General features: G+C 31.3%; 301 protein-coding genes, 7 tRNA genes, 3 rRNA genes, 4 pseudogenes and 2 riboswitches (1 of these 317 running past the window's edge). Of the genes and pseudogenes, 122 read left to right on the top strand and 193 right to left on the bottom strand.

Annotated elements, in window-relative coordinates:
• Nucleotides 1-34: 34 nt before the first annotated feature.
• Together A8C32_RS11310 and A8C32_RS11305 are read right to left on the bottom strand one after the other, a co-directional pair.
• Nucleotides 35-970 carry a tyrosine-type recombinase/integrase gene (locus A8C32_RS11310; protein WP_069830522.1) on the bottom strand — a complete coding sequence of 312 codons (936 nt, stop codon included), beginning with the start codon at nt 968-970 and terminating at the stop codon, nt 35-37.
• A 95-nt stretch (nt 971-1,065) separates the two neighbouring features.
• On the bottom strand, nt 1,066-2,643 hold the full coding sequence (locus tag A8C32_RS11305) for a hypothetical protein (protein ID WP_069830521.1): 1,578 nt from the start codon (nt 2,641-2,643) through the stop codon (nt 1,066-1,068).
• Nucleotides 2,644-2,796: 153 nt separating this feature from the next.
• Here A8C32_RS11305 and A8C32_RS20210 point away from each other — a divergent pair, with 153 nt between their 5' ends.
• Both A8C32_RS20210 and A8C32_RS20205 read left to right on the top strand, forming a co-directional pair.
• The gene (locus A8C32_RS20210; protein WP_069830520.1) at nt 2,797-3,135 is read left to right on the top strand and encodes a helix-turn-helix domain-containing protein; all 339 of its coding nucleotides are present in this window, start codon (nt 2,797-2,799) and stop codon (nt 3,133-3,135) included.
• Complete coding sequence (locus A8C32_RS20205) at nt 3,136-3,726, top strand: DUF4291 domain-containing protein (protein ID WP_069830519.1); 591 nt, start codon at nt 3,136-3,138, stop codon at nt 3,724-3,726.
• On the opposite strand, the gene A8C32_RS11290 is transcribed toward A8C32_RS20205, so the two are convergent.
• The 5 genes from A8C32_RS11290 to A8C32_RS21110 all read right to left on the bottom strand — a co-directional run bounded on the left by A8C32_RS11290 (nt 3,723) and on the right by A8C32_RS21110 (nt 9,955).
• Entirely contained in the window at nt 3,723-4,232 is a 510-nt protein-coding gene (locus A8C32_RS11290; RefSeq protein ID WP_069830518.1) for a HEAT repeat domain-containing protein, read from the bottom strand. The two genes, A8C32_RS20205 and A8C32_RS11290, sit on opposite strands and share 4 nt — an antisense overlap.
• Complete coding sequence (locus A8C32_RS11285) at nt 4,229-5,296, bottom strand: RHS repeat domain-containing protein (protein ID WP_123803410.1); 1,068 nt, start codon at nt 5,294-5,296, stop codon at nt 4,229-4,231. The genes A8C32_RS11290 and A8C32_RS11285 overlap by 4 nt, the downstream gene beginning before the upstream one ends.
• A gap of 1,108 nt (nt 5,297-6,404) precedes the next feature.
• On the bottom strand, nt 6,405-7,391 hold the full coding sequence (locus tag A8C32_RS11280; protein WP_069830516.1) for a tyrosine-type recombinase/integrase: 987 nt from the start codon (nt 7,389-7,391) through the stop codon (nt 6,405-6,407).
• Complete coding sequence (locus A8C32_RS11275; RefSeq protein WP_069830515.1) at nt 7,384-8,319, bottom strand: tyrosine-type recombinase/integrase; 936 nt, start codon at nt 8,317-8,319, stop codon at nt 7,384-7,386. The genes A8C32_RS11280 and A8C32_RS11275 overlap by 8 nt, the downstream gene beginning before the upstream one ends.
• A 106-nt stretch (nt 8,320-8,425) precedes the next feature.
• Nucleotides 8,426-9,955, bottom strand: a complete 1,530-nt coding sequence (locus A8C32_RS21110; protein WP_069830514.1) for a hypothetical protein — start codon at nt 9,953-9,955, stop codon at nt 8,426-8,428.
• Between the two features lie 154 nt (nt 9,956-10,109).
• Here A8C32_RS21110 and A8C32_RS11265 point away from each other — a divergent pair, with 154 nt between their 5' ends.
• Nucleotides 10,110-10,448 carry a helix-turn-helix domain-containing protein gene (locus tag A8C32_RS11265; RefSeq protein ID WP_069830513.1) on the top strand — a complete coding sequence of 113 codons (339 nt, stop codon included), beginning with the start codon at nt 10,110-10,112 and terminating at the stop codon, nt 10,446-10,448.
• A gap of 58 nt (nt 10,449-10,506) precedes the next feature.
• Nucleotides 10,507-11,049, top strand: coding sequence for a hypothetical protein (locus A8C32_RS11260; RefSeq protein WP_123803407.1), 543 nt, complete (start codon nt 10,507-10,509; stop codon nt 11,047-11,049).
• Between the two features lie 18 nt (nt 11,050-11,067).
• Here A8C32_RS11260 and A8C32_RS11255 read toward each other — a convergent pair whose 3' ends face one another.
• The 12 genes from A8C32_RS11255 to A8C32_RS11200 form a co-directional block, all read right to left on the bottom strand.
• The gene (locus A8C32_RS11255) at nt 11,068-11,511 is read right to left on the bottom strand and encodes a hypothetical protein (protein ID WP_123803405.1); all 444 of its coding nucleotides are present in this window, start codon (nt 11,509-11,511) and stop codon (nt 11,068-11,070) included.
• Between the two features lie 88 nt (nt 11,512-11,599).
• Nucleotides 11,600-21,574, bottom strand: a complete 9,975-nt coding sequence (locus tag A8C32_RS11250) for a DUF6443 domain-containing protein (protein ID WP_123803404.1) — start codon at nt 21,572-21,574, stop codon at nt 11,600-11,602.
• A gap of 10 nt (nt 21,575-21,584) precedes the next feature.
• Nucleotides 21,585-22,307: a LolA3 family protein gene (locus tag A8C32_RS11245; RefSeq protein WP_069830509.1), complete on the bottom strand. Its 723-nt coding sequence runs from the start codon at nt 22,305-22,307 to the stop codon at nt 21,585-21,587.
• Between the two features lie 11 nt (nt 22,308-22,318).
• Entirely contained in the window at nt 22,319-23,626 is a 1,308-nt protein-coding gene (locus A8C32_RS11240; protein ID WP_069830508.1) for a hypothetical protein, read from the bottom strand.
• Nucleotides 23,627-23,647: 21 nt separating this feature from the next.
• A complete protein-coding gene (locus A8C32_RS11235; protein WP_069830507.1) occupies nt 23,648-29,818 on the bottom strand; it encodes a hypothetical protein in 6,171 nt (2,056 codons plus the stop codon).
• Between the two features lie 102 nt (nt 29,819-29,920).
• The gene (locus A8C32_RS11230) at nt 29,921-31,513 is read right to left on the bottom strand and encodes an autotransporter outer membrane beta-barrel domain-containing protein (RefSeq protein ID WP_069830506.1); all 1,593 of its coding nucleotides are present in this window, start codon (nt 31,511-31,513) and stop codon (nt 29,921-29,923) included.
• Between the two features lie 12 nt (nt 31,514-31,525).
• On the bottom strand, nt 31,526-32,107 hold the full coding sequence (locus A8C32_RS11225; RefSeq protein WP_069830505.1) for a hypothetical protein: 582 nt from the start codon (nt 32,105-32,107) through the stop codon (nt 31,526-31,528).
• A 573-nt stretch (nt 32,108-32,680) separates the two neighbouring features.
• Entirely contained in the window at nt 32,681-35,680 is a 3,000-nt protein-coding gene (secDF, locus tag A8C32_RS11220; protein ID WP_069830504.1) for a protein translocase subunit SecDF, read from the bottom strand.
• A gap of 147 nt (nt 35,681-35,827) precedes the next feature.
• A complete protein-coding gene (locus A8C32_RS11215; protein ID WP_165605829.1) occupies nt 35,828-36,448 on the bottom strand; it encodes a hypothetical protein in 621 nt (206 codons plus the stop codon).
• Nucleotides 36,449-36,506: 58 nt separating this feature from the next.
• Nucleotides 36,507-36,725: a SecDF P1 head subdomain-containing protein gene (locus A8C32_RS11210; RefSeq protein WP_069830502.1), complete on the bottom strand. Its 219-nt coding sequence runs from the start codon at nt 36,723-36,725 to the stop codon at nt 36,507-36,509.
• Between the two features lie 497 nt (nt 36,726-37,222).
• The gene (locus tag A8C32_RS11205) at nt 37,223-38,149 is read right to left on the bottom strand and encodes a malate dehydrogenase (protein WP_069830501.1); all 927 of its coding nucleotides are present in this window, start codon (nt 38,147-38,149) and stop codon (nt 37,223-37,225) included.
• 165 nt (nt 38,150-38,314) lie between these two features.
• Nucleotides 38,315-39,316, bottom strand: a complete 1,002-nt coding sequence (locus tag A8C32_RS11200; protein ID WP_069830500.1) for a DUF6588 family protein — start codon at nt 39,314-39,316, stop codon at nt 38,315-38,317.
• A 205-nt stretch (nt 39,317-39,521) separates the two neighbouring features.
• On the opposite strand from A8C32_RS11200, the pseudogene A8C32_RS11195 reads away from it, so the two are divergent.
• Nucleotides 39,522-39,950, top strand: a pseudogene (locus A8C32_RS11195) (transposase); the annotation flags it as partial.
• Between the two features lie 207 nt (nt 39,951-40,157).
• On the opposite strand, the gene gyrB reads toward A8C32_RS11195, so the two are convergent.
• Nucleotides 40,158-42,107, bottom strand: a complete 1,950-nt coding sequence (gene gyrB / locus A8C32_RS11190; protein ID WP_069830541.1) for a DNA topoisomerase (ATP-hydrolyzing) subunit B — start codon at nt 42,105-42,107, stop codon at nt 40,158-40,160.
• A 568-nt stretch (nt 42,108-42,675) separates the two neighbouring features.
• On the opposite strand from gyrB, the gene A8C32_RS11185 reads away from it, so the two are divergent.
• From A8C32_RS11185 to gatB/aspS, 3 genes are read left to right on the top strand one after another with little or no spacing between them, the layout of a single operon-like run.
• On the top strand, nt 42,676-42,945 hold the full coding sequence (locus tag A8C32_RS11185; protein WP_069830498.1) for a hypothetical protein: 270 nt from the start codon (nt 42,676-42,678) through the stop codon (nt 42,943-42,945).
• A gap of 1 nt (nt 42,946) precedes the next feature.
• Nucleotides 42,947-44,347 carry an amidase family protein gene (locus A8C32_RS11180; protein ID WP_069830497.1) on the top strand — a complete coding sequence of 467 codons (1,401 nt, stop codon included), beginning with the start codon at nt 42,947-42,949 and terminating at the stop codon, nt 44,345-44,347.
• Nucleotides 44,347-47,682 carry a bifunctional amidotransferase subunit GatB/aspartate--tRNA ligase AspS gene (gene gatB/aspS, locus A8C32_RS11175; RefSeq protein ID WP_069830496.1) on the top strand — a complete coding sequence of 1,112 codons (3,336 nt, stop codon included), beginning with the start codon at nt 44,347-44,349 and terminating at the stop codon, nt 47,680-47,682. The genes A8C32_RS11180 and gatB/aspS overlap by 1 nt, the downstream gene beginning before the upstream one ends.
• Nucleotides 47,683-48,009: 327 nt before the next feature.
• Here the strand turns inward: gatB/aspS and A8C32_RS20325 are convergent, their stop codons facing one another.
• Nucleotides 48,010-48,246 carry a hypothetical protein gene (locus A8C32_RS20325; protein WP_123803402.1) on the bottom strand — a complete coding sequence of 79 codons (237 nt, stop codon included), beginning with the start codon at nt 48,244-48,246 and terminating at the stop codon, nt 48,010-48,012.
• 393 nt (nt 48,247-48,639) lie between these two features.
• On the opposite strand from A8C32_RS20325, the gene A8C32_RS11165 reads away from it, so the two are divergent.
• The 3 genes and pseudogenes from A8C32_RS11165 to A8C32_RS11155 all read left to right on the top strand — a co-directional run bounded on the left by A8C32_RS11165 (nt 48,640) and on the right by A8C32_RS11155 (nt 51,369).
• Nucleotides 48,640-48,864 (top strand): hypothetical protein, encoded by a 225-nt coding sequence (locus A8C32_RS11165; protein ID WP_069830494.1) that lies wholly within the window; start codon nt 48,640-48,642, stop codon nt 48,862-48,864.
• Nucleotides 48,865-49,251: 387 nt separating this feature from the next.
• Nucleotides 49,252-49,797, top strand: coding sequence for a DUF2911 domain-containing protein (locus A8C32_RS11160; RefSeq protein WP_069830493.1), 546 nt, complete (start codon nt 49,252-49,254; stop codon nt 49,795-49,797).
• A 122-nt stretch (nt 49,798-49,919) separates the two neighbouring features.
• Nucleotides 49,920-51,369 (top strand): annotated as a pseudogene (locus tag A8C32_RS11155) (IS1182 family transposase).
• 231 nt (nt 51,370-51,600) lie between these two features.
• On the opposite strand, the gene A8C32_RS11150 reads toward A8C32_RS11155, so the two are convergent.
• From A8C32_RS11150 to A8C32_RS11140, 3 genes are all read right to left on the bottom strand, one after another.
• Entirely contained in the window at nt 51,601-52,287 is a 687-nt protein-coding gene (locus A8C32_RS11150; RefSeq protein ID WP_069830492.1) for a fibronectin type III domain-containing protein, read from the bottom strand.
• 1 nt (nt 52,288) lies between these two features.
• The gene (locus A8C32_RS11145; RefSeq protein ID WP_069830491.1) at nt 52,289-55,261 is read right to left on the bottom strand and encodes a beta-galactosidase; all 2,973 of its coding nucleotides are present in this window, start codon (nt 55,259-55,261) and stop codon (nt 52,289-52,291) included.
• Between the two features lie 327 nt (nt 55,262-55,588).
• Nucleotides 55,589-56,218 (bottom strand): 7-carboxy-7-deazaguanine synthase QueE, encoded by a 630-nt coding sequence (locus tag A8C32_RS11140; protein WP_069830490.1) that lies wholly within the window; start codon nt 56,216-56,218, stop codon nt 55,589-55,591.
• Between the two features lie 288 nt (nt 56,219-56,506).
• Here A8C32_RS11140 and A8C32_RS11135 point away from each other — a divergent pair, with 288 nt between their 5' ends.
• The 11 genes from A8C32_RS11135 to A8C32_RS11085 all read left to right on the top strand — a co-directional run bounded on the left by A8C32_RS11135 (nt 56,507) and on the right by A8C32_RS11085 (nt 68,752).
• Nucleotides 56,507-58,045: a helicase HerA-like domain-containing protein gene (locus A8C32_RS11135; protein WP_069830489.1), complete on the top strand. Its 1,539-nt coding sequence runs from the start codon at nt 56,507-56,509 to the stop codon at nt 58,043-58,045.
• Nucleotides 58,046-58,088: 43 nt separating this feature from the next.
• Nucleotides 58,089-58,655: a hypothetical protein gene (locus tag A8C32_RS11130; protein ID WP_069830488.1), complete on the top strand. Its 567-nt coding sequence runs from the start codon at nt 58,089-58,091 to the stop codon at nt 58,653-58,655.
• Between the two features lie 2 nt (nt 58,656-58,657).
• A complete protein-coding gene (locus A8C32_RS11125) occupies nt 58,658-59,629 on the top strand; it encodes a YitT family protein (protein ID WP_069830487.1) in 972 nt (323 codons plus the stop codon).
• Nucleotides 59,630-59,995: a cupin domain-containing protein gene (locus tag A8C32_RS11120; RefSeq protein WP_069830486.1), complete on the top strand. Its 366-nt coding sequence runs from the start codon at nt 59,630-59,632 to the stop codon at nt 59,993-59,995.
• Entirely contained in the window at nt 59,996-60,823 is an 828-nt protein-coding gene (locus A8C32_RS11115) for an alpha/beta fold hydrolase (RefSeq protein ID WP_069830485.1), read from the top strand. It begins immediately after the preceding gene.
• A gap of 19 nt (nt 60,824-60,842) precedes the next feature.
• Nucleotides 60,843-61,601 carry a 23S rRNA pseudouridine(2604) synthase RluF gene (gene rluF / locus A8C32_RS11110; protein ID WP_069830484.1) on the top strand — a complete coding sequence of 253 codons (759 nt, stop codon included), beginning with the start codon at nt 60,843-60,845 and terminating at the stop codon, nt 61,599-61,601.
• 359 nt (nt 61,602-61,960) lie between these two features.
• Nucleotides 61,961-64,831 carry a hypothetical protein gene (locus A8C32_RS11105; protein WP_069830483.1) on the top strand — a complete coding sequence of 957 codons (2,871 nt, stop codon included), beginning with the start codon at nt 61,961-61,963 and terminating at the stop codon, nt 64,829-64,831.
• Between the two features lie 25 nt (nt 64,832-64,856).
• Complete coding sequence (locus A8C32_RS11100; protein ID WP_069830482.1) at nt 64,857-65,762, top strand: hypothetical protein; 906 nt, start codon at nt 64,857-64,859, stop codon at nt 65,760-65,762.
• A gap of 14 nt (nt 65,763-65,776) precedes the next feature.
• The gene (locus tag A8C32_RS11095; protein WP_123803400.1) at nt 65,777-66,757 is read left to right on the top strand and encodes a hypothetical protein; all 981 of its coding nucleotides are present in this window, start codon (nt 65,777-65,779) and stop codon (nt 66,755-66,757) included.
• Between the two features lie 13 nt (nt 66,758-66,770).
• Nucleotides 66,771-67,754, top strand: coding sequence for a hypothetical protein (locus tag A8C32_RS11090; protein ID WP_123803398.1), 984 nt, complete (start codon nt 66,771-66,773; stop codon nt 67,752-67,754).
• A gap of 14 nt (nt 67,755-67,768) precedes the next feature.
• The gene (locus tag A8C32_RS11085; RefSeq protein ID WP_123803396.1) at nt 67,769-68,752 is read left to right on the top strand and encodes a hypothetical protein; all 984 of its coding nucleotides are present in this window, start codon (nt 67,769-67,771) and stop codon (nt 68,750-68,752) included.
• Nucleotides 68,753-68,822: 70 nt separating this feature from the next.
• On the opposite strand, the gene A8C32_RS11080 is transcribed toward A8C32_RS11085, so the two are convergent.
• The 4 genes from A8C32_RS11080 to A8C32_RS11065 form a co-directional block, all read right to left on the bottom strand.
• Nucleotides 68,823-69,701 carry a bifunctional 5,10-methylenetetrahydrofolate dehydrogenase/5,10-methenyltetrahydrofolate cyclohydrolase gene (locus tag A8C32_RS11080; RefSeq protein ID WP_069830478.1) on the bottom strand — a complete coding sequence of 293 codons (879 nt, stop codon included), beginning with the start codon at nt 69,699-69,701 and terminating at the stop codon, nt 68,823-68,825.
• 278 nt (nt 69,702-69,979) lie between these two features.
• Entirely contained in the window at nt 69,980-70,171 is a 192-nt protein-coding gene (locus A8C32_RS21360; protein WP_349267244.1) for a four helix bundle protein, read from the bottom strand.
• 38 nt (nt 70,172-70,209) lie between these two features.
• Nucleotides 70,210-71,538 carry a signal recognition particle protein gene (gene ffh, locus A8C32_RS11070; RefSeq protein ID WP_069830477.1) on the bottom strand — a complete coding sequence of 443 codons (1,329 nt, stop codon included), beginning with the start codon at nt 71,536-71,538 and terminating at the stop codon, nt 70,210-70,212.
• Nucleotides 71,539-71,882: 344 nt separating this feature from the next.
• A complete protein-coding gene (locus tag A8C32_RS11065) occupies nt 71,883-73,637 on the bottom strand; it encodes a hypothetical protein (RefSeq protein ID WP_123803394.1) in 1,755 nt (584 codons plus the stop codon).
• Nucleotides 73,638-73,753: 116 nt separating this feature from the next.
• On the opposite strand from A8C32_RS11065, the gene A8C32_RS11060 reads away from it, so the two are divergent.
• From A8C32_RS11060 to A8C32_RS11045, 4 genes are all read left to right on the top strand, one after another.
• A complete protein-coding gene (locus A8C32_RS11060; protein WP_069830475.1) occupies nt 73,754-74,269 on the top strand; it encodes an RNA polymerase sigma factor in 516 nt (171 codons plus the stop codon).
• Between the two features lie 122 nt (nt 74,270-74,391).
• A complete protein-coding gene (locus A8C32_RS11055) occupies nt 74,392-75,288 on the top strand; it encodes a FecR family protein (RefSeq protein ID WP_069830474.1) in 897 nt (298 codons plus the stop codon).
• A 37-nt stretch (nt 75,289-75,325) separates the two neighbouring features.
• Entirely contained in the window at nt 75,326-77,641 is a 2,316-nt protein-coding gene (locus A8C32_RS11050; RefSeq protein ID WP_069830473.1) for a TonB-dependent receptor plug domain-containing protein, read from the top strand.
• Between the two features lie 501 nt (nt 77,642-78,142).
• Complete coding sequence (locus A8C32_RS11045; RefSeq protein WP_069830472.1) at nt 78,143-78,583, top strand: DM13 domain-containing protein; 441 nt, start codon at nt 78,143-78,145, stop codon at nt 78,581-78,583.
• A 245-nt stretch (nt 78,584-78,828) separates the two neighbouring features.
• Here the strand turns inward: A8C32_RS11045 and gldC are convergent, their stop codons facing one another.
• Both gldC and gldB read right to left on the bottom strand, forming a co-directional pair.
• Nucleotides 78,829-79,164, bottom strand: coding sequence for a gliding motility protein GldC (gldC, locus tag A8C32_RS11040; RefSeq protein ID WP_069830471.1), 336 nt, complete (start codon nt 79,162-79,164; stop codon nt 78,829-78,831).
• The gene (gene gldB, locus A8C32_RS11035; protein WP_069830470.1) at nt 79,164-80,126 is read right to left on the bottom strand and encodes a gliding motility lipoprotein GldB; all 963 of its coding nucleotides are present in this window, start codon (nt 80,124-80,126) and stop codon (nt 79,164-79,166) included. Before gldB ends, gldC begins: the two co-directional genes overlap by 1 nt.
• A gap of 92 nt (nt 80,127-80,218) precedes the next feature.
• Between gldB and nadE the strand changes: the two genes are divergently transcribed.
• Entirely contained in the window at nt 80,219-81,007 is a 789-nt protein-coding gene (gene nadE, locus A8C32_RS11030) for an NAD(+) synthase (RefSeq protein ID WP_069830469.1), read from the top strand.
• 97 nt (nt 81,008-81,104) lie between these two features.
• Nucleotides 81,105-81,734 (top strand): response regulator, encoded by a 630-nt coding sequence (locus A8C32_RS11025; RefSeq protein ID WP_069830468.1) that lies wholly within the window; start codon nt 81,105-81,107, stop codon nt 81,732-81,734.
• On the opposite strand, the gene dnaG is transcribed toward A8C32_RS11025, so the two are convergent.
• The 5 genes from dnaG to A8C32_RS11000 form a co-directional block, all read right to left on the bottom strand.
• Complete coding sequence (gene dnaG / locus A8C32_RS11020; RefSeq protein ID WP_069830467.1) at nt 81,729-83,687, bottom strand: DNA primase; 1,959 nt, start codon at nt 83,685-83,687, stop codon at nt 81,729-81,731. The two genes, A8C32_RS11025 and dnaG, sit on opposite strands and share 6 nt — an antisense overlap.
• A 137-nt stretch (nt 83,688-83,824) precedes the next feature.
• Complete coding sequence (locus tag A8C32_RS11015; protein WP_069830466.1) at nt 83,825-84,892, bottom strand: hypothetical protein; 1,068 nt, start codon at nt 84,890-84,892, stop codon at nt 83,825-83,827.
• 120 nt (nt 84,893-85,012) lie between these two features.
• Nucleotides 85,013-85,762: a hypothetical protein gene (locus tag A8C32_RS11010; protein ID WP_069830465.1), complete on the bottom strand. Its 750-nt coding sequence runs from the start codon at nt 85,760-85,762 to the stop codon at nt 85,013-85,015.
• Nucleotides 85,749-86,324 carry an RNA polymerase sigma factor gene (locus tag A8C32_RS11005; protein WP_240491733.1) on the bottom strand — a complete coding sequence of 192 codons (576 nt, stop codon included), beginning with the start codon at nt 86,322-86,324 and terminating at the stop codon, nt 85,749-85,751. The genes A8C32_RS11010 and A8C32_RS11005 overlap by 14 nt, the downstream gene beginning before the upstream one ends.
• A gap of 120 nt (nt 86,325-86,444) precedes the next feature.
• Nucleotides 86,445-87,422, bottom strand: coding sequence for a polyprenyl synthetase family protein (locus tag A8C32_RS11000; protein WP_069830464.1), 978 nt, complete (start codon nt 87,420-87,422; stop codon nt 86,445-86,447).
• 213 nt (nt 87,423-87,635) lie between these two features.
• On the opposite strand from A8C32_RS11000, the gene A8C32_RS10995 reads away from it, so the two are divergent.
• The 4 genes and pseudogenes from A8C32_RS10995 (at nt 87,636) to A8C32_RS10980 (ending at nt 91,958) form a co-directional block, all read left to right on the top strand.
• Nucleotides 87,636-88,397, top strand: a complete 762-nt coding sequence (locus A8C32_RS10995; RefSeq protein ID WP_069830463.1) for a T9SS type A sorting domain-containing protein — start codon at nt 87,636-87,638, stop codon at nt 88,395-88,397.
• A gap of 109 nt (nt 88,398-88,506) precedes the next feature.
• A pseudogene (locus tag A8C32_RS10990) lies at nt 88,507-89,338 on the top strand (IS1595 family transposase).
• Nucleotides 89,339-89,407: 69 nt separating this feature from the next.
• Nucleotides 89,408-90,637 (top strand): T9SS type A sorting domain-containing protein, encoded by a 1,230-nt coding sequence (locus A8C32_RS10985; RefSeq protein ID WP_069830462.1) that lies wholly within the window; start codon nt 89,408-89,410, stop codon nt 90,635-90,637.
• A 286-nt stretch (nt 90,638-90,923) separates the two neighbouring features.
• On the top strand, nt 90,924-91,958 hold the full coding sequence (locus A8C32_RS10980) for a T9SS type A sorting domain-containing protein (RefSeq protein ID WP_069830461.1): 1,035 nt from the start codon (nt 90,924-90,926) through the stop codon (nt 91,956-91,958).
• Between the two features lie 46 nt (nt 91,959-92,004).
• Here A8C32_RS10980 and rlmN read toward each other — a convergent pair whose 3' ends face one another.
• The 7 genes from rlmN to rsgA form a co-directional block, all read right to left on the bottom strand.
• The gene (gene rlmN, locus A8C32_RS10975) at nt 92,005-93,045 is read right to left on the bottom strand and encodes a dual-specificity RNA methyltransferase RlmN (RefSeq protein ID WP_069830539.1); all 1,041 of its coding nucleotides are present in this window, start codon (nt 93,043-93,045) and stop codon (nt 92,005-92,007) included.
• Between the two features lie 186 nt (nt 93,046-93,231).
• Nucleotides 93,232-94,281 carry a tRNA preQ1(34) S-adenosylmethionine ribosyltransferase-isomerase QueA gene (gene queA, locus A8C32_RS10970; protein ID WP_069830460.1) on the bottom strand — a complete coding sequence of 350 codons (1,050 nt, stop codon included), beginning with the start codon at nt 94,279-94,281 and terminating at the stop codon, nt 93,232-93,234.
• 146 nt (nt 94,282-94,427) lie between these two features.
• Entirely contained in the window at nt 94,428-95,651 is a 1,224-nt protein-coding gene (locus tag A8C32_RS10965) for a 3-phosphoshikimate 1-carboxyvinyltransferase (protein WP_069830459.1), read from the bottom strand.
• Nucleotides 95,652-95,685: 34 nt separating this feature from the next.
• Nucleotides 95,686-96,012 carry a nucleotide pyrophosphohydrolase gene (locus A8C32_RS10960; protein WP_069830458.1) on the bottom strand — a complete coding sequence of 109 codons (327 nt, stop codon included), beginning with the start codon at nt 96,010-96,012 and terminating at the stop codon, nt 95,686-95,688.
• Between the two features lie 105 nt (nt 96,013-96,117).
• Entirely contained in the window at nt 96,118-96,642 is a 525-nt protein-coding gene (locus A8C32_RS10955) for a metal-dependent hydrolase (RefSeq protein WP_069830457.1), read from the bottom strand.
• Nucleotides 96,642-97,094, bottom strand: coding sequence for a D-aminoacyl-tRNA deacylase (gene dtd / locus A8C32_RS10950; RefSeq protein WP_069830456.1), 453 nt, complete (start codon nt 97,092-97,094; stop codon nt 96,642-96,644). Before dtd ends, A8C32_RS10955 begins: the two co-directional genes overlap by 1 nt.
• Nucleotides 97,091-98,041, bottom strand: coding sequence for a ribosome small subunit-dependent GTPase A (rsgA, locus tag A8C32_RS10945; protein ID WP_069830455.1), 951 nt, complete (start codon nt 98,039-98,041; stop codon nt 97,091-97,093). The genes dtd and rsgA overlap by 4 nt, the downstream gene beginning before the upstream one ends.
• 232 nt (nt 98,042-98,273) lie before the next feature.
• Here rsgA and A8C32_RS10940 point away from each other — a divergent pair, with 232 nt between their 5' ends.
• The gene (locus A8C32_RS10940) at nt 98,274-98,726 is read left to right on the top strand and encodes a hypothetical protein (protein ID WP_069830454.1); all 453 of its coding nucleotides are present in this window, start codon (nt 98,274-98,276) and stop codon (nt 98,724-98,726) included.
• Between the two features lie 67 nt (nt 98,727-98,793).
• Here the strand turns inward: A8C32_RS10940 and A8C32_RS10935 are convergent, their stop codons facing one another.
• From A8C32_RS10935 to A8C32_RS10920, 4 genes are all read right to left on the bottom strand, one after another.
• Nucleotides 98,794-99,876 (bottom strand): bifunctional 3-deoxy-7-phosphoheptulonate synthase/chorismate mutase type II, encoded by a 1,083-nt coding sequence (locus A8C32_RS10935; protein WP_069830453.1) that lies wholly within the window; start codon nt 99,874-99,876, stop codon nt 98,794-98,796.
• Between the two features lie 97 nt (nt 99,877-99,973).
• On the bottom strand, nt 99,974-100,825 hold the full coding sequence (locus A8C32_RS10930; RefSeq protein WP_069830452.1) for a prephenate dehydrogenase: 852 nt from the start codon (nt 100,823-100,825) through the stop codon (nt 99,974-99,976).
• Nucleotides 100,822-101,967 (bottom strand): pyridoxal phosphate-dependent aminotransferase, encoded by a 1,146-nt coding sequence (locus A8C32_RS10925; protein WP_069830451.1) that lies wholly within the window; start codon nt 101,965-101,967, stop codon nt 100,822-100,824. The genes A8C32_RS10930 and A8C32_RS10925 overlap by 4 nt, the downstream gene beginning before the upstream one ends.
• Nucleotides 101,964-102,791: a prephenate dehydratase gene (locus tag A8C32_RS10920; protein WP_069830450.1), complete on the bottom strand. Its 828-nt coding sequence runs from the start codon at nt 102,789-102,791 to the stop codon at nt 101,964-101,966. The genes A8C32_RS10925 and A8C32_RS10920 overlap by 4 nt, the downstream gene beginning before the upstream one ends.
• A 484-nt stretch (nt 102,792-103,275) precedes the next feature.
• On the opposite strand from A8C32_RS10920, the gene gldA reads away from it, so the two are divergent.
• The 3 genes from gldA (at nt 103,276) to A8C32_RS10905 (ending at nt 107,655) form a co-directional block, all read left to right on the top strand.
• The gene (gene gldA, locus A8C32_RS10915) at nt 103,276-104,172 is read left to right on the top strand and encodes a gliding motility-associated ABC transporter ATP-binding subunit GldA (protein WP_069830449.1); all 897 of its coding nucleotides are present in this window, start codon (nt 103,276-103,278) and stop codon (nt 104,170-104,172) included.
• Nucleotides 104,173-104,373: 201 nt separating this feature from the next.
• Entirely contained in the window at nt 104,374-106,464 is a 2,091-nt protein-coding gene (gene pta / locus A8C32_RS10910; RefSeq protein ID WP_069830448.1) for a phosphate acetyltransferase, read from the top strand.
• A gap of 3 nt (nt 106,465-106,467) precedes the next feature.
• Nucleotides 106,468-107,655 (top strand): acetate/propionate family kinase, encoded by a 1,188-nt coding sequence (locus A8C32_RS10905; RefSeq protein WP_069830447.1) that lies wholly within the window; start codon nt 106,468-106,470, stop codon nt 107,653-107,655.
• A 184-nt stretch (nt 107,656-107,839) separates the two neighbouring features.
• On the opposite strand, the gene A8C32_RS10900 is transcribed toward A8C32_RS10905, so the two are convergent.
• The 18 genes from A8C32_RS10900 to A8C32_RS10815 all read right to left on the bottom strand — a co-directional run bounded on the left by A8C32_RS10900 (nt 107,840) and on the right by A8C32_RS10815 (nt 125,741).
• Entirely contained in the window at nt 107,840-108,586 is a 747-nt protein-coding gene (locus A8C32_RS10900) for a head GIN domain-containing protein (RefSeq protein ID WP_069830446.1), read from the bottom strand.
• A gap of 86 nt (nt 108,587-108,672) precedes the next feature.
• On the bottom strand, nt 108,673-109,773 hold the full coding sequence (locus A8C32_RS10895) for an acyloxyacyl hydrolase (RefSeq protein WP_069830445.1): 1,101 nt from the start codon (nt 109,771-109,773) through the stop codon (nt 108,673-108,675).
• A gap of 24 nt (nt 109,774-109,797) precedes the next feature.
• Complete coding sequence (gene metF, locus A8C32_RS10890) at nt 109,798-110,754, bottom strand: methylenetetrahydrofolate reductase [NAD(P)H] (protein WP_069830444.1); 957 nt, start codon at nt 110,752-110,754, stop codon at nt 109,798-109,800.
• Nucleotides 110,755-110,945: 191 nt separating this feature from the next.
• A complete protein-coding gene (gene metH / locus A8C32_RS10885) occupies nt 110,946-113,618 on the bottom strand; it encodes a methionine synthase (RefSeq protein WP_083253322.1) in 2,673 nt (890 codons plus the stop codon).
• A gap of 110 nt (nt 113,619-113,728) precedes the next feature.
• Nucleotides 113,729-113,944, bottom strand: coding sequence for an antibiotic biosynthesis monooxygenase family protein (locus A8C32_RS10880; RefSeq protein ID WP_240491732.1), 216 nt, complete (start codon nt 113,942-113,944; stop codon nt 113,729-113,731).
• Nucleotides 113,937-114,305, bottom strand: a complete 369-nt coding sequence (locus tag A8C32_RS10875; RefSeq protein WP_069830443.1) for a four helix bundle protein — start codon at nt 114,303-114,305, stop codon at nt 113,937-113,939. Before A8C32_RS10875 ends, A8C32_RS10880 begins: the two co-directional genes overlap by 8 nt.
• Nucleotides 114,306-114,345: 40 nt before the next feature.
• Nucleotides 114,346-115,341, bottom strand: coding sequence for a homocysteine S-methyltransferase family protein (locus A8C32_RS10870; RefSeq protein ID WP_069830442.1), 996 nt, complete (start codon nt 115,339-115,341; stop codon nt 114,346-114,348).
• A gap of 50 nt (nt 115,342-115,391) precedes the next feature.
• Nucleotides 115,392-115,525, bottom strand: a riboswitch (SAM riboswitch).
• Between the two features lie 136 nt (nt 115,526-115,661).
• On the bottom strand, nt 115,662-116,552 hold the full coding sequence (gene cysM / locus A8C32_RS10865) for a cysteine synthase CysM (RefSeq protein ID WP_069830441.1): 891 nt from the start codon (nt 116,550-116,552) through the stop codon (nt 115,662-115,664).
• Complete coding sequence (gene epsC / locus A8C32_RS10860; protein WP_069830440.1) at nt 116,539-117,279, bottom strand: serine O-acetyltransferase EpsC; 741 nt, start codon at nt 117,277-117,279, stop codon at nt 116,539-116,541. The genes cysM and epsC overlap by 14 nt, the downstream gene beginning before the upstream one ends.
• A 155-nt stretch (nt 117,280-117,434) precedes the next feature.
• Nucleotides 117,435-118,487, bottom strand: a complete 1,053-nt coding sequence (locus A8C32_RS10855; protein WP_069830439.1) for an NAD(P)/FAD-dependent oxidoreductase — start codon at nt 118,485-118,487, stop codon at nt 117,435-117,437.
• Nucleotides 118,480-119,070: a precorrin-2 dehydrogenase/sirohydrochlorin ferrochelatase family protein gene (locus tag A8C32_RS10850; RefSeq protein ID WP_069830438.1), complete on the bottom strand. Its 591-nt coding sequence runs from the start codon at nt 119,068-119,070 to the stop codon at nt 118,480-118,482. Before A8C32_RS10850 ends, A8C32_RS10855 begins: the two co-directional genes overlap by 8 nt.
• A 3-nt stretch (nt 119,071-119,073) precedes the next feature.
• Nucleotides 119,074-119,838: a uroporphyrinogen-III C-methyltransferase gene (gene cobA / locus A8C32_RS10845; protein ID WP_069830437.1), complete on the bottom strand. Its 765-nt coding sequence runs from the start codon at nt 119,836-119,838 to the stop codon at nt 119,074-119,076.
• A gap of 9 nt (nt 119,839-119,847) precedes the next feature.
• Nucleotides 119,848-121,953, bottom strand: coding sequence for a HEPN domain-containing protein (locus tag A8C32_RS10840; protein ID WP_069830436.1), 2,106 nt, complete (start codon nt 121,951-121,953; stop codon nt 119,848-119,850).
• Nucleotides 121,954-121,964: 11 nt separating this feature from the next.
• Complete coding sequence (locus A8C32_RS10835; RefSeq protein ID WP_069830435.1) at nt 121,965-123,212, bottom strand: sulfate adenylyltransferase subunit 1; 1,248 nt, start codon at nt 123,210-123,212, stop codon at nt 121,965-121,967.
• Between the two features lie 97 nt (nt 123,213-123,309).
• Entirely contained in the window at nt 123,310-124,215 is a 906-nt protein-coding gene (gene cysD, locus A8C32_RS10830) for a sulfate adenylyltransferase subunit CysD (RefSeq protein ID WP_069830434.1), read from the bottom strand.
• Between the two features lie 65 nt (nt 124,216-124,280).
• Nucleotides 124,281-124,901, bottom strand: a complete 621-nt coding sequence (locus A8C32_RS10825; RefSeq protein ID WP_069830433.1) for a phosphoadenosine phosphosulfate reductase domain-containing protein — start codon at nt 124,899-124,901, stop codon at nt 124,281-124,283.
• Complete coding sequence (locus A8C32_RS10820) at nt 124,901-125,146, bottom strand: DUF2061 domain-containing protein (RefSeq protein ID WP_432416493.1); 246 nt, start codon at nt 125,144-125,146, stop codon at nt 124,901-124,903. Before A8C32_RS10820 ends, A8C32_RS10825 begins: the two co-directional genes overlap by 1 nt.
• A 181-nt stretch (nt 125,147-125,327) precedes the next feature.
• Nucleotides 125,328-125,741, bottom strand: coding sequence for an RrF2 family transcriptional regulator (locus tag A8C32_RS10815; RefSeq protein WP_069830431.1), 414 nt, complete (start codon nt 125,739-125,741; stop codon nt 125,328-125,330).
• Nucleotides 125,742-126,474: 733 nt separating this feature from the next.
• On the opposite strand from A8C32_RS10815, the gene A8C32_RS10810 reads away from it, so the two are divergent.
• The 4 genes from A8C32_RS10810 (at nt 126,475) to A8C32_RS10795 (ending at nt 132,133) form a co-directional block, all read left to right on the top strand.
• The gene (locus tag A8C32_RS10810; RefSeq protein WP_069830430.1) at nt 126,475-127,815 is read left to right on the top strand and encodes a family 43 glycosylhydrolase; all 1,341 of its coding nucleotides are present in this window, start codon (nt 126,475-126,477) and stop codon (nt 127,813-127,815) included.
• Between the two features lie 228 nt (nt 127,816-128,043).
• Entirely contained in the window at nt 128,044-129,903 is a 1,860-nt protein-coding gene (locus A8C32_RS10805) for a heparinase II/III domain-containing protein (protein ID WP_069830429.1), read from the top strand.
• A gap of 20 nt (nt 129,904-129,923) precedes the next feature.
• A complete protein-coding gene (locus A8C32_RS10800) occupies nt 129,924-131,087 on the top strand; it encodes a glycoside hydrolase family 88/105 protein (RefSeq protein WP_069830428.1) in 1,164 nt (387 codons plus the stop codon).
• Between the two features lie 242 nt (nt 131,088-131,329).
• Nucleotides 131,330-132,133, top strand: coding sequence for a T9SS type A sorting domain-containing protein (locus tag A8C32_RS10795; RefSeq protein ID WP_069830427.1), 804 nt, complete (start codon nt 131,330-131,332; stop codon nt 132,131-132,133).
• A gap of 111 nt (nt 132,134-132,244) precedes the next feature.
• Here the strand turns inward: A8C32_RS10795 and A8C32_RS10790 are convergent, their stop codons facing one another.
• The 5 genes from A8C32_RS10790 to A8C32_RS10770 all read right to left on the bottom strand — a co-directional run bounded on the left by A8C32_RS10790 (nt 132,245) and on the right by A8C32_RS10770 (nt 140,984).
• Nucleotides 132,245-133,039, bottom strand: a complete 795-nt coding sequence (locus A8C32_RS10790) for a PhzF family phenazine biosynthesis protein (protein WP_069830426.1) — start codon at nt 133,037-133,039, stop codon at nt 132,245-132,247.
• The gene (locus tag A8C32_RS10785; protein WP_069830425.1) at nt 133,036-134,211 is read right to left on the bottom strand and encodes a trans-sulfuration enzyme family protein; all 1,176 of its coding nucleotides are present in this window, start codon (nt 134,209-134,211) and stop codon (nt 133,036-133,038) included. The genes A8C32_RS10790 and A8C32_RS10785 overlap by 4 nt, the downstream gene beginning before the upstream one ends.
• 175 nt (nt 134,212-134,386) lie before the next feature.
• Nucleotides 134,387-137,785 (bottom strand): bifunctional aspartate kinase/homoserine dehydrogenase I, encoded by a 3,399-nt coding sequence (gene thrA, locus A8C32_RS10780; RefSeq protein WP_069830424.1) that lies wholly within the window; start codon nt 137,783-137,785, stop codon nt 134,387-134,389.
• Nucleotides 137,786-137,826: 41 nt separating this feature from the next.
• Nucleotides 137,827-139,101 (bottom strand): O-acetylhomoserine aminocarboxypropyltransferase/cysteine synthase family protein, encoded by a 1,275-nt coding sequence (locus tag A8C32_RS10775; RefSeq protein WP_069830423.1) that lies wholly within the window; start codon nt 139,099-139,101, stop codon nt 137,827-137,829.
• 119 nt (nt 139,102-139,220) lie between these two features.
• A riboswitch (SAM riboswitch) is annotated at nt 139,221-139,346 on the bottom strand.
• A gap of 87 nt (nt 139,347-139,433) precedes the next feature.
• A complete protein-coding gene (locus A8C32_RS10770; RefSeq protein ID WP_069830422.1) occupies nt 139,434-140,984 on the bottom strand; it encodes a hypothetical protein in 1,551 nt (516 codons plus the stop codon).
• A 149-nt stretch (nt 140,985-141,133) separates the two neighbouring features.
• Between A8C32_RS10770 and A8C32_RS10765 the strand changes: the two genes are divergently transcribed.
• Nucleotides 141,134-142,309: a 2-isopropylmalate synthase gene (locus A8C32_RS10765; protein WP_083253321.1), complete on the top strand. Its 1,176-nt coding sequence runs from the start codon at nt 141,134-141,136 to the stop codon at nt 142,307-142,309.
• Between the two features lie 46 nt (nt 142,310-142,355).
• The gene (leuB, locus tag A8C32_RS10760) at nt 142,356-143,474 is read left to right on the top strand and encodes a 3-isopropylmalate dehydrogenase (RefSeq protein WP_069830421.1); all 1,119 of its coding nucleotides are present in this window, start codon (nt 142,356-142,358) and stop codon (nt 143,472-143,474) included.
• A gap of 366 nt (nt 143,475-143,840) precedes the next feature.
• Here the strand turns inward: leuB and A8C32_RS10755 are convergent, their stop codons facing one another.
• From A8C32_RS10755 to A8C32_RS10700, 12 genes are all read right to left on the bottom strand, one after another.
• Nucleotides 143,841-145,658: a DUF885 domain-containing protein gene (locus A8C32_RS10755; protein WP_069830538.1), complete on the bottom strand. Its 1,818-nt coding sequence runs from the start codon at nt 145,656-145,658 to the stop codon at nt 143,841-143,843.
• Between the two features lie 333 nt (nt 145,659-145,991).
• Nucleotides 145,992-147,266 carry an argininosuccinate lyase gene (argH, locus tag A8C32_RS10750; RefSeq protein ID WP_069830420.1) on the bottom strand — a complete coding sequence of 425 codons (1,275 nt, stop codon included), beginning with the start codon at nt 147,264-147,266 and terminating at the stop codon, nt 145,992-145,994.
• Between the two features lie 111 nt (nt 147,267-147,377).
• Nucleotides 147,378-148,445, bottom strand: coding sequence for a M20 family metallo-hydrolase (locus tag A8C32_RS10745; protein ID WP_069830419.1), 1,068 nt, complete (start codon nt 148,443-148,445; stop codon nt 147,378-147,380).
• A gap of 1 nt (nt 148,446) precedes the next feature.
• On the bottom strand, nt 148,447-149,226 hold the full coding sequence (gene argB, locus A8C32_RS10740; RefSeq protein ID WP_069830418.1) for an acetylglutamate kinase: 780 nt from the start codon (nt 149,224-149,226) through the stop codon (nt 148,447-148,449).
• A gap of 182 nt (nt 149,227-149,408) precedes the next feature.
• Complete coding sequence (locus A8C32_RS10735; RefSeq protein WP_069830417.1) at nt 149,409-150,350, bottom strand: N-acetylornithine carbamoyltransferase; 942 nt, start codon at nt 150,348-150,350, stop codon at nt 149,409-149,411.
• 9 nt (nt 150,351-150,359) lie between these two features.
• Nucleotides 150,360-151,121 (bottom strand): glutamate 5-kinase, encoded by a 762-nt coding sequence (gene proB, locus A8C32_RS10730; RefSeq protein ID WP_069830416.1) that lies wholly within the window; start codon nt 151,119-151,121, stop codon nt 150,360-150,362.
• Nucleotides 151,122-151,175: 54 nt separating this feature from the next.
• Nucleotides 151,176-152,369 carry a glutamate-5-semialdehyde dehydrogenase gene (locus A8C32_RS10725; RefSeq protein WP_069830415.1) on the bottom strand — a complete coding sequence of 398 codons (1,194 nt, stop codon included), beginning with the start codon at nt 152,367-152,369 and terminating at the stop codon, nt 151,176-151,178.
• Between the two features lie 109 nt (nt 152,370-152,478).
• Nucleotides 152,479-153,606, bottom strand: a complete 1,128-nt coding sequence (locus tag A8C32_RS10720; RefSeq protein ID WP_069830414.1) for an aspartate aminotransferase family protein — start codon at nt 153,604-153,606, stop codon at nt 152,479-152,481.
• Nucleotide 153,607: 1 nt separating this feature from the next.
• Nucleotides 153,608-154,402 carry a pyrroline-5-carboxylate reductase gene (proC, locus tag A8C32_RS10715; protein WP_069830413.1) on the bottom strand — a complete coding sequence of 265 codons (795 nt, stop codon included), beginning with the start codon at nt 154,400-154,402 and terminating at the stop codon, nt 153,608-153,610.
• Between the two features lie 154 nt (nt 154,403-154,556).
• On the bottom strand, nt 154,557-155,534 hold the full coding sequence (gene argC, locus A8C32_RS10710) for an N-acetyl-gamma-glutamyl-phosphate reductase (protein WP_069830412.1): 978 nt from the start codon (nt 155,532-155,534) through the stop codon (nt 154,557-154,559).
• Nucleotides 155,534-156,712 carry an argininosuccinate synthase gene (locus A8C32_RS10705; RefSeq protein ID WP_069830411.1) on the bottom strand — a complete coding sequence of 393 codons (1,179 nt, stop codon included), beginning with the start codon at nt 156,710-156,712 and terminating at the stop codon, nt 155,534-155,536. Before A8C32_RS10705 ends, argC begins: the two co-directional genes overlap by 1 nt.
• A 40-nt stretch (nt 156,713-156,752) precedes the next feature.
• Complete coding sequence (locus A8C32_RS10700; protein ID WP_069830410.1) at nt 156,753-157,391, bottom strand: GNAT family N-acetyltransferase; 639 nt, start codon at nt 157,389-157,391, stop codon at nt 156,753-156,755.
• A 516-nt stretch (nt 157,392-157,907) separates the two neighbouring features.
• On the opposite strand from A8C32_RS10700, the gene A8C32_RS10695 reads away from it, so the two are divergent.
• Both A8C32_RS10695 and A8C32_RS10690 read left to right on the top strand, forming a co-directional pair.
• The gene (locus A8C32_RS10695; protein WP_069828596.1) at nt 157,908-158,816 is read left to right on the top strand and encodes an IS1595-like element ISAlg2 family transposase; all 909 of its coding nucleotides are present in this window, start codon (nt 157,908-157,910) and stop codon (nt 158,814-158,816) included.
• A 112-nt stretch (nt 158,817-158,928) separates the two neighbouring features.
• The gene (locus A8C32_RS10690) at nt 158,929-159,738 is read left to right on the top strand and encodes a 3-keto-disaccharide hydrolase (protein WP_083253320.1); all 810 of its coding nucleotides are present in this window, start codon (nt 158,929-158,931) and stop codon (nt 159,736-159,738) included.
• Between the two features lie 144 nt (nt 159,739-159,882).
• On the opposite strand, the gene A8C32_RS10685 is transcribed toward A8C32_RS10690, so the two are convergent.
• The 3 genes from A8C32_RS10685 to A8C32_RS10675 form a co-directional block, all read right to left on the bottom strand.
• Nucleotides 159,883-160,287: a c-type cytochrome gene (locus A8C32_RS10685; RefSeq protein ID WP_069830409.1), complete on the bottom strand. Its 405-nt coding sequence runs from the start codon at nt 160,285-160,287 to the stop codon at nt 159,883-159,885.
• Nucleotides 160,288-160,368: 81 nt separating this feature from the next.
• Nucleotides 160,369-161,961, bottom strand: coding sequence for an NADP-dependent glyceraldehyde-3-phosphate dehydrogenase (locus A8C32_RS10680; RefSeq protein WP_069830408.1), 1,593 nt, complete (start codon nt 161,959-161,961; stop codon nt 160,369-160,371).
• A gap of 256 nt (nt 161,962-162,217) precedes the next feature.
• Nucleotides 162,218-162,748 (bottom strand): DUF4136 domain-containing protein, encoded by a 531-nt coding sequence (locus A8C32_RS10675; protein ID WP_069830407.1) that lies wholly within the window; start codon nt 162,746-162,748, stop codon nt 162,218-162,220.
• A gap of 383 nt (nt 162,749-163,131) precedes the next feature.
• On the opposite strand from A8C32_RS10675, the gene A8C32_RS10670 reads away from it, so the two are divergent.
• Complete coding sequence (locus A8C32_RS10670; protein ID WP_123803392.1) at nt 163,132-164,883, top strand: carboxypeptidase-like regulatory domain-containing protein; 1,752 nt, start codon at nt 163,132-163,134, stop codon at nt 164,881-164,883.
• Between the two features lie 325 nt (nt 164,884-165,208).
• On the top strand, nt 165,209-165,904 hold the full coding sequence (locus A8C32_RS10665) for an IS110 family transposase (protein WP_349267245.1): 696 nt from the start codon (nt 165,209-165,211) through the stop codon (nt 165,902-165,904).
• A 38-nt stretch (nt 165,905-165,942) separates the two neighbouring features.
• Here the strand turns inward: A8C32_RS10665 and A8C32_RS20655 are convergent.
• A tRNA-Leu gene (locus A8C32_RS20655) sits at nt 165,943-166,041 on the bottom strand.
• A 115-nt stretch (nt 166,042-166,156) separates the two neighbouring features.
• On the opposite strand from A8C32_RS20655, the gene A8C32_RS10660 reads away from it, so the two are divergent.
• A complete protein-coding gene (locus A8C32_RS10660) occupies nt 166,157-166,435 on the top strand; it encodes an Arm DNA-binding domain-containing protein (RefSeq protein ID WP_069830404.1) in 279 nt (92 codons plus the stop codon).
• A gap of 671 nt (nt 166,436-167,106) precedes the next feature.
• Here the strand turns inward: A8C32_RS10660 and A8C32_RS10650 are convergent.
• From A8C32_RS10650 to mutS, 7 genes are all read right to left on the bottom strand, one after another.
• The gene (locus A8C32_RS10650; protein ID WP_083253319.1) at nt 167,107-167,832 is read right to left on the bottom strand and encodes a M23 family metallopeptidase; all 726 of its coding nucleotides are present in this window, start codon (nt 167,830-167,832) and stop codon (nt 167,107-167,109) included.
• 2 nt (nt 167,833-167,834) lie between these two features.
• Entirely contained in the window at nt 167,835-168,542 is a 708-nt protein-coding gene (locus A8C32_RS10645; protein ID WP_069830401.1) for a hypothetical protein, read from the bottom strand.
• A gap of 60 nt (nt 168,543-168,602) precedes the next feature.
• Complete coding sequence (locus A8C32_RS10640; RefSeq protein WP_069830400.1) at nt 168,603-169,478, bottom strand: alpha/beta hydrolase; 876 nt, start codon at nt 169,476-169,478, stop codon at nt 168,603-168,605.
• A 287-nt stretch (nt 169,479-169,765) separates the two neighbouring features.
• Nucleotides 169,766-170,365: a Crp/Fnr family transcriptional regulator gene (locus A8C32_RS10635; RefSeq protein WP_069830399.1), complete on the bottom strand. Its 600-nt coding sequence runs from the start codon at nt 170,363-170,365 to the stop codon at nt 169,766-169,768.
• Nucleotides 170,366-170,959: 594 nt separating this feature from the next.
• Nucleotides 170,960-171,043, bottom strand: a tRNA-Leu gene (locus A8C32_RS10630).
• A 27-nt stretch (nt 171,044-171,070) separates the two neighbouring features.
• Nucleotides 171,071-171,142 (bottom strand) — tRNA-Gly (locus A8C32_RS10625).
• A 97-nt stretch (nt 171,143-171,239) separates the two neighbouring features.
• On the bottom strand, nt 171,240-173,852 hold the full coding sequence (gene mutS, locus A8C32_RS10620; protein WP_069830398.1) for a DNA mismatch repair protein MutS: 2,613 nt from the start codon (nt 173,850-173,852) through the stop codon (nt 171,240-171,242).
• A gap of 126 nt (nt 173,853-173,978) precedes the next feature.
• On the opposite strand from mutS, the gene A8C32_RS10615 reads away from it, so the two are divergent.
• The gene (locus tag A8C32_RS10615) at nt 173,979-174,506 is read left to right on the top strand and encodes an RNA methyltransferase (RefSeq protein WP_069830397.1); all 528 of its coding nucleotides are present in this window, start codon (nt 173,979-173,981) and stop codon (nt 174,504-174,506) included.
• A 114-nt stretch (nt 174,507-174,620) separates the two neighbouring features.
• Here the strand turns inward: A8C32_RS10615 and A8C32_RS10610 are convergent, their stop codons facing one another.
• Entirely contained in the window at nt 174,621-175,172 is a 552-nt protein-coding gene (locus A8C32_RS10610) for a cupin domain-containing protein (protein WP_083253318.1), read from the bottom strand.
• Between the two features lie 423 nt (nt 175,173-175,595).
• Here A8C32_RS10610 and A8C32_RS20200 point away from each other — a divergent pair, with 423 nt between their 5' ends.
• The 6 genes and pseudogenes from A8C32_RS20200 to A8C32_RS21100 all read left to right on the top strand — a co-directional run.
• Entirely contained in the window at nt 175,596-175,790 is a 195-nt protein-coding gene (locus tag A8C32_RS20200) for a hypothetical protein (protein WP_093455636.1), read from the top strand.
• Nucleotides 175,791-175,814: 24 nt separating this feature from the next.
• On the top strand, nt 175,815-175,997 hold the full coding sequence (locus A8C32_RS20195) for a transposase (RefSeq protein ID WP_093455642.1): 183 nt from the start codon (nt 175,815-175,817) through the stop codon (nt 175,995-175,997).
• Nucleotides 175,998-176,282: 285 nt separating this feature from the next.
• Nucleotides 176,283-176,612 carry a YegP family protein gene (locus A8C32_RS10600; RefSeq protein WP_069830396.1) on the top strand — a complete coding sequence of 110 codons (330 nt, stop codon included), beginning with the start codon at nt 176,283-176,285 and terminating at the stop codon, nt 176,610-176,612.
• A gap of 219 nt (nt 176,613-176,831) precedes the next feature.
• A complete protein-coding gene (locus tag A8C32_RS21480; RefSeq protein WP_432416492.1) occupies nt 176,832-177,080 on the top strand; it encodes an IS1/IS1595 family N-terminal zinc-binding domain-containing protein in 249 nt (82 codons plus the stop codon).
• Nucleotides 177,081-177,108: 28 nt separating this feature from the next.
• On the top strand, nt 177,109-177,297 hold the full coding sequence (locus tag A8C32_RS10590; protein WP_069830394.1) for a hypothetical protein: 189 nt from the start codon (nt 177,109-177,111) through the stop codon (nt 177,295-177,297).
• Nucleotides 177,284-177,448, top strand: a pseudogene (locus tag A8C32_RS21100) (transposase); the annotation flags it as partial. The gene A8C32_RS10590 and the pseudogene A8C32_RS21100, both read left to right, overlap by 14 nt.
• 11 nt (nt 177,449-177,459) lie before the next feature.
• Here A8C32_RS21100 and A8C32_RS10585 read toward each other — a convergent pair.
• From A8C32_RS10585 to A8C32_RS19945, 9 genes are all read right to left on the bottom strand, one after another.
• Nucleotides 177,460-178,014, bottom strand: coding sequence for an IS630 family transposase (locus tag A8C32_RS10585; protein ID WP_123803390.1), 555 nt, complete (start codon nt 178,012-178,014; stop codon nt 177,460-177,462).
• Between the two features lie 7 nt (nt 178,015-178,021).
• The gene (locus tag A8C32_RS10580) at nt 178,022-178,528 is read right to left on the bottom strand and encodes a helix-turn-helix domain-containing protein (protein ID WP_069830393.1); all 507 of its coding nucleotides are present in this window, start codon (nt 178,526-178,528) and stop codon (nt 178,022-178,024) included.
• A 135-nt stretch (nt 178,529-178,663) separates the two neighbouring features.
• Nucleotides 178,664-178,771: ribosomal RNA gene (gene rrf / locus A8C32_RS10575) — 5S ribosomal RNA — on the bottom strand.
• 151 nt (nt 178,772-178,922) lie between these two features.
• Nucleotides 178,923-181,747, bottom strand: a 23S ribosomal RNA gene (locus tag A8C32_RS10570).
• A 190-nt stretch (nt 181,748-181,937) separates the two neighbouring features.
• Nucleotides 181,938-182,011, bottom strand: a tRNA-Ala gene (locus A8C32_RS10565).
• 74 nt (nt 182,012-182,085) lie between these two features.
• Nucleotides 182,086-182,159: transfer RNA gene (locus A8C32_RS10560), tRNA-Ile, on the bottom strand.
• A gap of 87 nt (nt 182,160-182,246) precedes the next feature.
• Nucleotides 182,247-183,764 (bottom strand): 16S ribosomal RNA (locus A8C32_RS10555).
• Together the 16S, 23S and 5S rRNA genes with 2 tRNA genes alongside form the textbook arrangement of a ribosomal RNA operon.
• A gap of 921 nt (nt 183,765-184,685) precedes the next feature.
• The gene (obgE, locus tag A8C32_RS10550; protein WP_069830392.1) at nt 184,686-185,684 is read right to left on the bottom strand and encodes a GTPase ObgE; all 999 of its coding nucleotides are present in this window, start codon (nt 185,682-185,684) and stop codon (nt 184,686-184,688) included.
• 136 nt (nt 185,685-185,820) lie between these two features.
• Nucleotides 185,821-186,930 (bottom strand): adenylate kinase, encoded by a 1,110-nt coding sequence (locus A8C32_RS19945; RefSeq protein ID WP_083253317.1) that lies wholly within the window; start codon nt 186,928-186,930, stop codon nt 185,821-185,823.
• Between the two features lie 386 nt (nt 186,931-187,316).
• Between A8C32_RS19945 and A8C32_RS10540 the strand changes: the two genes are divergently transcribed.
• The 11 genes from A8C32_RS10540 (at nt 187,317) to A8C32_RS10485 (ending at nt 198,956) form a co-directional block, all read left to right on the top strand.
• The gene (locus A8C32_RS10540; RefSeq protein WP_069830391.1) at nt 187,317-188,471 is read left to right on the top strand and encodes a 5-(carboxyamino)imidazole ribonucleotide synthase; all 1,155 of its coding nucleotides are present in this window, start codon (nt 187,317-187,319) and stop codon (nt 188,469-188,471) included.
• Between the two features lie 75 nt (nt 188,472-188,546).
• Entirely contained in the window at nt 188,547-189,029 is a 483-nt protein-coding gene (purE, locus tag A8C32_RS10535; protein ID WP_069830390.1) for a 5-(carboxyamino)imidazole ribonucleotide mutase, read from the top strand.
• A 217-nt stretch (nt 189,030-189,246) separates the two neighbouring features.
• Nucleotides 189,247-191,280, top strand: coding sequence for a M3 family metallopeptidase (locus A8C32_RS10530; protein WP_069830389.1), 2,034 nt, complete (start codon nt 189,247-189,249; stop codon nt 191,278-191,280).
• Nucleotides 191,281-191,748: 468 nt separating this feature from the next.
• Entirely contained in the window at nt 191,749-193,659 is a 1,911-nt protein-coding gene (locus A8C32_RS10525; protein WP_069830388.1) for a sulfatase, read from the top strand.
• 253 nt (nt 193,660-193,912) lie between these two features.
• A complete protein-coding gene (locus tag A8C32_RS10520; RefSeq protein ID WP_069830387.1) occupies nt 193,913-194,416 on the top strand; it encodes a GbsR/MarR family transcriptional regulator in 504 nt (167 codons plus the stop codon).
• A gap of 386 nt (nt 194,417-194,802) precedes the next feature.
• On the top strand, nt 194,803-195,183 hold the full coding sequence (locus tag A8C32_RS10515; protein ID WP_069830386.1) for a DoxX-like family protein: 381 nt from the start codon (nt 194,803-194,805) through the stop codon (nt 195,181-195,183).
• A gap of 5 nt (nt 195,184-195,188) precedes the next feature.
• Nucleotides 195,189-195,950 (top strand): DUF2071 domain-containing protein, encoded by a 762-nt coding sequence (locus tag A8C32_RS10510; protein WP_069830385.1) that lies wholly within the window; start codon nt 195,189-195,191, stop codon nt 195,948-195,950.
• Nucleotides 195,917-196,666: a methyltransferase domain-containing protein gene (locus A8C32_RS10505; protein WP_069830384.1), complete on the top strand. Its 750-nt coding sequence runs from the start codon at nt 195,917-195,919 to the stop codon at nt 196,664-196,666. Before A8C32_RS10510 ends, A8C32_RS10505 begins: the two co-directional genes overlap by 34 nt.
• Before the next feature lie 641 nt (nt 196,667-197,307).
• The gene (locus tag A8C32_RS10495; protein WP_240491731.1) at nt 197,308-198,015 is read left to right on the top strand and encodes a methyltransferase domain-containing protein; all 708 of its coding nucleotides are present in this window, start codon (nt 197,308-197,310) and stop codon (nt 198,013-198,015) included.
• A 111-nt stretch (nt 198,016-198,126) separates the two neighbouring features.
• On the top strand, nt 198,127-198,681 hold the full coding sequence (locus A8C32_RS10490; protein WP_069830382.1) for a sigma-70 family RNA polymerase sigma factor: 555 nt from the start codon (nt 198,127-198,129) through the stop codon (nt 198,679-198,681).
• Nucleotides 198,682-198,683: 2 nt separating this feature from the next.
• Entirely contained in the window at nt 198,684-198,956 is a 273-nt protein-coding gene (locus A8C32_RS10485; protein ID WP_069830381.1) for a hypothetical protein, read from the top strand.
• Here A8C32_RS10485 and A8C32_RS10480 read toward each other — a convergent pair.
• Nucleotides 198,953-199,777: a UbiA prenyltransferase family protein gene (locus tag A8C32_RS10480; RefSeq protein WP_240491730.1), complete on the bottom strand. Its 825-nt coding sequence runs from the start codon at nt 199,775-199,777 to the stop codon at nt 198,953-198,955. The two genes, A8C32_RS10485 and A8C32_RS10480, sit on opposite strands and share 4 nt — an antisense overlap.
• Nucleotides 199,778-200,539: 762 nt before the next feature.
• Here A8C32_RS10480 and gcvP point away from each other — a divergent pair.
• The 4 genes from gcvP (at nt 200,540) to A8C32_RS10460 (ending at nt 205,946) form a co-directional block, all read left to right on the top strand.
• A complete protein-coding gene (gene gcvP, locus A8C32_RS10475) occupies nt 200,540-203,389 on the top strand; it encodes an aminomethyl-transferring glycine dehydrogenase (protein WP_069830379.1) in 2,850 nt (949 codons plus the stop codon).
• Between the two features lie 101 nt (nt 203,390-203,490).
• A complete protein-coding gene (locus tag A8C32_RS10470) occupies nt 203,491-204,549 on the top strand; it encodes a 3-oxoacyl-ACP synthase III family protein (RefSeq protein ID WP_069830378.1) in 1,059 nt (352 codons plus the stop codon).
• Nucleotides 204,550-204,551: 2 nt separating this feature from the next.
• Entirely contained in the window at nt 204,552-205,073 is a 522-nt protein-coding gene (locus A8C32_RS10465) for a class I SAM-dependent methyltransferase (RefSeq protein WP_069830377.1), read from the top strand.
• Nucleotides 205,074-205,097: 24 nt separating this feature from the next.
• Nucleotides 205,098-205,946, top strand: a complete 849-nt coding sequence (locus A8C32_RS10460) for a glycosyltransferase (protein ID WP_069830376.1) — start codon at nt 205,098-205,100, stop codon at nt 205,944-205,946.
• Between the two features lie 80 nt (nt 205,947-206,026).
• Here the strand turns inward: A8C32_RS10460 and A8C32_RS10455 are convergent, their stop codons facing one another.
• Together A8C32_RS10455 and pafA are read right to left on the bottom strand one after the other, a co-directional pair.
• Entirely contained in the window at nt 206,027-206,836 is an 810-nt protein-coding gene (locus tag A8C32_RS10455) for a DNA/RNA non-specific endonuclease (protein WP_069830375.1), read from the bottom strand.
• Entirely contained in the window at nt 206,836-208,494 is a 1,659-nt protein-coding gene (gene pafA, locus A8C32_RS10450) for an alkaline phosphatase PafA (protein WP_069830374.1), read from the bottom strand. Before pafA ends, A8C32_RS10455 begins: the two co-directional genes overlap by 1 nt.
• Nucleotides 208,495-208,599: 105 nt before the next feature.
• Here pafA and A8C32_RS10445 point away from each other — a divergent pair, with 105 nt between their 5' ends.
• The 4 genes from A8C32_RS10445 to A8C32_RS10430 all read left to right on the top strand — a co-directional run bounded on the left by A8C32_RS10445 (nt 208,600) and on the right by A8C32_RS10430 (nt 212,978).
• The gene (locus tag A8C32_RS10445) at nt 208,600-209,340 is read left to right on the top strand and encodes an MlaE family ABC transporter permease (RefSeq protein WP_069830373.1); all 741 of its coding nucleotides are present in this window, start codon (nt 208,600-208,602) and stop codon (nt 209,338-209,340) included.
• Nucleotides 209,337-210,104: an ABC transporter ATP-binding protein gene (locus A8C32_RS10440; RefSeq protein ID WP_069830372.1), complete on the top strand. Its 768-nt coding sequence runs from the start codon at nt 209,337-209,339 to the stop codon at nt 210,102-210,104. Before A8C32_RS10445 ends, A8C32_RS10440 begins: the two co-directional genes overlap by 4 nt.
• A 103-nt stretch (nt 210,105-210,207) precedes the next feature.
• Nucleotides 210,208-211,989 carry a sulfatase-like hydrolase/transferase gene (locus A8C32_RS10435; protein ID WP_069830371.1) on the top strand — a complete coding sequence of 594 codons (1,782 nt, stop codon included), beginning with the start codon at nt 210,208-210,210 and terminating at the stop codon, nt 211,987-211,989.
• Nucleotides 211,990-212,069: 80 nt separating this feature from the next.
• Nucleotides 212,070-212,978 (top strand): IS1595-like element ISAlg2 family transposase, encoded by a 909-nt coding sequence (locus tag A8C32_RS10430; RefSeq protein ID WP_069828596.1) that lies wholly within the window; start codon nt 212,070-212,072, stop codon nt 212,976-212,978.
• Between the two features lie 154 nt (nt 212,979-213,132).
• Here A8C32_RS10430 and A8C32_RS10425 read toward each other — a convergent pair whose 3' ends face one another.
• From A8C32_RS10425 to porU, 14 genes are all read right to left on the bottom strand, one after another.
• Nucleotides 213,133-214,590, bottom strand: a complete 1,458-nt coding sequence (locus A8C32_RS10425; protein WP_069830370.1) for a DUF389 domain-containing protein — start codon at nt 214,588-214,590, stop codon at nt 213,133-213,135.
• A gap of 108 nt (nt 214,591-214,698) precedes the next feature.
• Nucleotides 214,699-215,778 (bottom strand): mannose-1-phosphate guanylyltransferase, encoded by a 1,080-nt coding sequence (locus A8C32_RS10420; RefSeq protein WP_069830369.1) that lies wholly within the window; start codon nt 215,776-215,778, stop codon nt 214,699-214,701.
• Between the two features lie 4 nt (nt 215,779-215,782).
• Nucleotides 215,783-216,379 carry a SprT-like domain-containing protein gene (locus A8C32_RS10415; RefSeq protein WP_069830368.1) on the bottom strand — a complete coding sequence of 199 codons (597 nt, stop codon included), beginning with the start codon at nt 216,377-216,379 and terminating at the stop codon, nt 215,783-215,785.
• Between the two features lie 29 nt (nt 216,380-216,408).
• Nucleotides 216,409-217,044 carry an HAD family hydrolase gene (locus tag A8C32_RS10410; protein WP_069830367.1) on the bottom strand — a complete coding sequence of 212 codons (636 nt, stop codon included), beginning with the start codon at nt 217,042-217,044 and terminating at the stop codon, nt 216,409-216,411.
• 17 nt (nt 217,045-217,061) lie between these two features.
• Complete coding sequence (locus tag A8C32_RS10405) at nt 217,062-219,095, bottom strand: OmpA family protein (RefSeq protein ID WP_069830366.1); 2,034 nt, start codon at nt 219,093-219,095, stop codon at nt 217,062-217,064.
• Nucleotide 219,096: 1 nt separating this feature from the next.
• Complete coding sequence (locus tag A8C32_RS10400) at nt 219,097-219,408, bottom strand: type IX secretion system membrane protein PorP/SprF (protein WP_069830365.1); 312 nt, start codon at nt 219,406-219,408, stop codon at nt 219,097-219,099.
• Between the two features lie 305 nt (nt 219,409-219,713).
• A complete protein-coding gene (locus A8C32_RS10395; protein WP_069830364.1) occupies nt 219,714-220,223 on the bottom strand; it encodes a hypothetical protein in 510 nt (169 codons plus the stop codon).
• Nucleotides 220,224-220,462: 239 nt separating this feature from the next.
• Nucleotides 220,463-221,146 carry an SDR family NAD(P)-dependent oxidoreductase gene (locus A8C32_RS10390; protein ID WP_069830363.1) on the bottom strand — a complete coding sequence of 228 codons (684 nt, stop codon included), beginning with the start codon at nt 221,144-221,146 and terminating at the stop codon, nt 220,463-220,465.
• Complete coding sequence (locus tag A8C32_RS10385; RefSeq protein ID WP_069830362.1) at nt 221,146-222,144, bottom strand: M28 family metallopeptidase; 999 nt, start codon at nt 222,142-222,144, stop codon at nt 221,146-221,148. Before A8C32_RS10385 ends, A8C32_RS10390 begins: the two co-directional genes overlap by 1 nt.
• Before the next feature lie 263 nt (nt 222,145-222,407).
• Nucleotides 222,408-224,009, bottom strand: coding sequence for a dihydrolipoamide acetyltransferase family protein (locus A8C32_RS10380; protein ID WP_069830361.1), 1,602 nt, complete (start codon nt 224,007-224,009; stop codon nt 222,408-222,410).
• A 3-nt stretch (nt 224,010-224,012) separates the two neighbouring features.
• A complete protein-coding gene (pdhA, locus tag A8C32_RS10375; RefSeq protein ID WP_069830360.1) occupies nt 224,013-225,011 on the bottom strand; it encodes a pyruvate dehydrogenase (acetyl-transferring) E1 component subunit alpha in 999 nt (332 codons plus the stop codon).
• 210 nt (nt 225,012-225,221) lie between these two features.
• Nucleotides 225,222-225,704, bottom strand: a complete 483-nt coding sequence (gene cdd, locus A8C32_RS10370) for a cytidine deaminase (protein ID WP_069830359.1) — start codon at nt 225,702-225,704, stop codon at nt 225,222-225,224.
• Nucleotides 225,705-225,785: 81 nt separating this feature from the next.
• Nucleotides 225,786-226,991 carry a type IX secretion system outer membrane channel protein PorV gene (gene porV, locus A8C32_RS10365; protein WP_069830358.1) on the bottom strand — a complete coding sequence of 402 codons (1,206 nt, stop codon included), beginning with the start codon at nt 226,989-226,991 and terminating at the stop codon, nt 225,786-225,788.
• 34 nt (nt 226,992-227,025) lie between these two features.
• Nucleotides 227,026-230,913 carry a type IX secretion system sortase PorU gene (gene porU, locus A8C32_RS10360; protein ID WP_069830357.1) on the bottom strand — a complete coding sequence of 1,296 codons (3,888 nt, stop codon included), beginning with the start codon at nt 230,911-230,913 and terminating at the stop codon, nt 227,026-227,028.
• Nucleotides 230,914-231,179: 266 nt separating this feature from the next.
• Here porU and gldJ point away from each other — a divergent pair, with 266 nt between their 5' ends.
• On the top strand, nt 231,180-232,889 hold the full coding sequence (gldJ, locus tag A8C32_RS10355; protein ID WP_205635384.1) for a gliding motility lipoprotein GldJ: 1,710 nt from the start codon (nt 231,180-231,182) through the stop codon (nt 232,887-232,889).
• A gap of 94 nt (nt 232,890-232,983) precedes the next feature.
• Nucleotides 232,984-234,270, top strand: coding sequence for a UDP-N-acetylmuramoyl-tripeptide--D-alanyl-D-alanine ligase (locus A8C32_RS10350; protein WP_069830355.1), 1,287 nt, complete (start codon nt 232,984-232,986; stop codon nt 234,268-234,270).
• Nucleotides 234,271-234,296: 26 nt separating this feature from the next.
• Here the strand turns inward: A8C32_RS10350 and A8C32_RS10345 are convergent, their stop codons facing one another.
• The gene (locus A8C32_RS10345; protein WP_069830354.1) at nt 234,297-234,611 is read right to left on the bottom strand and encodes a helix-turn-helix domain-containing protein; all 315 of its coding nucleotides are present in this window, start codon (nt 234,609-234,611) and stop codon (nt 234,297-234,299) included.
• A gap of 102 nt (nt 234,612-234,713) precedes the next feature.
• On the opposite strand from A8C32_RS10345, the gene A8C32_RS10340 reads away from it, so the two are divergent.
• Complete coding sequence (locus A8C32_RS10340; protein ID WP_069830353.1) at nt 234,714-235,016, top strand: hypothetical protein; 303 nt, start codon at nt 234,714-234,716, stop codon at nt 235,014-235,016.
• Between the two features lie 361 nt (nt 235,017-235,377).
• Here A8C32_RS10340 and A8C32_RS10335 read toward each other — a convergent pair.
• The 5 genes from A8C32_RS10335 to A8C32_RS10315 form a co-directional block, all read right to left on the bottom strand.
• Nucleotides 235,378-235,452: transfer RNA gene (locus A8C32_RS10335), tRNA-Val, on the bottom strand.
• A gap of 557 nt (nt 235,453-236,009) precedes the next feature.
• Entirely contained in the window at nt 236,010-236,954 is a 945-nt protein-coding gene (locus A8C32_RS10330) for a HipA domain-containing protein (RefSeq protein WP_349267243.1), read from the bottom strand.
• Nucleotides 236,947-237,282 (bottom strand): HipA N-terminal domain-containing protein, encoded by a 336-nt coding sequence (locus A8C32_RS10325; RefSeq protein ID WP_069830533.1) that lies wholly within the window; start codon nt 237,280-237,282, stop codon nt 236,947-236,949. The genes A8C32_RS10330 and A8C32_RS10325 overlap by 8 nt, the downstream gene beginning before the upstream one ends.
• On the bottom strand, nt 237,269-237,499 hold the full coding sequence (locus A8C32_RS10320; protein ID WP_093455631.1) for a helix-turn-helix domain-containing protein: 231 nt from the start codon (nt 237,497-237,499) through the stop codon (nt 237,269-237,271). The genes A8C32_RS10325 and A8C32_RS10320 overlap by 14 nt, the downstream gene beginning before the upstream one ends.
• Nucleotides 237,500-237,713: 214 nt before the next feature.
• Nucleotides 237,714-241,235, bottom strand: coding sequence for a DEAD/DEAH box helicase (locus tag A8C32_RS10315; protein WP_069830350.1), 3,522 nt, complete (start codon nt 241,233-241,235; stop codon nt 237,714-237,716).
• A 267-nt stretch (nt 241,236-241,502) separates the two neighbouring features.
• On the opposite strand from A8C32_RS10315, the gene A8C32_RS10310 reads away from it, so the two are divergent.
• Nucleotides 241,503-241,865, top strand: coding sequence for a hypothetical protein (locus tag A8C32_RS10310; RefSeq protein ID WP_123803389.1), 363 nt, complete (start codon nt 241,503-241,505; stop codon nt 241,863-241,865).
• Nucleotides 241,834-243,507, top strand: coding sequence for a hypothetical protein (locus A8C32_RS10305; RefSeq protein WP_069830348.1), 1,674 nt, complete (start codon nt 241,834-241,836; stop codon nt 243,505-243,507). Before A8C32_RS10310 ends, A8C32_RS10305 begins: the two co-directional genes overlap by 32 nt.
• 299 nt (nt 243,508-243,806) lie before the next feature.
• On the opposite strand, the gene A8C32_RS10295 is transcribed toward A8C32_RS10305, so the two are convergent.
• The 8 genes from A8C32_RS10295 to A8C32_RS10260 form a co-directional block, all read right to left on the bottom strand.
• Nucleotides 243,807-243,881 (bottom strand) — tRNA-Val (locus A8C32_RS10295).
• Nucleotides 243,882-243,945: 64 nt separating this feature from the next.
• Nucleotides 243,946-245,163, bottom strand: a complete 1,218-nt coding sequence (locus A8C32_RS10290; RefSeq protein ID WP_069830346.1) for a bifunctional folylpolyglutamate synthase/dihydrofolate synthase — start codon at nt 245,161-245,163, stop codon at nt 243,946-243,948.
• 3 nt (nt 245,164-245,166) lie between these two features.
• Entirely contained in the window at nt 245,167-246,027 is an 861-nt protein-coding gene (locus tag A8C32_RS10285; protein ID WP_069830345.1) for an energy transducer TonB, read from the bottom strand.
• Nucleotides 246,028-246,095: 68 nt separating this feature from the next.
• Nucleotides 246,096-246,485: an ExbD/TolR family protein gene (locus A8C32_RS10280; RefSeq protein ID WP_069830344.1), complete on the bottom strand. Its 390-nt coding sequence runs from the start codon at nt 246,483-246,485 to the stop codon at nt 246,096-246,098.
• A 1-nt stretch (nt 246,486) separates the two neighbouring features.
• Nucleotides 246,487-247,188 (bottom strand): MotA/TolQ/ExbB proton channel family protein, encoded by a 702-nt coding sequence (locus A8C32_RS10275; RefSeq protein WP_069830343.1) that lies wholly within the window; start codon nt 247,186-247,188, stop codon nt 246,487-246,489.
• A 138-nt stretch (nt 247,189-247,326) separates the two neighbouring features.
• Nucleotides 247,327-248,721 carry a sodium:proton antiporter NhaD gene (gene nhaD / locus A8C32_RS10270; RefSeq protein WP_069830342.1) on the bottom strand — a complete coding sequence of 465 codons (1,395 nt, stop codon included), beginning with the start codon at nt 248,719-248,721 and terminating at the stop codon, nt 247,327-247,329.
• A 15-nt stretch (nt 248,722-248,736) separates the two neighbouring features.
• Nucleotides 248,737-249,963 carry a Glu/Leu/Phe/Val dehydrogenase dimerization domain-containing protein gene (locus tag A8C32_RS10265; protein ID WP_069830341.1) on the bottom strand — a complete coding sequence of 409 codons (1,227 nt, stop codon included), beginning with the start codon at nt 249,961-249,963 and terminating at the stop codon, nt 248,737-248,739.
• A gap of 166 nt (nt 249,964-250,129) precedes the next feature.
• Nucleotides 250,130-251,194 (bottom strand): anhydro-N-acetylmuramic acid kinase, encoded by a 1,065-nt coding sequence (locus A8C32_RS10260; protein ID WP_069830340.1) that lies wholly within the window; start codon nt 251,192-251,194, stop codon nt 250,130-250,132.
• A gap of 96 nt (nt 251,195-251,290) precedes the next feature.
• Between A8C32_RS10260 and A8C32_RS10255 the strand changes: the two genes are divergently transcribed.
• The 13 genes from A8C32_RS10255 to arsM all read left to right on the top strand — a co-directional run bounded on the left by A8C32_RS10255 (nt 251,291) and on the right by arsM (nt 265,488).
• Complete coding sequence (locus A8C32_RS10255; RefSeq protein WP_069830339.1) at nt 251,291-252,433, top strand: acyl-CoA dehydrogenase; 1,143 nt, start codon at nt 251,291-251,293, stop codon at nt 252,431-252,433.
• Nucleotides 252,434-252,602: 169 nt separating this feature from the next.
• Nucleotides 252,603-252,938 (top strand): arsenosugar biosynthesis-associated peroxidase-like protein, encoded by a 336-nt coding sequence (locus tag A8C32_RS10250; RefSeq protein WP_069830338.1) that lies wholly within the window; start codon nt 252,603-252,605, stop codon nt 252,936-252,938.
• Between the two features lie 208 nt (nt 252,939-253,146).
• On the top strand, nt 253,147-254,202 hold the full coding sequence (arsS, locus tag A8C32_RS10245; RefSeq protein WP_069830337.1) for an arsenosugar biosynthesis radical SAM (seleno)protein ArsS: 1,056 nt from the start codon (nt 253,147-253,149) through the stop codon (nt 254,200-254,202).
• 2 nt (nt 254,203-254,204) lie between these two features.
• Nucleotides 254,205-254,891: a TIGR04282 family arsenosugar biosynthesis glycosyltransferase gene (locus tag A8C32_RS10240; protein WP_069830336.1), complete on the top strand. Its 687-nt coding sequence runs from the start codon at nt 254,205-254,207 to the stop codon at nt 254,889-254,891.
• A gap of 60 nt (nt 254,892-254,951) precedes the next feature.
• A complete protein-coding gene (locus tag A8C32_RS10235; protein WP_069830335.1) occupies nt 254,952-258,143 on the top strand; it encodes a SusC/RagA family TonB-linked outer membrane protein in 3,192 nt (1,063 codons plus the stop codon).
• A 10-nt stretch (nt 258,144-258,153) separates the two neighbouring features.
• Nucleotides 258,154-259,587 (top strand): SusD/RagB family nutrient-binding outer membrane lipoprotein, encoded by a 1,434-nt coding sequence (locus tag A8C32_RS10230; protein WP_069830334.1) that lies wholly within the window; start codon nt 258,154-258,156, stop codon nt 259,585-259,587.
• A gap of 6 nt (nt 259,588-259,593) precedes the next feature.
• Nucleotides 259,594-260,940 carry an SLC5/6 family protein gene (locus A8C32_RS10225; RefSeq protein WP_069830333.1) on the top strand — a complete coding sequence of 449 codons (1,347 nt, stop codon included), beginning with the start codon at nt 259,594-259,596 and terminating at the stop codon, nt 260,938-260,940.
• Nucleotides 260,925-261,752, top strand: a complete 828-nt coding sequence (locus tag A8C32_RS10220) for a metallophosphoesterase family protein (RefSeq protein ID WP_069830332.1) — start codon at nt 260,925-260,927, stop codon at nt 261,750-261,752. Before A8C32_RS10225 ends, A8C32_RS10220 begins: the two co-directional genes overlap by 16 nt.
• A 4-nt stretch (nt 261,753-261,756) precedes the next feature.
• A complete protein-coding gene (locus tag A8C32_RS10215) occupies nt 261,757-262,269 on the top strand; it encodes a rhodanese-like domain-containing protein (protein WP_069830331.1) in 513 nt (170 codons plus the stop codon).
• A complete protein-coding gene (locus tag A8C32_RS10210) occupies nt 262,262-262,867 on the top strand; it encodes a TIGR04282 family arsenosugar biosynthesis glycosyltransferase (protein ID WP_069830330.1) in 606 nt (201 codons plus the stop codon). The genes A8C32_RS10215 and A8C32_RS10210 overlap by 8 nt, the downstream gene beginning before the upstream one ends.
• Before the next feature lie 14 nt (nt 262,868-262,881).
• On the top strand, nt 262,882-263,619 hold the full coding sequence (locus A8C32_RS10205; protein WP_165605828.1) for a T9SS type A sorting domain-containing protein: 738 nt from the start codon (nt 262,882-262,884) through the stop codon (nt 263,617-263,619).
• Nucleotides 263,620-263,635: 16 nt separating this feature from the next.
• Nucleotides 263,636-264,448, top strand: a complete 813-nt coding sequence (locus A8C32_RS10200; RefSeq protein ID WP_069830328.1) for a purine-nucleoside phosphorylase — start codon at nt 263,636-263,638, stop codon at nt 264,446-264,448.
• Between the two features lie 71 nt (nt 264,449-264,519).
• Entirely contained in the window at nt 264,520-265,488 is a 969-nt protein-coding gene (gene arsM / locus A8C32_RS10195) for an arsenosugar biosynthesis arsenite methyltransferase ArsM (protein ID WP_069830327.1), read from the top strand.
• Nucleotides 265,489-265,548: 60 nt separating this feature from the next.
• On the opposite strand, the gene A8C32_RS10190 is transcribed toward arsM, so the two are convergent.
• Nucleotides 265,549-266,034 (bottom strand): Mpo1 family 2-hydroxy fatty acid dioxygenase, encoded by a 486-nt coding sequence (locus A8C32_RS10190; RefSeq protein WP_069830532.1) that lies wholly within the window; start codon nt 266,032-266,034, stop codon nt 265,549-265,551.
• A gap of 122 nt (nt 266,035-266,156) precedes the next feature.
• On the opposite strand from A8C32_RS10190, the gene A8C32_RS10185 reads away from it, so the two are divergent.
• The 4 genes from A8C32_RS10185 (at nt 266,157) to A8C32_RS10170 (ending at nt 270,349) form a co-directional block, all read left to right on the top strand.
• Nucleotides 266,157-267,050, top strand: coding sequence for a sterol desaturase family protein (locus A8C32_RS10185; RefSeq protein WP_069830326.1), 894 nt, complete (start codon nt 266,157-266,159; stop codon nt 267,048-267,050).
• Between the two features lie 16 nt (nt 267,051-267,066).
• Nucleotides 267,067-267,918, top strand: coding sequence for a DUF547 domain-containing protein (locus A8C32_RS10180; protein WP_083253316.1), 852 nt, complete (start codon nt 267,067-267,069; stop codon nt 267,916-267,918).
• 81 nt (nt 267,919-267,999) lie between these two features.
• Nucleotides 268,000-268,755 (top strand): TIGR04283 family arsenosugar biosynthesis glycosyltransferase, encoded by a 756-nt coding sequence (locus tag A8C32_RS10175; RefSeq protein ID WP_069830325.1) that lies wholly within the window; start codon nt 268,000-268,002, stop codon nt 268,753-268,755.
• A gap of 70 nt (nt 268,756-268,825) precedes the next feature.
• Nucleotides 268,826-270,349 carry a carboxypeptidase-like regulatory domain-containing protein gene (locus A8C32_RS10170; protein ID WP_069830324.1) on the top strand — a complete coding sequence of 508 codons (1,524 nt, stop codon included), beginning with the start codon at nt 268,826-268,828 and terminating at the stop codon, nt 270,347-270,349.
• A gap of 29 nt (nt 270,350-270,378) precedes the next feature.
• Here the strand turns inward: A8C32_RS10170 and A8C32_RS10165 are convergent, their stop codons facing one another.
• The 7 genes from A8C32_RS10165 to A8C32_RS10135 form a co-directional block, all read right to left on the bottom strand.
• Nucleotides 270,379-271,107 carry a metallophosphoesterase family protein gene (locus tag A8C32_RS10165; RefSeq protein WP_069830323.1) on the bottom strand — a complete coding sequence of 243 codons (729 nt, stop codon included), beginning with the start codon at nt 271,105-271,107 and terminating at the stop codon, nt 270,379-270,381.
• A gap of 207 nt (nt 271,108-271,314) precedes the next feature.
• Complete coding sequence (locus A8C32_RS10160; protein WP_069830322.1) at nt 271,315-271,758, bottom strand: hypothetical protein; 444 nt, start codon at nt 271,756-271,758, stop codon at nt 271,315-271,317.
• A gap of 240 nt (nt 271,759-271,998) precedes the next feature.
• Complete coding sequence (locus A8C32_RS10155; RefSeq protein ID WP_069830321.1) at nt 271,999-273,279, bottom strand: BamA/TamA family outer membrane protein; 1,281 nt, start codon at nt 273,277-273,279, stop codon at nt 271,999-272,001.
• Nucleotides 273,276-274,013, bottom strand: a complete 738-nt coding sequence (locus tag A8C32_RS10150; protein ID WP_069830320.1) for a hypothetical protein — start codon at nt 274,011-274,013, stop codon at nt 273,276-273,278. The genes A8C32_RS10155 and A8C32_RS10150 overlap by 4 nt, the downstream gene beginning before the upstream one ends.
• Complete coding sequence (locus A8C32_RS10145) at nt 274,010-275,014, bottom strand: glycoside hydrolase family 113 (protein ID WP_069830319.1); 1,005 nt, start codon at nt 275,012-275,014, stop codon at nt 274,010-274,012. The genes A8C32_RS10150 and A8C32_RS10145 overlap by 4 nt, the downstream gene beginning before the upstream one ends.
• Nucleotides 275,015-275,063: 49 nt before the next feature.
• On the bottom strand, nt 275,064-275,990 hold the full coding sequence (locus tag A8C32_RS10140) for a transporter (protein WP_069830318.1): 927 nt from the start codon (nt 275,988-275,990) through the stop codon (nt 275,064-275,066).
• Nucleotides 275,991-276,077: 87 nt separating this feature from the next.
• Nucleotides 276,078-276,791 (bottom strand): DUF547 domain-containing protein, encoded by a 714-nt coding sequence (locus A8C32_RS10135; protein WP_069830317.1) that lies wholly within the window; start codon nt 276,789-276,791, stop codon nt 276,078-276,080.
• Between the two features lie 379 nt (nt 276,792-277,170).
• Between A8C32_RS10135 and A8C32_RS10130 the strand changes: the two genes are divergently transcribed.
• The 5 genes from A8C32_RS10130 to A8C32_RS10110 are packed head-to-tail and all read left to right on the top strand — an operon-like array spanning nt 277,171 to nt 283,121.
• Complete coding sequence (locus A8C32_RS10130; RefSeq protein WP_069830316.1) at nt 277,171-278,469, top strand: NAD(P)/FAD-dependent oxidoreductase; 1,299 nt, start codon at nt 277,171-277,173, stop codon at nt 278,467-278,469.
• Between the two features lie 9 nt (nt 278,470-278,478).
• A complete protein-coding gene (locus A8C32_RS10125) occupies nt 278,479-280,068 on the top strand; it encodes a 4Fe-4S binding protein (RefSeq protein ID WP_069830315.1) in 1,590 nt (529 codons plus the stop codon).
• A gap of 19 nt (nt 280,069-280,087) precedes the next feature.
• The gene (locus A8C32_RS20310) at nt 280,088-280,945 is read left to right on the top strand and encodes a toxin-antitoxin system YwqK family antitoxin (RefSeq protein WP_123803387.1); all 858 of its coding nucleotides are present in this window, start codon (nt 280,088-280,090) and stop codon (nt 280,943-280,945) included.
• Nucleotides 280,942-281,634: a glycosyltransferase family 2 protein gene (locus A8C32_RS10115; RefSeq protein WP_069830314.1), complete on the top strand. Its 693-nt coding sequence runs from the start codon at nt 280,942-280,944 to the stop codon at nt 281,632-281,634. Before A8C32_RS20310 ends, A8C32_RS10115 begins: the two co-directional genes overlap by 4 nt.
• Nucleotides 281,631-283,121, top strand: a complete 1,491-nt coding sequence (locus A8C32_RS10110; RefSeq protein ID WP_069830313.1) for a cellulose synthase family protein — start codon at nt 281,631-281,633, stop codon at nt 283,119-283,121. The genes A8C32_RS10115 and A8C32_RS10110 overlap by 4 nt, the downstream gene beginning before the upstream one ends.
• A gap of 120 nt (nt 283,122-283,241) precedes the next feature.
• On the opposite strand, the gene A8C32_RS10105 is transcribed toward A8C32_RS10110, so the two are convergent.
• Complete coding sequence (locus tag A8C32_RS10105) at nt 283,242-284,375, bottom strand: FAD-dependent monooxygenase (RefSeq protein ID WP_069830312.1); 1,134 nt, start codon at nt 284,373-284,375, stop codon at nt 283,242-283,244.
• A gap of 206 nt (nt 284,376-284,581) precedes the next feature.
• Entirely contained in the window at nt 284,582-285,562 is a 981-nt protein-coding gene (locus tag A8C32_RS10100) for a hypothetical protein (protein WP_069830311.1), read from the bottom strand.
• A 116-nt stretch (nt 285,563-285,678) separates the two neighbouring features.
• On the opposite strand from A8C32_RS10100, the gene A8C32_RS10095 reads away from it, so the two are divergent.
• Both A8C32_RS10095 and A8C32_RS10090 read left to right on the top strand, forming a co-directional pair.
• Nucleotides 285,679-287,109 carry an MptA/MptB family glycosyltransferase gene (locus tag A8C32_RS10095; RefSeq protein WP_069830310.1) on the top strand — a complete coding sequence of 477 codons (1,431 nt, stop codon included), beginning with the start codon at nt 285,679-285,681 and terminating at the stop codon, nt 287,107-287,109.
• A 140-nt stretch (nt 287,110-287,249) separates the two neighbouring features.
• Nucleotides 287,250-288,014 (top strand): toxin-antitoxin system YwqK family antitoxin, encoded by a 765-nt coding sequence (locus tag A8C32_RS10090; protein ID WP_069830309.1) that lies wholly within the window; start codon nt 287,250-287,252, stop codon nt 288,012-288,014.
• An 85-nt stretch (nt 288,015-288,099) separates the two neighbouring features.
• Here A8C32_RS10090 and A8C32_RS10085 read toward each other — a convergent pair whose 3' ends face one another.
• The 7 genes from A8C32_RS10085 to A8C32_RS10055 form a co-directional block, all read right to left on the bottom strand.
• Complete coding sequence (locus A8C32_RS10085; RefSeq protein WP_069830308.1) at nt 288,100-288,474, bottom strand: hotdog family protein; 375 nt, start codon at nt 288,472-288,474, stop codon at nt 288,100-288,102.
• A 48-nt stretch (nt 288,475-288,522) separates the two neighbouring features.
• Nucleotides 288,523-289,410, bottom strand: a complete 888-nt coding sequence (locus tag A8C32_RS10080) for a DUF5777 family beta-barrel protein (protein ID WP_069830307.1) — start codon at nt 289,408-289,410, stop codon at nt 288,523-288,525.
• A gap of 1 nt (nt 289,411) precedes the next feature.
• On the bottom strand, nt 289,412-289,957 hold the full coding sequence (locus A8C32_RS10075; protein ID WP_069830306.1) for a YceI family protein: 546 nt from the start codon (nt 289,955-289,957) through the stop codon (nt 289,412-289,414).
• Between the two features lie 11 nt (nt 289,958-289,968).
• On the bottom strand, nt 289,969-290,385 hold the full coding sequence (locus A8C32_RS10070) for an OB-fold protein (RefSeq protein ID WP_069830305.1): 417 nt from the start codon (nt 290,383-290,385) through the stop codon (nt 289,969-289,971).
• Nucleotides 290,386-290,396: 11 nt separating this feature from the next.
• The gene (locus A8C32_RS10065) at nt 290,397-290,756 is read right to left on the bottom strand and encodes a hypothetical protein (protein WP_069830304.1); all 360 of its coding nucleotides are present in this window, start codon (nt 290,754-290,756) and stop codon (nt 290,397-290,399) included.
• Nucleotides 290,757-290,827: 71 nt separating this feature from the next.
• Nucleotides 290,828-291,655: a hypothetical protein gene (locus A8C32_RS10060; protein WP_069830303.1), complete on the bottom strand. Its 828-nt coding sequence runs from the start codon at nt 291,653-291,655 to the stop codon at nt 290,828-290,830.
• A gap of 355 nt (nt 291,656-292,010) precedes the next feature.
• Nucleotides 292,011-293,135: a LytR/AlgR family response regulator transcription factor gene (locus A8C32_RS10055; RefSeq protein WP_069830302.1), complete on the bottom strand. Its 1,125-nt coding sequence runs from the start codon at nt 293,133-293,135 to the stop codon at nt 292,011-292,013.
• A gap of 239 nt (nt 293,136-293,374) precedes the next feature.
• Between A8C32_RS10055 and A8C32_RS10050 the strand changes: the two genes are divergently transcribed.
• The 3 genes from A8C32_RS10050 to A8C32_RS10040 are packed head-to-tail and all read left to right on the top strand — an operon-like array spanning nt 293,375 to nt 295,228.
• A complete protein-coding gene (locus A8C32_RS10050; RefSeq protein ID WP_069830301.1) occupies nt 293,375-293,800 on the top strand; it encodes an OB-fold protein in 426 nt (141 codons plus the stop codon).
• Nucleotides 293,801-293,802: 2 nt separating this feature from the next.
• The gene (locus tag A8C32_RS10045) at nt 293,803-294,348 is read left to right on the top strand and encodes a YceI family protein (RefSeq protein WP_083253315.1); all 546 of its coding nucleotides are present in this window, start codon (nt 293,803-293,805) and stop codon (nt 294,346-294,348) included.
• Entirely contained in the window at nt 294,338-295,228 is an 891-nt protein-coding gene (locus tag A8C32_RS10040; protein WP_069830299.1) for a DUF5777 family beta-barrel protein, read from the top strand. The genes A8C32_RS10045 and A8C32_RS10040 overlap by 11 nt, the downstream gene beginning before the upstream one ends.
• 93 nt (nt 295,229-295,321) lie before the next feature.
• On the opposite strand, the gene A8C32_RS10035 is transcribed toward A8C32_RS10040, so the two are convergent.
• Both A8C32_RS10035 and A8C32_RS10030 read right to left on the bottom strand, forming a co-directional pair.
• Nucleotides 295,322-295,687, bottom strand: coding sequence for a hypothetical protein (locus A8C32_RS10035; protein WP_069830298.1), 366 nt, complete (start codon nt 295,685-295,687; stop codon nt 295,322-295,324).
• 98 nt (nt 295,688-295,785) lie between these two features.
• Nucleotides 295,786-296,961, bottom strand: coding sequence for a 3-deoxy-D-manno-octulosonic acid transferase (locus A8C32_RS10030; RefSeq protein WP_349267242.1), 1,176 nt, complete (start codon nt 296,959-296,961; stop codon nt 295,786-295,788).
• A gap of 304 nt (nt 296,962-297,265) precedes the next feature.
• Here A8C32_RS10030 and A8C32_RS10025 point away from each other — a divergent pair, with 304 nt between their 5' ends.
• From A8C32_RS10025 to A8C32_RS10005, 5 genes are all read left to right on the top strand, one after another.
• On the top strand, nt 297,266-298,420 hold the full coding sequence (locus tag A8C32_RS10025; protein ID WP_069830297.1) for a DegT/DnrJ/EryC1/StrS family aminotransferase: 1,155 nt from the start codon (nt 297,266-297,268) through the stop codon (nt 298,418-298,420).
• Nucleotides 298,413-299,438 carry a UDP-glucose 4-epimerase GalE gene (gene galE / locus A8C32_RS10020; protein ID WP_069830296.1) on the top strand — a complete coding sequence of 342 codons (1,026 nt, stop codon included), beginning with the start codon at nt 298,413-298,415 and terminating at the stop codon, nt 299,436-299,438. The genes A8C32_RS10025 and galE overlap by 8 nt, the downstream gene beginning before the upstream one ends.
• Nucleotides 299,439-299,748: 310 nt before the next feature.
• On the top strand, nt 299,749-301,257 hold the full coding sequence (locus A8C32_RS10015; protein WP_069830295.1) for a helix-turn-helix domain-containing protein: 1,509 nt from the start codon (nt 299,749-299,751) through the stop codon (nt 301,255-301,257).
• A gap of 246 nt (nt 301,258-301,503) precedes the next feature.
• Complete coding sequence (locus A8C32_RS10010) at nt 301,504-304,629, top strand: SusC/RagA family TonB-linked outer membrane protein (protein ID WP_083253313.1); 3,126 nt, start codon at nt 301,504-301,506, stop codon at nt 304,627-304,629.
• A 13-nt stretch (nt 304,630-304,642) separates the two neighbouring features.
• Complete coding sequence (locus A8C32_RS10005; protein WP_069830294.1) at nt 304,643-306,103, top strand: RagB/SusD family nutrient uptake outer membrane protein; 1,461 nt, start codon at nt 304,643-304,645, stop codon at nt 306,101-306,103.
• Between the two features lie 60 nt (nt 306,104-306,163).
• Here A8C32_RS10005 and lspA read toward each other — a convergent pair whose 3' ends face one another.
• The 6 genes from lspA to A8C32_RS19940 all read right to left on the bottom strand — a co-directional run bounded on the left by lspA (nt 306,164) and on the right by A8C32_RS19940 (nt 314,309).
• Entirely contained in the window at nt 306,164-306,670 is a 507-nt protein-coding gene (gene lspA, locus A8C32_RS10000; protein ID WP_069830293.1) for a signal peptidase II, read from the bottom strand.
• 8 nt (nt 306,671-306,678) lie between these two features.
• Nucleotides 306,679-307,560, bottom strand: coding sequence for an ACP S-malonyltransferase (gene fabD, locus A8C32_RS09995; RefSeq protein ID WP_069830292.1), 882 nt, complete (start codon nt 307,558-307,560; stop codon nt 306,679-306,681).
• Nucleotides 307,561-307,675: 115 nt separating this feature from the next.
• Entirely contained in the window at nt 307,676-309,232 is a 1,557-nt protein-coding gene (locus A8C32_RS09990) for an NAD(P)/FAD-dependent oxidoreductase (RefSeq protein WP_069830291.1), read from the bottom strand.
• A 69-nt stretch (nt 309,233-309,301) separates the two neighbouring features.
• Nucleotides 309,302-310,555 (bottom strand): discoidin/SUN/FTP domain-containing protein, encoded by a 1,254-nt coding sequence (locus tag A8C32_RS09985; protein ID WP_123803385.1) that lies wholly within the window; start codon nt 310,553-310,555, stop codon nt 309,302-309,304.
• Nucleotides 310,515-312,998: a DUF2339 domain-containing protein gene (locus A8C32_RS09980; RefSeq protein WP_069830289.1), complete on the bottom strand. Its 2,484-nt coding sequence runs from the start codon at nt 312,996-312,998 to the stop codon at nt 310,515-310,517. Before A8C32_RS09980 ends, A8C32_RS09985 begins: the two co-directional genes overlap by 41 nt.
• Before the next feature lie 384 nt (nt 312,999-313,382).
• Nucleotides 313,383-314,309, bottom strand: coding sequence for a dihydrofolate reductase (locus A8C32_RS19940; RefSeq protein WP_083253312.1), 927 nt, complete (start codon nt 314,307-314,309; stop codon nt 313,383-313,385).
• 286 nt (nt 314,310-314,595) lie between these two features.
• Here A8C32_RS19940 and A8C32_RS09970 point away from each other — a divergent pair, with 286 nt between their 5' ends.
• Nucleotides 314,596-314,892: an isoamylase early set domain-containing protein gene (locus A8C32_RS09970; protein ID WP_069830288.1), complete on the top strand. Its 297-nt coding sequence runs from the start codon at nt 314,596-314,598 to the stop codon at nt 314,890-314,892.
• A 262-nt stretch (nt 314,893-315,154) separates the two neighbouring features.
• Here the strand turns inward: A8C32_RS09970 and A8C32_RS09965 are convergent, their stop codons facing one another.
• From A8C32_RS09965 to A8C32_RS09905, 14 genes are all read right to left on the bottom strand, one after another.
• Complete coding sequence (locus A8C32_RS09965) at nt 315,155-315,412, bottom strand: hypothetical protein (RefSeq protein ID WP_069830287.1); 258 nt, start codon at nt 315,410-315,412, stop codon at nt 315,155-315,157.
• 11 nt (nt 315,413-315,423) lie between these two features.
• On the bottom strand, nt 315,424-316,398 hold the full coding sequence (locus A8C32_RS09960; protein ID WP_069830527.1) for a deoxyhypusine synthase family protein: 975 nt from the start codon (nt 316,396-316,398) through the stop codon (nt 315,424-315,426).
• A complete protein-coding gene (gene speB / locus A8C32_RS09955; RefSeq protein WP_069830286.1) occupies nt 316,388-317,332 on the bottom strand; it encodes an agmatinase in 945 nt (314 codons plus the stop codon). The genes A8C32_RS09960 and speB overlap by 11 nt, the downstream gene beginning before the upstream one ends.
• Nucleotides 317,322-318,719 (bottom strand): arginine decarboxylase, encoded by a 1,398-nt coding sequence (locus A8C32_RS09950; RefSeq protein ID WP_069830285.1) that lies wholly within the window; start codon nt 318,717-318,719, stop codon nt 317,322-317,324. The genes speB and A8C32_RS09950 overlap by 11 nt, the downstream gene beginning before the upstream one ends.
• A gap of 543 nt (nt 318,720-319,262) precedes the next feature.
• Nucleotides 319,263-320,120: a pseudouridine synthase gene (locus A8C32_RS09945; protein ID WP_069830284.1), complete on the bottom strand. Its 858-nt coding sequence runs from the start codon at nt 320,118-320,120 to the stop codon at nt 319,263-319,265.
• A gap of 79 nt (nt 320,121-320,199) precedes the next feature.
• Nucleotides 320,200-321,147 carry a carbon-nitrogen hydrolase family protein gene (locus A8C32_RS09940; protein ID WP_069830526.1) on the bottom strand — a complete coding sequence of 316 codons (948 nt, stop codon included), beginning with the start codon at nt 321,145-321,147 and terminating at the stop codon, nt 320,200-320,202.
• 4 nt (nt 321,148-321,151) lie between these two features.
• Nucleotides 321,152-322,054, bottom strand: coding sequence for a geranylgeranylglycerol-phosphate geranylgeranyltransferase (locus A8C32_RS09935; RefSeq protein WP_069830283.1), 903 nt, complete (start codon nt 322,052-322,054; stop codon nt 321,152-321,154).
• Nucleotides 322,055-322,110: 56 nt separating this feature from the next.
• On the bottom strand, nt 322,111-323,046 hold the full coding sequence (locus A8C32_RS09930; protein WP_069830282.1) for a mevalonate kinase family protein: 936 nt from the start codon (nt 323,044-323,046) through the stop codon (nt 322,111-322,113).
• A 36-nt stretch (nt 323,047-323,082) separates the two neighbouring features.
• Nucleotides 323,083-323,217 carry a four helix bundle protein gene (locus tag A8C32_RS21090; protein WP_240491729.1) on the bottom strand — a complete coding sequence of 45 codons (135 nt, stop codon included), beginning with the start codon at nt 323,215-323,217 and terminating at the stop codon, nt 323,083-323,085.
• Between the two features lie 8 nt (nt 323,218-323,225).
• Entirely contained in the window at nt 323,226-323,429 is a 204-nt protein-coding gene (locus A8C32_RS21085; protein WP_240491728.1) for a four helix bundle protein, read from the bottom strand.
• 58 nt (nt 323,430-323,487) lie between these two features.
• Complete coding sequence (locus A8C32_RS09920) at nt 323,488-324,606, bottom strand: diphosphomevalonate decarboxylase (protein ID WP_069830281.1); 1,119 nt, start codon at nt 324,604-324,606, stop codon at nt 323,488-323,490.
• A gap of 72 nt (nt 324,607-324,678) precedes the next feature.
• A complete protein-coding gene (locus tag A8C32_RS09915) occupies nt 324,679-325,209 on the bottom strand; it encodes a DUF1697 domain-containing protein (protein ID WP_240491727.1) in 531 nt (176 codons plus the stop codon).
• Entirely contained in the window at nt 325,206-326,417 is a 1,212-nt protein-coding gene (locus A8C32_RS09910) for a BaiN/RdsA family NAD(P)/FAD-dependent oxidoreductase (RefSeq protein WP_069830279.1), read from the bottom strand. The genes A8C32_RS09915 and A8C32_RS09910 overlap by 4 nt, the downstream gene beginning before the upstream one ends.
• Nucleotides 326,414-327,100 carry a glycerophosphodiester phosphodiesterase gene (locus A8C32_RS09905; RefSeq protein ID WP_069830278.1) on the bottom strand — a complete coding sequence of 229 codons (687 nt, stop codon included), beginning with the start codon at nt 327,098-327,100 and terminating at the stop codon, nt 326,414-326,416. The genes A8C32_RS09910 and A8C32_RS09905 overlap by 4 nt, the downstream gene beginning before the upstream one ends.
• A 50-nt stretch (nt 327,101-327,150) precedes the next feature.
• Here A8C32_RS09905 and A8C32_RS09900 point away from each other — a divergent pair, with 50 nt between their 5' ends.
• Complete coding sequence (locus A8C32_RS09900) at nt 327,151-327,990, top strand: hypothetical protein (protein ID WP_069830277.1); 840 nt, start codon at nt 327,151-327,153, stop codon at nt 327,988-327,990.
• Nucleotides 327,991-328,067: 77 nt separating this feature from the next.
• Here the strand turns inward: A8C32_RS09900 and A8C32_RS09895 are convergent, their stop codons facing one another.
• The 13 genes from A8C32_RS09895 to msrB all read right to left on the bottom strand — a co-directional run bounded on the left by A8C32_RS09895 (nt 328,068) and on the right by msrB (nt 341,238).
• The gene (locus A8C32_RS09895; protein WP_069830276.1) at nt 328,068-328,619 is read right to left on the bottom strand and encodes a hypothetical protein; all 552 of its coding nucleotides are present in this window, start codon (nt 328,617-328,619) and stop codon (nt 328,068-328,070) included.
• A 463-nt stretch (nt 328,620-329,082) separates the two neighbouring features.
• Nucleotides 329,083-329,640, bottom strand: coding sequence for a YbhB/YbcL family Raf kinase inhibitor-like protein (locus A8C32_RS09890; protein WP_069830275.1), 558 nt, complete (start codon nt 329,638-329,640; stop codon nt 329,083-329,085).
• Between the two features lie 88 nt (nt 329,641-329,728).
• Nucleotides 329,729-330,568 carry a helix-turn-helix domain-containing protein gene (locus A8C32_RS09885; protein WP_069830274.1) on the bottom strand — a complete coding sequence of 280 codons (840 nt, stop codon included), beginning with the start codon at nt 330,566-330,568 and terminating at the stop codon, nt 329,729-329,731.
• Nucleotides 330,569-330,597: 29 nt separating this feature from the next.
• Nucleotides 330,598-331,212 (bottom strand): ion channel, encoded by a 615-nt coding sequence (locus A8C32_RS09880; protein WP_165605826.1) that lies wholly within the window; start codon nt 331,210-331,212, stop codon nt 330,598-330,600.
• Between the two features lie 73 nt (nt 331,213-331,285).
• Nucleotides 331,286-334,984, bottom strand: a complete 3,699-nt coding sequence (locus A8C32_RS09875; protein WP_069830272.1) for a metallophosphoesterase — start codon at nt 334,982-334,984, stop codon at nt 331,286-331,288.
• Between the two features lie 160 nt (nt 334,985-335,144).
• Nucleotides 335,145-336,113, bottom strand: coding sequence for an aldo/keto reductase (locus A8C32_RS09870; protein ID WP_069830271.1), 969 nt, complete (start codon nt 336,111-336,113; stop codon nt 335,145-335,147).
• A gap of 25 nt (nt 336,114-336,138) precedes the next feature.
• The gene (locus tag A8C32_RS09865) at nt 336,139-337,359 is read right to left on the bottom strand and encodes a bifunctional alpha/beta hydrolase/OsmC family protein (RefSeq protein WP_069830270.1); all 1,221 of its coding nucleotides are present in this window, start codon (nt 337,357-337,359) and stop codon (nt 336,139-336,141) included.
• Nucleotides 337,356-337,865: a peptide-methionine (S)-S-oxide reductase gene (locus tag A8C32_RS09860; RefSeq protein ID WP_069830269.1), complete on the bottom strand. Its 510-nt coding sequence runs from the start codon at nt 337,863-337,865 to the stop codon at nt 337,356-337,358. The genes A8C32_RS09865 and A8C32_RS09860 overlap by 4 nt, the downstream gene beginning before the upstream one ends.
• A gap of 7 nt (nt 337,866-337,872) precedes the next feature.
• On the bottom strand, nt 337,873-339,435 hold the full coding sequence (locus A8C32_RS09855; protein WP_069830268.1) for a protein adenylyltransferase SelO: 1,563 nt from the start codon (nt 339,433-339,435) through the stop codon (nt 337,873-337,875).
• A 23-nt stretch (nt 339,436-339,458) separates the two neighbouring features.
• Entirely contained in the window at nt 339,459-339,719 is a 261-nt protein-coding gene (locus A8C32_RS09850; RefSeq protein ID WP_069830267.1) for a glutaredoxin family protein, read from the bottom strand.
• A 3-nt stretch (nt 339,720-339,722) separates the two neighbouring features.
• Nucleotides 339,723-340,244 carry a peroxiredoxin family protein gene (locus tag A8C32_RS09845; protein WP_240491726.1) on the bottom strand — a complete coding sequence of 174 codons (522 nt, stop codon included), beginning with the start codon at nt 340,242-340,244 and terminating at the stop codon, nt 339,723-339,725.
• A 6-nt stretch (nt 340,245-340,250) separates the two neighbouring features.
• Complete coding sequence (msrA, locus tag A8C32_RS09840) at nt 340,251-340,790, bottom strand: peptide-methionine (S)-S-oxide reductase MsrA (protein ID WP_069830265.1); 540 nt, start codon at nt 340,788-340,790, stop codon at nt 340,251-340,253.
• Complete coding sequence (gene msrB / locus A8C32_RS09835) at nt 340,783-341,238, bottom strand: peptide-methionine (R)-S-oxide reductase MsrB (protein ID WP_069830264.1); 456 nt, start codon at nt 341,236-341,238, stop codon at nt 340,783-340,785. The genes msrA and msrB overlap by 8 nt, the downstream gene beginning before the upstream one ends.
• Nucleotides 341,239-341,554: 316 nt before the next feature.
• On the opposite strand from msrB, the gene A8C32_RS09830 reads away from it, so the two are divergent.
• On the top strand, nt 341,555-342,760 hold the full coding sequence (locus A8C32_RS09830) for a Pycsar system effector family protein (protein ID WP_069830263.1): 1,206 nt from the start codon (nt 341,555-341,557) through the stop codon (nt 342,758-342,760).
• A gap of 50 nt (nt 342,761-342,810) precedes the next feature.
• Here the strand turns inward: A8C32_RS09830 and A8C32_RS09825 are convergent, their stop codons facing one another.
• The 6 genes from A8C32_RS09825 to A8C32_RS09800 form a co-directional block, all read right to left on the bottom strand.
• The gene (locus A8C32_RS09825; RefSeq protein WP_069830262.1) at nt 342,811-344,127 is read right to left on the bottom strand and encodes a hypothetical protein; all 1,317 of its coding nucleotides are present in this window, start codon (nt 344,125-344,127) and stop codon (nt 342,811-342,813) included.
• Between the two features lie 656 nt (nt 344,128-344,783).
• Entirely contained in the window at nt 344,784-344,972 is a 189-nt protein-coding gene (locus A8C32_RS09820) for a hypothetical protein (protein ID WP_069830261.1), read from the bottom strand.
• A 2-nt stretch (nt 344,973-344,974) separates the two neighbouring features.
• The gene (locus A8C32_RS09815) at nt 344,975-347,347 is read right to left on the bottom strand and encodes a GAF domain-containing protein (protein WP_069830260.1); all 2,373 of its coding nucleotides are present in this window, start codon (nt 347,345-347,347) and stop codon (nt 344,975-344,977) included.
• Nucleotides 347,348-347,550: 203 nt separating this feature from the next.
• Complete coding sequence (gene fsa, locus A8C32_RS09810) at nt 347,551-348,207, bottom strand: fructose-6-phosphate aldolase (RefSeq protein ID WP_069830259.1); 657 nt, start codon at nt 348,205-348,207, stop codon at nt 347,551-347,553.
• Between the two features lie 13 nt (nt 348,208-348,220).
• Nucleotides 348,221-350,263 carry a transketolase family protein gene (locus A8C32_RS09805; RefSeq protein ID WP_069830258.1) on the bottom strand — a complete coding sequence of 681 codons (2,043 nt, stop codon included), beginning with the start codon at nt 350,261-350,263 and terminating at the stop codon, nt 348,221-348,223.
• 375 nt (nt 350,264-350,638) lie between these two features.
• Nucleotides 350,639-351,637, bottom strand: coding sequence for a T9SS type A sorting domain-containing protein (locus tag A8C32_RS09800; protein WP_083253311.1), 999 nt, complete (start codon nt 351,635-351,637; stop codon nt 350,639-350,641).
• A 337-nt stretch (nt 351,638-351,974) separates the two neighbouring features.
• Between A8C32_RS09800 and A8C32_RS09795 the strand changes: the two genes are divergently transcribed.
• The gene (locus tag A8C32_RS09795) at nt 351,975-353,315 is read left to right on the top strand and encodes a T9SS type A sorting domain-containing protein (protein ID WP_069830256.1); all 1,341 of its coding nucleotides are present in this window, start codon (nt 351,975-351,977) and stop codon (nt 353,313-353,315) included.
• Nucleotides 353,316-353,600: 285 nt separating this feature from the next.
• Here A8C32_RS09795 and A8C32_RS09790 read toward each other — a convergent pair whose 3' ends face one another.
• Both A8C32_RS09790 and A8C32_RS09785 read right to left on the bottom strand, forming a co-directional pair.
• Nucleotides 353,601-356,378 (bottom strand): CHAT domain-containing protein, encoded by a 2,778-nt coding sequence (locus tag A8C32_RS09790; RefSeq protein ID WP_069830255.1) that lies wholly within the window; start codon nt 356,376-356,378, stop codon nt 353,601-353,603.
• A 108-nt stretch (nt 356,379-356,486) separates the two neighbouring features.
• Nucleotides 356,487-357,746, bottom strand: a complete 1,260-nt coding sequence (locus A8C32_RS09785; RefSeq protein WP_069830254.1) for a S8 family serine peptidase — start codon at nt 357,744-357,746, stop codon at nt 356,487-356,489.
• Nucleotides 357,747-357,930: 184 nt separating this feature from the next.
• On the opposite strand from A8C32_RS09785, the gene A8C32_RS09780 reads away from it, so the two are divergent.
• From A8C32_RS09780 to A8C32_RS09745, 8 genes are all read left to right on the top strand, one after another.
• Nucleotides 357,931-358,503, top strand: a complete 573-nt coding sequence (locus A8C32_RS09780; protein WP_069830253.1) for an RNA polymerase sigma factor — start codon at nt 357,931-357,933, stop codon at nt 358,501-358,503.
• On the top strand, nt 358,493-359,344 hold the full coding sequence (locus tag A8C32_RS09775) for a tetratricopeptide repeat protein (RefSeq protein WP_069830252.1): 852 nt from the start codon (nt 358,493-358,495) through the stop codon (nt 359,342-359,344). The genes A8C32_RS09780 and A8C32_RS09775 overlap by 11 nt, the downstream gene beginning before the upstream one ends.
• A 532-nt stretch (nt 359,345-359,876) precedes the next feature.
• Complete coding sequence (locus tag A8C32_RS09770) at nt 359,877-361,820, top strand: GMC family oxidoreductase (protein WP_240491725.1); 1,944 nt, start codon at nt 359,877-359,879, stop codon at nt 361,818-361,820.
• 14 nt (nt 361,821-361,834) lie between these two features.
• Entirely contained in the window at nt 361,835-362,947 is a 1,113-nt protein-coding gene (locus A8C32_RS09765; protein WP_069830251.1) for a ferritin-like domain-containing protein, read from the top strand.
• A gap of 21 nt (nt 362,948-362,968) precedes the next feature.
• Nucleotides 362,969-363,448 carry a hypothetical protein gene (locus A8C32_RS09760; RefSeq protein ID WP_069830250.1) on the top strand — a complete coding sequence of 160 codons (480 nt, stop codon included), beginning with the start codon at nt 362,969-362,971 and terminating at the stop codon, nt 363,446-363,448.
• Nucleotides 363,449-363,483: 35 nt separating this feature from the next.
• Nucleotides 363,484-364,758 (top strand): FG-GAP repeat domain-containing protein, encoded by a 1,275-nt coding sequence (locus A8C32_RS09755; RefSeq protein WP_069830249.1) that lies wholly within the window; start codon nt 363,484-363,486, stop codon nt 364,756-364,758.
• 7 nt (nt 364,759-364,765) lie between these two features.
• Entirely contained in the window at nt 364,766-366,796 is a 2,031-nt protein-coding gene (locus tag A8C32_RS09750) for an amylo-alpha-1,6-glucosidase (RefSeq protein WP_069830248.1), read from the top strand.
• Nucleotides 366,793-368,404: the 5' portion of an MGH1-like glycoside hydrolase domain-containing protein gene (locus A8C32_RS09745; protein ID WP_069830247.1), read on the top strand. The gene runs 1,100 nt beyond the window's last position; the window shows 1,612 of its 2,712 coding nt (coding positions 1-1,612); its start codon is at nt 366,793-366,795; its stop codon lies beyond the right edge, outside the window. The genes A8C32_RS09750 and A8C32_RS09745 overlap by 4 nt, the downstream gene beginning before the upstream one ends.

The following is a 368,404-nucleotide window of genomic DNA, read 5'->3' as shown; positions in this document are numbered from 1 at the left end:
GGTTCTGCTGTCTTTGGTTTTACCGAGTTTTATTTTAGCCATTTTGTTCCTGGATTAGATGCGTGTACACTTGCGTTGATTCTAAACTATTATGCCCTAAAAACTTACTTATTTTCTCTAATGGCATTCCGTTTTGTAGTAGATGTGTAGCAATACTATGGCGTAAAACGTGTAATCTTACATTCTTTTCTTGTAGTTGTAAATCATCTGTTCGTTGTTGTAATAATTTTAATCTTATGGCCATAGATTGCGCATTCATTCGATTACCTTTTTGGCTTATAAAAAATGCATTGTTCCGTTTATCCAATACTATTTTTGGTCTGCTATCGTAAACGTATTCTTGTAGATATTTAGAGTTTACTTTATTGAATGGCACAAAACGTTCTTTGTTGGCTTTTCCTTTTCTAACGTGTAATATCTGTCTATCAAAATCGATGTCGTTTAAATCTAAATGGTAGCCTTCGTTTCGTCTTAATCCACAACTATAGAACACGCTTAACATCGCTCTATCCCGTGCGTTAAAAGGCTCCCATTTGGTATTCTCATTATAACCATAGGTTGCTTTGTAAAGCTGCTGGATGTCGGTTGGGGTGAGTGTTTCTATTTCATTGGTATCGTCATTTTCCCAATCGATATTTAAAACTGGTAATACCAATCGTCCACTTTGACGCAGATAATCACTAAATTTATATAAGGATTGTAAATGTTTGTTTAAACTGCCATTGCTCAAGCCACCGCCTTTTCTATCGTTACTACGTTGTTTCAGCATGCTGTAATAATCCTTGATGATATAATTATCCAGTTCTGTAATGTGATTGATATTGTGTTGCTCCAGATAATAAAATAGTTCTCTAATATGGTTGGGAAGGTTGTAAACGGTACTTTCTGCATAACCTAAAATATCAAGCCATTCCCTAAATGATTTCTCAATATATTGATAGCTTTCGTTTTTAAGTTCCAGTTTTTTCATCCCTTATATACTTTTTTAAGATGTCTTGCGATTTAGATTTAAGTGATTGATTTTCTGTTTGGTATTTCGCAAAAACAATACTTGCGAGTTATTTGCTATTTGCGGTCGAGAGCCTCGACAGGCAAATTATTTTCGCTGTCTTTAATGGATTTCTTTATTCTCTGTAATGCTTTGTCCAATGCGGTTTGTATATTCTTTTGTAGGGTTTCATAATCTTTGGTTATTCGCAATTCAAAGGTGTAAGATTTTGTTTTTATATCTTTCTTTCGCTTGATATAGCCTAATATTTGCAGTTGATTATGATAGTTACGTAGCGTACTTTCCTTGATACGTAATTGGGTTCTTATTTCAAGATTGGTAAATGTAGCTTTCTTCTTTTCTTTTAAATGTGCTTTGAGGCTTTCCAAATAGTTTCTACATGCGCCTGTGAGTTCATCGCTTTTTCTTAGGAGTACAGTTTTTAATAGCCTGTTGGCGTTTTCAATATCTTCTAAAGTAACTTCTATATATTCTTCGCCTGTTTGTTCATCGTGTTGTTTTTCTCTTTGATACTGGTGGTAAAAGGTAATGGCTTCTATAAATTGCAAGTAATGTTCGTTGGTTCTACGAGGTTTAAATACTGCTTTGGGTAATACTAATGCTTCGGCAAAAGGGTTCACGATTTTAATGGGTTTTAAAATACGTTGTGTGTTTTGTAAAAACTCCTGTATTTCTTTTTGCTCGTAGCTGTTTATCTTTCCTGCTGCTTTTAGGCGTTGGTATGCCATGATTTTATCGTCTTGGGTGTCGCTCTCGTCCAAGTAAATTAAAAAGCATCTGTTGGCGTTATCTTCGTAAATCTGTTCTTTGGTGGTTGCACCCGCAACACTTACAGGGCCTTCTACTACTAAATAAATAGTTTTGGTTTCTCCCTGGCTGTTCTTTTGCACGATAGTTTTTACGATTCTGTTTTTGGTTTGTAACTCTCGTAATGGGTAGAGGGCATTTGATGCGCCGTCTAAATCTTCAATAACTATGAGTTTGTATTTTAAATCGTGTTTTCCAAAATAGTAAAAGGCGTTATCGCTTAATGTTGTTATATTTAAAACATCTTCGGTTGGGATGCATTGACTTACTTTTTCTTGTAAATAGGTTTTTCCTGTGCCAGAACTTCCCAAGCTGATAATGTGTAATGGCTTTTCTAGTTTTCTTGTTGTGAAGATTAAATACATTAATAATCTGTTTACTTCTTCGCCAACTATTCCGCTATCGTCAAGTAGTTTATTTGTCTCTTCTAAAAGGTTTTCTGATTGTAGGAAGGTCTCAGCTTCTTCGATTTCTCCTAGATTGAGTTTTTTAACTTTTGGTTTTAGATTTTCTTGCTGTTCTTTTATTTTTTCTAGCCTAAATTTTTCAAGTTCTTCGGTAAGTTCGCTTAAACTTGCTGCGATTACAGATGTTCCTATTTCTAGTCTTTCGGCTACTTTTCTAATAAATTTCTCTAATTGGGTATCGTTGTATAAATCTAAATTATGTCTTACTGGTGGTCTGCTACTTTCTCGTTCTTCTACTTTTAGAGTACTTCGCATTCTGTCCAGCCCTTCAATCTTGATACCGCCTAAAACGGTAAGTTGTAGTAAATCGTTTTGGTAAATTAATTGTTCGGAATTATCGGAGTTGAAGTTTTTTGACATTGTTTATAAATAATTAAATACACCTTATTAGGTACAAAGGTATATTTTCATATTCTTTTAAACAACTCTTTTCAATTTTTATTTACCTTTTAATATGCTTATTTTAGCCAAATAATTGATATAACAGCATTTTAAACCCTTTTTAGGTACTTTATGAGTTTAGATTTCGGTAAAAAACTGGCAGCATGCAGGAAAGCCAAGAACCTTTCGCAAAAGGAATTGGCTAAACTGCTTAATACCTCGCATTCTGTGATTGGTAAGTATGAGCGTGAGGAAATGACACCTAGTATTGAGGCTGCTGTTAAGCTTGCTAAATTATTGGATACTACGGTGGGGTATTTATTGGGCGAGAACAAAGATGCCGAACTCTTAAAAGACCCTGCGATGCTTAAACGCCTGCAAGATATTGACAGCTTACCCGATGATGACAAGAATGGTATTCTTTATGCTCTGGATAATCTTCTTAAAGCTGCCAAGTTAAAGGCTATTTAAATGAAAGAAAGAGTCATTAGAGCAGAGTATGACGACCAAACCATAACTGTTTATCAAGCTTACAGAAAAGAAATAGCTATTCCTACTATTGAAAACCAAACCTTTGTATCTCCTTTTAAAACAACTCGAATGACTTGGATTAAACCGTCATTCTTATGGATGATGTATCGTTCTGGTTGGGCTCAAAAAGAAGGACAGGAATATATCTTAAAGATTAAAATTAAACGTGAGGGTTTTGAATGGGCTTTACAAAATTCTTGTTTATCTCATTTCACTAAAGATATTTATAGTTCTGTAGAAGAATGGCGAACTATAAAGGACAATTCTCCTGTTCGCATACAATGGGATCCTGAACGTGATTTACTTTTAAACCCTCTTAACCATAGAGCCATACAAATTGGGTTATCTGGTATTGCTGTAGAAAAATATGTAAACGACTGGATTGTATCTATTGAAGATATTACTGCATATTCTAAAAAAATACATCAACTTGTAATTAATGATAATCTTGAAAAAGCAAAAAGTATGCTCCCTATTGAGGAAACATACTTTTCAAATTATACTGTAAATAATATTATTGGTGCAACCTAACTTTGTTTTCTGTTTAATTGTTCGGTTGCTGCTGCTCTAATTATTGGATTATCAGAACTTAACAAAGAATTTATCTTATCCCAAGAAATACTATTATCAATATCTCCGAGAGCATAAGCACACTTTCTTATTAAAGACTCTCCATCATTATAATCAAGGTATTCAAGATTTAAGTTCATTGCTTTTTCTAGAAAAGGAATACTTCGTGGGTCTCTCATATCTTGAAAAATCATAGCTAAGTCCTCATGATTATTATGCCATTCCTCTAAAAGAATTTCACCTAATAACTCTGTATTTGAATTGTCAAATTTAAAGTCATTTAAATTAAAATATAACAATAATGCGTGTTCAAGAACATCTTCCTTTTTATTGGCATAAGCATTGTTTAAGCTATCTAGAATATAATCTTTGATATTCTTTTCAACTTTGAACTGTTTAAAAAATTCCTCTTTTGTGATTTTTTTCAGTGAAAAGTTTGTAATTAATTCTTTTTTGTCCTCTGTCATTTCTTGTTCTTGATTATTGCTTTAGCTCCCACTATATTTTCATTAAACGTTTTCAACGCTTCTCCTTTACCCAAACCAACATTTACTTGACTCCCTTCTTTTTTGAAAAAAGCTTTTGCTTCCGTCCATCCCTTAGATACTTTAGGTAAATCCCCGACACTTTGTTTTACTAAATTTGTGCCATCTCCAACTCCAATTTTTCTTAATGCATCTAACGTCCCTTTTTTAACTTTTATTTCAACTAGAATTCCCTCGTAAGCTTCGGAAAATGCTCTAGTAGGCGATATAAAAGTTTCAGAAGTAGCTGGAACTTTTCCTGTTTTTGCAAACACACTAAAGTCTTTAGCGCTCATTGTACGGTAAAATGTCTCAGTCTCTACTGCAGCCATTTTAATGTTTCTTCCTACAAATCCATATCCCATTATTGCAGCAACACCTTCTAACCCTGCCATATCTTCACGAAGCATGGCTTGGTCTGGAGCTAAAAAGTCTCGCTTTACAATTTTAGCATACTTTAAAGGATTCCATCCTGCATAATTTACGTCTGCATCTTGTTTCTCCTTTTGAGCTGCACTATTTGTATCTAAAATTGTATAATCAATACCTGATGATGCTGGAATTCCGTCAGTTATTTCTTCCCATAAGTCCTCTCCTTTGCGTACTTCTCCATTTTTGAAGGCATAAAACACTTCTGTCTTAACCCACATTTGCCCTCGCATATTTACAAAATTCCAGTCCTTTTCTATCGAAACATGACTTTTTACAATATTTGGAGTTCCATCATTTCCTAATGTCCCATCAACTTCATGAATCACAATCTTTTTCTCTCCCCCTTCAAGCTCTATCGCCCTGATAAGGTCATTTTCACTAAATGAATAAGGGCTATTCCATGGATAAGCAACTGCTAACGGATCGACAGAGAAGAATCTATTTATTCTAGGGTCGTGCATCCTAAAAGTGAAGTTTACACTGTTACCTTCCCCCTTAATCTCGTCATCCTTCTCCTGTCCTTGGAAGCCATAACGATAACTATCACTGGTGCCGTGACGGTTTGGTAACAGCATTCCGAATGAAAACTAATCTTACGCTTTTTTTGAAGCAGTCGACCGATTTTCCCTAAAGCCTTATTTTCAAAATTTTATTAAAGAACGTATGTCTTTCGACCTTGCTAAGATAACAATATTTCTCACTCACAAGATGTCCGCGCAGGCAAAACCCAGTATTTTCGTTCCTCAAAAACCTCTGTGTTTCGCCTGCTTCCTTTTCCTCGGTATGTTACATAAAACGGGTTATAATACATTCCTTAAAAAGTCCAACGCTTCGCCATCTGTAGTTATAACCAGTTTTATGTAAAATACTTCCTTATTCCGAACTGCCAACGCTTTTGCTCACTCTTATAAATACTAACGCACTGCGTTTGTTTCATTTTAAAAGCTGATGCAACCCAGCCACATTTACAACCTCTGTTACATCAACTTTTAAAACGGTTTTCAGCGTTTAGTAATTCAGTTTAAAAAGCTAAAGATTTACAAGCCTTTTACTTTGGATTTGGTAAGTTGCCTTTATCAATCTTTAGCTTTTTAAACTGCTGCCTAGCGGCAAAGAGCGACACAAGAGTAAGTGGAACGAGTTGTGCAAAAAAACAAGCAAAGAAGTAAAGCAAGCTTTTTCCGCTTGATGTCTTTTTGCGCACGCTTTTTTTGTGCAAATTCGGTGCGTTGGCTTACGAAGTAAATATTTCCATTTTCCTAGTGCGCTGGCAGAAGCGGTTGCAAAAAGCGTTGGAAGAGCGGATATTTTACATAATAGCAATTATAACGACGATTTTTTATCTTCTAAAATAACAACTCTAAAAATTGTGCGAAGCGAACTTATAATTACTATTATGTAACATAGCTTGGGATGGTTTTTATGGCGGATTTTTTGTTTTTAGCGTTGGCAATAGCTGTTTGTAATTGTGAGGAACGAGCAAGTTATAAAGTGCTATTTGTGCGTTGGCTTACAAAAAATGTGACGTAAAAACCATAGAAGTGGTGGCAAGCGGAACAAGATAAAAGACAGAGGTTTGTTGCCTTTTTCGGCAATAATCTGGCTTTTATCTTGTGTGGGATTTCTGCTTAATGATTGGCTTTTTTATTTGCGAGCAAGTGACGAAGGAACTTGCGAAGCTTTTTATCCGATTGGATGATACTTTTCTATTTCTTCTTGTAAATCGTCTAAATCATTGATTAAATAGGCTTCTGTCGAACTTACATATCTGTGTCCTGCAAAATATTGTACTTCTCGAAGATTGTACATTTTAAGCCAATGTGTAATTACGCTTGTTCTTATTTGATGTACGCTTTTTACTTTTTTATTTAGCTTTTTTAATTGTGGTAAGAGTTTGCTAATGATATTATTGAACCTTGTGCTTCTTCCAAAACTGGTAAATAATAAATCGGTTTCTTTTCCTGTTTGCTCTAAAATATCTGCTCTTGTTTTTAACTGATACTCCATAAAATCCAAGATTTGGTGTGATTCCAGTTTTAAGGTTCTTTCGTTACTTCTTCGTGTTCCGTTTATAAATATTTTACCTTCTCTTAATTTTAAATCTGCTGTTGTTAACCTTCCTAATTCTGTACTATTTAATCCTTGATAAACGAGTAAACTTACAATAACTTCATTTCGCTTTTTAGCTAAACTATCGTTTTCTATATTTCTAAAATCATTATATAATTTCTCTAATTCTTGTTTATTAAGTGTGTTGTAAAGTATCTTTCTTTTTACGCCTTTTACTGCAATATTTAAAGTTGGATTTTCTTTTACTAAATCGAGTTCTTTTAAGTAATTATAATAATGTTTTATTGAGTTCGTTTCACTTTGTATCGTGCGTTGTTTTACTGTATTTCGTAGTTTTTGGATATAATGTACTATGTCGTTATAACTTGCTGACACATCTTCTATATTCTCTTTTTTAAGCCATTTTAGATATTTCGTTACAACCACTTCAAAACTCTTAATTGTTTGTAAACTGTAACCTTTTTGCAATAAGTATTTCTTAAAACTTGGTTGCTCTTTTTCGTTGAGCATCTTTTGTAAAACCTTGATTTCTGCATCTTCGGTTTTGGGTTTTCTTCGGGTTCTGCTGTCTTTGGTTTTACCGAGTTTTATTTTAGCCATTTTGTTCCTGGATTAGATGCGTGTACACTTGCGTTGATTCTAAACTATTATGCCCTAAAAACTTACTTATTTTCTCTAATGGCATTCCGTTTTGTAATAAGTGAGTAGCAATACTATGGCGTAAAACGTGTAATCGTACATTCTTTTCTTGAAGTTGTAAATCGTCTGTTCGATGTTGTAATAGTTTTAATCTTATGGCCATAGATTGTGCATTCATTCTATTTCCTTTTTGACTGATAAATAATGCGTTGTTTCTTTTGTCTAATACTATTTGTGGTCTGCTATCGTAAATGTATTCTTGTAGATATTGTGAGTTGGTTTTATTAAATGGTACTAATCTTTCTTTGTTTGCTTTTCCTTTTCTTACGTGCAGTATTCTTCTATCAAAATCTATATCGCTTAAATCTAAGTGATAGCCTTCATTTCTTCGTAACCCACAACCATAGAAAACGGTTAACATTGCTCTATCTCTTGCGTTAAATGGTTCTAGTTTATTGTTTTCATTATAACCATAAGTTGCTTTGTAGAGTAGTTGTATTTCTGCTTGTGTAAGTGTTTCTATTTCGTGTGTATCGTCTGTTTCCCAATCAATATTTAGCGTTGGTAATACTAATCGTCCGCTTTGTCTTAAATAGTCTGTAAACTTGTATAATGCCTGTAAATGCTTGTTTAAACTTCCGTTACTTAATCCGCCACCTTTTCTATCATTACTGCGTAATTTTAAGTTTTGGTAATGTTCTTTAATGATGTAATTATCTAATTCTGTAATGTGATTTATATTATTTTGTTCTAAAAAATAAAAGAGTTCTCGTATGTGATTTGGTAAGTTGTAAACCGTACTTTCTGCATAACCTAAAATGTCTAACCATTCTCTAAATGATTTCTCGATATATTGATAGCTATCATTTTTTAATATTAATTTTTTCATTGCACTTATCCATTTTTTAGATTTATTGCGATTTAGATTTAAACAACTGATTTTAAGATTGCTATTTCGCAAAAAGAGTACTTGCGATTTATTTGCGGTTTGCGACTTATTTTTTCTTAATACTTTGTAAAGCCTTATCTAATACGGTTTGTATATCCTTTTGTAGTTTATCGTAATCTTTAGATATAACAAGTTCAAACGTGTAACTTCTAGTCTTTTTATTGGTGTTGCGTTTGATGTAACCTAATAATTGTAAATGCTTGTGATAGTTGCGTAACGTACTTTCTTTGATGCGTAATTGTGTACGTATTTCTAATCCTGTAAATTCTTTCTTCTTTTTAGCTTTTAAATACGTTTTAAGGGTTTCTAAATAGTTTCTGCAACTTCCTGTTAACTCATCACTTTTACGTAGTAAAACCTCTTTTAAAAGCATATTTGCATTTTCAATATCTTCTAATGTGGTTTCAATATATATTTCTCCTGTTTGCTTATCTACTTTTGGTTCTCGCTGATATTGATAATAAAATGTAATCGCTTCTATAAATTGCAGATAATGGTTGTTTGTCCTTCTCGGTTTGAATACGGATTGTGGCAAATTGAGTTTATTAGCAAAAGGATTTCGTATAGTTATTGGTTTTAAAACTCGCTGTGTATTCTGTAAAAACTCTTGTATTTCTTTTTGCTCGTAAAAATTGATTTCGCCTGTTGATATTTGACGTTGATACTGCATTATTTTTTCATCCTGTTCTATACTTTCATCGAGATAAATTAAAAAACTACGATTTGCATTATCCTCATAAATATGTTCTTTTGTGGTACAACCTGCAACACATACAGGACCTTCAACCACTAAATATTTAGTTTGAGTTTCTCCTTTTGTATTCTTACTTGCTATGGTTTTTACTATTCTCTTTTTAGTTTGTAATTCTCGTAATGGATAAAGCGCATTTTCTGCTCCATCTAAATCTTCTATTAATATGACTTTGTTTTTTAGTTCTTGCTTACCGAAGTAGTAAAAAGCGTTTTCTGACAATGTTGTTATACTTACTCGTTCTTCTTCTGGAATAAGTTCGCCTACTTTTTCTTGTAAATGTGTTTTTCCTGTTCCGCTACTTCCCAAGCCTATAACGTGTAATGGTTGTTCTCGTTTTCTGCTTGTAAAGATGATGTACATCAATAACCTGTTGACTTCTTCGCCAATAACTCCAGACTTTCCGATTAACTCATTTGTCTTTTGTAATAAATCTTTAGATTTCAAAAAGGTTTCGGCTTTTTCGATTTCTCCTAAATTGAGCTTTTTAACTTTTGGTTTTAGATTTTCTTCTTTGGCTTTTATTTCTTGTAAACGATATTTTTCTAGTTCTTCTGTGAGTTCACTTAAACTTGCCGATATTACAGATGTGCCGATTTCTAGTTTCTCTGCTACTTTACGTATAAATTTTTCTAATTGAGTATCGTTGTACAAATCTAAATTGTGCCTTACTGGTGGTCTGCTACTTTCTTGCTCTTGGACTTTTACAGTAACTCGCATTCTGTCTAAACCCTCTAATTTTATACCGCCTAAAACCGTGAACTGTAAAATGTCGTTTTCGTAGATTAATTGGTCTGTGTCGCTTGTTTGAAGTTTTTTAGTCATTTGTTGAAAAATAATTAAATACACCTTATTAGGTACAAAGGTATATTTTCATATCCTTTCAAGCAACTCTTTTAAATTTTTATTTACCTTTTAATATGCTTATTTTAGCCAAATAATTGATTTAACAGTATTTTAACCCCTTTTTAGGTACTTTATGAGTTTAGATTTCGGTAAAAAATTGGCAGCATGTAGGAAAGTCAAGAACCTTTCTCAAAAGGAACTGGCTAAATTGCTCAATACCTCGCATTCTGTGATTGGTAAATATGAACGTGAGGAGATGACCCCCAGTATTGAGGCTGCCGTTAAGCTTGCTAAACTACTTGATACTACGGTGGGCTATCTGTTGGGCGAGAACAAGGATGCCGAACTTCTAAAAGACCCTGCAATGCTTAAACGTTTACAGGATATTGACAGCTTACCTGATGATGATAAAAATGGAATTCTTTATGCTTTGGACAACTTGCTCAAGGCTGCTAAATTGAAGGCTATTTAAAGTTATTTTTCTTTATGTTAATTTAAGTAGATATTAGTAATTTATGGGTATAAAAAGTTTGTTAAAAAAACTATTCGATAATATTTTTTTATTTGTCTTATTCATTGGTATCATTTTCATTATTACAGGTCTTGGTTATAGAGGAAAATACCAAAAAGTAAGTAGCTTTAATGAGATAATTACTGTAACAGGTATTATAATATTAACACCTTACTTAATTTACTTTTTATATTCTTATTTTAAACGAAAATCTAATCAGGAAAATGAAAAAATAAAAGAGAAAGAAAGTTTCAAAAACTTCTTAAATGATTCTAAAGCTATCCAACTAAAGTTAAATAATATCAAAATAATAAGCTTCGATAACAAAAATATTGATTATTACACTTCAGAAACAGGTAAATTAGATATTAAAAATAGTAATCAAGAAAAACAAGTCAAAATAATAATCCCTTATTTAGACAAAAAAATTCTTTATACTTTTTACACTAACAAAAATTTAGATGATTTAAGGATTCATTTAGCAATACAAAATGAAACTCGATTATTTATTAACAATCATGATAACAACAAAGTGTACGTGGATTTTAACTTTTTAAAATAAGGCAGGCTTACTCTCAAATTAATTAACTTTACAACTAATTTCAAACACACCTTCATCATCAGAACTCCTAACAACACTAAAAAATCTTTTACAATTATTGTCTTTAAATAAATCTGTATATGATGGTAAATTATCTTTCACGGAATAAATAAAGGAGTTTATATTTTTTTTATCATTAATCTTAAGATAGTCTATCAATTCCCAAAAGTATTTATAATTATCCCCTATATTAAAAGTTAAATTATATTTAACTAACACCCCTTTTTTAAAATGTAAATTAAACCTAACTTGGGTTTTATATCCATTAGGTAAAACTATTGATTTATTTCCCGTATAAGCCTTTACATTTTCAGGAATGTATTTCAAACGCTTTCCTGACACTATATTATACACATCTAGTTGGGTTAAAACAGAATCCTTTTTATCCCCTATAACTAAATCAAAATTAATTATAGGACTCAAGTATATACTACACCCAAATACCTCTTTTTTTTCTTGTGAATATGTGTAAAAAAAATGAGTTAAAAATATTAAACAATATATGTATTTATTACTTTTTTTCATCAGTTCCAATATGTATTGAAAGAACATTAACTTTTTTAGTACTTATACGTTCTATTAATATAGCTCCATTAGGAGTACTATCTTCATTTTCTAAATTATATTGCTCTAATTTAGCCAAATCTTTAATCTCTCCTGTAATAAACTTTTGTATTGTACTATTTTTTAATTCTAATATTTCGTAAATAGCACCATTTTCAAAGTCAATATTATTATTGTTAATAAAAGCAAAAGCTCCTGCCATGTCTTCTTTTCCACTTCTTATATCATCTATATAGGAAGCTTCAGTTGCTCCTTTATGTGACCTTATGTAATGCTCAGTTGTCATTAATAATAAATCAACCGCAATACCTTTCATCATACCTCCCCCTTTTGCAAGAGAAGCTAATTCTCCAACAGCTGCTCCTAATGCTGCATTTGGATCAAGTTCTCCTGAATTTGTATCTACTATTCTTGCAGTATTAACTAATGAAGCCATTTCAACTAAATTAGCCGCCTTAATCAATTTATTAGGTCTAAACAACTCTATTTGATTAAGTCCTTTAGTTGTGACTTTATTTCCTCCTTGATTATATCCAAAATTCTCTCCTATCATTACCTTCATTTTTGTTCCATCTATCATCAAAATTTCTTTTTCTACGATTTTACTTGTCACATGAGTATTCCCATTAGTAGCAACTAGATTACCTTCTTTTAAACTTTCAAACGCAATTTGGAAAGACTTTTCTGCAGCAGCAGCTCCCTGTTGTTTTATCGTTTCAACAATCATAAACATTTTTATTTTTTCTCCTGTTTGAGTTAAAATAGAGATTCCTCCTGTTTCAGGGTCAGCTACTACACCCATTTCCTCTCCTCCTTCAAGTTCTCTATGAGAAATAAGTTTATTTCCACTAAAACTATACGGAGAATAATGAGGATAATTATAAGTTAACGGATCAATTGCAAAGAATCTATTAATTCTTGGGTCATACATCCTAAAAGTAAAGTTTATACTATTCCCTTCACCTTTAACTTCATCATCTTTCTCCTGTCCTTGGAATCCATATCTGTAAGAATCAGAACTACCGTGTCTGTTAGGTAAGAGCATCCCGCCTGGATAGTAATCATTATATGTAAGAACGTCTGGTGTAAAGTTAGTAAAATTAAGTGGATCTTCCACTAATTTACGATCACTCACTACACTTAACACATTTCCTAAGTGATTACTTAATTCATAACGTTTGTCTCCTATAGTATTTATAAACTTATTTTCTAAAGGCGTTAAATCTCCAATATATTGTTGAATTCCTAACCTTGAACTTCCATATATATGATGTTCGGCTAATTGTAACCCAACCTGTTCCGTTTCATTTGGCAACACAATATTAGGGTCTATAAATAAATATGCCGTTGCTCCAGATTGTATAAGAGCATCTGATTTTATAACTATAGAGTTTCCTGCTTTTATGGTAACATCTGCACTCGGCCTAATGGTATAACTACCATTTTCTGCTAAAATAACATTTTGTTCTGCTTGTATAAGCTCTTCTTCAGTATGTATAGTACCTGCAGGCACAATATAATCCCCTCCTGTATTAGGTATTTCTACCAATCCTTTTCTATATACCCCCAAAACATTACCTTGTGCATCTCGCATATAGTATGTATATATAGCATCATTTATATTACCATTTGGTATTGTTTTTTTTGCGATTCTGTTACCTAAACCATCGTATTCAAAACTAATAATAGTATTATCTTCTTTTGTTATACTTGCTACCTTACCATCTACACGCCAATCTATATTACTAATGCCTTCTTGTTCATCACTTATTAATTGTCCAATAGCATCATATTGATAATTAGGTTTGTTATCAGGACTCGTAGCATCTTGCTCATATTCTCCTGTTAAAGAATTTAAAACCCCTAATTTTTGCCCACTATTTATATCAATATTTTCAAAATTACTATCCAATGCAGGTTCATCTAACACAGCATATAAACGGTTGTTTCTTAATTGCGAGCTAGCTGCTGTGTTATACTTATAATCAAAGTCGTCCATTTGTAGACCTCCTGCCCAGCGTTGTAACCTTTTTAAGTTCCCATTACGGTCGTATTGATAATCTGTTGCGTAAGCCTTCACTCCGCTTGCGGATGCTACATTGTAGCTTTCCATTTTTTTAATACGATTTAATTGGTCGTAGGTATAATTATTTTGTAAAACAGACAATGGGTTTTCATTTAAATCTATTAAACTGGTTACCATCGTTTTTATATTACCATTATATAGATTTTTTATACTCTGATTATTGGTAGACTCAGCAGTATTAAATGGGTTTGTTCCAGCTACAGGTATATAATCGCCACTATAATAGTTTAGTGAATACCCAAAAGCATCTTTAGCTACTATAGCTCCATTATCTCCTCCTATATCGTCTACTCCTGCTTGCTCTCCATTTACACCTTTTAACCAACCTTGAAGTGTATAGGCATAATCTAAACCTTGTACTTTTTGTTCTCCTAAAACGGTACGCGCCAAAGGACCATGTGCATAATAGTTATATGCAGCATCTGTTTCCCAAGTCATACCGTCTCGTGATGTTTTAACAGCCGTTATACGGTTGTCTGCATCATACGTATACCTATGTATAAATTGATCGACCTTATCTTTTTGATAGGTAACTTGATTTACATTACCGCTTATTAAATCGTACTCATATTCGGTAGTTTTTATGGTTCTTTGCTCTTCTTCTCCTAAATAAACATAATATCCCATTTTCTTTACATTACCATGTATATCATAATCATAAAAAATGGCATTATTATAATCTAATCCAGAACTGGTGTCTTCTGTATAAACAACCGAGGTAACTCTATTACGGGTATTGGTAGATTGCTTAAACCCAAAATCTTTTGCGAGATTAATAGTTTTTGTATAGGTCGTTGTTGTAACTTGTTCTTTTTTCGAAAATAAATCTGGTAATAAAGAAGAATCACGGATTAGAATATCACTCCCATATTCCTCTACATAATATTGAAGAATACCATCATTAGTTATAACAAATTCTTTATTTGAATGTCCTTGACCTGCTTCGATAATTCTACCTAATCCATCGTATAACGTATAACTAATCATAGAATTCTCGGGTGTACTTCGTTTAAGTTGCAAAGCATTTTGTGAGGCTATAATACGTCCTAAATCATCATAAGCAAACCGTGTTTCTCCTCCATCTGGTGTACTTTGCCATACCAATTGATTAAGTGAATTGTATCTGTATTGGGTTTTAAAGTTATGATCCTGATTTACCCTATCGACTCCTTCTGGGGCAACTGTTTGTACTAAATTTCCAGCTTGATCATAATAATACAATGTATATTGATACTCGGCATCTTCATACGATAACAAAAAGGTTTCTTGTAGCTCTTCTATCGCCTTTTTTAAATATTCTTTTTTAAATCTTACTTTTTCGGATTCTATAAGTTCATCATATAATTGTAAAGCATAAGCTTTATTAGCATTACTTAATAATTGCTCGCAAATAGATTGCGGTGTATCTGGTAGCAGATCTTCTGGAGCTGGTAGTGAAGTAATATCCATTACTGGCGGTGGGCATACTTTATTTTCTACCATATATACATTATTCACATACGTATTCCAATTATGCTCTGTAGTTGCATTGGCTTGTTTAAAACTCCAATATTCTCCTACTACTGCTAATATTTCGTTATATCCATAATTTAAATTGGTATCTCCAAATTCACCAATAGTTAAAAACTCTGGATGATCTAAATCTTCCAACGTATTAATATTAAAAGCATCCAAATAACGAACATAGCTATCTGCTATATATTGATATTTTACATGACAAAAATAGGTATCTGGACTGCCCTCATAAGCTGGTTCGTTATAATAGGATGGAACCTCAACGCCTATAGCGTTCATTTTTGTCTCGTATTTTACATACTCTGCTTCACAAGCTACAGGAATTACTGTTTGAGGTATGCATTCTTGACAAACTATGTCTTTTTTTTGACATGGATCTAATATGTTATTAACTAAATCTATTAAACTGTTGCTAACTTCGCTATAATCATTATAACTATAATAATTATTATCTAATAGATTTTTTCCTTCTGTAAGGGAAAGCGCTGGGGAATATGGATCGTCAGGTATATAGGATCCAACCCTATTCACCCAATCTTTTATATTATAGCACTCTACAAGTACTCCTGCATCAAATTCACAAAATGAATTAGTATCAGATATAGAATATTCATAAGTACCTCCCCCCATGTGATAATAATACCGTTCTATAGTGGTATATTCTGAATCAGAATAGGTTATATCATGTTTATAATCGTCTGCAAATATAATTAAAGCATTAGCACTTACAAGACAGCTAGATATCATCATACTACCTACTTTATAAGCCTCATATACATCATTATACAGCGTTGTTCTTGAAGTTATAAGCACATCTGTTAACCAATCATTAAATTCAGAAGCATTAGCATCTGTATAATTTTGTTCTATAATATTTGGTCTTAGTAATGTTCCTGAAAAATCTGACTTTCCGAAACCAACAAAAGAGAAATACATATTAGTTTTATTCTTATATGTTTCTATAAACTCTAGTAGATTTAATCTAAGTTCTACGCTATCTGAAATATTTTTTGGCTTTTTAACAAAAAAGGCAATATGTTTAGGAGCATCTCCTTCAGATCCATCGATATTTGAGCAACCTGATAAAGATGAGATAGTACCACTTCCATTTGTGTAAACAGGTAATTCTAAATCAGAATTACCATTAAAAGATGGATCGTCGTAATATTCATATGTAAAGTTTTCAATATTATTAGGGTCAAGTTTTAAATTTCTTATATGTGAAGATATTTTAAAACCATCTCCATCTGCAACACCCTTAACAACAAAAGTTGCTGTATTATCTTCCCTTATACTACGATCGTATGAAAAACTAACTTGTAGAAAACTAGATTCTGGAATTGGTACAACACTAAAATTAAATATTGTAGGATAACCATGATAATTTAAGTTCTCAATATATCCACCTATTTCATAGAGCTTATCAGACAAAAAATTCTCAAAATCATTAGAACTATTATAATATTCTAATAAAGTATTTAAAAAGGCTTCTAGTTTCACAGCAATCTGCTCATCTTCAGTAAGTAACATATTATCATTACATCCATTACAACTAAAGTCGAATACATGCCCTCTGCTATTTCGATATAACTCTCCATTAGTTTCTACTAAGTTTCCATTTTCTAGCTGAAATGAAAGTCCCACAATATTTGGAGTTTCATTATTTATTGCAATTTTTGATATATTATAAATTTGTGAAGGATAATAGTCTTTCAAAGATATACCAAGACTCATTATTATTTGTCCCCTTATTTTTATAATAAATCGTAATTGTTGAACCGCTGGATCATACTCTAAATGCATTATTGCCTCTCCTTTCTTATCGCCTATATAACTTTTCACATAACTATTAGCATAAGATGTAGATACGTTTATTAATAATGTATCTGCAAGCATAACGTTTATATTATCTTGAGGCAATTGTTGTTCTATCTCAAACTCATTAAGATATTCGTTTAAAATAGTAGTCAAACTACTTCCAAAATCTAAACTTCGAGCACATCCATTATCTGTAAAAGATTCGTAAGTTGGCGTGTAGGTTACGATTCTTTCTGCTAACTTTAATAAGTCTTCACAATTTCCTATTAATGCTCCTGAATTACCAGTTAAAACAATATCTCCTAGTTTTGTTTCTCCATTTTCTTGATAAGTAATATTAGCTAAAGCTTTAAAAGAATTAAAACCTACTATTGTTTCATCATAAATTAAATTTGACACTTTTGTAATACTCCAACTATTGGAGCTTCCTGTAGTAGCATAATCGTTAAAATTAAATTCTCGCCCTGTAATAGTACTATGAGGCGTATCGATTACCATTTCAGGAATTGTTGCCCCTCCTGTTAAACCAAAAGTTATAGCTATATTTCCTGTTACATTAAAATCAATACTACTAATGGTACTCGTATTACCTTCTTCTAATTGGCTTTTTATTAACTCGTAAGAGATATATCGTTTAGGGTTCAAGTCTCCTGTAGAATTATTTAGATCTCCAAAAACTGTGGCTTCTTTAAAATAACTGTCTAAAAAGAACTCTAAATCGAATACTAAAGGACATTTTCCTGTTTGCTTCCACGTGGAAACATCTACATCAGATTTTAGTATCTCGACATCTACTAATTCTCCTAATTCTGATGAGTTGTAAATATTATCGGCTTGTAAAAACCTACGCTCTTTTAATAAAATATCAGACGAAGGAACACTTGGAGAACTAAGCAATTGACTACAAACACTGTACCCTGAATCGTTAGGACTATTAATAATACAATTTGTTAACGCATTGTAATTTGGTAAAATATTTTTAATATTATTATCGTGAGTATCTACTGGTCCTATACAACCATTATAAACATTTCGTTCTGCAGCATACATTTGCGAATACACATCTACCATACGCTGTTTTAAACTCACATAAAAACCAACGTAAGTATCCCAAAAACGATCTTGTGTTGTTGCTGTTTTTGTTAAAACATCTGTGATGCATGCCGAAAAAGTGCTTGGTATATTTTCGCATGGAAAAAGCCTTTCATCTCCACAAAACATGGTACGATACGTTAATTTCCACATAGGCAAATTTGCTTCTGTACCTGTTTGCGGAACGCCATCGTAATCTGTTATTAATCCATACTCCACAATATCGTTTCTATTGCTACATGCGGTTGGTAACACCGAATAATTTGTAATCTTAAAAAACGGATCTGCTTTACTAATAGAGGTTACGTCTAATATGCTAATAAGTCCTAGTTCTATCGCTTTTTGAAGCTTCGATTGACCTGTGTTTGGAATTAACTCTTGCAGTAAATAATCGTATTGAAAAGTATTTATAGGAATTCCAGTAAGTGAGGTTGTTTCTTTTTTAGACGATAAATCATTAAAATAAACCACATAAGGATATTCTGGATGGTATTGTACTAATGAACGCGCCCAACTTGATTTAAACTCATTTTTAAAATCGGATACATGCGCTAAATCTTCTGGAAAAACTTCTAAAACATCGCCTTCTTTGGCATTTTCAATAATTTCATCAAATGCTGCTATTAAAGGTATAGATCCCCTATTTACAATAACATTATTACCCTCTTGATCTACAACATCATTTCCGTTAGCATCTTTCTCTACTACTGAATATATATAAACTTCTATCTTAGATTCTGTTCCATCTTCTTCTATATAATGGGATACGGTTGTTGTTCCATCTGCTGAATCAAACTTTGGAAAACGCCATTTTTCTGTATTCGAGTCGCTTGTTACAACACCATGATTGGTATAAAATAATTTACTATTATCACTTAAAACACTTAACTCATCGTCTTGTGCATATTGTCCTTCTGGCATAACGTCTGGCAATAACTTGTTCATTCCTATATTGGAAAGATCTGGCACTACCTGATCTATAGTATTAACTCTATTACATATTTCGTCACATTGCAGCTTTAAATCATCCCATTCATTTTGATAAATAGCGACATAACTATCATATAAATTATTTGCTGTATTAATATTTGCACGAACTAATTGATTTGCTACATAAGTATTTTTGCTACCAATAGCTAAATCACAAGCACCACAATCTTCTATACAATTAAAATCTTCATTGGTATCTTCGGGTAATAAATTATCTGGATTTATATAACAATCACTTCCTTCGGTTGTTAAAGCTGTTTCTAATTCTTTTAAATAACCATCTAGTACGCCTTGATTTATTTTTATATCTTTTGTTATATTGTAATTACCTATGCCTAATTTAATATCTGTATTATTGTATGCAAGTCCTGTGTTAACACTTGTATTAAATACTTTATTTTGTTCTGTAACATCTAATAATTCTTTACCAAACTCATTTTTTAAACTTATAAAAACATCATATACAAATGGTTTTGTTAAGCTACAGCTTCCAACCGTAAGTATGGGATTAAAATTAAATGACTCATTTTGATTTGCAGAATAATTAATATCGTAATCGGCTTCTTCTCTTCCTACTAAAAATGTAGAATTATGTAACAATCCTGCTGGGTAACCTGCACTATTAACAGTAGTGTATGCTTCGTTTTTATCGGTATTAGAATCATAAATTTGGCCTTCTTTTTTCCCTAAAAGATCTCGCTCTATTGCTGCTATTTCATCGGCATCTTCTAAGGATACTAATATATCGTTCCCTTCGGTATCTTTATCTGTTTTACCTGATAATGCTGTGGCTATGGTACGCCCTTGTGGATCTATATAACTTACACTTACTTGGCCATTTGGGTCTACAACCATATTTTTTTTATAATGCAATGCATTGCCTACATTTTCTCCAAATAACCTTACCAATTCAATACGGTCTGGAGCGCCACTATAATAATATTTCATTTCATGCTTGCTTCCCAATTGATGGGTTTTACCCACACCACTCTTTCGTTTTATACGCCCCGTATTATCTGGCGTATATTCTATTTGTGAGTATGGGTATTCTTCTGCATCTGGTACGTAGCTTTGCCATGGCTGGGTGACTCCTTGAATATCATTTTGGTTAGAATAGTATTTACTCGCTCCATTACTTGTCGACATTGCTGAGGCAGGAATAACACTATAGGGATCTGATACATCTTCTACGTCTACATCAAAATCTAAATAAGTATAAAGGTTATTAGATGCGTTTTTTGTTACTCCATCATAAAATTTTAATTTATTTTCTGCTATAGGAACTGGCAATACTTCTATTGCTGGTCTTCCATGTGCATCATAAATAACTTCACCTACTACTGCATGTTTATCTGAATTAATTTGAGTTACTGTTTGACGGTTTCGTAATGTTCCATCAAAATAACTAACGACTTCTTTTTTCTTACCATCTTCTGCATAACTAGCCTGAAACTGCCAATTAAATCCATTGGAATTATCTTCTAATGCTAAAGTACAATTTTCACTTATCCAATCCTGAATATCTACTTTTTTTGTTTCTGTATAAGAACTCCACTTTCCTTGATGATAGGCAGTACGCCCTGCATCTACTCTACCTACCGCTCTTATTGCAAAAAGTATATAACCATTTTGAAATAAATTAGGAATCTCATAATGCTGTGTATTTACACCTTCTGTAACATTTAATTGTACGGTTGTTCGATTTAATTCGAAATCTCTATCACTAAAAAATATATCTTCTGGTACTTTATTGTGTTCTATTCCTTCTGTACTATAATTATCTACCCAAGTCCAAGCCAATTCAAAAAATACGATACCATTATACCCTGAGGCTGAATTTGTAGTCCAATCGAAACGTATTGTTTCATTTGTTGTAACTTGAGCTTGGATATTTGCTCCCCAATTTAATGCGATATATTGATAGCTTTCATACCCTAAAGACATAAATAAATTAGTTGGTAAATTGCTATCTAGAGTTGTTACATTATTAATTTTTATCGAATTAATGGCTACGCTAGTTACTTCTTCTTCTCCTAGTTCAAACTCATACCCTGAAATATTGATATTGATGCTCTCTCCTATATTTCCATTTGGATTATAGGAAACTTGGGCTATTTTATTTAATTGTGTTCCATTTTTTATGTTAACGGTATAAGTTACTTCTGCAGTATAGGCTTCACTCCATGCTCCCTTTACAAAAACTTTTACATAGCCCTTAAAATCTGGATAAGACACTAAGTTTTGCGGAGTGAATACTTCGGTAAGCTCAAAAGATGTTGCGGTCTTTAGCTCCTTTTCTATTTCTTTTATTATAAATTCTTGTGCCGTAGAAAAGTTAAAACTAAATACCGTACATAATATTATTAATAAAACACGTTTTATATTTTCGTTTGGCTTGCTAACTTTATGTATAGAGTTCATTATCATAATCTTAATTTGCAATAAATTCATACTGATTGTACTTTAGAGAAGGTCTGTATTGGCTCCCTATTGCTTTAACATATCTTGAAGCTTTGAATAACTCTTCTACTTCCTTAACCGATTGCATATTGATATAATCGTCATATTCTATTTCTATGCGATAAATGTCTAAATCTGGCTTTAGTGGGTCTTCTGAAAAATCCACTAAACCTATTGTATAAAACACCTGTTTTTCTATATAAAAATTCTCTTTATTTATATGTAAATCTATTCGCGAATAAGGAAGATCTGTATAACCTTCCTTAGCTTTTAATATTACGATATACTGCATTGTAGACAGGCTTTTTCCAAATTCTGGAAGCTTAAAAAAAGGGGTTAATAAACTTAAATCAAACTGCTTTATACCCTCTGACTTTACGGGACTATCATTATATAACATTACCTTTTCTTCGTTATCTACTTTTACCATAAAATCTGCCCCCATAACTGTTTCACTTTTGTGTATTTTTTGATACACTTGACCATCTTTCTTTCTTATGGTATATCCTGTATAAGTATCTAGCTCTTCTTTGCCTTTTACTCCTCTATATAATCCATAACGTACTGGTAGTTTTAGTATATTAAACTTTGTCATTTCGCTATTGGCTTGCTCAAAAACATGGCTTGCCGTTTGTGCATAAATGCTATGTCCTAATAATATTAGAAACTGTAATGCTATTATATATCCTTTCACTTTAAAACAGTTTAATTATTAATGTTTTCTTTTAAAATATTCCCTGATCGTGTTTCTTGAATCGTATAAACACCTCGCTCGGTTTCTTTTTTTACGCGAACTAACCCCCCTTCATTATCGTATTCATACAATGTCGCATAGTTATTCTCATCCAATTCTGCCATTAATCGTTGGGTTAATGGGTCGTACACAAAACTCTTCATATTGCCTTCGGCATTATGGATACGTATGTCATCATAATACACTGATTCTAAGTCAACTGACTTATTAAAGGCTATATTTATTGTTGTACTTCCTTCAGGAATACTAAACATGCCTTCTATACGTTGCCAACCTTCTATTATTGCTCCTTGAGGTGAAAATGAATGTATTGAACTAGTCGTTGTTCCATTACTAAATGTTATATCTATACTGCTACTATATGACGATAAAGCTGTACCCTCTGTTTGAGTTTCCTTGACCCAAGCGCTTATTATATAATTAAACTCATCATTATCGTTAGAGACTTTAGGAATAAATGAACTGTTATCACGGGAAGAAATTGCAGGCAACTCTTTACAAGTACCTTCTTGTATTAATGTTATATTATCAATTAACATATAATTCATATCTTTTGAATGAGAATAATGAGACGGTGGTTGCGTTACCTTATAAAACTTATTAAATAGTGACTCCATAACTATTTTTAAAACACGATTTTCGCTTGCTGATTTTGTATGGCTTGGCTCTATAATTATTGTTGATTCATGCCAAGTAAATGGTAAATCATATTCCGCTATAGGTATATATTTGCTTTTTCCAATAGGCATATCATCTAATGTAACTACCCATCTTGCTGAATTTTTACGCTGTTTAGGCCTATGTCGTCTAGCATTTCCTTGAGAAAACCGTAATAAGTACTTTTTATTGGGATCCAATTTAACATTTACGCTTATTCCTTCTCCATGTCTTGCCCCTAACATATTATCATTCTTAGAGTGTATCGTCGCATCAAAATCTACAAAACCACTATTTATATTTGTACTCTCTATTTGTACATTCGATGATATATCTCTTCTCACAATTTTATTTGGTGTATTTTCATCACATTCAAAACCATTACTACATGAATTCTCCCATTCTGTTTTCAAAATATCTGGAGTATTTATAGCCGTCCAATTAGAACCAGATATATTACCTGTAAAACTATTATTACTACCAGAAGTACTAGAAAACGTAGACTGACTATAGGTTAATATCGGTTCACATTCTTGACTTGAAAGACTATTAACTACCAAAATGAAAATGAATACTAAATTTATTTTAATTATACTTTTCATATATATTATTCTTAATAATTATTATTTAGTAATGCGCCTAGTGATACTAGGTGCTCTTTCTCTACCTAAACTATCTAAAAAATCAACACCATAATCAATAGCTATATTTGACTGAATTTCAAATTCTTGAAGAGAATAAAACATCTTAACTTCTATATCTGCCTTACCTTGACTGTCTAAAATTACTGTAGTCTCTTTTGCATCTTCTATAAACTCTGAACCGCTTCCAAAACCAACTGCAAAAGAACTATATAAAATTGACGAAGACCCATCAGTTTTTTTATGTATTAAAAAAAAGTCTGCTGAAGACAAAACTACCCCTAATTTTGACCATACATGAACAGGAACTGTTTCTCCCTCTTCACCTGTAATGGTAATTGGATATATAATTGTTGAAGAATTCGATGAAGTAGGATTATTAATAACCGAATGCTCCTGAACATCAATTGCCTTAACGTCCACCTCTGTATCAGAAACTTTACATGAGTAATTTGGTATAGTATGATTAGTTGCTATAAGCCCTTTTGTTACTTCTACTTTATCTCCTGTTATTTTATAACTACTCTTTCCTGTATGAGCTTCATCTTTACTTATCTCTCCGTTAGATTTAGTCGATTCTGTTAATTTATTTAAACTAAAATGATCTCTATTAAAATAAGTTATTTCGTTGGTATCATAATTTATTTCATCTATTAGGGCAGAAGTTCGATTTAACTTATTATTATAATTAGAATCTTCAAACCCTTCAAAAGCAGTCTCTTTATATTCACTATTTGAAGCCACTGCTGTAGGAAGTGTATAAGCGTAACCATATAATGCCGAAGAGTATCTTCCTAAAGCATCTTTATTTTCTAACTCTGCTCCATAAGGACTATATTGAGTTACTGTACTTGCTTTTCTCCAGTTAAAAATTTTAAACAATTCCCATTCATTTCCGTTTAATTTATAAAACGGATAAAATTTAGGAAAATAACCATCCTTTTCTAAGTTTGGAGTATCACCTTTATTTACAACAGCAGAAGTACGCCCCGTTAAAAAGGCATAAGAATCCACAGCACGCCATTCACCTAATACATTATATAAATAAGGGTTAAATCCATATGTTGCAACATCTACATTAGGTTCTTTAAATTCACTTTCTTTAATAAACTCTTCTTCAACATTTAGTGAAAGCCTTGGTAAACCTAATTGATCTTGGGGCTTCCAATACTGTCGATACCTAATTGCACTTGCATTAACTACTCCAGAATTAGGGTTAGATAGTTTATCTAGTTTTCCATCATTATTGGTATCTATCATAGGATTGGTCTGACTTGTAACAGAAGCCATTGAAGCTGTTTGAGTATTTTTATAACCTGATCGTATTATTTTAAATTCTACTAACCCGCCTTTTATAAAAGGGGAACACTCATGATTAATAATATTACCTCCTTTATCCATAAGCTTGACTTTATCTCCTTCTATTTCTACTACCCATAAAGTTTCATATTTTGTTTCATCTTTCTCTTCATTTTTAACAGCTTCTCCATAGTAAGTATGTAACATATCTCCAGGATAAAATGGTAAATCACCTGTAAGGAAATTAGAATCTCCTTTAGCTTTTACACTAAAAAATTCATTATCATCTCTGGGTTCTAAATAGCCTTCTATACCTAAATTCTTAGTTGCTTGTCCCATACCTTTGTAATACCAATGAGCTGGATAGGTAAAATTATAATAGGAATTATCATACTCATTTGCTGTTTTAGTAAGCAATACTTGTCCTGTTTTTGCATCCCAAGCTAAATTTTCAGTAGATACTCGAGCTCCTAAATCATAGGCGACCTTTTCTTTTAAAACTCCCCGTTTATGAATCACTTTAGTTGTTGTTGCTATACGTAAAATATTTTCGGTTGATGATGCTTCAAAAAATAAAGAAGGAATAAAAACTGGTGCTACTAAAGCTAAAAATGATGCTATGTTTCCATTGTTCCCCACAGTTAGAACAGATGAATTATATTCTTTAAAATCATTAACAACATCATAATCTACCCCTATTAGTCTTTTTGAGATTTCACCTTGACTATTTACTGTTTCTAAAACATTATTTAATTTTTTTGCATCGATTTCATCCACATTATAATTATATTTCACCATAGATATCGGCTCATGCTTATCTATATCTTTAAAATCTCCACGATATTCAGGATAAACCTCTTGTGTTTTTAGTTTTCCATTCATATTATTAGTTACCACTACAAATCCTTGTGAAGCAGCCAAATGCTCTCTTACTTTTATTTTCAAGAAATTCCCCAAAGCATTGGCTCTCTTATACCTCTTATAAATTTTTGTGTTATCTGTAATTGTTGGAAAATCTCTTGAAGTATAAAACGTATTTACTACACTTCCTGAGGCATGATTACGTATAGTTTTAGAAGAATTAGGGTCTTCATACAACGCTTGGTCTGTAATACTTTTAACAGTAACTCTACTATAAGTTACTACTGATGATGGAAAGAAAGATTCTCCTATAGGGCTTTCTACATAATTTTCTTCTGATGGAGCTAACAGACGTTCTCCTTCATCATGAACTGGCTGAACTAAAGGGTTTTCTTTACTCGCATTAGGTTCAAAAGTTGCTACACCACTTGTTGTAACACCATCTTTTAAATTATAACTATAGTGTTGACCGTAATGTTGTTTATAATTGTTATCAGAATCATGTCCTGTCATTTGTTCCCAATTATCATGCATTCTAAGAGTTTTTACTCGTATGCCCCCTCCTAATTTTTCTAAACCTGGATTTAATAGACGAATCCATGATTTATGAGGCACAAATTTTGAAGCTATTTTTTTAGCTCTTAAAGTTTTATTTGGTCCCCTAAAAAGATCTATAACATTAGCCATAGATCCAACTAAATCTTTTGCTATGCTTATAATATCTCCGGTTTTTTCCTCGCCTCCAAAAACAATTCTATTCATATACCTTCTTCCAAAATACCACCCCGATCTAGAAATAGGATTTACATCTTTAATTCCTTCAATATCTCTAAACGCCATTGGAATAGCAGCATAATTGTTACTAGTATATATTGACCTGTTTTTATCTATTTCTAAATATCCTGACACATAATCTGATTCATTTACATCATCTGTCATATTAAGTAAAAACTTAAACTGAATTGATTTTTCTATATATTCTCCTATGTATTTCTTCTGGAAGTTTTCAGGCGTTATATCTTGATTTTTATCTTGTTCATCCAATTCTATAATTAAATATTTGGCATCTCCTGAACGGGAATACAATCTATCATTTCCTATAGCGTTTTCTAAATTTGAACTGACATTAACATCTGATTCATTTCCTACTCCTACAACATTAAATAAACGCATAGCTTTTTTATCTTGCACATAACCATAACTATCTGATTCGTAATCCATTTCTATTTTACCTCCGGACGGCAAATTAATAGATGTTAAAGTCCATGATGAAGCATTTAAATCTTGTGCTTCTCTGTCTCTTTGTGAAACATAGGGGAACTCTGGAGCCGTTAGTGACCCTGTAACAGAATAATTTGGATTTGCTTCTGTTGTAAATGGTTTGTAATTTCCCCAGATATCGTATGATTTTATATTATAGGACGGGTTAGCGCCTTCATAATTAAATTCGTAAGGAGTATACCTCCCCATTTCTGAATTAGCGTACGTGAAAAACACTTTTTTTAAAGTTAATTTCCCGCCTCCTTTAAGGTTATTCCTAACTCCTGGACATAAAGAATAATCATATATAAAATGTGCTTTTTTTATAGGTACCGCTGTACTTGGGTCTGCTTCATATTCTGGTTTTGAGTACAGAGTAATTGATTTTATATATTTTGTAACGCCCGCTGTACTTTGATTTTTTCCTAGGTTTTCTGACACAGCACCTCTTCCATCTTCTCTATCTTCTAATTCAAAAAAAGCGACATGTGTTTTTGTCTCTATTTTTTCTATATAAACCAATTCTTTTTCTCCATAAATATAATTTCCTTTTTGATCGCCTTCTAAAGCATTAAAACCTCTATTATAAGTGAGTTTATTATTCCCATAAGGAACACGCCATTTGTATGGAGCATTTTCTGGGGTTGCTTTTGTATAGCTAAATTTTGTATAAGCCCCTAAATCATCATCTGTTAAACCATCTTCCGTAAGATCCTCATAATCTGATGATACAACTCCTGTTAACAAATAACTATGTGCATAAGATGGGGTTGTTACTCGGTCTATATATTTATCACTACGACTATTAGATTTTCCATTTCTGTTATTACAAGTAATCAATCCATTTTCATAATCTTCATTAGATATATTTCCTATTCCTGATACATCTACAGTGGCTTCTACTTTTTTTAGGTTGTATACCGCTTGACCATAAATATAAGTTCCTCCTTGAGGTTGGGTTACTTTTATACCTGCTATATGGTGATCTATTGGGCGTTTTACATTAGCGTTGCCTTGAAGCTGAGGCTCTTCTCCTCTATACACTACAAAAGGATCATACTTCGCTTCTTTTACACTTATTTGTTGTATAGCTTGATTTCTTGATTCCCGATGATTCCGTTTTATTTTATTATTTATAAAACTTTGAGCTGGTGTACTTGTATCTGATAAACCTTTAGAAAAATACCTATTTGGTACGGTTGATCTATTATAGCTACTCCCTCCCAAACCAAGTGAAATAGGACGTTCTCCTGCTAATTGATTATTAAGAAAGCCTAAAGACTCTTCATCTACATTTAATTCTCCAATTGCTTTATAATATACAGGCTCATAATCAATGTTATTGTTAGTTAAAGCTTCCTCAAAATTTAATTGTTTCGCTATGTTATTACTATGCCATGCTCCAGTACTTGAATGAGATGTATTAATTTTTACATCTATTCCTCCATGGATTAAATTTCCTGGACCAAACTCTAAGCCTAAACTTCCTCCTGTTCCATTATCGACTATTTGTTTATCAAAAACGTAACCTACTTGACTTCTATAAGGGCGAAATTGCCCACCTATTCCCTGCCCTTGTATAGCATATAAATCATAAGTATAATTTGTGATTGGTAATATGTTGGTGTTCATAGAAACCGATCGCTCTTTTTCTCTATTAAAATCTATAATGTCTAATAAAGTTGCTAAATGGGTATTATTATATCCATAAGACTTATGGATTTGTAATGGCTCTGTAATGGCCTGTTTTGTACCATAACCTGTTAATTGTAATTGAGGTTCTAATGTATAAATCTCTACTCCAAATGCTGCACTAAACTTAAAGCTTTTATTGGTCATAGCCGCCCGTTTTGTTGGCGTATAAGTAGGTGATGCAAATGAAATATAAGTACCAACGCCACCATTGCTGCGGTTTTCTTCTTTTTTTGTATTAGCAGTTTTTGCAGTATTTTTTTTTGAATGCCGAAGAGAACTAGATAGACTTACTGCAGATAAACCTTGCCTTGTATTATAACTAACCCCTACTGAAGTACTCAACTGTCTAGAAAAGCCATCAATATCTTTTAATTTATTTCCATAAGATATACTTGGAGAAATACTAACCCCTTCAGTATTAGTAGAGGTTAAATTAACCCCTACCTTTACATGCTCTCCCATTTGAACATTTGCTCCCAACGAAAAGCTGCTTTTAATTCCTGTGTAATTATTATACTCTACACTTGACCCTATACCAATACTTGGCTTTATTTTTAATTTATCATCTCCTCCACCTCCTGATGCCTCTCCTTTTGGTGTATCCTTTCCTATTAAAGCTAAATTTAATTGCCCCATAACGCCTATTGTTAAATTATCTTTTAGGTCTTTTTCATAAATCATCTTATCTCCCTTAAAATCGTCTGGTATACCACGCACACTTCTTGCGATTTGTCCAATATTTAAGTTCCACCCTAGCCCCACCCATGAAGCTTCTTGATCCATAGTAATTCCTGAATCGTAAGCTAAGTTTAATGGGTACCCTCCAACATCCATAATGGGGATATTATAATTAAAATCCCCTGTAGATAGGTTTACCATATCGGAAGTTCCTATTGGTGTAAACGAGTTAAATTCGGGCTGAGAGGGTCCTCCTGTTAATGCAAACAAGTTAGAAGGTTGAACAGTTGTTAATACAAGCTGTATGGCAAGATAACAAGCTATAACTTTAGAAATTTTACTGGTTCTAATATTTTTCATCTGTTTGTATTTATTTTTTAGTTGCTAAATGCAACTTGCAAAGTAAACTTTAGATTAGTCATCACTATTTTTGCTTTCTTCATGAAAGCTCATATCGTTTAATTAATTATCAATTTTGCTAATTATTGATTCTAATCGTTTTAAACGTGATTCTAATATATTGTTCTTTTCTTTTTGAGCTTCTAATTCCTTGTGTTGTTGAATTGTATATAAGGTAAGCTCTTCTATTTTTTCTTGTTGAAGACGCATCATATCACCCAGCTCTAAACCATTTTCTTTAACAGTTTTGCTTGAAGGTATGTTAGGAAGGTGTTTATTTAATTTTATGAATTGCTCTAATTCATCAAGAGGTCTTATATAGTAATTAGCATCAAAAACATAATCGGCCCAGTCTGTTTTAACACGAACTTCTTCTGTTAATAAACCTCCTTTAACAAATAACTTATAGAAGCTTATATCTTCAGAACCTATTGTAGTTGGCATTTGCTCTGTTCCTATTGTAAACTTACCATTAACTGTTAGAAAGTTACTTTCAAAATCACCATAAATTAAAGGTGTATTGGTGTCTGAATTTGATATATATAACTTATCATCACCTGTTTCATTAGCTCCTAAATTTTTTCCTAAAAACACATTATTACTCCCTGTAACATTACTAATTCCACTTCCTTTTCCTAAAAATACATTACCACGTCCGTCAACGTTTCTTTGTCCAGAAAGAAATCCTAAAAACACATTACCATTGCCATCAATATTACTACTTCCGCTTCCATTTCCTAAAAATACATTTTGACTCCCATCAACATTATATCTTCCTGTAGATAGCCCTAAAAACACATTTCCACTACCTTCTGTATTTGATTGACCACTATTAAACCCTATGAATGAATTTTGTCTTCCTGTAGTATTAGCAAAACCTGTGTTATCTCCTAAAAATATATTTTCTATTCCTGCTGTATTATTTTTACCGCTGTAATTTCCTATAAATGTATTTCGTGTACCTCCTTCACTTTGCTCCCCTGCTTCATATCCTATAAAAATATTCTGTGTACCAGTCTTATTCTCCATACCAGCTCTTACTCCCATAAAAAGATTTCTTGATCCTGTAGCTTCTTTACCACTATTGGTTCCAATAAACGTATTATTATTACCAACTGTATTTCCTCCACTACCATGCCCTAAAAAAATATTATACTCCCCAGAACTATCAACTCCACTATTATGGCCTAAAAAAATATTATTACGACCATATATAGAACTACTCCCACTGTTATGACCAATAAACAAATTGTCTGAATATCCCACTCTCTTTGCCCCACTGTTTTTTCCTATATATATATTTCGGAATCCATTTACATTCTCTTCTCCACTCTTATATCCTAAAAATATATTATCACCACCTGCTTTATTAAGTTTACCACTTAAAGCTCCTAAAAAAATATTTCTTGATCCCCCTAATGTTGTAATACCACTATCACTCCCTATAAAAACATTATCTGAACTATTAAAATTTGTTCCTTTCCCTGAATCCTTACCTATATAAACATTATTTTTTCCCTGATTTCCAGAGCCTTCACCAGCATAAGTAGTTCCTTTTGTTGGTATATAATTCCCCGTAGAAACAGGAGTTTGCCCTATAAGATTTATGGCATTAAAAATTACCACACTTAAAAATAATATTTGTTTTACATTCATGTCTTTTACTATTTATAATTTCAAAGGTGTTTCGTTGAAATTGAATTTAATTATACCATTACCAAATAATTGGTCTTGGTATATAAGTTTTATGTTATCCTTAGGGTTAATATTATTGAAATATAATAGCACTCGCTTAAATGGTGCTACTTTAAAATTACGCTCGAAGTTTACTCCCGAGCATGAAATGGTATCATTTGAAGATGTGACTACAGTAAAATCTTTTTCTATAGTAAATGCCATATATTTTACAGCATCGTCATAGGATTTATTGGTATATTTATTTAATAAGAGGCCGTTCTCCTTTGTGTGTTGAAACTCAACTTCTATAATACGCTCTTTTGAATTTATTTTATATAATGAATCTACAGTTTTATAATTTCCTTTTGTACTTTTTAAAAGATAGTACTGTAAAGGAACCTCTGTGGCTGTATAATTTATATCATTAATAAATTGATTAACACGTTTAGACTTCCAACCTTGTTGTTTTAAACTAAAGTATTTGTATTCTTGTTGAATATCCTCTTTTTTGAATTTATTACAAGACACTAATACTACAACTGTAAAAAAGACAAATCGTTTAAGAAATTTCATCTAAAATATATAAATTAAAACTTTCACTAAAATTATCGAAAGATTTTAAATCCCTTTTAGGGATTCACCGTATTATTATTAAGGGAAAACCTTAACTGATTGATTTTTAAATAAGAAAAAACATAATAACACTTAAACAAAAAGCTACAATCATTATTTTTTTTCACCTAACTAGAATAAAATACTTTAATACATTTTCTATATACAACAGCACTTACGAAATAATTTTTTTAAATTTTTTCTTATAATCGTTTTTAAAAAAATTAATATAATCAAATCTATATTCAAAAACTGTTCTTTGAGAAAATCCACTGGCATTGTTTTAGATGATCTACTTCTGTAAAACTTCTACAACAATTATAAATCTTATTTATTTCTTACTCTTATTTGTCAATATATAATATTAGATACAGTCTAATAGTAATATATACTATGGATTAATGAGTTGTCTAACAAATAACCTAAGTACTTATCAACTCATAACCATTCTAATTTATTCCAGATCATATGCCACAAAAAAAGCCCTATCAACAAAAGTTAATAGGGCTTTTTCATCAAAGAAAAATATAGAGATTACTCTTTTTTATTCTTTTTATCTTCTAATTTCTGAACAGAATCATACATGATTGGTGTTGCAATAAATAAAGATGAGTAAGTACCTACTACTACACCTACTATTAATGCAAACATAAATCCTCTTATAGAATCACCTCCAAATATAAAAATGGCAAGTAATACAACAAGTGTTGTTAAAGAGGTGTTTAATGTTCTACTTAATGTACTACTTAATGATTCGTTTACTACACGCTCAAAGTTCCAGTTAGTATGCTCATTGAAGAATTCACGAATTCTATCAAATACAACCACGGTATCATTTAATGAGTAACCAATTACTGTTAATATAGCAGCAATAAATGCTTGATCTATTTCCATTGTAAATGGCATAAATTTATACGTTAAAGAGAAAATACCTAATACAATAAGTACATCATGGAAAACTGCAGCTACAGCACCAAGTGAATATTGCCATCTTTTAAAACGAATTAAGATATAAAGGAATACTACAATTAAAGAACCTAGAATTGCCCAGAAAGATGATTTTTTAATATCATCTGCAATAGTAGGACTCACTTTATCACTCTTTAACAAACCTACTGTTTTAGTAACAGCATCGCTTATAAATTCTTCATAAGTTAAACCTTTTAAATAAGGTTGTAAAGCTGTATAAAGTTTTTTTCTAATCTCTTCATCTACTTCTCCTCCTGTTTCGTTTACTTTATATTTTGTAGTAATTTTTAATTGATTAGCGTTTCCTAAAGTTTTAGCATTTGCACTACTAAAAACTTCTGGTTTTGATAATACACCACTAATTTCTGAAGCACTTACATCTTGAGCAAAACGTACTTGGTAAGTTCTACCTCCAACAAAATCTACACCTTGATCTAATCCGTTAGTAAATAAAGATCCTAAACTTAATACTATAAATACACCAGAGATAATGTAAGCCAGTTTACGTTTCTTTAAGAACTCTATATTAATATTTCTAAAAAGGTTTTTAGTAATTGGTGTAGAGAAATTTAACACGCCTCCTTTATTACTATACCAATCAATTAATAATCTAGTAATAAAGATCGCTGTAAATAATGATGTACCAATACCTATTAATAAGGTTGTAGCAAATCCTTTAATTGGGCCTGTACCAAAAATAAATAAAATTAAAGCTGTTAAACCTGTAGTAATATTAGCATCTAAAATAGATGATAAGGCATTACTAAATCCATCTTCAATGGCTTCTTTTTGACCTTTTCCTTTAGCTAATTCTTCTCGAATACGTTCAAAAATAAGTACGTTAGCATCTACAGACATACCTATTGTTAATACGATACCTGCAATACCAGGTAAAGTTAACACAGCTCCTAATCCAGATAAAATACCGAATATTAATAAGATATTTAATACCATAGCTATATCTGAAAAACCTCCAGCTTTACCGTAATAAAATATCATCCAGATTAATACAAGTGCTAAAGCTATCATGAAAGACATCTTACCACTATCAATCGCTTCTTGTCCTAATGATGGTCCAACAACTTCACTTTGAATAATATCTGCCGATGCTGGTAATTTACCTGCACGTAATACGTTCGCTAAATCGATAGCCTCGTTTAAACTAAAATCACCAGATATAGAAGAACGCCCTCCTGCAATAGGTCCAGTTGTTACACCAGGAGCAGAATATACAACGTCGTCTAATACAATTGCTATTTGACTTCCTTTGTTATAAGCATTACCAGTCATTTCTTCCCATATCTTAGCTCCTTTTGCATTCATTTGCATAGATACTTCAGACTTATTACCTACTGGACTAAACTCGTTGCTCGCATCTGTTACAACAGCACCACTTAATGGAGGAAGATTTTCTCTATTACCAACTAAAGCATATAAATCAACTAATTCACTATCTTTTTCTGGCTTACCAAAAACAAATTTAGCATAACGTTGTTCTGCAGAAAGTAATGATCTTACTTCTGGTCTGTTTAAATAATCTAGAACTGTTGCTTTATCTTTAATTTCAAACTTAGCAATAATAGGTCCTCCAGGATATCCTTGACCTCTTAATAAATCAAAAATTGGGTTTACAGTTGCTACTGTAGTCGAATCTGTTTCTGCATCACCTAATAAATCATCAATTTCAGAATCTGTTGCATCTTCTTCATCTTGAGATTCTTTATCTTTTTCTACTTCTTTTTTAGTATCAACAATCTTTTTTAAAGTCTCATTAGCTTGCGATAAAAATGGAAAAAATTGTTCTCCTTTATAAGCATCCCAAAATTGTAATTGAGCTGTACTTTGTAATAAAGTTGTAGCACGCTCAACATCTTTAACTCCTGGTAATTCTACCAAAATACGACCAGATGTTCCTAAACGTTGAATGTTAGGGGATGTTACACCAAACTCGTCAATACGTTTACGTAATACCTCAAAGGCAGAAACAATTGACTCATCAATTTTAGTTGAAATAATCTTTTCTACTTCTTCATCAGACATGTTACCATTAATCTCTCCATCTAACGCTTTTGTATAAAAAATATCTGGAGAAGCTAGTTTTGCATCGCCTTTAATAGCATCGAAAGATATAAAGAAATCTTCTAAATAAGTATTCTGACTATTTTTCTGTAACTCTGAAGCATCATCTAAAGCTTTATTAAAAATTGGGTCTTTAGTATTATTTGCTAAACCTTTTAAAATATCTTTTACAGATATTTGTAGAGTTACGTTAATACCTCCTTTTAAATCTAGCCCTAAATTCATAGCTTTTTGTTTCACTTCATTGTAAGTGAATTGAGCAATACCTATATTAAATACGGTATCTGTAGCTATCGATTCTAAATAGTTCGCTTCTTCTTGACTACGCTTAACTCTAAAGTCTTCTTCTGTATCTGCTATTTTACTAATAGCTATTTCTTCTGCTGTACTTTCAATTTGCTTAGCTTTAAATGTAAACGATAACTGGTATATACTTACCAAACCGAATAAAACAGCAAATAATTTTACTAATCCTTTGTTTTGCATTTTTTATGTTTATTTATAATCAAACTTTTTAATTTAGGTAAACAACAAGCTCACCTATAGTTTGACAATTGCCTTGATCTTGTTTTTAAATATTATTTTTTCCACCTTATTGAATGAATAATAAAAGGTGCTCTTAAGTATAGAGGATTATACTTTTAAAATAGATAGAGAGGGACCTGCTCTAACTTCAGGTATAGCATAAGCTATATTATTTATTGCTATTGCAATATTTCTACAAACTCTGTAAGCTTCTTTTACGCCTTCTTCTTTTTTCTTATCTTCTATTTCAATCTTAAAAAGATAAAGATTAGAGTTAAAAGTTGAACGGTTTTCCGATTTAGATTCTAGTGCATAACCTTCTGTATTTGAATAAGAGTCATGCCCTTTTAAGATTTCATGTACATCTAAATCATAATTAACAGAACTATCTTTTGAAGGAAATTTGTTTTGATCTTGATTCTTAGCTAAACCAGTAAACTCAAGATTTTGCTCTTTAGAAAGTACTTTTTTTATGCTAGCAACATCTTTAGTGCTATAATAAGTGATTTTAAGCTTACCTGATTCGCCTTCTTTTACGTAAATATTATCAACGCCAAGAATATGCAATTGCTCTTTTAAATTGGCAATGGCATATTGCACATCATCAGACGTTGTTTCTACATCTGTAAAATGCAATACAATTTCCTGATTAGGCATTGTAGTTTGCTTTTGAGAAACTACACCTAAAAAGATTAACGTAATAATTAAAGTACTAATGTACCATTTCACTTTCATGCGCCAAATATAAAAAATAAAGATTGTATCTCTACTGTCTTTATATAAATATCTAATTTAATATATTATGTTGTTGCAATTTGAGTTTAAGAATGCTTTTTTGAGAAGACAAAATAATAGATAAATCTTGAGCCTCTTCTACAGTAAAATTGCCAGAAATGGCAGATCTCCCCACTTTTATTGCACCTGATGTTACCCCAGATGCTGAATAAACTAAATTATTTATCGTTATCCCTATTGAGGTTCTATTTCTAAAGGTCTTACCCGTCATTCTCTCTCAAGTGAACGCTCCTTTTCTATCCATTATGATCTATCTGTATATCCAAAACTTTGATTTGCATCTATAATAGATTCACCATTTAAAGACGCTTTATTTTCTCTATTAGATTTTGCCGCGTATAATGATATTAAATTATTATCTGGAATTCCCGGTAAAAATTTAACATTAGAATATTCTGAAGGTAAATAAAGCTTAATTTCTTTTTTATTTAAATATGAAAATATCTGTGACGTTTTACTTAATAGTCATACCCCAACATATTCAATCTTTTCTTTATAACTGAAATTGTTTTCTCAAAATCATTATTTATAATATCATTTTTCTTTTCAAATTCATAAATAAACTCATGCTGCTCTTTCTTAAAAAAACTATTGCATGAAAAAATTAAAAAGCTAAAAATTAAATAAAAATATTTGTTCATAACTATGTGAAATAAGATAGGCTACCAGTATACTAGTAGCCTAAATATATTATAAAATTGAAAAGATCTATAACTCTAATAATCCGTTAGTTTTTTTAACACCTTCAGCAGATTCAGCTAATTTTGCTTTTTCAGCATCAGATAAACTAATTTCTACTATTTTTTCAATTCCATTAGCACCTAAAATACAAGGCACACCAATTGATAAATCACTTAATCCAAATTCACCTTCTAATAAAGCTGAACATGGGAAGATTTTTTTAGTATCACAAGCGATAGCTTGAACCATTCCAGATACAGCAGCCCCTGGTGCATACCAAGCAGAAGTTCCTAATAAACCTGTTAATGTAGCTCCACCAACTTTAGTATCTTGTACTACTTGACCCATTCTTTCTTCAGATAAAAATTCTGAAACAACAACACTGTTTCTTACAGCTTTTCCAATTAAAGGTACCATACCTTTATCGCTATGGCCACCAATTACCATACCATCTACATCACTAATAGGAGCTCCTAAAGCTTCTGCTAATCTATATTTAAAACGAGCAGAGTCTAAAGCACCACCCATACCAATAATTCTATTTTTTGGTAAATCTGTAGATTTATGTACTAGATACGTCATAGTATCCATTGGATTACTTACTACAATAATAATTGTATTAGGAGAATGCTCTATTAAACTTGAAGATACTGTTTTTACAATACCAGCATTAATACCTATTAATTCTTCGCGAGTCATTCCTGGCTTACGTGGAATACCTGAAGTAATTACACAAATATCACTATCTGCTGTTTTACTATAATCATTGGTAACTCCTGTAATTTTAGTATCAAATCCATTTAATGATGCTGTTTGCATTAAATCCATGGCTTTTCCTTCGGCATATCCTTCTTTAATGTCTAACAACACAACTTCTGAAGCGAAATCTTTTATAGCTATGTATTCAGCACAACTTGCACCTACAGCTCCTGCTCCTACTACTGTTACTTTCATCTATTTATTATTTAATTATTATGATATAAAATTCAATATTAAAAATCACAAATTCTATGACTTTTATCATGCTAAATTACAAATTAAAATACTCTAAATAAAAAAGTACAAGACAAAATCTTGTACTTTTAATTTAACGAAATATAGCCAGTAATAAAATAAATATTATCTAAAACTAAATGCCATTCCTGCGGATAATGTATTATATTCTTGTAATGTATAATCTCCAAAAATCTTAAAAAATCCTAAACTTAATCTAGCTCCTAATGTTGCTCTTAATCCACTAGCTTTAAAATCTAAATCTACAGGGTCTTGAATCGTTTCAGTAATCCCGTTATACTCAAGTGTATATTCTCCTAACATTTTTAAAGAAGAACTCCCTCCACTATAACCTAAACCTCCATAAACATTGATAATTGGAAAATTTAATGATCCTATAGCTTGAACTGTGAGAGAATTTAGTTTAAATTTTGCTCTTTGGTCTTGACCTGGTATTGTATTTCCATCCATTGTATAATCTGCATCCATTGTCGTATAAGCTGCTAATAAAGAAACATGTAGTGGTAGGTTATCTAATGGCCCCAAAAGGCTTGTCAATTCTTTTTTAAGCCCAACACCTAATAATTTACCTTTAGCATCATCACTACCAACTTCTGGCACTACACGTAACATTACATCAAATTTATGAGGTAACCCCAAAGACACTTGAATTGATGGTGTTGGAATTGCTTTTAAAGGTAAGTCTTTACTAACACCCGAAGGTAAAGTTAATATTTCAGGAGAAGTAAGGGTTTGTCCTTCATAAGTCTCAGTAATACGAATTGATGCACCATCTCCAGACCCTGCTAGAGTTGGACTTGTTTCTGAAGTAAATTCTATTCTATTTGACAACCCTAAATCTGCCAAATTAATAATTTCATCTTTAGAAGGCACAAAAGAAGCATTAAGACCAATAGTAACATCAAACCCAAGTTTTTTATGCACTTTAGCGGTATGATACCAACCACTACTCATCCCATATATTAAGCCATGCATTGCTGGTTTCATATATGCTTCTATTAATTTATTTGCATCATCTTTAGATGCAAGTAAAATACTTTCTAATTCTTGAGCTTTAGATATTTGTGTCGCTATAAACAACAACATAAGTAAAGGTAACTTTTTCATTTTTTATGATTTTTGTTAAACAAATATAAAAAAAAACCACACTAAACAACGTTTTAACGAAAAAAAACGCTTTTAATCGGTACTATGTAAGATTTTGAAACAAAAAAAATACCTCAGTAAAATTACGAGGCTACTGAAAAAGTCACGAACTTAAATAAAAGCGGTAAGTATTTTAGATACTTGCCGTTTTTTGTATTTTGTATTCATGATAGTTCAACAGGAATCTCTTCGGTTAAGCGAGTACAGTTCTTTATATGATTTAATTGTTCCTAACACTAATTTGTTAAGGCGTATCAATGATTTAATAGATTTTAATTTCATCTATGAAGAACTTCAATCAAAATATTCTCAAACTCAAGGCAGAAAAGCAGAAAGCCCCATAAGACTATTCAAATATCTTCTGCTAAAAGTAATTTATACCATTTCAGATGTATATGTAGTTGAGCGTTCACGCTATGATATGTCCTTTAAATATTTTCTAGAAATGTTACCCGAAGAAGATGTTATTTTAACAAAGTTTCGTAGGCAACGTTTAAAGGACACCAATTTGCTGGATATGCTTATCAATAGAACAGTTAGCATTGCTATTGAACAAGGCATCATAAAATCCAGATCAATTATTGTAGATGCTACCAAGGAAGCAATAAGCATTATTTGAGCCAAAATAGAGAGTATAAAAGTGCAAATTGAATCATAAAAAGCTTAAAATCAAAAAGAGATTTCACAAAATTAATTCGTGAAATCTCTTATAATGTCTTCGCGTTTTCAAAATACGATTACTTTTTCAGTGGCCTCTAAAATTACTAAGGCATTTTTTATTATAACTTTTAGCAACTACTATTTAAGCATCTATATTAGCATAAATCGCATTCTTTTCAATAAAGTCCCTACGTGGTGGTACTTCATCCCCCATTAACATAGAAAAAACTCTATCTGCTTCTGTTCCATTCTCTATTTGTACTAAACGCATCGTTCTAAATTCAGGATTCATAGTAGTATCCCATAATTGCTCAGCGTTCATTTCTCCAAGACCTTTATAACGTTGTATTTTAGATCCATCTCCAAATTCAGATACAATATCATCACGTTCTTTATCAGACCAAGCATATTGTTTTTTCGCACCACGTTTAACTAAATATAATGGTGGTGTTGCAATATATATATGACCATTTTCAATTAACTCCTTCATAAATCTAAAGAAGAATGTTAATATTAATGTTGCAATGTGACTACCATCAATATCGGCATCACACATAATCACTACTTTATGGTAACGTAATTTTGAAAGGTTTAAAGCTTTACTATCTTCTTCGGTTCCAATAGTAACTCCAAGCGCCGTAAATATATTTTTAATCTCTTCGTTTTCAAAAACTTTGTGAACCATCGCCTTTTCAACATTTAATATTTTTCCACGAAGTGGAAGAATAGCTTGAAATGCTCTATCTCGGCCTTGTTTTGCAGTTCCGCCCGCCGAATCTCCCTCTACTAGGAATACTTCGCATTTTTCAGGATCTTGCTCAGAGCAGTCACTTAATTTTCCTGGCAAACCACCAATACTCATAACGGTTTTACGTTGCACCATATCACGCGCTTTTTGAGCGGCATGACGTGCTTGAGCTGCTAAGATTACTTTTTGAACTATTGTTTTTGCATCATCGGGATGCTCTTCTAAATAATCCGTTAACATCTCGGAAACAGCTTGACTTACCGAAGCAGACACTTCTCTATTTCCTAATTTAGTTTTAGTTTGTCCTTCAAACTGTGGTTCTTGAACTTTTACTGAAATAATAGCAGTCAATCCTTCACGAAAATCATCACCAGCAATATCAAACTTTAAATTTTTTAATAAGCCAGACTCATCTGCATACTTTTTAAGGGTATGTGTTAAACCACGACGAAAACCAGAAAGGTGTGTACCACCTTCGTGCGTATTAATATTGTTCACATAAGAATGTAAATTTTCAGCATATGACGTATTATAAATCATAGCCACCTCAACTGGCACACCATTCTTTTCACCTTCAAAAGCGATAACATCTTTCATTAAAGGCTCACGAGTAGCATCTAAATACTGGATAAACTCTTTAAGACCTTCTTTCGAATGAAATGTTTCTCCTTCAAATTCACCATCTTCTTTAACTGTTCTTTTATCAACTAAATGAACCGTAATTCCTTTATTTAAATACGCTAACTCACGTAAACGACTTGCAAGCGTATCATAACTATACTCTAAAGTCTGTGTAAATATTGTTGAATCTGGTTTAAACGTAACTATTGTCCCTCTTTTTTCAGTCTCTCCTATCTTTTTTACAGGATAAATTGCTTTTCCTCGTTCGTACTCTTGTTCCCAAATTTCTCCTTTCCGGTATACGGTTGCTTTTAAACTTTCTGATAAAGCATTAACACAACTTACACCAACACCGTGTAAACCACCTGACACTTTATACGAATCTTTATCAAACTTACCACCTGCTCCAATTTTAGTCATCACAACCTCAAGAGCTGAAACACCTTCTTTTTTATGTAAATCAACTGGGATACCACGACCATCATCTTCTGTAGTAATCGAGTTATCTTCGTTAATAGTAACTGTTATGTTATTACAATGTCCAGCTAAAGCTTCATCAATCGAGTTATCTACTACTTCATATACTAAATGGTGTAAGCCACGAACTCCAACATCTCCAATATACATGGAAGGACGCATACGTACATGCTCCATACCTTCTAAGGCCTGAATGCTATCTGCCGAATAATTATGTTCGTTAAAAGCTTCTTTTTCTTCGCTCATATTATTATATCTATAATTTAAGGTTCCTTTTACTTCAAAAAAAAATGACACTATTGCATCATTTTTTCACTATTAACAAATATACAAATTTAAAAAACGCTTAGAAAGGCTTTTAATGAGTTTATACAATAATTATTAACAATTGCTGTTTTTTTTTAAAGTGCCTTAAATCAACTAAAATATACTTTAAATTAAATTTCACCCTTTAAAATAATATTTCATAAAATGATAAACCAACAAAAGTCCTTAGGATTGAGTTATCAAGTTTTTGATTATTCATTCTAATGAATACATATAAAAAAACGATTACGACAGATACGTTATAAAAACATTAGATTAATATTAAGTTTTTTATTAATTTGATAATATAGAATAGGTTATAAAAAAAAATGGTGTTTAGTATACATATTCTGCATATCTTTGGGCAGATAAAAAATTTTATGACAATTAATATTAACAATAATAATTTCAATAATCCTAATTATTAGGATAGGAAGGTTATTGTTTAACATATATAAATAAAGCCTTCCAAATTTGGAAGGCTTTTTTTAATCAAAAAATCTAAGACATGAGTAAAACTATGACGGTCGACGTCTTATCGAGTATTAAAGGAGCACAACCCTCTGAAGCGGTTAGCAAATTATTTGACGTAATTAAAAATGCGCACCCAACAAATAATAATGCTTTTAATAATGCTAATAATAATGCGGTGTCGTTAAATGATTTAAGAGATGACATGATTATTGAAAGCGCTGCTATTGAAAAACAAATCATCAAAGAAAACTTTCCGAACGAAAAGAACGGATTTCTAGTAGTATCTAAAGTTATAGAAGAGTAATATGGATTCTCAAATAAAACAAATACACCAGCAATTGGTGAACAAACAGATCACTTGTACAGCTTTAGTACAAGAAAAATTAGATTTATTAAAACAGAATACACATCATACTGTTAATTCTCTTTTAGACACTCAAGCATTAGAATTGGCAGCAAAAGTAGATGTTAAAATAGCTAATGGAGAAACTATTGGTTTACTGGAAGGCATTCCCTTCGGAATTAAAGACGTGTATATGGTTCAAGGAACCTACACAACGGCAAGTTCAGATTTATTAAAAAATTACAAATCGGCTTACACAGCAACGGCTATTCAAAAGCTTTTGGATGCTGGCGCTATTCCGTTAGTAAAAGAAAACTGTGATAGTTTTGGTCATGGTTCTTCTAGTGAAAACACCATATTTGGTGCTGTTAAAAACGCAATCAATCCAGATTTAGTTGGAGGTGGTTCTAGTGGAGGTTCTGCAGTGAATGTAGCTAAAGGTTACACAGTATTCTCTATTGGAGGAGATACAGGAGGTTCTGTACGTCAACCGGCAGGATACAATAATATATATGGCTTAAAACCTACTTACGGTCGTATTTCTCGTTTCGGATTAATGGCTTATGCATCTTCTACAGATTGTGTTGGTCCTTTAGCGAAATCTATTGAAGATATTAGAATCGTATTAAATGTAATGAGTGGGAAAGACATTAAAGATCAAACGACTTACGCTTCCGCGGAAATAAAAGATGAAAGTATTTCTAATTCCGAAGGCATTAAAACTATTGGATATTTTAAAAACTTTATTGAAAGTGACGCTATTGATGCTCAAGTAAAATCTGATTTCTTAGTGTCTATCGAAAAAATAAAAGCAAAAGGTATTGAAGTTAAAGCTCTAGATTTTTTTGAAGCTAATACTTTAGTTTCAACTTACTATACTTTGGCTATGGCCGAAACAGCCTCTAACTTATCACGTTTAGATGGTACTAATTATGGTGAACGTATTGAATCTGGAAACTTAAAAGAAACCTATTCGGTAACGCGTTCTGAAAATTTCTCTGAAGAATCAAAACGTAGAATTGTTGGTGGAAACCAAGTGTTATCTCAAGGCTTCTCTGATGAGATTTACCTAAAAGGATTAGCTTTAAGAGATCAAATTTCTGAGAATTTTGAAAATGATTTCAAAGAAGTAGATATTATCCTTTCTCCAGTTACACCAAGCACACCTCCAAAAATTGGAGACAGCTTAAAAGATCCGCACGCCATGTATTTGTCTGATGCTTACACGGTTGGTTTTAGCTTAGGACAATTACCAACACTTACTGTACCACAAGGCACAGCAACTGGCTTACAAATTAGTGCTGCAAAAAATAATGACGAACTCGTTTTAAAGTTTGCTAACTTCTTAAAAGATATGATATAATGGAATTAGAACAATTAAACGAAGCGCTTAAAGCTCACGAATTAGAATTGGTAATCGGACTTGAAACTCACGTGCGATTAAACACAAAAACCAAATTGTTTTGTTCTTGTCCTAATCAAGAAATTGATACGCCTAACGAAAATATTTGTTCGGTTTGTACAGGACAAATGGGTGTTTTACCAGCCATAAATAAAGAAGCAATTAATAAGGCTATTTATTTTGGTAAGGCGGTAAAATCTACTTTCGATAATGATGTGATTTCTTGGGATCGTAAACACTACGAATATCCAGACAACCCGAAGAACATACAAATTACGCAGTTTCATAACCCTGTAATTCCTGACGGACAAGTATCTTGTTATCGTAATGATGGTTCGCAGTTTACTGTAAACTTAACACAAGTACATATAGAGGAAGACGCAGCTAAATTGATGCACGAAAAGAAAACCTCTTTAGTCGATTTTAATAAAGCAGGTGTTCCTTTAATTGAAATAGTAACCGAACCTTGTATTCGTCATATTGAAGATGCTTCAACGTATGCTCAATACATACAACGTATTGTTCAGAATTTAAAAATATCTGAAGCTAACCTTGAAAAGGGTGAGTTTAAATCGGATGTCTCGGTATCGCTTCGTAAAAAACATACTTACGCATTAAATCCGCGTACCGAAATAAAAAACTTAAACTCCTTTAAGTTTATGGTAGATGCTTTAAAAGAAGAAATTGAAAAACAATTAAACTACTTTTTAGAGCATAAAGAATTTAGACCAGAACAAACCACGGTGTTATGGGATGCTGAATTGAAGCAAACCAAAACTATGCGTAAAAAGGAATTTGAAGCGGATTACCGTTTTATTTCTGAGCCAGACTTACCGTTTGTAAACATAAAAGACGTTGTTGAATCTATTGACGTAGATTTAAGCACACTGCCATACGCAGTAGAATCCATTTTAATTAAAGGTGGTGTTTTACCTCAAGATGCTAAATTCTTTACTGCCGATTCTTTACGCTCGGAGACTTTTGTTGCTATTAATAATGTTATAAAAGATCCGTCTTTTGTTGCCAAAACGTTGGTAAACAATATTGGTGCTGATGATTATGCTGAAATACATAGAATTGAACACCTTATTGAAATCTTCCAACTTTTTAAAGATGAAAAAATAACATCTGTTTTAGTTCAAAATGCCATTACAAGGTATTTAAAAGATAGAAGTTTTGATTATAATAAGTACTTTGAAGACAACACTATTTCTGAATCTCAAATTGAAGATGCTATTAAAAAAGTAATTTCTGAGAATGAAGCGGTTGCCAATGATATTAAAGCGGGTAACCAGGGAAAAGCAGGTATTCTTGTTGGAAAAGTAATTGCTATTATTGGAAAAGGCGCTTCAGGAAAAGTAATTCGCCAAGGTATTTTGGATGCGCTTTCTGGTGAAGCTGGAAGTCAGAAACCGGAAGATAAAAGTGCAAAAAAACCAACAACCAATAACCAACAACCAACAACCAACACAGAAGAAATACTTCCTGAGATTCCTTTAATTATTAAAGAAGAATATAGAACACATAAAATATCCGATTTATCGGAAAGCTCAATTTCAGAAACCGTAACACTTGCTGGTTGGGTATCTAGCGTGCGTGATCATGGTGAATTGATATTTATCGATTTACGTGATTCTAGTAACGAAATTTTCCAAGTTCGTTTGAGCAGAGAATCTTTTGCTAATCTAGATGATCTTGTTAAATTAAAACCAGAATCTGTAATCACAGTTACGGGAACAGTTGTTCAACGTAAAGAAGATGATTATAACACGTCTCTTAGAGCTGGAACTATAGAGTTAGAAACGTCTGATTTAGATATACTAAACCTATCTAAAACATTGCCTTTCGAAATTAAAAGAGCAACAAAAACAAATGAATCTGTACGTTTTCAATATAAATATTTAGATCATAGAAATGACGATGTGCGTCGTGCCATGATTAATCGCCACAAAGTGATTAAATTGATGCGTGACATTTTAGACGAACAAGAATTTCTTGAAGTAGAAACACCAATATTAACTGCTGGTACCGATGAAGGTGCTAGAGAATTTATTGTGCCTACGCGTAAAAAAGCAGGATCGTTCTATACATTACCACAAGCACCTCAACAATTCAAACAAATTTTGATGGTATCTGGATATGAGAAATATTTCCAAATAGCTCGTTGTTTTAGAGATGAAGATTCTCGTGGCGATCGCCAACCAGAATTTACACAATTAGATATTGAAATGGCGTACGCAAGTATGCAACAAATTATAGATTTGAACACCTCCATGTTCAATAGTATTGTTAAGAAAATATATGGTAAAAAATGGATTTTACATCCGTTTGAAGTGATTACCTATAAAGATGCAATGGATAAATATGGTTGTGATAGACCAGATTTACGTTTCGGATTGCAAATGCAAGACATTACAGAAATTGTAAAAGAAACCACCTTCCAAGTATTTAGTAAACCTATTGAAGATGGAGGAATTGTAAAATGCATCAAAGTATCCAAAGAAGAGCAAGGTAAAAAACGTTTATCTAAAGGGCAGATTGAAAAACTTACTGCAACAGCACAACAACACGGTTTAGGTGGTTTAGCATATATTATTGTTAATGAAAACGATTTACAATCGCCAATCATTAAATTCTTAGGTGAAGAGATTGCTGCTGGAATTATAGAAGCTACAAATGCCCAAGTTGGTGATATTGTATTCTTTTCTGCTGCCGATTATGAAACCGCTAATAAAGCTTTAGATGCAGTACGTCAAGAATTAGGTGCGATGCTACGTTTAATTAATCCAAAAGAGTTAAGACCTGCATGGGTTGTAGATTTTCCGATGTTTGAAAAAACAGATGAAGGCCGTTGGACGTTTACGCACAACCCATTTTCTATGCCTGCCACTTATGATATTGATAAACATATGAATGGTAAAGAAGATGAAATAGGTTCTATAATCGCGCAACAATACGATTTAATCTTAAACGGTTACGAAATTGGAGGCGGTTCTGTACGTGCACACAAACCTGAAATTCTAGAAGCAACTTATAAAAACATGGGTTACAACAAAGCAGAGATGTTAAAAAGTGTTGGAACCATGTATGAAGCATTCCATTATGGCGCACCTCCTCACGGCGGGATTGCTTGGGGTGTAGACCGTTTAATGATGATTTTAGAGAAAAAAGCTTCTATTAGAGAAGTTATGGCATTTCCTAAAACAGGAACTAGTGAAGATTTATTATTTGGCTCTCCTTCTCCGTTATCTGATAAAAAAGTTGAAGAAATGAATGTTAGAGTGATTAAAAAGTAGATTATTTTACATGACGCTTCTTTTTAGCTGATATAATTACAAAATAAAATCATCAAAAAAACCTCGATAGTTTACTATCGGGGTTTTCTGTTTTAGTGAAGGAATTAATTATATTTACGGGATAACGATATAAGATAATTACTACATGATAACTTTATTTACGGAATGTGAATAATAAAAGTTATGATATAAAGTACTAAATACAACTTAACAGTAACATTTTAAAAGCATGGAAAAATTTAGCTTAGACATATTTACTTTAAAGTTAGCCATAGGAACTATATGGTTTGCATCGATTTTTATATTTACATGTGAATTTTATAACATTTATCCTTTCGTTGAAGAGTTATCAAAATCCTCAACTTGGGGAATAGTTATAGCAATTCCAACTCTTGTTTTTTCATATTGTCTTGGTGCCATTGCAATATATCTTAGTAACACCTTAATATTCAAATCGAAAAAACTATTTAATGATATTGATGATTTTTTATTTGTAGCTGGTTTAGAAAATGAATTTATTTCTAAACGATATGAAGCAATGAGAAACCAATATGAGTTTTTCACGGCCTGTATTCCAACTATCCTTTTTTTTAGGAATCTCAGTAATATGGACCTCAATTATAGCCTTGAAAAGTAGTGTTTTTGAAGGAGAAAAATTAGTTTCAATCGGACTGGGTATTTTAACTATTATTTCTTCATTGATTTTATTTAAAATGAGTAAAAATCAAAAAAATGAGATAGATTATCTTATTAAAAAACTAAAATAATAAGCAAGCTCCTAATAACATTATAATCAATTACTAGCTTGTCTGTAATCGGAAAATTCTACGGATTCCCCTCTGATTCGTTTTCTTTTGATAACTTAGTTATTGCTAATGCAACCAGACATAATATCATTAAAACAAACCATGATCTAAATACAACCTAGACTTTTCAACTCTAACAAACTAAATTACTATGAAAATAAACTTATTGTCTTGCGATGCTCAGAGACCAGATAAAAGAGTAATAGCCAAATGTATTGCAGAGATTTCATCTAGCATTAACGAATCCTTATCGAAGGAACTTACAGATATCCTTTTAGAAGGAGATCCTATAAACATTGAGGTAGATAATAAAAACTCTGGTTCAGCTTTAAGAACTTTGAGAAAACTAAGTATTGACTACGAGTTTATAGATTAAATTACGAGTAGAGATTAGGTCTATAATATATTGAGATTAAATAGACTTGTTTCTCCTAGGTACGTTTTGTTTCAATAATATAAACAAATTCAAAAAATTAGAAAACTGAATTTATTGAACAAATAACGATACATCTATTTCAAGATCATCAAATCTCCCCTTGACAGATTAGAATTGTTTGGTTATTGTAACCTGAGTTTGATTAGTCATTAGATGATTTTTAATAGTAAAAAACAACAAAATATAAGTTTATAAACCCTTATACGTTAATAAATTATCATAAAGCGACTTAAAAATGTAAACTTTAACAGTCCCACTCGTCTTTTATAATAACATTAAGACAATTTACATTTAACTTTAAGACTGTTAAAAAAATCAAAACTCATTATGAAAAAATCAACATTAATTTCGTCTATTGCTTTTGCATTTGTTATGCTATTAACAACAAATTTAAATGCGCAAAAATTTAGTAAACTAGATAAGAGCCCTATGGATGCTGCTACCTTCCCTGCAGACTACAAAAATTCTAATAAACTAATAAAAATAATTTATAGTAGACCTCTACTAAAAGATAGAAAACTAAGCAATCTAGCACCTGAAGGTAAAGTATGGAGAACGGGAGCAAACGAAGCTGCAGAATTAACACTTTACAAAGATATGAAATTAGGAAGCACTACTGTAAAAGCAGGAACTTACACCTTTTATGTTATACCAGGTAAAAAAGAATGGACTGCTATTATTAGTAAAGACCTCAATGTCTGGGGTTCTTATTTTTATGAAAAAGCTAATGATGTAGCTCGCTTATCTGTTCCTGTAACTTCTGGAAATGATTCCTTAGAAGCTTTTTCTATTGCTTTTAAAAAAGCTAATAACGGTGTACATATGCATTTGGGCTGGGGAACAACAAGAATTGCTGTTCCTTTCACAAAGTAATGTCTTTAATTACCCCATCCTAAAAAAAATGCCTCGAAATTTCGAGGCTACTGAAAAAGTCACGAACTTAAATAAAAGCGGTAAGTATTTTAGATACTTGCCGTTTTTTGTATTTTGTATTCATGATAGTTCAACAGGAATCTCTTCGGTTAAGCGAGTACAGTTCTTTATATGATTTAATTGTTCCTAACACTAATTTGTTAAGGCGTATCAATGATTTAATAGATTTTAATTTCATCTATGAAGAACTTCAATCAAAATATTCTCAAACTCAAGGCAGAAAAGCAGAAAGTCCCATAAGACTATTCAAATATCTTCTGCTAAAAGTAATTTATACCATTTCAGATGTAGATGTAGTTGAGCGTTCACGCTATGACATGTCCTTCAAATACTTTTTAGAAATGTTACCAGAAGAAGATGTTATTGCCCCAAGTACCTTAACAAAATTTCGCAGACAACGTTTGAAGGATACTAATTTATTAGATATGCTTATCAACAAAACGGTAAGTATTGCTATTGAAAAAGGTATTATTACATCAAAATCAATTATTGTAGATGCTACTCATAGCTTATCAAAATCAAACCCTATTTCAGCTATAGATGTTTTAAGAGAGCGTTCCAAACAACTACGCAAATCAATTTACAACTATCAAGAATATTGGGTTGGTAAAATGCCTATCAAAAATCAGACTAATGATTTAGAAAAAGAATTGGCTTATTGTAAAGAATTAGAAACCTTACTAGAAGATACTCCCACGCTTAGTGAAGTACCTACTATCAAATAAAAATTGAATTTACTTAAAGAATCCGTTGATGATGTTGAACAGACTACTCAAGAAATAATATCAAAAGACAGGGATGCTAAAATTGGTCACAAATCAGAGGATAGTTCTTTTTTTGGTTACAAAACTCATTTGGCAATGACTGAAGAGAGAATTATCACAGGAGCAGTTGTTACTTCAGGAGAAAAAGGAGATGGTCCTATTTTACCAGAATTAATAACACAAAGTGAACAACATGGGATTGATGTGGATACTGTTATAGGAGATGCCGCTTATTCTGGCAAAAAGAATTTAGAATTAGCCCAAGAAAAAGATATAAAGATTGTAGCTAGATTAAATCCAGCTATCAGCCAAGGGTTTAGAAAAAAAGAAAACGAATTTGATTATAATAAAGATGCAGATATGTTTGTCTGTCCAGCAGGTCATTTAGCTATAAGAAAAGCGAAACAAGGCAAAAATAATGTTGTTAAAAATCAAGTAATCACTTATTATTTTGATGTTGAGAAATGCAAAAGCTGTCCTTTAAAAGAGGGGTGTTATAAAGAAGGAGCAAAAATAAAATCGTACTCCATTACTTTAAAGTCAGACATCCATAAAGAACAGATGGAGTTTGAAACTTCTGATTGTTTTAAAGAGAAATACAAACAGCGTTATAAAATCGAAGCCAAAAACGGAGAATTAAAAAACGTTCATGGTTATGGAAAAGCTATAGCTTATGGTATAGTAAATATGCAAAGTGCTTTAACCATATTTTACTGTGAATTTGAAAAGAATTTTAAAATTAAACTAGTCCAAAATGAGACAAAACAATACCGTTTTGATTATAATACCATTTAAACTAAAATAAGCCTTTTTAAGAGAGTCCAAACAACTTTGAGAACCTATAAACAAAAAAAAGATTTCACAAAATTAGCTCGTGAAATCTCTTATATGAAACTCTCTTTTTGAAAAAAGACTTACTTTTTCAGTAGACTCACTAAAAGAGGGCATTTTTTTTCATTAAACTAAATTGAAAGTAAAGTTAATTAACACTAAAACTCCAAACTTGACCAATAGTTTTACCTCCTTTATCGTCTTTAACAATAACTTTCCAATAATAAGTTGTTCCTGCAACTAAAGATACTGTATAATTTTTACTTGAATGATTAATTAACAACTGTGTAGTTGGAGAAGCATTAGAATCTAAATAAACATCGTACGTTAAGACATCATCCGTATCAACATCTCTTGCTCCCCATGCTAATACTACTGATGTATTCGAAACATTTTCATCATTTACAGGAGTCACTAAAGTTGGAGAGAATGGTAAATGATTAACCTCTCCTTCTCCTTCTGTATACAACTGATAAACATTCGAATAATCGCTCTCCCCTTCTTTATCTTTAGCTTTAACTCTCCAATAAAAAGCTTTACCTTTTTCTAAAAGAACAGCTTTCGTTGTAGCATTTAAATCACCAAAACTATGGGCTATTTCTGCAAATTGATTATCTGTCGCTATTTCTAACAAATACTTAATAGCATCTCCATCTTGGTCGGCTGATGCTCCCCAAGTAAATGTTAAATCATTATCTATACACAATAAATTATTGGTAGGATCCATTAAAGCTGGACTTGAAGGCACATTATTCTTTGTGCCTTCACTACTATCTCCTCCTCCACAGGAAAATAACAGTAAACCCAACCCTATAAATATTAATATTTTAGTCATCTTATTTCTTTATTATTTTTAAAACTTTTGGTTCATTCAATCTAACAACAACAACATATATACCTTCTGGCTTGTCTTTAATATTTAGCTTTACTCTACCATTTTTAACTAAATACTCGTCAGACATTATTAACTGAGAATACGAATTATATACCTCTATAACTACTGGCTTTTTTATTAATGGCAATACTACCTCTATATCTCCACTTGTAGGATTAGGGTATAAACTAACTACACCATCTATACTTTCATTTAATTCACCCTCACAGTCGGCTTTTGTTTTTACCTGAACTTCATCACCAGATTTAACAGCAACATCAAAAGATGACGACATGGTTTCAATAACAGTATTTCCATTAATCAAAACTTTATAAGGAGGTGTTCCTGTATAAATATTTATTAATACTTTACCTGGCTTTACACTTGTTTTCCCTGTTATTGCTTCTCCTTCATCAACACTAAACTCATAACATTGTTCAATATTGGTATCTGTATTGGTAACACATATGCTATAATTCCCTGGAATAATATCCTCTATTAATACTTCATCTGTAAAATTCATACTGTTACCATTAAATTTTACTATAAAATTTCCTGAAACCTTAGCTAAAACCTTAACTTGCCCATTATTTTTATCTGGACATGTTTCACCTATAACTTCAATAGAAATTGCATCATCTCCTACGGCTTCTTTTTTTACTTCAAGTAATAAAACATCTTCGGCTTTCATTGTAAAACTAGCAGGCATATTTTGCCCTGTTAATAAATTTAAACAAGCAATATTATCTGTTGTTCCTTTTAAACCTAATTCAACTTGAGCTTCTCCTTTTCCAATATTAACAATACTAATAATATGCTTCCCTGTACTATCTTTATAAGATTTCCACAGACAACCTTTTTGCCCCACTACATTAGTTTCGCTTAAAGTAATGAATGGCGATTTATTCTTTGAATCTATAATACTTAATGCCTGTGATGACATATCACTTACAGAACCTGAAGTTATTAAGGTTCCATTACTTTGTGTTAAGCTAATTGTGTGATCTTTATCATATTCATTCTTCAACAAACTAGCCCCATCAATAATAACAGTTCCTCCATTATCTAAATAAGATTGAAGCGCAGTTATTTCTGCCTCTGTAACATATTCTGTTTTATGAACTAATACAACTTCCCATAAATCTTTACTTTGTTCATTCAAAATATTTTGAGTAGCAAAACCAATTGAAGAACCTTCAAAATAAAGCGATTCATACAACTCAAAAACATCATTCATATAGGTTGATTTGTTAATAGCCGATGTTTCAGAATAAAATAATCTTATAGACTGTTTTAAATTTTTTAATGCTGAAATATGATTACTATGAGCATTTAAATCCATCATTGTAGAAGTCACCTCATTCAAAATTCTAGGTTGTTGCCCCAAAGCTCCAGCATAACCAGAACCTGCTTCAGGTTTAATTGTTAAATTTTCTTGTCTAGCCCATAACCAAGTTTGAACAGCATCCAAACCTTGTAAAAATGCCAACCAATATACTGCTCTTGCGTAACTAGGTTTTAAATATAAATCTCTAAATCTAGTTGTGGATAAAAAATGTCCTTCCGAATTAAAATTAGGCTTATTAGGACTTACTGATCTAAAAAAATCATAAGACAACGATAATTCTCGCCAATAAAATGAATAACGACTTTCCCATTCTTCTGTAGGCCCCCACATTAAAGAGTTATGTGCTGCAGCATCATTACCAATAACACTTGTTAATTTTGTAATCGCTTCAAAATCTAAACCATGGTCTCTCTTACTTCCCGTCCACATTCCTGGAATTACTTTAACATGTGTATTTGCATTTGGGTCATGCTTGTGTATTTCATCTCTTAAAAAAGTAAACCATTCTGTTACACGAACCATATTAAAACGCATCCAATCGTACCATATTGGTGTACCCCGCAAATTTTCTTGCATGGGAATAGTAATAGTTATATCTGCAAATGAAGCAAAACTTTTATTCCATAGGCTATTTAAGGTTGCGATATTACCATGTTTAGTAGCTAACCATGTTTTAAACTTCTCTTTAGTATAATTTGAAACTGCATGAGATTCCCAAGCACCTGCAACGGTATTCCAATGTGGTTCGTTGGTTAACATATAACCTAATCCTGCATAATTTTGACCTTTTAACAATGGAGCAACTCCAGCCATTAGCAAACTTTGCATCTCTCTTGCTCCCGGATGATCTATATCATAGTGGGTATATAAAGTTCCTCCATCTAAAAAATTATCATATTTATTTTTTGCCCACCCCGGTGGATTTCTTTGATTCAAAAATACAGTTCCAATACTAGTAGTATTAGCGTTTAATTCATTAATTTTATTAATAAGCGCCCCTCTCATTGTTCCACTTTCATTAATAACATTTCCGGGTGTTACAAATAAACCATCTAAATCACCAAAATACTCATTCAGGTTATCAACATTTGGTTTCCAAGTATAATCTGCAAGAAAAACAGGATCATTATTGTGCTTTAATTTTCCATCTACAATGGAAACCTTAGACCAGTCTACTTGTGGGATATCTTTTCTAACTAGTTCTCCAGATTTTAATAGTTTAATATTAGCAATGGCTTCATCTAATAATAAAATAACTTCGTCTCTTTCAAAATCTGGGAGAAGACCCGCCATTTCTGACGCCTTATTTTTATACACTGAAACTTTCGAAAAAAAATCAGTATTTATTGAAGTATTATTTTCGTCCCAATTAGCAAATTCAAGAAAAACCTCAGCTACTCTAACAGACATTTTTTCTTTAGTTACATCTATATTTTCCTGTTCTGCCTCTGCAATTAGCCCTTGCAATATCGTTATTTTTTCACGAGCTGTTGTATCTAATTGAGCAAAACTAAATTGTATAGATATAAATACAAATAAAGTAAAACAATAGGAATTCTTTAATCTAGTTTGTATTTTTTTATTCATAATCTTTATAATTATTGTTAAATAACAATTAATTACAAAACTCATTCATATCACCTATTTAATTGTTTCTAGGAGTAAATAAAATGTACTTAAAGGTAAATAGTAAATTATGAATTTTATATAGACAACTAATTACATCATGTATTAGCTAGTTTATACACTAACTTTTAAATTCGAAATAACTATAAATTCACAAAAACGCTATTATCTTTATAAAAAATACAGATCTACATTAAACATAACTCACTGGTACACTGTATCAATAATTCTATAGAAAGAAATACATTGTTAATGCATATATTAGCCTATGTTTATTAGCCTTACTAATTAAGGTATATTTAAATATTTATGTGTTTGTAGAGACACCTTCCATTTTGGATTTTTCATCACATAATCAACAATTTCAGGAACAACTGTATCACGTTTACTCCATTCAGGTTGCATATATAAAATACAATTGGCATTCACTTTTGCTGCCTGCTCTTCTGCAAAACGAAAATCATCTTTATTATAAATAATTACCTTAAGTTCATCTGCACTATCATAAACTTCTTGAGTAGGACGTTTCATTTTTTTAGGCGATAAACAAATCCAATCCCAAGTTCCTGTTAATTTGTATGCTCCAGAAGTCTCTATATGAACTTGTAAACCTTCATTTTTTAATTGACTAGTTAATGCCGTCATGTCCCAAGTTAAAGGTTCCCCTCCCGTAACAACTATAGTATCACTATACTTTTTAGCATTCTCGACTATTTTTGAAGTCTCTGTTGGCGGATGCAAATTTGCATTCCAACTTTCTTTAACATCACACCAATGACACCCCACATCGCAACCTCCTATTCGAATAAAATAAGCTGCAGTTCCTTTGTAATAGCCTTCACCTTGAATGGTATAGAACTCCTCCATTAAAGGTAACATTTCGCCTTTGTCAATCAATAATTGTGTTTCTTTATTCATCTGTAGATGCTTCTTTCTTTTACTTGGTTGCTTTCAATTTATTAATTTATATAGTACATATACTATTTTTTAATAGGATATAGAAAGCATAGGTTTTTACTATGACGCATTTCGCTAAGTTTGCAAAGATACATAATTCCTCAACTGAATTATACCTCCTTTTGTGTATTAAAAAAGTGTCTTACAACTTTATATACATACTCATAGATCTTCTAAAGGCTAATTTATATAAAAGAAGCTATTTTTTTCTTCCTCAATTTCTCTGTATTTTTATCCAAAATATACCGCATGAGCAAAAAGGACATTTTTTTTAAACATATTACTGAAGGCAATACAACAAAAGGCGATTATATCCCGATTGGAGCTGCCATGTTAGAAGGAGAAACAGTTACAGGAGCTCATATAAAAATCCCTTTAAAAACCATGAATAGACATGGTTTAATTGCTGGTGCTACAGGTACAGGAAAGACTAAGTCGTTACAAGTTTTAGCTGAAAACTTAAGTAACAAAGGCATTCCTGTATTGCTTATGGATATAAAAGGTGATTTAAGTGGTTTAGCGCAACCAAGTCCTGGCCATCCTAAAATAGATGAACGTCATGAAAAAATTGGTCTTCCTTTTGAAGCCAAACCTTTTCCTGTTGAAATCTTAACGCTTTCTGAGCAAGATGGTGTTAGATTACGTGCTACTGTTAGTGAGTTTGGACCTGTACTTTTATCTAGAATTTTAGATTTAACAGAAACCCAGTCTGGTATAGTTGCTGTTATATTTCAATATTGCGATGATAATAAATTACCTCTTTTAGATTTAAAAGATTTCAAAAAAATATTACAATACGCTACTCAAGAGGGAAAAGCCGAATTTACAGAAGCTTACGGTAGAATATCTACCGCTTCTACAGGTGCTATTTTAAGAAAAATTGTAGAGATAGAACAACAAGGTGGTGATCTGTTTTTTGGTGAAACCTCCTTTGACACTCAGGATTTATTAAGAATTGATGATGATGGTCGTGGTTATATCAATATCATGAGATTAACAGATATTCAAGATAAACCAAAGCTTTTCTCTACATTCATGTTAAGTTTATTGGCTGAAATATATTCTACATTTCCAGAACAAGGAGATAGTGACAGACCAGAACTTATTTTATTTATTGATGAGGCTCACTTAATTTTTAATGAAGCATCAAAAGCACTTTTAAATCAAATTGAAAGCATTGTAAAATTAATACGAAGTAAAGGTGTTGGTTTGTATTTTGTAACTCAAAACCCTACCGATGTCCCTGAAGCTGTATTAGGTCAATTAGGACTAAAAATACAACATGCATTACGAGCATTTACTGCTAAAGACAGAAAAGCTATAAAGTTAACAGCACAAAACTATCCAGATTCTGAATATTACGATACCACCGAAGTTTTAACATCTCTAGGTATTGGAGAAGCTTTAGTTTCTGCACTAGATGAAAAAGGCCGCCCCACACCACTCGCTGCTACTATGATGCGAGCGCCAATGAGTAGAATGGATGTATTAACCGATACTGAATTAAGTGCATTACTTTCAAATTCTAAATTGGTAAAAAAATACAATAAAGACGTTGATAGAGAAAGTGCCTATGAAATGCTCAACGAAAAAATTGAACAAGCCCAAGCTGAAGAAGCTAAAGAAAAGGCTAGAAAAGAAAAAGAAGCACTAAAAAAAGCTGAATCTAAAAAAAGAACAAGTACAAGACGAAAAAGTACAGCAATGAACCCTATCGTTAAAGTACTAACAAGTGCCACTTTTATAAGAAGCGTTTTTGGCATACTAACCAAAATATTGAAAAAGTAAGTTCTATTAAAAATATTTAATAATACAAACCCAACCTATATTAATGAAACATTCATTTTTAGGCTTAGTAGCCTTAACCCTTTTATTTTCTAGTTGTAAAAAAAAACAGAATCCTTTTGAAATAAGTAAACAACATATTGGATTATTAACAGATTCTAGTCAAGTTAAAGATCTTAAAACTATTTTTGCAAACGACTCCTTGTCAACATTTATAAACAGGGATGGATTTTCGGGAAGCAAAAACAGTATAGATATATTTGAGAAAGGTGGTAAAAAATTACTAGCCTTAACTCCTAAACAAACATTAGATTCTACTTCTGTAATTCAAAGTATTCAAATTATAGATCCTAGATATAAAACAGATAAAGACATAACAACCTTAAGTACTTTTAAAGATATTTCTAGTGCTTATAAAGTGTCAAGAATTGACAACTTAATAAACTCGGTAATTGTTAATGTAAAAGAATTACATGCCAGTTTTGTTATAGATAAGGAAGAACTTCCTGCCAATCTTCGTTTTGATATGAATTTAAAAATTGAAACAACTCATATTCCAGATCAAGCAAAGGTGAAGTACTTTTTTATACACTGGAATCATTTAAATAAATAATAATGCATCCTTTCTTATCTAAATTATTAGTTAACCTTGCCCGTAAAAAGCTTGAAAAAAATCAAGCTAACGACTCTGTAAGCAAAAAACAAATAGTTCCTTTGGTAAGAAAGTTTCAAGTAGAACTATCTCATGCTATTAAAGAATATGTTTTTATTATAATAGGCGTGTTTTCTGCTGGTTTTGGATTAAAAGGTTTCTTATTACCCAACAATTTTATTGATGGTGGTGCCACTGGTATATCTTTATTATTAGAAAATATCACGTCATTAAATTTAGGGCTTTTACTTATAATAGTTAATCTTCCTTTTTTAATTCTTGCTTCAAAAACTATTAGCTATAAATTTGCTATAAAAAGTATTGTAGCCATTAGCCTATTAGCTATTGTGGTACATTTTGTAAACTACCCTATCATCACCGAAGACAAATTATTAATTGCTGTTTTTGGTGGTTTCTTTTTAGGTTTAGGTATTGGTATGTCTATGCGTGGCGGAAGTGTTATTGATGGTACCGAAATTTTAGCTATATTTTTAAGCAGAAAACTATCGTTAACTATTGGCGATGTACTATTACTAATAAACATTATTATATTTTCAGTAGGAGCTTATATGCTTTCTATTGAAACTGCGCTTTATGCTATTCTTACTTATATGGCTGCTGCTAAAACTGTCGATTTTATAGTTGATGGTGTCGAAGAATATGTGGGCGTTACTATAATATCTAACAAGCATGAAGATTTAAGACATATGCTTACAAAAAAACTAAGACGAGCTTGCACTATTTACGCAGGAAAAGGTGGGTTAAAATCGTATGAAGACAACTACAATAAAGATATTATTTATACCGTTGTAACTAGGTTAGAACTAGCAAAATTACAAACCGAAATTGATAAAATTGATAGAAATGCTTTTATTATTATGGGTATTGTTAAAGATTTAAAAGGCGGCATGATTAAGAAAAAACCTATGAAATAAATGAAAAAATATACCATTCAAAATGCACCTTTTGTAGTACCAACAACAGATGGCAAAATTATTAAAGAACATTTTGGCTTAGCTACAGATAAAAATTCGCAACTAAGCATTGCCTATATGGAAGCGCCTTCTGGCTGGAGTGAACCTTTTCAAACCCCAGAATTTGATGAATTTACTTTTATAATTAAAGGCAAGAAACAATTTATTATTGAAGGGGAAACAGTTATTTTAGAAACTGGCCAATCTATCAAAATAGAAAAAAATACTAAAGTTCAATATTCAAATCCATTTGATGAAGTTTGCGAATACATTGCCATTTGTACACCTGCTTTTTCTATAGATTTAGTAAACCGTGAAGCAAAATAAATGAAAAAGTACCTCCCTAAAATTATTGGTTTTATAATTAATCTTATAAGTTGTTTTTCCTCTCAATACGCTGCAAAATTAGCTATTCAGTTATTTTCTACACCTAAAAAAGGAAGATTAAATAACTCTGAAACGCTATACCTTGAATCTTCTATTCAAGAAGAAATAATTCATGAAAGCATTTCAATAAAAACATACCGTTGGAACGGAAAAAAAGATACTATTTTACTTGCCCATGGTTGGGAAAGCAACTCTTACCGATGGAAAGATTTAATAGAACTTTTAATACAGTTAGACCATACCGTTATTGCCTTAGATGCTCCTGGTCATGGAGGTTCTGGAAGCAAATACTTTAATGCGCTTTTGTATTCTGATTGTATTCATGCTGTTGCTAAAAAATTCGATGTAAGTACCATTATTGGGCATTCCGTAGGTGGCATGTCAATCGTTTTCTCACAACACAAGTATAAATCGCCTTCTATTAAAAAATTAATACTTCTTGGTGCTCCAGCAGACTTTCTTGGTGTTTTAAAAAGCTATGAACAAATGATGGGGTATAGTAAAAAAGTCTCCAATGCCATAACTCAATATGTTTTAAAACATTATAACCATTTACCCGAATACTTTTCTGCTTCAGAGTTTTCAAAAAGCATAAAAGCTAAAGGCCTTATTATTCATGATAAAAAAGATCGAATTATCCCCTATAAAGATGGTCTCAAATTCAAACAAAACTACACCAATTCAGAGTTTGTAGCTACCAAAGGTTTTGGTCATGGATTAAAATCAGATATCGTTTACCAACATATTTTAGAGTTTATAAACGCATAGATTATTGTATTTTTGCTAAATGGAAGAACAATTAAAACGTATTAACAAGTTTTTAAGTGAAGTTGGGCATTGTTCTCGCAGAGAAGCAGACCGACTTATTGAAGCAGGTAGAGTAACCATAAACGGTGAAATTCCAGAAAAAGGGACTAAAATTAGCCCAAACGATACTGTGCAAGTAGATGGAAAAGATATTAAAAACGCCAAAGTATCTTTTACTTACCTTGCTTTTAATAAACCTGTAGGCATTGTTTGTACTACAGATACTAGCGTAGAGAAAGATAATATTATTGATTTTATAAATTACCCAAAACGTATTTTTCCTATTGGTAGACTTGATAAACCTAGCGAAGGCTTAATTCTTTTAACCGATGATGGCGATATTGTAAATAAAATTCTTAGAGCAAGTAATAACCATGAAAAGGAATACGTAGTTACGGTAGACAAACCTATTTCTCAAACATTTATTGAACGCATGTCTGGAGGTATCCCGCTCGCAGATTTAAATAAAACCACTAAAAAGTGTCAAGTTGAAAAACTAAGTACTTACACTTTTAAAATCATACTTACTCAAGGCTTAAATAGACAAATTAGACGTATGTGCGACTATTTAAATTATGAGGTACAAACGCTTAAACGGGTTAGAATTATGAATATTAATTTAGATATGCCTATTGGTGAATATCGAGAATTAACTAAAACAGAGTTTAAAGAATTAAATAATTTAATTAGCACTTCTACTAAGGAATATAAACAAACTGTTAATAGGAGAAATCGCTAATTATTTAAAAACAAGAAAGTTAAAATAAATCTTCACAAAACTAAGCTGTAAAATTAAAAGTTTACAACTACAACAACTACATATTCCACAAAATACTAAAAAAAAGAAGCACGTATTACGGGAATAAAATCTTACATTTATCCCGTAATAAAGTAATAATTACACACCAAAACAAGTATTTACAAAGCTTACTAACCTTTTACAGGATATCAAGATTTTAGAAATAAAAGCCCCTTTGGTATAACTATTACATTTTACACCAAATTTAACTATACAAATATATAACAACTCAAAATACCTCTCTTAGTTTATAATAATAGCATATTAAAAAACGTAAAACATGATTTAAATTCGGTAGAATGAGTACACTATTAAACCCAGATGACAATAAAGTAAAAAAAGAAAACAACTTTGCCGATAAAGAAATTACAACAGACGATCGCTCAGTTAGACGCGAAATTTATCAAGGTTATTATGTCTTTTTAATACCTAAAGATAAAACCGTTAATTTTAGAATTATAGCCATAAAGGCCATTAATAAAGAAGCCACACAAAGGGATGTATATTGGGTTGCCCAGTCTTATCACAACTTTAAAACACATAAATGGTTAAGCTTTAAGGTAAAAGGTAAAGAAAAAAGTAAAGAACAGTCAAGAACGTTAGCCGAACACCTTAACTTTTTAAACGAAGGCTATCAAGACCATAAAGGCGAAAAATACACAGAGGAAGGCACCAAATATGTAGGTAAAAATTACGCTAAAGCAAGCTACCAAAAGTTAATGGGTAAAGACACCTTTGGCTATATTACCTATAAATGTAATACCTTAGGAGCAGGCATATGGCTAGAAGGTGTTAATTATAGACCAGGATGGATGTCTCAAGGCGCATTTGTAATCGCTGTAGACACCCCCCAAATCACCACTTTTTACGCAAAAAAACGTTTAAATACACAAGAGAGAAAACTACAATTTATACACAAAGATATTCAAGCCTTAGAAACTAAGCTAGAATATAGCAATATCGTAGACCTATATATTGCATTACATAATGTCCCTTATTACGATATAGAACTCACGGTTACTGTAGATGGTAAAGTACTAGAACAAGAACACATATCATTAAATAGAAATATAGACAACCCTGCTTTAGATTATAACATCGAACAACGCTACGAGTTATATATAAAACCCGAATGGATAGACACCTTAAACCACGAAGCAGGCACTAATAACGAAGACTCTATAAAAACAGGAAAACTAAGCATTGTATTAGTACCTAACCGTGCCGTTATGCATGCGCCATATACCGAGGAGCAAGTAAAAAAATTAAAAAAAGAAATTACCTTTAAAATAAACTACAAAGACGCGTGGTCTATAGACACCGATGAGCAAGAATGGATACCACAAATAGTCGAAATATACGAAGCCCCACTAGTTACCCAAGATTATGAGGAGTGTGGTTATAGTTCTATTCAAGTAGACGATGGTGTAAACACACCTGTATACTTATTAAAAGAAGAAGGTAACGGCTGCCTAAGTGCAAACAAAACCACCGAAATACTAGAGTATGTTGCTGGCAACAAAAATAACACGCACGAAATTACCATTTTATTAAAAGATGTAGATACCCAAGAATGCTACGAAGCAGGCTTCGATAATGCAACGGGACGAAGCAAATCTCATAAAGATAACATCTTTATTGTACCAGATTACGACATAGAAAAAGACAGCAACACTGCTGTAATTATTGGAAGAGAAACTAAAAGTAAAAAATGGGAATTGTTTGCACAAAACCGTTTTGAAGACACCCCCGTATTTAAAGAGTTAGGCAAACGTACCCAAGAGCAACTTAAATTTAGGCTAGCCTATCCCTACGATGCTTACAACGAGCATACATTTTTATTAAAATACCTAACCTTTCAAATAAAACCAGAATATTTACCCATAGTTATACAAACTTGCCGTTACGTACGCACCCCCGTATTTAAAGTATACCCAGATGTTGTGTTTGTATACCATTACATGTACAACCCTAAAAAAGAACTCTGGTTTAACAACACCAAAGTAGACTTACCAGAACTAAAAGCAGACGCCGTTAGTTATGTAAAAGACATTGTAGATTGGCTGTTCGACCCGTTAAAACCCATTTTAGAAAAAATGGGCGTAGGTAAAGAAATGCTGTCCATGATTAAAAAATATGTAAATAGCCCTTCTCCAGAACAAAAAACAGGCTTCCACATGATAGCCGATGGCGAAGAAATAAACTATAGCCAACTGCAGCCTTATAAAGCCTATTTGCATTACCAAATGATACTAATAGCACTGCTACCTTTAATTATAGAGCTATTATTAATTTATTTAACACGAGGTAAAAATTTACAAACTAAACTAGGTAAAATAGCTAAAAAGGCACAAAACATAAGTAAAGATTTAAAAGATCTAGGTAGTAAATACAATATAGAAGTTACCTACCCACAGCTCGCTATTAATTATGGCATGTACCGCCAACAAGAAAAAACAGGCGATATAGCTACAGTACTAGAGTGTAATTTACAAGCAGCGCCCCTTATAGGTCTTAAAACTACCCAAAAGTTCGATTTTGAATTTCCTGGCGGTAAAGTAGGACTTAAAGCCATTTTTGAAGGGAAAATAGATATAGATCTAAACCTTAAATACAACACCTATACCGAAGTTTTTACTTTAACCAAAAATGCTCGAGACCAAGTAGGAAAAAGTAAAATACCCTTTAAAGCAGGCGATGTTATAAAAGCCGACAGGTATATTACTTGTGAAGTAAAAACTATACTTGATATAGATAAACAAGGAGATTTTAGAATAATAGGAATCCCCATACCTTATAATATTAAAGTCGATACCAAGTTTGATATTAATGGCACTATAGGTATGGAAACCCGTTTTGGCTACCATAAAGAACATGGTTTGTACTACCAAAACAGCTATTATTTTACCGGAGCCAATGGGAAATATAAGGTTGACGCAGAAATTTCAGCAGGTATTTTTGGTATGAAACATAAATCTGGTGGTGGCGATACTGCTAAATGGGAAAAAATACAAGTTTTAAAACCATTTACCTGGCAAGAACCTAGAATATACTTAGTAAAAACCTTTAAAAATTTAGCAACAACAAATAAAAACAACTCAAAACATGTTACAGCGCCTAAAGCACCACAGGTGGATTTTTCTACTTACAATAGCACTACTAAGCATTAACTGCAACACGCAAAAAAAACAACATATGGGCCCTAATGAGAAAAAATTTAAAGACATACCAAATACTATTATTACATATAAAAAAAATGATGGTTATGCCTATTACTTAAGTAGTAGTCGTTCTCATTTTGAAGCTATGGAAATTTATATTAACGACATCCCTTTTAAAAAATATTATAATGGCGATAATAGTGCTGTAATGCACCCTATAAACGATTATATATTACAAAGCGGTACCCAAACCGTGCGTATAAAATACATTTCGGAAAGCGGAAATCCTTTTCGAGTCGATTTTTCAAGTTCAATAGATCTTATGGCGTTAAAAATTGGTCAAGAATTTTCATTAGGAAAAAGTCGTACCATATACGAAGTTCCTAAAATTTTTAACGACGATGATCCTTTAATTGGAGATTTTGCTGGAGCAGGTCTTATGATTTTTGAGGATCAGTTTACTTTTGAAGCCGAAGTACCTTATCATTTTACTAGCTGGACAAAAAGCCAAGACTTGACTAAATTAAAACCTGAGCTATTAGAAAAAGAAGTGGTAACAGCTCACCAAAACATTATTGATATTTTAAAACAAAAAGATAAAGAAACACTCTATGGTATGTTTTATCAATCGGAATTTGAAAAAACACAATCTAAATATTACAGTGAAGAACTATTTAATAAACTTTCTGTAGAAGGTTTCAATTTTGTGCTAGAAGATCCTTCTGTGAAATTTCATCCTTTAGAAAACTATGAAGTAAAAATTTATGGTCATGGAAAAGTAGTCACTCTAGAAAGCACTACAGATAAAGGAGAATCTGCAATACGTTTTGATGCTACAGTAACAGATAGAAGAACTGGAGATGAGTTTGAAGTCATCTCTAATATGCGTATATTATTACACAAACCAGAAGGTTCAAATACACTAATACCTATACGTTAATATTAAAAAACAAAATGCATTATTTAAAATATATCCTATTGTTTTTTATTGGTGTTATAAATTTGACTTGCGAGTCTCAAGCCAAACAACATATGGGCCCTAATGAGAAAAAATTTAAAGACATACCAAATACTATTATTACATATAAAAAAAATGATGGTTATGCTTATTATTTAAGTAGTAGTCGCTCTCATTTTGAAGCTATGGAAATTTATATTAACGACATCCCTTTTAAAAAATATTATAATAGCGATAACGATGCTGCTTTATTTTCTATAAACGATTATATTCTAAAAAGTGGCACCCAAACCGTGCGTATAAAATATATTTCGGAAAGTGGAAATCCTTTTCGAGTCGATTTTACGAGTTCAATCGATTTAAAAACACTGAAAATTGGTCAAGAGTTTTCATCAGCTGAAAGTGAACTTGTCTATGAAACGCCTACAATAACTAATAGAGATAATCCCGATTATCAAGATTTTGCAGGAGCAGGCCTTATGGTTTTTGAAGATCAGTTTACTTTTGAGGCCGAAGTCCCTTATCATTTTACTAGCTGGACAGAAAGCCAAGACCTCACCAAATTAAAACCTGAACAATTAGAAAAAGAAGTAGTAGCTGCCCATCAAAACATTATTGATATTTGTAAACAAAAAGATAGAGAAACCCTTTTTGGTATGTTTTATCAATCGGAATTTGAAAAAACACAGTCTAAATATTTTGATAAAGAACTATTCGATAAATTTACAGGAGGTTATAGTTTTGTTTTAGAAGATCCTTCTGTAAAATTTTACCCTTTAGAAAATTATGAGGTTAAAATTTATGGGCACGGAAAAGTGGTTGCTTTAGAGAGTACCAAAAACAAAGGGGATTACGCAATTCGTTTTGACAATACAGGAACAGACAGACGAACAGGGAAAAAAGTGGATATAACATCGTATTTTAAAATTTTATTTCACAAACCTAAAGGTTCAAACACATTAGTTCCTATACGTTAATTAAAAAAACAAAATGCCCTACTTAAAATATATCGTATTGATTTTTATTAGTGTTCTAAACTTGGCTTGCGAATCTCAAGCCAAACAACATATGGGCCCTAATGAGAAAAAATTTAAAGACATCCCCAACACTATTATTACATATAAAAAAAATGATGGTTATGCTTATTATTTAAGTAGTAGTCGCTCTCATTTTGAAGCTATGGAAATTTATATTAACGACATCCCTTTTAAAAAATATTATAATGGAGATAATAGCGCTGTAATGCACCCTATAAACGATTATATATTACAAAGTGGTACCCAAACCGTGCGTATAAAATATATTTCGGAAAGCGGAATGCCTTTTCGAGTCGATTTTTCAAGCGCTATGGATATCATGACCTTAAAAATTGGTCAGGAATTTTCATTAGGAAAAAGACATACTATTTATGAAACGCCTACAATAACTAATAGAGATAATCCCGATTATCAAGATTTTGCAGGAACGGGGCTTATGGTTTTTGAAGATCAATTTACTTTTGAGGCCAAAGTGCCTTATCATTTTACTGGCTGGACAGAAAGCCAAGACTTGACTAAATTAAAACCCAAACAATTAGAAAAAGAAATCGTTGAAGCTTATCAAAATGTAATAAACATTTTTAAAAATAAAGATAGAGAAACACTTTTTGATTTACTTTATCAATTAGAATTTGAAAAAACACAGTCTAAATATTTTGATGACAAATTATTTTATAAATTTTCAGTAGAAGGCCATGATTTTGTATTAGAAAATCCTTCGGTTAAATTTTACCCTTTAGAAAATTATGAGGTTAAAATTTATGGTCAGGGGAAAATAGTTACTTTGGAAAGTACAACAGATAAAGGAGAATCTCCAATGCGCTTTGAAGCAGTATTTACAAATAAACGAACAGGGAAAAAATTTGAAGGAATTTCTGATATACGTATATTATTCCATAAACCTAAAGACTCAAGTACATTAGTCCCTATACGTTAACTCTTAATAACAAAATGCCCTACTTAAAATATATCGTATTGATTTTTATTAGTGTTCTAAACTTGGCATGCCAGTCTCAAGCCAAACAACATATGGGCCCTAATGAGAAAAAATTTAAAGACATACCAAATACTATTATTACATATAAAAAAAATGATGGTTATGCTTATTATTTAAGCAGTAACCGTTCTCATTTTGAAGCTATGGAAATTTATATCAACAACATCCCTTTTAAAAAATATTATAATGGCGATAATAGCGCTGTAATGCACCCTATAAACGATTATATATTACAAAGTGGTACCCAAACCGTGCGTATAAAATATATTTCGGAAAGCGGAATGCCCTTTCGAGTTGATTTTTCAAGTTCAATGGATATCATGACCTTAAAAATTGGTCAAGAATTTTCATTAGGAAAAAGACATACTATTTATGAAACGCCTACAATAACTAATAGAGATAATCCCGATTATCAAGATTTTGCAGGAACGGGGCTTATGGTTTTTGAAGATCAATTTACTTTTGATGCCGAAGTGCCTTATCATTTTACTGGCTGGACAGAAAGCCAAGACCTCACTAAATTAAAACCTGAGTTATTAGAAAAAAAAATAGTATCCACTTACCAAAATATTATTGATATTTTAAAACAAAAAGATAGAGAAACGCTTTATGGTATGTTTTATCAATCGGAATTTGAAAAAACACAGTCTAAATATTATAAGCAAGAACTATTTAATAAATTTTCTGTAAAAGGTTTCGATTTTGTCTTAGAAGACCCTTCTGTAAAATTTTATCCTTTAGAAAACTATGAAGTTAAAATTTATGGCGGTGGAAAAGTAGTGGCCTTAGAGAGTACTACAGATAAAGGAGAATCTGCAATACGTTTTGATGCTACAGTAACAGATAGAAGAACTGGAGATAAGTTTGAGGTCATTTCTAACATGAAAGTGTATTGCCATATGCCAGAAGGGTCAAACACATTAGTCCCTATACGTTAATATTACAAATCAAAATGCATTACAAGTTAAAACTTGTAATGCATTTTTTCTATTTTACACCTAAGTTTTTTTATTGATTATGTCTTTCTCTGGCAAGTAATGTGTTTTTAAGCAACATAGCAATCGTCATTGGTCCTACACCACCAGGAACAGGCGTTATATAGCTTGCTTTTTTACTAACATTTGCAAAATCAACATCACCAACTATTTTATAGCCTCTTGGTTTTGTTTCGTCTGTTACTCTTGTAATACCTACATCGACAATAACAGCATCATCCTTAATCATTTCTGCTTTTAAGAAATTAGGAACACCTAATGCTGAAATAATAATATCTGCTTGCGATGTTATTTGAGTAATATTTTTAGTATGACTGTGTGTTAATGTTACAGTTGAATTTCCTGGAAAACCTTTACGCCCCATTAAAATACTCATTGGTCTTCCAACAATATGAGAACGCCCAATAACTACAGTATGTTTTCCTTTTGTTTCTACACCATAACGATCTAAAAGTTCTAAAATACCAAACGGGGTAGCTGGTATAAATGTAGACATATCTAAAGCCATTTTACCAAAGTTAGCAGGATGAAACCCATCTACATCTTTATCTGGATTAACTGCTAATAATACTTTCTGCTCATTAATTTGAGGAGGTAATGGTAACTGAACTATAAAACCATCTATTTCTGGGTTTTCATTAAGTTCTTTAATCTTATCTAAAAGTTCAACCTCACTAGTTGTATTAGACATTTGAACTAAAGTAGATTCAAAACCAACGCGTTCACAAGCTTTTACTTTACTTCCAACATAGGTTAAACTTGCACCATCATTTCCAACAATAATTGCTGCTAAATGAGGTACTTTCTCACCTTTAGCTTTCATTTTTTTTACCTCAACAGCGATCTCATCTTTAATATCGTTGCTAACCTTTTTTCCGTCTAAAATTGTCATACTCATTAGTTTTCAGTTGCAATCACAGTTACAGTTCTTACTCTGCCGAATCTGTATCACAAACCATTACGTTTTTTTAAATAATGTTGCTATCTCTATTCAACTTTTACTCCAAATTTCTCTGGATTATTAATCATATAATTTATTAGTTTTCCAATCTCTTTACCTTGCTCTGAACATCTTAAATAATCTACCAATGATATAATACTCACAAGCTAAAGCAAAATCTGACCATGTATTTATTTCAAAATTCTCACCATCAGCACCTATAAGTTTACTTATAAAATGCTTTTATGATACCTTCTTTTTATATAAGCTTCTGAAATATTTGCGCATACCAACCGTAAACTTCTTCTTATTTGATCTGTTAAAGAATAGGTTTCCTGTTTTGGAAAAGACTTCGACAGATTAAAAATAATCATTGATAAATCAAATGCCTTTTTGTAAGCTACTAATTGTTTAAAATCCATATTTCTTTAACTGCAGACTGAGACTGTAAACTAAAAAATTAGCGCATATTCTTCATCATTTGCATCATCTTTTTACCGCCACCACCTTGCATCATCTTCATCATCTTACTCATTTGGTTAAATTGCTTTAAAAGCTGATTTACTTGTTGTACTGAAGTACCAGAACCACTTCCAATACGTTTTTTTCTACTCGCATTAATTATTGCAGGATTCGTTCTTTCACTTGGTGTCATAGAATGAATAATAGCTTCTATACCTTTAAAGGCATCATCATCAATATCAACATCTTTTAACATTTTTCCAGCACCAGGAATCATACCCATAAGGTCTTTCATGTTCCCCATTTTCTTTATCTGCTGAATTTGCTTTAAAAAATCATCAAACCCAAATTGATTTTTTGCTATTTTCTTTTGAAGTTTACGAGCTTCTTCTTCATCAAACTGTTCTTGTGCTCTTTCCACTAAAGAGACAACATCTCCCATTCCAAGAATACGATCTGCCATACGAGACGGGTAGAATACATCGATAGCTTCCATTTTCTCCCCTGTACCAATAAATTTAATTGGTTTATTAACTACAGTCTTAATAGAAATTGCTGCTCCACCACGAGTATCCCCATCTAATTTAGTAAGGATAACACCATCAAAATTCAATACATCATTAAAAGCTTTTGCGGTATTAACAGCATCCTGACCTGTCATAGAATCTACAACAAATAATGTTTCTTGAGGCTGTATAGCTTTATGAATATTTGAGATTTCGCTCATCATCGCTTCATCTACAGCTAAACGACCTGCGGTATCTATAATAACAACATTATGTCCATTAGCTTTTGCATGAGCAATACCTGCTTTAGAAATAGCAACAGGATCATTATTTCCTCTATCGCTAAAAACTTCTACTCCTATTTGATCTCCTACAACATGTAATTGATCTATCGCCGCAGGACGATATACATCACAGGCTACCAATAAAGGCTTTTTAGTTTTTTTAGTTTTAAGATAATTAGCCAACTTACCAGAAAAGGTTGTTTTACCCGAACCTTGTAAACCAGACATTAAAATAACACTTGGCTTAGCAGATAAATTAACTCCTTGGGCATCGCCTCCCATGAGTTCTGTTAACTCATCTTTTACTATTTTAACCATTAATTGCCCAGGTTGTAACGTTGTTAATACGTCTTGGCCTAAGGCTTTTTCTTTTACTCTAGTAGTAAAATCTTTAGCTATTTTAAAGTTAACATCGGCATCTAATAAAGCACGTCTTACTTCTTTTAAAGTTTCGGCAATATTTACTTCTGTAATACTACCATGACCTTTAAGAATATGAAAGGCTTTATCTAATTTATCACTTAAATTATTAAACATAGTTTTTAAGTCTTCTGTAAGTAAACTGCTATTAACTGCTTACTATTTTATTAAAAATTGAGATGCAAAAGTAAAGAAATATTTTGTTTTTTTCTTTAGTTACTATGCTGTTTTCTCTCTTACTTAACGACTAACCTTAAGTAAATCAAAATTTAACTTAAAAACTTAGCCTAATTCGTAATTATACTAAAAAACTTCTACTCAAAAAACTTAGATTGTTTTAAATATTATAAATAAAAAAGCTGTCAAATTTAAATTTGACAGCTTTTGTAAAGGAAACTAAAAGTTAACAACTAACCTAACAAACCGAAAACATAAGATATTCCTTTACAATCAAAAACATATTATATAGTTTTTTCAAGAATTAACACTCTTTCTACAAGACCGTTAGAATTAAAATCCTTTAACTCTATTCTGTCTTGAGTTATGTATTCAATTCTCCATCTATGTTTTAATACTCCAAGTGGTGCTTCTTCTGTTCCTGCATTAAAATCAAAATATAACTCGGCTTCATTGTAAGCAAACCATGCTCCTTGAATTCTATTATCATATAAAAAAGAAACTCTCCCTGTAGGCAAAAAATCCATAATATAATTTGAGTAATCATCCGTTTTATTTATAGTTCCATCTTCATATAAAGTAATTACCCATTCTCCATCATTTATTATATAATTAATATCATTATTATCTTTTTTACAGTGGTTAACTAAAACCATTTCATTAGTTCCAGATTTAAATATTATTTCATTAGAACTAGCAGAAACAACTGTCCACTTAATCTCTAACCCTGTTCTTGTATTTTGATTATCTAAAGTAATTTTTAATATAGTCTCTTTATTTTCCTCATTAAAAACTGTGTATGAGCCATACTCAAGTCTACTAGGATCTATAGAAAAACTATTATCACTAAAGAAGTGCAATGTATTCCCTATATAATCTTCTTCTTTAGCACTTCCTGAAATATTTAATGTTTTTACACGCCATAAACAATTACTTAGATACCCTTTAATTTCTTTATTTTGATTCTCGACATCAATAACTATATCACAGTTTTTCTTTAAAATAATTTTATTCCCTCCATTCTCATAAAATTTAATTCTACCTGGCTCTAAATCGTATACAACCCATTCTAAAGTAAAATCTACTAATGTATCGAACTCTAATTTTATTAAAGCACCTCTATCTGTAATACGTGTTATCCATGTTCCTGTTAATATATCTTCATTTCTAGCATGAACTTTAACAACATTATCCTCTTTAAAGACCATAACATAATCACGATAACTATCATTTAAATTATTTTGATTTCTTTCAAACTCATAAACAACCCAAGGACAGGTTTTTAATAAATTATCTAAACGTTCTTCAGTAAAATCATCATCACCATAATCATTATCATCATCTTCATCGCAAGTATCTTTTACTTCTTTTATGGTTCTTCCTAGTTCTATATTATTATTAACTTCAATAGTCGTTTCATCTGCTAAAACCATAGTTACTGGAAAATTAAGACTTGCTACAACTTCGGCATTTTTTACACGTTTTATAAAACGGTGCAACGCTCTATCACTCTCTATATTTGCAACATCAACAATCTGAAATTCTTTATCAAATACTGAAAAAGATATTGGATATTGAAAATCGATGCATTCAATATCATCATCTTCTTCATTTTCACCTTTACAGTCTTTTATTAACTCACCTAAAGCATCAGAGTTTTGAATTACAACCTCTGTATAATCTGCTAAAACAATGGTAACAGGAAAGATAATATCTAACGTATCTTCATCTCCTTCAAACTCATTAAAAATAAGTTCGATTGCTCTAAAATCTTCTCTAGAATTAATTTTAATTTCAAGACCATTTACTTTTACTGTTACTGGTAAATCAACAGAAAGACAACTTGCTTTATCTATAATATTATCTACAGATCCATCCATTTTAGATGTAGACAACATTAAACTTGTTAACTCGGAATTAGCAACAAGGGTTTCATTTTCATTAGGCTCGGTAATTTCTGTTACTTCATCTTGACAAGATGTAAATAATAAAAGTGTAAAAAGTGGCATTAGTAATAACAATTTCATTTTAACTTTCATAGCAAATAATTTTTCTTAGTTCAACTTAACTTTTTATTATAAAACAGGATAACTTAAAAAATCCCTACCTTATCTTTTCTTTTTTTATATTTTAGTACCCCCAATTAATAACAATAATGGAGAAACCACTACATGAAAATATTTGTGAGGAACATTTATTTTCTTCCATATTTAATAAACACTCAAAGGATTTACATAACTTTTTATATTATAAGTTTGGTGAATTACTGAACCCTAAAGATAAAGTACAAGAAGCTTTTATTAAACTCTGGCAAAACTGTACAAAAATCCCTCCCAACAAAGCTAAAAGTTTTCTTTTTACTACTGCCAATAATTTAATGCTTAATGAAGCTACTCATCAAAAAATAGTTTTAAAGCATCGAAAAATAATACCTAAAACATATACTAATGAAACTCCTGAATTTTTAATGCAGGAAAGTGAATACATGGATAAGTTACAAAATGCACTCGCTAATTTAACCGAAGCACAACGTACAGCTTTTATGATGAATAGAGTTGAAGGAAAACGCTTTAAAGAAATTGCTGAGCTTTTAGGTATTTCGACTAAAGCTGTTGAAAAACGCATATATGGAGCTCTAGAAAAATTAAGGAAAGATATAAAGGAGCTATAATATTAAAAAATTATGCGTTCAGAATTTTAGTTTAATTAATAATCAATTTTGAATTAAAAAAATTCAAAATTAAGCTAGGAAAAAATAAAAGTTAACTGTTATATATATAGTTGTATAGAATTATGGATAAAGAAGTTTTAATATTAAAATGGCTAAATAACAATCTCAATGATAAGGAACTTGAAGCGTTTAAAACTCTTGAAGATTATAATGAGTTAGTGAATTTAAATTCTAGCTTACAATCTTTTAAAGCTGATAATTATGATGTATCCTCAGAATTAGAAAACGTTTTATCGACTATTAAAGGCACAAAAAAACAACCAAAACATTGGTTAAACCCTCTAATGCGTATTGCAGCCATACTTGCTATTTGTTTTAGCATATTCTATTATACAACAACTTTAGACACCACTATCTCTACTAAATTTGCACAAAAAACAACTATAGAATTACCGGATGCTTCTAGTGTTGCTCTTAATTCAAAATCTTCATTGATATTCAATAAAAAAGACTGGAAACATGAACGAGAAGTAGAGCTTAGCGGAGAAGCTTTTTTTAAAGTTGCTAAAGGATCATCATTTAAAGTAAAAACAAAAACAGGAATTGTAACTGTTTATGGAACTCAATTCAATGTAAAACAAAGAAATAACTATTTTGAAGTTATTTGCTACGAAGGCTTAGTTGGCATCTCTTATAATTCTCGAGAAATAAAATTAAAAGCTGGAAACAGTTTTTTAATTATTAATGGGGAAATAATTGCTAAAGAAAAAGAAAAGCAGTCAATACCTTCGTGGCTAAATAACTCAAGTGTTTTTAAAAGCTTACCGTATAAAATGGTGATTGCAGAATTTGAAAGACAATACAATGTTGGTATCACTCTAATAGATATTGACCCAGAACAATTATTTACAGGTAGTTTTGCACATGATAATATAGATATAGCAATACAATCTATTACCTTACCTTTACACGTAACATATAGTAAATCTAACAATAGTATTACATTAAAGCGTGAGTAAAAAAAGAATACGTTCTATTGTTTTGTTATTTTTTTTTATGAATATTACAGCGTTACAAGCGCAAATAATTCGAAAAGAAAAGCAATCTCTTATCACTGTTTTAAAACGACTTGAATCGAAGTATAACATTCGTTTTTCTTATGTAGATGATACTATTAAGAATATAAAAGCGATGTTGCCTTCTAAAGATGCATCTTTAGAAAATATTTTAGAGTTTCTTAAAAAAGAAACAAAACTAGACTTTCAGTTATTAGATAGCACCTTTGTTATTATTAAAATTCCTAAAAAAGACAATAGTAACTCAGATTACAACATACAGAACCTTGAAGAGATTGTTGTTACTAAATTTTTAACCTCAGGTATTTCTAAATTAAATGATGGGTCTACAACTATTAAACCTGAAAATTTTGGTATACTTCCTGGATTAATAGAACCAGACGTTTTACAAGCTATTCAAGCTATTCCGGGAGTTTTAAGTGCTGATGAAACTATATCTAGTATAAATGTTCGTGGCGGTACTCATGATCAAAACCTATTACTTTGGGATGGTATAAAAATGTATCAATCTGGGCATTTCTTTGGGCTTATTTCTGCATTTAACCCATATACAACAAAACGTGTTAACGTTTATAAAAATGGAACCCGTGCCAAATATGGTGATGGTATTTCAAGTATTATTGATATGCAACTACCTGATAATATTGACAACAAATTTAAAGCTGGCTTAGGTTTTAACTTAATAAATGCTGACGCTAATGCGAAAATCCCTTTGTCGAAAAAAACCGAATTACAATTATCTACGCGCCGTTCTGTAACAGATTTTATTTTAACACCTACATACGATCAATATATAACTCGTGTTTTTCAAGATTCAGATTTTGAGAATGCTAAATCAAACAACAATTCTATTTCTCAAAATGAATCCTTCTATTTTTATGATATAACTGCTAAATTCTTATATGATATTTCTAAAAAAGATAAAATAAGATTTCATTTTTTAAATGTAAATAACAATTTAAATTATGATGAGCAATCTACTAATAACGATAGAAATGAAACTTTAAAGAGTAAACTGTCTCAACAAAACCTTGCTTTAGGGGTAACTTACTCTAAAGATTGGAACAAAAAACTATCTACAACATCGCAAATCTATGTATCAAATTATGATTTGGACGCCACTAATTTTGATTTACTTAATAATCAACGTCTAATTCAAGAAAACGAAGTTTATGATGGATCTGCAAAAATGGATATTAACTATAAACCAAACAATAGGTTAAAAATAAATGGCGGTTATCAATTTACAGAAGTTGGTATTAGTAATTTAGAAGATGTTAATAATCCTATTTTTAGAAGTTATATAAAAAAGGTTATTAGAAGTCATTCAATTTATGCTGAAACAGCTTTTCTATCTAATAATATTAAAACAAACTTAAAACTAGGCATGCGTTTAAATTATATATCAAAATTTGATATGCTTTTTGCTGAACCTAGACTTAGTTTTAGTCAACGGTTTTTTAATAATTTCAGATTTGAAATTTTAGGAGAACTTAAAAGCCAAACAACTTCACAAATAATCGATTTACAAAATGATTTTTTAGGTATTGAAAATCGCAGGTGGGTATTAGCTAATAACAATAAAGAGGTTACATTTAATAACAATAAGGCAATACACCCCGTTCCAATTTTAAAAAGCAAGCAAGTTTCTGCAGGAATTCATTATAACAAAAACAGACTCCTAATAAGTGCCGAAGCTTACATAAAAAAAGTGGATGGTATTACTACAAGAAGTCAAGGGTTTCAAAACCAATACCAATTTATTAACAGTATAGGGAGCTACGAAATTAAAGGGCTAGATATTTTATTAAACAAACAATTTAACAATACACTTAGTAGTTGGGTTTCTTACTCTTATAGCACAAATAACTACACCTTTGATGAATTAAATAACGGTGAAAAATTCCCTAATAATCTAGATATAAAACATGCTTTCACTTTCGCTGGCGCTTACACTGGTAAAAATATCAAATTTGCGCTAGGGTTAAATTGGCATTCAGGAAAACCCACTACCATACCTGATACAAATAATACTATTGATGACAGCACAATAACTTACTCTAGCCCAAACAGCGCTCAATTAGATGATTATTTACGTACAGACTGCTCTATCACGTATTCCTTTAATTTTACTTATAAAACAAAAGCCTCTATAGGTGCATCGGTTTGGAATATATTTAATAAAAAAAACATTCTAAATACTTACTACGTCTTAGATAGTGAAAACACAATAAATAAAATTGAAAATAAATCTCTTGGTTTTACGCCAAATATAAGCTTAAGAGTAAGTTTTTAATATTTTGGACTCGACTAAAAGTGTCAAGCTTTCTGTTACAATTCCTCTCACTTCTCTAAAAAACTTTGGAAATAAGATTTATTGTAATTCTGATAAATCTAATTTTTATAGCTTTATACTAAGCATCCATTTGTCATATTCATGTACTGTAATTTTTACTCACTAAAACTTTCTTAGAATATTCAAAACATAGAGAATACTAGCTTACTATGCTTTTTCTAGAAGCCACATAAACCAAATTCATTTAGCAGCAAACAGGTAATAATAACAAATTTCTGTCGAATTTTGAGGTGTCCTAAAAAGGGATAGTCTACAATCATACCTCCTTTTAAATGTGAGTTTACTTTTCTTACGTAATAAGCACGCTAATTTATAAACGATAATCAGTTAAAAATCAATACCTTTATCACCAAATTTTATTTTTTAACAAAAAAAACAATCACATTATAAGAAATAAATGTAGGTTTGTAAAAAATTACTTACTTTAAATTATATCCCCAAATGAAAAAAATTAAATTATTAACAGTACTTGCATTAACATTAGTAATTTCTTCTTGTTCATCTAATGATGAAAATTCTTTAGAAGAATCTTTAATTGAAAACACAGATAGAGGTTTATCTGCAAAATCCGGTAAAAATAATTTTAAAGGTAAATTTATTTCTGTTGCTCACCCAACCTCTGGAAAAGCTATAGTAAACAAGGCTATAACAAAATTAAGACTTGTAAATTTTAAAACTGATAATGGGCCTAGTTTAGAAATATATTTGGCGACTGATAGTAATGCTACAGAATATATTTCTTTAGGTGCTTTAGAAGAAAAGGATCTTGAAGGAAATTCTGTTTATTCTATTCCAGAAGGTGTAAACATAGCAAAATACAACCATGTAATCATCTGGTGTTCTGCATTTTCCGTAAATTTCGGTTATGCAGTTGTGAACTAGAGTATGTTATCACCTAGTTGAATTAAAAAACTTGTTCATTCTATTATTTATCAAAAAGAGTGTTTTGAATTATCAAACACTCTTTTTTTTTAATAGTATTATCTAATTTTAGTTAAATGTATTTTTTTTCTAAAAATCAATACGTTTATACAAGTCAATAATAGCAGAAAAATATTTAGATTATAAGCGTAAATCTTGAATTAAAAATAGTACGAATTGCAAATCTGTTTTTAGCTATTTGTAAACTATTTTTTAATTTCCAATTTTTCAGCAAAATAATCACAAAAATCTTTCATCGTGGCACTCATTTTTTCATCCTGTGTTGCTCTATAAAAAGTGTCACTCATAGCTACAAGTGTTTGATGAAAAAATACTTTCATTTCATCAACAGGCATATCTTTTGTCCATAAATCAATACGCAATGTTTCTTGTGTTTTTGCGTCCCAAACAGCTAACATCATAGCTTTAGCCTCTTCGTTGCTAATACCACCGTCTTCTGCTGTCCAATGGAGTTTTTCAGGTACTTTATTAGCATCCAATTCAACATTAAGTTCTATTTTGGAAGTAATCTTATTTGCCATTATTTTCGTGGTTTAAACTTTGAATTATTAAAAATATCTTCTGTACTTTTTATTAGCATCTCTTTTAAAGGAACATCATTTTGATTCATATATGCTCTTACAATTTGCCAACCTATATATTGCCCTAAACGCCCTGGTGAATTAGCATCAACTTCTTCTAAATAAAACTTAGAAAAAGGTGCTGGATTTATAAATCGACCTAGTAATTTAGAATCTGTGCTAAAAAGGAGTTCGCGTTCTACAAAATAACGCCAAATGTAACTCTCATTAGCTACAGCCCAATCTATTTGCTCTTGAGAATAGCCAATACGTTCTGCATCTGTTTTAAATGGAATAACGGCATCTTTAAAAAACAACTGCTTTCCAAAATATATCATTTCATCTAACAACGTTTTATTTTGACTCTGGTAAATATACTTTTTAGCATATTCTCCTGCTAAATCAACAATAATTTGTTCCTTCTTTAGGTTTTCTCTTAAATATTTTGGAATACCTAGATAAAATTCATGATCATTACCCAAATAAGTATCTAATGCTATAACTGCGATTGTGTCTGTTACAATAACTTTATTTCTATAATCTACATCATTTGTGGTGGTAATAATTCTAGGTGGATGAAACTCTGGGAAATAATATTTTAAATGATTAAATAAAGACTCGATATTACTTTCAGTATCATCAAAATTAACAAAAGCTTTATCAACCTCATTAAACAACTGTAATTGTAAGGTGTCTGTTTTTTTAGCCATCCAAAATGAATCAGGATATTTTTCAGAAAACATAAAAGGATATGCTTTTCTAAGTTTAGGTAAATCATCTCCCGACACATCTGCAAATAACTTATCAAAACGCTCTATACTTATATCTGTATTTATATTAGCTATTATATTTTCTAGTTCACTTTCTCTCTTACAAGAAAAAACGGATAATACAACTATTAAAAGCAATAATATTTTATTCATATAAAACTTAAACGACATATATTTTCATAAATTGAGTGTTTCGTTTACTTTTGTTTGCAAAGGTACTATTCTTAGAATTAAATTCATTTAAAATGCAAACAGAAAAAGTTGTTGATCATATTGTAAATTGGTTAAAAGATTATGCTACAAAAGCAGGTGTTAATGGTTTTGTTATTGGTATTTCAGGAGGAATTGATTCTGCTGTAACTTCTACCTTATGTGCTAAAACAGGATTAAATGTTTTGTGTATAGAAATGCCTATACATCAAGCTCAAAGTCATGTCACTAGAGCGCAAGAGCATATTAAACAATTAAGCGAACGTTTTGATAATGTTAGTGATACGCGTACAGATTTAACTCCTGTTTTTGAAGAATTCAAAACCGAGGTCTTTTTTGATAGCGACCAAGCTACTGTAGATATGGCCTTAGCAAATACTAGAGCACGTTTACGCATGACTACACTTTACTATTATGCTGGTCTCTACAAGCTTTTAGTAGCTGGAACAGGGAATAAAGTTGAAGATTTTGGAGTTGGTTTTTACACAAAATACGGTGATGGTGGTGTAGATTTAAGTCCTATTGCCGACTTAATGAAATCGCAAGTTTACAAATTAGGTGAATTTTTAGAAGTACCAGAATCTATTATGAAAGCAGACCCTAGCGATGGCCTTTTTGGAGATACTAGAAGTGATGAAGACCAAATTGGAGCCTCTTATCCTGAGCTTGAATGGGCTATGAACATGGATTATCAAGGCAAAAATATTGATGATTTTTCTGATAGAGAACGAGAAGTTTTCAAAATATATAAACGCTTTAACACCGCTAACAATCACAAAATGATTCCTATTCCTATTTGCGAAATCCCTAATATTTTCATATAACCTTTGCAGATTAATTAAAAAAGCATTACATTTGTGCCAGCTTATTCTCTCATTTATAACTATATCTCAAAAAGTTATATTAAAAAGCTATCTAATTATGATAAAATTATTAATTGCAGACAATCACCCGATTACAAGAAAAGGGCTAGAAGTTCTTTTTTCAGCTTCTCCTAACGTAGAAATTGTAGGAAGTTTAGACGATGGCGAAGCCATCTTAGAATTTGTAAAGAAAAATCCGGTAGACATTATTTTAACTGAAGCCGATTTTCCTAAACTTAATGGTTTAACCGTGTTACGTTATTTAAAAAATGACTATCCAGACATTAAAACTATTATTTTTAGCAACCAACCTGAAGAGGTTTATGCCATAAACACCATTAAAGCTGGTGCATCTGGGTACTTAAACAAATCTGTTAATGTTATAACCATTACGGAAGCTGTTTCTAAAGTACACGATGGAGGTATCTACCTAAGTAATGAGCTAACGCAACAATTAGCGTTCGGTACTCGTGTTAATAAAGGTGGAGCTTATTACAAAAAACTATCTACCAGAGAAGCAGAAGTTTTAAAACTACTAACTGTTGGTAGAAAAAACAAAGAAATCTCTAAAGAGTTAGATATTAACGAAAAAACCGTTAGTACTTACAAAGCGAGATTAATGCGTAAACTAAAAGTTACTAATTTAGTAGATTTAGTTAACCAAGCAAAAGTTACTGCCGAGTTATAATACTCGGTTAAGCTTTCTTGACAACAACATTTTTAAACCAGAATAGTCTTTTACTTCTTCAAGTATATTTCTATTAACATTGGTTTTATTTTGTAGTGTTTCTTGTTGAAACTCTTTAACCTTCTGGTCTATTAAAAAGCAACGAAGACTTAAAATAGTTTCACTAACTAGTTGAGCAACGCTATGCATTTTTTCTTTTGGAAATATATTCATACGCTTCCAATCATCTAATGCATAGCGCTCATCTTCCATCAAAATAGTTGTAATATCGGCAGTCATTGCTGGATCTACCGAATTTATGAAGGTTTTTAATTCGAAATCTGGATTCTGATTTAAAGCATCTATAACAGTATAATATAGGGTTTTAAATTGCGGGTTTGTAAACTCCATTTCATCATCCTGAAGGTCTAAAAACACCTTTTCAAATACTTTTGCCTGATGAATCACTGGTTCTAAATCTAATTCTCCTTTTTTATTTTCTTTTAAAACTAAATCTTCAAAATCTTCTATTTTGTTTCCATACAACAATAGAATTTCAATAATTTTTCGTTCTAAAAGATATTGAACATCAACTTTTTTTATTGGCTGTTCATGCTTTATAACTTCAAAAGCCTTTTGCTCTGTTTTATTTTTTTTAGCCTCTTCTTGAAATTCTTTTTCATCCATTTGAGCTAAAGTAGTAAAGAGAACCTCTTCACTAATATCCATGATTCTAGCACATTCCTGAATATAAATTTCTTTTTTAATTCTATCAGGAATTTTAGAAATACTATTTACTATATCTCTAACCGTATCAGCTTTTTTTATAGGATCGTTTTTCGATTCTTCAAATAAAATAGAGGCTTTAAACTGAATAAAATCTTTAGCATTATCTTTTAAATACAAAGATAACTCTTCAAGTGTATTTTGCTTTGCAAAACTATCAGGGTCTTCTCCTTCTGGAAAAGTGCATACCCTAACATTCATACCTTGTTCTAATATTAAATCTATACCTCTAAGTGATGCTCTCATACCTGCGGCATCACCATCAAAAAGAACTGTAATGTTTTTAGTGAGTCTGTTTATAAGCCTTATTTGATCTGATGTTAATGCTGTACCCGAAGAGGATACCACATTTTTTATTCCTGTTTGGTGAAATTGAATAACATCTGTATAACCTTCAACTAAATAACAATTATCTTCTTTTGCTATATCCTTCTTAGCATGATAGATACCATATAAAACTTTACTTTTATAGTAAATATCACTTTCTGGTGAATTTAAATATTTAGCTGCTTTTTTATCTAGAATAAGTATACGACCTCCAAATCCTAACACACGCCCACTCATACTCTTTATAGGAAACATAACACGCCCCTTAAACCTATCAAAACGTTTATCCTCCTTTACTATAGTAAGTCCCGTTTTACCTAAGTAATCAATGTTATAACCTTGCTTTAAGGCTTCATCTGTAAAAGCTTGCCACTCATTAAGAGAATACCCTAAGTCAAATTTCTTAATGGTTTCTTCAGTAAAACCGCGTTCTTTAAAATAACTTAAACCTATAGATTTTCCTTGATCTGTTTTATGAAGTATTTTTTGAAAATATGTGTTTGCAAATTCACTTACTAAATACAAACTTTCTTTTTCGTTAGCCTTTTCTTTCTGCTCGTTAGATTGTTCGGTTTCTTCTACCTCAATATTATATTTTTTTGCTAAATATTTTATGGCTTCAGGGTAAGTAAAATGCTCATGTTCCATTAAAAACGAAACAGCATTCCCTCCTTTACCTGTTGAAAAATCTTTCCATATTTGTTTAACAGGAGATACCATAAAACTAGGAGAGCGTTCATCACTAAATGGACTTAATCCTTTAAAGTTACTTCCTGCTTTTTTTAACTGAACAAAATCACCGATAACCTCTTCTACTCTAGCGGCTTCAAATACTTGTTCTATGGATTCTGGTGATATCAATATTATAGTTTTTATTAAATGTAAATGTAATACAAACTATTGATTCTAGAAATTAAAGAAGTTTTGAAATTTTACCTTGTCGAAAAAAGCTTTTAAACAAAATACCAAAAGAAATCCTAGTCATGAAGAATCATCAACTAATCCATATCAAATCTAACACCAATGGATATATTATTTTGTTTTATAATCTGATCCTTAAAAATTGGAGATAGATCATATTTAACATATAATGCTATTTCATCAATAGCCACATACCCACTAAGACCATAAACTAAATCGCCAGTATTAAACCCTCCTTTTTGTTTACCTTTTACGCTTACTCCATCTAATTTATATTTTAATTTTTGCCTTGTACCAATATTAAAACCAGCATATCCACCTAAACCAATTTTGAATTTATTTTTAGTAGAATATCTAAAATAGGTATCTTTTTCAATTTTTTTAGAAGGACCAAATTCAAAATGAACAGGAAATACTAAATTAGTAATTGATAATTTTGATTTTTTTAGATCTTGAGGGAATTCTTCTAAAACTGTTTGATTACCTTGTTTGACAAAATATTTATTATCATCAGGCTTTAATGCATTAATTTGAATAGAATACCCATATTTTAAGCGTAAAAAATTGGTGTTTTTAAATACTCTTGTTTTATGAGCCCAACCTATTTCAAAAAAACGTGAACCTCCAAACTTATACGGTGAGTTATCAATGCTTTCTCCTTTAATAATTGCATTATTTAAACCAAATGCTAAAACAAAGTCATTAGTTGTTCGTCTATCATATTGTTTAGGCTTATTCTTCTTTTTAATTATAACACCAGCAAAACCTTCTTTTTTATTCCCTACACCAAGACCTATGTCTAAATTATTTCCACCATAGCCTTCATCATTCCGTTGCAAAAGGGCTATTTTATTATCTATTATTGCTATACGATTTTCAATGTTTAAAGCACGCTTTTTAGCCATTTCCATTTTTAACGTTTCTGCTTCTTCTTTTGTTATATCTCCTTTCTCCAAACGCTCATTAATTACTTCTACTTCAATTTTTAAATACGTTCTCTCTTCTTTTTTAATTTGCTCTTTTAATTCTTTTAATTTAACTATTCTCTCGTTATTTTTTGTTTTAGGAATTGTATCCTGTGCATTGATTAATTGCACGCTTAAACTTAGTATGATGAGTACTAAACACTTCGTAATTATTTGCATAACTGTTCGTTTTATTATGCTGAATTTCTTTTCAGCATGTGTATTAATGTTGATTGATGATTGTATTTATTAATTGTGTTTTTATGTTTTTAAATATCTTTTATTTAACAGCAATAACAATTAATCGTTACGCTGAGCAACTGTTGTTTTTACAGAATTAAAACTAGATTTTAAAGTTTCAAAAACCTTACTTCTAAACGATTGATCTATTTCTGTTTCTACATCTTGAAGTAATAAATTTGCATCAACAGTCCTCGTTCTATCTTTTATTAACCTTTTTAGAGCAATCTCTTTTTGTGCTTGCTTTAGCAATAGCTCTATGTTAGCTTCTGTTATATCTCCTTTACTTTCTTTTAATGCTTTAATCTGAGCTACAACATCTTGCACTTTCTGTTCTTCAAATGTTAAATCCTTCTGAGAGATTTTAACCGATTCTAAAACACCTCTTTCTTGTTCGTGAATTACTTTTTTATTAGATAAAACAACCTCTTCTTTATTTATATCTCCCTTTTTTAGCTGTATTGAATACTTAATAGATTTAGTAGATTTTACTTTTGACTTAACGCCTTCCAATAACTCTTTTGTTAATTTTTCTTCTGAAACATCATTTTTATTTACAACTTTTGGAATTATTACAATCTCTTGAATTTCCTCTACAACTTCAGTTTTATTAAACTGATGCATAACAAATAAAACACCTATAATACTAGCAGCGATACCTAACCATAAAAACCTCTTATTATTAGTTTTAGTTTTAGCTTCTTGAACGTCTAATTGTTTTGATAGTTTATCCCAGGCATCATTTGATGGCTGCAAAGACCTTTTTTCAAACTCTTTTTTTATGTTTTCTTCAAAATTAATGGGTTCCATAATTTACTTTATCTAATTTCTTTATTTTTTCTTGAAGTATTTTTCGAGCCTTAAATAACTGTGATTTTGATGTCCCTTCACTAATATTTAAAATCTTAGATATTTCTCGATGCTTATATCCTTCTATGGCATACATAACAAACACCATTTTATAACCCTCAGGAAGTAGATCAATGAGCTGCTGTATTTTAGCCACATCTATATCTATCTTAATATTATTAACATAGTTAGCCTTATACTCTATGTTTTCATCTGGAAATTCAATATGTTTTTTTTGCCGCAAAAACGAGATAGATTCTCTTACCATGATACGTCTAATCCAACCTTCAAAACTACCATTTGCTTTATAACTTTTTAAGTTAGCAAATATTTTAAAAAAACCATTAAGCATAGCTTCTTCTGCTTGCTGTAAATCTTTAATGTAACACCTACAAACACTTAGCATTTTAGGTGCGTACAATTCAAATAATACATGTTGTGCTTCGCGATTATTTTTAATCGCCTTTTTTATAAGAACAGGTTCGTTTTTATGGAGTTGAATAACTTTCAAAAATGCTTTCATTTTGCTTTCTACTTAACTAGACGCAAATTTTACGCAAATGGTTGCCTAGGTTATAATATTTTTTAAATAATTATAAAAAGGACTCTTTTAGTTTCTCAAAAATTTAAATGAGTACTAGTATTATTTTTTTCTATCTATAACATAATTCACCATAAGTTCAAGTGAATTTTTATAATCTGATTCAGGGAAATCTTGTAGTATTTGTAAAGCTTCGTTTTGAAATTGCTTCATTTTAGTGATTGCAAATTCTAAACCTTCCTTTTCTTTTACAAAAGCTATAACTTCTTTAACACGCTTAACATCCTTATTATGATTTTTTATGGAGTTAATGAGCCATTTTTTTTCTTTCTTTGAAGCATGATTTAACACATAAATTAAAGGTAAAGTCATTTTCTGTTCTTTAATATCAATCCCTGTAGGCTTACCTATTTGAGCATCTCCATAATCAAACAAATCATCTTTAATTTGAAATGCCATTCCTATTAACTCACCAAACTTACGCATAGACTCTACATGTAAAGATTCTGGTTTTACCGAAGCCGCTCCTAAACTACAGCATGCAGCAATTAAGGTTGCTGTTTTTTGTCTTATAATTTCATAGTAGATATCTTCTGTTATATCAAGTTTTCGGGCTTTTTCTATTTGAAGTAACTCGCCTTCACTCATCTCCCTAACTGCAATAGATATTATTTTAAGTAAATCGAAATCATTATTATCAATAGACAATAACAAGCCTTTAGAAAGTAAAAAATCACCAATTAAAACAGCAATTTTATTTTTCCAAAGCGCATTAACAGAGAAAAAACCACGTCGTCTATTACTATCATCCACCACATCATCATGTACCAATGTTGCTGTATGAATAAGTTCTATAACCGAAGCACCTCTATAAGTACGTTCATTTACCTCTCCGTTTGACACCATTTTAGCCACCAAAAACACGAACATTGGCCTCATTTGTTTTCCTTTACGGTTAACTATATAATGTGTTATTCTATTAAGTAAAGCGACTTTACTAGACATAGATAATTGGAACTTTTGCTCAAAAAGATCCATTTCAAAAGCTATAGGGTGCTTTATTTGTTCTACTATTTTCAAACTAAAGGATTAATTTCATCGTAACAAACCTAATAAAAAATTATATGAATTATGAAATTAATTATAATAGAATAAGGGTTCATCAATATTTAGTTGTCTTATTATTAAGATATAATCCTTTTTGTTGGGAATTAACTTTATAATAATACCTAACTATAAAAATTAAGATTATATTATTTAATAATATTTTTTTTAATAAAAAACTCACTTGTCATGAAAAGATTTACTTTCACTTTATTATTTACTTTTTTAATTTCTTTAACTAGTTTTTCACAAAATGTGGTTTATAACTTTGATACTGACCTTGAAGGTTGGTTAGGTCAGGGTGGTATACTAGAAAATGATCCTGTAGGAGGAGTTATTACACTAAATACAGTCCTTGATGGAGGAGACGAAGCCCTAGGAGCTATTTACCCAGATCAAGATCCGTTTTCTGTTAACACCAATAATGTAAAAACTATACATGTAACACTAAAAAATGAATCTACTGGCAACAATCTAATGCAAATTAGATTATTCACTAAAACAGATGCTGTTAGTACTAACATAACAACTTCAGATTCTAATTTCAAAACCTACTCAATTGATTTAACACAATTACCTGGTTTTGTTGGCAGTGATTTTTTTGACTTTGAATTATATTTTCTTAATGAAACCTCTGGTGTTACCTCTGTATCTGGAGACATCTTAATTGACAAAATTGAATTTACAGAAACAGCTTTATCAATTAAAGATAATGACCTAGAAATCTCTAAATCCTACCCTAGTCCTGTAATAGATAAACTAACTATAGATACTCGTTTTGATATAGATTCTGCTACTGTTTTTAATCAATTAGGGCAGCAAATAGATATTATTAGAAGTCATGATATCTTAAAAAATACTTTAGATTTATCTAAGCTAAATACAGGCTTGTATTTTGTAACTCTTAAGGCTGGTAACAATAGTTCAACTCTTAAAATTATTAAAAAATAATTTTACTAGCACTTTTAAGAGACTGCATTTGGTAATCTCTTAAAAGTGTTATATTTTTCCGTGATACTTCACAAATAAAAATAATGTTTAAATTGTGATAAAAAAGATCATGAACATTTTCAGTTTTACAGCAAATTTTGATAATGAAAAAGTATGTGTTAATCATTTTAAGTCACAGCGAGACAATTTAGGTGTGGTCTGTAAGTCTGGTCATACAGAGACAGAGCATTATTGGATAAAGAGTCGCTTAAGCTATGAGTATAAAATGTAGAAAGCGTATGACTTTAAAGAGTGGCACTATTACGCAGAACTCTAATTTATCTTTTTTGATTTGGTATAAGACCATTTTGCTTAGTGCTACAAAAAAAGGATTTTCAAGTAAAGAGATTCAAAAACAATATAGAGATAACAGATATACCTTGGAAGGTATGATAGAACTAGAAGAGGGCTATTTTACTGTAGCACCCTTAGCGTTAGAGCAATCCAATGGAGCAAGAGGTCGTGGGGCAGCAGGAAAACAAAATGTAGTTATTATGGCAGAATCTATCCCTTTAGAAGATCTTCAAATAGGTAAGATAGAACGACAGCCTAGATATTTTAAAGCTAATGTCCTAAGTACTTACAGCGCAAAAGAAATCAATCAAACCCTAGAAAGCTCTATTGATAAAAAAAGTATTGTATTTACAGATAAAAGCACGTCTTATCTAGATATTGCCGATTTTATAGAATTACACATTACTGAAAAATCTACCAAAGAAATCATAAAGTGGCTACACATAACAATTGGTAGTGCCAAACGGAATTTATTAGTAAATTACCATAAAATTAAAGATAAGCACCTTCTACTACACCTATATGAATTTACACACAAACTCAATAGAAGATATTTTGGAGGTAAACTCTTTGATAGGCTTGTAATTGCTAACATTACAGGTTTATGACTAAAAACGGATATTCAATTATTTTATAATAAAAAACTTTTACCCTATTTATAAATTTAAATAAATACCATGAAAAAAATTACCCTATTACTATTATTTATTGCTTTCACCTTTTTAACATCAGCGCAACCAATAACTTGGAATTTTGATGCAAGTAATGACGGATGGACTTCGACTAACTTAACAGAAGTTACTGGAGCAAATGCATTACAGTTAACGACTAGTGGCTCAAACCCAAAATTCGATAGAGCAGCCGCAAATATACCTACTTCATCTGCTAATGGTTACTATTTTGCATCTATTACTTTAAGAATTGCAGGAGCTGGGCCTACTCTTGTTAGATTTGGTTATGCTAAAAATTCTAATCCTACTAATTTTTCTTACATCAATAGACCTGTTACAAATAACACTCCTGGTTTTGTTACTTATTATGTCGATTTTACTGAATCTACTGGACCAGGAAGTATTAGTAATTTATCTTTAGAGTTTAAAAACAATGACGGAACTGCTAGTGGTGCAGATTTTACAGATAATGGAGCTGTTATTGAAATTGACAATATTTCCTTTTTCGATGGTTCTGGTGGTGATGAAGTTTCAAAAACCAATTTTGATTTTAATTTAGATTATGACACTGATCAATGGGAACCAGAAAATGCGCAATTGCAAGGGCCAATGGGAGGAATTCTTACTTTTGAACCACAAGATGGTGCTGTTTCTACACTTCTAACAACTTCTACATATTACGTAGTACCTACAAATGGAAGTAATAGAAAGTTTCTTAATATCACTTTAAGAAATAACAATTCTAGTATTGATGAAATAAGAGTAACAGCTGAATTTAGTTCGACATTTACTGTTCAATCTATCACGACATCTGATACTGGTTATAAGACTTATTCTATAGATTTATCAGCAATACCTGAATGGAAGTCCTTAGTAAGTAGTATTGGCATTAGTTTTGTTAATAGTACAACACAACAATCTTCTGCCTCTGGAAATATTCTTATTGATGAAATTTCATTTGATCGAGATCGATTAAGCTCTAGCAAATTTGAGAAAAGTGATTTTGTTGCTTTGTCCCCTAACCCTTCTATTGATATTATAAATTTATCATCTAAGAATAATTTAAATTTCACAAAATTAGAAATTACAGATATTAATGGTAGACTTATTAAATCTATTGCCTTAGAGAATGTTTCTAAAAAAGAAATTAATATATCTGAGTTAATTAAAGGTTTATACTTTGTAACTATTCAATCTGAAAATAAAATACAGACTATTAAGTTTATTAAAAAATAATTAAAAACAATCTTAAAAAAGACTGCTTTTACAGCAGTTTTTTTTGCTTAAAACTGAAAGAAACTAGCTTCTTTATTCTTAAGAAAGAAATAGAAATATACTACAATCAAAAAAAAACAATCTTTGGATCTAACAGAAACACATTAATAGTTATTATTTTAAAAAATCATAGTAGCCTCATTATTAAATAAAAATAATTAGATTAACTATTAGCTTCTAAATTTGTATGAAAAAACAGCAATTATTTTTATATTGTAAATAAATTATTAACATAACCCTTATCCTTATGAAAAAAGTTACTTTATCGTTTTTTTTAATAATATTTATTGCTTCTTTTAATATAACAATAGCCCAAAACTTACAAGCTGAAAATTTTGACTCTCTTACCGTAGGAAATGTCGGAACCGATATAACTGGAAGTACTTCAGGCCAAGGAGGCTTGTTTACACAAACAACAGTTGGGGCAAATTCTGATTTCCAAATTACAAATGAAGGTGGTCAACTAGGGAAAGTTCTCCAAATTACAGGTTCTAATAATGCAACTGACTCAAAATTGCTATGGACAAGTGGACTAGATACAGCTTGGGCATCGCGTACAACTGGAAATGACATCATAGAAATTGAATACAATATTTTTACAGGGGCTGCAACTACAAGTAAAAGCTTAATTAGCACACAATTATATAACTCAGACTATAGCATAACAATTGCTGGGTTTCTATTTGTTCCTGAAACTAAATTACTATTAGGTCTTATTTACGCTGACGATGGTAATACAATCGACACTTTCCCTATAAATTTAGGAAGTCAAGGTACCGAAATAATATTACTACCTAACAGCTGGTACAGAATAGGCCTTGCCTTTGATAAAACAACTGGAGATATTACTTTTAAAGGCCCTGGGTTTTACCTAGGTTTTACTGATAGTGAAGCAACTGGAATAGATCCTTTTGAAAATGATTTTATAGTTATTGCCGGAACTGATAATACTGTTTCTACAGTTGCCAAATTTGATGATTTAAGAATTAGAGCTACAAATACTGAAAATTTGCTAGGAATTAATGATATAGATAATAACTTATCTAAATCTATAAAACTATATCCAAATCCTGCTAGGAACGTTATAAATCTTTCTGCAAAAAATAATTTAAACCTTACCAAATTAGAAATTGTAGATATTCATGGTCGGTTAATTAAATCTATTCCTATTAAAAATATTTCTGAAAAAGAAATAAATATATCTGAATTTAATAAAGGTATTTATTTGATGAATATTTATTCCAAAAACGGGATGACTAGTAAAAAAATAATAAAAGAATAGTTTATATGACTAGTCCTAAAAAAGAGCTGCAAATTGTAGCTCTTTTTTAGCTTTTATTAGCTAACTGCCCACATGCAGCATCAATATCTTTACCTCTACTACGACGCACATTAACGACTATTCTATTTTTTTCTAAACTTGCAATATAATTTTCTAGAGCTTCATTTGTAGCTTGTTGAAATTCGCCATCGTCAATAGGATTGTATTCTATAATATTAACTTTACAGGGTACATATTTACAAAACTTTACAAAAGCATCTATATCTTTTTGGCTATCATTAATTCCTCTCCAAACTACATATTCGTAACTTATTTTTCGTTTTGTTTTTTCATACCAATACTCTAATGCTTCACGTAAATCTTCTAATGGAAATGTTTCATTAAATGGCATAATAGATGTTCGTACTTCTTCTATGGCTGAATGTAATGATACTGCTAAATTAAATTTAACGTCATCGTCTGCCATTTTCTTAATCATCTTTGGAACGCCAGATGTAGATAACGTGATGCGTTTTGGAGACATACCTAATCCTTCTGATGATGTAATCTTATCAATTGCCTTTATAACATTGTTATAATTCATTAGAGGCTCTCCCATACCCATAAATACAATGTTGCTTAAAGGGCGGTTGTGATATAATCTACTTTCACTATCTATAGCGACCACTTGATCGTAAATTTCGTCTGGATTTAAATTACGCATACGTTTTAATCGTGCTGTTGCACAAAATTTACAATCTAAACTACATCCTACTTGACTTGATACACATGCTGTTGTTCTTGTTGCTGTTGGTATTAATACAGATTCCACTATTAATCCATCATGCAAACGTACTGCATTTTTAACTGTCCCATCACTACTTCGCTGCATGGTATCTACCTGAATATGGTTGATTACGAAGTTATCTTCTAACATTTGGCGTGTTTCCTTCGAAACATTTGTCATATCCTCGAACGTATACGCCGCTTTTTGCCACAACCACTCATAGACTTGGTTTCCTCGAAAGGCTTTATCGCCTTGCTTTACAAAAAAATCTCGTAATTGTTCTTTGGTTAATGCGCGAATGTCTTTTTTCTCTGTTGCCATAAATATTAAACGGTATCCTGCAAAAATAATAAAAGGGTTTGTTTTTATTGAATTATAAATTGAAACTATAACTTGCATTAGGGATTGAGGCATTGTTGGAGCTCCTCGCAGAGAGCGACTGCCGAAAGCCCGACCCTTTGGATAATGCCATAAAAAAAGCCTTGTAAAATACAAGGCTTTTAAAATTTATATGATTAACATCGCATCACCGTAACTGTAAAATTTATATTTCTCTTTTACGGCTTCATCGTACGCCTTTTTAATAAAATCGTGACCAGCAAATGCTGAAACCATCATTAATAGGGTTGATTTTGGTGTATGAAAATTAGTTATCATACAGTTTGCTATACTAAAATCGTATGGTGGAAAAATAAATTTATTAGTCCATCCATCTATTTCATTTAATCTTCCGTTTGATGATACTGCACTTTCTATAGCTCGCATTGCGGTGGTACCTACTGCACAAACACGTCTCTTATTTTCTATAGCTTCGTTAACAACTTTTACCGCTTTTTCATCTATCTTTAACTCTTCACTATCCATTTTATGCTTAGATAAATCTTCAACTTCTACTGGATTAAAAGTTCCTAAACCAACATGTAGAGTTACTTCCGCAAAATCAACACCTTTAATTTCTAAACGTTTTAATAAATGTTTCGAAAAATGAAGTCCTGCTGTTGGAGCTGCTACTGCTCCTTCATTTTTAGCAAAAATAGTTTGATAACGTGCTTCGTCTTCTGGTTCTACTTCTCTTTTTATATATTTTGGTAATGGCGTTTCCCCTAGTTCATTTAATTTTCTACGGAATTCTTTGTATGATCCATCATATAAGAAACGTAATGTACGTCCTCTTGATGTTGTATTATCTATAACCTCTGCAACTAGGGTATCATCGTCTCCAAAATATAATTTGTTACCAATTCTTATTTTACGAGCAGGATCTACCAACACATCCCAAAGACGTTGTTCTTCGTTTAACTCTCTTAATAAAAACACTTCTATTCTAGCTCCTGTTTTTTCTTTATTACCGTATAATCTAGCAGGAAATACTTTAGTATTGTTAAGTATTAGAACATCGTCTTCTTTAAAATAGTCGATAAGGTCTTTAAACATTTTATGCTCGATGGTTTGCTCTTTTCTGTTTAAAACCATTAAACGCGACTCATCTCTATTTTCTGCTGGATATTCTGCTAATAATTCGTCTGGTAAATCAAAGCCGAAGTGTGATAATTTCATACGTTTTTATTTATTTTTTAGTTGTAAGATGTAACATCTATAGCTGATATTCTCTATAAACATTATATTTTTTAGTTTTACTTATTTATAAGAAAGCTGCAAATATACAATCTGAGAATAGGGGTTGTCAAGTAAATGAGTGATTATTATTTAGTTATTTGAAATCCAATAGATTTTAAATCGTCCCAGAATGTTGGATACGATTTTGAAACTACAGCTGCATCTTCTATAATAATGGCTTCTTTAAGTGCTAATGGAGCAAATGCCATAGCCATTCTATGGTCATTATATGTTGCTATAGACACTAGTTCTTTAATATTATTAGATGCTAACAAATGCAAAGATTTATCTGTAATTTCTACTTGACCTCCTAATTTTTCTATTTCTGTTTTTAAAGCTACTAACCTATCTGTTTCTTTAATTTTTAAAGTATGTAACCCTGTTAAATCACATGGTATCCCTAAGGCAAAACATGTTACTGCTATGGTTTGCGCTATATCTGGTGCATTCTTTAAATCTAAGGTTAATGGTGTAATATTTGATGTTTCCTTTTTTAGAGTAATAGAGTTTCCTTGGTAAGTAGATGTTACTCCAAAGTGTTTATATATATCTACTAAAACTGAATCGCCTTGTAATGAATTTTCTTTATATGACGCTATTGTTATTTCTGTTCCTACTTCACTTATTGCTGCTATACTAAAATAATAAGATGCCGATGACCAATCTGATTCTACGACTAGTGTTTTTGGTTCTAAATTTTTAGTATTAGGTTTTACTGTAATTACTTGATCTATAAATGACGTTTCTACTCCTATTTCGTCTAACAGGCTTAATGTCATTTTGATATATGGAATAGACGTTATTTCTCCCTCAAGTGTTAATTCTAATCCGTTTTCAAGTTTTGAAGCAATCAATAATAATGCAGATATATATTGACTACTTACATTAGCCTTTAATGATACATTGCTTTTTATTAACTTCTTTCCTTTAATTTTTATAGGTGGATAGCCTTCATTTTCTACATAGCTTATTTCTGCTCCTAATTCTTGAAGGGCTTCTACCAATATTTTAATTGGTCGCTCTTTCATACGTTTAGATCCTGTAAGCACGGTTTCTCTTCCTTCTTGTATAGAGAAATAGGCTGTTAAGAAACGCATTGCGGTGCCTGCGTGATGAATATCTACAAGTTCTGATTGAGAACTTAATGCATTCGTCATTAAATTACTATCGTCTGAATTTGAGACATTTTCAAGTTTAAACTCTGGATATAATGCTTGAAGTAACAACAAACGGTTAGATTCACTTTTAGAACCTGTTATTTGTATTGATGATTGCTTTGCTATTTTAGATTTTTGAAGTGTAAAGTGCATATTCTTAAGTTACCATTTAAAAGAAGTGGCAAATTTACTTTAATTTTTCGTTATTATGATGCCTATCGTGGTCTCGTTTTCCTTTCTTATCCATTCTTTTATCAAAAGCTTTTTGCAAATCTACTCCTGTTTGGTTTGCTAAACATAATACCACAAATAAGACATCTGCTAATTCTTCGCCTAAATCTTTGTCTTTATCACTTTCTTTTTCGCTTTGCTCTCCATAGCGTCTGGCTATAATTCTAGCTACTTCACCTACTTCTTCCGTAAGTTGCGCCATATTAGTTAATTCATTAAAATAACGAACACCGTGTTCATTAATCCAATTATCTACTTCTTTTTGTGCGTTTTCTATATTCATTATGCTTTTGTTATTACAATTTGTCCTGTTTCTTTTTTACTTAATTGTGTAAAATATAATTTTAAAGTCTCGTAATATAATAGAAGGGTTATATTTATGTATACTTTAGATGAAACGATTATTTGATTTCATAAAAACCTTTACTCCAAATATAAAAAAACACGGTAGAAATATATACTTTAATTCACTTAATAAAACCATGACTCCCCATTTTGAAAAAAAATTTTTTATTCCAATGGGTGATACTTTTATTTCTCTAAACGGAAAGAAAAACCTACTATCATTAAAAGGAATTAAAAAGCCCACGCCTTTACCTCCAGATGTCATCGCATCTAAAATACCGTGTGATATTGTTGATAGAAAAATAACTAAAAACCAAATAAGCTTATTTTTTCTTCCTACCGTAAACATCAATATAAGTGCCCAAAGTATAGAGAAAAGTATAGAATGTGTGAGTCCACGATGCCCTAAAACATGATCATATGGTATTCCTAATTTGAACCCAATAACATCAAAATCTGGTAAAATAGTTGAAAATATGGCTAAAATCAATAATAGCTTACCATTGTTTTTATCAATGACTTTAGATAATGTAAATCCAACTATACTATGACCAAAAATAGATGCCATTATTCTTTATTTTTAGTATCTATCATAATAGTAACTGGCCCATCATTAAGTAATTCTACTTTCATATCTGCACCAAACTGTCCCGTTTGAACCTTTTTACCTAAATCTATTTCTAATTGTTTAACAAAATTCTCGTAAACTGGTATTGCGATGTCTGGTTTTGCTGCCTTTATATAACTTGGGCGGTTTCCTTTTTTAGTTGAAGCATGTAAAGTAAATTGGCTTACTACAATAGCATTACCATCAATATCTTTTAGTGATCTATTCATCACGCCATTTTCATCACTAAACACTCTAAGGTTACCTATTTTATTAGACAGCCACTTTATGTCTTCTTGAGTATCTTCATTTACTACTCCTAAAAGAATTAAAAGCCCTTTTTCTATAGAAGCTACCTTTTCTCCTTCGATTGTTACACTAGCTTTTGAAACTCTTTGAATTACTGTTTTCATTCTTTATCCCAAGTATCTGTTCTATAGTGCTCGTCTTCACCTTCTACTATTTGTAAATAACTACGGTAACGCGAAAATGCTAGTTCATTATCATCTAAAGCACTTTTTACTGCACATTTAGGCTCTTGAATATGTAAACAATTATTAAATTTACAGTCTTGTTTTAGTTTAAATATTTCTGGAAAATAGTCTCCTATTTCTTCTTTATCCATATCGACTACACCAAATCCTTTTATCCCTGGAGTATCAATAATTTTTGCATTAAAACCTAAATCAAACATTTCTGCAAATGTTGTAGTATGTTGCCCTTGCATGTGTTGTGTTGAAATTTCTTTTGTTTTAATATTTAAAGATGGTTCAATAGAGTTTACTAGTGTAGATTTACCAACTCCTGAATGCCCAGAAAACATACTCGTTTTATTCTCCATTAAAGCCTTGACCTTATCTACATTCTTGCCTGTTTTAGCTGAAACTCCAATACATTCATAACCGATCTTTCTATATATGTGCGCTAAATATTTAACCTCATTAAGTGCTTCCTCATCATAGGTATCTATTTTATTAAATAATAATACTGTTTTTATAGAATAAGCCTCTGCTGTAACTAAAAATCGATCAATAAAACTAGGTAATGTAGGTGGATTATTGATCGTAACCATTAAAAACACTTGATCTAAGTTAGCTGCAATAATATGTGTTTGCTTAGATAAGTTTACAGACTTCCTAACAATATAATTAGTTCTATCATGAATATTATAAATAATACCTGATTCTTGATTATTATCTGTTTCCAATTCAAAATCTACCACATCTCCAACTGCAATGGGATTAGTGCTTTTAATACCTTTTATACGGAATTTACCTTTTATACGGCATTCATAGGTATACCCTAAATCGGTTTTTACGGTGTACCAACTTCCTGTAGATTTATATACGTGTCCTGTCATTCATTTAATTATAGTACAAAATAACAATTTTTAAATTGAATGATTTAACCTTTTGTTGCTTTTTTAGTTACTATTAAGTTCTTCATTTGCTATATTACATATCAAACCTATATTAATAAGCTTGGTTATAAAATTAAGAATACCTATTTTGAGTGAGTAAGTTTATTTTCTTTTAAAATTTTACAGCTTTAATCATATATTAATTTCTTTAAATTTAAAAAAACTTAACAACATGAAAAACCTTTTTATTTCTCTAGCTATTGTTTTATTCTCTTTTTTAGAAACTAATGCTCAAGTCGAATACAAAATTGTAACAAGTGTAGAATCTATTGTTCCTAGTGGACTAGGCCGATCAAGAATGATTAGCGCTAATGAAGAAAAAAATTACAAGGATTTTACATCTACACAAACCAAAGAAGACAGGAGTCGCAATAAATCGAAACGTGATGAAATAAGAGTTAAAGATTTTGATGAAACTAAACTTTTAAATTTTTACAATTTGAGCGGTATTAGATTCCAAAATATTGCTGCAAATGATGCACTTATGACTTCAAAAATTAATACTATGGCTAAAGAAGGATGGGAATTAGCTTTTGTAACTAGTGCCGTTGAAAGTGAAGCTGGAAAAGATGATGGAAAAGGTATTTTTATTACTCGTTATATTTTTAAGAGAAACAAACAATAACATTCTTTTTAAGAAAAAAATGCCTCACAATTGCGAGGCATTTTTGTACTTATATTTAATTTAATGTTTAACCATTAATCACTTTTTCTTGATGATTAATTGATTCTTGATGAACAGCTTTAAACATTTTTAAAATGAATTCTTCACTTAAACCATGTTCTTGTCCTTCTAATACCATACGACCTAAAATTTCGTTCCAACGCTTAGATTGTAAAACAGCTACGTTTTTTTGTTTTTTAAGTGCTCCAATACCGTCTGAAGCTTTCATACGCTTACCTAAAAGTCCTATAATTTGATTATCTACAACATCTATTTGAGCTCTTAAGTTATCTAATGAGTTATTATATTCAGACTCTGCATCAGCTTCTTTTCTTACTTTTAAATCTTTCATGATTTGAACCAAACTTGCAGGTGTTACTTGTTGTGCAGCATCACTCCATGCATTTTCTGGATCATAATGAGTTTCAATCATTAATCCATCAAAATTTAAATCTAAAGCAGTTTGAGATACATCAAAAATCATATCTCTTTTACCTGTAATATGTGAAGGATCATTAATTAAAGCAATATCTGGATATTTATTCTGAAACTCAATAGCTAATTGCCATTCTGGGTTATTTCTATATTTAGATTTTTCATAAGTTGAAAACCCTCTATGAATTGCTCCAATATTTTTAACGCCTGCTTTGTATATTCTTTCTATACCACCTAACCATAAAGCTAAATCTGGATTTACTGGATTCTTTATTAATACAGGTTTATCTGTACCTTCTAAAGCATCTGCAATTTCTTGCATAATAAAAGGACTCACAGTAGAACGTGCTCCAATCCAAAGTAAATCTATATCATGTTCTAATGCTAGTTTTACATGTGCTGCATTTGCAACCTCTGTACACACTTTCATACCAGTTTCGGCTTTTACCTTCTGTAACCATTTTAAACCTAATGCTCCAACACCTTCAAACATTCCTGGACGCGTTCTTGGTTTCCAAATACCAGCTCTAAAGTAACTAACATCAGTATCTTTCAACTCATGAGCAATTTTTAAAACTTGCTCTTCTGTTTCTGCACTACATGGCCCTGCAATTACTAATGGATGATCTAATTTTAAATCATCTAACCATGTTCTCATTTCTTTTTTGTTTTCCATAATTTCTAATAAAATTTCAAAAAATCAAATTCCAAAATCCAAACTTTAGTTACTTGTTACAAATTGGTATTTGAGATTCTATTGTTGGGATTTATTTTTAATTTATTCCGTTTAAAATATCTTTTATATGATTCGTGTTTTTCATCTCATTAAAAACAGCTAAGAAATCATCTTCTTTTATCATCTCTTTAAAATGAGTTAGATTTGCAATATACTCTTCTAATGTTTCTATAACGTTATCTTTATTTTGTTTAAATATAGGTGTCCACATATCTGGTGAACTTTTTGCTAAACGCACTGTTGAAGCAAACCCACTACCAGCCATATCAAAGATATCACGCTCATTTTTTTCTTTTTCAATAACAGTTTTCCCTAGCATAAAAGAACTTATATGAGACAAATGCGATACATAAGCAATATGCTTATCGTGAGCTTTAGGATTCATGTAACGAATACGCATACCTATATTAGCAAATAATTTTAATGCTTTTTCCTGAAGCTTAAATGCTGTTTTTTCTACTTCGCAAATAATATTCGTTTTATTTTGAAACAAACCTAATATTGCTGCTTTTGGTCCAGAAAATTCGGTTCCAGCAATAGGATGCATTGCTAAAAAATTTCTTCTTTTAGGATGCTCTTTAATAACTTCACAAATAGCTTCTTTTGTAGACCCTACATCGACAACTAAAGTATGATCCGATATTAAATCTAAAACATTAGAAAGTATATTAACACAAGCATCAACAGGTATTGAAAGAATAACCAAATCTGCTTTTTCAATAGCTTTTAATTCAGCTTTTTCATCGATAATCCCTAAAGAAATAGCTTCATCTAAATGCACTTCATTCTTATCTATTCCATAAACGGTAACAGTCTTATCTAACTTTTTTATATCTAAAGCTAAACTACCTCCAATTAACCCTATTCCTACAACGTATATCTGCTTCATTTTACTCTATCTATAGCTTCTTGTAAAACTTCAGTCGATGCACATAAAGAAAACCTAATATAACCTTCACCTTTTGTACCAAAAATAGTTCCTGGTGTAATGAATAAATGGTTTTCTTTTAATATCAAATCTATAAACTCTTCAGATTTTATATGATCTGGTAATTTTGCCCAAACAAAAAGCCCTGTTGCTTCTTTATCGTATGTACAATTAAAAGCATCTGCTAGTTGCCAAACTAAATCTCTACGTTTTTTATAAACATTATTTAATGTAGCAAACCACATTTTTGAACATTTTAAAGCTTCTATAGCTCCTTTTTGAATGCCATAAAACATCCCAGAATCCATATTACTTTTTACCTTTAAAATGTTACTTATATGTGTACTATCTCCCACAACCATTCCAACACGCCAACCTGCCATATTAAATGTTTTACTTAAAGAATTAAGTTCTAAACAAACATCCTTTGCGCCTTCTACATTTAAAATACTTTTAGGCGAATCATTCAATATAAAACTATATGGATTGTCATTAACAATTAAAATGTTATGACGTTTAGCAAACGCTACTAACTCTTCAAATAAAGTTTCACTTGGTTGAGCACCAGTTGGCATGTGAGGATAATTAACCCACATTAATTTAACTTTACTTAAGTTTGTTTTTTCTAAAGCATCAAAATCAGGTAACCAATTATTAGCAGCATCTAACTCATAAAATACAGGTGTTGCTCCTACTAATTTTGTAACAGATTGATAGGTTGGATATCCTGGGTTTGGTATTAAAACAACATCTCCTTCATTTAGATATGCCATAGAAATGTGCATAATCCCTTCCTTACTCCCCATTAATGGTAAAACCTCTGTAGATGGACTTAAATTTACAGAAAAGTGCTCTTTATAAAATCCACAGATAGCTTCTCTAAGTTCAGGAAGCCCTTGATAGCTTTGATATTTATGAACATTAGCATCCTGAAAACTATTAGAAATAGCTTCTAAAACTTTTTGCGGCGGCTTCATATCGGGACTACCAATACCTAAGTTAATAATAGGTTTACCGCTTGCTATAAGCAGACCTACTTCTCTTAATTTTTTAGAAAAGTAGTATTCTTCAACGGTTTGTAACCTGTTAGCTACTTCAATCATATCTTTGCATTTTTATATTCTCCTAGCACTTTAAAATCTAGTGCCATTATTTCTATTATTGCTTTTGCTTTTTCAAATTCTTTATAAGTATCAAAAGTCACATCTACAAAAAAAGCATACTTCCATGGTGTTTCTATAATTGGTAAAGATTGAATTTTAGTTAAATTCATTTTACAATCGCTTAACACATTTAAAATAGCAGCTAAACTTCCTCTTTTATGATCTAATTGAAACTTTATAGATGCTTTATTAATTTCATCAATACCATTATTTGGCTTTTTAGTTTGAATAATTACAAATCGCGTCGAATTATCTTTTATCGTTTGAATTTCATCTTCAATCACCTCTAAATTAAAAATCTCTGCAGCTATTTTTGGAGCTATAGCAGCGACTCCTTTTAGTTGGTCGTTTGCTATTCTTTTAGCAACTTCGGCAGTATCTACATCTTCTACTAATTTAATATGCGGGTACTGTTTAAAAAACTCTTTACACTGCAACAATGCCATTGGGTGCGAACATACTTCTTTTATATCATAAATACTCTGATTTGGCAACGCCATTAAATGGTGATGAATATTTAAATAACGTTCTCCACAAATATGTAAATCATTCTTATCTATTAAAGCATAATTAGGAATAATAGAACCTGCTATAGTATTCTCTATCGCCATAACAGCTTGATTAGAAGCACCATACAACAAACTATCGACCAAAACATCAAAAGACATACATTCTTTTAACGCAATATTATTCCCATAAAAGTCGCGAGCAACTTTATGATGATTTGAGCCTTTGGCTCCTTGTATGGCTACCGTTTTAATCAAATTCTAATTATTTTGTATTTAAAATTCCAATCTTAAACCAGAACTTATCTTTATTATTACTTTAATTAATTGTTTAACAAAAAAAAGTCTCGATTTTCATCGAGACTCATATTTTAATTTATTGTTATAAACTATACATACAACGTCTCGTTCCTCTTGCTAAAAAAGAAATAGAAATTAAAATATGTATAAAATACTGTTGTTGTCATAATTACGAGGCTAAAGTAATTAATTATTTAAGAAATCAAAACAGTATAAAACCTTTTTTCCATAATTATTATAAGATTTAAAGATTTTATAGCAAATCTTACTTTACATTATACAATCTCAAATTATATATTAGAAAACCTATTACATCTTAAAATCACTCTATTGCCATTCATTAATTTTAATTTACTAATTAAATTACTAAAGCTTATAAAAAAATCGTATACTAATATAGTTTTAATACCTAATCATTATTTTTGAACAAAAAATTTTAATTATGTCTATTGAAGTAACTGGAATTTCAAAACTTTATGGTAGTCAGAAAGCCTTAAACAATATATCTTTTAAAGTAGAAAAACCTGAAATTGTTGGTTTTTTAGGGCCAAATGGAGCAGGAAAATCAACCATGATGAAAATCTTAACAACATACATTACTCCCAATGAAGGCACTGCTAAAGTAAATGGATATGACATTAATAAAGATTCTCAACTTGTACAGCAAAGTGTTGGCTATTTACCAGAACATAATCCATTATATTTGGATATGTACATAAAAGAATATTTAGCTTTTAACGCCAGTATATACAAAGTTAATAAACAACGAATTGAAGACGTTATTGAACTTACTGGGTTAACTCCAGAAGCTCATAAAAAAATAGGGCAACTATCTAAAGGATATCGCCAACGTATTGGTTTAGCAAACGCTTTATTACATGATCCTGATGTTTTAATACTAGATGAACCTACAACAGGATTAGACCCAAATCAATTAATAGACATTAGAAACCTCATAAAAACTATTGGAAAAACAAAAACTGTTTTTCTTTCTACTCACATTATGCAAGAAGTTGAGGCTATGTGTGACCGAGTTATTATTATTAATAAAGGAGAAATCGTTACCAATAAAAAACTAAGAGAGCTAAACGAAGGTAAAGAGCAAGTCGTTATCGTTGAATTTGATTATCGTATTGAGGATGCTTTTTTATTAAAACTCCCTAAAGTAAAAAACGTTATAAATACTCAAGGTTTCATTTATGAAATAACTTTTAAAACAGATCAAGACATGCGTTCTCATGTTTTTGATTTTGCTCACGACAATCAACTAAAAATACTACAACTTAATCAGAAGAATACAAGTTTAGAAAATTTATTTACAGAATTAACCTCTAAATAACCATTCCATTCTGCTATTTATATAAAAAATAATTCCATTTATTGATTTTATTATACTTAACTTAATAAGTATGATAAATATCACCCTTACTAACATATTAAGATATTAATTTCGTTATTCATTTTTTAACGATAAATCAACATGGATATTTCGCTTAAAAGTAAGCTATAATATATCTTTGTAAACTACAAAAACACTTAAATGAGTAAAGGAATATACATTGCTACCATAGAGCCTAACAGTGGTAAATCTATAGTAGTTCTTGGTTTAATGAGAACATTACTTGGTAAGACCGCTAAGGTTGGTTATTTTAGACCAATAATAGAAGATTTAGAAGTTGGTGAAATGGACAGTCATATAAATACTGTTGTTTCTCATTTCGAAATAGATATCAACTACAAAAAAACATATGCTTTCACTCGAAGTGAAGTTTTAAATTTATTTAATGAAGGTAAATCTGGATTTGTAATTGACGAAATTATAAAAAAGTATAAATACCTAGAAGAACGATACGATTTTGTTTTAGTTGAGGGTACAGATTTCTCAGACGAAACTTCTATAATAGAATTAGATATTAACATACTTATATCTAAAAACCTAGGTTTACCCGCCATTATTGTTTTGCATGGCGATGGTAAAAATGTAAAAGAAATTGTAGATAATGCTAAATTAGCATACGATACCTTTAAAATAGATGTAGATGTATTATCTGTAATAGCTAATAAAGTTAATATAGACGATATAGATCTATTAGATATAGAATTAAAAAAACAGTTTAAAAACAATACAGAAATTTCAATAATTCCTGAAATAAGAAGCTTAGGAAGTCCTACTTTAAAAGAAATATCTAAAACTATTGGAGGCAACCTACTTTTTGGAAAAGATTTATTAAACAACCAAGTAGAAAATTATGGTGTTGGAGCCATGCAATTACGTAACTACCTAACCCATTTAAAAGAAAACACCTTAGTAATTGTTCCTGGAGATAGAGCCGATATTATTTTAGGAGCGCTTCAAGCCAATCTTTCTAAAAACTATCCAAAAATTTCTGGGATTATTTTAACTGGAGGTATTATTCCAGAAGAACCTATTTTAAAATTAATAGAAGGTTTATCTAGTATCGTTCCTATTATTAGCGTTAAAGGTGGTACATTTTATACTACTAATAAAATTGGTAAAATAAAATCTAAAATTTATGCCGAAAACACAGATAAAATAACAACCTCTATTGCCACATTCGAAAAACATGTAGATGTGAATAAACTAACGAACGATTTAATTACGTTCAAATCGGATATTTTCACTCCTAGAATGTTTCAATATAATTTATTACAACGCGCTCTTAAAAACAAAAAACATATTGTTTTGCCAGAAGGAAACGATGAACGTGTTTTACGTGCAGCTGCAAAATTAATTAACAACCAAGTTGTCGAATTAACTTTAATAGGTGAAAAAGAAAAAATAAGCGAACAAATAGCAAAGTTAGATATTCCTTTAAACTTAGAACAAATTAACATTGTTTCTCCAATTAAATCGCCTCATTACGAAGATTATGTTAATACATTTTATAAACTTAGAAAACATAAAAATGTAAACTTAGACATAGCAAAAGATACTATGTCCGATGTATCTTATTTTGCTACCATGATGATTTACAAAGGACATGCAGATGGCATGGTTTCTGGAGCTGTGCATACAACACAGCACACACTACGTCCTGCTTTACAATTCATAAAAACCAAACCAGGAGTTAATATTGTATCATCAGTATTCTTTATGTGTTTAGAAGATCGTATTTCTATTTTTGGTGATTGCGCAATTAATCCAAACCCAAATGCAGAACAATTAGCAGAAATAGCTATTTCTTCAGCAAAAACAGCTCAAGATTTTGGTATAGAACCAAAAGTAGCAATGCTATCATACTCCTCGGGAGCTTCAGGCAAAGGTCTAGATGTTGAAAAAGTAAGAACAGCTACAGAAATAGCTAAAGAAGAAGTACCAGACCTTAAAATTGAAGGTCCTATTCAATACGATGCTGCTGTAGACATGCGTATTGGAAAAAGTAAGTTGCCAAATTCTGAAGTTGCAGGACAAGCCAGCGTATTAATTTTCCCAGATTTAAATACAGGAAACAATACCTATAAAGCGGTACAACGTGAAACCGGCGCATTAGCTATTGGTCCAATGCTACAAGGCCTTAATAAACCCGTAAATGATTTAAGTAGAGGCTGTACTGCAGACGATATTTACAGCACCGTAATTATAACAGCCATTCAAGCTCAAGAATTTTAATTTATGCAAGTATTAGTTTTAAACTCAGGAAGTTCTTCCCTAAAATTTCAATTATTTTCAATGCCGCAAGAAACCATTCTATGTTCTGGATTAATAGAACGTATTGGTTTAGATGATGCAAAATTTACATATAATACATCTCAAGATTCTATTGAAGTTGTCACAGCTATTCCAAATCATAAGATAGGTTTAGAGTTACTAACACAACAACTTTTAAATAACGATACTGGAGTAATTAAATCTCCCGATGATATTAATATTGTTGGGCATCGTGTTGTACATGGAGGTAAACACTTTAGTAATACCACAGAAATAAACAAAACTGTAAAAGACAAAATACGCTCACTAACAACATTAGCGCCTTTACACAACCCTGCTAACTTAGAAGGTATCGAAGTTGCCGAAGCTATTTTTACTAAAGCTAAACAAGTAGCTGTTTTCGATACGGCTTTTCACCAATCTGTTCCCGAACACGCATATAAATATGCAATTCCTAATGAATTTTCAGAACAGCATAACATACGCCTGTATGGATTTCATGGCACAAGTCATAAATACGTTTCAGAAAAAGCTGTTAGTCTTCTAAAAAAAAAAGACTCAAAAATTATAACTATTCACTTAGGTAATGGCTGTAGCATCAGTGCTATTAAAGACGGCAAAAGCATCGATCATTCCTTAGGCTTTTCACCTGTAAGTGGTTTAATTATGGGAACACGCTCAGGAGACATTGACCCATCAGTTATTTTTTATTTAGCAGAAAAACTCAACTACAGTTTAGAAGAAGTAAATACCCTTTTACAAAAGAAAAGTGGTATGCTAGGATTAACTGGTTATAGCGATTTAAGAGATATCGAAAGTGAAGCCGAAAAAGGTAATAAAATATGCCGTTTAGCATTACTAATGAATGCATATCGTATAAAAAAATACATTGGTAGTTATGCTGCTATTTTAAACGGATTGGACGCTATTGTATTTACTGCTGGTATAGGTGAAAACTCAAGCTTAATGCGAGAATTAATTTGTAAAGATTTAGACTTTTTAGGTATTCAATTAGACTTAGAAAAAAACAAAGAAAGATTAAAAACTCTTAGAGCTATAAACACTAACACCTCAAAGGTTAATATCTTAGTTATTCCTACTAACGAAGAATTAGAAATTGCTAAGCAATCTTTAGAGTTATTCAAAGATTAAACCTTCATTTTGAAGACTCACTAAACAAATAAGAGGTTATCAAGTAACCTTTTATTTGTTTATCTATAACTTACAGTATAAACGCTTTTCATTTTAAGTACCTCTCCATCAAATTCTATATCTTGGTTCCTCTATAACTTAGGTAGAAACTTCGAAAACCTCGATTATATATAAATAGAAAAAATTATCTAAAAAGTAATCGTCCTCTATAAACCTCTTCCACCTCAACAACTGGAGGTCTATTTATAGAAATTACATTACCTACTCCAAGTATCTTACCTTTTATCTCCTGCTGTGGGTTTACAATCATATCGTTAGAACTCCTATTCCTAACCTGAACGTTTTGAGCTACTAAACTCTCTCCTTCAAAACGTGAATTCCCAGAAAAAAAGGCAACATTTAAATTATTAGTTTTTCCAGAAACATAACAACTTGATAAGTTATTAAATGTCAATTTAAAACTTTCATTATCAATTTGTAATCTAAAATCGCCCACAGTAAATGAATCTTGAGCTCCAAAATCTTCAGATAAAATCGTTAAATTAGGATAAGTTAAAACCCCATCCGAACTTATATCATACTGCGTAGAACTTCTAATCTCAGTAATATTAGGCGATGTTATATACACCTTAGTAATGCCATAATTACGAATATAATTACAAGAATTATTATCCGATAAAGCTAATTCTCCATCAACAACAATAGCAGTAACATCGTTAATTAAATTTTCCCCAGTTTCAATAACCACACTTTGGTTTACTCCATCCTTAAGAATCAACTCAACATCACGGTTCACCAGAATCTTATTAAAATTAGAAACAATAACTTCTTGCTTAATAATATCACCCGTTTTTTGAAAACAATCGTTAGCACTTTCGCTATCACAAGCAATAATTAAAAAAAATGATAATATGTATAGTATTTTTTTCATACTCAGTAATTCCTATAAAATCAGAAATCCATTATTTAAAGTTTCAATTTAAACATTTTATCTTGGCCTTATCAAAACAATACCTTTTATAACCTAACACCAACACCTAACTCAACTGCCTCTGCTTTAGCTGCATGAGACTTAAGCGTTAAAGCTCCAAACCATTTTTTACCAAAATAACGTTTTAAACCAACTCTAGTATACACTCTTCCCTCAAAATCAAAAGGATAGTATGCATAATATCCCAATTGAGCTATCACAGATGTTTTATTTATAAATAACTCGTGACCAGCAAAAACACCTACGCGCTTATAATCTTCATTGCCAGAAACATTTTCTTCTGGAAATGATACACTTTTATAATAAATAAGTTCTTCTAAAAATTTAGAAAAGAAAATATCTGCTCCTAATTGAAATGCACTTTTTCTATTAATACGTTTATCTACATACGCAGAAATAACATAAAAAGGATATTGACCACTTCCAACAACGTCACTTTCATTAACTCCTGCTCTAAATACCGCATTATACCTAATAGGTTCAGCATAATTTTTATCTACTTTTTTATCAATTGTATATTGATAATCTAGTTCTTCTTTTTCTAAATTATAAGTAACTCCAACATTAAAAATTAGGGAATTAGTACTTGTATTAGGAGCCTTTACGCTAGCATTAGAATAATGTATTAAAGAAATTCCAGCTTGCAAACCAAACTTATCTATAATACGTTCCTTCTTGTAAGCTAGCATTAAAGAATTAGTACTTAATATTCTAGAACCAAAAGCAATATTCTTTAAATTCTTTTCTCTATTAAAAGGATTTGTGTTATAAGCAAATCCCTGACCTATACGCATCATTAAATTTCGTTTTAAAAAATAAAAATTATAATGTGCACTAAGCGCATAATTATTTCCTAAAACATCATTTTTAAAATTTTGATAAATAAAAGACACACCATAATCAGGATAGTTATAACGCTGTTCCCAATCTTTAAATCCATAAGTTTTTCTATTCCAACTTAGAACAATACCCTTTGGATGCCCTTTTATTAAATGGAGAATATCGGGGTTATGCAACGCAATATTTCCTTTAAAATAGTTTATATCAAAATAAGACGTATGTGTCTTTTCTTGAGAAAAAGAAAGACTACAAACTAAACAAAAAACACAAATAATTAACCGTTTCATTAGTTGGGGTGCTTCATAAAACAATTAAAATAATTCCGATGCTATTGCTTTAACATTATCACTCTTTCCCATAGAGTAATAATGTAATACAGGAACACCAGCTGCCTTCAATTCTTTAGACTGTTGTATAGCAAACTCAATTCCTACTTGTCTTACAGCTTTATTATCCTTACAAGCCTCCACATTATCTATAAGATCTTGCGGTAAATCTATTTTAAATACTTGAGGTAATAACTGCAAATGCCTTTTTACAGCAATAGGTTTTATTCCTGGAATAATAGGAATATTAATTCCCATAGCCCTTGCCTTGTCTACAAACTCAAAATATTTATTATTATCAAAAAACATTTGAGTTACTACATAATCTGCACCAGCATCAACTTTCTCTTTCAATCTTTTTAAATCAGTTTGTAAAGATGGAGCCTCCATATGTTTTTCAGGATATCCAGCAACACCAATACAAAAATCAGAATTGTGCTCTACATCTACATCATCATGTAAATACTGTCCTTTATTTAAATTGGCTATTTGCTCAACCAGATCACTGGCAAACGCATTCCCTCCTTTTACTGGTTTAAAATACGCTTCGTCTTTCATAGAATCGCCACGTAATGCCATTACATTATCAAGTCCTAAATAATGACAATCTACCAACACATATTCGGTCTCTTCTTTGGTAAATCCTCCACATAATAAATGTGGAATAGCATCAACACCATATTTATGCATTATTGAAGCACAAATACCAACTGTTCCTGGACGCATACGTGTAATTCTTTTATCTAAAAGACCATTACCCTTATCAATATAAACATATTCTTCTCGAGATGTGGTTACATCTATAAATGGCGGATTAAACTCCATTAACGGATCTATATTATTATATAAATCTTGAATATTTTTCCCTTTTTTTGGAGGTATAACTTCAAAAGAAAATAATGTTTTTCCTTTTGCTTTTTTTATGTGATCTGTTACTTTCATTTCTATTTCCTACATATATAGGAATCTTATTATTAATATCTATGCTTGAAGCTTCGAATTTACGAATCCTTTTTTTAGTATTACATTATTATTTTTTATGGCGTTACCACAAGGGTCGGGCTTTACGTTACAAGTCCTCGCTCATACCTCGCTGTGGGCTTTCCTCTACAATCCCTAACGTTTAACAAACACTATTGATCCGCAATGTTAGGATGCAACCACTTTCTAGCCTTTTCTTTTTTAATCCCTTTACGTTCGGAATAGTCGGTCACTTGGTCATCTGTAATTTTTCCTAAGCCAAAATACTTGGCTTCTGGATTTCCAAAATAATATCCAGATACCGCTGCAGCTGGCCACATGGCTAAACTTTCTGTAAGCGTAACACCTATTAATTTTTCAACATCTAACAAGTCCCAAATAGTTTCTTTTTCTAAATGATCTGGACATGCCGGATAACCTGGTGCTGGACGAATCCCCTTATAAGTTTCCTTTATAAGATCCTCATTAGTTAAATCTTCGTTTGCAGCATACCCCCAATGTTTAGTACGTACCTGTTTATGTAAATATTCGGCAAAAGCCTCAGCAAATCGATCTGCTATAGCCTGTGCCATAATAGCATTATAATCATCCTCTTTTGCTCTATAACTTTCTGCTAATTCTTGCGCTCCAAAAATACCTACACAAAAAGCCCCCATATAATCTGTTAAACCAGAATCCTTTGGAGCTACAAAATCTGCTAATGCATGATTAGGTACACCTTCTCGTTTCTTTAATTGTTGTCGTAACGTCCTAAAAACAGCTATTTCTTCTCCTTTTTTCTGAATAGAAATATCATCATCATTAATTGTATTAGCTTCAAATAATCCAAAAACCGCTTTTGGCTTTAATAGTTGTTTTGCTACAATTTTCTTAATCATAACCTGAGCTTCTTCATATAATACGGTAGCCTGTTCTCCAACAACCTCATCTGATAAAATCTCAGGAAACTTACCATGTAAATCCCAAGATATAAAGAATGGTTTCCAATCTATAAAAGGTAATAGCTCCTTTAAACTTAATTGTTTTAATACTTGAACTCCTAATTCTCTAGGTTTTGTTATTTCTGTCGTTTTCCAGTCAATACTATATTTTCTATTACGTGCTTCACTTATTGATATATATGATTTTTCTTTTCCTCGTTTTAAGAATTTTTCACGAAACTCATCATAATCCTTTTTCAGCTTAGCAACATATTCGTTAGATGTTTTTTTGTTTAACAAATCTCCAACAACTGTTACTGCTCTAGAAGCATCATTTACATGTACTACAGCATTTTTATATTGCGTATCTATTTTTACAGCAGTATGCGCTTTAGAAGTTGTTGCTCCACCAATAAGCAATGGAATATTCATGTTTTCACGCTCCATTTCTTTAGCTAAATACACCATTTCATCTAAAGACGGTGTAATTAACCCAGATAAACCAATCGCATCAACATTTTCTTTTTTAGCCGCTTCAATAATTTTTTCAGGTGGTACCATAACTCCCAAATCGACTATCTCATAATTATTACAGCCTAAAACAACACTCACTATATTTTTACCAATATCATGAACATCTCCTTTTACTGTAGCCATTAATACTTTACCTAGTGCTTGTTGTTCTTCTCCTTTTTCAGCTTCAATAAACGGATTAAGGTATCCTACGGCTTTTTTCATAACACGCGCAGATTTTACTACCTGTGGCAAGAACATTTTACCTGCTCCAAATAAGTCTCCAACAACATTCATCCCTATCATTAAATTACCTTCTATAACTTCGATAGGTTTTTCTGCTTCTTGCCTTGCTTGCTCTACATCTTCTATAATATAGACATCAATACCTTTTACTAATGCGTGCGTTATACGATCTTGAAGTTCACCTTCTCGCCAAGATAAATCCAGAGTTTTTTCTTTTTTAGATCCTTTTACAGTTTCAGCAAAGTCTAATAATCGTTCTGTTGCATCTTCTCTTCTATCTAAAATAACATCTTCAACATGCTCTAATAAATCTTTAGGAATATCGTCATACACTTCTAAAAGAGCTGGATTAACAATTCCCATATTCATACCAGCCTGAATAGCGTAGTATAAAAATACCGAGTGCATCGCTTCACGAACCCCATCATTTCCTCTAAATGAAAACGATACATTACTTACCCCTCCACTAACGCTTACATTGGGTAAATTTTCACGCACCCAACGTGTAGCTTCAATAAATTCAATGGCATTTCTTCTATGTTCATCCATTCCTGTTGCTACAGGAAATATATTTAAGTCGAAAATAATATCTTCAGACGGAAAACCTACTTTATCAACTAAAACACGATATGAGCGTTCTGCTATCTCTATACGTCTTTCATAATTATCGGCTTGCCCAACCTCATCAAAAGCCATTACTATAACCGCTGCACCGTAACGTTTTATTTGCTTAGCTTCCCAGATAAATTTCTCTTCACCTTCTTTTAAAGAAATAGAATTTACTACACATTTACCTTGTACAACTTGTAATCCGGCATTTATGATTTCCCATTTAGAGCTATCAATCATAATAGGTACACGACAAATATCTGGCTCTGCTGCAATTAAATTTAAGAAACGAACCATTGCTTCTTTTCCATCAATAAGACCATCGTCCATATTAATGTCTATAATCTGTGCACCACCATCTACTTGATGACGTGCAATTGCTAAAGCCTCATCAAACTTCTCTTCTTTTATTAAACGTAAAAATTTACGTGACCCTGCTACATTAGTTCGCTCACCAACATTTATAAAATTGCTGTTTTCATTCAAGATTAGAGGTTCTAATCCCGATAAACGCATGTATTTTCTTTGATTACTCATTATTTATAATGTTCTACTACTGGAAAAGGTTCATAATAATGATGTAATAACGCTTTCCATTGTTGATATTCTTCTGATGTTATAAACCCAACTTCATGATCTTCAATAGTTTACCAATTTACTAATAAAATATATTTACCTTCTTGCTCAATACATTTTTTTAGATCATGAGATACATAACCTTTCATTGACGAAATGATATTTTGTGCTTTTTCAAAACTTCTTTCAAAGTCTTTAGAAAGCCCTTTTTTTATGCTTAATATGGCTACTTCTAGAATAGTTTCTTGGTTTTTAGGTTTTGGTTGATTGTTATTTGCCTTACTCATACTCATCCCTTAATTTCTTATAATAATTAATAAAACCATTTAACAATTTTTTATTTGAAATCACTTTGACTAAAATATTTTTCAGTTCTTCTTCTACAATATAATCCAAGTCAAAAGATAAATACAATTGTGTCTCCACTTCTTGTAAAGATCCTTTTGCTATATACAAAAAATGTATTGTCTCTTTATTAGATTGACGTCCAACTCCTTCTGCAATATTAGACGGAACAGAAATAACACATCTCCTTAATTGATTTGTTAAACTATACAGTTCCTCTCTTGGAAAAGATCTTGTTAGTGTATAAACTAACTTCACTAATTCTCTTGAATGTTTCCAAACATCTAATTCTGTATAATTCATATTTCTCCCATTAATATAAAGCACTAACAACTATAAACCATTAACTAATAACCACTCTCGGCTTATATTTAGCAGCTAAATCTGCAATAACTCTAATATGTTCTGGAGATGTACCACAACAACCGCCAATAATATTTATTAAATCTCTTTTTAAATATTCTTCAATTTGTGCTCCCATTTCTTCTGGAGATTCATCATATTCACCAAAAGCATTTGGTAATCCTGCATTAGGATGTGCCGAAATTGCAAAATCTGTTTTACCAGCAATTGCTTCTAAATGCGGTTGCAATAAATTAGCGCCTAAAGCACAATTAAAACCTACCGATAATAATGGAATATGTGATACCGATATTAAAAAAGCTTCTGCTGTTTGCCCAGATAATGTTCTTCCTGAGGCATCAGTAATCGTTCCACTTAACATAACAGGAACTTCTATATTACGTTCTTCTTTCACTTCTTCAATAGCAAACAAAGCGGCTTTTGCGTTTAATGTATCAAATACCGTTTCTACCAACAATAAATCTGCCCCTCCATCTAATAAAGCTTCTACTTGTTGTTTATAAGCTACACGTAACTCATCGAAGGTTACGGCTCTATATCCTGGATCGTTTACATCTGGAGACATACTAGCAGTACGATTTGTTGGACCTATTGATCCTGCTACAAAACGTGGTTTATGTGGCTCTTTAGCTGTAAACGCTTCTGCTACCTCTTTTGCTATTTTAGCCGATTCATAATTTAACTCATATACCAAATCTTCCATTTGATAATCTGCCATGGCTATTGTAGTTCCAGAAAAGGTGTTGGTTTCTACAATATCTGCTCCAGCTTCAAAGTATTTTCCGTGAATGGTTTTTATAGCCTCTGGCTGGGTAATAGACAACAAATCATTATTCCCTTGCAATGGTGTTGGATAATCTTTAAAACGTTCTCCTCTAAAATCTTCTTCGGTGAATTTATAGGCTTGTAGCATGGTTCCCATGGCGCCATCTAAAACCAAAATTCGTTCTTTTAAAGCTTGTTGTATGTTCGACATTTTGATATTTTTTTATCTACAATGTCATCAAGAAAAGTAAAAAACACTTTTCGTTATCTTTCTAGTATCTTTTTGATTCTAGTAGAACGTAGCACCTTCTTTAATGCCCCAATAGGCATCGGGGACATGTAAAGGGTTGCCAAGGCTTCATTGGGTCTAATCCCTCTACCTTTCTTGATAACATTATTAATACGTTAATGAACAATTAATATTTATTTTTCTATCTCACCTACAGCAAAATATTTAAATAAATATTTTAGTGAACAAAAGTACTAACAATATTCTTTTATTCACACTAAAATATTAATTTTTACAAAGGTCTATTCAAATAAAGATGATGATAAATAACGATCTCCTCTATCACAAATAATTGCTACAATAATGCCTTCATCTATAGATTCGGCTAATTTAACAGCACAATGTACAGAACCGCCACTACTCATCCCTGCAAAAACACCTTCTTCTTTTGCTAAACGTTGCGTCATAGCTTTTGCTTCTACATCTGATACATCGATAACCTGATCTACTTTCGAACGATCAAAAAATTTAGGCACATAATCTGGAGACCATTTTCTAATCCCTGGTATTCTAGAGCCGTCTGCAGGTTGCGCACCAACTATAGTTATATTTTTATTTTTTTCTTTTAAAAATGTCGACGTTCCCATAATGGTTCCTGTGGTTCCCATAGCAGATACAAAATGAGTGACTTCACCTTCTGTATCTCTCCAAATCTCTGGACCTGTAGTTTTGTAATGCGCTTTCCAATTATCGTCATTTTCAAATTGATTCAAAAGCACATAGCCTTTTTCATCTCTCAATTTAAAAGCGACATCACGAGATCCTTCAATACCAATATCTGCAGGTGTTAAAATAACCTCCGCACCATAAGCTCGCATGGTTTTAACACGCTCTTCAGTAGAATTCTCAGGCATTATTAATACCATATTCAAACCTAATAACTGCGCTATAAAAGCTAAAGCAATTCCAGTATTTCCACTAGTAGCTTCAACCAAAGTGCCTCCTTTCTTAATATCTCCACGTTTAATCGCTTCATTAATCATATTAAAAGCAGCACGATCTTTTACACTTCCACCAGGGTTATTTCCTTCTAACTTAAAAAACAGCCTTACGCCTTTTTTAGATATAATATGACTTGCTTCTACTATAGGTGTATTTCCTATTTGGTCTAAAATACTTTTACCGTATGCCATTTTTTTTGGGTCTAATTTTTATTTCTGTTTGATAAGTTACTAATGAATTTTCTGGAACAGATTCTGTTATCCATACATTAGCTCCTATAATACTATTTGCTCCAATAACAATATCTCCACCTAAAATAGTTGCATTAGCATAAATGGTTACATTTTCCTCTATAGTTGGATGTCTTTTAGTTAAAGCCAAATCTTTAGAAACTTGTATACCTCCTAGTGTAACACCTTGATAAATTTTTACATTTTTACCAATAATTGACGTTTCGCCAATTACAATTCCTGTACCATGGTCTATATAAAACGATTCATCGATAGTTGCTCCTGGATGAATATCTATTCCTGTGATTCCATGAATATATTCACTCATCATTCTTGGTAAAATATGCACATTCAATTTATAAAGCGCATGACTTAATCTATAAATAGAAATAGCATGAAATCCAGGATATGCCATATAAATTTCTTCTAAACTATGCGATGCTGGATCGTTATTTTCGAAAGCTATAGCATCTAAATCTAATGTTTTTCTTATTTCTATAAGTTTAGATTTAAATTCTTGCCAAATATGCGCTCCATTTTCTATTTCTAGTTTTAAAAGTATTTTTGAAAAGGTTTTTTCTAAATAATCACCATGAGCTTTCTCTTGCTCACAATCAAATAAGGAATAAAATAATCTTTTGGTAAACGTTTTAACCGTATCTTTTAAACAAACATTATAACTTTTCATTTGTTGTATTCATTTGGTAAGGTTTCTTTATAGGTTTTAGTTTATAAAAATAAAACTAATATCCCTTTTTATTGATATTTGTACTAAAATTAAATCCCACAAAGTTTAATTTTTTTAAACCTTGCAGGATCTTAATCTATTTATATAAATTATACTTATTTAATAGCTTGAACAACTGCTTTAGGCGCTTCTTTACGTGTACCGTCAAAACCATCAATCCCACTTACTGTTGTATATTTTAAAACATACTTTTTACCTGGATTAATAATTCTATAAGCTGCCTGACACATTAATGTGGCTTCGTGGAAACCACAAAGAATTAATTTTAATTTCTCTGGGTATGTGTTTACATCTCCAATAGCAAAAATACCTGGTATATTAGTTTGATAATTTAAAGAGTTATCTACTTTAATAGCATTCTTCTCAATATCTAACCCCCAGTTTCCTATAGGTCCTAGTTTAGGAGATAAACCAAATAATGGAATAAAGTGATCAGTTTCAATTTTTGTAGCTTCACCGTCTTTAACTACAGTAACGGCTTCAATTTTTCCATCTCCATGTAATTCCTTAACCTCTGCTGGTGTAATTAATTTAATTTTCCCTTGTTCTCTTAATTCTCCAACTTTTTCTACAGAATCTAATGCGCCTCTAAACTCATTTCTTCTATGAATTAAAGTAACGTCTGAAGCTACATCTGCTAAAAAGATACTCCAGTCTAAAGCAGAATCTCCACCTCCAGAAATCACCACTTTTTTATCTCTGTAGAACTCTGGATCTTTAATAATATACTCAACCCCTTTGTCCTCATAATCAGCAATTCCTTCAATTGCAGGTTTTCTAGGTTCGAAAGATCCTAATCCTCCTGCAATTGCAACTACAGGAGCATGGTGTTTTGTTCCTTTATTTGTTGTTACAATAAAAGAACCATCTTCTTGTTTCTCTATAGTTTCAGCACGTTCACCTAATGTAAAACCTGGTTCAAATTGTTTTCCTTGTTCTACTAGGTTTCTAGTTAAATCGCCTGCTAATATTTCTGGAAAACCAGGAATATCATAAATAGGCTTTTTAGGATATATTTCTGAACATTGTCCACCTGGTTGTGGTAATGCGTCAATTAAATGACATTTAAGCTTTAATAATCCTGCTTCAAATACAGTAAATAATCCAGTTGGTCCCGCGCCAATTATAAGTATGTCTGTTTTAATCATTATGATCTTTTTTTTCAATTAATCCCTTAGTGAACTTGTTTAGCGTTTCCACTTTTTGTTCAAAATCACCTTTTATAGTTTTTCTATATTCATTTAAATTATTAACCAAATCGTCTACATTTTCTGGAATAACATCTTCAAAAAATTGGCGCAAACGTTTGGCTGTAGTTGGCGATTTTCCATTTGTTGAAATCGCAACTTTAACATTGCCTTTTGTTACAATACCTCCCATATAAAAATCACAGTATGGAGGATTATCGGCTACATTCACTAAAATACTACGCTTTTTACAATGTTTGTAAACCTTTACATTTACATCTGGAACATCTGTCGTAGCAACTACAATATGCTTTCCTTTTAAATAACGTTTATTGTATCTATCTGTTACTAAAGTTACATCGCCCTTCTTCGCTAATTCTATAGTACCCGCCCTAAACATTGGAGACACCATAGTAACGTGCGCATCTGGACTAGACTTTAATAAAAAAGTCAACTTTTCTTCGGCAACAAAACCGCCTCCTACTATAAGCACATTAATACTTTTTGTTTTTAAAAAAATAGGATACAAGTTATTTCTCTCCATAACCTATTCTTTAGTAATTACTTCTTTATTTATTGAGTTTAAAACGGCACGTTCTTTAACAACATCACCAATTACAATAATTGCAGGATTTGTTAATTTTTTCTCTTCAACTATCTTCTCAATTGTACTTATAGTTCCTATACCTACATTTTCATTATCTCTAGTTCCATTCTGAATAATTCCTATAGGCATATCTTGTTTATTTTCTTTTGAAAAAACACGAACTATTTCACCCAATTTACTCATTCCCATCAAAATAACAACAGTCGCTGTGGACTTAGCAGCTAAAGCTACATCTCCAGATAATTGATGTTTTTTAGTAGTTCCAGTAATGACCCAAAAACTTTCTGATGCACCACGCTTTGTTAACGGAATACCTTGATATGCTGGAACTGCTATTGATGAAGATATACCTGGAACCATATAGGTTTCTAAACCAAATGGTCGCACATAATCAATCTCTTCTGCGCCTCTTCCAAAAATAAAAGGGTCTCCACCTTTTAAACGTACTACATGTCCTTTTTCTTTGGCCTTTGCAACTATAAGTTCATTAATTTGCTCTTGCTGAAAAGCATAACAGCCTTTACGCTTACCCACAAAAACAATTTCGGCTTCTTTTGAAGCATACTTTAATAAGGCTTCATTTATAAGCGCATCATAAAGTATAACATCTGCAGACTCAATCGCTTTAATCGCTTTTAATGTGATTAAATCTTCATCTCCTGGTCCTGCTCCTACTACTGTTAATTTTGGGATTTTTAAACTCATTGCTTAGTATTAAACGGCTTTTTTATCTAGCACGTTGGTTTGTGTTTCTCTATACGTTCTTACTTTTTGTAAAAACTCATTTGCATTTTCAATATATTTTGATGCAAAATCCTGAGTTGGTGCAAATTTATTAATTTGATAAATCAAATCAGAGAAAGTAACCCCTAAATCTATTTTTCCACTAGAAACAAATAGCTCATCAAACTGACTTATAATTCCAGCATGTGTGTTTGTTTTTTTGTTTTCGGCTAACAATAGCGCTTTCGCTGAATTCACCAAAGATGTATAAGCGTAATAGATTGCACTTGAATATACTTTATCATCAAAAGATATTTTAGCATTTTCTATTTTTTCTTCACTTTCTAAAAATAATGTTGCAATTAAATCGATTACAACACCTGCACATTCACCAATACCTATCTCTTTTACATATTTTTCTTCTTCACCCCAATCGATAAAATCTTCTTGAGTTAAATTAGTAACATCTTGTAAATCGTTTAAGAAATCATAGAAATACTTTTCTCCTTTTTCCTTATAATATTCAACAAATTGTTTTCCGTTTGCATTGGCTTCAAAATCATTTAAAATACGTCTTAAAGCTTCTGGTCCTCTTTTACTTGGTACTTTTACTACTTTATCTGCAAAAGCGCCGTTTCCATCTCCTAAATTTCCTCCTCCTAATAACACTTGTAATGCTGGTGCTACTAATTTATCTGGTGTTCTTACGGTCATCCCTTGAAAACCTATATTTGCCATATTGTGTTGTCCACAAGCATTCATACAACCGCTAATCTTAATAACAAGATCTTCATTTTTTAAATACTGTGGGTATTCTGCCGTGATAACACGTTCTAATTCTTCTGCTATACCAGTACTACTTGCTATACCTAAATTACAGGTATCTGTTCCTGGACATGCTGTAATATCGACTGCTTTATTATAACCAGCTTCTACAAATCCTAATTTTTCTAATTCTGTATAAAATAATGGCACCAATTCACTCTTAACAAAAGGAATAACTATATTTTGACGTAATGTTAAACGTACTTCTCCTGCTGCATAATTATCTACTAAATCTGCTAACAAACGTGCTTTATCTGTATAAAAATCTCCTAAAAGTACTTTTACACCTATAGCAACATAGCCTTCTTGCTTTTGAGGAATAAGGTTTGTCGATTTCCACAACTCGAATGCTTTTTGATCTTTTATAGTTACTTCTGGCACCTCAACTTCAACTGGCTTTGAAGCGACATAAGCATCTGCATCAATAACAACACTTTTAAACTCAATTGCTTTTTGCTCTTGAGCTATTAATTCTTTAAAAGCCTCTAATCCTATATCTTTTAATAAGAATTTCATTCTTGCTTTGGCTCTACTCTTACGCTCACCATAACGATCGAAAACTCTTAAAACGCCTTCCATTATTGGAATAATTTTATCGGTTTCAACAAAATCATACAACACTTCTGCATGACGTGGTTGAGAACCTAATCCTCCAGCTACTAATACTTTAAAACCACGAACACCATTTTCTGTTTTTGCGATATACCCTATATCATGTAAGTATGACAATCCTGTATCTTCATCTGTAGACGAAAAAGAGACTTTAAATTTACGCCCCATTTCCTGACAAATTGGGTTACGTAAAAAGAATTTATACAAAGCATCTGCATAGGGAGATACATCGAAAGGTTCGTTTACATCTATTCCTGCTGTTTCAGAAGCTGTTACATTTCTTACTACATTACCACAAGCTTCACGCAATGTTACATCATCCTTCTCTAGTTCAGACCATAGTTCTGGTGTTCTATCTAAATCTACATAGTGAATTTGAATATCTTGACGGGTAGTAATATGTAAACGTCCTCTTGAATATTCATCAGACACTTCAGAAATTCTACGCAATTGATTACTCATTAATTTACCATAAGGTATTTTAATTCGAATCATTTGAACTCCTTCTTGACGTTGACCATAAACACCACGAGCTAAACGAAGACTTCTAAATTTTTCTTCATCAATTTTACCATTATGAAATAGCTCTATTTTATTTGCTAATTCTATGATATCCTTTTCTACAATCGGATTTTCTATTTCTGTTCTAAAACTTTGCATGTCCTTTTTATTTATTGAATGAAGCCAGCTCCAACGGTATTGTTTGATTGTGGGTCTATTAAAATAAATGATCCATTTGTTCTATGATCTTTAAATTGATCGTAAAAAATTGGCTTATTTAATTTAAATGTTACCGAAGCAATATCATTCACTCCTAATCCTGTAACATCTTTTTCAATTCCTGAATAATCTGGATTTATTTTATGATTAATAGTTGCAACTTTTGCTAAAACTTTATTAACTCCATGTTGTACTACATATTTTCCTCCTGTTGTTAATTGGCTAGCATCCATCCAACATACATTAGCTGTAAATTGCTTATCTATAGTTGGCAAATCATCTGCTTTAACAATCATATCTCCTCGACTTACATTGATATCATTTTCTAAGGTGATTGTTACCGATGAGCGTCTTGATGCGGTTTCGTATTTCTCGTCATAGAAATAAATTTCTTTAATCTTTGACTTAGTTTGTGATGGTAATACCACTATATCGTCTCCAACACTTAAATTACCTCCATATACTTTACCTGCATAGCCTCTAAAATCATGAAAATCTTCGGTTTTTGGGCGGATTACATACTGTACTGGAAAACGTGGTGTTCCTACATTGAATATATCAGATTTATCTAATTGCTCTAAATGTTCTAATAAAGCTTCTCCTTTATACCAAGACATTTTATCTGACTTATTCACTACATTATCACCTTTTAAGGCACTTACTGGAATGAATGTGATTTTTTGATCTTGATAATCTCTTTTACTCATTAGCGATTCAAAATCTGCTTTAATTTTATTATAAACATCTTCTGAATAATCAACTAAGTCCATTTTATTAACCGCTACAACAACATCTTTAATTCTTAGTAAATTATTGATAAAGAAATGACGATTAGTTTGCTCTATAACCCCTTTTCTTGCATCTATTAAAATAATTGATGCTTGAGATGTCGAGGCTCCTGTAACCATGTTACGTGTATATTCTACGTGACCTGGAGTATCTGCTATAATGTAACTTTTCTTTTTTGTTGAAAAATATATGTGAGCCACATCAATGGTGATACCTTGTTCTCTTTCTGCCACTAAACCATCTGTTGCTAAAGAGAAATCTAAATAATCGTATCCTCTTTGTTTACTGGTTTTTTCGATAGCTTCTAACTTATCTGTAGTTAATGATTTTGTATCGTATAGAATTCTTCCTATTAACGTACTTTTTCCATCATCTACACTTCCTGCGGTTGCTATTTTTAATACTTCCATTTTTATTGTAATGTTGGCTTTCTTCTATCTGCTTCAAGCCTAATTTGTATTCGTTTTAAAAGATTTCCGTACTCACGGAAATGATAACATTGTATTTCTAAAAATACCCTTGTTGTTTACGTTTCTCCATCGCTGCCTCAGAACGTTTATCATCTATACGTGCGCCACGTTCTGAAATAGTAGAATCTCTAATTTCTTCTACAACTTTAGAAATAGATACAGCATCTGATAATACTGCTGCTGTACAACTCATATCTCCTACCGTTCTAAAACGAACCATTTTTTCTAATACTTCTTCATTATCATCTCTATATACAATACCATCTTCTGCAGACCATATCATACCATCTCTTAAAAACACTTTACGTTTATGAGCAAAATATATTGATGGAATTTCAATATTCTCTCTTTCTATATAAGACCAAACATCTAATTCTGTCCAGTTAGAAATTGGGAATACACGAACATTTTGTCCATGCTCAATATCTCCATTTAACATATCGAATAATTCTGGACGTTGGTTTTTCTCATCCCATTGACCAAAATCGTCACGTACAGAAAAAATACGTTCTTTCGCTCTTGCTTTTTCTTCATCACGACGTGCACCACCTATACAAGCATCAAATTTAAATTCTTCGATAGCATCTAAAAGTGTGGTTGTTTGCAACATATTTCTACTTGCGTAACGCCCAGACTCTTCTTTTACTTTTCCTTCGTCTATAGAATCTTGTACATTTCTAACTATCAACTCTAAGCCTAATTCTTTTACCAAACGATCTCTAAATTCAATAGTTTCTGGAAAATTATGCCCTGTATCTATATGCATTAAAGGAAAAGGTACTTTTGCTGGGTAAAATGCCTTAACAGCTAATCTTACCAAAGTAATAGAATCTTTTCCTCCAGAGAATAACAATACAGGTTTTTCAAATTGTGCTGCTACTTCTCTCATGATATATATAGCCTCGTTTTCTAGCGAATTTATATGTGATGTATCTTTGCTCATAATCTTATTTTTATCATCCGCTATAAACACACAAATGATTTTCTTTTTATTTTTAACTATTTCATTTAAGCGTGTAATCCACACTCTCTATTTTCTAAAGCTTTTGTTGGGTCGAAATATTTAAACTCATTAGGTAAGTTATTTTCTTCTAAATATGTATCTAATTTTTCATCAGACCAATAATAGAATGGACTTACTTTTAAAACGCCATCTTTACTAACGCTAAAAATCCCAATACTATTTCTAAATGCTGTTTGCCCTTGACGTAGGTTAGTAAACCACACTTTTGGCTTATGCTCCTCCATCGCTCTTTTAAATGGTTCTAACTTTACCTGTTCTGTAAACAAAGCGTGCTCTGGAGCATCTATACTAGGAATACCCATAACTACATCTCTATGAGATGATGTTTGTTTTGGCACATACAAAGACACATTCAAATCTAAATCTTTAATAACTTGTTCTGCATGCTTGTATGTTTGCGGTGTATTATACCCTGTATCACACCATACTACTGGTATTTTAGATTCTATTACACTAACAGCATGTAAAATAGCTGCTTCATAGGGTCTAAAATTAGTAGTTACTACGGCTTCATTATTAAGATCAAAAGCCTTTTTTATAATTTCAGCAGGTGATGCTTCTTTATATTGTTGATTTAATTCGTCTATTTTATTTTGATCTATCATTATTTTCCCCATTTTATTGAATTCCAAACTCTTTCATGAAAAAAGTATAACACCATTTTTGTTACTAATTCTACAGATCCTATTGAAAATGCTAAGGTTAATTCCCCTGTTATTAACCATGAAATTAAAATAGTATCTAATGTCCCTATAGTTCTCCAACTTAACGATTTCACGATACTCCTTAAAGGTTTTTCGTTTACGCTATCCTCTTTATAAGTCGATTTTTCTTTGCTCTTTAATAACATTTGACTAATCATTTGTCGTTATATTATATTAATCCTATCAATTTAATAGGAATTACAAAAGTAAAACTTTTTTTCACATAACAATGTTAATAATCCATTTTTTAGAATAATAAATTATTTTAAAGGTAAACAGAAGAAAATAAATAGAGAAATATACTTCTTTTTAAGAAATCTTCACTTACTAAGAACCCGATAAATCAGCTAAGGTGGTGTTTTTGAATACACTTAGAGTTTTATCACGTACCTCTATCATGAGTTTATGTACACTACATTTATGCTCATCTGGACAGTCTTCACACTTTTCATAATAGTTTAAACTCACACATGGCACCATAGCAATTGGCCCCTCAAGAACACGCATAACATCTGTCATCTTAATTTCTGAAGGTGCTTCACGGAGATAATAACCACCATGTTTTCCTTTTTTAGATCCAAGAATACCAGATTTTCTTAATGTAAGAAGAATACTTTCTAAAAATTTTTGTGGAATTTGTTCACTTTTTGCTATCTCGCCTACTTGTACTGGTGAGTCTCCTTCACTTCTAGCAATATAAGTGAGGGCTTTTAATCCGTATTTTGTTTTTTTAGATAGCATGGCGCTAAGATACTTTTTTTAGCGAATTCTTTAAATTCTTTTAATGTGAATTTTGGTTATTGTCGTTTTATAGTCTTGGTAAAATGTATAATTTATGGTACTTTTCTAAAATAAATACTTTTTTTGTTAAATAAAGACCTTATTTAATCCAACTCTTTTAGTTCATACCAACACCTAAACCGCAAACAGTATGTTTCTATAAATAATTTTAAGCTTATTAAAAAGCCTTTAGCTTTAGTAAATCAACATATATTATACTAAACTATTCCATTGTTAGAAAACTTAAACCTAAAATGAATCTACAAAAACTAAATGATGAAATAGTATTAAGAGCTTTAGTAATTTTTATCGTTGGTACAATTTATAGAATACTTCTATCTTTTGGGCGTTGTTTTTTCTCGTTTGGTTTGGGATTTTGTAAACTGAGTAAAGCAATATACAATCAATCCGTACGACTGACTATTATACCAATCTTGCGATTTCTTAGCATTATAAGTAAGCTAAATGATATAAATATTCTTTTAATACCTCGCAAGCAATTAACTCTCAAAACTTACTCCTCAAAACAAACTAAAAGATAAATTAACTAAATAATTATTTCTAAACATTCGACAATCGTATTTTTAATTATAACACATATGTTATAGACTAAAATCAATATCTGCTCTATCATAAGTAGTAAAACATGTAATTTTAAACCTTTAAAATTATCACCCTTTAATAAACTATTAAAATGTTAAGACAAAAATTACTTTTACTTTTATTACTCCTTATTAGCACAAAAACTTTATTAGCTCAAAATCCATTAGTAACACATATGTTTACTGCAGATCCCACTGCACGTGTTTTTGATGGAAAATTATACATATATCCTTCTCATGATATTGTTCCTCCTAAAAATGTAAAAGCACCTCGATTTTGTATGCCCGATTATCATATTTTTTCTTTGGAAGAAGGCATCACTTTAAAAGATCACGGACCTATTTTAGACCAAAATGAAGTGCCCTGGGGAAAGAAAAACACCTATGGTATGTGGGCTCCAGATTGCATAAAAAAAGAAAACATGTATTATTACTACTATCCTGCTCCGCCCAAAGATGAATCTTCTTTTAGAAGAATAGGCGTAGGCGTTTCTAAAAGCCCAACAGGTCCTTTTAAATGGGAGAAAAATTATATTAAAGGTATTAGCGGCATAGATCCAGGATTATTTATAGATGATGATAATAAAACCTACCTATACTTTGGTGGTGGACAAGATTTATTTGTTAGTCAATTAAAAGACAATATGAAAGAAATAGCCTCAAAACCTATAAAAATCCAAGGTCTTCCTTCTGGCTACAAAGAAGGTTCTTTTACATTTAAAAAAGACGGTATTTACTATTTCACATTTGCTCATGTATTCCCTCAAGAAGGTTACACCATAGGCTATGCAACTAGCGACAATCCTAAGGGTCCATTTACATATAGAGGCAAAATAATGGACAATATTAGTAATGGCACCAATCATCATTCCATAGTTAATTATAAAGGTGATTGGATTTTATTTTATCACTGGTGGGATATTAGTGGCTACAACAAATTACGTTCTATACGCGCCGATTATGTAACGTTCATGAAAGATGGAACAATCAAAAAAGTAAAACCAACATTAAGAGGCATAGGTACAGCAATAATTGGAGACACCATACATATGGATAGGCATAGCGACATAGTTAACGCTAAAGTAGACTTTGTAGGAGGAAATGAACCTACTGGTTGGATGGTGAGTAATACCAAAATGAAATCATCTGTACGTTTTAATCGTGTTAATTTTGGAAAAGGTGAAGCAACAAAAATTAAAGCGCGTATAGCATGTGGACAGCGAATTGCTAGCTTTGAAATTTATATTGACAAATTGAAAGGGCAAAAAATAGCTGAGTTTCCGGTGGAATATACTGGAGGGTGGAATACATGGAAAACCATAGAGACTAATCTACTAGAAAAAACAACAGGAATTCATGATATTATTATTGTCTTTAAATCTGAATGGAATGTCGACAAAATTGCGAATTTAAATTGGATAAAATTAGAATAAAAAAATGCTTGCTAAAATATTCTTAATTTCATAACAAATAAAATAAACAAAAATAGCGAAATCACCTGTAAACACTGAATATTTACTAAAAAAGACAACAAATAAATTCATAAATACATAATTCACATCTTAACATACGTTATTTACTTTTTATAAAACACACTTAGTTTAAAAATTATTTAGAATTATTGAAATATTCAAACTAAGCTATTATTTATTAGTAATAAAATGAAGCAAAAACTCCTCTTAATAATTACAATATTTTTAAGCATATGTTTTACTAAAGCGCAAAATGATATATCTCCCTTAAAAAACCCTATTACTACAGAATATCTACAAAAAAACATTAAAAAATCATTACCTAGGCTAGTCTACACAAAAAAAATTGTAAAAAAGGTTAAATCTAAACTAAAAAAAGATCCCGTTTTACAAAATCTGTACACTGCAATCAAATTAAATGCTAATAATATATACACTCAACCTACTCTTAAAAGAGAAATTATAGGACGTAGAATGTTAGATGTTTCAAGAGAACTATTATACCGCATTAATATACTGGGCTTTATTTATCTAATGGAAGAAGACGAAAAAGCCTTACAAAGGATTAATAATGAATTAGTAGCTGTCTGTAATTTTACTAATTGGAATGCAAAACATTTTCTAGATGTAGGAGAAATGGCTTTAGGTGTTGCTTTAGCGCTAGATTGGACTCAAGGTAATCTTCCTAAATCCACCATAACATTAACAAAAAAAGCATTAATTGAAAAGGCATTAAAAATTACTTGGTTAAAAAATAAAAAAACATGGGGAATATCTAAAATCCACACCAATTGGAATCAAGTCTGTCAAGGCGGACTAATTGCAGCAGCTATTGCTATTGCAGACGATGATCCTGAATTAGCAGCAAAAACAATACATCGCGCCTTAGATGGTTTACCTAATGGTCTAAAAGCCTATGCTCCAGACGGCGCATATCCAGAAGGATCTACTTATTGGCAATATGCTACAAGTTATTCTGTAACAACTATTGAGATGTTCAAGAGTGCTTTTTGTACAGATTTTGGACATTATGATACGCCTGGTTTTAAAGAGAGTGCTTTATTTAGATCCCTATCTAATTCACATTCAGACTTAATATATAATTATTTTGATTGCCGACCTACAAGAAATAAAAATGGTGATATTATTTTAGCTTGGTTTGCTATGAAATCTGGAATTGATAATTTCTTTGAAAGAGAACGCTTTTTACTACCCTTAAAAGATATGGATAAGCTTTCCAGGTTTTCAGGCATTGCCATGTCATGGATAAGTGCCTACAAAGAAAAATCTAATATTGAAATCCCAACAGTTTGGAAAGGAGATGGTGTTAACCCTATTGCTATATTTAAATCAAGAAAAACAGATAAACACAAATACTTTTTAGGATGTAAAGGTGGAAAAGCAGGACTTAGCCATGGGAACATGGATGCTGGCTCGTTTGTTTTCGATTTAAATGGCGTACGCTGGTCATTAGACATCGCACAGCAAGATTACCACAAAATTGAAAAAACAGGCTTTAACCTATGGTCTAATGGTCAAAATGCTGACCGCTGGAAATTACTCTCAAAAAACAATTATGGTCATAGTACAATTACCATAAATAATGAAAAATTTAAAAGTAATGCGTTTGCTCCTTTAATAGACTTTAAAGAAAACGACCAACCTAAAGTTAGTTTTGATCTCACTTCTATGTATGGTGAAAACATAAAAAAAACTATCCGTAGTTTTATTAAAGATAGTCCAAGTTCATTATTAATTGAAGACACCCTAGAAACTTCTGAAAAAACTAAAACTATAACTTGGCAAATGATAACCACTGCTAATATTTCTATAAACAAGACTGGCGCTATACTTTCTAAAAATGGAAAAAAATTAAAATTAGAAAATTTATCGCATCCAGATTTTCCTGTCACTATTATTTCTCTATATCCAGCTCCATTAGAATTAGACAGTCAAATAAAGGGATTAAAGCGAATTGAAATACAAATTCCTGCTGAAAAAATAAAAACAGGAAATACAACTCTAAAAATTCGTCTTTCAGAATTATAGCTAAATACAAATAATCACAAATGATAAAAAGTAAATTCACACTTTTAAGCTTAATACTCATTTCTCTATTTTATAATTGTGCAGCAAATAAAATCCCTCATACTCCTCTAGCTAAAGATATAAAAGCTATAGCTGAAAAAGTAGCAAATTGGCAAATCGAAACTTTCGAAGACATGGGTAAATATCGAGCTTTACCTCCTCTTGAAAAAAGAAAAAAATGGCATCACAGAAACAGGTATCATGATCTTGATTGGACTACCGCAACACTATATACTGGAATGTACGAGTTTAGTAAAATTTCTGATGATAAAAAATACACGAAATGGCTTTTAGATATTGGTAATAGAAATGATTGGAAATTATTTAAAAGAGTTTACCATGCAGATGATCATGCTGTTGGACAGTTTTACCTGAACCTTTACAAAGATTCAAAAAACGAAACCATGATACATCCTACACAAAATCGTTTTGACTCCATAATAAATAGCGAAAAAGGTCAAAAATTCTTATGGCATTGGTCTGACGCTTTATTCATGTCTCCTCCTGTATGGGCTAGACTTGCTAACATAACTAAAAATAGTAAGTATTTAGAATTCATGGACAGACAATACCATAAAACTTACAACAAACTATGGGACAAAGAAGCCCAACTATTCTTTAGAGATAAATCATATTTTGATAAAACAGAAAAAAATGGAAAACACATATTTTGGTCTCGTGGTAATGGTTGGGTATTTGGAGGCCTTGCTTTAATCATTCCAGAATTACCTCAAAATTGGGAAGGCAAATCTTTTTATATTCATTTATTTAAAAACATTGCTAACACCTTAAAACATATCCAAAGAGAAGACGGCACTTGGTCTGGAGGCTTATTAGGTGATGAGAAAGACTATCCGAATATAGAAACTAGTGGTACTTCATTTTTTATCTACGGGATTGCATGGGGTATTTCAAATGGTATTTTGGATAAAACAAGCTACGAACCTGTTTTGTTTAAAGCATGGGAAAGACTTAGCAAATGTGTTAATAAAGAAGGCATGTTAGGTTATGTACAACCTGTTGGCGCTGCCCCTGGCGACAGCTATAAAGATTACACTGAGGTTTACGGCAGCGGTGCTTTTTTAGCAGCCAGTTCTGAAATGTACAAGTACCTAATTAAATATTATCCTAATAAAAATAAGTGATTTTTCGAAATGTATTTATTAAATCCAGCAGTAACATACATTTACTCAATACAACTTAAATCATCAATTTTTACTTGAAAGAATTTTCATTATTATTTATAATTTTGTAAATATTTTATATATATTGATAAAATAATAACTTATTTGTAATCAAATTATCCTTTAATTTGTTAAAAAAATGACTATTTATCAGTTTAAATACTTAAATTAGACACGATAAATAACTTTAAATAAATTAAATTATGAAAAAAACATTACACAAAATTCTATTATCATTATTAGCTATTATAGCTTTTTCTTCAAATCAATTAATAGCTCAACCATCATATACTTTTACAGCAGATGTAGAAAGCTGGACAGGTGGAGCTCAAGTTAACATAGCTCAAGCAGCTGAAACTGGGACTGATGGTGTTTTAAACGCTACTCCTTCTGGCAATATGCAATTCCCAAGATTAGATAGAATGGTAAGTATTGACGCTAGCATTATAAACAACTTAAAAATAGTTCTAAAAAATACGGGTGGTGCAGAAATGCTTAGATTAAGAGTAGCCAGCCCAGAAAACCCTGGAGGTGGTCAAAATAACTGGATCACAATTGCCGACATCTCATCTAATGACACTGATTTCAAAACTTACATCGTTAATGACATTTCTGCTGCCATAACAACAACACCTCCTAATGAATGGACGGGTACAGTTACAAATCTACAATTTCAATTCAAAAATGGAACTGACACATCTATAGGAGCAGACCCTATTCTAATTGATGAAATTAGTTTTTCAGGTACCCCATTCACATTATCTTTAAACGATGTTACTAAAGATGATGCTTCTGTAAGTGTTTTACCTAACCCGGTACGAGATGAATTAACAATAAAAGTACCTACTGCAGTTTCTAAAATTGAGATTTACAATATTTTAGGACAAAAAGCTTTAACTAAAATTGATAGTGATTTCTTAAATGTTAGTAGCCTAAGTAGAGGTATTTATATTGCTAAGATTTTTCAAGGAAACAAAATATCAACAAAGCGTTTTGTGAAAAATTAATCTATTATTTCACTGATTTGTATTTATTTAAAACAAATTAATAATAGTTTATAAATACAAAGAAGTCATGTTTTGTGAAAACATGACTTCTTTTTTTATTTTTTAGATAAACTATTTATCCCACTCCACTAATAATTCAGACATGATAACACAATTACCTCTTAGCAAAACTCTATCATTTTCAATAAGTTCGCACTCAACAACACCCCCTCTTTTAGATGCCTGATAACCTACCAATGTATTTTTAGCTAATTTTTCACTCCAATAATTAGCTAAATAACAATGTGCCGAACCTGTTACAGGATCTTCATCAATTCCTATTGCAGGACCAAAAAATCTTGAAATAAAATCATACTGATCGTTTAAAGATTTTGCTGTGATTACAAACGATTTTTTAGCGTGCGATAATAATAAATTTAAATCTGGCTTAAAATTTACAATTGACGCTTCATTACTCAATTCAATAACACACCAATCTTTATCTGTATTAATAGTTAAAGGTTTTTCTTTTAAAAATGCCTCTAAAAGCTCATCATCTCCTTCAAAAGCAGATAATTTACCCACAGGAAAATTCATTTCTAATCTATCTCCAACTCGACTTACCGTTAATATACCACTCTTAGTAGCAAACTCAATAGTATCAGTTTTTATAACATACTTTTCAAATAAAATTTTTGCAGTTGCAAGCGTCGCATGCCCACAAAGATCTACTTCTACTGTTGGCGTAAACCATCTTAATTGATAAACATCATTTTCTAAATAAACAAAAGCTGTTTCTGCCAAGTTTATTTCTTGAGCAATATCTATATACTCCTTATCTGTGAGTTTATGTTCTAAAACACAAACTCCTGCAGGATTTCCTTTAAATGGAATATCTGTAAATGCATCTACTGTAAAAATCCTCATGATAAACTATTCAATGCTTGTTCTAAATCTGCAATAATATCATCTACATGTTCTAAACCAACAGAACATCGCACCATACCATCTGTAATACCAGCCGCTAACTTCACTTCTGCTTCAACTTTAGCATGTGTTGTACTTGCTGGATGGGTTACTATAGTTCTTGTATCTCCCAAATTAGCAGATAGCGAACACATTTTAATGGCATCAAAAAACGCACGACCGCCTTGTATTCCTCCTTCAACTTCAAAAGCAACAATATTCCCTCCCAATCTCATCTGTTTTTTTGCAATATCATATTTTGGATGTGATTTAAGAAAAGGATATTTTACCCATTTCACTTTTGAATGCGCTTCTAAATAACTTGCCAATTTCAAAGCATTCTCGCAATGCTTTTCTACTCTAACAGCCAAAGTTTCTAAAGATTTTGATAACACCCAAGCATTAAAAGAACTCATTGCAGGACCAGTAAGTCTTGAAAATAAATAAATTTCTCTAATTAATTCCTTACTACCAACTGTAACCCCTCCTAAAACACGTCCTTGTCCATCCATTAATTTCGTAGCAGAATGAATAACTAAATCTGCTCCATGTTTAATTGGGTTTTGTAAATATGGTGTTGCGAAGCAATTATCTACAACCAACAATAAATCATGTTTTTTACAAATAGCACTTAAATATTCTAAATCTAATACATCAACTCCAGGATTAGTTGGTGTTTCTGCATAAATAAATTTAGTGTTTGGTTGAATTAAACCTTCAATACTTTCAACATCATTTATATTAAAATAAGAACATTCAATATTCCATTTTGGAAAATATTTGGTAAACAAACCATGAGTTGCGCCAAATACAGAGCTACAAGATACCACATGATCTCCTGCATCTAGCAAGGTTGCAAATGTTGAAAACACCGCAGCCATACCACTAGCAAAAGCAAAACCGGCTTCTGCACCTTCCATTAAGCACACTTTATTTACAAACTCATTAACATTAGGATTACTATAACGACTATATAAATCCCTTTGTTTTTCTTCAGCAAAAGAAGCTCTCATCTCTTCAGCATCATCAAACACAAAACCTGATGTTAAATATAAGGGTACAGAATGTTCTGAAAACTGTGTAGTCTCAGATTGCGTACGAATGGCTTCTGTTTCAAATTGTTTTTTGCTCATTATCTTTTATTTTTTTAAGACTATAAAAAACATTATTATAAAGATCTTTTTTTAAGATTTAACAATTTGTTTAAATTATTAATCTATTTAAAAGATTTCTTAGGTCGTATTCCTCTTCTAAAAACGAAATATTTATTGTCTATAATATAGTCTTATTTTTTTATTAAATATTTTATTAATTAATATGCTTAGAGAGCCTTAATATATCTCCAAATACACCTCTTGCTGTTACTTCTGCTCCTGCACCAGCGCCTTGAATAACTATAGGTTGTTCTCCGTAAGATTCTGTGAATATTTCAAAAATAGCATCAGATCCTTTTATTTGCCCTAAAGTACTATCATTAGGTACAGATACTAATTTAACTTCTAAATTTCCTTTGTCTTGAGATAAATCTCCAGATAAATCTCCAACATACCTCAACACATGTCCTTCTTCTTGTCCTTCTTTTATTTTCTGAAATTCATCATCTAAAACATTTAATTGTTTTAAAAACGAATCTACAGATATGTTTTGATAGGCTTCTGGAATTAAATTCTGAACTTCTACATCTTCAAACTCATTTTGCAAATCTAATTCTCTTGCTAAAATTAGTAATTTTCTAGCAACATCGTTTCCTGAAAAATCCTCCCTAGGATCTGGCTCTGTAAAACCTTTATCAACAGTTTCTTGAACAATTTCACTAAACGGTTTATCTTCAACAGAAAAATTATTAAACAAATAGCTTAGGGTTCCAGAAAACACGCCTCGAATTCTTGTTATATTTTCTCCAGATTCGTGTAATAATTTAATCGTATCAATTAGCGGTAAACCTGCACCAACTGTGGTTTCGTATAAATACTGTTTATTATGTTCTTTTAACTGTACTCTTAAATTCTTATAGAATTCATGAGAAATAGTATTTGCTATTTTATTAGACGATACTAAGTCGAAACCAGCTTCAACCAACGCTATATAATCTTGATAAAATGTAGCACTTGCTGTATTATCTACTGCTATTAAATTCTCTAAATGATTTTCTTTAGCAAAAGCAATAATATCTTGTATTGAACTTGTTTGAGATGTAGATTTTATAGCGTCTTCCCAATTAGTTTCTACACCATTTTTATTTAAAAGTAATTTTCTTGAATTAGCGATGGCAAAAACATTTAAATTGATGCCTTTACGCTTTTCTATATCGTCTTTAGATTTTAAAATCTGATTAATTAACGCGCCTCCAACACCTCCATGGCCAAAAATAGCTATGTTTATTTTCTTAGAAATCCCAAACACTTCACCGTGAATAACATTTACTGCTTTATGTAATTGATCTTTTTTAACTACTAAACTTACATTCTTTCCTGTTACTGTATTATTGAATAATAATGGTGTTATTTGGTTTTTAATTAAAGCATTAAATGGTTTATGAAATGAACTTAATTCGATACCTACAATAGAAATTACTGCTACATCGTCTACAACATCTATTTTATTTACGTCTTGCGAATAAAAATCACTTTCAAATTCACGCTCAAGCGCTATAACTGCTTGTGTTGCTTGATCTGCATCTATAATTAAACCTATGCCTCGCTCTGAAGAGCCTTGGGATACAATACTAACACTAATTCCGTAATTACTTAGGGCTTTAAATATTCTAGCATCTACACCAATTTTACCTAATAAACCTCGCCCTTCTAAATTCAATAGTGCCACATTATCTAATATGGATAACGAGGTTACTTCTTTGGTACTTGGTTTAGCGGTTATTAATGTACCTTCGTCTTCTGCATTAAACGTATTTAATATTCGTAAGTTTATATTTTTTTCTACTAACGGAATAATGGTTTTTGCATGCAAAACTGAAGTTCCAAAATTAGCTAACTCATTAGCTTCACTAAATGACAACTCTCTAATTTTTTGAGCATCTACAACCAAATCTGGATTTGCTGTATAAATACCATTTACATGTGTATAATTTTGTAGTTCTTCAGCATCTAAATAGTTAGCAATTAAAGCTGCGGTATAGTTACTTCCGTTTCTACCTAGTGTTGTGGTTTCGTTTTTTAAATTAGAAGCTATAAACCCCGTAACTACATTTACAACACCCTCATTTTCTTTAAAGTATGCTTTAGTATTTTCTTTAGATAATTTTGATAACGGTTGTGCATTACCAAAAGCTTCGTCTGTTTTTATTAATACTCTAGCATCTGTAGCTTTTGCTTCTATACCTCGCTCATTAAGTAAGCTTGAAATCAATTTAATAGATAATAATTCGCCTTGTGCTAAAATATTATCTTTTGTTTTCTTACTATAATCTCTTAATAAACTAACACCTTCAAACAGCTTATCTAAGGTTGTAAACTCTTCAGAAAAATCTATTGTTTTTAGTGGTTCTGCTTGATATGTTTTAAAGGCTTCTAAAGCTTCTTGATACGGTTCCCCTTTTATAGCCTTACCTAAAATAACTTCCAGATCGTCTGTTGCAGAACCTCTTGCAGACACCACTACACTTACACGCTCTCCTGCTTTTACTTTATTTTCTATAATTGAAAGGACTGTATTTAATCCTTTTCCATTTGCCAGAGATTTACCTCCAAACTTTAATACTTTCATGCGTTTTCTTTTTGAACTGGGTACAAAAATCCCTTCAATTATTTTTTCTAGTTGCTCGTATTCTATTAAAAAAGCATCATGCCCATGTACAGAATGTATCTCATTATAAGTGACATTATGATGCGTTAATGCGAGCTGTTTATGTGTTTCTCTATTTTCTTCTGCTGTAAAAAACATATCGGAATCGACACCCACAATATGAATGTTTGCCTGAATATTATCTAATACATTAAAATCTTCTTCCCTGCCTTTAGTTACATCAATGGTCTTGAGTAATTGATTCATTAATTTATAAGCAGACAATTGAAAACGTTCTTGCAATTTATTTCCATGATGCAACAACCAACTTTCAACATTAAAAATTTCTAAATCTTCATTTTTAGATCTATGGAAACGTTCTTTAAAAGACTCTGGTGTGCGATAACATAACATAGCATGCATTCTAGCATCGTGCACTGGGTTTTTAGAATTTAACAAGAATTGCTCTTGAATTTGGCAATTAGCAATTAACCAATCGGTAGATTTCCAATCGGTTGCAACAACTACCAAATGCTCTGTAAAATTAGGTTTTAAAACTGCCATTTCCCAAGCAATACCTCCTCCTAAAGAACCGCCAACTGTAGCAAAAACACTTTCTATATTTAATTGCTCTAAGCCTATTAAAAAAAGACTTGCAATATCTCTAGCCACGAAATCTTTGTAGTTATTAATAACAAAACCATCATAACCATTACCTGGAATATTAAATGCTAAAACGGTGTATAGATTTGTACCTATAACCTTGTCTTCTCCTATTAAATCTTTCCACCAGCCATTTTCTCCTGCAACTTCACTATTTCCCGTAAGCGCGTGATTAACCAAGACTAAAGGAGCACTACCTAAAGCTTTTCCAAAAAGCTGATAACTTAGTTTTATTTCAGAATTAATAACTTTACTCTCTGTGGTAAAGTCTTTGATAATGATATGTTGTAATGGATGTTCCAATTATTTATTTTTTTCTGAATACGTTACTAGATATAATAATATTAAATAGTAGCAAAAGCCGCTTTTAAATCGGCCTTTAAATCTTCTATATCTTCAATGCCAACAGACAATCTAATTAAATCTGCTGTCACACCTGCAGATTCTTGTTCTGCAGCATTCAATTGTTGGTGTGTTGTACTTGCAGGGTGAATAATAAGCGATTTTGTATCCCCTATATTAGCTAACAATGAAAACAACTTTGTATTATTTGCTATAGCTTTTCCTGCATCATACCCTCCTTTTGTACCAAAGGTAACAATTCCACTTTGTCCTTTTGATAAATACTTATCGGCCAAAGCCTTATATTTACTACTTTCTAACCCTGGATAATTTACCCAAGCAACCTCATCTTGAGTTTCTAACCATTTTGCCAATTCTAAAGCATTTTCACTGTGTTGCTTAATTCTAACTGGCAAGGTTTCTAACCCTTGAATAATTTGAAAGGCATTAAATGGACTCAAAGCGCCACCAAAATCTCTTAATCCTTCTAAAATTAATTTAAAAGTATAAGCAGCAGCACCTAACGTTTCATGATATACTAAACCATGATATCCTGCCGATGGTTCTGTAAACTCGGGAAATTTTCCATTAGCCCAATTAAAAGTACCCGCATCAATTATAGCGCCTCCTAGTGAGCTTCCATGGCCACCAATATATTTAGTTAATGAGTGGATAACAATATTTGCTCCATGTTTAATCGGGTTTAATAATGCTGGAGTAGCTACCGTATTATCTACAATAAATGGTACATCTGCAGCTTTTGAATGCTCAGCAATAGCTTCAAGATCTAAAACGTCTAATTTTGGATTCCCTAAAGATTCAACAAAAAATGCACGTGTATTGTCTTGTACTGCTGCTGCGAAGCTTTCTGGATTAGAAGCATCTACAAATGTCGTTGTAATACCTAATCTCGGTAAAGTTACTTTCAATAAATTATAAGTACCCCCATACAAACTACTAGAAGCTACAATATGATCCCCTGCTTTTAACAAAGTTAGTAAACCTGTTGAAATAGCCGAAGTCCCTGATGCAAAAACTACAGCACCTACACCTCCCTCTAAAGTTGCTAAACGCTGTTGCAGAATATCATTTGTAGGATTGTTCAACCTTGTATAAATAAAACCTAGTTCTTTTAACGAAAATAAGTTTGCTGCATGATCCGAATCATTAAAAACATAAGATGTTGTTTGATAAATAGGAACTGCTCTAGTACCTCCATTTACTTTAAAATCATGCCCTGCATGTAATGCGTCTGTTGCTAATTTTTTTGTACTCATTTTTCTAGTTTTTTGAGTTAATAAAAATACATTAATTCAAAAGTCAAAATGCACTTCTACAGTGTACTTATTAGAAAAATGTTATAAAGAAATCTTTAAATTACAGAAAGTAATTTTTTAGGTTATCTATCCAAACACCGATAAATGAATCGGTAATTCAAGTAGAATTTAGCACCTTCTTTAATAAGTTTAAAGGGTTGCTAAGGCTTCATCGGGTCTAATCCCTCCACCTTTCTTGATAACATTTCAGTAAGTTTTTGAACTTTGTGAATGCAAATATTCAGTTAGAAAAAGTTAATATCCAAATTTTTTAACTAAAATTTCACAAAAAATTATTTACCAACTAAATTAGCATGAAATTTATTTCTAATAACAAGCCCTATGGGTCTATCTTGAATTTTAGACTCTAACCACGAAATAATATCTAAATATAAAAAAGCTCTACTTTGATATGGATCGTTTTCAAACTCTTTTAATTTCTTATGGAGTTTAATGAATTCATTCTTAACTTCATGTGGATAAATATCTCCTAAGCCTCTTAAAAATTTAATAAATTCCTTCTGCACCTCATACAAATCTTCCATTTTAATTAAAAATTTATAGGTACTTCTAATTAAAACATCAAGATTATAATCTAAACCAGCTTCATAATGCGCTACTAAATTCAATATTCTTGAAAAACATAATAAATCTTCACGCATTTGTAATGATTTATTGCTAATTATTTTTTCTAAGAAATTAATACATTTTTTATTTTCTCCTGCACCAAAATACATACTTGCTATCTTATAATAAAATAACATAATATGATGTTCATCTATACGATCTTTATAATTTTTTAAACGCTCTAAAACCTCATCTATTAGAGGCAAACCTTCATCAAAACTACCTTCAATAAAATGAAGGTTAAATTTATTATTGTAAATATACAAGAATGCTAAGCCGTCAATATTGTCGTCTTTAGGAAACCAATCTTCTTTCTCAATGGTTTCTAGCTTCTCCAATGTTTCTTTAAATTTCTTATACTGCTTTAAATAAAACAACGCTTCTAATAAATAATGATTCCCTCTTAAAAAGAATACAGGGTTTAAAATAATCATGTCTTTATTTTTATAAAATAAATCCACCCACTTCGAAGCATATTTATAGCATGATAAAAAATCTTGAGTTAAAAAACTATACCATAAATGTGCTTTGTATAACCATAATTTTTCACGAAAGCCTAATGTGTTTATATTATACTTTGGTAATCTGGCATTAAAATATTCGGTGACACGCTTATTTTCAGCATCATTCTTCACATAACCTGTTTTCAAAAACAAACCATATAATTGTAATGATAAATTTGAAAGTTTACTTGCTAATACATTTTGTTGACTTAATTCTTTTGCTTGTACAGAAAGCTCATCTGCTCTATTATTAAGGCTACGCGTTATATATTGAGATTCTATTATTTTTTCAAACTCAACAATTTCATAAGCTACATTTTTTTCTTCATTAGCTATAGCTAAACTTTTGGCTTTATCAAGAATTTTTAAACTTTGTTTATAAAGTCCTTTATGATATAGTATAGAAGCAAAATCTAATTGTTCTCGAATTTGAATTCTAACATTTTGGTGCGATGGATTTAATCGTAAACTAATAAGAATTTGTTTATACAAGTGTGCTTTTAAATTTGAGAGCTGTTGTTTTTTCACAATACCCTTTTTTAAAATCACTGCTTCATCATACACTCCAAGCTTATCAAGAATATTAAAAAGCATCAAAAATTTAGAATCTTCATTTACCCCCAATCGTCCTACATAAAGCTTAAATTGCCTCTTTTCAGATTTGGATAGTGACTTTATTAGCACAAACAAATTATCTTTTTGCTCTCTTGTCATAGTTACAGAAACAGTGTTATTTTTTTGATTATCAATGCCTTAAATACTTAATCATGAAGTTAAACATCGTAAAAAGAGCATGATTAATTCTCCAATTACGAAACCAAAATATAAATTCGTATAACAATACAAAAATTTATTCTAAAGAAATGTCTGATAATCACGTCCAAATTTTTGACACTACTCTTCGAGATGGAGAGCAAGTTCCAGGTTGCAAGTTAAATACCGAGCAAAAATTAATCATTGCTGAACAGCTCGATTATTTAGGTGTTGATATTATTGAAGCTGGTTTTCCTGTTTCAAGTCCTGGTGATTTCCAATCTGTTCAAGCTATTTCTAAAATTGTAAAAAATGCGACAGTTTGTGGTTTAACGCGCTCTGTTGAAAATGATATAAAAGTAGCAGGTGAAGCATTAAAATATGCAAAAAAACCAAGAATACATACAGGTATTGGAACTTCAGAATCTCATATAAAGTTTAAATTTAAGTCTAATCAAGAAGACATTATCGAACGTGCAGTTAAAGCTGTAAGTTATTCTAAGTCATTTGTTGAAGACGTTGAGTTTTATGCCGAAGATGCAGGTAGAACAGACAACGAATATTTAGCGCGTGTTTGTGAAGCTGTTATTAAAGCAGGTGCAACTGTTTTAAATATTCCAGATACTACTGGATATTGCTTACCAAGTGAATACGGTGCCAAAATTAAGTACTTAAAAGAAAATGTAAAAGGTATTGACAAAGCTATTCTATCTTGTCATTGTCATAATGATTTAGGTTTAGCTACAGCTAACTCTATTGAAGGTGTAATAAATGGTGCAAGACAAATTGAATGTACTATAAATGGTATTGGTGAACGTGCAGGAAATACAGCTTTAGAAGAAGTTGTTATGATTTTAAAACAACACCCATATTTAAATTTAGATACTGGAATTAAAACAGAAATGCTTTATGGCTTAAGCCAACTAGTATCAGATAGCATGGGCATTTACACGCAACCAAACAAAGCTATTGTAGGTGCAAACGCATTTGCGCATAGTTCTGGAATTCATCAAGATGGTGTCATTAAAAATCGTGAAACTTACGAAATTATAGACCCAAAAGATGTAGGTGTTACCGAATCTGCTATTGTACTTACTGCAAGAAGTGGTAGAGCAGCATTAGCATATAGAGCAAAAAATATTGGATACGAATTAACAAAACTTCAGTTGGACGAAATTTATGTGAATTTCTTAGATTTTGCCGACAAAAAGAAAGAGATTATCGATTCAGATATTCATTATATAATAGAAAACAGCAAAGTATATAACGAAATTACTTCTGCTTAAATAAATTACCTATAACTTAGGTTATAGGTTTTAATTAAAACAATAAATGAAATTAAATATTGCCGTTTTACCAGGCGATGGTATAGGTCCAGAAGTTACAGCTCAAGCCGTTAAAGCCTTGAAAGCTATAGCTATGGAGTTTAACCATGTATTTACTTTCCAAAACGGATTAGTTGGAGCAATAGCTATAGACAAAACAGATAACCCGTTACCAGAAGAAACTATTAATATCTGTAAAAAAGCAGATGCTATTTTATTTGGAGCTATAGGAGACACCAAATACGACATAGATCCTAATGCTAAAATAAGACCAGAACAAGGTCTCTTAGGTATTCGTAAAAAACTTGATTTACACACAAATATTAGACCTATTATTGCTTATGATGATTTACTTACCAAATCCTCATTAAAAATAAAACAAATAAAAGACACCAATATTCTTATTTATAGAGAATTAACTGGAGGTATTTATTTTGGTGAAAAGAAACTAAGTGAAGATGGCAATACCGCTTCAGATATATGCCAGTATTCACGTCATGAAATAGAACGTGTAGCACATGCAGCTTTTCAAGCAGCAGAAGCTAGAAAAGGCAAACTAACATTAGTAGATAAAGCTAATGTTCTAGAAAGCTCAAGACTTTGGCGTAGAGTGGTTCAAGAACTAGAACCACAATACCCTAAAGTAACGCTAGATTATTTATTTATAGATAATGCTGCTATGGAGCTTATTATTAACCCTAGACAATTTGATGTTATTTTAACAGAAAACATGTTTGGAGATATTTTATCAGAAGAAGCAAGTGTTATAGTAGGCTCAATAGGTCTATTAGCATCGACCTCAATTGGAGAAAAACATGCCATGTTCGAACCCATTCATGGCGCTTATACAAAATCTGCAAATAAAGGTATAGCAAACCCTATTGCTTCCATTTTATCTGCCGCTATGTTATTAGACCATTTTGGCTTATACGACGAAGCTGCACGTATAAGAGAAGGTGTAGATAAATCCTTAAAGCTACACATAACAACACCAGATTTAAATACAAAATACGATAATATAAGTACTACAAAAGTAGGCGATTTCATTGAAGATTTTATTCATAATCCAGATGAAACCAACTTAAATTTTACCAATATACATCTAGGACAATCCACGATTATTTAATTATTTGAGTTAGTCACCAACAAATTAAACGAAACTTTTGGAAGAGTCCATAAAAGCGCATTGTAAACAATGCGCTTTTTAATGCTTAATAATTTGGGCGTAACCCAAAGGGTCAAACTATAGTATTATATTTTTTCTCGTACCTCAAAAAAAGGGTTTTCATTTCAACCCCTTACGCTAAAAACATGGTTTTATTTAATAGTCAATTTACAAAAATCACAAATTCATACTATAACTTTATTCTAATTATTGCTAAATCATCAGTTACAACATGATTCCATTTATCTTTTAGTCCTCGTATTTTTCTATCAAAAAAGTTATTAAACTCTGCTCCTTCATTAACCAATTAATAGATATTGGATGATTTCATTTTCTAATTTCTGTTTTGGATAAAATCCAGTTATTAATATTTTCTTCAAAAATATTAAGCGGTACAGCTCCAGAACGAAGAAATATATCATGAAACTCTCGTATATCAAACTGCTCTTTTAATGCTTTTCTTGCCTTTTCTCTCATTTTTAAAATATGTAACATACCCACTTTATAAGCTGTCGCTTGACCTGGCATAACAATATAACGCTCTATAGCTTTAGTACATCCATTTTTAGAACTTGGTGTATTATCCATTAAATATTGAATGGCTTGTTCTCTTGTCCATTTTTTCTCATGAATTCCAGTGTCTACTACTAAACGGCAAGCTCTCCATACTTCCATCGCTAGTCTTCCAAAATCGGAATATGGATCTGCATAAAACCCCATTTCTTTAGGTAATAATTCACAATATAAACCCCAACCTTCACTATAAGCTGTATAATGCGAATATTTTCTAAATTTTGGCAAATCGGTTAGTTCCTGAGAAATACTGCCTTGCATATGGTGTCCTGGAATACCTTCATGGTATGCTAAGGCTTCCATTTCGTAAATAGGCATATCTGCCATTTTATATAAGTTCGCATAAAATGTGCCTTTACGTTTACCATCTGGTGTTCCTCTTTGATAAAATGCCTTTCCAGCAGATTGTTCTCGCCATTCTTCAACAGCCTTTACCTGCATTCTAGCTTTAGGTTTTGTAAAAAACACCTCATCTAACCTAGATTCCATACTATCTACAATAGTTTGATATCCTTCAAGCATTTTATTTTTTCCTTCTTGACCATCTTCATAATAGAACTGCTTATCGTTTTTCATAAACTTAAAAAAATCTTGTAAAGACCCTTTAAAATTTACGGTCTTCATAATGGATTTCATTTCATCATGAATTCTTGCTACTTCTGTTATTCCTAAGTTAAAAATCTCGTCGCTTGTTAACTTTGTTGTTGTAATTTCTTCTAATCTATATTTGTAAAAATTTGCGCCATCTTTAAATTTCCATACTCCCGCATCGGTTGTTGCTTTTTGCTCTAATTCCTTTAAATAGCTAATCAAGTTTTTATAAGCTACTACAACATTATCTTTCACTGCTAATTCTGCATCTGCTATGATTTGCGCTTTTTCATCTTCTCTCAAATCAATATTCTCCAACTTACTTGTTAGATCTTTTACAAAAAGACTGTTACTAATATTAGAATCTCCTATAACATTCTGGCAATCGTTAAAAACATGAGCAAACACAAACTTAGGTGCTATAATACCTTTATCTGCTCTTATTTTTAAATTAATAATTAGTTCTTTAAATAAAGGTTTAACAGCTCGTAATCTGTTAACATAAGCTAAAGCGTCTTCTTTGTTTTCTACTTTATGCATATTTATCATAAAAGCAGGAATGCTGGATTGTAAACCTCGCATTTGATTTACAGGATATGTATAATGATTATATTTCGCGTAAGCTATTTGTCGCTCTAAATTTTGTTTGAATAATCTGTACGACAGGTGTGTTGACTGATCTAATTTAGTGGTATCAAATTTTAGCAAATCTGCCAAATCTGATTTTGCTGTTTCTATATTTTTTAATCGAAAAGCTTCTGAAATATCATTCAATTCACTCTGTCTATCCTTCCTTCCTAATCGAGATAACATTTGAGGTGAATCCATCAAATTACGTTCGAAAACAGTATCAAACCACTGATTTAATCGAGTAATTTCGTTAGAATCTATGTTGTTTATTTCTGGTTTCTTCGAATGATCTTGTTTGCAGCTAAAGAGTGTTATAATAAGAACGATTGATAAAAGATTTTTTAAGGCCATAGCTTGATTTGGTTTGCAGTTTTTAATTGATAACAAACAAATTAAGCGCTTTTTATTATAAAATCAAATTAATAAGACTAACGATAAAGGGAGCATATTGTCAAAACAAGGTTTAAGAAACAATTATACTTACTCCATAAAAAAGAAATTAATAAATTATTATGAAGACTCTACTCGTCTCATACAAAGCTCATCACTCAAGGATTAAATAGGATTTTACATATAAAATTAGAATGAATTTTATATGTAAAAACCCCTTATTTAAGATCAGATCTTAAATAAGGGGTTTTTTAAATAGCATATAGCCATTAATATCTATACCAACAAAAGAACTTATTCTGGAAACTTATCCCTAATCTTATCCAAACACAAATTATGAATACTCCCTACATGTGTATGTTTTTTAGAGGTATCTGGAACATAAGTACCATCCTGTACTTGACCACCAATTTTTTGATAAGCTTCTCTAAAACTCTGCCCTTCTACAACTAGTGTATTAATATTATCTACAGTAAATAAGTATTTATATAAATCACTGTTTATATCGACGTCTTTTACAATAATTTGCTGAATTGAATAATTAAAAATATCTAGAATATCTTTTATTTCTTCAAAAGCAGCTATGATATTTTCTTTTAACAACTGAAAATCTCTATGGTAACCACTTGGTAAATTATTAGTAATTAAAATCATTTCGCTTTGTAAAGCTTGTATTTTGTTACACTTCCCTCGAATTAATTCGAACACATCTGGATTCTTTTTATGAGGCATAATACTACTCCCTGTAGTTAACTCGTCTGGAAAAGATATAAAACCAAAATTCTGACTCATATACAAACATACATCCATAGCAAAACGCGCCATAGTATTACTTAAACCTCCAAGCGCTGCCGCAATAGTACGCTCGTTTTTACCTCTACCCATTTGTGCTGCTACCACATTATATTTTAAGGTTGCAAATTCCATTTCTTTAGTAGTCAATTCCCGATCTATTGGAAAAGAACTTCCATAACCCGCTGCCGATCCTAACGGATTTTGATCTACCGTTTTTATGGCTGCATTTAATAAATACACATCATCAATCATAAGTTCTGCATAGGCAGAAAACCATAAACCAAAAGATGATGGCATAGCTACTTGTAAATGTGTATATCCTGGCAACACTTTATCTTTATACTTATCGGCTAAGCTTAAAAGCGTATCAAAAAGTGTTTGCGTTTTTTCTTTTACAATACTTAAATGATCTTTATAATATAAATTAAGTGCTACTAAAACTTGATCGTTTCTAGAACGTGCTGTATGGATTTTTTTACCAACTTCTCCTAAAGACTTTGTAAGTTCGAATTCTATTTTAGAATGTACATCTTCAAATTGCTCATCTATAACAAATGTTCCGTTTTCAATTTGTGTTTCTAAAACTTTTAAACCTCCTAATAAATCAATTAATTCTTCAACAGAAATAATTCCGATTTTTTGAAGCATCTTAGCATGTGCTCTAGAAGCTATTACATCGTACTTTGCTATATGAATATCTATTTCCCTGTCGTTTCCAACTGTAAATTGTTCTATTTTTTTATCTATTGATATACCTTTGTCCCAGAGTTTCATTTCTTAAAAATGTTTATTTGTTTATTTGTTGAATTGTTTAGTCTATTACTAGATCTAACAATTCATTATATATTTTAATAGATTACTATCTTCTTAACAGTAATCAATGTATTATACAATCACCCGATTCAACAATTCAATATAAATCCCCACCCCTTCTTCTATTTCACTTACATAAATAAATTCATCGGCTGAATGTGAGCGTGTACTATCTCCTGGTCCTAATTTTAAACTTGGACATGATAATACTGCTTGATCTGATAATGTTGGCGACCCATAAGTGGTTCTCCCCATAGCAATACCTGCTTTTACCAAATCGTGATCTACTGGAATGGATGACGAATTTAAACGTAAACTACGTGGTGTAATACTTTTACATGGTGCATTTTCTTGTAAAAACTCTGCAATTTCTGCATTGCTGTATGCATCATTAACACGAACATCAATCACTAATTTAACATCTGCTGGTACCACATTATGTTGCTTACCTGCATTAATTTGAGTGACTGTTAACTTCACATCTCCTAAAGCTTCAGAGCTTTTTTCAAATTTTAAGTCTTTAAACCATTGCAAAGCTTCAATGGTATTATAAATGGCATTATTATCGTTTGGATGTGCTGCATGGCTTGGTGTACCTTCAATAACAGCATCAAAAACCACCAAACCTTTTTCGGCAACTGCTAAATTCATTAATGTAGGTTCTCCAACAATAGCAACATCTACTTTTGGAATAATAGGCAACATACTATTTAATCCGTTTGGCCCACTACTTTCTTCTTCCGCGGAAGCGACAATAACCAAGTTATATTTTAAATCTTTTTGATTGTAAAAATGCGTAAATGTTGCTATTAACGAAACTAAACAACCTCCAGCATCATTACTTCCTAAACCATATAACTTTCCATCTTCGACACCTGCTTTTAATGGATCTCTTGTATAAGCATTATTTGGCTTTACGGTATCGTGATGTGAATTAAGCAACAGCGTTGGCTTACTATCATCAAAATATTTATTAACAGCCCAAACGTTATTAAGTGTGCGTTTAAAATCTATATCATAACGTTTAAACCAATCTTCAATATGTGATGCGGTTACATCTTCTTCCGATGAAAAAGATTGTGTTTCTATCAGCTTTTTTAAAAGTGATATCGCATCTTGTGTTAATTCTTGTTGCGTCATGTTATAAGGTTATGGTTGTAAAATTATCGTTTTCTTGGGTTAACATTGAAGTGTTCCCCATATTTATAGTATTTACACCGTTTTGTAAGGCATCAAAACAGTTTTCTAATTTTGGAAGCATGCCATCTGCAATTATACCTTGCTTTAATAAGTCTTGGTATTTTTCTGAATCGATATGCTTTACTACCGAGTTTTTATCGTTTACATCTTCTAAAACACCATTCAATTCAAAACAATAATAAATCGATGTTTCGTATAACGCACTCATACCAACAGCGACTTGCGAGGTAATGGTATCTGCATTGGTGTTTAATAACTGCCCATTACCATCGTGTGTAATGGCACAAAAAACAGGTGTGAAATCGGCTTGAATTAATTTATCGATAGACTCGTGCGCTACTTTTTTAACATCGCCTACAAATCCGAAATCGATCTCTTTTACAGGTCTTTTATCAGATTGAATACTATTTATATCTGCACCTGTTAAACCTATAGCATTGGTATTTAAGGCTTGTAATTTTGCTACCACATTTTTATTGACTAAACCACCATAAACCATAGTAATGACTTCTAATGTTTCGGCATCTGTAATACGTCTTCCATTAATCATCTTAGATTCTATGCCCAGTTTAGAAGCTATATGCGTAGCACGCTTACCTCCACCGTGCACTAAAATTTTCTTACCTTCTAAATTAGAAAATAATTTTAGAAATGCATGTAAAGATGTTTCGTCTTCAATAATGTTTCCTCCTATTTTTACTATGGATAGTTTTTCTTTCATTTATCTTAGCTTAAGTTTATACTGTACTTCTAATTCACTTCGACTGTGCTCAGTGTGACAGCTCTACTTGATAATATAATATTGTCGTTTGTCATTACGAGAAGTCTTTTTTAGGACGAAGTAATCTATTTCTATTAAAGAGATTGCTTCAATCGTACCTCTTTCGCAATGACGTTAACTTTTTACTTATTATTTTCTAATATTTTCTTCAATACCAATTGAGCCGCAAACGTTCTATTATTGGCTTGCTCAATGACTAATGAACTATCGCTATCTAAAACAGCATCTTCTACCACAACATTTCGTCTTACTGGTAAGCAATGCATAAATTTAGCTTCACCTAACTTATCTTTGGTAATCGTCCAACTTGAGTCTGTATTTAATACTTTACCATAATCATTATAAGAACTCCAATTCTTGGTGTATACAAAATCTGCATTAGCAAAAGCTTCTTCTTGATTATGTATTATTGGTGTATCTCCTGTAATTTCTGGACTTAAATTATAACCTTCTGGGTTTGCTATTACAAACTCCACATCCATTTTTTGCATGGCTTGTACAAAACTATTCGCTACCGCATGTGGTAATGCTTTAATGTGTGGCGCCCAACTTAAAACAACCTTTGGTTTTGTTACTTTAGTATGTTCTGCTATAGTAATAGCATCTGTTAATCCTTGTAACGGATGTCCTGTAGCACTTTCCATACTTACAATAGGCACCGATGCATATTTTTTAAAAGAATTCATGACATGCTCACTTTCATCTTTCACTTTATCGGTTAAGGTTGGAAATGCTCTCACCGCAATAATATCGCAATATTGAGACACAACTGCTGATGCTTCTTTAATATGCTCTGCCGTATTACCGTTCATCACTGTACCATCCCCAAACTCGATTCCCCAAGCATCACCCGAAACATTCATCACAATAGGATTCATTCCTAAATTTAACGCTGCTTTTTGTGTACTTAAACGGGTACGTAAACTTGAATTAAAAAATAACAACCCAATGGTTTTATTTTTTCCTAATTCTATATGCTTTAAAGGATCCTGCTTTAATGCTTTTGCATCTTCAACCCAAGCCTTTATATTATCTATATCGTGTATGGATGTGTAATGTTTCATGTGTTGTTCTTATTTTATTTTAGTAAACGGTATTTTATCATCAAAAGCATTGGTTATAAAGTGATCTTCTAAGCCGTTTACAATCCAAGTTTCAATGTTTGATTGTTTTGTTACTAATGCCGCTTCAATTTTAGACTGCATACCGCCACTACCGTGAGACGATTTCGAGTCTACTACTTGCTTGGTTAATTTACTTAAATCTTCAACTAATTCTATTGTTTCTGGCGTACCATTTTCCATAGAAGTTTTGGTATAAATACCGTTGGTATTGGTTGCTATTATAAACAAATCTACCTCTAAAAGCGATGCGGTAAGCGCACCTAATTTATCATTGTCTCCAAATTTAATTTCATCGGTTGCAACGGTATCGTTTTCATTAATAATAGGAATGTAATTATTATTAACTAATACGTTTATAGTGTTTACTATATTGGTTTTACTTTCTTGTTTTTCAAAATCTGAATAAGACAATAAACACTGCGATGTTAGCAACCCATATTCTCTAAAAATCTCTTGATAAATTCTAATTAAGTGAGGCTGACCAATAGATGCCAAGGCTTGCTTTACAAAAACATCTTTTTGCTTGCTTTCCAATTTCACAAACTGTTTCGCCACTGCTATAGCACCAGAGCTTACAATAATAAACTCGCAGGTATCTTGAAGCTTTGCTATTTGATTAGCAAGATCTTCTATTTTACCTCTAGAAATATTATCGGTTTCTTTGGTAAGTGTATTAGATCCTATTTTTAGTAATATGCGTTTCTTTTTCATTTTTATATTGACTATTGACAAGTACGAGCTTATTCCTTAAATGCCCATTATGGGTTATCTTATTTGTCCGTTACCATGAACATACCACTTATTAGTAACTAGATGCTGTAATCCTATTGGACCACGTTGGTGTAATTTATCTGTACTTATGGCTAATTCGCCTCCTAACCCTAATTGACCGCCATCTGTAAAACGTGTAGATGCATTATGGTATACTGCTGCCGTATCTACATTTTCCATAAACAACTTTGCTTCAGCTTCATTGCCTGTTACAATTACAGATGAATGTCCGCCAGAATATTTATTTATTTTAGCTATAGTATCTGCGTTAGATGCTATTTCGCCAACAACAATCTTATAATCTAAAAACTCTTCGTACCAAATATCATCCGACTCAAAAAGGGTAACCTCATCAAATTTGCAAGTAGCCTCATCGCCTAAAATGGCGATCTTAGACGCTTTCAATTTAGAAATCAAGTTTTTTATAAATGCGTCTTTATTAGGTAAATTTTCATCTATTAACACTTTATCTACCGCATTACAGGCCGATATTTTTGATTTTCCGTTAAGAATAACATCTAAAGCAATATCTAAATCGGCTTCTTTATGTACATACACAAAGTTATTACCACGTCCGCTAATAATCACAGGACAGGTAGCATGTTGCTTTACAAAAGCAATTAAACGTTCGCCACCACGTGGTACAATTAAATCGACTTTTTGCGTTGGTTTTTCTAAAAAGGCTTGAGTTTCTGTTCTGTTAAATTGTAAATACTCCACCCAATCTGTTGAAGCATCATCTTCCTTTAAGGCTTGATGCCATAGCTCAACAATTTTCAAGTTAGAACGTAACGACTCTTTTCCGCCTTTTAATAATATTTTATTACCAGATTTAAAAGCAATACCAGCAGCTTCAACTGTTACATCTGGTCTAGATTCATAAATAATTAAAACCGTACCAAATGATGCGGTTTTATTATAAACTTGCATGCCATTATCATGCTTAAAACTAAAACGCTCCACACCTACAGGGTCTTCTTGAGATGCTAAATGTGTTACCGATTTAATCATTTCGTCTACTTTAGAATCGTCTACTTTTAAACGATCAAACATCGAAATATCATCGCCATTATAAGCCTCTAAATCTGTTTTATTAATAGCAATTATCGCTTGGCGTTCTTGCTCTAAAAGCACAGCCATTTTTAGTAAAACAGCGTTTCTTTTTTCTATGGATAATAATGTGTTCATTTTTATTTTAGTTTTCAGTCGCACTCACAGTTTTCAGTTTAGTTACTTTCGTTAGTTCTTGTGCGATTTCTCCTTTTGTCGAAATGACTCAACTGTTAATATTAGTTTATTATTTCAAAACCCTTTTCAAAGCCTCAAAAAACTGATCAATATGTACTTTCTTAATATTTAGAGGCGGCAGTATTCTTAATAGCTTTTTATTAGCTGCACCACCTGTAAACATGTGCTCATCATAAATAAGTTGCTTTCTAAGGTCGCCTACTTCAAAATCGAACTCCAAACCTAACATTAAGCCTCTACCTTTTATCTTTTTTATCTGCGGAATGGTTTTAGCCACCGAAATAAAATACTCCGACATCGCATTGGTGTTATCAATTAAATTCTCTTCTTCAATTGTATTTAAAACTGCTAAACCAGCAGCACATGCTAAATGGTTTCCTCCAAAAGTAGTCCCTAACATACCATATTTAGATTCTATACTTGGGTGAATTAATATCCCTCCAATTGGAAACCCATTCCCCATACCTTTGGCTAAAGAAATAATATCTGGAGTTACGTTATAATGTTGAAATGCAAAGAATTTACCCGAACGCGCATAACCACATTGTATTTCGTCTGCAACAAACATGGTATTATTGGCTTTACACAACTTATCTACTTCTTCAAAAAATTCGGCAGTTCCTTGATCTAATCCGCCAATACCTTGAATAAATTCAACAATAACAGCACAAACATCCCCTTTTTCCAATTCAGCTTTAACACCATCAATATCATCTAAAGGTAAAATAGTAACAGCTTGCTGCGCATTTATTGGCGCTATAATGTTTTTATTATCGGTTGCTGCTACGGCTGCCGATGTACGCCCGTGAAATCCTTTACTAAAAGCAACAACACGTTTTTTTCCTGTTTTAAAAGATGCCAATTTTAAAGCGTTTTCATTCGCCTCGGCTCCAGAATTACATAAAAACAACTCATAATCCTTACACCCAGAAAGCGCTTCAATTTTATCTGCTAATTGTTTTTGTAACGGATTCTGAATGGCGTTAGAATAAAACCCTAAAGCATTTACTTGTTCTGTAATGGCTTTAACATAATTAGGGTGCGCATGACCAATTGAAATCACTGCATGCCCGCCATAAAGATCTAAATATTCGGTACCCTTATCATCGTAAACATGAATACCTTTTCCCGAAACTGGGGTTACATTATATAATGGATAAACGTCAAATAATGGCATTTTAATTCTTTTTAATTTGGTTAATTTTTTCGAACGATGCGTTAATCCCTCTAATAAGAGACGAACTTAAACCTTGGTGCTCCATTTCATTCAAACCTTCTATAGTACAACCACTTGGCGTAGTAACACGGTCGATCTCTTCCTCTGGGTGTTTTCCAGATTCTTTTAATAATGTTGCTGCTCCAAAACAAGTTTGCATCGCTAATTCATGTGCCTCATGCGCCTCAAAACCTAATTGTACAGCACCTTGAGTTGTAGCGCGAATTAAACGCATCCAAAACGCAATACCACTAGCACAAATAACGGTTGCAGCCTGCAATTGTTCTTCTGGAATAACCATAGAACGCCCCATACTATTAAAAATAGTTTTAGCCAGTTCTACTTTTTCCTTACCTTTTTCGTTGGTAGAAATACAAGTCATCGATTGTCCTACCGAAGCTGCCGTATTTGGCATAGAACGAATAACATAACTAGCTTTCCCAACAATATCTTCAATTCTTGAAATAGCAAATCCAGTAATTACAGAAATTAATACCTGACTTGGTTTTAAATAGGGTTTAACAGCATTTAAAATCCCTTCAAAATGTCTGGGCTGAATTGCAAAAATTAATATATCTGAATTTTCAACAGCCAATGTATTATCCGATGTTAAAGTCACTCGCTCATCAGTATCAAATCCCTTTATAGAATCTAAGTTTCTTTTCGTTAAAAACAAGGTTGTTAAAGCTTCAGAACTCAACAAACCTTTGGCAATAGATTGCCCTAAACTTCCTGCTCCTATAATTGCTACTTTCATATTTTGTTATCTATTTTTTATTTCCGCGAAAGCGAAAGTCTTTTTATTCTTTTTGGCGTTACCACAAGGGTCGCGCTTTTTGCTATATCTTTTTTTGCCATTTATGGCAGCAAAAAAAGGATGCCGCTTCAATCGCTAACGCCTCACTGTACTCTTAAAAATAAGTCGCCTTTAATTGCAAGCCTGTTGTTTCTTCTAAACCAAACATTAAATTCATGTTCTGAATGGCTTGCCCCGAAGCCCCTTTTAATAAATTATCAATAATACTTGTAATTAATATCTTACCATTATGCTTATGTAAATGTATTAAACATTTATTAGTATTTACTACCTGTTTTAAATGTAAATTTTCGTCTGAAACAAATGTAAATTCAGCATCCTTATAAAAGGCTTTGTAAATGTCTTTTGCCTCTTCTACAGTACCCTCAAAATCGGTATAAAGCGTCGCGAATATCCCTCTTGAGAAATTCCCTCTATTTGGCATAAAAATAATTTCTGAATCGAAATCGTCCTGCAATTGACTAACCGACTGATTTATCTCTCCTAAATGCTGATGTGTAAACGGTTTGTAATACGAAAAATTATTATCTCTCCAAGTATAATGTGTGGTTGCAGATAATGATGTTCCTGCTCCAGTTGCTCCTGTAACGGCATTAATATGCACATCGTTATTTAATAAACCTTGTTCTGCCAATGGTAATAACCCTAATTGAATGGCTGTTGCAAAACAACCTGGATTTGCTATATAATTGGCAGATTTTATAACGTCTCTTTGTAATTCTGGCAACGCATATACAAAGGTTTTTCCATTAAAAACTTTATCTTTTTCAAGCCTAAAATCGTTACCTAAATCAATAATTTTTGTGTTATCAGAAAAGGTATTTGCTTCTAAAAATTTAACCGAATTCCCATGTCCTAAACACAAAAACAATACATCTACATTTGGGTTAACGGTATCTGTAAATTCTAAATCTAAAGAGCCCACCATATCTTGGTGTACCTTACTAATTTTGTTTCCAGCATTACTGGTGCTAAACACAAAGTTAAGCTCTGCTTTTGGGTGAGAAATTAATAGTCTAATTAATTCTCCTGCGGTGTAACCTGCACCTCCAATAATTCCAACTTGTATCATTATTTTGAATTTACTTGTTGATATATTTTATTCTGATTTCCTATAATTTTAATAAACCCTTTAGCATCGTCTGCAGTCCAAGCTTTATTTTCTTCTCCATAAGTACTAAACTTACTAGACATTAAATCGTGATTAGAAACAATTCCATCTAAAGAAAAATGATATGGTTTTAAAGTAACAACTACATTTCCAGAAACCATTTTTTGAGAACTCTGTAAAAAAGCTTCGGTATCTCTCATTACTGGATCTAAATACTGCCCTTCATGTAAATGCATACCGTAGAAACTAGACAAATATTCTTTATGTTGTAATTGCCATTTTGTTAATGTATGTTTTTCTAGTAAATGATGTGCTTTTACTATTATTAAAGCAGCAGCAGCCTCAAAACCAACTCTTCCTTTTGTACCAACAATAGTATCTCCTACATGAATATCTCTACCAATAGCATATTGAGAAGCTATATCATTTAACTTTTCAATATTTATTTGAGGATCGTTTTCTTCGCCATTTAAAGCTGTAAACTCACCATTTTTAAAAGTAAGTGTTACTTTTTCTTCACCTTCTTTTTCTAATTGAGATGGGTATGCTTCACTTGGTAATGGTTTTTCAGATTCTAAAGTTTCAACACCTCCAACACTTGTTCCCCAAAGTCCTTTATTTACAGAATATTTTGATTTTTCCCAAGGCATATCAATCCCTTCAGATTTTAAATATTCTATTTCTTCTTGTCTTGTTAATTTTTCGTCTCTAATTGGAGTAATAATTTTAATGCCCGGAGCCAATGTTTGAAAAATCATATCAAATCTAACTTGATCGTTTCCTGCACCTGTACTACCATGAGCAATATATTCTGCTCCTATACTTTTCGCGTATTCAACAATTTCTATAGCTTGTATAATACGCTCTGCACTTACAGAAAGTGGATATGTACTATTTTTTAATACATTACCATATATTAAATACTTCACTACTTTTTGATAAAACGTCGCTACCGCATCAATATTCTTATAAGTAGACACGCCCATTTTATAGGCATTACTTTCTATATGAGCAATTTCATCTTTAGTAAAACCTCCTGTGTTTACACTTACCGCGTGTACATCGTATGCTTTTGATAAACTTACTGCACAATACGATGTGTCTAATCCTCCACTATATGCTATGACTAATTTTTTCATTGAATATTACTTTTTTATTTCCGTGAAAACGAAAACCTGATTACTTTTTACTTTTCTTTAAGAACATGGTTTCTTTGATATGTTTCAATCGTCTAAACACCTTTTCTTTTATCTTTTTATCTTCTTTTTTTCCTTTATTTTCCTCTTCTAAATTTTTTGCTTTAGAATCGTACAACATTCCTGTACACAAACACATTTTTCTATTTGTTCGCGTAAGTACATCATAGTTTTTACACGTTTGACAACCGTCCCAAAACGTTTGATCGTCTGTTAACTCCGAAAATGTTACAGGTTTATACCCTAAGTCACTATTCATTTTCATAACTGCTAATCCCGTGGTAATACTAAATACTTTAGCATCTGGAAATTTGTTTCTTGAATGTTCGAAAACCTTATGCTTTATTTTTTTAGCAAGTCCTTTGCCTCTATAATTTGGGTGCACTATTAGCCCCGAATTAGCAACAAATTTTCCGTGTCCCCATTTTTCTATATAACAGAATCCTGCAAATCTATTACCATCTAAAGCAATAACTGCATTACCGTTTTCCATTTTAGCTGCAATATACTCTGGAGTACGTCTGGCTATACCTGTACCTCTTACTTGGGCAGATTCTGCAATGGTTTCGCAAATATCTTCTGCGTATTTAATATGTGACTTATCGGCTATAACAACCTTCATTTCCTAATCTGTATTGAATGTCAATTATCTTTTATTTTTTTCTTGGAAGCTGAACTGGACTCACCTAGTTCATAAAATAGAAACATACCCTTACGGGCGACGAGCAAACATACGGCGGCGCATAGAATAATTGTTAATTAAGTAATTAACTGTATTTTGAAATGCTATGAAAATTATATTGGACACTATGAAAAAAATTAAAATTACGTTACGAGTTTTGCTTGCTTAAATATTAGAAACAGCGGCGGCGGTTGCGCGCGGGCAACCCAGAAGTAGTACAACGTATTTTATTTTCTAAATTTTTCATGGTGTAAAACTAAAGCTTATTTTTAAAAAACCCTTACTGTTCTTTCTCTTTTTGTTAAAAATTGTTAAAATCTCTTTTTTTTCTTGTTTTTATTTTAAAAAATTCAATCTCATCCATTTAATACTCATATTTATTGATAAATTCTTTTTTGAATATCCGTAATTACTAATAATTGATTAAAAATGCTTATTTTGTTAAAAAAACAAGTCATGAATATTTTTAGTTTTACCGCCCATTTTGATAGTGAAGAAGCTTGTCGTACTCATTTTAAGCAAGAAAGAGATAAGATAGGAGTTAAATGCCAGCGTTGTGGTCATACTCATCACTATTGGATAAAGGCTGTTTGGAGCTATGAGTGCAAATCTTGTAGAGCCCGTACATCTTTGAGAAGTGGTACTATTATGCAAAATTCTAATCTATCTTTTATGATATGGTATAAGACAATGTTTTTGATGACTACTACCAAGAAAGGATTTTCTTCTAAAGAAATCCAGAAACAGCTTGGTTTAAAAAGGTATGAACCTGTCTGGGCGATGGTTCATAAACTTCGTAAAGCAATGGGTAACAGAGATGCCCGCTATACTTTAGAAGGTATGATTGAAATGGATGAAGGTTATTTTACGGTCGAATCTTCTGAAATAGAGCAACAAAAAGGAAAAAGAGGTCGTGGTGCAGTAGGAAAGCAAAACGTAATGATAATGGCAGAATCCACTCCCTTAGAAGACCCGAAAACCAACAAGAAGGATCGCCAATGTCGCTACTTTAAAGCCAAAGTGCTGACAGATCATAAGGCTGATGGTGTAAATGATACTGTTAAAGAGTCTTTAGACGAACAAAGCATTGTTTTTACTGATAAAAGTACTTCATATGTTGATATTGCTGATTTTGTAGAACTACATATTAGTGAAAAATCAGATAAACAAACTACTAAAGAGACCTTGAAATGGGTACATATTACCATAAGCAATGCCAAACGAAACTTACTTGGAAATTATCACAAAATTAAAGGCAAATACCTACAACTCTACCTAAACGAATTTGTTTACAAACTCAATCGAAGATATTTTGAGGAAAAACTATTCGATAGACTAGTAATAGCTGGAATTACTGGATTATGAGTAAAAACGGATATTCAAAATTCTTTTCTTGATTTAAATTAAAAATGACCATTTTTGCATCTCTAAACTTTAATATTGAGAATAAGTACTTATTCTTAAACCTCTCAAATTTATGAATAAAACATTAATAAAAGAATTTAAATTATTAGCGTTAATTATATTATTAATATCCTTTTTAAGCTGTAAAGACAACAATAAAAAAAAACCTGAAATTAAAGAGAAGTGGGTACAACTTTTTAACGGGAAAGATCTTAACAATTGGGTTATTAAAATTAAAGGACATCCTGCAGGAGAAAATTACAAGAACACTTTTATTGTTGAAGATGGTGTTTTAAAAGTTAACTACAATGAATATGAAGCTTTCGATAATGCTTTTGGACACATATTTTACAATAAAATATTTTCAAATTATAGAATTAGACTTCAATATCGTTTTACAGGAGAACAACTAAAACGTGCTCCAGATTGGGCTATTAATAATAGCGGCGTTATGATTCATTGTGAAGACCCGAAAAGTATGGAAATAAATCAAAAATTCCCTGTTTGTATAGAAGCTCAGCTTTTAGGTGGATTAGGTCAAGAAGAAAGAGCTACTGGTAATTTGTGCACTCCTGGTAGTGCTGTTTTAGTTAACGATAGCCTTATTACTCGCCCTTGTTTTCAATCGTCTTCAAAAACCTTTCACGGAGATCAATGGGTTACTTTTGAAGCTGAAGTTAGAAACGACTCTATTATAAAACATTTTGTTAATGGAAAACATGTTTTAACTTATAGCAAACCTATTGTTGATGGAGGCATGCCTAATAAAGACGAATTTTGGAAATCTAAAATGGGAACACCTCTTAAAGATGGCTATATATCTCTACAAAGTGAAAGTACGCCTATGGAATTTAAAAACATTGAGATTTTAGAATTAAACTAGCATTAAACAATATAAAACTCTAATAACTTATTTGTTTTTCTAAGACTCAACACTTAAAATCTTTATAAAAATAACGGTAGATTTCTAAATATACGTTTCTAAAAATCTACCGTTTTATAGTATTCTAAATTTAACTATGTTCCATTACTCTTTCAAAGAATTAATCCAGACTGCTATTTTAAGAGCTTCTCCTTTTGATACATGAGGTAAAGCTATCATAGGCACCTTATATTCTGGCCAATTTTCAGGTTCTGGCTTATAAATAAGTTCTACTATTCTTTGGTTTGAATAATTACGTTTTGCTATCTCTCCATAAGAAGGACCAACTGCTTTTTCATCTTTTTTATGACAAGCTATACAAGTATTTTTAGCTAATAGTGGCTGTACTTCTCCATCTGTTAAAACAGCTACTTTAGATTCATTTGTTTTCTTAGATTTAGTTTCTTGTTTCTCATAAGTAAAACCTTTTTTCTTTTCTTCTTTATTATCACAACTGGTTACTAATACTATTGAACAAAATGATAAAACTAAATACTTAGATATTTTCATGCTTTTCTTAATATTGTTAATCGTAAAAATAATAAAATTTTGATAAAACTATATTATACCATTTCTCATTTAAAAATGGTGTTATAAAATATAATCTGTACTTATAAAATTAGATGTTTTCTTTTCTAACAATTCTTTTATAATAGCATTATTATAGTCATTATCTTTTGAAGCTACAAAAGTTCTTATTGAAAATGAACGTAAAGCATCATGAACACTTAATGTACTAAAGGCAGAATCTTTTCTACCTGTAAAAGGATATACATCTGGACCACGTTGACAAGAACTGTTTAAATTTACGCGACACACCAAATTAACCAAAGTATCAATTAAAGGAGATAATGTATGTACATTTTTACCAAACAAACTTACCTGTTGTCCATAATTGGACTCAGCCATATCATCTAAAGGTTCCTCAATATCTTCAAAAGGAACTATTGGAACTACTGGACCAAACTGTTCCTCTTCAAATACGCGCATATCTTTATTTACGGGATATAATACAGCGGGAAATATAAAATTCTCTGAGGTCTGCCCTCCTTTTTTATTTAAAACTTTGGCTCCTTTATCTTTAGCATCCTGTATTAACTCTTGTATAAAAGATGGTTTATCAACTTCTGGTAAAGGTGTTAATTTAACATCGGATTCCCACGGATTTCCATATTTAAGTTGATCTACTTTGTTTGAAAAACGTTTATTAAACTCCTCTACAACAGACTCATGCACATATAATACTTTAAGTGCCGTACAACGTTGCCCATTAAATGATAATGCACCTGCAATACATTCATCTACAGTTAAATCTAAATCTGCATCTGGTAATACAATTGCTGGATTTTTAGCTTCTAGCCCTAACACTAAACGTAATCTATTCCCTTTAGGGTGCTGTGCTTGAAGTGCATTTGCAGATTTACTATTACCTATTAATGCTAACACATCAACTTTTCCTGACTTCATAATTGGTGCTGCTAGCACACGACCACGTCCAAAAATAATATTTACAGCTCCTTTTGGAAAACTATCTTGAAAGGCTTCTAACAGTGGTGAAATTAATAAAACCCCTAATTTAGCTGGCTTAAAAATCACAGTATTCCCCATTATTAAAGCTGGGATTAGTAATGTAAACGTTTCATTTAACGGATAATTATAGGGTCCTAAACATAATACAACTCCAAGTGGTCCTCTACGAATATGCGCATAGACGCCATCATTTTTTTCAAATTTTGCGGAGTCTCTATCTATTTGTTTATAATCTTCAATGGTATCGTAAATATAATCTATGGTTCTATCAAATTCCTTCTCTGAATCTGGAAGGTTTTTACCAATTTCCCACATCAGTAACTTTACAATCTCATCGCGTTTGGTTTTCATTTGCTTAACAAATTTTTCCATGCAAGCAATTCTATCTACCACTTTCATTGTTGGCCACAATCCTTGACCTTTATCATAAGCATTAATAGCAGCATTTAAAGCATCCATTGCTTCAACTTCACCTAGTTGAGGAATCGTTCCTAAAAGCGTAGGCTTATAATCTTTAGTAGAGGATATTGTAGAATGTACTTCTGCAGTATCTCCTTTCCATTTTTTTAATTCACCACCAACTAAATATGTGTCTTGATGTAAAAGATATTTGATTTTATATGGTTCTGGGATTTCTGAAAAATCTATGTTCATTTATTAAAAAATATAATATTAAAAACTATAGCTAATATACCTATAATTTTAGTCAAAGCCTCTTAAAACTTATGCCTAGCATAAAAAATATCACATTCTTAACAGTTTAATTACTTGCAAGTAAAATACTTAAATTGCAAACGTTTTCGACTATCGAAATAAGAGATATTAACTATAAAAAATATACAAACGAATATTTTGACAATTTATTCTTACACATCCTTATTAATTTATAGTATGGATGATTTAAGATTAGTTAATAACTATTATTCACAGGAGGATATTCTATTAATACCTTATCAACAATAGCTTTTAAACGTTCTTCACGTTTTTCTGGTGCTGATTTAGGGTTAAAACTAGATTCACTTACTGCTTGCCAAAAAAGCTGTTTTTTATTTTCGTCTACAAAATCAATAGTAATTTGACGATTTATATTAGCTTGACCAATTGGTAGACCTATAGAAATACCTCCACCAATATTTCGTCCGCCTCCACCTAAACCAATGCCAACAGTTTCCCTTTGAGTTTCTTGATATTCAACATTCTTAATATCAATAAAAAAGTCTGGAGTATCAGATAAAGTAAAGCCTTTTACCTTCATTTTTTTATCTAAGGCACCTAAAAACCGTTTAGTATCTAATTCACTTAAACCCGTTTTCATATTAGAATAATAATTATAGGTTTTATAGTTATTAAAATTGGTGGTTTTATCAAAATCGTAATTTACCCGTATTGGCGCACAAGACACTGTAAATAAAATAAGTGTGATATATAATAATGATTTCATGATTCTAATTTTTTATACAAGTTTAAGCAAAAATTATTCCAATCTTCTTTTTAATGATGTACGTGTTCCCATGAATAAAAAAACTTAATAAAATTAGGACACGATAATTTTAATGGAGTCTACAACGAATCCCCTTTTTATTCATTTTTTTGTGTAGACTTGTTTTCACGTAAAGGATAGCAGTGAAAATCCCACAGCTTTAGTTTTTTTTTAAGCGAAATGCAAGGAATTGTAACAGATAGCCTGCCCCTTGTGGTCACGTCCAAATCTTGTATAAGTTTTTTTATACACTCTTTTTATATAATTTTAAAATTATAATAAAAAAATAGGGTAACAAAACAAATGATGAATGTATATATAATAAACTTATAAAAACATTTATCATGAAAAACTTAAAATTCCTTTTAACTTTATTCATCTTTGCTTCATTTCTTATGACAAGTTGTGAAACTAACGATGATAATTCTATTCCAGATGAAAAACCAAATGATACAACTATCAATTATAATTTTGGCTCTACAGCATCAAAAGATTTTATAGGTCAGATTGTCGATGAAAACGAAAATCCTATTCAAAATGCTATGGTTAACATAGGTTCTTCTTCGGCTGAAACGGATGCTAATGGTCTTTTTATTATTAAAAATGCTTCTGTAAAATCCAAATTTGCTTATGTAACAGTAGCAAAAACAGGTTACTTAAATGGTTCTCGAACAGTAGTTCCAACATCTGGAGAAAATACTATTAAAATTATGTTATTAAGTGCGACTGTAGTGGGTATCGTTAACTCTGGCACTCCAGAAAACATTACACTTCCTAATGGCACAAAAGTGGATTTTGATGGTAATTTTAAAAACATCGATGGTTCTGAATATTCAGGGGCAGTGAGCGTAATTATGCATCATTTAGACCCTTCTGATACAAATATAGATGCCAAAATGCCTGGTTCTCTATTGGCTTCAGATATTAATGGTAATGCTAAAGTATTAGAGACTTTTGGTATGTTAAATGTCGAATTAGTAGGTAGTGGTGGAGAAAAATTACAATTATCTGGTACAGCATCGATTGAATTGCCTATAACTGCTTCTCAAGCTGCTACATCTCCTAATACTATTCCTTTATGGCATTTTGATGAAGAAAAAGGATACTGGGTGGAAGAAGGAACAGCAACAAAAATAGGTGATAAATATGTGGGTAATGTTTCTCATTTCTCATGGTGGAATTGTGATGCTCAATTTCCAACAGTTAGCTTATGTTTAACTGTTGTAAACCCAAGTAATCAACCTATTGCAAATGTTACAGTAGAATTGGCTCTGAATGATCAAACTTACCCTAGAACGGGTATTAGTAATAGTGACGGTGAAATTTGCGGTTTAATTCCAGCCAATCAAACCATTACTATGAATATTAAAGATAATTGTGGAAACATAGTGGATACGTCTCAAATTGGTCCTTTTTCGTCTGATACCGTTTTACCTAACGTTGTTTTAACTACGGGAATGGTGCAACAAACTACTGTCATTGGTACGTTGGTACAATGTGATAATTCTAATATAATCGATGGTTATGTATTATTAGAATACGGAAATCAAACCTTAGTTGCTACAGTTACTAATGGAAGCTTCGATTTTAATACTTTAGTTTGTAGTGGTAACAATTCGTTTACATTAGAAGGCTACGATTATACGAACTTACAAACATCTGGTATCATTAATTATACGTTTACAACGCCTGTAACTAATATTGGAAATTTAATTACATGTACTAGTGTTAATGAATATATTTCGTACCAAATAGATAATGATCCTGTAAATTATTTAATAGGAAATATAGATGCAAATTACTCAACTGAAAGACTCTTTATAAACCTTAAAGAGAATGGAACACAATCAAAAAGTTTCTCTTTGAGTGGAAACACTAATATTCCTGGAATTTATACGACTTCGGCATTCCTTATGGAAAGTGGTGATTTTAATAGTATTGATATACAAACAACGAATACCGTTTCATTTAACTTAAGTAATTTTGGTCCTGTAGGCGATTATATAGACATGACTTTTAGCGGAACTTATGTAGACTCTAGTACAAATACAACACATACTATTACTGGCGTAATACATGTTATTAGGGATAATTAAATCAATTCAATGTAGAAAACCAGAGATAAATGACTTCTCTGGTTTTTTTTATTATAATATATTTTTAACTTTTAGGATTCTTGGTTTACAGGTATTAAATCTTAATGGATTACTCAATAAATTTTGCGTTATGCTCTATTAGCAAAACTACTTAATGTATTTCAAAAATGTTTATGATAATTTCAACTTTTCACAAATCGTTAGTATATAGATTTGTTACATATTTAAAACAAATTGATTATAGTAAGACTAATTTTTAAATTAATTATTCCATCGTTGTTATTTGTATTATCTTCTATAGCACAGAACACCCAGAGACTTCAGGATTCCAAAAACACCTTTAAATTATATTTCAGAAGACATTTATTTTACAAATGTTAAAGCAGAAAATATTAAGCTTACTGGGACATTAACACTACCGAAAAATGCTTTATTTTCAAGTAAAGGAATAATATTTGTTTTTGAACACACAGGTATGTATTCTCATTTATTATCTGTATTCTTAACTGGTCAGAAATTATTCTTTTTTATAGCGTCTGGTTTAGAAATTAAAAAATCTATAGGGGTAGTTCGTGGTAAAGATGATCAAATTAATGCTAAACGTATTGCTTTGTATAATTATCGACTTAGAGAAGAATTAAAACCTTATAAACTCCCTAAAAACAGCACCTTAAAACTAAAAAGCCTTTTGTCTTTAAGAACAAAACTCAACAAACAAAGAGCTGGATTTAAGGCTACTTTAAAAGAACAGAAAACAATATATAAAGCTAAAGAATATAAAATCATATTTAAAGTTCAACAAAAGAGGATTATAACTTTATCTAAAGAAATAGATAAAATTAATAGAGCTATGCAAACCATTATAGATGATGACATTGAGCTTAGAAAAAACTATAATCTTGTTACTTCTGATAAAAAACTTAAAGCTATTATTAATATGTGTGCCATTTCTGCTATACAGCATAACCCTGAAATGAATTATCTTAACCCCATTTACCAAATATATTATAATAAAATTTAGATAAACAAAAAGCCTTTACAAAAAATGTAAAGGCTTAGTACTGAAGACGGGACTTGAACCCGTACGTCCTAATGAACATTGGATTTTAAGTCCAATCATATTTAACTCAAATAACACCAAACTAATTCATATTCAATTGATTATAAGTAATTTAATTTTTTATGATATCATTTAAAATCAAGCAAAATCAATATTTGTTGTACCTATGTTGTACCTAAAATGATTATCTTTAAAGTCTAATGTATTAAAAAAATGACTTCAAACGCAAAAATTGTTCTTCGAAAAAAGCCAAATAAAAATGGTCTATACCCTTTGGCAATTAGAATCTCAAAAAATAGGCATTCCAACTATCATTACATCGGTCATTATATAGAATTAGAATATTGGGATGAGAAAAATATTCGTGTTAGAAAATCACATCCAAATGCAGCGAATCTTAATAATCTGTTGGTGAAAAAATTATCTGAAGCGAATAAGATGCTTATGGACTTACAAGCTGAAAAAACAAGATTTATCATCAAATCGTATTAAGGACAAATTATACAAAGACTCAAATAGCTCAAGCTTTTCTGAAATTGCAAAAGCTTTTTTAGATGAACTTTGGAGTTATCCACTAAAAACTGTAGAGAATCTTTGAGAGAGCTCAGGAAGCCTCTCATTTCTTTACTGTTTTCAATCTTGAATACCCATTGAAAAGGGGAATGAGCCCTGGAATTGTTAGTATCTAGAGCACATGTCTTTTTCTCAACCATAAACGCATTATTTCGTCTACTTATATAAGCCTCTTCCAATTTCTTCATCATTTTTATAACTTTATATTTATCAAAAAATTAAAATGCTAACACGAGTCTAATCACTTTTAAAAGCGAAGACTTTTAGTTTTCATTTCAATCATTAGTTTGGTAAAGCTTCACATACAAAACCCTTACTTTGCATTATTGAATGACATCTTTCTCTATTAAGTTTAAAGAAACAACACGAAATACATTGTCCACATCTTCGGTAACTACCGACCACTCTGAAATGTATGGATGCAAGTTAAATAAGGTCTTTTTAATTATATGAGACAAAGTTGCAACAGGTTAAAGGTTCTATTCTTTGTAAAAACCAAGGTTTCCTAAATTTTAACGGCGTTAATTAATTTACTGAAGGTTTATAGGGTCTATTCGCAAATATGAAGCAATCCCTTTCTGCGATTTTTTTTAGTTTCTTCTAACTTCTTGGCTTCTTACTGGCTCTCCTCGTTCTACAAAAGTATCATCTTCATAGTAGTTCATAAACTGGGCAGGAAGTCCTAATCCCCCTAATTGACCTGATGTCCCTTGTAATTGATAATGTAAGTGTGGCATATCAGAAGCACCACTATTCCCAGTTTGTCCCAATTCTTGACCCTTAACTACAGTATCACCTTGGGTAACTATAATAGACCCTTTTTTTAAGTGCGCCAATATCGAGGTTTCGCCATTTAAATGGTCTATTACTATATAATTGCCACCTGGCTCATCGTTATTAGTAGTGCCAACTTGATTATCTTCAATAGTATTTACAACTTCTATTATTTTTCCGGCAGCCGGTGCATTTAAGCGTTTACCAAAACAATAATGGTTTTCTTTTTGTCTAAAATCTCCTGTATAATTTTTCTTTCTTACGGTTACATCGGGTAATATCGTATCCTCTACGATAAGAAAATCAATTGCATATCGTTCACCTCCACCGCGACTAGTAAAATGATGAGCTCCTCCAAAATGTGTTTTTCCACCATTAACCACAAACCATTCGCTTTCAAAAGGCAATTCTAAATCTGTTTTGGCTTGGTAATTTAGATAGATGTCTTCGTCTAGTTTTCCTTCATCACCCATTAAAGTATCTGTGCAAGATGTTATCACTAAAATGAATAAGATATATGTTACTATTTTTAGATGTTTCATAATTAAAATTTATAGTTAATTCCCAAGTTAATTTGATGTTGTAATTCTCTAAACGCATTAGAAATTTGAAGCCTGTCGTAATTAAAATTATAGCCTACTTTTACATCAAAATTATTAGAAAGTTTGTACCTATAGTCGGTACTCCATAACACACTTTGGTATTTCCCTAATGAATAAAAACTTTCTTCAAAAGTGGAAGTTCTCCACATAACGAAGGGTATTGTTAATTTAGATGATAATGATTGTTTGTCATCTATCTGATAAGTAGAGCGACCGGCGATTCCGAGTTTTTGTTGAAAATCATATTGTTTCCAATCGTAAAAAGAAGATACGTTTGATTGAGTCTGTAAGCCTAAGTGTATTTTAAGCTTTTCATTTTTATAAACTTGTTTCAATGAAGAAATGTTCAGTACTATTTTTGAATATTGGGGATTAGGCTCTGGAATTATATTAGTTTCTAATTCCGAATTTAGATAATCTAGTTGCACTTCAAATAGCTTATCTCTTTTGGTAATACGATTATATTTAAATTGATAATTTAACCCTCTATAATCATAGCGCGCAACAGGAGCAAATGATAAATTTTTTAAATAGCCATTTGTGTAACCCGTTGAAAATTCTAAACTGTTTTTTTTAGATATTGAATCTGATTGAGCGAAGACATTTGAAATTGATAATAGAAAAACTAAAGAAAGAATTGTTTTAGTCATGAGCTTTTATAGTAATAAATTTTAGGAATAGATTATTTTTTGGTTATCCTTTAAAGGGTATTATTCTATTCCAAAGACTTCTTTTAATAGACCTGCACCTTCGCCTATTGCATCATCATGCCCTGAGCCTTCAGATAAAATTACATTTGCACCTTTATCATTTAAAAATTGAATTTCTTGAGCAGAAAGTGGTCCAGCTACTTCATCCCTATCTCCATAGACATAGGTTACTTTTGAAAGGCTTGAAACATTGCTGAGTCTATCAGTATATCGGTTAAAAGCTAATCCTGCTAGTAATCTTCCCATGTTTCTTTCTTCTATAATGTCAAATTCAGGATCATTTTCTACTTCAATAGTATAATTGCCATCATTATCATAGGTATAATATGGAAAATTACCTTCGCTAAGAGCTTGCCAAGCTGCGTCATCCATATCTAGGCGATTACCGAGGATAAGATAGCCATCAGCAACATCAACTCCATATGTAGCTATTAATTCTTGGACAATTAAACAGCCATAGGAAATCCCAAGTAAATAGACTGTTTTTCCTTGTTGATTATTGAAGAAATCAACAACACGTTTTATATTAGAGACACTCTGTAAATTATACTCTTTTGCTTGTTCAAAAGTAATATCCGAATCTGTGAATAGCATCGGGGTTTTTGTCTGTACCTGATGCACCATGACGTACATTGCTGATTGAATTCCAAGTTCAGCTACTATTTGATTAGAAGTTTCAGCGTCATCAAGTTCAAGTCCAGAACCTCCCTGAGAATGAATAACGACAATGTCTCCTTCTAAATTGCCATAGAATTCAGCAATATCTGAAATTTGATCTATTGTGCTTGAAGGGGCGTCATCATCATTATTACAAGACAAAAAAGCCGTGAATAAAATAGTGCAAATAATTAAATTTAACGAGTTTGTATTTTTCATGTTATTTTTTTGCAAAAACGCATAATGCGTTTATTAGTTAAGTACCATGCAAAATTAGCTGCTATTAATTTATTATTATTAACTAAAGTGAATGTGCTTTAGTTTTATTTTGCAGTTTTAATGAATCAAATTCATTACATATTAATGAAAAAGACTTTGTTACTCTAATAACACGGAAGCATTAGGATATTAATGAAGTTAAAAGCAAAGGAAAGTAATATCAGTTATGATTTGTTCGTAAATACTTTTACAGTATTGACTTCGGTAAGAATGCTAAAGAAAAGAGTTTAGTTAAGTGAAGTTGAATGATTATTATATATTCTCTTACGAATTCTGCTAAGTGACTGAGGCTCCATACCAAGGTAGCTTGCAATTTGGTGATGAGGAACACGGCTAAAGAGAGTGGGTCTAGTTTCTAATAAATTTAGGTATCTTTCTTCTGGTGAAGAAGAAATAAAATGACTCCATTCTGCTTTTGCTTTATTCAATTTTTCTACTGCAATTTGTTGAAAAACAGCATCCAGTCTGGGAAGTGCTGCTCTTAATTCTTTTTCAAAAGATTGATCACTTATAGTCAGTACACAATCTTCACTACATTCCCAATAATGTGTAGAAGGCACACCCTTTCCGTCATGAGCAAAAGGGGAAAATGTATCTCCTTCAGTAAAAAAAGCGGTTGATTTTTCTACCCCATCTTTAATCAAATATTCTCTTATACAGCCTTCTACAACCATATAACACTTACTCGGAATTTGACCTTCTCTCAATAAAACATCAGCTTTTTTGAATTGTTTGACAATTGTTTTTTCAACGATAAGATTAATCTCTTTTTCATTCAATATATTTGCACAACTTACTATCGCTCTTATTTTCTCCTTTAATTCCATGGTGTCCTTTTTTTATTTAGCTGCTCACAAAAGCATGTTTTGGGAACTATGCTGACTAGCCATAATTTACAGCTACTATTTCATAATTGTCAAGATAGATTTTTTTTGGTTATCGTAAACTCATTTTATCTTTATATTAACTAAACGAATCTAATGGATAATTGTTACCACTAGCATGATAGCCCTCTATATTTTTTGCCTGATAGTTCAATGTCGTTTTTAAATCACTATGACGATTATCGAGCTTTTGAAGGATTGAAGTATGAGAATACACCAAAATTGTAAATAGTTTCTATTTAAATATATAAAACCACTTATTTTGAGTATTATTTAATAGCAACAGAATACAAAATGACTAAACCCTTAAAGTTTTGTTAAAAAGAGGCTAATTCGGTGTCTCTAAATTTAAAGGGGCTTTTTGAGCCTAAAAAATGCTGTAAAAATGAGATTTTGGATAGTTCCTCTTTCTTCAAAACAATCTATTTAATATCAAATAGACATAAATCCTATTAAACATATTAAAAACATCAAATGTTGTACCTATATTGTACCTGAATAAAAAAAGCCTTTACAAGAAATCTTGTAAAGGCTTAGTACTGAAGACGGGACTTGAACCCGTACGTCCTAATGGACATTGGATTTTAAGTCCAACGTGTCTACCAATTCCACCACTTCAGCATTGGTATATTTTCAAGAAAGTCTCAGAGCGAAAGACGGGATTTGAACCCGCGACCCCCACCTTGGCAAGGTGATGCTCTACCCCTGAGCTACTTTCGCAGTCTTTAAATGAACGAGCAATATCGCTATTGCGGTTGCAAATTTAAAACTTTTCTTCGAATCACAAAGCTTTTTTGAAAAAAATATTATTTTTTTTTCAAGCGTGCTTTTTCTTCACAAGCATTCGCTTAATCTCATTTAGTTTCATGAGTGCTTCTACAGGTGTAAGTGTATCTATATCAGTTTCTAATATTTCATCTTTAATATTTTCAAGTAATGGATCGTCTAAATTAAAAAAACTTAGCTGCATTTCATCTTTTATTGATTTCACCTTATCTGTGAGTTCTTCATTAGAGTGAGATTTTTCTAATTTCTTTAAAATAGTATTAGCACGATGTAAAACTTGTTGAGGCATTCCTGCCATTTTCGCCACATGAATACCAAAACTATGAGCACTACCTCCTTCAACTAGCTTTCTTAAAAAAAGTACATTATCCTTTAATTCTTTTACAGAGACATTAAAGTTCTTTATTCTACCAAAGGTTTCTGTCATTTCATTTAACTCATGGTAGTGTGTCGCAAATAAGGTTTTTGGTTTCCCTGAATGTTCATGAAGGTATTCACTAATCGCCCAAGCTATAGAAATACCATCGTAGGTACTCGTACCACGACCAATTTCATCTAACAAAACTAAACTTCTATCACTTATATTATTCAAAATAGATGCTGTTTCATTCATTTCTACCATAAAAGTAGATTCTCCCATAGAAATATTATCACTAGCACCTACACGAGTAAAAATTTTATCTACTAAACCTATTCTAGCAGACTCTGCTGGAACAAAGCTTCCTATTTGAGCTAGTAATACAATAAGTGCTGTTTGACGTAATATAGCAGATTTACCAGACATATTTGGCCCTGTAATCATGATGATTTGTTGGGTTGTTCTGTCTAAGAACACATTATTAGCAATATAAGCTTCTCCTATAGCTAATTGTTTTTCTATAACCGGGTGTCGCCCCTCTTTTATATCTAAATCAAAAGAATCATCAATGATTGGATATACATAATTATTATCTTTCGCTAATTGAGCAAATCCACATAAACAATCAAGCTGGCCTATTAAATAAGCGTTTTGTTGTACTGCTTTTATGTATTGATTCATCCAAGCTACTAGTTCTGCAAACAATTGTTGTTCTATCGCTTGAATTTTATCTTCGGCACCAAGAATTTTAGCTTCGTATTCTTTTAATTCTTCGGTAATATAGCGTTCTGCATTAACTAAGGTTTGCTTTCTTATCCAATCTTCTGGCACTTTATCTTTATGCGTATTACGTACTTCTATATAATATCCAAAGACATTATTTGATGCTATTTTAAGCGATGTAATACCCGTACGTTCACTTTCTCGCGCCAACATATTATCAAGGTAATCTTTGCCCGATTTAGACAAATCTCTTAATTCATCAAGTTCAGCAGAAAATCCATTAGCAATACTATTTCCTTTCAATACGTTTACAGGTGCATCTTCTCTTAGCGTTTCTTTAACTTTTTCTCGAAGCACTTCACAACTTTGTAATGTATCTCCAATAATTTTAAGCGATTCATTATCGCAGTTTGAAGCTAAAACTTTTATAGGCACAATAGCTTCTAATGAGTTTTTAAGTTGAATAACCTCTCGCGGATTTACTTTTGTTGTAGCTACTTTTGAAATTAAACGCTCTAAATCACCTATTTGTTTAATCTGATTTTGAATGTTTTGATGTACCTCCTTTTCTTGGGTTAAAAAACTAACCACTTCGTGACGTTGCTTAATTTTTTCAACGTTTTTTAGAGGTAATGCCAACCAGCGTTTTAAAAGTCTTCCGCCCATAGGCGAAATGGTTTTATCTATAACATGTAAAAGTGTTACCGCATTGTTATTTGTAGAATTGTAAAGCTCTAAATTCCTAATGGTAAATCGATCCATCCACACATAATCATCTTCTGCTATTCTAGAAATAGATGTAATATGCTCAAGTTTATTATGCTGCGTTTCTCCTAAATAATGCAATATAGATCCAGAAGCTATAATCCCTTCATTTAAATCTTCAATACCAAAGCCTTTTAATGTTTTTGTATCAAAATGTTTAATTAAAGTTTCATAAGTATAATCTGTTTGGTATACCCAATCTTCTAAATAAAAGGTATGGTGGTCGTCTCCAAAAGTGTCATTAAAAGCCTTTCTTTTTTGTTTAGAGACTAGTACCTCGCTGGGACTAAAGTTTTGCAATAATTTATCTATATATTCTGCATTTCCTTGAGAGGTTAAAAACTCACCTGTAGAAATATCTAAAAACGAAATGCCTATATATTTTTTATCAAAATACACAGAACATAAAAAGTTATTAGATTTAGATACTAAAACTTCATCGTTTAAAGCGACTCCTGGAGTTACTAATTCTGTAACCCCACGTTTTACAATGTTTTTAGTTTGCTTTGGATCTTCTAATTGATCACAAATAGCTACACGCTCGCCTGCTTTTACCAATTTGGGTAAATAGGTATTTAAAGAATGATGCGGAAAACCTGCCAATTCTATTTCACTTTCACTACCAGCTCCACGTTTAGTTAATATAATACCTAAAATCCCTGCTGTTTTAATAGCATCTTCACCAAAGGTTTCATAAAAATCACCCACACGAAATAATAGCAGAGCATCTGGATACTTTGCCTTAATCGTATTGTACTGCTTCATTAAAGGAGTCTCTTTTTTTGCTTTTTTTGCCAATGGTAAAGTAATTTATTAGTATTATTTTTGCGAATCTTATAAGATTGCTAATGTAGCATTATTTTGATTTTTTTAGAAATTGAAATATTAGAAGTTATTTACAAATAAAAAATTACTCTTTATATAATGCGTAAATTAAAAAACAGCGAATTAGGTAGATTAAGCATCGATGCTTTTAAAAATGTAAAAAAAACACCTATAATTATTGTTCTTGATAATATTAGAAGTTTAAATAATATTGGATCGGTATTTAGAACAAGTGATGCGTTTTTAATTGAAAAAATTTATCTGTGTGGTATTACAGCAACACCCCCACATAAAGATATTCATAAAACAGCGTTAGGAAGTACAGATACTGTTGCATGGGAATATGTAGAAAGCACTATGAATTTAGTTGAAAAATTAAAAACTGAAAATATAAAAATCTGTGCTATCGAACAGACTGAAAATGCAACCATGCTTAATGACTTCACGCCTAAAACTAATACAAAATATGCTTTAGTTTTTGGTAACGAAGTTAAAGGTGTTTCTCAAGATGTTGTTAGTGTTAGCGATACCGTTATTGAAATTCCTCAATTTGGAACGAAACACTCATTGAATATTTCGGTAAGTTGTGGCGTAGTTATTTGGGATGTTTATAGTAAATTAAAATAACAAGAGATTTAACACTCTATTTTGAATAGGGTTTTAATACTCCTTAATTTATGTGAAAATAAAAATAGTTTTCTAAGGTTACAATACTTTATATTTATACACCTAACTAAGGTTTTAGTTATTCATTTTCTTTTTAACAAACTTAACGCCATAAATACTTGCAATAGAATCTATTTTAAGCTTCGTTGGTTTACTTCTTTTTGAAAGATTAGCAATATCATCAAAAAAGCCTTCAAAACCTCCTGGAGTTATTGTATTCATGGTAATGCCTAGAATAGAGTCTGTGTTTTTAAAACTATGAGGAATGCCTTTAGGAAGATGGATTAAATCGCCTTGTTTTGCTTTTATGCTTTTATCTCCGAAATAAAATTCATAATTACCTTTTAAAATATAGAATAATTCATCTTCATTTGTGTGGATATGCATAGGTGGACCACCTTTTGGCTGTGTTTCGGTTACAATAACAGAATATTTTCCATTTGTTTCATTACTTAAAATTTTTCCTATAATTTTCATACCTAAAATATTCCATTTTTTTCCTTCATCTTTGATTACATGTATAGGATTGGATACAGGATTATTCTTAGAAACTTCATCATTAGTATTTTTTTTGCAGCTATAAACAATAAGACTAATAACTAATAATTCTATAATTAATTTTCTCATTTCTTAACGTGATAATATATAGTACTATTCGACTAAAATAATATTTTTATTCAAATTTTATAGACTAAGTTCTAATTAGCATATTGAATAGTTGTAGTTTATATTCAAACCAGGCACTATTTGAAGCAAATGCAATGGCTGTTACTGTCATCATTTTCTGGTTGAGTTCCTAATCTTTTCGAGTACTAAGAACCAGTTTAAATAATTTTGCAAATATTTTGTTGCTACTCCATTGAAAGAATCCATAAATTTTCTCAACCTCACATCTAGATTATTTATATTTTGTACGTGATACACTTTATCAACATTGTAAGTCAAAGCACTATTCTAAATTAAAAGTAGCAACAAAATCACATCATAAAAAAGATGAGCAAGCTATAAAGGTCTTTAAAAAAACTCCCCAACCTATTGACTAATATTAGAATGAGTCTTAATAAAGATAAGTGTGATTATATTGATATAATGTTTCAAGATGAGGCTAGGTTTGGACTGATGACTCATGTAGGTACTGCTCTTACCGCTAAAGGCGCAAAACCTATAGTGAGTTACCAGCAAGCTTTTAAAAATACATATTTGTACGGAAGCTATTCTCCAATTGATGGGAGTCATTTTACCTAGGAAGTAGAAGGCGTTGATTCCCTAATTTTTGAAGCTTATCTTAAAGCGCTATCTCTTTTTAGACCCGAAGAATTAAAGGTTCTGATCATTGACAATGCAAGTTTTCATTCTACTAAAAATATAAATATCTCAGACAATATTAAGCTTATTAGAATACCGCCATATACCCCGGAATTAAATCCTTGCGAAAAGTATGGCAATATTTAAAAGAACGATTTAAAAACAGAACATTTGAAAATATCAAAGATCTTAAACATTGGTTAAATCAAACTGTAAAAACACAAATTAACAACAATAATATAATCAACATTGTAAAATCTGAATTTTATATAAAAATTATTAAGCTTGTTTTAAATTATAATTGATATAAGCAAAGTAAATATTAATGATACAAAACGGGTATATATTTTATACTCGTTTTTTATGTAGTATTTTTTCTAAAAAATATTATATCTTTAAAACTAAATCTTAAATTAAAAAATATATAGTAAAATGGGAAAATTCGAAATCAAAAAAGATAAATCTGAACAATATAGATTCAATCTTAAAGCTGGTAATGGTCAAGTTATTTTAAGTAGCGAAGCATATAAAGCTAAATCATCGTGTGAAAATGGTATAGAATCTGTTAGAACGAATTCACAAGATAATTCTAAGTATGAAAGATTAACAGCTAAAGATAATAGTCCATATTTCAACTTAAAAGCAACCAATGGTCAAATAATTGGAACTAGTGAAATGTATTCTAGTACAGACGCTATGGAAAATGGTATTGCTTCAGTTAAGAATAATGCTCCAGATGCTAGTGTGAAAGATAATTCTTAAGAACTTCATTAAACAAATTATAAACGAGCCTGTTTAATCGTATGCTCGTTTTTTGCTTATTATAGTATCATATATACAGATTTGATTAAGTTTCGATAATTGTTTTGAGCTAAGTTCTAAGTTAGATATGCATTATCTTTGATAAAAATAAGATTATATGATTCCTTCGGATTTAGAGATTTTTTTATTAGTAGTGATTCCTTAACTAAGCAAGAGATTGTGTCTTCTCTCTTGCCTTTTTCCTTGCAAGAGAGTAACGTGAAAGAGAACAAAGACAGTAAAGCAGTGACTTGCCCTCATTGTCAAGATAATCGAACACGAGCAAATGGTAAGCTAAGAGGAGTTCAGCGCTATATTTGTAATGGGTATAAGAAAAATTTTAGTGAGACTACTGGTGAATTTTGGTGTAACATAAAAAAGAAAGAGAAGCTAAATAAATATTTATACTGTTTGTTATCTGGCTTATAGTATTAGAAAAAGTACAAAAGAAATAGGTATGTCCATACAAACCTATTTTGATTGGCGTCATAAATTATTGACTTCATTTTCTAGTGTTTCGGTAGAGGATTTTCAAGGGATTCTAGAGAGTGATGATTTATTTTTTGCTTATTCTGAGAAAGGAAATCGCCATTTAGATAGAAAACCCAAAAAACGAGGAGAGAAAGTAAGTAAGGAGCGTTCCTGAATTAGCATGTGAATTAGGAATAGATAAAAGCACTATTTATTATTGGCGCAAGAAATATGGAGGTATGGAAACCAGTCATTAAAAAAGACTAAAGGAACTTGAAGAAGAAAATCTTAAGCTCAAGCAAATGTATGCTGATGCTTCTCTGGATATACTACAATTTTATGTTTTAATTTTCTCAATAAAAGGTTTAGTGTATAACTCGTATCCTGTAATTGATTTAATTATTTTTGCGTCCATCAATTGTATAGTCTCTGTTATCCTATTTTGTAAATCCTCTATGGATTCAAAAAACTTCATAGCTATTCTATCCTTCATCCATTGCCATACTTTTTCTGCTGGATTTAGCTCTGGAGAATAAGGAGGTATATTTAAAAGATAAATGTTTTCTGGTATTTCTATATTTTTACAAGCATGAAAACCAGCATTGTCTATTACTAAAATTTTATACTCTCTTGGGTTTTGTTGGCTAAGTTCTTTTAAATAGCTCTCAAATATAGCATTGTTTACAATTGGTGTTTCCCAGTAAAAGGCATGTCCCGTTATTGGTGAAAAACTACCCCAAAGCCATACATATTTATAGCTATGTTGGTAGTGTACTTTTGCTTGAACTCCTCTAGCGGTGAGGGTTCTTTTCTGATGAGTCATCAACCCAAATCTAGCCTCATCTTGAAACATTATATCAATACTATCATACTTATCTTTATTAAGACGCATTCTAATATTAGTTAATAGGTTGGGGAGTTTTTTTAAAAGCCTCTACAGCCTGCTCATCTTTTTTATGATGTGATTTTCTTGCTACTTTTAATTTAGAATAGTGCTTTGACTTACAATGTTGATATAGTGCTGAATAGGTTATGTCCTTTTGGGTGGTTTCAGTCAGAATAGACAATAACTCTACATAACTGGTAATAGTACTATTAGGGTTATTTAATAATCTGTCTATCTCTTTAATTGTTGATTCTTTAAGTAATTTTGTATTGTTACCGCCACTTGAAACGGTACATAAATTATCCAGACCGCCTTCTTCATACATTTTTAACCAATTGTATATGCTACGACGGTCATATTTTACTTTTTTAGCAACTTCTTTGGTGTATTTACATTTTCCTTGCTTTATCAATAGCAATGCTTTTAACCTACTACGTTTTAACCTACTTGTTTCCTTATTGTAAAGTTGTTTCAACTTTAATTCACTCTCAGAAATCTGAATATCATTTTTTTTTGCCATAATATAAAGATATAATTTTTTTTGAGAAAATTAAAATAAAAAATTTGTATAATTATTTTAAAACAATGACAAAAAAAAATCCTCAACAAAGAAATGTTGAGGATTAATTAAACACTGAGTTAATATCAGTATCAAAAAAGGCAACGACCTACTCTCCCACAAATGCAGTACCATCGGCGCTAATGGGCTTAACTTCTCTGTTCGGAATGGTAAGAGGTGAGCCCCATCGCTATAACCACCTTAAGTTATAGCTATGGTAATAAGTGATTAACTTATCACTACAGCGTTCATCTTTACGATGAACAAATATCTTAACATATTGAAAAACACCCGTAGGTGACATACTTAAAAATTTTATAATATAACTTTTTGTAAACTTTTAAAAAAACAGGCGTACAATAAGCCTATGGGTTATTAGTACTACTCGGCTATGACATTACTGCCTTTACACCTATAGCCTATCAACGTGGTAATCTCCCACGACCCTTTAAAGAAATCTCATCTTGTGGTGGGTTTCGCGCTTATATGCTTTCAGCGCTTATCCCTTCCCAACGTAGCTACTCTGCAATGCTGCTGGCGCAACAACAGATACACCAGAGGTTAGTCCAACTCGGTCCTCTCGTACTAGAGTCAGATCCACTCAAATTTCTAACGCCCACTGTAGATAGAGACCGAACTGTCTCACGACGTTCTGAACCCAGCTCGCGTGCCACTTTAATGGGCGAACAGCCCAACCCTTGGGACCTTCTCCAGCCCCAGGATGTGACGAGCCGACATCGAGGTGCCAAACCCCCCCGTCGATATGAGCTCTTGGGGGAGATCAGCCTGTTATCCCCGGCGTACCTTTTATCCTTTGAGCGATGGCCCTTCCATGCGGAACCACCGGATCACTATGCTCTACTTTCGTACCTGATCGACTTGTAGGTCTCTCAGTCAAGCTCCCTTATGCCATTGCACTCTACGCACGATTACCAACCGTGCTGAGGGAACCTTTAGAAGCCTCCGTTACTCTTTTGGAGGCGACCACCCCAGTCAAACTACCCACCAAGCACTGTCCCTTCATTTGAAGGTTAGACTCTAGATAAGCAAAGGGTGGTATTTCAACAATGACTCCACAACGCCTAGCGACGCCACTTCAAAGTCTCCCACCTATCCTACACATTACTTATCCAAAACCAATACTAAGCTATAGTAAAGGTGCACGGGGTCTTTTCGTCCCACAGCGGGTAATCGGCATCTTCACCGATACTACAATTTCACCGAGCTCATGGCTGAGACAGTGTCCAGATCGTTGCACCATTCGTGCAGGTCGGAACTTACCCGACAAGGAATTTCGCTACCTTAGGACCGTTATAGTTACGGCCGCCGTTTACTGGGGCTTCATTTCAGATCTTCGCTAAAAGCTAAACCCTCCACTTAACCTTCCAGCACCGGGCAGGTGTCAGGCCATATACGTCATCTTTCAATTTAGCATAGCCCTGTGTTTTTGATAAACAGTCGCCTGGACCTTTTCACTGCGGCCACCCCAAAGGGTGGCGACTCTTCTCCCGAAGTTACGAGTCTATTTTGCCTAATTCCTTAGCCATGAATCTCTCGAGCACCTTAGAATTCTCATCCCAACTACCTGTGTCGGTTTAGGGTACGGGCTGCTTCACTCGCTTTTCTTGGAAGTCGCTTCTCTGGATTATCACCTTGACCGAAGTCGCAGTGTACTATCGGGGTATTACTACTCCCTTCAACGTACTATTCCGTCAGTACGCACCAAATTTACGCCTCCGTCACTTTTAGTGTGAGCAGGTACAGGAATATTAACCTGTTGGCCATCCACTACCCCTTTCGGGTTCGCGTTAGGTCCCGACTAACCCTCAGCTGATTAGCATAGCTGAGGAAACCTTAGTCTTTCGGTGTGCGGGTTTCTCGCCCGCATTATCGTTACTTATGCCTACATTTTCTTTTGTAGATTCTCCAGAATACCTCACAGTAATCCTTCGACGACACTACAATGCTCCCCTACCACAATTAATTGTCCATAGCTTCGGTAATATGTTTATGCCCGATTATTATCCATGCCGAACCGCTCGACTAGTGAGCTGTTACGCACTCTTTAAATGAATGGCTGCTTCCAAGCCAACATCCTAGCTGTCAAAGCAGTTCAACCGCGTTATTTCAACTTAACATATATTTGGGGACCTTAGCTGATGGTCTGGGTTCTTTCCCTCTCGGACATGGACCTTAGCACCCATGCCCTCACTGCTGATAAACATTTTATAGCATTCGGAGTTTGTCAGGAATTGGTAGGCGGTGAAGCCCCCGCATCCAATCAGTAGCTCTACCTCTATAAAACTATTAATCAACGCTGCACCTAAATGCATTTCGGGGAGTACGAGCTATTTCCGAGTTTGATTGGCCTTTCACCCCTACCCACAGGTCATCGGAACACTTTTCAACGTATATCCGTTCGGTCCTCCACTGTATGTTACTACAGCTTCAACCTGCCCATGGGTAGATCACACGGTTTCGCGTCTACCACTACTAACTAAGCGCCCTATTCAGACTCGCTTTCGCTACGGATCCGTGACTTAATCACTTAACCTTGCTAGCAACGGTAACTCGTAGGCTCATTATGCAAAAGGCACGCCGTCACAGATCTAGTCCGCTCCGACCGCTTGTAAGCGTATGGTTTCAGGTTCTATTTCACTCCCTTATTCAGGGTTCTTTTCACCTTTCCCTCACGGTACTAGTTCACTATCGGTCTCTCAGGAGTATTTAGCCTTATCGGATGGTCCCGACTGTTTCATACAGGATTACTCGTGTCCCGCACTACTCAGGATTACACTAGATTCACACGCTTTACTTATACGGGACTATCACCCTATATTGTTACTTTTTCCAAAGTATTCTAATTCATTGTGCTTCAAATATCGTGGTCCTACAACCCCACTATTGCCGTAACAATAATGGTTTGGGCTAATCCGCGTTCGCTCGCCACTACTAACGGAATCACTTTTGTTTTCTTCTCCTCCGGGTACTTAGATGTTTCAGTTCTCCGGGTTTGCTCCTATTACTAGGTGACATATCTTCAATATGCCGGGTTGCCCCATTCGGATATCTGCGGATCTAATCATGTGTGCTGATCCCCGCAGCTTTTCGCAGCTTATCACGTCCTTCTTCGCCTCTGAGAGCCTAGGCATTCCCCATACGCCCTTATTTAGCTTATTGTACTTTTTGCTTTTTTAATGAGTTACTATAATTTATATAAAAATCTTATATAAACTATCTGTGATTAATTAGAAATCGCTCGTGATTCTAATTAATCCTTTATATTATTTATTATTAGATCAATCTAATCTTAAATTTTTATGTATCTTTTTTCAATATGTCAATGAACTTCTTTCCTTATATGGAATCGTGGAGAATATCGGAGTCGAACCGATGACCTCCTGCGTGCAAGGCAGGCGCTCTAGCCAGCTGAGCTAATCCCCCATTGTAATTCTTCGTTTAGAATCCTTAATGTGAATTTAGAATTCTCAGTTCTAGAATTTCCTCTTTTTTTTTAGTAGTCTCAGGCAGACTCGAACTGCCGACCTCTACATTATCAGTGTAGCGCTCTAACCAGCTGAGCTATGAGACTCTACTATTTTATATTCTTAAATTAACAGCTGCGAGAATAAACTATTTATTATTATAGTTATAATACTTCTTAATTGTCTTTCTCTAGAAAGGAGGTGTTCCAGCCGCACCTTCCGGTACGGCTACCTTGTTACGACTTAGCCCTAGTTACCGATTTTACCCTAGGCCGCTCCTCTCGGTGACGGACTTCAGGCACTCCCAGCTTCCATGGCTTGACGGGCGGTGTGTACAAGGCCCGGGAACGTATTCACCGCATCATGGCTGATATGCGATTACTAGCGATTCCAGCTTCACGGAGTCGAGTTGCAGACTCCGATCCGAACTGTGATAGGGTTTATAGATTCGCTCCTTGTCGCCAAGTGGCTGCTCTCTGTCCCTACCATTGTAGCACGTGTGTAGCCCAGGACGTAAGGGCCGTGATGATTTGACGTCATCCCCACCTTCCTCACAGTTTGCACTGGCAGTCTTGTTAGAGTTCCCATCTTGAAATGCTGGCAACTAACAACAGGGGTTGCGCTCGTTATAGGACTTAACCTGACACCTCACGGCACGAGCTGACGACAACCATGCAGCACCTTGTAAATTGTCCGAAGAAAGGTCTATCTCTAAACATGTCAATCTACATTTAAGCCCTGGTAAGGTTCCTCGCGTATCATCGAATTAAACCACATGCTCCACCGCTTGTGCGGGCCCCCGTCAATTCCTTTGAGTTTCATTCTTGCGAACGTACTCCCCAGGTGGGATACTTATCACTTTCGCTTAGCCACTCAGTCGAAACCGAACAGCTAGTATCCATCGTTTACGGCGTGGACTACCGGGGTATCTAATCCCGTTCGCTCCCCACGCTTTCGTCCATCAGTGTCAGTATATTATTAGTAATCTGCCTTCGCAATTGGTATTCTATGTAATATCTATGCATTTCACCGCTACACTACATATTCTAACTACTTCATAATAACTCAAGATAAACAGTATCAAGGGCAATTCTACAGTTGAGCTGCAGACTTTCACCCCTGACTTAATTATCCACCTACGGACCCTTTAAACCCAATGATTCCGGATAACGCTTGGATCCTCCGTATTACCGCGGCTGCTGGCACGGAGTTAGCCGATCCTTATTCTTACAGTACCGTCAAATCTCTACACGTAGAGCAGTTTCTTCCTGTATAAAAGCAGTTTACAACCCATAGGGCAGTCATCCTGCACGCGGCATGGCTGGATCAGAGTTCCCTCCATTGTCCAATATTCCTCACTGCTGCCTCCCGTAGGAGTCTGGTCCGTGTCTCAGTACCAGTGTGGGGGATCCCCCTCTCAGGGCCCCTATCTATCGTTGCCATGGTGTGCCGTTACCACTCCATCTAGCTAATAGAACGCATACTCATCTTATACCGTAACCTTTAATGTCTAATTGATGCCAATTAAACATACTATGAGGTATTAATCCAAATTTCTCTGGGCTATCCCTCAGTATAAGGTAGATTGTATACGCGTTACGCACCCGTGCGCCGGTCGTCATCTGTAGCAAGCTACAATGTTACCCCTCGACTTGCATGTGTTAAGCCTGCCGCTAGCGTTCATCCTGAGCCAGGATCAAACTCTTCATCGTTATTTTTTTAATATCTTAACAATTAATCAGAATCTCTAGTACTCAAAATGGTTTATTCTCTTTGTCTAATCTTAACCGTTTCCAATTAAAATCTTACGCTGTCAATTCAATATGTTTATGAACTTGTTTTCTTGCTTTTCTTATCGCGTTTCCTTGATAAGCGGGTGCAAATATAAAACCCTTTTTTATTCTCACAAAACTTTTTTAACCTTTTTTTAAAGTTTTTTTTTAACTTCTAAAACCGATTAGTAAAACTTCTTATGAACGTATGCCTTCAACAACTAATGCCGTTTTTAGCGGATGCAAACCTACAACCCTTTTTTGTTTATTCAACACCTTTTTTAACCTTTTTTGGATCATAGCACCTCTATAAAACATAAACAAATACTAATCAGTTATTTATACAAAAAAAAAAAAAATTTATAAGGCTTTCCCGTTTCTAGTAATTATTAATAATGAAACAAACTCTCTTAAATACAACTTAACTCTTTTATCAATAAACTTTCATTATTAAATTTTATTAAGAATTCTTATTCAGAAAACTACTATTTTGATTTCTCATCTTCTTTTAACTATAAATAACACATAATTATATACGAATTAAATGTAATATTTAAGCTTAAAATAATTAAGGAAAACTTGAGATTAGGTATTTTCTGTTTGTATATTTTTAATCATTCATACGGTTATTAACTACGAAAGCACTGTGGGCATCAAAAACAAAATTTTTCTTGAATTAATCAAGTTTAATGAAATTATTATACGCACAGATCCTTATTACGATCAAATAACAAAACAAATAACCTATTAAAATCTAAATAACTAAACAACTATTAGTTGCGTTAGGGATTGAAATGAAAATCCTTTTTTGAGGTACGAAGAAAAGATTGTAATGTAAAGCCCGACCCTTGTGGTAACGCCCTAATTATTCAACATTTTCCACAGCATATCTTTAAGTTCTGTAATACCTTGTTGTGCCACAGACGAAATAAAGGTGTATGGAATAGGTAACTCATTATCTAATTCAATTTTTAATTCTGCTTGCAACTCTGTATCTAGCATATCGCATTTAGTAATGGCTATAATACGATCCTTATCTAGCATTTCTGGATTGTAACGACGTAATTCGTCCAATAAAATATCGTATTGCTTTTTAATGTCTGGCGCATCTGCTGGAATCATAAAAAGTAAAATAGAGTTACGTTCTATATGACGTAAAAAGTAATGCCCTAATCCTTTACCTTCTGCTGCTCCTTCAATAATTCCAGGAATATCTGCCATAACAAAAGTTTGAAAATCACGATATTCTACAATTCCTAAATTAGGTTTTAAGGTGGTAAATTCATAATCTGCAATCTTAGGTTTTGCTGAACTTACAACAGATAATAATGTTGATTTCCCTGCGTTTGGAAACCCTACTAAACCTACATCTGCAAGTACTTTTAACTCCATGGTTAGGTACTTTTCTTCCATTGGTAAACCTGGTTGCGCATAACGCGGTGTTTGGTTTGTTGATGTCTTAAAATGCCAGTTTCCCAAACCTCCTTTCCCTCCTTGAGCGATAATCTTTTCTTCTCCATCTTCTGTGATTTCAAAAATGATATCGTTTGTTTCTGTATCTCGTACTACGGTTCCTAATGGTACATCTATGTACATATCTTCTCCATCGGCTCCAAAACTTCGGCTTTTACCGCCATTTTCTCCGTGACCTGCCCTTATATGTTTTTTAAATTTTAAGTGCAGTAATGTCCAAAGATTAGATCTTCCTCTTAAAATAACATGACCGCCACGACCACCATCTCCACCATCTGGACCTCCTTTGGTTATGTATTTCTCGCGATGTAAATGCACCGACCCTTTGCCTCCTTTACCAGAGCTAACATACATCTTTACATAATCTACAAAATTTCCTTCAGTCATAAGTCAAGTTAAAAGTTATGATTTAAAAGTTTTCGCTCTTTTCTTTTAAATCTTAAATTGGTATAGTAATACAAAAATATCTTTTCAAGTTGAAAAGATATTTTTGTATTTATTAAAATTTTATATTGAACAGTAATTACAACGCATCAATTACCGTGCTCAAACGTACTGTAATATCTTCTATACTTCCAATACCATCGACTCCAAAATATTTATTTTGATCTGCATAGTAATCTTTTAATATAGCTGTTTTATCGTAATATTCTTTTACTCGATTTCTAATAATAGACTCATCGGCATCATCTGCTCTACCACTAGTTTTTCCTCTTTCAAGTAAACGTTGTACTAAAACCTCATCATCTACTTCTAAAGCAATCATCGCATCTATTTGTGAATCTTTACTCTCCATTAATTTATCAAGGGTTTCTGCTTGAGGATTTGTTCTAGGAAAACCATCAAAAATAAACCCATTAGCATCTGCATTTTTTTCAACTTCTGCATTTAACATATCAATAGTTACTTGGTCTGGAACTAACTCTCCTTTATCTATATAAGATTTTGCAAGCATCCCTAAAGCGGTTTCGTTTTTAATATTAAACCTAAAAACATCTCCTGTAGAAATATGTACTAGGTTATATTTCTCTTTTAAAAAATTTGCCTGCGTTCCTTTCCCTGCTCCAGGAGGGCCAAATAGCACTAAGTTTGTCATGTGTTGCGTTTCTTTTATTTGATATATTTCTGGTAAATTTCTTCCTAATCCGTCGTAGTCTAATCCATAACCTACAATGAATTTATTAGGAATTTCGATACCAACATAATGTAATTTATAGTCTTTTTTATAGGCTTCTGGTTTATAAAATAGCGTTGCTATTTTTAACGATTTCACCTTTTCATTTTTAAAAATTCTATGAACCTCTGCCAATGTCTTTCCTGTATCAATAATATCTTCTAAGATCACTACAGTACGTCCTGTTAAATCTTGAGTTAAGCCAATTAATCTTTGTATATCTTCGGTAGATTTAACTCCTTCATAAGATGCTAACTTTATAAAAGTAACCTCACATGGTTTTGGATACTTTTTCACAAAATCACTTACTACCATAAATGAGCCATTTAAAATACCTACAAACACTGGTATTTCGTCACCTACGTCTTCAGAAATCTCTATAGCTAAACGTTGCATAACATCATCAATTTGTTTTGCAGAAATAAATGGTTTAAAATATTTATCGTGTAGCTTTATCACGGGTTCTAATTTTTAAAGGAGCAAAGATAATCAATAGATTATCGAATAACGATTTTTTGATTTACGATTTAAGGACTAATTAATTTTACTTGTTATTAAAGCATAAAATTTAAGAACAGCCTTAACTTTTTATAGTTGAAACAAAAATTCTCAATTCTATTTTAAGCTAAAACTCTTTAAATTAAAAACCATAACTACAAAAGGTAAAAAATCCTAAAACAGACACGTTATTTTTTAGCCAATTCTTAAAGTTTAAACAAGATCTAAAGAAACTGCATAAAAACAAATGAATTATTAGCCTAATTTTGTGATTGATTTAGTATAAATGTATTTTTGCATTTCGATTCTCGAAACTAATCGAGATAGTTCTATTTAAAACTAACTCAATGAACTACTTTTCTTCAAATTTTAAACTTGGTATTCTTGGTGGCGGTCAATTAGGTAAAATGTTACTTAACGATACTAGAAAATTTGATATTTATACGTGTATTTTAGATGATAGTAATGAAGCGCCTTGTAAAATTGCAAGTAATGAATTTCATTTAGGTGATTTAATGAACTATGATGATGTCTATAATTTTGGAAAACAAGTCGATGTACTAACTATTGAAATTGAAAATGTAAATGTGGATGCTTTAGAAGCTCTTGAAAAAGAAGGTATAAAAGTATATCCATCATCAAAAACATTACGTACCATACAAAACAAAGCAACTCAAAAATTGTTTTATGTTGATAATCATTTACCAACTGCGCCTTTTTCTCGTTTTGCATATACTTCTGAAATTAATGAAGCTATTAAAAATGGAGGATTAAACCTTCCTTTTGTATGGAAATGTGCTCAATTTGGGTATGATGGAACAGGTGTTAAAATTGTAAAATCACTTGAAGATTTAGAAGGTTTACCTAATGTTGAATGTATTACAGAAACCTTAGTACCATTTAAAAATGAATTAGCTGTTATTGTTGTTCGTAGTGTATCTGGTGAAACTAAAACATTTCCTGTTGTAGAAATGGAATTTCACCCTGAAGCTAACCAAGTAGAATATGTTATTTGTCCTGCAAGGATTGATAGCAGTTTAGCAAAAAAAGCACAAGAAATTGCTTTAAATGTATCGAACGCTTTTAATCATGTTGGATTGTTAGCTGTTGAAATGTTTCAAACACAAAACGACGAAATTTTGATAAATGAAGTAGCACCAAGACCTCATAATTCTGGGCATCAAACCATTGAAGCTAGTTATACTTCTCAATTTGAACAGCATATTAGAGCTATATTAGACTTACCATTAGGTCGTACAGATAGTAAGGTTGATGGTGTCATGGTTAATTTAGTAGGCGCTGAAGGATTTTCTGGAGATGTAGTATATCAAAATATTGAAATTATTATGAATATGAACGGAGTAACTCCTCATATTTATGGTAAAAAACAAACTAGACCATTTAGAAAAATGGGACATGTAACTATTGTAAATGAAAATTTAGGTGATGCTAGAAAAGTTGCAGAACAAGTAAAAAATACGATTAAAGTAATTAGCAAATAATGTTTACCTGAACGCAATTAAGGAATTTTAAATAATATAAATTCATTTGTGTATAACCAGACAAATAATAAATTTATGAATAAAGTAGGCGTAATCATGGGAAGTAAAAGTGACCTCCCTGTAATGCAAGATGCTATAGACATCTTAAAAGGTTTTGACATTGAAGTTGAGGTTGATATTGTTTCGGCACATAGAACACCAGAAAAATTATTTAATTATGGTAAACATGCACACACTAGAGGTTTTGCTGTTATTGTAGCTGGAGCTGGTGGTGCTGCACATTTACCTGGAATGATAGCTTCTTTATCTCCTCTTCCAGTAATAGGTGTTCCTGTAAAAAGCAGTAACTCTATTGATGGTTGGGATTCTATTTTATCTATCCTTCAAATGCCAGGTGGAGTTCCTGTTGCTACCGTTGCTCTTAATGGAGCAAAGAATGCTGGTATTTTAGCTGCTCAAATTATAGGTTCTAGTGATACTTGCGTATTAGATAAAATAATAGTTTACAAAGAAGGTTTAAAACAGAAAGTAAACGAATCTGCTAAAGATTTAAAATAATAAAAGCCTTGATTTTAAAAAATCAAGGCTTTTATAGATATTAACAAATAATTCTATGAGTTAGTCACTCTAATATTTATCGCTGCAAATATAGATAAATATTTGTTATGCATGCATAACAAGCTTAAATTTATCACATTACTTGTCAATACAAAAGAAAACACCTGATTACAAGTGTATTTTCTTTCGTAAAAATTTTGAATAAAAAAATAAATACATGAATCCTCTTTTAAATACATTTAACTCAACATATAATACTGCTCCTTTTTCAGAAATTAAAACGGAACATTTTCTTCCTGCTTTAAAAAAAAACATTGAAGAAGCTAAAGCTGAAATTGATGCCATTGTTAATAATAATGAATCACCAACTTTTGAAAATACCATTGAAGCTTTAGATTTTTCTGGAGAACAATTAGATAGAGTTTCTAGCATATTTTTTAATTTAAACTCTGCTGAAACAAATGAAACTATTCAAAAAATAGCTCAAGAAATATCTCCTCTCCTATCGGATTTTAGTAATGATATCACTCTAAATGAAGCCCTATTTAAACGTGTAAAATCTGTATACGATTCAAAAGATGAATTAGATCTAACTAATGAACAATTAACACTTTTAGACAAAAGATATAAAGGGTTTTCAAGAAACGGTGCTAATTTAGCTGATGACAAAAAAGAAAAACTTAGAGAGATTGATAAAAAACTAAGCCAACTAAAGCTTAAGTTTGGTGAAAACGTATTAGCAGAAACCAATGCGTTTGAAATGCTAATTACTAATGAAGCTGATTTATCTGGTTTACCAGATGGAGCTAAAGAAGCTGCTAAACAGTTAGCAGAATCTAAAAACAAAGAAGGCTGGTTGTTTACTTTAGATTACCCTAGCTATATTCCATTTATGACCTATGCAGATAATCGTGAATTGCGAAAAAAATTAGCTATTTCTGCAGGTTCAAAAGCATTTAAAGGTGATAAATTAGATAATCAAGAGAATGTTCTTAACATTGTAAAATTAAGACATGAACGTGCTAACCTTTTAGGATATAAAACGCATGCACATTTTGTTTTAGAAGAACGTATGGCAGAAACACCTGAAAACGTTAATAGCTTCTTGAACGACTTATTAGAAAAAGCAAAACCTGCCGCTCAAAAAGAATTTAAAAATCTAGAACAATTTGCTAAAGAATTAGATAATATTGATAGACTAGAGAAATGGGATAGTGCTTATTATTCGGAAAAACTAAAACAAAAACTTTTTAGTCTTGATGATGAATTATTAAAGCCTTATTTTAAATTAGAGCATGTTATTAACGGTGCATTTACTATAGCTAATAAATTATTTGATTTACATTTTCAAGAAATTGATACCATAGATAAATATCATGAAGATGTTCTAACTTATAAAGTAACAGATTCAAAAGGTGATTTAATCTCCATCTTTTATGCCGATTTTTTCCCAAGACCAGGAAAACGTAATGGTGCTTGGATGACTTCTTTTAAACCTCAATTTATAAAAGAAGGTAACAATAGTAGACCACACGTATCTATAGTATGTAACTTTACAAAACCTACAAAAAGCAAACCTTCCCTACTAACCTTTAACGAAGTTACAACCTTATTTCATGAGTTTGGCCATGCCTTACACGGTATGTTAGCTAACACAACTTACCCTAGTATTTCAGGAACTAGTGTATATTGGGACTTTGTTGAATTACCTAGTCAGGTTTTAGAAAACTGGTGTTACGAAAAAGAAGCTTTAGAGCTATTTGCAACGCATTACGAAACTGGAGAAGTCATTCCAATGGATTTGGTTGAAAAAATAAAAGAATCGGCTACCTTTCATGAAGGTATGCAAACACTACGTCAATTAAGTTTCGGCTTATTAGATATGAGTTGGCATGGTAGCGAATCTCCAGAAAATATTAAATCTGTAAAAGCTCATGAATCTGAAACTTTTAAAAACACAACTCTTTATCCAGATGTAATAGAGAATTGTATGAGTACCGCGTTCTCACATATTTTTCAAGGTGGCTATTCTTCTGGCTATTACAGCTACAAATGGGCAGAGGTTTTAGATGCAGATGCTTTTGAGTATTTTAAAGAAGCTGGTATTTTTAATAAAGAAGTCGCTTTAAAATTTAAAGACCATGTATTGTCTCAAGGAGGAACAGAAAACCCAATGAAACTATACAAACGTTTTAGAGGTCAAGAACCTAAACCCGAAGCCTTATTAAAACGTGCTGGCTTATTAAAATAAGCTAAATCTTTTTTTTATTTAGGTGTCTATAGCGTTTTTAAGAGTGCCTTAGATACCTAAATCATATTTACCCTTATTCCTTTCTCTAGTTTATAATCCGACATCTAACCAAGGTTATAAATAGAATATTTACACCTTTATTCTACCTAACTAATTGTTAAAGTAAATGTTAAGGTTTTTATTATTCTTCAAAATATCTTAAAGTAAAAAAACACTTCTTCTTGCATTTAAAATTACAAAAAAAAGAAAATGCATTTTTCATTACGCATATCAAAAAAAAAGAGACTTTTATCAAGATAAATTCAAATATATAACAACTACTAGCCCCTTGATTTATCAACTTGATATTTCCTACAAAATGACATCTATTTCCTATCTATCTGCAACAAAAAACGAATAAAAAAAACTATTATTGTACATGTAAAAACATACTTAACCAGAAAAAAAACTTACACAAAAAATCAACCCATGAAAACAAATTTTATTAAAAAAAACTGGATGAAGTACCTATGTACCCTATTATTATGTCAAGCTTCTTTTTTTAATCTTAATGCACAATCTAATTATAACACAAAAAAAAACGTGTTAATAATTATGGTAGACGACCTAAATGATTGGGTCCAAGGTTTTGGAGGAAACAACCAAGTTAAAACTCCTAATATTAGCAGGCTAGTAAACAGGTCTGTTGTTTTTCAAAGTGCTTATTGCTCTGCTCCTATTTGCGGCCCTTCTAGAGCTAGTATTTTTACAGGACAATACCCTTTAACTACTACAGTTTACCAAAATGGACATCATTTTAGAGAATATCCTGGAATGAAAAATATAGTTACTATGCCACAATATTTCAATAGATTTGGAAACTACCGTACTGTATCTGCTGGTAAAGTATTTCATGTTCCAAGAGGTTACAATAATAGAAATAATGTAGAAAGTGATTACCCTTACTCTTTTAATGATTTAAATGGAAACTTACATCGTAAAGGAGATATGGGAACCCTATTACCACAAGGCGTAGTTAGAACTAATTTAACCGAAAAATTTAATCGAACTGGTGTAGATCTTAGATCTAATAATATTGTACAAGGATTTAAAGACCAATTTGATTGGGCTGCAACTGTTAAAGACATTAGAGGTAATACTCAAACATTAGAAAAAACTGAAGACTATCTGTCTTTAGATTTTGTTGCTAAATTTATTCGTAACGAAAGAAACACACAAGATAGAAGACCATTTTTCGCAGCATGTGGAACTTTCCGACCTCATACACCTTTGTATTGCCCTAAGGAGTTTTATGATTTATACAAAAACGTAGATATTGAATTACCTCATGTAATTGCCAACGATTTAAACGATGTTAAAGTTAGTAAAAATTGGTCTGCTCTTCATAAAGCTATACTAGATTCTAAAAACGGAAAATCTGGTATAAGTAAATGGAAGGATTTTGTACGCGCTTATATGGCTAATATTTCTTATGTAGATGCATGTATTGGTAATTTATTAGATGCTTTAGATAATAATACTTTTGTTAAAAATAATACAATTGTAGTTTTTGTTAGCGATCATGGGTTTAGTTTAGGAGAAAAAGAGTATTGGACTAAACCTACCCTTTGGGAAGAAATATCTAGAGTACCAATGATGATTTATGATCCTAGTATAAATGGCATACAAGGAAAAAAAATAAATGTAAATCGAGTTGTATCTACTGTAGATTTATATCCTACTTTAGTTGATTTAGCTGGTTTACCAAAAAACAATATCTATAGCAGTTTAGATGGTGTAAGCTTAAAACCTTTAATGGAAAAACCTACAAGAACTTGGAATAGAATTGCCTTAACATCTCGAGACAAAGACAATCATACGGTAAGAAACCAACGTTTCAGATATATTTCTAAAAACGGCGGTTACCATCAAGAATTATACAATCATGATGTAGACCCAAATGAGTTTAACAATTTAATGCAATTTTCTGGAGGCAACTTAAAATCTGTTAATGATAATGAATTAAATCGCAGAGTTTTAAACGTTTTAAGAAATGCTTTAAACACATCTAAAAATGGTAGTAAAGCTGCAAGAAAAAGAATATTAGCTCATGGGGTTGACCAAACATTAACTTCTAAATCTGTAAATAGGATTCATTCAAATAAGGACTTATTTGTAAGCATAAAAAATAAAACACTTAATTTAACACAGAATAGTGAATTTGCAGCTAATACTAAATTATATGTATATGATTTAATAGGAAACAAAATTATTGAAAAAGAGTTTTCTGGAGGCCACAAACTTACCATTAATGCAAAAACATTAGCTTCTCAGGTTTATATTCTTAAAGTTGTACAAAACAAAGGTGATGTACAAATATTTAAATTTATAAATAAGTAAAATAATTTTATACTTAATAAAACCCAAGTTTTAAGCAAAACTTGGGTTTTTCTTTTTAAATCTTAAAATTACAATACAGAAACATTCGCTTTATTCCATTTTATCCTAGTACAAATTAAACATCACGAGTATATCCATTTGTTAAATAGAATCATTTCTACATAAATAAACAAAATTTCATCTATTCTAATCATTCACAAAACAAACTTTCAATAATTACTGAAAGTTTAGAAAACTTTTATATATTTACACCATGGAATATCAAGAAGCAAAAGAAAAGTTTATAAACACATGGGGAAGTTTAGGTACATTATGGGGCATAAACAAGGCTATGGCACAAATACAATCACTTCTTTTTATCTCTACAAAACCGCTTTCTATGGAAGAAATCATGGAAGAACTTAAAATTTCCCGTGGTAATACCAGCATGAATTTACGCCAACTTATGGATTGGGACATCGTAACTAAAGAACTTATTCCTGGAGAACGGAAAGAGTTTTTTACCACAGAAAAGGATGTACAAGAACTAGCGAGACATATTGCAAAAAAACGCAGCCGAAAGGAAATAAAACCAGTTATTAAAGTATTAAAAGAAGTTAGCTCCATTAAAGATGATGGCTCAGCTAAAACCAAGGAGCTTATAAAACAAACTAAAGCGCTCCATAATTTAGCCGAAACAGCAGATACTTTAATGAACAAAATTGTAAACCAAGAACAAAATTGGATTACAAAATCTTTATTAAAACTGATTAAGTAAAAAATTTAAAATAAAGTTTCAAAAGTTATTGAAAGTTTAAAAATTAAGAGAAATGAAATACCTTCTTCATATAAACTTGACGCTTATAACAATAAACATGTTGCTCTTTATTGAACCGTATATTGGATTTCTATCTCTAATAGTACTAGGAAGTATTCAAGTATTAATGGCTGTAATAATAGGATTTAATTTTTTTAACCTAAACAATAGAGGGAAAACACAATTTATAATCTATTGTATTATAACGTATATAGTTATATCAACTATATCAAACGGATTGAAAATCTTCATTTGTATACCAATTTATATTCTTTTAGCATTTCTACACTTAAATATTACATATATAATTAATAGATCAAATCACAAAAAGACTAGAAAATAATAAAATGAAAGACAACAAAGCACATACAGTGCTAACCTATATTATTGCAATTGTATGGATTACAAATGGAGTTATTTGTAAAATATTAAACCTCGTTCCTAGACATCAAGATATTGTTTCCAGGATTTTAGGAGATTCTTATTCTGAATCTCTAACAATTGCAATAGGAGTATCCGAAATCTTTATGGCTATTTGGGTTTTAAGTCGATATAAGACTAAACTAAATACAATTACTCAAATTATAATTGTAGCCGTAATGAATAGTCTTGAATTATTCTTCGCTCAAGATTTATTACTCTGGGGTAAGTTCAATTCATTATTTGCCGTTATTTTCATCTTTATAGTGTATTACAATGAATTTATTTTAAATAAAAACACCCTATAGATATTATGCTTTCATTTTTAAAGAATCATCCATTTGCTGTTGAAGCTTTTTTTGAAACCTCTACAGTTTTAACTTTTGCTGTCGATAAAAAAAAACTTGAACACCTAATTCCCGAATGTTTACAATTAGATACGCATCAAAAAAAATGGGCTTTTATTGCTGTAGCATTAGTACAAACAAAAGACTTAAGACCAAAAGGGTTTCCTAAATTTTCGGGTAACGATTTCTTTTTAATTGGTTATCGTGTTTTTGTACGCTACAAAAATAATCAAGAAAAAAAATTGCGTGGGTTGTATATTTTAAAATCTGAAACAGATAAAAAGAAAATGGCTTTCATCGGTAATATTTTCACACATTATAACTACAAAACAACGGATATTATTAAAACTAAAAACAGATATACAGATGAAATATTTTCTATAAAATCAAAATTTAAAATAGCAATAGATAAAAACAATGATCAGGCTGACTTACCAAAAGCGTCTCCATTTAATAATTGGAAGGAAGCAAGACGTTTTGCAGGACCTCTACCATTCACTTTCACATATAATGATACTACTAAAAACATTTTAATTATTGAAGGAGTGAGACAAAACTGGAAACCTAAACCACTAAGTATTGTAGACTACAATTTTGAGTTTTTAAAGTTATTAAAACTTGATGGTGCCATTTTAGCTAATGCTTTTATTATTAACAACATTCCATACTACTGGAAAAAAGGAAAAATTGAATCATGGAAAAAAGAAGAAAATTTCAAGGCGTCTTAAATATTTTAAGCTTTAATAGACACTTTTACGTTATTGGCTTATGTATTTTACTCTTAATAACCATAGGTTATATAGTATTTGATTGGTCTAACTTATTATATTGGATAATAATTGCTCTATTTGTTTATGGACTTATAATGCCATTATTAGTATCTGCTTACGTTTATGATTTTTCAGGGTATTATAATTTTAATTGGCTAGACACTTGCCAAATAGATCATACCTCTACTAAAAAAATTATAAATATTAATGCAGGTTTTGATGAAACTAGTTTTATCATTAGAAATGTTTTCCCAAAATCTAATTTAAGCATATTCGATTTTTATAATGCAAAAAAGCACACAGAACCTGCTATAATTAGAGCTAGAAAAGTAAGCTTAACATACCCAAATACACAGAATATAGAATCGAATTTCATTCCTTTAAAAGACAAATCGGTTGATGTCATTTTTCTGCTTTCTGCTATCCATGAAATACGATCTCCCAAAGAAAAAGTTAGCTTTCTAAAAGAATGCCATAGAGTATGCAAATCCGAAGGTAAAGTTATTATGGTCGAGCATTTAAGAGATTTACCAAATTTTTTAGCTTTTTCAATAGGTTTTACTCATTTTTTTTCAAATCATGTTTGGAAAAAAGCATTTAAAGACGCGGGATTTTCATCCTTTACAGAAACAAAATTTACGTCATTTATGTCCATTTTTAATTATCAACCTTAATATTATTTTCATGTATATTCATCTACATATCATTGGCATACTTTTAATTAGCCTAGCTTTAATTCATATCATTTTTCCAAAATATTTTAACTGGAAAAAAGAACTAAAATCATTAAGCCCTATAAATAGGCAGATAATGTTTGTTCATACATTTTTTATTGCTTTAACAGTTTTTTTAATGGGTCTACTATGTCTTACCTCTTCATCTGAACTTATTGAAACTCTTTTAGGTAAAAAAATAGCACTTGGTCTAGGCTTGTTCTGGGTAATACGGTTATTTGCTCAGTTTTTTATTTTTCCCTCAAAGCTTTGGAAAGGAAAACAATTTGAAACTATAATACATATTTCATTCTCCTTATTATGGTTTTATTTCAGCAGTATTTTTTTAATAATAGCTTTCTAAAAACCAACAAATTCGTCTTTAACTTTAAACTCAAAAAGCACAAGCTTAATATATTATTTGCCATATCCTCAAAACAAAACCTATGAAATCTACAATAGAAAGATTAGAAAGCAATTACATAGAAATGATCGATTTCTATAACGAAGCTACAGAAGATTATAAACATTGAAGCAACCATTTTAATATGCATTTTGGTTACTATACCCCATTTAAAACAAATTTTTTTAAACGAGACACCATGCTAAATGAAATGAATAACCAAGTATTAAAGCGATTAAAGTTAAAAAACAGCAAAACGTTATTAGCAGATTTAGGCTGTGGTGTGGGAGGCACCATGCGTTATATATTAAAAAAGAAAAAAAATCTATCTGCTTTTGGCATTAAACTATCAGATTTTCAAGTACAAAAAGGTAATGTATTATTAAAGGGAGATAAGGGTACTATTTTAAAAGAAAATTACAATAACACGTCTTTTCAAACAAACCTATTCGATGCAGCTTTGGCCATAGAAAGTTTTTGTCATTCTGGACATAGCAAAAAGTCATTAAAAGAAGCTTATAGAATTTTAAAACCAAAAGGTAAACTAGTTATTGCCGATGCGTTCTTAAAAAAGCAAGAATCAGAGTTATGCTTAGGTAGTAATTATGCCTATGAACAACTTTGCAATCATTGGAGTTTAGAAAAATTGGAGTCTATAAATAATATGGTATTAAAACTAAAAGCTCAAGGTTTCACTAAAATTAAAGTTGAAAACGCGTCATTTAGAGTAGCCTCTTCTGTATTACACGTACCATTTGCTATTATTGGGTTTACTCTAAAAAAACTATTTAATGATAAAACTTTAAAACGTGAAAGCTTACATAATCTTAAAGGTTCTTTTTATGCATTACTTTCTGGATTACATATAAAAAGTTTTGGTTATTATATTATTTCTGCTGCTAAATAACAACTATTCAAAATAAGACCTTAATATTAATTAATAGTCATTTAATAAACAATTAAAAAAATTCATTTTTTTACCTTATTTTAGCTGCGATTTAAAATAATTGCCAAACAAATGTCTAACCATCAAATTAATCCCAATAAGTGGATCGATCTATATTCAGATTACTTATTTAACTACACTATTTCGCGTGTTAGTGATAGAGAGATTGCTCAAGATTTGGTTCAAGACACGTTTTTAGCCGGTTTAAAATCAATGAAAAACTTTAAAGGTGAAGCTAGTGAACGCACATGGCTTATTTCTATTTTAAAAAGAAAAATCATTGATCACTATAGAAAAATAAATTCGAATAAAGGAAAAGCAGAAGTACGAATAAGCTACAACAACGATTCGGAAACAGAAGGAGATTGGCTAGAAGAACGTGTTGCAGACCCTTTTGATAAAACTGCTGAAGATAAATTACAAAACAATGAACTTGGAGATGCTATAAATATTTGCTTAAGTAAACTACCAGAAAAACAAGCTGAAGTTTTTAGAATGAAAACTATACTAAGCTATGAAACTGAAGTAATTTGTAATGAACTAAATATTACTGCGTCTAATCTTTGGGTAATAATTCACAGAGCAAGAACAGCTATGGCTAGTTGCCTTGAAGAAAACTGGTTTTAATTATGAGTAATAAACAACAAAAACTTAAAATTTTTATCCCTTGTGAAGAAGCCAATCATGTTTGTGATAAAACACAATACAAAGAAGCTACACTATGGGAAAAAATCAAACTTAGTGCACATTTAATTTATTGTAGAGCCTGTAGAAAATATACAAAAAATAACAGTATGCTCACAAAAAAAATTAAAGAGTCTAAAGTAGAGTGCATGACAATTGAAGCAAAAAAGGCTATGAAAGAAAACTTAAAACAAGCATTAAAAGAAAGTACGCTTTAAATAAAAAATAACATTAAAATTAGCCATAATATTGGAACTCCCTCCACGATAAACGAACTATAATACTTTGTTTGTTCTTTTTTAGATACTAATAAAAGTAAAATCGTTACCAATGTTGTAGTAAACAAAATTATACTATAAATAAGCCCCATCTCTTTTTTAAGAAATTGCACAAAAGTAAAGACCAATAATAACAAAACACCTATTAGCTTTGTTTTAGCAATTCCAATTCTTTGCGGTATCGTAGACAATTTCACACTATCGTACTGTAAGTCTCTAATTTCAAAAGGCAACATTAAGGCCATAATAAATAGAAATCGTTGTATGCTTGTAATTAATACATTGGCATCTAAAACAAAATCATTATTTATTAGTGGTAAAAAAACGGTAACACCAGACCAAATAAGTCCAATTAAATAAATTTTTAATCCACTTATACTACGCAAATTATGTTGACTATCTAAAAAAAAACGCTTAGGTAAAAAAGGAATCGCATATAAAAATGTAACCAAACCAAACCCTAATACATACACCAACGTTCTTTGCTCTAATTGAAATACATAATAAAGCATTAAAACAAAACAGGCTAAAGAAAATATTTGTATAGATTTTAACCAAGCTGCTAAACGTCTATGATGAAACTTGGCTATTCCAAAATACTTTACAAAATTATACCCAGTAATTGTTGCATAAAAATTAAAATACAATATATTTTCGTCATACGAGATATTAAACTCTAGAAGTGTAATCCATGAAAGTGAAAACACTGATAATGCTACATGAATACTACTATTGATGTAAAAATTAAAAAGTTGTTTCATAAACCTCATAAAACAAAAGTAATCAATTGTAAAAAACCATTACACAACTTATAACCCTATTATTTAGTATTCTCTTTTAGCTTATTTTAAAATTCCAATACATTGATTTTTTACTTTAAAAATTGAATAGTAATAAAAATAGACATAATACTGCTATTTTTGTAAATTTAGCTTTCATCTTTATTATATTTTTAGTTCGTAATTAAGTTATCTATCTGTGAAATCATATTAAAAAGCAAGCAAAAACTCATAGGAAAAATAACACAAACTACTAATTAACAATACTATAAACAAACACACCCTAATATTTTTAAGAAATTGATCAAAATAAACTATATCAATTTTTATTTAAAATTACTGCAAGACAAACTTCCATTAACGAAACAGGATTGCTTTTCACTTTATATCAAAAAGAGATTACAGATTAATAACTCATTAATTTATTTAATAGAGATATGCAAACTCAAAACAAAACATATAACTTTCACCCATTGAAATTGAAAATAATTGCAGTTTCTCTTAATATCGAATTAAATAATAAAAAAGGGCATTTTTAACGATTATTTGAAAGGATAAATGATGTGATTAAGATTTCTTTAACATTAAAATTAAAAAAAATACAACTTACATTACAGTAAATTCAAAGCATTTTTCCTAACAGTGCCTACAAAATGCTCTAACGATTAAAAACTTTCGATTTCATGCAATAAAACGCATGGAATATTATGTATTTTTGCGAATTATATAATTAATTTGACTTTAATGAATACAAACGCTTTTGCATTGCGTCATATTGGCCCAAGAGAAGAAGACCAAAACTCTATGTTAAAAACTCTAGGTGTTGACTCTCTAGACCAGTTAATTTACGAAACAATCCCTGACGATATTCGATTAAAAAATGGGCTACATTTAGATGAACCTATGACTGAGCATGAATATTTACATCATATTCATGAACTATCTAAAAAGAACAAAGCATACACAACTTATATAGGTCTAGGTTATCACCCTACTATTTTACCAGCAGTTATTCAAAGAAATATTCTTGAAAACCCAGGTTGGTACACAGCATACACACCATATCAAGCAGAAATTGCTCAAGGAAGACTAGAAGCTCTTTTGAATTTCCAAACCATGGTAATAGACCTTACTGGTATGGAAATTGCCAACGCATCATTACTTGATGAAAGTACTGCTGCTGCGGAAGCTATGAGTTTATTATTTGCAGTTCGTGATCGTAATCAGAAAAAAACTGGAGTAAATAAGTTTTTCGTTTCAGAAAACATATTACCTCAAACGCTTTCTTTATTAGAAACAAGAGCTACTCCTATTGGTATTGCTTTAGTTGTTGGTAATGAAAATACATTTGATTTTTCTTCAGACTTCTTTGGAGCTATTTTACAGTACCCTGGTAAAAACGGTCAAATAACAGATATAAAATCATTTATTAATAAAGCTAATGACTCCCAAATTAAAGTAGCTGTAGCTGCAGATCTTTTAAGTTTGGTAAAATTAGAAGCTCCTGGAAAATTTGGAGCAGATGTTGTAATAGGTACAACTCAACGTTTTGGTATACCTATGGGATATGGTGGCCCTCATGCAGCCTTTTTTGCAACTAAACAAGCTTACAAACGGGATTTACCTGGGCGTATTATAGGGGTTACTAAAGATGCAAATGGTAATAGAGCCCTACGTATGGCACTACAAACTCGTGAGCAACATATAAAACGAGATAAAGCAACCTCTAATATTTGTACCGCTCAAGTCTTATTAGCTGTTATGGCTAGTATGTATGCTGTATATCATGGCTCTAAAGGTTTAAAATTTATAGCAAATAAAGTTCATAATAAAGCATCAAAACTAGCTGAAGTATTAAAAGAATTAGGTTTCGAACAAATAAACACATCATTTTTTGATACACTTCAAATAAAAACAGATGCTAAAAAAATAAGAAAGATAGCTAAGGACAAAAAGATAAATTTATATTATCCAGACTCTAAAACGGTAACTATTTCTATAAATGAAACAACATCTATTAAAGACATTAATTACCTTATTTCCATTTTTGCTAAAGCCGCAAAAAAAGAAACTATTGTTATTTCTGCCATTGAAGATGTAAATAACATACAGAAGTCTATACAGAGAACATCTAGCTTTCTAACACTTGATGTTTTTAATACCTATCACTCAGAAACAGAGTTAATGCGCTATATAAAATCTTTAGAACGTAAAGATTTATCATTAAATCACTCTATGATTTCATTAGGGTCATGTACAATGAAATTAAATGCAGCTTCGGAAATGCTTCCTTTAAGCTGGTTTAAATGGGGAAACATTCATCCCTTTGTTCCATTAAAACAAGCTAAAGGGTATTTAAAAATCTTAAAAAAATTAGAAGATCAGCTAACAGAAATTACAGGTTTTGCAGCGACATCACTGCAACCAAATTCTGGAGCTCAAGGTGAATTTGCAGGACTCATGGTTATTAAAGCCTACCATGAATCACGAGGTGAACACCATAGAAATATCTGCTTAATCCCATCATCTGCACATGGTACAAACCCAGCAAGTGCAGTTATGGCGGGTATGAAAGTAGTTGTTACAAAATCTACTGCTGAAGGTAATATTGATGTAGAAGATTTACGAGAGAAAGCCATTTTACATAAAAACAATCTTTCATGCTTAATGGTAACTTACCCATCAACACATGGAGTTTACGAGTCTGCTATTAAAGAAATTACTAAACTAATTCATGACAACGGCGGTCAAGTGTATATGGATGGAGCTAATATGAATGCCCAAGTAGGCTTAACAAACCCTGGAAATATTGGAGCAGACGTATGTCATTTAAATTTACATAAAACTTTTGCGATCCCTCATGGTGGTGGTGGTCCAGGGGTAGGTCCTATTTGTGTTGCCAAACAACTTGTTCCATTTTTACCAGGAAATCCAATTGTAAAAACAGGTGGTAAAGAAGCTATCACTGCTATTTCTGCCGCACCTTTTGGCTCAGCTTTAGCATGTTTAATTTCTTATGGATATATAAAAATGTTAGGAGCAGAAGGCTTAACAGAATCTACTAAAATTGCTATTTTAAATGCCAATTATATAAAAAATCGCTTAGAAGGTAATTTTGATACTTTATATTCTGGTGAACGCGGCCGTGCTGCACATGAAATGATTGTAGACTGCCGACCTTTTAAAGCTAATGGCATTGAAGTTACTGACATTGCAAAACGTTTAATGGACTATGGTTTCCATGCACCAACAGTGTCTTTCCCTGTAGCTGGAACGTTAATGATTGAACCTACAGAAAGTGAAAGTAAAGCTGAAATAGACCGATTCTGTGATGCTATGATTTCTATTAAAAAGGAGATTGATAAAACTTCAAAAGATGATAATAATAATGTTCTAAAAAATGCGCCACATACTTTAGACATGGTAACCAAAGACGAATGGCACTTCCCTTATTCTCGTGAAGAAGCTGCTTTTCCTTTAAATTATGTGAAAGATAATAAATTTTGGCCAAGTGTAAGACGTGTTGATGATGCCTATGGAGATAGAAATTTAATTTGCTCTTGTATTCCTGTTGAAGCCTACGTAGAAGTATAAAAACCCTTTTGAACATCGTAAAATACAACAAAAATAAATCGACCTTTAATTAAAAGTATTTATATTGCTAACTACTAATAATTAAAGGTTATTTTCTGTTTATGAATATTAAAATTACTGGCACTGGAAGCTATATCCCACATAATATTGAAAAGAATGAAGACTTCCTTAATCATAAATTTTTAAACAGAGATGGCTCTACAATAAACGCTCCTACTGAAGTTATTGTAAAAAAATTCAAAGCTATCACAGGTATTGAAGAACGGCGTTATGCTAAAAATGATTTAAACACTTCAGACCTAGCTTTTTTTGCAGCAAAAAAAGCCATTGAAAATGCTAAAATTAATCGTGAAGACATAGATTATATAATAGTAGCTCATAACTATGGAGATCTAAAAGATGGTAATAGACAAAGTGACACTGTCCCCAGCATTGCCTCTAGAGTAAAACACCTTTTAAAAATAAAAAACCCAAAATGTGTTGGGTATGATATTCTTTTTGGTTGTCCTGGATGGATTGAAGGTATAATTCAAGCCAATGCTTTTATAAAAGCAGGAATTGCAAAAAAATGTTTGATAATAGGTGCTGAAACATTATCTCGCATAATTGATAGACACGATAGAGATTCTATGATTTATAGTGATGGTGCTGGAGCTACCATATTAGAAGCTACTGATGATGAAGGAGGTATTATTACTCATGAAACTGCAACTTTTACTTTAGATGAAGCCCATTTTATATATTTTGGAGAATCCAATAACCAAGATATAGATGAAGATCGTAGGTATATAAAAATGCATGGTAGAAAAATTTATGAATTTGCTCTAACTAATGTTCCTCTAGCTATGAAATCCTGTCTTGATAATAGCGGAGTTAGTATTCATGATATTAAAAAAATTCTTATCCATCAAGCTAATGAAAAAATGGATGAAGCTATTGTAAAACGTTTTTATCAACTATATAATATGGAAATGCCAAAAGGTATTATGCCCATGACTATAGGAGAGTTAGGAAACTCTAGTGTAGCAACAGTTCCTACTTTATATGACAGAATTTTAAAAGACAAGCTTCAAAATCAAGAAATAAACAAAGGAGATATTATTATATTTGCTAGCGTAGGTGCAGGTATGAATATTAATGCTATAGTTTACAAACACTAATAATGTACGAGGAAATTTACCCAAACAAACGCTTTAAGCATACCATTCAATTTTTACAAAAACACACTTCTAATTCTGAAACCATTTTAGATTTGGGTGTTGTAAATCCATTTACTGATATTATGAAATCACATGGATACAACGTAGAAAACACGAAAGGTGAAGATTTAGATTTTGATATTTCTACTATTAAAAACTCTAAAGCTGATGTTGTAACCGCTTTCGAAATTTTTGAACACTTATTATCTCCATTTACAGTTTTACAATCAATAAAAGCTGATAAATTAATAGCTAGCGTACCTCTTAAATTATGGTTTTCTTCTGCTTATAAGAGTAAAACTGATATGTTGGACAGACATTATCACGAATTTGAAGATTGGCAATTTGATTGGTTATTAGAAAAAACAGGATGGAAAATTATAGATTGCGAAAAATGGACTAACCCAAGTAAGAAAATTGGCATTCGTCCTATTTTAAGGTCTTTTACTCCGAGATATTACATTGTTTACGCAGAAAGAGTTTAAATTTGAATCTTAAACCTTAAGACCTTGAATTTTTACATCATAATTCCTGCGCATAATGAACAAAGTTCTATTGGACTTACTCTAAACTCATTGATACACCAAACACTACCTCCTAAACGCCTAGTAGTAGTTAATGATAACTCAACTGATAAAACTCAAGATATTGTTGAAGCTTATGCCGAAAAACATAGTTGTATTTCTTTAAAAAATAATTTATCATCAAATAAACACCTACCAGGTTCAAAAATCATTAATGCCTTTTATAAAGGCTATGAAACCTTAGACGACAACTATGATGTTATTTGTAAATTTGATGCCGATTTAATTTTCCCAAATAATTACTTAGAGCAACTTTCAAATCATTTTAAAAAAAATGATAGACTAGGAATGGTTTCTGGGTTTTGTTACATTGAAAAAAATAATGAATGGGTTCTAGAAAACTTAACCAGCAAGGACCATATTCGTGGTGCCCTAAAAGCTTATAAAAAAAACTGTTTTCTTGAAATAGGTAAATTAAGGCCATCAATGGGTTGGGATACTATTGACGAATTACTTGCTCAATATTATAATTGGGAAGTATTAACCGATGAAACACTTAAAGTTAAACACTTAAAACCAACAGGGACAAGTTACAATAAAGCCTCTAAGCATTTACAAGGCGAAGCCATGTATAAAATGCGTTATGGCTTTACAATAACTTTTATTTCAGCATTAAAATTAGCTTATAAAAAGAATAATATTGCTTTATTTAAAGACTATTTAGTCGGCTTTTTTAAAGCTCGAAAACAAAAAATAGAATATTTAGTATCTAAAAAAGAAGGCGAGTTTATTAGAGATTTACGTTGGAAAGGTATGCTTAATAAATTAAAATGATATCCTTAAAAATAAAATACCTAAACAAGCTTACATTAACTAAACTTCAAGTAAGCTAACAAGTTTTAGTAAGGATTTCACTAATCAAAATCCCATTCTTTAAAAGAGCTAGAAGTCTCTAACCTATTCTCTAAATCATCTTCTAATTCTGAAAAAAAATCTATTCCTGTTAGAATCTCAACCTTATCAACTGAAACTACAAATTTATAAAGTGACTCATTAGAGTTTTTATGAGGTATTAAAAAAGCTATCATTTTTGTTTTGCCTGTATTATTATCAATCAATATTTTATAAAATTGATTTGGAACTGAGACATCTTCGTCTCCTATAGTTTTCATTTCTCCTTTTAAAACACCTCCTGTTATAACAAAAATGCCATTATATTTTCTTGCCCAATAACGAACTTTTTGCTCTAAAGAATTCCAAATACCAGAATTAAACTTATGTTCTTGCGGGCTTATATTACTTGTTAAAAAAGTTTCATTATGAGCAGATTGACTATATCTTCTATCTCCTGCAGGACATAAATGACCTCTATCATACCCAGACTTCTTATAATTTCTCCAATGAGCTGCTCCTGTTTTAACTGCTTTATCTATTTCAAAATAAGGTCGTTTGAAATTGGTCTTTGAAAGGTGTGATTTCTTTAATTCATATGCAACCCACTCAGCTTGCTCATGCACTTCACTGTAAGACAAAGAATAACCATTATGATGAACAATTTGTCCTGTAGTACTTGTAGGTAAAAAATATTCATTCGTATTTTCTTTAGTCTCTTTTCCTTTTGAAATAAGTTCAGTTTTTTCTTCTTCTCCTAAAAAATATTCATAACTATATACACTTAAAACAACAAGTATTGCTATCACAGAATAAAACGTACGTTTCGTCATTAATCTAAAACAAATTCTAAAGGTTCTCCTATAGCTCCACTTGGAAAACTAATACCTAAAAGTGCAGACATGGTTGGAGCAATATCTGTTATTTCAGTTCTCTTTAAAGTTTCCCCTTGTTTAATTCCTTTACCGTAAAACAATAACGGTACATGCGTATCATAATTTAAACCACTACCATGTGTTGAGCCTGTTTTACCATATGATATATATGCGGGATCATTTACTAAAATAACATCTCCCGATCGTTTTTGATTAAATCCTTTTTGTAACAATGCTTCAATCCCCTCTGTAAATTCAACAGAACTCATAGTAGTACCTGTGTATGCTTTTGAAATATGTTTATAATTTATTTGTTCATTTACAATAGCCTCTTGAACATCTCTCAAATTTAAATCTAATTCTTTTATTTTTTCTCTATTTAAGAATATTTGATTATTACTAATATTCTCTAAAAGATTAGCAGCTCCATAAGTTTCTTCTAAAAACTTTTTAAGTTTTTCTTTACGCTCAGAATTGTTTACATAACCTGCGGGAACTTTTACCGATTTCAAATATGCCGGAACATCAACAGCTCCGTGATCTGCTGTTAAAAATACAGCATATTCGCCTTTCCCTACTTTTAAATCTAAATATTCAAATAAGCGCTTTAAATCTTTATCTAATCTAATATAAGTATCTTCAATTTCTTTAGAGTTTACACCAAAATTATGCCCTACATAATCTGTTGATGAATAACTAACTGTTAAAATATCTGTAATATTATCTTGTCCTAATTGCTCTCCTTCTATAGATGCTAAAACAAAATCTGTAGTTAAACTATTTCCATAAGGTGTTGCTTTTAAAATATCAAACACACCATTTTTCTTTTTTAATTTATCTAATTTGTATGGAAATGTTGCTGTTTTTTTCCCCTTAAAACCGCCTTCAAAAATATTTAAATCACTTCCACTTTCTGTATAAGTTTCAATAGGATACAATGTATTCCATTCTCTTAAATAAGATTCTGTTTTTTTCGATGCATTAAAATCACTAACCCATTTTGGTAACTTTTCCATATAAAACGAACTCGTCACCCAAACACCTTCTCCTTTACCATGAAACCAGTAAGCTGCATTTGCCGTATGTCCTGCTGGTAAAATAGCTCCTCGATCTTTTATAGAAACACCTATGGTTTTTCCTTTCATTTGTGTAAATAATCTATTCTCATCTGCAAACGTGGTTGTTCCCATTCTATGAGGAGACATTTTCCCAGATAAAGCCTTAGTACCTATTGATTCTACATTTTTATCACCTGCACAATACACCATCTTCTTAGATTCCTTATCATACCAATTATTTGCTATAACACCATGATATTTAGGAGTAGTACCAGTATAAACAGATGTGTGTCCAGGCCCTGTATAAGTTGGCACATAATTAAAATGATTATTTTTACAATTAAACCCCGCATTTATCATACGCTTAAAACCGCCTTCGTCATATTTATTATAAAAACGTGTTAAATAATCGTAGCGCATTTGATCTACCACAATGCCTAGCACTAATTTAGGACTATTATAATTATTTTTATGATTACTTAAAGCACCTTTTTTTTGGGCATTACCAGAAAAACACAATGTAATTCCTAATAAAATTAAAATTATTTTTTTTGACATAGCTATAAATTCTGATTCAAAAATACACTTTTTAAAACATCATAATTTAAAATTAGGGTTAAATACCTATAACTTTTTTTTACTTTAGCGCTTACAAATTAGCATATGACATACCTTCATAATATAGGATCCTATTTTTTAATGATTGCCGAAATGTTTCGCAAGCCAACCAAGTGGACTGTGATGAAGCAATTAATACTAAAGGACATAGATGATTTAATAATTGGCTCACTTGGTATTGTAGCATTTATAGCCTTTTTTGTTGGAGGTGTTGTCACCATCCAAACAGCCTTAAACATCACCAACCCATTAATTCCCAAATATTTAGTTGGTTTTGCAACTAGACAATCTATTGTTTTAGAGTTTGCTCCTACTTTTATATCTATTATTATGGCAGGTAAAGTTGGTTCATTTATTACATCAAGTATTGGTACTATGCGTGTAACAGAACAAATTGACGCTTTAGAAGTTATGGGTATTAACTCATTAAACTATTTGGTGTTTCCAAAATTTATTTCACTAATGCTTTATCCTTTTGTTATTTCTATTGCTATGTTTTTAGGAATAATTGGAGGTATGGCTGCATGTGTTTATGGTGGTTTTAGCTCTCTTGAAGATTATATTATTGGTATTCAAACTGAATTTATACCATTCCATATTGTTTATGCTTTTATAAAAACCTTTGTATTTGCTTTTATTTTAGCAACTATTCCATCTTTTCATGGGTATTACATGAAAGGAGGCGCTTTAGAAGTTGGTAAAGCAAGTACAACATCATTTGTATGGACTAGTGTTGTCATTATACTTTTAAATTATTTTCTAACCCAAATGTTATTAAGCACATGATTGAAGTTAAAGATTTACATAAATCATTTGGAGAAGCTCATATTTTAAAAGGCATTACAACATCTTTCGAAAAAGGAAAAACAAATCTTATTATAGGACAAAGTGGTTCTGGTAAAACCGTATTTTTAAAATGCTTACTAGGCTTATTTGATTACGAAAAGGGAGCCATAGAATATGATGGAAAAATATTTTCCAAATTATCTGATGATGAAAAACGAAACTTACGTGCCAAAATAGGCATGGTATTCCAAGGAAGTGCTTTATTTGACTCCATGACTATTGCAGAAAATGTTATGTTTCCTTTACGTATGTTTACTAAACATAGTAAAAGCGAAATGCAGGATCGTGTGGATTTTGCTTTACAACGAGTAAACCTTGAAGGCGCCCACAATAAAATGCCTAGTGAAGCGTCTGGTGGTATGCAAAAACGTGTCGCTATAGCTAGAGCTATTGTTAACAATCCTAAATATTTATTTTGCGATGAGCCAAACTCAGGGTTAGATCCAAAAACTGCTATAGTTATTGATAACCTTATTCAAGAAATTACAGACGAATACCAAATAACTACAGTTATAAATTCTCATGACATGAATTCTGTTATGGAAATTGGTGAAAAAATTGTATTCCTAAAAGATGGATTAAAAGCTTGGGAAGGCTCTAATAAAACTATTTTTAAAACGGATAACGAAGTGGTAACTGACTTTGTATATTCTTCCAATTTATTTAAAAAAGTACGAGAAATGTATCTAAAAGACTACAAATAAGTTCCTTAAACAGATAAAAAACCACAGATTAAGGGTAAATAACTATCTTTTTATTTAAAATAAATCCTATAGATTTGCTTTAGCTAATTTTAAATATAAACCTATGAAAACCCAAATTACAATTAAACAACTACTCTTTTTTTTAGGTGTAGTCATTTTTTCAAACTTTAAAACGTTTGCTCAGTCTCCAAATATTATCTTTATTTTAACTGATGACCATGGGTACGGTGATGTTGGTTTTAACGAAGGACATGCTTCAGATATTGCAACACCTAACTTAGATGCTTTAGCTGCTGCTGGAACTGTTTTTACATCTGCCTATGCTGTACATCCTTTTTGTGGACCAAGTCGTGCTGGTTTAATGACAGGAAGATATCCTCATGAATTTGGAGCCCAATATAATTTATCGGATTCTAATACAACTCAAGGTGTTTCTCTTTCTGAAACTTTTTTTAGTACAGTTTTGCAAAATGCAGGATACAATACAGGTGTTATTGGTAAATGGCATTTAGGTCAGCCTACTGGTTATAGACCTAATCAAAGAGGTTTTGATTATTTTTATGGTATGTTATATGGTGGTCACGTCTACTTTACAGGTGGGGGTGGTGGATCAACTCAATACCGAAGTCCTTTAAGGGAAAATGAAGGTCTTGCAGGTGAACCTAATGGGCTTTATCTTACTGACTTATTTTCAGACAAAGGTGTTGATTTTATAAATGATGCAGAAACTAATGACAATGATCCATTTTTCCTTTTCATGTCTTATAATGCACCACATACACCACTTCAAGCATTAGCTTCAGATAAAGCAATTTTGGCTGCTCCTCCTTATTCTTTTGATTACTTAGGTGATACTAGTCGTGAAAATTATGCTGCTATGGTGTATTCTGTAGATAGAGGCGTTAAAAAACTCGTTGATGCTTTAACTGCCAATGGCGAATTAAATAATACTTTAATTGTATTTATGAGTGATAATGGTGGGAAATCAGAAAGCCATGCTCAATACGGGGGAGCAAACAACGGACCTTTAAGAGGAGATAAAGGAGACACTTACGAAGGTGGTTTCCGTGTCCCTATGTTTATGTATTGGCCTGGTACTGTTCCTGCAGGTAAAAAATATGATTACAATGTATCTGCCCTAGATCTCTACCCTACTTTTGTAAATTTAGCTGGAGCCTCAATTCCTGCAGGAAAAGAGATAGATGGTAAAGATATTATGGCTAATGTAATTAATGAAACAGATGCTCGCGCTAACGAATCGATATATTCTATTAGGCATGCAGCAACTAATAGAGTTGGTGTTAGACGTGACAACTTAAAAGCTTATACTTTTGGAAATAATAGATGGTATTTATTTGATGTTAGTACTCCTGGTGGATTAGCAGAAAACAATGCGGATGATTTAAGTACTAATCCTGCTTATCAAACTGTTTTAAATGAAATGATTAGTGATGCCTACCAGTGGGCATTAACACATATTGAACCTGAATTTTTTGATAGTACTGGAGCAGCCGATACTTGGTTCAATAATCATAGTAGTACTAATCCTGCTAATACGATTTCATGGCAAGACACTACTTTTGATGGCTACACAACATTATCTATTGAAGATGTTGAATTGAAACAAAACTTATCAGGACACCTATACCCTAATCCTGTAATAGGACCTCAACTATCTGTAAAGTTTAATGAAAACTTATTAGGAGCTGTAGATGCAGTAATTTATGATAATTTAGGTCGTCCTGTTCAAATAGAACAGAATCTTACTAAAAAATCTAACAGAAAAGTTAGTATGCTATTAAATTCTAATATATCCAAAGGTTACTATATCATGAAATTAACTGTTGGACAGTTCTCTTTCAGCAAATCATTTATAGTGAAGTAATAAAACATTAATATTTTTTTTGAATATCCGTAATTACTAATAATTGATTAAAAATGCTTATTTTGTTAAAAAAACAAGTCATGAATATTTTTAGTTTTACCGCCCATTTTGATAGTGAAGAAGCTTGTCGTACTCATTTTAAGCAAGAAAGAGATAAGATAGGAGTTAAATGCCAGCGTTGTGGTCATACTCATCACTATTGGATAAAGGCTGTTTGGAGCTATGAGTGCAAATCTTGTAGAGCCCGTACATCTTTGAGAAGTGGTACTATTATGCAAAATTCTAATCTATCTTTTATGATATGGTATAAGACAATGTTTTTGATGACTACTACCAAGAAAGGATTTTCTTCTAAAGAAATCCAGAAACAGCTTGGTTTAAAAAGGTATGAACCTGTCTGGGCGATGGTTCATAAACTTCGTAAAGCAATGGGTAACAGAGATGCTCGCTATACTTTAGAAGGTATGATTGAAATGGATGAAGGTTATTTTACGGTCGAATCTTCTGAAATAGAGCAACAAAAAGGAAAAAGAGGTCGTGGTGCAGTAGGAAAGCAAAACGTAATGATAATGGCAGAATCCACTCCCTTAGAAGACCCGAAAACCAACAAGAAGGATCGCCAATGTCGCTACTTTAAAGCCAAAGTGCTGACAGATCATAAGGCTGATGGTGTAAATGATACTGTTAAAGAGTCTTTAGACGAACAAAGCATTGTTTTTACTGATAAAAGTACTTCATATGTTGATATTGCTGATTTTGTAGAACTACATATTAGTGAAAAATCAGATAAACAAACTACTAAAGAGACCTTGAAATGGGTACATATTACCATAAGCAATGCCAAACGAAACTTACTTGGAAATTATCACAAAATTAAAGGCAAATACCTACAACTCTACCTAAACGAATTTGTTTACAAACTCAATCGAAGATATTTTGAGGAAAAACTATTCGATAGACTAGTAATAGCTGGAATTACTGGATTATGAGTAAAAACGGATATTCAAAAATTTTTTTATAAAAGGTTCCTAATTTATAAATTAGGAACCTTTTATTCATCAACTTCCGTCTTATAATTATCTTATATTTATTATAAGCATAGAAGCTTATTCTTTTTATACTATAAAATGTCTCTAATAAAAATTACTTGTCTACTACTCGTTTAATTAAAATAGTTTTCAATTTTAATTCCTGTTTCAACCAATCACTCAATTTTTTTTCATTAGTCACTAAGGAGCTATTTTTTTCCTTTCCATTCCATCTTATAGTTACAACGTTAATCGTATCAATTTTTATAAAATCTTTTGATTCTAGCATTGTAGCATAACTGAAAGATTCAAGTCCCTTAAATCTAATTTTTGCGTCTTTTGCTAATGACGGAAAGTTTACATTACCTTTCCCTTTTTGAATACTGTTTATCTCCTCTTTTAAATTTTCTATTTCTTTTTGTAATCCAGAAATAATATTATCCTTTTTATCTAAATCATCAAAAGCTCTATTTAAAGATTTGGATAGTTCATCTGTACTTCTACTTTCGTTAGCATTAATAGTTAGTTCGAAATCTTTAATATTTTCATATCCTTTTAGCTCGTTTATTAAGTCTGTTCTAGTCGCTTTATCTATTTCTCCATTAAAGAATAAGCTTATTTTATTTTCTGCAATGTCTATTTTATTTCTTTGAAGCCATAAGTTATCATTTGCTTCAATTTCTTTTTTTACAAAATTTTTATAGTCACCATTAATTCCTGTTTCTTTTAATAGGGTTATAAAAGTCATTATTGCTGGTATCATTGCTATAACAGCTGCAAATGCGGCTAATTGCGCTATACGTTTTCTTTTTTTAGAATTAACATATTTTTGCATTGGAAAACGCAACACTTTTAAAACAACAAAAGTGGCAAGAGCTATAAAAACAGTATTAATGGTAAATAAATACATTGCTCCAAAAAAGTATTCAATATTCCATACTGCTAAACCATAACCAGCTGTACACAATGGAGGCATTAAAGCTGTTGCAATAGCAACTCCAAAAATAACCGATGCTATAGTTCCTTTTTTAGTTCGAGCAACAATAAGGGCTAAACCTCCAAATATGGCTATAAATACGTCTAAGATATTTGGAGAAGTTCTTGCTTCTAATTCTGGGGTTAATTCTGTTAAAGGAGACATACTAAAGTATAAGTATGCTGTTAATACACTTAAAAAAACCATTACAAATAAATTTATAAAAGAACTTTTAAGCGTATCTATATCATTAATAGCAAGAGACATTCCTACTCCTAAAATGGGTCCCATTAATGGTGAAATTAACATCGCACCAATAACTACAGCTGTAGAACTTAGGTTTAATCCAATAGAGGCGACAAAAATAGCAAATATTAAAATCCAAGCTGTTGCACCTTTTAAAGGAATATCATTTTTAATGGCAATAATAGTAGCATCACGATCTGTGTCATCTCTAAAATCGAAAATTTCTTTTATAAACTGTTTACCACTTTCAAAAAGTCCTTTCGCATCATCCTTAATAGCTTGTTTAGATTGCTCTACAGTTTTCTCTTTTTTAGCTTCTTCTTCAGAAAAATTAAATTTACTTTCTTCCATTTGTATTCCTTTTTACTTACTATATACTAATGAGATCCTATAAAGTTTAATATAAAAATGGACTAATTCAATCCGTTTTCACCTAATCTTTACAAGTTAAGACTCTTTTTAACCTAAATGGTCACCATACGTTGTTTTTACTTTTTGAAGTACCTTTTTTATATCTTGTTCTTTCGATTTAGGATAAATTAATAATACATCTTCCTTATCTACTACAATGTAATCCTTTAATCCATCTACAACAACAACCTTATCTCCTTTTGTGCGTATCATATTTCCTGATGCATCTTCTGTTAACGTTTTTGCATTAACAACGGCATTACCTGCTTCATCTTTATCTAATTTATCGTATAAACTACCCCAGGTTCCCAAATCATTCCAATCAAACTCTGCTGCTATTACAAATACATTTTTAGATTTTTCCATGATAGCATAATCAACCGAAATATTTTCTGCTTTTGGATAATTATCTTTTATAAAATCATCTTCAAATTCTGTATTATACACAGGGATTCCTGATTTAAATAATTCGAATAATTCTGGTTGATTATTCTCAAATGCTTCTACTACACTTTTCACACTCCACATGAAGATACCTGCATTCCATAAAAAATTACCTTGAGCAATAAATTCTTTGGCTGTTTCGTAATCTGGTTTTTCTCTAAATTGATTAACCGATTTTATCTCTTCTTGCGACGTTTTATCAAACTCTATATAACCGTATCCTGTATTTGGAAATGTAGGTTGAATTCCTAATGTCATTAAAGCCTTATTTTTTGAACAAAAACTAAATGCTTGTTCTACATTTTTAGTAAAAGTTTGCTCATCTTCAATCCAATGATCACTTGGCGCTACAATCATTACAGCATCTGGATTTTCTTTTTGAATTTTTAATGAGGCATATAAAATACATGGTGCTGTATTTCGCATAGCTGGTTCTAAAACAACTTGTCTTTTAGTAACTTCTGGTAATTGTTCTAAAACCAAATCATTATAACGTTCATTTGTTAAAATGAAGATATTTTCTTTTGGAATTAAATCTGCTAAACGATGAAATGTTTTTTGTATTAATGTATCTCCTGTACCTAACATATCGTGAAACTGCTTTGGAAAATCCTGTGTACTTACAGGCCAAAATCTAGATCCTACTCCTCCTGCCATTAATATGGCATAATAGTTTTTATTCATTTTTTTAGTTTATCAGTTCAACTTCTGCATTTGGGTTAAATAAATATAATTTTCCTGTTTCAAGTTCTGTACATTCAAAACGTTTTACTCTTTTTCTACCCATTTTAAATACTTTTCCATTATATAATTTAAAAGTACTTTCTAAGGGTACTTCAAAAATATAAGTTTTATCATTAGGTTCATCAAATTGTTTCAATGCTAATGCTAAATCAACATCTGTATCACTACTTGCCTTTGGGTTTTTAAAATGTTTTGCTAAAAGAGGTAATAAATTAATTGGAAAAATTTCTGGAGTTAAAAATGGCAGCATTAAATGCTGAAATGTTCTTTTCCATTCTAACCCATGCGGCTTTATAAATCTACCATAGGTTTTATAAGCCTCTAAATGCGCAATTTCGTGTACTAAAGTTATTAAAAAACGATATTCATTTAAGTTGGAATTAATGGTTATTTGATGCTTTCCATTTGGCAAACGCATATAATCTCCATGACGCGTTTTCCGTTCATTCTTAATTTTAACCACCAAATTATCTTGCTCTAAAAGTTGTAAAACTTTAGATATAGCTTCTTTCGGAATATAATCTTTAATATGCTCTTGCATTAAAACAAAAATAATAGAATTATTTAAGATTAAATCATGGTTAAAAAAATATTCATTTTACTAAATGTTTTTGTTGCAACACCTTCTAGTTGGTTATCAAAATCATGTTCTGTATACCCAAACACATCAAAACCACCTTTTTTTGCTGCTTGCACTCCAGACAAGCTATCCTCAACAACTAGGCATTCGCTAGGTTTATACCCCATAGTCTCTGCTGCCCATAGAAAAATATCTGGTTCTGGCTTCCATTTTTGGATAGCATAACAACTAAAAATTTTATCTTCAAAGAAAGACAATAATCCTGTAAGTTCTAAATTAAGTCTAATTTTATTTTCTGGTCCGCTTGAAGCTACGCAAAAAGGAAGTTTTAAGTTTTTTAAGACTTCTTTGATTCCATCTATAGGTTCAATTTCTTCTTTAAATGCTTGAAATGTTTTTTCTCTATATTCAGCTTCAAAACTATCTGGTAATGGACTTGAAATCAATTCAGAAATAACCTCAAAACAAAGGTTAAGTGACTTACCTTTAAACTGACTCACAGATTTATTTATATCAATATTTGCTCCTAAATTATTAGCCATTTCTACTAATACTCTAATAGCTATGGTTTCACTATCTATTAGTACACCATCGCAATCAAAAATAATACATTTATATTTACTCATAGCTTACAAAAAAACAACTAATATTCGATAATTTCAAATTCACTTCGCCTATTTAACTGATGCTCTTCGTCTGTGCAATTTAACATAGGACATGGGACTATTGGCTCTAACTCTCCATAACCTTGAAATTTCATACGTCTCGCATTTATATAAGCTTCTAAGGCCAAATAGTTCCTTGTAGATTCTGCTCGCCTTTCAGATAATATTTGATTATAGCGTACTGTTCCTCGACTATCTGTGTGCGAACTTATTTTTAAATGGATATCTGGATAACGCTCAAGTTTTGCTGCTAACCCATCTAATACTTTTTTAGAATCTGCTCTAATACTCCACATATCAAAATCAAAATAGATAGGCTCTAATTGAAAGAACAATTTCCCTTCTTTTTCAATAATTGGAGGTCCTTCAATATCTGTCAACATTTCAAAACGTTTTGGATCATCCTCTTTCAACTTCTTATCAATCTTCTTTTCTGCTATAATTTCTTCTATAGGATCTATAACAACTGGAGGTGGTGGTGGAATTTTCTTTAAATATAATATATGTTTTTGATCTTGTTCTTCTAAAACTTTTACTTGTAATGTACCTGGGTAATAAACTTCATTATCTGCTTTCAATTCATAATTGTTAGCCAACAAATTAATATTAAAAGCAGCTATAGAATCTAAAGTATTACTATATAATTCAACTTTATTTTTATCTATTAACACAACATTAGAATTAGGTATATACTCTTTTGTTTCTGCATCTCTAATCTCAAATATATTTATATATTCTCTTATGAAAATTTCTCCTATTTGATTAAATTTAAAAATATCATCATTCCTTTTTTTTCTATTAGAAGCAAAGAACCCTTCTTTTTCATTATAATAATTTAAATTAAAATCATCGTATTGTGAATTAATTGGAACGCCTAAATTTATTGGCATTGTAAATTTGTCATCTACTAATTCAGATACATAGTTATCCAACATTCCTAAACCTAAATGACCATTGGACGTAAAAAATAAATTTCCTTTTTCCGATATGTATGGAAAATGCTCACGGTTTTCTGTATTTATCGTTTCGCCCAAATTAATAGGAGCGCTCATTTCGTCGTCTACAGCAATATTAACATAGTATAAATCGAAACTTCCATATCCGCCTTCCATATTTGAAGAAAAATAAAGCTTTTTTCCATCTGGACTCAACGCTGGATGTTGATATGAAAATCCGTTTTTATTGAAAGATAGTTTTTCTAAAGCTGACCATTTACCCTCTATACGTGTAGATTTGTATAAATGAATATTATTATTTCCTTTTTCATTAAATTCCTTTTTCCCATCATTAAAGTTGTTACGCGAAACATACAACATATTTCCATCTTTACTAAAACAGAAATTACCTTCGTGGAATTTTGAATTTATAGTTTTTTCTAATGGAATTGGAGTTCCTATTGTATCATTTTTATCACTAACTTTTACAGTATAAATATCTAAAAAAGGTTGATGTGTCCATTTATAAGTTTTTCCTAATAACTTTTTATTATCTCTATCTGATGTAAAATAGACACTATCTCCATGTTTTATTGCTCCAAAGTCTGAGGCATCAGAATTAAATTGTGTTTTTTTAACTATATAATCTGGACTCTTTAATTTAAAGGCTTCAATTGTTTCTATCAATTCTATTTTATCAATTGAGGCAGACATATTTTCTTTATATAATTTGAAGTAATCTATGCCTGTTTCATAATCTCCTAAAACTGATAAAATTTGATATAACTTAAAATTATAATGATTATCGTAAGTCTTATCCTTTTCTACATACTTACCTCTAATTAGTAATTTTAAATATCTTGATGCTAATTTATATTGGAACGTATTATAATAACACACTGCAATATTTTCTATATGCTTTTTGTGACGTTCTTTGGTTATAGCTTCTTCATAATACTTGGCTGCATTTATATAATCTCCTTTTTCAAAAAAGCGATCTGCTCTACTTCTTTTTTGCCCAAAAGACAACTGAAATACAAAAAAGGCTATAAAAAGTAAACTTATTTTCTTTATCATATTAATAGAATCTTGGAGATGAATATTTTTTACTTAAGCCTAATATATCAAATCTATAAAGTAATATAAATTCATGACTCGCATCATTAAAATCGTTTAATTTACTAGTATTAAAATCATAGGCATAACCAATTTTTAAATTCCTTGTAATATTAAATCCAGCTAATCCTGATACTGCATCCAGATACCTATATGATGCACCTAATTCAAATTTTTCTTGATATAATATATTTGTAGACACATCAAAAGACAAAGGTGCGCCTCCTACATACTTTACAACGGTTGATGGTTTTATTTTTAATGTCTCATTCACATCAAAAACATTTGAGAATCATCTTTCGTTGTAATTTGACTTGTTGGGTCTGTAAGATCAATAAGCCATGCACCTTCAATATCTTCATTTACTAAGAATTCATCATCTCTTAAATTTATTGGAACATTAAAATTCCCTGAAATTAATTCTGTTTCACAAATATTATAATGATTTGGTGATCCTGAAAAAACTTCTCTAACAGCAGAAATTCTAACACGAGTTTCTTCGCTAGGTGAACATGGTGTAATTCCAGGAACAGTATAGATTAATTCAAAAATATTCTCATTAACTAACTAAACTCCAGGTTAATATGGAATAATAACTTGTAAAAATTTATTATCTTCAATATCTACAAAATTAGGGCTTGACCCTTCATAACTCCAAATCCCATTTTTATGAGCCGTTGGTGTAGATAGAAATGTTTGAAACAAATCAAAATTAGTGGAAACGCTACAAGGATCTGATCCTGCATTACAAATCTGAACATTTACATTATTTCCTCCTGTTGCTGGTACTGCAACACCAGAAAATGGTCCTACTATAACGTTAAGAGTTATTACAATATGATCGGGACATCCAGACGCAGAATTTAAAAAATGAAATTGATGATTTGTTATTGCTTCTGAAGAATTACCCAAATCCCACAAATATAAATCACCTGTAGTTTCATCTAATGCAAAATTAAAATTAGGATCAAACCAAGTTCCTGTTAATAACGATAGTGGAGCCATAGAACCAGGAATTGCATTATAACTGTCGTACAAATTAATTATTCCATCTGGCATTCCATTATTGTCTTTATCAATAATAGTCATGTCACAGATTTCTATAGTCACAACTTCATTACATTGTGCCTGGTTTTTTGTTATTACAGATAGGAGTATAACAAAAACTATATATGTAATATTTTTCAATATTTGAAAATTAAAATTTCTGGCAAGAAAAATATATCCAAAATTTAAAATGATTATTTAGCATGTTATTTTACAGTAAAATGCTAAAAATCGTCTGAAAATAAAAGGGTTACAAAAAAAATGATTAAAACAATACTTATTTATGGAGTAGAATTAGAAACCTGTAACATTTTACCATTATAGTACTTATTTCCATTAAGAGAAAAATCATAAATATATTGCGCCATTTCTAAAGCCGTTGTTGGTGCTTGATACCCAGGAAAAGCTTCTTCTAACATTTCTGTTTGTACTGCTCCTAATGCTAATACATTAAAACTTGGTCCTGCTTCTTTATATTCTTCGGCTAACAACTCTGTTAATGTTATCACTGCTGCTTTACTTGAACTGTAAGCTGCAAGGCCTGGAAATTTCATACTCCCTTGCACACCTCCCATAGAACTAATGGTTACTACGTGACTTTCTTTTTTCATATATGGGATAACAACACGCGTTAATTCGGCTACTCCAAATACATTTGTTTTATAAACAGCTTCAAAATCACTCATAGAAATATCTGAAAACGGTTTATTTAATAAAGTTCCTGCGTTATTAATTAAAACATCTACATGTTGCCACTCATTATTAATAAATTCTTCTACCTTTTTATAAGCTTTATCATCACTTAAGTCAAATGAAAATGAAGTTACATTCTCTAGATTAAGCGATTTTACAGGTTGTTCATTTCTTGATAATGCTAAAACTTGATGTCCTGCCTTGGCAAAAAGTTGTACCATTTCAAACCCTATACCTCTACTTGTTCCTGTTATAATAACTTTTCTACTCATTAGTTCATCTGTATTTCTTTAGTTGACGTATTTACCATACTTGTTAATGCTGGAATCATTTTATTTATAAAATTTGTGATGTGTTTAAAATCTATTTTATCAACTTCATCGTCTACATGGTGATAATAATCAAAGTTAGTAAAATCGAAAGTAGATATAGCTTGTGCTGGTATTCCAAACGCTTTATAGAACGGGTAATTATCTGATCGCATAAACAAATTATAAGATTTTGCTTTTGGCAAAAAACCAATAATGTCTTCTTTAGTATATTGATTAAGCTTTTCTGCCATATTAGATTTTTTATATCCTGTTATGTAAGCTATTATCTCATTTTCTGCTCTAGGAACACCAATCATTTCAAAATTAATCATCGTGTATAGATTTAAATTTTCTTTCTTTAATCGTTCAGCTAAATGTCCAGAACCTTTTAGCCCCATTTCTTCGGCAGCATAAAGCGTAAATAATATGCTTCTTTTATTGTTTTTTGTTTTCGAAAAATATTTTGCCCATTCTAAAACAGCTACAGTTCCCGAAGCATCATCATTAGCTCCATTAGCTATAACATCTCCATTAACTTGTTTTGCATCGCCTATATGATCGTAATGAGCCCCTAGGATAACAAATTCATTCTTTAATTCAGGATTATTTCCTTCTATATAACCAACAACATTATACCCCACAATGTCACCAATATTAAAAGTATCTCTATAGGTTTTAAAGTAAGGTTTTATATTATTATTTTTTAAAAAGTCTTCAATAAAAACGGCTGCTTTTTCTATACCTATACTTCCTGTATTTCTTCCTTCTAGTTCATCGGACGCTAAATACTCTAAACTGGATTTTATATCGCTCTGATTAATATATGTATTAAGAGTTTCGTTTTTTTTAATTTTCTCTTCTGAAACCTTTTTATTCTCGGTATTAACTTCTATTGCATTTTTTGGAGTACCGCAGCTAATAAAGGCTATCACTAACATACAGCTTAATATTATTTTCATATATAGATTTTTAAATTTACATTATGAACTCATTTTGACTTATTTTAGGTTAAAAACAAAAAGTCAAGATGAATTCTATTTAAAATTATCATAAAAGCGTCTTTTATATTTTAATACAGTTATTACATACAAACAAACTATTATTTTCTTTTATTTATAGTAATTTCAAATACTAATTAGTCTTAAAGATAAAAAAACCTGCTTCAATTTTCATGAAACAGGTTTTTATATATTTAAATTATTCGCTTTTCGAAAACAATATGTTACACTAACATAGTTACTGGGTTTTCAATATATCCTTTTAAAGTTTGAAGAAATTGAGCTCCAGTTGCCCCATCTATTGTTCTATGATCACATGCTAAAGACAATTTCATAGTATTTCCAACTACAATTTGACCATCCTTAACTACTGGTTTTTCAACTATATTTCCAACTGAAAGAATTGCTGAATTTGGTTGATTGATAATTGATGTAAACGTATCTATACCAAACATTCCTAAGTTAGATACCGTAAATGTACTTCCATCCATTTCGGCAGGCGTTAATTTTTTGTTTCTTGCTTTTCCTGCAAGATCTTTAACAGCCGCACCTATTTGAGGTAATGTTTGCTCATTTGCAAATTTAACTACAGGCACTACTAATCCGTCTGGAACAGCAACAGCTACACCTACATGTACATGGTTATTTAAACGCATTTTATCTGCAAACCATTGTGAATTTACTTGTGGATGTTGTTTTAATGCTAAAGCACAAGCTTTAACAACCATATCATTATACGATATTTTAGTATCTGGAATAGAGTTGAATTGTTTACGGAATGCAATAGCATTTTCCATATCGAACTCAACGTTTAAATAGTAATGAGGTGCAGAAAACTTAGAGTTTGTCAATGCTTTTGCAATCGCTTTACGCATTTGCGAATTTGGTACTTCTTCGAAATCTTCCTGGCCAGCTGGTACAAATTTACCAACTGCAGCAGCTCCAGCCGCTGGTTCGTAATTCTCTATATCACGTTTAACAACACGCCCATTTTCTCCTGTACCTTGAACTTTAGTTAAGTTAATTCCTTTTTCCTCTGCTAACTTTTTAGCCAATGGAGAAACATAAATTCTCCCATTTTCAGTAACAGGGGTTGGAATTGGTGCTTTTTTAGATGAAGCTGCAACAGGTTCTAATTTAACCACTTCTTTCTTAGCCTCAACTTTTGGAGCTTCTTTTTTATCTGAAGATACTACTACTGAAAAATTAGCTGCTACCCCAGAAATATCTGTTCCTGCAGGGCCAATAATTGCTAATAAAGCATCTACTTTTGCCGATTCTCCTTCTTGTAATCCTATTTCTAATAAAGTTCCTGATTGGAATGATTCAAATTCCATAGTTGCTTTATCGGTTTCTATTTCTGCCAATATATCACCTTCTTCTACTACATCTCCAACTTTCTTAAGCCATGTTGCCACTGTACCTTCTTCCATAGTATCACTTAAACGTGGCATAGTAACAACTATAACACCTTCTGGTAATTCTACACTAGAAGCAGTTGCTTCTTCAACAACTTCGTCTTTCTTAGGCTCTTCTTTAACCTCTACAGAAGCACTACCTCCATTTAATAGCCCAGAAATATCTTCTCCTGCATCTCCTATTATAGCTAAAAGCTCATCTACTTTAGTTGTTTCTCCTTCTTGAACTCCTATATGAAGTAAAGTCCCTTCGTTGAAAGACTCAAACTCCATAGTTGCTTTATCGGTTTCTATTTCAGCTAAAATATCACCTTCTTCAATTTTATCTCCTACTTTTTTTAACCAAGCCGCAACGGTTCCCTCTTCCATGGTATCGCTTAAACGCGGCATATTTACTACTATTGCCATAGCTTATAATTTATGTTGAATAAATGGATAATCTTCTTGCTCATAAACCATATCGTATAATTGTTGCTTTTCTGGAAAAGGAGATTCTTCTGCAAATTTCTCACATTCTGCAACTCTTTCTTTTACTTGCTTATCAATTGCTTTTATATCGTCCTCGGTAGCATATTCCTTTTCAAGAATAATATCCTTAACTTGTGTAATAGGATCTATTTTCTTGTATTCTTCTACTTCGTCTTTTGTTCTATAATGCTGTGCATCACTCATTGAATGCCCTCTATATCTGTAAGTTTTTAATTCTAAAAATGTTGGTCCATCTCCACGACGTGCACGTTGAATAGCTTCATCAAATGCTTCTGCTACTTTTATAGGATTCATCCCATCAACAGGTCCACATGGCATTTCGTAACCTTTACCTAGTTTCCATATCTCGGTATGATTTGCTGTTCTTTCCACCGACGTCCCCATAGCGTACCCATTGTTCTCACAAACAAATACTACTGGTAACTTCCAAAGCATGGCTAAATTAAATGTTTCATGTAAAGAACCTTGTCTTGCTGCTCCATCTCCAAAACAACATATAGTCACTCCATTAACACCATGATATTTATCACCAAAAGCAATACCTGCCCCCAAAGGAATTTGACCTCCAACAATACCATGTCCGCCATAAAATCTAAATTCTTTAGAAAAAATATGCATAGAACCACCCATACCATGAGATGTCCCGGTAACTTTTCCATATAACTCTGCCATAACACGTTTAGGATCAACTCCCATACCTATGGGTTGTACGTGATTACGATAAGCTGTAATCATCTTATCTTTAGTCAAATCCATAGCATGTAAAGCCCCTGCTAAAACAGCCTCTTGACCATTATATAAATGAAGAAATCCTCTTACTTTTTGTTGTATATAAACAGCTGCAAGTTTGTCTTCAAACTTTCTCCAAAACAGCATATCTTCATACCATTTAAGGTATGTTTCTTTAGTGATTTTTTGCATCTACTAATATTAGGTTCTACTTAAGCGAAATACAAAAGTAATACTTTGTACTGTATTGCAAAAACGCAAGTTCATTAAAGTAAAAAAAATATTAAAAAAAACGCTCTAATCGAATTAGATTGATTATTTAACAATTTTTTATATTGAATTTTTTAGTATTTAAAATTTCAATGCTAAATAAATACATATAATATGATCTTAAACAAAGTATTAAAGTACAGATTTATCAAACCCCAACGGTAATAAGTTTGCTAGAGAATCAGATTTAATAACATTTCCTACTTTCCCCATAAAGTAAATCTCAATTGGTGCATTTTGTTTTATTTCATATTCTACGATAGCTTGTCTACATGCTCCACATGGAGGAATGGGTTTTATTGTTTCTTTGTTTTTAGACCCCGCAGAAATAGCCATTTGAATAATTTTAGCATTAGGATATTGAGACCCTGCATAATATATAGCTGTACGCTCTGCACATAAACCTGACGGGTAAGATGCATTTTCTTGATTATTTCCCGTAATAACTACTCCATTATCTAAAAGCATAGCTGCACCTACATTAAAATTAGAATATGGAGCATAAGCTTTATCTCTTATTTCTATAGCTTTTTTCATTAAAGAGAAAACTTCTGATGGAAGTTCTTCTAAGTTTTCAAAAACATATAATGTAGATTCTATTTTTATTTCTTTCATAAATAATGGAACTGTTGTTAACCAAAAAACTATTGCTAATAGCAATAGTTTTTTGTTGTATTTTTTTATAATTAGTTATCTTTAATATTCATTATACTCTCCTGCACCGATATTAAAGGTTACAGAAAAACGCAATGTGTTTTCTAAAGGGCTTTGTACTTTTGAAGCAGAAAACAAATATGATAAATCTACATTAACAACATTGGCTTTAAAACCAGCTCCTATTGCTAAAAACTTTCTAGCGCCTTTCTCTTCACTTTCATTAAAATAACCAGCTCTAAATGCAAAAGAATCTTGATATGTATATTCCGCACCAAGCGCCCATGTAAATTCTTTTAACTCTTCGCTAAAACCATCTGGCGCATCACCAAATGATTGAAATATACCAGACAAGAAACTTACATCTGGATCTTGACCTTCAACTATAACTCTTTCTTCTGAATTAATATCATAGTTACCGTCTCCATCTGTATCTACAAACCCATAAACAGGAGGTGTTGGCACTAATAATTTAGTAACTTCAGCTGTAACAGCTACTTTATTAAAATCATCAAATATAAAGTCAAAACCACCACCTAAACGTAAATTAGTAGGCTGAAAATTCTCTAGACCACCTTCATCATACTTAAATCTAGGTCCAATATTTTGAATTGCAAATCCACCTCTCCAACGACCATTAAAATCACTATAAGCTTCTTCTTCACTTTGGTAATATCCAGAAATATCTACACCAAAAGTATTTGCTGCTGATGCGTCTCCATCGACTCCTTGTATTCTTAAATCTGATCTTAAATAACGCATAGCCACAGACATCGCAAACTCATCTGACAATCTTAAAGCATAAGATGCATCTATAGAAAGTTCACTTGGTTTTTGTACTCTAGGCGTTTGAAATGCATCTTCAACAAATTCAATATCCCCTAAAGAGAAATACCTTAAACTAGCAGCAAAAGCGCTACGCTCGTCTAAACGATTAAAATAAGTAACGTTACCTAAAAAAATATCATTTACCAATTTACTTAAATAAGGTGTATAACTTACACCTATTCCTGACTTTGTTTCAGAAAACACATATTTAGAAGAGTTCCATTGTTGTGAAAAAGCATCAACAGATGTTGCAACTCCCATATCTCCCATACCCGCAGCACGTGCATCTGGAGCTATTAACAAAAAGGGAATTCCTGTGGTTATAACTCTTCTATCTTGATTAGGAAAAGTAATCGTTTCTTGAGCTGTTAGTTTTAGTGCAAATGCAAAAGCTAACACTATTAATATTCTATTCTTCATGAATTGGTTTTTATTTGACAAATATAAATTTTTCTTACAGTATAACAAGCTTCTCAATTTTTTCTACAGTCTTATTTAAAAGATTTGAATGTGCTTTAAGTTTATAAATATAAACACCTTTACCTATTCTATCTCCAAAATCGTCTCTACCATCCCAAATGATATCTCTTGACAGTGAGCTTGTAGTTATATTACCACTAACTGTTTGTCCATTTAATGTTCTTACTAATTTTCCAGAAACAGTGAATATCTGTATAGAAACGTCTAAAGGCTCCGAACTATTGTGATTAAACCAAAATTCTGTATAATTAACAAAAGGATTTGGATAATTTAACACATTATTTATAACTAATCCTTCATCTTTATCAAATACAATAAATTGAATTTCAGAAATTGATGAATTATTATATACATCCCAAGCTTTAACCGTTAATGTATGAAGCCCTGGTTCTAAATCTCTAAACGGAAAAGTTACTACGCCCTTAGTATAATCATCAACTTCTGTTTGATAATAATCATTTAAAATTACAGGATTCGTTTCATCACCATCAATAATACCTACAATATCATGCCCAATACCACTAGCCGTATTTATTCCATTAGAATCTTCCAATTTCACCAATAAAGTAGGCGATTCATTTGTTATACCTCCAGAGACAAAATTTTCATCATTCATAAATAATGTGATAATTGGTCCTATATTGTCTTCTTCTGCATTTTCATTTACTCCACCAATCTTAACTGTATTTATACTTGATCCAGCTTGATCTTGAGACAACTCTTGATTTTTAGAATAAAAACTCACTTTTCCAAAACCAACAGGAATACCAATATCTTTAGGAACCACAAAATCAAACTCGAATTGGCCATTCTTTACCGAAGCCTGTCCTCTAAATATAATTTCTCCTAACGTTTGGAAATCTAATTTTATAATATCTCCATTTCTCAATCTCGTCCCATCATTAGCAAGCGTTTGTCTATCTATTAATTTATCATATATAGTTGTTGAAAGTGTACCATTATAATTAGTCAATAAATCACCCGAAGTTCCTACAACCTCTCCCGCTAACTTTACATAACTTAATGCTTTTAACGTATCTATGCTTTGAGTTATGGGTACATCATTAATTTTAGTTAATCTTATATTTGGTTTAGGAAATGCTAATTTCATGGCAGGGTCTCCAATAAAAAATATTAAGCGACTTTCATTCCCTGAAACAAGAGGATCACTTTTTGCTAATCTCAAAGCTTCTGCCATAGTAGGATACTCATAGTCATTAAAAGTATCATTATCACTATACGAAAACAAATACTGCCCTAATATCCTATTAAACGTAATGGCATTACTTACAAAAATTTGTCTTGTTGTTGTAATTAAACCTATAGCTCCTGCATCCTTATTCCAATATGTAAGTTCTCCTGCTGTTTCTCTAAACGGATTATCAAATCTAGTAAACTCACATGTTACAGTAACAAAACAATTAAGTTTACCAAAATTTCGAAAACCATTAATATCTGGCTTTAACAAAATACGTTCTTCAGCCAAACCTTCTTCTCCTCCATGCCCAAAATAATTCACTACTAAAGCTCCATTATCAATTGCATTTACAATTTCAGTAGTTACTGTTGGATATGCATCTCCTCCTGCTGAAGATTCTTGCTGAAAAGCATCAGAATGAATTTTCACAACATTTATAAATGGTTTTTCAGTTGTTACTAAATCACCTATTTCATCAGTTGTTTGTTGCAGTGTCCCTTCCCAATTTTTATCAACATCATCAGAAATAACTACAAAATTATTCCTCCAACTCCCAAAAGATTCTTTCTCATAATATGACTCCACTTTATCTACAAGCTCTTTAGCTCGCTGTGGAGTATCCGCTAACATTCTTCCTACGGCTAAATCTAATTTATCATTACCTGACATGGTCCCTTCATTATCATCCATCATACCATAAAAATCATCTGAGATAAATGAACTCGCAAGACTAAAACTTCTATATGAATGCCAAGAAGGTACTATATTAGTATTATTTGGAATTCTGTCTTTATAATCAAAAGACCCGTCACCAAATAAACATAAATACTTTATTCTATTCTCTGGAAGACTAGCATTATCATAAACATACTTAACCAAATTCCTAATAGCTCCTATATCTTGATTTCCAGAACTAAATTCATTATAAATCTCATCTAACCCTACAACTTTAACATTCAGTCCATACTGTCCTTTATTAATCTCAGCTAAACGTTCTGCTTGAGCGAGCATATTATTTGGAGCTACTATAAGATAATCTATATCTTGAAATTCACCCTGGTTATTTTTAAAAATAGTTCCCTTAATATTTTGATTATTCACAACTGTATTTCCATCAAATTTTGGTGTGAAATAATCTAAAGGTGTAACTGCAACATAAGTTTTTAAACTACCCAATACTGATGTAAAACTTAAATTTGAATCTTCACCTGTATTTGAATAATTAGACACATTATATATATCTGTTACATCCCATATTTCTGAAATTCCAGAAGCATTGGTTATAGTATATTGCCCAATACCTGATGCTGATGCTACTACACTATTTTTAAATTGAAACTGAGTATTAGTAAAATTCAACGCTCGTATAGCTTCAATAGAGATATAATCTAAATAAGCAACTAGACTTGGATTTCCTTGATTATTAAAATTAAGACCTACTGTTACTTTTTCATTAGTAACACTAACATCGTTCCTATAAGTTGCATCACTGGCAAAAGTTGGTGTGCTTGTCCCTGAAATTGATAATGTAGCGAGATCAACGTTATTAACGCTAAGTCCCATCGTAGTAGTTGAATTAGAAGCTCCAGCAACAATAGTTGTTAACTTTATAGGCTCTGATACTACCAAACCGGGAAAGTTAAACTCAAAAGTTTTATTATTGTCTATATCAAATCGATTCCCAAACCAACGTCTTCCTAAAGACACTAAATTATAAGTGTCCTCCTCATGAAACTGATAATCTTCAAAAGTATCAATAATCAAATCTATAGGTCCAGTAGGTTGAGTAAATGATTTAATACGCTTACCTGTTCCTGATCCAACATTTATGTAATAATATGTTTTATCTGTATAACAATTAAGATTAGTATTACTCTCTTCATTATATCCTTTTGGCCCTTGTCCATAAAATAATATATAATCTTCATTATTAAATACACCATCTTCCTCTCCTACAAATTTTATAGCATTTTCTGGAACATCAAAGGGATACGGTTCAGCATTAGAATAAGGGATCATGTGTCCACCATGACCGTATAACTTTATTGATCTAGGATCAATATTATCAACATTTAAACCCAAACGATTTAAAAAACTTTTAGATAGTTTAAAAACCCCCGTAGTATCTATATAAAAACGGTACCACTTGCCAGAATTCAAGACTGAATTTGCAACAACTTTTGAAGCATTAAAACGTTTGTTTAACAAAGATGTTTTGTTTGTACTTGCTCCTCCTTTATAGTTTATTTGAAAAGAAATAACCTTTTTATAATTCCCTTTATTATCCTTTACAATTGGAGAAAGTTGGAAAATAACATATTTTTTATCTCTTGCAATAGAATTTGCTAAACTAAACTCTAATTTATCTGGTATATTATTGATTTCTAAATCTTTTAAATTAGATTTAGATATTGTTTGGTAAACAATATTATTCACAGAAATTGAAGATTCATTAATGAATCCTTTAGTCTCCCATTGATCTACAAATAATAAACCTTGATCAAGACTATAAACAAAATAGTCTTTGTTAAAGGAAGGTATTTCTACCGAAAAACTTTCGTTAGAAAGTACTTGAGGATCTCCCCAAACAATATTATATTTTTTTTGTTGTCCAAATACAATTGTTGAAGCTATTAGGAATAAAAATAAAAAATTCTCTTTCATCGCTAAAATAACGTGATTTATACCGTATTATTATTTAAGAAAACAGCAATTTTAAAAACTGCATCAAAAATACAATAATAATTTTGTAAAAATCACGTTAATACAAGACAAAACAATCATAAAAACAAAACAAATCATCGTTGTAATACAGAAAAAACAGGATGAAATACATTGTTTTTTGGTTAAAATGCAGAAAACAGCTTGCGTTATTAGGTTTAATTCTTATATTGCGGCACCAAAAATTTTATTAGCTTACTTAAAAAAGTATGAATATGAAAAAAGTAGTAGCATTCAAGATTTTATCGGTTTTAGCTCTTATTTTAGCTACAACCAGTTGTAAAAAATCTTCGAGTTCAAAAAATAGCTCCAGAGCTACAGGATGGCAAATCAACTCTCGAGAAGGTGGATTTCAGTACAACACAAATTTTCAAGAGCAAGAAACTTCTCCTGGATTGGTTTTTGTAGAAGGTGGAACTTTTACGAAAGGACGTGTTCAAGACGATGTTATGCATGATTGGAATAATAGCCCAAATCAGCAACACGTTCAATCTTTTTACATGGATGAAACAGAAGTTACCAATGCTATGTATATGGAATATTTAGATTGGATTAAACGTGTTTACCCTCCATCTGATGACAATTTTAGAGCTATTTACAATGGCGCTTTACCAGACACTTTGGTTTGGAGAAATCGTTTAGGTTTTAATGAAGTTATGACGGAAAACTATTTACGTCACCCTGGATATGGAGAATATCCTGTTGTTGGTGTAAGTTGGATACAAGCTGTAGAATTTGCTAATTGGAGATCAGATCGTGTTAATGAGTACAACTTAGAAAGAGCTGGTTATTTAAAGCGTGATTCAAAAATAACCGATGTTAATGCTGAATCTAATTTCAACACAGACACTTATATAAATGCTCCAACACTTACTTATGGTGGTAATGAAGAGATTATTAATAATGAACGCCGTAGCAGAAGAAATGTAAGAGTTGATGCTGAGGGCAATGAATCTAATATCTATGCCACTCGTGAAACTGGTATTATTTCACCTAAGTATAGACTACCAACTGAAACTGAATGGGAATATGCTGCCTTAGGGTTAAGCGAAATAAGAAGTTATAATTTATACCGTGGACGAAAAAAATACCCATGGGATGGACAATATACACGTGCTGGAAAACGTAAAGTTCGTGGTGATCAATTAGCTAACTTTAAACAAGGAAAAGGTGATTACGGTGGAATTGCTGGTTGGTCTGATGATGGTGCAGATATTACAAATAAAGTTAAATCATATGATCCAAATGATCATGGTCTTTATGATATGGCTGGTAATGTTGCTGAATGGGTTGCTGATGTATACAGACCTATTATAGATGATGGATTTAATGACTTTAACTACTACCGTGGTAATGTATATACTAAAAATGCTTTAAATGAAGACGGAACAGTAAAAGTAGTAACTCCTCAAGATATCATTTATGACACCTTACCTAATGGAAAATTAATAGCTAGAGATTTGCCTGGTGAAATTGTACAAGTTCCTGTTGATGAAAATGAAACTTATTTAAGAACTAATTTTGATAAAAGTGATGAAATAAACTTTAGAGATGGAGATAAACGTTCTTCTCGTTACTTTGAAAGTTTCAATGATAATGATGATAATGAATTTGAAGATGGTAGTGATAACAAAAAATCTGCCACAGGAAAAATGTATAACTCTCCAAAACATAAAGTTAGTAGAGACTCTTCAGGTAATGTGATTAGAGAATATGATAAAGCAAACACAAGAACTTCTTTAATTAATGATGAAGTTAGAGTTTATAAAGGAGGATCTTGGAAAGACAGAGAGTATTGGTTAGACCCTGCACAAAGACGTTATTTCCCTCAAGATATGGCAACAGATTACATCGGCTTTAGATGTGCTATGTCAAGAGTAGGATCAAAAAGTAAAGAAAGAGGTAAAAGAAAAAATTAACAATATTCTTTTCTATTTGAATAATATTAAAAGTCCTAACGTTAGTTAGGACTTTTTTTTATACTTTCAATTTTTAATTTAAAGAACTTAACAATTGAAAATAGAACAATTACATCAGCTTTTTTTACAATGTAATTTAATAAGCACCGATACTAGAAAAATACAAGAAAACGATATGTTTTTTGCCCTGAAGGGCAGTAATTTTAATGGAAATACTTATGCACAACTAGCTTTAAATAACGGAGCCAAATATGCTATAATAGATGAACAAGAATACGACACTTCTGCACAAACTATTTTAGTAGATAATGTTCTTGAAACACTTCAAAAATTAGCTTCTTTTCATAGAATATACTTAAACACAACAATAATAGCTCTTACTGGCAGTAATGGTAAAACAACTACTAAAGAACTTATTAACGCTGTGTTATCTCAAAAATACAACACTATAGCTACCATTGGTAATTTAAACAATCATATTGGAGTACCACTAACTCTATTATCTATGACAAGAACTACAGAAATTGGTATTGTCGAAATGGGTGCTAATCATCAAAAAGAAATAGAATTTTTATGTAATATAGCCCAGCCTGATTATGGATATATAACTAACTTTGGAAAAGCTCATTTAGAAGGCTTTGGAGGTATTAAAGGTGTTATTAAAGGAAAAAGTGAAATGTATGATTATTTAATTACTAATAACAAAATGATTTTTGTTAATGCAAATGATACTATACAAATTGAAAAAACTAAAAGTGTAAATAATTTCTCTTTTGGTAATCACTCTGCAAAATTAGCCGATATACAAATTGACTATATAAATTCTAATCCTTTCGTATACTCATCTTTTAACAGCTTAAAGATAAAAAGCCAACTTATAGGAGACTATAATTTTAATAATATAGCTGCAGCTATAGCTATTGGAAATTATTTTAAGATCCCTAAAGAACATATAAAGGCCGCAATTGAAAACTACACCCCAACGAATAATAGATCTCAAATTATAAAAAAAGACTCAAATAGAATCATTTTAGATGCCTACAACGCCAATCCTACAAGTATGAGTGCTGCTTTATTAAATTTTGAAAAACAATCTGGACATAAAATAGCTATACTTGGAGACATGTTTGAACTAGGTAATGAAGCTAAGCTAGAACATCAAAACATATCAGATTTAGCTATTTCTTTAAAAATTGATAAAATACTTTTTATTGGAGAAAACTTTTATCATACCCTAATTAATTCAGATAAAGCTAGTCAATACAAAACATTTGAAGATTTCAAAAATCACTTCAAAATTTCAAAAATAGAAAATACAACTTTATTAATTAAAGGTTCAAGAGGCATGGCTTTAGAACGGCTTCTAAGTTTAATTAAATAATTTCGCAAAAATTCTATCCTAAAAAATCATTTTTTTGCTAACTGACTTTTTAAGTCAATTAGCAACTTTTCGATCTTATCTATAATTTGGTCATTATCTAATATTGCTTTGTAAGATACAGGATCTTCTTGTACAACATTCTCTTTATCATCCCTTAGTAACCAATTAAGGTCAACCTCTGGGAATTCATGTATTACTTTTGTTAAAAACTCAATAGATATCTTTTTGCCATTCATATACTGCGAAAGTTGAGAATAATTCATATCAAATTTCTCAGCCAAATCACTTAACCTATTATACTTAGTCTTTATTAATTGCCTCAGTTTATCTTCAAACTTCATAATTTAGAACAATTATAAATTATACAAATAAATAAATTTTTAATAATTAATTTAATTATTTGTATATATTTGTGTGTAAATTCACTCGAGAAAACTCAAGTTATGACAAATTTAAACAAATTATACACATTATATGACGTGCATTTACAGAAAGAACAAGAAGTGCTAAAAGATTTACTAATTAATCACCTTCCTAAGGAATATACATCTAAAGTCATACTTAAATTAGCTAATGACAATATTACAGTTGATTCACAAACCGTTAGAAATACTAAAGGAGGTATAAGTAAGAATATTTTGGTTTTTAACGCTATTATAGAAATAGCAAAAGTATATAAAGACATATCAAACCGCTTAAAGAAAAACTTACAAACAACTGATTTAAAAAACAATAAAAAACAATAACATAATATTTCTATAACAATAGTTAAAACAAAGATTAGTAAAGACTGTTAACATAAATTCAAACAGTTAAAGCAAAACCCTTACAACAATAAGAATTCACTTAAATAAAACCAAATATTTTAATCGCAGGTGATTAATTGCCTTTCTCTCAAGGCTAAAGTGTTGAAGTATCAACCCAAGCTATGAATATCACAGTTTGGGTGAGGTACTGAGATATTAATAGATAGGCAGTTATTCCTAAAGATTTATTAATAGTCATTATCTAATCTTAAATTTAGTTCAATCAAAACTTAATAAAGATACACCTATAACTTCATATTATAAAATAAAAAAATCCTAAAGTAAAACTTCAGGATTTTTGTGGGCGCGAAGGGATTCGAACCCCTGACCCCTTGGGTGTAAACCAAGTGCTCTGAACCAACTGAGCTACGCGCCCTTATTATTAGGAGGTGCAAATATAGTATACTTTATTAATAACTGAAAGTTTTTTTTCAACTAGTCTTAAAAAATTTAATAATAAATTAAAAATAGCTTCCTAAACGCTTATTCTATAAACTTATTTAGGACAGGATTAATTCTCAATATCAATTGTTGTAAATTGTGTATCTTCAAAGATTTATTTAATTTGATTTTCTGAAGAGTTTATAATAGCAGGCATACCACCATTTTTAGCTTGACTCATTAATCCCACTTTTTTAACCAATTTATAAGTCCATCTTGAAAGCTTATTACTCTGGCTGGCTATAGCGCATTATATTCTCCCTAACTATGCCAATATGCTAAACTAAAAAACGGGATTTTTACTTAAATACAACTTTTAAGTAGGGTCTCTATTTTTCTATATAGTTTTTGATTTAAAAGTCTTAAAATCAAAAAAGGTTCTCATTTATGAGAACCTTTGTGGGCTTAAAGCGACAGAGTTCGAACTTTTTGGTTGAGGATATTAGCTTAATTATTTCGAAATTAAAGTATTTACAACATCTATAAACACGATCATACATTCACATAAATTCTGTTATAACGCTCTTCTAAAACCTCCAAATATTGTAATTTCATAGTATCTGACAAAAATGAATTTTCAATCCAATTGACTACTTTTTTTTCACTTTTTTCGAAGCGTTTAAATACACCTGCAATCTGCTTAAATGTCAACCCCAGACCTTTCCCGAATTCTTCAAAATGAGTTTTTGTAAACTTTTTCTTTTTACCAGCAATAGTTAGTGCCAATTCTTCAGTATCCTCAGGATTAACAATAGTTACATTTAATAAATCATAAGCAGGAGCCAAAGACCACCCAATAGCTGTTTTGATCATCGAAAAATTCTTTAGATGCATATCGTTATTCCCTGTCAAAAAAGAAAAAAGAGTAATTTCGAAAAAATACAATTTATCTAATAAGGTATTACTAGTATACATATCCAAAGCTTTTCCTATACGCTCCATAGAACTTCGGTACTTATCAAATGCCTCTGTGATTTGAAACATATCCAGCATATGAATTTTTGTTCCATCTAATTTTCTGTCAATACGCTTAGTTAGATATGATAATTCACCAGATTTTAAGCGAATTAATGTAGATGGAACTGTATTTATTCCAAATGCCTCAGCTATACGCATAGTCACATGCTCATTCTCTGGCATTTCTGGATAATTGGCATTAGGAGGTTTAAAAATATAATCTCCACCCAATGCTCCAACTACAGTAAGCCTATTATAGTGATCATTTGTTACTTCGTTTACCAAAGACATCGATAGTTTTGCCTGTACACCCGGTACTGATATACTTCTTTCCACCACATTCTTAGCTAATAAGGACATTTGATCTAAAGTATAATTAAGTATAGGTGTTTCTTTTGTTCCAAAAAATGCCATTGCACAATGCCCATGAAAATCATTAGTACCTTTCAATTCTTGATAACAGTATAAACACTTATTCATCATTATCTGAATTAGTAGATTGTACACTTACTGCTCCGATGCAATTTTGGCAACAGGCTAACAAAAGTCCCATTCTGTCGTTTCTGTTTATCTTCCAATTCCTTGAGGCAATATCTAATAACCATCCTTCTGGTATTAAGCCCTCAAAAAAAGGAAATAATCTTTTATCTAGATACACTTCTTGTCTCACAGGCATGGTAAACGTTATAAATTGATCTGAATATTCTTTTATATATTTCTGATCGTATTGGAAAAGGTATTCACCATCATCCGTTTCTATCAATACACCAGACAATATATCATTGTAAAAGATGTTAGCTTTTCTCATTATCATCGCTTTTTTCCAATGATGAACTAGGAACAGGAACTAGCTCATGTCCAAACATCCTCAAAACAAGATTTACCTTTTCCATGTTCAAATTGGTTTTACCCTGTTCTATTTTTCTTATCACTGTTAAAGCTACACCTGCACGTTCAGCAAATTGTGATTGGGTTAAGTATACCGACTTTCTTCGTTCTTTGACAAATGTTGCTAAGTTCATAATTATATGTTTTTAGATATAATTTAATGCAAATATAACAAAATATATGCATTTACATATAAAAAATGTTTTTCAAAAAATTTTATATTTAAAAGCATATAAAGAATCAGAAATCAATTCAGCATATTCTTACGATTACATATGAACATAGTCATTTGCCAAAGGCTTAAGCCGCATTGTTTTTACTGCAATAGAAAAAAGTTGCTTGAGACTAAAGTTAAGAAACTAAGTCCCTCAATTCATCATTAGACAAATCACCAATCCATTTTTCACCTGTAGAAACTGCCATATTAGCTAACTGTTTTTTATCTTGTAACATTTGATTGATTTTTTCTTCGAAAGTTCCTTTAGAAATCAGACGATGTACTAATACATTTTTTTGTTGACCGATACGGAAAGCTCGATCAGTAGCTTGAGCTTCAACAGCAGGATTCCACCAAAGGTCATAATGGATTACATGATTGGCAGCGGTTAGATTCAATCCTGTTCCTCCTGCTTTTATAGAGAGAATAAAAGTTTTGAGATGTTTTTTCTCTTGAAAGTCTTCTACCATCTCATCTCTTTTTTTACGAGAAACTCCCCCATGTAAGAATAAGGGTTTTGTACCAAAAACTTTGGATAGCATTTCCGAAAGAATCTGCCCCATTTCTTTGTATTGGGTGAAGATCAACACTTTTTCATTATTCTCATAAATAGCACTCAATATCTCTAGTAGTCGTTCTGATTTCCCTGACAATTGTGGACGATAATCTTCTTTCTTCAAAAATTGAGAGGGATGGTTACAAACTTGCTTTAAAGCTGTTATCATTTTAAGGACTAATCCTTTTCGTTCAATAGATTTTTCCTCAACTTCATTTAGAGCTTTTATCATTTTATCAACCACATTTTGATATAACGCAATTTGTTCCTTTCCTAGAGCAACAAAGCAATCTTGCTCTATTTTTTCAGGAAGATCAGTAATAATAGATTTGTCCGTTTTTAAGCGACGTAGTATGAAAGGATCTGTAACTTTTTTGAAACGATGTAATGCTAGCTGATCATTCTTTCGTTCAATAGGAGAAGAAAAATGTTGTGTAAAATATTTCATAGAACCTAAATACCCTTTGTTCGTAAAATCGAATAAGCTCCAATATTCACTTAAGCGATTTTCTACAGGTGTACCACTCATAGCAACTTTTACAGTAGCTTTAATTTTCTTTATAGCTTTGGTCTGTTCTGTTCCCGCATTTTTGATTGCTTGAGCTTCATCAATAACTAATATCTCCCATTTTATTTTTTGAAATTTGGATACATCGGAACGCAATAAACCATAGGTGGTTATAAAAACGTCAAAACCGGCTGCAACAAAAGTACGTTTTGCTCCATGATAAATATGAGTACTTAAATCTGGAGCAAACTTTTCTATTTCTTTCTGCCAGTTGGTCAAAAGCGTAGTTGGTACCACAATGAGTCCTTTCTTTTTATCCAGCCTTCCTTCAGCTTTAAATTGAAGTAATAAGGTAATCACCTGAATAGTCTTACCGAGTCCCATATCATCAGCAATAATACTTCCAAAACCTACCTTGCTATTATTATACAACCATTGAAAACCTCTTTCCTGATAAGGCCGTAAAGTGGCTTTTAAACTTTGGGGGATTGGTTTAGCTTCACTTTTCAACAAACTTTCTATAATTTCACGAGCCGAGTTCGAAAGGGATATTTTGGCTTCTTGATATTCTTCAGTTAACAAAGATTGTAATATATCAATATGAGAAAGTTCTCTGTCTTTTTCTAAATTGTTTAATAAGGTTTGAATTTGCTTAGGATCAATAAGCACATATTCTCCTTTAATATTGACTACTCCAGAGGTGTTTTTAACCAATTTTTTAAATTCAGCAACGGATATCGTTTGATTTCCTATAGCTACCTGCCATTGAAAATCTAACATTTCATTCAAGTTTAAATAGGTTTTACTGTCTGTTTTTGAACTATTACTATCTAATTTTATGGAGACTTGAGGCTTCGCCAACTGCTTTAAAGAATTGGGCAATAGTATTCGAATACCTAGTAATTTGATAATAGGCAATACTTTAAGTAAAATGGCAGCAAAGCCATCGCTATCTAAAAAGAGTTGTTCTTTACCTAAAGAAGAAATCAATGGTTTTATGTCTACAAAATCTTTAGATAAACTCGATAACGATTGAAAAACAGAAGCTTTATAAGAAGCATACTTTCCTCCTTTGACAAACTTCTCTAAAGAAACAGGTTTTTGAACAGCATCCTGCTTATTTTCAATCCATAGTTCTATTTCAAAAATACTTTCCAAAGGATTATCTTCTATCTTAATCAATGGTGTATAAACTTGGCTACTGATGTGTAATCGCTGTAAATATTGATGTATAGAATTAGGAACTTGCTGCTCTTCAAAGTCAGGGAAAGATTGCTTTTTATTACTAAAAAAAAGTTCATCAATTTTAAAATCCAAAGGCGTTTTTGTGCCAGTAGTACATGATCCTTTTTTAAGCATATAATGTGTTAAAAAAGCAGACAACAAACAAATGATTTGATCTTTTGGCGTTAAATATTGTTGCTTTTTAGAAGCGGCATTTATGGCAACAAACCGCTGTGAAATATTTTTCTCCAAAGATTCCACTAAATAGTTTACTTCCTCACTAGCCATAGCAGGTATCCAACGAACCTTATAATGTACTTCTTCCAATTCTACAATTTGAGGAACATACGCCCCATTAAGCATTAAATAAACACTTAAATGATAAGCCCGGCACAGGCATTGCAAATCAACTGAGAGACGATTTTCAAATTTCCTAGGGATTCTTTCTAAAAAATCAATTAATGAATCTAAGTCTTTAGTAAAAGTTGAAGTATCTATAGGCTCCCCTCTAGAAAAGAAGGTAATCCCTTGGAAATTTATTTCTTTCTTATGGATTTGAATTTCTACACATTCAATCTTCTCAAATGTATTGAGTTCTAGCGCGACAATTTCTTTTGCCACTATATTTTTGGCAAACGAAGTTCCTAGTTTATAATGTTTTTTAAGTATCGAGGCAAATGGTTTTGTATAAAAAAGCGCTTTATCTTCTAATAGAGGCAATACATTTTCGGCTTGAGGAATAATTTTAGACAAATCAAAAACAGCTTCCTCAGAACTATTTTGAAATTCAATAGAAATTGGTTTATCATAAAGTAAATTTTCGAAATTCAAAGCTTTTACACTTCCTTCTAACTGCATTCCTGCTTGGGTTAACGCGCTAAGAATATCCAAATCGTGCAATTGGAATAATAAAAACGGATTTCGGTCAATCTCTGCTGAGAAAACATAAATGACAGCTGCTAAATGTTTGCATGGCACAGCCCAATCTGGACAAGAACATTGCATTTCAAAATCTGACCATTGGTTAGGAAAAACTTGTATTCCATTCTGTTTTGCAATCTCATTTAGTTCTTGTGGTAATTCACGATTTAATAAATGAGATAACGACAATGGATCACCAATTATAGCATCCATAAGTTTCTTTTTCTGTGAAGAGCTAAATGCTGGAATGGTAATCTTAATAGTATAAGGCCTAGGCCTACTACCTTTAACTTTTGCCTCAATAATATTTTTAGTAATCCTAATATCCTTTACAGTACCTTTTCGAGCATAGGTTTTTCCTCGTGGTAAGCGGTTAGAATAATCAATTTGTGATAAAGCCTTTAAAAATTGTTCTCCCCACCAAGTTTTACCGAATTGTTGCGCCATAATGTTTTATCAGGATTTCGTGTTTTTTTAGACCAAAATACTGAGATTCTTTAAATTGAAAAACTCCTTTTTAGTGAAAAATAATATATTTTCAAAAGTTCGAACCTGCATAGCTTAAATTCAACATATTCTTACGATTAATGTTAAATATAATTTCACAAAAACGAGTATGTTTGTGATATGCAAGAGAACTTACAGGATATAATAAACTTACTACACGACATCAAAGGCAATGGTACGTTTGTAGTTGCTGGAACAAAGAATTTGATGATACCCGGTCTTCGAATAGATGGATTTGGAGAAGTCAGTTTCCCTATAGAAATCAACCAGATTCAATCAATAATCAATGTGTCTCATAAAGCTCCTTTTGGAAAAGGTAGTAAAACCATCTATGATGATTCGGTTCGTAATGTATGGGAAATAGATGCTGAACCCATTTCTTTTCATAATCCAGAATGGCTTCCTTTTTTAAAAACAATAGTAAATCAAACTAAAAAAGGACTTGGCTTTGAAAAACAAAATGTTGTAGAAGTCAATTTATACAAGCTTCTGATCTATGAATCAGGCAGTTTTTTCCTGTCACATAAAGATTCAGGGAATGTTTGGTACCTTAGTGATTGGATTACCTAGCAAACATACTGGAGGAGAATTGAAAATAAGCTTTAACAACAGAACTCAAATAGTTGACTTTTCAGAAGCTTATACTACTTACAAACTACCCTACACAGCCTTTTTTGCAGATTGCGAACACGAAATTAAACCTATCACATCTGGCTATAGAATCTGCCTTGTATATAATTTAGTAAACGCTAATTCCAATTCGCAAATCAATAGCCCCAAATTTAGTATCCAGCAAAATAAAATATCGGAAATCCTAACCTCCTCTAAAGAAGAATTTAAAGAATTACCTAAAGCCATTTTCTTAGGTCATGAATATACACCAGCAAACTTCTCCTTAATGAATTTAAAAGGACATGATAAACCAAGAGCAGAAGCACTATTGCATGCCGCAGAAAAAGCTGGATATTATGCACAATTGGCATTAATAACACATTATCAAAACGGTCAATTAGAAGCTGATTATGATTATTACAATAGTTATCGCAGATATGACGACGAACCGGAAGAAGATGGAACTATGGGAGAAATTTATGACGAATACACCTATATAGAACATTGGAATGGCAACAATCCCGGATTGGGATATTTAAGTATCGAAAAGAAAGATGTAATCGCTGACCTCGATCTGGGAGAAGGAGAACCAACAGAAAAAGAAGAAGAAGGTTTTACTGGTAATGCAGGAATGACCATCGAATACTGGTATCATTATGGAGCTGTTGTTTTATGGCCTAAAAGCCGACATATTTCAATACTAAAAAACAGACCTATTGAAGATCAATTGAAGTGGTTGGATTATTATATGAAGAAAAGTCATGTTCCTAATTCTGAATATACCCATGCCATAAGAGAAATCTTACTAGGGTTTTCTGAGCCTAATTTTGATATTCGGAGAAGAGATACTTTGGATTTTAGTATTCTTGCCATAGCCTTATGCTATATTAATGATAAAATAATAGCGGGTAAATTAAATAATAATCTAAGTAAGATATTTGATAATATCAGTACAGAAAGCTGGTGTTCTTTAATAAAACAGTATAGCTTTACCTTGTTTAAAAAAGTCTTTGTAGCAGTAGAAAACTCTAATAACCTATATAAAATAGGGCATCTTATACATATTTTGAGAAAGATGGCACAAGAGAGAACAGCACTTAACCCCTTACTTAAAGAACAAATAGAATATATCCCAAACTATATTAGTACTAATGATATCCATAATGTAAAAGATTCTTATTTGTATTATGAAAAGAATACTATTGGAAGAATGGAAGTGGCAACTCGTCTTGTACAAGATATTTTGCGACTTAGTACTTTTAAGAATAAAGATACTACTTGGACTGAGATTACAACAAAGAAGATCACTAAGTATTTATCTAGAAAATATCTTAATAAGGTTCTATTTAAGGCTTTATTAAATTCAAAAAACAAAACTCCATTATTTTATAACGTCAAAGAGGTTTGCATACAAGAATTATCACATAAAACGAATGAAAAACCGCAACCTCCTATTAATTGGACTAGAAAAGTTCCTAATTCAAAACGTAATCCTAAGATTTGGGAAATGTTATCTCCTTTTTTAAATTCTCCGATAGATTTTGTTTATGAATATAGGGGCAAATCAACAACTAAGACAGGAAGTAGAAAATGTAATTAAAAGTGTTACTATAGATTTAAAAACTGAAACCATAACAAAAGGAAGACCATATACTTTAAAAATTACTAAAACACAAAAAGAATACGAAAAACTACTGAAGTATTGGAATGAGGATACAATTCTTTTGGAACAGTTAAAGAAAACCTGTTAATCCTATTGTTAAAAAAAATTAATTGTGGAGATATTTGGATATCTTAAAAAAGTTTGAACTCCCATTGTATTGACAAACAACAAGTTACAATAACCATCAAAAACAAAAAACCTGTAAATATTTAATTTACAGGTTTTTATAAATTCTGTGGGCGCGAAGGGATTCGAACCCCTGACCCCTTGGGTGTAAACCAAGTGCTCTGAACCAACTGAGCTACGCGCCCTTATTATTAGGAGGTGCAAATATACTCTTGTTTTTTAATTACCAAAAGCTTTTTTGTAAAAAAATTAAATTATTTCTGCCACTACAAAAGTACTTCCTCCTATAAAAATAAAATCGTTAGATGTAGAATTTCTTAAAGCAACTTTATACGCCTCATTAACAGAACCATATACTTCACCAAACACCCCATAACCTTTTAAAGTCTTCTTAAGTTGCTCTGCATCCATCCCTCGAGGAATATCAGGTTTACAAAAATAATATGTCGCTTGCCTTGGTAATAAATGAGCAATCGATGATAAATCTTTATCACTTACAACCCCAAAAACGATATGTAAAGCCTCATGATTTTCATTAGAAATTTGATTCATCACATAAGTTAAACCTTCACTATTATGACCTGTATCACAAACCACTTTAGGCTGCTCATTTAAAACCTGCCAGCGTCCTAATAAACTTGTGTTATTTACAACACGCAACAGACCGTCTTTTATGTGTTTATCAGAAATCTTAAATCCTTTTAACCGAATTTCATTAATTGTTTCAATTGCTGTTTTAATATTTTTAGTTTGATAACTTCCTATTAAATCAGATTTATAAACGGTTTTAACATCTTGATCTGCAAATATAATTTTAGAATTATTCGCCTTTGCAATACTATTAAATACTGGCTCTGTTTCTTTTTGAGTTTCACCTATAACCACTGGAATACTAGGTTTTATAATACCCGCCTTTTCAAAAGCTATAGCTTCAAGTGTATTCCCTAAAAACTGTGTATGGTCTAATCCTATATTCGTAATTACAGATACTTCTGGAGTAATGATGTTTGTAGAGTCTAATCGGCCACCTAAACCAACTTCGATAATAGCGATATCCACCTTCTGCTTCGAAAAATAATCGAAAGCCATACCAACAGTCATCTCAAAAAAAGATAGTTGATTCGTTTCTAAAAAGCCTTTATTTTGTTTTATAAAATCAATTATAAATTGTTCACCTACAACTTGTCCGTTAATTTTAATACGTTCTTTAAAGTCTTTTAAATGAGGGGATGTATATAAACCTACTTTATAACCCGCTTCTTGTAGAATAGATGCTAACATATGGCTAGTAGAACCTTTTCCATTGGTTCCTGCTATATGAATAGATTTAAAATTACGTTCTGGAAACTCTAAATATTCAGCTAATTTTAAAGTATTTGATAAATCTTTTTTTAAAGCCGTTTTACCTTGTTTTTGATACATTGGTAGTTGCGAGAACATCCAATTAATTGTATCCTGATATGTCATTTCTTATTGTCCTAAACTAAAATTAACTTTCACAAAACCTATTTGTTTTGCTGGTGCTTTAGAGTCTGCAGGCCATTTGTGGGACATAGCTATTTTTTTTGCTGGATCCAATAAGCATCTAGAAGTATTGGTCGTGCCTTTAACACCTGGAACAGCTTCAATAACATTTCCACTTCGATTCACTATAATCTTAACAATAACCATACCTGATTCATTGCATATTTGTTTTTCCTTTTTAAAAGATGCGCGCCCTCTTCCATTTAATCCATGACCAACACCACCACTCCCAGTTCCTTTTCCTCCAAAATAACTTGGAGCATAAGGGTTACCATCTAACTGTCCTTTATCTCCTGCCTTATTATCGTTTCCTTCACTACCAGTTTCTTTTCCTTCAGATTTACTTACCCCACCTATTAAAGCATCTAACTTCTTCTTCTTTTCTTCTTTCTCTCTCTTTTCTTTAGCTTTCCTATCAGCTTCTGCTTTAGCTTTTTTGGCTTCAGCTTCTGCTATTGCTTTTGCTTCTGCAGCTTCTTTTTGCTTTTTAATAGCAATAGCCTCCGCATTATCTTGAGTCAACACATTATCCTTAACCTCAGAAGGCTTTGTTACCTCAGGTTCAGCTTGCGAAGCATCTGGCTGAGGAGGCTCCTCAACTTTTCTAGGTTCGGACTTTACTGGTTTTAATGGTTGTACTTTTCCTTTTCCAAAATTTGTGTTTCCAAAATTTACTGCAATACCATATTCTTCTGGAGTCTCAACCTCTGGTGTACTTACAACAAACAACAATAGTAAAATAATAACCGTTATTAAGGTCGTTAATTTTGCTGAATTTTTTTCGTGTTTGGTTTTTAAATACTTCATTACTCAAAAGCTTCTCGATACAATTTCGATTTTTCGAATCGAAACCACTCGAAATGACACATTAATTATTAAGGTTTTACTGCCAATATGACTTTAAATTTATTTCTATTTGCAATATCCATAACCTTTACAACATTTTCAACAGGTACAGACTTTTCAGCTCTTAAAACTATAGTTGGTTTATCTTGTGAAGATAAAGCTGCTAACAACTCATTTTCTAAGACACTTTCTCCAACTCGTTTTTGATCTACGTAATACGTTAAGTTCTTTTTTATACTCACTGCAACAGATTTTTTATTCTCTGTTTTCCCACTTGCTTTAGGCAACACAATATCAATAGCGTTGGTACTAACCAATGTAGAAGCAATCATAAAAAATATAAGCAGTAAGAATACAATATCCGTCATAGACGACATATTGAATTCTGGTGTTACTTTATTTCTTCCTCTAAAGTTCATATTATGTTGGCTCGTTTAAGTGATCTAAAAACTCTAATGAATTGGCTTCCATTTGGTATACCACCTTATCTGTTTTTACTACTAGATGGTTATATGCTATATAACCAACAATACCTACAATTAAACCTGCAACAGTTGTTGTCATGGCAGTATATAAACCACTTGCCAAAACATCCATTTGTATACTACCTCCAGCATTTGCGAGCTCATATATTGCTAATATCATCCCAACTACCGTACCAAGAAAACCTATCATAGGAGCAGCTCCAGAGATAGTTGCTAAAATACTTACGTTCTTCTCTAAACCATATATTTCTAAACGTCCTGCGTTTTCAATAGCTGTATTAATATCTGCTAATGGTTTCCCTATTCTAGAAATTCCCTTTCCTATCAATCGAGATACAGGTGTGTTAACTTGCGCACATAACATTTGAGCAGAATCAACTTTCCCATTACTAACATGGTCTTTAATTTGATTCATAAAATTAGAATCAACTTTTGAAGCTGCTTTTATAGCAAATATGCGTTCAAAATAAATATAAATAGCGCCTACTAATAATAAAAACAGAATAGCAATTATAAGCTGTCCTGCAAAACCGCCGCTACTAATTAATTCTATAATTGAAAGTGTTTTTTCAACAGATTCTTCTTCTGTAAGCACTTCTGCTCCTTCTTGTGTGTTTTGTAATAATGTATTTAGCATGAAAAAAAAATTTACTGCAATTTTATAACGTTTCTTTTTTTGTTAAAGTATAGCAAAATACTTTTAGACTCGATTCTTAAATTTCTGTAAGAATACCAATTTTATTTTTAACCTCAATAGAAAGAAGCTTTTTTTCGATTAAAATAAAGTTCTTGTAAACATAAATGCAATTGAACCGACAATGAAGCCTACAAAAGCTAACCAAGCGATCTTTTTTAAGTACCAGAAAAAATCTATTTTTTCCATCCCCATAGCCACAACTCCTGCCGCAGAACCAATAATTAACATACTACCTCCTGTTCCTGCAGAAAAAGCTATAAAATGCCATAATTCATGATCTAAAGGTTCTGAAAACATACCTAAACTAGCTGCAACTAATGGTACATTATCTATCACTGCAGATCCTACACCTAATAATAAAACCACTAAATCTGATACGCCTCCAGAATGCAATTCTGTTCCTAATTGCGGCATCGTATCTTGTAATGATTGTGCAAAACCAAATAATATCCCTAAAGATTCTAATGCCGCAACCGCCATTAATATTCCTAAGAAAAATAAGATACTTGGTAATTCAATTTTAGATAATGAATGGTGTACAGGACTATGATGTGCATGCGCATCACTTTCTTCCGAGTCAATCTCGCTCATACTAAATTTAGAACTACTGTATACCTCTGCAAAAATAGCAACAATGCCTAAAGATAGCATCATACCTACATATGGAGGTAAATGTGTAATCATTTTAAATATAGGTACAAACACAATAGCACCTAAACCTAAATAAAGCATAGTTGCACTAAATTTTGATTTCTTTTTCTTTTCCACTTCTTCTTCTAAATCTAAATCACCTTTAAAAGCTGGTAAGAACGATGCAATAAATGTTGGTACTGCCATACACAAAAATGATGGTAACAATAAGTATCCTACCAAATGCCCTGTTGTTACTTTTTTACCAATCCATAACATGGTAGTTGTAACATCTCCAATTGGAGACCAAGCTCCTCCTGCATTTGCAGCTATAATTATTAAACCAGCAAACCAAATACGAACATTTTTATCTTTTACTATTTTCTGTAGTATAGAAATTAATACAATAGTTGCTGTAAGGTTATCTATAATTGCAGATAAGATAAAAGCTAGAATAGCAAAAATCCATAAGATTTTGGACTTCTTCTTCGTTTTTATAAAATCTTTTATAGTTGAAAACCCATCGAAGTAATCAATAATTTCTACAATAGTCATAGCTCCTAACAAGAACACCAGTATTTCTGATGTTTTCCCTAAATGATGAAGAAGCGTTTCTTCCATAAGGTGCATTTTTTCTTCCGAAGGAAGTCCTCCAAAACCTTCTAATAAGGCATGTTTAGAAGAATCAAACCATTGCGGAAAGCTTTCAATCCCTAAAGCTACTAATGCCCAACAAATAGCCATCATGACCAATGCAGGTATTAATTTGTCTATTTTTATACTATGCTCTAGAGTAATGGCTAAATACCCCATTACGAATACTAAAATAATTGCTACTTCCATAAATTTAATTAATTATTATATTAATTGACTTAGTGCAAGCTCAAAAGCTGTTGCACTAATTCCTGTTTTATATTGATTTTTATTATACACGTTTTCTAAAGCCTCTTTAATTCTATTTGAGGTATCATTAAATATGGCTTCATCTGTCATTTGCACTTTGCGTTCCATGAAATAAGCAAAAACACGAGCCATACCACAATTTGAAATAAAATCTGGTATTAAACTCACCTTTTGGTCTGTGTGCTCCATAATAGAGCCAAAGAAAATTTCTTTATCGGCAAATGGCACATTAGCACCGCAAGAAATAACTTCTAAACCACTATTAATCATTTCCTCTATTTGTTTTCTTGTAATTAATCTAGATGCTGCGCATGGTGCAAAAATTTCTGTTTTTATAGACCAGATTTCCTTATTTATTTTTTCAAAAGGAATTAAAGTTTCTGCATTTAAAGTATTACCATTTTTAGCAAGAAATAATTTTTTGATATCCCCAAAAGAAAAACCATCTTCATTAATTACCCCACCAGCAATATCAATAATACCTACTATTTTAGCTCCCATTTGTGATAAATAAAAAGCTGCCGCTGCCCCTACATTTCCAAACCCTTGTATTACAACACGTTTACCTTCTACAGAGCCTCCATAAATATTATAATACTGTTTTACAGCTTCGGCTACACCAAAACCAGTAATCATATCTGCTACAGTATACTTTTTTGATACACTAGGGGAATAATCTGGGTTTTCAATAACTTTAATAACACCTTGACGTAATTGTCCAATTCTGTTTATTTTATCAGCTTCAGTAGGCATAAAATGCCCATTAAAAACCCCTTCTTGAGGGTGCCAAACACCACTTGCTTCTGTAATCGGAATAACTTCATGAATTTCATCTACATTTAAATCACCACCAGTACCATAATAGCTCTTAAGCAAAGGAGACACGACTTTATACCAACGTTCTAACACGCCTTTTTTTCTTGAATCGTTAGGATCAAAATTAATACCCGATTTTGCACCTCCAATAGCAGGGCCAGAAACTGTAAATTTAATTTCCATAGTTTTAGCTAACGATAAAACTTCATTCATATCAAGTCCTTTACGCATTCTTGTTCCTCCTCCTGCAGCACCACCACGCAATGAATTGATAACAACCCATCCTTCTGCTTCAGTTTCAGAATCCTTCCAATTAAAAACAATTTCGGGTGATTTATTCTCGTATTTTTTTAATAATTCTTTCATTTTTTATACTTTTTTTTTGATTCTTTTTTAACATATTCTATAAATATATATCTGGAAGGTATATTTAAGCGTAGCTATAGTTGAGTCATTCTAAAAAGTATTTTAAATTATTAATGTCACAAATATAAAAAACTAAAAAACCATTAAGATTAATTTTTTATTATTTTTAAGGAAGGAATATCTTACCAGAACTATGGTCTTGAATAGCACCTGTAACTGTTTTCAAACAATTAACCTCATTTCTTAATTTTAAAACTCCAAGAAACCCAAAAATTATAGCCTCTTTAAACTCTACAATTTCATTTGTTGGTATAATAAGTGCTTTTTTTGAGTGTGCTTTAAGTCTATTTATAAGATACTCATTATAAACACCTCCCCCAGTAATTAATACCGTAGCTCTATTTTTTTTATTTATTTCTGAAGCAATTTGAATAGCAATATGTTCAACACAAGTTTTTAGAATATCTTTTATTTCTAATTGAAAACGATCTATTAAAGGAAAAATAAATGTATTAACCCATTCTAAGCCTAGCGATTTAGGATATACTTCTTCATAAAAATCTAAAGCATTTAAAGCCTCTAGTAATTCATCATTTAAAATACCAGTTGAGGCAATACCTCCTTTATCATCATAATTAACCTCTAAAGTTTTTACATAATGATTCAATACAATATTTACCGGACAAATATCATAAGCTATTCGAGACGTATTAATTTTAGTAGAAATATTTGCAAAACCACCTAAGTTTAAACAAAAATCATATTTAGAAAACAACAATTCATCTCCAATAGGCACTAATGGCGCACCTTGACCACCATACTCAACATCTTGCACTCTAAAATCGCAAACCAACTGCTCATTTAATAATTTAGCAAGCTTAGGTCTATTTCCTATTTGATAAGTTATTTTTTTTTCTGGCTGGTGTAACGCTGTATGTCCATGCGAACAGACTAAATCAATACTATCTATATTATTTTTAACGATGAAATTTTTAATAATAATTGCCAGATAATCTGTATAAGCTTCGTCTATCTTTTGTAATTCTTCAAAAGAACAAGACACTAAACCTTTTAAAGTATCATACCATTTTTGAGTATAGCTCACAGTCTCTGCACAAATAACCTCAAAATGCCATGTATTATCTATATAAAATTTAACTTCTACTAAATCTATTCCGTCTAAAGACGTTCCAGACATCACCCCTATAACACTGTATTCTTTTTTTTTCATTTCGTAGCAAAAATAGCAATCCTAATTGAAAAATTTACACTAAAAAGCTATATTTGCGAATATTCATTCATCAAATCAACATTATATTTAAGAATTATGGATTTTAACCTTTCAGAAGAACACATTATGATTCGCGATGCTGCTCGCGATTTTGCACAAACAGAATTACTACCAGGTGTTATTGAACGTGATGAAAAACAACACTTTCCTAATGAATTGGTAAAAAAAATGGGAGACTTAGGTTTTCTTGGCATTATGGTAGACCCAAAATATGGTGGAAGTGGTATGGATACTATTTCTTATGTTTTAATTATGGAAGAACTATCAAAAATAGACGCCTCTGCATCTGTAATAGTATCTGTAAATAACTCATTAGTTTGTTATGGTATAGAAGCTTATGGCTCTGAAGAACAAAAACAAAAATATTTAACAAAATTAGCTACAGGCGAATTTATTGGAGCCTTTTGTTTAAGTGAACCCGAAGCTGGTAGCGATGCCACTTCACAAAAAACAACAGCCATAGATAAAGGCGATCACTACATTATTAATGGCACAAAAAACTGGATAACCAACGGTGGTCGAGCAGACGTATATTTAGTCATTGCCCAAACAGATAGAGATAAAGGACACCGTGGCATAAATGCCTTTATTATTGAAAAAGGTGCAGAAGGATTTCACATAGGTCCTAAAGAAGATAAATTAGGAATCCGAGGAAGCGACACACACACACTTCAATTTAACGATGTAAAAGTACCAAAAGAAAATAGGATTGGAGAAGATGGCTTTGGCTTTAAATTTGCTATGAAAACTCTTTCTGGAGGTCGTATAGGTATAGCAGCTCAAGCCTTAGGCATAGCATCGGGCGCTTACGAATTAGCTTTAAAATACTCAAAAGAACGAAAAGCCTTTGGTACAGAAATTTGCAACCATCAAGCCATAGCTTTCAAACTAGCAGATATGATTACAGACATTGAAGCTTCAAGACACTTGGTAATGAAAGCAGCATGGGACAAAGACCAAGGCAATAGTTATGATTTCTCTAGCGCTATGGCAAAATTATATGCCTCTAAAACAGCTATGGAACACACTGTCGAAGCTGTACAAATACATGGAGGTAATGGTTTTGTAAAAGAATATCATGTAGAACGCTTAATGCGTGATGCTAAAATCACACAAATTTACGAAGGAACTTCAGAAATTCAAAAAATTGTAATATCTAGAAATGTTTTAAAGGATTAAAGTATTACTTTTGTTGCCTCAAAAAGGACTATTATAGTAACCAACCCTTTTTAACATTTAAAAATGCTGAATAATATTTAATAAAATATTTTCAGCATTTTTTGTTAAGTCACTTTAAACTTCTCGACTTAACAAATTAGATTTATATCTTTAGTCCAAAATTTACAACATGCAAAAAACATATTACGATCCATCAGACCTAAGAAAATTTGGAAAAATCACAGAATGGAATGAAGAATTAGGCAACAAGTTTTTCGAGTACTACGGTAAAGTTTTCGAAGAAGGCGCACTTACGGCCAGAGAAAAATCGTTAATTGCCTTAGCCGTTGCCCACACAGAACAATGCCCTTATTGCATAGACGCCTACACTAAAGACGGCTTACAACGCGGCGTTACTAAAGAAGAAATGATGGAAGCCATACATGTAGGAGCAGCCATAAAAAGTGGAGCAACCCTAGTACATGGCGTACAAATGATGAATAAAGTAAATAAATTAGACGGCTAGTATAAGGGCGTTACCCAAGGGTCGGGCTTTCCGCTTTATCTTTTTAAAACATTATTGTAAGCATCCAACAACATGGTTATCTACCAACTACTTAAAGCTAAAACCAAATTAATTTTTAGTTTAATTTAAAAAGGATGCCGCTTCAATCCCTAACGCAAAGCCAGAAACTATATTTTTTTACACGAACAAAAAAGACAAAAACTAATTAATGGCAACAAAGTCCTTAAAAAAACGCGAAAGCGATTTAGCAAATAGCAATAGACAACTGCAAATTTTATCAAACGGTATTTTCCAAAATGGCGAATTACCAACATTTAAAGATAAAATAGCCGAAACTAATCAGTTTCCATTAAAAGCTAAAAAGTTAGAAATACTTCAAATAAACGTTGGCTACATGTGTAACCAAGTTTGCGAGCATTGCCATGTCGATGCCGGTCCAGATAGAAAAGAAATCATGACCCGCGAAACCATGCAACAATGCCTGGAAGTTATAAAAAACACAGGAGCGCATACCTTAGATTTAACAGGAGGCGCACCAGAAATGAATCCAGATTTTAGATGGTTTGTAGAAGAAGCCGCTAAAGCCGGTATTAAAGATTTTATTGTACGCTCTAACCTAACCATAATTAGAGCCAATAAAAAATATTACGATTTACCAGAATTCTTTAAAAAACACAATGTACACGTAGTTAGCTCAATGCCACATTGGACTCGAGGTAAAACAGATAAACAACGTGGCGATGGTGTTTTCGATAAATCCATAAAAGCCCTTCAAGAATTAAACGCCGTAGGTTACGGTATGCCAGATAGCGACTTACGTTTAGATTTAGTTTACAACCCATCTGGAGCCTTTTTACCAGGAGACCAAATGGCCATGGAAAAAGATTTTAAAAAAGGGTTAATGGAAGATTTTAGCATTCAATTTCATAATTTATTTGCCATTACTAATTTACCAATCTCCAGATTTTTAGATTATTTAATAGCCTCAGAAAATTACGAAGATTACATGTATGCTTTAGTTGAAGCCTACAACCCAGCCGCAGTAGAAAACGTAATGTGCACAAACACCTTATCAATAAGTTGGGATGGCTATTTATTCGACTGCGACTTTAATCAAATGCTAGGTCTGCCAGTAAATAGCAAAGCAAAACACATTTCAGAATATAATGAAGAACTATTAGAAGGCCGAAACATTGTTATTTCTCAACACTGTTATGGCTGTACAGCTGGAGCAGGAAGTAGCTGTCAAGGTGTTGTTGCATAATTATGAAAGAAGGTAAAGTAGCCATATTAATTTTTGCGAATTCTGCCGAAAAAGAAGCGGTTTCAAAACCATTTCAATATTCTAAAGATGTATTTGCAGCACTTAATGCTCGTACATTAAGTATTATAAAAAAAACTGGGCTACCTTATTTTATTTTTTCCGAAAATCAACAAGTTGGCAATTCTTTTGGAGAACGTTTTACCAACGCCATACAAACAACATACAACAAAGGATATAATACAGTTATAACCATAGGGAACGATACCCCACACTTAACTACAAAACATATTCTTAAAACAGCTCACCTATTACAAAAGCACAACCTTGTTTTAGGGCCATCTACAGATGGTGGTTTTTACCTTATGGGACTTAAAAAATCTCAATTTAATGCAGATATATTTTTAAAATTACCCTGGCAAACCTCTCAATTAAATAGAAGTATTTCTAAATTAAATGCTTCAAAAAAAATAAACATTTGCTATTTAGAAACATTAACAGATATTGATTCTGCAGCAGATGTTAAAACAATTATCAATAATTTTAGAACGCTTTCAAAAACCATAAAAAAGCTTCTTAAATTATATCTTTTTCTAGAAAAAAGAATTATTTCAACTTTTTATATTTCTATTAAAAACCCCATATTAAACCTTCAATTTAATAAAGGCTCTCCTATTACAAATCATATCTAAAATACTCTCAATCTGAATTTTATTTTCAGATATATCTTTTCAATTTTTTAATTACATTAAATGAAGCACATAATATTTTACATGATGCTTGCCTTTGCAGGTATAGCTCATGCTCAAATAACTATTACAGGAACAATAACAGATGCATCCAACGGCACTCCATTACCTTTTGTTAATATAACCAACAATAACAATGGAACAATCTCTAATGAAAACGGAAAATACACTATTCAAGTATCCTCTAAATCAAGTCCATTAAAATTCTCATATCTAGGTTACGAAACACAAATTATAACAATTGGAAATGCTTCCGTAATTAATATTGCCTTAAAAGAAGACATTACAAGTTTAGACCAAATAGTTGTTACCGCATTAGGACTAGAAAGAGAAACCAAAGAACTTGGTTATGTAGTACAAAACATAAAATCTGAAAGCTTAACAAAAGTAAAAACAGTTAATTTTCTTGATAACTTACAAGGAAAACTAGCAGGAGTTACAGTTACACAAGGAGCAACAGGTGTTGGATCTTCATCTAAAATAACCATTCGAGGAGAATCTTCTTTCTCTAACAACAACCCACTTTTTGTAGTAGACGGTATTCCTATTAATAACGAAACCATATTTAATACAACTAACGAAGCAGCCGCTGGATTTCAAGAAATTGACTTTGGTAATGGCGCTATGGAAGTAAACCCAGACGATATTGAATCTGTTACTGTTTTAAAAGGTCCAAGTGCCGCAGCACTTTATGGTACCAGAGCTTCAAACGGTGTAATTGTTATTAAAACTAAAGATGGTAGTAAAAAGAAAGGCTTTAGTGTTAACATAAATACCTCAATTTCTATAGACTCAGCTTTTAAATTACCCGAATTTCAAAACGAATATGGACAAGGTCAATCTGGAAAATTTGAATTTATAGATGGGCTTGGTGCAGGAATTAGCGATAACATTACCTACTCTTGGGGACCACGTTTAGATGCTGGTATTTTAATCCCTCAATTTGATAGCCCTGTACAATTGCCTAATGGGAACACTGTTCGTGGAGGTGATACAGCTCTTTACAATGGTTTACCTATCACAGCAACTCCTTTTAACTCGAACCCTAACAATCTAAAAGATTTTTATAAAACGGGAGTTACCACCACTAACAATGTTGCTATTTCTAACGGGTTTAACTCTGGAAATTACAGATTATCATTTACAGATTTAAGAAGTGAATCTATTATTCCTGGCGTAAACTTAGCCAGACAAACCATTTCTGCTAAACTTAATTTTAAACCTTCAGAAAAAACAAATATTGCAACATCTTTTAGTTATGTAAATTCAAATAGCGATAACAGACCGTCAAACGGTTATGGTAGTGAAAACGTTAATTATTCATTAGTAGCTTGGGGATCACGTTCATTAAACACAAACAGTTTAAGGAATTACTGGCAACCAGGATTAGAAGGCATACAACAATATTCATTTAACTATACCTTTTTTGATAATCCATATTTTATTTTATTAGAAAACAGAAACTCATTTGAGCGTGATCGTATATTTGGAAACATTTCTTTAAAACAACAACTTACAAACCATTTAAGTGTTTCTTTAAGATCTGGAATGGATTACAGTAGCGAAACACGCCAATTTAGAAGAAACTTTAGCAGTAACCGTTTTAAAAATGGAGGTTATGCAGAACATGATGTAAAATACAGAGAAGTAAATACAGATTTCTTAATTAATTACAACAATACGTTTAACAACATTTCTTTTGATGTCTCACTAGGTGGAAATCGTTTAGACCAAACTGCATCCACAAAACAATTACAAACTGTAAATTTAGCACAACCAGGAATCTTTAATCTAAACAATGCAGCTTCCCCTATCGAAGCCTTTCAATTTGAAAGTAAAAAACGAATCAACTCAATATACGGTATTGCAAAATTTGGTTATAAAAACTTCTTATTTTTAGATATTACAGGTAGAAACGATTGGTCTAGTGCTTTAGCTACTCCTTTTTCTGTTAGTGGTACTTCTTTCTTTTACCCTTCAGTTTCAACCAGTTTTGTTTTATCAAATGCAACAGAACTACCAAGTATATTTTCATTTGCAAAATTACGTGCCAGTGTAGCTCAAGTTGGAAATGATACTAGTCCATACCAAACTTCTGGTGCTTTTGTATCTCAAACACCTTTTAACGGACAACCAACATTTAGCGATCAAGATTTTATTCCAAACGCTAATTTAAAACCAGAACAAACAACAAGTTATGAAGTAGGTGCCGATTTACGCTTTTTTAAAGACCTTTTAAGTTTTGACTTTACATATTATAATGCCACAACTAAAGATCAAATTATATCATTACCCATAACCATATCATCGGGTTACAACCAACAAGTTGTTAATGGTGGAAAAGTAAACACACAAGGTGTTGAAATTATTCTTGGAGTAACACCTATTAAAAATGAAAATTTTAAATGGAATACCACTTTTAATTTTGCAACCAACCGTTCAACTATTAAAAATTTACCTCAAGAAGCAGGTCGCTTAACTTTAGCTTACAGCAGAATTTACGATAGTGCTAACCAAACCGTTTGGTTTCAAGTAGAAGAAGGCGGACGTATTGGAGATTTTTATGGAACAGGCTATTTAAAAAATGATAATGGCGAGTTTATTATTGACGATAATGGTAGATATATAGCAGATAGTAACTTAAAAAAATTAGGTAATTACAATCCAGATTTCACACTAGGTTGGAATAATAATTTTAATTATAAAAACTGGAACTTAAACTTTTTATTTGATTGGAGACAAGGTGGCGAAATTGTATCTAGAACACGTGCTTTAGGTAATGTGGGCGGGCAACTAGCCGAAACAGCTTTTAGACCAACTTCTGGTATTGTAGCCCAAGGTGTAAAACAAACAACAGGGCAACCTAATACTGTTTCTGTATCTGCAGAAAGTTACTACCGCCAATTTTACGATAGAAATCATGAAGAAAATAATGTATACGATGCTTCTTTCTTAAAACTACGCCAATTTTCAATTGGATACGATTTTAAATTAAAAAATGGCTTCTTAGGTCTAAAAAAAGGCGCTGACTTAAGTTTATCTATTACAGGAAATAATCTTTTTGCTATTACCGAAAACCCACACTTCGATCCAGAACAAATTGCTGTACAAGGTAACGGTTTTGTTAGCGGTGTAGAAGACTTAAGTTATGCAACAACTAGAAGTTTCGGATTTAAAGCAGGATTAAACTTTTAAAAGAAAAAACATGAAAAACATTATATATATATTCACAATTTTAAGCCTTCTAGCAACTACTAGTTGTACAAAAGACTTTGAAGCCATTAATACAAATCCCAATGCGCCCGTTTCGGTACAACCTAGTTTATTACTTACTCAAGTTATTTACAACTATGGCGAAGAAATGAGTTACGAAGGTTTTGTTGCTGGCGATTTATTAGCACAACACAGAACTGCTTTAGATTTCAACTTATTTGACCGTCATGCACTTAAATCTCCACAATTAGGCGGAAACCCTTGGTCTATATTCTACACCAATTTACGTGACAATGAAATTATTTTAAATCAATCTAGAACAATAGATGCCTTTAAAGTTTATGAAGGTCCTGCTCTAATATTAAAAGCTTATATAGCTGCTGGTTTAACAGATTTATTTGGAGACGTTCCATATTTTGAAGCTTTTAACGGAACAGTAACTCCTAAATATGACACGCAAGAAAGTATTTATATGAATGAAGGAGGCATTCTAGATAATTTAAACAAAGGCATTATTGCTATAGAAAATTATACCGATGCCATTTCATTACAAGGCGATATTTTATTTAATGGTGATTTACAATCATGGATTCAATTTGCAAATGCCTTAAAAATTAAACATCTTTTAAGAATTTCAAATAAAATAGATGTTTCGGCAGAATTACAATCTATTTTCAATAACGATAATTATATAAAAACCAATGCTCAAAATGCTATTTTCAACTTTACAAATTCAGACCCAAATAGTTTTAGATTAGCACAATTACGTGTAGGCGATTTTAATAATTTTGTTCTATCTAAAACCATGGAAAACATTTTAACTGGTTTAAACGATACAAGAATTAACACACTATTTAAACCTGCACCAAATGCAGCTTCTGGAGAATTTAATGGATTATTAAACGGTATAGATGCAACCTCAACATCTATTACTTTAGCCGATTATTCATTAGCTGGCACAGCATTTAGAGAAGACACCTCTACTTTAGACGCTAATTTTATTACAGCATGGGAAGTTCACTTTGCATTAGCAGAAGCTGCCGCCAAAAATTTTATTACAGCAGATGCTCAAACATTATATGAAACTGGAGTACTATTAGCTTTTGAATATTGGAATACTGAATTACCAGCAAATTACCTTTCTGGAAATGCCAATTACAATGCTACAGGAACAACACCTTTACAGCAAATTATTACACAAAAATGGATTGCTAACCTTATTAATGGTTACGAAAGTTGGGTGGAATATAGAAGAACTGGCTTTCCAGAATTAAAAACCATTTCTGCAAGTTTAAATAACAACTTAATTCCAACAAGAATGCCTTATCCAGCAGAAGAGGAAGCTTTAAATGCCGAAAATTATGCTAAGGCAGCAGCTACAACAGATAATAACAGTATTAACGTTCCTGTTTGGTGGAATGAATAATTAATTATGGAAACAATTAACTGGCAATGGCTATTAATTATCGTATCGAGTTTGATATTGTTTTTAATGTCTCCTTTAGCAAAATCTAAAAATCAATTTTTTAGAGCTACAAAAAAACTAAAGCCACCTAATACTTTTGTGTTAACAGGTAGTTTAATTATTTCATGGATTTTTGCAAAAAGCATCACCAATGCAGCTAATCTAGGCTTAAGTTTTGGTATTGTTGGTGGAGTTGCCTATGCAGGTTATTACTTATCGTTTGCAGTTGCTGGTGTATTACTTTATCAATTACGTACCAAAGGTAATTTTAAAAGTATACACCAATTTTTAACCACAAAATTTGGCAAAGGCGCCATGGCATTGTTTTCAATATTAATAGCCATAAGGTTATTTAATGAAATATGGAGTAACACTATGGTTATTGGTAGTTATTTTGGAGCACAAGGCAGTTCTCCTTACTACTGGTCTATAATTGTATTTACACTTCTAACTTTAGCTTATGCTATAAAAGGCGGTTTAAGTAGTTCTATATTTACAGATGTTATCCAAATGGGACTATTTTCAGTGCTATTAATCGTTATTTTATGGAACATTTTTTCTGTTGAAAATTTCACAGCTAAAAACATTGTTACCTCAGGAACTTGGAGCTTCGAGTTAGGTCTAAATTTATTTTTTGCAGCCATTATTCAATCGTTTAGCTATCCATTTCATGATCCTGTATTAACAGATAGAGCTTTTATAAGTACTCCAAAAACCACTTTAAAAAGCTTTCTTTTTGCAAGTGTTTTTGGCGGTTTATGCATTGTTTTATTTAGCCTTGTTGGAGTATTTGCTAAAATACAAGGCATGCAAGGTCAAGCAGCTGTAGAAGTTGGTAAAGCCTTTGGTGTTGTTATTCTTTTAATTATTAATTTTATTATGATTACCTCTGCTGCATCTACTTTAGATTCTACGTTTTCATCATTTTCAAAATTATTAGCTATAGATTTAAATTTAGGTAACACGCTAACCTTTGGTAGAGCATCAATGGCTACTGTTGCTATTCTAGGAACACTGCCCATTTTTTTTAATGCTGAAATTTTATCTGCAACAACAATTTCTGGAACTATGGTTATTGGGTTAACACCAGCCTTTTTATTTTGGAATATAAAGGTTCCCAAAATTAGTTTCTATTTAAGTGTTATTTGCGGACTACTTTTTGGATTTACTTTAGTGTTTGGAGTATTTCCAAAATCATTCATATTTACACAAGGAAAATACGCCAGCTTACTTTGGGTTAATGTTTGGGGCGTGTTAAGTTGTATCATAATATATTTATTACCTATTAAATTATCAAAATGGATAAAAAAATAGAACATCTAGGAAAATTATCTGGAAAGGTATTACTTTTTGGAGGCGTTTACAGTAACCTGCAAGCTTTAGAAGCTTTAAAGCGTGTTGCAGAATCGGAAAACATATTACCCGAAAACTGTATTTGTACAGGAGACATTGTTGGTTATTGCTCGCAACCCGAAGAAACCGTACAACTCTTTAAACTTTGGCATGCAAAAAGCATTGCTGGTAATGTAGAAATACAATTAAGTAATGAAGCCGAAGATTGTGGTTGCGATTTTAAAAAAGGCTCAAGGTGCGATGGGTTTTCTCAACAATGGTATCCTTATGCGCAAAGTAAACTTTCTAAAAGCTCTTTAGAGTTTTTAAAACCTTTACCAGACCATATAGAATTTAATTATGCTGGAAAAAAAGTAACCATTGTACATGGTTCATACTTTAATACTTCCGAATTTATTTTTAAATCGACGCCATGGAACACTAAAAAATCTAATTTTGATGTTACAAAAAGTGATGTTATTATAGGCGGACATTGTGGCCTCCCTTTTTATCATGAAAAAGAAAACAAACTGTGGATTAACCCTGGAGTTATTGGCATGCCTGCTAATGATGGTAACCCAAATGTTTGGTATACTATTTTAAATGACAAAAATGAAACATTTAACTTTAAACATCACTCCTTAAAGTATAACTATAAATTGACCAACAAGCTTATGCAAAATGACATCCTTCCCAAAGAATATGCAAGAACTATTGTTACTGGTATTTGGGATAACACCGAAATTCTACCAGCAATAGAAAGTGGTTTACAAGGATTTGGAATTCAACTATAACATTATGAAATTATTATTATTTTTTACATCAGTCCTATTATTTACTCAGCTTCAAGCTCAAGAAACTTTAGATGATTTATTAAATAAATACAATAACAACAAAATACCTTATATCACTGCTCAAGAATTAGCAACACCAAAAATTAAGGCAATACTTTTAGATGCTAGAGAAGCTAATGAGTATAAAGTAAGTCACCTTAAAGATGCTGTTTTTGTAGGATACGATCATTTTAAAGTGAAAAACATTAAGAAACAAATTCAAAAAAAAGATACTTTAATTGTTGTCTATTGTTCTCTAGGGATTAGGTCGGAAACGATTTCACACAAACTTAAAAAAGCTGGATATACAAATGTTAAAAACTTGTATGGTGGTATTTTTGAATGGAAAAATAATGGCTTTTCTGTTTACAATGAAAAAGAAAAAGCAACAGACAGTATTCATACCTTTTCGTACGAATGGAGCAAATGGCTAAAAGCCGGTAAAAAAGTATATCCCAAAAACAATATAAATGAGTGAAAATGCATTAATTGTATTTACAAGAAACCCTGAACTAGGTAAGTGTAAAACACGTTTAGCAAAAACCGTTGGAGATCAAACTGCATTAGATATATATAAATTTCTTTTACAACATACCGCAGATATTTCTAAAGCAGTAGACACTAATAGATTTGTATTCTATTCTGAAAACATTATCGATAATGATATATGGGATACTAAATTCTTCAACAAAAAACTTCAAAAAGGCGAAGATTTAGGAGAACGCATGCAACATGCATTTACAGAATTATTAAATGCAAATTATAATAAGGTAGTAATTATTGGCAGCGACTTATATGATTTAAATGCGCAAACCATTGAAGAAGCATATAAACAACTAGAATCTCATGATGTAGTCATTGGCCCTGCCGAAGATGGTGGTTATTATTTACTAGGCATGAATGTATTACATCCAGAAGCTTTTAAAAACAAAGCTTGGGGCACTTCTTCTGTATTAGAAAAAACTTTAACAGATTTAAATACAACTTCAGTGAAATTTTTAGATAAAAAAAACGACATAGATACTTGGGAAGATATAAAAGACATTCCCTTTTTTGTCAAAAATTTTTTAACCTAAAAACTACTATGAAAATGAAAAAAGCATTACTATTCTTAAATTTTTTACTTTTAATCCAATACGGATTTTCACAATGTACCGTTCCTGCTAACAGTTTTGGTAACAATCAAAATATTTCTTCTTATAATATTACTGGAGATGTAGATATTACTTTAGAAAACAACAATACCATTCGCTTAAATTTAGGCGCAAACTTTAAAACAGCTTCTGGCCCAGATATTAGAGCGTATTTAGTAAAATCTAAAGGAATGTCTGATGCCGACTTGAGATCTGCTCAAATTTCAACTTTAGAACATATAGAATTTGGTTTAGTAGGTTGCACCAGATGTGTACCAGTTATACCTCAAAATGGCGCAAAGTCTTTTACTGTTAATATTTCTGGAGGAGATAAAATTGAAGACTACGATCGTATTTTATTTTATTGTTTACAATTTAATCAATTTTGGGATTTTGGGAAATTTACACCATTTAATCCTTCAAACTGTACTCTTTTAAATATAGAGAGCAATACCCTTAGCGAAAATATTACCCTATACCCTAACCCAACAATTGATGCGTTTGAAGTACGTAACGATACGCAAGCACCCTTATCTATAAATATATACAACATACTAGGAAATCAGGTTAAATCTGTAGAAAAAACATCATTAAAAAAACAATCATTTTCTTTATCTAATTTAAATTCTGGTGTATATTTAGTGGAAATTAAAAGCGCAAATCAAAGTATCATTAAAAAATTGATTAAACGCTAATAACGTAAAAAATTATATGCTAAAATTTATAAACGAAACTACCGATTTTTTAAAAAACAAAGGTTTTGATACCCCTGAAATAGGAATTATTTTAGGTACAGGCTTAGGTCAATTTATAAACGAAATAGAGGTTTTAAAAGAAGTTAGTTACAACCATATTCCTAATTTCCCAACAGCTACAGTCGAATTTCATAAAGGCAAACTTATTTATGGTATTCTAGAAGGACGAAAAGTTATCGTCATGCAAGGGCGTTTTCATCTTTATGAAGGCTATACACTCCAAGACGTCACCTATCCTGTTCGTATTATGGAAAAATTAGGTATTAAAACCTTACTAGTTTCTAATGCTTCGGGAGCTATTAACCTCAACTTTAAAAAAGGTGAATTAATGCTTATTGATGATCATATAAACCTTCAAGGAAATTCCCCTTTAGCTTTTAAAGATGTTGAAAAATTAGGAGAGCGTTTTACAGATATGAGTGCACCTTATAATGCAGAAATTAATTCTAAATTTAAAAGCATTGCTAAGGCTAATAATATAACATTACACAAAGGTGTTTACGCTAGTGTTTTTGGTCCGCAATTAGAAACCAGAGCAGAATATAGAATGCTTAAAATAATTGGAGCAGATGCTGTAGGCATGAGTACTGTTCCAGAAATAATAGTAGCAAACCATTTAAAATTAAAGGCAGCAGCAGTATCTGTTTTAACAGATGAGTGTGATCCAGACAATTTAAAACCTGTTGATATAAGTGAAATTATTGCTATGGCATCTAAAGCAGAGCCTAACATGATAACACTCTTTAAAGAATTAATTAAAACAGTATAAAATACAGTACTCTCTATTTTACAACTGAATATAATTATAAACTGTATATAAAGCTGAATACTAATAAAAAGATGAGTTATTTAGATGCTACACATGATGTGTATAAAGAAGCTGCACTTACACCAGATGTTGGTTTATGCTGTACGACAAACCCAATTTGGGAATTACCAGGATTAAAAATCCCTAAAATAATGCAAGAGATGAATTACGGATGTGGTAGTACTGTACACGCTCGTGATTTAACTAATAACCCAAAAATGCTATATGTAGGCGTTGGTGGTGGTATGGAGTTATTACAATTCTCATATTTTAATCGTCAAAAAGGTGGTATAGTTGGTGTTGATGTTGTTGATGAAATGCTAGAAGCCTCTAGAAAAAACTTTCTAGAAGCAGAAGCGCAAAACGACTGGTTTAAAAGTGAGTTTGTAGATCTTAAAAAAGGGGATGCTATGAATCTTCCTGTTGAAGATAATAGCATAGATGTTGCTGCACAAAACTGTTTATTCAACATTTTTAAGGCTGAAGATTTAAAGAAAGCTATAGAAGAAATGCATCGTGTTTTAAAACCACACGGTCGTTTAGTTATGAGTGATCCTACATGCGAACAACCCATGAATGATGAGTTACGTAATGATGATAGGTTGCGCGCATTATGCTTAAGTGGAAGCTTGCCAATAGCTGAATATGTAAAAGCATTAACTGATGCTGGTTTTGGAACTATTGAAATTCGTGCTCGTAAGCCTTATAGAGTTTTAGACCCTAAAAATTACCCAACTGATGAGTTAATTTATATAGAATCTATCGAAGTTGCTGCTATTAAAGACCCAATGCCTGAAGACGGTCCTTGTATTTTTACTGGTAAAGCTGCTATTTATTACGGTGATGAAGATTACTTTGATGATAAAAAAGGACATATTTTATTAAAAAATCAACCTTTAGCTATTTGTGATAAAACAGCAGGAGCTATAGCAGACCTAAATAGAGATGATATTTACATTAGTAAATCTACTTATCATTATGACGGTGGCGGATGTTGCTAAATAAAAAATGCTTAACAATTAATTATACCAAGAGTGCTTTTTCTAGCACTCTTTTTTATTTTAAAATTTAATTTTAAGGCTTTTAAAAAGATGACTCATAGTCCATGCAGGACCAATCATTAAAAATTGTACATCTTTTAAAAATGATGGTTTTTTCCCTTCATGATTATGCCCAATAAATTGCATTATCCAAGCTACAGCAAAAATAACAAGCATAATAGCCCAAAGCGGTGCGAGATCTAGACTTGCAATTTTATTAATTCCTACAAGTGCTAATAAAGAAAACACTAACATTCCCATAAAAAGTACAAAAGATAAACGCAAATAATACATAAGTCCCAAAACAATTGCCAATGATCCAATATGCATATAAGAGGTAATCCAAACAGGCATTATACCATTAAGTAATCCGCTTAGTGGAATACAAGCTAGCAAACCTATAAGACTAAAAAAAATAGCTGGCACACAAAAATAATGAACTTTTTTATTAAATGGTGTTTGATGACTTTCTCCATATTCACTTAGTAAAATTTCTATTTTTCGCATTGTTTTCATCTTTTAAATTAATATTGCAACAAGTAATCAAATTTTATTATGAAATAACATATTAACCTAAATGTACCATTAAAATATAGTATTTTTACTATTCTGCCTTAATGAATATAAGCATGAACAACTATATAAATCTTATAAAAAATTCCTATTCGGGTTACTGGAATTACCTCAAACAAGAGCTCTTTTTTCAAAATCAATGGGATAACTATTTTTATGGTTTAATTGTTATTTCTTTATTAGTATGGGCGCTTGAAATAGTATTTCCTTGGCGAAAAAAACAATCTATTTTTAGAAAAGATTTTTGGTTAGACATTTTCTATATGTTCTTTAATTTCTTTCTACTAAATCTTATTATTTTAATTGCTTTATCAAATACTGTTGCCCAAATTTTTAATGACCTATTAACTAGTATTGGCTTATCTATTTATAGCTTCCAGCTTTTTGATGTTGATGATTTACCAAAATGGCTAGGTTTATTAATATTTTTTTTAGTTTCAGATTTTGTGCAATGGAATACGCATAGATTACTACACCGTATACCCTTTCTATGGAATTTCCACAAAATACATCACTCTGTAAAAGAAATGGGGTTTGCTGCGCATTTACGCTACCATTGGATGGAACCTGTTGTTTACAAATCTTTACTTTACATTCCTATCTCAATCATTGGAAATTACAACGCAAAGGACGTCTCTATTGTTTATTTTTTCGCAATTATTATTGGCCATTTAAACCATGCAAACTTAGGGTGGGATTATGGTATTTTTAAATACATCTTTAACAATCCTAAAATGCATATTTGGCATCATGCAAAACAATTGCCAAAACATGTTAGGTTTGGTGTTAATTATGGACTAACACTTAGCATTTGGGATTACATTTTTAAAACTGACTATATCCCAAATAGTGGAAAAGACATTGAATTAGGGTTTACAGATGATGAAACTTTTCCTGAAGATTTTATAACCCAAGAAATGTATCCTATATTCTCTAGAAAGCGTAAATAGAACTTAAAACTTTTAAATGAAATATCTACAATTCTTTATTATCTTTTTTATAACCGCATGTTCGAGTACAAAGCATATAGTTTCTAACACACCTCCTACCCCTATTAAAAATTCAATTGTTATAGACAGCAGCGCTATTGAAGCCAATACTCCAGAGCCTCAAGAACCGCCTCAACCTCGAAAATCACTAAAAAAAGACACCACTATAAACAACAACGAATCAAACTTATTTAGCCACAATATTTGGAATACTTTATTACAAAAACACGTTTCTAACCAAGGTAATGTAAACTACAAAGCATTTAAAAACGATAGAAAATTGCTATCAACCTATATAACCACTTTGAGCCAAAACATGCCAAATACTTCTTGGGCTAAAGAAGACAAATTAGCATATTGGATTAACGCATATAATGCCATGACTATTGATTTAATCTTGCGTTATTACCCATTAAAGAGTATTAAAAACATAAAAAAACCTTGGGATCAACGTTTTTGGAAACTAGGAGACAAATGGTATAATTTAAACGAAATAGAACACGAAATTTTGCGAAAAATGAATGAACCCCGTATTCATTTTGCTATTGTATGTGCTTCTTTTTCTTGTCCTAAATTACAAAACAAAGCCTTTAGTGCATTAAATCTAGAAGAGCAACTAACAACTAGTACCAAACAGTTTTTAAATGACACTAAGAGAAATAACATTTCTAATAACACACTAGAACTGTCAAAAATATTCAAATGGTTTTCTTCAGATTTCACCAAAAATCAATCTTTAATCCAGTTTTTGAATAAATATACATCTGTTCAAATTTCGGATAAAGCAAAAAAACATTTTAAAGATTATGATTGGAGTTTGAATGAGTGAATTATTTTCTTAATCTTGAATAAATAAAAATCATATAAAGCCAATTAAAACTAATTCTTGCCTCACAAGAATAGACAAAGCATGAAACACCAAATATCTATTATTATTCCAATGCTGAATGAAGCAGATAATATTTCTAATCTGCTAGATTATCTTTTAAATCATTCTTCAAAAGATAATATTTCAGAAATAATTTGTGTTGATGGAGGCAGCACTGATGGGTCTCAAGATATTATTTCTTGCTTTATTTCGAATACGATCAAAGAATTTAAAGAAAAAAACGTTAACTCTCTTTTTCCTTATTTAAAACTTATTAACTCGCAAAAAGGACGTGCTAAACAAATGAATTCTGGTACTAAACATGCTACAGGTAGTATTTTATATTTTTTACATGCTGATTCTTTTCCTCCTAAAAATTTTGATCAATGCATTATTAATGAAGTACAAAATGGCAATCAAGCTGGATGTTTTAGAATGCAATTTGATAGTAACCATTGGTGGTTAAAATTAGCTAGTTGGCTTACTAGGTTTAGCTGGAGAGCTTGTCGAGGTGGAGACCAAAGTCAATTTATAACTAAAACATTATTCAATAATATTGGTGGTTTTGACGAACGTTATGTTATTTATGAAGATAACGTTTTAATAAATGCATTATACGCAAGAAAGGAGTTTGTTGTAATTAATAAAAAACTCTATACATCTGCAAGGTTATACAGAAAACATGGTGTTTGGAAATTACAATACTTTTTTTGGACTATTTATGTTAAAAAATGGTTTGGAGCTTCTCCCGAAGGTTTAAAAAACTATTATTTAAAACATATAAGTGTTAAGAATTGATACTTAATAAAATTCTAAATGTTACAATTTTCTTTTATAATCGTCATACTTTTATATTAATTTACGATTTATGAAATCATTTTATAATACATGTATTCTTTTTATTCTCTCTATAATTACAAATCAAGCGCAGGAATCCTTAAGTGCTAAACTCTTAGATTCTATATCGCAAAAACCAATTCCTTTTGCTACTATAGCTTTAAACGAAACATCTGGAGTTATTAGTAATGAAACAGGCAAGTTCCAACTGTACTTTAGAAAAAAAACAAAGCTTACAGACTCTATATTTATTCGTTGTTTAGGCTACCAAAACAAACGTTTGCTTCTTAAAAATTTAAAAGACAGTATTATATTTTTAAACCCTAAGACCATAGAATTAAATGAAGTTATGGTTTCTAATAAAAATTATACTGTAGAGGAGATTATTGAAAAAACAAAAGAGAATATTGAAAATAATTATGAATTCAGTTTTACAAAAAGTAAACTATTTTATAGATCATCATTTTTTTCGAATATTTTAAAAAGCGATATTAAAATAAAGAAAACAACCATACCTGAGTTTAATCAACGTTTTATTGATAGTGTTTTAAAGGTTATTCCCAAAAACGCCGACAATTACACCGAAATTTTAGCCAATATATATGGTAAAACCGGAGATAAGGATTTACAAAAGTTAGATATTATTAAATCATCAAAATTATATGACAAAAGCAAAGAGGTTAGTTTTAAAAGCTTTGAAGAAAAATTTAATAAAATTATTAAAAAACATATAAAACGTGATTCTTACTTTAAAATAAAATCAGGTTTTTTTGGAACAAAGGAAGAAATTGATTCTTCATTTTTCGAAACATATAGTAATGATGAAACCGATAAAACGAAAGCATTTTTAGACGCTCAAAAGAAAAAAGAAGAAAAAAGAAAAAAGAACTTTTTAAACTACAGAAAAAATAGCATTCATAATATAAGACATAACAGCTTTATATTTGAAAACAGCAAATTAAACTTTCTAGAAAAACATAATAGATATAATTTTAAAATAGAAGATTATAGTTTTATAAACGACTACTTTGTTTATAAAATAAGTTTCTTTCCAAAAAGGAATGCCGACTATAAAGGCTTTATTTATATTAACACCAACGACTTTGCTATTGTAAGGGTAGATTACGAAAATGTAAAGCCTTTAAAGACCTTTAATCTTTTAGGTATTTCGTATAATTATTATTTAAAAAAAGGCACTCTAATTTATACAAAAAACGCAACCAATAAATACACCCTTAAATATGCTGATGTTAAGGAAGGTAATAAATTTGGAATAAAAAGACCTTTAAAAATTATTGAAAAAAACAAACACACTAGAGGACGTAGAAAACAAAACGAATTATCATCGGATATACATTTTATTATTTCTAGTACTATAAAAAATGAATTGATAGTTTTTGAAAACGAAAGTATTACTAAAGCCAACTTTGACAATTTTATAGAAAAACCAAAAGTTGAGCCTATTTATTTACCAAAATACGATCCTGAGTTCTGGAAAGGTTATAATGTTATTGAACCTAATCAGGCTATCAAAGACTTTAAAAGCATTGAATAATCTATAATGTTTTTAAAAGTCTAAGCTGCTTATTTATTTCTCCCTTTTTCATTTGGATATAAAGACGGTAAATTATCGCTTTGAAAAAGGTCTTTAGAGTTTACATCTATCCCAGATATTTTACCTTTAAATGCTGCACCAGTATCAATATTCCAAACATTAGCGGCATTCATAGGTACGTCTGACTCAAAATTAGTTGTTGGAGTATGCCCAATGTATATTTCTTTATAATGCTTTAAACGGTTTGGATATAATAAAGAATCTTTTTCAATACTCTTATCCATAGTTAAAGCCATTTCCCAAAGCGTTCTATCAAAATAAAAAGTCGTTTTAAAAACTTCTTTTTCAACACCGTGCATTGATGTAAAACCTGCATGAAGAAATAATCTATTGTCTTCATCAATATGATAAAGTGGCATATTTTCGAAAAAACTTAGGTGATTGCTTTTTTCTTCATCTGAAAAATCTGCATAACTATCCATAGTCTCCTTGCCCCCATGTATATACCAAGTAGGATTAACTTCACCAGTTTTTAACCACTCCTCACACCAAACATCATGATTTCCTTTTATAAAAACACAATTTATTTTTTGAGATAATTCCATTAAAAACTGAATTACCTGTGCAGATTCACTCCATCCATCTACATAATCACCCATAAAAATGAGTTTATCACTTGCTTTAACCTCTATCTTATTTAAAACTTGTATTAAAGCTTTTAAACCTCCGTGAATATCTCCTATTGCTAAAACTCTCATAAACTATTTTTTTAGCAAAACTAATTAATTTATAACTACTAATTCTAGTGTTTAATTAAGTTTTAGTTAAACCCATATTAAATTCTTGAAAAATTATATTAAACCTTTTAATATTTGAATTTGCTTAAAGTCATTTTCTTTATAAAAAAACCTTTGTCATCGAATTCAATGACAAAGGTTTATGCTTAATATAAAAAATTATACAACTTATTCTTTAAAATCAAACGTTATACAATCTTCTAACTCTCCACAACTAGGAGATGAAGCTTTAAAACATATATCCAATAGTCCAGGTTCGGTTACATGGTTTTCAAGTCTTAATACACTATATAATATAGTAGGTTCTACTACCTTACCATTTATAGTCCATACCACAGAACTTATATCGAGATCTTGAATGGCAAATACTGAAACATTTACAATTTTAAACCTCTCGTTGGGGTTAATCCCTTTAAAGCTGCTACAAATATTAATTGGGTTATTTGGCTCAGGGTTTTCTTCATTGCTAAATTGACCATTTTTAGAACTCTCAACCTTATTTAGGTTTTCATTTAAATTATCGTCAAGTGTTTCAGAAGAGTCACTACAAGATGCAAATACAAGTAATAGAATAAATAATAGTGATTTTGCTGTTAATTGAACTTTTTTCATGATTTTAAATTTTTTATTATAATCATATAACAAGTTAAATAATAAAAGTCCTACCCTTGATGTTGATTTTTTTTTAAAAAATTAATTTACAACACCTTATTTTTTAACATAAAAATAACACATATAAAGCTATATATCAGTAATTTAAATCAAAAACTTTAATAAATGCTTAAGCTTAAAATAACATGAAGGTAAAACTGATTTTTAACCAATTTCAGGAAAGTTAAACAAAATCAACATCTAAAAATACTGCCCAATACCAAATACTAAACCTTGGGCTGCATCTTTTGTTATACCATACCCGTAATCAATTCTAAAAATGGCATTATATATATTTTTGTGAACAAAACGCAAACCTAAACCTGGATATACTCTAATATTTTGCGAATCACTAAAATCACCAAAACTACCTCCTGGGTTTCTCCATGAGCCTGCATCTACAAAAGCATTCCCTTGTAATACAAACCAACCTTTCTCGTATAGTGTTCGTCTATACTCTGTATTAAGTACAATAGCACCAGTACCTCTATCTATAACGTTACCAGCTCCTCTTACATTTAAGTTATTATCTACTGAAAATGGAGCGAAAGGAGAATCATTATTTGACGAAAGACCTAAACGCAATCTATTAGCCCAATTCCCTTTTTTTCCTAATCTTTTAAAATAGAAAAAATCATTCCAACCTATTAAAAAATCTGGTAATTCATTATTTTTAGAAGTTACATATTGAAAATTAAACATGCTTTTAAAACCAGATACGTATTGATAATGATAATCCAGATTATTATATTCATATATAAATTTATATAAGAACTTTTTTGCTATTAAAGCAAACTTATCTAATGGTATGTTCTGAATTCCTGATACTGCAGATTTAAATAAATAATCCTCGGTAAAGGCGTTAACTCCTATTTCAAATCTATTATTAAAATTTAGCTCATATAAACCTAAAGCTTCAAAAGAAGTATTATTATACCTATAATTAACCCCTTCCGTATTATCAAAAAAAACAGGCTCTTGAGTTGTTAAATCTTGATACGTTAATGCTAAACCTAATTTATTAGAAAACAAATAAGGTGCTCTCAAATTTAACGCATATGAACTATAAATATCTTTTTGATAAAAACCTCCAAAAGTAATATTTTGTCCAAATAAATTGAACTCATATAATCCTAATCTATACGCAAATTCATCATCACTAGAAGTATATACATTTACAGATGGAATAATAGTAAAGTTCTCTTCAATATTATAAAACACGTTGTACTGATTATCATGAGAATGAAATACTTGAAAATAAGCATGAGATACAGACGGTAATCGTTTTAACCTAATTATATCTTGAGCTATTACCAAGGAATCTAGAGGTTTTCCAGATTTAATTGCCGATATTTTTTTTATAAATGATGCTTTTAATTTTTTATTCCCTTGAATTTTCAGGTCTGCAACTGTATTACTTTGCGCAAATGCGATGAAACAAAGTAAGAATGCAAAAAAGAATATTGAAAAGTGTTTTTTCATTCTATCTTAAAAGTTTTTAAAATAACTCCATTTACCCAATTGTCTATACTTACGTCCATTAAGGTAAAGTTATAAGTATTGTTCAAAATTAAATTTGGTGGCGTTTTTGTGGTTATATTTAACACTAAATTTGATGTATCGTAATATTGAAAATGATTATCTAAAGTATAAGTTCCCGATAACAAATTATTTTGAGCATCAGAAACAACTTGAAAATAAATCGCATTATCTCCAAAGGCATTATCTTGCCATGAAAAATTAGGCATTCTAGATTGAGATTGATCTATAATTACATCCTCATTCCAAACAGTAGGCTTTGAAATTTGTTTTGTACGTATTGGATTTGACATTTTAATTTCATTATCCAATTCGTAAGTGATAATAATCCATTTTTCATTAACAGATTCCTGTATAAACTTACCTAGATATCCATTAAAAAAAGGAGTACTATTAAGTAATCTTCTTGTATAATTTGAAAAATCATTATTATCTAACTCAACTTTATCTGTTTCATAATATCTAACATTTAAAGCGCCAAACTTTGGATAGTAAAACGTAAGAATCTCTCCTGAATCTTTATCACTAGCTGCACATGCAATAACGGCTCCTGTTTCAATAGTTCTTCCTTTAATATAACTTTCTAAAGTTATTGAGGACAAAGCAACATCATCACTAGAATCTGAACAAGAAACTAATGTCAAAAAACTAATAATTATATACTTTACTTTATTCATTTCAAACTATACTGTTTTCTTATTAAAGTTTCAACAGGTTTATTTTGTGGTGTGAACCTTGAATTATTTTCCCCTCCAGATTTCTCATAATTATGAAACCATTTCCAAATAAAACCACCTGCAAACCAATCTTCTTTCCAAAAAGTTTCAAATAAAGCTTGTGTCGTATTTGTTTGCGCTTCAAGATTTACTTGATTCATACTTCTATCACTCTTCCATGGTTCTTTCCCAGAATAATCAACACTTCTATAACCAAACTCTGTAAACAAAATAGGTTTATCATGTTTTTTAGATATTTCAAAAACAACAGGTTTGTGTGCTTTCCACCCCTCTAAACATTCGGATACTGTTGGTGTCTTACTATTACTAACAGGAAAATAAGCATCTACTCCAATATAATCTAACTTACTCCAAAAAGGAGTTCTCTTAAATTCATCCCAGTTAGCAGCATACGTTAGTTTTCCTTTGTACTTACTTTTTATCTTCTCTATTAAAGAAAACCAATAATCTGGTCTATTATCTATAAATTTCTCTAGCTCCGTTCCTATACATAATATATCAACTTTCATCTCTTGAGCCAATTCTGTATATTCCAAAATAAACTTTGAATAAGAAGCTTCTAAAGTTTTCCAATCTGCTTCACTATCCATTTCTATATTACCTGTAAATTCACCCCGCCAAACCCAAATTTGAGGTTTCAACATAATTTTAATATGCTTAGCCTTAAGTGTTGCAATATACTGTTTTGCTCCTTTTTTAGATTCGCCAAACCACTGCCTATCTGTATTAAATACAATATCTGGGTTAGACAATTCCTTAATATAGCCAAAAGGCATAATAGCTGCATAATTAGCATTAAGATTAATAACAGGTTTAACATGATTATCATTAATAGCCTCGCCAGAAGCCACAAAACTTACACCGTTAATTTTGTTAGTTTGTGTTATGCATGATTGAATGCTTAATGCTAATAATAAAAAAAGGAGTTTGAATCTTTTCATTTAAATAGATTTTCAAACTCCTAAGTTACTATTTATTTAGTTTCTTATATTAAAACAATGCTCTTAAACCTACGCTAAAAGTTTGACCTAAACCTTGAAAATTATTACCTCTAACTATTTTCCCAAAAGAAGCCTCAAGATTTAACACTTGTGTTAATTGATATTTACCTCCAAAACCTAAAGTAGTAGAGTTTTGTGAAAAATTATCACCTCCAGCAAACTGAGGATTATCAATACCTATTAAAAAAGCTTGTTGTGCATTAACAAAAATGGTTGATTTCGATGATGGAAAATAACTTAAAAAAGTACTTAATGGTAAAAATAAACTATTTCCTGCAAATCTTTCTCCTGAATTCTCATCTGCAGCAACATCCTCTCTATCATCTCCAAAATTAAATTTGAAATCAGCCTCTGTAAATACTTGCCATTTATTACCTCCAAAAGTTTTATCGAAGAAAAATTTAGTTTCCCAAGCAAAACTTCTTTGGTCTAAAAAGCCATCTGGTTGATCTTCAAATACAGGTATATAAAATGAACTTGTTAATGAGAAATTAGGTATACTTCTAAAAGGTTGAATTCTAATTGAAGGAGCTATTGTTGATACCCCTGATCTACTCTCGTTGCCTTTATTTTCAAAACTCAAAACATCTAAAGCGCCTTGACCTGCTAATGTATTAGATCTTACTTGAAAAATGAAACCTACGTTAATTCTTGAGTTCTTACTTATTCCTGTAAAAATTTCAGTTGTATTAGTAAAAAACGTTTGTCTTGGTATTGTCACCGAACTAGATCTCTCATCTGTTTGTTCAGTTTGTGTATATATGCTATTAAAAAATTTAATATCCCATTGTCCTTGTTTTAATAATTTAGATGGTGTAAAAGTTTGCACATTACTTTTTGGTGTTTCTTGATCTTCTTGTGAAAACCCAGTAAATGAAATTACTGCAAATGCTAATACTGCTATTATTTTCTTCATTGGTATTTAGTTTTTATCTCCTTGTATAAGAAAGATTTTTAATTAATATTAATTATTCATAAAAATTCTTACTTTCTCAAGAATTTATTATTGCTTATTTACTTTCCAATCATAAGGAAAATAACTTAACTTAAATTTTCCTTCTAATTTTTCAGCTCTATACTTATTTATAAAATCTATTTCTGTTTTACCATTCATCGTAAAATCACCTTTATACCATTCCATAATTTGTGATGCTTGAACACGTTTCTTTTTAGCATTCACCTTTAAAAAAGTTCCATTCAATGCTATTTTAGTTTGCTTTTCTAATTGAGCATCTAATGTGCTTGGTAAATATGCTTGAGCTATTAAAGGAGGGCAACCGACAGCACCACAAACCAATACAAAATGAAAACGTGGATCTTTAAATTGTCCTCTTAAAAGTTTATGTTCAATATCATTTAGAGTAATTTTTTTACCCCCTAAATTATGAGTTGTTTTATCAAAGAAACCTTTATTATCTAATGGAGAGTTAGTTGGGTAATTATCTACTATTCCTTTTATTACCGATAAATTATAAGCATTAATCCAAAATGCTTGATAATTTTTAGCATCATCTTTTAAAACAGAAATTCCATCTGCAATGTTTAAAACTTCATTTAGTGTTTCTGGATTTGAATGAATCTTTGAATATGCTACTTTTCCATTAGCTACATTTGTTTTAAAAAAAGCATCAGCTTTTGTGAAAAATGAATTCAAACCCTGTGAAAACCCTTGACCTGTAATTAAAATTACTACTAATATTATTAATCTTTTTTTCATCTGTTATTTATTATTTTTTTATGTTCAGATCTAATCTGTATTAAAGACATTTTAAATGGTTTCAAAATATCTAATTTATTTAATCACTCTTAAATTTTATTATTTGCAAAGTAACACCCCATCAGTCGCACTAAACATTAGTTAACTTACATATATAAAAAAGAATTTTCGCGTCTTAAAAAACTCAAAATACTTACACTCAAAACTCAATTTAAATCTATTCTAAATTAATAACCTTAAGATAAGTTATTATCTTTAACTGCGACCTAATACTACATAATTACCAAAATATGATAATGCGTTATTTAGTATTAGAATACTTTCTAAAATCTATATTTCGAATTACATGTAATTTTAAAAATCAAACAACTATCAACATATGGAACACATTGTCATAATAGGAAATGGAATTTCTGGCGTTACTACAGCTAGACACATTAGAAAGCTTTCCGATAAAAAAATTACTATTGTTTCTGCTGAAGCTGATTATTTTTTCTCTCGTACAGCTCTTATGTATGTATACATGGGGCATATGAAATTTGAACATACACAGCCTTACGAAAATTGGTTTTGGGAGAAAAATAGAATTGACCTAAAAAAAGGTTTTGTGAAAAGTATAGATACTGAAACTAAAAAACTGCTTTTTGCGGAAGGTGACAGTCTTAAATATGACAAACTAGTCATTGCAACTGGTAGTAAACCTAATAAGTTTGGATGGCCAGGACAAGATTTAGATGGTGTTATGGGTATGTACCATAAACAAGACTTAGAAAATCTTGAAAGATATGCTCCAAATAATAAAATATGTAAAAGAGCCGTGATAGTTGGTGGTGGATTAATAGGTATAGAACTTGCCGAAATGCTTAATAGTAGAAATATACCCGTTACCTTTTTAGTGAGAGAAAATAGTTTTTGGAATGGTGTTTTACCTGAAGGTGAAAGCGAAATGATTAACAGACACATTAAAAACCATCATATAGATTTACGCTTAGGAAATAATTTAAAAGAAATTGTCTCAGATGAAAACGGGAAAGTAAAATCTATAATTATTCAAGAAACAGGCGAAGAAATTCCTTGCAATGTAGTTGGATTAACAGCTGGAGTGTCTCCTAACATCGATTTTATTAAAGATTCTAATATAGAAATTGGTCGTGGTGTAAAAGTAAATCAATTTTTAGAAACTAATATTCCTGATATTTATGCTATTGGGGATTGTGCAGAACAACACGAAAGCATAGGGCAACGTAGACCCATTGAAGCTGTATGGTATACAGGCAGAATGATGGGAGAAACTTTAGCTCAAACCATTTGTGGCAATAGAATTGAATATAAGCCAGGACATTGGTTTAACTCTGCTAAGTTTTTAGATATAGAATATCAAACTTATGGTTGGGTATTCTCTAAACCTAGAGAACATGAAGCACATTTTCATTGGAAACATGAAGACAATACGAAATGTATCACGGTATGCTATAACACTATTGACAATACATTTTTAGGTATAAACACTTTCGGGATTAGAATGAGACATGATATATTCGATAAATGGTTAACAGAAAAACGTGATGTAGATTATATCATGGAACATTTAACCGAAGCTAATTTCGATCCAGAATTCTATAAAACTTTCGAGACTGAAATCTTATTAGCATATAAAAAGACATTACAAACAGTATAAAAAAATATAATGAGCAATAAAATAAATCATAGCATGTCTTTAGCAAAACCAGATGCACAAGACATTTCGAAAAAACAAAAAATTGCATTAGCAATAGGTATTATTGGGTTATTTATACTGGTGTTAGCCCTATTTAATACAAACTTCCCTAACAAATCCGTCTTTTTAACTTTAGCTTTAGGATTAATATCTGTTGGAACCATTGTATATTCAAGAGATGCATATCTAACAAAATTAGAAGGTATAAAAAATGATGGTGTCTGGTTTAAATCCATATCCTCTCGAGGTACTTGGGGCTGGATTATTGGCGTTATTTTAACCGCATTCTATATTGTACTTTATTTTTTCCCTACATTATTAGGACAAGGTGTAGATGGTGCTCCAAATACAGGTTTAATATCTCTTTTCGATCCTTTAAGTAAACTATTAAGCGGAAGACCAGCTAGTCAATGGTTCGTTTACGGAACATTGTACACGGTAGCAATCATAATTTTCGGATACAAGTTCATATTAAAATACAGACACAATAAATACCAACAATTGCGTACCGTTTCTGTTATGTTTTTCCAACTAGGCTTCGCCTTTTTAATTCCAGAATTCATGTATGTTATGAATTCAGATTTACCATACTACGATCTTAAAAATATGTGGCCATTAAACTATTATAATTTTGATCAATATAGAATAGATAGTTTTATAAACAATGGCACTATAGGTATGGCTTTATTAGTTTTTGGCGTATTATCCATATTTGTGGTATCACCTTATTTAACTTATAAATATGGAAAACGTTGGTATTGCTCTTGGGTTTGCGGTTGCGGTGGTTTAGCAGAAACCGCTGGAGATTCTTTTAGACAATTATCCTCTAAAAAAATGTCTGCATGGAAACTAGAACGTTGGTTAATACATACGGTACTTGTATTCTCTGTAGTTATGACAACGGGCGTTATATATACCTATTTAGGTTACGACCCTAGTAAATATTGGTTAACAAAAGGCTTGTTCTTAATATTGGTTGCTATATTTTTAACTGTAGTATTTGTTCTAGTCATGATTTTTAAACGTAATGAGCTAGGAAAAGATGCTAGATATGGAGCTATAGGATTCTTTATTGCTATTCTTTTATTAATAACAATGCATTTTACAGGAACAATAGACGAGGTATTTTTGATAAAATCTGGAACCTTAAGATCTGCTTACGGCTTATATATTGGTTCCATATTCTCTGGTGTTATTGGTACAGGTTTCTATCCTATTTTAGGAAATAGAGCATGGTGTCGCTTTGGTTGTCCAATGGCTTCTATATTAGGGTTTCAACAACGTTTATTCTCTAAATTTAGAATTACAACAAATGGTGGACAATGTATTTCTTGTGGAAACTGTTCTAACAGCTGTGAAATGGGAATAGATGTTCGTGCATATGCTCAAAAAGGAGAAAATATTGTACGATCGAGTTGCGTTGGTTGTGGTGTTTGTAGTGCCGTTTGCCCTCGTGGGGTACTTAAATTAGAAAACGACAGTATGGAAGGAAGAATTAATCCGACTGAAATATTATTAGGAAACGATGTAGATTTAATGGATTTAGTTAATAAAAAATAAGTTTTCAATATATATTTTAATGGTAGTATTCCCTTTTTATTCAAATGGAATACTACCAAAACAATCAAAGCATTCTTTAATTAAAATAATTTCTGCTTTTTCAGAAAATCAAATGAAACACTTTTTAATCGCAATAGTACTATTTATAGGTTTTAATGCTCTTGCTCAAAAAAACTATAAAAAAACGTATTATGACAATGGTCATATAAAAACTGAAGGTTGGTTAGATAATAATATAAAAACTGGATATTGGTTATTTTATCATTCCAATGGAAATCTAGAGAAAAAAGGAGAATTCCAAAACAATAAAGAAAATAAATATTGGTATTTTTATTATGATAATGGAACCTTAAAAGCTCAAGGTTTATATAAATTAGGACAAAAAGATAAATATTGGAAATATTATTATAATGATAGCTCCCTAGAAAAGGAAGGCTCTTACGAAAACGGAAAACGTACTAAATATTGGAAATCATATTATAACAATGGAAAATTAGCTAAAGAAGGTCTTTTTTATAAAGGAAAAGAAGAAGGTTATTGGGTTTTTTATCACAAAAACGGGGTACTTAAAAAAAACGGTGAGTATAAGGATGGTAAAACCACAAATTATTGGCAATTTTACCGCGAAAATGGGAATAAGGAAAGCGAAGGTCACTTCGTGAATGGAAAAAAAAATAATTGGTGGTTATTCTATGATGATATGGAAAAAATAAATCATAAATGCCAACTTAAAGATAATCAGAAAAATGGATATTGTTTAATGTACAAAAACGAAGAATTAGTTTCTGCAGTAAAGTATAAAGCTAATAAAAAAATTAATGAATGGACAGATTTTAAGTCATTCAAAAAGGAAAATAACCTATCCGATCTTCAATGACCAACATAAAAGTCATCATACCTGCTTATAATGAAGCCGATTCTATTGCGCACGTAATTAATGATATTCCCAGTATTGTTTCAGAAATCATTGTCGTAAGCAACAATTCAACAGATGAGACAGAAAATAAAGCTAGAAAAGCTGGAGCAACTGTTTTAAAAGAAACGAATAAAGGTTATGGATACGCCTGTTTGAAAGGAATAGATTACGTTTCTAGACAAACGGTTAAACCAAATATTATTGTTTTTTTAGATGGAGATTACAGTGATTTCCCAGAAGATTTAACCAAAATTGTAGCCCCAATAATTGAAAATAATTTAGATTTTGTAGTGGGTTCTAGAGTAAAAGAATTACGCGAAGCAGGCTCTATGACATTTCCGCAAATATTTGGTAATTGGCTAGCTACCAAACTAATGAATTTATTTTTTCGCGCAAAATTCACAGACCTCGGCCCATTTAGAGCTATTAAATACAACAAACTATTGGCTCTTAATATGGAAGACAAAACATATGGATGGACTGTCGAAATGCAATTGAAAGTATTGAAGCAGAAATTATCATATACCGAAATACCAGTTAACTATAGAAACAGAATTGGTGTTTCAAAAGTGTCTGGTACAGTAAAAGGTGCTATATTTGCAGGCGTTAAAATATTAGGTTGGATTTTTAAATATAGTATTAAAAAATGATTTTACAAACAACAATCATAATTATATACACAATAGCTCTTTTGCTAATTTTTGTTTATTCATTAGCGCAGCTAAACCTGCTATTTAATTATCTATCCTCAAAAAAAGCAAAAAATAAATGTTCTCAATTTGATTTATCAAACCCAGATGAGATTCCATATATAACCATACAACTTCCTGTTTATAACGAAATGTATGTTATGGAACGTTTATTAGATAATATTGCCTTAATTGACTATCCAAAAAGCAAATTAGAAATTCAAGTTTTAGACGACTCTACAGACGAAACTGTTGATACTACACGTAAACAAATAGAAAGTTTACAATCTACAGGATTAGATATTCAACACATAACAAGAACAGACCGTTCGGGTTTTAAAGCAGGAGCTCTTAAAGAAGGATTAAAAGTCGCAAAAGGTGAAATTATAGCTATTTTTGATTCTGATTTTCTACCTAAAAAAGATTGGTTAAAACGTACGGTTCCTTATTTTAAGGATGAATCTATTGGAGTTGTTCAAACCCGTTGGGGACACATCAATAGGAACTATTCTATATTAACAAAAATTCAAGCATTTGCTTTAGATGCTCATTTTACTTTAGAACAAGTAGGCAGAAATAGCAAAGGCCATTTTATTAATTTCAATGGGACAGCAGGTCTATGGAGAAAGGCATGTATTATAGATGCAGGTAATTGGGAAGGAGATACACTTACCGAAGATTTAGATTTAAGCTACCGTGCACAATTAAAAAACTGGAAATTCAAATACTTAGAAGAAGTAGAAACTCCTGCTGAATTACCAGTCGTTATAAGCGCTGCTCGATCACAACAATTTAGATGGAATAAAGGTGGTGCAGAAAATTTCAGAAAAATGCTTTGGCGTGTTTTAAAAAACGAAAATATATCAACAAAAACCAAAGTTCATGGTTTATTACATTTATTAAACAGTACTATGTTTTTAAATGTACTTATTGTTGGTGTGCTTAGCATACCTATGCTATATATAAAAAATGAATATGCCCATTTAAGACCCTACTTTTATGTTATGAGTTTCTTTGTTATAAGCACTGTTATATTTTTTGTATGCTATTGGCATATGTACAAAAACATATACGGTAGTGGCTTTAAAAACTTTATAAGATACATAGGTATGTTCTTTGTCTTTTTCTCTATAGCAATGGGATTCTCATTACATAATTCTATTGCTGTTTTAGAAGGCCATTTGGGTAAAAAGAGCGAATTTGTCCGTACACCTAAATTCAATATAAACACATTAAAAGACAGTTGGAAAAATAATAAATACATAAAAAAAACGGTCTCAATTCATGTTATTTTTGAAGGATTACTCATGCTTTATTTTGCATTTGGTATGTATAGTGCTTTTATTGTAGGTAATCAAGGAGGCGATTTTGGACTTTTCCCTTTTCATCTTATGTTATTTTTAGGTTTTGGTTATGTTTTCATTAAATCATTAACATCTAAAGTTTAAAATAATTTTGGGCGTTACCACAAGGGTCGCGCTTTCTGTTTCAATCTTTTGTAAAAAAACAAAAGGATTTCCACTGCAATCGCTAACGCAGAAAAAAGCGCAAATTATACTATAATTTATCTATATAGTATTCAATTGAAATATTTTTTTAGATTGTTTTCTATTAATAAAAGAAGGCATTAATTTCATTATTTGATTTCTTATCAAAATCAATATAGGATTCGATACATGTGCCATTTTACCAATAGTCCAACTCGCTTTAACAACTTGATGTGCTTTTGGCAACCTTAATTCTTGAAAATTCTTAAAAGCTTCATTTATCTCATATTTATATAAACATTCTGAGAGTACATAAGCATCCTCAATAGCTTGACAAGCACCCTGTCCCATATTTGGAGTTGTAGCGTGTGCAGCATCACCAATTAAACAAACACGATCTTTATGCCAAGTTTTTGTAGGTTTTAAATCTAATATTTCAGCAACATGTAATTGTTCTTTTGGAGTTAAAGAAATTAGCTCTTTAATAATAGAATTATATGCACTAAAATCATCTTCAATATCATTAATTAAAAAATCAGTCTTATTCTTATTAATAGTTTTTAAAGCATACCAATACACTTTGTTTTCTTCAATTTGTACAAAACCAAAACGCGCTTCTTTTCCCCAAGCTTCATTTAATTCATTCTTAAAATTTAGTGGTAAATTATAATTAGCAATCCCTCTCCAACATATTTGGTTTGCTTTTCTAATACTTGTATTTGGAAATAAACTTTCCCTAACCATGGAATGTAATCCATCTGCCCCTAAAAGCACTTTAGATTCCTGCGTTTCTCCATTCTGGAATTCTAACGAATAGCCGTTAAAAATTTTAGTGACATCATCTAACTTATAATTCAAATGAACCTGTGTAGACTTTAATTTATCAAGTAAAATTTGTTGTAAAACACCTCTGTGAATTGCTATATTCTTTACCCGATGTTTTTCCTCAAAATAAGTTAAATCAACTTTAGATAACGCTTGAAGGTTTGGCTTTGTAATATTTAATGATGAAATTGAATTACCATTGTCTTCAATTATTTTTCTTAATCCTAATCTCTCATAAACCTGCATAGCATTATTAGCCAAAATTATTCCAGCTCCTACAGATTTTATTTCTTTTGCTTGTTCAAAAATTCTTATTTTAAACCCCTTCTGCTCAAGTGCTATAGCTGTAGTTAATCCGCCAATTCCTGCTCCAACAATATCTACAGTCATATTTTTTTATGTCTTTAATTGTCTAACAAAGCTATTGTTTTCCTTATAAATGAAATAAGTATTCATGTTAAAATACAGCAAAAAATAATACATTATTTAGTTGCTGTATTTTTTAAAACTAAGTCAAGTGCTTTTTACCAGTATTTGTTAGTGTGTTATTTTTATAGTGTCTTTACTTAAAATTTAGTATAAGCAAATTATACACACTAATTTCTTAAAGAAATATCTCCCAATTCAATAACTTCAAAATTATCTAAAGTTACCTGTAATAATTTTTTAAGATCATCATTATCCCATTTTTCATGAGGAGCACCAGTTATAAACATATCAGAACCTACATCTGCAAGCATAAGCCCATATTTTTTCATTGCAGTAAGAATAATTTGGTTTGTTTTAGAAAAGCCACTTATATCATAATCTGCTTTTAGTCTCAATCTACCACCAAAAGGCAATAACTCATCACCTGTGTTTCCAGAAACCAAATGCCTCGCAGGATGCACATAACCTTCATATATTTTACTTCTATTAATCGTAAAACGAATAGGATGATCTATTTCTCCTTTTTCAACCTCTGGATATCGTACCAATAACGGAAGTATAGGCAAACCAGCTGCATCTGCAGATGTCCAACCATCTGGTCTAAATTCTACTTTATTTAAATCAAACACTGCTGCCGAAGAGACTTCAAAACCACTTCCAACTTGAGATGTATTATATAGTTCATACAACATGCCATTTTCCACATCAACCGAAATCACATGGCTATCTCCTACTCCATTACCTTCAATAGGCGCATCTAATGGAATTGGGAAAGGTCCTTTATCACTTTCATCTCCATAACTATTGGCTCCAAAAGTTATTGGTACTTTTAATTGACTTCCATCAACACTTACATAAGGAATTCCAATAGGCGCTCCTTGATATTCACCACTTCCAAAATCAGGAAAAAGCCCCTTATTTAAGCCAATATTACTAAGTATTAAATTAGAATTAGCATCTACAGGACTATTCGATATATCTTTATTTAAAGGGTGGTTAATAGGAAAAATTTGAATGTTTTCAATATCACCAATATCTCCTGTTAGTATAGGCTTATCTATTTCACCATCAGAACTATCAGATGAACACGAAACAATGAAACTCAAGGCTACGCAAAGAGGAGCCAAATAAAAGGTAGAAATTTTCATAAAATAGGTTAGTTATTTTTATTTAATAACGGTTAGTCTCTTTTAATATTTTATAACACTCAAACGTAAGCTAATTCATTTTAAAACCGACCAACAAATAATACTATATTTGACACATGCTTTTAAACCCTTCATTTTTAAAACTAAGTAAAACACCCTTTTTATTAGCAATTGCTAGTGTGTTTTTTTATATAACTTTTGCTTACAATCTCGTACGTACAGATTATATAAAGCTCATTATTCTTTACACGGCATTGTTTATTTCATTTTATAAACTCATAACACTATTAAAAAACAATACTAAAGCATTAACTTATTTTGCCTTTGCTTTTAGAGCTGTTTTTATTTTAACTATACCAAACTTATCTCAAGATTTTTATCGTTTTATTTGGGATGGAAGAATGATTTTAGAAGGCATTAACCCCTACCTCTTCACTGTAGAATCTTTTATTACTAAAAATGAATTCCCTGTAGCACAAACGCAAGAATTATATGCAGGTATGGGCACTTTAAATGCGAGTCATTTTACAAACTACCCACCCATTAATCAAATTTGTTTTACAATCGCTGGACTATTTGCCGATAAAAGCATTTTAGGTTCAGCCATAGTGATGCGTTTACTTATTATTGCTGCCGATTTTGGAACACTTCATTTTGGAAAAAAATTACTGAATAGATTAAATTTACATGCTCATAATATTTTCTGGTACATACTTAACCCTTTTATTATAATTGAACTAACAGGTAATCTTCATTTTGAAGGTGTTATGATTTTCTTTTTAGTTTGGAGTTTATATTTACTCCATATTAAAAAATGGCAGTGGGCTGCCATAGTTTTAGCTTTATCAATATCTGTTAAATTGATTCCTTTAATATTTCTGCCTTTATTTTTTCAATGGTTTATCAAACGTAATACTGCTAGCAACTTGGAGCAAACCAATGTTAATTCGTCATTCACGACTGGTAAAAATCTTATAAAGAGTATTAAAAAACTTATTGGTTTTTATGGAATTATTGGAATTACAACACTCTTGCTTTTTACACCATTTTACTCTTCACAATTTATAAGTAACTATTCAAAAACTGTTGGTTTATGGTTTCAACATTTCGAGTTCAATGCTAGTATTTATTACATTGCAAGGGAAATTGGATATTTATTTAGAGGTTATAATGAAATCGCCATTATTGGAAAAATAACACCTTTACTGGTTATTTTATTTGTTTTAACAATAACCTTTTTTAGAAAAAACAAAACAACAATTGAGCTTATAACTGCAATGTTATTAGCTTTATCTTTTTACTATTTTACAGCCACAACAGTACACCCTTGGTATGTAGCAACACTTTTAATATTATCCATATTCACCAAGTATAAATTCCCCTTAGTATGGAGTTTTGTTATTATATTAAGCTATCTAGCCTATATTAACCTTAACAAAGCAGATAAATCTGAAAATTTATGGGTTATAGCCTTAGAATATATTATTGTTTATGGTGTATTTATTTGGGAAGTATTCTTAAAAAAAGCAGACGCTATTAAACGTTAAACATATTAGCTCTTAACTTTTCAATAAAACGTCACCTCATACTTCTTACCCAAATTACCTTATTATTAATAAGGAAAAACCCTAACGTCTTTTTATTTATTAAACGTAATTTGGCTTTTTAAGTATTCATTATAATTTTTATGAAAAAAGCTTTAAGCCTTATTTTATTTTCTGCAATATGTATTGCTTTTTCTTCTGATCTACAAAAGAAAATCCTTAGATATGATGGTTTCAACATAGAGTGCTATGTCTCTCCTAAAAAACGCTCTAATTTTAATAATAACAAAATGTATTATTGGTTTAAATCTGGAGAAATTCACCAATCTTTATCGGCTGCAGGAGGTTTTGTTTTACATAAAAAATATTCCAAATATTATAGATCTAATCAACTAGCAGAACAAGGCGAGTTTAATTATGGTTTAAAAACAGGAACATGGAAAACTTGGCATAACAATGGAAAACTTAAATTTATAGAAGAATGGAAACAAGGTTATAAAAACGGTGAATTTATTGCTTTTGATTCTTTAGGAAACCAAACATCAACAGGAAGCTACAATAATAATCTAAAAAATGGTTATTGGATTGATTTTATAAAAAAGGATACAACTTACCATAGGAAAAAGGAAGTATTCAATGAAAAACCAAGAAATCTTATAAAACGTGTATTCAGAAAAAAAGATTCTCTTGAAAAAATCCAAATCAAGTTAATAAGAGCCACTGAAAGAAAAAATGACTCTATTAAAAGAATAAAAACAAAGTCTGATAGATTATTAAAAAAACGAAATGACTCTATAAAAAGAGTTAAAATAAAATTAGATAAATCTGCTAAAAAAAGATTAGATTCTATTAATAAAACAAAAAAGACTAAAAGAGGATTTTTAGATAAGGTGTTCAAAAAAAAATAATGAACAACATCTTATAACTCTGTTCAAATTAATAGAAACAGCTTAGGGAGCTTCCTAAGCTGTTTTTATTTTTTTAATATTCTTCTCAACAGCGAGCAATAACGTTTTTTAGCAACGTACTATCGTTCCAATATAATTCACCAATAGTTATAGCACACAACTCATTATTTGCATTAAAAAAGCGACTCCTAATATTCAATTTTTGTTTTGCATTATCAATGTCGAAAAGTTCTAAGTTTACAAAAAATTCTTGAGTAAACATTAAATCTTTTCTACGTATAAAACATTCTTTTGATTCTTGTAAAATGATTTTTAAAGCATCTCTTTTACGTTTAGAATATCCTTTCTCTGATAAAAAAATATTAAATATAGAGGTTGAATAATTAAAATATGCTGTGTTTTCCATAACCATAAAATCATCTACATCTTCACCTTGAACTTTATACTTTTGCCTAAACATTGTTTTATAAAATTTATTAGTTAATAATTTAAATAATTACTGGTTTAATTATTTTCTCTTTTTATGTTTTCCAAACTGAAATGCTCTCGATATATTAAATCCTAGATGTATGTCGCCTTCAAAGAAATTATCTGTAGATTCTGTAATAAAACCTCTTTCGATCATTGTTATAGAATTAGATAAAACGATTTGAAAAACATGTCCTCCTGTTTCAATATCTATTCCTAATGCAAGTGAATTCGATGCATCGATTGACTTTGGCTTATTTGCTGTATAAAAATATTCTGCATTCAATGAAACTCTTTTACTAAGCTTTATTCTACTACCAAAACCAACAGCAAAAACATCATGCGGATCTTCGTCTATTTTCACAGAATTTTTATGTATAAACGTAGGCGTGATTTGTAACGAAAATGAAGGACTAAATTTTCTAGCAAGTAAAACTTGAGAGACGTAAGCTAATTTATCGTTTGTACTAGGCTCATTCTCTGGATCAAAATCTTTTAAGGTTCTATAGGCAACACTACTAAATAAAGAAGCCGTAAATGGAAAGGCATTATTTCCCGAACTTTGTTTTAGTAGTTTATACTTTATAAATCCATCGTAAGTTTTATCAAAACTACTTCTACCAAGTCCAATCATAATATCGTCTGTTAGTCCATACTCGAAGGCAAACCTAATATTTGATTGATCTAGCCCATACAACTCATCTATACCCAGATTTACTCTACCAAAACGATGAGAAATCATAAATTCTAAAACGCCTTTTTTTCTATTCTCTACTGAATGACCATTAAGGACTCTAGTACCTTTAAAAGTTGCAGTAGTATATGTTTTTGTTTGTGGAGCCTCATTCTCTAAAACATCTAAAAGGTCTTGAGAAAATATATGTGAACTAAATGCCAGAAGAGCAAAAACTGTTATAATTTTTTTCATATTATTTTCTATAAGGTTTATGATCAAGTTCGAATGTTACTTTTATAGTTTCAGAAATGTTATTTACAACAACTTTGGGTATTTCAATATTAAAATCTGCTACTCTTATCGAAAAACTACCTGAAAGTTTGATACTATTTTCTGTTTTAGAAATCGTACTGTGTATTTCTATTTTTTTAGTAACACCATGTATAGTAATATCTCCAACAATTGTTGCTTTTTTATTGTTTCCATCTAACTCACTAAATTTTAAAATTTCACCTTTAAAAATAGCCTTAGGATAAATGTCGGACTCTACATAATTTTCATTAAAATGTTCTTGCATTAATGATTTCTCGAACATGAACGATTTCATTAACATCGAAATAGCAATTTTACTTGAAGCTGTATCGATAATACTTAAAACTTGATTGTTATCTGCTGTAATATCTTCTACAGGAGAGCTTGAAAAGAAAGATGTGTAACCTTGTTTGGTTAAGAATTTCCCTTGACTATAAGAGAACATTGATAACAGCATACAGGTTAATAATATTTTTAATGATTTCATAATTTAAAATTTTAAGTGTTAATGATTATGCACCTAACTAGAACAACGTCCATTAGGTAACCTGTACAGATCCCTTTTATTATTATAGATTGTCCTCTTTTTAGCCGCTCATTAGTTTTGTTTTTTTCGTTAGATAAATAGCATGTAACATTTCCTAATAAATCTTCACCTTCCAAAGCAATTATCCTACGACCTTCTTTATCTAAACTTATTTCCGATATAATGCCTTCAACTTGAATTATTTTATCTAGATATTTTTCATTTGCCTTTGTTTCATCAACAGTAAAATCGTTTAGTAAATCACTTGATTTTATTGAAATATTTGCTGTCGATTTTTCAATATTAATATGAGGCTTATTATATATAGACACATATACGAATACCATCGTTAAGACAACAATTATTATTAAAATTATTCTTTTATACATATAAAGAGGTTTTAATTATTTAATGCGCCATTTTCTACCCAACAACGAATCAATTCTATTTCATCGTTAGTTAAAGCTCCTCCTATAGGCATGGTTCTATTCACAACACGTATTTGTACTCTTTGGGCACTATTACTAACACCTGTATATGTTCTTAAATCTGGAAATTGACTACCATTATGACATCTAATACAATTATTATCTATAATCGGTTTAATCTTAGCAACAAAAGAAACATCTGGGTTACATAATTCCACAACTTCTTCTTCGGTTCCTTCTGTCTGTAATTCTTCTTCTACATTATATTCGCAAGAAGTAACAACTATGCATAATAGCAATAGGGCGTATTTAATTTTTACTGTTATGTTCATATTTAAGAGTTTTTAGAAAAAAGGGAAGTAAGAAACTTCCCTTTTTTATAGAGGTAAGATAAATTCTATAATTAATTAACAATTGGCCAAATACCTGGAGTTGGGACACTAATCCCATAATTATCCCCTCTCTCAACGTCCTGACCAAAATAATATAATGGTCTACCTTTAAAAGTTAATTGTGATTCTCCAAAAACATTTATAACTCCAAAATCATTTGGATTTAAAATACTAGGAAGCTTATCTATATCTACATGAAATACAGGCCATATAGCATTATTAGAAAAATCTTGTGCTGTATAATTATTTTTACCCTCATCATCGAACTTATAAGCATATAATGTTCGTCCTCTATCGTCTGTTATATAAAATGTAAGCTCGTTTCCAGGAGTATAATCACCTTTAAAATTCTTATCATTCCCGTCTTGATCACGTCCTACTAATTGTGCCTGAACATACATAAGTGAATAGTCTGGCTTAGCAACAAACCAGTTATTCCCAAATTTATCACCATTGGTATCTCCAACAGCATTATCATTTGCGAAATAATATAATGGCCATCCTTTATATGTTGTTTGCTTTTCACCATCTGCTCTAGTAATTTGAGCAAAATCTGAAGCACTTAAACCTTCATCTAAAGTTAGACTTTCAGAATAAAATATTGGCCATGCAGCAACACATCCATCAACACAAGCAGATTCCCCATTAGAATCTTTAGAAAAGAAATAAAGAGACATCCCATTTTCATCTGTTAAAATATTACCTAATGTTGTATTATTTGCTAACCTTATAGAATTGTTATTTTCTGTTGGATTTCCTGATTCTTGATTTGAATCGTCACTACTACAACTGTTAAATAATACTGCTGAAATGAATAATAATAAAATTGATTTTCTCATTTTGTTTTTTTTAATGATTATGCTGCAAATAACCATAAACACAGAGGTTCTACACAAAACAATATATGTGAAAGGGAAAAAAAGACTGTGAAAAGGGAAAAAAAACCATTGAAATTTTGAGCTATTACCTCGACTTAATATAAAACGTATATCGAAAATGAAGCTTCTTTTTCTTCTATAATATTTAGCTTGATTAATATCCAAATAAGTATTAACAATGAAGAATAAAAAATTTGTATGCCTTTAGTAGAATTTTATAAATAAAAAACAATTCCAACTAAACTATAAAATATCATATTAAATACAATCGTGTTTTAAAGTCTAAAAAAACGAAACGATATGCCTATTTTATTTATTACATATTGAGCCATTGTCTAAATTCAGCAGCTTTATTTTTACTAATAATAATTTCTACATCAGCATCATGAATTAATATTTTAAGTTGGCTATTTCCATACTTAATTATTTTAGCGATTGCTGTTATACTAATTATAAATTGTCTGTTCGCTCTAAAGAATAATGAAGGGGACAGATTTGTAAACAGATCATCTAAACTCATATTAGTCGTAGATTTTTTTTCATCGAAACGAACCACATATGTAATTGTGTTTTCAGTATAGATATATGCTATTTTATCTGTAGGAACGGAAACCAGTTCATTTCGAACATAAGTTAGAATTCTTGTTTTATTAAACTCCTGATTAAATTCTGTAGACGTCTCTAAAACTCCTTCAGTTTCTTCTTTAACATCTTCTATTACTTTTTGCTGATACGCTAAAAGATCTGTATTTAATTTAGAAAGGTTTAAAAGTTCACTCTCTAGGGTTGTGTTTTTTAATTCTAGTTGCTTTTCATAATAACTACCTATCATACGAACAGCAAAAAATGATGAAAGAATAATAAGTCCTCCCATAAGCATGAATATGATATAAAAACTTGTTTTAAGATCTTTTATTTGAGTTGCTATTTTAACTAAATTTATATGAGCTGCAACTATTAAATCAGAATCTTTTACAGCAGATATATAAGTTACTTCTGTCTTTACAATATTACCATTGGCTATACTTTTTTCTATTTGATCGGTAAATAAATCATATATATCATTAGAATTATCCTCTTCGTTAAGAGCTTCTTGAAGTGATTGATTAGAATTAATTTTTACACCAACCTGTGTTATATCTGAATGAGCCATCTCAATTCCAGACCAATTAAACACACTAATAAATGAGGCATCTTTATGGGTATTCTCTATAGTATTTTGGACATGCTCTAAAACTTTAGTCTGGCTAAGTCCTGCTGCTATTTGATAATGTATTAGTTTTGATACTTCGTTAGCCTCTCTTTTATTTGACTCTAATTGTATCTCTAGTAATTGACTAGCACTAGCTTTTATAAAATATCTTAAGCTAAAAGAAGCAATAATTAAGAAAATTACCGATATAGATATAAATGTTAAAAAGTATAGTTTATCTTTTCTCATTGGTTATAACGCCCCTATATTAAATAAGAGAATTCACCATCAATATTAAGTGAATAGTTGTTTTTTATTAATTCTAAGTATGCAAAATAATATATTTTATTGCCATTTAACAAAAACAATTAAAGAACTTGATTTTTATAATGGATAAATATCTTTAAATATACATTTTATGGATACATATTAAATATAAAGCAATAATTACTTCTTATTATATAAATATCTATTATTTTGCGTTGTAAATGAATAAAAAAAACAAGTTAATAATAATTCTATTTTCTTTATTTTTGATGACAGGTCTATATGCATACTTCCTGCTTTCCAGATCATCGTTCATTAATATGAAAGAGGTTTCTCCAGTATTAAAAATAAGTGCTGCAGAAATCTCAGAGCATTATTTAGAGGATGAGAAGAAATCAGATTCCATGTATAAGGGTAAAGTTCTTGAAATAAAAGGGATTATAAAGAAGATTAATTTTTTAAACAATCGAAATACACTAATATTACAAGGCTATAATACATATTCAAATATAATATGTGATATACAAAATGTTAATAAAAAAGAATTTGACAAATTAGAATTAGGTGATAAAATAAACTTAAAAGGTATATGCAAAGGATTTTTAAAAGATGTTATCATATTAAATTGTGTATTGGTTAATAAATAAAAATGAATAAAATTATTATTCTGTTATTACTTTTTAATAAACTAATAAGTTTCAATGAAGCTTCAAACCAAATTATTGCACGTCAAGGTCAGGTCTCCTTTTTTTCTTATACTTCGGTAGAAAACATTGAAGCAAAAAACAATCAAGTGTTAAGCATTATTGATCTTTCTAAAAAGGAAATCGCTATAAGCATGTTAATGAATGCATTTGAGTTTAAAAAATCTTTAATGCATGAGCATTTTAATGAAAGCTATATTGAGTCTGATTTACACCCTAAAGCTACTTTTAAAGGTCATATTATAGATTTTGATCCTTCTCTGAAAGTTCAAACCAGAATTGTAAAAGGTATCGTGGTAATAAGAAACATTTCAAAAGAAATAGAAGTAAAAACAGAAATCCAAAATATTAATGGTAAATACTCAATAGCAGGAAATTTTGACCTTAGTGTTAAAGATTTTGAAATTAAGATACCTCCCCTTTTAGCACCAAATATAGCTAAAATGATAGCCGTTAAATTTAGATTCGAATATGAACCTTATGAAAAGTAATATATATTTTTGGCTGTTTACAGTTATTGGCTTTATATCCTCTTCTTTAAATGCACAAGACTTACTTGACACTTTAGAAAAGGAACATCCAAATACACCACAATATGAAATAGCGACCTTTAAAGGCACTCGTATTTCTCTAGGACATTCTATTGAGAACAGAAAAAAAGGTGTTTTAGAAATTAAAGCGATGAATTTATTTTGGAATATTCCAAACCGCCCAAGTCAAAGTTTTGTTACAGATATTTGGACTGCCAGAATAGCTCTAGAATATAGTATTTCAGACAGGTTAACTTTTGGAGCAGGTGGCTCCACCTTAGATGGTGTTTTTGATGGTTTTTTAAAGTACAAACTCATAAACCAAAGGAGAGATAGTAATACGTCTCCATTTAGCGTAACTCTTTTTCAAAATCTTTCTCGCCAAACCAAACGCTATAAAGCCTTTCAAAATGCTAATAAATTACAAACCTCATTTACAAGTCAAATATTGATAGCCCGTAAATTCACTCCAAATTTCTCGCTACAGGTATCTCCAACATTTATACATAGAGGTACCTCTGCTATTAATAACGATCCTCATAATCATTTTGCTATTGGAATTGGTGGTAGGTATAAAGTAGGAGGTCATGTTGCTCTAGTTTCAGAGTATTATTATGTTGCTAATCCAATAAAATCGAAAGACACTTATTCGCCATTTGTATTAGGTGTAAATTGGGAAATGAGTGATTTATTATTGCAATTTCAATTAACAAATACAAGAAATATGGTAGAAGATATATTTATTACCCAAACACCTAATAATTTCAATTTTAAAGATGGAAATTTTGTATTCGGATTTAACGCAACATTTGTTTTACATTTAAACCAAAAACGTCTTTAATAAGGCAATTATTAAATTGATCTAATAAAATAATTTATAACACAAAAAAACCACCTTTATGGTGGTTTTTTTGTGTTATAAAGTCTCTATAAATTAGTGACTTGTTTTAAGCTTATTTGCTTCTTTTTTAAGAGCATCTTCAGCTTTGTCTACAGCATTAGCAGCATCAGTTGCAGCTTTATCCACTGTTTTTTCAGCAGTATTTACTGCTCCTTCTATTGCTTTTCCTGCTTCATCAACAGTATTACCAACAGCTTCTCCTGCTTCTTCTACAGTTTTTTCAGCTGCATCAATAGTATGCTCTGCTCCTTCTTTAATATTCTCAACAGCTCCATCTACTTCTTTTTCAGCATTCTCAACAGCATCTTCTACAGATTCTGCGTTTTTTGTATCTCTACAAGATGTGAAACTAATACTTAAAGCTAATAGCAATGCAGTACTTAATAATAATTTTTTCATCAGTTTTTGTTTTAGTGTTAATTATTTTAGTCAGTGTCAATTTAATGACTTTTTCTTAAAAATTAAGAATTTATTAAGAGTTTTTAACATTAACACACTTATATACGTAGATAATCGATAATTTGGATTACTGCACCTTTATTTTCACCTATAAACACCTTGTTTTTATTTCCAGAATCCAACCTTAAACTATCATTATCAACTAGTTGAGTCAACATAGTATCGAGCTCTTTCTGGTTTGATATAGAGAACATACCTCCATTTCTAATCATAGCCTTAGCTTCTGGAAATTTTTTATAATTTCCCCCTATTATTACTGGTATTCCAAATACAGCAGGCTCCAAAGTATTATGCAACCCTGTACTCCCCATTGCTCCTCCTACATAAGCAATATCTGCATAACTGTAAATTTTTGTAAGAATTCCTATAGTATCAATAATAAAGACTTGAGCCTCATTTATTGACACATCATCTTTTTGGGAATACAATACAGTACTAACTTTCAAACTTTCTTGTAGATTTTTTATTTGCGTAGTCTTTATATTATGAGGAGCAATAATAAATTTAATATCTTTTTTTGCTTTAGAGTTAATATAATTCACTAATAGTTTTTCATCTTCTGGCCATGTACTTCCTGCAACTACGCATAATTTATCGTCTTTAAAAGACTCAATAAAACTTAAATTATTATCTAAATCTAATTGACTAAATACACGATCAAAACGAGTATCTCCACTAATACTTACATTGTTATATCCTATTGAACTAAGTAAAGCTTTCGTAATTTCATTTTGTGTGAAAATATAATCAAAAGCAAATAAAGCGTTCTTTAATTCTCTCCCGTAAAATTTAAAATAAGATTGATTTTTCCTAAATGCTGCGGAAATCAATATAGCTTGTAATTTTCTATGCTTTAATTCATTTAAAAAATTTGGCCAAATATCATATTTAACAAAAATTGTTAGCTCTGGATTAACAATATCTAAAAACTGTTTTGCATTTTTTTGAGTATCTAATGGAAGATATACAACAATATCTGAAATGGGTGAATTTTTACGAATTTCATAACCCGAGGGCGAAAAAAAACTGAGTACAATTTTATGACTCTTGTAGTATTTCCTAAGTTCTTTAAATACAGGAAGTCCTTGTTCGTACTCGCCTAAAGAAGCACAATGAAACCATAAGGTTTTATCATTTTCGCTTAAATTACTTTTTAAAACCTCAAAAGTATTTTGTCTTCCAATAACACCTTTTTTTATTTTTTCGTTAAACAACGCAATACATTTCAAAGTAAAATGCGTAAGGTGTATTCCTAAGTTATAAATAAAACTCAATATTTTTTCTTTAATGCTAAAATACATTTCTTTGAAATAAATTCATCTTTAAATTTAAATTCTTTAATTACAGAGATATATTTTGTTCAATAAACACTTAATTAATAATTAATATTATTGATAAGTGTTTCATTGGTTTGCGTAAAGGTTTTTTGTAATTTTGCTATATGTTACCCCACAAAGGGATTCATAAAAATTAGTCTTTATTCTCTTAAATTAATATATAGACTACAATTTTTTTTAGATGAAGAAAATTCAAATGGTTGACCTTAAAGGTCAGTATAACGATATAAAAGATATTGTTAATCCTTCTATTCAAGAAGTTATTGAAACAACTACATTTATAAATGGACCTAAGGTTCATGATTTTCAAAAGCATTTAGAAACATATTTAGGCGTAAAACATGTAATACCATGTGCTAACGGAACAGATGCTTTACAAATAGCTATGATGGGCTTGGGATTAAAACCCGGAGATGAAGTTATTACAGCAGATTTCACATTTGCTGCAACTGTTGAGGTGATTGCTTTATTACAATTAACTCCTGTTTTAGTAGATGTTAACGAAGATGATTTTAATATCAATATTAATGCTATAAAAAAGGCTATTACTCCAAAAACAAAAGCCATAGTACCTGTTCATTTATTTGGTCAATGTGCCAATATGGAAGCTATAATGGAAATTGCTAAAGAGCATAATTTATTTGTTATTGAAGATAATGCTCAAGCTATTGGTGCTAATTACACATACAAAGATGGTGCTAAAGCCAAAGCAGGAACCATTGGTCATGTAGGATCTACTTCCTTTTTTCCTTCTAAAAACTTAGGTTGTTATGGAGACGGTGGTGCCATTTTTACAAACGATGATAATTTAGCACATACTATACGAGGTATTGTAAATCATGGTATGTATGAGCGCTATCACCATGATGTCGTTGGTGTTAATTCTCGTTTAGATAGTATACAAGCTGCTGTTTTAGATGCCAAACTACCGCATTTAGATAAATATAATAAAGCAAGACAAATTGCTGCAAAAAAATATAATAAAGCTTTTGAAGATATAGAGCAGATAATAACACCAAAAGTATCTAATGGTTGTTTAGAAATATGTGACACTTGTAATTGTCATGTCTTTCACCAATACACATTAAGAATAAGCGGTATAGATAGAGATGCTTTAGCAAAACACTTAAATAGTCAAGGAATTCCTTGTGGTGTCTACTACCCTATTCCTCTTCACAAACAAAAAGCATATTTAGATGCAAGATACAATGAAGCTGATTTTGAAATTACAAATAAGTTAGTTAAAAATGTCATTTCATTACCAATGCATACGGAATTAGATGACGAACAAATAGAATTTATTACATCAACTATCATAAAATTTATAAATGGATAAGATATTAGTTACTGGCGGATTAGGATTTATTGGATCTCATACAGTTGTAGAACTACAAAATGAAGGCTACGAGGTTGTTATTATTGATGATTTATCAAACTCTTCAATAAAAGTTTTGGATGGTATTACTGCCATAACTGGAAAAACTCCTGTTTTTGAAAAATTAGATTTAAAAGATAAGGATGGGGTTTCTGCATTCTTCAAAAAACATAATGATGTAAAAGGTGTTATTCATTTTGCGGCAAGTAAAGCAGTTGGAGAAAGTGTTAAAGAACCTTTATTATATTATGAAAATAATATAGGAACCTTAGTTTACATTCTTAAAGAATTAAAAAAACTACCAGCTGCTAGTTTCATATTTAGCTCTTCTTGTACTGTTTACGGACAAGCAGATGAATTACCTATCACAGAAAATGCACCAGTAAAACAAGCTGAATCTCCTTACGGAAACACAAAACAAATAGGTGAAGAAATTATTAGAGACACATGTAAAGTTGTTTCAACTTTAAAAGCTATTGCTTTACGTTACTTTAATCCAGTTGGAGCGCATGAAACAGCTAAAATAGGAGAATTACCAATTGGTGTTCCTCAAAACTTAGTGCCTTTTATTACTCAAACTGCCATAGGTTTACGTGAAGAGTTATCTGTTTTTGGAGAAGATTATCCAACACCAGATGGAACATGTATACGTGATTATATTCATGTTGTAGATTTAGCAAAAGCACATGTTGTAGCTCTAGGCCGCTTGCTTCAAGATAAAAACAAAGTAAATTATGAAACTTTTAATTTAGGAACAGGAAAAGGGAGTTCGGTATTAGAGGTTGTTCAATCTTTTGAACGTGTTTCTGGCAAAAAATTAAATTACAAAATTGTTGACAGAAGAGAAGGTGATATTATTTCTGCTTATGCAGATACCAATAAAGCAAATGATGAATTAGGCTGGAAAACAGAATTAACACTTGATGATGCTATGCGTTCTGCATGGAAATGGGAACAAGTAGTTAGAGAAAATAAATAAAAATTTGCTAAATTATAATATAGAAAAGGTTGCTATAATAGGCAACCTTTTTTGTGAGAAACATTATTCACTTCAATTTTTTAAGCAAAACAAGAACCAAACAAAATACTGATTATCAAAACAATGCGACTTAAAATTTTTACACAAACAGAAAAAAATTACTATATTACAAAGGGTATATTATTATCGGGAATTACCTTTTTAAGAATTTTTTAAGAATATCAATCTCCTTTATTTATAATTTCATGGTAAGTTAGTTTTCTATTACCCTATTAAGAGCTTTAACTAACCATTGTCAATTAAATAACGAATGCCAAATAATTCAAAAATATTATTTATTGCCTTATGCTTATTTAGTATATCAAATAAACTATTAGCTATTCCAAATTTATCATTAATTCAAATTGATAGTTTAATTCAAGAAAAAAATATTAATAATGATATGGCTCAACTTGAACTATTGGTACTTTACAATGATGCATTGACAAAAAAACACTCAGATTCAATTAAAATATTTAAAAAACTAGCCATATTAAACGCCAATTTAAACCAACCTAAAGACGCCTTCCTTTTTACTGAAAAATACATAAATAATACATTAGACTTTTCAATTTTAAATAATGGAGCTTATAATAACATTAATAAAACTGAAGAATACAAAAGCCTAAATGACAAATATTTAATACACATTACACCATTAACATTCTTATATCTTTATGCTTCGTTAATTGGCTTTTTCTTCGCATTAGTTATTAATTTCACTAAGCAAGCAAATAAATATGCAAAAGTATTTATTGGAGCTTTTGTTGGTGCGCATTCTCTTTTCATTCTTGAATTTGTACTGTACATGTCTAATATACAATATGAATTACCATATACCTATAGAATATCATCTATAATTGCACTATTATATGGGCCTTTATTATATTTTTATTTTAAGAGTATTACTCAAGATTTTAAATTTAAAAATGTATACTTATTACACTTTCTACCTACCTTAATCTTATTAGCATTTCTATCACCTATTTACTTATTATCCCCTTCAGAGAAAATTAAAATGATGCTAGAAATAAACACAGATTATAAAAATTATGATTTAGTGATTTTCATTTCCAAAATAACATCTTTAATTATTTACGCATATTTTATTGGCAAGCTATTCTTAGTAAAAGAAAAAAACAATACTTCTAGCAACAACATTACTTTATGGAAAAAAACTATATATAGAATACACATTTCATATGTTATTTCTTATTTAATTTATGGCTTATTTGCATATGGGGCTTTAGGCTTTATTTCTAGTTTAGTTTATCATATACAAATAGGAATAATGTCTATTATGGTTATCTACATAGCATATTTAGCATATGTACAACCTCAAATGCTTAAAAGTGAAACCATTCCCTTTAAAAATAAATTATTTCTGGAAAAATATAAAAAATCAGGACTAACTGAGGCTTTATCAAAAGAGCTTAAAGAAAACCTAATAACATTACTTGTAGAAGAAAAAATATATAAGGAAAATAATATCAATCTTGAGATTCTATCAAAAAAATTAAACACAACAAGACACAATACTTCACAAATAATAAATGAACATTTTAACATGAACTTTTTTGAGCTAATCAACAAATTCAGAATTAAAGAGGCTGCTCATTTACTTAAAGAAGATGTTTGTGGTAATTTAAATATTATTGATGTTGCTTACGAGGTAGGATACAATAATAAAGTTACTTTTAATAAAGCTTTTAAAAAAGAAATTTCTCTTACACCTTCTGAGTATATAGAATCTCATAACCAAAGTATTACCTACGAATAAATAACAAATAATCTATACCAAAATAGGTAAAGTATTATGGGGATTACCCCTAAACCACCTCTTTATCCTTTCTTTTATCTCTGCAATTGTAAAAGGTAGGACGGATAAAACTTTATATGTAATGTTTTAAATTCCACTAAACTTTAATTTCTTTTTATAAAGTATGATTTTTTTGAATTAGTCACTTAAAAAATACGCCTCCTACCTTTTTTCAATCTGCATTGACTAATTCAAAAACATCTACTTATGAAAGTAAAAAACTACTATTTAACTCTAGTATTTATAGTATTTTGCATAATATCATTGTCTGCACAAGACAAAACTATTTATGGTAAGATTGTAGACAAAGACAACTTGCCACTACCGGGAGCAACAGTTCTAATTAAAAATTCAAACATTGGAACTTCAACAGATTTTGATGGAAAATATTCAATCAAAGTAAATCAAGGAGCAATACTTGTATTTAGTTTTGTGGGATATACAAATCAAGAAATTACTGTTCAATCATCAAATACAATTAATGTTATAATGCATGAGGACACAACAACACTTGAGGAAGTTATCGTTGTAGCTTATGGATCGCAAACAAGAGAATCTATAGTGGGATCTGTAGGCGTTGTTTCAAGTAAGAACATTGAAACACAACAAGTCACTTCCCCCTTAAGAGCATTACAGGGCGCTGTTCCAGGAGTAAGCTTAATAACAGCAGGAGGTCAACCTGGAAATAATCCAACTATTAGAATTAGAGGAATATCTAGCGAAATTTTAGAAAGAGGTCCTTTAATTGTAGTAGATGGAGCGCCTTTTAATGCCAATCTTAGCACTATAAGTCAAGACCAAATTGAATCAATTTCAGTATTAAAAGATGCTTCTTCATCAGCATTATATGGATCAAGAGCGTCTGGAGGAGTTATATTAATTACAACAAAAAAAGGACATAAAAACGGCTCTCCAAGAATCACGTTCAAGTCACAAATAGGGCTGTCTAACCCAACCGTTGGAATTCACGATTTAAATGCTCCAGAGGACTATTTAAAATTAACATGGCAAGCCTTAAAAAACACCAATCAGTATGAAAACGGACAATCAGAAACTGAAGCCGCTTCAAGTGCTTCAAATCAATTAGTTGACTATTTAGGCTATAATCCATACAATACAACCAATCCAATTGATACAAATGGAAATTTGGTCTCTGGCTCTAACTTATTATGGAATTCAAATTGGGAGGAAGAAATTATTAGAGAAGATTATTTGAGAATAAATCATAATATTAGCATGTCTGGAGGTAGCGAAAAAACCAGATATTTTATGTCTTTCGATTATTTGAATGAAGATGGTCCAGTTACCACCTCAAACTTTGAAAGAGTATCGTCAAGACTAAATTTAGAAACACAAGTAAATGATTGGCTTAAAGTAGGTCTTAACTCAAGTTTTTCGCGCTCTAACTCAAGTAATCCAGACCAAACAAGTGGCAGTACAACACAAGTAATTTCATGGATTTATGGACTATCTAGTATTTATCCCATTTATGCTCGAAATGCCAATGGCGAATTAATTAGGGATGCCTCAGGGAATCAGATTTTTGATTTAGGTAATGGTTTAGTAACTGGACAAGCCGTAAATAACACAAGACCTGTTTTTAGTGGCGAAAATCTTTTAGCTACTATAATATTAGGGAAAGAAAGAAGAGTTAGAACAAACTACTTAGCTAATGCTTTTGCCGAAATAAAACTTTTTGATGGATTAACATTTAAAACACGTTTTAGTTTTGAAAACTACCTTCTTGATTCTTTTAGTTTTGAGGATGATAAAATTGGTTCTGCATCAGGGGTACAAGGGCGTGTTTCTCAAAATAGAGATTTAACAACCACATTAAATGCCACTCAAACATTAAATTATACAAATAGTTTTGGCAATCATAATATTTCTATAGATGCCATTACAGAAGCATATACTAATACTCAGGATGATTTACTATCCCAAGGCTCTGGGTTTTTACCTGGTATTCAAGATTTAAACGGCAGCACAGTACCAGAAACTATTGGAGGAAACGTAATTACTTCTAGAATTAATAGTTATTTAGGTAGGGTTGGCTATAACTTTAATCAAAAATATTATGGCGAATTATCATGGAGAAGAGATGGATCCACTCGTTTTAATAAAAATAAAAGATGGGGTGATTTTTTAGCAGGAGGAGCCAGTTGGGTTGTATCCAAAGAGGTTTTTTTAAGTAAAAATAATACTTTAACATTCTTAAAGCTTAGAGCTTCTTATGGAGAACTAGGTAATAATAGAACAACAAGCCGCTTTCCTTTTCAGTCTATATTTCAAACTGGTTTTGTTAACCAAGAAAATCCAGGGGTACTACTAGAAGGTATATCTGATGCCGACTTAAGATGGGAAAAAGTAGAATCTCTTAATATTGGTACTGATTTTGAATTATTTGATGGTGTTATTTCGGGTACAGTAGAATATTATAATAAAGAATCTGTTGATTTAATTTTAGAAAAACCAAAGCCTAGTTCTTTAGGCGTAAATAAAGTTCTTACCAACATTGGATCTATTAGAAATTACGGTTGGGAAACTTCTTTAAGATCTATTAACTTTAATACTAATGATTTTACCTGGACTACAGGCATCAATTTTTCTCTAAATAAAAATAAATGGACTAAGCTACCTCAAGAAGAAACCTTAGTAGGATCTAAGCGTTATATTGTTGGTGGTTCTATTTTCGATTTCTTTATAAGAGAATGGGCTGGAGTAGATTCTACAGATGGTCGTGGCATGTGGTATATGGATGTAATTGATACTGATGGTAACATTAGTGATAAGGCAACAACAAAAAATTATGCAGAAGCTACAAGGTATGATATAGGAAAATCATCTTTACCAGACATTGAAGGCGGTTTTACATCTTTTGTTAAGTATAAACAATTTGATTTAAATTTACTATTCAATTTTAGCTTTGGTGCTTATTTATTAGATACCGATTATTCATCACTTATAAACCCTTTTGAAAACCCAGGAGCAAGCGCTCACCCAGATAATTTTAATGCATGGAAAAACCCAGGAGATGTTACAGATGTCCCTTTATTACTTGCTAGTAATAATGATCATGCATCTAGATCGACACGTTTCTTATTTAAAAACGATTATGTTAGATTAAAAAGTTTAACCCTTGGTTATAACTTACCACAATCTACAATTGAAAAAATAGGTTTAAATAAATTTCGCATATTTCTGCAGGCCGATAATATTTTAACATGGCAATCTCATAAAGGGATAGATCCAGAACAAGCGTTTAATGGCGTCTCTAATAATAGGTCACCATTATCTAAAACTATTACTTCAGGAGTCCTTTTAGAATTTTAAAACATATAAGAAGATGAAAACATATAATATATTAAACAAAAGCTTTCTGTTAATTATAGCAGTCGTTATTTTGTCTAGCTGCTCTAAAGAGTTCTTAGACGAACCTAAAAATACTGGAGGTATATCAGAATCATTCGTTTTTACAGATAGAGACATAGTACAAGCTTTTATAACTGGAATATATAATAGATATAAAGGGCAATGGGACAATGATATAGCAGATGGTGAAAATAATTCGGATCCAGATACAGGTGGATTATACGCTATGTATTTTGCCAGAACCATTAAAGGAAATGATTTAATTCAAGCCCCAACATTTTACAGATTTGATTATGCTCACGATAATAGAGGTCCTTCATTTAGAAGAACAAATTTTACATGGACTTTTAATTATGAAATAATAAACTATGCCAATACTTTAATTAACGGTTTAGCCAAAAGTGATCTCGATGATGCAACAAAAAAAGAATTTACAGCTGTAGGTAAAGCTATAAGAGCATTTCATTATTTTCAAATAGCTTTAGAATTTGCTCCTAATTATAATAGCGATAAGAACAGTACTAGAATCCCTATTTACACAGAACCTGCTACAGCTGTATCAGAAGGGAACCCGCCTAGTTCATTAAACGATGTTTATGCTTTAATACTTTCAGATCTCAAATCTGCGATTCTAGATTTACCAGAAGAAAGACTAGGTAAGAGTTATATTAACAAATCGGTTGCCAATGGTATGCTAGCTAGGGTTTTATTAGTTACTCAGGATGATTGGGATTTAGCTTCATCTTCAGCAAAAGCTGCTTATGGCGGTAATGCTTCATCTGCGGTTGTATCATCAAATTGGGGAGAAGGATTTTCAGACTTAACAGATCAAGATTGGTTATGGGCTATGTTTCAAGATGGCTCCAACGAAACCAATTTCTTTTGGATGGCGCCACATGTTTTTATAGATCATTTAACATTATCATTTCAAGCCACCTATATAAACACTAATTTTAGAGATACGTTTTCCGATACAGATGTTAGAAAGTTATTCTCTAATATTTATAATTCTACAACACCATATAGAGAATTTGTAACAACCAAATTTGAGTTTACATTTGCTTCAGACGCTCCATTAATGAGAAAGTCTGAAATGGTACTTATTGATGCTGAAGCACAATACAACTTAGGGAATGAAACAGAAGCTAAAGACTTACTCTTCACATTACAAAAAGAAAGAGATCCCAATGCAGTATTATCTACAAATACAGGAAATGCTCTAATGGACGAAATTTTATTAGAACGAAGAAAAGAATTGTACGGAGAAACTGGAATAGAATGGTTTGATTCTAAAAGATTAAGAAGGTCAATTAATAGAGATCCAGAACATAGAGTTCCTATTAGTGTTCCAGCAGATAGTGAATTATTTTATTTAAATATACCACAATCTGAAATTGATGCTAACCCAAATATGGATGAAAGCTTAAATCAATAATAAGTGAATATTAAAAAAACAGAGAAGCTTGATTTTCTCTGTTTTTTTTAATGTTTTATACTACTGTTTTCTTTTTTTAAAACTCATAATAACTAGTATTATCATTCCAATGGTAACAGACAAATCTGCCATGTTAAAAATACCTGTTTTAAAAACGCCTCCTAAATCTATAAATAAAAAATCTGTTACAGAGCCATATACTATTCTATCATAAACATTAGCTATACCTCCACCTATAATACTAGCAAAAGCAAAAAGTGATAAATTATCTAGGGTTTTATCTTTTAATATATGACGCAATACCAACCCAAGAACTACAATAGGTAAAATAAGTAACAAGATAATTCTTAAAGTAGGATTTAAATCATTACCCATACCAAGAAAAGCACCTGTATTCTCTACATTCATCATAGTAAAAAAATCACCAATTATAGGAATGCGTTCACTTGGACTAATATCCGTTCTACCGTTTATATTTGCTCTAACAAGTACTTTTGAAATTTGATCGACAGCAATTGTTAAAACAATAACTAGTATAATATAAATAGTTCTTTTTAATGATTTCATAATTAGACTTATAAAGTTGCAGAAGCAGTTTGTGCTTCTCTATTAATTTTCTTTACTAAACCTTGAAGTACTTTTCCTGGACCAACTTCTGTGAATAAAGTGGCACCATCTGTAATCATTTGTTGTACAGATTGTGTCCAACGTACTGGTGCTGTTAATTGAGAAATTAAATTTGCTTTTATAGCGCTTTCATCAATCACTGCATTAGCTGTTACATTTTGATAAATAGGGCAATTAGGTTTGCTAAATATCGTGTTTTCAATAGCTGCTGCTAATTCTTCACGAGCAGGCTCCATTAAAGGCGAATGGAATGCACCTCCAACTGGCAATACTAAGGCACGACGAGCACCTGCTTCTTTTAAAGCTTCACAAGCTTTGTTTATAGCTTCAACTTCTCCAGAAATCACTAATTGACTAGGACAGTTATAATTTGCAGCAACCACAACACCTTGTATTTTAGCGCATACTTTTTCAACAATGTTATCATCTAAGCCTAAAACAGCAGCCATAGTACTTGGCTGTATTTCGCATGCTTTTTGCATAGCTAAAGCACGTTGAGATACTAATTTTAAACCGTCTTCAAAATTTAAAGCACCATTTGCTACTAATGCCGAAAACTCCCCAAGCGAGTGTCCTGCAACCATATCAGATTTAAATGTATCCCCTAAAGTTTTAGCTAAAATTACAGAATGTAAAAATATAGCAGGTTGCGTAACTTTGGTTTCTTTGAGGTCTTCTGCAGAACCTTCAAACATTGTATCTGTAATGTTAAACCCAAGAATACTATTAGCTTTTTCAAATAGTTCTTGAGCTAGAGGTGAGTTTTCATAAAGATCTAAACCCATTCCTGAAAATTGAGCCCCCTGGCCAGGAAATATATATGCGTTCATGTTGATTAGTTTTTAGTGGAGCAAAAATAGGAATATTTTTTAGAAGGTGGATTACTTAGGTTTAAGGGATCAAACTTTAAAAAACATTGTAGAATAATTTTCTTTAATCTTCCATTTATAATCCAACAATTGCCGCTTCTGCACATCGTTCTCCATCCATAGCTGCCGAAATAATTCCTCCAGCATAACCACCACCTTCTCCACAAGGATATAAGTTTGATATTTGTGGGTGTTCTAATTGTTCATTTCTAGGAATAGATACTGGTGAAGACGTTCTAGATTCTACACCAACGATATTAGCTTCTTCGGTATAATAGCCATTCATTTTTTTTCCGAAAGCTTCAAATCCTTTTCGTAATCTTCCTCCTATAAACTTAGGTAATAAGGAATGCAATGGTGCCGATTTCAACCCTGGCTGATAAGAACTAGGATTTAAATCTGCAGACAGCTTTCCTTCTACAAAATCGGTTAATCGCTGCGCAGGAGCTACTTGACTTCTTCCTCCAGCAGTGAATGCTAAACGTTCAAGGCTTTTCTGATATTCCAAACCTTTTAAAACACCAAATTTCTCATATTTATGTAAATCGGTATCTACATTAATCTCTACTACAATACCCGAATTAGCAAATAAGTTATTCCTTTTTGAAGGCGACATGCCATTTACAACCACTTCATCATTTGCTGTTGCCGCAGGCACAATAAACCCGCCTGGGCACATACAAAATGAATATACACCACGTTCTTTTACTTGCTGTACTAAACCATAAGAAGCAGCAGGAAGTAATTCATGGCGTTCACCACTACAATGATATTGTATTGAATCAATAATATATTGTGGGTGTTCTACACGCACACCCATTGCAAAAGATTTAGCTTCTAAAGCAATATTCTTTTTATGTAACAAATAAAATAAATCTCTAGCAGAATGACCTGTTGCTAAAATGACTTTTTCAGCAATCATTTCATTACCGTTTTGTAATTGAATGGCTTGTATTTTATTATCCTTTATACTAAAATCTGTAACCCGTGTTTCAAAATGAATTTCACCACCATAATTTAGAATAGTTTCACGAATGTTTTGTACAACTTTAGGCAGTTTGTTTGTCCCAATATGTGGATGCGCATCAACTAAAATTTGATCTGTAGCTCCATGGAAAACAAGGTTTTCAAATATTCTACGTACATCACCACGTTTTAAACTACGAGTATATAGTTTACCATCACTATAAGTACCTGCTCCGCCTTCACCAAAACAATAGTTAGAATCTTCATTAACAAAATGATCTTGATTAATGGCTTTTAAATCGCGTCTACGGTCTTGTACATTTTTTCCGCGTTCCAAAACGATAGGTTTAAAACCAAGTTCTATACAACGTAATGCAGCATACATACCTGCAGGGCCAAAACCTATAATATGGATCGGTTTGGCTTTTGAAACGTCTTTATAATCAAATTGGTATTCTGAGTTTTTAGGTAAAACTTCTCGTATATAAACAGCAACCTTATAGTTTAATATAATTTTAGGTTTCCTGGCATCAATAGATTTACGAAGTACCTTAACACCAGTAATATCTTCTTTATCTATGTCTAAAGCTATTGCCGATTTTAAAACTAATATATCACTACGTTCTTCCTCTTTAAGTGTAACTCGAAGTTGTATCTCTTTTATCATAACGCAAAATTACTGAAAATGTAGCAAGAGATTTGAAAAAAGAATTTTAAGAAGGTTAATCACAATACATCAAAGATTTTTCTCTTGATTTCCAATATCCCTTAGCAATCCAATAGCAAAATAAACCACAATAATTCCACCTAAAGCAATACAAATCCACATAAAAAGAGGCGTTTGCCAAAATATTTTGCCTTTTGAAACTACTATTTCCTTTTTAACCTTTAAAAAATTAGAAATAGAAGCCTCTTCTATATTAGCCGTTTTGTTAGAAATAAAATTACCTAAATCGTAAGAGGGTTTAGATAATGTTGAGTCTATTAAAATCTTGTAGGCTTCTTCCTTTTTTAGATTAGAAACAAGATATACCGGTTTTTGTAATAAAGCGATATTATCTATATCTAAAGGCGGGTTATCTTGATTATCAATTTCAATAATGAATTCTTTTTCATTTAAATTATTAAATACAAAGCTGTTTTTATTTTTTGAATTTAATTGAAAAGATGTTAACACCTGGTTATAAGTCTCTATTCGTTTTTTGATTTTACGTGTTTTTTCTACAACGATTTTGGCATCACGTAGAAAAAACTGAGTATTAACTTTAAATGAAATCGCATTGATTTTATGAGTATTAGGAGCTGTAAACCTAATTTGTGTTACTTTTTTTTCTTTTAAAAAAACAACCTCTTGTTTAAAGAATTCTATCTCAATAGCATCTTGAATAAAGAACTTACTTTTATAAGTACCAGCTCCAAGAACATTGATAGGTAACGAATTTTTATCGTTAAAATTAATCCGTAAAAACTTATAAGCGTTTAGAGGAAAATAAATTGTTTTCTCTACAGTTGTCTTGTTTGGTGAATTTATAGAGGTTAACCTTTTATTAGCGGCTAATCCAAACCAATCATTCCCATTATCGCTACCATAAACATCGTAACTTTTACTAACCTTTGTATTAACTATCTGTAATGTTATATGATCTTGCTTTTGTCCTTTTATATTTTCTATGATAAAAGAACTTACAGAATCTTTAATAACTTTTTTTGATGCAATTTCAATAGGTGAAAATGTTGAAAACGTTTTATCCGTATTATAAAATAAAACATAAGGCACTTCTCTTTTATCAAAAGTATTAACTCTTAAAAAGTTGAAATTGTCATGACTTGCAGAACGCACTTCTGGTGTAAGCATGATTTTATGTAAACCATCTTGTTCTATGACGCTTATTGTTCCTTTATAATTTTGACTAAAACTAGCTGAAACTGTAAATAAAACAATTAAAAGATTATATATTTTCATGGTCATTTTCATTTTCGGGTGTTTCATCAATGATTAATTTTTTAATTTTTTGGTATACAAAGGAAATAACCAGTATTAAAACACCAAGAAGAATGAAGGCTATAATCTTTCCTGTTTCAGAAACATTTTTAATATCGTACACAAATAATTTTACTATGGTTAGTCCTAATAATGAGAGCGCAATAACTCTAAGGTCTTTCCATTGTTTTTTTATACCTATAATTAGGAATACAAATGAAAATATGCCCCAAAGTATAGGATACCCTATTTTTGAAATTTGAGCTTGCATATTATCGACTTCTCCTTCTATAAAGTAAGTTTTAGAATATGAGTCCTTATCTGAACTTGGGAACTTTTCTCCTAGTTCTGCTATATTTATAGAGGCATTTGTAAAATGTAAACCATGTACCATGATTTCATTACTTAATACATACACAATAGCAAAAGCGAAAACCCAGGCTAACCATTTATTTTGATTTGTTTTGAATAACAAACTTGCATTACGGAATAATTGATATCCAAAATAAATTAAGCAACCTAAAATAATATAATGAAAATAAAAAGCATATTTGGTAGTTGTACTATTTACAAAATTCTCTATCATTTCATTATTTGGAAATGCGTAGAATTTAATAATATATAGTAATATTGAAATACTGCTAATTAGTAATAAACCCTTGGTAATAAAAGCATACTTAAATCTTGAAGATAAAAACAATAAAATAGCAATAAATATAAAATGATAAGTTACAGAAAAAGATAAAGCAGAAATATGATTTTCTAAAAACTGGAAGGCTTGATAGTTCACCTCTAAGATTCCTGTAACATATGTTATAATAATAGCACTTATTAAAACAGCAACCTTATAAAGGTTGATACCTAATGTAAAAAACTTCGTTTTAATATTTCCTTCCTTTTTTAACAACCAATAGGTAATAAATAAAGAAATACTAACAATTAACCCAGCAATATATACAGGATTTAAGATTATAGAAAGTGCTTCACTAGCATTATATACTCTCCAATCTAATACCAAACTAACAAGCGTCAATACTTGCACAATAACAGCACCTAATTTAAAAGCACTAATCTTCGATTTTTGAGACAACCAAAGTAATAATACAGCTTCTGCTGCCCAAAATAAAGTAATTTGATTGCCTTCAAACTGGATAGGAATTGTAAGTGTAACAAAAGTTAACGCTAAACCTATTAAAAGGTATATCGCATTTTTATCTAATCCAAATTTCTTATAAAGAATAGCTGCATATACAATATTGTAAACCGCCAATAATAGCGTAAACAATCCTGTAAAATTGGAATCCCAACTTTTAAGAATAGTCATTCCTATACCAAAGAAAAAGAAGGTGTTTGCTACCAAAATAAAATACTCAATAGTTGAAAACACACCTTTATTTCTAAGGTTGTTTAAAACAATGGTGATACTAAATATAAAGTAGAATAAGGTTGCGAAAGTTAACGCTCCTGCATAAGAAAATATAGATTTTCCAATTTCTATTAAACACCAGCTATTAAATAATACCATGGTAAAAACAAATGCTAGTATCGTTGCTATTTTCCATTTCTTAAAATAAGAGATAGCTAACATACCTATATTTAGAATAGCTATATATGAGAATAACACCACATAGTTTCCTTCACCTGTACTTAACATAAAAGGCGCTGCAAAACCACCTATTAATGATAAAACAGCAAGCTCTTGACGGCTATAAGAGACAGAGACCAATGCACTAAATGCAGTAATAATAGCCATAATAATAAAAGCTACCGTTTGACTAAACAACTGGTATTCATGAAACGCTATATAAATGGTAAAATAAAATATACTAATAGCTCCAGCCACTAAAACAGAACTAAATGCCGCATAGTTTTTCTTTAGTTTATGGGCTATTCCCATAACCAATGCACCACATAAAATACCAATACCCACTCTTGCTGGTTCATTTATCCAGTCTTTATCGATAGCATATTTTACAAAAAAACTTATCCCTAATACTAATATTAGGATTCCTATTTTATTTATTAGGTTTTCACCTATAAATTTTTCTAAATCAGGATTCTTCTCCTTAAAGGTTTCTATCCACGATTTTTTAGGTCTCTGTTTTACTTTCGGTCTACTTTGTATTGATTTTTCCTTTACAGGAGAGTAGATTTTCGTAGTACTATCTGGAATAGGTTTTCTTATTTTTTCCTCTTTAGGCATAATAACTTGAGGCTTTTCTACAACAGGCTTTATAATATCTTCTAATGGTTTAGATATTTTAGGTTGTTCTACACTAGTTTCTTTTTTCTTTTCGATAATTCGCTCTTGAGAAACTATTTTATTTTGTAGATGTTTTATTCTTTCATTTAAACCATCAATGGTATTACCTAATTTCTTGAATTTTGTATTTATATTATTATTTACAATAAATAGAAACACAATAAGTACAACAAATAAAAATCCTGTCATAGAAGTATTTTTTACTTTTAAACACCAAATGTAAGTTTTTATAAATAAATAAATTTTATACGCATAAAACCCGACTTATAATACTTAAAATCAATTATATAAATAACATATACAAACAAAATAGTTATTTTTGTTTATATACAACTGGCTAGTGTGTCTGATATTTTTTTTGGCCATTTATTAGTTTTAAAAGCCCTATAACTCCTACAACTTCTCTACAAAAACAACTTGCTAAAAGCCAATTTTTTTGGTGCTTTATTTTAGCCTGACTTTTAATATTACTTTTAAAATCGTAGTTATCTAATTTTGTGCAGACTATAACTTAAATCTTATGGAATAGATTTCTGTTTATTTTATAAATCCACACTGTTTATTTCACAAAAACTATTTCCTTATATAAGTTAAAAATGAAAAATCATAATCATGTTTTTCGTCTCTTGAGTGTGAAACATTTGAAGTTTCTTCCCATATGGAAGCATCAATTTTAGGGAAAAATGTATCAGCTTCAAAACTGTCATGTACTCGTGTTAATTCAATTTTATTAGCCACTAACAACGCTTGCTTATAAATTTCTCCACCACCAATAATAAATGGATTCAAATCTTTTTTCGAGGCATCAATAGCATCTTCTAAACTATTAACAACAATAACACCTTCTGGTACCTTATAGTTATCTTGTCTTGTTATAACAACGTGAGTTCTATTTGGCAATGGCTTAGGAAAACTTTCAAACGTTTTTCGCCCCATAATGATATGATGCCCATTCGTTAAATTTTTAAATCGTTTTAAATCGTCACTTAAATGCCAAATCAATTTATTATCCTTACCAATAGCATCATTCTCTGCAGCTGCAACAATAATAGTAAGTTCCTGTTTTGGACTATTCGTCTTTTCTTTTTGAGGTTTTGGCTCATTATAAACCTCACTTTGAGCTATTAAGGTTTCTTCTTTTACAAATCCTTTTTTTAATTTTTCAATACGCAACTGTTGTTTAGCAACTAGTTTATCTAACTGTTTTTTTTCCCATGCTTTACCCATAAATTTATAAGTAACAAAAACATTAAATAAATGATAAACAAAAAGGAATAGCCACGCTAAAATTGCAAACAAAAACCATTCTTTACCTAATATTTTAAAATCTTTCCCTATGCCTAAAACTGTATTTGCTACTATTAAAAAAACTGCACCTATTAAAAAGAAAACAAAATGAATATATAAACGTTTTTTTTGTTTGATACGATTTTGAGCATTTTCAATTAATTCTAACTGATCTTTATCTATTTGTGGTGTAGGTTTCTTTTTACTAAACATATATGCTATAAATAATTACTGTAAAGTTAAAACATTTTACTGAGTTACTGTTTCATCTAAAAAGCAACAAATGCTTAATCTTTTCCTTAAAAGCCTTTTAAAATTAGGTTTAATATATTAAACCTTTTAGAAATAACATAAATGTATCATCATTTTTTATCATACTTTAATTTTATGTAAACTCATATTAACAAATTGATAATTCTTAACCTAAATACCTTTATAACAATGCAATGTATAAATTTCTTTTGTATATTTGTAGTACAAATAACACAAATAAATAATTATGGCTATCACAAAACAATATTTAAAAAGTAAACCTATCTGTAAAGTAACATTCTCATTGCCTGCTGAAGAGGCTAACGAAGTAGCTGTTGTAGGTACTTTTAATGAATGGAATACTAATGTAACTCCTTTAAAGAAGCTAAAAAATGGAACGTTTAAAGGAACATTAGACTTAGACAAGGATAAGTCTTACGAATTTAAGTATATTGTTGATGGTGTTTATGTTAACGATGCAGAGGCAGATGCTTATACATGGAACGATTATGCAGCATCGGAAAACGGTATATTAAACATTTAATCAATCACATTAAAATATATATAAATTAAGTGCTTTCTTTAAGTAGGAAGTATTTTTTGGTACTTGTATTTGTAGTCAACACTACTTCTATTAAAGACACCATGTCCATAAACATGTATCATTATTTATGGGCATGGCTTAAATATTTTATCAAATAGTATTTATATTAAGTTACGCAACTATCTAGCTGTTAATTAAAAGAAACTAGCACACTTACAAAAAAGAGATTACAGCATACAAATTTATATAATTAGTAGGTTCATTACTCCTTTTCAAAATCTACATCATCAGATGTTTCAATGTCATCACCAAAATCTGCCATTGCTTGAACAAGTCTTTTACCAACTTTAACTAAATAAATAGTATCTTCGGTCTTTACCTCGACAGCTTCAATAACTTCATTCTTAATATTTCTAAAAGAAACAATATCGTCGTCATCGTATCCATCTGGAAATTTTTCAACAAGAAGGTTTAATATATCTTCATTTAATTTTTTGTAATCTACAATTTTACGTAACATATTATTTGGTTTTATAGGTCTAATAAGTATGCAAAAATTAATGGAGCTACAATAGTAGCATCACTTTCTATAATATATTTTGGGGTTTCAATATCCAATTTTCCCCAAGTAATTTTCTCATTCGGTACTGCTCCGGAATACGATCCATAGCTAGTTGTGGAATCACTTATCTGACAAAAATAACTCCAAAACGGCGTACCTGTACGTTCCATATCCTGATACAACATTGGAACCACACATATAGGAAAATCTCCAGCTATACCTCCTCCAATTTGAAAAAAGCCAATACCATTTTTAGAATTTTCGGTATACCAGTCTGCTAAAAAGGTCATATATTCTATCCCAGATTTTACCGTACTTGCTTTTAGTTCTCCTTTTAAAACATAACTAGCAAAAATATTCCCCATAGTACTATCTTCCCAACCAGGGACAACTATGGGTAAGTTTTTTTCTGCTGCAGCGTACATCCATGAATCTTTTAAATCTATTTCATAATATTGCTCAAGCACGCCAGACAATAACATTTCATACATAAATTCATGTGGTAAATAACGCCCACCTTTATCATCAGCTTCTTTCCATATTTTAAAAATATGTTCCTGCAAACGTCTAAATGCTTCTTCTTCTGGAATACAAGTATCTGTAACTCTATTTAACCCTTTTTCCAACAAATCCCATTCTTCCTTCGGAGTTAAATCTCGATAATTTGGCACACGTTTATAGTGAGAATGTGCTACCAAATTCATAATATCTTCTTCTAAATTAGCACCAGTACAAGAAATAATTTGTACTTTATCTTGTCTAATCATTTCCGCAAAACTTTTACCTAATTCTGCTGTACTCATTGCTCCTGCCAGAGAAACTAACATTTTTGCACCAGAATTCAATTGGTCTTCATAGCCTTTTGCGGCATCTACTAAGGCTGCAGCATTGAAATGCAAATAATGTTTTTCTATAAATTGAGAAATAGGCCCTTTAGTATTCATCATCATCACTAAATTTAGAAATATTACTCTTTTGTTTTATATTATCGTAAGTATTATTATCATAATAATAATCTCCAGAAACTTCACCTATAAATTTATAACTTAACATCTTATAATACAATTTTGCAGCTAAAAAATCTGAAGATTTTTCTTTCTCATTAGGACAAAGCTCTACAATATCAAATCCAACAACATTTTTTTCAGAAAATACTTGTTTTAAAAATCCTAAAGTTTCGTACCAAAACAAACCTCCTGGTTCTGGAGTACCTGTGCTTGGCATAATTGAAGGGTCTAACGCATCTAAATCAAAAGTAATAAATACATTATCTGTCATTTGATCTATTGCCGAATCCATCCAAGTATCATCAACAGCCATTTCATGAGCAAAATAGGTTTTTTCTTCGTCCATTATTGTTTTTTCAATAATATCCATAGAACGAATTCCTACCTGAATTAAATTTGTAGTTTGACTCGCTTCATAAACGGCACAAGCGTGATTACATGTAGAACCTTCATATTCTGCTCGTAAATCTGCATGCGCATCAATATGTAAAACAGTTAGGTTTGGATACATTTCATTAAAAGCACGAATGGTTCCTATAGACACGGAATGCTCTCCTCCAAAAATGGTAACGAATTTATTTTTTTTAATATGTTTTTTTGTAATATGGTGTACTGCATCCACCATAGCCTCTGGAGATGTAGCTTCTGTAACAGCATCTACTAAATGCACGCCTTGTTTATATACCTCAGTATCTGTTTCAATATCATAAAGTTCCATATTTTCCGATGCATCTAAAAATGCATCTGGACCTTTATCGGCACCTTTTTGCCATGTACTTGTACCATCATAAGGCACAGGTATTAAAACAATTTTTGCACTTTCTAATTTCGCATATTCTTCTGGAATTCCAGCATAAGTTTTAGTTTGCATAACCTAAAATTTTAAGTAAGTCTTCACTTTTTTGTTGTTCGCTAAATAATTGTGTTGTAGTATTTCCATCTTCATCTTTATCTATTAAAATATGTTTGGGCGACGGTATTAAACAATGTTGCAAACCTCCATAACCACCTATGGTTTCTTGGTAAGCTCCTGTATTAAAAAATCCAATATATAATGGTTTCTTTTTATTGTATTTTGGTAAGTATATCGCATTCATATGCTGCTCACTATTGTAATAATCATCGCTATCGCATGTTAAACCACCAAGTAAAACACGCTCATAGCTATCATCCCACCTATTTATTGGCAACATAACAAAACGTTTATTTATAGCCCAAGTATCTGGTAAAGTGGTTATAAATGACGAATTAATCATATTCCACTTTTCGCGGTCATTTTGTTGTTTCTGGTACAACACCTCATATATTCCACCTCCACTCTCTCCTACCGTAAAGCTTCCAAACTCGGTAAATATATTTGGCACATCTACATCTTCTTCCTCGCAAACTGCTTTTATTTGATTGATAATTTCATCAACCATATATGCATAATCAAAATCAAAAGCTAATGAGTTTTTAATAGGAAACCCACCTCCAATATTCAAACTATCTAAAGATGGACAAATCTTTTTTAAGCGCGTATACACCTTTAAACACTTCGCTAATTCATTCCAATAATAAGCATTATCACGAATACCCGTATTAATAAAAAAATGAAGCATTTTAAGATTAATCTTATTGTTTTCTTTCAATTGACTCTCATAAAAAGGCACTATATTTTTATAGCCTATTCCTAATCTGGAAGTATAAAATTCAAATTTAGGTTCTTCTTCAGACGCTATACGAATACCTACATTAAATTCACCATCAATTTCCTGAGACAGTAAATCTATCTCCTCATAATTATCAATAATAGGAATGCAATTTTTATGTCCCTCATTTATCAATCTTGAAATATTAGTAATGTATTGTGCTCGTTTAAAACCATTACATATTACAAATGTTTCATCTGTTATTTTCCCTTGAACTTTCAGGTTTTCAACAATATCAATATCAAAAGCAGATGATGTTTCTATATGAATATCATTCTTTAATGCCTCATTCAGCACATGCTTAAAATGAGAACTTTTTGTACAATAACAATAGCTATAATTAGCCTTGTAATTGTTCTTTTTAATTGCATCTGCAAACCATTGCTTAGCTTTATTAATATTATTAGATATTTGCGGTAAATATGTAAATTTTAAGGGTGCACCATAAGTTTCAACCAAATCCATAAGGTTGACTCCATGAAATTCCAATGCCCTATTTTTTAATTTAAATTCCTCTTGTGGGAAATCAAAAGTTTGATTGATTAAATCAATATATTTAGTATTCATTTATTTTTCAAAAAAAAGTTAAAGATGTAAACGACAGGTTAACTTAGAGTTAAGCCAATGAAAAATAAATGATATCAAATACGAATTTGTCTTCGTGTAGTAGGTACAAAGTTATAACTATGCTGGTTAGCATTAATGGATAAAACGGAAGTTAGCTTTAAAATTCGGTTACTTATCCCATAAGCTGCTTTTGAATATGACTTCCTAATTTCCAAAAGCCCGAACAAAGAAACATGTTTCAATCTGTTCAGCTAATAATATTACAAATGAAATATAAAAATTTGAAATATTAACTTTTTTGAAAGAAAAATTTTTCGGAAACTTTAAAAATTTATTAGGGCGTAACCTAAAGGTCGGGCTATACGTTACAATCTTTTTGCTCGTTCCTCACAAAAAGGATTTTCACTACTATCCCTTACGCAAAAACTATAGCAAGCACAAAGGCCTAAGCTATTTTATATTAAGAAATAACAAAAGTAATACCATGGCTCATAATCTTTAACATGGCAAATTAATAAATTAGTAATGAAGAGAATATCTGTTTTATAGCATCTTAAGCGTATTCAATTCTTGCTCGGTTAAGTGTTTCCAGCTACCACGTGGAATATCCTTTTTAGTAAGATGCCCAATAGCAACACAATCTAAATTTACGATCTCGTATTTTAAATAATCAAAAATAGTTCGTATTAGTATATTCCCTGTATTTTTAATTTTTAAACCAATCTCTTTTTTTGAAGCGCTATCTATATAACTAATCTCTTCAACACTAAAAAGTTTACCTTCTATCTTAAAGCCTTCTTGGATCTTTTTTAAATCTTCTAGTTTTAAGTTTCTATCTAATTCTATATGGAATAAACGCGCTATCCCGTGTTTAGAATTAGTAAATTTACTTACAATACTTTCATCATTAGTAAACAAAAGTAAGCCCTTCGAGTTACGCCCTAAGCGCCCTATAGGTTTTATTCTTGAATTTGTAGCATTAGCAACTAAATCCATAACTGTTCTACCTTTACCTTCACTAGTAGTTGTAGCAAAACCTTTTGGCTTGTTAAGCAATACATAAGCTTTTTTCTCTGGATTAATTCGAGCTCCATCATATCTTACCTCATCACCAATCTTTACCTTATATCCCATTTCTGTAATTACTTTACCGTTTACAGAAACAAGACCTGTAGCAATATGTACATCTGCATCTCTACGCGAACATATTCCTGCATTAGCAACGTATTTATTCAATCTAATCTCATCTGGATTCGATTTTTTTGCAGGAGTAGAAGGTTTAGAACCTCCTTTATTTGGTTTTATAGGTGCATTACCTCGAGCATAACTTGTATTCCTACTTGTCTCATGCCCTCTACCAGATGGTTTCCCCTTACTCTTGTTATTACGTTGCTTACTCATAATTTTAATTTTTTGCAAAGGTAAGTAAAGACATTGGCTTTCAAACATCAAAAGCTAAATAACCTTTACTAGTTTATAATCATTTAAATTCAACAGTAGATTGACGTTCTCTATTAACATTAAGTTTTGTTACATCTGGTCTTGAATAATGTCCAACAGGATCAAAGTTTTGACGTTCTTCCAATACACGATTAAAGTCAATAGTTTCAATAATTAAACCTTCTTTATGTAAAACAGGCTCTGTAACCCATTCGCCATCTGGTCCTGCGATACAACTTCCGCCATTAGCTAAAACGTCTGGGGCATTTTCTAGAATTTCACCTAAATGAGGTGTATCTTTTGGAAAATCATTTTTATTCATTAAACTAGATACCGAAATTACAAACGAACGAGACTCCCTCGCTATAAAACGTGTAATATCTTTGGTATTATATTCACTACCTGGCCATACGGCAATATGTAAATTTTCTCCCAAACCATATAATGCTGCCCTAGGTAGCGGCATCCAATTTTCCCAGCAATTTAAACCACCTACCGTAAAATCTTTTAAGGGATGAACTTGCAAACCATTCCCATCACCAGGAGCCCAAGTTAAACGCTCATCGTAAGTAGGCTGTAATTTTCTATGAACAGATTGAATCTCACCTTCTTGATTAACATACACTAAAGATGCATATACACTATGTCCTCCTCTATCTAGAGGACGTTCAATAACACCTAAATAAATTGCTATATTATGCTCTTTAGCCAGCTTACAAACAGTATCCAAATCACCATTTTCAATAGTAATTGAGTTTCTAACGTAATGCGCATGTATCTCTTTATTTACCTTTTTATCCCATTCTGCTCCTCCCGTTAATGCTAACCAAAAAGGATATCCAGGAATTAACCCTTCTCCAAAAATAATTAATTCACAAGCTTCTTTTGAGGCTTCAATAATAGAATTTTCAACTTTCTTTAAAGTCTCTTTTTTATTTAACCATACTGGTGAAATTTGTGCAAGCACAACTTTTAATAAATTATTCATCATACTAAATTCGATTTAAAATAACACTAACATCAATTAATAAGATGCTAAAAACACCTGCAAGAACTATAAATTTCAAAATATTATGAAGCACTAAATATTGTGTTTTTGTTTTAGATTTCCAAAGTAATAAAAGAAACACTAACAATAATAAAACACTCAGATAAAAAAAGAAATACATATGTCCTACTTCATACTTATAAAGCAAAAAATATACAGGAACTAATGCTAATAAAAACAATATAGTCAGCATTGTTTTTGAGGCTTTCTCCCCATAAACTACAGGAATCGTTTTATAATTATGAGCTAAATCACCTTTTATATTTTCTAAATCTTTAGTTAATTCTCGCATCGAAATTATTAAAAATAAAAACATCGCATGAACAAAAATGACTGTTTCAAAGTTTTTATAATATATAAAAATGGCAAAAAATGGTGTTATAGTTAAAATTGCAGAAGTTATATTACCTACAAAAGGCATTTTCTTTAATTTGTGTGAATAAAACCAAATAGCAAAAATATAAACAGCAAAGAAAATTACGGCACTAAAAGACACATAGCTTACCATTACAACCGCTAGAAAGTTAAGCACAAAATAAAAAGACAGTTTTGTATTTTGACTTACCAATCTATCTAACCTAGATTTAATAGGTCTGTTTATTAAATCTTTTTCAGAATCATAAAAATTATTAATAATATAACCTCCAGCTATAGTTGCCGCCGAAGCTAAAACCAATATGAGTAAATTAACATCAAAAACAACTTCCTTTAAAGCTTTATCGTGTGCTAAAATGTAAATAGAAGTTAAATATTGAGCAACTACTATAACTAATATATTATAGCCTCTAACTACAGAAAACATACTAAAAAACTTAAGTAAAATGTGTTTCTGTCTTCGGGTTAACATAAAAGAAGTAATTTAATTAAGAGTTCATCAACTATAACATTAACGATGACAAACACTTAGAAATTATAAACAACTTCCAATTTATAAGCTGCAAGAGATTGTTTTGCTTTATCTATATCCTCAGTAAATCCTAGAATATATCCACCACCACCAGAACCACAAAGCTTTAGGTAATATTCATTTGTTTCTATACCCTTTTTCCACAATTCGTGAAATTGCTGTGGAATCATAGGCTTAAAATGACTTAAAACCACTTTCGATAATTGTTTTGTATTTCTAAATAAAGACTTTATATCTCCATTTAAAAAATCGTCAACACAAGCATCTGTATGTTTAATAAATTGATTTTTAAGCATACTACGGAAACCTTCTTGCTTCATGTTTTCCATAAACAAACTTACCATAGGTGCTGTTTCTCCTATAATACCACTATCTAATAAGAATACAGCATTCTTACCTTCTGTTTTTTGAGAAGGAATTCCTGTTGCTTCAATATTATCTTTAGAATTTATAAGTATTGGAATGCTTAAATAGCTATTTAAAGGGTCTAACCCTGAAGATTTACCATGAAAAAATGATTCCATTTCAGAAAAAATAGCTTTAAGCTTTAAAAGCTTTTCTCTTGTTAAATTTTCTAGAACCGTAATCTTATCTTGAGCGTATTTATCGTAAATAGCAGCTACAAGGGCGCCACTACTCCCTACTCCATAACCCTGAGGTATAGACGAATCGAAATACATGCCTGTATTTACATGACGCTTTAATAGCTCAATATCAAAAAGAACTAATTCAGGATTAATCTTTTCTAAATAATCAATATATCGCTTTAAACTTTCGTTAGATGTTTTAGCACTTTCATTTTCAGAAAGATTTTCATCTGCCTTTAAAGCGCCATTATAAAAACTATAGGGGATAGATAAACCTTTAGAATCTTTAATAATTCCATATTCTCCAAAGAGTAATATTTTCGAGTAAAAAAGCGGTCCTTTCATAAAATTAATTAAAAATTAATAATGTAAAATTAATAATCAATGCTTAGATGATTTAACTATATTCACTAATAATCTCAACATCTCGATTGATTTGGGTTTAAATACTTTAAATTCATCTTCATCAATAAATTTAGTTTCATCAAGTAAATCTAACCAATAATCGGTTTTCATTTGTTTCTTTAAGACTTATTGACCTTACTTACAAAATCCGGTTTACTTTGGGCAAATTCTGTTTCTCTCATATTTGCACCTATTAATGTTCCTGATTTTAATAATTGTCTTGACATTACATATTCTTTCTTATTGTATGCCAATTCCTTATATAAATTTATAATATCTACTGCAAAACTAAAGCTTTTATCTTTAATAACATTTTGTTTCATAATAATTTGAATTAAAATCAGCGATAAACATACATTTTAATTATTCACTATTATCTATTTAATTATTAATTAATTTTGCTCCAAAACCAATTTTATCACTAATATAATGACCATTTTGACAATATCCAACTAACTCGTTCTTAATAAATTCGAGTACTTTTCCCGATTCTTTTTCTGGATACAACACATGTACATTTGCTCCTGCATCTAAAGTAAAGCATACTTTAGAACCAGACTCTTGTCTATACGCCCAAATCTTATTTATAATTTCCAAAGTATTTGGTTTCATTAAAATAAAATATGGCATGCTCGTCATCATCATCGCATGAAGCGTTAATGCTTCACTTTCAACTAGAGCTATAAAAGCATCTAAATCACCTTCTTTTAAAACATTAATTAGGTGAGATAAGTTAGTGCGAGCCTGTTTAAAACGTTCTCCCGCAAATGCATGACCATGCATTAAATTATGCCCAACAGTACTACTTACTTGCTTTTCACCTTTATCTACTAATAAAATTGTATCATGATAATTTTTAAAATTTTGATGTACCTCAAACGGATACTTAACTCCAAATAAATCTGAACTTCCTACAACATTTTCATGTTCTCCCCAGACAACCAAATCACCTTCAAGACTTCTACATGCACTTCCCGAACCTAATCTTGCTAAAAAGGATGCTTTTTGAGTAAAAAAATCTTCAAAATTTTCTTTACCCCCTTCAACTTTGCTTAGAGCACTGTTTAACACAAGCTCTTTTTCCATACTCATTAAACATAATGCCAAAGCACTCATACCAGATGCCGATGAGGCTATACCAGAACTATGCGGAAATGTGTTAGATGTTTCTATTTTAAAATGATACGTTTTTAAAAAAGGCAAATACACCTCAATTCGTTTAAAAAACGTCTCGATTTTAGGTTTAAAATCATCTTTCTTTTCTCCATCTAAAAAGACTTCAAAAGAAAAACTATCTTGATTTTCTTTTTTAGAAAAGCTTAATATTGTTGTGGTTTTACAATGATCTAGAGTAAAACTAATAGATGGGTTTTCTGGGATTTGATCTTTCTTTTTTCCCCAATATTTCACCAAAGCAATATTACTTGGAGACGACCAAGTAAAACTTCCGTTTTCAACTGAATTCGTGTAAGGTTGCGGGATAAATTGTTGCTCTGTCATATATTAAATATCAGAAATCAATGATTAATTTTTGGCAAAAATAGGAAATATCTAATGGTCTTACTCGATAACTCATGACATTGCTATCAACTTTACCATAGTTTTATAATTTCTTGTTGTTGCTGAAACTTTTAATTTTCGTTCAAAAAAATTATTGTTGCACTTTGCCTTTCCATATCCGTTTAAAGAATAGAAATAGACGCATTGATCTTTAATATAAAATGTTTCGTTTGGATAATCCTCTTTTAATGTAGAAATAACCAATTCTTGACTTGGAGTTGTATGTAATAATGTAAAATAACTTTTTTCTTTTTTTTCTTCTGAAAAAGGACAACTATCAAAGATTTCTTTTATTTCTGATGAAGTTAGCACTAAAACAGGAACTTCAAATCCAAAACACTGTTGGATTTCATTTTGAATTATTTCTTCTAAGGCCTGTTTATTACCTTCTGAAGATTGAAATACCACATTCCCACTTTGAATATAGGTTTGAACGTTTCTAAACCCTACCTTAGAAAGTAATTCTCGTAATTCTGCCATAGGAACTTTTTTACATCCGCTAACATTTATCCCCCTTAGTAATGCTATGTATTTTTTCATCATTTTGAAATTGATTTAGCAACAATATAACCACCAGTCCAAGCATTTTGAAAGTTAAACCCACCAGTAATTGCATCTACATTTATCACTTCTCCAGCAAAATATAAATTTTTATGTAATTTACTTTCAAAGGTCTTAAAATTAACTTCTTTTAAATTGATTCCTCCTGCAGTTACAAATTCTTCCTTAAACGTACTTTTTCCATCAACATTAAAAATAGCTGTTGTTAATTGGCTTGATAAATTTTCTAATTGTGATTTATTTAAATCTGCCCATCGGGTTTCTTCATTCATATTTGATGCTAAAACTAACTTATGCCAAAGGCGTTTAGGCAAATCAAATTGCGTCGATTTATACACTGTTTTTTTTGCTAAGTCTTGTTTTAAAATTTTTAAAACCTCCAAACAATCGTTAAAAGACTGTCTTATAAAATTAATTTCTATTTGAAATTTATAATCACGTTTAGCAAGTTCCAAAGCTCCAAAAGCAGATAGTTTTAAAATTGCTGGAGCACTCATTCCCCAATGCGTAATCAACAAAGGGCCTTCACTCCATAAATCTGTATTTATAACTTTCACCTCTACATGTAAAGCGACCACTCCAGGAACATCGGTTATACGTTCGTCTTTTATATTAAACGTAAATAATGAGGGAACAGGCTGAGAAACAGTATGCCCAAAGCCTTCTATAAGCTTCCATATTTTAGTATTACTTCCTGTTGCAATTAATAATTTTTCTGATGAAAATTCACCTTGGGAAGTTTCTAGAGAAAACCTGTCATTATGTTTTTTTATAGATTGTACTGAATGATTGTATAATATATCAACCTTATGTTTTTTGGCTTCACTTAAAAAACAATCTATAATCGTTTGCGAACTATTAGTTACAGGAAACATGCGTCCATCATCTTCTATCTTAAGTTCAACACCTCTTTTTTCAAACCATTCTATAGTATCGCCCGTCATGAATTGATGAAATGGTCCTAAAAGTTCTTTTTCACCACGTGGATAACTCTGTACCAATTCTGAAGGGATAAATTCTGCATGTGTGACATTACATCTACCTCCTCCTGAAACTTTCACCTTTTGGAGCCCTTCTTTTCCACGTTCTAAAATAGCTACTTTTAATTTCGGATTTTGCTCCGCAATATTAATGGCTGCAAAAAAACCTGCCGCTCCACCTCCTACAATTATTACGTCTTTTTCAATCATATACTATCTGGGAAATCTGAAATGATACCATCTACACCATAGCTCTTTACTCTTTCTATGGTTTGTTTATTATTTACCGTCCAAGTAAACACTTTATAACCTTGCTTTAATTTTGCTATATTTTCTTTAGTTAGCATCGTATAGTCTGGATGAATCGCGATCGCATTTATAGTCTTACCAAAAACAGCCGACTGTTCTAAATTTATATCTGTAAGTACTCCTAAAGGTACTTTTTTATTAATATTGTATACAGACAAAAGTAAAGCTTCTTGAAAACTAGACACTATAAAATCTTGATACTTCCAACCTTTTTCTGCGACATAACGATCAATTATTCTACAGATCTCTTTAAAAGTCTCCTCCCCCTTTAGCTCAATATTTATAAAACATTTTCTATTAACAACATTTAAGACCTCTTCTAGCGTAGGTATACTATATTTATCCTCTACTTTAATTTTTTTTAATTCAGTAAGTGTCTTTTTTGAAATTTCACCTGTACCATTTGTAATTCTATCTAATGTGAAATCATGAAATACCACTAACTCACCAGAAGCACATAAATGTACATCTATTTCAATACCATCAACTCCAAAATCTAAAGCCCACTGTATAGACTCTAAAGTGTTTTCTGTAATATGTCCTTTGGCTCCTCTGTGCCCTATAGACAAACAGTTTCTATTCATTTAATTTTAAATTCAAAAAATGTAAATTTAATATTTATTATTTTGGTCAAATGAATAAATTACTCTTATTAACTTTATTATTAATTTTTAGTTGTCAAACTACGAATTCAAACATTATTGCAGATCTTCCAAAAGCTTTAAATGAAGTTTCTGGTATAGAAACTACAATAAATTCTGATTTTATTTGGATGCTGAATGATAGTGGCAATGCTCCTAAACTATTCGGATTAAACAACCAAGGAGAAATCATTCAAAAACTAAAAATTGACGCCAAAAACAACGATTGGGAAGATTTAACTTCAGATAAAAAAGGCAATCTCTACATTGGGGATTTTGGCAATAACACCAATAAAAGAAAAAATCTAGCTATATTAAAAGTTAATAATGATGATTTATATAGTTCTGATAAAGTTGACATTAAACGTATTTCTTTTAAATATCCAAATCAAAAAAAATTCCCTCCCAAAAAGAAAAATATGCACTTCGACTGCGAAGCTTTTTTTCATTTTAACAATAACTTATATCTGTTTACTAAAAGTCGTGTAAAAAACAATTATGGAAAAACATATTTATATAAAATTCCTGCTAAAAAAGGCAAGCACATTGCAAAATTTATAGGTTCATTTAACTCCTGTAGCGATTTACAATGTTGGGTAACATCAGCAGATATTAGTAACGACGGTAAACAAGTAGCTCTACTTACTCAAAAGTCCATATTTGTTTTTACCAATTTTGTTTCAGACAATTTCTTTAACGGAACGGTTAAAACCTACAATTTTCATTCTGACACACAAAAAGAAGGTATTTGTTTTAAAAATGCTAAAACAGTATACATTACTGATGAAAAAGCACATGGTGATGGCGGAAATTTGTATGAATTTGGGCTATAATCCACTAAGTCAATCCTATTTTTATTATTTAATCATATAGATACAAAAAAATATTAAAGATTCATTTAAAACATAAACTATATAGATTCCGTTTCATACCAATCTTCTCGATTATTTATGTTTTTATTAGATAAAATTTGATTTAAACGAATTTGATTTTTCTCATCTGAAATTAACCATTCTCGCAACTTAATTTCATTATCTATTATATAGTTTGGGTTCATTGCTATATCTCTAGTTTTGTATAATCCTGTTTTTTCATCTTTATAAAGTTCACAGCATATATTAGCATTTTCTATTTGAAGCATATATGAAAGTATTTCATAATAATCTCTAGGTTTCTTAATTCCATTATCTAAAACAACTAATGCTGATTTTTCTAAATCACTATGTATGGCAGTGCTATTACAACTAGAATCAAATTTATATTCCATTAAACGATACAATAGCCTACCTAAAACCTTATGTTGAGCATATTTAATATTTGAAGGATCACTGTTTATTGTTTCAAGTAAAACAATAAGGGCTTCTGGTCGTTTAATTCGTATTGTATTTTTAGAATTTGTTGAAAAATTACAACTAAAGAAAACTAAAAGGGATAATGAAATAATGATTACTAGTTTTGACATAATACTGGGGGTATTTAATTAAAATTAAGTAGGAAATCTTATTGAAATATATTTTTAATTTATTCATTATTAAACTCATCAAAACATAATGACTACCAACCTATTAATTCTTAAAAAAGACATGAACTGATGTTTATAATATTTCATTACTCTGTCAAGTCTTAATATTTTTTGCTAATTTCTATTATATAGTTGGTGATATTATTAGGAACTTTCTAACAACACTATACTTGACATGATTATTTAGAATATAGTTTTTTATCATTTTTTATTTATAAGTATATACAATACTGACATTAAGATACATGTTTTATAAAATGGTTGCTCAACAATTTGAAATAAAATCTTTATTCTGCTAAAATAAATTCTTTCAAACAAAATAACAATTAATATACTATTCAAAAAACAACAAAAGGGTGTATGGATTAAAACCATACACCCTTTTTTAACATTGTATAAATACTTATTTCTCTTCTCTCTTATAATATGTTACTATGCTCGCTTTTGCCAACGTATTATTCCAAAGATAATAACCTACCACAGCTGGATTAGTCGTTTCATTTAACCCAAGTTTATCTGTTTTCAAGGCATAAACTGTAATAATATATTGATGTAAGCCATGTCCTTCTGGTGGACAAGGACCTCCATATCCATTTGCTCCATAATCTGTTATACTTTGAATAGTTCCTTTTGGTGTTAAATTAAGTTTGACATTACCTGCATTAGCTACCAATTCGTTTACCTTAGACGGAATATCAAACACAAGCCAATGCCACCATCCGCTACCAGTTGGCGCATCTGGGTCGTACATTGTTACTGCAAAACTTTTAGTACCCTTCGGAGCGTTCTTCCAAGATAACTGAGGAGATTGATTTTTTCCTGTACAACCAAAACCATTAAACTCTTCATTAATTGTAGACTCTCCACCTAAGCTACTGCTAGACAATGTAAACGTGTTTTGAGCAAATAACGCACTTGACACCATTAATAATATTCCTAAAATAAAATTTGTTCTCTTCATAATATTCGTATTTAATTATAAATACAAATTTATGAGTCAAATAAGAATATGATGTATTTGATTCCGCTCAAAAAGTATTGCTAAAAGCTCAATTTAATTGGTATTGTTTTGGAGTAACGCCATACTTTGTTTTAAACGCTTGTATAAAGTTAGATAAGTTTTCATACCCCATATCTTCAAATATATCTGATGGTCTTTCTAACTTTTCTTTTAATAAAAAAGCGGCATGTTCCAGTCTTTTTTCTTGAAACCACTTACTTGGTGAATTATGAAAATGTTTTTCAAATTCTCGTTTAAATGTAGACACACTCATATTCGATAAAAAAGCAAGCTCTTTTAACGATAATTTGTTTAATTTATTAGACTCTACAATCTCTATAAAATGTTGAAGTTGACTGCCTACATGCGGTATTAAAGAAAAAATGAATTCTACACCTTTAGTCTCTATTAAATACAACATAAGCTCTTCAAATTTTAACTCTAATAACTTTGTTTGAAGTTCTAATTTAAATTTACTTATATCTATAAGTCCATTAACAAATACCTTTAAATAATCGTCGTATTTAAAAGTATGAACAGATGCTCGATTACTATACTTTTTAATGGATATTTTATGTTTTTGAATAAATTTTAGAAGAGATTCATCTGTAAAGAAAAATAAAATACTCCTATAATTATCAATGGTATTAGAAAGTTTTTCAGTCATCAAACAATGGCCAGATTTCATCAATAAGAAGTTTGAATTTTCTATAGAAACAGAGGTCTTATCAGCAAACACTTCTTTATGACCTTCCATTAAAAAACTAAATGTATTCTGCCCTAGAGATACCATTTGTTTCAAACTTTCTTTAGATGTTTGATAATCAAAAACCTTGAAAACACTAGAGCCTCCAGTTTTTAAATCTTCTGGTAAATTAATTATTTGCATATTTTGATTATCTCAGATGTATTTTATCGTTAATCCAAACTTGTATTATGCTGAATATATTTACCAACAATAATAGCGGTTACAATTACTAAATAGAATTGTCCCATAAGCCCTGTAATAATAGCTGCCTTTTGAGCTAAAGGCGTTACTGGAACAATATCTCCATAACCAATAGTCATTAAGGTTATGTATGAATAATACATAATACTATCTAAGCCCATATCAATATTACTACTTTGTATAATAACACCTTTAAACGAGTTTGGCTCTAAAAGAGCTATCGTTGTAAATAAGAAAAACGCAATAAAACCTAATGATATATAACCACACATTAAACCAATAACCACAGTATTATTAACACGTTTAGCTCTCCATATTTGCAATATTATTTGATGTGTAACGAAGATGTAAAAAATAAAATAAACACTTAAACGGATTAAAAAATTCTCTTGAAAATCGGTATCTTTCTTCAACATACTACTTCCAAAAACAAGTAATGAAACCGCAAAAAGACCTATTAAAAACCACATTAGTTTTTTCTTTTTTGAAATCAACAATATGCCTGCCATAGTATTAATTAAAAACAACGTTGGCGTTAATATGTCTTCAAAAAAATCGTTTGGAAAAAGTAATGATCCAAACAAAATAAAAAGCTGTGTTAAAAAGAAAATCTCAAACCTATGTTTATACAATTCTTTAACCATACTAATCTTAATATTAAAACCCAAATCCTAATCTAAACGCTAAACGTACGCCGTCATCACTAGAAAATGCAGACAGATTAAATGTCATCATATCTGCTGCATTGGCATAAACACCACCACCTATTGATGTATTCCAACCATTAGAATTATGATTAGCATCTAATAATAAGGCATTGTCTACCCATACTCGTCCATAATCCATACCACCGTAAAGCCCTATATTTAATGGCAATAAACTGGTTTTCATCTTATGTAAATTTAAACGTAAATCTGTACTTTGCACAAAAGCGTTCTTCCCTGTAAATCGTTCGTTTCTAAAACCACGCAGGCCATTGTTTGCACCAATGTTTGCAGCTTGATAAAACTCAAAATCATCTCCAAAATTAATATGTCCTTTAAGTTTTGTTGCTAAAACTAATTGTCCACTTGACACCAATTTATAATCAATCCCAAGTTCTGGAATTAAATACCCAAACCCTCTAGATTCATCTGTATTATTTTTATATCCAGTCTCAATAGCAAATAACATCCCTAGTGTTGGAAATGCTTCATTATTTGAGTTTTTAAATTGATATTTTGCATGAATTCCATAAAAATCATCATTAACCTCAACATCGTCACCAATAAATTGATCGTTAATAAAACGCCCTTCAGTTTCTTCTACTTCAATAGATTCATAAGATAACCCTATTTCAAAACTTGCGCCTATACGACCTCTCCATATTAAAGATGGTGCAAACTTTAAGGTGCTTAACTTAACTCGATTATAATCTAAATCGACATCTAGTCCATCATTTTCATCTGCTTCTGGGTTTGGTGTACTGTTACCAAAACCAAAAAAATTCATTGAATAATTCGGGCTTGTAAACTTAGCGTCTATTTCTAAATTCATATGCCCTATAACATTTGCAAATTCACCTTTATAACCAAAATCGAAACCTTGGGTTGCAAAATAATATCCTCCAGAAATAATATGTTGCACTGTAAATGGATTACGCTCAAACCCATAACGTGTAACAGTATTTACAAACCCAACTCTAAAACCATCATCTGGATTTGCTCCTAATGAAGGTATAAATTGATTTGAATTATTCTTTAACTTCTTATAATCGTAAACATTCGTTTCATAATCGTCTGTTAACTTTTTAGCACCATTACTGGTTAAAAACTCATTGTTTTTAGTTTTATGATCGTAAACTTTAAGTTTCTTTCCATTAGTTATATTGTAAACATCTTTATTTTGACCTCCTATTAATTTTACTCTAATAAGTTGGTTACCTGTTCCAAAAACCTCAAACCTGTCATCATCATCTAATCCATAAATCCAAATTTCTCTGGTATCTGTTGAAGTATATGTACGCTGATGGAACATACCATCTTTTTTACCTTTCTTTATTCTATATGCCGTTACTTTAGTTTGTCCCTCTGGTAAACGCTCAATATCAAACCAATCGTCTTTATTAGTTCCTTTTATAACAGCGTATTTATTAATATGCTTATAATAGCTATCTGATATTTTCTGAAGATTAGCACGTCTTCCTATTAGTTTTTCTCTGATGGTTTTAATTGTACTTTGATTAACTTCTGGTGGAAAGCTTTTAAAAGCTTCATAAATAACAGCATCGGTTAAATTATTTACAATACGCGTGACTTGTGCATCCCAAACTGATTTCCCTGACTGATTAATTAAAGCCATATCTAAAGGATAGGGTTCTAAATTAAACCATTTTGGGCTCTTTAATTCTTCATCAAAACTTCTCATTAATCGTAAAGCAGGTACAATGGTAGTGGTTACATTTAATAAAGCTCCATCTGCCATAATTGAAAATGCCTGATCCCGGTCTCTTGGTACAGGGCGATATACCGTTTTTCCTTTTTCTTTAAATACTGCCCAACGCCATTGGTCTTCATGTCTATCCCAATCTCCAATAAGCATATCGAATAAACGGGCTCTTATATAAGCGGCTTCATCAAGAAGAAAGTCTTCATCTTTATTCAGTTTTTTTAAAACATCGTCTGTACTTATTAATGTATTAGAAAACCCAAAACTTGCTTTATCTCCATGTCCAGAGTCTGTACGCTCCTCTATCATATACAGCTCGTTACCAAATTCGTTATTATATTGCCCTAATGCCTTTTGTTTTGGCACATAATACAATACAGGATTGGTATGATAAACACCTACAGCGTCCGATAGTTTACCTATAGTAAATGGTGCATATGGATGGGATCCTGTAAACACATCAAGCAATAAGTCTTCGGTAAAAGTATCGTTAAATTGTCCTTCTATGTATTGATCTTTAAACCCTACAGCTTGTAAATATTGAATGGCATTTTTACGTAGCGCTCGCATAACATATTGGCGCCCTTGCTTATCTTTTAATCGTAATGATTTCGATTGGTGTCCACCTCCTTTTCTCATAGGTTTTAAACCGCCCAACAAAGTATCTAAATTTACTGTTGGCGCTTTAACTTGTGTTCCAAAATCTTCTCTGTAACGATTTCCCCAAAGCGATTTATAAAACCCGCTTTTAGTTATTTCTTCTTGGGCATAAATAGATGCTACTTGAGTGTCTGGAAATGTTGATTTATAATTTCCAGGAATCTCTTTTTTATCCTTCGAAAGAACTTCTGTTTGAAAAATAACTTCATTATTTGAATAAAACCGAACATAAGATGAGCCATCCTTAAAAATATCTAAACGTGCATAACCTGATGCTCCATAAGAAAATTGACCGCCTCCAACATTACGAGTTGGTGTTTCTTTTGAGCCTGCTCCACTTACTATTTGTGGTAAATTATCCTGAACGATGTATTGAAGATTATGATCATGACCAGATACAAAAATAGTTTTATCATTTTCTTGAGCAAGTGTAATAATACGTTTTCTAAAGGTATTATATAATTTATTCTGAATATCTACTATGGTTACACCTCCTGCTTTACGAATTACATTTTTTAATGTTCCTAAAACAGGTAAAGGCTTCATATGACTTTCAAATGAGTATTGACCACCATGAGATCCATTAGAAAACATAGGATGATGAATGGCTATTAACGTTGTCTTGCCTCTAGCTTTTTTAATTTCGCCCTCTAATTCATCAAAAAACTTGGTTCTTGTTTTAATTTCACAATCATCATTTATGGTTGGATGTTTATTCCAGTCTGTTAAATACCATTCTGAGTCTATAACAATCAAAACAATATCATCGGAAATTTTCACCCTTTCAATAGGGCAACCGTTTTCTGGTAGAAAAGTATTTTTTCCTAACTTATTTTCAACATATTTCTCTTGCCTTTTTAAACCTTTTAAACCACCATTGTACCAATCATGATTACCAGGAATAAATATGGTTTTGCCTTTAAAATCTTTTACAACTCCTACTTGTTCGTTAAGTTGATGTTCTGCAAAAGCACGTCCTTCGTCACTTTTATTAGGAAGCCCTTTTGGATAAATATTATCGCCTAAAAAAAGTACAGTACTGTGTTTTGAAGCTTTATTAAGTTCTTTTTTAAATGCTTTTAATGCATTAGAAGGTGTTCTTAATGGCGAATTTCCCGCATCACCTATTAAGTAAAAAGAATGTACAATCTCCTTTTCTGGAAAGTCACTATTGATATTTGCTTCCTTATAATGAGGGTTATAAGTTGCACAGGCATTCAATAATAAAATAACAAAAAAAGCAGAACTAATTTTAGTGCTTACTTTCATATTGTTTATAATGGATTAGTTGTCTCTTCTTCTATATTATAAAATCTATTCCAGCTTGAAATTATTGTAAAACATAACGATTTTCTATACTTTATTATAAACTCAAGCTTCATTACAAAATCTTAATATAGAATTTAAGTTTAAATTTATGTAAAATTATTTAATTCCAGCTCAACAAGCTCCGCTCCTCCCAATATTTTTTAGGAGATTCTTTTATTGATTTAAAAAAATCTAATTCCTGCTCTGTTAGATTAAAGTCTAAAGCCTTTAAATTCAATTTTAACTGGTTTGTATTTGAAGCACCGCTTAACACATAGGTTGGTTGCAAACTATCTATTATAAATCGCAATGCAATAGCATCTTCTCCAACTTGATACTTCTGGGATAATTCACTCAGTTTTTTATAAAATACTCCGTAGTGCTGAAAGTTTTCATTTTTAAAGACACGTCCATTTGCTAAAGCTTCTTTAATAATAACTGATTTACCTTGCTGAAGTACTTTTTTTAATACTAATAAAGTAGATTGCTCAAAAATATTATAAGTTACTTGAAAACTATCAAACAGTAGTTCTCCATCAACTTGAACTTTTAATGCTGTTTCAATAACCTCTTTTTGATTTGCTCCACTAGTCGTAATACCAATTTGTAAACCTATTTCTTTTTTAATACTATAAAGTCGTTTTAGTACTTCCTTATTTTCTAATATACCACTTTCAAAAGTAGCTGAATGCACTTGATAGATTTTTAGCTCTGGAAACATATTTTTAGATGTTCCCCACTGCTCTAACAATTTAGTTAACGAATGTTCTTTTACTTCATGCTGCCCTTTAAAACCTAACTTCCAATTAGCCAAATAGGTATAGCCCCATTTTGTTCCCAAAATAACATCCTTATGTTTTCTTGCTGTATTCCAAGCTTCTAAAAAAGCTTCACCCTTACCATATGATGGCGCTGAATCAAAATATCGAACACCAAAATTATAGGCTTCATCCAGTACAGATAATGCGTTACTTTTAAAAGCTTCTTCAGATTTATCTACAATGCTACCAGATCTAATATTAATATATTCTGGCCTACCCAAAGCAGCAAGCCCTAATCCTATTTTAGTTATTGTTTTATTGGTACTCATATTAAACCTACCCTATTTAGAGTCATTAACTTATAATTTCAGTTTCAATAATCACTTCACTTTGTAATGTTTTGTGTACTGGACATTTAGAAGCTATTTCTTTTAATCTTTTAATTTGTTTATCATCCAAATTCCCAACAAACTTCAATTTTTTATTAATATGATCCAAATATAATGGTGTTTCAACTTCAAGTCCCAAATCGTCACTATGCTTTCTGGAATGTGTAACATATACAAATACTTCTTGTAAATCCCAGTTTTTACGTTGCGCATACATTTTTAAAGTCATTGCCGTACATGCTACTAGTCCTGCATTAAGGTATTCGTATGGAGATGGCCCAAAATCGTCTCCTCCAATAGACTCTGGTTCATCTGCAACTATTGTATGCTTTTTGGTTTGAATGGTTGTAGTAAAGTTATCTTCTACCAAATTTAAATGCCCTACTAATTGCTCGCCATTGGTTTCCAACATGTCATTGTCTTGGGGTTCGAAATAACGTTGTACCCACGCTCCAATAACATTGCCTACATATTTACTATCTCTAGGACTCGTTAATAAATGGTCTGCATTATCTAATGTTATAAAGCTTTTAGGGTGCTTTGCGTTATGGTATAATTTTTCAGCATTTTCTATACCTACAACGGTATCGCTTGGAGCATGTAAAATGAGTAAAGGCTTTCGTAATTTTTTTACGATAGTTGGTAAATCTGTTTTTCCAAAATCTTCAACAAATTCATTATTAATTTTAAAAGGACGTCCTCCTATATTGACTTCTACTTCGCCTTTTTGTTTTACTTCTTCTATACCATGCGAAAATAAATGAGTAACATGGCTTACTGTTGCGGGAGCTCCAACTGTAGCTACAGCTTTAATGTTTTTTAATTGATAGGCTGCCGATAATACTGCTGCTCCACCAAGAGAATGTCCTACTAATAATGATGGTGCTTCGTAATTAGCTTCCATATATTGACTTACAGCAATTAAATCTTCAACATTCGCTGAAAAATGACTGTTAGCAAATTCGCCTTCGCTACGTCCTAGTCCTGTAAAATCAAACCGCACTACTCCAAAACCGTATTGAGTTAATACCCTACTAATATTTTTAACGGCTCCTAATGCACTTGAACATGTAAAACAATGTGCAAAAACAGCGTAATTATTTGGTTTTTGATTTGCTGGCAATTCCAAATATGCTTGAAGTTTTAATCCTTTATTGTTTTCTATATATAATTTTGAACTTTTCATTCTATTAAATGATTTAGTTTTGCTTTATCTGCATGTTTTGAAAACCTATTTAATACTAATTTTAATTTTGGATTGATAAAGGTTTTACAAAATGGTTTATTAGGGTTTTTATAATAATAGTTTGCAATTTGTTCTCGCGAGGCTTTAAACGTATTAAATAGCAACACTTTAATTATTAATTTATTTTCAAATAAATTTTGAAATCCTTCTAAAATAATACTAACATCTTCTTTTTGTTTTTCTGAAAACGTATATATGGCCGATCGATATTTATCTCGCATAGAATGACTGCTTGTACTTTTATGCGTATATAAATGAACTTTTATAAGTGTTTTTAATGATATTTCTTTAACATTAAAATGTACAATAACGGCTTCTGAAAACGTATTGTTATCATTTACTGATGCGACATAACCTTGTTCTACTTTTGTGACACCTTTTAATGATTGGTATACGGCTTCTGTACACCAATGGCATCCTCCTCCTAATGCTATTTTTTGAGACATTTTATAATTACGAACTACAGGACAACATAGAACAGCCTACTTTGTCTCTTGCCCAATCTGGTCGTTTTGCAAACCATTTTTCGTATTCTGGTTGTTCGCTATAGGGTTGTTTTAAAAGTTGAAATAATTCATCTATTAAATTATAGTTTCCTTTATCTCCATCATCAATTGCTAACTGTGCCATATAATTTCGCAGCACATATTTAGGGTTCATGGCATTCATTTTTTCTTTCCTTTCTTTATCTAAAAGTGTTTCTTCTTTCAATCGAGATGCATAGCGCTCAAACCAATTATTCCATTGTTCTTTAATGCTTCCTGTTATTTCTTCTGAAATGTAAAATGCGTCTCTTACAACTTCTAATCCTTCTGAATGGTTTTCTTTTTCAAAGTGACTTAAATTTCTAAAGAAAATAGTCATATCTGTTTCCGTCATTTGCAGAGCATCTTCTAAATCTTGAATTAATAACTTATCGTTTTCAATTTCAGATTGTAAGCCTAATTTAACCCGCATCATTTTTAAAGATTGATCGTCAAAATCGGTTTTATATTGATTTAGTATTGCTTCTAATGCTGGTGCATCTTCAATTAAAGGAAAAATAGCATTTGCTAATTGAAGCAAATTCCATAATCCAATATTGGGCTGATTTCCATAACGGTATCGTTTATTTTGCCTATCTGTTGTGTTTGGTGTCCAGCCAAAATCGAAACCTTCTAACCAACCATAAGGACCATAATCTATGGTTAGTCCCAAAATAGACATGTTATCTGTATTCATTACACCATGTACAAACCCTACGCGTTGCCAATGGATAATCATTTTTAAAGTGTGTTCTGATACTGCTTTAAAAAACTGAATATAGGTTTCTTTTGAAGGCTTACCTAAATGCGAAAAATGATGTTTTATAGTATAATCCACCAAGGCTTTTAGGTTTTTATTGTCTTGTCTTGATGCGAAAATTTGATAGTTCCCAAAACGTAAAAAGGATGGTGCTGTTCGGCAAACTATAGCGCCTTTTTCATAAGCGGGATTGCCATCGTACATCACATCTCTAAGCACTTTATCTCCAGACAATGCTAAAGACAATGCGCGTGTTGTAGGTACGCCTAAATGATGCATAGCTTCGCTGCATAAATATTCGCGAATAGAGGAACGTAATACAGCTAAACCATCTGCTGTTCTAGAATATGGGGTTTCTCCAGCTCCTTTTAGTTGTAAAACCCAACTCTTATTTTTATGTTCAATTTCAAATAAATTAATAGCTCTACCGTCTCCCAATTGTCCTGCCCAATTTCCAAATTGATGCCCTCCATAGCACATAGCATAAGGCTTGGTATTGGGTAACACGTCGTTTCCTGTAAAAACGTTTAAAAACACATCGCTTTTACTATCACTTTCAAACAAACCTAAATCATTAAGCATTTCTGGAGACACATGTATCAATTCTGGATTTGTTGTTTTTTTAGGTGATACATAAGAAAAACAGGCTCCCGAAACTTGTCGTCTAGCACTTCCCTGTACAGGATCTGCTGGTAATGCTTTTGTGAATTTATCTTTTATGTTTAGTTTCATATATTACATTTCTTAAACAACAATCAGCTTGTTGTTAATTTGCTTAACCATTTCCCTAAATCTTTATCAGACGGATTTCTTAATCGTTTACCTCCAATGGTTATTGTTGGAAAGTTTAGTTTTCCATTATCATAAAGCTGCCTTAATTTTTCAGCATAATCATCATTAACTTCAACATCCAAAAACACGTAATCTAAATCACGTGTTTCTAAAAATGTTTTATAGTATTGTGTTTTATGACATCTTTCGGCTCCATAAAGCTTTATGTTAACCTTTGGTTTCATAAACTACATCGTTTTTAATAATTCAATGGCTGCATCTGGATTTAAATGAAAATCTGAAAACACAACATTATCTTTTTTATCAATAAATAGAAACCATGGTGTCCCGCCTGTTTGATAATTTCTCATAACATTCGATATCGATTTTCCATCGTCTCCTGCATCATGTCCAAAAGGTATTTTTAAGTCGTATTGCTTTTGAGTCTCTATTATTTTCTCATAAGTATTCTCTTCATGACCTTCAAAAACAGTTTGTATGGCTAAAAACTCAACATTATCGTTGCCTTTTAATGCTTCTACCATTTTTTTTAAATCTGGTAAGCCTTTACTATGACACCCTGGACACCAACTTTGAAAACAATACACCACCTTAAACTTCCCTTTAAAATCTGATAGTTTTATTGATTCTGTTTTATTCCCCTCTGCATCAATCCATTGATTTACATTAAACTCTGGCGCATTAAATACATTTATATGTTCCAATTGGTTTGACATATAGCTATTTCTATCTTTAAATTTAATTTTCATTTGATACTACTTTAACTTATCCGCATGGAGCTCACGTAGTTTAACCAATTTAGGTGTTATAACAAAACTGCAATAGCCTTGTGTTTCGTTATTCCTGTAATAATCCTGATGTTCTTCTTCTGCTTTATAAAAAACATCTAACGCTGTAATTTCAGTAACTATAGCGTTTTCATAATATGGAGCGACTTCTTTTAACACCACTTCTGCTATTTCTTTTTGAGCAGTATCGTGATAATATATTACCGAGCGGTATTGCGTACCTCGATCTGCGCCTTGCTTGTTTAAAGTTGTAGGATCATGCGTTGTCATAAAAATGATTAAAATATCTTGATACGAAATCACACTTGAATCAAAAGTCACCTGTACAACCTCTGCATGTCCTGTTAATCCAGAACATATCTCTCTATAGGTTGGATGTCCAGGAACAGTTCCTCCAGAGTATCCAGATACTATTTTTTCGACCCCTTTTACTTCTTGGAATACAGCTTCTGTACACCAAAAACAGCCGCCTCCAAAAGTGGCTAATTGTAAATTTTCATTATTCATCTGCACCTCTTTCTATAACCATAGATTCTGAGTTAATACAATACCGTAATCCGCTTGGTTTTGGTCCATCTGGAAATACATGTCCTAAATGGGCATCACATGTATTACACATTACCTCAACACGTACCATACCAAAAGCTGTGTCTCTTTCGTACTTAATTGCATTTTCTTTAATAGGTTGCGTAAAACTGGGCCATCCTGTACCTGAACTAAATTTAATTGTAGAGTCGAACAATGCCGCATCACAACATACACAATTATACTTTCCTTCATCGTGGGTTCTACAAAGCGCTCCACTATGTGGTCGTTCTGTTCCTTTTTGTCTTGTAATTCTAAATTGCTCTGAAGTTAATTGAGTACGCCATTCTACTTCTGTCTTTTCAACTCGTTTGTCTGGAGTTGGATTCCCTTTTACGGAAAAGCTTATAACTTCTTTCCAAGTTAGCATAATAGATTTCCTTTCTTTTTTTAGTTAGTGAACTCATTTAAACAAGTTCAATTATGATATGCTTTTTCAACATAAAGATAGTCGAAATTTTATTCAGGAACTTACTATGCTTATCTTTTTGAAAGATTTGAAAATATGAATATCATTCACCTATTAAATTGATCATGATAAAGCTCCTTTTTTCTTTTCTATTTTGAAATAAATTTTAATCAACAAAAGGTATTAATATAATTTACGACAAATAATTACGTTTTACCGCCTTAAAGTCTTGTTAAATAAAGTTTAGTATTTTTACTAAACAAACTATTGAATATCTATGGATAATATAATAACAAAAGCTGAAATTTTCACAACTAATCTTTTAAACGAAAAGTTAGATACTGCTTTTTTATATCATAATTTAACCCATACGCAACGTGTTGTTGAAAAAGTAAAAGAACTAACCGAACAATGTGGCTTAACAGATTCTGAAAAAACCATTTTAACATTAACCGCCTGGCTTCATGATACTGGTTTTACCAAAGATGCTAAAAACCATGAAGATGAAAGTATTGTTATAGCTAAAGAGTTTTTGAATTCTGAGAATTATGCTGAAAAAGATATTGATACAGTATGTCATTTAATTTTGGCCACCAAAATTGGACATAAGCCAAAAAACAAATTAGAAAAAATAATAAGAGATGCAGATTGCTCACACATTGGCAGTAAAAATTACTTTGAAGTTTCCGAACTATTAAGAAAAGAATGGGAACTTGTTTGTAACCAAGTATTCTCTGAAAGCGAATGGTTAGATGAAAACATAAACTTCTTATCCACACAGCATCGTTTTCACACTAATGAAGCTGCTCTTAATTGGGAAAAAAGAAAAGGTAAAAATTTATCTGAATTACTTAAGGCTAAAAAAAAGCTTGATATTGAAAGTAAAAAACTTAAACAGAAAAAAGAAGAATTAAATTTTAAAAAAAATAAGGTTGAACTGCCAGAACGCGGTATTGAAACCATGTTCCGTGTTACTTTAAAAAATCATATTACCTTAAGTAACATTGCCGATACTAAAGCAAACATTTTGCTTTCTGTAAATGCAATTATAGTCTCTTTAGTCTTAGCTAATTTAATCCCTAAACTAGATAATCCCTCTAATGCTTACCTTATTTACCCAACTGTTATTTTTGTAACGGTTACAGTAGCCTCCATTATTTTATCTGTTTTAGCGACACGTCCAAATGTGACTAGCGGCAAGTTTACAAAAGAAGATGTTGCGAACAAGAAAGTGAATTTACTATTCTTTGGAAACTTTCATAAAATGGAACTCAAAGATTTTGAATGGGCCATGGGAGAAATGATGCAGGACAGAGAATACCTTTATTCTTCTATGAAAAAAGATTTATATTTTCTTGGTCTAGTTTTAGATAAAAAATACAAAATACTAAGACTTACTTACTCTGTTTTTATGGCAGGCATTATCGTAAGTGTTATTGCTTTTGCTATTGCTTTTCAGTATTCGGGAGCAAATGTTCTTTAACAAATAAAGCCATGAAACAACATTTCATGGCTCTATTTGTTCATTTATTTTTAATTTCCACCAAGATTATTCATCGCAACTATTTCATTTATACGTAATCTATAATCTGGTTTTTTTCTATTTTTTATATCAACAAATATTTCTGAATGCTCACTTTTAGAGTAAACATTAAAAAAAGCATCATTCCCGTACCAATTTTCTAAATCTTCATTATTACTATTATAATCTCTAAAAATATTTCCGTTACAATTATTAAAATACATCTTACTAAACTGAAGTTTCGCTAAATTCTCTCCATTAATTAATATATTCTCATTAAGTAGTACTGCAGGGCTAAAACCAGATATTACACTTTTACCAATTTCGAACAATGTATTTTCTCCTATATAAATAGACTCCTTTACCAATCCTAGCTTAATGTCTGAATCTAAGGTTTCTGTATCTGTCAAGAATGTTACATTATTTGCTATTATTGCTGTTCCTTTTTTAGAGAAATCTACATCTCCCTTCTTATCATATGAAACAACCTTCATACACCTAGAATCTACTCCATTTGAGGTATACGGAGACCTAATAGCTAATCCATTACTTAAATTACATTGCGCTCCATAATTAAATTTATAGTCAGTACCTGCCGATTTGAAAGAAACTATTTTCTCTAAATTAACTTCTCCCCCTATTACATTAAAAGAGTTACCTGCAGAATAACTTACCATAACATTATTTATTATAGTTTCGTTTCCTATGCCTGCTAATAATATAGCATTTGAAGCGTCTGGATTTTTCACCTTCTTCACCGCTCCTGCATATTCTATTCTTACATATTTTAAAATACCTGAGTTACTTTTTGGATTTGAGCCTCCAAAATTTGTGTTTTCATAGTTCTCTGGTTTCATATTTGAATAAAAAGAAGATATAGAACTTGTATTCCCTAATTTATTTGTAGGGGCATCACCTAATAATATTATACCTCGCCAATCTCCTGCTTTTTTGTAACTTTTATTAGATGTAAAAACTATTGGATCTGTTAACAAACCTTCTGCTACTATCTTTGCTCCCTTAGTAATAGTCAAAGATGCTCTCGTTTCTGCATCTGCCATAATTACTGTTCCTGGCTCAATACTAAGTTTCGCATTATTCGTAACAAAAACATCTCCTAACAGCTGGTAAACATTCTTTTTTAACAGCTTAGTATCTTCTGTTATATTGCCTGTTAATATATGACTACTTTCTCCATAATCTACAGTTTTAGGATTAAACTGTGTCCAGTTATTAAGCCAATTATCACCTTCTATACCCCTTTGTTGCGCACTAACCGTACCAAACATTAACATTAACAGTCCTATTATTTTAGTTATCTCTTTCATAGAAATATGTTATTATTAAAAATTAATTTTTATTATAGCCACTTACTTCTGTAAGTAAACAACATCTGTGCCATAAACAATTACTTTAACTGTTTATGTACTTAACTATATATGAATAATAAGCATTTATTAATTTAAAAACTAAGTTCAATTTATAGCTTATAAATTTTATGCCGATATAACCATATATTAAATTACACTTAACAAAACTCAAGTTCCAAACACTTGATTATTCGACAAAACGCTTATTATTTACGTTAAAATACGAAAAAATATATAAAAAAGTCTTTTTTCTACTAAATATTTTAAGATAAATCCTATAATAGAGGATTTAATTACCATAAAACAACCTTCTTATCCAATTTTCGAATAAATATAACGCACTAGATTCAATATTATTTTTAAATAAAAAAAGAGATGCAATTAAACTGAATAGTATCATTTATAACTAAAAAATGTGTAAGCACATAAGAAATCATGCTATACAGAAAACATCTTTATTCTTCTACGAAAAAGGACTCATATTTTCTAAGATTAGTTTTAGATAAAAAAACAAAGAATTAATTTACTCTCTTTTTATGAGAAGTATTATTACGAATTTTATTACTGGTGCTTTTCAGTATTTGGGAAGTTGAATATATTAGCGTTCATTTCCACTAATAGCATCTTTTTATAAAGTCTTTAAAATTACCTCCAACTATTAAATTTCGTGTTTTATATGTTTTTAAACTTTTTTCCATTTGAAATTTATCGGCTAGAGTTTCTGAATAATATTTATTCATTCCACAATTCGAACAAACAAATTTCACTTCATTTTCATCTTTTTCTTTTAAAAACCCTTTCATAACTACGCCTTAATCTCTTTCATTAAATCATCGTAAGTATAAAATGCTTTATCTTTTTCATTTTTATGATATAAAACACTTACTCTTAAAGCTTTAAGACCAGTTACCGCTTGTAAATCCTGTAACTCTAAAATCTCTACATCTGTATCTAAATAATGCTTAGATTGCAGAAACTTAATATACCTTAAATATTCACGTTCATCTTGTTTTTGAGAATATACAATCGTTATTTTACCCTTTTCTGTAATACGTTTTTTTGTCCCCTTTATGTAAGCCTTATCTACGCGTTTCTTTACAATTTCATATCTAGCATTGTAAGTGCCATCTACATCAAATTGTTTTTCATCCATTCTAAAACTTATAGATAATGGTTGATTAAAAACTAAAACCATTGAAGCCACATCTAAAGCTACAGGAAAATTATGCTGCATTTGATAATAAGCATTTTCCATTTCGCACATCACTTGTAATTGCCATAGTCTTAAATTATAAAGATAAATAGGATTGAATGACTCTTCTTTTGTAATAGATTCACCTATGTACATATTGTGTTCTACACCATCAGTTTTAAAACGCTCAAAATAATGTGGATACATAGCCTGAGCCTCTAGCTGCTTTTTATCTAAAAGCGAAGCCATTTCTTTGTTAATCATAACAATAGTATCATCGTACTGTTTTCTATGATTGTACAAAATATTTACTTTATCATCAATACTACTAAAATAAGAATCAATATGAGGCCTTAAGCTATCTGTAGAGTAAAGATGTTTAAGTACGGGCTCTATATCTTGCTTAAAAAATTCAGCTATATGCTGCTCGCTATCTACTTGAAAATTGGTTTTTAAATCTTTTAAATAATTCTTAATTTGATATATATATTGTTCATAAATTGGTAAAACCTCTACTTCTGAAGCTTTTTCAAAAATACTTTTAACTGCTTTTAATTGAAGCGTTAAATCTAATTGAGTTGCTTTATTTCTAGCTTCGGAAGATCCTTTAATATCTATTTGCCCATATAAAGGATAAATGTTTTCAAAATCTATTTTTTTGAAAACTGCTTTTTCTCCATTAAATTCTGCTTTAATATATTTCCTAGCTTCTTTTTCAAATCGCCATTTTACACTTGGGTGAATGGAAGTACATTCTTTTTGAATGATGGCTTCTATTAAATTTTCCTCTTCATTTTTAGATCGCTCTACTGCTGATACAATAAAAGGCATAACATCTACCAACTTATTAGCATTGATACTATTAAGCACTTGCATTTTATTGGATACTATTTCTATAACTCCCATTACCCCATCATCATTTGCAATGGGCGCAAAAATAGCACTTTTAATTCCTTGCTTATGTAAATTAGTAATATGTGGTGCTTGTTCTTTTGATTCTTTAAGTGCGCTATCTACATCTGAAATAGAAAAGAACTTATGTTCTTTTAGTAATCTATCATAAGACCAACAACATAAAGAATCCCTGCAATCTGCTTTTTCTAAATCACCTAGAAGAAAACTATTCATTCCAACACCATAAACACGCTCAAAAGTACCATCTTCTTCATTATATATGGAAAATCCGACTCTTAAATCGTTAATCCCAAAAAGAGATCTAAAAACTTCATGAAAGCCATCCATAAAATTCTCATCCTTTCGCTTATCTTCTCCAATTAGGTTAGACTTAATATTAGATATAGATTGATCATCTGTAACATCAAAAATATTTGAAACTACAAAACCATTAAATGTATAGCTATGAGGTGGAAATTTTTTTTTCCAAAGGTCTACATTTTCAAAATTATCCAATAACTCATTATAATCTTTCTGTGTTATTTTTGGAGCATTTTTATTTGGAATAATTTCACAAAAATCTGCATTGTATAATATTTTATAAAAGCGCATTATCCCATTAGCATCTGGTATTTCATAATAAAAGGGTCTATTAAGGTTTATATTATAACCATAGCAAAAACTTAAAATAACAGTACATGCAATAATATAGCCATCATCTTCAGGCATGTTTTTTATATTCAATTGAAAATCATCTCCTGCTATTCTAATTATATTTTTAAAGCGCTCCGAACAATTAAAATTCAAATCACGAAAAGGCACAGAAGCAGTTTTTATTTCATTTTTAGTTAATATAGGACTAAATGAATCTTGGAGAATAGCATGTATTTCCTTTTCTCTTTCTTTTAATATAGAAACATCACTAAAACCTTCTCTTAACTCTGGATATTCAGAAGCTATTTTTAATACAAGGTTAGCTTTAGCAGATATGAATTCATCTCCACCCTTAGACAATTCCTCATAATGTTTGAGCAACTTATTAAAACCAATTTTAAGTTTAAAGGGCGATTCAAAATTCTCATTAATATCCATGACATTAAATTTCTTAGAATAACAAAGTTACAAATTATTGATTAAGTCGATATAAACTAGACTATCTAACAACGAAATTGTTACATTGAAGAAAGTTATTTTTTTTCCTTATTATTATAACAATCACTTTAAAACTTTAACTAAACAAAAAAGCTTCTCTAAAACAGAGAAGCTTTTTTTATTATTTATGAGATTAAAAAAGACTATTGATTTCCTTTTTTATAATCTTCTAAAAACTTTGCTAAGCCTATATCTGTTAAAGGGTGTTTTAATAATCCTTTTATTGATGATAATGGTCCTGTCATCACATCCGACCCTAATTTAGCACAATCAATAACATGCATTGTATGACGAACAGATGCTGCTAAAATTTGAGTATCAAAAGCATAATTATCATAAATCTGTCTAATTTCAGCAATTAGATTTAAACCATCAGTAGAAATATCATCTAATCTTCCTATAAATGGAGACACATATGTTGCTCCTGCTTTTGCTGCCAATAAAGCTTGACCTGCAGAAAATACTAGAGTTACATTTGTTCTAATACCTTTATCTGAAAAATATTTACACGCTTTAATACCATCAGCAATAAGTGGTAATTTTACAACAATTTGAGGATGCAAAGCGGCTAATTTTTCACCTTCTCCAACCATACCTTCAAAATCTGTAGAGATAACTTCTGCACTAACATCTCCTTCTACTAAATCACAAATTTTCTTATAATGCGCTAAAATATTATCTGTTCCAGTAATACCTTCTTTTGCCATTAATGATGGGTTTGTTGTTACACCATCTAAAACACCTAATGCTTGAGCCTCCGCTATGTCATCTAGGTTTGCTGTATCTATAAAAAATTTCATTTGTTTATTTTTATTAAGCGTTTTGTTCTTTTAAATATTCCAATACGTTTTGGCATACTTTTTCTCCTGTAAAACCAAACTTATCGTCTAGTACTCCTGCAGGTGCAGAATATCCAAAATGATCTACTCCAAATACTTTTCCGTTATCACCAACAAGTCCTTCTAAATTTACTGGTAACCCTGCTGTTAAACCGTATAAAGGTTTATTTTTAGGAATAACACTATCTTGGTATGCTTTAGATTGAAGTCTAAATACACCTTCTGAAATTATGGATGCTATATTTACTTTTAAGTTTTCTTTTTCTTCAAGTAATTTAGCTGCTTCTATTAATGTTGATACCTCAGATCCATTCGCTACTAATACCACATCTGGATTTTCAACTTCTTTTACTAAATACCCTCCTTTTTCGGCAGCTAAAGCTTCCTTATATCTTGATTCTCCTTGAGCAGGAACATCTTTAATACCTTGTCTAGATAAAATTAATCCAGATGGTGTATTTGTGTTCTCTAATGCCATTTTCCAAGCCACGCTAGTTTCAGCAGAATCAGCAGGACGCATTGCTAAGAAACTATTTTTACCACTGTGGTTTTTAAGTTTCTCTAATAAACGTATTTGTGCTTCTTGTTCTATTGGTTGGTGTGTTGGTCCATCTTCTCCTACTCTAAAGGCATCGTGTGTCCACACATATTTAACTGGCAACTCTTGTATACCACTTAAACGGATAGCTGGTTTCATATAATCTGAAAAGACAAAGAACGTTGCTACAACTGGAATAATACCTCCATGTAAAGCAATACCATTTGCGATACAAGCCATTGTTAATTCTGCAACTCCTGCTTGTAAAAATGATCCGCTAAAATCACCTTTTTGTAATGCTGATGATTTTTTTAAGAATCCATCTGTTTTATCACTATTTGATAAATCTGCAGAAGACACAATCATGTTCTCTACATTTTCAGCTAAATACGCTAATACGTTAGATGAAGCAACTCTTGTTGCTAAACCTAGTTTATGTTGAATAGATTCAAAATCTAATTCTGGAAGCTCTCCAGATAAGAAGAAATCTAATTTATCTGAAAGTGCTTTATTTTCTTTTTTCCAAACATCTATTATTGCTTTCTTTTCAGCTGCTTTTGCTATTTTCTCTTCTATTAAATTTTTATAAAAATCGCTTACATCTTCATAAATATCAAATGGATTTTCAATGCTAGCTCCTAAATTTAACAAGGTTTTTTCGTAATCTGCACCTGTAGCTCCAATAGGCTGACCGTGCAACTCACAGTATCCTTCAAACATACTTCCATCTGCTGCTACACAACCTTTACCCATAATAGTTTTACCTATTATTAATGTTGGTTTTTCAGTCTCATTGTTTGCATCTGTTAGTGCTTGTCTAATTTCATTATGGTTGTGTGCATCAATAGTAACTACTTTCCATCCCCATGCTTCATATTTCGCAGCTGTATCTTCACTAGTCACCTCATCTGTTGATGTAGATAACTGAATATCATTAGAATCGAAAAACATTATAAAATTACTCAACCCTAAGTGACCTGCTATTCTACCTGCTCCTTGAGAAATCTCTTCTTGAATACCTCCATCTGAAATAAAACCATATACTTTATGGTTAACCCAATCTCCAAATCTAGCTTCTAAAAATTTAGTAGCAATTGCGGCTCCAACACCCATTGTATGGCCTTGACCTAAAGGTCCAGATGTATTTTCTATACCTCTAGCAACATCTACTTCTGGATGACCTGGAGTTATAGATCCCCATTGTCTAAAGTTTTCAACATCTTTTTTCTCATAATTCCCTAAAAGGTAATATTGAGCATACATTAAAGTAGATAAATGACCTGCATCCATAAAAAAACGGTCTCTAAAAGGCCATGTCATATCCGATGGATCATAATTAAAAAACTCTGAGTATAAGATGTGCATAAAATCTGCACCTCCCATAGGACCACCTGGGTGACCTGAATTTGCTTTTTCTACCATGGCAACAGCTAATGCTCTGATATTATCTGCCGACTGCTGATCAATTTTTTTATTCATTTTTTAATTATGGTTAATATTTAACTCCTTTTTAATGTATGATGTATTTCTAAATAAATATGCCTGAATCACTTAAGCTTTTTTAGCTAAAAATTCTTTTAAAGAATCTAGAAAAATATTTTTTGCAAATATATAATCTTTAACTTGTTAGGGCTTACTAAAATTCAAATAATTTAATAATTAAGTATTGTCTTCTATAAAAGACATGAGATGTCTTTATAATATAATTCTTTCAATTTTTCGCAAGACCTAAATATTACTACAATTTTATTGAAAGCAAAAACGCCTTTTGTTTTATTAACAAAAGGCGTTTTTAGTTGCAAAAAAAAAGACCATCTCTTGAAATAGTCTCTTTTAATTTTATTTATATTTAACTTATTCTTTAACAAACTTCTTAGTTGAGATTCCTTTTGGAGATCTTAACTTTATAATATAAAGCCCTTTATTTATAGAAGATACATTTAATTGATCTTTAACATTTCTAACTGACAATACCGTTTTTCCTAATAAATCAATTATTTCTACCTTTTCTAAAACTTCTTTAGTATTAATATTTAATACATTACTTGTTGGGTTAGGATACATACCAAATTCAAAAGCATTGGCTTTTCTTGTTGATAGTGTAGTAGCACTATTATCTACAGTAAGACTATTTATAAATATCGCGTCAATATCTCCATGGGATAACATTTGATAACCCCAAGTCCAGAAATATATTCCACTCCCTGTTATTCCTGCATACAATTCAGGATCAATACCAGTAGTTGTAGAAACAGCACTCCCATCTATTTTAGCACTTAAAGTAGAAGTTGCTGCACTTGATTTAACTGCAATTTCAATGGTAAACTCATACTCTGTATTTACGTTTGCTGCAACTGTTATAGGAGTAGAAAATGGCGCACTACCATTCGCTCCATTTCCATTTGCATTATTAGGCTGTGTAGTTGTATCAGATTGAGAACTGATAACAAAATCAGATCCATCATATACTACTCTAATACCTTCTCTATCATGAAAATTAGTTAAATTATTATTACTTTTAAATCCAAAAAAGACTAAACCATTATTTACAGCTGTAGTACCTAAATTTTGACCATCTCTTCCAAATACAACCGTCATTTTTGCGGATATAAAGTCTCCATCACTTGCTGTAATAGCCCTATCTAATACTGCTCTTTTCCAATTAGCTCTGTCATGTCTTATTTGGTTATTAGCGTTCCCTACCCAAGAAGGGTCACTATTCCAATCTGCATTATTACCTACAGGGTCTCCTGCCGGAAAATCTGTACTGTTAAAATCTGTTGAATAAAACTGAGCACTTGCAGTTATAGCAAAAGCAAACACCATCATTAAAGTAAAGTAAGTTTTTCTCATAATTATATGTTTATTAGAATATTAGTTTTATTTAAAGGTATTTTTTTTTAAATTTCTATTCATATTCTAAATTACCCCAAACCTATACATAATTACCAAAAACAAAGGTCAAACAATTACTATTCATTAATATTATTATTAAAAAAATAAAATATCCTCAAAAAAAAAAAAAAAAACATCTCTAGTCCTGAAAAAGTTCATAATTGACACTATTACTTATTCTATTAAAAAAACTGGGTAATAAAAAAAATTTCACCCCCCTTTAGTATAAAGCTACTAAAGAGGCGGAAACCGAAAAGCCTTTTAATAGAGTAGGTATTCTTAAAACAAATTAATTATGAAAACAAACAAACTACTTTTTACAATTCTTTTTACCTGTATTTCTTTTACAGTCTTGAGTAAAAATATCGAACCTCCATTAAAAATGAACATTGAGAACAATATACTCGCTTGTAACCCTCCTGGTATAAATGGTTTATCTGGATCGAGCATAATGTGTTTAAGTAACCAAAATACATTTACATTTAGTTGGACTCCTAATAATTCTTACAAATTTTACGCTTACCAATGGCTATTACTAGATGCACAAGGAAACATAATGGGGCAAGGAAAGATTACACAGGCTGCACAATCATACAAAACGTTCACAATAAATGAATTTAAAGCGGTTAAATTTAAAATAGCAGTTATTTATAATTGTAGTTATTCACCTAAGCTTGGTACTATTAGACAAAGAGGATCTTGGAGTGTACGGGATTTTAAAGTCATTCGCGGCGCTATTCCAATTACCGCTATTACATCTATAGGATCTTTTTGCAAGACAGAATTAGTAAAATTTACAGCATTACATGGTTCTAGTACTCATAGCAGCTATATTTGGAACATTAGTTTTGGAGGAATACCCTCTCCAACACCACTGCCTTCAACCATAAACACAGGATGGATTGAGGTACCACAAGCGTATTCTGGTACAGATCCTATAACTATTTTTGTTACACCAGTTAATAACCTTTGCGGAAATGGGCTTACATATTCTAAAGTGATAACTCCTGCATCAGCATCTACACCTAACATAAGTAATCTAAACATAACAGAACCAACGAAATATTGCCCTGGTAAATCTAACGTATTTAAGGCTCCCCTTTTCTCTGGAGCAGAGTATAAATGGACCATTGAACGCTACTATTTTAATTCATCTTATGGTAACCGAACTTCGGAAACAGGTTTTGAAATGAATGAAGTTCGTCCAGATTTTGGCTCAGGAAATCTTTATGGAACAAGCACTGTTAAAAGCATTAGAGTCTCATTACAGATCCGAAATGGATGTGCCCCATGGTCCAATCCAATCTCTACTCCCTCGATTAATGTTTCTTATGGTCCATGTAATTTCATCAATAATATTAGTAATTCACTAAAAGAGATAAGTAAATCCAAAACAGATTTACTTAATGTGGACATATTCCCTAACCCAAGTAATACGGGTATATTCAATATAAACGTAACAGGTATAGAAGGTAACAAAAAGATTCAGGTGTACAATAATCACGGAAAATTTATTGATAATAAAACTATAAATAGCGACCAATCTGAACTTGATTTATCAAAATACCCAAAAGGGTTATATTTTGTTAAAATATCTAATGGAACTCAACAAAAAATACAGAAAATATTTTTTTAGAACGGATAATATCTCCGAGTAAAAATAAAGCTTATCCTAGATATAAAAAGGATAGGCTTTTTTTATTTCTAACAAAAACACTTACAGAAGAAACGACAACTTTCTCTTTTTATCCCATTTTTTCATGTATCGTTTCAGCGTGAAGGATAGCAGTGAAAATCCCACAGCCTGAGCTTTTTTTTAAGCGAAGTGCGAGGAATTGTAACGGATAGCCTGACCCTTGTGGTCACGCCCAAACCTTATTTAAGAGAAATTTGCTGTACACCCAAGAAAAGCACACCTTATTCAAAGTTTCTTTTTCATATACGCTATTCCCAATAGTAATAATCCAACAACAAGAATGTATATCCATAAAGACGTTTGAGTATTGACAGATAGCTGTATTGAATCTGTATTACCATGTAACACTAAAGCTCCCCAAAAAAAAGGTGATGTTTCCGAACCTTGATGATTTCGCATATAGTCAAGCTTAGCTCTACGTAATGCCGAAGATTTAGATATCCCTTTTTTTAAATAACTATAAAAATTAAGGATAATTTCATTGCTGGATTTCTCATTGGTATTCCATAGTGAAGAAACTACACTTTTGGTGCCTGCATGAAAAAAACCTCTATTAATACTCATAATTCCTTCTCCTGCCCGTAATACCCCAATCCCCGTTTTACAAGCATCCAAAACGACTAATTCTGCTTGGTTTTTGATAAAGTATAATTCATTGAGATATAATTTTTCATCATAAAAAGCGATCCAAGGATCTTGATCACTCATGGAATTAGCATGTGTAGATAAATGGATTGTCTTGTAGGCGCTTGATATTTTTATAAAATTGCTTTTGGAGGCCTTTTTTTCTGTAAGCATATTGCCATTAAATAAAGATCGGATTTTCATCATTTTTTTTTCGCTCAATTTTAAATCAACAAGCTCATGTTTCTTGAAATGTATGGGAGCAAAACCAATAAAATTTTTAGAAGGAAATCGATCTACCTCATCAATGTTCTTGGATAATGACATTGAATAAAGGTAACTAATTTCTAAATAATTAATAAGGTTATTATCTTCAAGAGTCATAGAATCAAGACTAGTCACTAAAGTTTCAAACGGGACATACTGGAGTTTATGATCTGGAATAATAACCATTTTGTTGTTCTTATACACCTTAGGATCTTCTATAAAAGGGAATAATTTTTTAAATATACTAAATGATACTATTTTATATGTATTCTGATCTTCGATAGAGAATAAGGGCTCATGTAAAAGTTTATTTAGAGTTCGTATTTCTTTTTGTAAAATTGCAACATTAGGGACTCGGAATAAGTGGCTTGTGTTAAATGACATGTACATGCCATATCCTTCGTTTTCAGAGAGGATATATTGAACCATAGAGATATTACTTTCTTTAATTTTTTGTTGAGCTTCTTTATAAGAGATTAGATTAACTTCTTTTTTATAATTGTAATAACTAGGATAATCCTTTTCTAGAGATTTCAAGAACTCCTCGTACTTCCTTTTTTTTCTAAAAATTAATGATCGCCTGTCTTCTTTTGTAAAAGTGTCAGTTAGTATTTTTTGACTAGCAAATAATACATCATGCTTTATCGAATATTCTTGTTCTTGTAATGTATCTGATAATCCGCCTAGTTTTTTAGCTTCTTCATGATTCAGATTTTCGAGTAATGATAAGGATTTGCTTTTTTCCATAAAATAAAAAGCTTTTTCAGATTCATTAAGATGATAGCAAATAGCTGTAGCCAAAATATATAAATCGACTCCCTTTTTACGCCAAAAAAACTTAGATTGTTGTTCATAGCTTTCAAAGCGAATAATATCGATTAGTTCGTCTGCTCTTTGTGTCGTAGCTAGTGCATGTTTTAAATATTCTTTGTTTTTAGTTTTGAGATAGAACTGTAACCAAGCATTGGCTTTATCTTTTAAATCATTAACTAAATCAATTTTATTTATTGAAGAGAGAAAAACTTCAATGGACGGCAGTTTTTTGTAGTCAATACTTGCGTCTGAATCTATATTATAATTAATAGCTTTTTGATAGTGCGTTAAAGCTTGAACATATTTTTTTTGCTGTAAAAAATAATCTCCCAGATTATCAAATACTGATGCATGAAAAGGAGCATATTCTAACGCTTTTTGATAATATTTATATGCAATTTCAGGCTTGTAGCCATGCATGTGTATGTACCCTAAATTATTGTATATTTTTGCAATGTTTAAAGAATCACTTTTTTCTAAATTCAAGCTTAAATACAAGGCTTTATTATAATGACAGATGGCTTTATCAAAGTCCTTTAATTCGTCATAAATACTACCATACCGGTTGTAAATAATGATTTTAGTTTTTATTAATTCTTGACCAGATAGATGGGTTATTATTTTTTCAGTTTTTTTTAGATACTCGATAGCTTTATAGTAGTCTTCCGTTTCATTAATTTTAGAATATACTCCAGAAATACTTAAATAGACACGGTACAGTTCTTTATTGAGCCTTATATTATTTCGTTTAATGATCATGTATTCTGCTTCTCGCAAATAATCCAACAACTTGTAATAATCTCCTCTTTCGATAAACAACTGAGCCAAACCTTCCGTATAGGCTTTAACCGTAAATTTACCCTTAAAAGGTTGATTTATCAAGGTTTCAAAAGATTTAATAGCATTGGTTTTATCTCCAGAAGAGGCGTAGTAATACGCAAGATTGTGGTAAGTATTATTAACTAATTGAGGCAAAGAATCAATAAATTCTTTTTGGATTTCAATGGCTTTACAACCATTAATAATAGCATTTTTATAATCTTTATTTTTATAATTTAGTTTGCTATAAGAACTATAGATATGACTTAGCTGGACACTATCAATACTTGATTTTTCTAATTCCAGAAGTTTGTTAATTTCTTTAATTTTAGTCGAGTATAATTCAATAGATTTTTCTATTTTCTCGTAACGCTCCTTTATAGAATATTTAAAGGTTTGTGCATTTCCGGAATAAAATAATAGACAATAAAAACCAAAAATAAAATAGAATTTTGGCTGTAGGTTTAAACTTTTGTTCATTATAAATGATTCTTAGAGACCACCTAAAAGTATAACTTTTAATAGGAGTTAAAAAAGCTATTCATAGATCGTTTAAAATAACTTTTCTTAAAAACATATGCATACAAACTATTTTATAATTCTATTTTTATATACCACTGGAAATAAATTCGTCGAATTAAAAACCCGAGTATTAATAGCTAATTGATTAAGTATCTGTGATGGGGTTTTATGCCCCTTTAAAAAATACTTCATAGCATAAGCTGTCACATATGGAGTTGCATAAGATGTCCCACTTACAAAATAAGTAGTATTAGTAGCATGGTTATAAAAAGGAATACGATCTCCATTCGATAAAAAATCAACACTACATTTACCATAATTAGAGAATTTAGATTTAACTATATCATTATTACTCTTATAATAACTTCCTATAGAGAGTATATTTTCATGAATAATTGATGACGGAAAATGCTCCAAATCATCATTATTATTATCATCATTTCCTGCAGAAGTAAGATGCAAGATTTGTGAATTTTCTAAAATAAATATAGAAAGCAAGTCACTAGGGTGTTTGTACCAACCAAAACTCATATTAATAATAGAAACTTCAGGTTTGCTAATCACATATAAATAACTACATAGAATATCAAAGGTGGTCCCCACTCCAAATTTGTTAAACGCTTTTACAGGGAGTATTTGATAATTATCAATACCTTCATTTTTTAGTTTATTCATAATAATATTAGTCACAATAGTTCCATGACCATTATCATCAAATATATTATTATCATGATTTACAAAATCCCATCCTGATACCTCTTTAATACATGAAGACATATTAGGAGTATTGTTGTATAAAAAAGGTTGTATTTGCCCTAATGATGTAAGATTAATCCCTGTATCTATTATTGCTACCGTCACAAGTCTCTCTCCAATAGGCTTGATAAAAGAAGCTATAAATCGATTTGATTGATTAATGATAGTATTAGATGGTGTTGTATTTTGATTAGGATAAATAAACTGATAATCTACCCCTTCTACACCACCTTCTTGCACAATATCATCTTTTCTTCCTTCAACATCAATTCCAGATGGGAACACCCATTTTTCTATACGCGTATTATTACAATTACATGTTTTGTAACTAGTTATCTCGTATTTTACTCTTAAAGATTTTTTATACGCTTCTGCTATATCTTTTTTATATGCTATAATTAGCTCATTATCTAATTTTTCTGGATACTTTATACTCTTTCCCTTTGCATAAACAGCTTTTGAAGAAGATACCTCTTTTTTTAAAAAAATTTGATCATCTTCACCCTCACTACAACTTATAATAAAAAAGAATAACGTAATAAGTTTAACAAAGAATTTAATACTTTTCATATAAACAGGTTTTAATATTATTTATATAATGGTATATAAATTAATTATTTATTACCCAAATTCTATATGTCAATTTTACGAACTAAAGAAAAAACTGTCTTATTATTTATATTTTTCGCACTTATATTTTTTTAGATTTGTAAGCATATATACACATGTGTATTATAACACCATCGAAAAATCAATGAATACGAGTGAGCAATTTATAAGTGCTTTGTTAGAACAAGATAATAAGATTATTTCTGAAATATATGAACGTTTTTTTCCGAAAACATTGAAGTTTGTTAGTCAAAATCAAGGGACTCTAGATCAGGCTAAAGACATTTTTCAAGAATCATTATTATATATTATAGTAGGAGTTCGACAAAGAAGATTAAAAATCATCTGTTTTGAAGCCTATTTATTTACAATTAGTAGAAATATGTGGAGAAGAGAGCTAGAACTACAAAAAAAAAGGGTAATGAATCAGCGAGTAGAAACACTAGTAGATAAAGAAGTAAATTTTGCAATATTTATGTTAGAGCAAGAACAAATGGAATTATATAGGGAAAAGTTTAATCTCTTGTCTGAAAATTGCAAAGAGATTCTTTCTCTTTTTTTTAATGATGTTTCCTATGAAGACATAATAAAAGAGTTATTATATGCCAATATAAATACCGCCAGACAAAGAATTTTTAAATGCAGAAGGAAACTTTTAAAAATAATAAAATCCGATGCACGATTTAATAAGATAAAGACGAATAATGATGGAATTTAACGAAGAAACATATAACCAGATAGATGATTATCTACGAGGAGTAATGGGTAAAAATGATATACTCCTTTTTGAAGAAAAGATGAAATCAAATGATTTGCTAAAAAAAGAAGTCGCTATTAATAAGTTACTCAAATCAGCTATAAGCAATGATATAGAAAGAGAAATAAATCCTGATATATATGAAAAAGAAGAGGTTTCTAAAATTAAATTATATCGCAATAGTTCAGAATTTATTGAAGCTAAAAAAACCATTGAAGAATCTGCCAAACAATATTTTGAAAGAACAGACCCAAAACAAAAGACGATAAAAAATAAGCTAGTTTACTATGCAAGTATAGTCGCTGCCGTACTGCTTATTTTTTTAACTATTAGATTTACAGGAAACCAAGAACCTCAGAATTTATATAATGATTATAAGGATTGGGATGCACTTCCTTCTTTAATTGTACAAGGCCATACAAACCTATTATTGTCTAAAGGAGAATTATTATTTGAAGATCAAAAATATGATGATGCTATTTCCATCTTTATCCAATTTTTAGAGCAACAAAAAAATCTTGGCAATTTTAAAACTCACCCATATGTTGTTTCTTACACGGGAATTTCACATTTAGAACTAGGAAATTATCAAGAGGCATTAAAATATTTTGACCAATTAGAACAAAGTAGCACTATTGATTATTCTAGAGCGTATTGGTATAAAGCTCTATTATATATTAAAAAATCGAATACCCCGAAAGCTAAAGAACAATTAATGTTAATTCTCAAAGATGAAAAAAACTATAATTATAGCAAGGCTAAAAAGGTTTTGAAAAAACTATTATCTAAGAACGGTTTATAAGTAGATTATGAATTTAATATGATACAGCAAAGCCTATCAATCACAGAATTTAAAAATAAAAAAGCTTTTTTGTTAAGGAACAACATTTCACCTTATATCCTCTAGGAAAAATCATACTTCAATATTTATATAAAGTATTAGAGTAAAAATAAATATTAGCGAATTTTTCAGTATTCCATATACTTACTAAACCTCTCAACTCAAAAACATTTCCTGTAAATGTACCCACAGCACAAATTAATGTAGTAAAGTACTTACTTTCAAATTATTAATATTACTAGGTAAACATCAAAATTCTTTATCAGTAATCTGTCCTAATAAAAACAGACGATGTCCTTAAAATTTCATTTTTAAAAGTAAAGTCTAGCCAGCTCTTAATTTCATCTTCTGAAATTAAGACATACCCCTCTCCTTTTAATTTTTTTCAAAAATTTATCAAAAACCCCGTCAAATATTCATTTATAAATACCCAATTTTAATTATTCACTAATTAAGAAGAATTCAATACATTAAAAAGAATTTTCTTCTTGTTATGAAGAAAATTCTTACTAATTTTAATGAAGCTAATAACCAACATATATACAATATGCGTCACAAACAAAAAGTTGTAGACCACAAAACCGCATTAAACAAAGAATATGATGCTGTTATTGTAGGTTCAGGGATCAGTGGATCCATAGTTGCAAAAGAATTAAGTCAAAAAGGATATAGTGTCCTTATTCTTGAAGCAGGTCCAGGTAAAGATCTTACTATCTCGGGTTACGAAAAGTACATAAATCAATTTTACTCTGCCGTATCCAAAGACAACAATGCTCCTTACAAAAGAAATCCTAACGCTCCAATGCCAAGAAGCGTTGATGTAAAAAAACTTGAACCAGGAAAACCAAATACAGACAGTTATTTGGTTCAAAACGGCCCTTTTATAAGTGATTTTACTTACTCCAGAGTAGTAGGCGGAACGACTATGCATTTCGAATCAAAAACACCTAGAATGCTTCCTGAGGATTTCAATATTCTTACCAGATATGGTCATGGTCTGGATTGGCCCATGGAATATGAAGACTTAATGCCCTATTACAGAAAAGCAGAATTTGAAATGGGAGTTTCTGGTGATGTATCTTCTCAAACTTTTTCTAATGAAAAAGCATATGAAGATGATTACGTATTCCCTATGCTAGAAATGCCTCCTTCATATTTAGATCAATGCGTTGCCAAAGATCTTGACGGAACAGAAATTAATGTTGCAGGAGAAACCAAAACATTAAAAATACGCACTTTTCCACAAGGAAGAAATGGTATACCCAATAATGACTATAAAAAATTCAATAATGGAGAGCTTTTTAAACCTGTTGGTGCCGTTAGTGAACACCAAGCAGAAGAAGGAGAACGCTGCCAAGGGAATAACAATTGCACACCAATTTGTCCTGTACAAGCAAAATACGATGCTCGTAAAACACTAGCCAAAGCATTAGAAAATGGAGGGGTAGATATTCTACCACAAACTGTTGCATCTAGAGTTGTTATCGACCCAGTTACTCAAAAGGTATCTGCTATTGTCTATAAATCCTATGAAGATATAAATTCTGAAAAGCACACAACAGGTACCATAACTGCAAACTTATTTATCCTTGCTGCAAATGCTGTAGAGAATGCAAGACTCATGCTAGCTTCTGGTCTTAATGGTAGTAGTGATCTTATGGGACGGAATCTTATGGATCATCCATATATATTAACTTGGGCGCTCTTACCAGAAGTAGCAGGAACAACAAGAGGCACTATCTGTACCTCAGGAATCAGTGATATTAGAAATGGAGATTTCAGAAAAGAACAAGCTGCTTTCGCTGTTGACATACATAATGACGGTTGGGGTTGGGCAACAGGCTCTCCAAATACAAATCTCGAAGATATAGTAGATAATAAAAACAAATTCGGTAAAGAACTACGTAATGAATTAGTCCACCAAATCTCTAAACAACTCTTGCTAGCTAATATGGTCGAAATGATGCCAGAACCTAGTAATAGGATAACTGTAGACCCCAAATACGTTGATAGACTAGGCAATCCAAGACCAATAGTCACTATGCATCTTCCAGAATACACCATGAAAGGAATAGCTTTCGCTCGCCAAATGTCAAGACAAATTTTTCAAAGGTTAGGAGCCGAAGATTATTCAACATACAGCACCGAAGATTATGGATATGTAGAATATAAAGGAGAAGGTTATGCCATTAGAGGAGGAAACCATCTAGCAGGAACCCATGTCATGGGAACAGACCCCAGTAATTCCGTGGTAGATGCTAATCAAAAATCTTGGGATCACTCAAACTTATACCTTGTAGGAGCAGGAAGCATGCCTACTATAGGCTCATCTAACACAACATTAACAATGGCAGCTCTTTGTTTTAAAAGTATTGATGCCATGGTTAATGATTTGAAAGAATTACAAGCCTCAAAACAAACAAGTAAACAACTTTAAAACATTACAATAAAATGCAATTACACCAAGTAGAAACAGAACATTTACATCCAATAGAAACAGTAGATGATCTAAAATTTTATCTATATACCGCTATACAACTAGAACATGCAACTATCCCCCCATATCTTACAGCTATGTATTCTATACATCCAGGTACTAACAAAGATGTCTATGATTTAATACGAGTTGTTGTTGTAGAAGAGATGCTCCATTTAACCTTAGCTGCAAACCTTATGAATGCTATAGGAGGAATTCCTGACCTTACAGGAGAAGGCTTTGTTCCATCATACCCTACATATTTACCCAATGGAGAAACCGATTTTAAAGTAGGTTTAGGTAAATTTTCAGAAGAAACCATTGATACTTTTTTAAATATTGAACGCCCTCCTCTACCCACCGATTCCCTAAAAGGAGGTTCAAAACACAGCTTTGGACTTACCAACACAAAAAGGTCTAGAAAATTATTAATTCCAGCTTTTAAATCTGCAGATGGCGATGAGCTACATTTTTATAGTATTGGAGAATTTTATAGAGCAATTGGTGATGGTATCACAAAACTAACCCAAGAATTGGGAGAAGAAAACGTATTTACTGGTGACCCTAGCAAACAAATAACACCAGAATATTATTATTCTGGCGGAGGCGAAATCATTCCTATATATAACGAAGAAGATGCATTAGCTGCAATTCGATTAATTTCTGAACAAGGAGAAGGTCACGACGGTGGTATTTTTGATTACGAAGGAGAACTTTCTCATTATTATAGATTTCAACAAATAAAACTTGGTCAATATTACCACGAAGGGGACGAGCCAAATGCTCCAAGTGGAGGACCACTTGCCATAGATTGGGATTCTGTATATCCTATACAAAGTAATCCACGTATTACAGATTATCCAGAAGGTTCAGAATTAAAAACTGCTGCTATGGACTTCAATATCTTCTATAAAAACTTTCTGGAACAATTAACAATAGCATTAAATGGTCAACCTGATCAACTCATTAGTGCTGTTGGAGGTATGTTTCGTATTAAAGAAATGTCTTATCAATTAATGAGAAATCCTATTTCAGACGACAATGAAAACACTGGCGCACCAACTTTTGAAATTGATGCAATATCATAATCACAAAAAGGCTTAATTATTATGGAAACTTATCAAGAAAATTTAAATGTTTTTTTAGACTTATCTGTTGTACTTACCGATTTTTCTTCCTACGAATTACAAGGAACAGGCCAATTAGAAGCCTATTATAGTACAATTATCGATGTTATTGGAGAATCTAATATGGTTGAAGTTTTAGATGCTTTTACTTTAGCAAAAACAAATGCTAATGGCAATGAAACCGAGCTCGAAAAACAAATACGAATTCAATTATTAAGTAATGATAAATTAGGGCCAATTACCAGAAATATTATTAAAATGTGGTTCATTGGTAATTGGTATCAACTTCCCAATATCTGGAGAGAGACCTACGGAGCGTATGAAAAGGACGAAACTTTCGTGGTATCCGCAATAGCTTATACAGAAGGTCTTCTATGGCCAACTATTGGCTCTCATCCCCCAGGAGCAAAAGCTCCAGGCTACGCTACATGGATAGATGCCCCTCAAATTTCAAAAGTATAAAAGAGTTTAACACAATTAAACAATACAACAACACTATGAGTAACGAGCCAAAAGACGTATTAAGTTATTTAAATGATGGCGAAATCAAAATACCTTTTTTTACAAAAGTAACTCTTGCAGATAAGCAAGATGATGGTTATTGGATAGAAGCTGTAGACATTAATGGGAACGGAAAATTAGACATTGTAACTTCTGGATTAGCAGTAGGCAAAGTCGTATGGTACGAAAATCCATCTTGGGAAAAACGAGAAATAGCCGACTTCCCATTACCTGTAGCCATAGAAGTTGGAGATGTTACAGGAAATGGAACTCAAGATTTAGTAATTTCACATAACTATGGAAATTGTATGTTTTGGTGCAGACCAGAAGATGGTAAAATTTCATGGTTAGAAAACCCTGGAACTTATGAAGATGATGAACACTGGAAATCACATTTTATAACCGACTTAATGGCAGCACACCGCCTGCAAGTAGGACATTTTACAAAAACAGACAAACTACAACTCATGGCACTCCCTGTAGTAGGTTGCAAACCATATGGAGAAGGTGTTCATGACCCTGTAGCTATGACTTTATTTGATATTCCTGAAAACCCAACTTCGCTAGATAAATGGGACGGCGAAATTATTAACAATGCCAATTTTAGAGTTATTCACGGCGTTGTAAAAAACAAATTTGGAGGATACTCTGGACCCGATAACCAATCTGTACTTCTTGCTAGTGAAGAGGGAATTAATTGGTTTTACTTTGATACTGAAAATGGAGAATGGAAAATTGTACCAATTGGAGAAGGCGACCAAACAGGTCAAGCTGGTCAATTTAAAGGTAGCGGCAATGTAGCTTATGGTCGAATAGGTGACGATCCCTATGCATATATTGCAACTATTGATCCATTTCATGGAAACTTAGTCACGGTATACACCAGAAAACCAGGAACAAACCTTACAGATCATCCTTGGAAAAGAACAATCCTAGATACTTTTGGTGATTTTGATTCAGAAACACAAGGACCGGGTCACCATATTATTACAGGTGATTTTGATGGTGATGGTGATGATGAATTTCTAGTAGCACTCAAAGGTCCTTTACCTCATCAAGGTGTGTATTACTATAAAGCTATTGATGTAGAAAACGGACTTTTTGAACGCTGGAGAGTATCCTCTGCATCTGCTGCTCGAATTGTTATTGGTGATTTTAATGGAGACGGCAGGTTAGATTTTGCTACTACAGGATATTATACTCCAGGATATTATTTATGCGATAATTCGCAGGTAAATGTATTTCATAACGCTTTTGCAGACTTAAAATAATAAAATTATGAGTGTACATTTTGGAAGAGAAACAACAGGTGATTTATCTATTGCAGAAAAAAAAGAATGGATCATCACAAATGGAATAGGTGGTTACGGTTCTGGTTCTATCGCTGGTTCAATAACTCGAGGATATCATGGTTTAATGGTAGCCTCACTTCATCCTCCAATCGATAGAAAATTAATGTTAACCAAATTAGATGAAGTACTAATCTATAGGAATACAGCATACGATTTAACGACAAATCGATGGGATTCTGGGTCTGTATCTCCCAAAGGATATAGAAACATTGAGAGTTTTACATTAGAAAGAAGCATACCTTGTTGGAGGTATGCTTGCGCTGATGCTGTTTTTGAAAAAAGACTTTGGATGGTGCATGGTAAAAACACAACCTATGTATCTTATACCTTGGTCAGTGCCGAAGAGCCTGTGTCTCTAAAAGTTTCTGCGCTGGTTAATAATAGAACATTTCATAATACCGGACAAGTTCCATGGCCAATAGAAGTAGATAGCATTTCTGATGGTGTTAAGATTACAACTCATGACAATGATGCATTACCCTTGACTATAAAAATGCAAGGAGCTACAGTATCGCCAAAAAATGAATTATATAAAAACTTCTACCTCCCTGTAGAAGTAACCAGAGGTCTTAACAGTAATGACACTCATGTACATGCCGCAGATTTTGAAGTCACTATACAACAAGGTCAAACCGTACTCTTTTTAGGCACAGCAGAAGAGGACACTGATTTTGATTTGACAGCCTATGACAACAAAAAACAACAAGAGACTGCCATACTGGATCAATGGCAACAACTTCGTAAAAGCCAGAAAAAAGAACAGCCAAACTGGGTAAAACAATTAGTATTGGCAGCAGACCAATTTGTTGTAAACAGATCTACAGAGCCAAACTCTACTGCAGGAAAAAGCATTATTGCAGGATATCATTGGTTTGGAGATTGGGGTAGAGACACCATGATAAGTTTACCTGGGCTTACCTTATCGACTGGTAGACATGAAGACGCTGGACCTATTTTGGAGACCTTTTCTCATTACATTAATGAAGGTATGCTACCTAATCGATTTCCTAATGCTGCAGATACTCCAGAATACAATACCATAGATGCTACCCTATGGTTTTTTCAAGCTATTAGAACCTATTTTGAAACTACCGAAGACAAGGAACTCTTAGGCAGATTATATCCAAAATTACAAGAAATAATTGATTGGCATATTAAAGGAACACGATATGGGATACAGGTTGACCCTAATGACAATCTATTAAGAGGTGGACAAGATGGGATACAGCTCACATGGATGGATGCTAAAGTTGGTGATAAAGTCATTACGCCAAGAATAGGAAAACCTATTGAAGTGAATGCCTTATGGTATAATGCGCTTAAGGCAATGGTTTTATTTGCTGACATACTGGAAAAACCGTCTAATCAATACAAAACCATGGCTGCATCTACAAAAAAAGGTTTTGAACGATTTTGGAACGAAGAAAAAGGTTATTGTTTTGATGTACTTGATGGTCCTAATGGTAATGAAGCTTTATTACGCCCCAATCAATTGTTTGTAGTTTCACTTCCAGAAAGTCCACTATCTACAAAACAACAAAAACAAATCGTAGATATTTGTTCTGAAACATTATTGACTTCGCACGGTTTACGATCTCTTGCCAATTTTGAGCAAGAATATATTGGTATTTATACAGGAAACCAATATCAAAGAGATAGCGCATACCATCAAGGAACAGTTTGGGGCTGGTTAATAGGCCCTTTTATTCATGCTCATCTCAAAATATACAAAAACACATATAGTGCTCAACGGTTTTTAAAACCTTTCAAAGATCATTTGCAGGGAGATGGTTTAGGTACTATAAGTGAAATATTTGATGGAGATGCTCCTTTTACACCTAAAGGATGTGTAGCACAAGCCTGGAGTGTTGGACAAATTCTTCAAGTGTATGATGAAATTGAAAACCTTGAAATTATACAAAACACTGAATTAACTCCTAAACTAGCTATAATATGAGCAATAATAAAGAAACACTTCGAATGACGAGTCAATACTCTAAAGACTCCAATACTCATGAGGAATGGTTGCATTGGGGACCTTACCTATCGGAACGTCAATGGGGAACAGTTCGTGAAGATTATAGCGCAGGAGGAAATGCTTGGGATTATTTTTCTCATGATCAAGCACGATCTAGAGCCTATAGATGGGGCGAAGATGGTTTAGGTGGAATTTCGGATCCAGAACAACGGTTATGTTTTTCGATTGCTTTATGGAATGGACAAGATCCTATTCTCAAAGAGCGCTTATTTGGATTAACTAATGGTGAAGGAAATCATGGTGAAGATGTTAAAGAATACTACTATTATATAGATAATACACCCACGCATAGTTACATGAAATGGTTGTATAAGTATCCACAACAAGAGTTTCCTTATGCTGACTTGGTAGACAAAAACAGACAAAGAAAATCCGATCCACATTCTTTCGAATATGAACTCATGGATACAGGTGCTTTTAATGAAGACCGCTATTTTGATGTACAAGTAGAGTATGCTAAATCTTCTACTCAAGATATTTTAATTAAAATAAAAATAACCAACCATGGTCCAGATACGGCATCTATACACCTATTACCTACGCTTTGGTTTAGGAATACATGGTCTTGGTTTTTGGATGTTGAAAAACCTATTTTAGAAGGTACTAATAACAAAGGTGATAAAAATTTCGCAACAATTAAGGCGGCTTCTGTATCGGAAAGTGATACTGGAGATATGATGTTATACTGCGAGCAACCTGATGAATTGCTTTTTGTAGAAAATGAAACCAATAATGAAAAACTTTGGGGAACGGCAAACAATACGCCTTATCCAAAAGATGGGATCAATGATTACATTATTGCACAAAAAAACACAACAAATCCTGAACTAACTGGAACAAAATCCAGCGCTGTTTATGCATTAACACTCGCTCCTAAAGAAACTAAAGAAATTCGATTACGCCTATCGGCAGATTTGGCTATTTCTGATCCATTTAATACCGATTTTGACACTGTTTTTACAAATCGTATAGATGAAGCCGATAAATTCTATGAGTCCTTATCTCCAGACAGTCTTACTAGTGAGCAAAAAATGATTCAAAGACAAGCATATGCTGGGATGTTATGGGGAAAACAATATTACAATTATGTTGTTGCAGATTGGCTAGATGGGGATCCTGTAGGTCCAAAACCACCAGCTGGTCGCGGACGTAATAGCGAATGGAAACACATGTACGCTAGCACTATCATTTCAATGCCAGATGCTTGGGAATACCCTTGGTTTGCTGCTTGGGATCTATGCTTTCAATCTGTAGTATTTGCACGACTTGATCTGCAATTTGCAAAAAACCAATTACTGTCATTAGCTCATGAATGGTATATGGCTCCCGATGGTGCAATACCAGCTTACGAATGGGCTTTTAGTGATGTTAATCCTCCTTTACACGCATGGGCAGCTTTAACCATTTTTGAGATCGAAAAGGAAATGAAAGGTGCTGGAGATGTTAAATTTATTGAAGACATATTTCAACATTGTCTTATGAATTTTACCTGGTGGACTAATCAGCAAGATGGTGACAGTACTAATT

It is taken from the genome of Flavivirga aquatica (assembly GCF_001747085.1).
Lineage (GTDB): Bacteria > Bacteroidota > Bacteroidia > Flavobacteriales > Flavobacteriaceae > Algibacter_C > Algibacter_C aquatica.
Note: the sequence above shows the minus strand (reverse complement) of the source record. Positions and strands in the feature narration are given on the sequence as shown.

Bases quoted from the DNA above. Each gene is read 5' to 3' on its own strand.
- A8C32_RS09790 (WP_069830255.1), bottom strand. From the start codon at position 356,378: ATGAACAAAAGTTTAAACCTACAGCCAAAATTCTATTTTATTTTTGGT.
- A8C32_RS11095 (WP_123803400.1), top strand. From the start codon at position 65,777: ATGCATTATTTAAAATATATCCTATTGTTTTTTATTGGTGTTATAAAT.
- A8C32_RS10165 (WP_069830323.1), bottom strand. From the start codon at position 271,107: ATGAGAGTTTTAGCAATAGGAGATATTCACGGAGGTTTAAAAGCTTTA.
- A8C32_RS10175 (WP_069830325.1), top strand. From the start codon at position 268,000: ATGAAACACCAAATATCTATTATTATTCCAATGCTGAATGAAGCAGAT.
- A8C32_RS10600 (WP_069830396.1), top strand. From the start codon at position 176,283: ATGGGAAAATTCGAAATCAAAAAAGATAAATCTGAACAATATAGATTC.
- A8C32_RS11065 (WP_123803394.1), bottom strand. From the start codon at position 73,637: ATGAAAGTTAAAATGAAATTGTTATTACTAATGCCACTTTTTACACTT.
- A8C32_RS10050 (WP_069830301.1), top strand. From the start codon at position 293,375: ATGAATAAAAAAAACAAGTTAATAATAATTCTATTTTCTTTATTTTTG.
- A8C32_RS10725 (WP_069830415.1), bottom strand. From the start codon at position 152,369: ATGAACACATTATTATCCATAGAAAAAAGAAACGCTGTTTTACTAAAA.
- A8C32_RS10075 (WP_069830306.1), bottom strand. From the start codon at position 289,957: ATGAAATCATTAAAAATATTATTAACCTGTATGCTGTTATCAATGTTC.
- A8C32_RS10155 (WP_069830321.1), bottom strand. From the start codon at position 273,279: ATGAAAAAACACTTTTCAATATTCTTTTTTGCATTCTTACTTTGTTTC.
- A8C32_RS10505 (WP_069830384.1), top strand. From the start codon at position 195,917: ATGGAAAAAAGAAGAAAATTTCAAGGCGTCTTAAATATTTTAAGCTTT.
- A8C32_RS10585 (WP_123803390.1), bottom strand. From the start codon at position 178,014: ATGCGTCTTAATAAAGATAAGTATGATAGTATTGATATAATGTTTCAA.
- A8C32_RS10930 (WP_069830452.1), bottom strand. From the start codon at position 100,825: ATGAAGCAGATATACGTTGTAGGAATAGGGTTAATTGGAGGTAGTTTA.
- A8C32_RS11145 (WP_069830491.1), bottom strand. From the start codon at position 55,261: ATGAATAAAAAAATACAAACTAGATTAAAGAATTCCTATTGTTTTACT.
- A8C32_RS10495 (WP_240491731.1), top strand. From the start codon at position 197,308: ATGCTAAATGAAATGAATAACCAAGTATTAAAGCGATTAAAGTTAAAA.
- A8C32_RS09760 (WP_069830250.1), top strand. From the start codon at position 362,969: ATGGAAACTTATCAAGAAAATTTAAATGTTTTTTTAGACTTATCTGTT.
- gldJ (WP_205635384.1), top strand. From the start codon at position 231,180: ATGAATATGAAAAAAGTAGTAGCATTCAAGATTTTATCGGTTTTAGCT.
- A8C32_RS11205 (WP_069830501.1), bottom strand. From the start codon at position 38,149: ATGAAAGTAACAGTAGTAGGAGCAGGAGCTGTAGGTGCAAGTTGTGCT.
- A8C32_RS10590 (WP_069830394.1), top strand. From the start codon at position 177,109: ATGTCCATACAAACCTATTTTGATTGGCGTCATAAATTATTGACTTCA.
- A8C32_RS10615 (WP_069830397.1), top strand. From the start codon at position 173,979: ATGCGTAAATTAAAAAACAGCGAATTAGGTAGATTAAGCATCGATGCT.
- A8C32_RS10345 (WP_069830354.1), bottom strand. From the start codon at position 234,611: ATGAAGTTTGAAGATAAACTGAGGCAATTAATAAAGACTAAGTATAAT.
- A8C32_RS10230 (WP_069830334.1), top strand. From the start codon at position 258,154: ATGAAAAACATTATATATATATTCACAATTTTAAGCCTTCTAGCAACT.
- A8C32_RS11240 (WP_069830508.1), bottom strand. From the start codon at position 23,626: ATGAAAAGTATAATTAAAATAAATTTAGTATTCATTTTCATTTTGGTA.
- A8C32_RS10995 (WP_069830463.1), top strand. From the start codon at position 87,636: ATGAAAAGATTTACTTTCACTTTATTATTTACTTTTTTAATTTCTTTA.
- A8C32_RS10745 (WP_069830419.1), bottom strand. From the start codon at position 148,445: ATGACGCAACAAGAATTAACACAAGATGCGATATCACTTTTAAAAAAG.
- A8C32_RS10130 (WP_069830316.1), top strand. From the start codon at position 277,171: ATGGAACACATTGTCATAATAGGAAATGGAATTTCTGGCGTTACTACA.
- A8C32_RS10015 (WP_069830295.1), top strand. From the start codon at position 299,749: ATGCCAAATAATTCAAAAATATTATTTATTGCCTTATGCTTATTTAGT.
- A8C32_RS11015 (WP_069830466.1), bottom strand. From the start codon at position 84,892: ATGCAAATAATTACGAAGTGTTTAGTACTCATCATACTAAGTTTAAGC.
- A8C32_RS10310 (WP_123803389.1), top strand. From the start codon at position 241,503: ATGATACCCGGTCTTCGAATAGATGGATTTGGAGAAGTCAGTTTCCCT.
- A8C32_RS10305 (WP_069830348.1), top strand. From the start codon at position 241,834: ATGTTTGGTACCTTAGTGATTGGATTACCTAGCAAACATACTGGAGGA.
- A8C32_RS11005 (WP_240491733.1), bottom strand. From the start codon at position 86,324: ATGAAAGCATTTTTGAAAGTTATTCAACTCCATAAAAACGAACCTGTT.
- A8C32_RS10170 (WP_069830324.1), top strand. From the start codon at position 268,826: ATGAAATCATTTTATAATACATGTATTCTTTTTATTCTCTCTATAATT.
- secDF (WP_069830504.1), bottom strand. From the start codon at position 35,680: ATGCAAAACAAAGGATTAGTAAAATTATTTGCTGTTTTATTCGGTTTG.
- A8C32_RS09795 (WP_069830256.1), top strand. From the start codon at position 351,975: ATGAAAACAAACAAACTACTTTTTACAATTCTTTTTACCTGTATTTCT.
- porV (WP_069830358.1), bottom strand. From the start codon at position 226,991: ATGAAGAATAGAATATTAATAGTGTTAGCTTTTGCATTTGCACTAAAA.
- A8C32_RS10255 (WP_069830339.1), top strand. From the start codon at position 251,291: ATGGATTTTAACCTTTCAGAAGAACACATTATGATTCGCGATGCTGCT.
- A8C32_RS11060 (WP_069830475.1), top strand. From the start codon at position 73,754: ATGGAGAAACCACTACATGAAAATATTTGTGAGGAACATTTATTTTCT.
- A8C32_RS10900 (WP_069830446.1), bottom strand. From the start codon at position 108,586: ATGAAAAAAATACTATACATATTATCATTTTTTTTAATTATTGCTTGT.
- A8C32_RS10405 (WP_069830366.1), bottom strand. From the start codon at position 219,095: ATGATAAAGAAAATAAGTTTACTTTTTATAGCCTTTTTTGTATTTCAG.
- argC (WP_069830412.1), bottom strand. From the start codon at position 155,534: ATGATACAAGTTGGAATTATTGGAGGTGCAGGTTACACCGCAGGAGAA.
- argB (WP_069830418.1), bottom strand. From the start codon at position 149,226: ATGAAAGAAAAACTATCCATAGTAAAAATAGGAGGAAACATTATTGAA.
- A8C32_RS10190 (WP_069830532.1), bottom strand. From the start codon at position 266,034: ATGCGAAAAATAGAAATTTTACTAAGTGAATATGGAGAAAGTCATCAA.
- A8C32_RS10675 (WP_069830407.1), bottom strand. From the start codon at position 162,748: ATGAAATCATTATTATATATCACACTTATTTTATTTACAGTGTCTTGT.
- A8C32_RS10800 (WP_069830428.1), top strand. From the start codon at position 129,924: ATGATAAAAAGTAAATTCACACTTTTAAGCTTAATACTCATTTCTCTA.
- A8C32_RS10100 (WP_069830311.1), bottom strand. From the start codon at position 285,562: ATGAAAATTTCTACCTTTTATTTGGCTCCTCTTTGCGTAGCCTTGAGT.
- A8C32_RS09990 (WP_069830291.1), bottom strand. From the start codon at position 309,232: ATGATAAAAGAGATACAACTTCGAGTTACACTTAAAGAGGAAGAACGT.
- A8C32_RS10580 (WP_069830393.1), bottom strand. From the start codon at position 178,528: ATGGCAAAAAAAAATGATATTCAGATTTCTGAGAGTGAATTAAAGTTG.
- A8C32_RS10010 (WP_083253313.1), top strand. From the start codon at position 301,504: ATGAAAGTAAAAAACTACTATTTAACTCTAGTATTTATAGTATTTTGC.
- A8C32_RS09855 (WP_069830268.1), bottom strand. From the start codon at position 339,435: ATGAAACTAAACATAAAAGATAAATTCACAAAAGCATTACCAGCAGAT.
- A8C32_RS10440 (WP_069830372.1), top strand. From the start codon at position 209,337: ATGATTGAAGTTAAAGATTTACATAAATCATTTGGAGAAGCTCATATT.
- A8C32_RS09930 (WP_069830282.1), bottom strand. From the start codon at position 323,046: ATGAAAGGACCGCTTTTTTACTCGAAAATATTACTCTTTGGAGAATAT.
- A8C32_RS10095 (WP_069830310.1), top strand. From the start codon at position 285,679: ATGCTTTTAAACCCTTCATTTTTAAAACTAAGTAAAACACCCTTTTTA.
- A8C32_RS21090 (WP_240491729.1), bottom strand. From the start codon at position 323,217: ATGAAAACCGATTATTGGTTAGATTTACTTGATGAAACTAAATTTATT.
- A8C32_RS09785 (WP_069830254.1), bottom strand. From the start codon at position 357,746: ATGAAAAGTATTAAATTCTTTGTTAAACTTATTACGTTATTCTTTTTT.
- gcvP (WP_069830379.1), top strand. From the start codon at position 200,540: ATGAATACAAACGCTTTTGCATTGCGTCATATTGGCCCAAGAGAAGAA.
- A8C32_RS09920 (WP_069830281.1), bottom strand. From the start codon at position 324,606: ATGACAGAGCAACAATTTATCCCGCAACCTTACACGAATTCAGTTGAA.
- A8C32_RS21360 (WP_349267244.1), bottom strand. From the start codon at position 70,171: ATGGATTTTAAACAATTAGTAGCTTACAAAAAGGCATTTGATTTATCA.
- A8C32_RS10540 (WP_069830391.1), top strand. From the start codon at position 187,317: ATGAACTACTTTTCTTCAAATTTTAAACTTGGTATTCTTGGTGGCGGT.
- A8C32_RS11090 (WP_123803398.1), top strand. From the start codon at position 66,771: ATGCCCTACTTAAAATATATCGTATTGATTTTTATTAGTGTTCTAAAC.
- gldB (WP_069830470.1), bottom strand. From the start codon at position 80,126: ATGAATAAAATATTATTGCTTTTAATAGTTGTATTATCCGTTTTTTCT.
- A8C32_RS10510 (WP_069830385.1), top strand. From the start codon at position 195,189: ATGCTTTCATTTTTAAAGAATCATCCATTTGCTGTTGAAGCTTTTTTT.
- A8C32_RS09890 (WP_069830275.1), bottom strand. From the start codon at position 329,640: ATGAAGAGAACAAATTTTATTTTAGGAATATTATTAATGGTGTCAAGT.
- A8C32_RS10180 (WP_083253316.1), top strand. From the start codon at position 267,067: ATGAAATATCTACAATTCTTTATTATCTTTTTTATAACCGCATGTTCG.
- obgE (WP_069830392.1), bottom strand. From the start codon at position 185,684: ATGACTGAAGGAAATTTTGTAGATTATGTAAAGATGTATGTTAGCTCT.
- A8C32_RS10140 (WP_069830318.1), bottom strand. From the start codon at position 275,990: ATGAAGAAAATAATAGCAGTATTAGCATTTGCAGTAATTTCATTTACT.
- A8C32_RS09830 (WP_069830263.1), top strand. From the start codon at position 341,555: ATGGATAATATAATAACAAAAGCTGAAATTTTCACAACTAATCTTTTA.
- A8C32_RS10285 (WP_069830345.1), bottom strand. From the start codon at position 246,027: ATGAAGTATTTAAAAACCAAACACGAAAAAAATTCAGCAAAATTAACG.
- A8C32_RS09850 (WP_069830267.1), bottom strand. From the start codon at position 339,719: ATGAAACCAAAGGTTAACATAAAGCTTTATGGAGCCGAAAGATGTCAT.
- A8C32_RS10225 (WP_069830333.1), top strand. From the start codon at position 259,594: ATGGAAACAATTAACTGGCAATGGCTATTAATTATCGTATCGAGTTTG.
- A8C32_RS10525 (WP_069830388.1), top strand. From the start codon at position 191,749: ATGAAAACAAATTTTATTAAAAAAAACTGGATGAAGTACCTATGTACC.
- A8C32_RS10660 (WP_069830404.1), top strand. From the start codon at position 166,157: ATGACTTCAAACGCAAAAATTGTTCTTCGAAAAAAGCCAAATAAAAAT.
- A8C32_RS11010 (WP_069830465.1), bottom strand. From the start codon at position 85,762: ATGGAACCCATTAATTTTGAAGAAAACATAAAAAAAGAGTTTGAAAAA.
- A8C32_RS21110 (WP_069830514.1), bottom strand. From the start codon at position 9,955: ATGACTAAAAAACTTCAAACAAGCGACACAGACCAATTAATCTACGAA.
- A8C32_RS10855 (WP_069830439.1), bottom strand. From the start codon at position 118,487: ATGATTAAAACAGACATACTTATAATTGGCGCGGGACCAACTGGATTA.
- A8C32_RS10835 (WP_069830435.1), bottom strand. From the start codon at position 123,212: ATGGAAGTATTAAAAATAGCAACCGCAGGAAGTGTAGATGATGGAAAA.
- purE (WP_069830390.1), top strand. From the start codon at position 188,547: ATGAATAAAGTAGGCGTAATCATGGGAAGTAAAAGTGACCTCCCTGTA.
- pdhA (WP_069830360.1), bottom strand. From the start codon at position 225,011: ATGCAAAAAATCACTAAAGAAACATACCTTAAATGGTATGAAGATATG.
- A8C32_RS09965 (WP_069830287.1), bottom strand. From the start codon at position 315,412: ATGTTACGTAAAATTGTAGATTACAAAAAATTAAATGAAGATATATTA.
- proB (WP_069830416.1), bottom strand. From the start codon at position 151,121: ATGAAAAAGAAACGCATATTACTAAAAATAGGATCTAATACACTTACC.
- A8C32_RS10040 (WP_069830299.1), top strand. From the start codon at position 294,338: ATGAAAAGTAATATATATTTTTGGCTGTTTACAGTTATTGGCTTTATA.
- A8C32_RS11105 (WP_069830483.1), top strand. From the start codon at position 61,961: ATGAGTACACTATTAAACCCAGATGACAATAAAGTAAAAAAAGAAAAC.
- A8C32_RS09935 (WP_069830283.1), bottom strand. From the start codon at position 322,054: ATGTTAACCCGAAGACAGAAACACATTTTACTTAAGTTTTTTAGTATG.
- A8C32_RS09985 (WP_123803385.1), bottom strand. From the start codon at position 310,555: ATGAAACACCCGAAAATGAAAATGACCATGAAAATATATAATCTTTTA.
- A8C32_RS09820 (WP_069830261.1), bottom strand. From the start codon at position 344,972: ATGAAAGGGTTTTTAAAAGAAAAAGATGAAAATGAAGTGAAATTTGTT.
- gldA (WP_069830449.1), top strand. From the start codon at position 103,276: ATGTCTATTGAAGTAACTGGAATTTCAAAACTTTATGGTAGTCAGAAA.
- A8C32_RS11160 (WP_069830493.1), top strand. From the start codon at position 49,252: ATGAAAAAATCAACATTAATTTCGTCTATTGCTTTTGCATTTGTTATG.
- A8C32_RS11120 (WP_069830486.1), top strand. From the start codon at position 59,630: ATGAAAAAATATACCATTCAAAATGCACCTTTTGTAGTACCAACAACA.
- A8C32_RS09875 (WP_069830272.1), bottom strand. From the start codon at position 334,984: ATGAAAGTAAGCACTAAAATTAGTTCTGCTTTTTTTGTTATTTTATTA.
- cysM (WP_069830441.1), bottom strand. From the start codon at position 116,552: ATGGCATACGGTAAAAGTATTTTAGACCAAATAGGAAATACACCTATA.
- cysD (WP_069830434.1), bottom strand. From the start codon at position 124,215: ATGAGCAAAGATACATCACATATAAATTCGCTAGAAAACGAGGCTATA.
- A8C32_RS10035 (WP_069830298.1), bottom strand. From the start codon at position 295,687: ATGAAAAAATTATTATTAAGTACTGCATTGCTATTAGCTTTAAGTATT.
- A8C32_RS10955 (WP_069830457.1), bottom strand. From the start codon at position 96,642: ATGGCATCTATTTTTGGTCATAGTATAGTTGGATTTACATTATCTAAA.
- A8C32_RS10150 (WP_069830320.1), bottom strand. From the start codon at position 274,013: ATGAATAAAGTAAAGTATATAATTATTAGTTTTTTGACATTAGTTTCT.
- A8C32_RS10640 (WP_069830400.1), bottom strand. From the start codon at position 169,478: ATGAAAAATACAAACTCGTTAAATTTAATTATTTGCACTATTTTATTC.
- A8C32_RS10160 (WP_069830322.1), bottom strand. From the start codon at position 271,758: ATGAAAAAAGTTCAATTAACAGCAAAATCACTATTATTTATTCTATTA.
- A8C32_RS10940 (WP_069830454.1), top strand. From the start codon at position 98,274: ATGAAAAACCTTTTTATTTCTCTAGCTATTGTTTTATTCTCTTTTTTA.
- A8C32_RS10115 (WP_069830314.1), top strand. From the start codon at position 280,942: ATGACCAACATAAAAGTCATCATACCTGCTTATAATGAAGCCGATTCT.
- A8C32_RS10410 (WP_069830367.1), bottom strand. From the start codon at position 217,044: ATGAGTAAATATAAATGTATTATTTTTGATTGCGATGGTGTACTAATA.
- A8C32_RS09940 (WP_069830526.1), bottom strand. From the start codon at position 321,147: ATGAATAATTTATTAAAAGTTGTGCTTGCACAAATTTCACCAGTATGG.
- metF (WP_069830444.1), bottom strand. From the start codon at position 110,754: ATGAAAGTAACAGATCACATAAAAAAAGCAAAAGGAAAAACATTATTT.
- cobA (WP_069830437.1), bottom strand. From the start codon at position 119,838: ATGAGTTTAAAAATCCCAAAATTAACAGTAGTAGGAGCAGGACCAGGA.
- A8C32_RS20310 (WP_123803387.1), top strand. From the start codon at position 280,088: ATGGTAGTATTCCCTTTTTATTCAAATGGAATACTACCAAAACAATCA.
- A8C32_RS10610 (WP_083253318.1), bottom strand. From the start codon at position 175,172: ATGAGAAAATTAATTATAGAATTATTAGTTATTAGTCTTATTGTTTAT.
- A8C32_RS10720 (WP_069830414.1), bottom strand. From the start codon at position 153,606: ATGCCATTATTTGACGTTTATCCATTATATAATGTAACCCCAGTTTCG.
- A8C32_RS09870 (WP_069830271.1), bottom strand. From the start codon at position 336,113: ATGAGTACCAATAAAACAATAACTAAAATAGGATTAGGGCTTGCTGCT.
- A8C32_RS10325 (WP_069830533.1), bottom strand. From the start codon at position 237,282: ATGAGAAAAGCTAACATCTTTTACAATGATATATTGTCTGGTGTATTG.
- galE (WP_069830296.1), top strand. From the start codon at position 298,413: ATGGATAAGATATTAGTTACTGGCGGATTAGGATTTATTGGATCTCAT.
- A8C32_RS10070 (WP_069830305.1), bottom strand. From the start codon at position 290,385: ATGTATAAAAGAATAATTTTAATAATAATTGTTGTCTTAACGATGGTA.
- A8C32_RS11055 (WP_069830474.1), top strand. From the start codon at position 74,392: ATGGATAAAGAAGTTTTAATATTAAAATGGCTAAATAACAATCTCAAT.
- A8C32_RS09750 (WP_069830248.1), top strand. From the start codon at position 364,766: ATGAGTGTACATTTTGGAAGAGAAACAACAGGTGATTTATCTATTGCA.
- msrA (WP_069830265.1), bottom strand. From the start codon at position 340,790: ATGAATAATGAAAATTTACAATTAGCCACTTTTGGAGGCGGCTGTTTT.
- A8C32_RS11310 (WP_069830522.1), bottom strand. From the start codon at position 970: ATGAAAAAACTGGAACTTAAAAACGAAAGCTATCAATATATTGAGAAA.
- A8C32_RS10705 (WP_069830411.1), bottom strand. From the start codon at position 156,712: ATGAAAAAATTAGTCATAGCATATAGTGGAGGATTAGACACATCGTAT.
- A8C32_RS11290 (WP_069830518.1), bottom strand. From the start codon at position 4,232: ATGACAGAGGACAAAAAAGAATTAATTACAAACTTTTCACTGAAAAAA.
- A8C32_RS10145 (WP_069830319.1), bottom strand. From the start codon at position 275,014: ATGAAAAGATTCAAACTCCTTTTTTTATTATTAGCATTAAGCATTCAA.
- A8C32_RS10670 (WP_123803392.1), top strand. From the start codon at position 163,132: ATGAAAAACTTAAAATTCCTTTTAACTTTATTCATCTTTGCTTCATTT.
- A8C32_RS10430 (WP_069828596.1), top strand. From the start codon at position 212,070: ATGAATATTTTTAGTTTTACCGCCCATTTTGATAGTGAAGAAGCTTGT.
- A8C32_RS10875 (WP_069830443.1), bottom strand. From the start codon at position 114,305: ATGAATTATACAGAATTAGATGTTTGGAAACATTCAAGAGAATTAGTG.
- A8C32_RS10065 (WP_069830304.1), bottom strand. From the start codon at position 290,756: ATGAACATAACAGTAAAAATTAAATACGCCCTATTGCTATTATGCATA.
- A8C32_RS10470 (WP_069830378.1), top strand. From the start codon at position 203,491: ATGAATATTAAAATTACTGGCACTGGAAGCTATATCCCACATAATATT.
- A8C32_RS10795 (WP_069830427.1), top strand. From the start codon at position 131,330: ATGAAAAAAACATTACACAAAATTCTATTATCATTATTAGCTATTATA.
- A8C32_RS09915 (WP_240491727.1), bottom strand. From the start codon at position 325,209: ATGATGAAAAAATACATAGCATTACTAAGGGGGATAAATGTTAGCGGA.
- queA (WP_069830460.1), bottom strand. From the start codon at position 94,281: ATGAAATTATCACACTTCGGCTTTGATTTACCAGACGAATTATTAGCA.
- A8C32_RS10785 (WP_069830425.1), bottom strand. From the start codon at position 134,211: ATGAGCAAAAAACAATTTGAAACAGAAGCCATTCGTACGCAATCTGAG.
- fabD (WP_069830292.1), bottom strand. From the start codon at position 307,560: ATGAACGCATATATATTTCCTGGCCAGGGGGCTCAATTTTCAGGAATG.
- A8C32_RS10820 (WP_432416493.1), bottom strand. From the start codon at position 125,146: ATGTTATTAAAGAGCAAAGAAAAATCGACTTATAAAGAGGATAGCGTA.
- A8C32_RS20200 (WP_093455636.1), top strand. From the start codon at position 175,596: ATGAGTCTTAATAAAGATAAGTGTGATTATATTGATATAATGTTTCAA.
- A8C32_RS10850 (WP_069830438.1), bottom strand. From the start codon at position 119,070: ATGGAGAGAAATAACTTGTATCCTATTTTTTTAAAAACAAAAAGTATT.
- arsS (WP_069830337.1), top strand. From the start codon at position 253,147: ATGGCAACAAAGTCCTTAAAAAAACGCGAAAGCGATTTAGCAAATAGC.
- A8C32_RS10685 (WP_069830409.1), bottom strand. From the start codon at position 160,287: ATGAAAATATCTAAGTATTTAGTTTTATCATTTTGTTCAATAGTATTA.
- A8C32_RS10925 (WP_069830451.1), bottom strand. From the start codon at position 101,967: ATGATTGAAGTAGCTAACAGGTTACAAACCGTTGAAGAATACTACTTT.
- A8C32_RS10340 (WP_069830353.1), top strand. From the start codon at position 234,714: ATGACAAATTTAAACAAATTATACACATTATATGACGTGCATTTACAG.
- A8C32_RS20210 (WP_069830520.1), top strand. From the start codon at position 2,797: ATGAGTTTAGATTTCGGTAAAAAACTGGCAGCATGCAGGAAAGCCAAG.
- A8C32_RS10735 (WP_069830417.1), bottom strand. From the start codon at position 150,350: ATGAAACATTACACATCCATACACGATATAGATAATATAAAGGCTTGG.
- A8C32_RS09825 (WP_069830262.1), bottom strand. From the start codon at position 344,127: ATGAAAGAGATAACTAAAATAATAGGACTGTTAATGTTAATGTTTGGT.
- msrB (WP_069830264.1), bottom strand. From the start codon at position 341,238: ATGCTAACTTGGAAAGAAGTTATAAGCTTTTCCGTAAAAGGGAATCCA.
- A8C32_RS09775 (WP_069830252.1), top strand. From the start codon at position 358,493: ATGGAATTTAACGAAGAAACATATAACCAGATAGATGATTATCTACGA.
- A8C32_RS11230 (WP_069830506.1), bottom strand. From the start codon at position 31,513: ATGAATGTAAAACAAATATTATTTTTAAGTGTGGTAATTTTTAATGCC.
- A8C32_RS10215 (WP_069830331.1), top strand. From the start codon at position 261,757: ATGAAATTATTATTATTTTTTACATCAGTCCTATTATTTACTCAGCTT.
- A8C32_RS09865 (WP_069830270.1), bottom strand. From the start codon at position 337,359: ATGAAAAGTTCAAAATTATATATAGAAAACAATAAAGGATTAAAACTT.
- A8C32_RS10870 (WP_069830442.1), bottom strand. From the start codon at position 115,341: ATGTCGAACATACAACAAGCTTTAAAAGAACGAATTTTGGTTTTAGAT.
- A8C32_RS11180 (WP_069830497.1), top strand. From the start codon at position 42,947: ATGGATTCTCAAATAAAACAAATACACCAGCAATTGGTGAACAAACAG.
- A8C32_RS10385 (WP_069830362.1), bottom strand. From the start codon at position 222,144: ATGAAAATAATATTAAGCTGTATGTTAGTGATAGCCTTTATTAGCTGC.
- A8C32_RS10210 (WP_069830330.1), top strand. From the start codon at position 262,262: ATGAGTGAAAATGCATTAATTGTATTTACAAGAAACCCTGAACTAGGT.
- A8C32_RS10275 (WP_069830343.1), bottom strand. From the start codon at position 247,188: ATGCTAAATACATTATTACAAAACACACAAGAAGGAGCAGAAGTGCTT.
- gldC (WP_069830471.1), bottom strand. From the start codon at position 79,164: ATGGCAAATAAGATTACTTCCAAAATAGAACTTAATGTTGAATTGGAT.
- A8C32_RS11100 (WP_069830482.1), top strand. From the start codon at position 64,857: ATGGGCCCTAATGAGAAAAAATTTAAAGACATACCAAATACTATTATT.
- ffh (WP_069830477.1), bottom strand. From the start codon at position 71,538: ATGTTTAATAATTTAAGTGATAAATTAGATAAAGCCTTTCATATTCTT.
- A8C32_RS21085 (WP_240491728.1), bottom strand. From the start codon at position 323,429: ATGAAACAAAATGTTATTAAAGATAAAAGCTTTAGTTTTGCAGTAGAT.
- A8C32_RS10445 (WP_069830373.1), top strand. From the start codon at position 208,600: ATGACATACCTTCATAATATAGGATCCTATTTTTTAATGATTGCCGAA.
- rluF (WP_069830484.1), top strand. From the start codon at position 60,843: ATGGAAGAACAATTAAAACGTATTAACAAGTTTTTAAGTGAAGTTGGG.
- A8C32_RS09765 (WP_069830251.1), top strand. From the start codon at position 361,835: ATGCAATTACACCAAGTAGAAACAGAACATTTACATCCAATAGAAACA.
- A8C32_RS09780 (WP_069830253.1), top strand. From the start codon at position 357,931: ATGAATACGAGTGAGCAATTTATAAGTGCTTTGTTAGAACAAGATAAT.
- pafA (WP_069830374.1), bottom strand. From the start codon at position 208,494: ATGTCAAAAAAAATAATTTTAATTTTATTAGGAATTACATTGTGTTTT.
- A8C32_RS11200 (WP_069830500.1), bottom strand. From the start codon at position 39,316: ATGAAAAAGTTACCTTTACTTATGTTGTTGTTTATAGCGACACAAATA.
- A8C32_RS09895 (WP_069830276.1), bottom strand. From the start codon at position 328,619: ATGTCAAAACTAGTAATCATTATTTCATTATCCCTTTTAGTTTTCTTT.
- A8C32_RS10260 (WP_069830340.1), bottom strand. From the start codon at position 251,194: ATGAAAAAAAAAGAATACAGTGTTATAGGGGTGATGTCTGGAACGTCT.
- A8C32_RS10700 (WP_069830410.1), bottom strand. From the start codon at position 157,391: ATGAAGGTTGTTATAGCCGATAAGTCACATATTAAATACGCAGAAGAT.
- A8C32_RS10840 (WP_069830436.1), bottom strand. From the start codon at position 121,953: ATGCAAAGTTTTAGAACAGAAATAGAAAATCCGATTGTAGAAAAGGAT.
- A8C32_RS10635 (WP_069830399.1), bottom strand. From the start codon at position 170,365: ATGGAATTAAAGGAGAAAATAAGAGCGATAGTAAGTTGTGCAAATATA.
- A8C32_RS10805 (WP_069830429.1), top strand. From the start codon at position 128,044: ATGAAGCAAAAACTCCTCTTAATAATTACAATATTTTTAAGCATATGT.
- proC (WP_069830413.1), bottom strand. From the start codon at position 154,402: ATGAAAGTAGCAATTATAGGAGCAGGAAGTTTAGGGCAATCTATTGCC.
- A8C32_RS20205 (WP_069830519.1), top strand. From the start codon at position 3,136: ATGAAAGAAAGAGTCATTAGAGCAGAGTATGACGACCAAACCATAACT.
- A8C32_RS10390 (WP_069830363.1), bottom strand. From the start codon at position 221,146: ATGAGTAGAAAAGTTATTATAACAGGAACAAGTAGAGGTATAGGGTTT.
- argH (WP_069830420.1), bottom strand. From the start codon at position 147,266: ATGAAACTCTGGGACAAAGGTATATCAATAGATAAAAAAATAGAACAA.
- A8C32_RS10315 (WP_069830350.1), bottom strand. From the start codon at position 241,235: ATGGCGCAACAATTCGGTAAAACTTGGTGGGGAGAACAATTTTTAAAG.
- A8C32_RS10515 (WP_069830386.1), top strand. From the start codon at position 194,803: ATGAAAGACAACAAAGCACATACAGTGCTAACCTATATTATTGCAATT.
- A8C32_RS09950 (WP_069830285.1), bottom strand. From the start codon at position 318,719: ATGAATACTAAATATATTGATTTAATCAATCAAACTTTTGATTTCCCA.
- A8C32_RS10125 (WP_069830315.1), top strand. From the start codon at position 278,479: ATGAGCAATAAAATAAATCATAGCATGTCTTTAGCAAAACCAGATGCA.
- metH (WP_083253322.1), bottom strand. From the start codon at position 113,618: ATGAGTAATCAAAGAAAATACATGCGTTTATCGGGATTAGAACCTCTA.
- A8C32_RS11185 (WP_069830498.1), top strand. From the start codon at position 42,676: ATGAGTAAAACTATGACGGTCGACGTCTTATCGAGTATTAAAGGAGCA.
- A8C32_RS10380 (WP_069830361.1), bottom strand. From the start codon at position 224,009: ATGGCAATAGTAGTAAATATGCCGCGTTTAAGCGATACCATGGAAGAG.
- A8C32_RS10480 (WP_240491730.1), bottom strand. From the start codon at position 199,777: ATGAAACAACTTTTTAATTTTTACATCAATAGTAGTATTCATGTAGCA.
- A8C32_RS09845 (WP_240491726.1), bottom strand. From the start codon at position 340,244: ATGAAAATTAAATTTAAAGATAGAAATAGCTATATGTCAAACCAATTG.
- A8C32_RS10025 (WP_069830297.1), top strand. From the start codon at position 297,266: ATGAAGAAAATTCAAATGGTTGACCTTAAAGGTCAGTATAACGATATA.
- cdd (WP_069830359.1), bottom strand. From the start codon at position 225,704: ATGAAAGAAATAAAAATAGAATCTACATTATATGTTTTTGAAAACTTA.
- A8C32_RS11025 (WP_069830468.1), top strand. From the start codon at position 81,105: ATGATAAAATTATTAATTGCAGACAATCACCCGATTACAAGAAAAGGG.
- A8C32_RS10465 (WP_069830377.1), top strand. From the start codon at position 204,552: ATGTACGAGGAAATTTACCCAAACAAACGCTTTAAGCATACCATTCAA.
- A8C32_RS11285 (WP_123803410.1), bottom strand. From the start codon at position 5,296: ATGCTGTTACCAAACCGTCACGGCACCAGTGATAGTTATCGTTATGGC.
- nhaD (WP_069830342.1), bottom strand. From the start codon at position 248,721: ATGGAAGTAGCAATTATTTTAGTATTCGTAATGGGGTATTTAGCCATT.
- A8C32_RS10250 (WP_069830338.1), top strand. From the start codon at position 252,603: ATGCAAAAAACATATTACGATCCATCAGACCTAAGAAAATTTGGAAAA.
- A8C32_RS10435 (WP_069830371.1), top strand. From the start codon at position 210,208: ATGAAAACCCAAATTACAATTAAACAACTACTCTTTTTTTTAGGTGTA.
- pta (WP_069830448.1), top strand. From the start codon at position 104,374: ATGAGTAAAGGAATATACATTGCTACCATAGAGCCTAACAGTGGTAAA.
- A8C32_RS11130 (WP_069830488.1), top strand. From the start codon at position 58,089: ATGAAACATTCATTTTTAGGCTTAGTAGCCTTAACCCTTTTATTTTCT.
- A8C32_RS11250 (WP_123803404.1), bottom strand. From the start codon at position 21,574: ATGAACTCTATACATAAAGTTAGCAAGCCAAACGAAAATATAAAACGT.
- A8C32_RS10415 (WP_069830368.1), bottom strand. From the start codon at position 216,379: ATGCAAGAGCATATTAAAGATTATATTCCGAAAGAAGCTATATCTAAA.
- A8C32_RS09945 (WP_069830284.1), bottom strand. From the start codon at position 320,120: ATGAGTAAGCAACGTAATAACAAGAGTAAGGGGAAACCATCTGGTAGA.
- gyrB (WP_069830541.1), bottom strand. From the start codon at position 42,107: ATGAGCGAAGAAAAAGAAGCTTTTAACGAACATAATTATTCGGCAGAT.
- A8C32_RS10200 (WP_069830328.1), top strand. From the start codon at position 263,636: ATGCTAAAATTTATAAACGAAACTACCGATTTTTTAAAAAACAAAGGT.
- A8C32_RS10420 (WP_069830369.1), bottom strand. From the start codon at position 215,778: ATGAATAAAAACTATTATGCCATATTAATGGCAGGAGGAGTAGGATCT.
- A8C32_RS11280 (WP_069830516.1), bottom strand. From the start codon at position 7,391: ATGGCTAAAATAAAACTCGGTAAAACCAAAGACAGCAGAACCCGAAGA.
- A8C32_RS11115 (WP_069830485.1), top strand. From the start codon at position 59,996: ATGAAAAAGTACCTCCCTAAAATTATTGGTTTTATAATTAATCTTATA.
- A8C32_RS10060 (WP_069830303.1), bottom strand. From the start codon at position 291,655: ATGAGAAAATCAATTTTATTATTATTCATTTCAGCAGTATTATTTAAC.
- A8C32_RS10205 (WP_165605828.1), top strand. From the start codon at position 262,882: ATGAAAAAAGCATTACTATTCTTAAATTTTTTACTTTTAATCCAATAC.
- A8C32_RS10650 (WP_083253319.1), bottom strand. From the start codon at position 167,832: ATGAAACATCTAAAAATAGTAACATATATCTTATTCATTTTAGTGATA.
- A8C32_RS11125 (WP_069830487.1), top strand. From the start codon at position 58,658: ATGCATCCTTTCTTATCTAAATTATTAGTTAACCTTGCCCGTAAAAAG.
- A8C32_RS09770 (WP_240491725.1), top strand. From the start codon at position 359,877: ATGAAGAAAATTCTTACTAATTTTAATGAAGCTAATAACCAACATATA.
- A8C32_RS09905 (WP_069830278.1), bottom strand. From the start codon at position 327,100: ATGAATAGAAACTGTTTGTCTATAGGGCACAGAGGAGCCAAAGGACAT.
- A8C32_RS10455 (WP_069830375.1), bottom strand. From the start codon at position 206,836: ATGACGAAACGTACGTTTTATTCTGTGATAGCAATACTTGTTGTTTTA.
- A8C32_RS10825 (WP_069830433.1), bottom strand. From the start codon at position 124,901: ATGATAGATCAAAATAAAATAGACGAATTAAATCAACAATATAAAGAA.
- A8C32_RS09800 (WP_083253311.1), bottom strand. From the start codon at position 351,637: ATGAGAAAAACTTACTTTACTTTAATGATGGTGTTTGCTTTTGCTATA.
- A8C32_RS10055 (WP_069830302.1), bottom strand. From the start codon at position 293,135: ATGAGAAAAGATAAACTATACTTTTTAACATTTATATCTATATCGGTA.
- A8C32_RS10815 (WP_069830431.1), bottom strand. From the start codon at position 125,741: ATGCTATCTAAAAAAACAAAATACGGATTAAAAGCCCTCACTTATATT.
- lspA (WP_069830293.1), bottom strand. From the start codon at position 306,670: ATGAAATCATTAAAAAGAACTATTTATATTATACTAGTTATTGTTTTA.
- A8C32_RS10980 (WP_069830461.1), top strand. From the start codon at position 90,924: ATGAAAAAAGTTACTTTATCGTTTTTTTTAATAATATTTATTGCTTCT.
- A8C32_RS19940 (WP_083253312.1), bottom strand. From the start codon at position 314,309: ATGTTTAGTAAAAAGAAACCTACACCACAAATAGATAAAGATCAGTTA.
- A8C32_RS10520 (WP_069830387.1), top strand. From the start codon at position 193,913: ATGGAATATCAAGAAGCAAAAGAAAAGTTTATAAACACATGGGGAAGT.
- dtd (WP_069830456.1), bottom strand. From the start codon at position 97,094: ATGAAAACAGTAATTCAAAGAGTTTCAAAAGCTAGTGTAACAATCGAA.
- A8C32_RS11210 (WP_069830502.1), bottom strand. From the start codon at position 36,725: ATGACGGGTAAGACCTTTAGAAATAGAACCTCAATAGGGATAACGATA.
- A8C32_RS10880 (WP_240491732.1), bottom strand. From the start codon at position 113,944: ATGAGTAAGGCAAATAACAATCAACCAAAACCTAAAAACCAAGAAACT.
- A8C32_RS10425 (WP_069830370.1), bottom strand. From the start codon at position 214,590: ATGGAAGAAAGTAAATTTAATTTTTCTGAAGAAGAAGCTAAAAAAGAG.
- A8C32_RS10680 (WP_069830408.1), bottom strand. From the start codon at position 161,961: ATGAACATAGATTTTTCAGAAATCCCAGAACCATATAAAATCAAATAT.
- A8C32_RS10490 (WP_069830382.1), top strand. From the start codon at position 198,127: ATGTCTAACCATCAAATTAATCCCAATAAGTGGATCGATCTATATTCA.
- A8C32_RS10080 (WP_069830307.1), bottom strand. From the start codon at position 289,410: ATGAAAAAAATTATAACAGTTTTTGCTCTTCTGGCATTTAGTTCACAT.
- A8C32_RS10530 (WP_069830389.1), top strand. From the start codon at position 189,247: ATGAATCCTCTTTTAAATACATTTAACTCAACATATAATACTGCTCCT.
- A8C32_RS10645 (WP_069830401.1), bottom strand. From the start codon at position 168,542: ATGACTAAAACAATTCTTTCTTTAGTTTTTCTATTATCAATTTCAAAT.
- A8C32_RS10790 (WP_069830426.1), bottom strand. From the start codon at position 133,039: ATGAGGATTTTTACAGTAGATGCATTTACAGATATTCCATTTAAAGGA.
- A8C32_RS10135 (WP_069830317.1), bottom strand. From the start codon at position 276,791: ATGAAAAAAAGATTAATAATATTAGTAGTAATTTTAATTACAGGTCAA.
- A8C32_RS10090 (WP_069830309.1), top strand. From the start codon at position 287,250: ATGAAAAAAGCTTTAAGCCTTATTTTATTTTCTGCAATATGTATTGCT.
- A8C32_RS11165 (WP_069830494.1), top strand. From the start codon at position 48,640: ATGAAAATAAACTTATTGTCTTGCGATGCTCAGAGACCAGATAAAAGA.
- A8C32_RS10330 (WP_349267243.1), bottom strand. From the start codon at position 236,954: ATGAATAAGTGTTTATACTGTTATCAAGAATTGAAAGGTACTAATGAT.
- A8C32_RS10985 (WP_069830462.1), top strand. From the start codon at position 89,408: ATGAAAAAAATTACCCTATTACTATTATTTATTGCTTTCACCTTTTTA.
- A8C32_RS09885 (WP_069830274.1), bottom strand. From the start codon at position 330,568: ATGCAAATAATTAATTTACCAGAAGATTTAAAAACTGGAGGCTCTAGT.
- A8C32_RS10110 (WP_069830313.1), top strand. From the start codon at position 281,631: ATGATTTTACAAACAACAATCATAATTATATACACAATAGCTCTTTTG.
- A8C32_RS10770 (WP_069830422.1), bottom strand. From the start codon at position 140,984: ATGACAAGAGAGCAAAAAGATAATTTGTTTGTGCTAATAAAGTCACTA.
- A8C32_RS10265 (WP_069830341.1), bottom strand. From the start codon at position 249,963: ATGAAAGAATTATTAAAAAAATACGAGAATAAATCACCCGAAATTGTT.
- A8C32_RS09805 (WP_069830258.1), bottom strand. From the start codon at position 350,263: ATGAATAAAAAAATTGATCAGCAGTCGGCAGATAATATCAGAGCATTA.
- A8C32_RS09970 (WP_069830288.1), top strand. From the start codon at position 314,596: ATGGCTATCACAAAACAATATTTAAAAAGTAAACCTATCTGTAAAGTA.
- A8C32_RS11225 (WP_069830505.1), bottom strand. From the start codon at position 32,107: ATGAAATTTCTTAAACGATTTGTCTTTTTTACAGTTGTAGTATTAGTG.
- epsC (WP_069830440.1), bottom strand. From the start codon at position 117,279: ATGAAAAGTTATAATGTTTGTTTAAAAGATACGGTTAAAACGTTTACC.
- arsM (WP_069830327.1), top strand. From the start codon at position 264,520: ATGAGTTATTTAGATGCTACACATGATGTGTATAAAGAAGCTGCACTT.
- A8C32_RS10105 (WP_069830312.1), bottom strand. From the start codon at position 284,375: ATGACTGTAGATATTGTTGGAGCAGGAATTGGCGGATTAACTACAGCT.
- A8C32_RS10690 (WP_083253320.1), top strand. From the start codon at position 158,929: ATGAATAAAACATTAATAAAAGAATTTAAATTATTAGCGTTAATTATA.
- leuB (WP_069830421.1), top strand. From the start codon at position 142,356: ATGAAATTAAATATTGCCGTTTTACCAGGCGATGGTATAGGTCCAGAA.
- A8C32_RS09960 (WP_069830527.1), bottom strand. From the start codon at position 316,398: ATGAATACTAAAGGGCCTATTTCTCAATTTATAGAAAAACATTATTTG.
- speB (WP_069830286.1), bottom strand. From the start codon at position 317,332: ATGCAAACTAAAACTTATGCTGGAATTCCAGAAGAATATGCGAAATTA.
- A8C32_RS09815 (WP_069830260.1), bottom strand. From the start codon at position 347,347: ATGGATATTAATGAGAATTTTGAATCGCCCTTTAAACTTAAAATTGGT.
- A8C32_RS11045 (WP_069830472.1), top strand. From the start codon at position 78,143: ATGAAAAAAATTAAATTATTAACAGTACTTGCATTAACATTAGTAATT.
- fsa (WP_069830259.1), bottom strand. From the start codon at position 348,207: ATGAAATTTTTTATAGATACAGCAAACCTAGATGACATAGCGGAGGCT.
- A8C32_RS10395 (WP_069830364.1), bottom strand. From the start codon at position 220,223: ATGACTATTATTGATAAAGACAATAATGGAATGCCAGATGGAATAATT.
- A8C32_RS10775 (WP_069830423.1), bottom strand. From the start codon at position 139,101: ATGAGTACAAAAAAATTAGCAACAGACGCATTACATGCAGGGCATGAT.
- A8C32_RS11150 (WP_069830492.1), bottom strand. From the start codon at position 52,287: ATGACTAAAATATTAATATTTATAGGGTTGGGTTTACTGTTATTTTCC.
- A8C32_RS11140 (WP_069830490.1), bottom strand. From the start codon at position 56,218: ATGAATAAAGAAACACAATTATTGATTGACAAAGGCGAAATGTTACCT.
- A8C32_RS10935 (WP_069830453.1), bottom strand. From the start codon at position 99,876: ATGGAAAACAAAAAAGAAATGAGAACATGGTTAGATGATTTAAAATTA.
- gatB/aspS (WP_069830496.1), top strand. From the start codon at position 44,347: ATGGAATTAGAACAATTAAACGAAGCGCTTAAAGCTCACGAATTAGAA.
- A8C32_RS11080 (WP_069830478.1), bottom strand. From the start codon at position 69,701: ATGACAATTTTAGACGGAAAAAAGGTTAGCAACGATATTAAAGATGAG.
- A8C32_RS10810 (WP_069830430.1), top strand. From the start codon at position 126,475: ATGTTAAGACAAAAATTACTTTTACTTTTATTACTCCTTATTAGCACA.
- A8C32_RS10185 (WP_069830326.1), top strand. From the start codon at position 266,157: ATGAACAACTATATAAATCTTATAAAAAATTCCTATTCGGGTTACTGG.
- A8C32_RS09860 (WP_069830269.1), bottom strand. From the start codon at position 337,865: ATGTCTCAAAAAATAGCATTAGGAGGAGGATGCCATTGGTGTACAGAA.
- A8C32_RS10085 (WP_069830308.1), bottom strand. From the start codon at position 288,474: ATGTTTAGGCAAAAGTATAAAGTTCAAGGTGAAGATGTAGATGATTTT.
- rlmN (WP_069830539.1), bottom strand. From the start codon at position 93,045: ATGGCAACAGAGAAAAAAGACATTCGCGCATTAACCAAAGAACAATTA.
- A8C32_RS11085 (WP_123803396.1), top strand. From the start codon at position 67,769: ATGCCCTACTTAAAATATATCGTATTGATTTTTATTAGTGTTCTAAAC.
- A8C32_RS09755 (WP_069830249.1), top strand. From the start codon at position 363,484: ATGAGTAACGAGCCAAAAGACGTATTAAGTTATTTAAATGATGGCGAA.
- A8C32_RS11265 (WP_069830513.1), top strand. From the start codon at position 10,110: ATGAGTTTAGATTTCGGTAAAAAATTGGCAGCATGTAGGAAAGTCAAG.
- A8C32_RS11275 (WP_069830515.1), bottom strand. From the start codon at position 8,319: ATGAAAAAATTAATATTAAAAAATGATAGCTATCAATATATCGAGAAA.
- A8C32_RS10005 (WP_069830294.1), top strand. From the start codon at position 304,643: ATGAAAACATATAATATATTAAACAAAAGCTTTCTGTTAATTATAGCA.
- A8C32_RS10965 (WP_069830459.1), bottom strand. From the start codon at position 95,651: ATGCACTTTACACTTCAAAAATCTAAAATAGCAAAGCAATCATCAATA.
- A8C32_RS09910 (WP_069830279.1), bottom strand. From the start codon at position 326,417: ATGATTGAAAAAGACGTAATAATTGTAGGAGGTGGAGCGGCAGGTTTT.
- A8C32_RS10695 (WP_069828596.1), top strand. From the start codon at position 157,908: ATGAATATTTTTAGTTTTACCGCCCATTTTGATAGTGAAGAAGCTTGT.
- A8C32_RS10485 (WP_069830381.1), top strand. From the start codon at position 198,684: ATGAGTAATAAACAACAAAAACTTAAAATTTTTATCCCTTGTGAAGAA.
- A8C32_RS10895 (WP_069830445.1), bottom strand. From the start codon at position 109,773: ATGAAACGGTTAATTATTTGTGTTTTTTGTTTAGTTTGTAGTCTTTCT.
- porU (WP_069830357.1), bottom strand. From the start codon at position 230,913: ATGAAAGAGAATTTTTTATTTTTATTCCTAATAGCTTCAACAATTGTA.
- A8C32_RS10235 (WP_069830335.1), top strand. From the start codon at position 254,952: ATGAAGCACATAATATTTTACATGATGCTTGCCTTTGCAGGTATAGCT.
- A8C32_RS11305 (WP_069830521.1), bottom strand. From the start codon at position 2,643: ATGTCAAAAAACTTCAACTCCGATAATTCCGAACAATTAATTTACCAA.
- A8C32_RS11135 (WP_069830489.1), top strand. From the start codon at position 56,507: ATGAGCAAAAAGGACATTTTTTTTAAACATATTACTGAAGGCAATACA.
- A8C32_RS10240 (WP_069830336.1), top strand. From the start codon at position 254,205: ATGAAAGAAGGTAAAGTAGCCATATTAATTTTTGCGAATTCTGCCGAA.
- A8C32_RS11235 (WP_069830507.1), bottom strand. From the start codon at position 29,818: ATGAAAAATATTAGAACCAGTAAAATTTCTAAAGTTATAGCTTGTTAT.
- A8C32_RS09980 (WP_069830289.1), bottom strand. From the start codon at position 312,998: ATGACAGGATTTTTATTTGTTGTACTTATTGTGTTTCTATTTATTGTA.
- A8C32_RS11050 (WP_069830473.1), top strand. From the start codon at position 75,326: ATGAATATTACAGCGTTACAAGCGCAAATAATTCGAAAAGAAAAGCAA.
- A8C32_RS09900 (WP_069830277.1), top strand. From the start codon at position 327,151: ATGAATAAATTACTCTTATTAACTTTATTATTAATTTTTAGTTGTCAA.
- rsgA (WP_069830455.1), bottom strand. From the start codon at position 98,041: ATGACAGGACACGTATATAAATCTACAGGAAGTTGGTACACCGTAAAA.
- A8C32_RS10765 (WP_083253321.1), top strand. From the start codon at position 141,134: ATGTCTGATAATCACGTCCAAATTTTTGACACTACTCTTCGAGATGGA.
- A8C32_RS10220 (WP_069830332.1), top strand. From the start codon at position 260,925: ATGGATAAAAAAATAGAACATCTAGGAAAATTATCTGGAAAGGTATTA.
- A8C32_RS10280 (WP_069830344.1), bottom strand. From the start codon at position 246,485: ATGAACTTTAGAGGAAGAAATAAAGTAACACCAGAATTCAATATGTCG.
- A8C32_RS10905 (WP_069830447.1), top strand. From the start codon at position 106,468: ATGCAAGTATTAGTTTTAAACTCAGGAAGTTCTTCCCTAAAATTTCAA.
- nadE (WP_069830469.1), top strand. From the start codon at position 80,219: ATGCAAACAGAAAAAGTTGTTGATCATATTGTAAATTGGTTAAAAGAT.
- A8C32_RS10960 (WP_069830458.1), bottom strand. From the start codon at position 96,012: ATGAATATAGAAAACGCACAAAAAGAAGTAGATAATTGGATTAATGAA.
- A8C32_RS10290 (WP_069830346.1), bottom strand. From the start codon at position 245,163: ATGACATATCAGGATACAATTAATTGGATGTTCTCGCAACTACCAATG.
- A8C32_RS10755 (WP_069830538.1), bottom strand. From the start codon at position 145,658: ATGGCCTTAAAAAATCTTTTATCAATCGTTCTTATTATAACACTCTTT.
- A8C32_RS10045 (WP_083253315.1), top strand. From the start codon at position 293,803: ATGAATAAAATTATTATTCTGTTATTACTTTTTAATAAACTAATAAGT.